We start from the raw sequence: 445,623 nt of genomic DNA on the forward strand, positions 1-445,623 counted from the left end.
CCGTCCGGCGAACCGGCATCAGCCTCAGCGTCCTTAGGAAGCGCAGAAGAGGCGCCGCTCAGCGGCGGCGCCGTCTCGATGGCCGGTTTATAGGCGGGACCCCTTTCTCCTGTCAACGCGCTTTTTGAAAGTTTTTCGACAAAAATGGGTTTCGTCATTATTCCAATGACTTAGACGAAAGTCGCAGTTTTCGACCCCTCGATAAGGGCCCCCCAGGCCCTCTTCTGCTGCCAGTCCTCTGTCCACGTCATCCGAGACGTTCCGGACGGCCCACAAAAGTCGGAGGCAGGCGGATCTTCAGGGAAGAGAAGCAGCTTCGCTCAAGGCTTCCGCCAGGAAGGTGCTGAGCGCTGCGACGGCGGCCGAGGCGCGCCCCGGCGCCAGGTGGAGCGCGATCTCGGAGGCCGGCAGGACAGGCAAGCCATGTTCGGCACCCAGCAACTGCAGGCCGGGACGGGCTGTACCCGCCTTGACCACGGTGAGCGCCACGCCGGAAGCGACCATCGCCTCGACGGCGCCAATGCTCGACGAGGAGAACAGGATGCGCCAGCGCAGGCCCGCCTCGTTCAACGCTTCGAGCGCCCATTCGCGGAACATGTTGGGCGCCTTGAGCAAGGCGAGCTGCAAGGGTTCCTCCAACGAGAAGGCGATGCGATCCGAGCAGGCCCAGGCCGTCTGCTCCTTGCGCAGGACCTCGCCGCGCCCATTGCCGGCCTTCTGGGTCGCGAGAACGAGATCGAACTCTTCGCCAAGGCTGTTCAGGAGATCGCGCGTGAAACCCGTCGTGACCTCGAGCTCGACGTCCGGATGCGAGCGCGCGAAGCGCGCCAGCGTCTCCGGCAGGACGATGGTGGCGTAATCGTCCATCACCGCGAGCCGGACCCGGCCGCTGACGCTCTGCGCATTGATGACGTCGAGCGCCTCGTCATGCAGCGCGACGATGCGGCGGGCATAGCCAAGGAACTGTTCGCCCGCGCGCGTGAGAAGAACTTCGTGCGGCGAGCGCTGCAACAGCGTCTGGCCGACCAGCTCCTCGAGGCGGCGGATCTGGGTGCTGACGGTCGACTGGCTGCGGAACAATGCAGTCGCGGCGCGCGTGAAGCTCCTGAGTTCCGCAACCGTGACGAAGCTGCGCAACAGGTCGACGTCGATATTGCGCAGCATGGTGCAACGCCCTCACCTCATAACCATCAAGCGGGAGCCGTTATCGCAATTCGGAAACCATCTGTCCCGTAGGCAAGGCCGAGGGGCCGCCATGCACGGCGCCGATCATGGAAATCGAAGAATTCAATTTTGTCGCAGGGCGCGGGGGCGATAGCCTGTCGCGCAACGGGACAATCAGAGCCCAAACCGCCGAGCCCGAGACCGGAGACGCTTAGCAATGCCTCGCTTGAGATCCGCCACCTCCACCCATGGCCGCAACATGGCCGGCGCCCGCGGCCTGTGGCGCGCAACCGGCATGAAGGACAGCGATTTCGGCAAGCCGATCGTCGCGGTGGTCAATTCCTTCACCCAGTTCGTGCCGGGCCATGTCCATCTCCAGGACCTCGGCCAATTGGTGGCGCGCGAGATCGAGAAGGCCGGCGGCGTCGCCAAGGAGTTCAACACGATCGCGGTCGATGACGGCATCGCGATGGGCCATGACGGCATGCTCTACAGCCTGCCCTCGCGCGAGCTGATCGCCGACAGCGTCGAATACATGGTCAACGCGCATTGCGCCGATGCGATGGTCTGCATCTCCAACTGCGACAAGATCACGCCCGGCATGCTGATGGCCTCGATGCGCCTGAATATCCCGACCGTGTTCGTCTCGGGCGGGCCGATGGAGGCCGGCAAGTTCATCGCCGAGGGCGTGCTGAAGAAGGTCGATCTCGTCGATGCGATGATCGCGGCGGCCGACGACAAGTATACCGACGCCGAGGTCGATGTGATCGAGCGCTCGGCCTGCCCGACCTGCGGCTCCTGCTCGGGCATGTTCACCGCCAATTCGATGAACTGCCTGACGGAGGCGCTCGGTCTCGCCCTGCCGGGCAACGGCTCGACGCTCGCCACCCATGCCGATCGCAAGCGCCTCTTCGTCCAGGCTGGCCACCTGATCGTCGATCTCGCCCGCCGCTATTACGAGCAGGACGACGAGAGCGTGCTGCCGCGCAAGGTCGGCTCGTTCAAGGCCTTCGAGAACGCGATGACGCTCGACATCGCCATGGGCGGCTCGACCAACACGGTGCTGCATCTGCTGGCCGCAGCGCACGAGGCCGAGATCGACTTCACCATGGCCGATATCGACCGGCTCTCGCGCCGCGTGCCCGTGCTCTGCAAGGTCGCGCCCGCCGTTGCCGACGTGCATATGGAAGACGTGCATCGCGCCGGCGGGATCATGGCGATCCTCGGCGAACTGGACCGCGCCGGGCTGATCGACACCTCGCTGCCGACCGTACACAGCACGACGATGGCGGACGCGCTGGCGCGCTGGGACATCACGCAGACCGAGAGCGAGGCGGTGCGCTCCTTCTATAGCGCAGCGCCCGGCGGCGTGCCGACGCAGACCGCCTTCAGCCAGGACCGCCGCTTCGCCGAGCTCGACGCCGACCGCGAGAAGGGCGTGATCCGCAGCGCGGAGCATGCCTATTCGAAGGATGGCGGCCTCGCCGTTCTGTTCGGCAACATCGCGCTCGACGGCTGCATCGTGAAGACGGCCGGCGTCGATGCCTCGATCCTCAAGTTCTCCGGGCCGGCCGTGATCTTCGAGAGCCAGGACGCGGCGGTCGAAGGCATCCTCAACCGCAAGGTCAAGGAAGGCGATATCGTGCTGATCCGCTACGAGGGGCCGCGCGGCGGGCCGGGCATGCAGGAAATGCTCTATCCGACGAGCTATCTGAAGTCGAAGGGGCTGGGCAAAGCCTGCGCGCTGATCACCGACGGGCGCTTCTCGGGCGGCTCGTCGGGCCTCTCGATCGGCCATGTCTCGCCGGAAGCGGCCGAGGGCGGCGCGATCGGCCTGGTCGAGAGCGGCGACATCATCGCGATCGACATCCCCAATCGCAGCATCTCGCTCCAAGTTTCCGACGAGGAACTGGCGCGTCGTCGTGCGGCGATGGAGGCCAAGGGCAAGGATGCCTGGAAGCCGGCCGCGCCGCGCAAGCGCAAGGTCACCACTGCGCTGAGGGCCTATGCCGCGACGACGACGAGCGCGGCCAAGGGCGCGGTGCGCGTCGTCGATTGATGATGACCGACCGCCCGGCCAACGCGGCCGGGCGGTCCTCGCTAGATCGAAATTCCCCAATCGCGCGGCTTGAAAAGACGTTTCTGCCTTTTGCATGAAAACAGCCAATCTGACGGCAGATTGACATTGCCCAGACAATCGCGATCCGCCTATTGAGCCTGCACTATATTTAAGCAGCCCAATCGGCCGTCATGAGTTCCGCTTCCCCTCCTTCGCCCGCGAGCCGGCGCTCGCATTTCCGGTTCTTCGTGCCGATCCTGGCCGGTGCAACCTGGCGCGACCGGCTGGTCTCCTGCGTCGGCGCGCTCGTCTGCGTCGGCGCGACCGGGCTGATCTGCGGCCTGCTGCTCGGCAATGACCCGCATCTGCCGCTTCTCGTGGCACCGATGGGTGCGTCAGCTCTGCTGCTTTTCGCGATCCCGTCGAGTCCGCTGGCGCAGCCCTGGCCGATCGTCGGCGGCAACACCGTCTCAGCCCTGATCGGCCTCCTCGTCAGCCGTTATGTGCCGGAGCCGGCGGTGGCTGCCGGCTGTGCGGTGGCGCTCGCGATCGCAGCAATGTCGCTTTTGCGCTGCCTGCATCCGCCGGGTGGAGCGGCGGCGCTGACCGCTGCGCTCGGCGGCCCCGCCGTCGCGACCTACGGGCTCGGCTTCGCCTTCGTCCCGGTCGGGCTCAACGCGCTCGTGCTGACCCTGCTCGGCGTGGCGTTCCACCGCTTCTCCAGCCACAGCTATCCGCATCGCGCACCAGCACCGGCGAACACCCACGGCACGAAGGACCCGCCCCCCGGCCAGCGCGTCGGCTTCAACGAGGACGATATCGACGCCGCGCTGAGCGATGTCGGAGAGGCCTTTGACATCGACCGCGAGGATCTCGACCGGCTGCTCCGGCGCGTCGAACTCCACGCGCTGGCGCGCAAGCGCGAGCTGCCGCGCTGCGCCGACATCATGTCCCGCGATCTCGTCCGCGTCGACCAGCACGACGATATCGAGACCGCCCGCCGTTTGCTGCTGGAGCATGCCATCCGCACCCTGCCCGTTGTCGATCGCGAGAACCGGCTGCTCGGCACGGTCGGCCTGCGCGAACTCACCCATCCCGGCCTGCGCGTTCGCGACGTGATGTCCCCTGCCGTGATCGCGCGCCCCGACGAGCCCGCCGTCGATCTCATCGCCGCCCTCACCGATGGCAGCCATCACGCCGTCATCGTCGTCGATGACGGCGAGCGTCTGGTCGGGCTCGTCAGCCAGAGCGATCTTCTGGCGATGCTGCTGCGACCGCTCCGACGTGAAGCGGCCTGAAAAAAGCGGGTTTCCCCCGGCTGCCATCCTGCTCTAGCCTTGTGGCGGGATATCAACGGAGGAATCCTGATGCGGGCTGCGATCGTCGCCCTGAGCTGCCTTCTGTCGCTGCCGGCGGCAGCCGCAGGTCCTTTCGGCAAGATCGCCGTCGGCAACTGGTCGGGCGGCACCTTCACCAACGACCAGAGCGGTGCCTTCTCGCATTGCGCCGTCAGCGCCCGCTACAAGAGCGGGGTGACGATGCTGACCTCGGTGACCGCGCAATTCTCCTGGCTGCTCGGCTTCTCGAAGCCCGAATGGAAGCTGAGAACCGGCGAGACGCTGAAGCTACGGCTCGTCTTCGACCGCAGCTCGACCATCGAGGTGACCGCCAACATCAAGTCGCCGACGCTCGTCACGATCGCCATGCCGGCGCAGTCCACCCTGATCAATGCCTTCCGGCAGGGGCGCTATCTCGAGCTGGTGGCCAATGACGCGCGCTATACCTTCGCGCTGACCTCGACCGGCGAGATGCTGCCGGCGTTGGTCGAATGCGTAAAGCAGAGCGCCAATGTGCGCGGCCCGGTCTCACCCGGCGCGCCCGTCCGGGCCCAGACACCGGAAGCCACGGAGAAGGAGCGCGCGGCGCGGGCCGAGAAGAAGGCCTTGCTGGAGAAGACACGCGACCTGATCCGCAGCAAGATGCTGGCCTGCATCGGCCGCGAGGGCGCGCCGATGCTGCTCACCGACGAGAAGGCAGAGGTCGTCGCCAAGGCCGCCATGCTGTTCTGCAAGGGCGATGTCGACGCCCTGACCCATGCCACAATCGAGATCATCGAAACCGAGGACGGCCGGCCGACCAATCGCAATGCCGTGCGCGAGGCCGCGGAAAAGCGGGTCCAGGAGGTGGTGACCGCCCATGTCATCCGCACCCGCGGCGAGATGATCGGCAAGGGGCAGAGGCCCGGCAATCCGGCGCCGAGCCGGCCGGCCGAGCCGGGATCGCGCCCCTCCCAGTCGCTTTAGAAACGCGAAACGCCGCGCCTTCCGGCGCGGCGTTCCCGAAACAGATACCCTGCCGAGGATCAGCCCTTCAGCTTGGTGTTGCACTGGCTCCAGTAGCCGCCGCCCTTCTCGATCCACTTGAGATCGCCATTGGCATTGGCAGCCTTGTTGGCATTGTACTGATCGACGCAGGTCTTGAGACGCGCCTTGCCGGCGGTCTCGCTCGAATATTTCTGCGAAACCGCCTTCGGGAAGATCGCGGCCTTGGCCTTGCCCGCCGGCATCGCCGCGGGCTTGGCAGCCGACCCGGCCGGCATCGCGGAAGCGGCTGGCTTCGCCGGCTCGGCCGGCATGGCAGCGGCTGCCTCGTCGTCAGCGGCGTCGTCGTCGCCGCACTGGGCCTTGCGGAAGTCGTTCCACTTCTGGCCCTTCAGCGTATTGGCCTTCTTGGCGTCCTGATACTTGACGCTGCATTCCTTCATGGTCAGCGCCGAGGCGGGCGCCACGGAGAAGGAAACGAGCGCGAAGGCCGATGCGGATGCGAGAATGAGAGTCCTGAACATGGCGTTCTCCATGGCAAAGCGTGCTGCCGCCGGTCGGCATGCCACTCCGATTTGCGCCCCGAAGCAAGTCCCCTCCGGCGCGCGAACAATGCTTCGGACCACAAGATGTTCCTTTTCGGGCGAATTCCCGCTCAGTAGTCCCTGAGACGCTCGCGGATGGCGAAACACGCCGGCCCCTTGCAGGGCATCACTATTTCCCTGCTATATGACGGCCCGCCAAACCCCTGGAGACGACATGGCACGGCCGTCAGACGCCGCGAAGGACCGCGAGCTCATCCGCATCCTCACCGAGAATGCGCGCTTGCCGCTGTCCGAGATCGCCAAGCAGCTTGGCGTCTCCCGGGCGACAGCGCAGGGGCGGCTGAGCCGGCTCGAACGCGACGGAGTGATCGCCGGCTACACCACGATCCTCGGCAAGGCGAGCCGGCCTGCGACGACGATCGCGGCCCTGATCCTGATCGAGCTGGAGATGAAACAGCAGGGCGGCGTGGTCGCTGCGCTGAAAAAACGGCCGGAAATCGTGCAATGTCACACGTTGAGCGGTCATTTCGACCTCAGCGTCAAGATCGAATGCGAGACCTCCAGCGACCTCGACACGATCATCGACTGGATCGCCGAGATGGAAGGCGTGCGCCGGACGACATCCTCGGTGATTCTAGCCCGCAAGTTCGAACGCTGAGGGCGAGGCGGCCGGCGGCTTGCGGCGTTTCCCATCGTCTTGGTTCATTACCCATCGAACTGAAACACCATAACGCGCTCCTCCGACGATCCGCCCGTTAAAGCCGGCACGGCTCGCGGCGATGCTCCGTATCGAGGGGAAGGCTCCTGGCCGACCCGACACTCAACCAGGAGATCGCGACATGACCATCCAGAAGCGCATTGCCGTGCTCGGCGCCGGCCAGATCGGCGTCATCATCGCCGGCATGCTGGCCGAGCAGGGCCATCAGGTGACGCTGGCCGACGCCTCCGCCGCGCAGCTCAAGCACGCCGCTGGCGGCCGCTTCGCCACCGAGACCGTCGATGCTTCCAATCTCGACGCGCTGCGCGTCTTCCTGAAAGACCGCGACATCGTCGTCAGCGCCTGCCCGTACTTCCTGAACAAGGGCATCGCCAAGGTCGCGGCCGAGACCAAGACCCATTATTTCGACCTGACCGAGGACGTCGCCACCACTTCCTACATCAAGGAACTCGGTGAGACCTCGGATGTCGCGCTGGTGCCGCAATGCGGCCTGGCTCCCGGCTTCATCTGCATCCTCGGCGCCGACATGGCCGCGCGCTTCGAGAATGTCCGCGCGATCAAGATGCGCGTCGGCGCGCTGCCGCTCTATCCGACCAATGCACTGCGCTACAACGTGACCTGGTCGGTCGACGGCCTGATCAACGAATACTGCAACCCTTGCGAGATCGTCTTCGACGGCCAGCCGACCCTGGTGCCGGCGCTCGAAGGCATCGAGAGCGTGATGATCGACGGCGTCGCCTACGAGGCCTTCAACACCTCGGGTGGCCTCGGCACGCTGACCGAGACGCTCGCTGGCAAGGTCCGCAACATGAGCTACAAGACGCTGCGCTATCCCGGCCATGCCGAGATCATGAAGCTCCTGCTGCGCGACCTCGATCTCGCCGATGACCGCGAGACGCTCCGCCGCATCCTCACGCACTCCGCACCCTTCACCCGCAAGGACGTGGTCGTGATTTTCGTGACCGGCGTGGGCGAGCGGAACGGCCGCCTGGAGGAGGAGAGCGTCGTGCTGCGCTATGACGGCAATGACGAGCTCGGTGCGATCCAGCTGACCACCGCCGCCGGCTGCGTCGCGATGGTCGAGCTCTTCCTCGCCGGCAAGCTGCCCGCCAAGGGCTTCGTGCGCCAGGAGGACGCTGTCCTCGCCGATTTCCTCGCGACCAGGGCCGGCGCCCGGCTGGTCGGCGAAGCGCGCGGTGTCGACGCGGCCGGCCTGGTGCCGACCGTCGCGATCAAGAGCGCGGCCTGAGCGGCTGCTCGCTCACAAGTCAGGCTCTGCCCGTCAGAGCCTGACGCCCAGACCGCGCAGTTCGGCGCGCAGGTCGATGGGCTCGACGAAATGGATGGCCCGCATGCCGATATCGCGGGCCCCCACCACGTTCTTCTCGCTGTCGTCGACGAAGATGCAGTCCGCGGCCTTCAGGCCATAGCGATCGAGCAGCACCTCGTAGATCGCCCGCTCCGGCTTCAGCATCCGCTCATGAGCGGAGACGACGACGCCGTCAAAACTCTGCAGGAACGGGAAGCGGATCAGGCATTCCGCCCATTTCTCGCGCGAGAAATTGGTGATGGCGTAGACCTTCTCGCCCTGCCCTTTGAGCTCCTCCAGCACCGCGACGCTGTCGGCGATGGCATGGGGCACGCTGTCGTGCCAGCTCTCGTCGAAGGCGCGAATCTCGCGCTCCCATTCGGGATGCTGTTTCACCAGCAGCGCGACGCCCTCCTCCCAGGAGCGGCCACGGTCCTGCTCCAGATTCCAGTCGCCGGTGCAGATGTTCTGCATGAACCAGTCGAGCCGCTCGGTCTCGGGGATGAGCGCGCGATAGATCAGCCGCGCATCCCAGCGCAGCAGGACATTGCCGACATCGAAGACGACGGTGGGAGTGCTGGAAGCCATGGCCAAACCCGGTTGAAAGGGCCGGCAGGACAAACCATTCACGCGCTTGTGTCCAGACGTGCAGGACAGCAGCCGACCCCATCGTTTATGCCGGGGTCATGAGCACCCGCACCACGAATACCGCCTTGCGAACCTGGCTGCCCTGGACCGACAGGCAGGGCCGGTTCTCGGCCTTAAGGGCTGCGGCCTTCGCGCTGCTCCTCGTGCCGGCACTCATGCTGCTCTACGCCGCCTGGATGCACCAGCTCGGCTCCAAGCCCTGGACGCAGGCGATCCACCAGATCGGGACCTGGACGGTCAGGATCCTCATCGCCACGCTGGCGGTCTCGCCGTTCCGGCGCCTGTTCGACTGGGGCAAGCTGATCGGCATCCGTCGTATGCTCGGCCTCGGCGTGATGGCCTATGCGCTCGGCCATCTCGCGCTCTACTGCATCGACATGGCCTTCGACTGGGGACTGATCGTCTCCGAGATCGTCAAGCGCTTCTACCTGACCATCGGCTTCGTCGCGCTCATCGGCCTCGTCGCGCAGGGCGTGACCTCGACCGACGGCATGATCCGCCGGCTCGGCAAGAACTGGCAGCGCCTGCACAACCTCGTCTACCCCATCGCAATGCTGGCGCTGCTGCATTTCGCGCTGCAATCGAAGATCGACGTCACCGAACCCGTGCTGATGAGCGGGCTGTTCCTGCTGCTGATGCTCTATCGCTGCCTATATCGCTGGAAGCTGCCGGTCTCAGTGCCGGTACTCGCAGGCGTGTCGCTGCTGGCGGGGCTTCTCACGGCCGGGCTGGAAGCGGGCTGGTATGCGGCGACCTCCGGGGTCTCGGCCTGGCTGGTCTTCCAGGCCAATGCCGACATCCTGACCTATCAGGACTATGCCTCGATCCGGCCGGCGCATTGGGTCGTGCTCGCGGGCCTCGCGGTAGCCCTCGGCCATGGCTTGCGTGCTCGAAAAGCCCGCCCGCCGCGGCAGGCTCGTCAGAGCGCGCCCGCTCCGGCGGCGTGAGAGAAAAACTTTCCAAGTTTCGACATCTTCCAGATGGAAAGGGTTTCCCCCTCCAGCACTCATGCTCTAACCCTGTGACATGCCTGACGACCCGCACGCCCAGCCCACGGCCGATGTCGTAGAAGCCGAGCTCGCCTCGGAGGGCATCAAGCCTACCCAGGCGCGGGTCTCGCCCTTCGTCCCGCTGCAGCAGCCGATCTTCCGCGCCGTCTGGTTCGCCAGCCTGGTCTCGAATTTCGGCGGCTTGGTCCAGGCGGTCGGGGCGTCGTGGATGATGGCCTCGATCTCGCCCTCGGCCGAGCTCGTGGCGCTGGTCCAGGCCTCGACGACCTTGCCGGTGATGCTGTTCTCGCTGGCGGCCGGGGCCATCGCCGACAATTACGACCGACGCAAGATCCTGCTGACCGCGCAGGTCTTCATGCTGACGGTCTCGATCGGGCTCGCGGTCTGCGCCTGGTTCGGCCTGATCACGCCCTGGCTGCTGCTGACCTTCACCTTCCTGATCGGCTGCGGGACGGCGCTGAACAACCCGGCCTGGCAATCCTCGGTCGGCGACATGGTCCCGCGCCGCGACGTGCCGGCCGCGGTGACGCTCAACAGCGTCGCCTTCAACATCGCCCGCAGCGTAGGTCCCGCGATCGGCGGCGCGATTGTTGCGGCGGCCGGCGCGGTGGCCGCCTTCATCATCAACGCCTTCAGCTATATCCCGCTCTTGATCGTGCTGGCGCGCTGGTCACCGCCGAAGGTCGAGCGCCTGCTGCCGCGCGAGACATTGTTCATCGCGATGAGCGCCGGCATCCGCTATGTCGCGATGTCCCCGAATATCCGGACCGTCACGCTGCGCGCCTTCGTCTACGGCTTCGGCGCCATCGTCGGTCTGGCGCTGCTGCCATTGATCGCGCGCGATCTCGTGCGCGGCGGCCCGCTGACCTATGGCGTGCTGCTCGGCGCCTTCGGTGCCGGCGCGGTGGCCGGCGCCTTCATGAGCGCACGCCTGCGACGGTCGATGAGCACGGAAGCGCTCGTCCGCTCGACCTTCGTCGCCTATGCCTGCGGCGTCACGCTGATCGCCTTCAGCAAGACGATCTGGTTGGCGATGGCGGGCCTGTGCGTCTGCGGCGCGTGCTGGGTTCTGGCGCTTTCCACCTTCAACGCCACGGTGCAGCTCTCGGCGCCGCGCTGGGTCGTCGGCCGGGCGCTAGCGATGTACCAGATGGCGACCTTCGGCGGCATGGCGATGGGCAGCTGGGCCTGGGGCCGCTCGGCATTGCATTTTGGCGTCGAGAAGGCCCTGCTGATGTCGGCGGCCACCCTCTTGATCGGAGCGGCGCTCGGCCTGCGCTACCGGCTGCCGCCGCTCGAGGAGCTCAATCTCGACCCGCTCAGCCGCTGGCGCGAGCCCAAGGTCGCAGTCGATATCGAGCCGCGCTCCGGCCCGGTCATCGTCACCATCGAATACATCATCAAGCCCGAGGACGTCGTCGCCTTCCTGACCACGATGGCGGAGCGCCGGCGCATCCGGCGCCGTGACGGCGCAAGGCACTGGACCCTGCTGCGCGACCTGACCGACCCGACGCTGTGGATCGAGCGCTATGACAGCCCGACCTGGGTCGAATATGTCCGGCAGAACCAGCGCGTCACCCAGGCCGATGCCGAGATCGGCGAGCAGGTCCGCGCGCTGCATAGCGGCCCGAACCCGCCGGTGGTCCACCGCATGATCGAGCGGCAGACGGCCTCGCTGCCGCAATTTGCGGCGAGCCGGACGCCGACGCTGGCGGATTCGCTCAACGACCCGGCGCGGCCGGCTTAAACGACAGGTCTCAGCCGACGATCCAGAGGCCGGCGAGGCCGACCATGCCGACGATGATCCGCCACCAGGCGAAGGGCGCAAAGCCGCGCTTCGAGACGAAATCGAGGAAGCTGCGCACCACGACCAGCGCCGAGATGAAGGCGGCGACGAAGCCGACGCCGATCATGACGCCGTCGTCGAAGGTCAGGAACTTGTAGCTCTTGAGCAGGTCATAGGCGAAGGCGCCGGCCATGGTCGGCATCGCCAGGAAGAAGGAAAACTCGGCCGCCGCGCGCTTGCTGGCGCCGAGCAGCATCGCACCGACGATGGTCGAGCCCGAGCGCGAGACGCCGGGCACCATCGCCAGGCACTGGATCAGGCCGATCTTGAAATACATCGGCAGCGGGAAGGTGGTGGCGTCGGTGTGCTTCTCCTGCAATTCCAGCTCGTCGACGACGAGCAGGATCAGGCCGCCGGCGATCAGCGTGCAGCAGACGATGAAGGGGTTGAACAGCACTCCCTTGATGAAGCCGTGCAGCAATGCACCGATCACCGCCGCCGGCAGGAAGGCGATGAGCACGCCGATGACGAAGCGGCGGGCCGAGGGGTCGCTGGGAATGCGCAAGGCGATATCGAGCAGGCGGCGGAAATAGACCAGCGTGATCGCCAGGATCGCACCGAGCTGGACCAGAACCTCGAAGGTCTTGCCGTTGGATTCGAAGCCGAGGAAATGGCCGATCAGGAGCAGATGCCCGGTCGAAGAGACCGGCAGGAACTCGGTCAGGCCCTCGACGATGCCGAGAACGAAGGCTTCGATCAGGTTGTGCATGGAAGGCTTTCCTCGCGCGAATCAGGCGGCACGGACGTTCGTCTGCACCGGCCTTCCGCCGGCTTACGCCCAGCTCTTTGCAAATTGGTTACCACTTCGCGAAGCAGCACCGGCAAATTGCGGGCTTCGGCATCGCCGCGGGTTGTGGCGGTTTTCCGGCGTGATTATAGCAAGCCGCCGTCGCCTATCGGGTCGCTGCAAGCCCGGCGGCCCTGCTTCCGTCGCATTTCACCTGCTTCACAGTGCTCATGAGTGCCATGGCGACCCTGTATCATTACCCGCTATGCCCGCATTCGCGTTTCATCCGCCTCGCGCTCAGCGAGTTCGGCATGGAGGCCGAGCTGGTCGAGGAACGCGTCTGGGAGCGCCGACGGGAGTTCATCGAGCTCAATACCGCGGGCACGACGCCCGTCTTCCAGGAGCAGAATGGCCTCACCGTTCCCGGCGCCGGGCCGATCGCGGAATATCTCGACGAGACGCGGGGCCTGGCGCTGGGCGACCGCCGCCTGCTGCCTGAAGGGCCGGGCGAGCGCGTCGAGGTGCGCCGCCTGCTCGACTGGTTCAACCTCAAGTTCCACGAGGAAATCACCGGCCCGCTCGTGCTGGAAAAGGTGATGAAGCGCTTCATGAGCCGCGACGATGGCGGCGGCTCGCCCGATATGAGCACGATCCGCGCGGCGCGCGCCAATGTGCGCTATCATCTGCGCTATATCTCCTGGCTGCTGGCCAAGAGGAACTGGCTCGCGGGCGCCCAGATGAGCTATGCCGATCTCGCGGCAGCGGCGCATCTGTCCTGCGTCGACTATCTCGGCGACGTGCCCTGGGAAGAGGATGAGGCGGCTCGCGCATGGTATGCGAGGATCAAGTCGAGACCGAGCTTCCGGCCGCTGCTGAGCGACCGCATACCCGGCATGGCTCCGAGCGCCCATTACGACAATCTGGATTTTTGAACGCAGAGAAGCTGAAACGCGCCGTCGCTGAGCGAGCCCTTTCCGAAGGCTTCGCGGTGATGCGCGTCGCCGGCGCCGATGCGATTCCGCAGGCGCCGGAACGCCTCGAAGCCTGGCTCGCCAATGGCTACCAGGGCGAGATGGGTTGGATGGCGGAGCGCCAGGCGCAGCGCGCCGATCCGCGCCAGCTCTGGGGTGAAGTCCGCTCCGTCGTCATGCTCGGCATGAACTATGCCGGCGAGGGCGATCCGCTCGCCATCCTCGCGCAGCCCGACAAGGCGGCGATCTCGCTCTATGCGAGACGGCGCGACTATCACGACGTCATCAAGGGCAAGCTGAAGAGCGTCGCGGGGCTGCTCGCCGCGCGCGGCGGCGCCGACGTCAAGGTCTTCGTCGATACCGCCCCGGTCATGGAAAAGCCGCTGGCGCAGGCGGCCGGACTCGGCTGGCAAGGCAAGCACACCGTGCTGGTCTCGCGCGAGCATGGCTCCTGGCTCCTGCTAGGCGCGATCTACACCACCGCCGAAATGCCGGCCGACGCGGCCAAGCGCGACCATTGCGGCTCCTGCCGGCGCTGCCTCGATATCTGCCCGACCGATGCCTTCCCGGCGCCCTACCAGCTCGATGCGCGCCGCTGCATCGCCTATCTCACGATCGAGCACGCAGGCCATATCGACGCCGCCTTGCGGCCCGGCATCGGCAATCGCGTCTTCGGTTGCGACGATTGCCTCGCCGTCTGCCCCTGGAACAAGTTCGCCGCCGCCGCGCAGGAAACGCGGCTCGCCCTCAAGGACGAGCTCGACGGGCTCGACCTCGCCGCGCTCGCCCGCCTCGACGATCCCGCCTTCCGCACGCTCTTCGCGGGCACGCCGGTGAAGCGCACCGGGCGTGACCGCTTCCTGCGCAATGTACTGATCGCGATCGGCAACAGTGGCCGGCCTGAGCTGATCGAGAGCGCCCTGCCCCATCTCGCCGATCCCTCACCGCTGGCCCGCGCCATGGCTGTCTGGGCGCTGGGACGGCTGGACACCAAGCGTGCGAGAACGCTCGCCGTGGCTGGGCTCCGAGACGAGACCGATCCGCAGGTGCGCGCCGAATGGTACGCACTCATGCCTCAGACGGAAGACGCCGCATGAATATCCTGATCCTCGGCCTCGGCTATTCCGCCGGGTTCTTCGCGCGCGCCGCGCTGGCGCGGGGCTGGGAGGTGACGGGCACCGTCCGCTCAGCCGAAAGGGCGGCCGAGCTCAGCCGCGAGGGCATCCGGACGCTGGTCTTCGGCGGCTTCGCGGTCTCGTCCGCCCTCGCCAAGGCGGTGGCGGAGGCCGATGCGGTGCTGGTCTCGGTGCAGCCGGCGGAGGATGGCGACCCGGCGCTCGGCCCCTTGCGCGCGGCGCTCATGGCGGCGCCGAACCTGCGCTGGATCGGCTATCTCTCGACGATCGGCGTCTATGGCGACCAGGGCGGCGAATGGATCGACGAAGCCACGCCGCCGGCGCCGACCAATGCCCGCACGCGCCAGCGCGTCGCGATCGAGGAGGCCTGGCTGCAGCTTGGACGCGACAGCGGCAAGCCGGTGCAGATCTTCCGCCTGTCGGGAATCTACGGGCCGGGCCGCAACGCCATCGTCAAGCTGCGCGAGGGCAAGGCGACACGCTTGATCAAGCCGGGGCAGGTGTTCAACCGCATCCATGTCGATGACATCGCCGGGGTGCTGATGGCCTCGCTGGCCCAGCCGCGCCAGGGCGCGATCTACAACGTCACCGACGACGAGCCCGGCCCGCCGCAGGACGTCATCACCTTCGCGGCCGAGCTGACAGGCCTTGAGCCACCGCCCGAAATCCCGTTCGAGCAGGCAAAACTCTCGCCGATGGCAGCGAGCTTCTATGGCGAGAGCAAGCGCGTCTCGAATGCGCTGGTGAAGCGGGAACTGGGCTATGCCTTCCGCTACCCGACCTATCGCGAAGCGCTGCGCGCCCTCGCCGAAGCCGGCGAATAGTCAGGCGGCGCGGCGCGGCGTCTCGCCGCCGTAATAGTCGGCATAACGCTTGTCGATCGCCGAGACCGGCAACACGACGAGCACGTCGGTCGTGCCGAACTGGTGGTCGATCACGGCGCCGGTGCCGAAGCGCGCGCCGATGCGCAGATAGCCCTTGATCAGGGGCGGCAGCTGCTTGAGGGCGAGCTTGGCGTCGACCATCTCCGGCGGCAGGCGATCCATGCCGACGAAATGCTCGGCATGCGCGATCGCGGCCCAGTCGCCTTCCGAGCGGGCCTGATGGTGCAGGAAGCTCAGCGGCAGCGCCAGCGCATCGGGATCGGTGCCGTCGAAGGAGGCGCAGCCGAACATCGCGTCGATGCGGTGATGCTGGAGATAGGCCCAGATACCGGCCCAGAGCAGCTCCACCGTCCGCTTGGTGCGATAGGGCTTCAGGACGCAGGAGCGGCCGAGCTCGAGGAAGCGCTGGCCGGGATGGCGCGCCAGCATCGGGCCGAGATCGAATTCGCCCTGCGTATAGAATCCGCCAAGCCGCTCGGCCGCGCTCTGGCGCATCAAACGGTAGGTGCCGACCACCTTGGGCTTGATGCCGCCGAAGCGGCCGCGCGCCGCATGATCGATGACGAGAAGATGGTCGCAGGCCTTGTCGAAACGATCGGCATCGCGGCGGAACATGCGGGAGACGACATCGGGCTTGGCCGACATCTCCTGATAGAAGACCCGGTAGCGCAGGCGCTGCGCCCGCCAGATCTCGCGCGGGCCGCGCGCCAGCCGAACCTCGAGCGAGCCGAGCCGGCCGAGCGTGCCCGACAGCAGCGGCGTCTCGCCGATCCCGTCACCGGCGCGGCGCATGGATCCGCCCCTCATCAGCATCAACGGCGCGAATCGCGAGAATGGATTGCCGGCTGACGACCGGCCAGGCAGCGCGTTCTTGCTTCCAGAAACGTGCAGTGCCATCGCTTTTCTCATCTCCTGCCGCTACCGGCATGAGGTAGGCTTGCTCCGATGATCTTACAACTTCGCGACGAAACTGCGTCGGAGCGATGACGGTCGTCAAGCCGTCAGGCTGCCGGCCGCGTTCTGCGACAGGCGCTCCAGCCAGCGCAGCAGGGCCTCGCGCTCCAGTGGTTTCGCCAGGCAATCATCCATCCCGGCGGCAAAGGCCGCGGCCCGGTCGGCCGCCGAGACATTGGCCGTGACCGCTACCAGCGGCAGCGTCGCGGCACGGCCGAGCCGTCTTTCCAGGGCGCGGATGGCACGGGCGCAATCGAGCCCGGTCATCACCGGCATCCGGACATCGAGCAAGGCAAGCGCCAATGGCGGCGCCGTGCCGGCAAAGCTGGCCTCGACCCGCTTCAAAGCCTCGCCCCCGTCACGCGCCCAGATGGCTGTGCAACCGAAACGCTCCAAGGTGCGCGTCGCGAGCAGGGCATTGATCTCGTTGTCTTCGGCGACCAGCACCGTCAGCCCCGTGCCCGGCTGGCGCGTGGGCATCGACGCCGGCGCCGGAGCCTCGCCGATCGCGGCCGCCCCGGGCGGAAGCCCGTTGCCCAGGCGCTCATAGAGGGAGCGCGTCCGCACCGGCTTGATCAGGAAGCCGGAGAAGCCCGCCGCCTGCGGCGACCCGAACTGCCGGCGCGCATGGGGCGAGAGCAGGATCAGGCAATCCCGAATGCCGGCCGCCGCAACCGCCGCCGCGAGCTGCTTGGCCGGCTCATCGCCGAGTGCATGGTCGACCAGCACCGCCGTGACCGGGATATCCCCGGCGAGCTTCACCCGCGCAGCCTCGGCCGTGCCGGCGATGGAGATCGACGCTCCGGTCGTCCGTATCGTCTCGGCCAGGAAGCGCGCGGCGAAGGGAGCCGGCGAGACCAGCAGGACATGCTGCCCCGGCCAGTGTGGAATCCGCGCCTCCGGCGCATCGATTGCCGCTACCAGCGGCAGGGTGACGCGGAAGGTCGCGCCCTCACCCAATCGACTTTCGGCCCGCACCTCGCCACCCATCAGGCGCGCAAGGCGGCGAACGATCGCGAGGCCGAGGCCGGTGCCCGTCTGCCGGGCGTCGATGCCAGGGTCGAGCTGCTCGAACTCACCGAAGATGGTATCGAGCCGGTCGGCCGGAATGCCCGGCCCGGTATCGGCGACGGCGATCTCCAGGCGATCATCGGTGCAGGCCATGCTCAAGCCCACGCCGCCGGCTTCCGTGAACTTCACGGCATTGCCGACGAGATTCAGCAGGACCTGGCGCAATCGGTCGCGATCGCCGACAAGCCTTGCCGGGAAGTCGGGCGCGATATGGGCTGCGAGCTCGATGCCCTTGGCCTGCGCGCGCGGCGCCATCAATTCCGCGACGGTCTCGACGAGCTGGGCCGGATCGAAGGGTTCCTCGACCAGTTCGAGCTTGCCGGCCTCGACCTTGGCGAAATCGAGGATGTCGTCGACCAGCGCGAGCAAGGCCTCGCCGGAGGTGCGCAGCGCGGCCACATAGGTCGCCTGCTCCGCATCGGGGCCGGTATCGGTGAGGAGATCGGCCATGCCGAGAATGCCGTTGAGCGGCGTGCGGAATTCGTGGCTGACGGTCGCCAGGAAACGCGATTTCGCCTCGTTCGCCGCCTCGGCGCGGGCCCGAGCCTCGACCAGCGCATCCTCGCCGGCGATGCGCGCCGAGATGTCGCGGCCGACGCGCTGGATCAGCGTACGCCCGTCGGGCCCGGGAACGACGGTCTCGATCCAGGAGATCCAGCGCTCGCCTTCATAGGTCGCGAGGCATTCGTCGAAGCTGCGGGCGCCGCCTTCCAGCAGCACGAGCGGGCGACTGGCGAGCTGCGGCAGCAGCATCCGGCTGCCGACGAGATCCTGCTCCCCGGCCCCGAACAAGGCGGCGTAGGCCCGGTTGGCATAGACGATCCGCGCGCCGTCGCGTCGGACGATCAGGTCGCCCTGGGCTTCGATCAGGCTGCGATAGCGTTCCTCGCTATCGGCGAGAGTCCAGAGCCGGTCGTTGAGAGCTTCGGCATCATGGGCGAGCGAGGCCACCTGCCGGCGGAGGTCACCGCGCTGGCGCAGCAGCCACAGCACGGCCCCCGCAGCCGGGAGAAGCAAAGCCGCGAAGGCAAGGGCGAACCATGACCAGATCGAAGAAGCCATGCCCTTCGATCTACGCAGCACGCCTTGAAAAAGCCGCCTGCGAATAGTGCGAATTCGATCGGTCGAGTGAGAGGATCGGTTAACCCTGCCACCTCAGGCGGCCTGAACGAGGTCCTCCCCGCGCGCCCGGTAGGACAAGGCTTCGGCCAGGTGACGCCGGCCGACCTTCGCCTCCTCATCGAGATCGGCGAGGGTGCGGGCGACCTTCAGCACGCGGTGATAGGCGCGCGCGGTCAATCGCAGCGCCTCCGCCGCATCCCGCAGCAGCGCGAGCCCGGCATTGTCCGGCCGCGCGACCTCCTCGATCACCGGCACGGGACAGGCGGCATTGGTCATGACGTGACCGAAACCGAGGCTCTCGAAGCGCGTCGCCTGAAGCCGGCGGGCCGCTCCGACGCGCGCCGCGACCGTCGCCGAGCTCTCGCCTGCGGCAGGGCGAATGAGGTCCGCCGCCGTCACCGCGGGCACATCGATCGCGATATCGATCCGGTCGAGCAGCGGGCCGGAGACCCGCGACTGATATTGGGCCATGCAGCGGTCGTTCGGCTGGCGCCGGCAGGCGAAGCCGGGCTCGGTCGCCCGGCCGCAGCGGCACGGGTTCATCGCGGCGACGAGCTGGAAGCGCGCGGGGTAGACGACGCGGTGATTGGCGCGGGAGATCAGGACGTCGCCGGTCTCCATCGGCTGGCGCAGGGCATCGAGCGCCTGCGGCTGGAATTCCGGCAGTTCATCGAGGAAGAGCACGCCGTGATGGGCGAGCGAGACTTCCCCCGGCCGGGCCTGCAAGCCACCGCCGACGAGCGCGGCCATCGAGGCCGAATGGTGCGGAGCCCGGAAGGGCCGCCGGTCGGTCAGGGCACCGTCGGCGAGCTTGCCGGCAACGGACAGGACCATCGAGACCTCGAGCAGCTCGCGCGGCGAGAGCGGCGGCAGGATCGAGGGCAGGCGGCTCGCCAGCATCGACTTGCCGGCGCCGGGGGGCCCGTTCATCAGGAGATTTGGACACATTCCCGATCGCGTTGATCTTCGGCATTGATTCAGGATTTGGCGGCAGAAATGCCACCGCAGTCCTTGAGGATTGGAAGGATTGAATGATGGCTTCCAAGGCGAACGCGAGATCCCAATCGGCCACTCAAAGCGGCGTGCCGTATGCCATTTCATACATGCGTTTCTCGACGCTTGAGCAGAAGAAAGGCGACACCGTCCGCAGGCAACGACAGCAGGCCCTCGACTGGTCCGTTCGAACAAGGATACCAATCAACGAGACGATCACGGATGCGGGCAAGTCGGCCTACAACAATATCGCGGCGGGGTTCCAGACCATCCTCAAGATGGTGGAAGCGGGTCAAATTCCTTCAGGGACCTACCTGCTCGTTGAGTCTCTTGATCGCATTACCCGGTCCAACGTTTTGGACGCGATGCCGCTGACGATGAGCCTGATCAAGAAGGGCATCATCATCGTCTCGTTGATCGACGGTCAGCAATATTCCTACGAGTCTCTTCAGGACAACGGCAAGCTCTTCCTATGGATGTCGTCGTTATGCCGGTCGCATGAGGAATCGGCTCTCAAGTCCATTCGGGTGAAGGAGGCCTGGGAGGATAAGCGAGCAAAGGCCCGCGATGACCAGACGGTCATGACCGAGCTTGTTCCTGGCTGGTTGGAGGTGGTCGGGCGGAAAAAGGACCGAAAAATCGTCGTCAACGATAAGAGAGTGGAGATCGTCCAACGCATCTTCGACATGACGATCGAGGGATATGGACGGCGTCAGATTGTGCGCACTTTCAACGACGCGAAGCCCCCAATCCCGCCTTTTGGAAGAGCCGTGGAATGGCATACATCTGCGATCAACAAAATCCTCACAAACCGTGCCGTGCTGGGTGAAGTCCAGCCACACACTAAGCCGCGCCATCACGCTCGGGAGCCCAGCGGCGATCCGGTTCCAACCTATTTCCCTGCGATCATTCCACGCGAAGTGTTTTACAGGGCGGCGCAGGCGGTGGGCTCCCGCCGCAAAGCCGGCGGGCGTGTACCGTCGACTTACGTGAACATGCTCACCGGGCTCGGAGTCTGCCGTGAATGCGGGAGCCGAATGCAGATCATCAACAAGGGCAAGCGCCCCAAGGGCGCTCGCTACTTTGTATGTTCGAATTTCGACCGCCGAGCTGGCTGCAGCAACCAAGTACGGTGGCGTGTAGACGCCATCGAGGCATCGGTCCTGGATAGCGGCCGCTGGGTCAATTGGTCGTCCGCTATTCCACCAGCCGTGACTGGTGAAACCGCCGAGGGATGGCGGCATGAGCTCGCCGAGTATCGCAGAAAGCGAGACTTGGCCAACCGTCTCGCGTTGAACGGCGATGATACGCTGGAAGAACGCTCCAAGGAGTACACCCGCGCTATCCTTGCGCTGCAGAAGAAGCTCCGCGAATTTGCGGAGACAGAGGCAAAGCAGGCTGCCCTCCCAACAGGAGAAGAGAACCGGCGAATGCTGGCCACCCTTCAAAGTCGGCTGGAAGCCGCGGGTGACGATGAGATTGCCGATATCCGCACTAAGATGGCTCAGGCCATTCGCAGGAGCATCGCAAAGCTGGTTTTTAGCGGTTCGAGGGTCGAAGCGTTTTTCAAGCCCGTGCGTCGGCTCGATGGCGGAGCGTCCTCACCGCCTCCAATCATTATCGCTCGCAAGGGCGCTATCGACATCGGCGACGATACAGACCTAGCGTTCCAACGATCTTTGGAAGGCCGCCCGGAGCGGCCAGACGATGATGAGTATGATGCGGCCTAAGGTGGTACCGGGAGTAGTGCGACCATACCCTATTACGTCACGTAAACAGCGCTATGAACTGCTCCGGGATTCCCGGAGGCCATTTCGTTTGAGTCACGCCGCCATGGTTGGCTTGTCCAGCATGGCATAGTAGAGTTCCTCGGCTTCGGCCGGCGGGATGTTGGCACTGCCCACGCTGCCAGGGCGCCGCGGCAAAGGACTGGCTCGCAAACCGGCAGGCCGACCTGCTGCCCGTGCCTTATTACCATCTCGTCTTCACCCTGCCGGCGCCGATCGCAGCGGTCGCCTTCCAGAACAAGGCCGAGGTCTACGGCCTGCTGTTCAGAGCCGCGGCCGAGACGCTCGCGACCATCGCGATCGATCCTCGGTACCTCGGCGCCCGGATCGGCTTCACCTCGGTGCTGCACACATGGGGATCGGCGATGACCCATCATCCCCATCTCCACATCATCGCGCCCGGCGGCGGCCTGTCGCCGGACGGCGCGCGCTGGATCTCATGCCGGCCCGGCTTCTTCCTGCCCGTGCGCGTGCTCTCCCGGCTGTTCCGCAGGCTCTTCCTGGAAGGGCTCGCAGCCCTGCACGGGGCCGGGCGGCTTATCTTCCACGGCGATCTCGCCCATCTGGCAGAGGCCCATGCCTTTGCCACCCTGCTAGCGCCGCTGCGGCGCGCCGACTGGGTCGTCTACGCCAAGCGACCCTTCGGTGGCCCCGACGCGTGCTGGCCTATCTCGCCCGCTACACCCACCGTGTCGCCATCGCCAACAGCCGCCTCGTCGGCATGGATCGGCACGGGGTCACCTTCAGTTGGAAGGACTATCGGGCCCGCTCGGCAGGCAAGACCTGGCGCAAGACCATAACGCTGACAGCCCACGAGTTCATTCGCCGCTTCCTGCTCCACGTCCTGCCCGACGGCTTCCACCGTATCCTCCACTACGGCCTGCTCGCCTCCAGCCGCCGCGCCGGCACCATCACCCGCATCAGGCAGACCATCGCGGCGCCGATGCCGGCCACGACGACGGCAAATCGTGAAGCAGAGATCTCGGCCAAACAATCCGATCGCGTCGATGAGCGGAGGCCTCCTTGCCCCTGCTGCGGCGGTCGCATGATCCTGGTCGAGCGCTTCGCCCCAGGCACGGCACCGCGCACCATCCTCGCCGTCAGGATCGACACCTCATGACGATGGCGCCGCGGCGACACCCTGAGGAAGCACTGCCGATCTCGGCCAGAGAGCGGGCGATCCCATTCGCCCCGAACGCGGAAATGGACCCTGCGGCGATCCCGGATCCCACCGAGGTGCAGCAAAACCGGGGCTTCCGGGCATCCCGGTCGGAGCATCGCGCCGCCGTCGCGCGCCTCACACGATCCCGCTCACCAGGCGGCGCGGCGAAATCCCCATAGCCTACAGCCCCGGTCCGCGGCTTCCTCCCCTGGAGGGTTTCGGACGCCGGCCCTCAGCCCGGCCCGAACCCGCTCGCACGGGCCGCCATCCGAAACCCTTATATGGTGGGTGTGGTCAAGGGGCGATGAGAGAACGCATTGTCATGGTCGTTATCCTTGAAGCCGTTACCGATCCAGCGGTCGAGTCCATGCTTGACGCGGCTCGCGAACGAACCCTGTCCACCTTATATTCGGTCGAGCCGTTTTGAACTCGAACCATGATCCCGCTTGCGGCGGAGTTGGACTCGCGAAGACGAAGCCATTCTTCAACAGCGGCGTTTTAAGCCCTGAGTTTCGTCGGTCCGTCTTCCCGAGGATCTACCAGGTTCGATCGCCCCTGGCAGAATGCTAAATCTTCGAGATCTTTTGCTTCAAGCCCGTGAGACGGCTCCTTCGATGATCACGCCGGCGTTGATGTATTTCCAGAGCGCGACGAGGAGCTTGCGGGCAAGGGCCACGATTGCGCTTTTCTTCTGACGCCCGCCATTTTGTATCACGCGCGCCTTGAACCAGGCCGTGAGCGCGGAGGTCGGCTGGTGGCGTACCCATAACCAGGCAACCTGAATGAGCGTTGTCCGGAGCCGGGGATTCCCAGCCTTGGAGACGCCTTGATCGTGGCTGATCTGGCCGCTCTGCCAAGGCGTCGGCGCGAGGCCTGCGTACGCGGCAACCTGTCTTCGATTGTCGAAGTGACGCGATAACCCCTCCGTCCAAAGGACGGCGGCGAACTCGGGGCCGACGCCTTTCAGGTTGAGGAGCAGGGCTGGTGCCCGAGCCGATTGCTTCGCCACAGCAAGCATGGTGTCGCGTGCTTCCTCGACGCCTCCGATCTGTTCGAGCAAGAGTTCGAGACGGTCGATTTCGCGGCTGACCTGCGCCTTCAGAGCCGGCGGCAATGGTCGACCGTCGCCCGTCTGGAGGGTGTCGAGCTGCTGGCGGCGATCCCGGTTCAGCGGCTCATACTCCGATATCCCCTGGCTGAAGAGCAGCCCCTTGATCCGATTGACGTGCCTCACTCTTTCGTTGATCAGCGCCTTGCGCTCACGCACAACGCGACGGCGATCCTCCTCGTCCGGCGTCGGTATTCGCAGCATGGCGCATACACGAGGTTCCCCTCGCTTATGGGCGAGCAGAGCGCGCACCAATGCCTCGCCATCGATCCGATCCGTTTTGGCGCGCCGCAGTCGGCGTGACGTGGCGATCGATGCAGGATCGACGATATGGCTTTCGACGCCTTCACGCTCAAGAACCCTGTGTATCCAGAAGCCATCCAAGCCTGCCTCCTGGATCGAAATGATCCGGAAGCTCTGCCCGGTGCGGGCCTCAGCCTTACGCCGCAGATCTGCAAGCCGCGCCAACAGCGCCGGCATGTCCCCGCCGCCCACGACGAACTTGGACATCTTCTCGCCAGCGCCCGGTGACAGGGACGTAACCAGCCATTTCGAGCGTGACAGCTCCAACGAGACAAAAATCGCGGCAAGGTCGGTCCGAATGGCAGCGAAAGATACGGCAGAGTCGGCGGCAAATTGCATGCTGGCCTCCATCAGGGTTGAGCAACTCACTCTGCACGAGCGGTCGACCTCTCCTCCATGGGATCTTCATACTTCCGGACATTGGGCCTTTGCCTGAAAGCAGACCTTCTGAAATCGCCGTGCCGCGATCAAGGCATCGGCTTCAGCGAGCGTTGCAGCTTATCTGGACGCTTATGCTCCCGGCCTCGTCAGCCAGATCCGGAGGCGATAGTTTTGCGCCTTTCGGTATGGGATCGACACTAACGCCGTTACTTTGGAGGAAGGCAATCAACCCCGTAGCGCGGATGGCGAAATTCACGTTTTGAGGCACATCGCCAGACGCTACGAGCGTTTTGAGCGCATTCAGCTTCGAGGTGACGACGCCGACCACATTACCTTGCTCGTCGAGCAATGGCCCGCCGCTATTGCCCGGTTGGACGGGCGCTGAGATCTGGATGTAGCGAGTATCGTCACCGATCCCCGCCAAGGCAGTGATGTTGCCCAGAGTGAAGTTGCCGCTGGTAGCCAGAACCTGCGTGAGCGGGAAGCCAAAGGCGGCGACGGTCTCGCCCAGACGCGCGGTCATCCGGATCGAGGACGTCTTCTCGCTCCGATGTTCGGAGACCAGCAGGGCCAAGTCGTTAATCGGGTCGCGGGCGACGATCCTCGCCTTCGCCTCCGGAAGAGACCGCCCGCGGACCTTTGCGTCGAGGCAGCCTTCGACAACATGCGCATTTGTGACGAGCTGCCCCGAGCTACCGACGAAGAAGCCGGTTCCAGACGAGGTCCGCGCCACTGGCGGCGGCTGAGGGGATGATGGAGCGAGCGGGGCCGAGGGACTCGGAAGGACTGCTACCTGCGTCGAGGCAGACGCGCTGCCGGATCCCCGCGGGATGTAGCGCTCGTCTTCCAGATGCTTCCTCAAAGCTGTCGGGAAATCCACCGTGATCTCCCGCCCGGGTGGGCACGCGTCCTTGACCTTCTCGACGGTACATTCGGTCAGCGGCCAATCGGCGCTGCGATCGTAGAGCGGCAGCATCCGGCTCCATGCGTCGTCGAACTCGCCGATGACGGCTTTGGTCGCGACCCATGCCGACAGGAAGCCGTTCGACCGCCACATATCCGGGCTCTTCGTGGCCCAGTGCTCCAATCTGTACAGGCTTTGTCGCATATACCGTTGCGACGAGGGCGCAAGCGTAATGTCGACCACTCTCGTACCGCTCAGCCGCGATACCCTCGTCGGCGCGATCGAGGCTGCATAGTAGGTGTACCGATAAAGAAATGTGTTGTCGGAGTGGATGAGCTCGGCGACCCCGTCGCCGTCGACATCCTCGAACGAGTAGCCGACGTCCCCATCTGCAGTCTTGCCAGAGACAGCCTGCCAGGAGCCGTTTTGCGGGACGATGAACTTCGTGACGGTGCAACAATGCGCTCCGCCCCAGAAGGACGAGAACATCAGCTGGTGGTCGTCCGATGCGGGGTCGAGGCGGAGCGCCACCAGCTTGGCATTCGGAAAGGAAGCGGTCGCCTCGTCCAGCTCGAACTTGAGCGACAGACGGTCGGGCTGCGAGACGGTCAGGCCAGCGATATTGTTTCCGTCGACCTTCCGACTGGCGACAACGAACCGAGCCTCTCCGAGTTGGGCTGACAGGGGGCGCTTGCCGTCATACTCCAGCTGGAAATCGAACTTGGTTGACGTCGGGGCCCACACCTCACGCACATAGCCATCGCCGCGGCTGAATAGCATATCGCTCGGGGCGTTGCCCTCCCGAACCAGTTGTTCCTTACGGGCCTTTGCATTCGCCACCCTCTCGGGCCCGGCGACGACGGCGAACCAACCATTCGTCGCCTGCACGACGCGCACGGTGGGCAGCAGGTAGCGGTAGGCCCTGGCGACGCCGATGGCCTCGTCCTCCGCCTGACGACTGGCCAAGGCAATCCATCGATAATCGCCCTTCTGGGAGAAACTCGATTGCTGTGCCAGGCACGGACCACCGACTCCGAACACAACCGCCAGAACCATCGCGAAACGCATCGAATTATTCACCCGCACAGCCCCGACCAAACTATCCACGCCGCGTAACCGCTGCTTTAATCAGCCCTGATCCTCAACGCATCCAGGGTTTGCGGGGTAATGGTGCCCGTCGGCTTCAGGCCATAATCGGTCTGCAGCCGGGTCAGCGCATCACGCGTGTCCTGGCTCACGGTGCCGTTGATCGGCCCGCTGTAATATCCGAACGCCAGCATCGCCATCTGAACCTGCTTGACGATGGCTGCGAACCTGTCGGTGTTCCCCGGCAAGATCACGGGGTTGCCAGGGGCCGGCGAGCCAGTCGCGGGCCTGCCGGCGCCACCGCCGACGGACGGCGCGGAACCGGCATCCGGCGATCGAACGGATGGGGACGGGACGGCCGACGAAGCCGGGGGCGTATACAGCGGCGCCGAGTAGGAGGGAGACGGGGACGAGTAGCTCGGCGACCTGTAATAGCTCCCGCCCGACGACGATCGATGCGAGCTATGACTGCGATGGGAGCTATGGCTCCGGTGCCGCGCCAGGATGTATTTGTGCGGAAGCCTGAATACGTCGAACAACGACTTGTCAGAATCCGGCCTTGCGGCGCCGGAGACCCCATCGGGTAACGACGCCGCGTCGGACTTCAGCGGCATGAGCCCGGCCGCTAGCAGCGATGGGATGGCGAACAGCCTACGCTTCATAGCAATCCAAACCTCGTGAAGCCGCGATCATCGGTGTGCCACTCGAAGAGTCCGCTACATTCCGCCTTCTCCGCGCAGCCATCGCAACCCGCGGGATAGCGACGCTTCCAATCCGAGATCGTTGGAGGCGCGAGCTGCCGGTAGTCACTCGGAACCGTGCAGCGGGGGAAATTATAGAGCCAGACGTCCAGGCCGCGGCTTCGCGCGAGGTCGATCGCCTCACCGACGGGCTCGAACCGCTGGGAGTGGTCGTGGAACAGCTCGGCCCAATTGAGCCGACCGTACCCAATGTTTTCGAGCTGCATGATCGCCCAGCTCGTAGCGAACGGAACGTGCGAAGCGACGAAGCGCGCCAGCGCGGGCAACGCCTCGACATTCCGGGTCATCAGCACGGTCCGGAGCTCAAGCGTAGCTCCCGATCTCGCCAGGATTGCCAGCCCTTCAGCGAGTTTGTGGAAGGCACCGACCTTTCCCACGATTCCATCGTGGACCTCGCTGTCGCTCGAATAGAGCGGGACACCCCAGGTGACGCGATCGCGGGGCAGCCGCGACAAGGCGCGAACATCGTCGACATCGAAATGCTGCGCGTTCGTCAGGACATGGAAGCTGAGGTCCGGCCGCTGTCCCAGCACTCGTTCAAGAAAAGGGAGCAGCTGACCTTTGAAGAGCGTCGGCTCGCCACCAGAGACGCCTAGGACTGCACCCTTTGGCGCGAGCAGAGCGGCGGCCTCGAAATACGGGAACATGTCGACATGACCCCGTTTCGGTGGCTGCGAGCACATCACACAGAGCTGGTCGCAGCGCTCCGTGATGAGGAACGTGTTGTGGGCCGACCCTGCGCGAACCAGGCGATGAGCGATACCCCGCGCCGGGTTCACGAAGACCACGTCTCCGTCGACATCGTTGACATCGACGCTTTTGAGCTCAAGCTCTATCGAAGCGGAGCGATAAACCAGCTTCCCCGATCCGACGAGCTCAAGATCGACATCGAACGGGGTTCTTCCGTTCGTCCGCTCCAGTTCGAAAGCGCGACCTTCCGAATTGAGGCGTGCGATAAACGGATCGGCGCTTGGGGTGCTCGCGGCAATCTGAAGCGGGATCATGATAGCTTGGGCACAAGATGCGCGCCCCAGTTCGCGATGCCTGACCACTGAGCCAGCGAATGACCGGCCGCAGCGTCTCCTCGGTACATCAGCTCGAAGACGTGGTCGAACACGCTGGTGTGCCGTTTGCAGAACCATGTGCTGCTTCGCGCATGATCGCTGCGACCGTACCTTGAGAGGTCGTCGATCAGATCCGATCCGCAATAGGGCTGGAAGGCACAGTGAATGCAGTCCGGCTCGAAGCTGTTAAGCGACGCAGCATTCAGGATGTCCCGTTTCTCGGCCGCCATCCCGGTGAGGACGTCCCCGATGGACAGGTCGATACGCCCGATCCGGGACAGCATCCTTGCCTCGTCCGTCGGGTAAAGTTTCCCGTCGTGGTCGATGACCACGTAATCGGAGCCGAAGAAATTGGGATTCCTCAGGTCGACGTGCTCGTCGGCGCCCGGCCGGAGCGCGCGTCGCAGGCATTGGGAGAAATAGTACTCCTCCAGCCCGGCGCCCGTTCGGTAGTTGAGGTCGATCAGGTGCTCCACGAATTGGCGGTGGAGCGTGTTCCATCGCTCGATATCGGCGTCCACGGACCGAGCGCGCCGCGCGAAGCCCTGGTGATTGATCGGCCGCAGATAGATCGAGCGCATGCCGCGAGAGCTGTAGGCTTCGATCAGCTCGTCGAAGTCGGGGGGATCGTCGATGTCGATCGTGGGGAGTGCCGAAACCTTGTCGGCTCCTAGCCGCTCAAGTGCCTGATCCAGGTTGCTCAGGAACCCTTCGGTGGCCGAAGCCGACTGCGTTCGCTGCCGGGTATGGGTGGCGGAATCGCCATCGAGGGAAGTGCTCACGAAAGTGTCCGGGGCGTCGAGGAAGGACCATGCCTCGGCTCCCATCCTTTGCATGTTGGTGCAGACCACGAACTTGGACGACGTGAACCGCCGACGACAGAACGTACGTACCTTTTCGAGCAAATCCAGGCGCAGCAGCGGTTCACCGCCCTGGAACTCGATCTTGACGTCACTCGTCATCAATCTATCGAGATAGCGCAGCACGGCCCCGGTCGTTTCCTCGCTCCAATCGTAACCGCGAGCGTTTTCGGCCGCGCGAGAGACCTGACAGTACGTGCAGCTCAGGTTGCACCTGAGCGTCGGCACCAGGATCACATACCCAAGTTCGGTTCGGATGGCTTGCCGTTGGCTCCAGCGGTACGCGAAGCTCGTATGAGCTAAATCACCGGCCTCTTCAAAACCGTGGCCGCCGAGGTGAAGGAAAGCCTTGTCCCGTGCCGTCAACCCGCCCGAAACGTACCGATCGAGAAAGGAGGCGTCAGCGCGGAAAAACCCTCCGGCATCGTCGCTGAAGAGATAGCCGTCCGAAGCCCCTCCTCGAAATCTTAGCGGCCAAATCTTCATCGCAGCACGACGCGCATAAGCGCTTGGCGCATCGAGAGAGTCTCGGCATAGATCTTCTCGCGATATAGGGTATGCAGAAAATCAGCCCGCAGTTCAGGATCTGCAGCTTGCTCGCCTTCCAGGTCGACGCCCGCTTCCCCTGAAACGACACGAATGCCGGCATGTCGGCTCTCGAACCGCACGATCGCTGAGTCCAGATAACTGTGGAACGACGCCGGGATCGAGATATGGCACATGGCGAGCGGCCGGCTGATGGTGAGAGGAAAACTACCTTTGCGTGTGGCAGCGCGCCTTGCAATAGCTCGAAAGTCGCGGCGTTTTTTTTGCAAGAGGGTTTCGGGCGATCGCCTCAATCCCGCATTCAATAGACACAGGGTGAGAAACGACCGCTTCACGCCCGCCGTTGCGGTGAAGCGATGGAAAACAATTAGATAGTCGGAAAGCAGCGCTAACAGCAGACTTGGACACCTCACCCGCAAGCCCATATTGGTGCTCCATATCCACTCCAGCTTCGTGTCTACGCCGCGCTGGTCAGGCACCACCCGAAGTCGACGCAAGCTCTGCCCATCGTGCCGCTGCGAGGCGACCGCTTTCGTTGAGTGCGTAGACAGCAGCGAAGCCCACCCCGCAGTAGCTTGACGGAGCACGAGCGGGCCGTGATCATCGTAATATGAAACTGGCTGGACCCAAATAAAGCGTGACGAAGCGCAAGACGCCGAAACTGAGGGGAAGGCGCCTTCCGCCAATTGCCGAGCGATTCGCCTTTCTCGGAGACGCCGTCTCTCCGGGCGACCGCAAGGCGCTTCGTTCCGCCCAGTTTGAGGTCTCGGACGCTAGTACCGGTCAGGATCGCAACCTCAAGCTCTGGAGAAAGACCGGCACGTCGGCGGATGAGGACCTCAGACAGCTCTGGTTGCACGAGATGCGGCAGGTCCAAAGGGTAATGTCCTACGCGGGAGCGCGCGAGGTCATAGTGGACATCCTGGAGTTCGTCGAGGACGAGAATGAGTTCGGCGTTCTCCTTGAACATGCCGGACAGCCGCTGTCAGCCAAGCTACGTCACGTGCCTCGGCAGCACTGGCTCAAGAACATCAGCGCACCGCGCGCAAGGGTCATCTTCTGGCAGAATATGCGCCGGATCGCCATCGCGCTTGGGATCGTCCATGCTCAGGGACTCGTCCACGGCCGCATCGACGCCGACGCTGTGATGACGGAGGGCGCGGAGGCCCCGGACTTCCAGCTGACCGGATTTGAATGGAGCCTATGGCTATCCGCGGACAAAGCCGACCGGGCCCACGCCCGCCTCAACGCCAATGCGGAAGCCGTTCGATCGGACCGATACTCCTTCGCTGAGGACTGGCGTTCGTTCGGACGGCTAGCGGCGCAGTGCCTCGAAGTCGCCGTCAGGAGCTCAGGCGAGATCGCACCGGCAACGCCGGGGAGCCAACTGGTCTCGATGTCGAACTCAGAGCGGGCTCTCCTGAAAAGGTTGATAGCGCCGACGCGCCTCGACAATCTCGAGGCAGGCTCGATTGCAAGGGCGATCGACGATATCATCATCGAAGCTGGACGCGCGGGCGCGTCGAGAGCCGGAACGTTCGTCCTCATGTTCTCGCAGAGGTCGGGGCTCGGAGACGTCGTCTACGACATCACCGGCGGCGACATACCGAACGACGAGTACAGGAGGCAACTGGACTGGGTGCGCGCAGACCTCGACCGCGGCACCACACTGCTCGTGCCCCGTGCTTTCGACCTTACGAGCGGGAAGCTGCAGCTTGTGTCGTCGACGATGGTGTACGATCTCGCTCCAATGTGGAGTGACGGCGTCGCCGCTTGGGACGTGGCAGTCTGTTCGCACATCGCGCCGCGCGGCGAGACTATCCGCATCGGCGACCAGGACGAACACGAACTAAAACAACCGGTCGAGATCGCGACATCCGTTAAGCACGCGACCGAAGTCAGAGCACGGCTTGGGCCCGACGTACTCGTCTGGACCGGCTTCGCCGAGTCAAGCTCGTCTCCGGCTCCGTCGGGCCGGGTCGAACGGGTGCGTCAGGCGCTCCTCCTGGTGCAGATCGTCGAGTCCGTCGTCAAGGCGTTGGAAGTCTACCCGGTCGAGGTCCTCCACGTCGAACAGGAGCAGGGACGCAGATTCGTCGTTCTGCGCGCTGAACCTAAAAACGAACGAGACCGCGCCGCCGCCAAACTGCGCCTGCCCGAGACCGAGCGAGCGCTCCGGCGACTGTTCGAGGACGATCAGCGCGACGCCGACGCGAAATGGCGGCTGTCGCTCGCTGCCGGCCTTGGCTCGAACCGCCAGAACGACGTGCTCGCCACGTTCCTCGACGTCGTCCAGCACAAAGGCCGGCACGCGCTGCGGTTCGAGGTCGACGATGAGCCGCCACGGGGATCTCCCCTCTTCTTACGGCCCGAGCGTGACGCAGGCACGGAAAGCGCCATTACCAGGAGGCTGAAGAACATCAAGGCGCTCTCGACCCGCGTCGACTTGTCAGAAATGCTGGACGATCCATGGCGGGTCCGACGATCTAGCCGGGAGACCATCGACGAGGCGGGCCAGACGGATAAGCACTTTCTGGACCTCGACCCACCGAAGCAGCAGGCGCTTCTCGGAGCCTGGTCGACGTCGCCGTCTTATAATGTCGTGGGGCCACCGGGCGTCGGCAAGACCCGTCTGGCGACTGAGGTGGTGCGGCGACGCTTCGAGGATGACCGGTCTTCGCGGCTCCTCGTCACCGCGCAGGGCCACGACGCGCTCGACCATCTACAGAGCGCCATCAGAAAGACCCTCGCGACCGGCGGTCAAGACGACGTTATCGTCGTCCGCTCGACGACCGCAGATCGCCGGTCGACGAGCGACGAGGATTTGCACAAAACGAGCAGGGACTATCTTGCCCTGCTCTCCGAGAGCGAACTTTCACGCGATGCACCTCCAGCCCTCCGAGATCGGGTGAACGCCCTGGCCGCGGCGTCCGGACGGCTCGCCCGCTCGAAGGACGCCGTTGAGAAGGACGACCGGGTCGCCCTCAATGCCCTGTCGAGCCTTATCCTGGATGCGGCCAACATAGTCATCTCGACAGCCAACTCGGCAGACGTCGAACGGCTTGTGGAGGCGAGCGAGCAGTTCGACTGGGTGATCGTTGAAGAGGCTGCCAAGGCGACTGGCCCCGAGCTGGTGGGCGCGCTAATGCTTTCCGGTCGACGTCTGATGATCGGCGACCACCACCAACTACCGCCCTTCGAGGCGGATCGGCTCGTGGCACTCCTCCGCGACCATAGCGCTGTGGTCCAGGCGATCGAGATGGCGGACCAGTACGTCGGCCCCTTGGTGCGAGATGGGGAGATCGCCGAGCTGGAGGCGCTGGCGGGCGATCCTGATGCACTGCGTGACGTCGCGGACACCGCACTGCGGCTGTTCGAGCCCTTCCGCACTTTCGTCAAAGAGGACGAGCGCCGAGCGCGGCTTAATCCGGGACACCGGTTGATCTCCTCGACGCTCACGTCCCAACGTCGCATGGACCCGACCATAGCGCGGATCGTATCGAGGGCCTTCTACCACGATAGGCTCACCACTACTCCAGAGCGTACAGAGGAGGCGGTAATGCAACCCCCGCCTTTTGACGTGCTCGCGCCGCTGCCGGCCTCCCCCGTCGTCTCGGTCGAGTTCAAGCACGTCAGCGCCACCGGCGACCGCGCCCACGCTGAACGAGGGAACCCGAGGTGGCACAATCCGGGTGAGGTGCAGGCGGTAATCGATGTGTTGCGGCACGTGCGCCCCCGCGAGGGTGGGACCCGCCCAAGCCTCGCGGTCCTTACCTTCTACTCGGCACAGGTGGAGAAGCTGGCACAGCGCATTGAGTTCGAGACAAGGGCCCGCACTCTCTCGCATTTGGCGGGCTTCGATCCCGCTATGCAGGACGGCGGATGGGTTGGGACCGTCGACGGCTTCCAGGGCAATGAAGCTGACCTCGTGATCCTGTCACTCGTCCGGAACAACGCCGGCAGCGGCGCGCGAGCGCTTGGCTTCCTACGCGACCGCAGACGGATGAACGTCGCGCTCAGTCGCGCGAAGTCAAAACTTGTGATCGTGGGAAGTCCGTCCTTCCTGGTTGAGGCCGTGCGGGGCGTTAACCCAGACGCCGACGACCACGACCTTTCCTTTATCGATGCAATCGTTGACACGATCCAGCAGCTCAAATCTGAGCGACGGCCGGACGGGACGCCTTGCGCGGACTCGATTGAGCCAGCGAAGCTCTCGGGGGCTACGCCGTGCTGATTGCGATCCCCGTCTACCGCCTTTCCTGCAAGGTCGGGATCGATCGCGGACGTGCCTGGAGTATCGTTGAAGAAATGGTACTTTGGGCCACAGCGGCGAAGCCACGCTCGATCGCGCAGCTCTCGGCCGTCTCCAATCTCCCGCCGCAAATCGTTGTCGCGTCCATCGCGCGCATGATGAGGTTTCGGTTGGTCGAGCTGACAGTTAAGGACAACAGCGCCAAGTTCCAGACGAGCGCCTATGGCCGCGAGATCGTCGAAAGCGGCCGCCCCCTACCGTTCTTTCCCAAGCGCGAGTTGCGTCGCGTTAGCTTCGTCATAGAGCGTGCGACCGGCAGCTTCTTCCCGTCTGGTCAGGTGCGAGTGAGATCTGAGTTCGCGCTTGAGCAGGAGACGGACCCGGACGTTCGGATCCTCGTTGTAGAGGGCGGGCCGCCAGTCTCCAACGAGGCCATGCTCGCAAAGCTATCGCAGATCGCGGCGCGGGGCTGGGAGGAGCAGGTCGCGCTAGTCGACGGCCGCACCGCCTCGCTCCGACAGGAGTTCATGGTTATCCGAGTGGTGGATGGAGTCCCCCGCAACGTGCCCGAGGGCGCCTCCGACGCCTTGCGTGCGATCATCGACGATGTCGCATCCCGAACCATGCCAAATACGCAAATCGCGATCGGCTACGCCGGTCCCGCAGGAGAGGCGACACCAGAGTTTGCCGCGCACCGGTGCCACTTCGAGCCCTCCGATCTCGTCATTGGCGGATCAAACCAGCTCGACTGCCTCAGGGGTATGATGGCGCGCGCGCATAGCCGAGCAGTTATCCATTCGACGTTCCTTGACCATAACCGGTTCAAAGACCTGCTCCCCGAGATCAGGATGGCGTGTGCCCGCGGCGTAGTTTTCGACCTGATGTGGGGAGCCGAGACGATCGACGAGGTCGAGACGCGGAACACGGCCGCTGCTGTGGAGATCGCCAAGACTATCCGCGGCGACCGAGACCTTGCCGGAAAGTTCCGGCTGCACATGACCAGCACCCGCTCCCACGCCAAGCTCTTACTCGTTGACACGGCGGAAGGTGACTGGCTCGCCGCTGTAGGGTCGTGCAACTGGCTCTCGTCACCATTCCGGTCGACCGAGGTCACGGTCGTATTGCGTGATCCCGCCACCGTCGCGGACGTTGCCGTAATCCTTCAGCGCCTCGTTGGCCGCCGCGGCCTTGCCGACGACATAGCCAACGAGATGGGTATCCTATCGCGCGATCTGCGGAGGATGCCAGCCCGGTCTGGCCCCGCCGAGATAACGCTACTGGTCGGCAATGGCCACGACTCCGTCATGCGCGAGGTGAGTGGTCAAGCGAGGAGCCGCCTTGTCGTCGGCAGCAACCGACTGGGATCGACCGCCCGTCCGGGCGTCGTTATGCAAGGCGAAGCCGCAGCCCAGCGCGCTCAGGTCGAGGTCACACTCCTGTACTCAATTGCGTCCGGCCCGCTAAAAAACCGGCATGCCCGCAAGCTTGCAGCGGAGGCTGCAACGAACGGCGTCCGCCTTGTAAAGACAAAGACCATACCCCTCCACGGCAAGTTTGTGGCGGCGGATGATGACGACCTCATTATTACCAGCCTCAACTGGGCCTCCGCCTCAAGCGATCCCGACCTGCCCGAAGGGGACGTCGGCGTCAGGATCCGGCTCGCGGGAATTGCGCGTCAGACTGTCGAGATTATTCACACCATCCATCCTGAGCTAATTCAGGAGGAAGGTGACGGAGAAAGCGCGCCTGAGCCGTCCTGAATTTCCTAGATGCTCTCCGCTTCGCTTGTGCAAACTTTCGTATTCGAAGGCGACAGTATCTGACTTCGTGCAAGCTTCCGAGTGCATTACGGATCGTTTGCACGGCGACTGAATAACCGGATATGGGGCGCAAAGCGGACGGCCCTGAGAAGCACGCCGTAGGTTGGCAAAGGCCACTTTCGGCGGCCGCACCGGCGCGCGAAGTGGATTGCCATGAAGCGGACGTTCCAGACGTCGGCAAGGCGCCACTTCCTGACATTGGCACCCTGCCAGAAACCAGACGTTAAATCCCCCGGTGACCAGTTCGACTTTGGCGCTCGATCACGGTCGCAACGAAGCAATCACGCATCGTGTAACTGCCCAGGTCGCCGTCGCGGCTTCCGATCACTTCCAGCCGATCAGCACACCGTCCGCGCCGAGCGACAGTTGTAGTCCCTGTCTTCTCGTCACCAGCCTGAGGGTGACGCCGTTGGAGTTGCGGAGCCATAGCCGGCCACGTCCCTGGTCGCCGACCGCCCATCCCTCGCGCAGCTGCACGTAGGCACCGGTGAAATCCTCGCGTTGGGTCAGGCCGTAGACGGTGCCGGTCGCTTGCAGACGCGAAGCGCCGATTCCACCGACGCCCAGCCCTCCCACGGTGATGCCGTAGGACTTCCCCCGATAGGTCAGGGCGCCGCCGCCGATGGCGCCGGACCCGATGAAGGCTACCTGCAGCTGGCGAATGGAGACCTTACCCGTCGGCGGGCCGAGGTTGCGCTGCTGAGCGGATGCGGGCCCGCCCAATAGCAGCGTCACGAGGGAAACCATGATTGCTCTCAAGAATGTCATAGGAGCTTCCCTTCGCTGAATTGGAGATCAGGCGCGTTAGAATGGATTGACGTAGTTCGTGATGGCGATCTGGCGCAGCAGCACCTTTCGGATCACATGCGCGGCTGCAACCCGATCGGTGAAGATAGCGGCATCGCCGGCGCTCCCGGCCGGTAGGGAGCGCGCGAAGGCGTCATCATCAAGCTTCACCCGGACGATCAAGGGAGCGGCCTGGATCGCCCTCGGCGTGACGGCGAGGCCGGAGGGCTGGACCTGCCCAGTGGAAATGGCATGAAGCACGCTCTCGACCCTACCGGTCTGAACGGTGCCGGGCGTCATCTTGAAGGTGAGCTCCACGGGCTGGCCAGGCGCGATGTAGCGGGCGTCGATCTGGTTGATCTCGACTCCGACAACCGTCTCGGAGGTGTCGATGAACGCCATGGCCGGCGCGAGCGGCAGGTTCGCGACCCGGGCGCCCTTCCTCAGAGCGAGGTTGGTCACGTAGCCGTCCGCTGGCGCCCGGACGGTCGTCTTCTCCAGGTTCCACTTCGCGCCTTCGAGCTGCGCCTTGAGCTGGTCGGCATTGGCCTGCCGCTCCTCGACGTCGAAGGCGCGTCCGGTACCCCGGTTCTGGAGCTGGGACATCTCGGCGAGGCGCGTCTCGGCCAACTTCAGCTGCGCCTCGATCGCCTTGACCTGGGACTCGAACGGCACCGGGTCTATCCGGAAGAGCACCTCGCCGGCCTTGAGCGGGACGTTCGCCTTGGCCGCCACCTCGACGACCTCGCCGGAGATGTCCGGAACGATGGCAACGGAGTTGCGAACCACGATGGCTGGACCCTGCGGGGCGCCCCAGTTCATCGGGATGAAGAGCCCCAGCATAAGGGCCAGGAGAACGATCGCCGGCGAGATCTTCCAGAACAGGTTGAAGGGCACGACCTTCAGCTTCACCAGGACAAAGAGCAGCGCGAGGTAGACGTTGAGCAGTACCGCGATCATTGCGCCACCTGCCGATCGGGCCGAACAACCGTCCTGACGGGCACGTCGACATAGGCCCAGATCAGCACGATTGGCCATAGCACGAAGCCGAGGAGCAGGGTGACCCAGCCCCCGACCGTGACCGCCTCGGCCCATGGGTGGTTACGCTTGCGGGCGATCACCCCGGGCAACGAGCCTATGAAGGCGATCACGACGACCGTGCTCAGGACCAAGACGGTCAGGACGATCCAGGCGAAGATGTCGAGGCCGGTCATGGCGGTCTCCCTCGGGGCGGCTCAGGGAAAGACCGTCTTCCAGTCAACCTTCATGTCGACAATCGTCCAGGCCTTTGCCTTGCCCTCGTCGAGGGCCTTGTCGAGCTTCCCGATGTGGGATTCTCGGTCGTAGGCGTATTCGCGCTCGGCATCGGTGTGGTGGACGATGCCGGCGAAGCGCGCGCCCGTCTCCGCCATCGTCCACTGGAGCATCTGCAGGTCGCCGTCCGAGTTGCCGAAGGCGAAGATCGGGCGGCGCCCGATGAAGTGGTTGATTGCGACGGGCTTGCCCGGGCCCTCGTCGACGAACTCGATCTTGGGCATCTTCATGAGCACCGGCTTGCCGTCTGCGCCGAGCTGGAACTCCACCACGCCAGACGAGCCGACGATCTGCTCGGGCGGGATGCCGTAGACCTTTTCCACCCAAGGTCGCATGAACTCGATCCCGCCGGCCGAGACGATGTAGGTCTTGAAGCCGTTGCTACGCAGATAGGCCAGCAGCTCCAGCATCGGCTGGTAGACGAGCTCGGTGTAGGGCCTGTCGAAGCGCGGATGTCGGGCGGCGGGGAGCCAGTCGTTCACGCTCCTGGAGAACTCCTCGGTGGTCATGCCGGTGTGGCTGGCCGCCACGACCGCGAGCAGGCCCTTCACGCCGCCCGCGAAGAAGGTCTTCATGTCGCCGTCGAGGAGGGACTGGAAGGGCTGGGTGGTCTTCCATTCCGGATGCTGCGGCGCCATCTGCTTGGCGCGGTCGATCGCGAACGCGGCCTGGAAGTAAATCGGGTGCTCGCACCACAGCGTGCCGTCGTTGTCGAAGGTCGCGATCCGCTCGGACGGCGGCACGAAGTCCGGCGTGCCCTCCGTGGTCACCCGCGCGACAAAGTCGGTGATGGATTTCTTCGTCGCTCCCTCATTCCAGGACGGCAGAGGGTCGGCCTGCGCTTGCGCGAAACTCGCCCCCAGGCTCAACGTCGCCGCAAGCACGGCCGTCGATAGATCATTCAAGGTCATTGCGCCTCTCCGTCTGCTTGGCCAGCCTCGGTCCGGGCGAGGTCCCTCTCCAGGAAGTAGTTCAGGAACGTCCGTATCACCGCGACGACCGCGATGCGGGCGAGCGTTTCCCATGTCGTCGAGATCGCAGTCTCAATGATGTCGGCGGCGAGCTGGAAGGTCAGGCCGCCGACCAGCAGGCGGGAGAAGCGCAGCCAGACGGCGCGCCCGTCCAGCCCATCGGATCGCAGGAGCAGAAACCGCACGGCCTGGACGAAGGCCTCGATCGCCGCATAGAGCACGACGAGCAGCGCCATGCCCTCGATCAGGACGACCGCGTGTTCCGAGACAAGGACAAGCCACGCTTTCAAGTGCATCTCGGCCAGTTAGGCGCGTCCCCGGTCAGTTCTTCCTGCCGCCGTCCTGCAGGGCCTGAAGCGCCTTCTCGACGCTAAGGGATCCTGAGGCCTGGCTTGGCGGGTAGTCCTTGAAGGTCGCCAGGTACTGACCCATGACCCCCATCGCCGGCATCATCACCCACAGCGACTTCCCCCACCATTCGCCATAGGACGTCGACTCGGTCTGGTATCGCTCCCAGGGATCGACGCGCAGGTTCGTCACCAGCGGGACGTTGGTTGTATCCTCCTTGCCGCTGAAGAGGTTGCCGACGATGGTCTTGAAGGTGATCTTCCACTCGTTATAGCGCACCGCCATCAGGTCGGCATTGTCGCTGAAGTAGAAGAACTCCCGGCGCGGGCTCTCCGTGACCGTGCCTTCCAGGAACGGCTTGAAGTTGTAGCCGTCCAGGTGGTTCTTGAAGGTCTTCGAGCCCACCTCGACCCCGGTGAGCAGCTTCTCCTTCAAATCGGGATCGCCGCCGGCGGCTGCTACGAGGGTCGGCAGCCAGTCCTCGGCCGACATCACTTCGTTGACGATGGTGCCCGGCTTGATGACGCCGGGCCACTTCGCCAGCATGGGTACGCGGAAGCCGCCTTCGTAGACGGTGCCCTTCTCGCCGCGGAACGGATGGTTGCCGCCGTCCGGCCAGCTGAAGATCTCGGCGCCGTTGTCGCTGGTGAACAGCACGATGGTGTCGTCGGCGACCCCGAGTTCCTCCAGCTTGGCGAGCAGTCCGCCCACGACCCAGTCGAGTTCGGCCATCGCGTCGGCGAACAGGCCAAAGCCGGTCTTGCCGTCCCACTTCTTCGACAGATGCGTCCAGGAGTGGCACCGGGTCGAGTTGTGCCAGAGGAAGAAGGGCTTCCCCGCCTTCACCGAGCGGTCCATGAAGTCGCAGGAGCGTCTCACCAGATCGGCGTCGATGTCCTCCATGCTGACCTTGGCGGCGGGGTCCATGCCCGGATGCGGCGGCAGCGGGCCGGCGTCGGTGATCTTCTGCTTGCCGACGCGGCCCCAGCGCGGGTCCTCGGTCGGATCGTCGACGTCGGTCGCGACGGTGCTGATGATGTTGCGCGGGCCGAACTTCTTGAGGAACTTCTCGTCCTTCGGATAGTCCGGGTAGTACGGCTCCTCCATGGCGTTGAGGTGGTAGAGGATGCCGTGGAACTCGTCGAAGCCATGGACCGTGGGCAGGTACTCGTTGCGGTCCCCGAGATGGTTCTTCCCGATCTGGGCCGTCGCATAGCCAAGTGGCTTGAGGAACTCCGCGATCGTCGGGTCCTTGTCCTGCAGGCCCTGCTTGGCCGCCGGCAGCCCGACCTTCAGCAGCCCCGTGCGAAACGGCGTCTGCCCGGTGATGAAGGCAGCGCGTCCAGCCGTGCAGGACTGCTGGCCGTAGTAATCAGTGAACAGCGCGCCCTCGCTGGCGATCCGGTCGAGGTTGGGCGTCCTGCCCCCCATCATGCCGCGGTGGTAGGCGCTGATGTTCCAGATGCCGACGTCGTCGGCCATGATCATGACGATGTTGGGCTTCCCGGTCTTGGCCATCTGGGTGCTCCCTGTCCTGTAATGGTTGAAGGTGTCGGACCCTCAGCTGAAGGGCCCGCTGCGAAGAATCATGCTCACGATCGCGACCACGCCCAGCCCAAGCAGCAGGACGGCGGTGATCAGCGTCATCGAGACCGGGAAGCTGCTCTCCGCATGAACCAGGCCGTCCGCGGCCATGGCCTGCCGCTGTTGGCGCAGCCCGACCATGAACTGGAGGTGGTATATGATGCCGCCGACCAGCATGAGGATGCCGAGCAGGACCAGCGTGACGCCGAAGTTGCGAGACGATCCGGCGTGGGTGATGACGCCGTGCTCGCGGGCCTTCTCGAAGACCTGGTAGATCGTGAACCCGAACGAGATCAGCGACAGCGCGGTGCGGATCACCGACATCAGCGTGCGCTCGGCGCTCATCCGCGTGCGCTGGAACGACATGCCGGTGCGGCGCTCCGACAGCTCGACGGAAATGCGGTCGGGCGAGGATGCCGAGGTGACGGGCGGCAGGCTCATGAGCGTCGCTCCTTGTCTCGTTCGTCCGAGGCCGGGAGCCAGCGCCGGGCGAGGATCTCGGTCAGCCAGCGCAGGACGAAGTAAGGGATCACAGCCAGCAGCAGGGCCATCATCAGCGCCTCCACCGGATAGAAGCGGTCGAGGACGTTGAGCTGGTAGATGACGTCCATGCTCATCCCGAGCAGCGCCACGCGCGCGATCGAGGTCAGGCCCTCGCGCAGCCGGCCCTTGGGGACGCGATCGTCCCACAGCGCCGACCAGAAGAAGGCCCGGTGGCCATACCTGGCGTCGCGGATTCCATCGGGCAGCGCCGCCAGCAGCGCCATCATGGGCTGCAGCAGGAACCGGAAATTCATCGGGCCATGAACGCGATCCGAGATGTCCAGCCAGAAGCGTTCGTGAACCGCCGGCGACCAACCGTATCGAAGCCCGCCCCAGGCGAGCAGCAGGATGAACAGTGCCACGACCACCCATTTCAGAGCGCGCTGGACGGCGGTGGGCGCGGTCGCGCTCATGGGACCGACCCCTCCCTGACGACGCAGCGGAAGCCGACATGGCTCGTTGAGGTGTCGATAGGCTCGGCATGGCGCGCGGCCGGGCGGTAGCGGCGGCAGTAGTTTGGGGCGCAGAGATGCGAGCCGCCCTTCAGGACCTTGCGCGGGATGCGGATCGCGGGCTGGCGCGGGTCGTAGCTGTCGCCCTCGGGACCGCCGCGTGGGTTCTGCGGGACGCAGCACGCCTTGGGCGCGTCGTCGGGATGGCGGGTCGACCAGAAGTCGGAGGTCCATTCCCAGACGTTGCCGATCATGTCGTGGAGGCCATAGCCGTTGGCCGGGAACGCCTTCACCGGCGAGGTCCGGGCGAAGCCGTCCTCCTTGGTGTTCTCGTTCGGGAAATTGCCCTGCCAGATGTTGGCCATATGGTGGCCGTCCGGCGTGAGCTCGTCGCCCCAGGCGAACTCGGCGCCCTCGCGCCCGCCCCAGGCGGCGAACTCCCACTCGGCCTCGGTCGGCAGCGACTTGCCGGCCCAGGCGGCATAGGCCTCGGCGTCGCGGTAGGCGACATGCACGACGGGATGGCCGTCGAGGCCCTTCAGCGAGGAGCCGGCGCCATAGGGCTTGCGCCAGGTCGCGCCAAACCTGAACGTCCACCATTGCGACCAGTCGCGCAGATCGACCGGATGTGTCGGCGGGGCGAACATCAACGAGCCCGCCCGCAGCATGTGCGGCAGCGCGCCGGGATAATCCTTCGGATCGGGCGCGATCTCCGCGAAAGTGACATGGCCGGTCGCCTCGACGAAGGCTCGGAACTGCCGGTTGGTGACCGGGGTCTCGTCGATCCAGAAGCCGTCGACCTTCACGGTGTGGGCCGGCGCCTCCTCGGGATAGTGCCTGTCCGAGCCCATCCGGAAGGTGCCGCCCGCGATCTTGATCATGCCGGCGCGAGAGGCGCGAGCGGTCGTCTGGGCAACCGGGGGGCGGGTGAGCGTCGTGGCGTCCGTCATCCCGCGCGCTCCCGCTACCGCTTCACGACAGCGGGCTCAACCGGCGGCGAAGCCGACTTGGGAACGTGCCCGATCGGGAGGGCGATCGTGAACAGGCCGAGCGTCCCGCGCGGCCGGTTCTCGACGTCGACCTCGCGCAGCACCTTCAGCCGCGCCGAGACCGGCGTTCCGGCCACCTCGAATGTGTAGGCGACCTGGGCGCCGACCGCCGTGACGCGCCCCTTGTAGGAGCCCAGGGACGCGCCCGCGCCGCCGTCGCCGCTTACCTGCTGGTAATGCGACGCCAGCACGCCGACCGAGAACTGCTTGCTCAGGTACTGACTGATCGCCAGGTCGGCGTGGATGGCGTTGCCGCTCCGGTAGTCGGTCGCGTCATTCTTGCCGTTGACCTCGAACCCGACCGCTGCGGAGATGTCCAGGCCGATCTTGGGATCGAGCCAGGTGCCCGCGGCGTAGAAGTCGCCAATCCAGCGGTTGAACGAGACGTTGGAAAGCTCGCCCTCCTGATAGGAACCGGACGGGATGCTGACGGACGTGCCGACCTGCCAGTGGAAGTTCCCGGCGTGCCAGCCGATGAAACTGGAGACGACGGGGTCGCCGATGTTGAAGGTGGCGTCGCGCTGGCTGAAGCCGAATGTGCGTCCGCGCGGTCCTGTGATCACCGCACCCGCGCTAATTCGCGGCGTCCCGAATGGCACCGTGACCGCGAACGCCAGGTTGCCGCCCAGAATCTCGAACGGCGTCACCCAGGTCGGTGTCATGAAGTCGACGCGCGCCTCGGCCTTGACGTTGGCGACAACGGCGCCGCCGATCTGGATCGGTCTCGCGGCCGAGATGCGGCCGGAATAGCTGTAGAAGTCGTTCTCGAAATAGAAGCCCGGCGGGGGAACGATGCCGGCCCCAGGCCCCTTCAGACCCGGCACATACAGGCCGGCGCCACCCTCGGTGCCACTCGCGGTGCTCGCCATCGTGCAAAAAAGCGCTGCGCAGGTGAATTTAATCCCTAAACGCATCTGCATCGGTCCCCTCGGCGCTCTAATGCTTCGAGCCTATTCTGGAAATTCGTGCGGTCAAGTTGAAGTTTCTCGCGCAAGAAGGCGGTGGAGCCAGTAGCACGATGGGTCCCATCCGAGAGAGAGTCCTAGTGAAGCATCAGTTGAGCCCTCCGACAGGGCGTCAATCCATTCAACGACTTATTCACCTGATCAAGGTTTCAAACGCAATTCAATAACGTCTATCGCGAGCAAATCAGTATAGCGCCGTTCGAGAGTCTCGATGAACTCGTCAGCGAAGCGAGATCCCTGCTCCTCTGTTAACGCTTGAGCAGCGGCCTTCTTCTCGTCATGACAAGACATAATTGCATAGCGAGCAACCACAGGAGCGCTTTCTGCGCTCTTTGCGTATCTTTTCGCCGTTGCATCAGCACAACTCCGCCATTTTGCAAGAGCGGCGTCGCCTTTCCCTTTTTCTTGTGCGAAGGCCGCAACAGAAATCAGGCACCCGAGAGCGATCAAAATACTTCTGCGCATGTTGTACCTCAAATAATCGAACTGCCGCAGGTTCCTTCCCGTCGAACGTTCGTACCCGCTCGAACCGGTTCGCCACTCGCCGATCCGTCGGCGACGCTCAAGCGCTGTCAACTCGGCCGGCAGCATGTCCGTCTTGCCGCCTTTGATCAAGGTCATTGCCGGTGCCGGAGCCATGCAGTTGTGCACCCTCTTGTTTGGGACGACGTCAGGATTCGCCAGCTCGTACAGGCCTTCCTCGTTGGAGACCTCAGGCTGGTATCCTCCCGGCGCGCCGAGGGCTCCTTTTCATCGGTACGAGCCTTTGTCGATTTCCTCGCGTGATAATGCGCCCTTCACCGACATCAGGCGACCAAACTGGCACCCTGGCGAGCGCCCGATACTAGCTAAGGCGTCGGCTGACTGTCGCCTCACCTTGTCACCTCTTTTATCAATGCGGGGGCAACCGAAAGGCCTTTACCGAGATCGAAACCGTTCGACTGAGAAGGTTGCTAACCTAGAGCAGACCTCACGGACGTGAGGATTGGGCCAAACCTCAACTCTCCAGCGGACCTACCAGTTAGACAGCCCTAAAGCGGACCCTCTGAGCGTCGGCAACGGGCCAGGATCTGCCGATTACAGCAGCCTACCGTATTCCTCAAATTTGCATGCGACGATGGCTGGGAAACCCTGGTCAGGATGAACGGCAGTCCGGTGGGTAAAATACGACTGATTCCGCAGAAGCGCCATGGCGGGCAGGCCGATCGGCCCTTAATGTGAGCGGATTGGCGCACCAATAGCCCCTGGATAGATATCAGCCGCATGAAGACGAGCTCTGCTCAGATCGACCTGTTTGATGACGCGCCCGGCTACCGCGAGGCGCCACGACCGGCGCCGAGAAAGCGTCAGGCGGTAGCGCCCCAGCATGCCGGCTGGGACGACGAAGAAGCCGCTCAACGACTGGAGCAGACTGGCCACTTCAGGATTCTGCGGAAGCTTGTGCCGCGCACCGTCATCCCGCGGGTTGAAAGCGCCTATCCGAACCTTGCGGTCCTGGTGGATACGGAGACGACGGGTCTGAACCACGCCAAGGATGAGGTCATCGAAATCGGCGCGGTCGCATTCACATATGATGATGAAGGCGTCATCGGGGATATCGTCGGCGTATATAACGGGTTGCGTCAGCCATCGGAACCGATCCCAGCCGAAATCACGCGGCTGACGGGCATCACTGACCAGATGGTCGCTGGCCTGGAAATCGACTTCGCCGCCCTTGATGCTCTGGTGAACGAGGCGGATCTGATCATCGCGCACAACGCCGCGTTCGATCGACCGTTTTGCGAGAACCTCTCCTCCACCTTTGCTGCGAAGGCTTGGGCATGTTCAGTCAAGGAGGTGCCATGGGCCGACCTTGGCTTCGAGGGAAACAAGCTCGGCTACCTCGTCGGACAGTCAGGTCTGTTTCATGAGGGGCATCGAGCGACCGACGATTGCCACGCGCTGTTAGAGGTTTTGGCGCGTCCGGTGGGACAGAATGGAACTCCGCCCTTCGCTGCGCTTTTACGGTCCAGCCAACAAAGTCGGATCCGGATTTATGCAGAGAACGCCCCCTTCGACATGAAGGACCACCTTAAAGGCCGAGGCTATCGCTGGTCAGATGGCAGTGACGGTAGGCCCCGAGCATGGTGGATAGAGATTGATGAAGAGCTCTGGGACGAGGAGCTGCGATATCTTCGTACCGACATCTACGGCTGGGAAGACGCAGAGCCGCTGACGGTGCATCTGACCGCGTTTGAGCGATATCGCCTGTAGCACTCCTGTTCTGAAGCCGGCGCCGCTGGAGGCGCTTGCAAGCTTGACTCCGCGAACACGATCGTTCTCATAATGTTCTCATTCGTGAGGACGCATCCCATGCCGCCAGTCGTGCCCCGACACGCGCCTGCTCCGACCCTTATGGAGCGCCAGATCGATTCATTTTTGGCGGCGTTCGATGGCAATGCGCGGGCTGCCATTGGCGCCTTACTTCACAATCGCGATGAGCTTCTGAAGGATGCGGACCGGGTCGCCTCGCTGAGCCTCTTGCGCCGTCGGTTCTCAAAGGGAACACGGGAGTCGGAGATATGAATGCCGTCGCCCCGAGCAGCTATCTAGATGCGCTCAATCCTGCACAGCGGCGCGCGGTCATCCACGGTGTTGGCGCGACGGCCGGATCGCCCTTGCTTGTCATAGCGGGCGCTGGCTCTGGAAAGACCAACACGCTGGCCCATCGTGTCGCCCACCTCATGGTCAGCGGCGCCGATCCGCGGCGGATCCTGCTGATGACGTTCTCGCGCCGGGCCGCGTCCGAGATGGCGAAGCGTGTCGAGCGCATCGCGCGCAAGGTGCTCGGAGATGGTGCCGGTGTACTCGCCGATGCCTTGACCTGGGCTGGGACCTTTCACGGCATCGGCGCGCGGCTGTTGCGCGATTATGCTGAGCAGCTTGGTCTCGATCCCGCTTTCACGATCCATGATCGAGAGGACTCGGCCGACCAGATGAACCTGGTCCGGCACGAGCTCGGCTTCTCGAAGACAGAGTCGCGCTTTCCGACGAAGGGTACCTGCCTGTCGATCTATTCGCGATGCGTGAACGCCGAGCTGCCGATCGAGGACGTTTTACGCCTGTCATATCCCTGGTGCGCCACCTGGGCAGCCGAGCTGAAAGAGCTCTTCGCTGCCTATGTCGAGGCGAAGCAGAGCCAGAACGTGCTCGATTACGACGATCTGTTGCTCTACTGGGCGCAGGCCGTGACCGATCCCGATATCGCAGCAGACATAGGTGGTCGCTTCGATCACGTCATGGTCGACGAGTACCAGGATACGAACCGTCTCCAGTCGTCTATCCTGCTCGCACTCAAACCCGACGGTTTCGGTCTGACTGTGGTGGGCGATGACTCCCAGTCGATCTATTCCTTCCGAGCGGCGACGGTCCGCAACATCCTCGAATTCCCGGCCGCGTTCGTGCCGCCGGCCGAAATTATCACACTCGATCAGAACTACCGCTCGACCAGCGCCATTCTCTCCGCGGCGAACGCCGTGATCGACCTTGCAGCCGAGCGCTTCACCAAGAACCTCTGGACCGATCGCGCTACCGGGTCGCCGCCGCAACTGGTCCATGTTCGGGACGAGGCGGATCAGGCTCGTTTTATAGCGGAGAAGGTACTGGAGAACCGGGAGGGCGGTTCGACGCTGAAGCAGCAGGCGGTGCTTTTTCGCGCCTCTCATCATAGCGGTCCGCTCGAAATTGAGCTCACGCGCCGAAACATCCCATTCGTCAAATTCGGCGGCCTCAAGTTCCTCGACAGCGCGCATATCAAGGACCTGCTTGCGCTGCTGCGCTTCGTCGAGAACCCGCGAGACAAGGTATCCGGCTTCCGTGTCCTACAGCTCCTGCCGGGCGTTGGACCGACCTCCGCACAGCGTGTCCTTGAGCATGTTGCTCAGGCTTCGCTTCCCCTCGAGGCTCTGGAGAACGCTCCGGCCCCGCCGCGTGCTGGCGAAGATTGGGCGTCATTCGTCTCCGCGATCAGCGAGCTGCGCTCCGGCACAGCCGGTTGGCCGGGCGAGATCGAGCGCGCCCGCCGCTGGTATGAGCCGCACCTGGAGCGCATTCATGAGGATGCCAGTACCAGGCAAGCCGATCTCGTACAGCTCGAACAGATCGCAAGTGGTTATCCGACGCGCGAGCGCTTCCTGACCGAACTAACTCTCGATCCGCCAGACGCGACCAGCGACCAAGCCGGCGTGCCGCATCTCGATGAGGACTATCTCATCCTGTCGACGATCCATTCGGCCAAGGGCCAGGAATGGAAGTCGGTCTTTGTCATGAACACCGTCGACGGCTGCATTCCGATCGATCTCGGGGCCGGCGCGCGGGACGAGATCGAAGAAGAGCGGCGCCTGCTCTATGTCGCAATGACCCGCGCCAAGGACGATCTGCATCTGGTCGTCCCGCAGCGGTTCTTCACACACGGGCAATCGGCGACCGGCGACCGGCATGTCTACGCCAACCGGACGCGCTTCATCCCCAACGCGCTACTCAGCCAGTTTGAGCGGGTGGCTTGGCCCATCGTGGCAGCGGAAGCCTCTCGGGCGCCATTCAGCGGACCGAAAGTCGATGTTCGGGCCAAGATGCGTGGTATGTGGCGATGACCGATCGTTGGCCTCACCAGGTCGAACTCAAGCTGGACAAGATGTCCGCAGCAGAATGGCTTCGCCGGATCGATGCATGGTGCACTGATTGGCAGATCGCCTTCCACGTTCTCGGCACGATGACCGATGGCGTTATCCGCGTGGCTTTTGAAGAGGCGCGCTTTGCGAGTGCCTTCCACGCTCATTTCGGCGGCGTCATCGCTCCGACCGACGAGTTTGAAACCGCTCTCGCAGCCGACGCCGCCGAAGGCGACTTGTTTGACCGGCTTGCTGGCGAATACCCTGACTAGGGAGGGCCAGCGCCATGTCGGATATGGTCACGATCGGCTCGGGAGTGCCACGCATTCCGATACGCAAAGCTGACGATCTGGTTGAGCGGATCGAAGCTCTAAAAAACGAAGCGACCAACCGCGGGTTCGGCACGCTGGCCTATTTTCTTAATACCGCGCTGATCGAAGCCAAGCTCCAAGAGCAGCACATCATCGACGACACGGCTATCGCACGATCCAAACCTGAGGAGGTGTGGCGCCCTGCTGAGGATCGAGATTGATGGCGAAGCAGAAGGAGCTGAAGGAAATCGATCTCGACGTGTCCGACGTAAAGCGGATCGCGCTCACGACCGATCCCCAAGGCGAGACCATTATCAGTTTCGAGATGGCTGGCGGTCAGGTGATGAACTTGGTGTTTTCCCCGGAGGCGTTTGGGAAGCTTGAGGCCATGATGTCCAAGGCCAATGAGGCGCAGGCTCAAGTTTCGCCCATTCAGTAGCTCGTCCAAATGACGCCGATGAGAACGCGCCTCCCTATCAGGTAGAGAAACTTCCTCATGGCTGCATTGCTGAACATCTGCCAGATGTTTAGCAAGATCGCGGCAGCTCGCCGCGCCCATATCGCGCCTCGTGAGTCTGCCAGAGTCAGCCGGTACCGCACGGTCACCAACTCGGGGCTCGCTTATCAGCCGTCGTTCGAAGAGTTGAGCTCTTCCGGCCTCAGCAGTTCATCGAGGGCCACCGGCATCGCCTTTCTGAGTGTGTCGTTGATCCGGTCCTGCCAGCCGGGGCCGCCATCCTGAAAGTGCGCCAACACCTCGCTGTCGATCCGGAGAGTGACCATCTCTTTGGCGCCGGGCAAAAACGGTACGCTTCTGGATTGGCGCAGGTGGCGCGCCACCTTCGGCGCGGTGAAGAGGGCTTCCGCCTTGTCCCGAGCGCTTGTTGGGCGGCGCGTTCGATCGTTGCTCATTACGTCCTCACATTAGGTAGCTGGCAGCCGATCATAGCAGGGACTGGATTCGAAAAGCTCGCTATCCGCTAGTCGACCACTTTCCGGCGACGCCGCGGTGGCGGGCACCGATCACGCAGGTTTCCAGGGAACGTCCCTAACCATGAGGCCGGAGACGGGCTCTCGGCATCAAGCCAGATTCCAACGGGGAACGGCCAAGAGGCGACGGCGTTCAAAGGTCGTCCTTGGGGAGATCTCCGTTTATGCAGACCACAGTGACCGCCCTGCGTTTCGAGCCCTGGTGGTTCGTCCCTAGCAATCCCAGGCTGCCCACGCTGATCTACGAGGGGGCGTTCGCTCCCGATGCTGCCGACCTGGTAACGCAGATGGAAAGGCGGTTCTCCGAAAATGGTTGGCCGCCGCAGTGGCGCGATGGGATCTACGATTTCGATCACTATCACTCACAGGGGCATGAGGTGCTCGGCATTGCTGCGGGGCACGCAAAGCTCATGCTGGGCGGCGATACCGGCCGAGAGGTCGATGTGACAGCTGGGAACGTCCTGGTGCTTCCAGCCGGCACAGGTCACCGCCGCCTCAGCCAATCTGACGATTTCCTCGTTATCGGCGCGTACCCGCCCGGCCAGACGGGCGATATCGTGCGCGAAAAACCGACGTCGGCGATGAGCCAGAGGATTGCCATCTTGAGTTTCCCGCCCCGGGATCCGGTCGTTGGCGAAGGCGGCCCAATGCTCAGGCTATGGGCCGATACTAGCGCTCTGTAAGGTGGTCGAGCGCATCCGATTGCCGCGGCTGCAACGTGCCGGCGGATCGTATCGGATGTTTGAAAGACATGAGCTTACTCTGACCCGGTTCCGCTGGGGACATCATCGTTTGATCCCGGCCTGCTCCGGCCGGCAGCAGTCGCGACAGCTAGGGACTGCTCGTAGAGTTCCACAGCAGCGTTGGTCATGCCGAGCTCACGTTCCTCCTCGCCACCCCTGGCGCATCCCGCCAGGTAAATCGCCCGGTCAAAGGCGGCGTTCAGTTCAACTTCATTGCGGATCACGAGACGGGCCATGCATGCCACTGGGATCGACACGTCTCCTCTTGGAGACCAACCGCCAACCCCAGCGCCTGCGACAAGGTTGGCCTACGAAGTCGTCAAACCTTGGCCTCTCCCTCTTGGTCGCCGTCCCAGTAGTGCACCCTGGAAGCATGCACTTGTAGCAAGACGATACCGGGAGTCTCGATGCCTTGAGGGAACCAACGCTCCATGTCGTCGACCCAATGCTCTTCAAGAGCGAGACGGTCTTTGGTCAGCGTCGCCTTGCCCTCGATGGCGATGAAGATGCCTGGTTTGCCAAGCAAGCTCCGATCGCCGGCGAACGTCAGTCAGCCCCACCTGATCGTTGGCTTGAACATCTTGAATGAACCGGGCGTCATCGAAGGCGAAGAACCAGGAATCTCCGGCATAATCGACGTCCCGGTTGGGTGCTCATGGGGCGGCTCGAAAGCGTCCCACCGCTGGTCACCGTAGTGAGCATGCAGAAATCGATGTCCTTCATTTTCTCCGCGATATCGCTGAGAGTAAGCTCGCCCATATCATTCTCCCGGTTAGCAAGTTGAACCTCATTGAGATCGAACGGATCGGGGCTGGGCATGTGCCTCCGCCCGAAATCATGCATCCGCCGCTGGCGGACGGAAGGAAGCAGCGGCGCAGTTTCCACGCGCTATCGCGTCGATCCCAGTAACTGGAATTGGAAAGGCGCGCGTGGCCGGCACCGATCCGTTATGTGCGTGGGGCCTGTAGCGTAGCGCCCGAAATCATCCAGAAGGGACTGGCAGACGCTGCTCCCGTCGTTTGCCAACGACCTCAATGAATTTGCTAACGCTCCATCTGCTCCAGATTGGCGCGGTCAAGCAGACCTTCGAGCTGTGCGAGTTGTTGTGGCGGCAGTACAAGCTGCACACGCTGGCCACCGGGGCAATGCATGGCGATGACGGCGCCGTAGGCCCCGTCCGGACTGACAACGAGATTGGCGATTTCGAGCACCTCGTAGCTATGCGCCCGCGCGGTCATGACACTCCCTCCGGGCGCCCGGCCGTTCGGGCGAAACGGATCGGTTAGCGTCCGGACGTGAGCGGTCTTCGTGCTCCCATTGATCGACGAAGCGCTCGACGATGCCGGCGCCTGGCTTGGTCATACGAATGAGAGCCGAGCCGTCATCGATGATCCACTCGTCGCCATCGCGGCGAATCTCGATTGTCTCGCTCATTTCTTCGGCCCACCGGCAAGCGTCGACCGACGGAGCTCGGCTTCGACAGCCTCCGCAGACGGACCAACCTCTTTTACGGCCTCTTCGAGCTGAGCCTTCGATACCCCGAACTTGTCGGTCCAATAGCGAACTTCGTAATCCTCGTTCAAATTGATACGCGACCGGTCCTGAGGGCCTCGATCTGTCCTGTCGTCTGCCATTTGAATCTCCCGTCTTGGGGTTCAATCGACAGGGGCGCGTTGTGTTCCGACGCGACCTTCCGTTCAGCGTCCACCACGTTCGGAACCTTTCCCAGCGTAGCGCGCATACGCCCGCGTGTTTTGGAGGCGGGCCATGGACGAGCCGGTTTTCGTTGCGGCTGGTATGATGGCGGTTGCGATATTGGCTTGGTACGCCTCTCAGGATTGGGACTTGTAAGCTCATGCTCCGATCGACTGACCCGAACCCTTTTGCCATCCTGGAGGATGAAGACGCGATCGCGCGGGCCACGTCAGCTTGGGAAATAGCGCGGAACTACGTTGAACAAGGCGTTCCCCCGGCTGACCGCAAGCGCCAAAGCCAGCGTATGAAATTTGTCATCGCCTTTGTCGCGTTGGGCACTGATGACACACGCGAGATGGCGAACAAGGCGATTCAGCGGTTTCAGAAAGAGGCGCGGACACGCGCGTGATCGAGCGCGCAAAAAACGGCAACAGGTCACGATCCCCGACTGCTCACCGCCGGGGATCGTTGCACTCAGTCGAGCAGGTCAGCTGGAACCTTGCCGCCGTTCTCCGAGAGCTTTTTGATGACTGCCTTGTGCAGCCAGACGTTCATCGTCGCCGAGTCGTTGGTATCACCCGTATAACCGAGTTCCTGCGCCAGTTCCTTGCGGGCGGTGAGGCTGCTGTCGATCTTGAGCGCCTTGAGCAGGTCGACAATGGACGTCTTCCAGTTGAGCTGCTGGCCGCTGTCCTTGACCGCCTTGTCGAGGATCGGCGCGACGTCGACCTGCTGCGAGCCCGTCGATCCAGGCGCAGTACCGATGTTTCCCGTGGTCTGACCGGTGGGCGTCCCTGCCGGCGGCGAGGCCGGTGCGGTGGAAGTGCCAGACGGTGGGACAACCCCACCTGGAGGGGTAGCAGACGTTGTAGTAGCGATCGTATCGGCCTTGGCTTCGCCGAAGATGGCCTTCTTGATGCTGTCGAAGATTCCCATGATCAGGCTGCCTTCTTCGTCGCGGCGGTGTTGGCGGCGCCGCCGAGCTGCGTCAACGTCTTGTCGGTCCTGGTCTCCTCGGCGAGCGTCGCGTCGAGCAGCTTGACCGCATCCTTGTGGCCGAGCTGCTGAGCCCACGCCTTGAGGGTACCGTAGCGGGCCATCTCATAGTGCTCCACGGCCTGTGCCGAGGCCACCAGGCCGGCGTCGATCGCCGGGCTGTCGCCATAGTCCTCAATGACCGCCTTGCCTTCCTCGATGATGCCCAGGATGGCGTCGCAGGTTTTGCCGCGCGGGGCCTTGCCGATAAGCTCGAACACCTCGCCGAGGCGCTCGACGTGACCTTCGGTCTCTTCGCGATGGGTCTCGAAAGCCTTTTTGAGCTCGGGCGACTTGGCCGCCTTCGCCATCTTCGGCAGCGCCTTCAGAATCTGCTTCTCGGCGTAATAGACGTCCTTGAGCATGTCGTGGAACAGGTCGTCGAGCGGCTTCGGTTCGGTCGCCATGTCTTCCTCCAGCGATGTGGGTGGTCGATGGCTGCAGAACGAACCCTGAGAGCCCGTGTTCCATTCCGCTCCCCTGGAACTTTCGGGGGCAATCTGCCGTTGGATTGTGCATCGCGGCATCGGCCGCACGCCCACGGGAGACCATCATGAAGAAGCTGCTCATTGCCACCTTGATCGCCTCCGCGACATCCTTTGGCGCGATCGCTCAGACGTCGACCACGTCGCCGATGGCAGCGCCGAAGGCCGATGCCGACAAGAACGCTCCGCTGCCGGGTGCCAACAGCTTTACCGAGGGCCAGGCCAAGAGCCGGCTCGAAGCCAACGGATATTCAAACGTCGGCGCGCTGAAGAAGGACGACAACGGCGTCTGGAAGGGCACCGCCAGCCACTCGGGCGCGCAGGTCAACGTCTCCGTCGACTATCGCGGCAACATCACCCGCAACTGATCCGTGCTCGCACCGCGAAAACTGGAGAACGACATGACCCGTACCCTGACCCGTTCCTACGATAGCCACGCCACCGCCCGCTCAGTCGTGGACCAGCTCGAAGCAGCCGGCGTTTCCAGCAGCGCCATCAGCATCATCGGCAGCGACGGAAAGACTGACGAGACCAACGCCGCCGAAGGTGCCGGAATCGGTGCTGGCGTCGGCGGGGCCGCCGGCTTGCTGACCGGCCTTGGCATCATGGCGATACCCGGCGTCGGCCCGGTTGTTGCCGCAGGCTGGCTTGCCGCGACCGCCGCTGGTGCCGTTGCCGGTGCCGCTGCCGGTGGTCTGGTTGGCTCGTTCGTGAAGGAAGGCCATGACGAGGACGAGGCAAACTACTACGCTGAGACAGTTCGCCGGGGCGGATCGGTCGTTTCCGTCCGCACCGAACCCGAGCACGAGGCCGCCGTCCACGCTATCCTCGACGGCGCTACTCCGATCGACCGCGCGACCCGCGAGGCTGACTACCGAGCCGGCGGCTGGTCCCGCTTCGACGAAAAAGCCGATCCTTACGTTCGGGATGCCACCGCGTCGGGCCGAGTGCCGCCTGCCGTGATCTGACCTACTCTACGTTGCGACGGCCTCGGGTAACCGGGGCCGTTTTTCCATGATCGTCTCGGCAGCTGAAGCGAGGGAGTGATGGTTGCAGGCGACCGAGTAATCGACCGACGCCATTTTGTTGCTGGAGCCGGCGCGGCCGTCGTGGCTGGACCAGCTAAGGCGAGCGTAGCAGTCGATCGCTTTGGCACGAGTGCCTCTCAAGGCAGCGTCATTCTACTCTATGGCTCAGATGGCCTGACCAACAGCGGCCGATATGAGTTCGCCGCAAACATGATCGCCGGAGCTGGATATACCGTCCTGCTGCCGCGGTACTTCGAGGCCACCGGCGACCGCCGGGCCCGCTACAGCGAGATCAAGAACAAGTTCCGGGCTTGGCAAGAAGCAATCGAAACGGTTACCGGCGCTCAGCAGGGCCGCTTTGCCCTGGTCGGGTTCTCCCTGGGTGGCGCATTGGCCTTGGCTTTGGCCGCTCGCGATCGCCGAGTGCGTGCTGTCGTGGACTTCTTCGGATTTCTGCCGCCCGGCTTGGAACGAGCGTTGCTGCCACCGACACTCATTCTGCATGGGGATGCGGATCGAGTGGTGCCCGTGTCCAACGCTGGCGCCATCGAGAGGTTGATCAAGAGTAATAGCGGCACCGTCCAAAGCCACATCTACCCAGGCGAAGGACATGGTCTCTCACTGGCGAGCTGGCCCGATGCAATCGCCAGGACACAGGCATTCCTCCGCGCGCACCTCTGACGATGGTATATGAGGAGCCTTAGTTGAAGATAGCGACCTACAACGTGAACGGCATCAATGGCCGTTTGCCCGTTTTGCTCCGGTGGCTCAAACAGGACCGCCCCGACGTTGTGTGCCTGCAAGAGTTGAAGTGCTCGGACGCCCGCTTTCCCGACAGCGAATTGCAGAAGGCCGGCTATGCCGCGGTTTGGCACGGCCAGAAGAGTTGGAATGGCGTCGCGATCCTCGCAAAGGGGAAAACACCCGTCCTGACGCGTCAAGGATTGCCGGGAGATCCTGACGATAGCCATAGCCGGTACATCGAGGCGGCGGTCAACGGCATCCTGATCGGATGTCTCTATCTCCCAAACGGGAATCCTGCCCCAGGCCCGAAGTTCAAATACAAGCTGCACTGGTTCGACCGCTTGCTGAGCTATGCAGATGAGCTTCTCTCCCACGACGTCCCGATCGCGCTCGCAGGCGATTTTAACGTCATGCCGACGGAGCTCGATGTCTACGCACCCGAGCGATGGCGAGACGATGCGCTTTTTCGTCCGGAGGTCAGAAAGGCCTATGCCGAGCTGGTCAATCAGGGTTGGACGGATGCCGTCAGGCACCTTCACCCGAGAGAGCGCATTTACACGTTCTGGAAGTACTGGCGGAACTCGTTCGAACGCGACGCCGGCCTTCGCCTCGACCACCTCCTGCTCAGTCCAACCCTCGCGTCCAGCCTAAAATCCGCAGAGGTTCGACGGGCGCCGCGAGGCTGGGACCACACTAGCGACCACGCGCCTGTCATGATCGAGTTGGTATCGCCCTCGGTCTGAGGTCAACCGCAAGCGCATCAAACTGAGCAAGAGGGATTGGGCGGTACGGCAACACTGCCCCGTCACGAGCACGCTCCTCGACATACTGACGGCGAGTGGCAGCGGTATTTTGCAAGCCGCGCTGGCTAAGCCAGGCCAAGAATTCGTCAGGGCGGATCGAAATGATCTGAAGGGCTTTTCCGCGAGCCAGCCACTCATTTATGACCCTGAGGGCCGCCTCGTGCCACACCTCATAATCTCGTGGCATCTCGGCTTGATCATGTGCCAGCTGCCAGAGCTGCTCGAAGTCCTCTCGCTCGTACCAAGGCAATGCGACAGTGTAGGTTTCGACGCTAGGTTTCATCTCGTCCAGCCCGTCCGCTAGTGGCCCTTTCCACGCCAAAATCGGCAACGGCTACGATCAAAAATGAAAAACTCGGGTGGCGTCAACATCCTATTACAGGCCGACTACTCCCTCGGCGGCTTCTTTGAACCCAGCGTCAAAAGATGGTTTTGAGCCTCGCGGCTTAGGGAGACGGATGCACCCATAGGTCTTGCCAGTCGCTCCGCTGTCTCGATTGTTTCGAAGAGGTTGGAAGACCGTCCATGAGAGGAGCCGGTCACGTCCTTCACGACCCAATCTTTGCCATCCTGATATACAGTCAACGTCTGAGCCACTTTGTTACGCCCGGTTCGAAAGGGAATGGAAAGTCGGCTTCAGATGGTCCGTGACTCTTCTACCCGTTCACAACCGTGCCGCCGTTAGGGTGGAGCACCTGCCCAGACATGTAGCTGGAATCCTCGCACGCCAGGAACAGAAAGCTCGGCGCGACCTCATTCGGCTGCCCCGGCCGCTTCATCGGGGTGCTTTCACCAAAGTGCTTCAGCTTTTCCGGGCTTGCTCCACCCATCGGGTTGAGGGGCGTCCAGATTGGCCCCGGTGCCACAGCATTTACGCGTATTCCCTCACCGATCAGGTTTTCAGAAAGCGCTCTCGTGAAAGCTGTGATGGCCCCTTTCGTCGAGCTGTAATCCAGCAGCTCGCTGGAACCCTGGTAGCTCGTCACAGATGTGCAATTGACTATCACGGCGCCGCTTTGGAGGTGCGGCCGCGCGGCTTGCGCCATGAAAAACATGCCGAAAATGTTCGTCTGAAACGTCCGGCGAAGCTGTTCCTCGGTGATGTCCGTGATGTCCTTGTCGGGGTGCTGTTCGCCTGCGTTGTTGACGAGGATATCAATCTTCCCGAACTCTTTGACGGTCCGGGCAACGGCGTCGTCACAGAATGCCTTGTTGCCGACATCTCCAGAGATAGCGATCGCCCGGCGCCCCTCACGCTCGACGATGCTCACCGTCGTTTTGGCATCGTCGTGCTCGCTCAGATAAACGATGACAATGTCTGCCCCTTCTCGCGCATACAGCGCGGCAACAGCGCGGCCGATTCCGCTGTCCGCTCCAGTGATCAGCGCAACCTTACCCTTGAGGCGGCCGCTCCCCGGATAGCGCGGCTGCCATTCTGGCTTTGGCGTGAGCGCGGATTCATGGCCTGGCAGACCGTCTTCATGAATCATAGGCTGTGTAGCGTACATCGCAAAGATCCCTGACAATAGGCCATGGCGCATCCGCGCCTCCAGCCAAACTGCCCCCAGCGCTTAGTCACCGAACCGCCTGAGATCTGACTGGTTCCGAAATCGGAGCGGGCCAGCGGCGGCTTAGAGGCACACCAGCCTCTAAGAACCTATCCTCCGGTAGCGCGTTTGGAACTCTCCAGCGCGATGCTGGAATTGCACCCGGAGGCACTCACAATGATCAGGTAATCTTAGCAGGCGCGGCTGGATGGATGTTGGCGACGCGTCCTGAGTTGCGTAAGCGAGCAGTGGGCCTTGCCCGAGATATCTTCCAGCGGCTCTCGGCGCGCTAGGCCGCTCTTGCCGGACCCATGCCTCTAAATCCATCATCCTCGCTCGCGCAGCTGCTGAACGCCCCTATCCGTCCTGGACAGGTGGTTTGGCTGGGCATTCGGCCAGGCCGCCGGGAGGAGCTGATTGAGCTTCAGACAGCGGATTTCGACGTGACAAACGGAGTGCTCGGCGATCGTTACACGCGGGTTCAGGGAGCACGTCAGGTCACTTTGATTCAGTCCGAGCATCTCGGCACGATCGCCAGCCATCTCGGCCGCGCCCAAATTCTGCCTGGCGACCTGCGGCGCAACGTCGTTACTCAAGGCATCAACCTGCTCGCGCTGAAGGACAAGCGGTTCAGGATCGGCAACGCGGTCCTACAGACCACCGGCGACTGCCATCCGTGTTCGCGAATGGAGGAAATCCTCGGCATCGGCGGGTACAACGCCGTTCGCGGGCTCGGCGGTATCACTGCCCGTATCATCGAGAGCGGTTCGGTCAAGCTAGGGGACGATATCCTCGTCCACTGCGGAGACTAGCCGATCGGCGATCTAGCCGCCTGCAGCCCTTTTCAGCGCGGCATATCTCTCCACCTCCAATCGCAGATGCGCGACTGCAGCATCGCCGCGCTTGAACTTCATGCCCTTGCCAGGCTCGTCGAAAATCTCATTGCGCTTCGCCAGCGGCTGCCCGGCGAGCATCATTACCTCGCACTCGTGCTTCCAGAGATCGGACCAGGTCGAGACCTCCTTCCCGGCGAGCAGAGAGTACTTCATAGGCGGATTGGCAGGCGGGTAGGACATGCCGGTGCTATCGCACATTCGTATCGCACGCGGCGATATCCAATCCAACGAGCGAGAAGATTTCTCGCAGGAGAGGGAGCGATGCTTCCTGACACCTTGAAGGAACCAAAGGCGTCACCATCTCGTTATCCGCGCGGTGCCATCATGGCGCCTGCCTGCTCTCCGGTTGGATGCGTTGCCGCGGATGTACCGGCCGCAACCGACAGGAGGGCAAAGCCAGTTTCCCGGCGATGGCCGGATCCGCCAAGTCCTGACAGAAGTCAGAGGCCCGCCGTTCCCCCAACGGCGGGCTTATTCTTTGAACGTCACCGCGGCCATCGTCGGCGTAACCCCATCGATGAGACGAGGATCATGAGCAGGCAGGTAATGCCCGTTACCAGCAGTAGCAGAGCATGAAACTCGGTTCAGCCCGCAGTGACTTCGACGTACCGCTGGTGGATCCATCCACTCCGACATGCGCCGGCATACGGCGTACGCCGCGCTAGCGGACTCGATAACTCCGCTCCACAAGCATCGAACGCCTGGCCCCGGTTCGGATAGATCACGCCTTGCCACGGCCCAACGGACTCGCAGATGATGATCTCATCCCCGTTGTGCAATTGATCGATCTCGAAATAGGCCGAGCCGCCCGGCCCCGATCTGACGGACAGGAAGCCGCTTTTATGGTCTTCCGCCCGCCTCGGCCCGAGGCGCGCCACCTTGCCATAAGTCATGCAAGCATCCAGATCCGCATGGCCACCAATCATGACAGGCCTGCTTTTCGGGGCCGCCAAGGCGGCCGTGCAAGCAACCCCAAGCGCGAGCGCAGCGGTTATCAAGAGCCGGTTCATCCCGCTGGTTGTCCCCAAATCAGTTTGCGCTATCCATCTTGGAGTACTCTCCCGGAATGCGAGCTGCAAATTGGGCGGCCAAAGCGTGTGTCTCAGCACCACCGCGGTTACCTCGACGCTCCGGTGCGCTATCGGCACATGTCAGATTCTTCGTTGACAGGAATCGGGCAGCCAGTGTTCTTCTTATGTTCTCTTTTTTGAGATCATCGCCATGCTCACTCACCCGGCCGTCATTGGGCCTCCTGCGTTTCTCCCCGTCTACCGGAAGCCGGTCCGTGCCGGGTTCCCCTCCCCGGCCGATGACTACTTGGATGCCCCAATCGATTTGTCGCGCGCCCTTATCAAGAACGCGCCGGCCACCTTCATCATGACCGTCGCCGGCGACAGCGCGATCGACGCCGGAATCTTCGATGGCAGCCTGATCACGGTCGATCGCAGCCTGCGGCCGCGCGATGGCGACCCGGTCGTAGTCGACGTGAACGGCGAGCGCTCCGTCAAAATCTTCCGCCTTGTCGGGGGCCGATCATGTCTCGCGTTCGGCAACCGTCGCTATCCTGACTACGATCCTGGCCCAAATGCTGACATCGAGATTTTCGGCGTCATCACCAACAGCGTGCGGCGCTTCCGGCGATGACCGCGAGCTTCGCCCTGATCGACGGCAACAGCTTCTACTGCTCCTGCGAGCGCGTGTTCGATCCCAAGCTCAAGGGCCGGCCCGTGATCGTGCTGTCGAACAACGATGGCTGCGCGGTCGCTCGCACCAGCGAGGCGAAGGCGCTGGGCATCCGCATGGGCGCGCCGATGTTCACGATCCGCGATCTCGTGAAGCGCGAGGGCGTTGTCGTCTTCTCCTCGAACTACACCCTGTATGGCGACATGAGCCGCCGGATGAACACCGTCTACCAGCGGTTCGCATCGGACATCGAGGTCTACTCGATCGACGAGAGCTTCCTGGACGCGACGCCGATCGCGCCGGAGCGGCGCGTCGATTGGGGAAAGGATCTCCGGTCAACCGTTTCCACCTGGACCGGCGTTCCGACCTGCGTCGGCATAGGGCCGACGAAAACGCTGGCCAAGATCGCCAACAAGATCGCCAAATGTACCCCACAGCTCGGAGGCGTCTGCGACTTGACCAGCGCAGAGGCCCGCCGGGAGTGGCTTCGGATCATGCCGCTCGACGACGTCTGGGGAATTGGTGCCGCCAGCCAAGTCAAGCTCAAGGCGTTCGGTTGTAAGACCGCCGCTGACGTAGCTGCGCTCGATCCGAAGCTCGCGCGCCAGACGCTAACGGTTGTCGGCGAAAGGATCATCCAGGAGCTTCGGGGCCACCCTTGCATCGACCTCGAGGCGGTCGCGCCAACCCGAAAAGGCTGCGCCGTGACGCGGTCCTTCGCCGGGCGCGTCGATAACTTAGAGATGATGCAGGAGGCGATCGCGTCGCACGCGACCCGTCTCGGCGAGAAGCTGCGCCATCATGGGCTCGCCACGGACCACGTCTCGGTCTTCTACCACACCTCGCCTTTCGACGGTGGCCCGGCGCGATCGGTATCGACCACCGTTGATTTTCCAGAAGCCACCAACGACACGCTGGTCCTGGTCCGAGCGGCGAAATGGGGAGCGCGGCGGATCTGGAAGCCGGGTTATCGCTATGCCAAAGCGGGGCTGATGACTGTGGACCTGGTTCCGTTGGAAGCCTCACAGCGCGCGTTGATAGGCAGCCTCGATCGCGAGAAATCGGGGCGCCTCATGGCAGCGCTGGACGCCTGTAATGCGCAGCACGGTCGAGGCGCTGTTTACCCCGCCGCTGCTGGCGTTGCACGTCAGCGCAAGGCGTGGGTCACCAAATTCGGCCAGCGCTCGCCTCGCTACACGACGCGTCTGGACGAGGTACCTGTTGTCGGCTCCAGAATGCCTCGCGACAGGCTCTGCAAAGGGCAGGCCTAGCAAAGCATACAGTGGCTACGGTCTGCCGCGGCTTCCGAATTTTCCTTCGTTTTGATCATAACAGCAGGAGGAAAGACCTGGGACTGTTAATTAACGCGGTAACCGATTAGGTGCTTGTGATTGCTCGATTTGGCATTCGATTTAGCACCGCTCTTGGGTAGCATGCGGTAGCCAAGCCGTGCCGTTCGTCCGCAACTTTCATTTGTTCCAGAGAAGCTGGAACCGCTCTGCGAATGCGAACAAAACCTGGCCAAACGTTCCGTGTTCATCCGTCAGTGAGATTGTGACGAATTCAACTCAAATCGTTCGGCGGCAAAAAGCTGTGCTCCCAAGATGCGTCGCGGTGAGGCACTCGCGTTGTGCTCTGGCCACCCGACGCTATCACCAACTCAGCGTTCAAGGCCGGCGGAAACGACGAAGGCCGCCCTTACAGGCGGCCTTCTCGGAAGGAGAACTATCTGCAGGCGAGCCAGACTCAGACCATCGGCTCGCCGCGCCCCCGCATGATCTCATGAAACCTTGAATTCTCGTCTTCGGCTCGAACGAATGCGTAGGTATTTTCTGTCGTCTCGATCGTGTCCATCAGCGCTCTCGCAGCCCACCTCATGTCGTCCGTACGACGCAGAATACTCGTCGCCGCAATATGCCGAAAATCATGGTTGCGGAGAGCGCGCTGCTGCCTCCAGAACAAGTCAGCGTCGGGCCAATCGATCAAAAGGGCTTTGCTCAGATCTGTCGCGAGCTGGGAAAATCCCTGCTTGGCCGTACCGTCGTAGTTCAAAAAGAAGGCGCCGCAATCGCTGTCGGCCACACCGGCGAGAATGGGGCGTGCATCATTCACGTAAAGATCGAAGACAGCGTGGCCTCCCAGCTCATCGTCAAAGGTGCGATGAAAATCGGTCCACGCTCGACCACTCTTCCAAACTTTCTCAGACAGGCGATTTTTGAAGAACTCCCGTGGAAGATGGAGGTCGATCCCGTTGCCTACGGTGCGAAAATGGCGGGTTCCAACCTGACGTAATGTACCGCCCCGCAATGCCATCTGATCCTGGGTATGCAGATACATCTCGTTGCGGACGGCGAGCGCCCACGTGATGGTTCCCTTTGCCAGAAGCTGACGCTGCTCGCCCAGGCGGCGCAGCATGGTATGCGTTACAGCTTGGCTGGGATTGGCAAGATTGAGGATCGGCATCAAGCTCGCGATCTCAATCGACCGGTCGAACTCGTCATCAGAGTAGCTATTGCACATGCCCCGGTATCGTTCGAACGCAGCTTGGCATGCTGCTTCCCAGTTCGTCTCGATCCACTGGATCCTAGCGCGTTCGAGATACCCCGGAATCGGGCTTAGCGTTTTGGCGAGTTGCGGCATCTTCCGCAAAATACCGCCTTCACGCAGCAGCGTTCCAAACAGCCGCATCGCCGCAATATCGGTCAAGCTCACCGTCCGGCCTGGGATAATTGCTGTTCTTTGGGAGGGGAGCCACATGGCGTAATCGACAGAGAGCTCTGGAACGAGCGCCAACGCCAGCGACATGTCAGATTCGGCGATCGCTGGTCGGGCTTCAACGCTCCGGGACAGATATCCGAAAAAGGCTTTGAGCGTCCTGTGATGCCCCTCCACCGTTGAGTAAGTCCAACGGATCCCATCGTCGTAAATCTCGTATCGTTTCATGGCATCGCGGCGCCTCGGACCATCGGCATCAGCGATGGCACAAACGATAGCGAACTGACGATCAACCTGTTCGGGCAAGACGGGCAACGCGTGTTCAGGTGCCTTCACAAAGGCAGCCATCGGCTTCGTAGCTTCGGCAATAATCTCTCGGTGGACTTCCAGGCAGCGGGCGAAAAAACCCTCGTCCGGAAGAGCGAAGTCGGTAGGATCAAGCCGCCTCTTGATGCGGGTGCGGAGCGATTTGTTCGAGCGAATGTGTTCTGGAAAACGACAAAGCCGGACGTACTTCGGCCGCCGCGAAATCCCAGCCATACGGCTGACTAGAGTATTCGGCTCCGCCTTCAGTGCCCGCTCGACAAGCTCAACCTCGCGGCGACGGCTGGGGTCCGGGCAACCCTTTACCCATATCGCGACAGTGTTGGGGGGAAGCCCTGCTTCTCGGGACGTGGCCTTGTAGGACATCTTCGCCCTTTTGCAGAGCTCGCTGAGCGCCTGGCAAAAATCGTCTGGCAGACTCCGAGACCGTTCGATCTGATCCAGGCACCGCTGCAGTACGCACATCTCCCCGTGAAATTTGGAATCCTTAGGCTTTATCGTCGCCGCTTCAGCCAACAGCAGCTTCGCACTGGCCAGCTCGCCGTCAGGATGAAGCTCGGCCAGCTGCTTCAGTCGCCACGTCAGATTGCCGATCTGAGCGTTCTCGGATTTTGTGCCGATTACCTCTTTGCGACGCATAATGATCGCCTTCTCCCTCAGCTCCTGGAGAAGCACAGCCTCCGGCTCAACCGACGCGATGACGGTGACGTATCCTAAAGTTGTGCCGGCATTTATGATCGCATCTCGGACGTCAGGCCGTAGGGCGCTTGATAAGCTGATGCCGACCTGCTTGCAGGCAACGGCAAAATATGGACGGCCAGGGTAGGACGGGTGCTGAGGGACCTTCTGTCCTTCTCGCTTCGCCCACTCCTCGACCAGAACGACGCTCGGGATCGGCCGCAGCTCTCGGGCTGTCGAAACAATCTCGAAACCGAGCTCGCGCCCCAGATCAGTGAGAATAGCCCTATTTGGTGGGTGATAGAGTTCATGCGGGTCGACCCCCATCAACTCGGCGCAAGCGGGAATGAAGGGCTCGTCGGGCTTTGACGAACATGCCAAAACATGAAGCCCTTCAGCTCTGGCTCGCTCGCCCCAAGCTAGCAACCTTCGTTTGGCAATTGGATCCGGCGCGTCTTCGACGCCTATCTCACTATAAAGCTCGACAATTCGACGTTCGACAGGCTCCGGCAATCGATTGCCCTGAGGCAGTTCGAGCAACCTTCGAACAGCCTTGTAGCTCGGCTCGGAAGGAGTCATCACATTGAGCGGCATCTTGCCGCCTGTTTTGCGCAAGCGTACCGCCAGACTCTCGACGCGTTCCAGGATGTCCTGCACATAAGCGCGTTCTTCAACGGGTTCGATCCCGACCCGTTTCGCCATCGCGGCAATCGCCTCCGGGATGCCGGGCAATAGCAACCTATTTTTTGACACACCGAGTTCCTCGGCGAGAGCCGCCATCGAAACCTTGTCTTCGACTGTTCGCTGCCGCCGCCCGAGACGGCGCCCATCCGCAATCAGGCGTGCTTCGAGTTCGTGGAGCATGGCCAAGGTGTTTTGGACCGCATTCGGTCCGTACGAGACGCGTGGCTTGTTGCCGATTGCCGGAGAATTGCAGTCTGGTGCATCGCAAGGCAGGCATGCAGGTGACGCACTTGAATCTGGCGGGACTGAGGTCGTCGAAAATTCCGACTTGTCGCCTTGTACAATCGACGCAACGTATTTTTCCGACCCGACCGTCACAAGCCGGCCGGCTTCAAACTCGAACGCAAACTGATCGATGGATGCAAGTCGCCGACGCAAGTTCTTCTCTTCAAGCAAATCGATATTAAGACTGCCTCGAGGCTCACGATCGCCTCTGAAAAAATGTATTGACGGAATATCTTGCATTTTAAGTACCCGCAGCCGAACCGGTGCGTAGACTCAGTTATCCGTGGACAGCGGTCTGCAATCGGCGCGAATTTCGGATGCCACGGCCTGATAGAGGACCAGTGATTACTGGCCGCACGGCAAACGGGACTTTCGTATCCGCGGGCGCTTACGGAGCTGCTCGCGCCCGGTAAGATCGATTTTGATATTAAGAGGTCGGGGCGACACGGAACTCAACCATAGGGCCGCCAATTCGGCTCCCAAAGGGGCGCACGCGAGCTCGATGGCCATCAAGGATTTGCATCTGGCATCTCCGCTGAGCGCGTTTTTCGCGACAAGTGTCCAGAGCGCGTCGAGCTGATACGGCGTAGAGAAGTGCCGCATAGCCAACGTGGCCAGAATGCGGTTGGTGGACAGTGATGAATGAGCAGAGCCAACAGGGGCCGAGAGGATACGCCTCGCTACATTCACGCAGCTCTCGATGGTTTCGAGCAGCGCTTTCGGCCCCATTATGCGCCATGCTGAGAGGAGCCGGGCCTCATCCAACGAAATAGCCGACCCATTCGACCTAACTCTCACGCCAAACTCCGTCATGAGGTCCAAGGGTTGCAAGGCGCTGAAGAGCAGTTCGGTCCGGTGCCGGTCATCGCAGGGTAGCTACACGCTGTGTTTGCCTGACAGCCCGCGAACGCGCCTTTAGCCAGCTTCGATACTCGCATCCAAATAGGCCTTGAGCCGGCGCGCGCCTGCTTCTGTCTCAATCAGCTGGATTGGAGGCAGATTGTCGAACGTCAGGTTGGGACGACGCATCCAGCCATAGCTGCGTTCCGGGTCGCGAAACCATATTCTCAGGCTGGTATGGATGGTGAGGATCAAGGCCATGCGATCGACCATGTCAGCGGGGTGTCCTTCGGATGCACCTGCCTGCAAACGCGCGAGCCCGTCAGGATCTTCGACCCCGAGGATCCGGCACGCCTGAGCGGCATCGATCTTCCAGTTTTGGAAGATTCGAAAGGTAGCGCGAACGAGAGCGCTCTCCTCCTCTCGCGTCACGAGGCTACTAGCTCCGCGAACTCCGTTGCGCCGAGCACCCGCTTGCTGCGAAGGGCTTCCGCGACCGCCCGCAATTGGGAAACCCTAGCTGAGAGGAGCTCGGTGCAACGACCTTCGATCGTCTGCAGTTCGGCCTCTATCAACTCGCGAAACGGGCGCTCACCGAGCAGCTGCTCGGCATGACCGGGCTCGATCCGGCGAGCCAAGCTCGCCCCCAACCCAAAAGATCCATGCAGCGCGGCCATCATTCTTGTCGCCACCGCGAGGTCAGCGTGCGAGCCGGTCGATGCTGATCCCAGGATAAGCTTTTCCGCCACGAGACCGGCCAGACTGATGGCAACATCGTTCTCAAGGTCTTCGCGCGTCGCGCCATCCTCCAAGCCGGCGTACACAGCTCGGGCGCCAGCTGGGCCAGTCTTCAGCGCCGACACGAGTTCAACGCGACGCCCAAACGCGGAGGCCGCCAAAGCGTGCCCGGCCTCATGAACGCAGACCCTCCACAGCAGACCAGGCGAAACGTCGCCTCGATCGAACTGGGCGAGGAGATCTGCCAACGCCAGCTCTCTGTCTTCACGCCGCGCCGTTCCCCGGGCGGTTCTCACTGCCAGCTCAACCTCCGCAGCCGTCGAACCGAACGCGAACCGGGCCAGAGCCTGCAAATCAGCGTCGGGGAGATCATCACCCAGATGAAGCCGAAACATGCCGATGAGGTCGGCTTCGCCGGGGCGCCCAATCTCGAAATGACGCTCAAGGCGGCCGGCTCGCAGGATTGCACTGTCGATACGGTCGATCAGATTCGTGGCACCGAGCACAACAACGCCCTCGCGCTCGTTGTCGATCAGTTTGAGCAGGTGGTTGACGATCGTGGTCCAGTAGTCGCGGTGTCGACGATCGAGCGAGGTCCGGTCCGGAATCGAATCCAGCTCATCGATGAAAAGCAGGGACGGCGCCTTGCGCCGAGATTCTGCGAAGGCATCCGAAATCTGCCGAACGATGTTATGGAGGTAGCCTTCCGTCGCGTTGAACATCGCGCCGAGATTGGTGGCCACCAGGTGCATGTCGCAGCTCCGGGCGAGCGCAGAAGCGAAGTAGGTTTTTCCGGAGCCAGGTGGCCCGTAAAGGACTGCAGCGCTGCTGATCGCCGACCATTTGAGTTCGCCCGCCCGATAGGCCGCAATGTCAGCAGCCAACTCCAGGCCCCAGATCTTTGCGTCTCCGTATCCCTGTAGCTCTTCGAGAGCCGGTCCGGCTGGAATGCCCGAAGCAGTCACCTGCCCGAACCATCTATTTAGCTCCACCAGGCGCGCTACCGCACGGGCCGCATTCTCCCCGGGCCGGATGGCAGCCAGAATAGCCGCCGCGGGTGCATGGTGACCGACCCGCGCCGGCACACCCGAGACCGATTTGTTTCCGAAGGTCGCGCGGATTGTAGCTGTGATCTGCGCCGGGGTAGGCGGCGGGATCTGGACGTGGTGATCGACAGATGCGCGCACCGCAGGGGAGATTTGAGCCACCCCCTTCGAGCTCAGGATCACTAGAGATTGGCCGGACTGCATCGCGAGACGCAGATCGAGATCCGAAACCGTGTACTCCTTATCCTTGAGCGCTTTGTCTGCCGACACGAGCACCGCACCGCGGAAAAGAACCTTGGCGGCCTCAAGAAGGCAGTCTGACCAACTTGGCGATGGCGTTTCGATGACGGCGATCATCGTCTTGCGAATGTCGATTTCCCGCCGGAGCTTGGGGCTACATGCTCCCCAAATCATGAGGCGCGGCAAGCGAGCTGCGGGCGGCAGAGAGCCGATCAGGTAGCGTTCTCGGAGCCCTTGGGGGCGAGGCACCACGGCTGTCTCCTCCATGGGCTCATCATCGTCGTCGAGATAAAGCTCAGGCAGTTCGGACTCAGACATCGCGCTCGTCCTCGAGGGTGAAGTTGGCGAGCTTCCAGAGCCGCGTGCCCAACGTCCGGCGACCGGCGACGAAATCAGCAGCACCGGTCTGGCTGAAGAGGTCGACATCGATGAGCAGGGTCAGCAAACCATCCTGCGCGCAGCGTACGACAGAGCCGGCGGCACGGAGCCGCTGGCGCAACTCCTGGCAGCGGCGCGGCAGCGAAAAGTGCTCCTCGTCGACGATCGTGGCGCCAGCCAGGACTCGCATGCTGCGCCCATTCGCGTGAACCGCGTAGGCCTGACAGCCATCCCGACGGAACTCATAGATGACGTTGCTTTGCAAAAAGGGGCGGCCCCGGGATGCATCCAGATTGACCAGTTCGTTCCTGCGTTCCTGGCTGGCAATGGTCGAGGCAACCATCGCAGCCATAGGTTCGACCGGCCCGAGCAGCAGCAATGCGTCACGGAAAAATTGCTCTGCGACGATCTGATCGTCCTGGTGCAGCGCGGGGAACCGGAGCGCTCGGTTCTCGACCATGACCATGTCGCTCTTCACCAGAGCCTGGATCATCCGCTGTTCAAGATAGAGGGCGACATCGCCTCGCATCTGATCATCGGTGCTGACAATCACAGCGACCTGCAGGTACCTTGGAAACTCCCGGCTGCGCTCGTGCTTGATCAGGCGCTGCAGAACGTTCTGGGCCTGACCGACATAAACCCTGAATGCGTGATCGCCGGCGGTAGGAGCGATGAGCATATAAACTCCGCGCCGACTGACTTCGGAGTGCGCCTTGATCCTTGGAAGCGCATCGCGCGGAAAGGTCATGACGATCGCATCGCTGCTGGCGAGTCGACGGATCGAGGGGCCGAGCGCGTCTGGGCTCTCAAGCGAGACGTGAATGGATTTCGGCCTCCTGGCGTCATGATTCTGGGAATTCACCTTTGGCACTCCAAACTGCCGGCCGCGCACGGCGACCGATGCCACGCAACTGAACTTGGGAGAGTGTGGCGGCGCGCTACAGCCAGCCGGGTGATAACGTCGGTGACCGTGAGGTCATCGTGCCTATGCGGCTGCACGGCGAGAGCTCGTACTCGTCCTCGCAAACCAGTACGCCGGAGGCGATCAGCTTGAGGATTGCGTCGAAAGAGTCGGCGCTACCACGGCACAGCTTCATGACCTCGCGGATGGTGCACCGCCTGACACTGCGCATATGCTGCCGGACGCGCTCTTCGTCCTCGATATCGATCTCAGCTTGGGCGCAGCGTGCAAGTTCAATCGCGTTTGTCCAACCAGGCTCCCGGCGGAGCTTTTCGGGGTCCACGGCGAAAAGCCAGGTCTCCTTCTGCGCCAGCGCGAGGTCGAGCTTGCTCCAGCTTTCGCGATACAGAGACGTTTGATGAGACAGCTGAGGCTTGGCGCAGATGACGAACCGCCCCGCTTGGTGTCTCAGGAAGTAGGCCGCCACATGATCGAACTGATCGGCTTCGCTTCCAGGCAGCTCGGCGTGAAAGTCGAACTCGCAGAAGCTGTAGGTGCGCGGATCAGCTTCGATATTGATGAGCAGTTCGAAACTGCCGGGCTTGGCGCAGGAGAAGGATCCGGCTGCCTTTGAGGACCGTAACTTCATGGCTCATGCACCTTCCAGCCGATAGAACCGGGACAGCGTCCTGATCCATTTCAAATCGTGGTCGACGCAAAAGAGCTGAGAAGTCTTGATCCTCCGGCCTTCTCCGAGAAGCGGGTGGCCACTTACGAAGCCCTCCATGCAGCTCACCTGGTGTGACGAGAGTGCGTAGTCCCGCAGCACGGGTGCATCCCGAAGCTGATCGAGCGTGGGCATCCCGCCATCGAAAATGGCGGCCAGATCCCAGCTCAGCGTTCGGAGGAGCTCAATCCTCTCCAGTGCCTGGCCGCGCATCGTTGTATCGGTAAACGCCATGGGGTCCTCGAGGCGAGATACGACCGGCGCCAGCTAGCCGCGCGGTCGTGAGGTGAATGTGGAGGGGGAGAGTGCGCTCGCTTCGCCCGCAGGCCGGATGCGATCCCACATTGAATGTGGGATTGGCACTCCAATCCTTAATGCAACTGAACGATCGAGCTGTTGATCAGCAAGGACTGATTAACTGTAGCGCTTGCAGTCTGCCCGAGAACTGCGGAACGTGTCGGACACTACCAGTGCCGGACGAAGCTCGCTGTTTGCGCAACGCAACGGGTTGGTGGATGGACGGGGCAGCCTTCAAAGCGATGCTGGGTGAACTGGGGTACACCCAGGCCAGCTTCTCGCGGGCTTATCGAATCCACATCCGGACGGTCGAAAACTGGGTGCGCATAGGACCCCCAGATTTTCTCGCGCACATTCTCACGGACATGCTGAGGGCATCTATTCCCTCGCCAGACCCGGAAACTCCGCGCGACTACGCTAGCAAGCAAGGCGCCAAGCGTGCGCTAAACTCGTCGCTACGCTCGATGGTAGATCGCGCCGTACATGCCGGATGGTCGAGGGAGCTGATTATCTCCGCCGCCATCGAGTGGTTCTCGGACGAGATCCTCACAAAGCGCTGAGGAATTCATGACCCACATTCTCTATGGTAGGTGTTAAGAAACCGTTACCGTATTTTTGGTTTTCGAGCGCTACACCCGACACGCTATCCGACCCTGTATGTAGCCCTTGCCAGGCTTGAACGGGGATCGACAACCAGACCTTCATCAATCGACCTTGCCGCGCATAATGCTCTCTAGTTCCACGACCACGTCGTCAGCGTCGTGACCGCCACCCGCTGCGGCTTCCTCGCGCCCTCGGAGGATCGCCAGGCAGTCGGCTCCCTCACCGGCCAGATAAAGCCCCAGCGCTCGGACGATCACCCACGAGCGCGTACGCTCAGAGGCTGCAGCGATCTTCTCGATATCGGCCAGCACATCGACCGGAACCCTCAACGCGATCGGGTCGGAAAGCTCCGCTTTGCTCATCCACCTCACCCCAATTTGTAATACGGATTATAACGGTGATGATGGACGTCAAGCTCCCAGCGGCAGCCCCGAACCCCTATCGAGGCCGGGCTAAAATCGGAGAACAAGGATTACGTACTCAATCCTTTTGACGGCCCGAATAGATTAATGATATCTGGCGCTTACGACGCGGTCGGGAATGTGTCCAAATCTCAGGAGATTATGCCCGCCCGCCGCCGCGATCTCGAGCACGCGCCTTGCACTTTCCTGGCCCTTGACGTCGGCGAGGTCAGGCAGAGGGCCAGCCTGGCGCGCGACCGCCGGTTCGGGCCGGGCCATGACCTGCGTGCCCTTGAAATGATTGGCGAGCTGGATCAGCGAGCGCGGCGCCAGGATGTCGATATCGGCAGCCGCCCAGGCCGCCTCCGGGCCGGACCCCGCCGGGCAGATCAGCCCCTGCCCCTTGGCATAAGCTGCGATCGCGGCCGGCAGGACGCCCGCAACAGGGGTAGTCGAGCCGTCGAGTGCGAGCTCGCCGAGGACCACATAGCCGGAGAGGGCATCGGCGGGGATCGCTCCGATCGCCGCCATGACGGCGAGCGCGATCGGCAGATCGTAGTGGCTGCCTTCCTTGGGCAGGTCGGCCGGGGCGAGATTGACGGTGACGCGCTTGGCCGGCAGCGCAAGTCCCGAGGCGAGGAGCGCGGCGCGGACCCGCTCGCGGCTTTCGGCAACGGCCTTGTCGGGCAGCCCGACCAGCACGAAGGCGACGCCGCCCGGCGCGACCTGGACCTGAACGTCGACGGCGCGCGCCTCGATGCCCTCGAACGCCACCGTCGCGACTCGCGCCACCATCTTGCGCCCCGCTCCCTTACCGCTTGGGAAGGCTAGCGAAGCTTTGGCGGCAACGCAAGAACATATCGGGAACCCAATAGATCGAAAAGAAGGGAGGCGTGGCCTCCCCTTGTCGTCAGGGTTCGACGCCGAGGCCGATCTGGCAGGTCACGCCGGCGCCGCCCAGGCCGCAATAGCCGGCCGGGTTCTTCGCCCGATAGCGCAGGGAGAACGTCATTCGCTCCGTTTCGTTCGAGCTCGACGCTTAAAGCCTGCGTCTCTCGCTATCACGGGGCCTGGGCGCAAGGGGCGCCATCACCGACGCGTGACGATGCCGATGGCCGCCTCCGGGCGCCGTCCGAGCCAGAGCAGCGCGAAGCCGAGCAAGAGGGCGACGACAGCCGCCGGCGCCCGCAACACCGTCAGCAGCAGCGGGTCCCAGAGCCAGGGGTGAATGTTGCGCTCGATCGCCGGCTGGATCAGCTGGTAGCGCTCCTGAACGAGAGCGATCAGGGCCTCGCTGACCGGCATGAAGCGCAATCCGGCATTCGCGATCGAGCGGGCACCGTCGATCACCAGCGCGACGAAGCCGGCCGCGACGAACACATAGCCGATCAACCGGAGAAGAAACCTCACCATCCGCTCCCTACCGCAATCCACGCCGCAAAACGCCCAACCGGCGCACCGCTTCGGTGCCCAGATGTGACCATGCTGGCCGCAGATCGCAACCGATGACCCGCGATTTACCGGGATTGTGCAAAACCCTGCATCTCGGCCCTTGAAAGATCACGGGCCGGCAGTCATAAGCAGCGCGCCGGACAGGTGGCCGAGTGGTTGAAGGCGCACGCCTGGAAAGTGTGTATACGGGAAACCGTATCGCGGGTTCGAATCCCGCCCTGTCCGCCATGCATTTCGACACTCAGCATATGTTTCGATGACGGCATCGATAGCTCAGTGTCGTGCCGCCCCCAGCGATGACCCGACAGTCACTTGCGTTCGACAGTGTTCCAGGTCGGAATCAGCCTCTAGGCAATGCCATTCGGGTTTGCACCAGAAGCCGAGCCTGGGGCTTCGCCACAAGCTGACGCCAACGGTTCCGGCGCGCGACGTCCGCTCTCGCCGCCATTCGGATGTCAGCCGTCAGCTTGCGTTATTCCCAAAAGCTGGCCGCCGTGGGCGGCCAGGAGCGGATCATCGCGTTTGCCCCGGATTTATCCCGTCATCATCTTCGGCAGGATGGTGACGATCTGCGGGAACGCCGTGATCAGGACCAGCAGCAGCATCAGCACGAAGAAATAAGGGATCGCCGCCTTCGTCACGGCAAGGATGTCCTTGCCGGTGATGCTCTGCAGCACGAACAGGTTGAAGCCGACGGGCGGGGTGATCTGCGCCGCCTCGATCAGGATCACCACGAAGATGCCGAACCAGAGCAGGTCGATGCCGGCCGCCTGCACCATCGGCAGCATCACCGAGGAGGTCAGCACGATGATCGAGATCCCCTCGAGGAAGCAGCCGAGGATCAGCATGAACACGGCCAGCACCGCCAGAAGTGCATAGGGCGAGAGATGCATCGCGTCGACCCAGCCCGCGAGCGAGCGGGGAATGTCGACGAAGGCGACGGCGATCGTCAGGCAGGCGGCGCAGGCGATGATGAAGGAGATCATGCAGGAGGTCCGCATCGCTGCCATCAAGCCGTCCATGAAGCTCGCACGCGTCAGTCCGCCGCCGACCGCCGCCAGGATCAGCGCCCCGATCACACCGATGGTCGCGGCCTCCGTGGGGGTGGCGATGCCGCCATAGATCGAGCCGACGACAGAGGCGATCAGCAACGCCACCGGGATCAGGCGGCGCGAGCGGTAGATCTTCTCCAGGAACGGCACCGGCGGCTCGGCCGGCGGCATCTTGTCCGGGTTGAGCAGGCTCCAGATTGCCGTGTAGCCCATGAACAGTGCCATCAGTAGGATGCCGGGCAGGACGCCGGCGATGAACAGCCGCGCGATCGAGACCTCTGCCGTGACGCCGTAGACGATCATGATGATCGAGGGCGGGATCAGCAGGCCGAGCGTGCCGGAGCCCGCGAGCGTGCCGATCGTCATGTTGAGCGGATAGCCGCGCTTCTCCAGCTCGGGCACGCTGATCCGGCCGATCGTGGCGCAGGTCACAGCCGATGAGCCGGCGACCGCCGCCATGATGCCGCAGCCGAGCACGTTGACATGGAGCAGCCGGCCCGGCAGCCGCGAGACCCAGGGCGCGAGCCCCTGGAACATGTCGGCCGAGAGCTTCGAGCGGAACAGGATCTCGCCCATCCAGATGAAGAGCGGCAGCGAGGTCAGCGCCCAGCCCCAGCTCGAATCCCAGAGCGTGGAGGCGATCAGCGAACCCATCGGCGCGGTGGTGAAGAGCCCCATCATCACCATGCCGACGGTGAGGAGCGAGAGTGCGACCCAGACGCCGCTGGCGAGCAGCAGGAGGAGCGAGCTGGCGAGGACCAGCGAGGCGAGAACGGTCGTGTCCATGATCGGCCCCTATGCCACCGGCCTGTCGAGCTCGACTTCGTCGGGCGCCTCGTAGCGCGGCTTGCCGCCGGCGAGGAGCCAGATCAGCTCGTCGATGAAGGCGATCGCCAGAGCGGCGATGCCGATGGCGACGCCGGTCTGCGGAATCCAGAACGGCATCGCCAGCAGGCCGGGGCTGACATCGTTGAACTCGCGCGATTGCAGCGCCAGCGATGCGACATGCCAGGCGAGGAACGAGACCACCACCGTGCCGAGCAGGCAGTTGAAGATCTCGACGCCGTGCCGCCAGCGTTGCGGCAGGCGGTCGACGATCAGGTTGATCCGCACATGCCCACCACGCCGGAAGGTATGAGCGAGGCCGAAGAAGGTCGATGCCGCCAGGCACAGGCCCGCCGCTTCGGTCGCGTCCACGGTGACGCCGCGCATGCGCCCCACGATCTGGGTGACGATGGCCAGCCCGATGCCGACCATGAAGGCGGCGGCGATGTAGCCGCACGCTTCATAGAACCTGTCGAGAACTCCGCGTATCACCGGTCACCCCACTGGCCATGATTTGATTGAAAGAGTGGCGCGCGGAAGCCGGTTACTTCAGGCTCTTCTGGTAGTTTTCATAGACGGCCTTCTCCTCGGCCGTGGCGGTGCCCAGCCAGTCGGCGACCATGCCCTTTCCGGCCGCCTCGATGGCGTCGAGGATGTCCTTCGGAGACTGGGCGATCGTCACGCCATGGCTCTTCAGCACGCCTTCGCGTTCCTCGCCGGCCTTCTTGGAGAGTTCCCAGCCGCGCTTCGTCGCAGCCTCGCCGGCCTCCAGCACCACCTTCTGCGTCGCCGGGTCGAGCTGGCGGAAGGCGCGCTCGTTGACCAGGATCGCGTTCTTGTTGTGCATCGTGCCGGTATAGGTGAAGTGCTTGACGTAGTCCCAGATCTGGACGTCGGTGCCGGTCTGGGCGCTGGTCCAGAGCGACTGGATCATGCCGGTCGAGAAGGCCTGGGGCACTTCGGCGAAGGGCAGGATCAGCGCTTCCATGCCGAGCTTTTCGCCCATGATCTGCGTCTGCTTCGAATAGATGCGCAGCTTCTGGCCCTTCAGGTCCGCCAGCCCCTTGAGCTCGGCCTTGGTATAGAAGCCCTGCCCCGGCCAGGCGACATAGGTGATGGCGCGCAGGCCGCTCTTCTTGAACATCGCCTCGAAGAACGGCGCCTGCGCCTGCGTCAGCTTGGTCGCCTGGTCATAGGTCGTGGCGACGCCGGGGATGTTGTCGAGATTGTACATCGCCGCCTCGTTGCCGTAGACGCCGAGGCGGATCTCGCCGATCTGGATCTGGCCGGACTGGACGGCGCGCTTGACCGCGTCGAGCTTGATCAGGCTGTCGTTCGAGCGCAGGTCGATCCTGAGCTTGCCGCCGCTCTTCTCCTCGATCTCCTTGATCATCTCCCGGATGTTCTGGGTGAAGAAGCTGCTCTCCGGATACCCCGAGGCCATGGTCCAGCTCGTCTGGGCGCTGGCGGGAACGGCGAGCCCGATGCTCAGGGAAAGGGCGGCGGACGCGATCAAAGCTCTGCGGTTCATGGTTCCCCTCGTTCTTGTCGCGCTGTGGAGACATCCATGCGCGTTTGGAGCCGGAGCCGTGCCGAAGCCCGATCGACGGCTAACGATAGTCCACCGCGTTCCGCCGATAGCAGCCAATTGAATTTTGCTGTTTTCGCGATGCATTTTCTTTATCGAGGATATGCCGCCATTATCTGCTCGCGCGGCTATGCCGGAAATAAGCGATGCCGAACTGGACGCTGAAGCAACTCGAAAGTTTCGTCTGGGTGGCCAAGCTCGGCAGTTTCCGGGCGACGGCCGAGCGTCTGAACACGACCCAGCCGAACATTTCCGTGCGCATCTCGCAGCTCGAATCCGTCCTGGGCGTCAGGCTGTTCCACCGCGATTCCGGCTCGGTCGCGCTGACGCCGATCGGCCATTCGCTGCTCGGCCAGGCCGAGCGGGTGCTGCAGGCCTCGGAGGAGTTCTCGCAGCAATCGATCCGCTCCGACCAGCAGATCGGCATCCTCAGGCTCGGCGTCGCCGAGCTCATCGCCCAGACCTGGCTCCGCGACTATCTGCTCGACCTCAGGCAGGTCTTTCCGAATGTCGATGTCGAGCTCAGGGTCGACCTGACGATCAACCTGCGCGAGGAGCTGGTGTCGCGGTCGCTTGACCTGTGCCTGCTGAACGGCCCGATCTCGAACTTCAACATCACCAATGTCGATCTCGGCTCCGTGCCCTATCTCTGGGTGGCCTCGCCGCAGCTTGGGCTCACCGGCTCCGAACTGGCGACGATGGCCTCGCACACGATCCTGACCCATGCGCGCAACACGCGCCATTTCGTCGAGCTCTCGGCGCATTTCCGCGACAACTGGGAGAGGCCGGTCCGGATCGTGCCGTCGAGCAGCCTCGCAGCCAGCCTGCAGATGACCATCGACGGCCTCGGGATCGCGCCGATGTCGCGGACGCTGGTGGAGAAGCTTCTCGACACCGGAGAGCTTGTGGAGTTCCCCTATGAATGGAAGCCGAGCGCTTTGATCTTCACGGCCTCATACGCCCATACGCCTGCCAGTTTTCTGCTCAAGCGGGCGGCTGAACTCGCCAGCGAACGGGCAGCGCGGCATCATCAGGGTGACGCCCGGCGGCCCGCAGAACACGCCGAACGTGGATCCAACTGATAAAGTCTCTTTATCAAATATCATAGATAATAATAATTCGACGACATCGATGCCGCATTCCATCCTCGCCTCATCAGACAACGGAGGCGCGTAAGCCATGTCCATTCTCGGGGCCCGACTGGGCGTCGATATCGGGGGAACCTTTACGGATGTCGTGCTCGAGCAGGACGGACAGCGGTTCTCGACCAAGGTCCTGACCACGTATACTGCCCCTGAGGATGCGATCATCGAAGGCATGCACCGTGTCTGCGAGAAGGCCGGCATCGCGGCCTCGGCGATCGGGCAGATCATCCATGGCACGACGCTGGCGACCAATGCGCTGATCGAGCGGCGCGGCGCCAAGACCGCTCTCATCACCACCGAAGGCTTTCGCGACGTCATCGAGATGCGCACCGAAAGCCGCTTCGAGCAATACGACCTCAATCTGACGCTGCCGGAGCCGCTGCTGCCGCGCAACCGCCGCTACACGGTCAAGGAGCGCATGGATGCGCGCGGCAACGTCCTGATCCCGCTCGATCGCACCGCGGTCGAGACCCTCGTCGATGAATTGCGCGAAGCCGGCTACGAGAGCGTCGCGGTCGGCTTGCTGCATTCCTATGTCAACGACGCGCATGAGCGCCTGATCCAGGAGGTGCTGACTGCGCGCCTGCCGGCCGCGATGGTTTCGCTCTCCTCGGAAGTCTCGCCGCAGATGCGGGAATACGAGCGCTTCAACACGACGATCGCCAACGCTTTCATCAAGCCGCTGATGAAGAGCTATCTCGTCCGGCTCAAGGGGCGGCTGGCAGCCGAGGGCGCTTCCTGCCCGATCTTCCTGATGCATTCGGGCGGCGGCATCATCTCCCTGGAGAGCGCCTCGGAATTCCCGGTTCGCCTCGTCGAATCCGGCCCGGCTGGCGGCGCCGTCTTCGCCGCCGACATCGCGGCGCGGCACGGGCTGAAAAAGGTGCTCTCCTTCGACATGGGCGGCACCACCGCCAAGATCTGCCTGATCAAGAACTATACGCCGAAGACCGCCCGCGTCTTCGAGGTCGCCCGGACCTACCGGTTCAAGAAGGGCTCGGGCATGCCGATCTCGATCCCGGTGATCGATATGGTCGAGATCGGGGCCGGCGGCGGCAGCCTCGCCCATGTCGACTCGATGAACCAGATCCGCGTCGGGCCGGAAAGCGCGGGCTCCGAGCCCGGCCCGGCCTGCTACGGCCGCGGCGGCAAACGCCCGGCCGTGACCGATGCCGACGTCATCCTCGGCAAGATCGATCCGGACAACTTTGCAGCCGGCACGATCCCCCTCTTCGCCGACCAGTCGGCTGCGGCGCTGACGTCGGAGATCGGCGGCAGGCTGGGCATGGACGCCCAGGAAAGCGCCTGGGGTGTCGCCGAGGTCGTCGACGAGAACATGGCCAACGCCGCCCGCGTCCATGCCGTTGAGAACGGCGAGGACCTCTCGGAATACACGATGATCGCCTTCGGCGGCGCAGCGCCGCTGCATGCCGGCCGGCTTTGCGAAAAGCTCGGCATCGCGCGCTGCCTCGTGCCGCCCGGCGCCGGCGTCGGCTCGGCGATCGGCTTCCTGCGAGCACCGTTCAGCTTCGAGGCCAACCGCACGCTGTTCATGCGGCTCGCTCAGTTCGACACGGCGCGCGTCACCAAACTCTTCGACGAGATGGAAGAGGAAGCGACGCGGGTGGTGCGCTCCTGCGGCTGGGCCGGCGCGATCCAGGCCGAGTACAAGATCTACATGCGCTATGCCGGCCAGGGCTGGGAAATCCCGGTGATCCTGACGCCGGAAGAGGCTCGCGCCGCCGATCCGGCCGTCATCCTCCAGCGCTTCGAGCACGAATACGCCAATCTTTTCGGACGCACGGTGAAGGGCCTCGCGGCCGAGATCACCGTCTGGTCGGTCAACGCGCATACGCCACAGGAGGCGGTTGCTCCGGTCGCTCCGGTCTCGCAGCTGCGCGAAGCCTCGGCGGAGGGCAGCCGCTCCGTCTTCGATGCCGGGCTCGGCCGCCGCGTCGAGGCTGAAGCCCATAGCCGCACCGCCCTGCCCGCCGGCAGCCGGATCAGCGGCCCCGGCATCGTCACCGAGGACGAGACCACCATCATCCTGCCGTCGAGCCGCTTCGCCGTCACGCTGAACGACGGCTGCATCGACATCCGCCTTGCCGAAGCCGCACCCGCCGCTGCCGTCGCCGCGCGGAAGGAGCCCGCCCATGTCTGAGATCTCCAAGGTCGCCTATCAGGTCATGTGGAACCGCCTGATCTCGGTCGTCGAGGAACAGGCCCAGGCGCTGATCCGCACCTCCTTCTCGACCTCGGTGCGCGAGGCAGGAGACCTTTCCGCGGGCGTCTACAACGAGAAAGGCGAGATGCTGGCGCAGGCGGTGACCGGCACGCCCGGCCACGTCAACGCCATGGCCGATGCCGTCGCCCATTTCATCCGCCGGATCGGGCGCGAGAACATCGCCGAGGGTGATGTCTACATCACCAACAACCCCTGGGAGGGCACCGGCCACCTGCACGACATCACCGTCGTCAGCCCGTCCTTCCACCAGGGCCGCCATGTCGGCTTCTTCGCCTGCACCGCCCATATCGTCGATATCGGCGGGCGCGGCTTCGGTGCCGATGCCAACTCGGTCTACGAGGAAGGCCTGCATATCCCGATCATGAAGTTCGTCGACCGCGGCACGGTCAACGAGACGCTGGTCACGATCATCCGCGGCAATGTCCGCGAGCCCGACCAACTCGTCGGCGACATCTATGCGCTGGCGACCTGCAACGAGATCGGCCATCGCCGGCTGGTCGACATGATGGTCGAGTTCAGGCTCGCCGACCTCGCCGGCATCTCCGATTTCATCCTCACCAATTCGCGCCAGGCGACGCTCGACAAGATCGCCGCGCTGCCGCGTGGGCAGGCCGAGGGCCATATGCGGATCGACGGCTACAGCCGGCCGATCGACCTCAAGGTGAAGATCTCGATCGAGCCGGACGGCGTGCTCTGCGACTGGGCCGGCACCTCCGGCGTCGACAAGAACGGCATCAACGTGCCGCTGGTCTATACGAAGGCCTATACCTGCTACGCGCTGAAATGCGCCATCGCGCCGGAAATCCCGAACAATGCGGCGTCGCTGGAGCCGTTCCGCATTACGGCGCCGGAGCACACCATCGTCAACGCCGTCTGGCCGGCGCCGGTCGCGCTGCGCCACATCATCGGCCATATGGTGCCGGACACGATCTACGACGCGCTCGACAAGCTCCTGCCCGGCCTCGTCCCGGCCGAGGGCGCCGGGAGCCTGTGCAACTTCCAGGTCTCGCTCCGGCCGCGCAGCGACGGCCCCTGGCCGGCCGATCCCGTGCGCGCCGAGGTCCTGACCTTCAATTCGGGCGGCTCCGGTGCCCGGCCCGCGCTCGACGGCATGAACGCGACCGCCTTCCCTTCCGGCGTGATGACGATGCCGGTCGAGGCGACCGAGCAGGTCGGCCCGGTGATCGTCTGGCGCAAGGAGCTCCGGCCCGATTCCGGCGGCAAGGGCCAGCATCGCGGCGGCCTCGGGCAGCATATGGAGGTCGGCGCCTGGGAGGGCTACGAGTTCGACATCCAGGCGATGTTCGACCGCGTCCACCATCCCGCCCGCGGCCGGCGCGGCGGCGGCGGCGGCGCGCCGACCACCATCGCGCTCGACGACGGCACGGCGATGAAGGGCAAGGGCAAGCAGTTCGTGCCGCATGGCCGCAAGGTCGTCATGGCCTTCCCGGGGGGCGCGGGCTATGGCGCATCCGCCGAGCGGCCCGCAAGCAGCGTGGAGCGCGACCTCGCCCTGGGCTATGTCTCGGCCGAGGCGGCCCGCGCCGATTATGGCCTGTCCGAGGAGCGGGTGGCCGATGTGCTGGCCGCGTCCCGGCGCGGTGAGCTGCCCCGTTAGCGGCAGAGGCAGCGGCATGGCGGCCTGCGCAGTGCTGCGGCTTGTCAGCGATCGCCTGTCGATGCCTCACTGCGGCCTTCGACCCGGATGGCCCGAACGTGGCCGCACTGGCACGACGGGGCCGTCAGACGCGAGGATAGCATGCCGCATTACAACCGCATCCTGATCACCGGCGCGGCCGGGCGTCTCGGCTCGCAGCTTCGCGCCGGCCTTGCTCCGCTCGCCGGGGTGATCCGCCTTGCCGATCGCGAGCCGCTCGGCCCGCTTGCCGCCCATGAGGAGGAGGCGATCTTCGACCTCGCCGATATGGAAGCGACGATCGCCACGACAGAAGGATGCGATGCCATCGTCCATTTCGGCGGCGCGCCGACCGAACGCGAGTGGCAGGTGATCCTCGATTCCAGTATCCGCGGCTCCTATCACATCTACGAGGGCGCGCGGAAACACGGGGTCAAGCGCATCGTCTACGCCTCGTCCGTCCACGCGATCGGCTTCCACGAGATCGGCGCGCATATCCCAGTCGATACGCCGGTGCGGCCCGACTGCCTCTATGGCGTCGGCAAGACCTTCGTGGAGAGCCTCAGCCGGCTCTACTGGGACAAGCACGGCATCGAGACAGCGTGCCTGCGCATCTTCTCGTCCTTCCCGGAGCCGGCCGATCGCCGGATGCTCTGGTCCTATCTGTCCTTCGCCGATTGCGTGCGCCTCGTCACGGCGGCGCTGAGCGCGCCCTTCGTCGGGCACACGATCGCCTTCGGCACCTCCGACAACAGCGTGAAGGCGGTGGACAATAGCGGTGCCGGCCATCTCGGCTATCACCCGCAGGACAGTTCGGAGCCGTTCCGAGCCAAGGTCGAAGCCAGCTCCCCGGCACTCGACCCGCTATCGCCCGCGGGACGCTATCTCGGCGGCAAGTTCTGCGAAATGCCGCATCCGGATGACGAAGCAAAAGGCTGAAGGCCATCCCCCGTCGAGCCGCCGCAGGGCAGCTTCGATTGCTGATCGGGCGTTATGCGTGGCCATGAACTTCGCGGGTGCGCCGGTGACAGCATGGAAATTATAGGCGCGGGGCATTGGACAGCTTCGGAACGAATACCCATTTCTTGGGCCTGAGTTCGAAGGAGAGATCCATGTCAGCCTACAGGAAGACAGAAGCTGCGATCGCCAGGCTGTCGCCCGAGGAATATCGAGTCACCCAGCAGAATGGGACCGAGCGTCCTGGAACCGGGGCACTTCTCGACAACAAGGAACCCGGCATCTATGTCGACATCGTCTCGGGTGAGCCGCTGTTTGCATCATCGGACAAATACGAGTCGGGCTGCGGATGGCCGAGCTTCACCAAGCCGATCGAACCGGCGAACGTGAATGAGCTGGGCGACGACAGCCACGGCATGGTCCGTACGGAAGTGCGTTCGACCCATGGCGACAGCCATCTCGGCCATGTTTTCCCGGACGGCCCCCGCGATCGCGGTGGCCTGCGTTACTGCATCAACTCGGCCTCGCTGCGCTTCGTGCCACGCGACGAGATGATCGAGCAGGGTTACAGAGACTATCTCGACCAGGTGGAGGATATCTGATGACGACCGAACGCGCTGTTCTCGCCGGGGGCTGCTTCTGGGGCATGCAGGATCTCATCCGCAAGCTGCCCGGCGTGGTTTCGACCCGGGTCGGTTACTCCGGCGGTGACGTGCCGAATGCGACCTATCGCCATCACGGCACCCATGCCGAGGCGATCGAGATCACCTTCGATCCCTCGCAGACCAGCTATCGCCGATTGCTCGAATTCTTCTTCCAGATCCACGATCCGACCACGCTCAACCGCCAGGGCAACGACCGCGGCACCAGCTACCGCTCGGCGATCTATTTCAGCGGCGATGAGCAGAAGGCTGTTGCGCTCGATACGATCGCGGATGTCGAGGCGTCGGGACTGTGGCCGGGCAAGGTCGTCACCCAAGTCGAGCCGGTCGGTGATTTCTGGGAGGCGGAGCCTGAGCATCAGGACTACCTCGAACGCATTCCGCACGGTTATACCTGCCATTTCATCCGCCCGGACTGGGTGTTGCCGCGCAGGACAGGTGCCGCAGCCTGACAAATCCAGGGCTCTTCGCGTCCAACCGGTTTCGGCGCGGCGCGGAGAGCCTGCCGGTTGATCGCGCCATCGCGCACGCCTCGCCTCACCCGGATACGACCAGACATCGGGCGCGGATCGATCCGGGCCAAGGCCGCTCGATTTGAACGAAACCTGCGGCAAGCGGCTACAAATACAGCGCTTTCCGAACCACGATGATCGCGGCGGGCGATAGTGCGACGGACACCCTGTCCGCCATGTCCTGACATCGACATGTCTTGTCCAGCGCCGGCGCCTGCTGACCAGCATGCAGGGCGCCCCTTCGCCCGCGCGTGCTTCTCAAGCCGGCGGCTTGCTCCTACGGTCACCGCAGGACACAGACGCAAATCCCGCTCAGGAAGGTTTCCATGGCGCGCCATCACTTTGCTCCCACGCAATATTCGAACGTGCTCGCCACCTTGCCGCCGGTGCTGGAGATCGCCAGCGGCGACAGTGTCGTCACGACCACGCTCGATGCGGCGGGCTTCGGAGGCGACGGCGCGCAGCATGCCCCGCGCGGCAACCCGATGACCGGCCCGTTCTTCGTTGCCGGCGCCGAGCCGGGCGATGCATTGCTCGTCACGATCGAGCGGATGACGCCGAACCGGAAGACCGGCTGGACCTATTCGCCCTTGGCGCCCGGCGTGCTCGACCCCGGCATGCTGCACGAACTGCCAAAGCGCGAGCGCTATGAATGGGCGATCGACGCGCAGGCCGGCACGGTGAAACTGCTCGAGCCCACCGCCCGCATCAAAGACTGGAGCTTTCCGCTCGCGCCGATGCTCGGCTGCTTCGGCGTCGCGCCGGAACGTGGCCAGGCGATCTCGACCGCGACCAGCGGCGCCAATGGCGGCAACATGGACTACCGGCTGTTCGGACCGGGCGCGACGATCGCCTTCCCGGTCTTCGTCGATGGCGCGCTGTTCTTCCTCGGCGACGGCCATGCCTGCCAGGGCGATGGCGAGATCGCCGGCACCGGCGTCGAGACCTCGTTCGAGGTCGAATTCTCGGTGAAGCTCGTCAAGAAGCAGGGCCTGCGCTGGCCGCGCTGCGAGACCGAAACAGACCTGCTGGTGATCGCGAGCGGGCGCCCGCTCGACCAGCCCCTGCAATTCGCCACGACGGAACTGCTGCGCTGGGTCGGCGAGGACCTGGGTGTCGACCCGATCGAGGCGAGCCACCTGCTCGGGCAGGCGGTGCGCTACGATATCGCCAATGTCTTCAACCCCGCCTATTGCGTCGCCGCGCGGCTGGAGAAGACCGAGCTCACGCGGGCGATGTCGTTCCGCGCCCGTAGCTAAGCACTCCATCCTTTTCGAAACGCCGTCCAAGAAGACCACGACCATGTCCGAGACTACCGCCGCCCTGAAGGCCGAACTGCTTCAGGCGATCGATCAACGCCGCGACGAGATCGTCGCGCTACTGCAACGCTTCCTGCGCATCAGGAGCGTCAACCCGCCGGGCGATACGCGCGAGGCCGCGGCCTTCGTGCGCGAGTTGCTTGATGCCGCCGGCGTGGCGCATCGTACCGAGGCCTTCGTGCCGGAGATGCCGAACATCATCAGCCGCTGGGAGGCGGGCCAGCCCGGCCGTCATCTCATGCTCAACGGCCATATGGACATCTTCCCGGTCACCAACGAGAAGCTCTGGGAAGCCGAGATCATCGACGGCAAGATCATGGGCCGCGGCGCCTCCGACATGAAGACCGGGACGCTCGCCTCGATCCTCGCGTTCTGCCAGCTCTATCCGCATCGCGAGAAGCTCAACGGCGCGCTGTCGCTGACGGTGGTCTCGGACGAACAATCGGGCGGGCGCTACGGCACCAAGTTCCTGTTCGATGAATTCGGCGACGAGATGGAAGCTGATTGCTGCCTCAACGGCGAGCCGAGCGGCCTCGCCAATCTACGCTTCACCGAGAAGGGCACGCTGCGCTTCTCGCTTTCGGCGAAAAGCATCGGCGGCCATGGCGGCTATGCCCACCGGGCGCGCAACCCGATCGCGGATGTGAGCCGGCTCGTGACCGCGATCTATGACCGCTATCATCTCAAGCTGGCGACGCTGCCGCCGGAGATCGAGGCGGTGCTGACTTCTCCGGAGACGATCGCCGCCGCCGATCTCAACCTCGGCAAGGGCGCGGGCGATGTCGCCCGGCGCATCACCGTCAATGTCGGCATCCTGCAGGGCGGGCAGAAGGCGACGCAGATCCCGACGCATTGCATCGCCCATCTGGACATGCGCATCCCGATCGGCTCCGACCGCGACGCGATCCGCGCCGATCTCGAAACCCTCGCCCGCGAGGCCGATTGCGAGATGGTGGTCAACGAGGACCACAGCTATCCGGCGAGCCTGACCGATCCGTTCAGCGAGATGGCCAATATCCTGCGCGGCAATATCCGCGAACTGCTCGGCCATGACGCGCCGCCAGTCTCAAGCCTGGGCGGCACCGATACGCGTTACTGGCGCTGGCGCGGCGTTCCCGCCCTGATCTGCGGCCCCTCCCCGATCAGCATGGGCACCGACGAGGAGCATGTTACCATCGACGAGGCGATCGCGGTGATGAAGCTGCACGTCGCCTGCGCGGTCGATTATCTCAGCTCGACGGGGCCCGCGGCCAAGTAAGGCTCAGGCCTCGGGGACCGGCGCCTCTTCGGCGAGCAGGCCCTCGGCCTTTAGATCGCGCCAGAGCGCGGCCGGTACCGGCCGCGCGACGAGGTCGAGATTGCGGGCGACCTCCTGCGGCGTCACCGCGCCGAGCACGATCGTCGCCACCGCCGGATGAGCGGCGCAGAAGGCGAGCGCCGCTTGCGGCAAGGCGACGCCATGGCTGGCGCAGACCGCCTCGATCCGGGCGACGCGCGCCAGCACCTCCGGCGGCGCCGGCTTGTAATTGTAGAAGGCGCCGGGTCTGGCCCCGGTCGCGAGAATGCCGGAGTTGAAGACGCCAGCCAGCATCACCGCGATCTTCTTCTCCAGCGCCAGCGGCAGGAATTCCGGCAGGGCGCCCTGCTCCAGCAGCGAATAGCGGCCAGCCAGCATCATCACGTCGAAATCGCCTGATCGGGCGAAGCGGACGCACATCTCGGCCTCGTTGACGCCGACGCCGATGGCCTTGACCGCGCCGGACGCGCGCAGCCTCTCCAGCGCGCGATAGGCGCCGTCCATCGCCTCGGAGAAGCGCTGCTCCATCCTGTCGCCATGGGTCCAGATATCAACGTCATGGATCAGCAGGATGTCGATATGGTCGGTGCCGAGGCGGAGCAGGGACTGCTCAAAGGAGCGCATCGCGCCGTCATAGGAATAGTCGATCACCGCCGGATGCGGCAGGCCGCCGGCATAGCCCGAGCCGTCGCCTGTCGGCTGGCCGGCCGCCATCCAGCGCCCGACCTTGGTGGAGATGATGACGCTGTCGCGCGGCACGCTGCGCAAGGCGGCGCCGATACGGTGCTCGGAGAGGCCGTGACCATAGAGCGGCGAGGTATCGACGAGATTAATGCCGGCCGCGAGCGCGGCGCGGACCGTGTCCTGCGCCGTCACCTCGTCGAGATGCACGTAGAGATCGCCGAGCGGCGCGCCGCCAAAGCCGATCAGGCTGGGGATGAGGCCCGCGAAGGGGCGGCCCGGCGGAACGGGGGAGGACGGAGCGGCCGCGTTCGCCATGGAAGACCCGTTTCAGACGAGGGGCCGGCAGAGTTGCGGATCGGCGGCAGGCGCGCAAGCCCGCCGCCGATCGCGATGATGGATCAGCCGCGCTGGGTCAGGTCGGCCGGCAGGTCGCGGTTGTGGAACTTCTTGAAGACGGTGTTGAGCTCGCCATCGGCCACCTTCTTCTTGATCCAGCCGTCGAGCCACGACTTCAGTTCGGTCTCGCCCTGCGGCAGGGCGATGCCGAGATTAAGCTCCTGCTGCACGAACTTGGTCGCGAGCTTGGCGCCGCTGCGCTTCTCGTTCATCGCGGAGAGCACCGCGGTCTGGGTCGAGACGATGTCGACCTGGCCGGAGACGACGGCGGTGATCAGCGTCGCGTCGTCCTCGAAGCGGACGATCTCGGCGCCCTTGGAATTCTGCGTCACCATCTGGTCGTTGACGGTGGCGCGGGTGACCGCGATGCGCTTGCCGGTCAGGTCCTTGTAATCCTTGATCTCGACGTTGTCGGGGCCGGCGACGATGATGTTCAGCGTGGCGTAGGGCACGGAGAAATCGACCGCCTTCTTGCGCTCGGCGGTGATGCCGAGATTGGCGACGAGGATGTCGGCCTTGCGGGTCTGGATCGTCGGCACGCGCGCGGCGTTGGTGATCTCGATCAGCTCGAGCTGGACGCCGAGATCCTTGGCGATGAGCTTGGCCGTCTCGACATCGGAGCCGGTCGGCTTGAGCTGGCCGTCGACGAAGGCGAAGAGCGGCACGCCCATCGCCACCGCGACGCGGATCTTGCCGGCCTTCTTGATGTCGGCGAGCTGATCGGCATGGGCTGCGCTGCCCAGGGCAAGGAAGGCGCCGGCGGTCGCCGCGAGACCGAGAGCGGTGCGGCGGGTGATCGTGGTCATGGTCGTTTCCCTTTTCGTTGTCGTTATGGTCGTCGGGCGGCCGGACGGCCGCGGGATCGTCAGAGCCCGTTGGCGAGGAATTCCCTGAGCTCGGGGGTCTGAGGATTTGCGAGCATCTCGCCGGCGCCGGTCTCCCAGACCTTGCCGGTGTGCATGAAGATGACGCGGTCGGCGACGCGCCGGGCGAAGGCCATCTCGTGGGTGACGACGAGCATGGTCATGCCGCCCTTCGCCAGCGCTTCCATGACCTTGAGCACCTCGCCGGTGAGATGCGGATCGAGCGCGGAGGTGACTTCGTCGAACAGCATGACCTTGGGCTCCATCGCCAGCGAGCGGGCGATGGCGACCCGCTGCTGCTGGCCACCGGAGAGCTGCTCTGGATAGGCGTCGATCTTGTCGGAGAGGCCGACGCGGGCGAGCGCCTCCACGGCGATATGGCGGGCTTCCGCCTGCGGCGTCTTGCGCACGCGCCGGGGGGCCAGCGTGATGTTCTCGGCCACCGTCAGATGCGGGAAGAGGTTGTAGCTCTGAAAGACCATGCCGACATCGCGGCGCAAAGCGCGCAGGTCGAGCTGGGGATCGTCGACGCGCCGGCCGTGGACCTCGATCTCGCCGGACTGGATCGTCTCCAGCCGGTTGACGCAGCGCAGAGCGGTCGACTTGCCCGAGCCGGAGCGGCCGATGACGGCCACGACCTCGCCCGGCGCCACGTCGAAGGAGACGCCCTTCAGGACCTCCACCTCGCCGAAGCGCTTGTGGACGTCACGCAGGCTGACGGCGGCCGACATTGAGTTTCCTTTCGAGCGCCCGGCTGAGCCGCGACAGCGGGTAGCAGAGCGCGAAATAGAGGGCGCCCGCGATGCCGAAGACGAGGAAGGGCTGGAACAGCGAGTTGTTGATGACCTGGCTGGCGCGGGTCAGCTCGACGAAGCCGGCGACCGAGGCGAGCGAGGTGTTCTTGAGCACCTGGACGAGGAAGCCGACCGTCGGTGGCGTCGCGATCCGCATCGCCTGCGGCAGGATGACGTCGACCAGCGTCTGCCAGCGCGTCAGGCCGAGGCATTCGGCCGCCTCGCTCTGGGTGCGCGGCACGGACTGGACGCAGCCACGCCAAATCTCGCCGAGGAAGGCGCTGCAATAGATCATCAGCGAGATCGCGGCGGCGAGCAGCGCCGGCAGCTCGATCCCGACCACGGCGAGGCCGAAATAGATCAGGAACAGCACGATCAGCAGCGGCGTGCCCTGGATGATGTCGACATAGATCATCGACACCGCCCGGATCCAGCGGGTCCGCGCGGTGCGTGCCAGCATCACGACGAAACCGGCGAGGCTGCCGAGCCCGAAGGCGAGCACGGTCAGCACGACCGTCCAGAGCGTCGCCTGCAGCAGATACACGAAGTGAACGAGGGTGAAGCCGCCCATCACGCCCTCACAGAGCCGTGCCGAGGCGCCGGCGGCGCGGGAAGATGATCTGACCGAAGCCGTAGAAGGCGAGCTTCAGGAGGACGGCGAGCAGGAGATAGAGCACCGCGACGACGATGTAGGTCTCGAAAGCGCGGAAGGTGAAGGACTGGATGTTGTTGGCGACCGCCGTCAGCTCCTCGGCCGAGATCTGCGAGGTGATCGAGGAGGCCAGCATCATCAGCACGAACTGGCTGGTCAGCGCCGGATAGACCCGCTCCAGCGCCGGGCGCAGGATCACGTCCCAGTAGATCTGCGGCTGCGAGAGGCCGAGAGCCTGCGCCGCCTCGATCTGGCCTGGATGGATCGTGTCCATGCCGGCCCGGACGATCTCGGCGGTATAGGCGCCGACATTGATGACCAGCGTCAGCACCGCGGCGACCAGGATCGGCAATTTGATGCCGATGCTCGAGAGCCCGAAGAAGATGAAAAAGATCTGGATCAGGTAGGGCGTGTTGCGGATCGTCTCGACATAGAAGCCGCAGAGCCATTGCAGGGCGGGCGAGGCGCTACGCCGGCCGATGGCGCAGAGAATGCCGATCGCCAGCCCGAAGACGACGGCGAAGGCGGTCATCTGCAGCGTCGTCAATGCGCCGCTCAGGAATTCCGGCCAATGCTCGACGAGGGCGCCGAAATCGAATTTGTAGCGCATCGTCCGGCCCCTCCCCGTCAGCGCGCGAGCCAGCCGCCGTCGACCGGCAGAACGACGCCGTGGACATAGGCAGCAGCATCGGAGGCGAGGAACACGGCGGCACCGCCGATTTCCTGCGGCTTGCCCCAATGCCCGGCCGGGATGCGCGCGAGGATCGCCTCGTTGCGGGCGGGGTCGGCCCGCAGGGCTTCCGTGTTGTTGGTGACGAAATAGCCCGGCGCGATCGCGTTGACGTTGATGCCCTTCCCCGCCCATTCGCAGGCGAGCAGACGCGTCAATCCGGCGAGCCCGCTCTTCGAGGCGGTGTAGGAGGGGATGCGGATGCCGCCCTGGAAGGAAAGCAGCGAGGCGATGTTGATCACCTTGCCACCCTTGCCATCGGCGAGCATGCGCTTCGCGACCCCTTGCGTCAGGAAGAAGGTCGACTTCAGGTTGACGTCCATCACCGCGTCCCAGTCGGCCTCGGTGAAGTCGATCGCGTCGGCGCGGCGGATGATGCCGGCATTGTTGACGAGGATGTCGAGCCGCGAGCCATCGGCCTTCGCGGCGGCGTCAGCCTGCTCGACGATATCCACGATCGGTTCCAGCGTCGCGAGATCGGCCGTGATCTCATGGAAAGGATTGCCTGTTTCCGCCACCAGCGCCTTCGTCTGCGCCATGCTGGAACGACCGACCGCGACGATGCCGGCCCCCGCCTGAGCCATGGCGACCGCAATCGCCTGGCCAAGCCCGGTATTGGCGCCGGTGACGATCGCCGTGCGGCCGGTCAGGTCGAAGGGCGAGGCCATCAGCGCAGGTCCCCGGTGGCGACCATGTCCATGTCGGTGTAGTCGACATTGTCGCCGCCCATGCCCCAGATGAAGGAATAGGCCCGCGTCGCCACACCGGAATGGATCGACCAGCCGGGCGACAGGATCGCCTGCTCGTTGGCGACGACGAGATGGCGGGTCTCCTGCGGCTCGCCCATCAGGTGGAAGACGCGGGCATCGGCCGGCACGTCGAAGTAGAGGTAGATCTCGCAGCGCCTGTCATGGGTGTGCGAGGGCATGGTGTTCCAGATGCTGCCCTCGTCCAGCGTGGTCACGCCCATGACGAGCTGGCAGGTCTCGCAGACACCGGGGATGATGTACTGGCGGATCGTGCGCTTGTTGGCGGTGGCCTGCTCGCCGAGATGCAGCGTCTTGGCATCCGCTTCGCGGATCACCCTGGTCGGGTGCACGGCATGGGCCGGGGTGGAGAGCAGGTAGAACTTAGCCGGATTCGCATCATCGTCGCTGGCGAAGGAAACCTCGCCAGCTTCCTTGCCGACATAGAGCGCATCGCGTTTGGCCAGAGCGTAATCCTTGCCGCCGACGGAGACCTTGCCGGGACCGCCGACATTGACGATGCCGAGCTCGCGGCGCTTCAGGAAGGCATCGGTCCCGACCGCCTTCGGCGTCGGCAGCACGACCGGCTTGCCCCCCGGCATGGCGCCGCCGACGATGACGCGGTCGAGATGGCTATAGGTCAGCTTGACCTCGCCGGAAACGAACAGCGTCTCGATCAGGAAATGGCGGCGCAGCGCGGCAGTGTCGAAGCCCTTCACAGCCTCGGGATGCGAAACCTGGCGGATGTCGATGGTCATGTCGTCTCCAGTCGGGCGACCGGCGGAGCGGCGCGCCGTGGCCGCTCCGAACCGTCGCCCATGTCGAAATAGGGGCTGTTGAGGGCGGCGACCGCGTCGAGGTCGTCGAAGAGCTTGCCGAGATGCTCGCCCATGGCGTGGGCCGCGGCGTCCGCATCGCCGCGGCGGATCGCCTCGACCACGGCGCCGTGCTCGCGCAGCACGCGCTCCATGCGGCCCTGCTGCGGCAGGGTGAGCCGGCGGAAACGGTCCATCTGCAGCTTCACCTGCTGGGTGAAGCGCCAGATGCCGGGATAGCCGGCAAGCTCGGCGATGCCGGCATGAAAGGCGTCGTCGGACTGGTGGAAGAGCTCGCGCTCGCCGCGATCGGCCCGCGCCGCCAGTTCATCCATGATGCGGGCGAGCCCGTCGGCCCGGCCGGCGCCATGTTGGGCTGCGAGCCTCGCGCAGGTCTCCTCCAGCGAACGGCGGATCACCAGCGCCTCGGGCAAGGCCCGGAACGGGATCAGCGCGGCGAAAGTGCCCGATTGCGGGAAGATCGAGACCAGCCCCTCGTCGGCGAGCTTCAGCAGGGCCTCGCGCACCGGCGTGCGGCTGACCGCATGGGCCTCGGCGATATCCTTCTCGACGATCGGGGTTCCCGGCGGAATGGCAAGCGAGACGATCTCGGCGCGCAACGCATCGCGGATCACCGCAGCGGCGGTGCGCCGACCCGATGAACCCGAACCTGCAGCCATGATGCCGCCAGCCGTCAATGCGCGCCCTCCCGAGGCTTTGTTTCACGATTCATATACTAGTATATTAGTTGCGATCAAGCCGATTTTCGAAGAAGGCCCGCAAACGCATCAGGGCCGCTGCGGTCGCAGCGGCCCTGATCGGAAGTCGGGGGGAATGTCAGGTGATTTCAGAAGGTTGAAGTCAGGCGCCGACCTTCGCGAGTACATCGGCGCGCAGGAAGCGCTCGATGAACAGCATGAACAGCACCGAAGGCACGAGCAGGATCAAAGCCGTGATCGAGGCGACCTGATAGTTGCCGCCCATCGCCGCGCTGTAGAGCAGGAGCGGCAGGGTCGTGACCTGCGGCACGCCGACGAAGAAGGTGCCGGTGAACTCGTCGAGCGACTCAAGAAAGACGAAGATGCCGCTGGCGATGATGCCGGGCGCCGCCAGAGGCAGCGTCACCGAGAAGAAAGCCTTGAGCGGCGACGCGCCGATATTGCGGGCGGCGAGCTCGAGATCCTTGTCGACGGCGGCGAAGGCCGCGGCCGCGATCCAGACGGAATAGACCAGGCCATGCGCGGCATGGACCAACACCACGGCGAAAACCGTTCCGTTGATCCCGAGCGAATAGAAGACGCGGGCGACGTTGATGTAGATCGCAACCGAGGGGAAGGCCTGCGGCAGCAGGAACAGCACCATGAAGAAGGCGCGCGCCGGCAGCTTCAGCCGCGCCAGCGCGTAGCCGGCGGGGATGGACAGCGCGAGCGCGACGAGAACCGTCAGCACCGCGATCCAGACCGAGGTGCCGAGCGATGCCATGGCGTCGCCGGTCGGCCGGAAGACCTGCTCCCAGTAGCGCGTGCCGTAGACGACCGGCAGCTTGTAGGGCGTGTACCAGCGCTCGGCGACGGACCAGAGCGCCAGATTGACCAGCGGCCCGATCAGGAAGAAGGCGAAGGCCGCTAGCGCGAAAGCGGCGAGCACCATGCGCAGGCCGGAGACGGCGCGGATCATGGCGCGTTCTCCTTCGCCATGCCGCGCTTGAGGTAGATGATCGCCGCGCCGGCCGAGATCAGATAGGTGATGACGCCAAGCGCATTGGCCGTGGCGTAGTCGCCATAGGCGTTGATGCGGAAGGCCATATCGACGGTCAGCATGGTCGGCTGCGAGCCCGCCACCATCATCGGCACCGAGAGCACCGACAGCATCGTCACGAAGGAGAGGACGAGCGCGACGAGGAGCTGCGGCATCACCTGCGGCAAGGCGAGTTCGACCAGCACGCGCATCCGCGAGGCGCCGAGATTGCGGCCGGCCTCCAGCGTGGCCCGGTCGAGCGCGGCGAGCGCACCGGCGAGCAGCAGCGCGACGAAGGGCGTCTGCTTCCAGACGAAGGTCGCGATGATGCCGCGCCAGTCGAGGAAGCTCATTGCCTGCAGCGGCTCCATCAGCCCGAGCGAGACGAAGGTGTTGTTCATCAGCCCGTTCTTGGCGAGGAAGGTGCGCATGCACTGCGCCGCGACGATGAAGGGAATGAAGAGCGGCCAGCGATAGAGCGCCTTCAGCGTGCCGACGATCCAGCGGTTCTCGCCGAGCGTCAGCGTGCCGGCGATGACGATGGCGGCGAGCCCGGTCAGCAGGCAGGACGACAGGACGATGATGACGGTGAAGACGACATCGCCGGAATAAAGCTCCCAGGCCTTGCCGAAGGCCTGCAGCGAAAAGCCTCCCTCAGGCCCGGTAAAGGCCGAAATCAGCGAGAAGCAGAGCGGATAGAGGAACAGCGCCGCGACGAGCGCGAGGCCGGGTGCGATCAGCAGCAGGGCGAGGTTGCGTTGGGAAAGGGACATTCTCGGTTCCGGCTAACCAATCGCGTTGGGCTGGAAGGGTCGTCATGGCCGGGCTTGACCCGGCCATCTCTTCAACCAGCGCGAGCTGGTCGCGAGATCCTCGGGTCAAGCCCGAGGATGACGGTCTCTCGGGACGAACCTCAGTTCGCGACCTTCTTCTCGTAGCCCTCGAGGATGTCGTTGAAGTAGGGCGCGATCGGGAAAGGCTTGCCGTTCTTGGCGAGTTCGGCCGGGGTGACGTCGGTGAAGAGCTTGTCCCAGGCGGCCTTGTCGAGCTTGCCCTCGAGGTTCTTGGCGTCGATGCCCGGATACCAGTTGAACTTCTTGACGATGCCGTCGGCCTGGACTTGGGGGCTGGTCGCGAGCGCAATGAAGGCCTCGGCCAGCTTCTTCTGGGCCGACTTCTCCGGCACGGCATAATACATCGGCTGGCCGGGCATGCCGGGCGAGATGAGCTTCAGCTTCATGTTCGGCGGCAGCTTGCCGTCGGCCTGCCAGGAATAGAACATGTCGACCCAGACCGGGCCGATCGCGATCTCGCCGCGGTTCAGCATGTCGAGCGTGCCGGCATTGCCGGGGGTGATGACGACATTGGCATTGAAGGCCTTGAGATCGGCGAAGGCCTTGTCCCAGCTCGTCTTGGTGGCCGCGTCATAGGGGCCCTTCATCAGCTTCTCGGCGTCGCCGCCGAAGGCATAGACCCAGCCGGCGACGAAGGAGACGCCGGACATGCCGCCCTTGATGCCGTTATAGCCGAACTGCTTGGGGTTCTTCTTGGCCCAATCGGCGAGCTCGGCGAAGGTTGCCGGCGGCGTCTTGACCATGTCGGCATTGTAGGCGAGCGCCGTCTGCGACTGGAACATCGGGATGACGAAGCCGCTGACATCGGTGCCGAGCGAGTTCTTCGCGGAGTCGCCTGTGGCGAGCTTCGCCGTCTCGACATTGGCCGTATACTTGTTCAGCAGGCCTTCCTTGACCATCTGGCCGGCCGCTTTCTGGTGGATGACGAGCACGTCGAAATCGGTCGAGGCCGCACCCTTCTGGGCGTCGAGCTTCTCGTAGATCTTCTGCGAGCCGGAATCCCCCGGGCCGGTGCCGACCGAGACGACCTTCACGCCGGGATGGGCCTTCTCGAACATCGGCCCGAGATAGTCCTTGACGTAGTCGACCATGTTCTGGTCGCCGGCGGAGGCGACATTGAGGGTCTGCGCGGATAGCGGCGATGCCACGATCAGCGCAGCAAGCGAGCAGGCAAGCGTGATGATGCGCATGGGTCTGACTCCCTGTCAGGCGGCAATCCCGGCCTCGGTCGCCGGGAAGATGTGAAGGCGCTGCAGCGGAATGCGCAGCCCGACCTTCGTTCCGAGTTCGTGACGGCCGGTATCGTCGACCGTGATCTGGCGGCCGGCGGCTTCGACCTTGTAGCGGTAGATGCCACCGGGATAGGCGCGCGCGGCGATCGTGCCGGGGACGACGAGATCGCCGCCGGCCGCCGCCGCATCAAGGGCGCCGAGGCTCGCGACGTCGTCGCGGAAATAGGCGAGCGCATCGCCGTTCGGCAGCTCCGCTGCCGCAGCGCCTGCAAGCGTCGCGCGGGCCTCGCCGGCCGCGACGGAAGCCCGGCCCTCCTCGCGGTTGATGCTGAGCGGCAGGACGTTCTCCGCGCCCATGAAATTGGCGACAAAGGCGCTGGCCGGGCGATCATAGACCTCCTCGGGCGTGCCGACCTGAGCGACCCGGCCGACCTGCATGATGACGAGCCGGTCGGCCATGGTCATGGCCTCCTCGCGGTCATGGGTGACATGGACGGCGGTCAGGCCGAGCCGCTGCTGGATGGCGCGGATCTCGTGGCGCATGGTCATGCGGATCTTGGCGTCGAGATTGGAGAGCGGCTCGTCGAGCAGGAGGATGCCGGGATCGATCGCAAGCGCCCGGCCGAGCGCGACGCGCTGGCGCTGGCCGCCGGAGAGGGCCGTGACCTTGCGGTCCTCATACCCGGCAAGCCCGAGAAAACCCAGCATCTGGCCAACCTTGGCAGCGATCTCGGCCTTCGACTTGCCGCGCAGCTTGAGGCCGTAGCCGATATTCTGGAGCACGGTCATATGCGGCCAGAGCGCATAGGACTGGAAGACCATCGCCATGCCGCGCTTTTCCGGCGGCAGCCCGGCGACATCCTTGCCGCCGACGACGATCGAGCCTTCCTCGACCGGAACGAAACCGGAGAGCGAGCGCAGCAGCGTGGTCTTGCCGCAGCCGGAGGAGCCGAGGAGCGCGGTGAAGCTGCCGGGCGTGAAGTCCAGATCGATGCCGTGCAGCACCCGAGTGCCGCCATAGGCGACCTTGAGCCCGCGCACGCCGATGGCTGCGCCGCTACCCGCTCTGGCTTGCGTTTCCGGCTGCAAGGCGCCTACTCCCCCGGTTCTGCTCTTATCGCCTGACAATGGAATATTTCTTCCATCGTCGGCCCAGTTGAAATAAACGTTACGCACGGGGCGCAGTCTATGCAAGAGCTTTGTGAAACTCGGATGACAGTGCGGATTCATTCTCTCTGGCTGATGCCGGCGCCTGCGGACGAAGCGATGCTGGCCGGCATCATCGGCGAGCTGTCGGGCCGTTTCGGCACGCCGCTCTTCGCCCCGCATCTGACATTGCAGGGCGACACCGAGACGACGCCCGAGCTGCTGAGGCAGGCGATCACCGCGGCAACCGGGGCGGTCGAGGCCTTCGCAGAGCCGGTCTCCGCCGTTGAAGGCAGCGACGCCTATTTCCGCTCGTTCTATGCCCGCTTCGCCGTCTCGCCCGCCCTGGCGAAGCTGAAGCAGTCGCTCGATCCCGACGGCTTCGCGAGCTTCATGCCGCATGTCTCGCTGCTCTATGGGGAGGTCGAGGCGGGTGCGAAGGCTGCAGCCATCGCCGAGATCAACGCCCGCCTCGACGGGCGCGCCATCCGCTTCGACCGCGTGGGCATCGTGACCTCCGGACAGGATGTGCCGATCGCCAACTGGCAGGTCGTGGCGAGCGTCGCACTGCGTTCAGCCTGAGCCTTCCGGCTATTCCCCGGTCAATTCGCGATTGCGACGGCTGACCTCGTCGCTGTAGCGCTTGATCGCATGCGCCTCGCTGAGGATGCCGACAAGGCGGCGGCTGTCGCGATCGGCGACGACCGGTAAGGCCTCGCTTTCCGCCTCATTGAACAGCTTCAGCGTGTCGCGCACCGACATGTCGGCGAGCAGCATCCGATCCGTGTTGCGCAGGAGATGGCGAACGGTGCGGGGGGCGGGCTCGGCTGCCGCCTCCTCGTCCAGTGCCGGATCGGGCTCGTAGAGCGCACCGGGCGGCACCATGCCGGCATAGGCATCGCCCGGGCCGACGGCGACGAGATAGCTGGTCGAGCCGGGCGGGTATTTCAGCCGCGCTTCGGCAATGGTGGCATCGGCCGCGATCTTCGGCACCTCGATGCGCATCATGCTGCCGGCCGTGAGATCGCGCATCCAGCCGACATCATGGGCGCCGCGGATGCTTTCGCCGCGCAGGTGGAAGCGCCAGGTCGCGAAGGAGAAGCCGAAGAGGCGGCGCGTCACCAGCGAGGCCGCGCCGGCCGCGCCGACCACGGCGAGCGTCAGCTTGAGATCGCCGGTCATCTCGAGCGCGAGCAGCGTCATCGTCATCGGGCCGCCGACGATCGAGACCGCAAGCGAGCTCATCCCGACCAGTGCAAACAGCGTCTCGTGCCCGGCGAGGTTGGGGAAGGCGAGCGTCAGCACGCCGATGAAGAGGCGGCCCGTCAGCACGCCGAGCAGGAGCGAGGCGAAGAACAGGCCGCCGCGAAAGCCCGAGCCGATCGAGACCGAGGAGGCCAGCGCCTTGGCGACGAGCACCAGCGCGAACAGCATGAGGCTGGCATCGATGCCGAGATAGAGATTGATCGCGCCGTGGCCGGCCGAGAAGACGGAAGGGTTCCAGATCGCCAGCGCGCCGACGACGAGGCCGCCGAAGGCAGGCCGGAGCCAGGTCGGGATCCGCGAGCGCCTGAACCCCGCCTCGACGAAGGCGGCAGCGCGCATCACGACGATGCCGACGAGCCCGCAGGTAGCGCCGAGCATGACGACCAGAGGCAGGTTGGCCATGGTGATCGCCCCGATCGGCGGCACCTCGACGGCGAGCAGTGCCGGCGCGAGCACGCTATGGGTCACGGTCGCCATGAAAGTCGCGGCCATCACCGGCACGAAGGCCGCGATCGAATAGCTGCCGAGGATCAGTTCGAAGGCATAGAATGCGCCGGTCAGGGGTGCATCGAAGGCGGCACCAATCGCGCCGCCGGCGGCACAGCCGACCATCAGGCGCATATCCGCCCGGCGCAGGCGCAGGCGTCGGCCGATATGCGAAGCGAGCCCGCTCGCCGCCTGCGTGTAGCCGGCTTCGAGTCCAACCGAGGCGCCCGCGCCGCTCGAGCCCATCGTCTGCAGCGCGACGAAGACGCTGTCGCGGAAGGACATGCGCCCGCCATGCAGGGCATTGGCCTCGATCGGATCGATCGGCTGCTTGCGGCGGCGGAAGAACAGCCAGGAGGCGCAGCCGATGACGAGGCCGCCGAGGACTGGTCCGGCAAGCGCGCGCCAGGGCGGGATCGTGGTCGTGATCGAGAGCCGCTGCGTATGCGGTAACCCGAAGATCATCTCATGCAGGAGCTGCGTCGTGAAGGACATCGCCAGCACGACGAGCCCCGCGAGGACGCCGACCACACAGGCCAGTACCACGATGCCGATCTCGCTGGAGCGGACGAGCGCGCGCCAGCCCTGCGGCGCATCGCCTGTCCCGGCCGGCGTTTCGGTGGCTTTCACGGTGATCACGGCAAGGCCCGTCAGGCTCGTTCGTCACGTCCGTCCGCGGTCGCATATCGCAGCGGCCGGAACAAGACGGCTCGGCGATAGCGGCCCCGCCTGTGCCGCAGGGCGGCTACGAAATTGGCACCGCGAGACCGGTCTTGACCCGGTCCATGGCGACAAAGGAGCGGAACTTGCGGATATTGGGATCGGCGAAGAAGAGGCGCCGCGTCAGGGCCTCATAGGCCGCCATGCTCGGCACCAGCACGACCAGCATGAAATCGACCTCGCCGGTGACGTAATAGCATTGCTGCACCTCCGGCGCAGCGAGGAAAGCGCTCTTGGCCGCATCGATATCGGGGGCCGTCTCGCTGACCAGCTCGATCTCGACGAAGAGCGTGATCGGATGGCCGAGCGCGGCGGGATCGACGACTGCGACATTGGCCTGGATGACACCCGTCGCCTCCATCCGGCGGATGCGGCGCTGCACCGCCGGCGCCGACAGATTGACGCGCTCGCCGATCACCCGCTGGGGCGTGGTGTTGTCCAGCTGGAGGATCGCGAGGATCGCACGGTCGAAAGCGTCGAGTTGATGAGCGGTCGGTTCGGCCATGCCTCATCCCGAGAAAGAAACTTGCAAGGACATGGGACAAATCCAGCGCCTTTTTCACCTGGGATGCAATATCCATTCAGGCAACCCAGCCAGACGAGGCCGCCATGTTACTGCTCAACCATCATCCGGATTACCGCTCGGCCCTGCATGCGGAGGATGTCGCGACGCTGGGGCCGGCCGGTGCCGATGCAATCGCGGCGCATCTGGCGGTGCGGCCGAACCATGTGCCGACGCCGCTGCACAGTCTGCCGGGCCTCGCCGCCGCGCTCGGCATCGGCGCGCTTTCCATCAAGGACGAGGGCCAGCGCCTTGGACTTGGCAGCTTCAAGGCGCTCGGCGGCGCCTATGCTGTGATCCGGCTTGCGCTGGAAGCGGCTTCCGAAAAGCTCGGCAGGCAGCTCGCCGATGCCGACATGAACGACCCCGCCGTCCGCGAGGCGGCGGCCGGCATGACCTTCGCCTGCGCGACCGACGGCAACCATGGACGCTCGGTGGCGCAGGGCGCGCAACTGCTCGGCGCGAAGGCCGTGATCTTCGTGCATGGCGGCGTCAGCGACGAGCGCGTCGCGGCGATCGCCCGCTTCGGCGCCGAGATGGTGCGGGTCGATGGTACCTATGACGATTCCGTGGTCGAGGCGGCGCATGTCGCGACTGAGCGCGGCTGGACGATCGTCTCCGACACCTCCTGGGACGGCTATGAGCGCATCCCCGGCCTCGTCATGCAGGGCTACACCGCCATCGCCCGGGAGGGGCTGGCGCAGATACCCGAGCGGCCGAGCCACATCTTCGTGCAGGCCGGCGTCGGCGGCATCGCCGCCGCGCTCGCCGCCCAGATGCAGACCAGCTTCGGCGACAAGCGGCCGTTCTTCACGGTGGTCGAGCCGTCGCGCGCGGCTTGCATCTTCGAGGCGGCGAAGCAGGGCAAGCCCGGCAAGATCCCGCATGGCGCACCGACCGTGATGGCGATGCTCGAATGCTACGATCCCTCGCCATTGGCGCTGCGGGTGCTCTATCGCGCCGCCGACGCCTTCATGACGGCCGAGGATTCCGATGCCGTCGAGGCGATGAACCGGCTTGCGCGCCCCGTCGCAGGTGATCCCGCCATCGTCGCCGGCGAAAGCGGTTCGGCCGGCCTTGCCGGTTTGCTGGCAGCGCTGCGCGACCCGCAGGCCCGCGCAGCGCTGAAGCTCGACAGCAAGTCCCGCGTCTTCCTCGTCAATACCGAAGGAGCGACCGACCCCGTGCGTTATGCCGAGCTCGTCGGCCTCAAGCCGGAGGACGTCGCGTGAGCTTGCTGCCCACCGAGCGGCTGACGCTGCATTCGCAGAGCCATTCGCCCTATGCGCGCAAGACCATCGTCTTCGCGCATGAGGCGGGCATCGCCGAGCGGCTCGCGATCATCGACCAGGAGACCAGCCCGACCAACCGCAACCCGGACGTGTTCGCGATCAATCCGCTCGGCAAGGTGCCGGTGCTGATCACGCCGGAAGCCGGCGCGATCTTCGACTCGCTGGTGATCTGCGACTATCTCGACGGGCTTCATGACGGCCGTCGATTGGTCCCGGCCGAGGGCAAGGCCCGTTGGCAGGCTTTGCGCCTGCATGCGATCGCCCAGGGGCTCTGCGATGCCGGCATCGCTTTGCGCTGGGAGACGTTGCGGCGGCCGGAGCACCTGCGCTATCCGCCCTTGAGCGAGGGACAGACCGCGAAGCTCGTCGAATCCTACGACCTGCTGGAGCGCAGCGAAAGCTTCGACGAGCCCGTCCATATCGGTCATATCGGCCTGGCCACGGCGCTCGCCTGGCTGGAATTCCGCGACCTCCCGGATTTCCGGGTCGGACGGCCGAGGCTGACGCGCTGGTATGAGGCGTTCTCGGCGCGCCCCTCGATGCAGGCGACCGCCTATCACGGCGAGACGCAGGATCGGCCGGCGGCCCGGGCCATTGCCGGATGACCGGCTGACGTCGTAGCAGGGCAGCGCGGCCCTTCCGGCTGCGCCGGAGGCCGTGCATGAAGCTTCGTCCCGATACGCTGGCGATGACCGCCGTCCTCGCCATGCTGACGGCGCTAGGGCCCCTCTCGACCGATTTCTACCTGCCCTCCCTGCCCGAGATCGCGCGGGTGATGGAGACGGATGTGGCGGGTGCGCAGGCGACGCTCTCCTCGTTCCTGTTCGGCTTCGCCGCCGGGCAGATCTTCTGGGGGCCGCTCTCGGACCGGCTAGGGCGCCGGCCGGTGCTGCTCGCGGGCCTTGCCCTGTTCGGGCTCGCGACGCTGGCTTGTGCCTTCGCACCCTCGATCGGCGCGCTGACGCTGGCGCGAGCCTTCCAGGCGCTCGGCGCGTCCGGGCCGATCGTGCTCGGCCGCGCCATGGTGCGCGATCTCTATGACGGGCCGCGCGCCGGGCGCGAGCTCGCCCGGATGGGGATGATCATGGGGCTGGTGCCGGCGGTCGCACCGGTGATCGGCGGGGTGCTGCAGGTCGCCTTCGGCTGGCGCTCGACCTTCCTCGCCTCGCTCGCCTTCGGGCTGGTGCTCGCCGTGGTCATCATCACCGTGATGCCGGAGACGCTGCGGGCGCGCTCGCCGCAGCCGCTCTCGCTTGTCAGCATCTTCAAGGGGTTCGGCACGCTGCTGCACAACCGCGCCTTCCGCGTCTATGTCGCGCTGACGGCGCTGGCCTATGCCGGGCTCTTCGCCTTCATCTCAGGCTCGTCCTTCGTGCTGATCGGCGTCTACGGGCTGACGCCGGTCGAATACGGCTTCTCCTTCGGCTTCGGCGTGCTCGGCTACATCACCGGCACGATCATCGCCCAGCGGCTGGTCGGACGGCGCGGCATGGACGGGGTCATCGCCATCGGCGTCGCCTGCCTCGCCGGCGGCGGGCTCGCCATGCTGGTCGGGGTGCTCACCGGATTCGGCGGACCTGCCGGCGTCGTCGTGCCGATGGCGCTCTATGCCTGCGGCGTCGGGCTGACCATGCCGCAAGCCCAGGCCTCGGCGATGATGCCCTTCCCGGATCGGGCGGGTGCAGCCTCCTCCTTCAACGGGCTTTGCCAGATGCTGCTCTCGGCCTGCGTCGGGCTGCTCGTCGGGCATCTCCTGAAGAACGCGGCGCTGCCGCTGCCACTGGTGATGTCGGCGCTGGGCGTGGCCGCCCTCGTCCTGTTCCGCGCGACGCGGGGCATCCGCGCGGCGAAGAGCTAAAGGACCCGCTTCTCACCCGGCAAGAGATTCTCGGGATCAAGCCCGAGAATGACGACAGGGTTCGTCAGCCGCCGAAAAGACGCTCGAAGAAGTTCTTCTCCTGCGGCGCCGGCGGCACCCAGGCCCGGTCGCTGGTGGGCGGGGGCGCCTCCGGCTGGCGGGCCTCGGCGACCGGCGCGCCCAGATCGAGCGGCCGCGGCGCGCCCTGCCAGAAGCCGCCGGGCAACGGAATCGGCTGCGCTCCGGCATGGGCGGCCTTCATGTACTTGCCCCAGATCTCGCCGGGCAGGCCGCTGCCGGTGACGCGCTTCATCTTCGAATTGTCGTCGTTGCCGACCCAGACGGCCGTGACGAGCTTGGCGGTGAAGCCGACAAACCAGGCGTCGCCGTAATCCTGCGTCGTGCCGGACTTGCCGCCGACCTGCCAGCCCGGGATGTTGAACTTGCTGCCGGTGCCGCCGTTCATCACGCCGGTGAACATCGTGTCCATCATCGCGAGATATTGCGGCTGGATGACCTGGCCGAGGCTCGTTGCCTTGCGGGCATACACGACCTTGCCGGTGGTCTGGCGCACCTCGCGGATGACATAGGGCAGCACCGACTGGCCGCCATTGGCGAAGGTCGCGTAGGCCGCGGTCATCTCCAGCGGCGTCACCTCCGAGGTGCCGAGCGCCAGCGACAGGTTCGGCTGCAGGGCCGAGGAGATGCCGAGGCGCTGGGCGGTGCGGACGACCTCCTTGGGCGTCACCTCCTGGATCAGCCGCGCGGCGACCGTGTTGAGCGAATGCTGCATCGCCGTCGCCAGCGTCACCGGGCCGCGATAGTTGCGCGAATAATTCTCCGGCTCCCAGCCCTTGATCGAGACCGGGGCGTCGTCGCGGATGGTGTCGGGGGTCAGGCCCTTCTCCATCGCCGTGAGATAGACGAGGGGCTTGAAGGACGAGCCCGGCTGGCGGCGCGCCGCCGTGGCGCGGTTGAACTGGCTCTTGGTATAGTCGCGGCCGCCGATCAGGGCGCGGATCGCCCCGTCAGGCGCGAGCGAGACGACCGCGCCCTGAGACGCGTTCAGCTTGGCGCCCTGCGCGGACAGCGCATCGACCAGGATCGTCTCGGCCGACGCCTGCAATTTCGAATCGATCGTGGTGAGGACGGTGACATCGCCGTCGACCGCGCCAATGAAATCGTCGAGCACGTCCATGACGTAGTCAGCGGCATAGTTGACCGAGCCCGCCCCGACGCGCTCCGGCACCTCGGCCGGCGCCGTCAGCGCGGTCTTGGCCGCGGCCTGCGTGATGAAGCCCTGGTCGGCCATCGCGGCGATGACGAGCTGGGCGCGCTTCTCGGCCGCCTCGGGATTGCGGTTGGGCGCCAGGCGCGACGGCGCCTGGACGAGGCCGGCCAGCATCGCCGCCTCCGCGATCGTCACCGAGCGCGCCGACTTGTTGAAATAGCGCTGGGCGGCAGCCTCGACGCCATAGGCGCCGGAGCCGAAATAGACGCGATTCAGGTAGAGCTCGAGGATCTGGTCCTTGGTGTAGGTGCGCTCCAGCCAGAGCGCCAGGATCGCCTCCTGGATCTTGCGGGCGGCGGTACGCTCCTGCGTCAGGAACAGGTTCTTGGCGAGCTGCTGGGTCAGGGTCGAGCCGCCCTGCGCCACGCCGCGCCCGCGCAGGTTGGTGACGAGCGCGCGAGTGATGCCGATCGGATCGATGCCGAAATGCTCGTAGAAGCGCCGGTCCTCGATCGCGACGAAGGCCCGCGGCAGATAGGGCGGAATCTCGCCGATGGTGACGGTGCGCCCGCCGGTCTCGCCGCGATTGGCGAGGAGCGAGCCGTCGGCGGCGAGGATCGCGATGTTCGGCGGCCGCTTCGGCACGGTGAGCTGGTCGATCGGCGGCAATTGCGACGCGTGATAGGCGATGAGCCCGCCAAGGCCGATGACGCACCAGAGGCCGAGCACCATCGTCCAGTAGAACAGCCCGCCCAGGAACGAGCGGCGGCGATGCCCGCCACGACGCTTGCCCCCACCGCCGCCACCGCTACGCTTGTTGCCGCGCTTGGGCGGGTTGCGGAGCTGCCGGCTCGGCTCGGGCTGTGCCGGAGCGTTCCGGAAACGCGAAGGGCGATCGTCTGGAGAAAGGCGCATGTCACCGTCCACATGGCCTTCGCCACGCTCATATCCAAAGGAGGGCTCGCGCCGCTCGCCTCGTGCAATCCGGTCGTTCATCCTGCCCCGTTTTCGGCCGCCATGCCGCATCGCAATGCGGTCAGGTCACACAGGATTCAAACATGGCGCTTTTAAGGGTTCGTAAAGCGTGCACTGCGGCGGCAGGGACACAGCCGTCGCGCAAACGTGATCGAACTTGCAAACACGCAAACGAAATCGTCATCAAATCGGATATTGCGCAAATTCAGGAGGCTCGCCTAGAACCCGAAACTTGAACACCTGAGCCATCCGCAGTTCTCCCCAACCAAGGACCACCGCATGCAGTTTCTGTCGCGCTTCCAGCCCTATGCACTCGGCCTGCTTCGCATCTTCGCCGCGCTGAGCTTCATCTCGCACGGCACGCAGAAGCTGTTCGGCTTCCCGGCTGCTCCGTCCTGGGGCCTGCCCTCCGCCATGAGCCTGCCCTGGACCGCCGGCGTGATCGAGATCGTCGGCGGCGCGCTCGTCCTCGTCGGGTTCTTCACCCGGCCGGCCGCCTTCGTTCTCTCCGGCCTGATGGCCGTCGCCTACTGGATGGCCCATGGCTCGAAGGGCTTCTATCCGCTGCTGAACGGCGGCGAGGCGGCAATGCTGTTCTGCTTCATCTTCCTCTACATCGCGACCGCCGGCCCCGGCGCCTTCGCGCTCGATTCCCGCAAGAACTGACATTCGACGGCGCATGACGACGAAAGGCCCGCCTCCTTATCGGAAGCGGGCCTTTTTTCATGTCTGAAGCAGGCGGATCAGACCGCCGCGGAGATCCAGCGCGAGAGATCGCTCTTGGGGGCGGCGCCGACCTTCTGGGAGGCGAGCTTGCCGTCCTTGAACAGCATCAGCGTCGGGATCGAGCGGATGCCGAACTGAGCCGGAATCTGCTGGTTCTCGTCGACATTCATCTTGACGATCTTGACCTTGCCGCCGAGCTCGGTCGCGATTTCCTCGAGCGCCGGGCCGATCATGCGGCAGGGACCGCACCATTCCGCCCAAAAATCCACCACGACCGGCTCGGACGACTTCAGGACATCGGCCTCGAAGCTCGCGTCGGTTACCTTGCTCGTTGCCATGACTGGCTGCCTTTCGAATCCATGGGCGGCATCGTCGCCCTTCGCCAGCGAAGCTATGAACGCCGGCCCCTCCGGTCAAGGCGCGTGCACCGCAGGGCGGAGGTGAGGCCGGCGCGTCACGACCCGCCCGAGACCAGGCTCGCCCCGACATTGATCGCCATCGCCAGGATCGAGGTGTTGAAGACGAAGGCCAGGATCGAATGCACAAGCACGACGCCGCGCGCGCGGCGCGTGGTCACGCCGACATCCGAGGTCTGCGAGGTGCAGCCGATCGTGCAGGAGAAATACAGGAAATCGACATAGTTCGGCGTGCCGCTGCCGGGAAAATCGAGACAGGGCTCGGTCTTGCCGCCGCGATAATAGATGCCGGCATAGTGCAGGGTGAAGAAGGCGTGCAGCAACGTCCAGGAACACAGGATCGTGACGCCGCCGAGCGCGAGATGGGCGCCGCGCTCAGCCGCCGGCACCGCCCCGATGCCGGTGAGCTGGACCGCGATGGCCGCAAGGCTCGCCGTCGCCGCGAGGCAGGATATGACGAGGATGGCGACGGCGCCCTCGTCCTGCTGCTCCGCCCGCGCCCGAATCTGATCGACCGTCTCCGTGAACATCGTCGCTGCCAGCAGGCCGAGATAGAGGACGGCGCCGGCATCCCAGGCGACCAGCAGGCGCGTCGCCCAGCGCCAGTCGCCCGGCAACAGCATCGCGAGCAAGGCTCCCGCGGCCAGAGCGATCAGCAGACGCGGGCGCAGGGCGAGGGAATGCGGCACGAATTTCATGGCGGGAACGATCCCTCGGCGGAAGCGGCTTCCTCACCGGCGGCCAGGGCCGCGAGCGCGGTGTCGAGGCGGCCGGCCTCCAGTTCGAAACAGGCGAGGCTCGCCGTATAGATCACCAGAGCCCGAACCTCCCGCCCCGGATAGATCTCCCGCATCAGCGCGGCATAGGCGGCAAGCTGGGCGATCGTCGTGACCGGGATCGCATCGGCCTCGCGCGGGGGCCGGGCCGTGGTCTTGAAATCGGCGACGACGACGCTCTCGGCGGTCACCGCCAACCGGTCGATCCGCCCGGATACGGCCCGCGCCGCGCCATCCGCCAGGCGGATCGAACCCGCGACAGGGACTTCCGCCAGGGCATCCGGGGCGAAGAGCCTGGCCAGCGCCGGGGCGGCCAGCAGGTGCAGGGCGTCCGTGACGATGATTGCCCGCCTTTCGGGCGGCAGGGCTCCGCCACGCGCCTGCGCCAGGGCCGCCGCCGTCGCCGGGCGACGCGCCTCGGGAACGCCCGGCAGGACCTGCAGGAGCAAATGCGCCAGCCGGCCGGCCGCCGCCGCTTCGGCGAGGAAAGGACCGTCGCCCGGCCGCTCCTCGCCATCAGCCGCGGCAAGCGCGCTCGACGGCTTCAGCGGCGGCAAGGGTTCGGCTTCGCGCGCGACCCGCTCGGACAGCCAGGACGGCACGGCGGAAGGCACGGCCTCTCCTTGTATCCGGCCGGTCTCCTCTTCTGCCGATGACGGCGCGGAGACCATGAAGCGCAGCATCGCCTCGTCGCCGATCGGCTTCAGGCCGGCTTCCGACCGCATCAGCCCCTGCTCGATCATCGCATACCAGCTTCCGGGCGGCGCCTCGCCCTTGGCTTGCACGCCACAGACGATCAGCCGGTCCTCGGCGCGGGTCATCGCGACATAGAGCAGGCGATGATGCTCCTCGACCATCTGCGCGACCACCACGGCCTTGGCCGCAGCGGTCGCCGATACGTCCTCCGCGGCGGCGGGTGGCCAGAGCGGCACGAGCTCACCATGGGGCGACGGCACGGCCAGGATCTTCGGCAGGCGCCTCGCACCGGGCTCAGGCCCGAGATCGGCGAGGATGACGATCTTCGCCTCCAGCCCCTTCGAACCATGCACGGTCATGACGCGGACCTCACCGGCGCTGGCCGAGAGATCGCGCTTCACATCGGCGGCGCTGCCGGCGACATGCTGGAGGAAACCGGCGAGCGAGGGGCCGTAGCGGCGCTCGTGATCGAGCGCGGCGTTGAGGAAGGCATCGAGCGCGTCGCCGGACTCGGCGCCCAGCCGGGCCAGGGCGAGGTTGCGCCCGCCACCGGGGCCGAGCAGGTCGGCGAAGAAGCGGAACGGCCCGCAACGCCCGGCCTCCCGCGTCCAATGGGTGAGCTTCGCCTCGGCAGCGGCATAGCGCGGTTCGCCGGCCGCCGCCTCCTGCAGAGCGGCACGCAGCGAGCCCTTGCGGTTCGGCGCAAGGCGCAGAAGATCGTCGTCGTCGAGATCGATCAAGGGCGTCTTGAGCGCGGTGGCGAGCGTCAGGTCATCGTCGGGCAGCAGCAGGGCGCGGCCGAGCACGACGAGATCCTCCACCGCCGGATGCTCGGCCAGCGTCAAACGATCGCGGCCGGCGACGGGGACGCCGGCATCCTTCAACGCCTTGACGATCGCCTCGAACAGCGCACCGCGCTGGCGCAGCAGGATCATAACGTCGCCCGCCGCGAAGGGATGGCCGAGATCGTCGCGGCCGGCGTCGTGCCAGCGCCGCAAGGTGCGCGCGATGCGCTCGGCGAGCTTCACCGTGCCGCTGCGCCGCTCGGGTGCGTCGACCGGCGTCGTCCAGGCATCGGGCGGCTCGCCGGTATCGTTCGCGGCGAGCGGCCAGATATCGACGGTTCCGGGTGCGTTGCGACGGACCGTATCGTGGATTTCCGGCCGCGCCGCACCGTCGAAGACGAGGCCGCGCGCGTGCTCGGGCAGCGCGAAGACAGCATCCACCGCCTGCATGATGTCCGGCGCCGAGCGGAAGGAGGTGTTGAGGCTGATCGCCTCGAAATCCTGTTTCGCGGCCGTAACCCGCGTCTCGAGCGCCCGGCGCTCCTCGCCGAACGCGGCGGGCGCGGCGCCCTGGAAACCGTAGATCGACTGCTTCTCGTCGCCGACGACGAAGATGGTGCGCGGCTTCGCCCGGAGATCGCCGCCGCTGGTGAACTCCTCGGCAAGCTTGCGCAGGATCGCCCATTGCGCCTCGCCGGTGTCCTGCGCCTCGTCGAGCAGGATGTGGTCGATGCCGGCATCGAGCTTGTACAGCACCCAGGCCGCCTCGATCCGCTCCAGCAGCGAGCGCGTGCGTGCGATCAGGTCGTCATAGTCGAGCAGCGAGCGCAGGCTCTTCTGGCGCTGGTAGGAGGCGAGCATGCGCGTCACCAAAAGGCCAAGCGCCGCGCTGCGGTCGCGGATGGCGACGGCGTTCACCTGTTCGGCGGCGGCGAGCAGACAGGCGGCGAGCGCCTCCAGCGTTGCGAGCACGGCACCGTCGAACTCGGATTTGCCCTTGCCGCGGATATTGGCGTTGACCGTGCCGGCCTCGGTGATGAAGCCGCGCCGACAGAAGGCGACGGGATCGCCGTCATCCTGCCCGGCGAGCAGCGTCCGCAGCGTCGCCGCGAAGGTCTGGCGCGTGGCACTGCCCGCCTGGAGCGCCTCGACCAGCGCGTGAAGGCCCGGCAGTACGGCCAGATCGGCGCGGAAGCACGCCCTGACCGCGTCGGCCGACAGATCCGGCGGGATACCGAGGAAGGCGGCGATGCCGGCCTTCACCGCCTCTGGATCGCGAGCCCGGCCATTCTCGTCGCTGAACAGGGCGCGCTGGCGCAGCGCCTCCTGGAACATGGTCTCGAACGAGTCCTGCGCCGCGAGCCTTGCGAGCAGGTCGAGTGCGCGCGCTTCCGGCCCATTCGGCTCGGCAGCGACGAGGGCGAGCAACTCGCGGCGCGCGGCGCGCAGCATCTCGGCCTGCGCCAGATCGTCGGCGACCTCGAAGCGGGGCGGCACATTCGCCTCGAACGGGGCTGCCTGCAGCACCCGCGTGCAGAAGGCGTGGATCGTCTCGATGCGCAGGCCGCCCGGCGTCTCCAGCGCCTGCGCGAAAAGGCGGCGGGCCTTGGCCCGCTCGGCCGCATTCGGTGCCCGGCCGGTGAGGTTCGCCAGCTCCTTGGCGAGCGCCTCGTCGGAGAGCGTCGCCCAGGCACTCAAGGCCCTGAAGATGCGGTTGGCCATATTGGCGGCCGCCGCCTTGGTATAGGTGATGCAGAGCATCCGGCCGGGCGCGACATCGTCGAGCAGCAGCCTGAGCACGCGGTTGACCAGCACATGGGTCTTGCCCGAGCCGGCATTGGCCGAGACCCAGGCGGAAAGGCCGGGATCGGCGGCCTGCGCCTGGCGCTGGTTGGTCAGCGACGGGACGATCCAGCCGGGCCTCATACCTCGCCCCCCTCGTCACCACCGGGCGCCGCCGACCATTCCTTGACGCGGGCGAGGTGGTCATAGGGGCTGGCATAGCGGATATAGTCGGGCGCGCGGCGCGAGACGAAGGGCTCGCGGCCCGAGCGCAGGGCGCCGAGATATTCGAGCAGGCGTTCGAGATGAAGCGCGGCGACATCGGCCAAAGACTCGTCGCCGAACTTGAACGGCGTGCTCGTTCCCCAGCTCTTGGGATCGTGGTGGAGCTTGATATAGAGCACGTCGTCGACCGGCAGCGGCCCGGCCAGCCCCTTGAAGCCGGCGCGCGCCGCCAGATCGGCTTCCAGTGTCAATTGCGGTGCAAAGCCCTTCTCGACCTGCTTCTTGGAGGGCGGCGCTCCCGTCTTGAAATCGACGATGCGCAGCGAAGGTGTTCGCGTCAGCTCGATCCGGTCGGCCTTGCCGCTCAAGCGGAATTCGCTGCCATCGGCGAGCGGGAAGCTCGCGACCGTGAAGAGCTCGACGCCGATGCGGCCGATATCGCCGCGTCGGCGCTCCTCCCAGCGGATGAAATGGCCAGCCGTCAGCAGGAAGCGCGGCCACCAGAAGGCCTTGACCTCCGGCACGTCGTCATAGGCGCGGAAGAGCCGGGCGCCGATCTCGACCAATTGGCCGAGCGCATCCGCCGGCAGCCCTTCGGGATAGGTCGTGGTGAATTCCTCGACGATGCCGTGCAAGAGCTTGCCGCGATCCTGCGCGGTCGGGTCCGCCACGAGATCATCGAGCGCGTCGAGCTTCAGGATCTTGCGGGCATGGATCTGGTAGGGGTCGCGATAGAGCGTCTCGACCTCGGTAACGCTGAGCGAGAGCGGCTGGAGATCGCGCGGCGGGCGCGGCGCCGGACGGGCGGTCGGCCTGACATCGGCGGGAGCGCTCAGGATACCGGCCAAAGCCCGCAGCTTCGCCCCCTCGTCCACGGCCTTCGCCCAGACCGGCTGCGGCGTCACCGCCTGCAGGCGCTGCCAGAAGCGCGAGGCGATGGTCTCGGCCTCGCCGGCCTTGCGGGGGCGCGTCAGCGTCACCTGCGGCGCCAGAGCGGCCATGACGAAGTCATGCGCAGTCTGGCCGACGCGCCGCTCCGGCGGCGACAGGCCGAGCTCGGCCCGCATCGGCCGGTTGATGAAGGAATCGGTCGTGGTCTGCGGCGGCCAGACGGTCTCGTTGAGCCCGCCGAGCACGACATGGTCAGCCTCCAGCAGGCGCGCTTCGAGCAGCCCCCAGATCGCGACGCGCGGATAGCCGGGCGTTGCACGCTTGACCACGGTCTCGGCCAGCAGCCCGTCGAGGATGGCGACGAAATCCCGCGCCGTGCCATCCGGCGGCATGACGGCCTCGGCGGCGGCGAGTTCGTCGAAGAGCCCTGACAGGGCCTCGCCATCCGGCCCGACGAAGGCGAGCGGCGTGCCCGCCTCGCTCTGGCTGAAGGCGGTGACAGCTTCGCGCGCTGCGGCGACGACGGTGGCCAATGACGGCGTCGCGGCGGCGAATGCCTCGCGCAAGGATGCGCTTGCTGCCCCGAGTCCACGCAATACGGCAGCGGCGGTCGCCTGGTCCTCCGCCGCCAGCCGGGCGCGCGGACGCGGAACGTGCCCGCTTTTGCGGATCGCCTCCCAGTTTGCGAGCGCGACTTCCAGCCCGGGCATCCCCCGGCCCACCGCCTGCCCGCGCCATGTCCCAATATCGAGCGCGGCAGCGCCGTGTGTCAGCGCCGCCTTCCCGAGGCCGAGCCGGCAGAGCGGGTGGGCGAGCAATGGCACAAGCGCGACCGGCGCCATCTCGGCCAGTACCGCTTCGAGGATCAGGCGCAGCAGCGAACCGGCCGGCCAACGCCCGAGCGGCAGGCCGGCGGAATCGTCGACCTCGACGCCCCAGCGCCTGAGCTCGACCGCGACGCGCTCGGCCAGCCCGCGATCCGGCGTCACCAACGCTGCATGGGCGCCGGGCCGCTCCAGCGTCTCGCGCAGGGCGATGGCGACGATGAGCGCCTCCTCGCGTTCATCCGCAGCCTCGACGACGCGCAGATCCTGGAAGCCCTCCGCCGCCATCCTTTCCGGAACACGCGCCCCGAGATCGGACCAGAGTTCGGTGACCGAGGCCGGCAACATCGCCTCGCGCAGCAGCGCGGCGCGGGCTTCGCGTGCGGCGGCGGGCTGCGCCAGCTCACGGACATCGTCACGATCCGCGGCGAGGGTCTCCATCAGGTGATGCAGGGCGGCCTGCGGATGCGAATGGGCCGGCTCCTTCGCGATCGCATCCCAGGCGCGAGCCTCCAGTCCGAGATCGATGCCGGGCAGGACCACCGCTCCGTTCGGCAGTCTCGCGATGGCCGCGAGCAGCCGGGCCGTGGCCGGAACCGTACCGGTCGAGCCGGCGGCGATGATCGGCCCGCTCGCCCCGCCGCCAACCAGCCTGTCGCGCTCGGCCGCGAGCATGCGGTTGCGGAAGGCGGCCGGATCGCAGGCGCCGCGCTCGACGAGGATTTCGGGCCAGGCTTCGCCGAGAATGGCGAGGAAGCCGGCATTGAGCTGCCAGACGCGATCGAAACGGGCGGCATCGAGCGAGGCGAGCCGTTCGACCGAAACGCCTTCGGTCTGCATCTGGTCTAGCAGGGCCGCGAGATCGCCGGCGAGCCCATAGGCCTCGGCCAGCGTCGCCGGCACCAGCGCGGGCTCGGCCGGATCGAGCTTGAGATGGCTGCGATTGGCCGTGCGGCCCCAGGCATCGACCAGCCGCGTCAGCAGCATGCGGCGTTCGAGCGGGGCGATCGGCGAGACGCGTTCTTCTGCCCAGGCACCGGCGCCGATCAGCGCCGTTTCGGCTTCGTCGACATCGCCGAGCGGGACGATGCGCGGCAGCAGCAAGGGCCTGCCGCCAAGCTTTCCGGCGAGGATCGCGGCGAAGGCGCGGGCGGCGCGGCGCGTCGGCAGGTAGAGTGTCGCGCGCGCCATCGCCGCGGGATCGGCGGGGTCGTGGACCGGGCCCAGCCGCCCGTCGAGCATCGCCTGCGCCAGCACCTCCAAGAAGGGGGCGCCGGCCGGGATGCTGAACAGGTTGAGCTCAGGCATCGACCGGCTGGGCGGCGGCGAACACGGCCTCGGCCGGCGCGATCGCCTCGGGCGTGCCGACATGCAGCCAGCGGCCTTCCAGCCGCTCGCCGAACAGGCGGCCGCGCGCGATGGCACGGTCGAAGAGCAGGTTGAGCGAGAACGGCCCTTCCGGCGTATCGGCAAAGAGCTCCGGCTTCAGGATCGCGACGCCGGCATAGACGTGAGGTGCGCTCGCGGCGCTGCCCCGGCGGGACAGGCGGGCGTCATCGGCCAGGACAAAATCGCCGGCACCGTCGAAGCCGAGGCTGGTTTCGCGATCGGCGAGCAGGAGCAGCATGTCCATCCGCGCGGGGTCCCAGGCGGCCGCCATCGCCTTCATCGCGGGCCGGCCGGTCTCGCGCCAGAGCGCATCGGAATTGACGTGGAAGAAGGGCGCGGCACCCAGCAAGGGCAGCGCCTTCCGGACGCCGCCGCCGGTCTCCAGCAGCTCCGCGCGTTCATCCGAGATGGTGATGCGGGGGCGGGTGCGATCGACGAGATGCGTTTCGACCTGCCCGGCGAGATGGTGGACGTTGACGACCGCTTCCTCGACGCCGGCCTCGGCCAGCCGGTCGAGCATATGGTCGAGCATCGCCTTGCCGCCGATCCTGACCAGCGGCTTCGGCAGCGTGTCGGTGATCGGGCGCATGCGCTGCCCGAGCCCGGCCGCCAGCACCATCGCCCGGCGGATCGGCGGCGAAGCGGTTGTGGTCACGCGAATCTCCGTAGTGATCGGCTTGAGACTAGAGCGGATTGCGATCGGATACCAACGGCGCTCGCGTCTGTCTCGTCGTCATTGCGAGCGTAGCGAAGCAATCCAGGCGCGGCAGAGCGCTACGTCCCCCTGGATTGCTGCGGATCTTGCGCTCCTCGCAATGACGGTCAGTCAGGTCACAGATTGCTTTCATCTGCCGCTTCGGTCTCGAACAGCTTCGGCATATGCGCCTGATACCAGCCCTTGAGCTCTTCCAGGGCAGGATGTTCGAGATTGCGGCGCAGATAGCCTTCGACGCGCGGCAGATGCTTCAGATAGTCGGGCTTGCCGTCGCGCTTGTCGAGCCGAGCGAAGATGCCGGCGATCTTGGTGTTGCGCTGGGCGCCGAGGATCGCATAGGCGCGGGCGAAACCGGCGAGATCGAAATCGGGGGCATCGCCGCGCCGCGCAGCGCCATAGGCCGCGAGCAAGCGCAGTTCCAGCGAGGCGGGAACGTCGATGCGGGCATCCTGGCCGAGCGAGACCAGATCATAGGCGGGATGGCCGAGCACCGCGTCCTGGAAGTCGATCAGGCCGAGCCGGGCGTGACCCTGGCGCTGCTCCAACCAGATCAGGTTGGGCGAGTGCACATCGCGCATCGTCCAGGTCTGGGGCGCCGCGAGGATCTCGTCGAAGAGCTTGCTCCAGATGCGCGCGAACTCGGCCTGGGTGACGGCCGGAAGCGTCACGCCGGCGATATGCGGCGCATACCATTCGAGGATCAGCTCGGTCTCGATGGCGAGTGCCTGGCGGTCGTATGGCGGCAGCGTGTGGTCGCGCCCCTCCGCCACCGGCAGGATCGTCGGCAGGGTGTGGCGATGCAGATCGGCGAGGAGCTGCGCCGTAGCCTCGTAGCGCTCGGCGATCGGGCGGCGCTCGGCATCGATCACGCCCTCAGCCCCCAGATCCTCGATCACCAGCAGGCCGGTCGTCAGATCCTGTGCCAGGATCTCCGGCGCCGAATAGCCGAGCGAACGCAGGCCGCGATCCATCGCGACGAAGGCCTCGATCGTCTCGGCGAGATGAGCGAGCGCGCTATAGGGCTTGCCGAGTCGGACGGGGGGACCGTCGGGCCGCGGCGGCGAGATCATCAGCACCGCGGTCTCGCCGCTCGGCCGGGTCAGGCGCTCATAGGCGCGCGTCGAGGCGTCGCCGAGCATGAAGTCGCGGCGGGCCTCGCCCCAGCCGGCATCGTCGAGGAGGCGGCGCGATGCCACCGCAATGGCCACGCGCTGCTTCCAGAGGACACCGCCCGAGAGATCGGCGATGCGGCCGGTTTCCGGATTGTCGGGGTCGACATCGAGCACGATGTCGATGCGGCGGGCCGCCGGCAGGCGCGTACCCGCCCGGTCAGGCCACTCGACCAGCATGATCAGGCGATCGATATCCTCGACCAGCCCGATATCGTCGAGCTCGTCGGGCGAACGCACGCGGTAGAGATCGGCATGCAGCACCGTGCCATGGCCCGTCTCGTAGCTCTGGACCAGGGTGAAGGTCGGGCTCGGCGCCTCCAGCGCCGGATCGTCGGCGAGCTCGCGCAGGATGGCGCGCGCCAGGAACGATTTGCCGGAACCGAGATGGCCGGAGAGCGCGACGATGTCGCCAGGCTTGAGGATGGCGGCGATATCGGCAGCGAGGCGCAGCGTCGCCGCCTCGTCCGCCAGCGAGAGCCGGTGCGTCCCCGCCTTGCGGGCTTCTTCGGTCATTCGGCGGCATCCGAGAGCGGCACGCCCTGTGCCGGGAAGACGGCCGTCACCCGCGTGCCGCGGCCGGGCACGGAATCGAGCTCGACATGGCCGCCATGCAATTCGACGATCGAGCGGACGATGGACAATCCCAGCCCGACGCCGCGATGGCTGGAGCCGAGCGAATGACTCTCGAAGCGCTCGAACACCTTTTCCACCACCTCGGCCGGGATGCCACGGCCCTGATCGACAACCGTGATGCGGATGTCCCCGCCAGTGCGCGTCGCGTTCACCGTCACGGTCTGGCCGGCGGAGGAGAAGCCGATGGCGTTGGAGAGCAGGTTGAACAGCACCTGGCGCAGGCGCTTGCCGTCGGCCCGCAGCGGGCCGGTGCGAGGATCGATCTCGACCTTGAGGTCGAGCTTGGTGTCGGTCAGCCGGTCGTGCAGCCCGGCCGCTGCCTGGGCGATGGTGTCGGCGACGTCGACATCCTGGATTTCGAGCGTCAGCGCGCCGTTGTCGATGGTGGCGAGATCGAGGATGTCGTTGATGATGGCGAGCAGCGCGCCGGAGGAGCGGACGATGTGGGAGGTGTAGTCGCGCTGCTTGTCGTTGAGCGCGCCGACCGTCTCGGTGCCGAGCAACTGCGCGAAGCCGATGATGTTGGTCAACGGCGAGCGCAGTTCGTAGGAGACGTGGTGGACAAAATCCTCGCGCAGCCGCGAGATCGTCTCCAGCGCCTCGTTCTTCTCGGTCAGCGCCCTCTCGACATTCACGCTGGCCGTGACGTCGGCGAAGGAGATCAGTGTCGCGCCATCCGGCAGGGGCGCTGCGGCCATGTCGAGCACCGTGCCGTCGCGCCGCTCGATGCGGCTACTGTAATCCTCGCGCGCATCACGGACGCCGGTGACGACGCTGTGCAATTCGCTCCAGACCTCGTCCTGCGGGAAGAGCGGCCGGCAGAGCCGGATGACCTCATCGATATGCGGCGCGCTGGCCGCGAGGTCGCCACCCTGGATGCGCCAGGACTGGGCGAAGGCCGGGTTGGAGAGCTTGAGCCGCCCGTCCGAGCCGAACACCGCGACGCCTTCGCGCAGCGAGTCGAGCGTCTCGCGCTGGGTGCGGGACAAGGCGTTGAAGCGCGATTCCAGCGTGAAGCGCTCGGTGACGTCGTCATAGAGATAGGTAACGCCGCCCTGCGGATTGGGGCTGGCGACGACATGGACGGTGCGCCCGTCCGGCAGATACCACCAGTCCTCGCTGGCGCGCGTCGCGGTATAGGCAGCCTGCGCCGCCGCCTTCCAGCTGCGGTAATCGCCGAGCTCCGGCAGGCGCCGCTCGGCGCGCAGCTTGTCGAGAATCTCGCCATCGGTCGGCTGGCCGTCGAGGAAGCCCGCTTCCAGCGACCAGAGCGCATCGAAGCCGGAATTGCGGTAGACGAGGCGCTGGGTGCCGTCGAAGACGGCGACCGCCGTCTTGAGCCGATCGAGCGTGCGGACATGGGCGTCCATCTGGCGCTGGAGATCGGCCCGGACCGCCTCGAGCTCGCTCATGTCGGTGGCGAAGCCGGCATATCCGGTCGCGGTCGGCAGTTCCATGATGTCGAGCGTGCGCCGCTGTCCGGAGACGACGGCCGGCGCCCGCAGGGCGAAGGTCGCGCCTTCCCGGCGCGCCCGCGAAGCGGCATCGCGCTCGGTGCGGTCGAGCAGTTCGAGGCCGTTCTTCGCGACCACGGCCGGATCGGCAGCTTCGACCGCACGGGCATAGGCGGCGTTGACCCAGGTGAGGCGGCCATCGGCATTGCGCATCCAGGCGGGATGCGGCAGCCCGGCGAGCAGGCTCGAAAGCGCCGCATGGCCCACGGTCACGCGTTCCAGCTCGCCGCGCAGGGTCATGACCTCGGCCCGCTCGCCCGTGACCTCGCGGAAACGGATCACCGCGCGCCCGGCGACGGGCCGGCCCTCGACGTCGATGAAAGGCCCCGCCTTGCTGCGCAGCGTGAAATTGAAGGCCTCGCCGCGCTGCTTCAGCGCATCGGTCGCGAGTTCCAGGCGCTTGGCGTCGACCGGCGGCGCCCAGCTGCCATAAGCCAAAGCGAGCGTCGCACCGGGAGCCCCGAGGAAGCCGCTGTCGCCCTCGAAGATGGGCTCGGCATCACGGCCCTTCCAGCTCACCACCACCTGTGGATCGGCTGCGAGCAGGATCGAGAGCCGCTCCTGGTGGCTGCGCGCCGCTTCGAGATCGGCCGCGAGCTTGGCCTCGCGCTTCTGCCAGCGCGTCCGCTCGCGCACATAGATCAGCGATGTCGTCGTGGCGAAGACGGTCAGGCCCGCCAGGACCAGCGAAAGCCCGCCCGAGCCCATGGTATCGAAGGGTACCGGTGCCAGCCACTCGCTGCGCGCCATGGTCGGAACGGTGACCGACGCCGCCGCCAGCGCGGGCAGCAATGCGCGCGGTCGCCAGCCGCCATCTCGCTCCTGTCGCCTCGCCCCTGTCATCCCTGCGTCCGTCGTCTCTCCGGCGGCCTTGAGCCGCCCTGTCCATCGGGCCCGTCGGAATCGGCCGGGGGAGCTGGCAGGGCTGCCATCTCCGGAGGGGCCGATCCACGCTCGCCACCACGCCAATCACATCAGAGCTTTCCATCCGGCCCGCGCATCGCGGCGACCGAATCAGTCCCACTCTAATCATCGCTGGAGTCCGTCAGGAAGTGCTTAATGGCAGGTAAATCGTTCGATTTGCCGGCCGAGCCGGCACATTGCCGGAGATCGTCAAGCAGTAGATACCGTTAGCCGACGAGACACAATTTGTAGTGTCCCGAAGCCTGATTCCCGGAAGGCACAGACATGAAAAAAGGCCCGGCTGACGCCGGGCCTCGCGATCGAGAGCGCCGTGGCGCCTTGTCAGTAGCGGTAGAGCTCCGGCTTGAACGGTCCGGTCACCGGCAGGCCGAGATACTTCGCCTGCGCATCGTTGAGCACGGTCAGCTTGGCGCCGACCTTGGCCAGATGCAGCGCCGCGACCTTCTCGTCGAGATGCTTCGGCAGCGTGTAGACCTTGTTCTCGTACTTGGCGTGATGGTTCCAGAGTTCGACCTGGGCCAGCGTCTGGTTCGAGAACGAGCAGGACATCACGAAGGACGGATGGCCGGTCGCGTTGCCGAGGTTCACGAGGCGGCCTTCCGAGAGCAGGATGATGCGCTTGCCGTCGGGGAACTCGATCTCGTCGACCTGCGGCTTGACGTTGTCCCACTTGAAGTTCTTCAGGCCGGCGACCTGAATCTCCGAGTCGAAATGGCCGATATTGCAGACGATGGCGCGGTGCTTCATCGCGCGCATATGCTCGACGGTGATCACGTCCAGGTTGCCGGTGGCGGTCACGAAGATGTCGGCGCGCGGAGCGGCGTCCTCCATGGTGACGACCTCATAGCCCTCCATCGCCGCCTGCAGGGCGCAGATCGGGTCGATCTCGGTGACCAGCACGCGGCAGCCGGCCTGGCGCAGCGAGGCGGCCGAGCCCTTGCCGACGTCGCCATAGCCGGCGACGGCCGCAACCTTGCCCGACATCATGACGTCGGTGCCGCGGCGGATGGCGTCGACCAGCGACTCGCGGCAGCCGTAGAGGTTGTCGAACTTCGACTTGGTGACGCTGTCGTTGACGTTGATCGCCGGGAAGGGCATGCGGCCGGCCTTGGCCAGCTCGTACAGGCGGTGCACGCCGGTGGTGGTCTCTTCCGAGACGCCCTTGATCGCGGCGCGGGTCTTGGTGAACCAGCCCGGATTGGCCTTGAGCTCGCGCTTGATCAGCTTGAAGAAGATCGTCTCTTCCTCATTGCCCGGCTTGTCCAAGAACTCGGCCTTGCCGGCCTCGGCCTCGGCGCCGAGGATGATCAGCATGGTCAGGTCGCCGCCATCGTCGAGGATCATGTTCGGCGTGCCGCCGTCACCCCAGGTCGCGGTCTTCAGCACGTACTCCCAGTACTCTTCCAGCGTCTCGCCCTTGATCGCGAAGACGGGGGTTCCGGTCGCGGCGATCGCGGCGGCGGCATGGTCCTGGGTCGAGAAGATGTTGCAGGACGACCAGCGCACGTCGGCGCCGAGATCCTTCAGCGTCTCGATCAGCACGGCGGTCTGGATGGTCATGTGCAGGCAGCCGGCGATGCGGGCGCCCTTGAGCGGGAACTTGCCCTTGTGCTCGGCGCGGATCGCCATCAGGCCCGGCATCTCGTCCTGAGCCATGTTGATTTCCTTGCGGCCGTAATCCGCAAGCGAGATGTCCTTGACGATGTAATCCGACACGGGTGGCTCCAATCGCTCAGCCTGAATGATGGCGCGCTCTCTAGCAGCGCGCGGAGCGAATGGCAATCAAAGATATAAAGATGTCTTTATATGATTGCCGAAGCCTGCACAGCCGCCGTCATGCTCGGGCTTGCCCCGAGCATCTCATGACGATGAGGCCATTGACCCGCAGCCTATCCGGAACGAGATTCCCGGATCTGCGCTACGTTCGGGAATGACGCGCGAGCTACGCCCCTACTCGCCCTCGCCGAACCTGTCGGCGATCAGGGCCGCGAGGGCGTCCAGCGCCGGTTTCGCTTCCGCCCCCTTGGCGACGATGGTGATCGTCGAGCCGATGCCGGCGCCCAGCGTCAGAACGCCCATGATCGAGGTCGCGCCGACCGTCTCGCCGCAGCGGCTGACCGTGATGTCAGCCTCGTAGCGGGCGGCGCATTGCACGAATTTCGCCGTGGCGCGGGCGTGCAGCCCCTTCTTGTTGACGATCTGGAATTCACCGTAGAGGGCCCCGGCGGGAATTTCGACTTCGGGGCAATCGCAGTCTTCGTCCATCCGCCCCTCTCGGCGCCGTTACTTGCCGGCCAACACGCGGCTGGCGACGGTGATGTATTTCCGGCCCGCATCCTGCGCGCTGGTGACGGCTTCGTCGAGGGTCTTCTCCTCGCGCACGCTGGCGAGCTTGATCAGCATCGGCAGGTTGACGCCCGCGACGACGTCAATGCGGCCGGGCTCCATCACCGAGATCGCCAGGTTCGAGGGCGTGCCGCCGAACATGTCGGTCAGGATGATGACGCCACGGTCGGTCTCGACCTGCTCGACGGCGGCGATGATGTCGCGGCGTCGGCTTTCCATGTCGTCATCGGGGGCGATGGCGATGGTCGCGAGGTTCTTTTGGGGGCCGACGACGTGTTCGAGCGCAGCGCGGAACTCCGTCGCCAAATGCCCATGCGTCACGAGGACCAGTCCGATCATTCAATCCAGCACCGGCGAGCGCCGTCGGGCGCCCGGACAAGGTCGCGGGTTATGCGGCAGACGCGAGATATGCGCAAGCCATCGGCCGTCAAACTTGTCGAAATCGTGGTTAGCGGCCGGCGTCTGTGAATAAGTCGAGCGCGTTCAACGCAAGCCTCTCGTCGCCGGCGCGACCCGTCATGCGCAGGCGAGGGAGATCGATGCCTGCGAGGTTGTCGACGAGATCCTCGGGTTCGGGCATCCGCGCCGGCTCCTCGGCCGCCAGATCGACGACGAGCCTGATCACGACCGCTCCGGTGTGGGGTTCAGGCGTCAGGCCGAGGCCGCGCCGCTCGACGATGCCCTCCAGCGGCGCAACCGGTCGCGCCACCAGCCGATCGCCGGTCGCGACGAGTTCCGTCCGGTCATCGGCGACCAGCCGGGCGAAGCGCCCGGTCTGTCCGGCGAGCGCGATCAGGGCCAGCGCGAGCGTCGACTTGCCGCTGCCGGAAGCGCCGCGGATGAGGATGCCGGCCTCGCCGACGGCCACGACGGTCGCATGGATACGCGTTCGCTGACGCGCCCCGGCAGCCATCCCGCCGTCAGGCTGCATGGGCATAAGCCGCCGGCAGGCAGACGATGAAGCGGGCCCCGAGGCGCTGCGCCTCGCCATCCGGGCCGACCGGCCCCAGCCGGTTCTCGGCCCGGATCGAGCCGCGATGCGCTTCGATGATCTGGCGCGAGATCGACAGGCCGAGGCCGGAATTCTGGCCGAACCCCTCGTTCGGGCGATCGGTATAGAAGCGCTCGAAGATGCGCTCCAGCGCATGGGGCTCGATACCCGGCCCCTCGTCCTCGACGGTGATGAGCACGTCGTTGGCGACGCGCGAGAGCATGACCTTCACCGGCTTGTCGGGCGGCGAGAAGGAGCGGGCATTGTCGATCAGGTTGACCAGGACCTGGCCGATGCGGGAATCATGGCCGAGCACGAGGAAGGCATCGTCGCCCAGGCGCTGGTTGCGGCGATCGCTGCCCAGCTCGATCAGGGCCCGGCCTTCGCGGCGGGTCTCGTTCTGGATCGTCACCACGGCCTCCAGAACCTGGCTGACATCGACCGGGGCGGAATCGTTGCGAGCGAGTTCGGCATCGAGCCGCGAGGCATCGGAGATATCCGAGATCAGACGGTCGAGCCGGCGGACATCGTGCTGGATCACGGCCATCAGGCGCCCGCGCGCATCCTCGTTGCGAGCGCGGGGCAGGGTCTCGACGGCGCTGCGCAGCGAGGTCAGCGGGTTTTTCAACTCATGAGCGACGTCAGCCGCGAAACTCTCGATCGCCTCGATGCGGCTGTAGAGCGCCTTGGTCATGTCGCGCAGCGTGCCGGACAAATGGCCGATCTCGTCGTGACGGCTGCTGAAATCCGGGATCTGCTCGCGCGACTTGACGCCGCGCCGCACGCGCTGGGCGGCATCCGCGAGCTTGCGGATCGGCTCGGCAATGGTGCCCGCCAGCAGGATCGAGAGCACGATCATCACGCCGGCGGCGACCGCGAAGACCTGGAAGATCGCGAAACGCTCGGCAGCGATCACCGCATCGATGTCGCCGCCTTGCGTGGAGAGCAGCAGCGCCCCCTTCACGGTGCGGAAGCGCTGCACCGGCACCGCCACCGAAACGATGGTCTGGCCGCGGGTATTGACGCGCACGACGCTCGCCGGCGCGCCGTTCAGGGCGCGGGCGACCTCCGGATAGGACTTGCCGTTGGCGTTCTCGAAATCGTCATAGGTCGGGACATCGGCCTTGCCGAGCCGGTTGCGCAGCATGTTCCAGGTGCGCTCCAGCAGCGGCGGCTCGTCGGGCTCGCCGACGCGCGGTAGATCGAGGCGCAGCACGTCGCCGCGCGAATACAGGCTGCGCGAGTCGATGGTGAGCATGCCGTCCTTGTCGTAGACCCGCGCCCGGGTCTTGGTCGGCGTCACCAGCCGGCGTAGCAGCGGCGCGACCTTCTCGGGATTGATCGAGAAATCGAGCGGGTCCTCGGCAATGCCGGCGCTCTCGCCGGCCTGGAGCTGCAGCAGCTTGTCGGGATCGATGGTGATCGTGTCGATCTCGACCGTGGCGGAGGCCGCGATCGCGCCGGCGATGATCTCGCCCTGGGTCAGCAGGCTCTGGACGCGTGCCTCGATCAAGCCCTCGCGGAACTGGTTGAGATAGAGGAAGCCGATCAGCAGCGCGACGAGCCCGCCGAGATTGAGGACGAGGATGCGCCGCGTCAGGCTGGAGGCGGCGCGCAGCGAAATGGCGCGCGTCAGGCGCCGCCACGCGATGCCGGTGCGGCGACGCAGCACGGCACGCCAGCCGGCAGGCGGTGCTGACGCTCTAGCCTCGTTGTCGACGGTTGCCATGGCTGCGGCTTGCTTCCGCTCGGGAGGGTGGCTGCGGCGAATCCGCCGCGCGTCGGCCTTCCTTGCCTCAGGTTTCCTTGAAGCGATAGCCCACGCCGTAGAGCGTCTCGATCATGTCGAAATCGGCATCGACCTGATTGAACTTCTTGCGCAGGCGCTTGATGTGGCTGTCGATGGTGCGGTCGTCGACATAGACCTCATCGTCATAGGCCGCGTCCATCAGGGCATTGCGGCTCTTCACCACGCCGGGGCGCTGAGCCAGCGATTGCAGGATCAGGAACTCGGTGACGGTGAGGGTCACCGGCTCGCCCTTCCAGGTGCAGGTATGGCGCTCGGGGTCCATGCGCAGCAGGCCGCGCTCCAGAGCCTTGGCATCCTCGGTGCGCGGGGCGGCGGTCGCATCCTTGGCGCCGGCGCGGCGCAGGATCGCCTTGACGCGCTCGACCAGCAGGCGCTGCGAGAACGGCTTCCGGATGAAATCGTCGGCGCCCATCTTCAGGCCGAAGAGCTCGTCGATCTCCTCGTCCTTGGAGGTAAGGAAGATCACGGGCAAGTCCGATTTCTGGCGCAGGCGGCGCAGCAGCTCCATGCCGTCCATGCGCGGCATCTTGATGTCGAAGATCGCGAGATCCGGCGGGTTCTGCTTCAGCCCGTCGAGGGCCGAGGCACCGTCGGTATAGGTCAGGATGCGATAGCCCTCGGCCTCGAGGGCGATCGAAACCGACGTCAGGATGTTGCGGTCGTCGTCGACCAGCGCAATCGTTGGCATAAGGCCTTCGTCTCTTTTTCTCGTTGCAATATACGGGCTCCCCTCTCGCGGGAGAGAGGCCAAAGCATGGCGGCAATCTAGCCGGAGCGGGGCGATTTGCCTATGTCCCCGTATCACAAGCCGGAAATCGCAGGGAGGTTCCATGGCCAGGGATGTCAAGGACGTGATTCAGCCGATGGACGAAGCCGTCCGCCAGGAGGCCAGGGGCCTGCTGCGCGAGGCCCGCTCCGCCGCGCTCGCCACACTCGGTCCCGATGGCCATCCCTCCGCGAGCCTGGTCGGGCTCGCCACCGACATCCAGGGCACGCCGATCATCCTGATCTCCGGGCTCGCCGCGCATACAAGCAATCTCGCCAATGATCCGCGCGCCTCGCTGCTGATCTCGCCCGGCGGCAAGGGCGACCCGCTCGCCCATGCGCGGATCACGCTGAAGGTCCGCGCCCGCAAGATCGACCGCGAGAGCGAGGAAGGTGCGCGCATCCGCCGCCGCTATCTCGCGCGCCAGCCGAAATCGGCGCTCTATGCCGATTTCCCGGATTTCAGCTTCTTTGCACTGGAGATCGAGGGCGCGAGCCTGAACGGCGGCTTCGCCCGCGCCTTCGCGCCGTCACCGGCCGATCTCATGAGCGATCCGATCCATGCCGCGGCGCTCGCTGAAGTCGAAGCCGGCGCCGTCGCCCATATGAACGAGGACCATGCCGAGGCGATCGGCCTCTATGCCACGCGATTGCTCGGGGTGAAGGCCGGCGATTGGCGGGCTATCGGGCTCGATCCGGACGGGCTCGACATGGCGCTCGGCAGCGCGGCACTGCGCCTGCCTTTCCCGACCTCTGTGGACGGGCCCGGCAGCCTGCGGCGCATCCTCGCCGAACTGGCAGGCAAGGCGCGTTCCCAGGCGACGTGACATCCCGCAAGCCGCCGGCATGCTCGGCCCTGGCGAAGACACGCGGCCATTTACCACAGGTTGAAATTCAATCGATTTAGAAAACCTCGCGGCGACGTCGGGCATTTTCAATGACTTGAGCGAGGCGACGCATCGCCTTAAAGAGCATCGTGGCCGCAAGGCCTCGCCTTCGACGCCTGGGCCCCGCCACCGGCCCCAGCGCATTCGTGAAGACAACGGGCCGCCCTCAGCATGGCCGGCCTCCGGAGGAATTCAGTGGACATTATCGGTCAGTTCAATGCCGCCCATGGTGCCGAAGGCTTCGGCTTCCGCAAGCTCAAGGCCGTGCACTGGAACCTGGAAGCGCCGCAGCTCTACGAGGAATCGCTGCACCGGGGCGAATCCCAGCTCGCCCGCGGCGGCGCGCTCTGCGCCGATACCGGCAGCCATACCGGCCGCTCGCCCAAGGACAAGTTCACGGTGCGCGACGCGCTGACCGAGAACACGGTCTGGTGGGACAACAACCAGGCGATGAGCCCAGAGCATTTCGAGACGCTGCTCGGCGACTTCCTCGCCCATGCCGAGGGCAAGGAGCTGTTCGCGCAGGATCTCTATGGCGGCGCCGACCCCGTCCATCGCGTCAAGGCCCGCGTCTTCACCGAGATGGCCTGGCATTCGCTGTTCATCCGCAACCTGCTGATCCGGCCGCCGCGCGACGAGATCAACGCCTATGTGCCGGAGATGACGATCGTCGACCTGCCGAGCTTCAAGGCCGACCCGAAGCGCCATGGCTGCCGCAGCGAGACCGTCGTCGCGATCGACTTCACCCGCAAGATCGTGCTGATCGGCGGCTCGGCCTATGCCGGCGAGATGAAGAAATCGGTCTTCACCTATCTGAACTACGTCCTGCCGACCAAGGGCGTGGTGCCGATGCACTGCTCGGCCAATGTCGGCCCGAAGGAGGATTCCGCGATCTTCTTCGGCCTATCCGGTACCGGCAAGACCACGCTCTCGGCCGATCCGGAGCGCACGCTGATCGGCGATGACGAGCATGGCTGGTCGAAGGAGGGCATCTTCAATTTCGAGGGCGGCTGCTACGCCAAGACGATCCGCCTCTCGGCCGAGGCCGAGCCGATGATCCATGCGGCCTCGCTGCGCTTCGGCACGGTTCTCGAGAACACCGTCATGGACCCGCTGACGCGCGAGGTCGATTTCGACGACCAGTCGAAGACCGAGAACACCCGCTCGGCCTATCCGCTCGACTTCATCCCCAACGCCTCGCGCACCGGCCGCGCCGGCATCCCGAAGAACATCGTGATGCTGACGGCCGACGCCTTCGGCGTGATGCCGCCGATCGCCAAGCTGACCCCGGCCGAGGCGATGTATCACTTCCTCTCCGGCTACACCGCCAAGGTCGCCGGCACGGAGCGTGGGCTGACCGGCGTCGAGCCGGAATTCTCGACCTGCTTCGGCTCGCCCTTCCTGCCGCGGCACCCGTCGGAATACGCCAACCTGCTGCGCGACTTCATCGACAAGCACCATGTCGATTGCTGGCTGGTCAACACCGGCTGGACCGGCGGCCAGTACGGCACCGGCCGGCGCATGCCGATCCGCGTCACACGCCGCCTGCTCTCCTCGGCGCTCGACGGCTCGCTCAACCGCGCCGATTTCCGCCGCGATCCCTATTTCGGCTTCGCGGTGCCGAGCTCGGTGCCCGGCGTCGAGCCGCATATCCTCTACCCCGTGAAGACCTGGGCCGATAAGGCCGCCTTCGCCGAGACCGCGAAGAACCTCGTCGGCATGTTCGCTAAGAACTTCGCCAAGTTCGAGGACCATGTCGACGACGCCGTGAAGGCGGCGGCGCCGACGAATTACCTCGCGGCCTGACGCCAAGCCCTCCGGGCTGTGCTACGAGAGGCGGCCATGGGCCGCCTCTTTTTCATTGTGCTGAAGCTTCTCCTCACCCTCGTCATTCTCGGCGCCGCGACCTGGGGCGCAGGGCTCCTGCTGTTTCGCCTCTCGGGCACGACCGCGACAATCGCCGCGATCGGCTTCGGCATCGCGGCCTTGGCCGGGCTCGTCGGCATCTGGACCAGCGACGCACGCCTGTCGCTCGGCTTCGCCATGGTCTTCGTCGGCCTGCTCGGCTGGTGGAGCAGCCTCCAGCCCTCGCATGACCGCAACTGGATTCCAGAGCTCGCGCGGCTGCCCTCCGTCACGCGCGAGGGGGAGGCCATCACCGTCTCCAACCTGCGCGATTTCCGCTGGCGCACGGAGGAGGATTACGACCAGCGCTGGGAGACGCGGCGCTATAACCTCGCAGCCGTCACCGGCGCCGATGCCTTCCTGACCTACTGGTCGGGCGAGACGATCGCGCATCTGATGATCAGCTTCACGTTTTCTGATTCGGTGCCGCTCACCATCTCGATCGAGGTCCGGCGCGAGAAGGGCGAGGACTGGTCGGCGCTGGCCGGCTTCTTCCGCAGCTATGAGATGGCCTATGTCGCGGCCGACGAGCGCGACATCGTGGGCTTGCGCACCCATGCGCGGCGCGAGGATGCAAGGCTCTTCCGGCTCAGCGCCTCGGGAACGCAGGCCCGCGACCTGCTCGTCGCCTATATCGCGGATATCAACGACCTCGCCGCCAAGCCGCGCTGGTACAACACGCTGACGACCAATTGCACGACGGTGGTCTACCATCTCGTCGGCAGCGTCGCGCCGGGCTGGACATTCTCGCTGCCGCTCGATCCGCGCGTGCTGCTCTCCGGCTACCTGCCCGGCTATCTCCAGCAGATCGGCGCGATCCGGCAGGATATCCCGCTGGAGGAGCTGGTCCGGCGCGCCCGCATCGGCGACCATGCCCGCACGCTCTCGCTCGACGATCCGCAGTTCTCGGCGAAGATCCGCGAGGGCGTTCCGGCCGGGCGGCCGTAACCACGGCTGTCATCCCGTGCGCGCCGCGGCGCGAAGTGCCGCGGCGCGCACGGGATGACACCCTGCTTTACCGGAAGAACAAGAAGGTCTGCACCACGAAGAGCGGGATCAGGATCGCCCCCGACCAGAGCATGTAGCCGAAGAAGGAGGGCATCTTCACCTTCCGGTCCTTGGCGATGGCGTAGACCATGAAGTTCGGGGCGTTGCCGATATAGCTGTTGGCGCCCATGAAGACCGCGCCGGCCGAGATCGCCGCCAGCGTCAGCGCCCCCGTCGTCATCAGCGCCTTCGGATCGCCGCCGGCCAGCTCGAAGAAGACGAGATAGGTCGGGGCGTTGTCGAGGAAGGAGGAGAGCGCGCCGGTCAGCCAGAAATAGGCCACCGTGTTGGCGCTGCCGTCGGCATTGGTGACGAGCCCGACCAGCGGCGCGAAGGCGCCCGCCTTCCCCGCCTGCAGCATCGCCAGAACCGGGATGATGCAGATGAAGATGCCGGCGAAGAGCTTGGCGACCTCCTTGATCGGACCCCAGGAGAACTCGTTGCCGGCGCGGATAGGGCCGGGCGTGAGCTTGAGAGAGAGGCCGGCAAGCACGAGCAGAACGACGTCGCGCAGCAGGTTCTGGCCCTCGACGGGGACGCCATGCACGGTGAAGGCGACGCCCGGCTTCCAGTTCGCCGACATCAGGATCGCGACGATGACGCCGGCCAGCAACAGGATGTTGACCTTGCCCCAGAGCTTGATGGCGCGGTCGGGCGTCGGGTCCTTGAGCTTCGGAAAGCCCTCTTCCTTGCGGAAGAGAAAACTGTCGAGCGCGTAGAACAGGGCAAGCAGCACGACGACGGCGAAGGCCGTCTCGGGCAGCAGATGTTTCGTGGTCCAGAAGAAGTCGACGCCGCGCAGGAAGCCGAGGAACAGCGGCGGGTCGCCGAGCGGGGTCAGCGATCCCCCGATATTCGAGACCAGGAAGATGAAGAACACGACGACATGGACGTTGAAACGCCGGTCATCGTTCGCCCGCAGCACCGGCCGGATCATGATGATCGAGGCGCCGGTCGTGCCGACGAAGCTTGCGAGCACCGTGCCGATCGCCAGCAGCACCGTATTGGTCGCCGGCGTGCCGTGCAGGTTGCCCGAGATCAGAATGCCGCCCGCGATGGTGAAGAGCGCGAAGAGCAGGATGATGAAGGGGATGTAGTCGAGCAGCGCGGTGTGGAGCAGAGCCCCCAAAGCCGGATCGGCGCCGCGCAGCAGAAACAGCGGCACCAGCGTCAGCAAGGCCCAGAACGCGGCGAACTTGCCGTAGTGATGCTCCCAGAGATGCGGGAACAGCACCGGGCCGAGCGCGATCGAGAGCAGCATGCCGGCGAAGGGCAGGGCCCAGCCGACACTCATGCCGGCGCCGCCGATATCGCCCGCGGCCCAGGCCGTGCCCGGCGTTACGGCCAGCACGAGCGACGCCATCGCGATCAGCCTGCCGACGCGCCTCTTCATCGCCCGACCTCGCCTCAGGGCTTCGGCGGCGCGCCGATGACCGGCGGCGCATTGAGGTCGAACCCACCAGGCAGACCCGAAGCACCGAGGCCGGGGATCTGGATCGAGTCGAACTGCTTGTCGATCGCCTTCTGGTCGAGCTGAATCGCGGAGGCCTTGTAGTGCATCACCATGCTCGGGAAGAACACGACGAGCGCGACCATGATGCACTGGATCACCACGAAGGGCACCGCACCCCAGTAGATCTGGCCGGTGGTGACGGGCTCCATCATCCGGCCGGTGACGCGATCCTTGTAGGCGTTCTTCGGCGCGACCGAGCGCAGGAAGAACAGGGCGAAGCCGAAGGGCGGATGCATGAAGGAGGTCTGCATGTTCACGCCGAGGATGACACCGAACCAGATCAGGTCGATGCCGAGCTTTTCCGCCGCGGGTCCGAGCAGCGGCACGATGATGAAGGCCAGCTCGAAGAAGTCGAGGAAGAAGGCGAGCAGGAAGACCATCACGTTGACGACGATCAGGAAGCCCGTCGCGCCGCCCGGCAGGCCGACCAGCAGATGCTCGACCCAGAGATGGCCGTTGACGCCGTAGAAGGTCAGCGAGAACACGCGCGCGCCGACCAGGATGAAGAGCACGAAGGCCGAGAGCTTGGCGGTCGATTCCGTCGCCTGTTTCAGCAGATCGAAGGTCATGCGCTTCTTGCCGTAGGCGAGCAGGATCGCACCGGCAGCACCCATCGCGCCGCCCTCCGTCGGTGTGGCGACACCGATGAAGATGGTGCCGAGCACCAGGAAGATCAGCGCCAGAGGCGGCACCATCACGAAGACGACCTGCTCGGCCATGCGCGAGAGCAGCCCGAGGCCGAGGAACTTGTTGACCAGCGCGATGACGAAGGAGATCGCCACCATCAGCGACATCGTCAGCACGACGAAATCGGCGCCCGCCTGCAGCTTGGTGAAGAGCTTCATGTAGGCATAGGCGAGGACGAGCGAGATGACCGCGACGACAAGCAGCGACAGACGGCGGGTCTTACCATCGGCATCCCGCAGGGTCTGCGCCTCCGGCGGCAGGCCGGGCGCGCGATTGGGATAGACGATCGTTATCAGGAAGACATAGCCCGCATACATCGAGGCCAGCACGAGGCCGGGAATGAAGGCGCCCTCGTACATGTCGCCGACCGAGCGGCCGAGCTGGTCGGCGAGCACGATCAGGACGAGCGAGGGCGGGATGATCTGGGCGAGCGTGCCGGAGGCCGCGATGACACCCGACGCAAGGCGCCGGTCATAGCCGTAGCGCAGCATGATCGGCAGCGAGATCAGGCCCATCGAGATCACCGAGGCCGCGACGACGCCGGTGGTGGCAGCGAGCAGCGCGCCGACGAAGATCACCGCATAGGCCAGGCCGCCGCGGATCGGCCCGAAGAGCTGGCCGATGGTGTCGAGCAGGTCCTCCGCCATGCCGGAGCGTTCGAGGATCAGCCCCATGAAGGTGAAGAACGGCACCGCCAGCAGCACGTCGTTGTTCATCGTGCCGTAGATGCGCTCCGGCAGCGCCTGCAGGAAGTTCTCCTGGAACAGGCCGAGCTCGATGCCGATCAATGCGAAGAGCAGGCCGTTGGCGGCCAGCGCGAAGGCGACGGGATAGCCGAGCAGCAGGAAGACCACGAGCGCCGCGAACATCACCGGCGCCATGTTGACGCGCAGGAAATCGCCGACACCGCCGCCCGCTGCAAGGGCGTCGCCGGTATGGAGGCCGAAGAAGGCGAGGAGCGTGAGCGCGAGCAGCAGGCCAGCGGCGCGCGGAAGGCGATGAGCGTGCATGGGACGGTTCCGGACTTCTTGCGGGCCGCTCACGAGGCGAGGCCCTGTTCCTTGGCTTGGTCGAGCAGGCGCTGGGCTTCCGCCTCGGCGGCGGCCGCATGGCCGAGCGCCGCCTCGTGATCCTCCAGGTCGCCACGCATGATCGCGATCTGCTTGATGATCTCGGAAACACCCTGGAAGGTCAGCATCACGAAGCCGATGACGACGAGCCCCTTGGCCGGCCATTGCGGCAGGCCGCCAGCCGAAAGCGACTGCTCGTTGATCGCGTAGGAGCGCATGAAGAACGGCCAGGAATGATAGACGATCAGCAGGCAGAACGGCATCAGGAAGAGCACATGGCCGATGAGCTCGATCCATTGCCGCACGCGCTGCGGCAGCATGCTGTTCACGATGTCGATGCGGATGTGCTCCTTCACCTGCATCGTCCAGGACGCGCACATCAGGAAGACGGCGCCGAACAGCATCCATTGCAGTTCGAGCCAGGCATTCGACGAGACGTTGAAGACCTTGCGGATGATGGCGTTGATCGCCGCCACGAGGACCGCGACGAGGATCAGCCAGGCGATCTTTTTGCCGATCTGGCTGTTGACCGCGTCGATGACCCGGCTGATGGCAAGGAGACCCTTCACATTCCCGCTCCCGTGAGGGCGCAATTCTGCGCCGTTTCCGCCCCTTTGTCGGCAGGATCGGTATAGGAGGGATGCGCGCCACGCAAGACGGTACGGGTCTTATCCATTGGACGAAAGGCGGGGTCGCGGCTGCCTGTTGTCGCGTCAGCAGATGGCGGGAGAGTGCCGTCGGCGGCGAAGCGAATAATCGTTATGTTCGCATTCATCTTCGGAGAACATTATTCTCCCGGCTGCTTCCACCCCATCGATTCGAGGCGCAGATGTGCCGCTTCCTCGCTTATTCCGGCGTTCCCGTCTTCCTCGAGGACTTCGTCGCCTCGCCCTGCCATTCGCTGATCCACCAGTCGCTCCATGCCGAGGAAGCCAAGACCGGCACCAATGGCGACGGCTTCGGCGTCGGCTGGTATGGCGAGCGGCCCGAGCCCGGCCAGTACCGCGAGGTCAGGCCCGCCTGGTCCGACGAGAACCTGCTCTCGATCGCACGGCAGGTGCGCTCGCATCTGTTCTTCGCCCATGTCCGCGCCGCGACCGGCACAGCGACGACGCGGGCGAACTGCCACCCCTTCGTCCATGGCCGCTACCTCTTCATGCATAACGGCCAGATCGGCGGCTATGGCACGATCCGCCGGCGGCTGGAGGCCCTGATCCCGGATTCGCTCTACGACGCCCGCGCCGGCTCGACCGATTCCGAAGCGCTGTTCCTGCTGACCCTTTCCCATCTGGCCGAGGGCATGGCGCCGGGCCAGGCGCTGGCCGCAGCGATTGTCGATGCGCTCGCGCTGATGGAACAGGCCGGCATCCGCGAGCCGCTGCGCTGCGCGGCGGCGCTCGCCGATGGCGACAGCATCCATGCGGTCCGCTGGTCCTCGGACACCAAGCCGCCTAGCCTCTATGTCTGCGAACGGCCCGACAGCGTCGTCGTCGCTTCCGAGCCCGTCGATGCCGCGCGCGAATGCTGGCAGGCCCTGCCCTGCAACACGCTGGTCACGGTGCGGGGCGGCGCGGTGACGTTCTCGCCCTTCGAGATTGCGCTGAAACAGGCGGCCTGAGCCGGTATCAGCCCATCATCGCAAGCCGCTGGCGGGCAGAACGGCCATGCGCCGCTCGCCCTGACACGCCCCCGGTTGCGTTCCTACGTCGAGAGCCTAGCCTTGCTGTCCGGCGAGGCTCTCTCCGCGAAAGGCACGGGCGATGAAGAAGGGTTCCGATCTTCTGGTCGAGGCGCTTGAGAACGAGGGCGTCGATCGCGTCTTCGGCGTTCCCGGCGAGGAAAATCTCGACGTCGTCGAATCCCTGCGCAAATCGAAGATCGAACTGGTGCTGACGCGGCACGAGCAGGCCGCCGCCTTCATGGCGGCGACGCATGGGCGCCTCACCGGCCGACCCGGCGTCTGCATCGCGACGCTCGGACCGGGCGCGCTCAATTTCTCGACCGGCGCGGCCTATGCCCATCTCGGCGCGATGCCGATGATCCTCATCACCGGGCAGAAGGCGATCATGACCGCGAAGCAGGCGCGCTTCCAGATCGTCGATGTCGTCGCCTCGATGCGCCCGCTGACCAAGATGACCCGCCAGATCGTCAGCCCCGCCAGCATTCCCTCGGTGGTGCGCGACGCCTTCCGCGTCGCGATGGAGGAGCGGCCGGGCCCCGTCCATCTCGAACTGCCCGAGGACGTGGCGGCCGAGGAGGTTGAGGACATTCCGGCGATCCCGGTCCATCCGCTGGATCGGCCGATCGCGCCGGCCGGAGCGATCGATCGGGCTGCACAGATGATCCTTGCCGCCAAGCGGCCGCTGGTGATGATCGGCGCCGCCGGCAACCGGCCGCGCCTGGTCGAGCCGCTCTCGGCTGCGGTCCGCCGCATCGGCCTGCCCTTCTTCAACACGCAGATGGGCAAGGGCGCCGTCACCGGCGGCTCGAATCTCTATCTCGGAACCGCCGCACTCTCCGAAGGCGACTATGTCCATGAGGCCGTGGCCGCAGCCGACCTGATCATCGCGGTCGGCCACGACACGATCGAGAAGCCGCCCTTCCTGATGCGCAATGCCGGCGGGCCGAAGGTGGTCCATCTCGGTTTCCAGTCGGCCAATGTCGAGCAGGTCTATCACCCCGACGCCGAGGTGATCGGCGATATCGGCGTCACGATGACCGGGCTCGCCGAGCGGCTGGAAGGCAAGCTGCCCGAACAGAAGCAGACGCTGGAATTGCGCCAGAAGATCCTGGCGAAGATCAATGCCCGCTCGGAAGAGGACCGTTTCCCGGTGACACCGCAGCGGCTCGTCCATGACGTGCGCGCGGTGATGCCGGAGGACGGCATCGTCTGCCTCGACAACGGCATGTACAAGATCTGGTTTGCGCGGAACTACCGCACCCATGTCGCCAATACGCTCCTGCTCGACAATGCGCTGGCGACGATGGGCGCAGGCCTGCCCTCGGCGATGATGGCGGCGATGCTGCATCCGGAACGACGCGTCATGGCCGTCTGCGGCGATGGCGGGTTCATGATGAACTCGCAGGAGATGGAGACGGCGGTCCGGCTCGGGCTCAACCTCGTCGTGCTCGTCCTCAATGACGGAGCCTATGGCATGATCCGCTGGAAACAGGCCGTCGACCAGTTTCCGGATTACGGCATGACCTTCGGCAATCCGGATTTCGTCGCCTATGCCAAGGCCTATGGCGCCAAGGGCTCGCGCGTGGCCTCGGCCGAAGCACTGGTGCCCACTCTGGAGGCCGCCTTCAAGGGCGGCGGCGTCCATCTCGTCGATTGTCCGATCGATTATTCCGAGAACACCCGCGTTCTCGTCGAGGAACTCAGAAACAAGGTGCCGGACGTCGATCTCGCCTGATCCTCGGCACTCCCCGCGAATTCAAGGAGACGACCATGCTCCAGGTTGTGCAAGCCTATGACCGCGCTCCGATCACCGAGATCGAGACCGATGACGAGGCCGCGCTCGAACGCAAACTCCAGGCGGCTGAGGCCGTCTTCAAGGATCGCGACAACTGGCTGAAGCCGCATCAGCGCATTGCGATCCTGCGCAAGCTCGCCGGCCTCCTCGAAGCCAGGCGCGACCATTTCGCCATGCAGATCGCGCGCGAAGGCGGCAAGCCGCTGCCGGACGCGATCGTCGAGGCGAACCGGGCGGTCGACGGCATCCATAATGCCGCCGACGAACTCCGGAACTTCGCCGGGCGCGAGATCCCGATGGGGCTCTCGGCGGCGGCCGCCGATCGCTGGGCCTTCACCACCAAGGAGCCGATCGGCATCGTCGCGGCGATCTCGGCCTTCAACCACCCGCTCAACCTGATCGTGCATCAGGTCGCGCCGGCGATTGCGGTGGGCTGCCCGGTCATCGTCAAGCCGGCCGGCACGACCCCGCTCTCCTGCATCGATTTCGTCAAGCTGGTGCACGAGGCCGGGCTTCCGGAAGCCTGGTGCCAGACATTCGTGCCCGCAGAGACCGCGCTGGCAGAGAAGTTCGCGACCGATCCGCGCATCGCCTTCCTGAGCTTCATCGGCTCGGCCAAGGTCGGCTGGCATCTGCATTCCAAGCTCGCCCATGGCGCCCGCTCGGCGCTGGAGCATGGCGGCGTCGCCCCGGCGATCGTCGACAGGAGCGCCGATCTCGACGCAATCATCGAGCCGATCGTGAAGGGCGGCTACTACCATGCGGGCCAGGTCTGCGTGTCGACGCAGCGCATCTATGTCCATGACGCGATCATCAACGACTTCACCGAGCGGCTCGTGGCGCGGGTCAAGAAGCTGCGCACCGGCGACCCCACGCTGAAGGACACCGAGGTCGGGCCGCTGATCATCCCGAAGGAGGCCGACCGCGTCGCTTCCTGGATCGACGAGGCGGTGAAGGGCGGAGCCCGGCTCGCCACCGGCGGCAAGCGCCTGTCTGAGACGACGCTGGAGCCGACGGTGCTGATCGACCCTGATCCGGCCGCGCGCATCTCCAGCGAGGAGGTCTTCGGGCCGGTCGTCGCGATCTATCGCTACAGCAAGCTCGACGACGCTATCGCGCGGGCGAATTCCCTGCCTGTCGCCTTCCAGGCCAGCATCTTCGCGCAGGATATCGATGTCGCGATGCGGGCGGCAAACCGGCTCGACGCCTCCGCCGTGATGGTCAACGACCCGACCAGCTTCCGCGTCGACTGGATGCCCTTCGCCGGCCGGCGCGTCTCGGGCTACGGCACTGGCGGCATCCCCTACACGATGCATGACATGACGCAGGAGAAGATGATCCTGCTGAAGCGGCGTTGAGGAGACGCGGCCTCTCCGTCATGGCCGGGCTTGTCCCGGCCATCCACGTCTTCCCTTGTCCGATGCGGTGTTCAAGACGTCGATGCTCGCCACCGGGGCGAGCATGACGGTAGCTGCAAGACGACAACGCCGAGACGCGTGCAGCTCGGCCATGCTCTCGCAAGTATCCGGAGCATTCTCAATAGTTTACGATCATTCTAAACTATCAGGATTTGGTTGACCCCTGCGCTGCGCGTGCCTAGGCACGGAGAATCTGCGCCGCGAATAGCCTGATCGCGACGTGCAACCGGGTCGGGTTCGCCGTGATCGTACCGTTTCTTATCATGCTCCGCGAAGGCATCGAGGCCGCGCTGATCGTCGGCATCGTCGCGAGCTATCTGGTCAGGAGCGGGCGGCGCGAGTGGCTGCCGGCGCTCTGGATCGGCGTCGGCCTCGCCTGCGCGGTGAGTCTCGCAGCCGGCGCGGCGCTCGACATCATCGTCGGTGAATTGCCCCAGCGCGGACAGGAATTGTTCGAGGCCGTGATCGGCCTGATCGCCGCGGCGATGCTGACCTCGATGGTGTTCTGGATGCGCAAGGCGGCGCGCTCGATCAAGGGCGAATTGCAGGCCGGCGTCGATATGGCGCTGGCAGGCCCGCATCAGGGGCTCGCGCTGGTCGGGCTCGCCTTCCTCGCCGTCGTGCGCGAGGGGCTCGAATCCGTCTTCTTCCTGCTCGCCACCTTCCAGCAGAACAGCGGCTGGGCTCCGGCCCTCGGAGCAGGGCTTGGCATCGGATTGGCCGCCGTCATCGGCTACGCCATCTATGCGCTCGGGGTGAAGCTCAACCTGCGCAGCTTCTTCCGCTGGACCGGCATCCTGATCCTGTTCGTTGCGGCCGGACTCGTCGCGAATGCGGTGCGTTCCCTGCATGAAGCCGGGCTCTGGAACCATCTCCAGCAGAGCGTCTACGATCTCGGTACGATGCTGCCGGCCGACAGTGCGCTCGGCACAGTCCTTTCCGGCTTCTTCGGCTATCAGGAGCGGGCGGTGCTCGGCGAAGTCATCGCCTATCTCGCCTTCCTGATCCCGATGCTCGCCCTGTTCCTGGCCGGCGGCCGGCCGGAACAGGCAGCCGCAACGCCCCGCCTCGAAACGCGGCGCTCGCCCCGCCTGAAACTGGCGGGCATCGGCACGCTGCTGCTGGTCTGCGGCGGTGCCGGCGCCTTCATCTATGCGGCCGGCACCGGCGCACGGCGAGCGGCCCAGGCCGGCACGGCCGATATCGCCATCGCGATCACCGACCGGACCTGCCAGCCGGCATTGCTGACGATCCCCGCCGGCAAGGCCAGCTTCGTCGTGAGCAATCGCAGCGAGCGCGTGCTGGAATGGGAGATCCTCGAGGGCGTCATGGTCGTGGAGGAACGCGAGAATATCGCGCCCGGCCAGTCGCGGCGACTGACGACACGGCTCGATCCGGGCGAATACGCCATCACCTGCGGATTACTGAGCGCACCGCGCGGCCGCCTGGTCGTGCAGGCCTCGACGACGCAGCCGCATCCGGCCCTGACCCTGATGGACGTGGTCGGGCCGGCCGCCGAATATCGCGCCTTCCTGAGCGAACGTTCGGTCGCGCTCGGCACCGCGCTCGACGCCCTCGAAAGGGCACGGGACGCAGGCGATACGCAAGCCGCGGGCAAGGCCCGTCGTGAGGCTACCGCACTACTGCCCGCCCTCCGGCCCGCGGCGGCGGGCGATGCCGAGCTCGAAACCCTCTTCGGCAGGCTGCAAGCGGCCCTGGCGGGCGATGCAACCGCGGCGGATGCCGATGCCTTCCGCGCCGCGCTCGCCCAGCGCACCGTCCTGCCGGATACGATGCTGGCCGGCGCGATCGGCCTCCTGTCGCCCCCGGACAGCGAGACCGGCTCGCCCGAGGATGTCGCCGCCGCGCGCGCTATCGCAAAGCTGCTGCTGCCGCTGACGGCACGCGTCGACCCCGAGCTGGCAGGGCGCGTCCGGGCCGACCTCGTGGCCTTGCCCAACGACGCCAAGCCGGGCGGGGCGCTGCGGGCGCTGGCCGAGGATCTCGCGGCCATGCGCAAGGCGCTCGCTTTGCCCGAAGCGGAGCGCAAGTCATGACCAAGCCGACCAATCCCTTCACCCCCTCGCGACGCGCGCTCCTGACCGGCGGCGCAGTCGCCCTCGGTAACGCCTCATTGGCGCAGGCAGCGACCGAACCGGTCCAGAATCCGGCAGCTGCGCCGGAAAGCGGCACGACCGCACAGCGCCAGCCCTTCCATGGCATCCATCAATCCGGCATCGTCACGCCGCGCCCGGCGACCGGGCTCGTCGCCGCCTTCGACGTCACCGCGACCTCGCTCGACGAGCTCGAACGGCTGTTCCGGCTGCTCAACGAGCGCATCGCCTTCCTGATGCAGGGCGGAGAGGCCCCGACCGCCGATCCGGGCTTTCCGCCGCCGGACAGCGGCATCCTCGGGCCGGTCATCGCGCCCGACAATCTCACCGTCACCATCGCGCTCGGCGCTTCGCTCTTCGACGAGCGTTTCGGACTCGGCCCGCTGAAGCCGAAGCATCTGCAGCGGATGAAGCGCTTCCGCAACGACGCGCTCGACGGCGCGCTCTGCCATGGCGACCTCTTGCTGCAATTCTGCGCCAACACCGCCGATACCAGCATCCATGCGCTGCGCGACATCCTGAAGAACGCGCCGGACCTGCTCCTGCTGCGCTGGAAGCAGGAGGGCACGGTGCCGGTGCTCAAGCCGAAGCAGGGCGAACCGGCCGAGAGCGCACGCAACCTGCTCGGCTTCCGCGACGGCACCGCCAATCCCGACGCCGCCGACACCGCGCTGATGGACCATCTCGTCTGGGTGCAATCCGGCCCCAGTGAGCCGGACTGGGCCGCAAATGGCAGCTATCAGGTCGTCCGGATCATCCGGAATTTCGTCGAGCGCTGGGACCGCACGCCGCTGGGCGAGCAGGAAGCGATCATGGGCCGCGAGAAGGCGAGCGGCGCGCCCTTCGGGGGCAGCCACGAATATGACGAACCGATCTATGCCAACGATCCCGAGGGCAAGCGCACCAGGCTGGATGCCCATATCCGGCTCGCCAATCCGCGCCGGCCGGAGACCGAAGGCAGCCGCATGTTGCGCCGGCCTTTCAACTATTCCAACGGCGTCACGCGCGCCGGCCAGCTCGACATGGGGCTGCTCTTCATCTGCTTCCAGCAGGACCTCGAGCGCAGCTTCATCGCCGTGCAGAAGCGGCTCGATGGCGAGCCGCTGGAGGAATACATCAAGCCCGTCGGCGGCGGCTATTTCTTCGCCCTGCCCGGCGTGCCGGATGGCGGGAGCTATCTCGGCGCCGGCCTGATCCGGGCGGCGCGCGGCATCGCACCGGCCTCGACGACCCCTTCCCCCCGCAAGACAGGAGATTGATATGAGCTTGCGTCTCGCAGGGCTGGCCGGAGCCAGCCTGATCGCCGCTGTGACCGTCGGATCGGCGCAGGCCGCCTCGCCGCTCGACCTCGTGGCGCCGGTCGCCGAATACAAGCTCTATGTCTCCAAGGGAGTCGACCAGCTGGTGAAGGACACCAAGACCTTCACCGATGCGGTCAAGGCCGGCGACCTCGCCAAGGCCAAGACGCTCTATGCGCCGACGCGTGTCTCCTACGAGATGATAGAGCCGGTCGCCGAGCTGTTCAGCGATCTCGACGGCAAGATCGACGCGCGAGCCGACGACCATGAGAAAAAGGAAGAGGACCCGGAATTCACCGGCTTCCATCGCCTCGAATACGGGCTCTTCGCCAAGAACAGCACGGAAGGGCTTGCTTCCTTCGCCGACAAGCTCATCGCCGACGTCACCGAGTTGCAGAGCCGCATCAAGGGCCTGACGGTTCCGCCGGACAAGATGGTCGGTGGCGCGGCGGCGCTGATCGAGGAGGTCGCGGCGACCAAGATCTCCGGCGAGGAAGACCGCTACAGCCATACCGATCTCTGGGACTTCCAGGCCAATGTCGACGGCGCCAAGAAGATCGTCGACCTGCTGCGGCCGCTCGTCGTCAAGGAAGACAAGGCGCTGGCCGGGAAGATCGACGCCAATTTCGCGACGGTCGACAAGACGCTGGCCAAGTACAAGCTCAAGGACGGCGGCTTCGAGACCTATGACAAGCTGAGCGAGGCCGACCGCAAGGCGCTCGCCGCAATGATCACGACGCTGGCGGAGGATCTCTCGAAGCTGCGCGGCGTGCTCGGCCTCGGCTGACATCAACCGGTTACGCAAGCGCGCCACTCGACAGGGGGGAGCCGATGCGCCATGGACGGCGCATCGGCGCGTGACGCCCCTCGCAATCCTGTCAACGGACCGCCAGCATGACCGCTTCCACCACGAACGCTCCCGCTTCCCAGGGCCGCATCGCCCTACTCGGTGCGCCCATCGAGGTCGGCGCCTCGCGCCGCGGCGCCCTGATGGGCCCGGCCGGCTTGCGCACCGCCGGCCTCGTCAGCGTGCTGGAAAGCCTCGGCTACACGGTCAGCGACCATGGCGACATCCTGCCGCGCGACCTGACCACGGTCGACGGTCCGGCCCCGGCCAATGCCCGCTTCTACAACGAGATCGCCGCCTGGATGCGCGCGCTCAGCGCCCGCGCCTACGAGCTCGCCCGCTCCGGCGACACGCCGATCTTCCTCGGCGGCGACCACAGCCTGTCGATGGGCTCGGTCAACGGCGTCGCCCGCCACTGGCAGGAGCAGGGCCGCAAGCTCTTCGTGCTCTGGCTCGACGCCCATGCCGATTTCAACATGCCGGCGATCTCTCCTTCCGGGAACATGCACGGCATGTCCTCGGCCTTCCTCTGCGGCGAGGCCGGGCTCGACGACCTGCTGGGCTCCGAGCCGCGCGCCTCGATTTCGCATGAGCAGCTCAGCCTGTTCGGCATCCGCTCGATCGACCCGCTGGAGAAGGCCGCCGTGAAGGCGCGCGGTGTCGACATCGCCGACATGCGCGCCATCGACGAGCATGGCGTCGGCGTGCTGATCCGCAAGGTGATCGAGAAGGTGCGCGCGGCCAACGGCGTTCTGCACGTCTCGTTCGACGTCGATTTCCTCGATCCGCCGCTGGCGCCCGGCGTCGGCACCACCGTGCCGGGCGGCGCGACCTATCGCGAAGCGCATCTGGTGATGGAGCTCTTGCACGATTCCGGGCTGGTCCGCTCGATGGATATCGTCGAGCTCAACCCCTTCCTCGACGATCGCGGCCAGACGGCCCGCCTCGCGGTGGAGCTCGCCGGCAGTCTGTTCGGCCAGCAGATCACCGACCGGCAGACCCCGTCGAACGCGATCGGCGCCGCGTAAGCCGCGTTTTCGCGAAAGCCGATCTTCATCCTTGCCTGATAGAGGCGGTTCCATCGGCTTCCAGCCGATGGAACGGAATCGGGCATGAAGATCGCGCTCGTCGGGACGGGGTTCGTCGCCGACTACTACATGACCACGCTGGCGAACCACCCGACGCTCACGCTCGCCGGCGTCTGGGATCGCGACGCCGCGCGGCTGGAAGCCTTCCGCGCCTTCCACAATGTTCCGGCCTATCCGGATCTCGATGCCCTGCTGGCTGACGCCGCAGTGCAGATCGTCGTCAACCTGACGACGCCGGAGAGCCATTACGAGATCACGAGTCGAGCACTCGCGGCCGGCAAGCATGTCTATTGCGAAAAGCCGCTGGCGATGGAGCTGGCGCAGGCCGAGGCGCTGGTCGCGCAGGCGCAAGGCTCCGGGCTGACGCTCGCCACAGCTCCCGCCAACGGGCTCAGCGATGCCCATCGCCTCGTCGAGGACGCCTTGCGCTCCGGCCGGATCGGGACGCCTCGCTTGGTCTACGCCGCGCTGGAGGACGGCCCGGTCTTCCGCGACAAATGGGCAAGCTGGCGCTCGCGCTCCGGCGCGCCCTGGCCGGGGCTGCACGAGTTCGAGATCGGCTGCACACTGGAACATGCCGGCTACGCGCTGTCCTGGCTGGTGACGCTGTTCGGCCCGGTCGAGAGCCTGACCGCCTTCTCCGCCGTGACCTTCCCCGACAAGGGACCGGGCACCGAACAGATCTCGATGGCACCGGATTTCTCCGTGGGCTGCCTGACCTTCCGCTCGGGCGTGGTGGCGAGGCTGACCAACGGGCTTACGGCGCCCCGCGACCGCTCGCTGCAAATCTTCGCCGAGAAGGGCTCGCTGACGGTGCGCGACCTCTGGGACAATCGCTCCGTCGTCCATGTCGAGGAGAGCGGTGCGCCACGACCGCTGCTCGGGCGCATTCTGACGCGGGCCGAAGCGAAGCTCGGGCGCGCGCTGCCGTGGAAGCCGACGCCGGGGCGCAAGCTGACCTATCCGGCCCAGCCGATGAGCAAGGCCCTGCCTGGCTACCCCTCTCAGATCGATTTCATGCGCGGCGTGGCGGATCAGGCCGAGGCGATTCGGCGCGGCGAACCACCGCGTTTCTCGGGCGCGCTCGCGCTGCACATCACCGAGCTCGCGCTCGCCCTCAACAATGCCCGCGACCTGGCCCAGCCCTATCGGCCACGCTCGCGCTTCTGAGAGCGGCGGATAGGGCTGGGCCTCTCAGCTCACAGTCCTGAACTGCTCGCGCTGCGAGAACAGCGAGGCCGTCCCGCCGGTATGGATGATACAGGCCGGCTCGCCCTGCGGAATCGTGCCATTGGCGACGAGGTCGAGGAAACCGGCACAGGTCTTCGCCGTGTAGACATGCTCGATCAGGATGCCCTCGGTGCGGGCGAAGGCGACGATCGCCGCTTCCGATTCGAGGGTCGGCACGCCCCAGCCGCCGCCGAGATGAGCCATGTGATAGTGCAGCGGAGCCTCGCCGAGACCACCGACCGCCAGGCCAGTCCGCTTACCGATGCCCTCGTAGATCCGGCGGATGCGCTCCTCCAGTTCCGCCTGCCCGTATTCGACGCTGACGAGATGGACCTGAAAGGGGTGGCCGAGCATGGCATTGCCGAAGATGAAGCCGGCCTCGGTCGGCCCCATCGAGCCCGCCAGGAAGACATGGCGGAGCGGTGCCGATTCGCGCTGCGACTGCTCATGCAGTTCGAAAGCGGCGAGGATATAGCCGAGCGCGCCCAGAACGGCATCGCCGACGATGTAAGGCGTCCGTCCCTGCCCCATCAGTTCCGCGGCCGCGGCCTTCATCGCTGCCGCACGCTCTTCCTCGCCGACCGGGCCGATGAAGCGGGTTTCAGCGCCGAACAGCCGGTTCAGGAAGGAGCGCTCGCGATTCGCAGGGCTGTCCTCGGCATTGTGGATGATCACGCAATCCAGCCCCGCCATCGAGGCGGCGGCAGCGGTGAGGCGGCAGAGATTCGAGGTCGCCCCGCCCGCGACGAGCACGATGTCGGCGTGCTCGCGCAGCGCGGCGCCGAGCCAGAATTCGAGGCTGCGCAGCTTGTTGCCGCCGAGCCCGATCTCCATCAGGTCATCGCGTTTCATGTAGAGGCCCGGACGACCGAGCTTTCGCTCAAAACCGGAGAGCCGCTGCAAGGGCGTCGGCGCCTTGACCAGGTCGTAGCGCGGCTCGCGCAGAATGCTCTGCAAACCCGACGTCACGCCGACCGCTTCTTGCGATCGTCCTTGCGCGGATCCGGCTCCGCCGCCGACTTGGACGCCCGCGCGAGCGTCTTGATCGCCAGGGGCGGCTTGCCCGACTTTTCCGAAATGACCTGATCCTGCTCCATGATGGCCGTGCGGGCCGGCTCATCGCCGTCCAGGCCGCCGAGCAAGGCCGTCGGAACGCGCCGGTTCGAGGTCCTCGAGCCGTCCTCGTAGACGACATCGAACATGGTGAACTCGGTATCGAGGGCTTTGGATTTCGTGCGCTTGGCCATTCCTGCTTCCTTGTCCGGAGCGTGCAACTCTCACGCTGACGCTCGCACGGCAAGCCGCCGGGATGATCGCGGCTTCCAGCGGAGCAAAGGGACGCGCCAGCGTGTCGATGAGGCGAGAGGGAGGGAACGCTTGGCCGATTCCGCCGCTCGGGCTCGGCCGATCCGCGATATGCGGCAGAGCTTGGACGAATCAGGCCAGGCGCGGCGATGATCTTCCATCACGCTTTCAGCCGGCCCCGGACCGTTCGCAATTTGGGGAGCGCCGAAGCGTCGATCCGCAACGAACCAAGGCAGCCGTTCGCGGAGGAAAGAGATTTGGTGGAGCCAGGCGGAATCGAACCGCCGACCTCTTGAATGCCATTCAAGCGCTCTCCCAACTGAGCTATGGCCCCACTCGCGATGATCGGCTTGGGGACCGATCACCAACCGGATTTTGGTACCGCCTCGGCGGTTCCGTCCGGGCCGCCCGGCGGCGACGAAGCGCTCTATAGGCGGCTCGGGCGGAAGACACAAGCGCCTAATGTCGCTTTGTCGTCATCTTTTTCAGAGGCTGAGGATCAGTTGTCCTCGTCGCCCTCGATGTCGCCATCGATCAGGTCGGCGACGTCGTCGTCGCCTTCCTCATCTTCCTCGAGGAAGGTGTTGTCGTCCTCGTCGTCGCCGACGTCCTCGACCTCGATATCATCCTCGCTGGTGACGACGGCTTCCTTCTCCGACGCCTCGGCATCGGCCTCGTCGAGCGAAACGATCTCGACGGCGCTGTCGGCGGACTCGGTCTCGTCCTCCTCGTCGGGCTCCGGCTTCGGCGCCGGCGCGGCCTTGGCCTGCGGCTCGAAGATCGCCCGCGGATAAGCCTGGCCCGTATAGGGCGAGACGATCGGGTCCTTGTTCAGGTCGTAGAATTTGCGCCCCGTGACCGGGCAAACGCGCTTCGTTCCGAGTTCCGGTTTCGCCACTGCGTCGGACCTTCAACTATCATGTTCTGAAAAGCAGGCGCGTCCGTTAGTCGGGGCGAGCGATGCTGTCAAATACTGATTTGCAGGGAGCGTCAAACCCGGAGCTCGAAGCGACGGTTTCGCGCACCGCGCCGCGCGCGTCTTGGCGCGCCGCGCGCGACCATGCTACGGCCTTGCGCGCATTCCTTTTCGGCCCGCTTGCAGAGACCGCGCCCCGTGTCCCACGACCATGAACCCGTCCCCGTCACCGCCCGCGCAGGCGGCCCCCTCAAGGGCCGCGTCCGTGTGCCCGGCGACAAGTCGATCTCGCACCGGGCGATGATCTTCGGCCTGCTGGCGATCGGCGAGACCAAGGTCACCGGCCTGCTCGAAGGCGAGGACGTGATGCGCACCGCCGCCGCGGCCCGCGCACTCGGCGCCATCGTCCATCATGACGGTCCGGGCGCCTGGCGCGTGCAGGGCGTCGGCGTCGGCGGCCTGCGCGAACCGGCCGGCATGCTCGATTTCGGCAATGCCGGCACCGGATCGCGCCTGATGATGGGCGTCTGCGGCTCGCACCCGATCACCACGACCTTCGACGGCGACGCCTCGCTACGCAAGCGGCCGATGCGGCGCATCCTCGACCCGCTCGAGCAGATGGGCACGGTCGTCGTCTCGCAGCAGGAGGGCGGGCGCGTGCCATTGACGCTGCGCGGGCCGAAGGAGGCGATCCCGATCACCTATCGCCCGCCGGTCGCCTCGGCGCAGATCAAGTCGGCCGTGCTGCTGGCCGCGCTCGCCGCGCCCGGCGAAACCACGGTGATCGAGGCGGAAGCGACCCGCGACCACACTGAGAAGATGTTGGCGCATTTCGGCGCCGAGATCACGGTGACACAAGAAGGCGAACATGGCCGGCGCATCGTGCTGAAGGGCCAGCCGGAGCTGAAAGCGGCGCCGATCGTGGTGCCGGCGGACCCGTCCTCGGCCGCCTTCCCGCTGGTGGCGGGGCTGATCGTGCCGGGCTCGGACATCCTGATCGAGAGCGTGATGACCAATCCGCTGCGCTCCGGCCTGCTGACCACGCTGCGCGAGATGGGCGCCGACATCACGATCGAGCGCGAGGCCAACGAGGGCGGCGAGACGGTCTGCGACCTGCGGGTGCGCGCCTCCGGCCTCAAGGGCGTGACGGTGCCCCCCGAGCGCGCGCCGGCGATGATCGACGAGTACCCGGTGCTGGCGGTGGCCGCCTCCTTCGCCACGGGCACGACGCGGATGCGCGGCCTGCAGGAATTGCGCGTCAAGGAATCCGACCGCCTCGCCGCGGTCGAGGCCGGGCTGAAGGCCGCCGGGGTAAACTGCCGGATCGAGGGCGACGACCTCATCGTCGAAGGCTCGGGTGGCGGACCGGTGCGTGGTGGCGGGCCGATCGCGACCCATCTCGACCACCGCATCGCGATGAGCTTCCTCATCCTCGGGCTGGCGACAGAGCAGCCGGTCGTGGTCGATGACGGCGCCATGATCGCCACGAGCTTCCCGAGCTTCATCCCGCTGATGAACGGGCTCGGAGGCCAGATCGGATGAGCGCGGCGGCGCGGCCCGGCCGCCTCGTCATTGCCGTCGACGGCCCGGCCGCGTCCGGCAAGGGCACGCTCGCCCGCCGGCTGGCAGCGCATTACGGGCTGCCCTATCTCGATACCGGCCTGCTCTACCGGATGGTCGCGCGCGCCATGCTCGATGCCGGCCACGACATCCACGACGCCGTCGCAGCCGAGCAGGTCGTCAATAGCTTCGACGAGACCGCCTTCCCGGAAGAACGCCTGCGCGGCCGCGAGATCGGCGAGGCGGCGTCCGTGGTCGCGGCCATGCCGGCCGTACGCGCCGGCCTGCTCACCCGGCAGCGGCGCTTCGCGGCGCAACCCGGCGGGGCCGTGCTCGACGGGCGCGACATCGGCACGGTGATCTGCCCGGAGGCGCCGGCCAAGCTCTTCGTCACCGCGACACCGGAAGTCCGCGCGGCGCGCCGGCACAAGGAGCTGATCGGGCGCGGCGAGGCGGTCACCCTCGACGGCATCCTCGCCGATATCCGCCGCCGCGACGCGCGCGATTCCGGCCGCAGCGATGCCCCGCTCAAGGCGGCCGAGGATGCGATCGTGCTCGATACCTCGGCGCTGACCGTCGAGGAAGCGGCCTCCGCCGCGATCGGCATCGTCGAAGGCCGCCGCGCCGCCTGAGAGCGCCGCTCGCGAATTTGCTATCGAAACAGGCGCCTTCAGCCGGATTTTCCGGCTTGGCGGGTGTCTCGCCCAAGCGCACACTCTCCCATCGCGACAACGCGACGGAGGTGGCGATGCGGCGCTGGCTGTACGGTCTCTCATGTCTGGCAGCGGCGGCGCTCTGGCAGCCCGCCCTGCCACGAGCGCAGACGGCGGCGCCACCGCCCGAGGAGGTCGACGTCGCGCTCGTGCTGGCGGTCGACGTTTCCTATTCGATGGATCTCGACGAGCTCGCTTTGCAGCGCAACGGCTATATCGAGGCCTTCCGCTCCAAGCAGCTTCACGACGCGATCGACAAGGGCGCGATCGGCAAGATCGCCGTGACCTATTTCGAATGGGCCGGCGGCAGCTTCCAGTACATCGTCCGGCCGTGGAAGGTGATCGACGGCCCGGCCGCAGCGATGGCCTTCGCCGAGGAGCTGGGCGAGGCGCCGACCCGGCGCGGCCGGCGCACCTCGATCTCGGGCGCGATCGATCTCGGCGTGCAATTGCTGGAACAGTCGAACGTGACGGCGATGCGGCGCGTGATCGACATCTCCGGCGACGGCGCCAATAATGACGGGCGCCCGGTCACGACGGCGCGCGACGAGGCCGGCGCCAAGGGCATCGCCATCAACGGCCTGCCGGTGATGCTGAAACAGGCAGGCTATTTCGATATCGACAATCTCGACACCTACTACACCGACTGCGTCATCACCGGCATCGGCGCCTTCGTCATCCCGATCCGCGAGAAGAGCCAGTTCGTCGAGGCGACCAAGACGAAGTTGCTGCGCGAGATCGCCGAGGCGCCGGCCGACGCAACCTTCCACAAGGCGCAATCTGGCAATATCGCGACCTGCCTCGCCGGCGAGCGGCAATGGCGCGACCGGATGGGGAACTAGATTTACGTCCCCCTCGGCTTCGCCCGCGTCGTCGGTAGCGCGGCGGCGGGGTCGTCCGGCCAGAGATGGCGGGGATAGCGGCCCTTCATCTCGGATTTCACGGCAGTCCAAGAGCCGCGCCAGAAGCCGGGTAAATCGCGGGTGACCTGGATCGGGCGGTGTGCCGGTGAGAGCAGTTCCAGCACCAGCGGCACGCGCCCGCCGGCCAGGGCCGGATGGATCGCGAGGCCGTAGAGTTCCTGCACACGCACCGAGATTGTCGGGCCGGCCTCGGCGGCATAGTCGACCGCGAACGAGGAGCCGGTCGGCGCAGTGAAATGCGTCGGCGCCTCCTGATCGAGCCGGCGCTTCAACTCCCAGGGCAGGAGGCCCGCCAGCGCCGAATCGAGGTCGGCAGGCTGGATCGAAGCGAGCGACGCGCGGCCGAGGAGATGCGGCGCCAGCCAGAATTCCGGCTCTTGCGACAAGCCTTCATCGGAAAGATCGGGCCAACCGGCCTCAGGCTCGGCCTTGCGCAGGAAGGTGGCGCGCTCGCGCAACTGGTTTTGCCCCTTGGTCCAGGGCAGGAGATTGATGCCGAGCGCCGCGATGCCCTTGGCCAGCGCCTCGGCATTCTCTGGGCTGTCGGCGACGGAAAGGGGCCGTTCCGAGAGCGAAAGCGCGCCATATCGGCGCACGGCCCGGACCCGCAGGGCGCGCGCCGTACGATCGAAGCTCGCCTCCTCGCGCTCCGCGATGGCGAAGGGAGCGAGGCCATGCGAGACGAGCGCCGCGATCTCGGCTTCGCTGATCGCGGCGGCGGCCATGATGCGGGCCTGCTGGGCCGCGCCGGTCATCTCCGCGACGACGATGTAAGGCTCGCGCGCCAGGCGCTGCGACGGCTCCAGCGCGCCGCCGCGGCCATTCGCCAGAAGGTACTGACCGGAGCCCGGCGCGCGGGCCTTGGCGACGCGGTCGGGATAGGCGAAGGCGAGCAGGAGCCCGGGCGACAGGATATCGTCGGCTGAAGCCTGATCCTTGCCGACGCTGCGCCCGGCGGTTCGTGCCCAGCCTTCGGCGAGGCGGCGCATGTCGCCGGCCCGGCCGCCGCGCTCGCGGCCGTAGCGTTCCAGCCGTTCGGCCAGATCGATCACATCGCCGCCGAGGCCGCGTTCGACCAGCACGGCGGCGAGATCGGCGGCAGCGTCCGCCTGTCCGAAGCGGGCAGCCGCCACGACCATGCGAGCCAGGCGCGGCGGCAGCGGCAGGGCCTGCAAGGCGCGTCCATCTGGCGTGATGCGGCCATCGGAATCAAGTGCTCCGATATTGCTCAGCAGCGCGCGGGCTTCCTTGAGCGCAGGCGCGGGCGGCGGTTCCAGGAAGGAAAGCGTCGTCGGATCGCCGACGCCCCATGCCGCGCAGTCGAGCAATAACGGACTGAGATCGGCCGAAAGGATTTCGGGCCGGGCGAAGGCTTCGAGCGCGCCGGTCGCGGCCTCCTCCCAGAGCCGGTAGCACACGCCGGGCTCGGTACGGCCGGCGCGGCCCCGGCGCTGATCGGCGGCTGCCCGGCTGACGCGGCGGGTCTCCAATCGGGTCACGCCGATATCGGGCTCGTAGACCGGGACGCGGGCGAGGCCGGAATCGATCACGACGCGCACGCCCTCGATGGTCAGCGAGGTCTCGGCTATCGCGGTCGCGAGCACGATCTTGCGCTTGCCCGTTGGTGCCGGCAGCACGGCGCGATCCTGCTCACGCTGGTCGAGCGCGCCATAGAGCGGAGCGATCTCGACAGCCGGATCGCGCAATCTCTCGCGCAGGCGCTCCTCGACGCGGCGGATCTCGCCCTGACCGGGCAGGAAGACGAGCTGCGAGCCCGGCTGCTCGTTGAGCGCCAGCAGAACCGTCTCGGTGACCTGATCCTCGATGCGCTTCAGCGGGTCGCGGCTGCGATAGCGCGTCTCGATGGGATAGGCGCGGCCCTCGCTTTCGATCACCGGGGCATCGCCTAGCAGGTTCGCGACACGAGCCCCATCAAGGGTCGCGGACATGACGAGGATGCGCAGGTCCTCGCGCAGGCCGCCCTGGGCATCGAGCGCCAGCGCGAGGCCGAAATCGGCATCGAGCGAACGCTCGTGGAATTCGTCGAACAGCACGGCGGCGACGCCGTCCAGCGCGGGATCGTCGAGGATCATCCTGGCGAAGACGCCCTCGGTGACGACCTCGATGCGCGTCTTCGGCCCGATCTTCGAGCCGAGGCGGACGCGTAAGCCCACGGTGTCACCGACCCGCTCGCCCAGCGTCTGCGCCATCCGGTTAGCCGCGCCGCGTGCCGCCAACCGGCGCGGTTCGAGCACGATCAGCTTGCCGCCTTTCGTCCAGGGCTCGTCGAGCAGGGCGAGCGGCACGCGCGTGGTCTTGCCGGCGCCGGGCGGGGCGACCAGCACGGCATTCGGCCTCGCGTGCAAGGAAGCGGCGAGATCGCCGAGGACGGCATCGATCGGGAGGGGCGTGTCGAAGGCGCGCATGCCAGGCCGATGTGGCGCAGGCGCGTGCCGCACGCAAGCCACTCGCCAGCCGGCGCTCATCATGCTAACCGCTGCGGCATGACTGAGACCGGCCAGACCCGCATCCAGAATCGTTTCCAGGCCTGCGCCCGCGAGGGCCGGGCGGCGCTCGTGACCTTCGTCACCGCCGGCGACCCGGATTTCGAGACCTCCAGCGCGATCCTCGCGGCCCTGCCCGGAGCCGGCGCCGACGTGATCGAGCTCGGCGTGCCCTTCACCGATCCGATGGCGGACGGCGTTCCCGTCCAGCTCGCCGGCCAGCGCGCGCTCAAGGCCGGCCAGACGCTGCGCAAGACGCTCGCCATGGTCGAGAGCTTCCGCAAGGCCGGCCATGACACGCCGATCGTGCTGATGGGCTATTACAATCCGATCTACGCCTATGGCGTCGAAGCCTTCCTGACCGATGCCCGCCGCGTCGGCATCGACGGGCTCATCGTCGTCGACCTACCGCCGGAAGAGGACGAGGAGCTCTGCCTGCCAGCGCTGCAAGCCGGCGTCTCCTTCATCCGGCTGGCGACGCCGACAACGGACGACAAGCGCCTGCCCAAGGTGCTGCAGAACACCTCCGGCTTCGTCTATTACGTCTCGGTGACCGGCGTGACCGGCGGCGCCATCGCCGATTACGGCGCTGTCGGCGATGCCGTTACCCGGATCAAGCGCCATACCGACCTGCCGGTGGCGGTCGGCTTCGGCGTCAAGACCGCCGAGGATGCGGCCACCATCGCCAAGCGGGCGGACGGCGTCGTCGTCGGCTCGGCGCTCGTCGAACGCATCCGCCTTTCGCTCGATGACCAGGGCAAGGCCACGGAAAAGACGGTTTCGGCTGTCACCTCGCTGGTCAGCGAACTCGCCCAGGGCATCCGCTCCGTCGCCAAGGCGGCCTGAGCCCGGTTTCATGCGACGGTCGCGCCGCTTGCCCATCGGCCGGCGCGACCTATTTCAGGCCTGACGGCGCGCAAGCGCTGAAAGCCCATCAGGGATTCATCCGATGAACTGGATTTCCGAAGTCGTCCGGCCGCGCATCAAGACGCTGTTCAAGCGCGAGAGCCCCGAGAACCTCTGGATCAAGTGCCCCGATTCCGGGCAGATGGTGTTCCATAGGGATGTCGAGGCCAATGGCTATGTCATCCCCGGCTCCGAGCACCATATGCGCGTCACCGCGCCGGAGCGTTTGCGCCTGACCTTCGACGACGGCAAGTGGCTCGACGTCGCGCTGCCGGAGGTCGCGGTCGACCCGCTGAAGTTCCGCGACGAGAAGCGCTATGTCGACCGGCTGAAGGATGCCCGCGCCAAGACCGGCGCGCAGGACGCCTTCAAGATCGGCTATGGCCGGGTCAAGGGCCTGCCGATGACGCTGGCCGTGCAGGATTTCCACTTCATGGGCGGCTCGCTCGGCATGGCCGCGGGCGAGGCCTTCGTGAAGGGCGCCGAGACCGCGCTCGACAAGAAGACACCCTATGTCGTCTTCGCGGCGTCGGGCGGCGCACGCATGCAGGAAGGCATCCTCTCGCTGATGCAGCTCCCGCGCACGACCGTCGCGGTCAGGCGCCTGCGGGCGGCGGGCCTGCCCTATTTCGTGGTGCTGACCAACCCGACGACCGGCGGCGTCACCGCCTCCTACGCCATGCTCGGCGACATCCACATCGCCGAGCCCGGCGCGCTGATCGGCTTCGCCGGCCCGCGCGTGATCGAGCAGACCATCCGCGAGAAGCTGCCGGAGGGCTTCCAGCGCTCCGAGTACCTCAAGGATCACGGCATGGTCGACATGGTGGTGCATCGCCGCGACCTGCCGGAGACGCTCGCCCGGCTCGGCCGCCTGCTGACGAAGCAGCCGGCCGCGAAGGAAGAGGCTGCGCCCGCGCGCCCGGTGGCCGAGGCGGTCTGAGGCGGTCCGAGTTAGTTCACGGCTGGGGGCCGTCACGTCATGGGGTCTTCCGACGCCTTGCTCGCGCGCTTCATGGCGCTGCATCCCAAGCTGATCGATCTCTCGCTCGGCCGCATCCTGACCCTGCTCGAACGGCTCGGCGATCCCCAGAAGAAGCTGCCGCCGGTGATCCATGTCGCCGGCACCAACGGCAAGGGCTCGACCATCGCCTTCATGCGGGCGATCCTCGAGGCAGCCGGACTGTCGGTCCATGTCTACACCTCGCCCCATCTGGTGCGCTTCCATGAGCGCATCCGGCTGGGGGCGCCCGGCGGCGGGCGCTTCGTCCCAGAGGACAAGCTGGTCGAGGCGCTGGAGCGCTGCGAGGCCGTCAATGCCGGCGATCCCATCACCTTCTTCGAGATGACGACGACGGCAGGCCTCCTGCTCTTCGCCGAGCATCCGGCCGATGTCCTGCTGCTGGAAGTCGGGCTCGGCGGGCGTTTCGACGCGACCAATGTCATCGCCCATCCGGCCTGCACGGTGGTGACGCCGGTCTCGCTCGATCATTCCGAATATCTCGGCGACACCGTCACCAAGATCGCCGGCGAGAAGGCCGGCATCTTCAAGCGCGGCGCGCCCGCCGTGATTGCGCCGCAGGAACCGGAGCCGACCGCGGTTCTGGAAGCTGCCGCCGAGCGCGCCGGCGCCTCGAAGATCCTGATCGGCGCGCAGGATTTCAATGTCCATGAGGCCGGCGGGCGGCTGGTCTACGAGGATCAGGACGGGTTGCTCGACCTGCCGCTGCCGCGCCTTTCCGGCCGGCACCAGCACATCAATGCCGGCACGGCCATCGCGGCCTTGCGGGCCGCCGGCTATGGCGCCCTGCCGGCGCGCGCCTTCGAGGACGGCATGCGCAACGCCGACTGGCCGGCGCGGTTGCAGCGCCTGTCGCGCGGCGCGCTGGCCGAGATCGTGCCTGATCGCGCCGAGCTCTGGCTCGATGGTGGCCATAATCCCGATGGCGGGCGCGTCCTCGCCCAGGCGATGGCAGACCTCGCCGACCGCAATCCGGCACCGCTGGTGATGATCGCCGGCCTGCTCTCGACCAAGGACGCCGCTGCGACGCTCGGGCATTTCAAGGGGCTGGCGCAGGCGCTCTACGCCGTGCCGATCCAGAATTCGCTGGCCGCGCGCCCGGCCGAGGAGGTCGCCGAGGCCGCCCGCAGCGCCGGGCTCGCCGCCGAAACCTCCAGCTCGGTGGAACAGGCGTTGCGAACGATCGCGGCACGGGACTGGCCGGCGCCGCCGCGCATCCTGATCTGCGGCTCGCTCTATCTCGCCGGCGAAGTGCTCTCGGCCAACGGCACGCCGCCGACCTAGGTCTTTCCGCGTCTCGACCTGTCTTGCCATCGAGGAAAGCCATGCCCGTTCCAGGACTGACCGTCCTCGCCGCCGCCCTGCTCTGCAGCCTGCTCGGCGGCTGCGTCACGACCGAAGGAACAGCACAGGGGCAGAGCGAAGGCACGGAGCGGGTCGCATCGGGCAAGCGCACCTTCCTGCAGAAGACCTTCATGACGATGGACGAGCGCTGCCGGCCGATCCCGCGCCCTAAGGGCGTGCTGACCGAGCCGCCCCGGCATGGCAAGGTCAGGCTGGCGACCCGCAAGGCCGCGGCCGAATACGGGCCGGGGCCATTCCGGCATTGCAACGGCAGGGTCGGGCCATCTCTCGCGTTCGAGTATACCTCGAAGCGCGGCTATCGCGGCGCCGACAGCTTCCTCGCGCGCATCCGCTACAATGACGGCGAGATCCGCTACGAGCGTTTTGAGATCACCGTCGACTAGCTGGAGAAAACGTTATGCAGCGAAGCTTCGGAGCGTCAGGGCCATCCGTCCCGCCGATCGGCCAGGGCAGCTGGTATAGCGAACAGGGTGACCGGCGCGAGGCGATCGCCGCCTTCCGGCGCGGGCTCGATCTCGGGCTCTTCCATATCGACACCGCCGAGATGTATGGCGACGGCCGCTCCGAAGCACTGATCGGCGAGGCCATCGAAGGCCGGCGCGACGAGGTTTTCCTCGTGTCGAAAGTCCTGCCGCATTACGCCTCGCGACGCGGCGTGCAGGCCGCCTGCGAGCGCTCGCTGAAGCACCTCAGGACTGACCGGCTCGACTGCTACCTGCTGCACTGGCGCGGTCCGCATCCTCTAGCGGAAACCTTCTCCGCCTTCGAGGCGCTGAAGCAGGAGGGCAAGATTCTGTCCTGGGGCGTCAGCAATTTCGACGAGGACGATCTCGACGAGGCGCTCGCAGCCGCAGGCCCCGGCAAGATTGCCTGCAATCAGGTGCTCTATCATCTGCGCGAGCGCGCCATCGAGCATGCGGTGATCCCGTGGTGCGAACGGAACAGCGTTGCCGTCGTCGCCTACAGTCCCTTCGGCCATGACGATTTCCCGGCTGCCGGCAGCGCGCCGGGCAAGGTCCTGGCCGAGATCGCCGCGAGCCATGGCGCGACGCCCCGGCAGGTCGCGCTCGCCTTTCTGACGCGGCGTGAAAGCGTCTTCGCGATCCCGAAGGCCGGCCGGGTCACCCATGTCGAGGACAATGCCGGGGCTTTGAACCTCGCGCTTTCCGATGCCGAGATCGCCCGGATCGACGCGGCCTTTCCGCGCGGCCGCAAGCCCGCCTCGCTGCCGATGATCTGAGCGGCCGGAAACCACGTTCCGCCTTCCGGCTTTACAAGCCGGGGCCGTCGGCGCTTTCCTAGAGTCAAGGGCGGCGGCCACCAGAGCTCGACAACGCCTCATTCAGCAGCTTGCGTCTTTCGGAGTGAGTGTGATGCGTCGCGTTCTCGGCCTCCTGGCCGCCCTCGTCCTGTCGGCCTTCGCCGGCTCCGCCCATGCCGGCGTCAGCGTCAATGTCGACATCGTCGCTCAGCGCATGACGGTGACCACGACCGATGGCGAGGTCTACGACTGGAAGATCTCGTCCGGCCGCAAGGGTTTCCGTTCGCCCAACGGCGTCTATCGGCCGACCCGGCTGGAGAAGAACTGGTACTCGCGCAAATATGGCGGCGCGATGCCCCATGCCGTGTTCTTCCGCGGCGGCTACGCAATCCATGGCACTGGGGCCGTCGGCGCGCTCGGCCGCCCGGCCTCGCATGGCTGCATCCGGCTGCACCCCGCCAACGCCGCAAAGCTCTTCGCGCTGGTGAAGAAGCATGGCTCCAGCCAGACCCGGATCGCGCTGCACGGTGCCGCACCAGACAATCTCTCGCGCTTCGCCAAGGCCTCCTCGCCGTCGAAGGCCAAGCTCGCGAAGACGACCTCTTCCAAGCACAAGGTCGCGAAGGCCGGCTCGTCCAAGCACAAGATCGCCAAGGCGAAGCATCGCAGCAACACCATGAGCGTCGCGCAGCAGCGCCGCGGCGGTGATTGGGAAGCGGCGCGCGGCCAGATCCTGCTGCGCCCCGCCCTGCCGGCCAACGCCTATGGCTACCAGCCCTATTACCCGAGCGGCTACGGCTGGCGCTGAGCTTTAGAGAGCTTCCGGCACGATCCTGAGCCAGCCTTCCAGCGTCTCGCCCGGCGCCAGGCGCTTGAGCGGCGCGGCGGTCCGCGCTGCCGGCTCGCTCGGTGCGCCGATCGCATGGCTCTGCGGCTCGACGCAGAGGAAATCCGAGCCTGCCGGCGCCCAGACCACCGGGCAGTCGAGATTGTCGCTCGCGGTCAGGGTGACGGCGAGACCGGTCGAAGGCGTCTCGATCCGGGCTGTGCCGTCCCAGCCGAGGAAGCTCCAGGCGGTCACGCTCTCCGCGCGGAAAGGCTGCGCTTCGGCATAGGGGCCGCCATCGACGAAAGCCTGCTGGCCGGTGGCGCGGAAGGCTTCGCCGAAGACCAGCGCGCCCTTGCTGCGCATCACGAGGCTCGTATCGGCAGCACAGGGAAACCAGGGATGGTGGCCGATGCCGAACGGTAGTGCCGCCTGCGCCTCGTTGGTGATCGCCATCCGGATGGTCATACCGGCATCGTCGAGGGAGATCTCCTGCCGCGCCCGGTAGCGATAAGGGTCTGTCCCCTCCATGCGGCGATGTTCGAGGACGGTATGGCTGCGGTCATACCGCAGGACATCCCAGGCCGCCTGCCAGCCGAAGCCGTGAATGGCGCCGCCTGGATCGTTCTGCGGAACGAGGAAGCGCTGCTCGCCATCGTCGACGACGCAGCCGAAGGCGCGGTTGGCGAAAGGCAGGAGTGCCCAGGTCCCGAAGAAGTTCGGCGAGGCCGTGCCGGGCTGCCGCCCGGCCGGCGGATAGAGCACGTCATGGCTGCGCCCGTCCGGCCCGCGCCAGCTCAGAGAGGAGACGATCCCGCCCGCCTCGGGAGAGATGGCGGCGTCGAGGCCCCCCGCTTGCAGTTCGAGCATCCGGCTTGTCCGATTCGTTCTCGCACCCAAGGCCAGCAGGGTTGCCGCGAAGGCCAGCCATATACAAGGCCTCGGCGCCGGCCCTTGACCCGATGGAATGCGGCGGAGACAGTCGCCAGCCTTGGATCACCGCGCGTCCTATCGGACGTGCAGTGATCCATATATTTGCTGTCGCATCGGACCGAAAAGTGGCTCCCACTTTTCGGTCCGATGCTGCTGCCGGAGCCTGCCATGCCCAAACCTCTGATCGCGCTCGACTGGGGCACGACCCGCGCGCGCGCCTTCCTGATCTCGGAGACCGGGGAGGTGCTGGAGCGGCGCATCGCCGATCGCGGCATCCAGTCGGTTCCGGCGGGCGGCTATCCTGAAGCCTTTGCCGAGCTCGCCGGCGACTTCCGCGAGACTGCGCCCGATGCCGCGATCGTGCTCGCCGGCATGGTCGGCAGCCGCAACGGCTGGATCGAGGCGCGCTACGTCGCCTGTCCGGCCTCCCCTGCCGAGATCGCGGCCGCCGCGATCCAGGTCGCGCTCGATGCCGGAACGACGGCGACCATCCTGCCCGGCCTGAGCTGCGACGATGGCGCCTTCGACGTGATGCGCGGCGAGGAGACCCTGATCGTCGGCCTCGGCCTGAGCGACGGCATCGCCTGCCTGCCCGGCACCCATTCGAAATGGGCCGAGATCAAGGGAGGTCGCATCACCCGCTTCGCCAGCTTCATGACCGGCGAAATCTACGGGCTGCTGCGCAACGACTCGATCCTCGCCCGGCTCGCCGAAGCGCCTTCGGACGCTGACACGGCTGATGGCGCCGCGCGCGGTCGCCTGGCTGCCGGCCGGCCGGGAGGGCTGCTCAACACGGCCTTCGCCGCACGTACCGAAGTCCTCGCAGGCCGGATGGCGGGTGGTGCGGTCGGGCCTTATCTCTCGGCGCTGCTGGTCGGGCAGGAAATCGCGGGGGCCGAAGCCTTGTTCGGCAAGGGCCAGACGATCCATCTCGTCGCGGACGGGGCCCTGGCCGAGAGCTACGGCGCCGGCTTGCAGGCGCGGGGACATGCCATTCAACTCGTCACGCCCGAGGCGGCCTTCGTCGCCGGCGTGAGGCGGCTCGCGGCGGACCTTCCTGCATGATCGTTGTCTTCGGCTCCATCAATATCGACCTCGTCACACCGGTCGAGCGCCTGCCGGGACCGGGCGAGACCGTGCTCGGACCGGGCTATGCCCTGCATCCGGGCGGCAAGGGCGCGAACCAGGCACTCGCGGCCCGCCGCGCCGGCGCGGATGTCGTGCTCGTCGGCGCGACCGGGCGGGACCGATTCAGCGATGCCGCGCTGGCGCTGCTCTCCACCGACGGCGTCGATCTCGATCACGTCGCACAGGTCGACGAACCGACCGGCGCCGCCTTCATCGCGACGGATCGCGAGGGCGCCAACCAGATCATCGTCGCAGCCGGCGCCAATGCTGCTGTCCGCCCGGATGCCTTGCGGCAGCTCGAGCTCGCGGCGGAGGATATCCTGCTCCTGCAACGCGAAGTGCCTGAAGAAGCCTGCCTGCAGGCCGCCCGAAGGATGAAGCAGGCCGGCGGGCGGGTGATCCTCAATCTCGCTCCGGCCGAGGCGCCGTCGCCCGCGCTGCTGGAGCAGCTCGACATGCTGATCGTCAACGAGCACGAAGCGATCGTGCTGGCACAGGCGCTCGGATGGGCGGACCGCGATCCCGACGCCATCGCGCGCCGGCTCGACAGTGAGCGGCAGATCGCCACGATCGCGACGCTGGGGGCAGCCGGGGTCGTCGCCTGGATCGACGGCATCCGCCATCGCCTCGCAGCGCCTCAGGTTGCGGTCGTCGACACGGTCGCGGCCGGTGACAGCTTCACCGGCGCCTTCGCCGCAGCCCTCGCGGCCGGGAAGAGCATGGCGGCGGCGCTGTACGACGGGCTGGCCGCCGGCTCGCTTGCCTGCACGCGGCCGGGCGCCCAGCCGAGCATCCCCCGCGCAGCCGAGATCGCGGCATTGGCCGCCACGCTTGCAAACGGACCGCGCCGGTAAGCCTCGATTAAGCCTGTCCGCAATCGGGCAGCCTTCCCCGCCCCGCTTGCACGCAAATGCGTGCAAGCTCTTCACGCTTCGTCAGGGCTCGCTTCCGCATCGTGGACGGGCTGTGGAAGGGTTGGGGAGCGCCGTGACGACACCACCGCTGATCTGGGCCTTGAGCGTCGCCGGTGTCGCGATCGCCGGAGCGCTGTCCTATACGCAGTTTCTCGCCCCGCGCATGGCGGACGAGGCGCCTTCCGCGGCCATGGCCGCGACGGAACAGAAACCGCCGGGACCCCGCATGCCCTCGACGCTCGCCGTCGCCGCCGATTATCGCGGGCACTATATCGTGCACCCCTCGGTCGACAACTACCGCATCAAGATGATGGTCGATACCGGCGCCAGCATCGTGGCATTGACGGCTGCCGATGCCCGCGCGCTCGGTGTCAAGAACGATGCCTCGTCACGCAAGATCGTGCTCAGCACCGCCAACGGCGCCGTCACGGGCTTCCGGACCGTCCTGCGGGAGATCCGGCTCGGCGATATCGTCGTGCGGAATGTCGATGCCGTCGTCCTGCCCGAACGCGCGCTCTCGATGAGCCTGCTCGGGAATTCCTTCCTCAGCAAGCTCCAGGGCTACGAGGTCCAGACCGGGCGCATGGTGCTGCGCGGCTAGAGCATTTCTGAGCGAACTGGACACCGGTTGGCGTGAAGAACCGAAGGTCCGCGTCAGCGAATAGGCGATAAGGCAAAGACCGGCAACATCGGGGAGCGCCGGCCCGGGCGCGAAGCCCCCTGCCGGCATGATCGCCCGATCGTCAATTGTAGAGCGGGCAGGGATTGGTGCCGGTCCGCACCACCTGTTCGATATTGTTGGTGCCGCCAGCCACGCCATTACGCGGGCGTGCATAGATCGGGCTGTCGCCGAGCGTGAAGGATTTGGTCAGGACATAACCGACGATGGGCGTGTATTCGTAGCTCGCGCGCGCCATGATGACGGAGGTGCCCGGAACCCGGTAGGTGTCGGGAATGGTGATCGAGGTCCCACGGGCCGGTGCAGTGCCATCGCGCGGCTCGCTCCAGCACACCTTCGCAACGCCCGCCGGATCGATGACGACACTGGCGATCACCATCGTGACCTTGTCGCTGTCATACGGCATCAGGATCGACCGCGCAGCATTGAAGATGTTCTGGACATCCGTGGACGAAACCGACTGGACGCGCGCCGTGAGATCGCTGAGAGCCGAGGTCAATTGAGTGACCTTGCGGTTGACCATCACGAGCTGCACCACATCCACCATCCCCGTATAGGTGATGAGCATCACCGGCAGCAGCAGGGCGAACTCGACCGCAGCCACGCCGTCCCGATTGCGGCAGAAGCGGCGCCAGAAACGGAGACCTGTCTTTTTCGGCATGTCCGTCATTCCCGATCAAGAACCTGCCGGAGGAGGGGTCGCGCCCGACGAGACGAAGGGCTCGGCCCGGAAAGCCATGCTCACGACGATGCCCCGCCGGCCCGATCCGGCGGGCTTGATATTGGCCAGCGCGGAGGAAGCCCAGCTCGTCAGGAAGAGCTTGTAGTCGAGCACTGCGCGCACGACGACGATGTCGTTGCCCTGCGGCTGGACGTAGGTGAAGCCGGAGGTGTCGAGGCTCCCGCCCGCAAGCGGATCGCCTGCGGATGCCGTAGAGGCAAAACTGTCGTAGACCCGCACGTCGACGTAAAGTTTCGAGCAGTCGATCAATCCCAACGGCGCGAGTTCGCAGATATTGTCGCGGAATTTCTTCGCGTTCACCGCGCCGGTCGATCCGGTATAGAGGGTCCGCGACTGCCCCGTGACCAGCGAACGGGAGACCTGCGACAGCGACTCTTCCAGGACCTGGCTGGTCCAGAACATCAAGGCCGTCTCGAAGATGGCGAAGAGGATCATCAGGAACGGTACGACGACGAACGCGAACTCTACGGCAGTCGCCCCGTCCTGCGAGCGGCGAAAGCGTCGGAGCAGCGGGCGACAGACGCCGCGGCGCGGCAACCCGTTCTTCGGCAAGGGCGTCTTTTTCGGTCGGTCGAACATCCGTTTGCCCCATCGAGCTTCGGCCCAGGCCGGAAATCTCTACGGCAAAAGAATTTCAGATCGGTTAGGGACGTCGCCGGTCAGCCGAAATCGGCGTGAAGCTTTCGCTAACCATGGGTTCGGCGCGTAACGGAGGTCTCGCGCGCGTACCTGCTAAGCTTCCGCCCCAGAACCTTGACTTTTCCCGGGAACCGCGCGCCGGGTTCGAGCCGGGGCCCTATTTCTTCGGGCCCCCGGTCGCGAGCATGTTGCGCGCGGCGGCCTGCCCGGCGACGCCGGCAAAGTAATCCTTCGCATCGCCCATCTGGACCGAGGGCTGGCAATCCGGGCTGCAGGCATAGCTTTCGCGATCCATGCCCCGCTGGACCGTCAGGACCGCGTCGGAGGCGGAACCGACCCGAACCAGTGATTCAGCCAGCAGCGTCCCGCTGGCGTCCAGCGCGATCAGGTTGGTCACGCCGAAACTCTTGCCGGTGACGATCATGACGCCGTTGCGCTGCATGGAGACATCGGCGATGGCCGGATTGCCGACGACGACCGTTTGAGCCTTCTCCGGGAGCCGCACGACCTTGGCGTGGTCGACCATGACGACCACGCTCTCGGATGGCGCGCGTGGCGCGGCATGAGCAGCACCAGCGCCGCACAGGATGATCGCGAGGCTTGTCGCGGCCACCCGGCGCGTAAGCCGGCGGCACCCTTCAGGAGCACGGATGATCAACATGGCGGCGCCTCAAGCTCTGCGACCATGCCAATAAAGCGGAAAATGATGAATCAAACCCTAAGCGCGCGACGAATAGCGATTTCACGCCGCGAGGCACAACTTGTCGCAACGGAACAGCGACCGGCGCCAGCGTCGATTGCCGAGCGCCTCAAAAATAAATCAACGAGTCAGGACCAATTAAACACCCTGTTTACCGATAAAAACCCCCACGCCTGGCTTTATTCATAAGCTCACCACGGTCTTAAGCCTGCTAAATCGAGTGTTAACCACAGAAAAAACCGAGCGCGAAACAAGCCAATTCTTCGATCCGCTTAACCGATCAGCAAGGCGAGCGGGCTAATGTCGTTCCTGTCGCTGACCGAAGCCACCTCAGAGCACAGGCAGCCGTCAAACCGTGGTGTAAAGGAGATCCAGCATGACCAATCTTTTCGCTCGCTTCGTCAAGGACGAGTCCGGCGCCACCGCCATCGAGTACGGCCTGATCGCCGCTCTGATCGCCGTCGGCATCATCATCGCCGCCACCAATCTCGGCACCGAGCTCAGCAGCATCTTCCAGCGTATCGCGGACAAGCTGCAGAACACCACGGTCTCCTGATCGTCGGTACCTGACCGATATGTCGGCAAACGCCCCGGTCATCCCGGGGCGTTTTTCTTTTCATGCTGCGTTTTATGCGGTCGCCGTAAGGGTTTGGTGAGGCATTTGCGGCATCATCGTTCCGTAGCGGAGGAAGTGTCATGACCCTGCCCCACATCGTCATGCTCGGCGTGTTTCCCTTCGCCATGGCCTATGCCGCCGCCAGCGACCTGGTCTCGATGACGATCTCGAACCGGCTCTGCCTGTTCCTTGTCGCGGGTTTCGCGGTCTGCTGCGTCCTGTTCGGCCTGAGCCCGGCCGCAATCGGCTGGCATCTCGCAGCGGGTGGGCTTGTCCTTGTGATCGCCTTCGGCCTGTTCGCGGCCGGATGGATCGGTGGCGGCGACGCCAAGCTCGCTGCCGCGACCGCGCTCTGGTTCGGCTTCGATCAATTGATGCCCTATCTGCTCATGGCAGCCTTCCTCGGCGGCCTGCTGACCATCCTCGTCCTGCGGCTGCGATCGCGCCCCCTGCCGGCCTTCGCCGAGAACTGGAGCTGGATGCGCCGGTTGCACGCCGCCAACGAGGGCGTCCCCTACGGCATCGCGCTGGCCTTCGCCGCGCTCTTGGTGCTGCCGGATACGACGATCTGGCACGCCGCGATCGGCGTCTGAAAAGCGCCGCGGACGTAACGGAAGCGAATTTCAAAAATATACGTCCAGTTAACCATAAGTTGACGTTTCCAGACGACGATCCGGGACGAGAGCCAATCACGCTTGGCTGAGGGTCGACCGTCAAATGAGTCCCGCACGCATCATCATTCTCGTGGTCGCACTCCTGGCAGGGCTGGGTGCAGCGCTGCTCGTCCAGGGCCCCAAGGCCCCCGCACCCGTCGCAAAGATCCAGCCGGCGCCGACAGTACCGGTCCTGGTCGCGGCGGCCGAGATTCCCGTCGGCAATACGGTGACGGCCAACGACCTGCGCTGGCTCGACTGGCCGCTGGCCAGCGTACCGGCCGGCGTCATCCGCAAGGACGAAGCGCCCGAAGCCGAAAAGGAGATCATCGGGCAGGTGTCGCGCTACGCCACCCTCGGCGCCGAGCCGATCCGCCGCGAGAAGTTGATCAAAACGGACGGAACCGGCTTTCTCTCGGCCGTCCTGCCCGCGGGCATGCGCGCCGTCGCGATCTCGACCGACAGCCGCGGTGCCAACACCGCCGGCGGCTTCATCCTCCCCAACGACCGCGTCGACGTGATCTCCACCGAGCGCGGCGAAGCAGCGGGCGGCCAGGAATCCTACGCCAGCGAAGTCATCCTGCGGAACATCCGCGTGCTGGCCATCGGCCAGAACGTGCAGGAACGCAACGGCGAGAAGGTCGTGGTTGGCGAAACCGCCACGCTGCAAGTCGAGCCCGGGCAGGTCGAGAGCCTGGTCCAGGCCCAGAAGACGGGCACGCTCTCGCTCGCCCTGCGCAGCCTCAAGGATGCCAACGAAACCGCGCCACCGACCCAGGCAGACAACTCCATGACGCTCGTGCGCTACGGTGTGACCTCGAAGAGCGTGAAGCCATGATCAGATCTTCTCTCCGCATCGCGACGGCTCTCGCGCTCGCCCTCGCCGCCGGCAGCGTCGCCGCCCAGTCGAGCAGGAGCGGCCCCGCTCCCGTCATCAATGTCGGCTCGAGCGAGAACGCGATCTCCCGCAAGCTCGACCTCTCGATCGGCCGCTCGCTCATCGTCGAGCTGCCGCGCGACGCCAAGGAGGTCTTCGTCGCCAACCCGAAGGTCGCCAACGCGGTCGTCCGGACGGCGCGCAAGCTTTTCGTGATCGGCATCGCCGACGGCGCGACCTCGATGTTCGTGATGGATGGCGACGGCCAGCAGATCACCGCGCTCGACATCAATGTCGGGCGCGACCTCAACGTTCTCAGGCAGACACTGCGCACGGCGCTGCCGAACGCGCAGATCGAGATCAAGCCGGCGGGCGATTCGATCCTGCTCGTCGGGACGGTGCCCGATGCCTCGGATGCGACCCAGGCCGTCGACATCGCCAAGGCCTTCGTCGGCAGCGACGCGACAGGAAAGAGCGGGACGGTCATCAACTCGCTGACCATCCGCGACCGCGACCAGGTGATGGTGAAGGTCACGGTGTCCGAGGTCTCGCGCAAGGCGATCAAGCAGCTCGGCATCAATTCCAGCGGCGAATGGAAGCTCGGCAACTTCTCCATCACGCCCTCGATCGACAACCCGTTCTCGCTCTCGCCGCAGGCCTTGTCCGCCTCGGCGATCGGCGCCGGCATCGGCAACTCCCAGAACTTCACGCTGCGCGCCCTTGAACGGGCCGGCATGGCGCGCGTCCTCGCCGAACCGACGGTGACCGCGATCTCGGGCGAGAGCGCGAAATTCACGGCCGGCGGCGAGGTCCCGATCCCGACCGGCTACACCTGCGACCCGTCCAAGGCCGTCTGCTCGCTCGGCGTCTCCTACAAGCCCATCGGCGTCGCCCTGAACTTCACGCCGATCGTGCTCTCGGCCAACAAGATCAGCATGCGCATCGCGACCGAGGTCACCGAACTCGACTTCGAGAACCAGATCGTGCTCCAGGGCGGCTCCGGCCAGCCGACCGTCACCGTCCCCGCCTTCCGCGTGCGCAAGTCCGACACCACGGTCGAGCTGCCATCCGGCGGCACGCTGGCCACCGCCGGCCTGATCCAGCGCGTCTCCAAGAGCTCGATCAACGGCCTGCCCGGCCTGATGAACCTGCCGATCATCGGCGTGCTGTTCCGCTCGCGCGACTACCAGCGCGAGGAGACCGAGCTGATGATCACGGTCACGCCCTACATCGCCAAGCCGATGCAGCCGACCGAGGTCCAGCGGCCCGATGACGGCTTCGTCGAAACGCACGACTCCCAGGCGATCCTGCTCGGCCGCCTGAACAAGATCTACGGCAGCGGCGGCGGCCCGATTCCCCAGGCCTACAAGGGCCGCGTCGGCTTCATCGCCGACTGAGCGCCCGGCGACAACGATGATGGATGGCCCGACCATGACGGTTTCCCACCGGAACGACTCGACAGGACCGCGCCTGATCGTCGCCGTGCTGGCGCTCGGCGCCATCCTAGGCGGCTGCGCCAAGCGAACGGCGGAGAGCGACACGCTCGCCTTCGGGCCGGACGACGTGCGCGAGCGGCACCCGATCGTCCTGCGCGACGCCCCCCGTTCGCTCGACGTCTTCGTCGGGCGTTCCGGCGGCAGACTCGATATCAGGCAGGCCGAGGATGTCGCCAGCTTCGCCCGCGAATTCCGCCGCTCCGGCAAGGGTGGCCTGGTGGCCGAGGTCCCGACCGGAGCCCACCGCGACCATGCGACCCAGGATACGCTGAACGGCATCCGGGCGGCCTTGTCGCGCGGCGGCGTTTCGCCCGGCATCCTCAGCGTCCGCAGCTACCCGGTTCAGGATCCGGGCCTGGCCTCGCCGATCCGCCTGACCTTCGCCTCGCTCCAGGCGAGCGTGCCGCATCGCTGCGGACAATGGCCGACAGACCTGGGCAGCTCCGAGTTCAGGTTCTCGTCCTCGAACGCACCCTACTGGAATCTCGGCTGCTCCTCGCAGGCGACGCTGGCCGCACAGGTGGCCGATCCGATCGATCTCGTCCGGTCGCGCGACGAAGGCCGCCCCGACATCGTCAAGCGCATGGGCGCCATCACGAAGATCCGCGAAGGCAAGGACCCCTCGACCCAGTACCGGCAGGCGACGCCGCAGATCAACTCCACGGTCGGAGGCGGCAACTGATGCATTCCGAAACCCGCGAGAATTCGGCGATCGAGCTGCCCAGCGACGAGACCATCGCACCGTTGCCGCGCATCACGCTGCAGGCCTTCTGCGAAACGCCGGCCATTGCCGCGACCATGCAGGCCGCGGTCGCCGACCGGCGCATGGACAAGGCGCATGCCCGCGTCCAGATGGGCGGCCCGGCTGCCGCCGTCGAGGCCTTCCGCTCGGCCCCGACGCCCAACATCATCGTGCTCGAAGCCGTGGCAGACCCGGCGACGCTGGTCTCGCATCTCGAATCGCTGTCTGAAAGCTGCGACGCCGGCACCAAGGTCGTCGTGATCGGCCATGTCAACGACGTCCAGCTCTATCGCGACCTGATCCGGCGCGGCGTCAGCGAGTACCTGATCGCGCCGCTGGAGCCCCTCGACGTCCTGCGCACCCTGTCGGAGCTCTATGTCGCCCCGGAGGCCCGCAATCTCGGCCGCGTCATCGCGGTGATGGGCGCCAAGGGCGGCGTCGGCGCTTCGACGGTCGCGCACAACGTCTCCTGGGCGATCGCCCGCAATCTCGACGCCTCGACCGTCATCGTCGATCTCGACATCGCCTTCGGCACGGCCGGCCTGAACTTCAACCAGGACCCGCCGCAAGGCATCGCCGAAGCCGTGTTCGCACCCGAGCGCCTCGATTCCAACCTGCTTGACCGGCTGCTCTCGCGCTGCAGCGACAACCTCGCGCTGCTCGCCGCCCCGGCCGTGCTGGACCGGACGATCGATCTCGACGAGGAGGCACTCGAACAGCTCCTCGATCTGCTGCGCGCCAGCGTGCCCTGCATCATCCTCGACGTGCCGCACCAGTGGGGCGCCTGGGTCAAGCGCACGGTGCTCAGCGCCGACGAGATCGTCATCGTCGCCGAGCCGGAGCTCGCCTCCCTGCGCAACGCCAAGAACCTGATCGACCTGTCGCGGGCGACGCGGCCGAACGATGCCGTCGCCCGGCTCGTCCTCAACCGGGTCGGCGTCCCGAAACGGCCGGAGATCAATGCCGGAGAGTTCTCGAAGGCGCTCGGTATCGACGTGCTCAGCACGATTCCGTTCGACGCCCACCTGTTCGGTACCGCTGCCAACAACGGCCAGATGATCGCCGAGGTGCAGGCCGGGAGCAAGGCGACCGAGGCCTTCACCCAGATCGCCAGCGCCCTGACCGGACGCGGCGAAGCCAAGCGGGGCCGGCGCAGCCTGCTCGAACCGTTCGTCGCGAAGCTGAAGCGCCGCAAGGCCTCGTGACGGGCAGGAACCGACGATGACGGGACGATGCCCGCTCACCAGGCAAGAGACCGGCCCGGACCGGGCGGGAGAGTGACGAGATGTTCGGCAAGCGATCCGCAGGCGCAGGTCACGCGCCCAATCTGAGCGCAAGGTCGCCCGCAGCCATGCCGGCTGCGCCGCGCAGCAAGCCCGAGCCGGTTCAGGCCGCCGCGGAAGAGCGCAGGATCACGCCGGTCGCCGAGACGACCCCGCGATCCGAAGACTACTACCAGATGAAGAGCACGATCTTCGGGGCGCTGATCGAGGCCATCGATCTGTCGCAGCTCGCGAAGCTCGACGCCGAATCCGCCCGCGAGGAAATCCGCGACATCATCAACGAGATCATCTCGCTGAAGAATGTCGTGCTGTCGATCGCGGAGCAGGAGGAACTGCTCGACGACATCTGCAACGACGTGCTCGGCTACGGACCGCTCGAGCCCCTGCTGGCACGCGACGACATCGCCGACATCATGGTCAACGGCGCCGGCCGGACCTTCATCGAAACCGCCGGCAAGATCCAGCTCACCAACATCCGCTTCCGCGACAACGCCCAGCTGATGAATATCTGCCAGCGCATCGTCAGCCAGGTCGGCCGCCGCGTCGACGAAAGCTCGCCGATCTGCGATGCGCGCCTCGCCGACGGCTCGCGCGTCAACGTCATCGCGCCGCCGCTGGCGATCGACGGCCCGGCCCTCACTATCCGCAAGTTCAGGAAGGACAAGCTGACGCTCGACCAGCTCGTCAAGTTCGGCGCGATCTCGCCGCCGGGCGCCGAGCTCCTCAAGATCATCGGGCGCGTCCGCTGCAACATCGTCATCTCCGGCGGCACGGGCTCGGGCAAGACGACGCTGCTCAACTGCCTGACCAACTATATCGACCATGACGAGCGCGTGATCACCTGCGAGGACGCGGCCGAGCTCCAGCTCCAGCAGCCGCATGTGGTGCGGCTCGAAACCCGCCCGCCCAATCTCGAAGGCACCGGCGCGGTGACGATGCGCGATCTCGTCAAGAACTGCCTGCGCATGCGCCCCGAGCGTATCATCGTCGGCGAGGTGCGCGGACCCGAGGCCTTCGACCTGCTCCAGGCGATGAACACGGGCCATGACGGCTCGATGGGCACGCTGCACGCCAACTCGCCGCGCGAGTGCCTGAGCCGTATCGAATCGATGATCACCATGGGCGGCTTCTCGCTGCCCTCGAAGACTCTGCGCGAGATGATCTGCTCCTCGGTCGACGTCATCATCCAGGCCCAGCGCCTGCGCGACGGATCGCGCCGCATCACCCACATCACCGAAGTGATGGGCATGGAGGGCGAAGTGATCACGACGCAGGACCTGATGCTCTACGATATCGTCGGCGAGGATGCCGCCGGCAAGCTCATCGGCCGGCACCGCGCCACCGGCGTCGGACGGCCGCGCTTCTGGGAGCGCGCGCGCTATTTCAACGAGGACCAGCGCCTCGCCGCCGCTCTCGACCAGCTCGAAGACGCGGGCGTCAGCAATGCCGTCTGAGCGGAAGGCCTTACCGGGAGGCGGGGCATGAATACGAGCACGCTCGCCGTCGCCCTGCTCGCCATGTTCGCCGTCGGCGGCGTGGTCTATGCGCTGTTGTATCCGACGCTGAGCGGCCAAAAGCGCGCCGAGAAGCGACGCAAGGAATTCGCCGGGCCGAGCACGGTTCGCGGCATCGACCGGGAGGCACAGGCGCGCCAGAAGCGCGGCCAGGTCGCGCAAAGCCTCAAGGAACTCGAGGACCGCGAGAACGCGCGCAACAAGGTCCCGCTCGAGCAGCGCATCGCCCAGGCCGGACTGACCTGGACCGCCAGGAAATATTACGCGATCAGCGCGGGCGTCGCGGCCGTGCTCGGGCTCACGCTGTGGCTCGCGAGCGGAACCTGGGTCCTCGGTCTCGCCGGTCTCTTCATCGGCGGCTTCGGCATCCCCGCCTGGTTCCTGAAACGCTGCAAGATCAAGCGACTGAAGAAGTTCGGGGCCGAATTCCCCAACGCGCTCGACGTCATCGTGCGTGGCATCAAGGCGGGCCTGCCCGTCAACGACTGCCTGCGCATCATCGCCAACGAGGCGGTGGAGCCGGTGAAGAGCGAGTTCAGAATGATCATCGAGGGACAGGCGCTGGGCCTGCCGCTGTCGGAGGCCACGGTCAAGCTGTTCGAGCGGATGCCCTGTGCCGAGGCCAATTTCTTCGGAATCGTCATCGCCATCCAGCAGAAGACCGGTGGCAACCTGTCCGAAACCCTCGGGAACCTCTCGCGCGTGCTGCGCGAACGCCGCAAGATGCGCGACAAGATCCAGGCCGTGTCGACGGAGGCGAAGGCCTCGGCGGCGATCATCGGATCGCTGCCCCCGATCGTGGCATTCCTCGTCTGGCTCACCACCCCGAAATATATCGAGCTTCTCTGGATCACCAATTCCGGCAAGGTCGCGCTGGTCGCGAGCGGCCTGTGGATGCTGATCGGCATCCTGGTCATGCGCAAGATGATCAACTTCGAGATCTGAGGCGGACGATGATTTCCCAGATCGCCAGCGCCGTCACCAATCCGCAGTTCATGATGGGCCTGCTGGCGGCCATCGCGGCAGCCGCGACCGTGCTGACGATCGCGATTCCGCTGACCGAGGGCAACAGCCTCCAGAAGCGGATGAAGAACGTCGCGACGGAACGCGAGAAGATCCGCGCCCGCGAACGTGAACGGCTCAACCGGCAGAACGAGAAGGTCTCGCTGCGGCAGGAGCCGAAAGCCTACATGCGGCGCATCGTGGAGCGGTTCAAGCTGGGCGACTGGCTCGGCACCGAAAACGCCAAGAAGCAGCTCGCCATGGCCGGCTATCGCGGCCCCCAGGCCGAGATCACCTTCCTTTTCTTCCGTCTCGCCGTGCCGGTCGGGCTGTTCCTGCTAACACTGTTCTACGTCTTCGCCATCAACGGTTTCGGCCAGCCCTTCGCGGTCAAGATCGCCATGGCCATCGCCGGCGCCTATATCGGCATCAAGGCGCCGGAGGTCTTCCTGACGAACCAGGCCGGCAAGCGGCAGGCGTCGATGCGCCAGGCCTTTCCGGATGCGCTCGACCTGCTGCTGATCTGCGTGGAAGCCGGCATGTCGATCGAGCATGCCTTCCGGAAGGTCTCCGGCGAGATCGGCAATCAGTCGGTTCCGCTGGCGGAGGAATTCGCGCTGTGCACCGCCGAGCTCTCCTATCTCTCCGACCGCCGCATCGCCTACGAGAACCTCGCGCTCCGCACCGGCCTCGAAAGCGTCCGGTCGGTCTCGACGGCCCTGATCCAGGCCGAGCGCTACGGCACGCCGCTGGGAACCGCACTGCGCACGCTCGCACAGGAAAGCCGTGACCAGCGCATGAACGCGGCCGAGAAGAAGGCGGCCGCGCTGCCGCCGAAACTCACGGTGCCGATGATCCTGTTCTTCCTGCCGGTGCTGTTCGTCATCATCATGACGCCCGCGCTGATTCAGGTCTTCAAGTGGAAGTGAGGTCGATCGACCGCCATGCCTGTCGGATCTCATTCAAGATGAGACTGCCTCGCTCACGGTGAGACTGGAGCATGCACGAATCTCACGCGGGTGAGACCGATATGCGGCTAGTGCACGCCAAAAACCCCCCGCAATTACAGTTGCTGACCTGATTTCAAACGCATCAGGCCTTGAATGAGATTTCTGGCGCGCAGCTCTCATGCAACCTAACGGATATCCTTCGTCGTCAAGCGCGACCAGCTGCCGTCAGCGCGGGCGATATAGGTCCTGGTCCGCCCGAGCCAGGTCTTCCGTACGCTCAGGTCGTAGTTGAGGTAGAGCCGTCCATCGACGATCGACCAGGCTTCCGGCTCGATCTTCACGAGATACCCCCGCGAAGTCCCATAGGCGCAGAAGCCGCCATAGGCCGGCAGGTAGCGCTGTGGATCGGCCTCGAACAGTGCCTTGTGCTCGGCGCTGACGAAACGCCAGGTCGCACCGCCATAATGGGCCGCGAATTCCGGCTTGCCGAGCCGCGGACCTCCGTCGCGAAAATAGGCGACGGGATCGTAGCCGCGGATCGCGACGCCATCCGGCGAGCCGAGCGTGTTGACCGGGCGTCGAGCCTCGGCGCGGACCTCGCCGCCGGCAGCGAGCGCCGCCGCGGCGAGACCGATGAAGGCGCGTCTGTCGAGCATGGCGTCACCTCTCGCGCGCTTCCAGAGCCTCGAAGACATAGGCCGCGAGATAGCCGTAGAGCGCGTGGCCGATGAGGCTCATGAAGGAGAGGCGCGGCACGTCGTTCAGCAGGAAATGCTGCCCGGCCAACGGCGCGAAGAAGGCGAGCGCGATGAAATAGGTGATCACACCCCAGATCCAGCCATCGACCGGCATGCCGAAGCTCTTCACCCGGCGCGTCAGGAGCCAGTAGCCGAGCGGATAGAACAGAAAGCCGGTCGTGAAATGCAGCAGCTTGGCGGTCGGCGTCGAGATCGTCAGGCCGAGCTGATGATAGAAGAGCGACTTCACCAGCTCCGGCGGTTCCAGCGGAAATTCGGCGAACCAGGCGGTCGGTACGGCCGAGAACAGTTCCCAGAAGCCGAGGCCGGCAAAGCCGCCGAGAGCCAGGTTGATGACAGTGCGGGTCGAGGGCAGCGCGAAGCTGCGGGTCATGGTCGCGGTGGTCATGGCAGGGGTCCTTTCCGGTGTCAGTGGGCGATGGCAAGCGGGGTGGAAGCGATGGCGAGACCTGCGAGCCGCCCGGCTCTGCTGCCGTGCAACTGCGCCAAGCGGCGGGCGGCGAAGAGATTGGAGCCGCCGCGGCGCCTGAGGCGCTCAGTGAGGATTTCGGCGGCACGCTCGTGCTCGTCGGCGCGGATCAGGCTCTCGGCATAGGCCTGCTCGAACAGGTCACGCTGGGCATGGCTGCCGCCGATCGCGATCAAGCCGTTGCGGGCTGAGCCGAGCAGACGGGCGGCCTCGTCATAATCGCCCTCATGGAAGGCGATCAGCCCGAAGGCAGCCAGCCCGCCGTGACGGGCAGCATCGCGCCGCTCGCTGCTGGGATGCGCTTCCGCATCCTCGATCAGGCTGCGGGCGATGCTCTCGGCCCCGTTGGCCTGGCCGGCGCCGAGCAGGGACAGCGCATAGTGCAGATCGGCAAAGACGAGGCGGCCGTCATGGATGCGCCCCTCGGCCTTGGCGGCCAATTCTTCCCAGCGATCGCCGATATCGACGCCGGCATAGTCGAGCCGGGCGAGCAGCGAGGCGCCGTTGGCGATGTCGCGGTAATCGTCGGTCGGCTCGGCCCGGATCTCCTCGTCATAGAGCCGCAGCACCTCGGCGGTCTCGCCGCGTTCCAGACGGAACAGCGCGAGATGCCAGAAGATGTGGAAGCGCAGGTTGTTGGCGTGGGCAACCTCGCGCCCGTCGCCGAGCCAGATGATGCCCTCATCGGCGCGCCCCGTCATCTCCAGCACATGGGCGACGGCGTGGCGGCCCCAGGCGTCGCGCGGGCTCAAGGCCACGGCACGGCGACCGATACGCTCGGCCTGCGCATAGAAGCCGCGCTCCTCCAGCGCGAAGGCATGGCAGCCATGGACGAAGCCGGCGAGCGGATGGCTCTCGCCGAAGCCTGGCGCGAAACGGTTGAGCGTCGCGAGCATCTCGCCCTGGTCGCCGAGCATGAAGCGCAGCCCATGCGAGAGCTTGAGCGCCAGAACGTCGAAGGGATGGACGAGAAGGATCGCCTCCAGCCGTTCGGCCGCCCGGCGCGGCTGATCGTCGAGCCAGAATGCCAGGGCCTCGACGATCATCGTTTCGCGCCGCGTCACCGGCCGCAACAGCGCCGCCGCGCGCGCACTGGCCAGGCACTCGCGGGCCGGGGCGACGAGCTCGGCACGGGCCAGCGAGAGCAGCATCAGCCCCTTGGCGGCATGGGCCAGCGCGAAATCCGGGTCGGCGGCGAGCGCCCGGGCGAGATGCTCGGGCGTCGCGGCGGCGTGGGCCATCAGCGCTTCGAGCATGTCGTTCCAGGCGAGGCGCGCGGCGTCGTTGAAGACGGTGATGCGATCGCCGGAGAGGTCGTGATGAACGGCATAAGACATGGGCTGCTCCATTGCCGCGCCGGTGAAGGGCGCTCGTCAGGGAGTTCGCAACGGCGCGATCAAACGGCGTTCAACTCGCTTCACGGACCCGTGTTGTCAGCGGGGCCTGCGCGGCCGGTTCGCTCCGCGGCCCGGCGAGTGGCCTGCGCCCCGGGCCAGCCCATGGCGCGCTCTTGAACCAGCCGACCACGAGCGCGGTGACGAGGATCAGCGCGAAGCCAGTGAGATTGAGCGCCGCCACGACAGGCTCGCTGCGCCCGGCCATATCAGCGATCGTGCCCAGCAGCCGCGCCAGTACGACACTTGCCAGGAAACACGCGAGCGACTGCCGCCCGATCAGGATGAGCAGATGGCCTGCGCCGCGATCGAGCCGGTCCCGCCAGGGCTCGATCAGACTCAGCACGAGATAAGCCAGCGCCAGGAAATGCAGCACGCGCAGGATATGCAGGTCGGTCTTCTCGCTGGCCGGGATGACGAGATCGCGAGCCGCTTGCGCCAACGGCCAGTGTTCCAGGATGCCCCAGAAGGACAGCGGCACCGAGAGCAGGAGGAAGAGCGCGGCCGCCAGCATCAATCGCCGGTCACCAAGCGGAGGCATCGGCAGCCATTTCATGGCGATGAAGAAGCCGATGAAGAAGATGAACTGCCAGGCGAACGGATTGAGGAACCAGCCGGCGCCGTTCCACGGGTTGCCGGAGAGATTGAGGCCGGTCGCCCAAACCGCGGCATAGAGGGTTGCCGCGATCAGGAACGGCAGGGCGGCATGGAGCCGACGCCCCAGCATCATCACGGGCACGAGCGCCAGGATGACGAGATACATCGGCAGGATGTCGAGATAGTCCGGCTGCCAGGAGAGCGTGGCAAGGCCGAGCAGAGCGTTCTCGGGATCGGCGAGCAGCGGCTGGAACTGCTGCGCGACCACGGCGAGGCCGAGGAACCGGTCCAGCGCGGCGGCGAGCGCGATCAGCGCCAGCACGAGGCCGATCTGCGCCCAGTAGACCTGCCAGATCCTGTAGGCGATGCGCGCCGTACCCAGCCGCCACCCGCGACGCGTGAAGACGCTGCCGAAGGCGAGCGCGCTGGCGATGCCGGAGCAAAAGACGAAGAGCTCCGCGCCGGAGGAAAAGCCGAAGCGCGCGGGAATCCAGCCGTTCCAGCTGTTCTCCGGCAGATGCGCGACGAAGATGATCAGCATGGTCAAGCCGCGAAAGAGGTCGAGTCGCTCGTCGCGAGGCCGCTTCGCGGGAGCGGTGGAGGCTGCGGCCATCAGAACGCTCCCTCGTAGCTGGAAGCGTCGATGCGGCAGGCGAGCACAGTGAAGCGGTCGCGGCGGAGGGCCGCCTCCGCCTCGCGCGCCAGCGTTTCGCGGTCGTCGATCGTGGCGCCGCGCCCGCCCATTGCGCGGGCGATGGCGGCGAAATCTGTCTCGCCGATATCGACGCCGGCGCGGACCAGGCCGAGCTGGCGCTGCTTCAGAGCGATCAGCCCGAGCGCCCGATCGACGAGCGCGACGACGATCACCGGCAGGCCGAGATCGCGCAGCGTCGCCAGCTCGCCCAGCACCATTTCGAGCCCGGCATCCCCGACGAAGCACAATGTCGGCCGGCCAGAGCCCCGCGCCGCGCCTATCGCCAGCGGCAGGGCGCAGCCCATGGTGCAGAATCCGCTCGATTGCAGCAGGCGGCGCGGGCCGTCGCAGCCCCACATCTGGCTGAGCAGGATGCGGTGCGCCCCGGAATCGGCGGTCGCGATGATGCCGGCCGGCGCGGCCCGGCGTAGCGTCTCGAAGACCGCATGCGGCCCCCATCCGTCGGGAGCGGCGAAGGCGGCGCGGAAGGCCGTACGGATCGCGGCAGGCTCGCCGCCCGGCCAGCTTGCCTTCGCCACCCGCTCTTCCGAGAGCCTCGTCAGCGTCATGCCGACATCGCCTTCGAGCAACAGGCTGGAATGATGCATGCCGTGCTGGATCGGCTCCGCAACGATATCGATAACGGGCGTGCCGGCCGGCCAGGGGTTTCGCCAGCCCTGGCGCATCTCGATCGGATCGTAGCCGGCGAGCACGATCAGGTCGGCGGCCTCGATCAGCGGCCGGACGATTGCGTCGGCCCTGGGCGAAAGGCCGACGGCCCCGATCACGCGCGGATCATCTTCCGGCACCAGCCCCTTGGCCTTGTAGGTGGTGAGCAGCGGCGCGCCGATGCGGGCCAGGAACTCGTCGAGCGCAACCGCTGCGCCGTCCTGGCCGACAAGATCGAGCCCCGCGATCACCAGAGGACGCTGCGCGGTGGCGATCAGCGCTTGCGCAGGCCGAAGATCGGCCGGGACGGAAGGCGCCACGGAGAGCACGGCTGGCGCCGTGCGCCTGGTGGTACGGGCTTCCGCGACCGAGATCGGCAGGTCGATATGGACCGGTCCCGGCCGCCCGCGCCGGGCGATGGCGACGGCCTTGGCCACGACAAGGTCCTCGGTGCCCGGCGCGACACGGAAGCTCGCCTTCACCAGCGGGCGCAGCACGGCCTGATGATCGAAGACCTGATGCGTGTAGCTCTCGGCCAGAGCCTGGTCGACGCAGCCGGTCACGACGATCAGGGGCACGCGGTCCTGCTGGGCATTGGCGACGACATTGACCGCATTGGCGACGCCGGGACCCAGCGTCGCGACCAGCACGGGCAGCGCGCCGGTCGCATGCCAAAGCCCTTCCGCCATGAAGCCGGCCGCGTTCTCGTGCCGCGCGAGCTGGAAGCGGATTCCAGCGCGTTCGAGCGCATCGACCAGCGCCAGCACTTCGCCGCCGGGGATGCCGAAGGCATGGGTCGTGCCGGCCGCCGCCAACCGGGCCGCCAGGAGATCGGCGCCGGTCACGAATTCTTCCGGATCGGCTCCAGTCGGTTCCACGGCCGCTATCCGTTCGTGACGCATCGTCTCTCTCCGCCTTGCCGCAAAAGCGGCTCTGCGGGAGAGATCGCGCGGGAGCCCGGTTTGGTTACACGATCACGGAGACGTGAGACCGGCAGCCGAGGCAGGCGGCCGCATCGTCAGGCGCCAGGCGCGTTCGACCCAGGCAGCGTCTGCGACATGGCCACCGCCATGCAGGCAGAGCTCCAGCCGCGCCGGGCCGCCACAACCGGTCGCGACGCGGCAGGTCAAGCCTTCCGGCTTGAGAGCGGCGCGGGCAGCTTCCGCCCAGCCTGCGGTACAGCCGCCCGGCGCGAAGACCGCGAGGCTCTTGAAGACATCGCCCTGCCGGGAGCCCTGGCGCAGGGTGCGGCCGGCGAGCGGCACGGTCGTGTCGCTCATGCCATGGACATGGATCAGCGGCGGGCGCGGACCTGCGCAGCTTTCCGGCACCGGCTCCCAGAAAGCCCCCGCAATCGGCGCGAAGCCAGCAAAGCGCCCGGGCATCCGGCAGCCGAGATACCAGACCATCGAACCGCCCTGCGAAAAACCGCTCGCAAGGATGCGGCCGGGATCGATGGGAAAGCGCGCGGCGACATCGTCGAGCACCTGTCCGACGAAGACGAACTCATCGCGATGACGGGCAGGCGAGCCAGGATAGGACCATGAGCGCCCGGCGCCGTCGGGCGCGATCAGCGCGACGCCAAGACGTCGGGTAACAGCGACGAGGCCGGCATCGGCGATCACCTCCTCGGCCGAACCCTGATAGCCGTGGAAGTACATGATCGCGCCGACCTTCCGCCCTGCCGACGCCTGCGGCGGTAGCACGATGCGGTAACGGCCGCTCGCCACGCTGCAGCCTGCATCCGCAGGGCAGGCATCGCGGGACTGGGCAGGGACGAGCGTCTGCGCCGCGGCCGACGCCATCAGGACGAAGCCGGCCAGCGCACCGACGAGCCCTAGCCTCGATGCCATTTGCGATCTCTCCGCTGCTTCGCTGAAGCCTGCCCTTGCGCGCGAGCGTAGCCGGAGCGCGCCGGCGCTTCACCCGGCCATCGCGGGCTTGTGAGCCGGCCCTGGCCATGCAACGGACTTGCGTTGCGAATCCCCCTGCGAACAAGCGCAAGACGTGTCGCTGCAAGAGCTCGAAACCCAGCTCCGACCGATCTTCCTCGCGGCCCTTGCCGGCGATGCCGCGGCCTATCGCCTGTTCCTCGACACGATCAGCTTGCGGCTGCGCGGCTATCTCCGCCAGATGCTGGCCCGTGCCGGTCGGACCGAGGCGAGCGAGGCCGAGGACGTGCTGCAGGAAACCCTGCTGGCGCTGCACCTGTCGCGCCACACCTACGACGCCGCGAGCCCGGTGACGGCCTGGGCGCATGCGATCGCGCGCTACAAGCTGGTGGATCATCTGCGCCGCTCCGGCCGCCATGTCGGAGCCCTGCCGCTTGAGGACGAAGCCCATCAGCTCGCAGGCCCTCCGGAGAGTGCCGCGGTCGACGCAAGGCTCGATCTGGCACGCGCGATGGAAGCTTTGCCGGAGCGCACACGGCGCCTGATCGATCAGGTCAAGCTCCAGGGCACCAGCGTCGCCGACGCCGCCACCGCTGCCGGGATGACGGAAACGGCAGCCAAGGTCGCGATCCATCGCGGCCTTCAGGCCATGGCACAATTCCTCTCGAAACGGAGGAAGCAACCATGACGATGTGCATCAGGCATCGACACGCCGTAACCTTTCGCCGGCTCCGCGCGAACTCCCCTTGAACCGGACACCTTCGAAAATCGGACATGCAGACCGACGATTTGATCTCCCTGATGAGCATGGACAGCCGGCCGGTCGATACCGGCTGGCTGCGTCGCACGACGTGGCTCTCGGCATTCGCGGCGCTCGCGGCAACGGCCGGACTTGTCCTGCTGACGCTCGGAACCAGGCCCGACCTCGCAAGCGCCTGGACGACGCTGCCGGTCATCGCCAAGGCCGCATTCGGCGCCAGCGTCGCGGCCATTGCGCTCGTGCTGTTCCAGAACAGCCTGCGGCCGGGCCTGAAGCCGGCGCGGCGCCTGCCGCTCGTTGCGCTCCCGCTGCTGGCTGCTGCTGGCTGGGCCCTCCTGACGCTGGCGCAGGCGCCGGCCGAGCAATGGCATGCCTTGATCTTCGGCCGCTACTGGCGAGCCTGCCTCATTGCGGTACCGCTCTACGCGCTGCTTCCGCTCGTCGTGCTTTTGCTGCTGGCTCGCCGCGGCGCACCGGTCGACAGCGCCTTGACGGGGGCCTGCGCCGGCCTCGCCTCGGCTGGGCTCGCCACGATCGCCTACAGCCTGCACTGCCCGGACGATACCGCGCCCTTCCTGGCGACCTGGTACACGATCGCGACCGCGATCATGACCGCGCTCGGCGCGCTCATCCTGCCGCGTTTCCTGCGCTGGTGACGCGAATGCGCACCGTGCGCCAAAACGATGCTCTGGCTTCCAGCATTGTCGTCGCCGCCGCTGGTACGGGGGGTCCTGCACGCGTGTGGACGAACTGCGTCTGCTTATGGTGCGGTGCAGCCCTGTTTCCTTACAGGCCTGCCATCTGGCAACAACCGTTCGCAGCGCTGCTCGATACCACACCCAGCTCCGGCCGCTACTTCCAGCATATCTCGACGGCGTCTTTGAGACGGCCCGGATACCAGCGCCGGGCTTTTTTGAGCCCGGCGATCCCTGGAAATGGCAGTTCAGGCGGACGGGGTTGCGGCCGGCGGGGAACCCGCTCCCCGCGCCGGCGGCGGCTGCCTGGCGGGCGACTGGGCCTGGCCCGACTGGGACTGGCCATTCTTGCCACCCTTGAGCATCTCCCAGCTGTTGCGCTGGCTGACGCTGCGCTTGAGATAGGCGATCGTCTGGGCGGCTTCGGCCGGGCTCTGATCGCGCCGCGCCCAGGTCTCCGCCTCCCCGAAGCGGCCCTGCAGGCCGAGGACGAGGACGAGGTTCTGACGGACGCGGGCATCGGCGCGCTCGGAGGCTGCGGCCTCGGCCAGGATGCGCTCGGCCTCCGGCAGGTTGCGCGAGAGGGCGAGCGACAGCCCGTAATTCGACATGATCGTCGGCTCGTTGGGAGCAAGCTTCAGCGCGGACTGGTAGATCTGCTGGGCACGGGTGTGGTCGCCCAGCTGATCGGCGACCGTGCCCTGCGCCGACAGGATGCGCCAGTCGGGGCGCTCGGGCGAATGCGCCCGCGAGAGAACGTCGTCCGCCTCCCGCAGGCGCCCGTTATCGGCGAGCGAACGGCCATAGGCGCCAAGAAGCTCGCGATCGTTCTGGTGGATCAGGACGGCGCCCTGAAGCACGGCCAGGGCCTGTGCGTTCTGGTCGAGGCTGCGCAGCGCGCGCGCATAGTAGAAGGCGGCGTCCCGGTCCTTGGGGTTGGCGTCGTAGCGCTTCGCCCAGGTCTCCCGGTCGGCCTGCCAGCCCGCCGCCGTACGCGGCTGGCTCGCCTGGCTGCGGCCGATCGAGCCGGTGATGTCGCCCGGGCCACCGCGCCCCTGGCAGCCCGCCAGGACGAGCGCCGCAAGGCAGACCGCGAGGCCGAGGCCGGCCCGCGAGCCGCGATGGGCCACGGGAGCGGACAGGGGCTGCATCGAGGCTGCAAGGCGGACTGAGGAATGGGGCCGGGCTGAAGAAGACATGGGCCGGATCGCCTCCCGAACACGGGTCGTCTGGATGGGTTTGTCTGGTCGATCCGGTGATAAAGCGTTAACCCTAATGCATTCTTAATCGCCGCCCCGATGCTCCCGCTCGAAATCGAACACCGCTCGTGCACAGCCTCCTGACCTCGACCGCCGCAGGCATTCCCGTTCACGCCGTCTCGACCGGCACATGGCCCGCCCTTCTGGACCAGTTGTCGCCGACCAACCGCAGCTTTGCCCTCGCCCAGGGTTTCGCCGGCCGTGCCGGCCAGCACTGCCTGCTGCCGGATCCGCAAGGGGCCATCGCGACCGTCCTGCTCGGCGTCGACACCACCGGGCGCCGACCCGATCCGTTCGCGCCGGGCCGCCTCGCCGCATTGCTGCCGGCCAGCGACTACACGCTGTCCGGCGCTATCGACGATCCGGCACTGGCGACGCTGGGCTGGCTGCTGCAGGGCTATCGCTTCGATCGCTACCGCAAACCGAACCCGGCCCGCGCCCGGCTGGTCGTACCCGACGGCGTCGACGGCGAGGAAATCAGCGTGATCGCCGAATCCGCGATGCTGGCGCGCGACCTCGTCAACACGCCGGCCAACGAACTCGGGCCGGGCGAAATCGAAGCGGCGATCCGCGGACTCGCGGCCGAATGCGGCGCGACGGTCGCCAGCATCGTCGGCGACGACCTGATCGCCCGCAATTTCCCGATGATCCACGCCGTCGGCCGCGCCTCGACACGCGCGCCGCGGCTCGTCGACCTGGTCTGGGGCGACCCTGCCCATCCCAAGGTCACGCTCGTCGGCAAGGGGGTCGCCTTCGACACGGGCGGGCTCAACCTCAAGCCCGACGCCTCGATGCTGCTGATGAAGAAGGACATGGGCGGCGCGGCGGCGGCGATCGCGGCGGCGCGGATGATCATGCTGGCGAAGCTGCCCGTGCGGCTGCGGCTGCTGGTGCCGGCCGTCGAGAATTCCGTGTCCGGCAATGCCTTCCGGCCCGGCGACGTGCTGGCGAGCCGCAAGGGCCTTTCGGTCGAGATCGGCAACACCGACGCCGAAGGCCGGCTGATCCTGGCCGATGCGCTGGCGCTGGCCGACGAGGAGGCGCCCGAGCTGCTCGTCGATTTCGCGACGCTGACCGGCGCCGCACGGACCGCGCTCGGCCCGGACCTGCCGCCGTTCTACACGCATGACGAGAGCCTCGCCGCCGAGATCGCGCGGCTCGGCATGGCCGTGAACGACCCGGTCTGGCGGCTGCCGCTCTGGCCGCCCTATGACGGCCTGCTCGATTCCAAGATCGCCGACGTCAACCATATCTCCACTGGCGGCATGGCCGGCTCGGTCACGGCGGCCCTGTTCCTCAACCGCTTCGTCGAGAAGACGCAATCCTATGTCCATTTCGACATCTATGCTTGGAATCCCTCGGCCAAGCCGGGGCGGCCAGAGGGCGGCGAATGCCAGGGCGCGCGGCTGATCCATGCGCTGGTGAAACAGCGTTTTTGATCCCGCATCGGCTGGTCCGAAAACCGGTCTCCGCTTTTCGGGCCGATGCTTTATCCGCGCGGTTAAGGCTGATCGGCAAAGGCGATTGCGCGGCAGCTCCACCGGGATAATGATACGGGTCCGTAACGATCTGGACCCGTTCATGCCCCTGGAGATCAGGCCTTCGCAGGCGCTCAAGCTGTGGCGGCAGGTGCATCTCGATCTGGTGCGGGATCATGATGCCGATCTCTCGGCCCGCCAGACCGCGATCCTGCTCACCGTCTACCTCGAATTGCCGCCGCATACGGTGCGGGGTCTCGCCCAGCAGCTCGGCGTGACCAAGCCGGTGATCACCCGCGCCCTCGATACGCTCGGCAAGCTCGGCCTGCTGACGCGCAAGCGCGACGAGGCCGACCGCCGCAATGTCGTGATCCAGCGCACCGTCGCCGGGGCGCTCGCCGTCGAGCGCCTGGCCGATCTGGTGACAGAGCATGCCAGGGAGATCGGCGGAAGCTGAGGCCCCTCCCGAACCGTCTCCCGCCACGCTAGATTGCCGCCATGACCGCGATTCTCGACCGCCGTATCCATGCCTTCCGCCCCGATCTCGCAGCGCGCGCGCTGACGGGCCAGGTCGAGGCCGCCCGCTTCGCCGATCCGCAACCGATGCGCATCGTCGCGGCCTCCGCCCCAGTACGGCGTGAACCGCGCCCCGATGCCGCGCTCGATACCGAGGCGCTCGCAGGCGAACTGGTTGAGGTCTATGAGCGCGAGGAGGGCTGGGCCTGGGCGCAGCTCGCTCGCGACGGCTATGTCGGCTACATCCCCGACGATGCCTTGCGCCCGGACCAGCCGGCGCCCACGCATCGCGTCGCGGGCTTGCGGACCTTCGTCTATCCCGGCCCCTCGATCAAACTGCCGCCGCTCACCGCGCTGTCGCTCGGCGCCAATGTCGCCGTGGTCGAGAGCAAGGGCGATTTCGCGGTTCTGGCCGATGGCGGCCATGTCTTCGCCGCCCATCTCGCGCCGCTCGACCAGCCCGAGCCGGATTTCGTAGGGGTCGCCGAGCGCTTCGTCGGCGTACCCTATCTCTGGGGCGGCAAGACCAGCCTCGGGCTCGACTGCTCGGGGCTGACGCAACTCAGCCTCGCGGTGGCCGGGATTTCCGCGCCGCGCGATTCCGACATGATGGAAGCGACGCTCGGCCGCCCGGTCGAACTGCGCGAGGATCTATCGGGGCTCCAGCGTGGAGACCTGATCTTCTGGAAGGGCCATGTCGGCATCCTGACCGCCCCCGACACGCTGCTCCACGCCAGCGGGCATGTGATGAGCGTCTATCGCGAGCCCCTGCACGAAGCGCGCGACCGCATCCGCGCCAAGAGCTTCGGCGAGATCACGGCGATCAAGCGGCTGGGCTAGTTCAGCCCAAACCCTTCAGGCGATAGAGCGCTTCCAGCGCCTCGCGCGGGGTCATCTCGTCCGGGTCGATCCCGGCAAGCGCCTCGCGCAACCCGTCCGGCTCGCCTTGGGGAACCACCGGCGTCTGCCGACGCTGTGGCACGGCGAAAAGCGGGAGATCGTCGACCAGCGAGGCGACCGGCTTCTCGCGCTCGGTCTTCTCGAGCTCGCCGAGGATGGCGCGGGCGCGCTCGACCACGGCCGGCGGGAGGCCAGCGAGCTTGGCGACCTGGATGCCGTAGGAGCGATCGGCCGCGCCCGGCACGACCTCGTGCAGGAAGACGACCTCGCCCTTCCATTCGGTGACGCGGACGGTGGCGTTGGCGACGCGGTCGAGCCGGTCTCCGAGCGCCGTCAGCTCGTGATAGTGGGTCGCGAACAGGCTGCGGCAGCGGTTGATCTCGTGGAGATGCTCGATCGCTGCCCAGGCGATCGAGAGACCGTCGAAGGTCGCGGTGCCGCGTCCGATCTCGTCGAGAATGACCAGCGCGCGCGGGCCGGCCTGGTTCAGGATCGCAGCAGTCTCGACCATCTCGACCATGAAGGTCGATCGCCCGCGCGCGAGATCGTCGGCCGCGCCGACACGCGAGAACAGCCGGTCGACGATGCCGATATGCGCCAAAGCCGCCGGGACGAAGGAGCCCATCTGGGCGAGCACCGCGATCAGGGCGTTCTGGCGCAGGAAGGTTGATTTACCGGCCATGTTCGGACCGGTGATCAGGCAGATGCGCCCGCCTTTGGCCTCAGTGGCCGGTGGCGACAATTCGGTGTCGTTGGCGACGAAGGGTTTTCCGTCGCGCTTCAGCGCGGCCTCGACCACGGGGTGGCGGCCGCGCTCGATGGTGAAGGCGACGCCGTCATCGACCTGCGGACGGCTCCAGCCCTCGCGCATGGCGAGATCGGCCAGCGCGGCTGCAACGTCGAGTTCGGCCAGCGCCAGCGCTGCCGCCTTGATCGGCTCGGCCTGGGCGAGCACGGCCTCGCAGAGCGCGGCGAAAATCGCGAGTTCGAGCTTCAGCGCCCGGTCGGCGGCGGAGGCGATCTTGGCTTCGAGCTCGCCGAGCTCGACCGAGGAGAAGCGCATCGCGTCGGACATGGTCTGGCGATGCACGAAGGTCGCGCGCCAGGGATCGCGCAGGAACTCCTCACCGGCTGCCTGCGGCACCTCGACGAAATAGCCGAGCATGGCGTTGTGCTTGATGCGCAAAGTCCGGCAGTTGGTCTCGGTCGCGTAGCGTGCCTGCAACTGGGCGATGACCTTGCGCGAGTCGATCTGGAGCAGGCGCAATTCGTCGAGCGCCGCGTCAAACCCCTCACGCACGAAACGGCCGTCGCGGCGGTTGAGCGGCAATTCGTCGGCCAGTGTCGCGTTGAGGCGGACAGGCAGATCGGGATCGCTCTCGCCGAGAGCGCGCATGGCACGGGAAAGCTCGACGGGGAGCTCGCCGCGCCGGACCAGCAAGGCGGCGATCGCACGCGCTGCATCGAGCCCGGCGCCGAGCGCCGCGAGATCGCGCGGGCCGCCCCGGTCGAGCGAGAGGCGCGCCAGCGCGCGGGCGACATCCGGCACCTTCTCCAGGGCGGAACGCAGATCCTCGCGCAAGCCGGCATCCGCGACGAGCAGCTCGACCGCATCATGGCGCGCCGCGATGGCGGCGGAGTCGGTCAGCGGGCCGGCGAGGCGTTCGGCCAAGAGGCGCGCTCCGCCCGGCGTCACCGTGCGGTCGATGGTGGCGAGCAGGCTGCCCTGGCGCTCGCCACTGAGGGTGCGCGTCAGTTCGAGATTGGCGCGCGTCGCCGCGTCGATCAGCATCGTCGCCGAGCCGGCATCGCGCACCGGGGCCGAGAGCGGCGGGCGGGCGCCGAGCTGGGTGCGCTCGACATAGGCGAGCGCCGCACCGGCCGCGGCGATCTCGGCCCGCGTGAAGGCACCGAAGGCATCGAGCGTGGCGACGCCGAAGAATTCCTTCAGGCGCCGCTCGGCCGAGGCCGCGTCGAGTCCGTCACGGGCGAGCGGCGTCACCGGGACCGCGATCTCGCGCCAGAATTCCTTGAGCTCGGGATCGTCATGGATCGCGTCCGGGCAGACGATCTCGCGCGGCTCCAGCCGGGAGAACTCGATGGCGAGCCGCTCCTGCGGCGTCTCCATCACGGTGAAGCGGCCGGTCGAGATGTCGATCGCCGCGAGCCCGTAGAGGGAGGCCGATTCTCCGGTCTTGCGGCGCGCGACGGCGACCAGCAGGCTGGCGCGGCCGGGTTCGAGCAGGCGCTCCTCGGTGATGGTGCCCGGCGTGACGAGGCGCACCACGTCGCGCTTCACCACCGACTTGTTGCCGCGCTTCCTGGCCTCGGCCGGATCTTCGGTCTGCTCGCAGACGGCGACGCGATGGCCGGCGGCGATCAGGCGCTGGAGATAGTCGTCGGCACGCTCGACCGGCACGCCGCACATCGGGATGTCGTCGCCCTGGTGCTTGCCGCGCTTGGTCAGCACGATGCCGAGGGTGCGCGAGGCGATCTCCGCGTCGGTGAAGAACAATTCGTAGAAATCGCCCATCCGATAGAACAGCAGGCAGTCCGGGTTGGCGGCCTTGATCTCGACGTACTGCGCCATCATCGGCGTGACGCGGTCGGCGGCCGCAGCCGGGGGCGCGGGACGGGCGGGTTCGGAAGAGGAATTCTGGCGCATTGCGCGGCACGCTAGCAAAATGCCCGGGCAAGGCCATCCGTTAGGACGGCTTTCAACAATTGAAAGCAATATTCGGGCGCCGAATCGGGCCAGGGCCTCCACATTGCTGCTGATCAATCTCGCCGAGAGCCTGTTCTTCCTGCTGCTGGCGGGACTGCTGCTGACCGTCGCGACGCCTCGGCTCAGCGACCGCTCCTGGCTGCGTCAGGTCATTGTTGGCGTGCTGTTCGCGGCCGGCGCCCTCGTCAGCATGGGCAACCCCTTCGAGATCATGCCCGGCCTCGTCGTCGATTCGCGCAACAGCTTCGCGATCCTCGCCGGCCCGGTCGGCGGACCGATCGCCTCCGTCCTGACGGCTGCGCCGCTCGTCGTAATGCGTTATCTCAGCGGCGGCGTCGGCATGGTGACGGGCATCACCGGCATCCTCGCCCGCGCCCTGATCGGCATCGCCTATGCCCTGTGGCTGGCGCGCCGCCGGCGGCCGCTCGGCATCGGAGATCTCGCCGCGCTGAGCGCCATCGACGCCCTCATCCTGATCGCCTCGGTGGGCTTCATCCCTGGCGCGGCCGGCGAGCGCTTCCTGCGCGAAGCCGTGCCGGTGATGATCCTGGTCGGAACGATCGGCATCTTCCTGACCGGCATCATCGTCATCAACGACAGCGAAAGACGGGAAACGGCCTATCGGCTGCGCACGCTGATCGATCGCGCGCCGGGCACGCTCTACCAGCGCATCGTGCGACCGGACGACACGCTGACCTATCAGTTCGCCTCCTTCGCCATCGACAGGCTGCTCGGCATCACCAGGGAAGAGGTCGAACGGGACCCGGAGATCTGGCTTGGAAAACTCCTTCCGGAGGATCGCACCCGTTTCGAGCAGCAGCGGCGCGACCAGCAGGACACCGAGACGCTCTGGCGCTTCGAGGGACGCTATCACGCGCCCGACGGCGGCATCGTCTGGCTGCGCAGTGAATCGACCAAGCGACGCCTGCGCGACGGAACGCTGGTCTGGGACGGCATCCTGCTCGACATCACCTCCGAAAAGACGCTGGAAACCCGCCGCGGCGAGATCGAGACGCTGCGCAAGACGACCCTCGACGCGCTGGCCGGTGATCTGGAGCGAACCGTCGGCAAGGCGCTCCGCGATGTCGGCGCCTCGCTGCGCGGCATGCACGATGCCGCCGGCCAGATGGTCGAGAACGCCAACAAGACGACTCAGCGCGCCGAAAGCGTGACGCAGGAGGCCGGCAGCGCCTCGCGCCGGATCGGCAGCGTCGCGATCGCGGCCGAAGAGATCGAGGCCTCGATCCGCGAACTCACCCAGCAGACCAGCCATGCCGACGACACCGTGCGCGCCGCTGCATCCTACGTCCGCAGCACGCGCAGCGACGTCGCCGGGCTGACGGAAGCTGCCGACAAGGTCCGCGCCGTGCTCGACTTCATCGAGGAGATCGCGGCCCGCACCAACCTGCTCGCCCTCAACGCGACGATCGAGGCGGCCCGCGCCGGGGCGGCCGGACGCGGCTTCGCGGTGGTGGCCGGCGAGGTCAAGACGCTCGCCGAGCAGACGCAGAAGGCGACCCGCGACATCGCCGCGACGCTGGCCGATATCCGCGGCGCCGCCGCGACCGCCTTCGAGGCCGTCGCCCATATCGAAGGCACGATGACGACGATCGAGCAGACCTCGGGCGCGATCGCCGCCGTCGTCAGCCGCCAAGCCGGCATCGCCTCGACGATCGCCACCGATGCGCAGGCCGTCGCGCTGAGCGCCGACACCGTCACCACCAATGTCGGGGCCGTCGGCGCGGAAGCACGCGTCACCGGCGATGCCGCGATCCATGTCGCGGAGGCCGCCCGCAAGGTCGACGAGCAGGCCGAGGCGCTCGACCGCTATGTCGCGGATTTCGTGCGCAGCGTGCGCACCGCCTCGCGGACCTGACCCGCCCGGGATACCCTTCGCCACGACAAGAGTTCTGTGAAGCACTCGCCGCTTGTGATCTCGGGCGCCGCCGCCTTATGGTCGGTACCCCTCGAGGAAACGCACAAGAAAAGACGCTTCGATGAACGACCGTCCGACGACCAAGAGAGCCCGCCCGACCTTTACCGATCAGGAAGCCCTGCTGTTCCATTCGCAGGGACGGCCCGGCAAGCTGGAAATCGTGCCGACCAAGCCGATGGCGACGCAGCGCGACCTCTCGCTGGCCTATTCGCCCGGCGTTGCCGTACCGGTGCTGGCGATCGCGGAGGATCCGTCGCGCGCCTATGACTACACGACGCGCTCGAACCTCGTCGCCGTGATCACCAACGGCACCGCGATCCTCGGCCTCGGCAATCTCGGCGCGCTCGCCTCGAAGCCGGTGATGGAGGGCAAGTCGGTCCTGTTCAAGCGCTTCGCCGATGTCGACTCGATCGATCTCGAGGTCGATACCGAGGACCCGGACAAGTTCATCGACGCCGTGCGCTATCTCGGCCCGTCCTTCGGCGGCATCAATCTCGAGGACATCAAGGCGCCCGAGTGCTTCATCATCGAGCAGCGCCTGCGCGAATTGATGGACATCCCCGTCTTCCATGACGACCAGCACGGCACCGCGATCATCGCCGCCGCCGGCCTGATCAACGCGCTGGATATCACCGGGCGCGACATCAAGACGACCAGGCTCGTCATCAACGGCGCGGGTGCCGCCGCCATCGCCTGCATCGAACTGCTCAAGGCGATGGGCTTCAAGCCCGACAACGTCATTCTCTGCGACACCAAGGGCGTGATCTACCAGGGCCGCACCGAGGGCATGAACCAGTGGAAATCGGCTCATGCCGCGGTCACCGACCGGCGCACGCTGGCGCAGGCGCTGGACGGGGCCGACGCCTTCTTCGGCCTATCGCAGAAGGGCGCGGTGACGCCGGAGATGGTCGCCGCGATGGCGCCGAACCCGATCATCTTCGCCATGGCCAATCCCGATCCGGAGATCACGCCGGAGGAGGTCCATGCCATCCGCGACGACGCGATCATGGCGACCGGCCGTTCGGACTATCCGAACCAGGTCAACAACGTGCTGGGCTTCCCCTTCATCTTCCGCGGCGCGCTCGACGTGCGCGCGACCACGATCAACATGGAGATGAAGATCGCCGCGGCCGAGTCGCTGGCGATGCTCGCCCGTGAGGACGTACCCGACGAGGTCGCCGCCGCCTATCAGGGTTCCCGGCCGCGCTACGGCAAGGACTATATCATCCCGGTGCCCTTCGACCCGCGCCTGATCCATGTCGTGCCGATGGCCGTCGCCAAGGCCGCGATGGACTCAGGCGTCGCCGGCAAGCCGATCGTCGACGTCGCCGCCTACAAGGCGCAGCTCTCGGCCCGGCGCGACCCGATCGCCGGCACGCTCAACCGCATCTTCGAACGCGTCCGGCGCTATCCCAAGCGCGTCGTCTTCGCCGAGGGCGAGGAGGAGCAGGTCATCCGCGCCGCCGCCTCCTTCGTGGCGCAGGGGCTCGGCCATGCCATCCTGGTCGGCCGCGAGGACCGCATCACCGAAGCTGCGACCTTCCTCGGCGTCGATCTCGAAGCCAAGGGCATCTCGATCCAGAATGCCCGGCTCTCCCACCGCAACAGCGCCTATGCGCAATATCTCTACGAGCGGCTGCAGCGGCAGGGCTATCTGTTCCGCGACTGCCAGCGCCTGATCAACCAGGACCGCAACCATTTCGCCGCGGCGATGGTGGCCCTCGGCGATGCCGATGCGATGGTGACCGGCGTCACCCGCAACTACTCGATCGCGCTGGAAGAGGTCCGCCGCGTCATCGACGAGAAGCCGGGCCACCGGGTGATCGGCATCTCGGTCGTGATCTCGCGGGACCGCACCGTCCTCGTGGCGGATACCGCGATCACCGAGATGCCGACCGCGCGGCAGCTCTCGGAAATCGCGATCGAGGCGGCTGGCGTCGCGCGACGCCTGGGCTATGAGCCGAAGGTCGCGATGCTCGCCTTCTCGACCTTCGGGCATCCGGCCGGCGAGCGTTCCGAGAAGGTGCGCGAGGCCGTGGCGCTGCTCGACGGCCAGCGCGTCGATTTCGAGTATGACGGCGAGATGGCGGCCGATGTCGCGCTCAACCGGGAGGTGATGAGCCAGTACCCGTTCTGCCGCCTCTCGGGGCCGGCGAACGTGCTGGTGATGCCGGCCTTCCACTCGGCCTCGATCTCGACCAAGCTGCTGCAGGAGCTTGGCGGCGCGACCGTGATCGGCCCGCTGATCGTCGGCCTCGACAAGCCGATCCAGATCGTGCCGCTCGGCGCCAAGGATTCCGACATCGTCAACATGGCCGCCCTCGCCGCCTTCAATATCGGCGGCTGATTGCCCGACAACGCCTGAGCCGGACGGATCGTCCGGCTCAGGATGCCTTCTTCCTGCGCGTCTCGGCTGCCTTTTTCGCTGAAGCGGAACGCGCCGCTTTCGGCCGCGCGGCGGAAGCTTCGCCACCCAGCTTGCCACCCCGCTTTGCGGCTTCATCGGTGTCCGGCTGCCCCCGACCTGAGCCGGACTTGTTGCCGCCGCCGCTGTCCTTGTTGACGGTCGCCCAGGCGCGGCGCTCGGCCTCTTCGTGCGAAACGCCACGTTCCTCGTAGCTTTCCTCGATATGCTCAGCCTTGCGCTTCTGCTTGTCGGTGTAGGCGGACTTGTCTCCCTGAGGCATGGCAAAACTCCCCTGTGAATTCGAACTGGAAACGCAAGGCTGCGCATCGCTGTTCCCGCCCCGCGATCGCACGCGCCTGGCCATGGTCGGGGAGGTGAGCGCATCGCGCCAGTCGCCTCCTTCATCGGCGTCATTCGTCGCAGCGGCTTGTGCATTGCCGCCGAGGCGTTATCTGTCGGGCGGAGCTTGAACCCGAGCCCCGCCCGCCACCGCGCCGCCGCGATCCCGCAGCGCCGCGCAACCCCGAGAGCGCATGTCGTTCGGCCCGCATGAGCCAGGAATGCCCCTGCGCAAGCGCAGCCGCTGGTGGTGGCTCGGCCCGCTGGCGAGCTTCGTCATCTTCGGCGCCTCGCTGGTCGTGCTCTGGCATATCATCAGCGGGATGGAGCCGGGCCAGCTTGCCGGCGCCTTCGCCAATGCCAGCCTGCGCCAGCTCGGCCTCGCCGTCGCCTTCACCGCGCTGAGCTATCTGCTGCTGACCGGCTACGACAAGCTGGCGCTGCGTCGGCTCGGCCTCTCGATTCCCTATCGCACAACCGCGCTCGCCTCCTTCACCAGCTATTCCGTCTCGTTCACGCTCGGCTTCCCGATCGTGACCGGCGGCACGGTGCGCTACTGGATCTATTCGCCGAAGGGGGTGCGCGCCTCCGAGGTGGCGAGCCTGACGGTGATCGCCGGCATCACCTTCTGGCTCGGGCTCGGCGCCATCCTTTGCGCCAGCCTGATCTATTCGGCCGATGCGGTGGCGATGCTGGCGCGGACCTCGCCGCTGGTCGTCCAGATCGTCGGCGGGCTCGTGGGCCTGGGCATCCTCGGCTATCTCGCCTGGATCGCCACGGACGAGCGGACGATCCGGGTGCGCGGCTGGAACCTGCACCTGCCCGGCCTCGGCACCACGCTCGGCCAGATGGCGCTCGGCGCCTGCGAGGTCTGCGCGGCCGCCGCCGTGCTCTTCGTGCTGCTGCCCGGCGGCTACGGCCTGGAATATCCGACCTTCCTCGCCGCCTATATCTTCGCCTGCCTGATCGGCATCGCCAGCCATGCGCCGGGCGGGCTCGGCGTGTTCGAGGCGACGATGCTCGTCGCGCTCAACCGCTTCCCCTACGAGCATGTGCTGGGCGCGCTGCTGATCTTCCGGGTGGTCTACTACATCCTGCCGTTCATCCTGGCGCTGGTCCTGCTGGCGCTGAACGAGATGATCCGCCGCATCCGTCGCCACGAGCCGTAGGGTCTGCGCCTACTTCATCGCGACGATGATCAGCAGGAAGGCCAGCATCAGCAGGAGCAGGCGGAAGCTCCAGTTGATTTTGCCCAGCTGCTCGGCAGCGGTTTCCGGCCAGTCATCCTCGGTCTCATGGACGGGAGCCGGCGCGGGATCGGAGGTCGGCGCGGTCTCGATGGCGACCGGACGCTCGCGAGGCCGCCACTCGATCGTCTCGATGAAGCCGCGCGCGGGCTGGGCCGAGCGCCCATCGGCGTCGAGGCCGAGATACCAGTCGAGCGGCTCGCCCTGTGCGCGCCCGCGATCCTCCTCGCGCATCCAGAGGCTCGTCGTAGCGCTCAGCGAGATGTCCTGCGCCAGGCCGACCTGCATATCCGCCTCGAGCGCTGCAAACACGGCGGGCGCCAGAAAGGCCTCGGCGAAGGGCTGCGAGGCGCCGCCCTCGTCGCGACAGCCGAGCATCAGGAGGAGGCGTGGCTGCTCGCCAGCCTGCGACAGCGGGCGCAAGGTCAGGGCGATCGTGCCGGCCTCGCCTTCGCGCCCGGCGCGGCGCAAGCCGCCATCGACAACCGTCGCCTCGGCGAGGAAGCGCCGGCTTTCCTCCAGACGGCCGTCGCGGCTCTCGAAGCCGCCGACGAAACGCAGGCCCGAAGCCGACAGCCGGAAGCGCCGCGCCGCATCCTGGACATAGCGGGTCGACAGACCCTCGATCGCCATCCGCCCGTCGCTGACGGAAACGCTGCGCGCCACGCCTGATTCGTTCATGTTTCCGTCCTGTTTCGTCGCGACGATAACAGCTCAGGCTGCCCGCGTCAGGCGACGGGCTCCTGACAGCGTCACGCCGATGCCGCAGGATAAGGGCATCCTCGAACCATCACGGAGGCAAAAGACGATGGCCGACGAACTCGTCCTTTACACCAACCCGATGTCACGCGGACGCATCGCCCGCTGGATGATGGAGGAGATCGGCCAGCCCTACCGAGCCGAGATCGTCGGCTTCGGCGAGCCCATGAAAGGCGCCGCTTACAAGGCAATCAACCCGATGGGCAAGGTGCCGGCGCTGCAGCATGGGGACACGGTCGTGACCGAATGCGCTGCGATCTGCGCCTATATGGCCGATGCCTTCCCGCAGGCCGGGCTCGCGCCCGCGCCGAACAGCCGGTCGCGCGGCCCCTATTATCGCTGGATGTTCTTCGCCGCCGGCCCGGTCGAGGCCGCCGTCGCCAGCAAGGCCTTCGGCCTGGAAGTGCCGCCCGACCGGGCGCGGGCCATCGGCTACGGCACCTATGCCGATACGATGGACACGCTCGAATACGCGGTGACCCGCGGCGAGTACCTGACCGGCGACCGTTTCAGCGCCGCCGACGTCTATGTCGGCTCGCAGGTCCTGTGGGGGCTGCAATTCGGCACGATCGAGAAGCGGCCGGCCTTCGAGGCCTATGGCGCCCGCATCTCCGCGCGGCCGGCGGCCCGGCGCGCCGCCGAGATCGACGATGCGCTGATGGCCGAGATGCAGAAGCAAGGGTGAACGCGCCCGGCGCATGGCGCATGGCCGATTGGACCGGTTGCCCGGCGGACCCGGCGGGGCTAATGCTGCGGGCAGAATTTCGCCCGCCGCTGCCGCATGACCGCAGCCGCCGGGTCTAGCAGCAAGCTTCGCGATCGCCATGAACGACATGTCCGCCCTTGCCCGGCCGCGCCACGGCATGGGCTTCTACCCCTTCGTCGGCCTGACCGCCGCCTTGATGGCGACGAATGCGCTCGCCATCGATTCGATGCTGCCGGCCTTGCCGCAGATGGCCGAGGCGCTCGGCATCGCCGAGGCCAACCAGCGGCAATGGATCATCACCGCCTATCTGCTCGGCTTCGGCGTCTCGCAGATTTTCTACGGCACGATCTCGGATCGGTTCGGCCGGCGCCCGGTGCTGCTCACGGGCCTTTCGATCTACGTCGTCGCCAGCATCGCCGCTGCCTTCGCCGGTTCGTTCGAGGCGATGATGGCAGCGCGCGTGGTGCAGGGCATCGGCGCCGCCGCGACCCGCGTGCTCGTCGTCTCGATCGTGCGCGACTGCTATTCCGGCCGCGAGATGGCGCGCGTCATGTCGCTCGCCATGATCGTCTTCCTGGCCGTGCCGATCCTGGCGCCCTCGATCGGCCAGGCGATCCTCTGGGTCGCGCCCTGGCGCTGGATTTTTGGCGTGCTGACCAGCTTCGGCGCTGTCGTGATGATCTGGGTCCTGCTGAAACTGCCGGAGACCCAGCATCCCGAGGACCGCAAGCCGATCGAGCCAGCGAGCGTGCTCGCCTCCTTCCGGACGACGCTGACCAGCCGCATCGGCGTCGGCTACATGCTGGCCATGGCCTTCGTGCTCGGAGGCCTCTTTGGCTTCATCAACTCGGCGCAGCAGGTCTTCGTCGACGTCTTCCACGCGCCGGAGCTGTTCACCACCATCTTCGCCCTGATCGCGATGTTCATGGCGGCGTCCTCGCTGCTGAATTCGCGCATCGTCGGCAAGCTCGGGATGCGCCGCGTCTCGCATGGCGCGCTGCTCGGCTATATCGCGCTGACCGGCATCCATGCGCTGGTGGCGCTGGCCGGCCATGAATCGCTCTGGAGCTTCGCGATCCTGCAGGGCGGGGCGATGTTCTGCTTCGGGCTGATCGGCCCCAATTTCGGGGCGATGGCGATGGAGCCGCTCGGCCATGTCGCCGGCACGGCCTCCTCGGTGCAGGGCTTCGTCACCACGGTGATCGGCGCGCTGCTCGGCTTCTATATCGGCCAGCATTTCAACGGCACGGTCGTGCCGCTGACGCTGGGCTTCGCGCTCTGCGGCATCGCGGCGCTCGTCGTCGTGCTGATCGTGGAGCGAGGCCGGCTGTTCCATCCGGCGCCGGGCCGGGTCTGAGAAAGCCCTTAGGCCCTTGTCATCGCATCGGGTTTTTCCGAAAAGTGGGATCCACTTTGCGGCCCGATGCTTTCACCTGCGCACCGCCGCCTGCGGCGACGGGAATGCCTGGAATCCGCTTCGGTCCGACATGGGCCGAAAGCGGTCCGCCCTAGGCTCGGGAAAGACGCCGCCACCGCCTTCCCGCAGAACGCAGAAAAGCGCTCAGGTCGTCTGCAGGTTCACGGCCGAGTTCTTGCCGGTCTTGCGATCGGGCTCGAGGTCGTAGCTGACCTTCTGCCCTTCGTTCAGACCGCGCAGACCAGCGCGCGTCACTGCGCTGACATGGACGAAGACATCATTGCCGCCGCCATCCGGGGTGATGAAGCCGTAACCCTTGGTCTCGTTGAACCATTTCACGGTTCCCGTACTCACATGCCGTTCCTTCCATAGGCTCGCCGGTTCCCCCGGCGGGGTAATGTAAGGAGCAAATCGTCCCACTTGCAACGACGCGCCGCACAACCCGTGCCGCGCCTGCGAAAAGCGTGCCGCAATGCCTCCCGTGCAGGCCCGCCGCCGCCGCAAGCCGCTTGCGGTCCGGGCGCCGCTCGCCCATGAACGGCGCAAGCTTGTGATCAAGGGAGCAGCAGGATGAGCAATTTTGTGATCGACCCGCCGGCCGTGACGGCCGTCCCGGTCGCGGGCGGCGGCTCCTTCCCGGTACGGCGCATCTTCTGCGTCGGGCGCAACTATGCCGAACATGCCCGCGAGATGGGCCATGATCCCGACCGCGAGGACCCGTTCTTCTTCACCAAGCCGGCCGATGCGCTGCTGATCAACGGCGCCGACATGCCCTATCCGAGCAAGACGAAGGACCTCCACCACGAGATGGAGCTCGTCGTCGCCATCGGCACCGGCGGCAAGGACATCCCCGAATCCGAGGCGCTGGCCCATGTCTACGGCTATGCCGCCGGCCTCGACATGACCCGCCGCGACCTGCAGAACGTCGCCAAGAAGGCCGGCCGGCCCTGGGACATGGCCAAGGGCTTCGATCTCTCCGGCCCGATCGGCGAGATCGTGCCGGCGAGCCATGCCGGCCATCCCAGCGCCGGCAAAATCGAGCTCACCGTCAACGGCGTCGTGCGCCAGACATCCGACCTCGCCAAGCAGATCTGGAATGTCGAGGAGACGATCGCCTATCTCTCCGGCCTCGTCGAACTGAAGCCGGGCGACCTGATCTTCACGGGCACGCCGGAAGGCGTCGCCGCGGTGAACAAGGGCGACGTACTCGAAGGCGAGATCGTCGGCGTCGGCACCGTCCGCACCCGCATCGCCTGAGTCTATCTCAGCCCTCATCCTGAGGAGCAAGCCGATGGCTTGCGTCTCGAAGGATGGTCCAGGAGGCTCCGGAACCATCTGGAGCATCCTTCGAGACGCCGCTGACGCGGCTCCTCAGGATGAGGGCTGAGTGGGACAGTAATCTTCAGCTATTTTGAAGGACCGCATCATGCGCCTCACTCCCGACGCTTCCGGCGTCTTCCCGATCGCGCCGACCCCGTTCAATCCTGACGGCAGCATCGACTGGGCCTCGGCCGACCGGCTGTTCCAGTTCTACCACGACATCGGCTCGGACGGCGTCACCGTGCTCGGCATCATGGGCGAGGCGCCCAAGCTCGAGCCCGAGGAATCGGTCGAGCTGGTCAAGCGCTGCGTCGCCCGGATGGGCGGCAAGCCGATCATCGTCGGCGTCTCGGCGCCCGGCTTCGCGGCGATGCGCTCGCTCGCCCGGCAGGCGATGGATCTCGGCGCCGGCGGCGTGATGATCGCCCCGCCACCCTCACTGCGCACCGACGACCAGATCACCGGCTATTACGCGCAGGCCGTCGAGGCAATCGGCAGCGACATCCCCTTCGTCATCCAGGACTACCCGCTGACGCTCTCGGTGGTGATGACGCCGGCCGTGATCCGCAAGATCGTCATGGACAATCCGTCCTGCGTGATGCTGAAGCACGAGGACTGGCCGGGGCTGGAGAAGATCTCGACGCTGCGCAAGTTCCAGAAGGAAGGCTCGCTGCGCCCGATCTCGATCGTGACCGGCAATGGCGGACTCTTCCTCGATTTCGAGATGGAGCGCGGCGCGGACGGCGCCAATACCGGCTATGCCTTCCCGGAGCTGCTGATCGACGTGGTCCGCCTGCAGAAGGCCGGCAAGCGCGACGAGGCCCATGACATCTTCGACGCGCATCTGCCGCTGATGCGCTACGAGCAGCAGCAGGGCGTCGGCCTCGCCGTGCGCAAGTATACGATGATGAAGCGCGGCATTCTCAGCCATGACGCCCAGCGCAAGCCGGGCGCGGCGCTCAGCGCCGCGGCCAAGGCCGAGGTGGACTACCTGCTGTCGCGCATCGCCAAACACGATCCGCGCGCGAAGATCTGAAGAACCGCAACCGTCATGCTCGCCCCCGTGGCGAGCATCCACGGCTTGAACACGCCTTTCGATCCATGAAGACGTAGATGGTCGGGACAAGCCCGACCATGACGGCATGTGGCAGCCTGGGGCTCAATGCCCCTTGTGCTCGCCCTCGCCGCCCTTTGCCGCAATCGAGTCGACCTTGAACTCGACATCGACGGTCCCGGCCTTCTCGAAGGTCAGCGTGCCCTTCATCATCTCGCCCTGCTTGAGCTGCTGCTTCAGGTCCATGAACATGATGTGGTAGCCGCCGGGCTTGAACTCGACCTTGGCGCCGGCCGGAACATCGACGCCATTGTCCAGTGGCCGCATCGTCATGATGCCGTCCTTGACCGCCATCTCATGGACTTCCGCGCGCGTCGCGAAGGGAACGGACACCGAGACCAGCCGGTCCGCGACCGTGCCCGTGTTCTCGATCGAAAGATAGCCGCCGCCGACCTTGGCGCCAGCCGGCGTGGCGCGCGACCAGGGATGGCCGATCTTGAGCGGACCCGCCTTGAATTCATGGGCGGTGGCGAAGCCGGCCGAGAGCAGGAGAGCCGCGGCGGCGAGTGAATAGGAAAGCTTCATGATGGATATCCTGGATGAACGGGCCGCTGACGCAGCCTCATGAAGACGTGCCCTCGCTCCCAAACGAAGCGGACAGGCCGGAATTGGATGCGGATGGGCAGGCGGAGGTTTCAGCCCAGCGGCGGCGCGCGCGATTGCGCGAGCCCGGCCGCGAAACGATGCGGCAAACCCTCGGCCCATAGCTCGACCGCAACGAGCCGCGTGGCGAGGCGTCCCGGTACGGGCGCAGCCTCGACTGGCGGGCCAGCGAGAACGGGATTGAGCGGGCAACCCTTGCAATGGGCGAGATCGCCGAGAGGAACCGGCTGGCCTTCATTGGGAACCGGAGCGCCCGAGCAGAGCACGACGCCGTCCGAACCACCGAACGCCGCCATGGCAGGAGCCGGCGCGAGCGCCAGGGCCATGACGCAGAGCGCATAGGCCATCGCCAGCCAGGCCCCGAGCCCGGAGCGGCGAAGACGATCGAGAAGGGCGGCGCGAGCCTGCATGGCCGCAAATGGCGCCGCTTCCCCGGCTTCGTCAAGCCGCGCATTGCCGCATCCGTCATCGAAGCAGCGAGTCTGCGGAGAAAATTCTTCTCCACGCCCCAGTTTCTTTAAAAGAACGATCCGGTTGACAAAGAGGACGCTCTCCATCAGATTGCAGATCGTTCCTTGAGCAATCGGGGAGCCGCGGAGATTTGAGCAGCAGCTTGCGCCGCGTCACCAAACGCTAAAGCGCCACGACTGGGTCGTGGGCTCCAGATCGAGGAGACTGACATGACCGTTGCGAAAACGAGCCGAAGCCAATCCCGCTTCCGCCGAATGTCCTGCCGCTGTCGACGCTGAGATCGCAAGGCCGAGAGGCCGTTCCCACCCGATCGTTTCGACGAACGCCGCCAGCGGCGAAAGGCAGTTCCATGTCCCAGATTCATTCCCTTCCCAGCCGGGCGCGCCCGGCGCAGCAAGCCTATGTCATCGAGCTCGGCGAGGCCCAGATCGGGCTGGTGAGCCGCCGCGCCGACGAGCGCGATTTCACCTTCGTCTCGGCCTCCGCCGCCTTCCGGGCTCTGGACGGGCAGCGTTTCGCGACGCCTGGCGCTGCCGAGACCGCCGCCCGCCGGCTCTTCCGTTCGCAGCGACGCGCGCCGCTGCTGCTGGCTTCGTGAGGCGGCGATGCAGCTTCTTGCCGCGCTCTGGAACAGTATCGCGAACTGGTTCGCGCAAGCCGTCCCTGCCACCTTCGACCCGCTCGACGCCGCAGCCGCGGACGACCAGCGCCGCTCGGTCCATGACGTGACCATCGAGCAGCTCGGTATCGCCCACTGGTCCTGCCACACGCATTTCTGAGGACATGATGAACGCCCCCGTCAGACCCGGCACGCTCAGTGCCGGCGTCTCTTCTGTTTCCTTGCCCCTATCCTTGCCCGAGCCGGCGATCCGCTTCGAGCGGGTCGGCAAGACCTATCCGGGCCGCCGCGGCCAGCAACCGGTCGGCGCGCTTGCCGGGATCGATCTCGACGTGCCCGCCGGCACCATCCTCGGCGTGATCGGCCGCTCCGGCGCCGGCAAGTCGACGCTGATCCGTCTTGTCAACGGGCTGGAACGCGCCACCGAAGGGCGCATCCTGATCGAAGGCACGGATGTGACCGGCCTCACCGAATCCGGCTGGCGGCAGCAGCGCCGGCGGATCGGCATGATCTTCCAGCATTTCAACCTGCTCTCGTCGCGCACGGTCTTCGACAATGTCGCGCTGCCGCTGGAGATCGCCGGCGCCGGCAAGGCCGAGATCACCGAGAAGGTAGAGCGGCTGCTCGCCCTCGTCGGCCTCTCCGACAAGAGCGCGCGCTATCCGGCCGAGCTTTCGGGCGGGCAGAAGCAGCGCGTCGGCATCGCCCGGGCGCTGGCCACCGATCCGAAGGTACTACTCTGCGACGAGGCGACTTCGGCGCTCGACCCCGAGACGACGCGCTCGATCCTCGCCCTGCTGAAGCAGGTCAATCGCGAGCTCGGCATCACCATCCTGCTGATCACCCATGAGATCCCCGTCATCAAGGAGATCTGCGACCGCGTCGCCGTGATCGAGGGCGGGCAGATCGTCGAGCAGGGCGAGACCTTCGCGGTCTTCACCAACCCGCAGCACCCGACGACGGCGAGCTTCGTCGAGACGGTCACGGGCGTCGAATTGCCCGAGCATCTCGCCCATCGCGTCCGCAAGGAGGCCCGTCCCGGCGACAATATCGTGCTGCGCATCACCTTCCTCGGCGAGAACGCGACCGCTCCGGTGATCAGCCGGCTCAGCGCCATCGTCGGCGTCGACGTCAACATCCTGGCCGGGCGGATCGACGCCATCGCCGGCCAGCCCTTCGGCAGCCTGCTCGTCTCGGTGCCCTCACGTGCCCCTGAGAGCGACGCCGTGCTCGGCGCCCTCAGAAGCCTCGGACTCAAGGCGGAGGTAATCGGCCATGTCTCCTGAAATCATCCGCCTGATCGCGCAATCGACGCTGGATACGCTGGCCATGGTCGCGGTCGCGGCAGGCATCGGCACATTGTTCGGCCTGCCGCTCGGCGTCTTCCTCGCCACCAGCAAGCGCGGCGAGCTCTTCGCGGCGCCGGCCGCCAATCTCCTGCTGGGCACGCTGGTCAACGCCACGCGCTCGACGCCCTTCATCATTCTGGTCGTCGCGATCATCCCGTTCACCCGCCTGATCGCTGGCACCTCGATCGGCACGGCAGCGGCGATCGTACCGCTGACCGTCGCCTCCACGCCCTTCATCGCAAGGCTGATCGAAGGCGCGGTGCGCGAGGTCGACCAGGGGCTGGTCGAGGCCGCGCGCGCCATGGGCGCCACGCCCGTGCAGATCGTGCGGAAGGTGCTGGTGCCCGAAGCCCTGCCGGCGATCGTGCTCGGCCTGACGCTGGCGCTCGTCAGCCTGATCGGCTTCTCGGCCATGGTCGGTGCGGTCGGCGGCGGCGGGCTCGGCGATCTCGGCATCCGCTACGGCTACCAGCGCTTCATGCCCGACGTGATGGCGGCGGTCGTCGCCGTGCTCATCGTCCTCGTCCAGCTCGTCCAGAGCATCGGCGACCGGCTCGCCCGCCATCTCAACAAGCGCCTGCGCCACGCCTGACGCTGCCCCATTCATCCGCATCCGATTGAAGGAAACGACATCATGACGACCCTCCTCAACCGCCGCGCCGCGCTGCTCGCCGGCTTCGCTCTCACCCTCGCCGCCGTCCCGGCGCTTGCCCAGCAGAACCAGGTGGTCCGCATCGGCGTCTCGCCCGGCCCGCATGCCGAGATTCTGGAGAAGGTGAAGCCCTTGCTCGCCAAGAAGGGCATCGACCTCAAGATCATCGAGTTCTCCGATTATGTCGTGCCGAACCAGGCGCTCGATGCCGGCGAGCTGGAGGCCAACTCCTTCCAGAACCAGCCTTATCTCGACAATCAGGTGAAGGATCGCGGCTTCAAGATCGAGAGCGTCGGCCTGACCGTGAACTTCCCGCTCGGCATCTACTCGGCCAAGTACAAGGACTGGTCGCAGGTGCCGGATGGCTCCACCGTCGCGATCCAGAACGACCCGACCAATGGCGGCCGCTCGCTGCTGCTGCTGCAGGACAAGGGCGTGATCAAGCTGAAGGACGGCGTCGGCTTCAAGCCGAGCCCGGCCGATATCGTCGGCAACCCGAAGAAGCTGAAGATCATCGAGATCGAGGCCGCGCAGACCCCGCGCTCGCTGGCCGATGTCGCGGCTGCCGCGATCAACACCAACTATGCCGTCGATGCCAAGATCGACCCGGCCTCGGCGATCCTGCGCGAGGACGCCAAGGGCCCCTATGTCAACCTGATCGCCGTGCGCAGCGCCGACAAGGACAAGCCCTGGGTCAAGACGCTGGTCGAAAGCTACCACACGCCCGAGATCAAGGCCTTCGTCGCCGAGCGCTTCAAGGGCGCCGTCCTCGCCGGCTGGTAACCGCTCCTCCCACCTGGCTTTCCAGTCAAAATAGCCAGGCGCCTTGCCCCGGATGCGACCCGCATCCGGGGCTTTTCTTTTACCGCTCTCAGCGCTGCAGCGGGCCGAAGGCGAAGAACTGAGTCTCGCCGGAGGAATCGTCGACGCCGTCATTGTCGGTGACGACGAAGAGATTGCCGGCCTTGTCGACCGTCATGCCCTCGACCTTGTCGAGGCCGTAGCCGCCGGCCTTCATCAGGTCGAGCGTGAGATCGCGCAGCAGGGTCTTGGTCACGGTCGGGATCTCCGCCGCACCGATCGCCGCCGGCTTTAGGCCCTTCACCGAGAAGGTCTGGAGCGTCTTCACCGCCTTGGCGCCGAAGCCGTTGTCGCGCTCGATCACGGCGAAGCGGTCGTCGCCAAGGGAAACCAGCTCCGACAGCCCCATCCAGAAGCCAGCGGCAGCTTGCGACAGCGGGTAGTGCAGCACGCTCCACTCCTTGGTCGCCGGCTTGTAGGAGAGGAGCTTGGCCTTGCCCTTGGGATCGTCCTTCCACTCGCGCTGCACAGCGAGCCAGACCGTCTCGTCCGCGCCCGTACCGGTCACAGCAACGCCCTCGAAGCCGAAGCGGACCGCGTGCTTCGCCAGCTCTTCCGGCAGGCGAATCTCCTCCTCGACCTCGCCCTTGGCCGAGACACGCAGCAGGATATCGGCGAGCGGCGCATCCTTCTTCTCGGGGTTGCCCTCGGAAGCCAGCCAGAAGCCGCCGCCCTCGCGGGTCGCGATGCCCTCGAGGTCGTAGGAAGCCGGCTTGCCGTCCTTGGTCACGGTGATGGCCCCCGTGATCTTCGCGGGCTTCTGCGTCGCGTCGATCTCGAGGAGGCGCGAGGGCGTATAGGCGCTGTCGGTGATCGCGAAGAGTTTCCCCGGAGCCGTGCGATCGGCGGCGAGGCCGGAGAGCGCGCCCCAGCCGATCGGCAGGCCGTTCTCGTCGGCGGACTGGATCGTCGGATAGGCGGCCGTCTGCTCGGCGCGGCGATAGATCATCACGGCCGAGCGGGCACCGCCCTTCTCGCCGACATCGGTCTCGGAAGCGGAGACGAAGAGATCGCGCTGCGGGATGGCGAGCAGGCCCTCCGGGCCGATGCCGGTCGGCAGCGCCTGCAGGAAGCGCGGCGCCTTGCCGGCCCCCTCGTCCTTATAGACCAACACCAGCGAGGCGCGCTCCAGCCCGACGAAGATCAGACGGTCGTTGCCGTAGGTCGCAACCTCGATGCCTTCGGGCTCGCTGCCCTTCGCGCCCGAGCGCTTCTCGGGATAATGGCCGAGGCGCATGGCGATGTGGTCGACATCGGAGCCGGAATCGAACTCGACCGTGCCGTCCTTGCGGAAGATCGTGAAGCCGCGCGAGCCGCCCTTCCAGTCGCCCTCATTGGCGGTTACGAAGCGGTCATTGTCGAGCCAGCGCACGGCGTCGGGCTCGCGGGCAACGCCCTTCAGCTCCTCGGTCGGGCTGATCCTGCCGTCGCGGGTCTTGTCGATGTTCTTGAGATCGACAGAGCCCGCGGAAAAATGCGTCACGACCTTGCCGGTCTTCGAATCGACGATGGCGAGGTGGTTGTTCTCCTGCAGCGTCACCACGACGAGCCCGTCCTGGTTCACATCGACGAATTCCGGCTCCGGATCGGTGGGCTCGATCGCCGCGATACCGGTCATGTCGACGACCTGGCGGGTGGCGCAGTCGATGGCGCCGTCCTTGATGCCGATCAGGGTGAGATTGCCGGCGGGAAGCTGCGGCAGGGCGCCCTTGTTGAGCTTCTCGTCACGCTCGTTCTCGATGGCGATGACGATCTTGCCCTTGTCCTTGGTCAGCGTGACCGAGTCCGGCTGGCCGCCGAGATCGCATTTCGCCACGACCTGCTTCGTCTTGAGATCGACGGTGGCGAGATGGCCGGCCGGCTCCTTGAAATTGTCGCCGGATGTGACGACGGCGACGAAGGCCTTGTCGCCGAGGATGGTGACCGAGGTGGATTCGCCTTCGAGCGGCACGAAGCCGGCGGGCTTGGGGTTGGCGGGATCGGCGATGTCGATGATCCCCAGCGCCTTCTGCTCCGCGTCGGTATAGGCGAGCAGCGTGCCGTCGCCATTGGCCGCGATGATCTCGGAGACGGTCTTCTTCTTCGGATCGCGATCGGCCGGCAGGTTCTGCGGCACGGAGAAGGTGGCGATCCGGTTGAAGAGCGGCTCGGCCATGGCCGTGCCGCTGAGCAGGACGGCGGCAAGAGCCGCGAGGACGAGGGGCTGGCGCATGGGATCTCACCGCTGACGGGGACAGAGGCCCGTCGGCTAATCAGCCCATGCGACAGTCACATGACGGTTTTCAACGAAGCGACGCGGCCTCGCCGGAAAGGGCTGCCGCACCCGAGCGCTTGAAGCCGATGACTTCGAGCTCGGTCACGATCGCAACCGCAGCAGCCTGGGCCAGGACGAAGGCGATGCCGAGCCCGGTCGGGGCGAACCAGCCCATCAGCAGGATCGCGATGCTGTCGGCGATCCAGAGCAGGTTGATGCCGATCACGGCGTAGACCGCGAGGCGCGGCAAAACCCTGCGGCTGGCGAACCAGGCGATCAGCGCCGCGCAAGGCAGCAGCACGAGGCCGGCGCCGCGCAGGAACTCCGCGGGCAGACCAAGCGGGGCGGCGAGCGGACCGGCCGCAGCGGCGAGGATCAGACCCATGCCGCCGCAGGCGGCGGCATCGAGGGCGAGAGCGTTGCGCAGCAGGGGCGAGGACTGGATCAGCGACATGGCATTCTCCTTGGCGGTTCTGGGCCTCAAGCCCGTTTCGATGAGGGGAATGCTGACGGAACCGCGTCGGCCCGTCGATTAAGCGGGAGGTAATTGGAACCGACCGTCGGGATCGCTAGCTTCTCCCCCATGACGACACACCACCCTCCCCCGATCGGCGCGCTGCTGCGCGACTGGCGCCAACTCCGCCGCTTCAGCCAGCTCGATCTCGCGCTCGAAGCCGAGATATCGCAGAAGCATCTCAGCTTCATCGAAAGCGGGCGTTCCCGCCCCAGCCGCGAGATGGTCCTGCTGCTGGCCGAGCATCTCGGCGTGCCCCTGCGCGAGCGCAACGCGCTGCTGCTGGCGGCGGGCTACGCCCCGATCTATCCGGAGCGCCCGCTAGAGGACCCTTCGCTGAACGCCGCCCGCAGCGCGATCGACCTTATCCTCAGGGGGCACGAGCCCTACCCGGCTGTCGCCGTCGATCGGTACTGGACGCTGCTGGCCTACAACAGCGCGGTGACGCGATTGCTCGGCCTCGTTGCGGACGCGGAATTGCTGAAGCCGCCGGTCAATGTGCTGCGCCTGTCGCTGCATCCGGACGGGCTCGCGCCCTTCATCCTCAATCTCGCGGAATGGCGCGCGCATCTGCTGGCCAGGCTGCGCCAGCAGGTCCGGGCGACCGCCGATCCCAAGCTCGGCGAATTACTGGGGGAGCTCATGGGCTACCCCGACCCCGGCGGGGGGACGCAATCGCGCCACGAAGCCGAGGTGGAAGCCGCGATCGTAGTCCCCATGCAATTGAAGCTCGGCGAGACCACGCTGTCGCTGATCTCGACGACGACCGTGTTCGGCACGCCTGTCGACATCACGCTTTCGGAGCTGGCGCTGGAGACGTTCTTTCCGGCTGATGCGGCGACCGCAGAGGCGCTGCGTGGCCTCGCCGCGCAGGCGGAAAGTGCGGCCTGAAACCCGGAACCTTTCCGCGCCGTGCCGGTTTCTTCAGCGGAAAACGGCTGGGGGCCGACCTTTCAGGAGTCAAGCGCGATGGGCAGCACCACCGACAAGATCAAGGGCCTGGCCAACGAGGCCGCCGGCAACGTCAAGCAGGCCGCCGGCAAGGCGTTCAACAAGCCGGACCTCGAAGCCGAGGGCGCCGCCCAGGAGCTGAAGGGCGAGGCCCAGCAGGCGCTGGGCAAGGGCAAGGACGCGGTCAAGAAGGCCGTCGACAAGGTCTGAGGCATCCGCTTCAAAGCAAAAGGGCCGCCGAAAGGCGGCCCTTTTCATATCGGTGCAGCGATGCTTCAGGCCGTGCCGCCGAAACCGCCGAGGAAATCCTTGACCCGGCCGAAGAAGCCGGCGGTCTCCGGATGGTTGTTGTGCGAGCTCTCGCGCTCGAACTCCTCCAGCAACTCGCGCTGGCGGGCCGTCAATTTCTGCGGCGTCTCGACCACGACCTGGATGTAGAGGTCGCCGACATCGCGCGAGCGCAGCACGCTCATGCCCTTGGCCTTCAGGCGGAACTGCTTTCCGGTCTGGGTGCCCTCGGGAATCTTGACCCGCGCCTGCTCGCCCGACAGCGTCGGCACTTCGATCTCGCCGCCGAGCGCGGCGGAAGCCAGCCCGATCGGCACGCGGCAGAACAGGTCGGCGCCATCGCGCTGGAAGATCGCGTGCGGCTTGATCGAGAGGAAGATGTAGAGATCGCCCGCGGGCCCGCCGCGCAGGCCCGCTTCGCCCTCGCCGGCCAGGCGGATGCGCGTGCCGTCCTCGACGCCGGCGGGGATGTTGACCGAGAGCGTGCGCTCGCGCGTGACGCGCCCGGCGCCCTGGCAGTTCTTGCAGGGATCGTCGATGACCTCGCCGCGGCCCGAGCAGGTCGGGCATGTCCGCTCGACCGAGAAGAAGCCCTGATTGGCACGGACGCGGCCATGGCCGCCGCAGGTCGGGCACTGGCGCGATTTCGAGCCGGGCTTGGCGCCGGTGCCGGAGCAGGAGTCGCAGGAGATCGAGGTCGGCACCCGGATCGATTCGTTCTTGCCGGTGAAGGCCTCTTCCAGCCCGATCTCGAGATTGTAGCGCAGGTCGGCGCCGCGCTCGCGGCCATTGGCGCCGCGCGCGCCGCCGCGCCGGGCATCGCCGAAGAAGGAATCGAAGATATCCGACATGAAGTCGGAGAAATCGGCATTGCCGCCGGGGCCACCGCCGCCGCCGTTCTCGAAGGCCTGATGGCCGAAGCGGTCATAGGCCGAGCGCTTCTGGCCGTCCGAGAGGACCTGATAGGCCTCGTTGATTTCCTTGAACTTGATCTCGGCTTCCTTGTCGCCGGGATTCTTGTCGGGATGATGCTGCATCGCGAGCTTGCGGAAGGAGCCCTTGAGCTCGACCTCCGTCACGGTCCGGCTGACGCCGAGAATCTCGTAGTAATCGCGTTTCGACATCGAAATGTCTGTCCCCGCAGCTTTGACGCGGCATGGCCGGGCAGCGAGCCCGGCCATCCGTACAGCATGCAATTCCTGGACGCGATGACCGGGTCGAGCCCGGCCAAAACGTCGCTTGCGTTACGAGCGCGCGATCACGCGCTCTTCTTCTTGTCGTCCGAGACGTCCTTGAAGTCGGCGTCGATGACGTCGTCCTTCTTGGTTTCCTCGGCCGGCTCGCCCTCGGCGGCGGCAGCGCCTTCGGCCTGGCTCGCCGCATACATCGCCTCGCCGAGCTTCATCGAAGCCTGCATCAGCTCGTTGGTGCGGGCCGTGATGGCCTCGGCGTCCTCGCCGGTCAGCGCGGTCTTGAGCGCCTCGACCGCGGTCTCGATCGCCGCCTTGTCGGCTTCGGAAACCTTGTCGCCATAGTCGTTCAGCGACTTCTCGGTCGAATGCACCAGGCTCTCGCCCTGGTTCTTGGCCTCGACCACCTCGCGGCGCTTCTTGTCCTCGGCGGCGTTGGCCTCGGCATCCTTCACCATCTTCTGGATATCGGCCTCGCTGAGACCGCCCGAAGCCTGGATCTTGATCTGCTGCTCCTTGTTGGTGGCCTTGTCCTTCGCCGTCACGGACACGATGCCGTTGGCGTCGATGTCGAAGGTCACCTCGATCTGCGGCATGCCGCGCGGGGACGGCGGAATGCCCATCAGGTCGAACTGGCCGAGCAGCTTGTTGTCGGCCGCCATCTCGCGCTCGCCCTGGAAGACCCGGATCGTCACCGCGTTCTGGTTGTCCTCGGCGGTGGAGAAGACCTGGCTCTTCTTGGTCGGGATCGTGGTGTTGCGGTCGATCAGACGCGTGAATACGCCGCCCAGCGTCTCGATGCCGAGCGAGAGCGGGGTCACGTCGAGCAGCAGCACGTCCTTGACGTCGCCCTGCAGCACGCCGGCCTGAACCGCGGCGCCGATGGCGACGACCTCGTCAGGATTGACGCCCTTGTGCGGCTCCTTGCCGAAGAACTGCTTCACGACCTCCTGCACCTTCGGCATGCGGGTCATGCCGCCGACGAGGACGACCTCGTCGATCTGGCCCGCCGACAGGCCGGCATCCTTGAGCGCCTTCTTGCAGGGCTCGATGGTGCGCTGGACGAGATCGTCGACCAGGCTCTCGAACTTGGCGCGCGAGAGCTTGATGGCGAGGTGCTTCGGGCCCGAGGCATCCGCCGTGATATAGGGCAGGTTGATCTCGGTCTGGGCCGTGGTCGAGAGCTCGATCTTGGCCTTCTCCGCCGCTTCCTTCAGGCGCTGGAGAGCGAGCTTGTCCTTCTTCAGGTCGATGCCCTGCTCGCGCTTGAACTCGTCCGCCAGGTACTCGACCAGGCGCATGTCGAAGTCCTCGCCGCCGAGGAAGGTGTCGCCATTGGTCGACTTCACCTCGAAGACGCCGTCGCCGATCTCGAGGATCGAGACGTCGAAGGTGCCGCCGCCGAGGTCATAGACGGCGATCGTGCCGGCCTGCTTCTTGTCGAGGCCATAGGCCAGCGCAGCCGCGGTCGGCTCGTTGATGATGCGCAGCACCTCGAGACCGGCGATGCGGCCGGCATCCTTCGTCGCCTGGCGCTGAGCGTCGTTGAAATAAGCCGGAACCGTGATGACGGCCTGGGTGACGGGCTGGCCGAGATAGGCCTCCGCCGTCTCCTTCATCTTGGTCAGCGTGAAGGCCGAGATCTGCGACGGCGAATAGTCCTTGCCGTCGGCTTCGACCCAGGCGTCGCCCGAGGAGGCCTTCTTGATCTTGTAGGGAACGAGCTTCAGGTCCTTCTGCGTCATCGGATCGTCGAAGGTCCGGCCGATGAGGCGCTTGATCGCGAAGAAGGTGCGCTCCGGGTTGGTGACGGCCTGGCGCTTCGCAGGCTGGCCGACAAGGCGCTCGCCGTCATCCGTGATGGCGACGATGGAGGGCGTGGTGCGCGCGCCTTCCGAATTCTCGATGACCTTGGGCGTCGAGCCTTCCATCACTGCAACGCAGCTGTTGGTCGTGCCGAGGTCGATACCAATGACTTTACCCATGGATGGGATCCCTTTCGATTGAGCAGATCGCCGACCTGCGACGGTTGTCCGTCGCCTGCCGGCCCATGGACCGGATCGCCCCCGCTTCAGCGGCGAACGAAACCGGCATTCCACGTTTGACGGTGGTTAAACCGCCCCTTGGCGGCGTATATAGTGAGGGTGTTCCACCCCTTGCAAGACAGGCGAGCCGATTAAGCAACGGGGAGCACCGGCCGGGCTGCCCGCGAAACGCGCTTTCCGGCGGGGTGTGGCCTTCCCGTCCTTGTCTAACCCGGCTCGCGCCTGCATGCAGAAAGGCCGTTCAGGCTTCACTGGGCCGCCATGACTCGACCGATGCGCCTTATCCTGGCCTCGATAGCCCTCGCCACGGCCGCAACCGTGGCGCATGCGCAGCCGCTGCAACTGCCCGGCGCCCAGCCGTTCAACGCGCCCGGAACCCAGCAGGCCGCGCCCTCCCGGCCCGGCGCCCCGGCAGCGCCACGCCCGCCCAGCATGCCCGCCATCAAGGTCGCCGGCGAGGATGCCATCATCGGCAAGACCCTGCACCGCCACGGCCATCACGGCGAGGCGGTGTTCTCGAAGACGGCGACGGGCTATGGCCTCAAGCTCAATCTCGACGGCTTCCAGAGCACGAACCTCGTCGAGCCCTGCGCCGTCTCCTTCGGCGACGCGCCTCTCCCCGTCACGGCGCTCGGGCGCCCGGCCGGCGTGCCGCGCTATCGGCTGGAGGCGCCGATCTGCCCGATCGTCTTCGACGTGCTCGACGGCGCCTTCCTCGTGGTCGAGCCGACGGAGCCCTGCGTCGTCCAGGCCGCGCAATGCCGGATCGACCCGCGCGGGCTGTGGGGCCCCGATGCGCGTGTGGTTTCAGGGCAGGCCAAGGAGATCGAGCGCGCGCGCGGCGTCGCCGAGCGCGCCGTGCGCGAGGGCTACCGGACGCTGACCGCCAAATCCGACGCCATCGAGCAGCGCGTGCTCGCGCGCGAGCAGGCCGGCTTCTCGGCCGAGCGCGAGATGATCTGCCGGGATTTCCAGCGCGAGGGCCAGTTCGGCTTCTGCGGCGCGCGGGTCACCGAGGCGCGGGCCGCCTCGCTGCGCGCCCGGCTCGGCCTCAACACCGAGCCGAAGGCCGCCGCGACCAAGCCGAGGCCACGCCCGAAGCCTGCGCCGCTCTCGCTGACGCCGACGCAATAGCGGGGCAGAGCACTGTCATAGAGCGCTGTCGTCCCGTGTCTGCGCGTGCGAGATGACAGCGGTGGCTTCAGCTCATCCGGGCCGCCAGAGCGGCCTCGTCGAGCCCGGCGAGCGCATCGATCAGATGCATCGCGAAGCTGCCGGGCCCGGTGGCCCGTTCGGCCGCAATCTCGCCGGCGATACCATAGGCCGTGAGCGCTGCCGCCGCCGCGATCATCGGGTCAGGCTCAACCGCCCGGCAAGCCGCGACCAGCGCGCTCGATGCGCAGCCGAGGCCGGTGACCTTCGTCATCCACGCATGGCCATGCGCCACCGACAGGCTCCGGCCTTCGGTCTCGATCCGGTCGACCGCGCCGGTGGTGACGCGCACGATATCCCGCTTCGGTACGAAAAGTGGCTCCAGCACGGCCATTTCGGTGGCATTGCCGCGCACCAGCACGTCGAACGATGCCAGGACGTCGCCGACCAGCCGCAATCTCAGGGGTGAGAGCTCGACGAAGACGGGGTCGAGCACCAGTGGAATGCGGTGCTCCTGAGCCACGGCCAGGAGCTTCGGGATGGCCCGCTCGCCCTCCGGGCTGATCGTGCCGAGATTGATCAGGATCGCGCCCGCGCCCGCCGCGACGGCCGCGACCTCGTCGGGGTGACCGGCCATCGAGGGCATCGCCCCGAAAGCCAGCAGCATGTTGGCGGTGACGTTCTGCGCCACCGTATTGGTCAGGCAATGGACGCGCGGGCGGCGTTCTGCCACCCGCGCGAGGATCGATGCGACGCCGGCGGCGTCGAGCTTTTCGCTGAAAGCGCTCATTCTGCCGCAGGTAGATAGATGCTGCCGCCCTTGTCGAGGAATTCCTTCGACTTGGCGGCCATGCCCTCGTCTGCAAGCGCCTCCAGCGCCTTGCGCTCGTTTTCACCCATGGCCAGCACCTCGGCGCGCAGATCCTGCGTGATCTTCATCGAGCAGAATTTCGGGCCGCACATCGAGCAGAAATGCGCGACCTTGTGGGCGTCCTTCGGCAGGGTCTCGTCATGGAATTCGCGGGCCGTGTCGGGGTCGAGCGCCAGGTTGAACTGGTCCTCCCAGCGGAAGTCGAAACGGGCGCGGCTGACCGCGTCGTCCCGGATCTTCGCCGCCGGATGGCCCTTGGCGAGATCGGCGGCATGGGCCGCGATCCGGTAGGTGATGACGCCGGTCTTGACGTCGTCGCGGTTCGGGAGACCCAGATGCTCCTTCGGCGTGACGTAGCAGAGCATGGCGCAACCATACCAGCCGATCATCGCAGCCCCGATGCCGGAGGTGATGTGGTCGTAGCCCGGCGCGATGTCGGTGGTCAGCGGTCCAAGCGTGTAGAACGGTGCCTCGCCGCATTCGCGCAATTGCTTGTCCATGTTCTCCTTGATCTTGTGCATCGGCACATGGCCGGGACCCTCGATCATCACCTGGCAGCCCTTGTCCCAGGCGATCTTGGTGAGTTCCCCTAGCGTCTCCAGTTCGGCGAACTGGGCGCGGTCATTGGCATCGGCGATCGAGCCGGGCCGCAGGCCGTCGCCGAGCGAGAACGAGACGTCGTAGCGGCGCATGATCTCGCAGATCTCGTCGAAGCGCTCGTAGAGGAAGCTTTCCTTGTGATGCGCCAGGCACCAGCGCGCCATGATCGAGCCGCCGCGCGAGACGATGCCGGTGACCCGCGATGCAGTGAGCGGAACATAGGGAAGCCTAACGCCGGCATGGATGGTGAAGTAGTCGACGCCCTGCTCGGCCTGCTCGATCAGCGTGTCCTTGAACACCTCCCAGTCGAGCTTGATCGGATCGCCGCCGACCTTCTCCAGCGCCTGGTAGATCGGCACCGTCCCGATCGGCACCGGCGAATTCCTGAGGATCCAGGAGCGGATATTGTGGATGTTGCGGCCGGTGGAGAGGTCCATCACCGTGTCGGCACCCCAGCGGATCGCCCAGACCAGCTTCTCGACCTCCTCGGCCGCACCCGATGTCACGGCAGAGTTGCCGATATTGGCGTTGATCTTGACCAGGAAATTGCGGCCGATCGCCATCGGCTCCAGTTCGGGGTGGTTGATGTTCGCGGGGATGATCGCTCGGCCGCGCGCGATCTCGTCGCGGACGAATTCCGGCGTCACGAATTCCGGCACATTGGCGCCGAAGCTCTCGCCATCGGCATGGCGTTCGCGCGCGCCCTCCAGCATGGCGGCCCGGCCGAGATTCTCGCGATGCGCGACATAGATCATCTCGGGCGTGACGATGCCGGCCTTCGCGAACTCGTATTGCGTCGTCATCTGGCCGGGCTTCGCCTCGAGGATCGGACGCTCAGCCGGACAGGCGGGAACGAGCTGCGCTTCGCTGATATGGCCGTTATCGGCGGCCGTCACAGCGCGTCCGGGCACAGTCTGGAAGCCACGCGCATCGAGCCAGGCGCGGCGCGGCTGATTGAGGCCGGCATTGAGATCGATCTTCGCATCGGTCTCGGTGAAGGGCCCGGACGGATCGTAGAGCCGTACCGGTGGCTCGGCATTGGTCGTCAACACGACCTCGCGGAAGGGCACGCGCATCTCGGGATGCTCGGGCGCCGCGACATAGATCTTGCGCGAGCCGATGATCGGCCCGGTCGTCACGCTCTGGGGAGCGGTCTTGACGCTGTTCTTCTGAGGTTTTGCGTGGGCATTCATGAGGGGATCTCCTCCTTGGTACAGGTCAGGAGATCCGGCGTCGAAGCGGTTCAAGCGCTGTGATGCGGGTGCAGGCCAAGGCTGCACCGCGTTCCAGTCCCTCCGCCGGTATGACCCGGATCAGGTTCGATGGGTTCAGCTTCGAAAGCCGTCTCAGCCCTTGCGGGCACCCCTCGGAACGCGGACGAGGTTAGGCGCAGCGCCGCCGCTTGGCAACGGGCTGTGCAAAGGTCTGGTCGGATAGGACGGAGGGCTCAGACAGTCAGGTCGACCAGCGTGCCCTGCCCGGCCGGCAGCGCGGCTTGCGTCTGCTCGGCGCTCTGCTGGAGCATGGCGACCAGAGCCTGATCGGCCTGCGCATTCTGCCTGAGCATCTCGACGGACAGCGCCTGCTGGGTCGAGGCGGCCTGCATCGTGACGATGCTCTGGGCAAGGGAAACGGTGTCGCTCATGGCGGGCACCCTAGCCGGGCAACCCTACCAAATCCTCAACCCGGTCGCTCAAGGTGCGATGATCGAGGGCACCGGCTTGGGCATCGGCGGATCGCGCTCGGGCCGAACCTGCGCCTTGTCCTCGCCGGTACCGCGCTTTTCGTCGCGGGGCGCCACAGTGTTGGGCGTCGTCGGACGAGCCGCCTCCCCCGATCGCGGCGCCGGCGGCACGCCGGGAGCCTGCGGCCTGGCCGGAGGCGATACCGTCTGCGCCTGCACCGGCACTGCACCAGGCAGGCTGGCGGCCAGTAATCCAGCCAGAACCGGAACGAACTTTCTCATGGCGGCATCTCCCTTCGGCCTGGACCATTGCTTGTCGCATTTTCTTCACGCGAACCGGTGCCCACCTCGCTCGAAAATGCTCTGTCCTCCGCAAATGAAACAGGCGCAGGGAACGGGTGTTCCCTGCGCCTGCGGAAGAGCGGGGCTGCCTGGAAAGCCGCCCCGCCCGGGTGTCACTGGTTCTGGCCGTTGAGCAGCGGCGTGATGCGCCGGAGCGTGACGCGCCGGTTCTCGCGGGAAGCCTCCTGCGTGTTCACCTTCAGGTACTGCTCGCCATAGCCTTGGGTCGTCAGGTTCTCCGGCGGGATCTGGAAGTCGCGCGTCAGGATCTCCGCGACCGACTCCGCCCGGCGATCGGAGAGCGAGAGATTGTCGACATCGGCGCCGACCGCGTCGGTGTGGCCCTCGACGAGGAAGACCTCGTTGGGCGAGCGCTGCAGGGCGCGCTTCACCGAATCCGCGATCACCGAAAGGCGGCGCGCCTGATCCTGCCCCACCTGCCAGGAGCCGGTATCGAAATTGATCGTATCGATATCGACACTGCGCATGCGGGCGCGCAGATCCGGCGAGTAGCGGACCTCGTCCAGCGTGTATCGGCGCGGAATCGCGGCGATCGGCGGGGCGGTGATCGTCTCGTAGATCAGGTCCTCGTCGGCCTGGTCCGCATCGACGATATAGCGCTCGCGCGGGATCGGCAGCGGCGGCGGCGGCAGCACGACGACATCGTCGGCAAAGCGCCCCGGACGGTCGCGCAGCGTGTTGTCGATGATGATCACCTCGCGGTTGTCCCGGTCGATGCGGGTGCGGCGGATCAGCCGGCCCTGCTCGTCCGTGACGGTGACGATCCGTGTGCCGTCGGGGCGCTCGAAGATCGTGCGGTTCTCGTCGCCACGGCGTTCGGAGCGGCCCTGCCAGCCGAGATCGCGGAAGCGCTGGTCCTCGTCGCGGCGGATGATGGCGCGGCCGTCATCGTCGCGGATGATGGTGCGGCCGGGCTCGCGGATGATGGTGAGGTCGCCCTCGCGCTGCTCCCGCCGCTCGCGGCGGATGTCGTCGAAGCGCTCGGCGCCCTGCGTCGCCATGATGCCACCGATGACGCCGGCGCCGAGGCCGATCGCACCGGCCACGCCCGGCGAGATGCCGCCGCGGCGGCCCTCACGCTGGGGCGGCTGGCCGGGAGGTCCGGCTGGCGGCTGGCCCGGAGCGGCGCCCGGCTGCGCGGGAGCAGCCGTACCTGGCGCTCCACCGGAAGGCATGCCGGGAGCCGTGCGTCCCGGCTGGACCGGCGCGGCACCGGCGGGCGGCGTCGGGACTGCGGCGCCCGGCTGTGCAGGAGCCGGAGCGCCCGGCGTCCCGGCCGGAGGCGTTCCCGGAGCCGGGCGCGACGGCCGCGTCGGAGCCGTCCCTGCAGGCGGCGTCGGAACGGTCGCATCCGGCTGGACGGGAGCACCGGGCTGCGGCGCTGCGGCCGGCGGGCGCTGCCGGTCCGGCGCAGCCGAAGGCGGAACGGCCGGGCCGCCACGCGGAACCGCAGAGGGCGGCGCGCCGGCACCGGGCTGGGACGGAGCGGCCGGCGCCGTCGCAGGCGGCGTTCCCGGCGGGCGGGGCTGGGTCGGCGCAGCCGAGGGCGGAACAGCCGGGCCACCACGCGGAACCGCAGAGGGCGGTGCGCCGGCACCGGGCTGGGACGGAGCGGCCGGCGCCGTCGCAGGCGGCGTTCCCGGCGGGCGGGGCTGGGTCGGCGCAGCCGAAGGCGGAACAGCCGGGCCGCCACGCGGAACGGTTGATGGCGATGCGCCGGCCGGCGGCGCGGGCGGCTGAGGCGCGGTACGCGGCGCCGAGGGCACCGTCGGCCCGGCCGGCGGACGCGGTGGTGTCGGGCGGGCGGCCGGGGCCTCCCGGGGAGATGGCGCGGCATTCGGCGCGGGGCGAGGCGCAGCAGGCACCTCACGCGGCATCGCCGGGCGCTCGGGCTGCGGACGCGCGGCCGGGGGCTCGGCGCGCGGCGCGGGCATGGCGGGAGGCTGCGGCCGGGGTGCCGCCGGAGCGGGCTGCATCTGCGGCGGGCGCGGCGCATGCGGCTGGGCGGGGGCGCTCGGGGCAGCAGGGCGTTCCGGGCCACGCTGACCGGGCTGTGCGCCTGGCTGCTGCGGGCGCCGCGGCCCGCGCGGATCATCCTTGTCTCCGGGACCGGGGGCCTGTGCGACCCGGTATCCGGCCTCGGCGAAGGCCTGCCCGGCTTGCGAAAGGACGAGGGCCGGCAGGACGGTCCCGACCAGCAACCAGCGTTTCGTGCGCATTTTCTTTTCCCGTCGTTCGTTTCAACGTGCAGGTATCAGGCCGCCTCCGGCCTGAACCCCCGATGAAGCGAAAACGGCAGGAATCGGGCAGCGGTTCCGCCGCCCTGCCGATTTAGATGCCGGCCTCAGCCTTCACATAGGCCGCGATCTCGGCATGGGTCGCGAACCAGCAATCGCCCTTCGCCTTGGCCAGCCGGACCAGCTCCTCGAGGATCCAGAAGCGCGAGCGATAGGTGATGACATGCGGATGCATGGTCAGCAGGAAGAGGCCGCCATCCGCATAGGCCCCCTCGAACTCGCGGCGGAATATGTCGAAGACCGCTTCCGGCGACGTATAGGGCCGGAGCGCCTGGAAGCGGTTCATGCTGAGATAGGGTGCGTCGTCGCGGATCCACTCGACCGGCAGTTCGACGATGCCGGTCGCCTCACCCTTCTCGACGATCTCGTAGGGATCGTCATCGGCGAAGAGCGAGCTGTCGTAGAGCAGGCCGAGCTCGCGCTCGATGGCGAGCGTCACCTCGGAAAAGTCCCAGGACGGGGTGCGCATGCCGACCGGGCGGATGCCGGTGATCGTCTCCAGCGTATCGGCCGAGCGCAGATGCAGTTCGCGCTCGTTCGCGGCCGGCACCGCCGTGTTGACCTCGTGAATCCAGCCGTGGAGGCCGATCTCGTGGCCGGCGCCGACGATGCGGCGCTGCTCTTCGGGATAGAGCAGGGCGGTGACGGCCGGCACGAAGAAGCTCGCCGGGATATCGTGCCGCTTCAGCAAATCGAGGATGCGCGGCACGCCGACGCGGTTGCCGTACTGGCCCCAGGAGAGCCGCCCGACCGACTTACCGCCGTCGCGCAGTTCGTTGGTCTCGTGATCGACGTCGAAGGAGAGGGCGACGGCGCAGCGGGCGCCGTTCTTCCACCTGGCCGGCTTCAGGTTGCGGCCGGCGCGGACCTGCTCGACCTTGCCGCGCCAGATCTCTTCCGGCCATTGCCAGGGCAGGAGTTCGTTGGCGTCGGTCATGGCAGCTCTCCTCAGGTCGTAGCAGTGCCCGGCAGCACCGGCACCGCGGCAAGCAGGCGCTTGGTGTAGTCGTGCTGCGGATGGTCGTAGACCGCGCCGGCCGGGCCGCTCTCGACGATCCGGCCGCGATACATGATCGCGACGCGGTCGCAGAGATGGCGGACGACCGAGAGGTCATGCGAAATGAAGATCAGCGTCAGGTCGAGTTCCTGCCGCAGGCGGATCAGCAGGTTGATGATCTGCGCCTGGATCGAGACGTCGAGCGAGGCGACCGGCTCGTCGCAGACCACGACATCGGGCTGCATCGCGAGGGCGCGGGCAATGGCGACGCGCTGGCGCTGGCCGCCGGAGAACTGATGCGGATAGCGGGTCGCGAAATCGGGATCGAGCCCGACCGCCGCCAGCCATTGCCGGACATAGGTCTTCGCCTGTGCGCGCTCGACGAGCCCGTGCGCCAGCGGCCCCTCGGCGATGCTGTCGCCCACGGTCATGCGCGGGTTGAGCGAGGCGAAAGGGTCCTGGAAGATGGTCTGGACGCGGGTCGTGACCTTATGCGGGTTGTCGCCCGCGCTCATCACGGCTGAGCCGTCGATGCGGACCGAGCCGTGATCCGGCGCATAGATGCCGGCGGCGACGCGCCCGAGCGTCGATTTGCCGGAGCCGGATTCGCCGACGAGGCCGAGCGCCTCGCCGCGCTTCAGCACCAGCGTGACATCGTCGACCGCCTGCACCACGGTCGGCGCCTTGGACAGGCCGGCCTTCTGGGCCAGCTTGCGGAACAGGCCGGGCGTCTGGGTGAAGCGCTTGGCGACATGCTCGATGCGGACATAGTGCACGGCGTCGGCGACGGCAGGCGGCACCTGCCTGGCGAGGCGCGGCGGCGGCGCGATGTCGGAGCCGACGCCGCCGGCCAAGAGCTTGCCGGGCTCGGAACGCGAGGGCAGGGCGTCGAGCAGGGACTGCGTATAGGGATGCTGCGGATGGGTCAGCACCGCGAGCGTCGGCCCGGCCTCGACGATCCTGCCGTGGCGCATGACGCAGACATGGTCGGCGAGCGAAGCGACGACGGCGAGGTCATGGCTGATCCAGATCAGCGCCGTGCCGAGCTCGGCGACCAGCTCCTTCATCTCGGCAAGAATCTCGGCCTGCACGGAGACGTCGAGCGCCGTGGTCGGCTCGTCGCAGATGATCAGCTTCGGCCGGTGCAGCAGGGCGATCGCGATGGCGACGCGCTGGCGCATGCCGCCGGAAAACTGGTGCGGGTAGAAATCGACCTTGGCTTCCGCGTCGGGAATGCGGACCTGCGCCAGCGCGGCAACGGCGCGGCGGCGCGCCTCGGCGCCCGACACCGTCTCATGCGCCTCCAGGGCGAGCCTGATCTGCGTACCGATGGTCAGCATCGTGTTCAGCGTCATCATCGGGTCCTGGAAGACCATCGAGATCTGCTTGCCGCGGATTTTTCGCAGATCCGACGGCGCCAGCCCAACGAGCTCGCGCCCCTCCAGCTTCACCGAGGAGCCTGCCTCGACGCGGCCCGGCTGGTCGATCAGGCCGATGATCGAGAAGCCGGTGATGCTCTTGCCCGAGCCGGACTCGCCGACGAGCCCCATCACCTCGCCGCGCTTCAGGGCGAAGGAGACGCCGTCGACCGCCTTCACCACACCGGCGCGGGTATGGAAATGGGTTGTGAGGTCAGTCACTTCGAGGAGAGGCGCGTCGCTCATCGCTTCAGCCTCGGATTGACCTGGTCGCGGATACGGTCGCCGACGAGGTTGATCGCGACGATCAGCACGATCAGCGCGATGCCGGGATAGATCGAGATCCAGTACCGGCCCGAGAGCATGTACTGGAAGCCGTTCGCGATCAGCATGCCGAGCGAGGGCTCGGTCACCGGTAGGCCGACGCCGAGGAAGGAGAGCGTCGCCTCGAGCGCAATGGCATTGGCCACCTGCACGGTCGCGACCACGATCAAAGGCGGCAGGCAGTTCGGGAAGATGTGGCGCAGCACCACGCGCCAACCCGGCAGCGGCGTCGAGAGCACCGCCTCGACATAGTCCTTGCCGCGCTCGGCCGAGGCCGCGCCATGAGCGGTGCGGGCGAAATAGGCGTATTGCGCAGCGGCGAGCGCGACGATGAGCTGCATCTTGCCCTGACCGAGCGAGGCTGAGAGCACAAGCGCCAGCAGGATCGCCGGGAAGGCGAGCTGCAGGTCGATGACGCGCATGATGAAGGCCTCGCGGCGCCCACCGGCATAGGCTGCGCCGATACCGAGCGAGACACCGAGCACGAAGGCGAAGGCGCCGGCGACAAGCCCCATCTGCAGGGAGATGCGCAGGCCGTAGAGGATGGCCGAGAGCAGGTCGCGCCCCTGCGCATCGGTGCCGAGCCAATGGGTGTAGCCGCCTTCGCCGACGAAACCGGGCGGGCGGCGTGCATCGGAGAGCGAGAGATTGGCGAGGTCGTAAGGGTCCTGCGGCGCGACCAGCGGCGCCAGCAAGGCGATGCCGATCATCAGGACGACGACGGCGAGCGCGATGACAGCGGTCCGGCTCTCGCGGAACTCGGCCCAGAAGCGGGCGGCGGGGGACGCGTCCTTCATCGCGCGCCTCCCTTCCGCAACCGCGGATCGAGCCCGACATAGGCGAGATCGACGAGGAAGTTGATGGTGATGAAGACGAAGGCGACGAGCATCAGGTAGGCGACCATCACCGGCCGGTCGAGCGACTGGATGGAGTCGATGATCAGCTTGCCGATGCCAGGCCAGGAAAAGATGGTCTCGGTAACCACGGCGAAGGCCAGCGTCGAGCCGAATTCGAGGCCGAAGACGGTGACGAGCGGGATCGCGATCAGGCGCAGCACATGGCGACGCAGCACGGTCCATTCGGAGAGGCCTGCGGCGCGGGCGAATTTCACGGTGTCGGAGAGCATGGTCTCGCGCGTGCCGGCACGCGCGAGCCGCGTCATCAAAGCGAGCTTGAAGAAAGCCAGATTCAGCGCCGGCAGCAGCAGATGGCTCAAGCCGTTCAGAGTGAGGAAGCTCCACTCGACGCCGAAGAGCGAGACCGTCTCGCCGCGCCCGCCCGCCGGAAGCCATTGCAGTTCGACGGCGAAGGCCATGATCAGCACGAGGCCGATCCAGAAGGTGGGCACGGAGAAGCCGAGGATCGAGACCGTCATGATCAGCTTGGAGGCGAAACTGTCCGGCCTGTAGCCGGCATAGATTCCAGCGGGAATGCCGATCAGCGCCGCGCCGCAGACCGCGGCCAGCGTCAATTCCAGCGTCGCCGGCAGCCGCGACAGGATCAGGTCCATCACCGGCATGCCGAAGACGAAGGAGCGGCCGAAATCGCCATGCAGCACGCGGCCAAGGAAGGTCAGGTACTGCTCCCAGAGCGGCCGGTCGAGCCCGTAATGGGCGATGGTCTGGAGGCGCAATTCCTGGCTGACATCGGGGCCGATCAGCACGTCGATCGGGTTGCCGATGGCGTAGACGCCGACGAAGACCAGCACCGACATGACGAGCATGACGACGAGCGCCTGCGCGAGCCGGCTGGCGACGTGGCCTAGCATCAGCGAAGCTTTCGGCGCGGCATCACGGCCAGTTCTCGACCATCACGGCCCGCGTCTCCTCGACGCCGACCTTCCAAAGCCCAAGCATCTCCTCGTCCGGCCGCTGGTAGAGGCCGTGGAAATTGCCGTCGCCGAGGATCTCGCGACGCTTCGCCGGGCTCGCCGCCTGATATTCGGCCGCATTGAAGGGCGGCTTCGACGTCTCGGGCATGGCAACGCCGGCGAGCCGCGTCCAGGGGAAATTCTCCATCCAGGAGGCGTGCGAGGCGGCCGGGTCGACGGCCTTCACCGCCGCCTGGAATTGCGGCGCCGCCCACCAGTTATGCAGGCGGACGCTCGCATCGGGGTGCTTGTCCAGCCATTCGGTCGCGAAGTTCAGGGCCGGCGAATTGCCGCCATGACCGTTGACGAGGACGATGCGGCGGAAGCCGGAGCGGTAGAAGCCGTCGAAGATGTCGCCCAGCAGCGCCGCATAGGTGCTCAGGCGCAGCGAGATGCTGCCGGGGAAATTCAGGAAGCCCGGCGTCAGGCCATAGGCGAGCACCGGAAAGACCGGAATGCCCAGCGGTTCGGCCGCCTCCTGCGCCACGCGCTCGGACAGGATCACATCGGTCGCGAGGCTCAAATAGGCGTGCTGCTCGACGCTGCCGAGCGGCAGCACGCAGCGGTCGTCCCGCTTGGCCTGGGCCTCGATCTGCATCCAGTTCAAATCGGCGACACGCACGGCGCGATCCTTGCTTCGCTCTGACAAGCGGTAGACAATCCCGGCAGGCGGCACGGGCTGCCCGCCACAGCCATCCTTGACTCCGGCGTCCGGGAGCGTCAAGTTCCATTTGGAACTAAATCCGCCGAGAGATTTCCTGATGCGGCGCGCGCCGACCTCTCCTTCCCGCGTCGACCCGGAGCGCGAAGCCGCGCTGGCCGATCTCGACCCGCTGACCGTAACCAAGCTCTGGGACAATCCCTGCTGGCTCTCGTTCCGGCTGAACTTCATTGCGTTCCGCTTCAACGACCCGGTCTATCGCTGGATCGAAACCCGCTACGGGCTCGTGCGCCCCGAATTCGTCGCGCTCTATGCGGTCGGGCTCAAGGAGGGCGTCGCCGCCAAGAACATCGTCGCCTCCTCCGGTCTGCCGAAGAACACGCTCTCGCGCGCCGTGCAGAAGCTGCTGCAACGGCGCCTGCTCAAGCGCGAGACCGATCCGGCCGACCTGCGCAGTTACGTGCTCCATCTCACGCCGGCCGGCCGCAACATCTTCGACGAGACCATGGGGCCGATGATCCAGCACCAGGCGACGATGCTCGCCGGCCTCAGCGGAGACGAGCAGCGGCAGCTCTGCGTGCTGATGGACAAGCTCGTCATCGCCTCGCCTAACTGGCCTCAGGAACTCCAGCCAGAACCACACAAAACAACAGGGGATCTCTCATGAAACTCGCGCAAAGCTTCCGCCTCGCCGCCCTCGCCGCCCTGCTCGGCGCCGCCGTCTCGACCGGCGCGCTCGCCCAGACCCTGACCATCGGCGTCCGCGCCGGGCCGGAATCGATCGACCCGCATTACACCGCGACCGGCACCCATGCCGAAGCGCTGAAGCAGGTCTTCGACACGCTGATCTGGTCCGGCGACAAGCTGCAGCTCGAGCCGCGGCTGGCGACCAGCTGGAAGGCGGTCTCGCCCGATGTCTGGGAGTTCAAGCTGCGCCCCGGCGTCAAGTTCCATGACGGCTCGGACTTCACTGCAGAGGACGTCAAGTTCTCGATCGAGCGCATCCCGGTCGTCGCCGGCCCGAACCCGACGACGATCTATGTCCGCCGCGTCAAGGAGGTGAAGATCGTCGATCCGCTGACCGTCAGGGTCGTTACCGACGGCCCGGCGCCGAACCTGCCGAACGACTTCATCCGGCTCTTCATCGTCTCGCACAAGGCGGCGGCCGGCCTGACCAAGGACAATGCCAACGAGGCCTTCAATTCCGGCAAGGCCGCGATCGGCACCGGACCCTACAAATTCGTCTCCTGGACGCCGAAGGACCAGCTCCTGCTCGAGCGGTTCGACGGCTTCTGGGGCGAGAAGGAGCCCTGGGCCAAGGTTGTCCGCAAGGAGCTGCCCAACGATGCCGCCCGCGTCGCGCAGCTCAAGGCGGGACAGGTCGACATCATCGTGCGCGCGCCGGCCTCGGACGTGCCGACGCTGAAGCGCGACCCGAAGCTTTCCGTCGCGACTGTCGAGACCGTCTACCTCTTCAACATGGAGCTCGACCTGCGCGACAAGCCCCCGCAGATCACCGCCAAGGACGGCTCCGCCCTGCCGAAGAACCCGCTGCAGGACGTCCGGGTGCGCGAGGCGATCGATATCGCCATCAACCGGCCGGCGCTTGCCGAAATCGCCATGGAAGGGCTCGGCGCCGCCGCGAACCAGCTGGTCACCCCCACGATCGCCGGCTTCAACAAGGAGCTGCCCGCGATCAAGGCGGATACCGTCAAGGCGAAGAAGCTGATGACGGATGCGGGATATCCCGACGGGTTCAAGGTCACCTTCTCCTTCACCAGCGACCGCCTGCCCGGCGACCGGCAGGTCGGCACCTCGATCGCCCAGATGCTCGCCCGCATCGGCATCGAGGTGGTGGCGAACGCCCAGCCGGCGGCCGTCTTCTTCCCGGCGCGCGCCCGTTCCGAATACTCGATGGCGATGTCGGGCTGGGGCACGCTGACCGGCGAGGCCAACTACACCCTCTCCTCGCTGGTCCACTCCAATGAGCCCGCCAAGAAGCTCGGCGCCTTCAACCTGCTCGGCTACAAGAACGCCGAGGTCGACAAGCTGATCGAGGACGCCTCGGTCGAGATGGACGAGGCGAAGCGCAACAAGATGCTGTCCGACGTCGCGGCGATCGTCGCCAAGGACCGGCCGCGCATCGCTGTCACCTCGATCGGCTCGGCCTGGGCGATGCAGAAGGACAAGGTGACGATCTCGCCGCGCGTCGACGAGGACACCCTCGCGATGGACATCAAGCCCGTTAAGAAGTAACGCGGCCGCCTTCCACGCCACGGCCGTTTGTCCGGCCGTGGCGGATCACGCCTTCAAGACCCGACAGGATACCGATATGACCCTCGCGCTTGCCATCCACGGCGGCTGCGGCACGCTGCCGAAGGCCGAGATGACGGAGGGCGAATGGGCCCAGGCCCGGTCCGACCTCGCTGGTGCGCTCCGCGCCGGCTGGGCGATCCTGAGCAAGGGCGGCGCGGCGGTCGACGCCGTCGAGGCGGCCGTGCGGGTGATGGAGGATTCCCCGCATTTCAACGCCGGCCATGGCGCAGCCTTCAACAGCGAGGGCGAGCACGAGCTCGACGCCTCGATCATGGACGGGGCGACGCTCGCCGCCGGCGCGATCTGCGGGGCCAAGCGCATCCGCAACCCGATCAGCGCCGCCAAGGCACTGATGCTGCGCGGCGACCCGCTGATGCTCGCCGGCCCCGCCGCCGACGACTTCGCCGAGCATGACGGCGTCGACACCGTCGCGAACGAGCATTTCTCGACCGAGCGCCGGCGCAAGAACCTCGCCTCGATGAAGCTGCGCGAGATCGTCGGCACCGCCGCCGAGGCGAGCGAGGCCGAGAAGCATGGCACGGTCGGCGCCGTCGCCTGCGACGCGCAGGGCCATCTCGCCGCCGCGACCTCGACCGGCGGCTACACCAACAAGCCGGTCGGCCGCGTCGGCGATTCCCCGATCATCGGCGCCGGCACCTATGCCCGCGACGGGCGCTGCGCCGTCTCCGGCACCGGCAAGGGCGAGTATTTCATCCGCTACTGCGTCGGCCACGAGATCGCGTCGCTGATCGCCTATAAGGGCCTCTCGCTGGAAGCGGCGACGGACGCGGTCCTGGCCGAACTGTCCGAGCACAGGATCGGCGCCGGACTGGTCGCGGTCGGTGCCGACGGCACGGTCGTCGCGCCTTACAACACCGAGGGCATGTATCGGGGCTGGGTGACGGCGGACGGACTCGTCCATGTCGCGACCCACGACCATGTCGAATTGGCGGGGCAGGCGTGAGCGAACCCATCCTGATCTGGGGCGCAGGCGCCATCGGCGGTACGCTCGGTGCCTATTGGGCGCGCGCCGGCGTGCCGGTTCTGCTTGTCGACATCGTGCCGGAGCATGTCGAGGCCTGCCGCACGCGCGGGCTCGCCATTTCCGGGCCGGTCGAGGAATTTACGCAAGTTCTGCCGGCCGCGACGCCGGGTGAACTGACCGGCCGCTACAGCCGCATCGTACTGGCCGTGAAGGCTGGCGCGACGGAAGCTGCGCTCGCTGCGTTGAAGCCGCATCTGACTGACGACGGCTTCGTGCTCTCCGCCCAGAACGGCCTGAACGAACTCGCCATCGCCAAGGCGGTCGGCGAACAACGCACCATGGGCTGCTTCGTCAATTTCGGCGCCGACTGGCTCGGGCCGGGCGAGATCCTCTACGGCAATCGCGGTGCGACGGTCGTCGGCGAGCTCGACGGCTCGATCAGTGAACGCGCCGTCGAGATGCACCGGCTGATGAGGCTGTTCGAGCCGGACGCGATCCTGACCGACAACATCTTCGGCTATCTCTGGGGCAAGCTCGCCTATGGCGCGATGCTGTTCGCCACCGCCCTGACCGACGATTCCATGTCGGCGAACTTTTCGGACCCGGAACGGCTGCCGGTCTGGCTCGCGCTCGGGCGCGAGGTCGGAGCGGTCGCGGCCAGACGTGGCGTGACCTCGCTCGGCTTCGGCGATTTCGACCCGATGGTGTTCGCGCCCGGCCGACCGGAAGGGCCGCAGATCGAAACGATCAACTGGCTGACGCATTACACCGCGCAGAGCGCCAAGACCCATTCCGGCATCTGGCGCGATCTCGCCGTGCGCAAGCGGAAGACCGAAGTCGATCCGCAGATCGGCGTCATCGCCACGCTCGGCCGCGAGGTCGGCATCGCGACGCCCGCGATCGAGACGCTGGTCTCGCTGATTCACGACATCGAGGACGGCCGCCGCCCGATGGCCTTCGAGACGCTCAAGGTATTGATCGACCGATGCAGATCCGCTTCGACAACCGCGTAGCCCTCGTCACCGGCGCAGCCCAGGGCATCGGGCGCGCAATCGCCGTCGCGCTGGCCGAGGCCGGGGCGCGGGTCCACCTCGCCGATATCGATGCGGCGGGGGTGCAGGCCACAGCGAAAGAGATCGGCGCGACCGGCCATGCCGCCGATCTCGGCTCGCCCGAGGCGGCGCAGGCACTGGTGCGCGCGATCGTGGCGGCCGATGGCGGGCTCGACCTTCTCGTCCATGCCGCCGGCGGCGTGCGCGGACAGGTCGGCCGGGCGATCGAGGCGGTTTCCGAGGAAGACTGGCGCGTGATCTTCGCCGCCAATGTCGATGCCGCCTTCTTCCTGGCGCAGGCGGCGGCGCCCGCGATGAAGCAGGCCGGCTATGGGCGGATCGTGACGATCTCGTCGGGCGCGGGACTGAGGCCGAGCCTCACCGGCATCCAGGCCTATGCCAGCGCCAAGCATGCGCTGGTCGGCCTGACGAAGCAGCTCGCCTGGGAGTTCGGGCCGCATGGCATCACGGTGAATTCGGTGGCGCCGGGCTTCGTGCGTTCCAACCCCGCGACCGAGCGGCAATGGCAGAGCTACGGGCCTGAGGGGCAGAAAAAGCTGGTCGAGAGCATCCATACCCGCCGGCTCGGCACGCCCCAGGATATCGCCAACGCCACGCTGTTCTTCCTGAGCGAGCAGGCCGGCTGGATTTCCGGGCAGGTGCTCTCCGTGGATGGCGGGCGGTCGTAGCGACGGCTGGAGCGCGCCGGCATGCTCGGGCTTGGCCCGAGCATCTCGTCCCGAAGGAGGCTCCAGCGCCTTGTTCTGGGTCAGATTCTCGGGTCAAGCCCGAGAATGACGCCACCCGTGCCTCACCCGCAATTCGCCTGATCGGCCGGCATCTCGGCACCGACCATCCAGTTGGTACCGAAGCGGTCGGTCAGCATGCCGAAGCGCGGCGACCAGAAGGTCTCGGCCATCGGCATGGTGATCTTGGCGCCGCCCTCGGACAGGCCGGCGAAGATGCGATCGGCTTCATCCGGGGTCGCGACGCCGACGCTGACCATGACCGAGCGCATCGGCCCGTCGCTGTTGTTGGGCGGCGCGTCGGAGGCCATCAGCATCTGGCCATCGATCTCCAGGCAGGCATGCAGGATCTTGTCATGCCAATCGGGCGCGACATGCTCCTCGGCCGGCGTGCCCTTGTGGTCCATCATGGCGAGCATCTTGCCGCCCAGCACCTTCTCGTAATGGGTGAAGGCCTCGCGGCAATTGCCTTCGAACATCAGATAGGTCGAGAGTTTCATCGCGTATCCTCCTGCGTGCTTACGGGAAGCGTTCAGCGCTTGCGGTAATACTGGGCGGCCATGAACTCGGCCCACTGGCCGTCGGGCCCAAGCGCACGCGAGGTCAGGGTGCGGTGGTCAGGCGACAGGAAGGTGATGACGTCCTGATATTTCGCCATGGAGCCGTCGCCGGCCATGCTCGGCCCCTCGGTGTCGAGGACCAGCGACTTGCCGTCATCCGAGAGCGCGCCGTCATAGGTCCACATCATCGTCATCATCGAGGCGACGAAGCTGCCGACGAAGCGGCCCTTGGCCGGGTCGAAGCCGAGCGTCATCAGGCTGGTGACCGGCTTGCCCTCAGGCCCCTCACCCTGCCCCTCGCCGAGCGTCCAGAGCCCGCCGAGCGAGCGCACGCTCTCGGTGCCCTTCGACGAGGATGGCGGCTGATCCGGCCCCATCGAGCAGTTCATCTCGGCGGTCCAGTCACCGACCAGCTGGTGGAGCCACTCATGTTCCTTCTGCGGTTCGCCCATCATGGTTTCTCTCCTCTGGTTTTTCGTTCTCTGGGTGATCGGGATCAGGCGGGGCGCTCGGCCGCGGCCTTCATGGCCTTGAGTCCGGCCTCGAAATCGCCGCCGACCATGCGGTCCATGTCCATGAAGACATGGATGATCTTGCCGATGAACGGCGTCGGGCCGGTCATGATCCAGGTCACGTTCGTACCCTGGCTCTGTGGCGTCAGCGCGAAGACGACATCGTTATGCGCCTCGAAGGGCTTGAGGAAATCGAGCTTGAGCGCGAGCTTGCCCGGCGCCTGCGCCTCGGTGATGCGCATGCTGCCCTCGCCGACATTCTTGTCGCCGGCCCAGGCATAGGTCGCGCCGACACCGGTCTCGGGGCCGCCGAAGGTGCGCTTCATCGCCGGGTCCTTCTTCTCCCAGGGCGACCAGGCGCTCCAGGCCCGGAAATCGGCGATCAGCGGATAGATGCGCTCGGGTGCGGCATTGATCGCGATGGAGCGGGTGACCTGGAAGGTGTCGGGCTTGCGGGCGGCCAGGATGAGCACGACGACGAGGCCGGTCGCGAGAAGGCCGAGCAGGCCGAGAAGAATGGTCTTGAGCATGACGAACACCTGAAATGGGGCTGAAGGAATGGCTTCGGCGTCAAACGCCTGATTTATCGGGTGGTCTCGCCTTGATCGCGCGGAGCATCTCGTCCAGCCGCCCCAGGCTCTGGTCCCAGAAACGGCTGTAATGCTCCAGCCATTGCGAGACGTCCTGCAGCGGGCCGGGATCGAGCCGGCAAGGTCTCCACTGGGCTTCCTTCCCCCGCGTGATCAGCCCGGCACGCTCCAGCACCTTCAGGTGCTTGGAAACCGCGGGAAGGCTCATCGCGAAGGGCTCTGCCAGCTCCTTCACAGAACTCTCGCCTTGCGACAGCCGGGCCAGGATGGCGCGGCGCGTCGGATCGGCGAGGGCTGCGAAGGTCAGGCTGAGCGGGTCCGTCGACATCATATGAAACCGATCAGTTAATTAACTGATCGGTTTACTAATCGCATTCCTCCTGCCTGTCAACCATGCCGGGCCGCAAGCTGGCGCGGGCCACCGCCGGTTGTTGTCAGGAGCGGCGCCCCACGGCTAGAACCAGTGCAATACGAGGAGGGTTCATGAGCTTCGAGACCGCAGCGACACCGGAAGCCGCCGTGGACCGGCTCGAACGACTCTATGACGAGGCGCGCTCGGCCTTGCGCGGCGACCTGCAACGTTTCTTCGACACCGGCGAGGCGCCGACGCCCGATGACCGGGAGCGCTATCGTTATCCGATGCTGCGCGTGACCTACGAGCCCTCGAAGCTGCCGGCGGCGACGCGGCGCGGCTATGCCAAATTCGCGGTGCCCGGCATCTATTCGACCACGGTGACGCAGCCGGCCGAGTTCCGCACCTATCTGCTCGACCAGTTGAAGCCGCTCGTCGCCGAATATGGCGCGACGATCGAGACGGGCGTCAGCACGCAGGAAATCCCCTACCCCTACGCGCTCGAAGGCGGCGACGAGCTGGGGCGCGGCAAGATCACGGCAGCCGAGCTCGCACGCCATTTCCCAACGCCGCTGCTGGCGCTGGTCGGGGACGAGATTGCGGACGGCAGCTATGAATTGATCGAGGGCGAGCCGCGCCCGCTCTCGCTGTTCGACGCGGTCCGGGTCGACTATTCGCTGCGGCGGCTGGTGCATTACACCGGCACCGACTGGCGGGCCGTGCAGCCTTGGGTGCTGCTGACCAACTACCATCGCTATGTCGACCAGTTCGTCCGGCTCGGCCTCGCCGAGATCGAGGCCGGCACGGCCGAGGCGCTGATCGCGCCGGGCGGCATCCGCATCGACAGGGACGGCATCGACGTCTCGGCCGCCGAGCGGGTGATGTCAGCGCCCTGGCACCGCTTCCAGATGCCGGCCTATCACCTGATCCGAAAGGGCGGCGAGGGCGTAACGCTGGTCAATATCGGCGTCGGCCCTTCCAACGCGAAGAACATCACCGACCATCTCGCGGTACTCAGGCCGAATTGCTGGCTGATGGTCGGCCATTGCGGCGGGCTCCGCCAGACCCAGATCATCGGCGATTATGTGCTGGCCCATGCCTATCTCCGGCAGGACCGCATCCTCGACGACCTCGTGCCGCCGGACATCCCGATCCCGGCGCTGGCGGAGGTGCAGGTCGCGCTCCAGCAGGCGGCGGCCGACATCACCGGCGAAAAGGGCGACCGGCTGAAGCAGCGCCTGCGCACCGGCACCGTCGTGACCCAGGACGACCGCAACTGGGAATTGCAATGGACCAAGGAGCGGCGGCGCATCAACCTGTCGCGCGCCATCGCGGTCGACATGGAATCCGGCACGATCGCGGCCCAAGGGTATCGGCTGCGCGTGCCCTATGGCACCTTGCTCTGCGTCTCCGACAAGCCGCTCCACGGCGAGATCAAGCTGCCCGGCGCCGCCAACGCCTTCTACGAGCGCGCCGTCGGCGAGCATCTGCGGATCGGGCTCGATGCGCTGGAGAAGCTCAAGGAAGCGGGCGCCACGATCCATTCGCGCAAGCTCAGGAGCTTCGACGAACCGCCGTTCCGGTAAGCGCTGCTCAGCCGAACAGACCGTAGGCCAAGAGCCCCGCAATCACCCAGAGCGCGAGATTGCCCCAGCGGTTGCGCCGGGCTTCGGCCCGGCCGATCGCCTCGACGCTGCCCTCGTCGAGCGAGAAGCCGTGGCGCGAGGCATCCTCGAGCTGGCCAAGCACGCGCTCGGCGCGGATGACCGTGTCGGGCAGGCTCGCGAGCGAGCCGAGCAGGGAGCGGGCGCCGCGCCCGGCCTCTTCCAGACGGCCGAGCGGACCGAGATTATGGGTGATCCAGGACCGCACCACCGGATCGGCCGTGCCCCACATGTCGAGATGGGGATCGAGCGTGCGCGCCACGCCCTCGACCACCACCATGGTCTTCTGCAGCATGACGAGCTCGGTGCGCGTCGCCATGTCGAACATGCCGGTGATCTCGAAGAGCAGGGTCAGGACCTTGGCCATCGAGATCTGGTCGGCGCTCTTGTCGTGGATAGGCTCGCCGACCGCGCGGATCGCCTGGGCGAAATCGGCGACGTCGTGATGGGCCGGGACATAGCCCGCCTCGAAATGCACCTGCGCCACGCGTGTGTAGTCGCGGGTGATGAAGCCGAGCAGGATTTCCGCGAGGAAGCGCCGCTCCTTCAGGCCGAGCCGGCCCATGATGCCGCCATCGACCGCGACGAGGCGCCCCTCCGCATCGACGAAGAGGTTTCCGGGATGCATGTCGGCATGGAAGAAGCCGTCGCGGATCGCATGCTTCAGGAAGGACTGGATGATGTTGCGGGCGAGCTCCGGCAGATCGTGGCCGGCGGCGCGCAAGCCCTCGACATCGGAGAGGCGGACGCCGTCGATCCATTCGTCGACCAGCATCTCCCGCGCCGTGAGCTGCCAGTCCGGCTCCGGCACGCGGAAATCGGTGTCGCCCTTGGTATTCTCCGCGAATTCGGAGAGGGCGGCGGCTTCGAGCCGCAGGTCCATCTCCATCGCGACCGAGCGCGCCAGGGTCTCGACCACGCCGCTGAAGCGCAGCCGCCGCGCCTCCGCCGAGCGTGCTTCCGCCGTTTCGGCGCCGAAACGCATCGCGGCGAGATCACGGTTGAAGCGGTCGCGGATACCAGGACGCAGAATCTTGACCGCGACCTCGCGGCCGTCCTTCAGGCGGGCGCGATGAACCTGAGCGATCGAGGCGGCGGCGACCGGCTCGCTGAATTCGACGAAGAGGTCTTCGAGCTTTCCGCCATGCGCGGCTTCGACGATGGCGCGGGCTTCCGCCATCGGGAAGGCCGGCATCCGGTCCTGCAAGGCCGAGAGATCCTGCGCGATCCGCATGCCGACGACGTCAGGCCGCGTCGCCAGGAACTGGCCGAACTTCACATAGGACGGGCCGAGCCGGGTCATCGCGGCCGCGAGGCGGGTGGCGGAGGAGCCGGCGCCGCGACGCTCGATCAGGCGGCCGACGCGGATCAGCCCGCGCGCCAGCGGCGGCAGTACGGAGGGATCGACCAGCGCCAGCGCACCCTCGCGCGCCAGCACGAAGCCGACGCGCGCGCCGCGCAGCATGTGGAAGAAGGAGGAGATCATGCCGCCGCAGCCAGCATCACAGCTTCCAGCCGGAATGCAGCGCCACGACGCCGCCGGTCATCGGCGTGAACTTCGCGCGGCGGAAGCCGGCATCCTCGATCATGTTGGCGAAAGCCTGCGGCTTCGGGAACTTGCGGATCGATTCGACGAGATACTGATAGGGCTCGGCCTCGCCGGTGACCATGCGGCCCATCGGCGGGATGACCTTGAAGGAATAAGTCTCGTAGATCTTGTCGAGCAGGGGCACGTCGACATGGCTGAATTCGAGGCAGAGGAAGCGCCCGCCGCGCTTCAGCACGCGATAGGCCTCGGCCAGCGCCTTGTCGATGCGCGGCACGTTCCGGATGCCGAAGGCGATGGTGTAGCAGTCGAAATGATTGTCGGGCAGGCCGAGCTCTTCGGCATTGCCCTGGACGAAGCGGATGCGATCATTGTCCGGGAAGCGCTTGTCGGCGCGCTCGCGCCCGACGCGCAGCATGTCGGCGTTGATATCGAGCACGGTGACATCGGTCTCAGGGCCGCCGGCCTCCAGCACCGAGAAGGCGACATCGCCCGTGCCGCCGGCCACGTCGAGATGATGGAAGGGGCGATCCTTCGCAGGATTGATCGCGGTCAGCAGCGCGCTCTTCCAGGCCCGGTGGAGCCCGCCCGACATCAGATCGTTCATCAGGTCATAGCGGTTGGCGACCTTGTGGAAGACGTCGTCGACCTTGGCCTGCTTCTCGGCGAGCTTCACCGTCTCGAAGCCGAAATGGGTGGTGTCCCCGGGTCCGGTATTCTGGGCTGCTGTCACGTTTCTGGCCGCTCTTGTGTTTGGCTGAAGCGATGAATAGCCAAAGGTTGCGGGCTTGTCGCGGCCCGTCTCGACGCAGGCTTTACGAAGGTCGTTGATATGCCGGAGCTACCCGAGGTCGAAACCGTCCGGCGCGGGCTGGAGCCCGCCATGCTGGGCGAGCGCTTCCAACGCGTCGAGTTGCGCCGGCCGGATCTGCGCTTCCCCCTGCCCGAGCGCTTCGCCGAGCGCCTGACCGGGCGGCGGATCGACGCCCTGTCGCGGCGGGCGAAATATCTGATCGCCGATCTCGACGACGGCGCTGCGCTCGTGATGCATCTGGGCATGAGCGGGCGCTTCATCGTCGAGGCGCCCGGAACGCCGCCGACCGAGCCCGGCTCCTATTATAATGAGATCGGCCGGCACCTGATCCATGACCATGTCGTGTTCGAGATGGGGACGGGCGCGCGCGTCACTTATAACGACGTACGCCGCTTCGGCTTCATGGACATTCTGCCGCGCAACGAGCTCGAGACCTGCAGACACTTCGCCGGGATGGGCATCGAGCCGCTCGGCAACGAACTATCCGGCGAGACGCTGGCAAAACTCTTCGCGGGCAAGTTCGCGCCGCTGAAGGCCGCGCTGCTCGACCAGCGGCTCGTGGCGGGCTTAGGCAATATCTATGTCTGCGAAGCCTTGTTCCGGGCCGGCCTCCATCCGGAGGCGGAAGCGGGAACGATCGCGACTCCGACGGGGCGACCGCGCGAGAAGGCCCATGAGCTCGCCCGCATCATCCGCGAGGTGCTGGAGGAGGCAGTCGCGGCCGGCGGCTCGACGCTGCGCGACTTCGCCCATGCCGACGGCTCGCTCGGCTATTTCCAGCACCGCTTCAAGGTCTATGATCGCGAGGGCGAGGTTTGCGTCACGCCGGGCTGCGGGAAGCTGGTGAAGCGGCTGGTGCAGTCGGGACGCTCGACGTTTTATTGCGAGAGCTGCCAGAAGCGGGCCGTTCGCTAGCGGTCCGATCTCCGCTTAGGGTCGGAAGCGGAAATCGATCGCAGCGCCTACCCCTTCTCCGAGGACCTCATCTCCGAGGCACCCCGAGCTCACGATTTCAACTTGTCGTAACCGACAAACGTGAACATGCGTTCGCCCAGCACGAGAGGGGAGGGTTTTCCCCGAAACTGGTGGACCCCGACGGCCAACTCTGTCTCGGGGGCAGATAGCCAATGTTGTTCGAAGTCTAGCCCTTCGAACCGTCGACAGATCATGGGCACCCGATCCGGCTTTCGGCGGTGGCGGGTCCAGATAACGCGTCCACCGGTTGCGCACAGTTGCGGACAGCGGTCGATCGTGCGCTCGATATCACCATCATGGATGTTGCCGAACAGGCCGCAGATCAGCACGAGATGCGCTGGCGTCATGCCGCGATAATGATCGCTGATCGAAGCGTCAGCGGTCATGACCTCGATCTGATGAAGCCCGCTGGAGAAGGCGAGCCGCTCGGCAAACTCCGTATTTCGACGGTCCAGCTCGACAAGGCGGGCCTGAACGTCATTCCGGCGCGGATGACCCTGCAGGACCTCGAGCAAATCCCGGCCTTGGCCTGCGCATAGGCTGATTACGCGGATCGGACCCGGATCGCAGCTGTTGAGAGCAAGGTCGATTTGCGCTTGAACAGTCCGCAGTCGCTCGGCCATCCGTGAGTGGGGAGTGTCGTATTTGCCGTGCCAAGTTTGCCAATCCACAACGGCCTCGGATCAAAACGTCGCCTCACACAGAGTAGCCTCTGCTACGATGCCTGCAACGGGTCGGCAGCCGCCATTGGCGTCCGCCCGGCAATGCACCAGCCAACGCCGGCGTCGACGCGGCGTTGGCTAATGGCCGCCTCCGGCAAGACCGATTCCGGCGATCAGTGCGCCCCACACCTTCAGGCGCAAGCCGACAGCCTTGACCACGCCCGTGGCCGCGATCAGGTGCCCCGTGAATCCGCCGAGATCGTTGGTGTAGGTCTGAACGATACAGCCGGTACCGTCGACCATGATCTTCTCTTGGTCCTTATGCTCAAGCTCCAGATAGACCAGAAGCGATCCGCGCGTGACTCGCTGGCTGAGATCGATCAGTTGCCCTCCCGGCACGATCTGGCCGGTCGCTATCGCCGGCTGGATGTGGCGGACCCGTGCAGGGAGGACCGTGTTGCTGAAGCTCAGGCCGATATTGGTGTCGCAGGAAATTTCCGCTGGCATCCCTTCGTAGAGGGCTGAACGCGCGACCTGGGGAAAGCCCGCCGTGATTCTCAGCGGAAGATCGTTCGGGCGGTCGGGAATGATCACCATCGCGGGGCTCAATATCAGCGTGGACGCGGGGCTTCCCGTGCTCATGGCCAATTGGGTCACGACACCATCGGTGAACGAGCGCACCTCGGTCATCCCCAACGCAACCTTGGCGCTTTCCAGAGCGGCCTCGGCGGCTTTTCGCTGCGCCGGGATGGTTTGGGAAATCTCGGCCTGGGCCAGGCTTTGTTGTGCCTGCGCCGACGCCAGATTGGCCTCGCCGATCGCGAAGGAAGACTCCGCCAGGCGCACGGCTTCCCTTGTGCCGGAGTTCCTGGCGACCAGAGCCTGCGCGTTTTCGAGGTCGCCTTTCAGCTTGTCCAGCGAAGCGCTCGATACGGCCACGCTCGCCTCCGCGACCTTCAGAGTGTCAGAGGCTTTGGCCGCGGCGGCCGTGATCTTGTCGAATTCGGCCTCCGCCTGCTTCAGCGCCGCCTTCTGGGTGTTGTTCTCGATCCGGAAAAGCAGATCGCCGACAGAGACCCTCTGCATGTTCCTGACGGCGACCTCCGTGACCGGGCCGCTCGTCTGCGCGACGATCGATACGGTGCGGTAAGGCAGGAGGCCGGAATAGGACTTCGGATGGAAATAGAAAATCGTGACGAACAGTAAGAATGCTAGGAAGGCCCACAGGAACACCGCCGTGCGCATGTTCCAAACGGTCATGGCTTCGCCACGACGCTTCAACTGGTAGTAGCGGAAAATCGCCGGAAAGGAGGTCAGAAGGAGCTCAATCATTTCTGTCCCCCTTCGGCCGGGGCAGGGGCGGCGACGACCGCAACCTCCGGAGATCCCGCTCCGACGGCCACCGGCGAGACGACGGCGTGCTCTTCGCCCGCGCCTTCACCTTCGTGAATTCGCGGAACGTGGAAGCGCGACCAGTCCGCCATCAGGGCGATAAGGATTGCGCTCAGCGGAAGGAAAACGTGGAAATGTTCGAGCGGAAAGACTTCGTAGAGCAGGGCGATTGCCAACAATGTCGGGATGGTCTTTGCAAGCGGGGTGCCCTTCGAGCTGTGTTCGGCCCAACGGTCGAACGCAGCATAGAGTGTCACGATCCCGTACAGCGCGAGGCAGATGAGTGCCAAAGCCACCCACGCCAACATGTCGGTCTCGCCTGGAGCGGTGAACCAGGATGGGCTTGAGTGCCCGAGACTGGCTTCTGTCGCCATAAAACAACCCCTTAGCAAGCAATACGCGGCAGCCTATCAGGCGTTCGTATACGAACTGCGAATTGTAAGCGCGTTAGGACATGTCGGGAATGGGCCGTCAGCCGACATTGGCCGGAAACTAATTCCCGCCCTTCATACCACCTTTATCCTCGTTCCACCTCATCCCGAGAACCCTTCTCCCCCTGCGGGAGAAGGGTTCTCGGCGTAGTCGGGACGGATGAAGGGCCTCGCGGCGCTTCGCCATGTGAATGCCTGACAAAGGGCAAACGATCACGAGATGGCCTGGACAAGCCCGACCATGACGACAGGCGGCGGGGAGGCAGCGCGAATGCGCGGATGCGTGCGACGCGCATGGACCGCTCTCCCGCCGCCCGCTAAAGCTGGCGGCACAGGAGCATCCGGGAGGCCGCCATGGCTTATGAGACCATTCTCGTCGAGACGAAGGGCAAGGTCGGGCTGATCACGCTCAACCGCCCCCAGGCGCTGAACGCGCTGAACGGCCAGCTCATCGGCGAGATCAACCAGGCGCTCGACGGGTTCGAGAAGGATGCCGGCATCGGCTGCGTCGTCCTCACCGGCTCGGAGAAGGCCTTCGCCGCCGGCGCCGACATCAAGGAAATGCAGAGCCGGACCTTCCCCGGCACCTATCTCGACGACAAGTTCGAGGACTGGGACCGGATCGGCCGGCGCCGCAAGCCGATCGTCGCCGCGGTCGCGGGCTTCGCGCTCGGCGGCGGCTGCGAGCTCGCCATGATGTGCGACTTCATTATCGCCGCCGACAACGCCAAGTTCGGCCAGCCCGAGATCAATCTCGGCGTCATCCCCGGCGCCGGCGGCACGCAGCGCCTGACCAAGGCGGTCGGCAAGGCCAAGGCGATGGACCTGTGCCTGACAGGCCGCATGATGGGCGCCGAGGAGGCCGAGCGCTCCGGCCTCGTCGCCCGCGTCGTGCCGCTGGCCGACCTCATGACCGAGACGCTGAAGGCGGCCGAGGCGATTGCGGCCAAGTCCCTGCCTTCCGTGCTGATGGCGAAGGAATCGGTCGAGCGCGCCTTCGAGGTGACACTGCAGGAAGGCCTGCGCTTCGAGCGCCGCGTCTTCTCCTCGCTTTTCGCGACGGCCGACCAGAAGGAGGGCATGTCCGCCTTCGCCGAGAAGCGGAAGCCCGATTTCAAGAACGCCTGAGCGGCCGGTCCTCACCTGTCGCATGGCGGCGTCGAGTCGCGCCGCCTTGATGAAACGACGCTCCTGCTGGCAGATAGCTCCCGTCTTTCGCCAGCAGGAATTCCCGCGATGAACGCCCAAGCCGGACCGTCCCTCCCGACCTATGCCGATGTCGAGGCCGCGGCAGAGCGGCTCAAGGGCATCGCCCATCACACGCCGGCGATGAGCTCGGCCACCGCCAACCGGCGGACTGAAGCCAGCCTCGTCTTCAAGCCCGAGAACCTGCAGCGCATGGGCGCCTTCAAGTTCCGCGGCGGCTACAACGCGATCGCCTCGCTCTCGGCCGAACAGAAGAAGGCCGGCGTCGTCACCTATTCCTCCGGCAACCATGCCCAGGCCATCGCCTATGCCGGCCAGCTTCTGGGCGTGCCGACCACGATCATCATGCCGAACGATGCGCCGGCCGCGAAGGTCGCGGCGACCGAGGGCTATGGCGGGCAGATCGTGCGCTATGACCGCTATAAGGAGAACCGGCTCGAGATCGGCAACAAGCTCTCCGCCGAGCGCGGGCTGACGATCATCCCGCCTTACGACCATCCGCATGTCATCGCCGGCCAGGGCACCGCGACCAAGGAGCTGATCGAGGATGCCGGCCCGCTCGACATCCTGCTCGTGCCGCTCGGCGGCGGCGGCCTGCTCGCAGGCGCGGCGCTGACCGCGAAGGCGCTGAACCCGGGCTGCCGTGTCTTCGGCGTCGAGCCGGAAGCCGGCAATGACGGCCAGCAATCGCTGCGCAAGGGCGAGATCGTCGCGATCGGCGTGCCCAAGACCATCGCCGACGGGGCACAGACCGCCTTCCTCGGCAACCTGACCTTCCCGATCATCCAGCGCGAGGTCGAGGATATCGTCACCGTCAGCGACGCAGCGCTCGTCGACGCGATGCGCTTCTTCGCCGAGCGGATGAAGCTCGTGGTCGAGCCGACCGGCTGCCTCGCGGCGGCGGCCGCCTTCACCGGCGCCGTGCCGGTCGCCGGCAAGCGGGTCGGCATCATCCTCTCCGGCGGCAATGTCGATCTGGCGAGTTTCGCGGCCTTCATCGCGCCGTCCGCCTGAGATCGGCAGGCTTGCGACGATTCCGGCGTTGACGTAGCGCCGGCAAGCGACTATAGCCCCACCACTCGCGGCGGCCCGCGCAAGCTCGGCCGCCGCGCACGTTTTTCCAGCAAGGATGCGGCCAGCCCCGCCGGCAATGACGCCAGGCGACCGGTCGCGATGAAGAGACGAGGACGTTTCGATGGCCAATACGACGTCGGCCAAGAAGGCTACGCGCAAGATCGCTCGCCGCACCGAGGTCAACAAGGCGCGCCGCTCGCGGATGCGCACCTTCCTGCGCAAGGTCGAGGAGGCGATCGCCTCCGGCGACAAGGCCAGCGCTGCCGAGGCCCTGAAGGCCGCCCAGCCGGAAATCATGCGCGCCGCGCAGAAGGGCGTGGTTCACAAGAACACCGCCTCGCGCAAGGTCTCGCGCCTCGCTCATCGCATCGGCGCCCTGGCTTCCTGAGCCAAACGTCTTTAGCGTTTCGACGATCAAAAAGCCCGGCCGCAAGGCCGGGCTTTTTCGTTGGCTTCAAGGTCTCTGTGGCAGCCCCGCCACAACCTTCCGAGGAACAAAACAAAGCTGCCTTCAAGCTATTTTCCCAAGCTTTCCACGGCTTTGCCGACTTGACTCTCGGGCGCCGTTCAGGGCGCAAAGCCGGGCTCCGAGCCCGGCTAGGCCGCTCATAAAAAGATGTGATTTTTCATCATCTTAGCAGGCAAAGGATTTTGGAAGACGGAATCACGGCGACTCTGTGGCAGGCTTTCCGGGGGCGCGCAAAAAAAGATTCGGCCGCCCCCGAAAGGGGGACCGTGAAGAAAATCTTAAGTTCCCCAACCAATTGCGGCGGTCTGCCCCATGGTCACGAACAGCCGCCGCACGACGAGTCTCGGAAGCCGGCTGAAAGGGGTGTTGCAGCCCGTCGAGGGCGCCTTGTAAGGTCCCCTCATCGCCGGGCGGACAGCAATGACCGCCACGGGATTTCCAGAGATGATCAGCGTTTTGGCTCGCGACCATGGAGGTTGGAGGATGTGACCCTTTGTCTTTCTTGATCGAGATGAAGGGTGGCGTCGTCTCTCGGCGAGCCTTCCAAGCGTAATCAACACAAGCGGGACCGGAGCCTGCCGCGGCGTCATGCGCCCGCCGGGACCGGAACCATTTTGACCAGACAGCAGCGCCGGGACGGTGGCCAGGAAGCGACCGCCGAACCCCAGCTGCGCACATTTTCAAAGAACGGGGCCATTGATGTTCGAGCGGCAGGATTTCGGGGACATGGTCGAGACGACGCCGGTGGTGGTGACGATCGCTGCGGAAGAGACCGCCGTCATCCGGGTGGAGGAGGCATCGATTCAGGACGCATGGGAGCGTGTGCGCCGGCGCCTGCGGGCGGAACTCGGCGAGGATGTCTTCTCGAGCTGGTTTGGCCGGCTGGAGATCGCGGGGATCGTCGAGGGCGTGGCCTATCTCACCGTCCCCACCCGCTTCCTGAAGAGCTGGCTCGAGGCGCATTATACCGAGCGCCTGCGGGTGAACTGCATCGCCGAGCTGCCGGCCCCGAACGGCGTGCTGCTCTCGGTCCGCACCGTCTCGCGCGACCCGGCCGCCCAGCCGCAGATCGAAGCCCTGCGCAGCCGCCCGGCAACGGTAGCGAGCCCCACGCCGGCCGAGGCCGGCCGCCCTGCCACTGTCAGCCTGTCCCAGGCCGGCGAAAGCGACCTCGTCGATGCCTGCGGCACCGGGCTCGACCGGCGCATGAGCTTCCAGAGCTTCGTCGTCGGCAAGTCGAACCAGCTCGCCTTCGCCGCGGCCGAGCGCATTGCGGCTGCGCCCGCGGGCCAGAGCCCCTATAATCCGCTCTACCTTCATGCCGGCGTCGGCCTCGGCAAGACGCATCTCCTGCAGGCGATCGCGCAGGATGCGCGCCGCCAGGGCAAGCGCGTCGCCTATTTCACCGCCGATCGCTTCATGTACGGCTTCGTCGCGGCGCTGAAGTCGCAGACGGCGCTCGCCTTTAAGGAGAAGCTGCGCGGCATCGACCTGCTCATCGTCGACGACGTGCAGTTCATCCAGGGCAAGTCGATCCAGCAGGAGTTCGGCCACACGATCAACGCCCTGCTCGATGCCGGCAAGCAGATCGTCGTCGCCGGCGACCGCCTCGCCGGAGAGCTCGAAGCGCTCGACGAGCGCATCCGCTCGCGGCTCGGCGGCGGCCTGGTGGTCGAAGTCGGAGAACTCGACGAGACCCTGCGCGCCACGATCCTGTCCAGCCGGCTGGAGGCGCTGCAGGCGACCCACCCGAACTTCCGGGTCAGCCCGGACGTCGTCGCCTATGTCTCGCGCGTCGTCGCGACCAATGGCCGCGACCTCGACGGCGCCGCCAACCGCCTGCTCGCCCATGCCACGCTGTCCGGCCAGCTCGTGACGCTGGAAACGGCGGAAGCGGCGATCCGCGATCTCGTCCGCACCCGCGAGCCGCGCCGGGTCAAGATCGAGGACATCCAGAAGCTCGTCGCGACGCGCTACAATGTCAGCCGCGCCGACATCCTCTCGGAGCGCCGCACGGCGGCCGTGGTGAAGCCGCGTCAGATCGCGATGTATCTGTCGAAGGCGCTGACACCCCGCTCCCTGCCCGAAATCGGCCGCCGCTTCGGCGGGCGCGACCACACGACGGTGCTGCACGCCGTGCGCAAGATCGAGAAGGCGATCAGCGAGGATCGCTCGCTGCATGACGAGGTCGATCTGCTGAAGCGCATGCTGCAGGAGTGAGCCTGGAAAGCGGTCGCCACGCCCGTGAAATGGTTGTGGTTGCCCGGGCGGGCAGGCCTTGCGCCCCCGCCCGGTGTCCTGCAATGTCGCTGGCCATTCATTCGGCTCGCGCGTTCGCGCGCGGGCGACCAGCGCCAGAAGACTAGACAATCATGAAGGTCACGGTCGAACGTTCCACGCTGCTCAAGTCGCTCAGTCACGTCCATCGCGTGGTCGAGCGCCGCAACACGATCCCGATCCTGTCGAACCTGCTGCTCTCGGCCTCCGAGAGCGGCCTGCGGCTGAAGGCGACCGATCTCGATATCGAGGTGGTGGAGACGATCGCGGCGGACGCGCCCGAGCCCGGCGCCACCACCGTTCCGGCGCATACCCTCTACGACATCGTCCGCAAGCTGCCCGATGGCGCCCAGGTCTCGCTGGAAACCACCGGCGATAGCGGCCTCGTGCTGCGCTCGGGACGCTCGCGCTTCCAGCTCCAGACCCTGCCGGAAAGCGATTTCCCGGATATCACCGCCGGCGACATGGCGCATCGCTTCGTGCTGCCGGCCGGCGAGCTGAAGCGCCTGATCGACAAGACCCAGTTCGCGATCTCGACCGAGGAGACGCGCTACTACCTCAACGGCATCTATCTCCACACCATCGATGTCGACGGCCGCCCCGTCCTGCGCGCAGTTGCGACCGACGGTCACCGTCTCGCCCGCGTCGACACCGCCGCCCCGCAGGGTTCGGTCGGCATGCCCGGCGTGATCGTGCCGCGCAAGGCCGTGGCCGAGATCCAGAAGCTGCTGGAAGACGGCGAGAGCGAGGTCGCGGTCGAGCTGTCCGGCTCGAAGATCCGCGTCGCCACCGCCGACGTCGTACTGACCTCCAAGCTGATCGACGGCACCTTCCCGGACTACCAGCGCGTCATCCCCAGCGGCAACGACAAGCGCCTCACCGTCGACAGGGGCGATTTCGCCGCTTCTGTCGACCGCGTCTCGACGATTTCGTCCGAACGCGGCCGCGCCGTGAAGCTCTCGATGGCCGAGGGACGCATGACGCTTTCCGTCACCAACCCGGATTCCGGCTCGGCGACCGAGGAGATCGAGGTCGATTACGAAGCGAGCCCGCTCGATATCGGCTTCAACGCCCGCTACCTGATGGACATCGCCGCCCAGCTTGACGGCGACACCGCCCTGCTCAAGCTCGCCGATCCCGGTTCGCCGACGGTGATCCAGGACCGCGAAGGGGCCTCCGCGCTCTATGTGCTGATGCCGATGCGCGTCTAGCAGCTGGCTCATGGCCGCCGTCGCGCGCCTGATCCTGCAGGATTTCCGTTCCTACGAGGCCCTCGATCTCCCGGTCGAGGGCCAAATCGTTGCGCTCGCAGGCGAGAACGGAGCCGGCAAGACCAATATCCTCGAAGCGCTCTCGCTGTTCACGCCGGGGCGGGGCCTGCGCCGCGCCGAGATCACGGCGATGGCACGGCAAGGCGGCGACGGCTCCTTCGCCGCCTCCGTCACCCTGGCTGACGACGCGGGCCGGCTCGGCATCGGGCTCGGCGCACTCGATGCGGAGGGGCGTAGGCCGCGTCTCGCCCGGATCGACGGGGCCAATGTCGGCTCGGCGCTCGCCTTCAGCGACTACCTCCGCGTGGTCTGGCTGACGCCCGATCTCGACGGGCTGTTCCGAGGTGCCGCCGGCGATAGGCGCCGCTTCCTCGACCGGCTCGTGCTGGCGATCGATCCGAGCCACGCCACCCGCTCGAACGCGCTGGAGCGGGCGCTGCGCTCACGCAATCGCATCCTCGAGGAAAGTCCCGGCCAGGGCCAGTGGCTCGACGCGGTCGAGCGCGAGGTCGCGGAGCTCGGCGTCGCCGTCGCGGCCGCGCGGGCCGAGACGGTGGCCCGGCTCTCCGCCATCATCGCCGAGACGCGCGACGAGGCCTCGCCTTTCCCCTTCGCCGATATCGCGCTCTCCGGCGAGATCGATACGCTGGTCGCCCGCCTGCCGGCCGTCGATGCCGAGGACGCCTATCGCGATCTGCTGCGCCAAGGCCGCCATCGCGACAAGGCGGCCGGGCGCACACTCACAGGGCCGCAAGCCTCCGATCTCGAAGTCCGGCACGGACCGAAGGACATCCCCGCAGGCCAGGGCTCGACCGGCGAGCAGAAGGCGCTATTGATCGGGCTCGTGCTCGCCCATGCCAGGCTGGTCGCGGCGATGAGCGGCATCGCGCCGCTCGTTCTGCTCGACGAGATCGCCGCCCATCTCGACCCGCGCCGGCGGGCTGCGCTCTACGAGGGGTTGACGGATTTGGGCTGCCAGGTCTGGATGACCGGTGCTGACGCCGCCCTGTTCGGCGACCTGCCGGCCGGCGCGCAGCGCTTTTCGGTCACGCCCGGACGGATCGATCCGCTCGATTGATCGGTCAGGCCACGGCTTGCGATGGGACGCTTCGTCCCGTTCCTGCTAGTCTTCGGCATCCTCGGGGACTTCGACCATGGACATTTCCAGCCTTGCCCTGTTCGCTGGCGTGTATTTCCTCGCCGTCGCCTCGCCCGGCCCGGCCATCGCGGCGCTGGTCGCGCGTTCGCTGTCCTCGGGCTTCCGGCGCTCCTTGCCCTTCCTCGCCGGGATCGTGATGGGCGATCTTGTCTGGTTCACGCTCACGGCACTGGGCCTCAGTGTCCTCATGCAGAGCTTCCACGGCGTCTTCGTCGCGATCAAATATGCCGGCTGCGCCTATCTGCTCTATCTCGCCTGGAAGGCCTGGACGGCCCCGGCCGAGGCGCCGAAGCCGTCCGCCGCCGCACGCGGCGAGGGCCTCCGCCTGTTCCTCGGCGGCATCGCGCTGACGCTCGGCAACCCCAAGGTCATGGTCTTCTTCCTGTCGATCCTGCCGCTGGTCATCGATCTCAACGCGATGAGCACGCTCGCCTTCGTCGAGGTCGCCGCGCTGATCGCCCCGATCATCACGGGAACGCTGATGGCCTATGCCTATGCCGCTGACCGGGCACGGCGCCTCGTCGCCAGCCCGCGCGCGATGCGCTGGATCAACCGGACGACCGGTGGCGTGATGGCGGGCGCGGCCGCCGCGATCGCGACGCGGAGCTGAGCGGCCTTGGCTCTGGCGGCGGGGCTCATCGATCTCGGCTTTGCGCTGTTCCATGTCGCGTTCCGGCGCCTGTTCGGCTGGCCGGAGCGCCTCGCACCCTCCGGCAGCCTGAACACAGCGATCACGCAGACGCTCAACGCGATGCTGATCTTCGTCTTCCTCGCGTATGGCGCGGCCTTGATCTGGCTATCCGGGCAGGGAAGCGTGCATCCCGTGCTGCCGCTGGTCGGCGCCGCGTTCTGGGGGCTGCGGCTCGCTCTGCAATTCATCTGGTTCGACCTCAAGCCGTGGCCGTCGAAGCTGATCGCGGCGGTTTTCGCGGTTACCGCCGTGGTCCATCTGCTCGCTGTGCGGGTCTAGGCACAGGATATCCGGCGAAAGGCTGGCCAAGCGCCTTCGGCTGCGGCACATCCCTTCTTCATGTCGCCATCCCGCGAATCAGACGCCCGCGCGATCCTCAAGTCGGTCTGGGGCTATGACGATTTCCGCCCCGGCCAGTGGGAGGTGATCGCAGCCGCGCTCAATGGCGAGGACGTCTTCGCGGTGATGCCGACCGGCTCCGGCAAATCGATGTGCTACCAGCTCCCGGCGCTGGTCGCGGGCGGGCTGACGCTGGTCGTCTCGCCGCTCATCGCCCTGATGCGCGACCAGGTCGGCCAGCTCGTCCGGGCCGGCGTATCGGCCGCCTCGCTCAACTCGATGAATACGGAGGAGGAGGCGGCGCAAGCCTGGGACAGGCTGAATTCCGGCGATCTCAGGCTGCTCTTCGTCTCGCCCGAGCGGCTGGCCGGCGAGGGGCTGGTTTCCCGACTGAAGCGCCTTGGCGTGAACCGGCTCGCCATCGACGAGGCCCATTGCGTCTCGCAATGGGGCCATGATTTTCGGCCCGAGTATCGCCTGCTCGCCAAGACGCGCGAGGCGCTCGGCGGCGTGCCGGTGACGGCGCTGACCGCGACCGCCGACCGGCAGACCCAGGCCGATATCGCGAGCCAACTCTTCCCGCAGCCGCCGCATATGGTGGTGCATTCCTTCGACCGGCCGAACCTGAAGCTCGCCTTCGCGCCGAAGGAGCAGCCGCGCCGGCAGATCGACGATTTCCTGCGCCGGCACCGCAACGGCTCCGGCATCGTCTACTGTTCCTCGCGCAGCAAGACCGAGCGCCTTGCAACCGCCTTGAGCGAAAAAGGCTGGAACGCCCTGCCCTATCATGCCGGGCTCGAACAGGAGACGCGCAACCGCAACCAGGACGTCTTCCTGCAGGAGGACGGCGTCGTCGTCTGCGCCACCATCGCCTTCGGCATGGGCATCAACAAGCCGGACGTCCGCTTCGTCGTGCATGCCGACATGCCCGGCTCGATCGAGGGCTATTACCAGGAAATCGGCCGCGCCGGGCGCGACGGCCTGCCGGCGGATACGCTGACGCTCTACGGCGTCGACGACATGTCGCTGAGGCGCCGCCAGATCGACGAGAAACAGATCGACGACGAGCGCCGGCGCATCGAGCACAAGCGCCTCAACGCGATGATCGATCTCTGCGAGAACGCCTTGTGCCGGCGCAGCGCGCTGCTCGCCTATTTCGGCGAGGAGACGCCGCCCTGCCGGCATGGCAACGCGCCGTTCCGCTGCGATCTCTGCAGCGCGGAGGCGCCGGCGCTGGCCGACGTGACGCTCGATGCGCGAAAACTGCTTTCAGCCGTGATCCGTTCCGGCCAGCGCTTCGGCGCCGGCCATCTCGCCGACATCCTGACGGGCACAACGACCGAGGTCATCCGTCGCCAGAACCATGACGGCCTCAAGACCTTCGGCGTCGGCGCCGACAAGCCCAAATCCGCCTGGATGGGGCTGACGCGCAAGCTCTTCGCGGCCGGCGCGCTGGCCGAAGCCAGCATGGAGCATGGCGGGTTCTGCCTGACAGCGAAAGGCGAGGACATCCTGTTCGGCCGCGAGAGCATCGCGCTGCGGGCCGATCCCTTCACGGAGAAGCGTTCCCGCCGCTCCGAGCGCGATGCGGCCCGCGCCGACGGGCTCGACGAGGGCACGGCCGGCCTGTTCGAGCATCTGCGCAAGCTCAGGCTCCAGATCGCCCGCGAGGAGGGCGTCGCGGCCTATATCATCTTCACCGACCGGACCCTGATCGCCATGGCGCGGGAACGGCCGCTCGGGCTCGACGAGATGCGGACGATCGAGGGCGTCGGCGAACGCAAGCTTGCGCAATACGGCGAGGCCTTCGTCGAGGCGATCTCGGAGTTCCGGGGTTAGGCCCCGCCTGTGGCAGCCGTCATTCTCGGGCGGAGCGAAGCGCAGACCCGAGAATCTCCTCCCGGGAAGGACAGTAGAGCCCACATCGGCATGAGATGCTCGGGTCAAGCCCGAGCATGACGGTCTGGCCCGGACGTCAATCAAAAATGCGCCTTCACGCGCACGCACGCGTAGGCGCGTGAAAAAGCCATCGTCTGCCCCTATATTGTCGTTTCGAATCAGGATCATCGCGGGCGCTCGCTCGCCCGCTCAGGAACCACTTCATGACCGATGCCGCCCTCAGCGCCCAGCCCGACGACTACGGCGCCGATTCCATCAAGGTTCTCAAGGGCCTGGACGCGGTGCGCAAGCGGCCCGGCATGTATATCGGCGACACCGATGACGGCTCGGGCCTGCATCACATGGTCTACGAAGTCGTCGACAACGCGATCGACGAGGCGCTCGCCGGCCATGCCGACCTCGTCACGGTGACGCTGAACGCCGAGGGTTCGGTCACCGTGACCGACAATGGCCGCGGCATCCCCACCGATATCCACAGCGAGGAAGGCATCTCGGCGGCCGAGGTCATCATGACCCAGCTCCATGCCGGCGGTAAGTTCGACCAGAACTCCTACAAGGTCTCTGGCGGTCTGCATGGCGTCGGCGTCTCCGTCGTCAACGCGCTCTCGGTCTCGCTGAAGCTGCGCATCTGGCGCGGCGGCCACGAGCACTACATGGAATTCCGCCATGGCGATGCGGTCGCGCCGCTCGCCGTCGTCGGCCCGCAGGGCGACAAGCGCGGCACCGAGGTGACCTTCCTGCCCTCGCAGGAGACCTTCACCATGGTGGAGTTCGACTACAAGACGCTGGAGCACCGTCTGCGCGAGCTCGCCTTCCTGAACTCGGGCGTGCGCATCGTCCTGACCGATGCGCGCCATGCCGAGGTGGTGCGCGAGGAGCTGATGTACGATGGCGGCGTCGAGGCCTTCGTGCGCTATCTCGACCGCGCCAAGTCCTCTGTGATCGAGAAGCCGATCATGCTCACCTCGGAGAAGGACGGCATCACCGTCGATGTCGCGCTGTGGTGGAACGACAGCTACCACGAGAACGTGCTCTGCTTCACCAACAACATCCCGCAGCGCGATGGCGGCACCCATCTCGCCGGCTTCCGCGCCGCGCTGACGCGCCAGATCACCGGCTATGCCGAAAGCTCGGGCATCTCCAAGAAGGAGAAGGTCTCGCTCACCGGCGACGATTGCCGCGAAGGCCTGACCGCGATCGTCTCGGTCAAGGTGCCCGACCCGAAATTCTCGTCGCAGACCAAGGACAAGCTGGTCTCGTCGGAGGTTCGCCCGGTCGTCGAGAACGTCGTCAACCAGGCGCTGTCGGAGTGGCTCGAGGAGCATCCGGGCGAGGCCAAGACCATTGTCGGCAAGGTGGCGGAAGCCGCCGCCGCCCGTGAGGCCGCCCGCAAGGCCCGCGACCTCACCCGCCGCAAGGGCGCGCTCGATATCGCGTCGCTGCCGGGCAAGCTCGCGGATTGCCAGGAGCGCGACCCCGCCAAGTCCGAACTCTTCATCGTCGAGGGCGACTCGGCCGGTGGCTCCGCCAAGCAGGGCCGCGCCCGCGAATACCAGGCCGTGCTGCCGCTGCGCGGCAAGATCCTCAACGTCGAGCGGGCGCGCTTCGACAAGATGCTCTCGTCGGACCAGGTCGGAACGCTGATCACGGCGCTGGGCGCCGGCATCGGCCGGGCGGACGCCGAGCAGGGCGGCTTCAACCTGGCGAAGCTGCGCTACCACAAGATCATCATCATGACCGACGCCGACGTCGACGGCGCCCATATCCGCACGCTGCTGCTGACCTTCTTCTACCGGCAGATGCCGGAATTGATCGATGCCGGCCATCTCTTCATCGCCCAGCCGCCGCTCTACAAGGCGGCGCGCGGCAAGAGCCATGTCTATCTCAAGGACGAGCGGGCGCTGGAGGAATACCTGGTCGACTCGACGCTGGACGGCGCGACCTTCCGCACCAGCGAGGGCGTCGAGCGCGGCGGTGCCGACCTGCGCGTCCTGATCGAGGAAGCCCGCAACGTGCGCAACGCGCTGGCGCAACTGCATTCGCGCTATGACCGCCGCGTCGTCGAGCAGATGGCGATCGCCGGCGTGCTGCACCCGATCAGCGAGGACGACGAGGCCAAGGCCAACGAGGCGGCGGCTTATGTCGCACGCCGGCTCGATGCGATCTCGGACGAGCTGGAGCGTGGCTGGGAAGGGAAGGTCAGCGAAGGCGGCTTCGTCTTCTCGCGGATGATCCGCGGCGTGAAACAGGCCGCGACGATCGATGCCGGGCTGCTCGCCAGCACGGAGGCCCGCAAGCTCGACGCTGCGGCGACCTCCTTGCAGGAGGCCTATGCAAAGCCCGGCGTGCTCAGCCGCAAGGGCGACACCTTCACCGTCAACGGCCCGAGCGACCTGTTCGACGCGGTCTCCAGCATCGGCAAGAAAGGCGTCTCGCTGCAGCGCTATAAAGGCCTGGGCGAGATGAACCCCGACCAGCTCTGGGAGACGACGCTCGATCGCGACGTGCGCTCGCTGCTGCGCGTCAAGAACGACCAGAACGACGAGGCCGACGATCTCTTCGTCAAGCTGATGGGCGATGTCGTCGAGCCGCGGCGAGAGTTCATCCAGAGCAACGCGCTGAACGCGACGGTCGACATCTGATCGTCGCGACGACTGTGAAACCGCGGTTACGGGCTCAGTCTTTAGCCATTTGCTGTACTGGGAGGCGAGGTCGCCGGGCCGTTGGCTGACAGGGTTTTTTGGGTAAGCTCGGACCAGCCTTTGTGGTGATCGGACGGTGCGCTGCGCTGGTCGAGCCGACTTCGCTACCGGCGCGAAAAGATCGACGGGCGTCACGCTGCCGCGTCGAGCGGGTGGTGGCAGCGGAACATCCCCCCAGCGACGGCGGTCTGCTCTGGCATCTGCGTGCGGCAGATGTCACTCGCCCTTGAACAGCGTGGGTTGAACGGACAGCCCGGCGGTGGCTCGACCGGGTTGGGCGGCTCGGCGATAACCTCTGACCAGGATGGGCGCTGCCCCGGCGTCGGCGGCAGCACGGCGTCGAGCAGTGAGCGCGTATAGGGATGGCGCGGTCGCGCGAACAGCTCCTCGGTCGGCCCGGTCTCGACCACGGTGCCGAGATACATCACCGCCACCCGCTCGGCCATGTGGTAGACAACGGCGAGGTTGTGGCTGATCAGGAGCACGGTCAGCCCGAGCTTCTTCTGCAGCGCGCCGATCAGGTTGATGATCTGCGACTGCACGGAGACGTCGAGCGCCGAGGTCGGCTCGTCGCAGATCAGGATGCGCGGCTGCGCGATCAGCGCACGAGCAATCGCAACGCGCTGGCGCTGCCCGCCGGAGATCTGGCTCGGATAGGCGTTGAGCAGATGCGGCGGCAGGCCGACGGCCTGCATCATCTCGGCCACCGCGGCCTGGCGGCTGCGGGCATTCCCGTCGCCGCGCACCGCGAGCGGCGCCGCGATGATGCTGCCGAGCGTCTGGCGCGGATTGAGCGAGGAATACGGGTCCTGGAAGACGGGCTGGATCAGCCCGGCACGCTCGATGCGATGATAGGACGCGATCGGCTTTCCGGCGACCGCGACGGTGCCGCTGGTCGGCGGCTCGATGCCGAGCATCAGCCGCGACAGCGTGGTCTTGCCGCAGCCGGATTCGCCGACGATCGCGACAACCTCGCCCTGCCCGACCTCAAGATCGATGCCGCGCAGCGCCCGCAGGATCCGCCGCTGGCCATGGAAGGAGACGGCGTAGTCGCGCGTCGCGCCGACGATGCTCAGTGCGGCCTGCGCGCTCACGACACCACCTCGCCCTGCTCTTCGAAACCCGGTTCGCCCGCCCGCTCCGCAATGGGGCGGACGCAGCGCAGCGCACGCTCCCCGTCGAGCGGCACGAGCGGCACCGGCGCGGCGCAGACGGGCCGCGCATAGGGGCAGCGCTCCATGAACAGGCAGGCTTCCACTGTGCCGGTCGGCGGCGGCACGATCCCGGGGATCGAGCCCAGCAGCGCGCCCCGCGCGGTGCCCCCCGGCGTCGGGATCGCCTGCAGCAGGCCTTCGGTATAGGGATGCGCCGGCGCGGTCAGGACGGCTGCGGTATCGCCGGTTTCGACCACCTGCCCGGCATACATCACCGCGACACGGTGGGCCATCGTCGCCACCACGCCGAGATCGTGCGTGATCAGAATGATGCCGACGCCGGTCTCGTGCTGCAGCTGCGCCAGCAGGCCAAGGATCTGCGCCTGGGTGGTGACGTCGAGCGCCGTCGTCGGTTCGTCGGCAATGATCAGGTCCGGGTCGCAGGACAAGGCCATGGCGATCATCACGCGCTGGCGCAGGCCACCGGAAAGCTGGTGCGGATACTGCTCCAGCCGCGCCGCCGGCGACGGAATGCCGACCCGTGCCAGCAGAGACACCGCCCGCTCGCGCGCCTCGGCCCGGCCGATGCCGAGATGCGTGCGCATCACCTCGGTCATCTGGCTGCCGATGGTGTAGCAGGGATCGAGCGAGGTCATCGGATCCTGGAAGATCATCGCGATGCGCGGGCCGCGCAGCTTGCGCCACTCCGCCTCGCGCAGGTCGATCAGCGACTGTCCCGAAAAGCTCAGCCTGGAGGCGTCGACGCGGCCGGGCTTCGGCACGAGCCCCATCAGCGAGAGCGCGGTGAGGCTTTTGCCGCAGCCGGACTCGCCGACGATCGCCAGCGTCTCGCCGCGCGCGACAGAGAGCGCGATGCCGCGCACCGGCTGCAGGATGCGGCCCTGCGCGGTCGGGATCGTGATCTTCAGATCCTCGAGCTCGATCAAGGCGCTCATGCCCGGCCCTCCGGCGCGACGACATCGCGCAGCGCATCGCCGAGCAGGTTGATCGCCAGCACCAGCGTCACCAGCGCGACACCGGGGATCGCGATCAGCCAGGGCCGGAACAGCAGCTGGTTCTTCGATTCCGCCACCATCAGCCCCCAGGACGCGAGCGGCGGCTTGACGCCGAGGCCGAGGAAGGAGAGCGCGGCCTCCAGCAGTACGGCATGGGCGACCTCGACGGTCGCGACCACGATCAGCGGCCCGACGATGTTGGGCAGGATCTCGACCAGCAGTATGCGCGGCGTCGAGGAGCCGATGGCGCGCGCCGCAATGACGAAGTCGCTATATGCCAATCGTTGCGTCGCGCTGCGGGTGACCACCGCGAACCGGTCCCAGAGCAGAAGCCCGATCACCACGACGAGCACCGTCAGCGAGGAACCGACGACCGCGACCACCACGAGCGCGACCAGCACCACCGGAAGGGTCAGCCGGATCGTGATCAGGAAGTTGATGACGAGGTCGACGCGCCCGCCGAAATAGCCGGCCGCCATGCCCATCGCCGTGCCGATCAGGCCCGAGACCAGTACGGTCGCGACGCCGATGAACATTGAGACGCGGGCGCCGTCCACCAGCCGCGCCAACAGATCGCGCCCGAGCTGGTCGGTGCCCAGCGGATGCGTCCAGCTGCCGCGCACGTCCCAGACCGGCGGGATGAGGCGGGCGCCGAGATTCTGCGCCACGGGGTCGAGCGTGAAAAGCGGCCCGACGAGCGCGACCAACAGGATCAGCAGGATCGCGCCGCCGCCGAACCAGAAGCTGCCATGCCGCAGCATGCGGTGCAAAGCGAGCCGGCGGGGGCTCATCGCAGTGAGTGTCGCCGCCGTCATGAGATGCGGATCCTCGGGTCGATCAGGGCATTCAGGAGGTCGGCCAGCAGCGTCAGCAGCGCATAGATCAGCGCGATCACCAGCAGGATGGACTGGATCACCTCGATGTCGGAGCGCTGGATCGACTGCCAGGCGAGCAGGCCCAGCCCCTTCAGCGAGAACACCGTCTCGACAACGATCGAGCCGCCGAGCATGAAGCCGAGCTGCACGGCCGCGAGCGAGACGACCGGGATGATGGCGCTGCGCAGCGCATGCAGAAGCACGACGCGCCAGGCTGGCAGACCATAGGCCCGCGCGGTGCGGACATGATCGGACTGCATCACGTCGATCATGCCCGAACGCGTCAGCCGCATCAGCGCAGGCGCCGCGTAATAGCCAAGCGTCACCGAGGGCAGCACGAAATGCAGCCAGGTCGCCGAGCCGGAGATCGGCAGCCAGCGCAGTTGCACGCCGAAGATGTAGACCAGCAGGAGCGCGAACAGGAAGGATGGCAGCGCCTGCCCGGCGACCGCGAGCCCGAGCGCGAAGCGGTCGATCACCGTGTCGCGATAGAGCCCGGCGAGGATGCCGAGCGGGATCGAGAGCAGGAGCGCGAAGGCGAGCGCCGACAGGCCGAGCTTTGCCGTGACCGGCGCATGCTCGGCCAGCACGCTCACCACCGGCTGGCGCAGATAGAAGGACCGGCCGAACTCACCCGACAGGATCTTGCCGAGCCAGGCGAAGTACTGCGTGTGGATCGGCTGGTCGAAGCCATAGAGCCGGCGGATCGATTCCACATCCGCGGGCGAAGCTCCCTCGCCCGCCATCGCCGCGGCGGGGTCGCCGGAGAGATGGACGAGCGAGAAGGCGAGCACCGAGGTGCAGGCGATCACCAGCAGGGTGACGAGCAGTCGCCTCGCGAGAAAGCGTAACATGATGTTCGATCAGACTGCGGCGGCCGCCTCCATGCTCACTGCTTCCAGCGTGCCAGATAGAAGTGGGCGAGCTCGTCCGGCGTCACCGGCAGGTCGAGTTCCGCGTTGAAGGCATAGGTCCGGCCGTAGCTGAACAGCGGCACCATATAGGCCTGCTCGTTGATGCGGGCGAGCGCCTTGCCGTAAAGCTCCTTGCGCTTCTCCGGGTCGACGCTGGTGTCCGCCGCCTGCAGCCAGTCGCGCACCTGCTCGTCGCGGGCATAATCGTCGATGCTGAACTTGAAATAATTGCTCACCGAGGCCGAGGCATCGAGCACGCCCTGCGAGCCCCAGCTCAGATGCGCCACCTCGGCCTTGCCCTCCTGCAGGATCGGGCGCAGCGCCCGCCACTGCAGGTAGCGCAGATCGGTCTTGATGCCGACGGCGCGCAGATAGTTCATCACCGCCTCGGTGTAAGGTCGGTCGCGATAGGCGTAGATCGGGATGGTGAAGCCGTCGGGATGTCCGGCCTCCTTCAGCAGCGCCTTGGCCTTGGCCGGATCGTAGGCATATTCCTCGGTCTTGGTGTCGCAGCCGAACTGGCGGGCGTCGCACATGAAGCGCAGGACCTCGGAGCCCTCGCCGACGAGCTCGCGCGAGATCGCCGCCCGGTCGATGGCGTGGAACATCGCCCGGCGGACGCGCACATCCTTCATTGGGTTGTCGCCGGAACGCCCCGCCGCGTCGAGCGAAAGGAACGACATGCGCGTCGTCGGCGCGGCCTTGACCGTGACGCTCGGCATCGCGGCCAGCTGCTTGGCGTTCTCGGACGGCACGCCCCAGATCCAGTCGAGCCCGCCGGTGACCAGCTCGGCGAGCTGCGTGTCGGTGTCGGGGATAGTCTTGTAGATCAGCGTGCCAATCGACGGCTTGCCCTTCGGGCTGTCGGCGAAATAGGCGTCGTTCTTGACCAGCGTCACCGAGGAGCCGGATTTGAACTCCTTGAGGTTATAGGGGCCGACGCAGACCGGCTGGACGGCGCCCCAGTCGCGCCGCGCCTTGCCGCCGGTGTTGACCGTCGGCGCCTTGTCGTAATGCCCTTCGGGATAGATCGGCGTGATGCCGGAGAAGTATTCGATCGCGGCCGGCGTCGGCGCCTTGGCCTTGAAGATCACCGTATCGGCGCTGGGCGCCTCGACATTCTCGATCCAGTCGACCAGCAGGCGCGTGACGACGCCGCTGTCGGGCTGGCGGGCATGGTTGTAGGTGTAGGCGACGTCGGCCGCCGTCAGTTCCTTGCCGTTCGAGAATTTCAGCCCCTTGCGGAGCTTGAACTCGAGAGTCTTGTCGTCGATCCAGCGATAGCCGGTCGAGAGCAGCGGCTTGTATTCGCCCTTGATCGGGTCGCGATACATCAGCGTGTCGCACATCTGCTGCGCGATGATCACGACCTCGCGCAGGTTCTGGTAGTAGAGATCGACCGTGTCGACCTCGCTGGCCGAGGCGAAGACCAGCGTGTCGTCCGCCTTGCCGGCCTGGGCTGCGCCGGCCCCCAGGCCGAGTGCCGCCGCGACGGTCAACGCCGCCGCCATGCTCCGAGTCGTCATCATCGTTCCCCTCCGTCCCGTTTCAGGATCAGTCTCCACGCCCGCCCATCTCCTCATGACCGGGCGTGATCTTTTGCGACCTTCTCAGACTGCGGGCCTCACCGGCAATCTGATCGTCGAATTCGTTGTGCCGCCGCGATGCAGCGTCAGCTTCGGCGGCCGGCCATGCGGCACCTGCCCGCAATGATCGGCATCGGCGCCCGCGATCGCGATGCGGATGCGGCTGCCTGCCTTGAAGGTCCACGACGTCGGCAGCAGCGCGAAATGCAGGCGCTGCGGCTCGCCGACCGGCATCGGCGCGGCGTCGGCCCGGGTGAAGGTGCGGAACGGCCAGGTCGTGCGATGCTCCGGCGGGCACTCGCTCTCCTTGCGATGCAACGCCCGAAGCAGCCCCTCGGTGACGTAGCGCACGGTGGCGTCGGCCTCGACCTCCGAAAGATACACGAAAATCGCGGCGTCGGGCTCGCTCGACGAAACAAGCAGATCGGCGATCACATGTCCCGAAACCTGCCAGTCTCGCTCCAGCGGCGCGGAATCGTAGCGCAGCATCGCCTCGTCGCGGCCCTGCCAGTCGATATAGTAGTCGCGGCTGTCGATCGCAGCGATGCGCTCGTAGCGGGTCTGGCCGCCGGTGCCCTTCCTGAAATCGACTTGATACCCGTCCGCGCCCGCGACGCCGGCCTGCGGCGAGAGGCGCGCACCGTCGTCGAAATGCAGCGTTTCGCTGGCTTCGATCGGCGGCCAAGCGGCCGCCTCCTGCCAGGCTTCCTCATGCATGGTGTAGTAGTGAATCGGCGCCTCTTCGCGGAGCCCGGTGTCGAGCCCCATCAGGTACTCGTCGAAGAAGCGCAGCACCTCGCCGACGATCGGGAAGTCGGGCTCCACCTTCGGCCGCCAGGGCGAGCAGTCGATGCGCGCGCCATGGTCCCAGGGGCCGAGCAGCAGATGGCGCTTCGGGTTCGGCAGCGTCAGGAAGCGGCTGATCGAGCCGTTGGCGTAGCCCGCGCCGTCCATCCAGCCCGAAACCGAATAAACCGCCACCTCTGGATCGATCCCATCATAGAAGCCGTAGGGGCTGAACTTCGCCGAGGTGAATTCCGGGTCGTAGGGCAGCGTGTCGCCCTTGAATTTGAACTCGGTGATGAAGTCCGGCATGTGGAAATTGCCGATATGCTCGGTGATCGCCTGCCGGCAGAGCGCCCCGTCCGCATCCTCGTCCACCGGCTGCGGGCCGGCATAGTTCGGGTTGGCGTAGTAGGCGATGTTCTTCAACAGGTCGCGCCGGTCGTGGTCCATCGCGATCATCAGGTCGTCATAGACCCGCGCCAGCTCCTTCAGCAGGATGCCGCCCGGATAGTAATGGTCGGAATACGTGTCCCACACCGCAAACAGCGGCGCGATCGCCTTGACCGCCTTGTGGCCGGTGCTTGCGAGGAAGTCGGACGCCGCGCCGAGATAGGACACGCCGGTGGCGCCGATCGCCCCGTTCGACCAGGGCTGCGCCACGATCCAGTCCGCGATGGCGCGGCAGTCCTCGCGCTCGCGCGGCGAACGGAAGCTGTCGCGCGTGCCGAAGCTCGCCCCCGTGCCGCGCACATCGATCACCACCAGCGCATAGCCGGCGGGTACGAAATTGTCGCGATAGCGAAAGGAACCGGGCGTGACCTCGTCGCCCTTCGTGGAGTCCGACAGCGCGAAGCGGCGGTAATAGGGGGTAAAGATGGTGATCGTCGGAAACGGCCCCTTGGCCGCAGCGCCTTCCGCAGTCTGCGGCAGGTAGACATCAACGGCGAGCCTGCAGCCGTCAGGCATCGCCACATAGTGCGAGAAAGGCTTCTTCGAGACGCCGTAGGGGCGCTTCCGCTCCTTCAGATAGGTCCAGGGAGTCACCCGCCAGGCTGGATTCTCGGTCCCCATCACAATCGCCCGTTTCATACCATTCCAGTTTGAAACACGAGCGTCGCAACACTCGACATATGCGTCAAATGCGTAATAACGAATGAATAGTGCCTTTTTCACATAAGGGCGGCGTCAAATGCTGGGGTTGCGAGGTTTGGAGGCGCTGCGCGCCTTCGTCGAGGCCGGAACGGTATCGCAGGCTGCGGTCCGGCTCGGACGTACCCAGCCGCAGATCGGGCGGCTGCTCAGCGCGCTCGAGGCCGAGCTCGGTTTCCAGCTCTTCGATCGGCACAACAAACGCCTGACGCTGACCGCCGAAGGCCGCGAGTTCTACCAGCATGTCGAGCGGCTGCTGCAGGGCCATGACGGACTCGAGCGCTTTGCCTCCCAACTGCGCCGCGGCGGACGCCACCACATCCGCGTGCTCGCCGCGCCGCATGTGGCCGAAGCGATCGTCATCGATGCGGTGGCCACGCTGTCCCGGAGCGACCCACGCTTCACGGCCAGCGTCGATTCGCGGGTTCGCATCGACATCGACAACTGGCTGGGCCAGGAGCATTTCGATCTCGGCATCACCGTTCTCCCGATCGGCCATGCCGGTTTCGAGACCGAGGAATTCTTGCGCATCGAGGCCGTGGCAGCCATGGCGGACAGCCATCCGCTAGCGCGGCTGGAGGCGGTGACGGTCGCGGACCTCGCCAGCACCAGCTTCATTGCCACCCACCGCCGCTCGCTGATCCAGAAGGAGATCGAGCGCCAGGCGGACGAGACGGGAGTTACGCCTGATTCGCGCTTCGAGACGCAGAGCGGCATGATCGCATGCCAACTCGCGGCGCGCGGCCTCGGCTGTTGCGTCGCGGACCCCTTCGTCGCGCATTCGAGCGGAACGCCAGGCTTGATCTTCCGGCCGTTCCGCCCAGCCATCGAACTGCGCTACGGCTTCGTTTTCCCCGCCTGGCAAAGCCGCTCGCGATTGGGACGGGAACTTTCGGGCGCGATCGCAGAGCGCGCGAAAGCCCTTTGGGGCACGATCAGGACGTCTTTCGGTTAATCTGCCGAGCCGGAGGCTCGGGATGATAACCCGCCCGATGAGCCGATTGCCGGATTGAAGGTCCGCTCATCGACACCAAATCGGGAGCATCCAGATTCTTTCGATGTCGCGCGAGCGTTGTTCTCGTAGCCAATGCGTTTAGCCTTTCGGAGTGGCCGGCAAGATCGTCTTTGCTGGCCGCTCCGTTCTGAGGCGCGCAATGTTCCGCGCTGCGGTGCGCTTCCCTGCTGCTGGAAGGCAATGCGATTGCCGTCAGGAGCCAATGTCCGCCCATGGCGCAACGTTCCAGAACGTGCGGTGGTCATCCGCTCATTTGGCATAGATCGACGTTACGATGAGGGACCCGGTCTGGACGGTAGCCACGAGCGGCTCTGCCGCTTCAAGGGCGATCGCGTCTCCCGCTGAGACGTGATGCGCGGTGCCGGCTAGACAAAGGTGGGCGTCTTCCTTCACGGCATAAAAAACATGGGCGCCCGGTCGAAAATCTGCACTGCTCCCTGCGCCCATGGCCGTCATTCCACCGGTGGCCTCGGATCGGTTGATCATCAGATTGAGGACTTTTACCGGTCCATTTTCCAATCGGCTGACAATCTTCAACTCGCCGCCATACTGAACCGGCTTCAAAGGCTCGGACAGGTCGATCGTCGCTGAGCCCGCGTCGAGAAACAGGCCTTCGCCTTCTACGACAACCTGATGGCGATCGTAGCAAGGGCGCGAGCGCGGGCCCGAAGACCACGGCCACCATCAGCACCGAGAGGATGACGACCCCGGCAATGCCCAGGGGGTTCCTCAACAGGCGGCCGAGCCAGGGCGGCATGAGGTCAGTCATACTTGATGCGCCTGTCGACGAGAGCATAGGAGAGATCCGCGATCAGGTTGGCGAGCGCGTAGATCGCCGAGATGATCAGCGCGACGCACTGCAGAAGCGGCAGGTCCCGGTTCTGGATCGCGAAGATCATCAGCCGCCCGATTCCGGGATAGGCGAAGACCTCCTCCACGACGAGAATGCCGCCGATGAGGTAGCCGACATCGAGGGCGATGATCGTGATTGTCGGCAGCAGGCTGTTGGGGAGCGCGTGGCGCCAGAGCACGGCGCGGTGCGAGAGCCCCTTGAGCCGAGCCGTTCGGACATAGTCGCTCTCGAGCACTTCGACCATTTCCGACCGGGTCTGGCGTGAGATATGGGCGGTCATGACGATGGTCAGCGTCACCGCAGGCAGGACGAGATGGCTCAGGAAGGCGGCCACGCCGCCTTCGGCGACCGAGACATATCCCCCGGCAGGAAACAGGCCGAGCTCGGGGCGGGTGAAGATCACCAGCAGCAGCGTGGCGGTCACGAACTCGGGCAACGAAACGCCGATATAGGACCCGACGCTGACCGCAACGTCCGTCGGCCGCCCCTGCCGGTCGGCGGCGAGGACGCCGAGGGGGATCGCTACGATCGTCACCAGAATGAGCGCGACGGCCCCCAGGACCGCAGAGCGCGCGAGCGCCGTCAGCGTCAGGTTGAGGACAGGCTGTCCGATCGCCAGCGAGGTGCCCCAATCGCCTCGAAGAATGCCGCCCAGCCAGTCGCCATATTGGACGATGCTCGGCCGGTTCAGCCCAAGCTTGATGACGAGTTCTTCGATCTGCCCGGGCGCGGCATGCTCTCCCAAGATCATCTGGGCAGCGTTGCCCGGGAGAATTTGGGTAACAAAAAATATCGCAGCCGAAATGAGAAATAGCGTAACAATGATGTAAGCTAATCTCTTGAGGATAAACTCTGCGGACATCCTGTTCTAAATTCCCCTGCGTCGTCAGGTCGCCTCAAATCGAAGGCGTTCTTATGCCGACTAAGGTAGGTTAGAAGCATTCAATCCGATCTCAAGATGGTTTCTCGTTATGTCGTTATACGGTCAGATTATAAGCGAGCCGACGAGCGAGAAGCACTCCTATGGGCATCTTCGATTGGTTGTGGCTCGCCATGCTTAGGCAGCATGTCGGAAGGGACACGCAGACGAGCGCTCGGATGCGCGAAATCCGTTCCCCAGGCCTGCAACGCCAGTCCGGCTTGAGTGTCGACGTGCGCACCGAAATTATCGACAGCCCCGTTCTGGTCGATGCCTAGATCGGCCCAGCGGGCTAACAAGACAGGACAGCTGAACTTCAGCTCATCGACCGCTTTTGCGAGCGGCAGCAAATGACTGCTTTGCCGCAGTATGGAAGGCAATCAGCGGGTGCCGATACGCAGGCCGAATACCTTCGGGATCGCGGCAGCCGCGCGCATCGCCACCGAGGGTGTCTCGCGGCGCTCGTCGGCCTCCTCGCAGCCGATAATGCCCCAGCGCACGAAACGGCCTCCGACAACCCGGAAAGGCTCCGGCGGCAGCGCGGACAACTCTCGGCGGCAAAACGGAAGGTTGGCCCATTCATCCTGCTCGCCGAGGACGAGCGATGCGAGAGATTGTCCGCCGATATAGGTCGGGTTGACCCCATGGCCGGAGTAGCCGCAGCCATAATGCACGCGCGTACCGGGCAAGGTCCGGAAAAATGGCAGGCGATCGGAGGAGACGTCGAGGCCACCACCCCAGATCTTCGCCACTCCGACATCGCCCAGGCCGGGCAGAAGCCGCCGCAGGCCACGCTCAGCCCTGGCGGCCGATGCCGCATCCTGCGTCAGGATGGGGTCGACCGCGTTGCCATTGTAGCTGATCGGGCCCGAGCCCGATCCCATCAACACACGCCCGTCGATGGTCGTGCGGAAATAATGCACGAACATGCGCATGTCGGCGAGGCCTTGCTCGCCCGTCCAGCCGATCTCCTCCAGCTTCTCAGGCACGGGCTCGGTCATCAACGCATAGCTTGAAAAGACGCTGACATAGGGTCTGATCTCGCGACGGCTGGCGAGACCGGTATTGGTAGCGAGAACGACGTCGCGTGCGAGAATCTGCCCCGCCGGCGTCCGAAGCCGGTTCGGCGAGCCGCTGTCCAGACCGGACAGAGGCGTGTTTTCGTAGATCGTGACGCCTGCCTCGATTGCGGCGCGGCGCAATGCCCGGACGAGCCGGGCCGGGTGCACATTGGCACCTTCGGGAAGGTAGATGCCGCCGCGGAAGACGGGCGACTTGCAATAGGCCGCGACTTCCGCCGGCGAGAGCGCCCTGGCGGTGTCGGAAACTCCCAGCCGTTCGGCCGTCGCGACGGCGGCTGCGACCTTGGCGTCCTGCGCAGGACAGGTGGAGATCCGGACATTCCCGCTTTCACGCCACCAGACGTCGCGCCCCGGCGCGGTCGCGAAGCGGCGGATGGCATCCTGCGCCTTGGTGCCGGCACGGGCGACGGCGAGCGCGGCATCGGCGCCCAGCGAGGCTTCTATCCCGCCGAGCGAACCCCAGTAGCCATGGGTCTTGCCGCCATTCTTGCCGCTCGCCCCCGAGCCGCAGAGCGAGGCCTCGATGAGCACCACGCTCAGTCCAGGCGCGCGCTCGCGCAGAGCCAGAGCCGTCCATAACCCCGTGAAGCCGCCGCCGACGATGGCGACATCGGCCGTGATCTCACCGCTGAGCGAGGGTGACGGCGCCACCCCGCCCTCCGCCTTCAGAGCATCGGTGAACCACCAGGACGGATCACCTGGGAGCATGCTGGGAACAGCAGGATCTCGTGACATGTCGCAACCGATTTTCTTGAAGAAGGACGTGGAAAGACGCGGCGCCTGCAGGGCCCCTAGACGAGCGCCTGAACCTGAACCTCGACCAGAATGTCGTCGGCCGCGAGCCGGGACTCGACCGTCGCGCGCGCCGGCGGCTGCTCGGGGTCAACCCAGGTTTCCCAGACGGCGTTCATTTCGTTGAACGTGCCGACATCCTTCAGCCAGATATTGGCTGTGACGAGACGGGTGCGGTCGGTGCCGGCCATCGCGAGATAGGAATCGATCTGGGCCAGAATATCGGCCGTCTGCTCACGCACGCCGCCGCTGCGGTCCTTGGCGGTCAGCCCGGAGAGGAAAGCGAAGCCGTTCGCAATCAGGACCTTGCTCAGGCGGCCGGTGACTTCATGACGGGTGATCATTGTGCCTCTGTTCGTTGCGCGAGTGGAAGAAGACCGGCGGGGCGGAACCAGCCGCCACGTACCGCTTAAAGGTGCGCCTCTCTGATACGGATGATCCAGACCAGCTTGGCCTCTTCGCTGCTGCGATTGACCAGGTGATGCGGGATGCTGCTCTCGAACTGGAAGCTGTCGCCCTCGCGGATTTCCGCCACGGCGTTGCCGACAGCCAGCTCCACCCGGCCGGAAAGGACGTAGCCGGCCTTGTCGCCCGGCCCGGTCAGGACGTCGTCGCTGGTCGCTCCCGGCGGCAAGGTCAGGATCATGAAGCGGAGCTGGTTGTTATCCTTCGGCGACAGCAGCTCCTTGGTCAGGAGGCCGGGCCCGACGACGAAGCGCGGGCGGTTTTCCCGGCGGCGCACGAAGGTTGGCTCGTCATTCGCCTCCGGCTCCCGCTCGAGGAAGGCCCAGAGATTCACCCCGAGTGCGCTCCTCAGCTTCTGCAGTGTGCTGATCGAGGGGTTCGAATTGCCGCGCTCGATCTGGCTGATGATCCCGGCGGACAGCCCCGCCTTTGTCGCCAGCTCGAGGATCGTGAGCTTCCTGTCGGTGCGGAGCGCGCGCAGCCGCTGCCCGATCTGGGCGGCGTCATCATCGGAGGGCGCCGGATCGGTCGCGACAGGGAGAGGCTTCGGCATGCAGGGAAATCCATTAAAGTGAAAACAGACCATAGTGAAATTCATTGAAGGGCGCAATTGCCTTGATGCGATATTGACCTCCGACAAAATTATCAAATGATATCAGCGTGATTAGAGGCCTCGCGGCGCGGCAGCCCTTACGAGGCACCTCAATCTCTTGACATCGAATTCAACATAGTGAAGCAATGTTCACGAAGCCCCGGAGAAGGTCGCCTTGGGAGGCTCGAATGCCGCAGTTTCGCAGATGCCTTCCGGGAAAGGCGTCGCTGTCGCCGACATCGCTGTCAAATCGGCATGCCCGCCGCAGCGCCGGGGTTGCTCCTGCGCTTGCTGGCCTTCGGAGTTGTGACCCGTCCAGATGGCCAGGCGAAACGGCTGCCGCTGCGCGGCCGGAGAACTCGATCATTTCCAACGATATCAAGGGGATTGCGATGACCGTCTCACGCGCTGCTGCTCTGTTGCTCGGCCTTGCTGCCGCAACTCCTGCCTTTGCCGGAAAGGCGAACGACACGCTCACCGTGTCCTGGGATCGTGAGCAGACCACCCTCGACGTCTATTACTTCACGGATCACTCCGGCCTCACCCTGATGAACAACGTCTGGGACGGGCTCGTCGATCGGGATCCCAAGACCGGGGAGTATGTCGGCAATCTCGCCACGAGCTGGAAGTGGGAGAGCCCGACCAGCCTCCTCTTCGAGCTGCGGAAGGGCGTCAAATTCCATAACGGCGAGGATTTCGACGCCGACGACGTCGTCTACACGATCGACTACGTCAAGGATCCCAACAACAAGATCCTCCTGGTGCAGATGGTCAGCTGGATCGACGCCGTCGAGAAGGTCGATCAATACACCGTGCGCATCAAGCTGAAGCGCCCGTTCCCGGCCGCGCTGGAATATCTCACGCTGGGCGTGCCGATCTATCCGGATCAATACTACAAGAAGGTCGGCACCGCCGGAATGGGCAAGAATCCGGTCGGCACCGGTCCCTATAAGGTCACCTCGTTCTCCCCCGGGCGCGAATACGTGCTGGAGCGGAACGACGCCTATTTCTCAGGCGGGACGAAGCCCAAGGCGCGCATCAAGCGGGTCGTCGTCCGGACCCAGAAAGACCTCAACCTGATGATGGGCGAGCTGATGACCAAGCGCGCCGAATTCTTGTGGCGGCTGACGCCGGACCAGGCCGATCAACTGGAGAGCATCCCCACCATCCGGGTCGAGCGCTCGCCAACCCTGCGGGTCGCCTTCCTGACCTTCAATGCGCTCGACCCGCAATCGCCGCTCGCGCGCCCCGAGGTTCGGCGCGCCGTCGCCCACGCGGTCAATCGCGACGCGATCGCCAAGAATCTCATCCGTGGTGGAGCGGCCACGCTCAAAACCGTCTGCGCGACCAAGCAGCTTGCCTGTCCCGCACCGGGGGTCGATTACGCCTATGATCCGGCCAAGGCCAAGGAGCTTCTCGCCAAGGCGGGACTCCCGGACGGTTTCGAGACCTCGATCGGCTCGACCTCGGACCGCTTCATCACCGAGGCGGTGATCGGCGATCTCCAGCGCGTCGGTATCCGCGCCGCCATGAACTTCAACGTCTGGGCTGCCTTCCGCGACAAGTGGGTCAAGCGCGAGATGCCGCTCTTCCACGCCTCGACCGGCTTCTGGGGTATCAGCGACGCCTCGATCGCCTTCGGGACCTATTTCGGCGAGGCACCGCAGGACCTTTCGCGGGATCCGGTCGTGACCGAGGCGATCCGCAAGGCTGACGGCACGCAATCTGTCGAGGAGCGGACGAAGTTCTACAAGGACGCGCAGGACCGCATCCTGGATCAGGTCTACTGGCTGCCTCTCGTCGAAATCGTCAACAACTACGCTTTCTCGAAGGAGCTCGATTTCACGCCGTCGCCGGATGAGATCAACCGATTCTACCGCGCCTCCTGGAAGTGATCTTCATGAACCTTTCGATCGGCCCCAATCCTGAGGGAGGTTCGCATTGGCAAGTTTCGCGCTGAAACGAATCCTTGTTGCCGTCCTCGTCGCCTTCACGGTCTCGGTCGTCTCGTTCACCGTGCTGCGCCTCTCGGCCGATCTCGCCCAGGCGCTGGCCGGCGAGGGCGCAAGTTCCGAGCAGGTCGAGCAGATCCGCATCAGCTATGGCCTGGATCGGCCGCTTGCGCTGCAATATCTCGACTGGCTCGGGAACATCATCCGCGGCGATCTCGGAGAGTCATACTACTTCAAGCAGCCGGTCTCGGCGCTGATCCTGGAACGCGTCCCCGTCACCTTCACCGTCGCGACGCTGGCGATCGGGCTGGCCCTGCTGCTGGCGATCCCGCTCGGCATCTGCGCGGCACTGAATCGAAACAGCTGGCTCGACCGGCTCTGCCTGACGACGGCGGTGGTCGGCCAGGCGGTACCGAGCTTCTGGCTCGCGCTGATGCTGATCTACATCTTCGGCCTGCACTGGCAGTGGTTGCCCTTGTCGGGAAGCGAGGAGTGGCAGGGCTTCATCCTGCCGATCATCGTGCTCGCCTATTATGCGATGCCGGCGATCATGCGCCTGACGCGGGCGGGGATGATCGAGGTGCTGCATGCGGACTACATCCGGACCGCGCGCGCCAAAGGGCTGAGCCTCAGGGCCATCGTCACAACCCACGCCCTGCGCAACGCGCTGATGCCGGTCGTGGCGCTCGCTGCGGTCCAGTTCGGCTTCCTGCTCGGGGGCTCGACGGTCGTCGAGACGGTCTTCGCGCTGCATGGCGTCGGCTATCTCAGCTGGGAATCGATCCAGCGAGCCGACTTCCCCGTCGTCCAGTCGATCGTGCTGATGTTCTCGATGATCTTCGTCGTCCTCACGCTGGCGTCCGACCTGTTGAATGCCGCAATCGATCCCCGGGTGCGCCTGCAATGACCGATATGTCTCTCTCCGGGCCGTCGTCGGCCTCGGTGCTGGGCGCGCGCGCCAGGCGTTGGCTGCGCAACACCGGCGCGAGCGTCGGCGGCGCGATCGTCCTCCTCGCCGTTCTCTGCGCGGTCGCGGCGCCGCTCCTGGCCCCGTATGACCCTTATCTCCAGGACTTGCCGATGCGGCTGAAGCCGCCGGTCTGGGCAGCGGAGGGCAGTTGGGCCCATATGCTGGGGACCGACCAGCTCGGCCGCGATTATCTCAGCCGCCTGATCTACGGCAGCCGGATTTCGCTGCTGATCGGCTTCGGCACCGTCCTGATCTCGGGCTCGGTCGGTATCCTGCTGGGCATGCTGGCCGGCTTCTATGGCGGCCGCCTGGATCTGATGATCTCCTTCTTCGTCACCGTGCGGCTCGCCATGCCGATCGTTCTGGTCGCGCTCGCGGTTGTCGGGCTGATCGGAAGCTCTCTGACCGTCGTGGTCGCTGTTCTCGGCCTGCTGCTATGGGATCGCTTCGCTGTGGTGACGCGGGCCACGGTCATGCAGTTGCGCGACAGCGAATATATTATCGCAGCGCGCTCCTATGGCGGCTCCGACGCCAGGATCATGCTGCGCCATGTGCTGCCGAACATCCTGGGGCCGATCCTGGTCGTGTTCACGCTCGAAATCGCCCACGCGATTCTGCTCGAGGCCGCGCTCTCGTTCCTGGGGCTCGGTGTTCAGCCGCCGTTACCGTCCTGGGGACTGATGATCGCGGAAGGGCGAAACTACGTCTTCTTCACGCCCTGGGTGATCACGATTCCCGGTATCGCGCTCGTGGTCCTGGTGCTCGGCATCAACCTGCTGGGCGACGGGCTGCGCGACCTGAGCTCGCCGAGAGATGCTGCCGACTAAACCCCAGACATGTCCAGCCCGGCAAGTAGCCGTGGATCTGATGCCTTCCGAGTGGCCGATGCCGCGCCACGAATGACCGAAGAAGAGGAACGCCGAAATGATTGAACACGCGATGACGGAATACAAGAAGCGGGTGAGCGAGGTTCGCGGCGGGTCGAAGGCCCGCCCGCGGGATCCCAACGAGCGTCGCGCACAGTTCGAGGCCTATGCCGACATCTTCAAGGAGCCGTATCCGGCGAGCATCACCGTCACCAACTGGTTCATCGCCGCGCCGGGGCGCGAGATTCCGATCCGGATCTACAGCCAGAAGACCGACGAGAAGCAGCCGACGATCGTTTACTTCCATGGCGGCGGTTATATGTCCGGCAGCCTCTATACCCACGATACGGTGGTTGCGAACCTGGCGGCCGGCACCGGCGCCCAGATCGTCGCCGTGCATTATCGCCGGGCTCCGGAGAACCCCTATCCGGCTGCGGTCGATGACGGCTTCTTCACGCTGCAATGGCTCGAAAAATACGCCGATCGCTACAAGATCGACCTCGATCGCCTCGCGATCGCCGGTGACAGCGCCGGAGGCGGCCTGACCGCGGCCATCTCGATGATGTCGCGTGATCGCCAGGGGCCGAAGCTGGCGATGCAGGTTCTGCTGTATCCCGGTCCGATGAACACGAATACCGAGACCGACAGCTATGTCCGGATCAACCACGATCCGCAGTTCAACAAGAACGACCTCGAATTCTATCTGAAGGCCTATCTGTCGGATAAGCTCGACACCAAGGATCCTTATGCCGTGCCGCTGCAGGCCACGAACTACGCCGATCTGCCGCCGGCCTTCATCCATGTCGCCGAGCTCGACCCGCTTTACGACGAAGGCCTGCTCTACGGCGAGCGGATGAACGCGGATGGCGCGAAGGCCGAGGTCCGCGTGGCCAAGAACCTTGAGCACAGCTTTCTGCGTGCCGTCACGGTGTCGCCCGAAGCCCGGGAAGAAGCGGCCTATCTCTACGCCACGATCAAGCGTGGCCTGAGGATCGGCTGAGCGATCTTTGGGGTGGGGGCAAGGTTTCGACGCCGCCCGCCCCATTGCTCAATGCAGGACAGCACCTCGCGCCGCGGTCCACGGGTCGGCCCCAAATCCCGTGTCACCCCCGGATCTGGTCTTCAGCATGGCTGCGGATTTGAACTGAATGTCCGGTTTCTGGTGATGGATCAATGTCCGCCCCTGGCGCTTGCGCCTCTTACAATACCCGCCCAGCCTCAGTCAGCGCGTCCCCGAGCCTCGACCATCCATAGCGCAACCAGCTTCTCGTTCTGGACCACGTGAAGGACGTCATGCAGGTTGATGGTGGGGTCGCAGTGCGGAACAGTGCACTCGACAACCGTGCCGATCGGCAACGCAGATTGTCCTTCCGACGCAAGGACGCGGCCGAATTCGTCGCCGCACCATTCGATCCGTCCGACCAATTCTCCGTTCAGGAAGACGCGCGGCGGCGGCCCGTCGAGCGCGAAGCTCTTGCTGCCGCCATCGGTAATGGCGAAGCCGAGGGAACTGTGACCAATTATCGTCACGGCGATCCGCAGCGCCGGCTTGAACTCCGGGCCGCCTCGGCCATGCATGTCGACGCTGCCATAGGCTTCATCCATGAAGACATAGGAGCCGGCCTGAATCTCGGTCAGCAAATGATCCTCGCCGTCGAGGAGATGGCTGCCGGTGCCGCCGCCCGAGACGATCTCCGGTGCCATCCCAGCCTCGCGCAGCGCCTCGATCATCGACGCCAGCAACCTGCCCATCTCTTGATTGGCGGCGCGACGCGCGATGAAGTCGTCGATATGCTGGACACGGCCTTGATAGGCCTGGACACCGCGATAGCGCAGCCCGTGCAGCCCAGAAACGAGCCTCGCCAGTTCGACAGCCTCAACCGGCGTCGCGACGCCGCTGCGCTTCAGCCCGACATCGAGATCGACCAGCACATCGAAGGCGGTGCCGTGCCGCTGTGCTGCCTCCGCATAGGCGGTGGCGAGATCGGCTCGGTCGACGACGACGCCGATACGCCCGCCCGCGGCGGCTGCGCGCGCCAACGCCTCGATCTTCGCAGGGCTGGCGATCGGGGCGCTGAGCAGGAGATCACGCACGCCGCCCTCGAACAGCGCAAGCAACTCGCCTGGCTTGGCGCAGCAATTGCCGAGCGCACCTGCTGCCATCTGTCTGCGCGTGATCTCGGCGCATTTGTGCGATTTCGCGTGCGGTCTCAGGCTCAATCCGGCCTTCCGGCAGGTCTGGGCCATCAACGCAATATTGTGCTCGAACAGATCGAGATCGAGTACGGCGGCCGGCGTCTCCAGCCGCGCCCGGCTGCCCTCCTCGCCGACGAAATTCTTGTTGAGCGCAGCCGCGCCGAACAAGGTCCTGCTCATGTCCTCGTCTCCACAAGCGCAGCGCGGCGGTGAACCGTGGCGTCGTGATCGATGCTCACGCCGTCGGCGGCAAAGACCACGCCGTAATCGCGCACAGCGCCCTCGGACGTGACCTTCCCCTCGCGCAGGTCGTCCTCAACGCGGATGGGATCGCGGCGCAACGCATCGCCAGAACCGCCGCCACCAGCGCCGATCAGGCGGAAGACATCGCCGGCTCGCGCCGTGAAGCTCTCCATCGGCATGGTGGGCAGGCCCTGCTCCGTGCCATCCGCGCGGATCAGGACATGGGCCGAGGGCGCGCCAGGGTGGCCCCCCTCGAAACCGAAGGGCGGATGGTCGCGCCGGTCGCCACGCAGCACGAAGCGGACCGGTGCGAGGAAGCGGAACTCGCGGATGAAGGAGAGCCCGCCGCGGAACTCGCCGGGCCCACCCGTATCCGGCACGAGACCATAGCGCAGTACCTCGACCGGCATGTCGGCCTCGATCATCTCGACCGGCTGGTTGGAGAGATTGGCGGCGGGGTTGGAGATGCCCTCGATGCCGTCCTTGCCGGCGCGTGCGCCCCAGGTGCCGACCACCATCTCGTTGAGCACGAAGGGCCGGCCCTCATGCGTGCCGCCGGCGGCGAGCAGATAGGGCCCGCCCTCCGAGCCGCCGATGGCGCGCTCCGGCACGATTTGCGCCAGTGCCTGCATGATCGCATCGAAGACGCGATAGCCGACGACGCCGCGCGCCCCGCAGGCAGCCGGATAGCGCGGATTGACAAGGCAGCCCTCCGGCGCCCTGACCGTGATCGGCCTGAGATAGCCCTCGCAATTCGGGATGTCCTGCTGCGACAGGCAGCGTATGGCGCAGAAGGAAGCTGATTCCGGCAGCGAGATCGGGCAGTTGATCGAAGCCGCGACCTGGTCGGCCGTTCCGGCGAAATCGATGTCGATCGTGTCGTCGGCAACCGTGACGGTCGCGACGATCGGCAGCGGCTCAGGATGCTCGCCGACGCCGTCGATGTAATCGGTCGCGCGGTAGACGCCGTTCGGCAGGGCGCGGATGACCTCGCGCATCATCGCCTCGGCATGGTCGTGCAGCGCGTCGATATAGGTATCGAGAATCCCGGCCCCATACCGGGCGACGAGCGTCTTCAACCCTTCCTCGGCTACATTGCAGGCGGCGATCTGGGCGCGGATGTCGCCGAGCACCTCGACCGGCGAGCGCGTGTTCGCCTCGAGGATGCGGAACACCGCTTCGACCGGTTCGCCTGCGTCGTAGAGCCTGAGCAGCGGGATGCGCAAACCTTCCTGCTGGATCTCCGTTGCGTAGATCGCGACGCTGCCGGGCACGATGCCGCCGAGATCGGTGTGATGCGCCACCGTCGCGGCAAAGCCCGAAAGCCGGCCGCCGACGAAGATCGGCTTCAGGATGTAGATATCCGGCAGATGCTGGCCACCCGAACCATAGGGATCGTTGGCGATCAGGATGTCGCCCGGTTTCAGGCCGTCGCCATAGCGCTCGCGGACGAAGCCCATGATCCGCGGGAAGGAGCAGAGCTGGATCGGCAAGGTCAGGCCCTGCGCGATCACCCGGCCCTGTGCATCGCAGAGCGCGGTGGAATAATCCATGATGTCGCGCACGACGGGCGAGTAGGCAGAGCGCATCACGATCAGCGCCATCTCGTCGGCGGTCGAGGCCAGTGCGTTGCGGATGACTTCGAGGGTGATCGGGTCGATCTCGCGCATGCTCATGCAGCCTCCAGAGCGATGTCGATATTGCCGGCCTCGTCGAGCCTGGCGCTCTGGCCGGGTCCGACCACGCAGGTGCAGTCGTATTCCTCGATGACGAAGGGTCCGCGCCGCGCCGTGCCGTCGAGATCGGCCCGGCCGATCACGGCGATGGCCGCAGCCGGCGTGCCTGCAGCGAAGGAGACCGGCCGGTCGGTCCGGCGCATCGGCGCTTCCCCGGCGAATTGCTGGGGCGGGGCGACCAGCGGCAGACGCACCGTCAGGCGGGCATTGACGAGATGGACCGCGTCCTTCTGCGAGCGATGGCCGTAGGTGCGCTCGTGCTCGCGGTGGAACAGCTCGCTGAGCTCGGCGATGTCGAAGCGTCTCGCCGGAACGGTCAGTTCATAGGCCTGGCCGACATAGCGCAGGTCGGCGGCATAGCGGAACTCTGCCTGCGCGAGATCATAGCCTTCGAGCGCCAAGATACGGCGGGCATCGGCGCCGAGCGCGGCGAAGAGCTGCTCCAGCCCGGCATCGTCCAGTTCGCCCGCCCGCCGTCGCGAGGGCCGCACGAACTCCTGCTCGACATCGGAGCGCAGCAGGCCGAGCGCGCTGAAGACACCGGCGGCGCGCGGGACGATGACGCGGCGGATACCGAGCGCGCGCGCGACCTCGGCCGCGACCACCGGGCCATTGCCACCGAAGGCGACCAAAGTCGCCTGGCGCGGATCACGACCCCGATAGGTCGAGACCGCCTTGACCGCGCGGGTCATGGTGGTGACCGCCAGCGTCAGCACGCCACGGGCCGTCTGCTGGAGGTCGAGGCCGAGCGGGCGCGCGACCTGGTCGTCGAGCGCTGCACGGCCCGCATCGGCCTGGAGCGGGAAGCTGCCACCGGCAAGCGCGACGTCGTTGATGTAGCCCAGCGTGAGGAAAGCGTCGGTCAGCGTCGCCTGTCGGCCGCCCAGCCCATAGCAGACCGGTCCCGGATAGGCGCCGGCGCTCTGCGGACCGACCGAGACCTGGTTCATCCGGTCGATCGCGACGATGCTGCCGCCACCGGCGCCGATCTCGGAGACGTCGATGAAGGGCATCTTGATAGGGTAGCCGCCGCCCTTGACCAGCTTGCTCGACAGGTTGATGCCGGCGCCGACCTCGTATTCGGTGGTGCGGGCCGGCTCGCCATGCTCGATCAGCGCCGCCTTGGCGGTGGTGCCGCCCATGTCGAAGGAGATGATGCTGGGCTCGTCGCTCCCGGAAACCAGCCGCGCACAGGCGATGACGCCGGCTGCCGGGCCGGATTCGACCAGCGAGGCCGCGCGCTTCACCGCCGAGCCCAGCCGCATGATGCCGCCGCCGGAATGCATCATCTCGACCTGGCAGGTGACGCCGATGGAGGCGAGCCGCGCCGTCAGCGCGCTGGCGTAATTGCGCACGACCGGGCCGATATAGGCGTTCACCACCACGGTCGAGGTCCGCTCGTATTCGCGGATCTCCGGCAGGATCTCCGAGCCGCGGCAGATATAGACGCCCTCGCCGAGCTCGGCGCGCAGGATGCCCTCGGCCTCGATCTCGTGTTGCGGGTTGGCATAGGCGTGGAGGAAGCTGATCGCGACGGCCTCGACGCCTTCCTCGCGGAAGCGCTGCGCCGCTGCGACGACATCCTCCCGCGAGAGCGGCACGCGCACCGCGCCATCGGGACCGAGACGCTCGCTGACCTCGAGACGCAGGCGTCGCGCCGCCAGCGGCTTCGGCTTGTCGTATTGCAGGTCGTAGAGCACCGGGATGCGCAGGCGGCGCATCTCGAGCACGTCGCGGAAGCCGGCCGTGGTGAGGAGCCCGGTGCGAGCGCCCTTGTATTCGAGGATGGCGTTGGTCGCGACCGTGGTGGCATGAACGATGCTGGTGATGCGGTCTGGCGTGGTCTGGTAATCCTCGACCAGCGCCTTCAACGCCTGAGCGATGCCGCGGCTGTAATCATCCGGGGTCGAGGGCACCTTGCGGGTCTCGATCAGCCCGTCGTCGCGCGCGACGACGACATCGGTGAAGGTGCCGCCGATGTCGATACCGATCCGGTAGCTATGCTGCGCCATGGATGTCTTCCCGGGTTTTTGGGGTCGCCACATCGGCACGCACGGGCAACGGCGTACGTCGGCCGGCGAGGCCTTTGGGCACGGCGGCGATCAAGGCTTGGGTGTAGGGGTGCTGCGGCCGGTCGAGCACGTCGAGGCAAGGGCCCTGCTCGACGATCGCGCCCTTTCGCATCACGACGATACGGCTGCACAGCGTGCGCACCAGCGCGAGATCATGGCTGATGAAGAGCAGCGTCAGCCCGAGTTCGCGGGTCAGGCGAGAGAGAAGATTGATGACCTGCGCCTGCAAGGAGACGTCGAGCGCCGAGACCGGCTCGTCGGCGATCAGAACCTCCGGCTTCATCGCCAGCGCCCGCGCCAGGCCGATGCGCTGGCGCTGCCCGCCGGAGAGTTCATGCGGCAGGCGCGGCCCGATCTCGCGGCCGAGTCCGACCAGCGTCAGCAGGTCGACGATCTCGCTCTCTCGTTGCGGCTTGGGCACGCCGCGCAATGCCAGCGTCTCGCCGAGGCAGCGGGCAACGCTCTTGCGCGGGTTCAGCGCGCTGCTCGAATCCTGGAAGACCATCTGGACACGCCGGCGCCATGGCCCGGCATGGTCGCGCATCAACTCCGTTATCGACTGACCGTCGAGCAGGACCTCGCCCGAAGTCGGCTGCGCCAGCCCGACTGCGAGGCCCGCCAAGGTCGATTTGCCCGAGCCGCTTTCGCCGACGATGCCGACGACATCGCCGCGCATGACATCGAGGCTGACATCGTGGAGCGCGACGAGCCGATTGTCGCGCCTGCGCAGACGATCGAGCAGCCCGCCCTGCGAGAAGGATTTCGAGACGCCGCGCAACGAGAGGACCGGGCCGGTCATCGCGGCCTCCAGCAGGCAGTGCGGTGCCCGGCCTCAGTGACCAGCGCCGGCATCTGGCTGGCGCAGGGCTCGATGGCATCGGGGCAGCGCGGCGAGAACGGGCAGCCGGCCGGCAGGCGTCCGAGCCGCGGCGGCGCGCCTTCGATCGCCGTCAACGGGCCGACCGGGCCGGACAGGCTCGGCACACAGGCCTTGAGCAGACTGGTATAGGGATGGCGCGGCGCGCGCTCGATCGCCTCGACCGGCCCATCCTCCACGACCTTGCCGCCATACATCACCACGACGCGGTCGACGATCTCGGCGACGAGCTGGAGGTTGTGCGAGATGAAGACGACGGCGAGGCCGAGCTCGCGGCGCAGCTCCGCGATCAGGTCGACGATCTGCGCCTGGACGGTGACGTCGAGCGCGGTGGTCGGCTCGTCGGCGATCAGCAGCCGCGGCCGGCAGGCGATCGCCATGGCGATCAGCGCACGCTGGCGCATGCCGCCGGAGAACTCGTGCGGATAGGAGGCGAGGCGCCTGCCCGCATCGCGGATGCCGACACGCTCGAGCGACTCCGCCGCGATGCGCCGCGCCTCCCCTGTCGAGACGCCGCGATGCGCCCGCACCACGTCGGTGATCTGCCGGCCGATGGTGAGCGCCGGGTTGAGCGAGCTCTGCGGATCCTGAAAGACCATGGCGATGTCGCGCCCGCGCAGAGCCCGCATGCGCTTCTCGTCAGCGGCGAGCAGGTCCTCGCCATCGAAGACCACCCGCCCGCCGGTGACGCGCGCAGGCGCGCCGAGCAGGCGCATCACCGCCAACATGCTGAGGCTCTTGCCCGAGCCGGATTCGCCGACGATGCCGACGGCTTCACCGGGCGCGACGCAAAAGTCGACGCCGCGCACGGCCTCGACCACACCGCCATCCGCGGAGCGGAAGCCGACGCGCAGGCCCTCGACGCTGAGCAGGGCCGGGCTCATGCGACCAGCGTCCTGGCTTCGCTGCGCGGGTCGAACAGGTCGCGTACCGCATCGCCCAGCAAGTTGAAGCCGATCACGGTCAGCGAGATGGCAAGCCCCGGAAACACGGGCAGCCACCACTCGCCAGAGTAGATCGCGCTGCGGGCATCCGAGAGCATGGTGCCCCAGCTCGGCTGTGGCGGCTGCACGCCGAGGCCGACGAAGCTGATCGAGGCCTCGATGACGATGCCGATCGCGACCAGCAGCGTGCCTTGCACGATGATCGGCGAGAGGCAGTTCGGCAGCACGTCGCCAATGACGATCTGCCAGTGCGACGCCCCCTGCAGGAAGCGTGCGCGGACATAGTCGGCCCCGGCGATGCGCTTGGCCACCGCGTAGGTGACGCGCGCGAAGACCGGAGAGAACAGGCAGCCCACGAGCGCGACGATCTTGACCTCGTTCGGCAGGAGCAACGGGCCGAGCGGCATCGGCCCGACGCCGAGGATGCCGACGATGGCGATCGCCCAGACCAGCAGCGGGATTGAGGCGACGCCGTCGACGATGCGCATCACGATCTGCTCGCCGAGGCCGCCCTTGTAGGCGGCGAAAACCCCGGCGGAGACGCCGATCAGTCCGCCGATCAGCACGGCACCGATCCCGACAAAGAGAGAGGCGCGTGCGCCGAACAGGATGCGGCTGAGGATATCGCGCCCGCCTTGGTCGGTGCCGAGCCAGTGCCTCATGTCGGGCGCGGCCAGCCTGTCCTCGATATTGAGCGCGAGCGGGTCGTAAGGCGCGATCAGCGGCGCGAAAATCGCGGCGAGCACGATCAGCCCGACGATCCCGGCGCCGAGCCAACCACTCCAGTCGAGGCCATGCAGGGCTTTGCGCAGGCTGCTCATGCCGTCGCCCTCTGGCGCGGATCGAGCACGCGGTTGATCAGGTCGGCACCGAGATTGGCGAAGACGAAGATCGCGGTGAACAGGAAGACGATGCCCTGCAGCAGCAGAAAGTCGCGTTGCGAAATGGCGTTCAAGAGCGCACGCGACAGGCCGGGGATGTTGAAGACCTGCTCGATGATCAGCGCCCAGCCGAACATGTAGCCGAAGGACAGCGCCGCGAGGTTGACCACCGGCGGCAGCGCGTTGACCAGCGCGTAGAACACGACCTGCCCGGAGGAGAGGCCCATGGCCCGGGCGGTGCGGACATAATCGCCGCGCAAGGTCTCCTGCAGGCTCGCCTGCGTCATCCGCGCCAGCACGGCAATGTAGTAGACCGCAAGCGAGAGCGAGGGCATCAGGATACTCTGCAGATGCAGCGACAGGCCGGCCGAAAGCGGGACATAGCCGCCCGGCGGCAGCAGGCGCAGATCGACCGCGAGGAAGCGGATCAGCACGATGCCGAGCCAGAAGGCCGGGATCGAGAGGCCGAGCACCGAGGCGAAGCGGCTCACCCGGTCGAAGGCTCCGCCCGGCTTGAGCGCGGCGAGCACGCCGATGCCGATGCCGAAGACGAGCGCGATCAGGAAGGCGAAGAGCACGATCGCCAGCGTCACCGGCAGCGCATCGGCGATCTCGTTCGCGACATCGCGGCCGGTGACGAAGGACTTGCCGAAATCCCCATGCGCGACATCCCCGAGCCAGGCGACATACTGCGCCAGGAAGGGGCGGTCGAGGCCGTGTGCCTGCTCGAACTGCACGATCTGCTCGGCGGTCGCATCGGCCCCGAGCACAATCCGGGCCGGGGAGCCCGGACCGGAGCGCGTCAGCGCGAACAGCGCGAGGCCGACGAAGAGCAGCGTGCCGATCGAGGAGACGATGCGGCCTGCGACGAGGCGGAGCATGAGCGATCAGGCCCTCAGAGCTTCACTTCGCCGACGCTCATCGTCAGCGCCTGGTTCACCTTGAAGTTCTGCACGCCCTGGCGCCAGAGATTGGAGGCATGCACGAAGCCGAGCACGCCGATCGGCGCATCGCGGGCCAGGATCATCTGCATCTTGCCGTAAATGTCCTTGAGCTTGGCCTGATCGCTTTCGGCGAAGGCAGCCGACATCAATGCGTTGAGCTCGGCATTGTCGTAGCCGGTGCTTTTCGACAGGAACTGCCCGGGCATCACGGTATTGGCGATCGTATAGGTCGGCTCGCCCGGCGACATGTAGACCTGCATCGCCATCTGATGCTCGCCCCGGGCGATCTGCTGGATCAGCACCGAGAACTCGTAGACCTTGAGGTTGAGCTTGATGCCGATCTTGGCGAGCTGCGCCTGCAGGAAGATCGCCGCGTCCTTGGTGTCGAGCAGATAGGGCTCTGCCTGGATGCTGATGTCGATCTCGGCGCCGTTGGGATATTTCGACTTGGCCAGGAACTGCTTCGCTCTCTCCAGGTCGAAAGCGATTTCCTTGTCGGCCTCGGGATTGTACCACCAGCCCCGCGGTGGCGCGAGCCCGCCGGTCGGGTCGAGCAGGCCGTAATAGACCTTGTCGGCTATGGTCTTGCGATCCGTGGCGCAGGCCAGCGCCTTGCGGAAATTCACATCGTCGAACGGCGCCTTGAGATTGTTGGTGAACATCAGCAGCGAGCCGCCCAGCGTCGGCCGCGAGGCGCCAGCCACGTTCGGCATGGTCTTCAGGCGATTGAACTCGCGCGGCGGCGGGGCGCTGATGATGTCGACCTGCCCGGTCAGCAGATAGGCGACGCGCGTCGCATCCTCGGGGATCATCTTGACGACGAGCCGGTCCCAGGCCGGCAGGCCCTTGCGCCAGTAGTTCGGATTCTTCCTGAAGCTGATATAGTCGTTCGGCTTCCACTCCTCGAAGACACCGAACCCGGTCCCAATGCCGGCGGGCCTCTGCTTGAAGTACTCGTCGCCATGCTCCTTGCGAGAGCCGGCGGGGAAGATGCCCATGTACTTGGTGAGGAAATAGACCCACTGCCCGTAGGGCTCGGCGAGTTCGATCTGGACCTTAAGCGGATCGAGCACGCTCACCTTCGCGATCTTGGCGAAGATCGGCCGGCGGAGCGCTTTGTTGGCGGGATCGAGGAGATAGTCGAAGGAGTATTTCACGTCCTCCGCCGTCATCTTCTTGCCGTTGTGGAAGGTGACGTCGTCGCGCAGCTCGAAAGTATACGTCTTCTGGTCGGCCGATACGGTCGGCAGGGCCTTGGCGAGCTGCGGCTTCAGCACGCCGTCGACATCGTATTCGACTAGGTTCTCGAACACGGTCTGGCCGAGCACCATGGCATCGTGATTGAGCTGATTTATCGGATCGATGGTGATTGGATTGCTCGGCAGGACGATGGTCAGCGTCTTGCCGTTATTGGGCTGGGCGTGAAGCAGGCTCGCGGGCAAGAGGCTGCCCAAGGCTCCGCCTGCTGCAGTTGCGAGAAAAGCACGGCGATTTGTCGGCACGGTCAGCATCGAACTTCCCCTGTTTTATTGGCAATGCCTTGGCGGCGCCGGAAGCCGGCGCCGCGCCGAACGAGAGAAAACTAGATCGCTGCGCCGACGATTAAAAATAGGAAGTGCTTGCTGCTTGATTGTCTTTCGCTATCGTCTTGAACGATGCGCTATACCTTCGGCCAAGCGGAAGCGTTCTATTGGGTGGCCCGGCTCGGCGGTTTCCGCGCCGCGGCCCAGCACCTCAACCTGTCGCAGCCGACGGTCAGCCTGCGCATCAAGGAGCTGGAGCGCATCCTCGGCGGAGAGCTCTTCGACCGCTCGCTCTACCGGCCGGCCCCGACGACGCTCGGCAATGCGATCTATGCCGATATCGAGCGCATGCTTGCCCATGCCGAGCAGGTGCAGCGTCACAGCAAGGACGGCCTGCACGGCAGGAGTCTCCTGCGGATCGGCGCCGCCGATTCCTTCGCAGCCGCGATCCTGCCCGATCTGCTTGCCCAGTTGGCGCGCCGCCATGCCGAATTGCAGGTCGACGTCACCGTCGACTTCAGCACCAAGCTTGAACAGCTCCTGCTCGACCGCTCGATCGACATCGCCTTCCTCTCGCAGCCGCGCGCGCATGAGGGGGTCACCATCGTCCCGCTCTGGCTGATCGATCTGGTCTGGGTAATCGGCGAGGGCCTTCCCTTCAGCGGCAATATCGCGACGCCCGAGAACCTGGTCGACTTGCCGATCTTTACCAACAGCTCGCCATCGGGCCTGTTCACGACCATCCAAATGTGGTTCGGCGCGCAGGGGCTGAAGCCGCGTCGGCTGAATACGTGCAATCCGCTGACGGTGATAGCTCGCCTCGCGAGCGCCGGCACCGGCGCGGCGATGATCCCGCGCGAGATGATCCATCTCTCGGGAGAGAAACTGGCATTACGCGTGCTGGAAGCGCGCCCGGCGATCCCATCGCACAATCTATGTGCGATGTGGTGGAACAACGAATCTGCCGATGAATGCAGTTACCTCGTTAACCTCGCTGCCGATATCGCGAAGATCGGACGGTAACGAGTCTCGGTATATAAGTGTCCGCTTCCTGGCAAAGCTTGAATGTCAGCTTGTGGCGCGCCCCTACCCTTGTCGACGTGTGGCCAAACGCTCGGCCTCATCGAGGGTATGATGGGTCCCGAGATTGTAAAACGATGCCAACCAGCGATGCGTAGCCTCGACGAGAAGAGGGTTGTCGCCCAACTCGCCGAACAACGACCGCTCAGAAAGAAGCGGCCGAGGATCGCAGCCCCCCTCGATCGCTCTCTCGCGCAGAATCTCAGCAATGGGATGCGAAACCTGCATAGGCTTCCCCTGCTCATCCGTTCCGCGAACGCGACGCAGCCAAGCCGCGAGAGCCAGTGCGAGGAACGTCACATCGCCGCCGGACTGTAGTCTGTCGCGGATCGGATCGACGAGGTAGTTCAAGGGCGCGTCGGTATTGACGCGCTGCACGGTGTCCCGAATGGCCGGATTGGCGAAGCGTTCGATGAGCCGCGCCTTGTAGGCCGCCAGATCGACGCCCGGAATGTCCGGCAATGTCGGTCCTGTTTCGCGCTCCATCAAGGCCATCATGACCGCGCGGATTCGCGAATCGGCGAGGGATTCATCGATCGTGACGTATCCAGCGAGCTGACCCAGGCCGGAAACAGCGAGGTGGCTGGCGTTGAGCAATCGCAGCTTCATGAACTCGTACGGCGCGACGTCCGGCACAAACTGGGCTCCGACCTGCTCCCAGGCTGGGCGACCTGCTGGAAAGCGGTCCTCGATCACCCACTGGCTGAAGGTTTCGGATATGACGGGCCAGCGATCCGCGAGACCGTGCCGGGTGGCAAGCTCATCGATATCCGCCTGCGCCGTGACAGGCGTGATGCGATCGACCATCGTCGAGGGAAAGGCGACCTCGCGTTCGATCCACGCCGCAAGTGCATCGTCTCTCAAGCCGGCCAATGCCAGGACGGCCCTGCGGAGAACCTTCCCGTTGTGCTGGATGTTGTCGCAGGTCAGCAGCGTCGGAGGGGCCGTTCCGGCATGCTTCCGCCGACGAAGCGTCTCGACGATCAGGCCGATCGCGCTGCGGGGATTGCCGGGACTTTGGAGGTCGGCGCGAATCAGCGCGTGATCGGGATCGAGCTGCTTCGTCGCCGGATTCAGGCAATAGCCGTTTTCCGTGACCGTGAGGCTGATGATCCTGATCGCCGGGTCGTCGAGCTTCGCCAGCAGTGCTTCACTTGACTGCGTGGCATCGACAAGGCCGACAAGCGAAGCGATGACCCGAGCGCGCTCCTGAGCCCCCTCCCGCTCGACGAGGGTGTAGAGCGCGTCCTGCGGAGCCAGGCTTTCTCCCATGCGCCGATCATTGGGCACCAGCAGGCAGCCGAGGATTCCCCAGTCGAGCGCTTGGGGATCCTCCTCCATCAATTCCTGCGTGTATCGCGCCATATGAGCGCGATGAAAGCCGCCCAGACCGATATGAGCGATGCCTGCCTTGACCTGCGCCGGGTCGAATCGAGGACGTTCCACGGAGGGTGGTAAGACCGGCAGGTTACGACGGTTCAGCGCGATGGGGGGCATGGCAGTCTCATTCTCGCGAACGGGTGGCCTCTAGCGGACGACGCCTGCGCGGACGGCATCTGCGTTGGCCGGATTTGGCAGCATTTCGGCCAGCCGCGGAGGGTCGGCTCCGCGGCGAGAGCAGGTTATCGCGGCGGCGGTCACGGCGAAGGCCAGGACCTCTGACACATGCGCGTCGTCCAGCGCGGCCACGCCTTCGCGTGACAGGAGGCCGTACTGATCCAGCCGCGCGAGCAGGGCAGCGTGGAAGCTGTCGCCCGCACCCACCGTATCCACGGCCTCGACCGGCCGACCGGTTTCGACGATGGGGTCCCGCCCCGGGCGCCAGGCAACCGCACCTTTTGCACCATGGGTGATGACGCAAAGCGCGGCGCCGGCGGCAAACCAGTTGGCCGTCACCTCGCGATGGGACATGCCGGGAAACGCGATGCCGAGATCCTCGTCGCTTGCCTTGATGATGCCGGCATCGGGGAGGAACTCGGCGAACTGTCGGCGCCAGCGCGCAAGGTCAGGGATCACCGTCGGTCGCAGGTTGGGGTCGATGGAGATCAGCCGTTTGCCCGCCTCGCGCCGGGCGAGCGCAAGATGCGCGCTCGCGACGGGCTCGACCGCCAGCGTGAAGGAGCCCATAACGATGGCGCGCGTATCCTTGTCGAGCTCCTTCGGCAGGTCGGCGACGTCGATGCTGCGATCCGCCTTGCCTTCACCATGGAACGCGTAGGCGGGTTGCCCGTCCGTGTCCTTCCCGACGACGCTGATGGTGGTCAAGCGCGCGCTTTCGACGGCGTGCGCGACGCCGACCCCCTCAGCGACGAGGCGTGAACGGATGGCGGCGCCGAATATGTCGGAGGACAACCCGCCGAAGAAGGATGTCGTCACGCCGAGCCTGGCAAGGCCGATGGCCACATTGTAGGGCGAGCCGCCGAGGACCGGCTGCGCTCGCATGGTTCCGTCGTCGATGCTCACGAACAGGTCGATGATCGCTTCGCCGCACACCAGAATGCTCATGAAGCGGCGCCTTCCGCTCGGGCGTTCGCGGCAGCGTCGATCATGGCAGCGAATCCAGCACGAACTGGGCCGTCTTCGCATCGGTCACGAGCGTGGTCGCGGCCTTGGCGCGAACGCAGGCCAGGACCGCGTCGGCGCGCGCATATCCGCCGACGGCCACGCGGTCTGGAACGATGATGAAATCTTCGTAGGAGATCGTCAGACAGCGCTCGGACAGGGAGCGGCAGATGCGTCGCCCGTCCGCGTCAAAGATGTGTCCCAGAATCTCGGCCGTCGCGCCGGCTTCGGCCGCTTCGGCGCGCACGGTCTCGTCGAGACTCTCGAAGACCCCCGAGCCGTCCGGTTTCCAGGCCCCGACTGAGAACAGCACGCGTGTCAGCTTCTCGAACTGCGCGATACTGTCGGCGATACCGATCTGCTCGCGCAGGGATGCGACCAGAGCCGCGTCGGCGAGCAGCAGCGGGGCATAGATCGGAAAGGTCTGGCCGCGGAAGCGCATGGCCATCGCACGGATCATCTCGGCCGGGTTATGTTCGAAATAGGTGGCACGGCTGACACCCGACAGCTGGACGATCGAGCGGCCGGGCAGTTCGCCGATCCGATCGAGGATGCGGCTGGTCGTCCGCCCCGCGACAAGGCCCACGACGTCCTCCGATGCTCCCGCCTCGACGAGGTAGGAAGCGGCGGCGGCGGCGAGTATCGCAAGCTCGGACGCCGGATCGGTGGCGGGAAGCACGATCGCGCGCCGCAAGCCCGCCTTGTGCATCAGCGCCGACGACAGGGTAAAGTCCACGTCGGCCGGCGGGCGGATATCGATGCGGACGAGCCCGGCGCTGCGCGCCTGTTCCAACAGGCGGGATACGGCGAAGCGGCTGATCCCCAGGCGCTTGGCGATCGCCACCTTCGGCTCCTCGTCGATGTAGAAGCTGCGGGCGACTTCCAGAAGCTGGATAGTGCGGGCCGCGGATCGAGCCCCCCGCGCCCGCGGGACGCTCTCGTCTCCGATCGGCTTCTCGCTCATGACCGTCCCCGTTCCAGCATCGCGTGGCTCCCAGCTACGTCCATCGACCCTCGTTACACGATCATGTTGCGAGGCAGGAGCCACGCGATTGCGGATACCGTCTCTTCAGCCAGCTAAATTGACCGGCCTGCTCATATGTGCATACATGCGCTCAAATGGGCAAACAAGCCTTAACGCGGGAGAGAAACATGGCTTTGTCACGTCGCGAGATTCTTCTGTCCGGTGTCGTGTTCGGCATGACCGGTGTGGCGTTCGGGAGCGCTCAAGCGGCCGAATTCGCGGCCTGGGAAGCCGGGCTGAAGGGCAAGCCTGCTCGCGAGATCCGCATCCTCGCGATCTCGCATCCCGCCTCGGACGCCATGAAGGCGCTGACGCCGGAATTCGAGGCTGCGACCGGGATCAAGGTAACGTGGGAGGTCGTCGGCAGCGGCGAGATCATGTCCAAGCAGCTGCTGGCCCAGACCGCGCGCGACACCTCCTATGACGTCTATATGGTGCGCGGCACGGCGCTCGCCGAATACAAGGCCAAGCGGATGCTGGCGGATCTAGGCGACCTGCTCAAGGACAAGGACGCGACACCGGACGACTACGATTTCGAAGATATCCATGTCGCCTACCGGCAGGGCATCGGTACGGCGAAGGGCAAGACGCTCGGCATTCCCGTCGCCGGCGAGACGTTCTTCCTGTCCTATCGCAAGGACCTGTTCGAGAAATACGGCCGCAAGGCGCCCGACACGATGGACGAGCTGCTGGAAACGGCCCGCTTCTTCCAGAACAAGGAGCCGGGGCTCTATGGCATCTCGATGCGCGCCGAGACGGGGCGGACCCTCGCGTTGAGCTGGGAGCTGTTCACGCCGGCCTTCGGGGCGAACGTCATCGATCAGAAGACCTGGGACGTCGCCGTCGACAGTCCCGAGACGCAGCAGTCGCTGGAATACCTTCTCGCCCTGCTCTCGAATGCACCGCCGGATATCGAAACCTATAGCTGGGACGCAGCCGTCTCCGCTTTCGCCTCCGGCAAGACTGCCATGTGGTTTGATGCCACCTCGTTGCAGCCCTGGCTCACCGACACGACGAAATCGAAGATCGTCGGCAAGGTCGGCTATGTCGCGCCGCCTTCCGGACCGAAGGGTCGCTTCGGACCGGTCGGCGGCTGGAGCCTGGGCCTTCCCGCGAACAGCCGCAACAAGGAGGCAGGCTGGGCCTTCATCGCCTGGATGACGTCGAAGCAAAAGGCGAAGGAGGTCGTTGCGAAGGGCGGCGTCCCCTCGCGTCTTTCGACCCTGACCAGCCCGGAATTCACGGCGCAGGACCCGGTGCTTGCCAAGGCGATCAAGGACAGCCTCGACGCCGCCGGCAACCTTCTCTCGATCGGGCGAAACTGGGTTCCACAGACAGCCGAGGCCAACAAGATCCAGCAGACCGCCGGCTTCTATGCGGGACAGGCGCTGCTGAAGAAGATGTCGCCGAAGGAGGCCCTGGCCGCTGCGAAGCCGGAACTGGAGCAGATCTCCGCCCGCATCAAGAAAAGCATCTGATCGTCGCAGGATGACGATGTATCGGCTCACGACATGATGAAGCGCCTGACGCCCTGGCTATGGGTGGGGCCTTCGGCTCTGCCCTTGCTGCTGCTGAGCGCCGTGCCGATCGCGCTGCTCGGCTATATCAGCCTGACCTCCTTTGAGATCGGCTACACCTGGTCGGATCGGGAGTTCGTCGGGCTCGACAACTACCGGCGCCTGCTGTCCGGCCGGGAGGTCGAGTTCTGGCCCGCCGTCAGGCTCAGCCTGATCGTCACCGTGGTCAGCGTCGTGGCCAAGACCTTGCTGGGGCTGGGCGTGGCGACGCTGCTCAGCAAGAAACTACGTTTCTCATACGTCGCGACGACGCTGATCATCCTGCCCATGGCGGTCAACCCAGCCATCGCCGGGCTGATGTGGAAGCTGATGCTCAGCTACGATTTCGGCATCGTGAATGCCGCGGCCGAAGGCGCGTTCGGTGTGAAGATCGTCTGGCTCGGCCAGAGCTATGCCCTGTTCTCGGTTCTGCTCGTCCTGGTCTGGATGCATTTCCCGCTCTCGGCGCTGATGATCCTCGCCGGCTTCCGCAACATCGCGCCCGAACCGCTCGAAGCCGCACGCCTCGATGGCTGCAGCGACCGGCAGGTGTTCTGGCTGATCGTCGTCCCGCAACTGCGTCCCGTGATCCTCAGCAGCAGCATCTTCCAGGCGATCCTGGCTTTCCAGGCTTTCGGGCCGATCTTCACGCTGACGGATGGCGGCCCAGGCAACGCCACGACGATCCTGCCGCTCTACGTCTACAAGACGGCGTTCACGCTGGGTTCGGTCGGGCTTGCTGCAGCGGCCGCAGTCATCCTGGTCCTGATCATCACCGCCCTGTCCGGGCTGATGGTCGCGACGGGGCGCAAGGGGCAGCCGACATGATGCAGGCTCGCCCGCGCGACTATCTCTGGCTCAGCCTCGCCTGCGCCTTCGCCGCCTTCCCCGTCTTCTACATGGTGGTGACCTCGCTCAAAACGCGGGCGCTGCTCTACGAGCCGGCGCGCTTCGTCTTCAGCCCTACCCTCGACAACTACCGGGCTGCGATCGTCAGCCACGGTCTCTACAAGTACATCGCTGACAGCCTGATCGTGTCGCTATCGAATGTGGTGCTCTGCCTGACATTGGGGACGGTCGCGGCCTACGCGATCCACAAGTTCAGCTTTCCGCGCAAGGAAGCCGTGGTCTTCGGCATCCTGTCCTCGCGCATCTTTCCCTCGATCGCGCTGGTCCTGCCCTTCTATGTGCTCGGCCTGACCTTCGAGATGCTGGATACCTACGCGATCCTGATCCTGACCTTCATGGTCTTCAACCTGCCCTTCGTCGTGCTGATGATGCGCAGCTATCTCGCTGCGCTCGCGCCGGAGGTCGAGGAGGCCGCGTTGCTCGACGGTTGCAGCCGGTTCGGGGTGCTGATGAGGATCGTGCTGCCGCAGGTCCGGACGGGATTGTTCGCCACGGGGATCATGTGCTTCCTCGCCGCCTGGAACGAGTTCACCTACGCGCTCTTCTTGAGCTCCTCCAAGGTCAACATGGTTTCGACGGCGGTCGTCTTCTTCAAGACCGAGCGCGGGATCCTGTGGGGCGAGGTTTCCGCGCTCGGCGTGGTCGCCGTCCTGCCCGTCGTCATCCTCTGTTTCGTCGCCCAGAAATATCTCGTCAAAGGCATGTCGTGACCATTCATCAACCACCCGGCAGCACCAGTCACCGCGCATTCGCGGAGCAGCTGTTTCGCGAATACGAAGACATCACCTTGCCGCTCCACGGGCGTCTGAGCGCGCAGGACAAGCGCGACGGATCGGCGGTGACCGAGGCCGACCAGGCCGCCTCGGCCCATGTGCTGCGGAGGCTCGTCGCACACACGCCGGATATCGGCGTGATCTCCGAGGAAGAGGCGGAATCCTATCTGCCGGCCGCCCAACGCCAATGGGCGATCGACCCGCTCGACGGCACGGCGTCCTTCGCCCGCGGCTTGCCGGTCTGGGGACTGGGCATGGGATTGATCGACGGCGCGATACCGGTGAGCGGATATCTGCACTTCCCGGTGACGCGCCAGACCTTCATCTACGAGGATGGCCTGGCGCTGCTCAACGGCGCACCCATGCCCGCCCGGCCGGAAAGCCTCGCGGCGGACACGCTCAACATCATGATCACCGCGATCCACGATGTCATCGATGTTCGCCGGATCGAGGGCTACCGCCTGCACAATCTCGGTTCGAACCTTTACCACCTGATGATGCTGGCTGCGGGGCGCTGCGACACCATCATCACCGGGCCCTGCTATCTCTGGGACCTGGCGCCCGCGCTACCGTTCACCCGCGCGCTCGGGCACGTCGAGCGCTACCTCGATGGGTCCCCGCTCGCCTTGGCGGATCTTCTGAAACCGGACTACGGGTTTCCGGTCAGGCAGCCGATGCTGATCGGCCCGCCTGAGATCGTCGAGGCGCTTATCTCCAGATTGACCTGACCTGCTGGAAGCAGCGCTTGTGACGCCGCTCTCAGACCACGGCGCCCGAACAGTTTCCGGTACCAAAGGAAGGCAGGGCCACTCGCGTTTGAGCTCAGGCAAAGTTGAGCGCCCGCCAAGGAGCAGGCCGCTTTCGACCTGGCAATGTCCGGTTCCGAGTGATCGCCTCATGTCGGTTTCTGGCGCGATCCAATGTCGGAGATGGCGCAGGAGAGTTCGAGTTGTCCATCGGCGGTAAAGACGGCGCGGAGGCCTTGCCATTGTTATCGCCGTGATCGGTGCCGTTGCGCAGGCGCAGATCGATCGGGTCGATCTGCGCGGCGATCGCCAACTCGTCCATCGCGCCGGATGAGCTTGGAGGCAGCGAATTGAATTCGTCGCCGATCGATGGTTCCGCCCCAGGGAGCTGCGTCAAGCCAGGCCGTCCGCGAGCTTTTCCGACAGCATCGTGGTCGGCAGATTGGTGTTGGCTCGCGGCACACAGGGCATCACGGAAGCGTCGATTACGTGCAGGCCACTGATGCCGTGGACGGCGCCATCTCGTGGAGAGACCACGGCTGCCTCGTCATCGGCACGCCCCATCCGGCAGGTTCCTGAAGGGTGATAGCCGCCGATGGTATGCTTGCGGATCATCTCCTCCATCGCCTCGTCATCCTCCAGGGCGGTCGGGATATCGTCGCCGCTGGCGAAGAGGCGGTCGACAAGCAGCTTGCGCAGAGGCGCCGGCCCCTCGGTCAGAAGCGCGGGACCGAGCGTGACCAGCCAGTTGCGCAGGCTGACGCCTCCGACGAGCTTGGCCATGGCACCATGGGTCGCGGCAAAAGGAGTGCTGCAGACTTGTCGCAACTCGTTCGAGGCGTAGAGCGACCACATCCGCCGCACAGCCAGCTTCATCCGCGCCATGTCGCGCGGATCGGACAGCATCTGGAAGGCGATCTCGGGTCGCCCGGCCGGATTTTCAGGATTCAGCCGCACCCAGCCGGTGGAATAGGGCTTGTTGATCCAGCTGAAGAGCGAGCCGATTCGCCGGCCGATCGGGTGCCAGGCCGACTTCGAGACGACCACCATGAACATGTCGCCATGCCCGCAGCCCTCGACCTTCGAGGAATAGCGCCAGGCCGCCTGCACATGCCGCCGTGGCGTCTTGCCGAGACGATGCCCACGCCGGATCCATGACGACATCGCCATGGAGGGGTGTTCGTTCAGGTTTCGGCCGACGCCGGGCAAATGGTGGAGGACCGCGACGCCGGCCTCGTTCAGGCGGATTGCATCCCCGATGCCGGCACGCAGCAGCAGCGCCGGACTTTCCAGCGCGCCGGCGGACAGGATCACACGGCGCGCGGCAATACGCTCCTCTCCGATCTGGATACCGACGGCCCGCCGGCCTTCCATCAGCAGGCGGTCGACCTTTGTATCCGACCGGATGGTGAGGTTCGACCGCCGCCGGGTCGTCGTGTCGAGATAGCCCATGGCAGCCGAGCGACGCGAGCGCCGATCGGTCGTCAGCGACATCGGGAACCAGCCATCTTCGAAGACCGCATTCTGGTCGCCGATATTGCGATAGCCCGCCACCGTCAGCGCCTGCATCGTCGCGCGGGTAAAGCCGGGCCATTCCTCCGGCATCACGCGGCTGATCGCGATCGGGCCGGACGAGCCATGCAATGGCCCGTCATAGTCCATGTCGGTCTCAAGCTTGCGGAAATAGGGCAGCACGCCTGCCCAGTCCCAGCCCTCCGCACCGAGCGCCGCCCATTCTTCGTAGTCGGCCGGCAACCCGCGATTGCCGATCTCGCCGTTCATGCTCGACCCACCGCCGATCACGCGCGGCTGGATATAGGGTTTGACCGGGGAGCGGGAGGGATCGTTGTGCGAGACCGGCATCAACCGGGCACTCAGGTCGCGCCACTGATAGGCAGGGTTGAAGGCGGCGCGATAGGGATAGACGTCGCGGATCTCTTCCGGCTCCTGTCCCGGCTCGAAATCGGGGCCGGCCTCAATCAGGAGGACACGGTTCTGCCCCGAGGCCGACAGCCGATTGGCCAGCACACAGCCCGCCGGCCCGCCGCCGACGATGATGTCGTCGTAGGAAGCGGTCATTTCGCGGTTCCGCCATCCTTCTTCAGGGTGAATTCCTGATAGGCGGTGCGATTGGCGAGGATGTAGTCCCAATCGTACTCGACGCCGAGGCCGGCCCCGTCGGGAACGGGCACGCAGCCGTCCTCGCCGATATCCTCCAGCGCATCGCTGTAGCCCGAGCCGAAGACCGGCGGGACGGGATTGGCGACGCCGGGGGCGACGAGCGAAAGTTCATACCAGCTCGAATTGCGCATCGCGGACATGCAATGCCGCTGGGCCGGGCCGGCAGCGTGGATCTCGCAGTCGAGGCCGAAGGCCTCGGCCAGGTGCGCAACCTTCATCGTGCCGGTGATGCCCATGTCGTAATCGGGATCGACGCGCATGTAGTCCGTCGCCCGGTCGCGGAGCCAGGCCGCCTTGCTCTCGAGGCCGCGCACATGCTCGGTCAGCATCAACGGGGTGCGGATGTTCTCCTTGAGCTGCCGGGCGGCATGCGGGGACCAGCCGGCATCCATGAAGGGGTCTTCGTACCAGAGATAGCCACCCTCATCGCAGGCCTTGCCGACATAGATCGCGTCGGCCAGCGTGCGCAGCTCGCTTGCGGCGTCGTACATCAGCTCCATCCGGCCGCCGACGCGCCGGGCGCAGAGCAGCAGGTTCGCGGCCTCCTCCTTCGGGTCACCTTCACCCCAGCCATGGATCTTGTAGCCGCGATAGCCGAGCGCGAGGCACTCCTCGGCGAAATCGGCATAGGCCTCGATGCTGTCCAGAATTCCGTCGCGACCGCCATTCAGCGTGCTGGCATAGGTCGGAAGCCGCTGCCGGTAGCCGCCGAGGAGCCGCCAGACCGGACGATCGACGGCCTTGCCGGCCAGATCCCACAGCGCGATGTCCAGCGCGGAATGGCCGATCGCCATGTAGTGGCGATGGGCGCGCTTCAGCTTGTTGTAGATCGCCTCGCGCTCCTCGGCGTCCTCGCCCAGGATCAGGCCGGCCGCAGCCTTCACCTGCCCGATCATGACGCCGTTCTTGCCGCTATGGACGCTGCAATACTCGCCGCGATGTCCGCCTTCGGTCTCGATCCGCAGGGCAAAGGCGCTCAACCGGGACTGCGCGCCCTTCATCACGCTGCGGTTGCCGCTCGCATCCACCCCGAGACCGTCGACCGTGTAGCCGAACTCATGCACCTCGATCCGTGCGATCCGCGCTTCCGGCCGCGAGCCGATCAATCTGTTCATGGCGATCCCTGACAATTTCGGCTTGCAACCGGCAAAGCTGTCTGACAACATAATTGTAAGCAGACTGATTTAGCGCCGTCAACGGGACAGGATCGCCAGGATGGACTCGGACGAAAGCCGCTCCGCGATCGCCTATCGGCAGATCGCCGGCTATATCGACAATGTCGCGGATGGCGCGCGGCTGCCGCCCGAGGCGGATTTCGCCGAAATGTTCGGGCTGTCGCGCGCCAGCATCCGCGAGGCGCTGGCGCGGCTGCGCGCCGAGGGCATCGTCCGCTCGCGCAAGGGCTCGGGCACCTTTGCGATACGCACCGGCGCGCCCGAAATGGTCAGGCTTTCGGCGATTTCCTCGCTGCGCGAACTGGCTCAATGGCACGAGGTTCGTCTTGCTCTGGAAAGCGAGGTCGCGGCTCTGTCCGCAGATCGGCGAACCGAGGACGACCTCGCGCGCCTTCAGGCAGCGCAGGAGGCGCTACTTGCCAGCCTGCTGACCGGCCGAGGTGAGCGCGAGGACGTCGCCTTCCACGCCGCGCTGGCGGTCTGCGCCCATAATCCGAAGCTCTCGGACGCGCTGGGGCGGTTGACCTCGCACATCTTCAGCTGGGGCAATCTTTCGGCGCAGCGCTCCGTGCTGACAATGGCGGAGCGCCGCGAGCTGATCGCGCTCGAGCATGGCGCGATCGTCGCCGCAGTCGCAGCGCGTGACGGAGATCGCGCCCGCGCCGAGATGCGCCGTCACCTTCTGGCCGGTCGCATGCGCGTGCTCAGCGACCTGCAGACGTAAGCCAAAGAAACAATCGGGGAGGAGCTCATCTCATGACATCAATGCTCTTTGACAGAAGGTCCTTGCTGCGCGCCGGCGCTGCCGGGCTGGCACTGGCCAGCCTGCCGAAACAGGCTGGCGCACAGGGCCTTTCGGGCACGGTCCGGGTCTGGACCTTCCTCGGGGCAGACGGACAATCGCCGCGCGAAGTCGTGCTACGCGAGATCATCAAGCGCTTCAAGGCGGCGCATCCCGGCGTCGATGTCAGGATCGAGGCCCAGCCCTTCCAGGAACTCGAGGTCAAGTTCGTCGCCGCCTCCGCCCAGAATCGCGCACCCGACGTGATCTGGATGCGCGACACCTTCCTCGACCTGGTGCAGCAGCGCGGTGCGCTCGCCAATCTCGACGATCTTCTGTCGGCGGAGTTCAAGGCCAAGGCGCTTCCCGATCTCTATCCGGTCTTCGTCGAGAAATCGGTCTTCAGCACGAAGCGCACCTCCCTGCCGCTCTGGCCGAGCCCGGCTCAGGCGATCTTCTATCGCAAGGATGCGCTGGCCGAGCTCGGCCTCGACGCCCCGCCTCTCACCTGGGAAAAGTTCATCCCCGTCGCAGGCAAGCTGACCAAGGGCGACCGGCTGGGCTTCGGCCTGCCGACCAACGACAACAGCGTCTCGGCCTTCATCAACATCATGTCCGGGTTCGGCCCGTCGATCTTCGATGCCGCCACCGGCCAGTTCAATGTCACCGGTCCCGAGGCCAAGGAGGCCGCGAATGTTGTCAGACAGCTCGTGGCGAACGGGGCGCTGTCCCCGACGCTGCTGAATGCAATGGGCGACGATATCCAGGATCAGTTCGCCTCCGGCCGCTTCGCGATGGTGCAGGCCTTCGCGCCGCGCTTCCAGCAGTACAAGCAGATTGCCGCCGGCTATAGCGGCAAGGATCTGGCGGTCTCGGCCTGGCCCGCCTTCGGCACGAATCCGCCCGCAGTCCTGCTCGGCCCGTATTGGACGGTGGGCATTTCCGCCAAATCGGCCAATCCGGCCGCAGCCACCGCCTTCGTCGAAAGCCTGTTCACCGAAGAGGCGTCGCTGGAATGGGCCAAGACCGCCGGTCTCGTGCCCGACCGGCGCTCCGTGCTGCGGAACCCCTATTTCGCGACGCCGGCCGCGTCGGACATCCACGCCTTCACCGCGCTGCTCTCGGCGCCGGGCGTGATGACCTTCCCGCAGCGTATGCCCAACATCACCAAGATCTTCCCGGTGATGAACACGGCCCTGCAGGAGCTGATCGGAACCAAGGAAAGCGTGGACGCCATTCTCGGACGGGCCAAATCCACGCTGGGCTGGTAGCGCGCCATGCACGCCATGCCTCTTGCGAAGCCGCGGAGCCTCGACGCCGTCGCGCGCCAGGCCCGGCTGGTCGGCTCGTCGCTGGTGGCGCCGGCCCTGCTGTTGGTCATCGCCATCAACATCCTGCCGGCGCTCTACGGGTTCTATCTGAGCCTGCACAAAGTCTTCTTCTTCGGGAACGAGGGCTTCGTCGGGCTCGCCAACTATCTCGAGCTGTTCCGCGACCCCTTCGCCTGGCAGGCGATCGGCCGGTCGCTGCTCTTCACCTTCGCCGCGCTTGCCGTCGCCGTTCCCCTGGCGCTGCTGGCGGCGATGGGCATCCGGCGGCTGGGCCGCTGGGGCAGCATCCTGCTGACGGTCCTGCTCGTGCCCTGGGCGATGAGCCCCATCGTCGTGGCGCTCCTATGGAAATGGATTCTCGTGCCTTCGCCGGGCGGGCTGGTGGGCGCGGCCTTCAATGCGTTCGGCCTGCCGCCGCAAGACCTGCTGACCGACCCGTTGCTGGCCATGCCGACGCTGATCATCGTGGCGGTGTGGCGCAACTTCGCCTTCGCCACGATCATCCTGATCGGCGGCCTCGGGCAGATCCCGCGCGATCTCTACAAGGCGGCGGCGGTCGACGGACTCGGCGCCTGGGAGAGCTTCCGCAAGATCACGCTGCCGCTGCTCGCGCCCTCGCTGCTGATCGTGATCTCGATGCTGACCATCAGCTATTTCAACGAGGTGCAGCTCATCATCGGCCTGACCGGCGGCGGCCCGATCCGGCAGACCAGCACATTGGCCTATGCGCTCTACCACACCGGCTTCGTCGAGCTGGATCAGGGACGCGGCAATGCGATCGCGGCGGTGATGTTCCTGATCAATATGGGGCTGATCGCCGTCTATATCCGCATTCTGGGCAAGCAGCCGGGAGCAGCCGCATGAAGATACTCTCCCGCGCCTCGCTTCTCCTCGTCTGCCTGCTGGCCGGCCTCGTCGCCCTCGGCCCGATCCTCTGGGCCGCATCGACCTCGTTCAAGGCGACCAACCGCATCTTCGCGGTTCCGCCTGAGCTCCTGCCGCAAAGTCCGACCATCGAGCACTACGCCAAGCTGGTGGCAGAGGGCGTCCACTGGGCGTTCCTGAACAGCTCCGCCTATGCGGTCGTGGCTGTTCTGGCCTCGCTGATCCTCGGCGCGACCGCCGGCTATGCGCTGATGCGCTATCCCGTTGCGGCCAAGCCCGCGGTGCTGCTCGTCTTCCTCGGCACCATGGCGGTACCCGGCTTCGCCGTTCTGCTGCCGACGCAGATGCTGGCAACCAGCATCGGCTTGCACAACACCTGGGCGATCCTGCCGATCCTCTATGCCGGGCACATCCTGCCCTTCGCGGTCTGGGTCACCCGCTCGCATTTCGCCACCGTACCGCGCGAACTTGAGCACGCGGCCGAGATGGATGGCTATTCGCGGGCCGAGGCCGTCTGGAAGATCGTGCTCCCCGGCGCAAAGCCCGCGCTGCTGGCGGCCGCGACCTTCGGCTTCCTGCATTGCTGGAACGACTACGTCACCGGCTCGACCATGGTGGACTCGCCCGAACTGCGCACGCTCCAGGTCGCGCTGATCTTCTTCCAGGGCTTCCACGGTCGCGATTGGGGCTCGCTGATGGCGGGCGTGATCATCGCGACGATCCCGCCCGTGGTGGTCTTCCTCCTGTTCAGAAAATTCCTGATCGGCGGCTTCGCCGATGGGTCCGTCAAAGGCTGAATGATATGACCGAAGCACGGCCGAATACGGCCCAATCCGTCCGCTTCCGTAATGTCGGGAAGAGTTATGGCTCCGGCTGGGCGGTGTCGGGCGTCAACATCGCCGTCGAGCCTGGGCAGTTCGTCACCCTGCTCGGCCCCTCCGGCTGCGGCAAGAGCACGACGCTCAACATGATCGCCGGGCTGGAGACGCCGACCGAAGGGCAGATCATGATCGGCGACCGGGACGTCACCACCATGAAGCCGGCAGATCGCGACATCGCCATGGTGTTCCAGTCCTACGCGCTCTACCCGCATATGACGCTCTACGAGAACATCGCCTTCCCCTTGAGGGCGCGCCGGCGCCGCACGCCCGAGGCGGAGGTCGACCGCAAGGTCCGCGCCGCCGTGAAGATGCTCGGCCTCGAGGCGATGCTCGACCGCTTCCCGCGCCAGATCTCAGGCGGCCAGCGCCAGCGCGTCGCGCTCGGCCGGGCCATGGTGCGGACGCCGACCGTCTATCTGCTGGACGAGCCGCTCTCGAACCTCGACCAGCAACTGCGCGTGCAGATGCGTTCCGAGCTGAAAGACATCCACCAGCGGCTCGGCGCGACCATGCTCTATGTCACCCATGACCAGAGCGAGGCGATGACCCTGTCGGATCTGGTCGTGGTCATGTCGAACGGACGGGTCGAGCAGGCCGGCAGCCCGCGCGAACTCTACAACAATCCGGCCAATCTCTTCGTCGCCCGCTTCCTCGGTGAGCCCGGCATGAACATCCTCGACGGCGAGGCGACCGACGGACGGCTGCGCGGACCGGGCTTCGACATCATGCTCCCTGTCGCGGCGCAGAAGGGCGGGCGCCGAATTTCGGTGGGGCTCAGGCCCGAGGATCTGAAGCACGACGCCTCCGAGGCCGCAGCGATCCGCGGCACCGTCCGCACCGTCGAGTATCTGGGGTCGCGCAGCCTTGTCCGCGTCGAAGTGGGCGAGCGCCTGATCGCGGCCTTCCTGCCGCCATCCGTCGAGCTTCCGACCGGAGCCGCCATCGGCCTGTCACCGGCCGATCCGGACAAGGCGCGCTTTTTCGAAACCGATGGCGGCGCTTCGCTGCACTACCATCAGAACCTTGCAGGCTGAGCCCATGAACAGGATTTCCCTCGACGACCAGGTCGCGGTCGTCACCGGCGGCGCCCAGGGGCTGGGCCTCGCCATCGCCAAGCGGCTCATCGCGTCCGGCGCGCGCGTCAGCCTCTGGGATCGCGACGCGGACGAATTGAAGAAGGCGCTGGCGCTGCTGGGCTCCGGAGCTTCCGCCAAGCAGGTCGACATCACCGATCTCGACCGCCTGACGCATGCCCATCGCGAAGTCGAAGCCGAAACCGGCCCGGTCTCGATCCTCGTCAACTCGGCCGGCATCGCCGGCGGCAACGCCCCGCTCGACGCCTATGACCCCGACGAGTGGCGCCGCGTCGTCGAGGTCAACCTGAACGGCACGTTCTATGTGAACAAGGTCGTCGTACCCGGCATGAAGGCGCGGAATTATGGGCGGATCGTCAATATCTCGTCGGTCGCAGGCAAGGAAGGCAACCCGAACCTCGCCGCGTATTCGGCCGCAAAGGCGGGCGTGATCGGCCTGACGAAATCGCTGGGCAAGGAGCTCGCCGGTTACGACATCGCCGTGAACGCGATCTCGCCAGCCACGGCCAAAACCCGCATCCTCGACACGCTTAAGCCGGATTTCATCCAATACATGCTGTCGCGCATTCCCCGCGCCCGCTTTCTTGAGGTGGACGAGGCCGCCGCCATGGTCGCCTGGCTGGTCAGCCGCGAGAACAGCTTCACCACCGCCTCGGTCTTCGATCTCTCGGGTGGCCGCTGCACATACTGAGCACGGGAGGCACCATGACTCTGGAACGGGCGCAGAGCCTGATCGCCGCGGCTCTGGCAGCCGGCCGCGCACTGGGCGCCCGACCGCTGGCGGTGGTGGTCGTCGATGCCGGGGGCCATATCGTCGCATCAGCCCGAGAGGACGGCGCCACGATCGCCCGGCACGAATTCGCCCTGGCGAAGGCCTGGAGCTGCATCGCGCTCGGATTGGATACGCGCGACCTCGTCGAAAGAGCGGAGGCGAATACAGCCTTCTTCTCCGCAGCCGCGACACTCTTGTCCGGCAGGTTGCTCCCTGCTGCCGGCGGGGTATTGGTGCGCGAGGATAAACAGATCCTGGGCGCGCTCGGTGTCTCCGGCGACGCTGCAGACGTGGATGACGCCTGCGCAGTTGCAGCCATTGGACGGTAAACTGGCAGGCGAACAAGCTTCGTGGCCTGGTCCGAACCGAGATTGACATCCATTTGCAGTTTTTCGAGCGGGCCTTCGATGTCCGTTTCAGGACAGATGTTCAAGGTCCGCTTGTCGGCAATCAGCCAATGTCTGGTTGTGGCGCGTAGCACAAATGCAGGTTGCTGGCGCGGCTTGATGGCGCTTCTCGCCATTCGCGTCATCGCGGCGGCCATGGCGAATGCCGGCTGGCTTTAGGCAATCAGTGAATTATGAATGGAGTTCCAGGCTAGCGTTCGATCGATTAAGCCGCTCGTCCGGGCGCCACTCTCTCGGCCTCGGGAGACTGCAGCCTCATTTTTTGATCGATGCAGACGCGCCACTCAGATTATTTGCTGGAAATTCTCTCATTTTTGATGGACATCAGATTTCTAAGCCACTGTAAAATAACAATGTTCATTCTCGGTTTTTGACTTACGGACCACGACGGGACGATGGCCCAGACGACCCCCGCCACGCTGGCGCTGAAGCAGCTCGGAATCCGTTTCGAGCTGCACAGCTACACCTATGATCCGAATGCCGAGCGCGTCGGGTTGCAGGCGGCGGAGGCGCTGGGCGAGCCGGCCCAGCGCGTGCTCAAGACATTGATCGCGCAGGTCGACGGCAAGCCGGTCTGCATCGTGCTCGCCTCCGACCGCGAGGCCAGCATGAAAAAGGTCGCGGCCGCCTTTGGTGGGAAGGCTGCCGCGATGATGCCGGTGCCCGATGCCGAGCGCCTGACCGGCTACAAGGTCGGCGGCGTCAGCCCCTTCGGCCAGAAGCGCAAATTGCCGACAATCGTGGACGAGGCGGCTTCTTCGGAAGCGCTGGTCTATGTCAACGGCGGCCAGCGCGGCCTGCAGATCGCGCTGGCGCCCGCCGATCTCCTCAGCGCGGCCAATGCCCGCAGCGCGGTCATCTCGGCCTGATAGCAGGCTCTTCAAGGCTTTCCCGATACGTCCCGATGGCTTAGTGCCGCGGGAGCATTCCTCCAAGGTTCCCCATTTCCATGATCCGCCTCGAGAACATCAGCAAGCAGAACGGAAAACAGATCGTCTTCATCGAGGCCTCGGCAGGGCTTCTGAAGGGCGAGAAGGTCGGGCTGGTCGGGCCGAACGGTGCCGGCAAGACCACGCTGTTCCGGATGATCACCGGCGAGGAGGCGCCCGACGAGGGTGTGGTCTCGACCGATCGCGGCATCACCATCGGCTATTTCAGCCAGGATGTCGGCGAGATGGCCGGGCGCAGCGCCGTCGCCGAGGTGATGGACGGGGCAGGCCCCGTCAGCACTGTCGCGGCCGAGCTCGCCGAGCTCGAAGCCGCCATGGTCGATCCCGACAGGGCCGACGAGATGGAGGAGATCATCACCCGCTATGGCGAGGTGCAGGGCCGCTTCGAGGAGCTCGACGGCTATGCGCTCGACGGCCGGGCGCGCGAGGTGCTCGCGGGCCTGGGCTTCAGCGAGGAGATGATGGAGGGCGATGTCGGCGGCCTCTCCGGCGGCTGGAAGATGCGCGTCGCGCTCGCCCGCATCCTGCTGATGCGCCCCGATGCGATGCTGCTCGACGAGCCTTCGAACCATCTCGACCTCGAAAGCCTGATCTGGCTGGAATCCTTCCTCAAGAACTATGACGGCGCCGTGCTGATGACCTCGCATGATCGCGAGTTCATGAACCGCATCGTCGGCAAGATCATCGAGATCGATGGCGGCGCGCTGACCAGCTATTCCGGCGATTACGAGTTCTACCAGCAGCAGCGGGCGCTGGCCGAGAAGCAGATGCAGGCGCAGTTCGAGCGCCAGCAGGCGATGCTCGCCAAGGAGATCGCCTTCATCGAACGCTTCAAGGCCCGCGCCTCGCATGCCGCGCAGGTGCAGAGCCGTGTGAAGAAGCTCGACAAGATCGAGCGCGTCGAGCCGCCGCGGCGGCGCCAGAGCGTTGCCTTCGAGTTCCAGCCGGCGCCACGCTCGGGCGACGACGTGGTCAGCCTCAAGAATGTCGGCAAGGCCTATGGCAGCCGCAGCATCTATGACGGGCTGAACTTCCAGATCCAGCGCAAGGAGCGCTGGTGCGTGCTCGGCGTGAACGGCGCCGGTAAGTCGACGCTGCTGAAGCTCGTCACAGGCACGACCGAGGCCGATACCGGCACTGTCAATATCGGCGCCAGCGTCAAGCTCGGCTATTTCGCCCAGCACGCCATGGAGGTGCTCGACGGCGAGCGCACCGTGTTCGAGGCGCTGGAGGACCGCTTCCCACAGGCCGGGCAGGGGTCGCTCAGGTCGCTGGCCGGCTGCTTCGGTTTCTCGGGCGACGATGTCGAGAAGCGCTGCCGCGTGCTCTCGGGCGGCGAGAAGGCGCGGCTCGTCATGGCGATGATGCTCTACGACCCCCCGAATTTCCTGGTGCTGGACGAACCGACCAACCACCTCGACATCGCCACCAAGGAAATGCTGATCACCGCGCTCTCGAACTACGAGGGCACGATGCTCTTCGTCAGCCACGACCGGCATTTCCTCGCCGCGCTCTCCAACCGCCTGCTGGAGCTGACGCCGGATGGCGTCCATGCCTATGGCGGGGGCTATACGGAGTATGTCGCCCGCACCGGGCAGGAAGCGCCGGGGTTGCGCAGCTAATCGCTGCGCTATCTGGCGAAGACCGACCAGCCCGTCGCTTCGGTCAGGCGTTCCAGCGCCAGCGTGCCGAGCAGGGAATTGCCGTTGGCATTGAGACCGGGCGACCAGACCGCGATCGCGGCCTTGCCCGGCGCGATCGCCAGGATGCCGCCACCGACGCCGGACTTGCCGGGCAGGCCGACGCGGAAGGCGAAATCACCCGAAGCGTCGTAATGGCCGCAGGTCAGCATCAGCGCGTTGATGCGCCGCGCCCGCTGGCCTGAGACGACGCGCGGCCCACCGGGCTCGTAGAAGCCGCCATGCATCAGGAAGCGCCCGGCCATGGCGAGCTGGCGACAGCTCATGGCGATGGCGCATTGGTGGAAATAGACGCCGAGCGTCAGTTCCGGCGGATGGGTGATGTTGCCGAAAGCCTTCATGTAATTGGCGAGCGCGATGTTGCGGAAGCCGGTCGCCTGCTCGGCCCGTGCCACGGCCTCGTCGATAATGATCGTGTCGTCATCGGCGAGATAGCGCATGAAGCGCAGCAGTTCGCCGATGGCGACGCGCGGCTCGTGGCCCGCGAGGTTGATATCGGCGACGACGAGCGCGCCGGCATTGATGAAGGGATTGCGCGGCACGCCCTCCTCGCGCTCGAGCTGGACGATCGAATTGAACGGCGTGCCCGAAGGCTCGCGCCCGACCCGGCGCCAGAGCGTGTCGCCGACCTTGCCGAGCGCCTGCGTCAGGGCGAAGACCTTCGAGACGCTCTGGATCGAGAAGAGCTCCTCGCTGTCACCGGCGGCATGGATCTCGCCATCCGCCATCACGACGCAGAGCCCAAACTGGCGGGGATCGATCCGGGCCAGCGGCGGAATATAGGTCGCGACCTCGCCGCGCTCCTCGGCGCCGCGCATCTCATCGGCGATGTCGCGGACAAGCCGCCCGATATCCGTCACGCTTCCCGCTCCGGCTGCTCCGTCTCGGCGCGACAGCCAAGCCTCAGGCCGGGCTTGCGGTCAAGCGCCGGGGAAAGCCATTGCAGCCGAGACGAAACTGCGATGATCTGAAACTCCGAAGCCGGAGGCCCCCAGAATGCGCCGCGCCGCCGTCGTTTCCGCCCTGCTGATCGCAGCCCTGCCGGCCACCGCCCGGCCGCTCGAAAGCGAGCTTCCTCCGAAGTGGGACGCCTGCTGGGAGCGTTCTTACGACGCGGCCCATCTCAGGGCGCATCCGCAGCAGAAGGTCGTGAAGATCCGCCTGGTCCACAAGCCCGGCAACTGGCAGGCCGAGCCGCATGCGGCGGTCTATGTCGCGCTCTATTTCAACCTGCGCCAGCGCACGACCGCGAACCGCTTCGACTACCAGCTCGGCGGCTTCTGCAAGCCGCAGGGCAAGGGCCTGCGCTGCGTGCCGGAATGGGATGCCGGAAGCTGGCGCCTGGAGAGCGGGCCGCAGGGTGCGCTCGATATCCGCAATGGCGGGATCGTCGCCAACCCGAATCCCTACGATGCCGAGGAGATCGCCGACGGCGCGGTGACAATCCCGGCGAAACCCGATGACGGGCTCTGGCGCCTGACGCCCGCGAGCGACGCCTGCGAGATCGAATAGGCCTTACTGCAATCGCGGATGGCGCCCGCTCGAAACGCGCGCATCCAGAACGGAGCGCTGCCCGGCGATGACGCAGAGCGACTTGCCGCGCGACTTCGCCTGATAGAGCGCGGCATCGGCCGCCGACATCAGGCTGTTCATGTCGCGCCCGTGCTCCGGCGCGAGCGCAATGCCGACCGACGCACCAATGGCGAGCTGGTGGCCGCTGTCGAGCTCATAGGGCTCCGAAATCTCGCGCACGATGCGTTCGCCGAAGCGCTGGAGCTGCGTCCGCTCGGTCTGCTCGGAGAGCACGACGAATTCGTCCCCGCCAATGCGCGCCGCGATATCGGAGCTGCGGACGAGGCCGCGCAAGCGCTCGGCGACGAGCTGGAGCAACGCATCGCCCGCCATATGGCCATGATTGTCGTTGACCGCCTTGAAGCCGTCGAGGTCGAGATAGACCAGAGCGAGCCCGCGCGGCGCCGTCTCGCTCTCGAACCGCGTCGCGAAGGCCTTGGCCAGGCCGGCCCGGTTAGAGAGGCCGGTGAGCACGTCATGGCGCGCGTGAAAGGCGTTCTCGCGCTCGGCCCGCATGGTCGAGATCAGCATGGCGTTCAGCTTGTAGGCCGCGACCGCCATGCTGAAGAGGTAGAAGGGGATCTGCATGAAGGTGATCAGCATGATCGGCTCGGACAGGAACGGTGCGGCGAGCACGCAAGGCCCCAGCGTCAATCCGATCATCAGGCCGGCCATGCGCGGTGCGGCGAAATTCCGGAAGCAGATGCCGCCGACCATCGCGGCAGCGGAAAGGCAGGCCAGCGTGGCCACGACCCAGTCGCCACTCGTCAGGCTGAGGAAGGTGCCAGCGCCGATGCCGGCCGCCCAGGCGACCCCGAGCAGGAGATAGAGATCGGTCGGCGTCGAAGCACCGCGCGCGGCCCGGCGGCGGGCGTAGATCAGGACGACCAGGCGGATGCCGCAGCAGAGCACCTCGAAGGCGCACCAGAGGGCGAATGGCAGGGTCGGGATACGCCAGGCGATCAGGAAGGAGACCGCGAGCGAATTGATGACGCCGCCGGCGAAGATCGGCAGCGTGCCGTAGAGGCTGGCGATCAGCGCGACCCGAATCTCGGGCGGGACATCCGGTCCGGCATCCGCCAGCCAGCGCGTCACGCGCCAGCGGGGCAAACTGTAACGGAGGACGGCGCCACTCATCGGCTGTTAGGCTCCTCGCTGGCAAGCAGGCCGGCAGGCACCTGATCGCGAGCGCTGCCTAACAGCGAGGTCTTACGATTTCGTGTGGAAACGGCCGAAATCCACGGCGCAAGACGATGACGTAGCGTCAATCATGCCAAAAATCAGCGAATCTGGCGATAAACCCAGACTCGCGCCGGTGGAATGTTGCGGAGCACCCAGTCGGACACGAAGGCCTTGAGTCCGGAGCCCTTGCGCGGAATCGGCGAGATCACCGAATAGGTGAACTGGATGAAGGGCGCGCCCTCGACGAGCAGCGGGAAAGCCTCGCGCGCCAGCGCCGAACGGGTTGCCGGCGGGCGGTTGAACAACGGCAGGCTGGAGACCAGCGCGATCGCCTTTTCCGGAAGGTGGCCTGCCAGCGTTGTTGACAGAGCATAGGCGTCGCCCTGCACCACCGTCGCCCGCGGGAAGCGCTTGCGCAGCAACTCGCAGAATTCGGGGCTGTACTCGACCAGAATCAGCCGGCTTTCGTCGATGCCGCGCTCGATCAGCGCTTCGGTGACCGGGCCGGTGCCGGGGCCGATCTCGATCACCGGGCCGGGTTGCTCGGGGTCGACGAAGGACGCCATGCGCCTGGCGAGAGCGGGGCTCGACGGCGTGACCGAGCCGGTGCGGCGGGGATCGTCGATCCAGGACTTGATGAAGCGCGCCTCGTCGCCGAGCTTCGCCTTGGCGTCACTGACGCGGCTCTTGAATTTCTCCGCAGTGTTGCGGACCTCGCCCTCGACCTTGTAGCGAACGGCGGCGACCTTGAGCTTCGCCTCGGCCACGCAATCGACGAGATCGGCGGCGGTGACGCGCACCTCGCCCTCGATCCGCGTCGCGACGCGGGACTGCCCGAGACGGGCCGCCAGCGAGGCGGCTCGCGGTGGGCGATGACGAATCGTCGAAGACATGACACCCCTTGAACGCCGCAGAGACGACGCGTCTGACGCAAATCACGTTACCTGCGCGGCATATGGGGTCAAGAGCTGGCTCTCGCCAAGCCTTTTCCGCATCGGTCGCAAGCAAAGCCGTCAGATCAGCGGCCTTGGCGCCGTGATCTGTTCGTAAGCCGCAGCCATCCGCGCCGTCAGGCGCGGGTTCAGCAGGGTCAGCCTCCCTCCCGACAGCGCGAACAATCCTTCCCGGCGCAGGCGCGACCAGGTCTTGCTGGTATGGACGAGCGAGAGGCCGAGCGCATCGGCAAGCTGCTGCTGCGAGAGCGGAAAGGCGAAGCTGTCATTGGCGACCAGGCCGAGCGCGTCGACACGGTGATAGAGCGAGATGATCAGCGCGGCGAGGCGCTCGCCGGCGCTGCGCTGCCCGACCGAGGTGAGATTGTCGTCGATCATGCATTCCTCGCGCGAACCGAGCCAGGCCACCTCATAGGCCAGCGTCGGCATCCGCTCGAAGAGATCCCAGAGGCGCCGGCGCGGGAAGACGCAGAGCTCGACATCCGTCAGGGCCTCGATGCCGTGCTCGGCAGCCGACAGCAGCGAAGCCTGCAGACCGACGAGATCCCCCGGCAGGAGGAAGTTGAGGATCTGGCGACGCCCGTCCGGCAGGGATTTGTAGCGGAAGGCCCAGCCGGAATAGAGCGTATAGAGTTCGGCATCCTCCTGGCCGGGATGAATGATGTCGCCCCCGGCGCGCATGAACCGGTGATCGACCTTCATCGTCTGGATGAAGCGGATCTCATCATCGGTCTTGTCCCGGAAAGCCGGCTTCAGCCGCAAGGGACAGGCAAGACAGGGCGTGCCGAGGCGCCCGGGCCGGCTGACGATGTTCATGGTCGAATTGATCCCCCGATCGCCGGCAGGGAGCCGGCTTCGAGTCAACGCAGCAAGGGCGCTCCTCGTTCCGTAAAAGCCGGCTACTCGCGTCAGGCGGGAACCGAGGCGGCATTTCCGGCGTTTCCCTCTCGAAAGCCGGTCAATCGACCGGTCAGCCCTGGAGACATCCATGCCGAAGTCCAGCCTCGCGCCGGCCATGCGCGCCATCGTCTTCTTCGGCCTCATGGGCACGGCCGTATCGGGTCTGACCCTGGGCGCCGGGCTTCAAATGCCTGATGACCAGAGCTCGACCAGCATTGCCCTCGCAAGGGGCGAGCGCGGCTATGCCGACAGCCTGCAGCTTGCCGCCGTCGACCGCGCCGACCGCTCGCGCAGCGCCGCCAAGCGCGCGATCGCCTCGCCGTCGCAGCAGGCGATGGCCGGCGGACCGGTCACGCATATCGTTCGCTGAACACCGCTGATTCCGCAAAGTCCGTCACTACGCGCGCAGCGAAACAATCCAGGGAGGCCGGGCTGAACGTCCCACCCGGCCTCCCTGGATTGTTTCGCTGCGCTTGCAGTGACGGTCGAGCATCGGGCAGCCATGCGATCCACCGCAGCGGCGCTCGATAAGGCCACCGGCTTCAGGATCCATGGGCAATCCGCCAGCGGCCGAGGCTGCGGCCCTGAGGCTCCTGCGTTTGAACCGCCTCTATCTGGGTGAGCAGTCCGGCGAAAAGTCGCGGCGGCGCGCTGTGCTGGATGTCCCGATCCGCCACCAGTCCGACTTCGATCGCGGAAGCGTCGACATCCACGACCTCCACGACGATCCGGAGACCAGGGGTGCTCCGCAAGGCGCGGGATGCAACATCCGCCACGAGAAAGCCGAGCGGGATGATCCGGTCGACAGACAGCGACGCTGCCGTCTCGATCCGGCTCGCCACCCATTGGTCGCGGCTGCGGATCAGGTTGGAAATCATGGTGACGACATCGTCGAGGAAGAGGTCGACGCGGACCGGCTGCATCTCGCCGTCGGCGAGGGTGAAGCGATAGGCGGCCGAGAGCACATGCACCCGGCATTCGGCATCGGCCAAAGCCAGCCTCGCCTCGTCGCGGTGATCGCGCTTGCTGAGGCCGATATAGCTCTGCACGACCTGCAGGCTGTTCTTGACCCTGTGATGCAGCTCACGGACGAGGAAGCGGTTGTCGTCGAGTGCGGTCTGGAGGCGGCGCTGACGAATCTCCTGCTCTTCGACCATTCCGTTGAAAGCCTCCGCGACGCTGCGGATATCGCTGGGCATGCCTTCCCCGACCGAAGCCCGCACACGGTTGTTGGAAGTTCTCGACCGGGCAGCAGCCTCGATGCCGCGCAGCCAGCGCAGGCAGTGCTTGTCGATCGCCCGCATGCAGACCAGGCAGAGCAGGGCGAGCGTCAGGAGCGGAGCGAGCAGCAATACGATGAATTGCAGCCGGGCCGCCTCGACCGGCCGCTCGTCGAAGCTCGCGACGATATAGAAATCCGGCTCGGCGACCATGCGCGCGACAAAGGCGCTGTCCTCTCCGGCCCGGTTCGGCGCCACCCAGCGCGCGAACGTCTCCGGCATGCGATCCGTGCGCGGCAACCAGGACAGGTCGCGGCTGTCTCCCCGGCTGGCGATGACGCCGGCAGCGCGCCCGATCAGCGCGACGTTCAGCGCCTGGCCATCTTCGCCGAGGTCGAAGACGTTCTCGAGCAGCTCCGGGGCTGTCAGGACGAGTGCCTGCTGCAATCCGCCGTTCGCCGACGGGGGGACCGATGCCAGGACGGCAAGATAGCGCTGGGCTCCGACCGTCACCTGATCGTAACGCATCCGGCCGAGATCGGCGCCGTTCCACATCCCAGTCGAAGGCCGGCCGGCCAGCTGCCGGACTATGCCCTCCAGCGCTTCGCTGGTGAGGGCGGCATCGAGCGAGCCGGTGCAGACCCGCCCATCCGCATGGCGCAGCAGAAAGGCGCGGAAGCCCCCGGCGCGCTCCATGGCCTTGGCGCCGGCATCCGGGCATCCGGCCGCATCGAGCCCAAGCTCGCTCGCCATGGTGCCAAAGGCGAGCAGCGCACGCGACGTGCCGCGATACCAGACGCGGGTGCGCACCGCAAAATCATCGACGGCGCGCGCCTGCGCCGCTTCGATCGCGACGACCGCCGACCGATAGGTGGCGTAGGCGGCGAAGGTCGAGGCGCAGGCGATCGGAACGGCGATCGCGACCAGCACAGCCAGCAGGCGGGTCCTGACCGTACTGAAACGCCGCAACCGCATCAGGAGCCAACGGGTTCGGAACCAACTCTCTGCATCGCAGCCGCACTCGTTCGGCCCGGCCCGAGATCATCGACACTGCCGATGGACAACAGTTCCGCCAGCTTCGTGCGAGCGCGATTGACCCGGCTCTTGATCGTGCCGATCGCCACGCCGCAGATTTCGGCGGCTTCCTCATAGGACAGCCCGGTGGCGCCGACCATGATCAGCACCTCGCGCTGCTCTTCCGGGAGCTTCGCCAGCGCCTTGCGGAAGTCGGCGAGATCGAGATGGCTCTCCTGGTTGCCGTGGGTCGCCATGCGCTCGGCATAGGTCCCTTCGCTGTCCTGAACCTCGCGACCGCGCTTGCGATACAACGAGTAATAGGTGTTGCGCAGGATGGTGAAGAGCCAGGCACGCAGGCTGGTACCGGGTTCGAACTTGTCCGAATTGCCCCAGGCCTTCAGCAGCGTGTCCTGCACGAGGTCGTCGGCCAGTTGCATGGAACCAGAGAGCGAGGCGGCGAAAGCGCGCAGATTGGGAATCTCGCGGATCAGCCCGTCCTTGAAGTCTTCGGTCCTGCGTTCCCGCGCCAGCGCCTCGGTCTGGTTCGCGGGCGCAATATCACTGGGACTCATCGCGCGACACTCCAGCTGCACGCTGCTCGGTCGCCTCAAGCTGCGCGAGCAGCACGAGAAACTTGTCGGGCACGGGCGCGTTCACGATGTCGTCGTAATGGGCCTTGAGGGAGCGGCCTATGGATTCCTGCACCTTCGGATCCAGAACCAGTTCGAAACCTTCGTCGGGATCGTCCGGTTCAGTCATCGCTGCGTCCAACCTGCTCATGTCAGCCCTCGTGCCACCATCGGGCCAGCTTTTCCAGCCGGTCCCGCATCTCAAAATCCTGCCGTCCCTGGTCTTGCCATTGCTTGCCGACGATGCCGAAGCCACGTCGCGATAGCGACACCAATACGCCATAACAACAGGTACCCCGATCAAAGGTTCCATGTCCCGGCAAAAATAAAATCCTTGTTTCCCGCGCGTCCTAAGCCATTATTCCGGCACGCTAAAAGGGACGCGTTCATGTCGATTGCAAAAGAAATTGCGCCTCATCTTCCATATCTGCGCCGCTTTGCGCGGGCGCTCTGCGGCAGCCAGCCAAGCGGCGACGCCTATGTCGTCGCCATGCTGGAAGCCCTGGTCGCCGACCCCTCGGGATTCCCGCGCGACATCGATCCGCGCATCGGCCTGTACAAGACCTTCCTCAAGCTGTGGTCCTCGGCCAGCGTCGATGCAGCCGCCCCGGTCGTCGAGCTGTCGCGCGCGCCGGCCGAGCGCAATCTCGAGGCGCTGACCCCGCGTCCGCGCCAGGCCTTCCTGCTGCGGACGGTGGAAGGCTTCCCGCTCGACGACGTCGCCAGGATCATGGACATCACGGCGGCGGATGCCTCCACGCTGATTCAGACCGCTGGACAGGAAATCGCCGAGCAGGTCGCGACCGAGGTGCTGATCATCGAGGACGAGCCGATCATCGCGCTCGACATCGAGACGATGGTCGAGGAGCTCGGCCACACCGTCACCGGCGTCGCCCGCACCCAGCGCGAGGCGATCGCGCTCGTCGCCAAGAAGCGGCCCGGCCTCGTGCTCGCCGACATCCAGCTCGCCGATGGCAGTTCGGGCCTCGATGCCGTCAACGAGATCCTGTCGACGATCGACGTGCCGGTGATCTTCATCACCGCCTATCCCGAGCGCCTCCTCACCGGCGACCGCCCGGAGCCGGCCTTCCTGATCACCAAGCCGTTCCAGCCGGAAGCCGTGAAAGCCGCGATCAGCCAGGCCCTGTTCTTCGACCGCCGCGCCGGCCGCAAGGCCGCCTGACGCTTCGATCCCATTCGAAGACGATCGAGGCCCGCGGCTTACCTCTGCGGGCCTTTTTTCTTGCCAACCGGGAACCCGTGCGGAGATGATGCGTTCCGCGTGGAATGACAGTTTCGTTTGCAGTTGGGGAGGGCGTGGATCATGGCGACGACCTGCTTCTCGGCCGCTATCGCGGCGTTATCGATCGGGGCTGCATTGTTCACCGGGATCGTGCAACCGGGAGCGCCGAGCGCGGAAATCCTGTCGCTCGCGCTGGCCGGCCTGACCGGCATCACGATCGCCAGCGCTTCGGCCCTGGACAGCTAGCCGGCTCTCCGCCCCGCTTCCGCCCGACGCCCTCACCGGCCCTCCACGAGGCGCGCCGGGCAAGGCGGAGCCTTGCGACCGCACTGGTTGCCATCGGCCTGTGCCTCATGCCGGGCCTGGGCATGGCTGACCCGGTCACGGCACCGTTCTCCGGGCAGCGACCGCCGCCGCGACCGCCTGAACTGCGCCCGTCCATGCCCGACGGAGCTGGAAAGACCGAAACGCGGAGCGCAGTACCTGCCCCCGCCGCAGTGCCCGCTCCTGCCAAGGCCGACAGCGCGGCTTCACCGGCTGGGCAGAGCTCGTGCCTCTCGGCCCTGGCCGCCATTCCCGGCAACCGGGTCACGCCCTCCGCCCCCGCCTCACAGAATGGCGATCCGGCCTGCCGGGTCAGCGAGCCCGTCCGGGTCGAGGCCCTCGCCATCAGGGGGCCGGACGGAGCCACAGCCGTGTCCTTCGAGCCGCCGCCCCTGCTGAGCTGCACCATGGCCAGGACGCTGGCCGATTGGCTCGACCGCAGTGTCCAGCCCTTGGCGCGCGGGCATTTCGAGCGCGATCTGGTGAGCCTGCGGGTCGGCGGGGGCCATGAATGCCGGCGACGAAACCGGGCGACGGCCGGGCCGGTCAGCGAGCACGCCACCGGCCAGGCGCTGGATATCTTCGCTTTCAAGCTGGGGTCTGCAAAAGACGGGTTGCAGGTCGTGGTCGAGAAGCCGAAGGGCCTGGCCGAGAACCGCTTTCTCGACGCCGTCCGGCAGGCGGCCTGCGGCGCCTTCATGACCACGTTGGGGCCGGGCTCGGACGCCGCCCATGCCAATCACCTGCATGTCGATATTCAGGAGCGCCGCTCGCGCGCCTCCCGCTTCTGCCAGTAGCCGAATTCAGTGAGAGAGATCGCCCGGCCCGAAACGCAGCAGCAGGCTCTGCCCTTCAGGGACCGCAGCGCCGACGCCGACAAGTCGAGGACCGCTGCGCCGCGCCGCCATCACCGCAAGTGCCGCCGCGCGATCGAGCCCCGTGGCAAGAAGGTCCTCGAGTTCCCAGAACGGCGGCAGCGCCGCCGGGAAATCCGGATCGATTATTGTGGGGGTTTCTCCCCGTGGACGACTCACTGACATCGACATTCCCATGCCAAGATGAAACGCCAACGCTACAAACTCGTCACTGTTCCCTAGCGTGGAACTGTGGGTTTCTTGGGGCGTTCGTCCCGCCAGTTCACCAGGAGTATTCGCGATGAGCCGAGGGCATTCCCGATCCTGCCTAGCCGCCCTCGCCTTCGCCGGCCTCATAGGAATGCATGAGCCCGCGGCGGCGCAGATTGCGGGCCCGCCGACGGGCCGCCTGTCCTGCACCGTGGGCAGCAATTTCGCCGCCATCGTCAAGTCGCAGCGCCCGACCGAATGCCGCTTCAGGCCGCGCCGCGGACCGACGCAGCATTATACGGGGATCGTCCGCAGCTTCAGCCTCGGCCTCGGTTCGGTCAGGAGCGCGGCCATGGTCTGGCGCGTCTACGGACCCTATGCGCGCGCGCCGCTGGGCGCGCTGAGCGGGTCCTACAAGAGCGGCAGCACGACCGCTCCGTCCACGGCCAGCAATGCGCTCTCGGGCGGCAAGGACAATGAGGCGACGCTGCTGCCGCTGCCGTTCCAGGGCAATCGCGGCATCAATGTCGCTGTCGGTGTCACCGCTCTCGACTTGACGCTCGTCGCTCCGGGACGGCGGCGCTGAAGCCGCGAAGAAGAGACAGGATTACCTTTTGCTAACCTTGACGGCTCAAAATCGACTCAAATCCTGTGCTTTCGGCCATGATAGGGCGCCAGAGCAGGAACATCGCCAGTCCTGTTACGTTGAGATCGCGTAACAGAGATTGCAGTGAGTGAGAGAGCCGGTCGATGGCTGATATCCGCGTACTCATCGTCGAGGACGACCCGTTCATCGCGATGGACATCGAAAGCGCCGTGGCCGATCAGCTCGGCGACGATGTCGAGCTGATCGTCGTCGGCTCCGTGGCGGAAGCCCGGCGGATGACCGCAAAGCAGCTCGCCTGCGCCCTGCTCGACATCGATGTCGTCGGCGGCAAGACCTTCGATGTCGCGAGCGTCCTGCAGGAAATCGGCACGCCCTTCGCCTTCGTCTCGGGTTCGGCGCCGCAGGAGGTGCCCGCAGCGCTTCGCAACGTCCGCTTCCTGCGCAAGCCATTCTCGACGCGCGAGGTCGCAGCCTTCGTGAAAAGCGCTGTCGGCGCACTCGACCTCAAGGCCATGCCAGGCTGATGCCCGCGCGTCAGGCCTGAGCTGGAAGAGCTTCCCGCTTCGGAAAGACGATCGTCACCCGCGTACCCGTACGCCCGGCCTGTTCAGGATGAGCCGGCTCGGTGTTCAGGGTCGCCCGCATGCTGCGCAGCAGGCTGGCGATCACGGTCTGGCCGAGGCCCTTGCTTGCGGTCTCCGCGGGCATGCCGACGCCGTCATCCTCGATCGACATGGCAAGGGCGGGCTCCCCTTCGTGCTCCGTCGGAGCGAAGCGGATGACGATCCGCCCCGCCATGCCGTCGGGAAAGGCGTGCTTGATGGCATTGGTGACGAGTTCGTTGACGATCACGACGAAGGACACGGCATCGCGGCCCGGCAGGCGAATCGATTCCATATCGAGTTCGATCCGGATCGGCCGGCCCTCGGCCGTCTTGCCGATCTCGGCGAGCAGATCCTCCATATAGGGCCGCGCATCGATCTCGTCGGTCTCGATATCCAGCCGCAGGCGCCTCTGGCCGGCCGCGATCGCCTGGATGCGCGACTGGGCCTGCGCCAGCGCCGTCTTGACCGCAGGCTCGCGCGCCTGCCGGCTCTGCACGTTGAGCAGCGCCGAGACCATGGCGAGGTTGTTGCCGACCCGGTGATTGACGTCGCGCAGCAGCGCCTCGATGCGCAGGCGCTCGCTTTCGAGCTGGCGGGTGCGCTCGCTCACGATCTGTTCGAGCTCGGCATTGCTGATCGCCAGCGCATTGCTGCGGCGCTGGCGGCGGCGCAATTGCTGCCAGGCGGCGAAAGCCAGACCCGCCAGCGCGACGACGATGCCGGTGCTGCCCCAGAGGCGGCGGCGTTCTTCCCGGCTGTAGAGCGATCTCAGCCGAACATTCTCGCTCTGCTGGATCGCCTGCACGGTTTCACGCAGCCGGTCCATCGCGGCGATGCCATCCTCGCTCCTGACCAGCGCCAGAGCCTCCGCCCTGCGGCCCGCCCGCTCCAGCGCGATCGTCCGGTCGAGTTCCGAGAATTTCACGCCCATGTCCGCGCGCAGCTTGGCGACCCGCTCCTTCTGAACGGGATCGGCATCGGCGAGCGCCGCGAGGATGTCGAGCTCAGGCCCGGCAGCGCCCCTGCCCTCGGTGAAGGGGTCGAGATAATCGGCCTCCCCGGTCAGCAGGAAACCGCGCTGCCCGGTCTCGGCATCGCGCATCCGGCCGAGGAAGCGCTCGGCCCGCTCGCGGATCTCGATCGCGTGGGAAACACGGTCCGCCGTCTGCCGCGCCTGCTGGTTGATCCAGGCGGCCAGCACGACCGCAACCGCGACCACCCCGATCGCGATGATCGTGGTCGTCGCCGAGCGAAGGCGCGCGCCGAAGACCGGAAAAACCGGTATCGGAAAGCGGCTGCGGGGCCTCACCTGAGCAGACATGCAGATCTTGTTACGGGACGCATGCCGACATCCCTATGTAAAAAGACATGCCTCGTCCATGTCGCCGATCAGCGCGGAATCAGGCTTCCCCATCGTCATCCGCGCCGCCCGCAACGATCTGGCGGCCCAGAATTGCGCCGAGAACGACGATGCCGCCGGCGGCCGCCATCCGCCAGCTCAGGCGCGATCCGATGAGCTTGGCGGCCAGCGGCGCGGCGGCCAGAGCCGCGGTTGCGGCGGGACGCGGTGGCCGGCGGCGGTTCTTGACGATCACCGCCATGCCCAGCGCCAGCAAGGCCGCGAGGAAAAGGCCACCGGCAATCCAGAGGCTGGCGGCGACCGCGCCATAGCGCAGCGCCAGGACGGTATGCAGCGCGTTCAACGCATAGCCGCCGGCGCAGAGCATCAGCAGCGCGGCGAGGCCGAACAGGCCGTAGACGGTGACATTGCGCCTCACCACCCCGGAGACCTCCGAGGTGATGAAGGATCCGATCCCCCCGAACATGGTCAGCGCGCCGACAGGAAGCCGACGAACAAGCCGACCGCCGCCGCCAGCCCCAGCGCACGCAGCGGCCGCTCGCGGATTTCCGCCTCGATCAGCTGCTGCAATTCGGTGGCCTGCTCCTTAGCGACGTCGACCATCCTGTCGGTGTCGACGCCGACGGCGCGCAGGCGCTCGCTGACGGTGGCGGCGATATCCTCGGCGCTGCGCGTCAGGGTATCCTCCAAGGCGCTCGCCTGGCGCCTGGCGCGGGCTCCGGCCTGGCGCGCTTCCGCCGCGACATCCTCGGCGCCGGCCTCGACCTCGGCCTTCGCACGCTTGGCGGCGGCGGCAGCCTGACGTTTCGCGGATGTCGTGGTGGCCATGGCGGTATCGTCCTGTCGCTGATGGAAATTCGGATGGTGGCGAGGAGACGCGGCAGCCGCAAGGGCCACCACATGATCGGGCAACGCGGCCGCTCCGGTTCTGTTCCGAGCGTGACGCTCAGGCAGCCTCGGCTTCGCCGGCCTCTTCGGCCTCCTCCTTGGCCTTTTCGCGGCGATAGCGCGCGAACTCCTCCTGCGCCACCATGGCGACGATCACGATCGGCGTCGAGAGTACCGCGCCGACCGGGCCCCAGAGCCAAAGCCAGAAGATGAAGGCGATGAAGACGAGGAAAGGCGAGATGGTCAATCGGTTGCCGACGAAGACCGGCGTGACCGCGTTACCCTCGATCAGGTGCAGGACGTAATAGGCCGCCGCCGGCCAGAGCGCCGCGAGGATCGAGGGCGCATCGAGCAGTGCGCCGGCCAGAAGCATGATCGCGACGATGATCGGGCCGATGAAGGCGAGGTAGTTGAGCAGGAAGGCGAGCGCCCCCCAGAACACCGGGAATGGCAGGCCGGCGACCCAGGCGATCGCCATGGTGAGGATGCCCATGCCGAGATTGATCATCGTCACCAGCGCGAAATAGCGTGCCACCCGCGACTCGATCTCCTCGAAGAAGGAGCCGGCCGAGCGGCGCGCGCCCCGGCCGAGGCAGAGCCGGAGCACCCGCGCCTTGAGATGACGGCGCGTCGCCAGCCAGAAATAGATCGTCGCGACAAAGATCAGCAGCCCGCCCGCCGCCGCGGACGAGGTGAGCGCGATGTCGAAGAGCGGATTGCCCTGGGACACGCTGAGCTCGGCGCCCTTGCCGGTGATCGAGGCAATGCCGCGCTTGAATTCGTCCATGAAGGCGAAGACCCCGGCGAGCTTGCCCTGCAGGGCCGCCATCATCGCCGGAGCCTGATCGCTCCAGCCGGCAACGGGCACGGCGAGGATCGCGATCGCGCCGAAGAGCAGGCCGATGAAGAGCAGCACCACCAGTGCCGCGGCGGCGTGCTGCGGCACCCGGTGCCGCGCCAGCACGTCGACGAGCGGCCCGAGCACGAGCCCGAAGATCACGCCGGCCGTGACCGGCATGGCGATGACCTTGGTCAGCGCCAGCGAGGCCGTCGCCAGGATGAGGAAGATGCCGACAATGGCATAGCGGACGATGAGATCATGCTCATACGGCGTGACCTCTTCGGTTTCCTCCGCCGATTCCGGTTCCGCCATGTAGCGCGGAAACGGCCGCCAGGCCGATGAGCTGAGCATGGGATGTTCCAACGCGCGATCCGCGCCCCCCTGGCGCGTCAGAGATAGCAACGCCGGAAGGATCGGCCGGGTTCCGGTTGGTCAGCCGTCCTAGTGCGCCTCGTCCCAGTTGCCGGCGGCCCGGGCCTCGACCGCGAGCGGCACCCTGAGCTGCACGGCCGGGTGCGGTGCCTCCACCATGACCTTCTCGATGATCGGCAGGGTCTTCTCGACCTCGGCCTCCGGCACCTCGAAGACGAGCTCGTCATGGACCTGCAGCAGCATGCGGGCGCCCAGCCGATTGGCGGCGAGCGCCGCATCCATGCGGGTCATCGCCCGGCGGATGATGTCGGCGGCCGAGCCCTGGATCGGTGCGTTGATCGCCTGGCGCTCGACGAAGGCGCGCTCGGACGGATTCTTCGAGGCGACCGCGGGGAAATGGCAGACGCGGCCGAAGATCGTGGTGACCTGAGCATGGGCGCGCACATGGGTCTTGGTCTGGTCCATGTAGTCGCGGATGCCGGGAAAGCGCTCGAAATACTTGCGGATATAGGCGCTGGCCTCCTCGCGGCCGATGCCGAGCTGGTTGGCGAGGCCGAAGGCCGAAATGCCGTAGATGATGCCGAAATTGATCGCCTTGGCGCGGCGGCGCACCTCGCTCGGCATGCCCTGGACCGGCACCCCGAACATCTCGGATGCCGTCATCGCATGGATGTCGATGCCATCGGCGAAGGCCTGCCGGAGCTGCGGGATCTCGGCGATATGGGCGAGCAGGCGCAATTCGATCTGGCTGTAGTCGGCCGAGACCAGCTTGAAGCCCTTTTCCGGCACGAAGGCGGTGCGGATCTTGCGGCCGGCCTCGGTGCGGATCGGGATGTTCTGGAGGTTGGGCTCGGAGGAGGAGAGCCGGCCCGTCGTCGTCGCCGCCAGCGCATAGGAGGTGTGGACCCGGTTGGTCTGCGGATTCACGTAGCCCGGCAGTGAATCGGTATAGGTCGATTTCAGCTTGGCGAGCTGGCGCCATTCCAGGATCTTCGAGGGCAGCGGATGGCCCTGCTCGGCGAGGTCCTCGAGCACGCCGGCGCCGGTCGCCCATTGGCCGGTCGCTGTCTTCTTGGCGCCTTCGAGCCCCATCTTGCCGAACAGGATGTCGCCGAGCTGCTTGGGGCTGCCGATGGTGAATTTCTCGCCGGCGAGCTCGTAGATCTCGTCCTCCAGCCGGGCCAGCCCCTGCGCGAAATCGCCGGAGAGGCGGGAGAGGATCTGCCGGTCGATCGCGATGCCGCGCCGCTCCATCCGGGCGAGAACCTCGACCATCGGCCGTTCCAGCACCTCGTAGACCGCGGTCTTCTTCTCGGCGGCGAGGCGTGGCTTCAGCGTGAGCCAGAGCCGGAGCGTGACGTCGGCATCCTCGGCGGCATAGTCGGTGGCGCGGTCGAGCGGCACCTTGTCGAAGGTGATCTGGTTCTTGCCGGTGCCGGCGACCTGCGCATAGGGAATCGTCTCGTGGCCGAGATGCAGTTCCGAGAGCTTGTCCATGCCGTGGCTGTTGCTGCCGGCATCGAGCGCGTAGGAGATCAGCATGGTGTCCTCGACCGGGGACACGCTGAGCCCGTGGCGCTCCAGTACCAGCAGGTCGTATTTCAGGTTCTGGCCGATCTTGAGCACGCCGGCATCGGCGAGCAGCGGCTTCAGGGCGGCGACCGCCTGCGTCAGCGGAATCTGGTCGGCCAGCAGGCCCTCGTCGAAGAGCCCGCCATCGCCGGCGCGATGCTGCAGCGGGATGTAGCAGGCGCGGCCGGGCGCGACCGCGAGCGAGATGCCGACGAGATCGGCCTGCATCGCGTCGAGCGAGTTGGTCTCGGTGTCGAGAGCGACATGGCCGACCTCGGAAGCCCAGCCGATCCAGCGCTCGAGATCGGCGAGCGTGCGCACGCATTCGTATTTCGAGCGATCGATCTTGCCGGCGAGCGCCTCGTTCTTGCGGGCGCTCGCCAGATCGCCCGGCTTCAGCCAGCCGTCTTCGCCAGCAGGGGCGCCTGCAACAGCGGCAGCAGGCGCGGGAGATGTCGCAAGAGCCAGGCCGGGAGCCGCATCCTCGGCGGCATCCGCCCCGACATAGAGCGCCTTCAGCTCCGCCGCGCGCGCGCCGCCCGGAGCCAGCTCCGGATCGGCATCGACGGCGCCGACATCTGCCTCATAGGCCTCGGCGACGCGCTTGGTGATGGTGGTGAACTCCATCGCCTTGAGGAAGGCGATGAGCTTCGCCGGATCGGGCTGCTCCAGCGTCAGGTTCTCCAGCGGCGTCTCGACCTTCACGTCGTCGACGAGGCTGACGAGCTTGTGGGAGATGCGGACCTTCTCGATCACCTCGGGATTGGTCAGCGTCTCCCGGCGCTTCGGCTGCTTGATCTCGCCGGCGCGCGCCAGCAGGGTTTCGAGATCGCCATATTCGCCGATGAGCTGGGCTGCCGTCTTGATGCCGATGCCCGGCGCGCCCGGCACGTTGTCGGTGGCGTCGCCGGCCAGCGCCTGCACGTCGGTGACCTTCTCGGGCATGACGCCGAAATACTCGACGACCTCGGGCTCGCCGATGCGGCGCTCGGCCCGGAAGCCGGCGCCCTTCTTTTGGTCGCCGGAGGCGGGATCGTACATCGCGACGCCCGGCTTCACGAGCTGCATCAGGTCCTTGTCGGCGGAGACGATGAGGACATCGGCGCCGACCTCGCGGGCCTGTTTCGCATAGGTCGCGATCAGGTCGTCGGCCTCGTAGACATCCTGCTCGACCGGGATCAAGCCGAAGGCGCGCACCGCCTCGCGCATCAGCGGGAACTGGGGAATGAGATCGGGCGGCGGATCGGAGCGGTTGCCCTTGTAGGCCGGATAGATCGCCTTGCGGAACGAGTTCTCCGACTTGTCGAAGACGATGGCGAGATGGGTCGGCCGGACGCCGAGCACGCCCTCGCGCACGAACTGGAAGAGCTTCGTCGCGAAGAGCCGAACCGCACCCGAGGGCAGCCCGTCCGAGCGGGCATTGTATTTCCGGTCCTGGTTGATCGACTGGAAATAGGCCCGGAAGATGAAGTTCGAGCCGTCGACCAGGAAGAGGTGGTCGCCGGGCTTCAGGGCGGGGGCGGTCGTGGTTGTCTCGCTCATGGCGCGGACCATAAGCGGGCGGGCGCGAGCGGTCCATGGGCTGCGCGGCGGCGGGTGCTCAAAGCTGTCAGGAATGAGAGGCCCCGCCGGAATCGCGGCGTCATGCACGCCCTTGTGGTGAGCATCCACGTCTTGAACACGGCACTTGACCCGCAAAGACGTGGATGGCCGGGACAAGCCCGGCCATGACGGCAATGGCAGCGCTTCCGACTACTTCGTGATCGTATCGATCTCCGCCAGATCCTCGGCCGTCAGCGCCCAGTCGGCGGCCTTGACGTTGGCGGCGACCTGCTCCGGCTTCGTCGCTCCGGCGATGACGCTGGAGACCACGGGCTGAGCCGCCAGCCAGGAAAAGGCGAGTTCCACCAGCGTATGGCCGCGCTGCTCGGCGAAGGCGGTCAGCCCCTCGATCCGATGCCAGTTATCCGCGCTGAAGATCTCGTCGGCGCGCTGCGGCAGCTTGCTCAGGCGCGCGCCTTCCGGCATCGCCGCGCCGCGCTTGTACTTGCCGGTCAGCGCCCCGTTGGCGAGCGGGAAATAGGGCAGCAGGCCCATGCCGTAATGGGCGATGGCCGGGATCAGGTCCGCCTCGGCACCGCGCTTCAGCAGGCTGTACTCGTCCTGCGCCGAGGCGAAGCCGGGAATGCCGAGATCGCGCGCCGTCCACTGCGCATCGGCGACCTGCCAGGCGACGACGTTCGAGCAGCCGATATAGCGGACCTTGCCCTGGCGGACGAGGTCGTCCATGGCGCGCAGGGTCTCCTCGATCGGGGTCAGCGGATCGGGCCGATGGAGCTGATAGAGATCGAGCCAGTCGGTCTTGAGGCGCCGGAGCGAATCCTCGACCGCGTTCATGATGTAGCGGCGCGAACCGCCCTTCTTCACGCCCTCAGTATCCATGTCCATGCCGAACTTGCTGGCGAGCACGATCTGCTTGCGGCGCGCGCCCAGCACCTCGCCCAAAGCCGTCTCGGAGCCGCCGCGCTCGCCATAGATGTCGGCGGTGTCGAACAGGGTGATGCCATGCTCGATCGCGGCATCGACGACCTTGCGCGTCGCGTCGAGATCGATGCGCCCGCCGAAATTGTTGCAGCCGAGCCCGACGAGCGAGACGCGCAGGCCCGAGCGGCCGAGATTGCGGAATTGCATGGTGGTGATCCTTCCCCTTTCGCATCGGACCGAAAAGTGGCCCCACTTTTCGGAAAAATCCGATGCGACAACATTTTGATCGATCATCGTGACCGCGTCCGGCCGGACGCGCGATGATCGAGAGGCGGGCAGAGGATCAGAGCGAACGGTCGAGGGCAATCGCCCAGTGCGTCATCCGCGGGCTGCGCTCAGCGCAGACCCCGAAACGAAAATGCCCGGGCTCTCGCCCGGGCATCTGAACTCAGGCCACTTCGGCCTTCTGCTTCTGCGAGCGCTTGCGCTCGTTCGGGTCGAGGATGCCCTTGCGCAGGCGGATCGACTTCGGGGTGACCTCGACGAGCTCGTCGTCGTCGATCCAGGCGAGCGAACGCTCCAGCGTCATCCGGATCGGCGGCGTCAGGCGCACCGCCTCGTCCTTCGAGGTGGTGCGGATGTTGGTGAGCTTCTTGCCCTTGAGCACGTTCACCTCGAGATCGTTCTCGCGGGTGTGCTCGCCGACGATCATGCCCTGATAGACCTTCCAGCCGGGCTCGATCATCATCGGGCCGCGGTCCTCGAGGTTCCACAGCGCATAGGCCACGGCCTCGCCGGTCTCCATCGCGATCAGCACGCCGTTGCGGCGCCCGCCGATCTCGCCCTTGTAGGGCAGGTAGTCATGGAACAGCCGGTTCATGATCGCGGTGCCGCGCGTGTCGGTCAGCAACTCGCCCTGATAGCCGATGAGGCCGCGGGTCGGAGCGTGGAAGACCAGGCGCAGGCGATTGCCGCCGGACGGACGCATCTCCAGCATGTCGGCCTTGCGCTCCGACATCTTCTGCACGACGACGCCGGAATGCTCCTCGTCGACGTCGATCACGACCTCTTCGATCGGCTCCAGCAGCTGGCCGTCCTCGCCGCGCTTCAGCACGACGCGGGGACGGGAGACGCCGAGCTCGAAGCCCTCGCGGCGCATCGTCTCGATCAGGATCGCGAGCTGCAATTCGCCACGGCCGGAGACGATGTAGCTGTCCTTGTCGGAGGCTTCCTCGATCTTCAGCGCGACATTGCCCTCGGCCTCCTTGAACAGGCGGTCGCGGATGACGCGGGTGGTGACCTTGTCGCCCTCGGTGCCGGCGAGCGGGGAATCGTTGACCATGAAGGTCATCGACACCGTCGGCGGATCGATCGGCTGCGCCTTGATCGGGGTGTCGACTGACGGGTCGCAGAAGGTGTCGGCGACGGAGCCCTTCACCAGGCCCGCGATCGAGACGATGTCGCCGGCGACCGCTTCCTCGATCGGCTGACGCTCGAGGCCGCGGAAGGCCAGGATCTTCGAGATGCGGCCGGTCTCGACGGTCGAGCCGTCGCCGGAGAGCACCTTGATCGTCTGGTTCGGCTTGGCCGTGCCCGAGGTGACGCGGCCGGTGATGATGCGGCCGAGATAGGGATTGGCCTCCAGCAGCGTGCCGATCATGCGGAACGGGCCTTCCTCGACCTTGGGCTCCGGCACATGGGAGAGGATGAGATCGTACATCGGCGCGAGGCCGTTATCCTGCGGACCTTCCGGCGAATGGGCCATCCAGCCCTGCTTGCCCGAGCCGTAGAGGATCGGGAAGTCGAGCTGCTCGTCGGTGGCGTCGAGCGCGGCGAAGAGGTCGAAGACCTCGTTGATGACCTCGGTGGTGCGGGCGTCCGGCTTGTCGACCTTGTTGATCGCGACGATCGGCTTGAGGCCGAGCTTCAGCGCCTTGGAGACCACGAACTTGGTCTGCGGCATCGGGCCCTCGGCCGCATCGACCAGCACGATGGCCGAGTCGACCATGTTCAGGATGCGCTCGACCTCGCCGCCGAAATCGGCGTGGCCTGGGGTATCGACGATGTTGATGCGCGTATCCTTCCAGACGACCGAGGTCGCCTTGGCCAGGATGGTGATGCCGCGCTCCTTCTCGAGGTCGTTGGAATCCATCACGCGCTCGATGACGCGCTGGTTGTCGCGGTAGGTGCCGGACTGCTGCAAAAGCTTGTCGACGAGCGTGGTCTTGCCATGGTCGACGTGCGCGATGATGGCGATGTTGCGCATGGACATGCGGGTCTGGGCCTTGCTTTCAAGGCCACGAGCCGGTCTGGAGCGATGCCCCGCCGGCGCAGCCTGTTTCACGTGAATCTGGAATTCGTTGCGCTGCACATAAACGCTGGCGGGCTTTTCGGCAACCGCAGACGCTGCCGAAAAGTAAATGCCTTCAAGCTTCCGCCAGCGCCCGCTGCCGTTCGGCGACAGCCCGGCCGACCTGATCGATGACGAGGCGATAGGCTGCGAGCGCCGCCGTATCGAGGTCACCCTTGGCATAGTCGGCCAATACGCGCGTCAGGATCTGGTCGGCCTCGCGGCCGAGCCGGGTCAGTTCGGCCTCGTCCTCGCAGGCGCGGATCACGGCCAGAAGCTCCAGCAATTCGTCGAGGCCCGACATGGCGCGCCGGCGCCGGTTGGCGCTCTCGCGCCCGAGCAGCGCGGCGCCGCCCGTGCCCACCGCCGAGAGCGCCATGGCCCCGATATAGAACCAGTCGCCATAGCGATCGAAGAAGGTCTCCTGTTCGCCATCGATATAGGCGGCGGCCCCCGAATGGACCGGCAGCGGCGCGTCCTTGTCGGTCGAAGGCGTCTCCAGCGCCTGCACGGCGGGCAGTTCCGCCGCCAGCGTCAGGCGCAGGCCGAGGATGTCCTTGGTCAGCTCACCGACGAGATTGTCGTCGAGGCTCTGCGCTGCGACGAGGCGCGAGGTGATCGCGATGGTCGGCAGGCTCTCGGCCGGGCGCGGCGGGTCGCCGCCGAGCGCGCCACGCACGATCTCGCCGGATTCGATCGCACGGTAATGCAAGGCGAGCGCATCGGCCTCGCGAACCGGGATCAGGACGGGATCGTTGCCCCAGGCTTCGCGCAAACGGCGCAGGCCGCCATTATTGGTATGGGAGCCGACGGCGCTGATCGAGAAGAAGACGTCGATGCGCTTCTCCCTCGCCACCGGCACGATCTCCTCCTGGGTCAGGCCGAGAATCTCGACCTCGTCTGGCCGGACCTCGTATTGCGCCAGCACCCGTTTCAGCAGCGCGACGTTGCCGGCAGGATTGCGGGCGACGCCGACCCTGCGGCCGCGCAGATCAGCGATACGGGTGATCGCGGTCTCGGCCCTGGTGATGAAGAAGGGATAGGTCCGGCGGGTGATCAGCACCGTATCGGCGGTCGAGGGCATGGCGATGTCAGCCCGCAGCATGGCGAGATCGGCCTGCCCGGCATCGATCCGCTTGGCGCTGTCCTCGGAACCTTCGGTCAGGACGAGCCGCAGGCGCACGGAGGCCTTGTCGCGGTTCAGGCCCTGCACGAAGGCCGCGGCCATGCGCGCATCCTCGGAGCCGAGCGGCCCGACGGCGAGGCGCAAGGTCCGCGGCTGGCCGACATAATAGAACGCCGCCGCGACGAGGCCGGAGACGGCGAGCAGCCCCGCCACCATCGCCAGCCCGCGCCTGCCCATGCCAAGCCGGATCAATCAACAGCCCCCTTGTTCGCCCATGCCAGCATGGCTTCCTTCGCCATCATGTCGCAAGTACGGCATGCACCGGCGAACGGATCGCTACAGCATCGGACCGGACAGCATCCGGCCCGATGCTGTAGCGCTTTGATTTTCCATCGGCTTTCCCGAAAACCGCATTCCACTTTTCGGGCCGATGTTGTAAACGCCGGGCCATGTCCAATGGTTCGCCCTTCCTGACCAAGATCTGCGGTCTCTCGACGCCCGAGACGCTGGAGGCTGCGCTCGCGGCCGGCGCCGACATGATCGGACTCAATTTCCATCCGAGAAGTCCGCGCTACGTCACGCTGGAGCGCGCCAGGGAACTCGCGGCGATCGCGCGCGGCAAGACGGAAATCGTAGCGCTCGTCGTCGACTGGAGCGAGCCGCAGGCGGCCGAGCTCGCAGCAGCTCTCAAGCCCGACTGGTTCCAGTTCCACGGTCGCGAGACACCCGAGCAGACCGCAGCCCTGCGCCGCGCCGTCGGCCGACCGGTGATGAAGGCGCTCGGCATTGCCACGGCGGAAGACCTGAAGGCCGTCGCCGCCTATCGCGAAGCCGCCGATCTCATCCTGCTCGACGCCAAGCCGCCGAAGGATGCGGCCTTCCCCGGCGGGCATGGCAAGCCCTTCGACTGGGCGCTGCTCGCCGGCCTCGACCCTTCCCAGCGCTTCATGCTATCGGGCGGGCTCGATCCGGCCAATGTCGCTCATGCGATCGGCATAACCCGGCCGGCGGGCGTCGATGTCTCCTCGGGCGTCGAAAGCGCGCCGGGGGTCAAGGACCCCGCCCGGATCGCGGAATTCATCGCATCGGCCCGCAAGGCCGCCGCGGCACTGCAAGAAGGTTTGACGGCATGAACGCCCCCTCGACCCCGAACAGCTATCGCAACGGCCCGGACGAGAACGGCCGCTTCGGCCTGTTCGGCGGCCGCTTCGTCGCGGAAACGCTGATGCCGCTGATCCTGGAGCTAGAAGCGGCCTATAACGCCGCCAAGGCCGACCCGGCCTATCATGCCGAGATGACCAGCGGGCTGAAGCATTATGTCGGCCGGCCCTCGCCGCTCTATCTCGCCGAGCGGCTGACGGACCATTTCGGCGGCGCCAAGGTCTACCTGAAGCGGGAGGAGCTGAACCATACCGGCTCCCACAAGGTGAACAACGTGCTCGGCCAGATCCTGCTGGCACGGCGTATGGGCAAGAAGCGCATCATCGCCGAGACCGGCGCCGGCCAGCACGGCGTCGCGACCGCGACGCTCTGCGCCCGCTACGGCCTGGAATGCATCGTCTATATGGGCGCGGTCGACGTCGCCCGGCAGGCGCCCAACGTCTTCCGCATGCAGATGCTGGGCGCCACCGTCGTCCCGGTCGAATCCGGCACCAAGACGCTGAAGGACGCGATGAACGAGGCCCTGCGCGACTGGGTGACCAATGTCGCGACGACCTTCTACTGCATCGGCACGGTCGCAGGCCCGCATCCCTATCCGGCGATGGTGCGCGACTTCCAGTCGATCATCGGCAAGGAAACCCGCGAGCAGATGCAGGAGGCCGAAGGCCGCCTTCCCGATTCGCTGGTCGCCTGCATCGGCGGCGGCTCGAACGCGATGGGGCTGTTCCATCCCTTCCTCGACGACGCATCCGTCGAGATCTACGGCGTGGAGGCGGCCGGCCACGGCATCCCGAGCGGCCAGCATGCGGCCTCGCTGACCGGCGGGCGCCCCGGCGTGCTGCACGGCAACCGCACCTTCCTGCTGATGGACGATGACGGGCAGATCAAGGACGCCCATTCGATCTCGGCCGGGCTCGACTATCCCGGCATCGGCCCGGAGCATTCCTGGCTGCACGATATCGGCCGGGCGACCTATCTCTCCGCCACCGACGAGGAGGCGCTGGAGGCGTTCCAGCTCATCTCAAAGTTGGAAGGCATTATCCCGGCGCTGGAAAGCGCGCATGCGCTCGCCCGCGTCGCCGAACTCGCCCCGCAGAAGCCGAAGGACCATCTGATGGTGGTCAATCTCTCCGGCCGCGGCGACAAGGACATCCCGCAGGTCGCGGAGATCCTGGCGGCGCGCTGACGCTCGCATGGACACCTAAAGTTCCAGGCACGCGGCTCTCGACTCTCTGCTCCATAGCAGCAACCATGGGTTGCTTCCGGCGCGTCCGCGCCGGGCATCGTCGCGTGGAGCGGGACCGGGGCCAATGGGGGGCAGCGGTAACGACGACCGTCCGATCGGGCGCGGGCCTGCCTCAGCCGGCCTGCCGATCGAACTCGCCTTCCTGACGCGGCATGGCCTGGCGCCCTCGCTTCTCGCGCGTGCAGCCGAAACATCCCGCCGCAACCGCAGCGAGCCCGCCCGCGAAGCGATCGCGCTCGGCCTGATCAGCGAAGCCGAGCTTTATCGCGCGCTCGCGGCCGAGCTGGGTCTCGCCTTCCTGCCGCAGCCGCCGCCCCTGCGACCCGGCGGCGGGCATGATGCGATCCTGCGGCAAGGCATCGCGCCGACCGTCGACGACAGGCGCTTTCGCTTCATCCTCGCGCCCGAGGGCCCGGCGCTGCGGCGGATGCTCGAAGCCGGGCCGCGCCATCGCGGCGATATCGCGGTGACGACACCGCGCCGCTTCGCCGGGGCCCTGCGCCACAGCAATGCCGAGACCCTGGCGGAGCATACGGCCGGGCTCGACCCTGCCGGTCTCGCGCGCGAGAGCGCCCGCACCGGCGCCAGCCGCGGCCAGGTGATCGCAGCCGGCGGCGGTGTCGCCGCTGCCGCACTCGGCGGCGTCTTCGCCCCGCTCCAAACCTTCTTCGCGCTTGCGCTCCTGCTCGGCCCGTTCTTCCTCGGCCTCATCCTGCTGCGTCTTGCGGCGGCGATCGAACGCTCGGCGCCCGATCTCTGGCGCAGCCATCGCTGGCGGATCGACGAATCCCGCCTGCCCGCCTACACCGTCGCGGTGCCGCTCTACCGCGAGCTCCCTGTGCTCCGGCAATTGACGGATGCGCTCGGCGCCCTCGACTATCCCCCGGCCAAGCTCGATATCCGCCTGCTGATCGAAGCCGACGATATCGGGATGCGCAGCACGCTGGCGCGGATGGCGCTGCCGCCGCATTTTTCCGTGACGGTCGTTCCGCCGGGCTTTCCGCGCACCAAACCGCGTGCGCTCAACCTGGCGCTGCTCGAGGCACGCGGCACGTTCTTCACGATCTTCGACGCCGAGGACATTCCCGATCCGCAGCAACTGCGCATGGCGGCGGCGCGCTTTCTCGGTGGCCCGCAGGAGCTCGGCTGCCTGCAGGCCAGACTCGTGATCGACCATGCCGAGGAAGGCGTGCTTCCCGCCCTGTTCGCGCTGGAATATGCGGGGTTGTTCGATGTGCTCAATCCCGGCCTGCTGCAATTCCGGTTGCCGATCATGCTGGGCGGGACCTCGAACCATTTCCGCACCGAGGCGCTGCGCGCGGTCGGCGGCTGGGATGCCTGGAACGTGACGGAGGATGCCGATCTCGGCTTCAGGCTGGTGCGCGCCGGCTATCGCATCGGCGACCTGCCCTCGAACACCCGCGAGGAGGCGCCCATCACCATCCCGGCCTGGCTCAAGCAGCGCTCGCGCTGGATCAAGGGCTATATCCAGACGCTGGTGACGCATTCCCGCGCCCCTTTGCGCCTGATGCGCGAAGCCGGGATGGCTGCGACCTTCGCCTTCCTGTCGCTGGTCTTCGGCACCGTCGCCACGGCGCTCGGCTATCCCGCCTTCGCCGTCGCCGCGCTGATCGCCTATTGGGACGGCTCCCTGTTCGAGCCGGTGGGCACCGTCGCCACCCTGACCTCGACCATCGCGCTCGGCATCTGGATTCTGGGCAGCGTCGCGCTGTTCATGCCGCCGATCGTCGGCGCCCTGCGCCGGGGCGCTCCGGGCCTATTGCTGCTCGTGCCGCTGCTGCCGCTCTATTACGCGCTGGTCTCGGCGGCGGCCTGGATGGCGCTCTACGAGTATTTCAACCAACGTTTCGCCTGGAACAAGACGGAGCACGGGCTGGCGCACCGACCGGCGCCCATCGAAGCCAATCAGGAGTGACGCAGCCATTCCGCCGCCGCCTGCGCCGGAGGCTGCTCGATATTGAAGGCACCGACGAAACTGCCGTCCTTGCCCATCAGATAGACCAGGGCGGTATGGTCCATCGTGTAGTCGCCATCCTTGAGCGGCACCTTCTTGGCATAGGCGCGATAGGCCTTGATCACGGCATCGATGGCGGGACGATCGCCGCTCAGGCCGACGATGCGGGGATCGAAGGAGCCGAGATAGCTCTTCATCGCGTCCGGCGTGTCGCGCTCCGGATCGACCGTGATGAACAGGGCCTTGAGCCCCTTCGCCTTGGCGCCGTCACCGGCCGCGCGCAGTGCTTCCGATATCTCGAAGAGCTTGGTCGGGCAGATGTCCGGGCAATGGGTGAAACCGAAGAAGACCAGGAAGGGCGAGCCCTTCAGGTCGGTGTCGGAGAGCGGCTTGCCCTCCTGCGTCGTCAGCGTGAACGGGCCGCCGACGCTGGCCGTGCCGCTGCCACCGCCCTGGCGGCCAGGCGAGAAGGTCAGGATCGCGGCCGCAGCCAGCGCGAGCGCGCCGACGAGGAAGACGACGAGGGGGAGAACGAGTCGGCGGTTCACGAAAGACTTCCCGGGCAGGCGGCCGCAGCCGCTAGAAGCAAGCGACGATGGCGGCGATCAGACCGTCGGTGAAGAGCCGGTCTCCCTCGCGCCACCAGAGCAGCAGGCCGGTGAGGAACAGGGCGAAGAAGCCTCCGCCGATCAGCATGAGGCCGAGACGGCTCGAAGAGCCGGCCTCCTTCTGCGTTGTCTCGTCTGCCTGCGACATGAGGCCAACCTATCGCCAGATCACGCCGCCCGGAAGCGGGCGCCGTGACGCAGGGTCTCACGATGCAGCGATGCGCCCCGGGTTGGGCACATCACGGAATTGGCCGGTGCCCCAGGCTCACTTCACCGGGAAGGTCAGCGGCGAATAATCCGTAACCGGGCGCTTGATCCAGTCATTGCCAGGCGCTGCGGCTTCCGTCCGCTTCTGGCCTTCGTGGAGGCGCAGAGCGGCCGCCGGATAGTCCATGGTCAGGACGGTGCCGTCACGGACCACGAGCCTGCCGTCGACATAGACGCGGTCGACGGCCCGTTCGGCGGCGGCATAGACCATGCTGCGGACCGGGTCGCGGCGCGGCTGCATCATCGGGTGCTTGAGGTCGACCATGACGAGGTCGGCCTTGCAGCCCGCTTCCAGCCGCCCGATATCGTCGCGGCCGAGCGCCGCGGCGCCGGCCGTGGTCGCGGCCTCGAAGATGTCGGTGGTGGTGAGCGTGCGCGGGTTCTCCGCCATCATCCGGGCGACGTAGCCGACATGGCGCATCTCCTCGAGCATGTTGTGCGGATAGGTGTCGGTGCCCATGCCGATCCGGACGCCGGCGCGGCGATAGCGCCCGAAATCGTCGAGCGCGATGCCCCGGCGCATGAAGACCGTCGGACAATGGGCGACGATCGTGTCGGTCTCGGCCAGCAGCGCGAGATCGCGGCGGCTGTGCCAGGCGACGCGCGGGTAATCGTCGAGGAAGATGCCGTGACCGACGATGCTGGTCGCGCCGAGCACGCCGAGCTTCTCCAGCCACTGGATCGGCGTCACGCCATGACGGCGGGTGATCTCGTGGAACTCGACCGTCGACTGGGCCGCATGGATCTGCCAGGGCAGGCCACGGCGCTTGGCTTCGGCAAAGCTGTCCTTGATGAGGCCTTCGCTGCAGGTGTCGATCTGCGCGGGGCAGACCATGCCGAAGAGACGGCCTGACGGATGCTTCTGCGCCTGCTCGATGACGTCGAAGGCGGTCGCCATGGCCGCGGCGCCAGCCTTCTCGTCCCACTCGTATTCGACGACATGGCCGTTCTTCGTGTACCAGCGGGCCGAGCGGAACATCGGCGAGACGCAGACGCGCAGGCCGCTATTGGCGGCGAGATCGAGCCAGCCGGGATGGGCGACCGAGAGATCGGCGAGCGTGGTCACGCCGGAGAGCAGCAGTTCCGAATAGGCGACCTGCACGCAGTCCGGCACCGCCTCGGCATCGGGCCGCAGGATCGGCATGAATTCGTAGAGCGAGGAGTTATAGAGCGCGGGGGAGCCGAGCTCGTCGAGGAAGCCCTTGTTCAGCGCCTCGCTCGAGGGGTGAGAATGGATATTGACGAGGCCGGGCATGACCATGCGCCCGCTGCCGTCGACGGTCTCGTCCGCTTGCCCCTCGTAGCGGGGTCCGACGAAGCGCAGCGTGCCGTCCTCGAAGGCGACATCGGCGCCGTGCAGATAGACGTGCTGGCCGGCCTCGGCATCCCAAGCGACAACGATGTCGGCATTCTTGATGACCGTGATCGTCATGATGTTTCCCTTCCTCCCACAGGCATAGAAAAAGCGCCGCGCGGCTCACACCGCGCGGCGCCCAAGAAACTCAGCGCTTCAGCTTGAGATCGAGCCCCTTGTAGAGGCCGGCTCCATACAGGCCGTGGGCACGCACGCCCTCGACCCGGTCGGTCGCGACGACCCAAAGCGGTTGCGAAACCAGCGGCACCCAGACATTCGCCTCGGTGAGCTGGGTCTGGACCTCGGCCAGGGCCTGCTTGCGCTTGTCGGCGTCGGTTGCCGTCGCCGCAGACTTGAGCAGCTCGTCCGTCTTGGGGTCCTTCCAGTTCATCCGGTTCGGCGTCGGAACCTGCTGGCTGCGGAAATAGAGGCTCATCGCCTCCGTCGCCGTCACATAGGGGTAGGACATCAGGAACGCGTCGAATTCCTGCGTCGCCAGCTTGCCCCAGGCGACGGTCGCGTCCCAGAGCTGGATCTTCATGTCGATGCCGACCTTGCGCAGATCCGCCTGCATAGCCTCGGAGATGCGCGGGTTGGAATCGTTGCGGATGCCGTAGACGGTGAAGGTCGCCTTCTGGCCGTCCTTCTCGCGGATGCCGTCGGCGCCCGGCTTCCAGCCGGCCGCGTCGAGCAGCTTGGCGGCGCCGGCCGGGTCATATTTCGGCATCTTGTCGGCCGAGGACTTGTCGTAATCGAGCACGGCCGGGTTCAGCAGCGAAGGCAGGGTCTGTCCCTTGCCGAAGAAGATCGCCTTGGCGATCGCCTCCTTGTTGGTCGCCATGTTGGCGGCCTCGCGGATGGCCTTGTCCTTCGCCACGGGCTTGTCGACCTTGAAGCCCATGAAGACGTCGTAGATGTAGTTGTCCTGCCGCTGCACCGTCATGCCGGGGATGCGCTGCATCGTGTCGAGCGCGATATACGGCATGTAATAGGTCACGTCGGCCTGCTTGGCCTGGATCGCGGCCATCAGCGTGTTCGACTCGGGGATGACCTTCCAGACGATCTCGTCGATCTGCGGCTTCGGGTCTTTGTAGATCGGCGGGCCCCAGGAGTAGTGCGGGTTCTTCTTGAGCACGAGCTCCTGGCGCGGGGTCCATTTCGACCAGCAATAGGGGCCGGTGCCGTTGAAGCCCTGCACGCCGAAATTCGCACCGAGCTTCTCGACGGTCGCCTTGTCGACCACCGAGGCGAAGGAGAGCGCGAGCTGGAACATCAGGTCGCTATAGGGCTCCTTCAGCTCGTAGATCAGCGTGGAATCGCCATCGGCTCGGATGTCCTTGACCGGGCCGGCGCGGAAGGAGACCGGCGACTTGCTGGCCGGATCGATCCAGCGCTTCAGCGAATAGACGACGTCGTCGACCGTCATCGGCCGGCCGTCGCAGAATTTCACGTCCTTGCGCAGCTTGAAGGTGTAGGTCTTGCCGTCAGGCGAGATCGTCCAGCTCTCGGCGAGGCCGGGCTTGATCGTCTTCATGTCGAAATCGACCGTCACCAGCGTGTCGGCGAGCATGTACATGACCTCGGCCGCCGCCGTCGCGGTCGAGCGGATCGGGTCGTAATTATCGGCATCGATGATGCGCAGGATCGTGAGCGGCGCCTTCTGCTGGGCCACCGCGGGCGCCGTGGCAAAGGTCGCGGCGGCCGCGCCCGCGAGAAGCAGAGTTGACAGTTTCAGCATCGAGCAAATCCCCTTTTTCGCTTCTTGGTTGATATCCGCTGCTATTTGCGCAGCTTCGGATCGAGGGCGTCGCGCAGGGAATCGCCGAGCACGTTGAAGGCGAGCACCACCGCGAAGATCACCAGGCTCGGCAGAACCGAGACATGCGGCGCGAAGAACAGGAAGTTGCGCCCGTCCGCCGCCATGGCTCCAAGCTCGGCCGTCGGCGGCTGGGCGCCCAGGCCCAGGAAGGACAGCGCTGCACCGAGCAGAATGACCTGGCCGAAGCGCAGGGTGATGAAGACGAACATCGCCGAGAGGCAGTTCGGCAGGACATAGCGCAGGATGATGCGCAGGTCGCTGAGACCGAGCGAGCGCGCCGCCTCGATATAGCCCTGCTGCAGCACGACCAGCGCCGAGCCGCGGACAACGCGCGCCATCAGCGGCACGGTCGCGATCGTGAGCGCGATGATCACCGCCGGCAGACCCGGCCCGAAGATCGCGGCGATGGCCAGGCCGAACAGGATCGCGGGGAAGGACAAGAGGATGTCCATGAACCGCATCAGCACGCCCGATGCCTTCGGATAATAGGCGGCGGAGAAGCCGATGATGCCGCCGATCGTGCAGCCGAAGACGACGGAGGCGAGGCCCATCAGCAGGCTCGTGCGCAGTCCGAAGAGCAGGCGCGTGATCATGTTGCGACCCTGCCCGTCGGTGCCGAGCAGGCCCATCTCGCCCGGCGGCTTCAGCGTGTTGGCGAGGTCGTTGCCGAAGGGGTCGGTCGGCGCGAGCCAGGGCGCGAAGGCCGCACAGAGGACGGCGAGGACGACAAGCGCCAGCGCGACGCAGGAGCCGGCATCGGAAAGGAGCATCCGGAACACGGTCTTCCGGCGAACGGGCGCGGCGGCGGCAACGCTGACGGCGGCCTCGACCGTCTTGGCGCCCGGCTGCAGCGCATCGCGTTCGAGCTTCATGGGAGAGCCCATCAGGTGCCCCTCACGCGCGGGTCGAGCACGGCATAGAGGACGTCCACCGCGAGATTGACCAGGATGAAGCCGAGCGAGAGCATGATGATCGTGCCCTGCGCCATCGGCAGGTCGCTGGACAGGATGGCGCCGACCGCGAGCCGGCCGATGCCCGGCCAGGAGAACACGGTTTCGGTGACGACTGCGCCGCCGAGCAGGAAGCCGATCTGCAGGCCGATCAGCGTGACGACCGGGACCAGCGCATTGCGCAGGGTGTGGCGCAGCACGACCGTGATCTCACCGAGGCCCTTGGCCCGGGCGGTGCGGACGTGGTCGGCGCCGAGCTCGTCGAGCACCGAGGTGCGGGTCATGCGGGCGACCGGGCCAACGAAGACGCCGCCGAGCGTGATCGCCGGCAGAATGATCCCCTGGATGCCCTCCCAGGTCCAGAGCGGGCCCATGCGGCCGGTGAAGGGCAGGATCGGATAATAGAAGCCGAAGAGCCAGATCAGCCCGAGGCCGAGGAAGAAGACCGGCAGCGAGACACCGGCGACCGAGACCGCCATGATCGCGCGGTCGATCAGCGAGCCCCGATAATAGGCGCCGACCGTGCCGAGGAACATGCCGAGCGGGATCGCCCAGACCAGCGAGGCCAGCATCAGCTCGAGCGTCGGGCCGATGGTGTTGCCGAGTTCCTGCGTCACCGGGACGTTGTTGATGATGGAGACGCCGAGATCGCCCTGGGCCAGGCGCCCGATATAGATGGCGAACTGCTTCCAGAGCGGTTCGTTGAGCCCCAACTCCTGGCGAATGGCCTCGACCACATCCTGCGTCGCCATCGGGCCGGCCCGGACCTGGGCCGGGTCGGTCGGTACCACCTGCATCAGCAGGAAGCCGATCAGCAGCACGCCGAACAGCACCGGCAGGACGAGAAGCAGCCTTTGCAGCGTATGCCGCAGCATGAAGGGCGCCTCCCTATTGCGCGGCGGCTGCGAGCTGGCCGTGGCGGTCGAAGACCACCGCGCCGCCGAGCAGGGTCAGGTCGCAACGCACGTCGTTCTCGACCTCACCGACAGGGATCGCGAAGATGTCGTGCGAGAGCACGGCGATGTCGGCGAGCTGGCCCGGCACCAGCCGGCCGACCCTGTCCTCGGCGAACTGGGTATAGGCGCCGAGCAGCGTATAGGCGTGAACAGCCTCCTCCATGCTCAGGCTCTCGGCACCGCCGATCTCGGTATGGCGCTTGGTCTGGCGGGTGACCATGGTGAAGAGGTTCTTGAACGGGTCGGTGGCGCAGACCGGCGCATCCGAGCTCGCCGCCGCATGCAGGCCGCCATCGAGCCATTTGCGCATCGGATAGGAAGCGCCGGCGCGTTCCTCACCGAGATTGATCACATAGAGATCGCCGAATTCGTAGATGAAGGCCGGCTGCGGCACCGGGTCGATGCCGGCAGCGGCCATGCGGGCGAGCTGACCGTCGGTGAGGAAGCCGCAATGCTCGATGCGGTGGCGGCGCCCCTTGATCGGATGCTCGGGGCTGTCGGCCTTCTCCATGCCGGAGAGCACCTGCTCGATGGCGGCATCGCCGATCGCGTGGATGGCGAGCTGGTAGCCGAGCTCATGGTAGTGCCGGAGATAGCCGTGCATCGCCGCGTCAGAATAAATGAAGATGCCGCGATTATCGGGGTCGCCGACGAGGTAGGGCTCGCTCATCGCGGCAGTCAGGCCGCCGGCACTACCGTCACCGAAGACCTTCATCGCGCCATAGCGCAAAAGGCCGGTCTCGCGGCCGAAGCGGTAGCCTGCCGCATGGGCCTCGTCGCCGATGCCGTCGGCATTACCGTAGATGCAGACCCAGGTGCGGACCGGCAGCGTGCCGGCGCGCGCAACCTCCTCATAGGCCTCGATCTCGGCCATACCAGCGCCCATGCCGACGCCGGCATCCATCACGCTGGTGAAGCCCTGCGCGAGCATGTAGTGCCCGGCCTTCTCGATCGCGGCCTTGAGCTCGGCGGCGCTCGGGCGCGGCATCGCCTGGACGATCAGGCGCATGGCGCTTTCGGCCAGCAGGCCGGTCAATTTGTTGTCGCGACGCTCGATCAGGCCGCCATCGGGGCTCGGCGTGTTGTGACCGATGCCGGCTGCCGCCATGGCGCGGCTGTTGACGACGCCGACATGGCCGCAGGTGCGCTTGATGTAGACGGGATTGTCGGGCGAAACGCGGTCGAGTTCCTCGGCCGTCGGGTGGCGGGCCTCAGTGAGTTCGTTATGGTCGTAGCCACGACCGGTGACCCATTCGCCGGGCTTCTTGCCCTTCACCGCCACAGCGATGCGACGCAGGACCTCTTCGATGCTGTTGACGCCTTCCTCGGGGCGCAGATTGACCTCGCTCATGGCGAGACCGAGCGGCAGCAGATGCATATGCGCGTCGTTGAGGCCGGGAATGGCGACACGGCCGGCAAGGTCCACGACCTGGGTATCCGGTCCCTGGAGTGCGGCGATCTCGGCGGCCGAACCCGCAGCCAGCACCTTGCCTCCGCCGATCGCCAGGGCTTCCGCGAAGCCTTCCGCCAAGCCGCAGAAGATGCGGCCATTCAACAAAACGGTCTCGGCTTGCGTCATCGCCCGGATTACCCTGCTTTCCCTGTTGAATTCTCGCCGCGAGGCATTGGCGAGGCGATAGTCTTCGGCAAGCATCTCCCGTGCCATGAACGCGACAATGCGCGCCTATGCGGCCCTATCGTATCGAATGGGGGATTTAGTCTGGACGGTGTGCTTTTGACGCTAAAACTATGCCACTCCGCCTGTTCCCCATGACACTATTTTCTTATGGCTTTCCGGCAGCATTGCTCAGAATATTGAACATGGCAAGGGCCGCGCACAGGCGGGCCCTGCATGACGCGCAGGAAAGACAAGGCGCGCAGAATGGGGAAACGGAGCGACTATGAGCTTTGATGTCGGCGGAAGGCTGAAGGAAATCAGGCTGGCGGCCGGACTTTCCCAACGCGAGCTCGCGGCGCGCTCCGGCGTGACCCATAGCCTGATCTCGCTGATCGAGCAGAATCGCAACAGCCCGTCGGTCGCGTCGCTGCGCAAGATCCTCGACGGCATCCCAATGACCATGGTCAATTTTTTTGACGAGGCGCGAGCGCCGCGCGACAAGGTCTTCTTCGAGGCGCCGGACCTGCTTGACCTGACCTCGCGCCTGCACCAGGTCAATGGCGGCGAGAGCCGGGGACAGATGTCGTTCCGCCAAGTCGGGGATGCCCAGGCGCATAACCTGCAGATCCTGCACGAATCCTACGATCCCGGCGCCGATACCGGCATCGCCATGCTCAAGCACGATTCCCATGAAGGGGGGGTGGTGCTGGCGGGCGAACTGGAGGTCACGGTCGGCGACCAGATCAGGGTGCTCAAGCCGGGCGATGCCTATCTCTTCGACAGCCGCATTCCGCATCGCTACCGCAATATCGGGACGGAACGCTGCATCGTGGTCAGCGCCTGCACACCGCCCTATCTTTGATTGGACCCGGCATGCGAGCCCTCATCCTGAGGAGCCGTGTCAGCGGCGTCTCGAAGGATGCTTCAGATGGCTCCGGAACCTCCTAGAGCATCGTTCGAGACGCCATTCCCAAGGGAATGGCTCCTCAGGATGAGGCTGGGGAGTTCCAGACGATAGCCACGCTCCAAGGGCGCTCGCCGCATCGTGACGCCCACAACCTTAGAATCCATTTAAACTATTGATATTATTTGATTTTTATTCCGATATCCGATAATCATCGCCTCCTCACAGAGGTCGCGATGCACGCCGGTTCCAGCTCAGTCCAGACATCCGCCACGAGCCTGGAGCTGTTCTCGCGCAATCTCTCGCTCTCGGCCGGCACCTTCCTGATCCAGGAGGGCGAGCGGATCGTGGGCCCGATGCGGCCGGGGCTGAAGGTCGCCGTCATGCTCGAAGGCCGTCAGGCGCTCGAACTCGACGATCGCCCGGCCGTCGTCCTCGACGGGCCGGCCATCCTCATCGCCGCCAATGGCGGCGAGCACATGCAGCAGCGCACCGGCCTTGCAGACGGCACCCTGCGCTGCGCGCTGATACAGTTCGACTTCGACTTCGTCGCGCGTGAATTCGGCCCCGACGTCGCAAAGGCCGCGCGCCTTGCCTGCTCCGACGGGGCGGGTTTCTGGGTGCGTCCGGCCGATGCCCCGATCCGGTCGCTGGCGCTGCAGATGGCGGAATGCCAGGTCGGCGAGGCGCTGCGCCCCCTCTATCTCGCCGGCAAGGCGCTGGAGCTCGGCGCGCTCGTGCTGGATCGGATGCTCGGCGAGCGTCCCACCCGCCCGGCCCGGCTCAACCCGCGCCTGCGCGAGCAGGTCCATGCCGCCCGCGACCGCCTGCTCGAAGCCCTGCGCGAGCCGCCCGGCCTGGCGGAGCTGGCACGCGAAAGCGGGCTCAACCCGACCAAGTTGACCTCGGCCTTCCGGGCGGAATTCGGCGCCAGCGTCTTCGAGTACCTGCAAGAGCAGCGCCTGCAGCAGGCCTATGCGATGATCGCGAGCGGAGAGACCAGCATCGCCGTCGCCGCCTTCCAGGTCGGCTACAGCCCGGCCCATTTCTCCGGGCTGTTCCGCAAGCGTTTCGGCATCGCGCCCAGCGCCCTGCGCTGATCCGGGCCATGAATCCGCCGTCCCGTTCTTGCTTGGACGCGTTCGAAACGCGACCGAAAGAAATACTGCCGCGATCGAAAGCCAAGCGCGTTGCCGCCCTGGCAGCCTTCCTGAAAGAACCCCGGAGACGCGGCGCCAGAAGCGCCAGGGGCAGGAATACAGGCATGACCGGGATCAACAGCAGCAATCGCGCGATGGGGCGGGCCGGTGTGGCGCTGGCCGCTCTCCTCGTCGGCGGGGCGGGCACGGCGCTGGCGCAGGGCGCCGGGGCGACCCAGGCCGGCACGCCGATCGGCCTCGACACCATCGAGGTCCAGGGCGAGCGCGCCAGCGGCCCGGTCAACGGCTATGTCGCCCGCCGCAGCGACACCGCGACCAAGACCGACACGCCGATCATGGAGACGCCGCAATCGATCACGGTCGTCACCCGCGACCAGATGGACGACCAGGGCGCGACCACGGTCAGCCAGGCCCTGCGCTACAGCGCCGGCGTGCTCGGCGAGACGCGCCTGTCCTCGGGCGGCCGCTATGACAGCGTCTTCATCCGCGGCTTCGGTGGCGCCGGAACCGGCGCCGGCTTCGTCAACAATCTCGACGGCCTGCGCTACCTGCGCGGCGTCAACTTCCTCGTGCCCTCCTTCGAGCCCTGGGGGCTGGAACGGGTCGAGGTGCTGCGCGGCCCGTCCTCGGTGGTGTTCGGGCAGGTCAAGCCCGGCGGCCTGGTCAACATGGTCAGCAAGCGCCCACGCGACGAAAAGCACGGCGAGATCCAGCTCCGCATCGGCGAAAGGCAGCGGGCCGAGATGGCCTTCGATGTCGGCGGACCGATCGATCCGCAGAAGACCTGGCTCTATCGCGTGGTCGGCCTCGGCCGGACGGCCGATACCCAGGTCGACTACACGCAGGACCAGCGCATCTTCATCGCGCCCTCCGTCACCTATCGGCCGAACGGCGCGACGACCTTCACGCTGATGGCGTCGTTCCAGCGCGACCCCGAGACCGGCTTCTACGGCTTCATCCCCGCGGTCGGCACCGTCCTGCCGAGCCGCAACGGCCGCATCCGCAGCGAGTTCTTCCCAGGCGAGCCGCGCTTCGAGGGCTATAGCCGCAACCAGGCCAATCTCGGCTGGGCCTTCGAGCATCGCTTCAACGACATCTTCACCTTCCGCCAGAACGTCCGGCTGTCCGACCTCGAATCGCGCTTCCGGACGGTGGCTGTCGGCGGCATCGCGGCCGACCAGAAGACGCTGACCCGCCGCGTGACGATGTCGAACGAGAAGGCACGCACCGCCGGCATCGACAACCAGCTCCAGGCCGATTTCCGCACGGGACCGCTGACGCACAAGGTGCTCTTCGGCGTCGACGGCTACTGGACCGACGGCACCGCCTTCACCGGCGCCGGCGGCACCGTGCAGACGCTCGACTACACCAACCCGATCTATGGCCGCCTGCCCTTCGCCCTGCCCGCGCTGGCCGGCACCAAGCAGACCACGGCCCAGTACGGCATCTACCTGCAGGACCAGATCAAGCTCGATCGACTCTCGCTGGTCGTCGGGGGTCGCTTCGACCGGGCCGAGGCCCGTACCCGCGCGATGAGCACCGGCGTCCTGACCAAGCAGGACGATACGGCGCGCACCGGCCGCGTCGCGCTGATGTACAATTTCGACAACGGCTTCGCGCCCTATGCCAGCTATTCGACCTCGTTCGATCCGCAGGCGGGCACGACCTTCGCGGGCACGCCGTTCAAGCCGACCGAGGGCGAGCAGTTCGAGGCCGGCTTCAAATACGAGCCGCCGGGCATGAACGCCTTCCTGCAGGCCTCGGTCTACCAATTGACCCAGACCAACGTCCCGACGACCGACCTCGCCCATCCGACCTTCCAGATCCAGACCGGCGAGGTCCGGGCGCGGGGCATCGAGGTCGAGGCCCGTGCGACCGTGTTCGACAATCTCGATCTCGTCGCGGCCTATACCTATACCGATGCCGAGGTGACCAAGAGCAGCGGCGTCGACCTGCACAAGCGCCCGACCGTCGTGCCGCGCCATACCGCAGCGCTCTGGGGGCACTACACCTTCCGGACGGGCCTGCTCTCGGGCCTCGGTCTCGGTGCGGGCGTCCGGTATGTCGGCAGCGGCGCCGGCGACCCCGCCAACACCTTCTCCACATCGGCCTACACGCTGGTCGATGCCGCGATCAGCTACGATCTCGCGGCGGCCAGCCCGGCCCTCAAGGGCTGGAAGGTGCAGGTCAACGCCCAGAACCTGTTCGACAAGGAGTATATCTCCGGCTGCTACGGCACGACGCAGTGCTCATTCGGCCTGCGCCGCACGGTCCTCGCGACGTTGTCCTACCGCTGGTGAGGTCGCCGATGCAGCCGGACAGCCCTCCCGATATCGGCCTCGCTCCCGTCACGCTGCCGCAGGCCTGGCAGCGCGACTTCGCGGCCCGTGACGGGTCGCGCTACCGGCTGCTGATCTCCGTGCCGGAAGGCCCTGCACCGGCACGCGGTTTTCCAAGCCTCGTGCTGGTCGACGGCCACGCACTGTTCCCGATGGCCGCCACGGCCGCCCGCCTGCAGGCGCAGCGCCCGGAAGCGACCGGCGTCGGCCCCGCCGTCGTCATCGGCATCGGCTATCCCGATGAACGGCCCTTCGATGCGGAGCGGCGCCAGCGCGACCTCCTGCCCGTCCCCGGCGGCGCCGACCGCTTTCTCGACGCGATCATCGACGAAATCCTGCCTGCCGTCGCGCGGATCGCGCCGCTCGACCCGGCCCGGCGGGCGCTGGCCGGCCATTCCTATGGCGGGCTGTTCGTGCTGCACGCGCTGTTCACCCGGCCCGGCCTGTTCGAGGCCCATGTCGCCGGCAGTCCCTCGATCTGGTGGCAGGACCGCGCCATCCTCGCGAGCGAGGTTGCCTTCCGGCGTAGCGGCCCGGCTTCCGCCGGGCGGCTTCTGATCACGGTCGGCAGCCATGAGCAGGCCCCCGCCCTCGCCGTCACGCTGCAGCGGGCCGAGCGGCTCGCACGCGCACGGATGCGCGACAATGCCGCCGAGATGGCGGAACGCCTGAGCGCGTCCGGCTGCGTCAATTGCAGCTTCACCGAATTCCCCGGCGAGAACCATGTCTCGGTGATCCCGTCGATGCTCTCGCGCGCTGTGGCCTTCGCGCTCGCCGGCACGGCCCAGGACAAGGCGGCGGCAGCATGATGCTCGACAGACGCTCGCTGATCCTGGGCGGCTTGAGCCTGCCGGTGCTGCCCGCCATGGCCGCCGCGCCGGTCGTCGCCACCGATGTCCTCGGCCGCACCGTCAAGCTCGCCGCGCCGGCGAAGCGCATCGTGCTGGCGCAGGGCCGCCAGCTCAATGCGCTCGGCCTGATCCATCCCGATCCCGTCAGCATCCTCGCCGGCTGGGGCAGCGATCTCGAACGGCAGAACCCGGACGGGCTCGCCCGCTATCGGGCACGCTTCCCGGCCATCAATGCGCTCTCGCTCGTCGGCGACGGCGGGACGGCTGCCGGGTTTTCGCTGGAAAAGGCAATCGCACTCGGCCCTGATCTCGTCGTGGTCAGCAAATCACTCGCCGGAACACGCCGTGGCCCCGGCGATCTCGTCGAGAAGCTGGAAGCCGCCGGCATTCCCGTCGCGGTCGTCGATTTCTTCCTGGAGCCGCTGCGCGACACCGTGCCGAGTCTCAGGGCGCTCGGCATCCTCACCGGGCAGCAAGAGCAGGCGGAAAAGCTGATCGCCTTCTACGAGGAGCGGATGAGGCGGATCGCGGGCCGGGTCGCGGACGCGAAGCGCCCCTCCGTCTTCATCCACGCCCATGCCGGCGGCTACGATTGCTGCATGACGGCCGGGCAGGGCACGTTCAACGAATTCATCCAGGCCGCCGGCGGGCGCAACATCGCCGCCGCGATGCTGCCGGGCGCGACGGGGCAGATCGGTCTCGAACAGCTGATCGGTGCTGACCCGGATGTCTATATCGCGACCGGCGGCACGCATCTGGCCAAGCTCGGCGGGCTCGTGCTCGGCCTCGGCGTCAGCGAGACCGACGCGGCCGCGAGCTTCGCCAAGCTGCTGGGCACGCCGTCGCTCAAGATGCTCAGCGCCATCGAGAAGCGCCGCGCCTTCGGCTTCTGGCACCTGTTCAACGACACCCCGCTGCATGTCGTCGCGATCGAGGTTCTCGCGAAATGGCTCCATCCGGAGCGCTTCGCCGATATCGACCCGGCCGCGACGCTTGCCGAGGGCGCCCGCTTCTCGGCGATCCCGCTCGACGGGACGCTGTGGATCGCGGCGGCGCCCAAGCCCTGACGGAGACGACCATGCTGGCCACCTCGACCCGGATCGCGCTCGCCAACCCGGCGGGCGTCCTGAAGCCGCTCTGCGAGCATCTCGTCGAGCATGAGGCCGTCATCACGGAACAGGGCGACACGACGCTCATCGCGCTGGACGGCAGCCACGCGCGGATCGAACTCACGACAGCCGCGCTCGATGTCCATGTCGAGGCGCCGGACCTCTCCACGCTGCTCGGCATGAAACGCGCCATCGCCAGCCACGTCATCGAATTCGCCCCGAAGGACACCACGCCGGAGATGCGCTGGACCGGCGACGGCACCGGCCCCGCCCTGCCGCCAGAATTCCGCATCCTGACGGTCACCGCCGTCGAACGGATCACGCCGCATATGGCCCGGATCCGCTTCACGGGCGAAAATCTCGCCCGCTACGACCAGATTGACGCGCTGCATGTGCGCCTTTTCATCCCCCCGGTCGGCGTGACCGAGCCGAGCTGGCCGATGGTCGGCGATGACGGTCTGCTGCTGCCCTCGCCGGCCGAGACACGCCCGCTGGTGCGCAAGTACACGATCCGCGAGATCGACGTCGCCAACGGCACGCTCGCGCTCGATTTCGTGCTGCATGAGGATGCCGGGCCGGGCTCGGCCTTCGCGTTCCGGGCCAGGGCCGGCGACCGGATCGGCATGGCCGGCCCCGGCGGGCGCGGCCTCAAGCCGGCCGAGCGCTATGTTTTCCTCGCCGACGAGACCGGTTTGCCCGCCGTCGCACGCATGCTGGAGAACCTGCCGGCGCAGGCCAAGGGGCAGGTTTTCATCGAAGTCGCCGATGCCGGCGAGGAACAGCCCCTGCGCCACCCGGCCGGCATGTCGCTGACCTGGCTGCATCGCGGCGCGGCGGCGCCGGGCAGCCTACCGCTGCTGCAGGATGCCTTCGAGACGATCGACTGGCCGGCCGACGGGCCCTCGACCTATCTCTGGGCTGCGGCGGAGCACGCCACATTCAAAGCGATCCGGGCGGCGTCGCGCGGCAAGCTCAGGCCGGAGCGCGACCAGAATCTCGTCGTCAGCTACTGGCGCGCCGGAGCCTCCGACGAGGAGCATGTCGCTGCGAAGAAGGCTGAAGCCGCGAAGGGTTGATCAGCCCTCGCGCACCGCGACCACGAACAGGCGCGGGAAGCGCAGCAGCACCTTGCCGTCGCTCTCGACGGGGTAGTGCGGCGCGATGCGCTCGAGATAACGCGCGATGAAGCCCTGCTGCTCCTCGGCCGACAGGCGGTCGAGATAGGGCTTCAGGCCGGTGCTCTTGAACCATTCGGCGATGGCTTCGAGATTGGCCAGCGCATGGACATAGGTCGTCTGCCAGATATCGACGCGGCAGCCCGCTTGACCGAGCCAACGCCGATAGTCGCCGAAGGAGCCGATCGTGGCGCGTTCGGCCTTGGCGTTCGCGAGCTTCTCCGCCCAGGGGCCATCGGCCGCGACCTCGCGCATCGCGACATGGGAGGGCTCGTTGAGGTTGTTCGGCATCTGCACGGCCAGGCAGCCGCCTGATGTCAGCGAGCGCGCCAGACGCGGGAACAACGCGGCATGATCCGGCAGCCATTGCAGCACGGCATTGGCGAAGATCAGGTCATAGCCCGCCGCATTCGACCAGCTGTTCACGTCTCCGAGGACGAAGGAGAGGTTCGGCAGGCGCTTGCGCGCCTTCTCCAGCATGTCGGGCGAGGAATCGAGGCCCTCATTGATGGCGCGGGGGAAGCGTGCGGCGACCAGCTCCGTGCTGTTGCCGGGGCCGCAGCCGAGATCGATGCAGCGCCTGGGCTCGCTCAGCGGCACGCGGGCAAGAAGATCGGCCGGCGGGCGGGTCCGCTCGTCCTCGAAGCGCAGATATTGCGCGGCGTCCCAATCCGGCTTGGCGTTCATCGCTTGCTCCTGTCGCGGCGCACTGCCTGAAGAAGCGGCGCGCTCCGCTTCTTCTAGCGCGAAACGGCGGCGTCGGCAGGCTTGCGCGCCAGAAGGGCAAAACGGGTCGAAGAAGCCAGCCTGATCGCGTCATGCAGGGGCGCCGCGCGCTGCTGCTCGCGCACGACCTGATGGTAATCGGCCGAGACGATGTCGGTGAAGCCGGCTGCCGTCAGCATCGCCTCCAGGCGCGGACGGCTCAAGCCGTCCTTGAAGTAGAAGCGGCTGGTGATCGAGGCATGGGTATCGGCGTCGATCTGGTGGACGGCTGCGCCGCGCTTCGCGCGCAGCCAGGTGCCGAAGCGATTGACCAGCGCCTGCCAGCGCGTGCGGTTGACCCAGTCGCCGTCGATGATCAGCAGGCGCCCGCCGGGGCGCAGGACACGGAACCATTCGCTGAGCGCCGCCTCCGGATCGGTCAGGGTCCAGACGAGGTGGCGGGTGATCGCCGCGTCATAGCTCGCGTCTTCATCGAGCAGGCGCTCGGCATCGCCGAGGCGGAAGCGGGCGGCCTTGCCATGCTTGGCGCGCGCGCGCTCCAGCATCGCCTCGGAGAAATCGAGCGCGGTGACGCGGTGCTTCAGCGAGAGCAGGGCACGCGTAATCTCGCCGGTTCCGCAGGCGAGGTCGAGCACGTCGAGCGGCTGCGACCCGAAGGAATCGCCGATCAGGCGCTGAAAGGCCTTCAGCTCGCGGTCCGATTTGATCGCGTGGCCGAAGGAGAGATCGAAGCTCTCGGCCCGCGCCGACCAATAGGCGCGGATCTCTTCCTTCAGGGTGAAATTGTCGTGCGTTGAGGGAGCGGACATGGCTTTAGAGGCTTTCTCGCATTTTCTTCACGCGAACCGGTACCCACTTCGCTCGAAAATGCTTCAGTGAACCTGAATATAGGGCTCGACCAGAAGCGTGCCCCGGGCCGAATGCTCCAGATGCACGCCGACGGCATATGTCTCCGAGACCGCCTCATGCGCAAGCACCTCGGCGGGCGCGCCGGCCTGCGCGATGCGCCCGGCATTCATCACCAGCACCCGGTCGGCGAAGCGCGCCGCAAGCGAGAGATCGTGGATCGCGACGACCGTGACGATGTCGCGCCGGCGCGTCGCCTCCCGGATCGTCGCCATGACGTCGAGCTGGCGGCGGACGTCGAGGGCACTGGTCGGTTCGTCGAGCAGCAGAACATCCGGCTCGCGCACCAGCGCCTGGCCGATCGCGGCGAGCTGGCGCTGGCCGCCCGAGAGCGTGGCGATATCGCGCGAAGCGAAGGGGGCCAAGCCCAGCTCCTCGATCACCGCCTCGACAGCGCGGGTATCCTCGGGCGAGGCCGCAAGCGCATAGCCGCGATGCAGGCTTTTGCGCGCCAGCAGGATGATGTCGAAGACCGAGAGCGCGACGCGCGCACCGGTATCCTGCGCGAGATAGAAGACCTTGCGCGCCCGTTCGCGCTGCGAGAGCTGCGAGAGATCATGGCCGTCCAGCGCGACCGTACCGCGCTCGGGGCGAAGGAGGCCGGCGGCACAACGGAACAGGGTCGACTTGCCGGAGCCGTTGGGGCCGACCAGCGCAGCGAGCTCCCCGCGCGGCAAGGCCTGCGTGCCCAGCCCCTGCAGGATCGGTGTCGCACCATAGCGGAAATCGAGGTCGCGAATCTGCAAAGCCATGGCTCAGACTCCCCTGCCGCGGATCGACATCACCAGGCTGATGAAGAAGGGCACGCCGATCAGCGCGGTGATAATGCCGATCGGATAGATCACGCCCGGTGTGATCACCTTCGAGACGGTCGAGGCGAGCGAGAGCAGCACGGCGCTGGCGATCGTCGCCGTCGGCAGGAAGAAGCGCTGGTCCTCGCCGACGAGCAGCCGCGCGATATGCGGGCCGACGAGGCCGATGAAGCCGATGCCGCCGACGAAGGAGACCGAGACCGCCGCCAGCAGCGAGGTCGCGATCAGGATCTCCAGCCGCAGCCGGTCGACGCGAACGCCGAGGCTCTCGGCGCGCTCGTCGCCGAGGCGCAGCGCCGTCAGCGCCCAGCCGCGCATCAGGAAGAACGGCAAGGCGAGCGCGATCAGGAGAGCGGCGACGCCGACCTTCTCCCAGCTCGCGCGGGCGAGGCTGCCCAGCGTCCAGAACACGATCTGGGTGAGCTGCACCTCGTTGGAGCGGTATTGCAGCAAAGCGGTGATGGCGTTGCAGGTGAAGAGCAGGGCGATGCCGACGAGGATCATCGTCTCGGGGCTGACGCCGCGCAGCTTGGTCATGAAGAACAGCACGAGCGAGGCCGCCAGCGCGAAGATGAAGGCATTGACCGTCACGATATAAGGGCCGGCGCCGGGGATGACGCTCCAGCCGAAGACGATCGCGACGGAGGCGCCGACCGTCGCAGCGGCGGAGACGCCGAGCGTGAACGGATCGGCCAGCGGATTGGCGAGGATGGTCTGCATGCCGGCACCGCTCAGACCGAGCATGGCGCCGACCGCCATCGCCATCAGCGCGATCGGCAGGCGCAGGTCCCAGACGATGACGGAGAGCCGCGGCGCCGCCGATTGCGGATCCACCAGCGTGCGCAGGACATCGCCGAGCGGGAGATTGCCCGGCCCGATCGAGACATCGAGCGCCAGCGCGACGGCGAGCGCGACGACGCCGATGAGGACGAGCTTCAGCCGGCGCGCATTGCGCCGGCGATAGTCCCCGGTGGCGGTTGCCGTCATGGGCAGGGTCGCGGCCATCGTCGCTCAGGCCGCCGTCACTGGAGCCTGGCCCAGAACACGCCGGAATAGGAGATCGGCAGGAATTTTTCGTGGAATTCCTTGAAGATCGCCTCCGGATCGACGTCCTTGAACCGATCCGGATAGAACTCCTTCGCCATGGCGAGCTCGGCGATGAAGTAATAGGGCATGTCGTAGAACTGATGGTAGAAGGCCATCACCTTCTTGCCCTGGACCGCCTTGAGCTGCTGGAAGCCCGGGCGGTTCATCAGCGCCACCAGCTGCTTCTGCACCTGCTCCGGCGTCGCGTCATAGCCGAGAGCTACAGCGGTGCTGCCGGGATTACTGCCGTACCAGTTGGCGCCGGTGAGGAAATAGACGTCCGGATTGTCGGCGAGCACCTTTTCCTGCGCGGCCTGCGCCTGGAAGGCCGAGAAGAACTGGCTGCCCCAGTTGCGACCGCCGGCCTCCTCGATGTAGCGGCCGAAATTGAACGGGCCGAAGGTGGCGCAGCACGGAAGCAGGCCGGCGGCGCGCTCGACGAAGACCATCGGCTTCTGCTTGTCGGGGATCGAACCGACGCGGGCATAGATGCTGCGGGTCTGGCGCAGATAGTAATCAGCGAAGGCGTTCGCCTCCTTCTCGCGGCCGAGGATGCGGCCCAGCAGCTGCACGCTCGGCAGCACGTTCTGGGTCGGGTCCTGGCGGAAATCGACGAAGACGGTGGTGATCCCGGCCTTCTCGAGCTTGGCGAGCAGCCCCGTCTCCTGCGCCTTGAAGTAGTTTGAGAGGTCAAGAATGTAGACCTCGGTGCCGAGCGAGGCGATCTTCTCCATGCTGACATCGGCGGCATAGGGGTTGCCCATGTTGGCGATGTCCTTCGCCTTCGGGAATTTGGCGAGGTACTTTGCCCAAGCGCCCGGATCGTTCTCGATCAGGTCGTTGCCCCACCCGACGACGCGCTTGAATGGGTCCTCGCGGTCCAGCATCGCCAGCGTATAAAGCTGGCGGCCCTCGCTGAGCACGATCTTCTGGGGGTCGCGGGTGACGTTCACGACGCGACCGGCGAGATCGGTGACCTCGATCGTTTCGGCAGCGGCGGCACCCGCAAACAACACGGACGCGCCGAACAGGACGGCGGAAGACAGACGGGCAAGCCAAAGGGGAGCGGGCATCGGAAGAGCATCCTGCCGGGAAAGATGCCCTCGCGCTAACACAGCCCGTCTTGGGACGGCAAAGTAATTCTGCTTGTTTTGAATCGATCTAAATTAGATCTATTCTAGAATTCATTGAGAGTGACATCGGACCTTGAAGACGACGCCCTTGCGAATCCTATCATCGTCTTACTCAACCGAGGCGTTCCGGCCCTCCATCGCCTCGCGCGCCCGCACTGCGAAACGCCGGGCGAGCGGCGCGACCTCGGCCGCGTTGGCGGCCGAGGCCGTGCCGGCGCGGACCCGGTCGGCGATGCCGACGAAGATCACCGCGAAGCGGAACAGCGCGAAGACGAGATGGAAGCGCAGGAGCGGCGCCGTCGGCACGGCATGCTCGTAGTAGTGCGCAAGGAATTCGGCCTCGGCGGGAATGCCGAGCGCGGCACGGTCGAGCCCGAGGATGCCGCCATATTCGTCGGGCGCCGTGTGCCAGGGCATGGCGCAATAGCCGAGATCGGCGAGCGGGTGGCCGAGCGTCGACAATTCCCAGTCGAGGATGCCGATCACTTCGGGCTTCTCGGGATGGAAAAGCAGGTTGCCGAGCCTGAAATCGCCATGGGCGATCGAGACCTGGCCGTCATCATCGGGCAGATGCGCTGGCAGCCAATCGGCGACCGCCTCCAATTCCGGGATCGGCTCGCCCGGCGATTCCCGGAGCTGCTTGGTCCAGCGCGCGATCTGGCGCTCGAAATAGTTGCCCGGCCGACCGAAATCACCGAGGCCGACCGCGTCGGGCCTGACCGCATGCAGCTTCGCCAGCGCCTCGGCCATGCCGAGATAGAGACCATGACGCTCGGCCGGCTCCAGCCCCGGCAGAGCGCAATCATGGAAGACCCGGCCCTCCAGCCGCTCCATCAGGTAGAAGGGCGTGCCGAGCGGCTCGGGATCGGCATGGAAGAGCACGGCGCGCGGCACCGGCACGTTCGTCTTCGACAACGCCTCGAGCACGCGGAACTCGCGGTCGATCGCATGGGCACCGCGCAAGATCGGCCCGGCCGGCTGCTTGCGCAGAACGAGGCGGCGCGTCCCCCAACCGACGAAATAGGTCGGGTTGGACTGGCCGCCGCCGATGCGTTCGAGGGCAAGCTCGCCAGCCCCGAAGCGCTCCCGCAGGAGGTTCTCCAGGGCGGCCGGATCGAAATCGACAGTGGAAAGCGCCGGCGCTGCCATCGCCTCAGCCCTGCGGCTGTCCGGCCACGGGCCAATGCCAGAAATCCCGGCCCTCCTGCGTCAGGAAGCGGTTCAACACCATCTTGTGGACCTCGTCGGCGCCATCGACCAAGCGAGCCTGACGGGCATAGCGGTAGATCCACTCCAGCACCGTGTCCTTGGAATAGCCGCGCGCGCCATTGACCTGGATCGCGACATCGGCGGCGTCGTGCAGGACATTGGCGACCTGAACCTTGGCCATCGAGACCTCCTTGCGGGCGAAGCCGCCGCGATCGAGCTCCCACGCCGCCTTCATCACCAAGAGGCGGCCGATCTCGATGCGCATGGCGAGGTCACCGAGCTTGAGCTGGATGCTCTCGCGATCGGCAAGGCGCTGGCCGAAGCCATAGCGCTCGGCGGCATAGGCCTGCGCGATCTCGATGCAGCGCTTCGACAGGCCAAGCCAGCGCATGCAATGGGTCAGGCGGGCCGGACCGAGGCGAACCTGCGTCACCTTCATGCCCTTGCCCTCGCCGGCGAGCACGTTCTCGACGGGGATTTCCAGCCCGTCGAATTCGATCTCGCAATGGCCGCCATGCTCCTCCGGCCCCATGATCTCGATGCGGCGCAGGATGCGCCAGCCCGGCTGATCGGCATGGAAGAGGAAGGCGGTGAGGCCGTTGCGCGGATCGTCCGAGGTGCGGGCGACGAGGATGAAGTGCTTCGCCTCCTCCGCGCCGGTGATGAACCATTTCCGCCCGCTGATCACATACTTGTCGCCGCGCCGCTCGGCCTTCGTCAGGATCATCGAGGGATCGGAGCCGCCGCCCGGATGCGGCTCGGTCATGGCGAAGGCGGAGCGGACCCTGCCCTCGACGATCGGCTTCAGCCAGCGCTCCTTCTGCTCGGGCGTGCCGAGTGCCTCCAGCACCATCATGTTGCCGTCATCGGGCGCAGCCGAGTTGAACACGACCGGTCCGAAGATCGAGCGGTTCATCTCCTCGTAAGCGACCGCCATGCCCATCTTGCCGAGGCCGGCACCGCCGGTCTCCGGCTTGAGCTGCAGGCACCAGAGGCCCGCGGCACGGGCTTTGGCCCGCATCGTGTCGAGCAAAGGCAACGCGATGTTGCCATGGGCGTCGTAGGAAGCCTGGTCGGCTTCCAGCGGCAGGATCTCGTGCTCGACAAAGGCGGCGATGCGCGCGCGATAATCCTCGATGCGGGGAGAAATCTCGAAATCCATGGCGGTGCTCACAGGGACGAAACGAGGTGGCCGCCATCGACCTCGATGGTGGAGCCGGTGATGTAGCTGCCGGCGCTCGACGCAAGCAGCAGCAGGGCGCCGTCGAGCTCTTCCGGCTGTCCGAGCCTGCGCTGCGGGATGCGCTTGATCAGCTGCAGCCCGGCTTCGGTCGCGAAGAAATCGCGGTTGATGTCGGTCTCGATATAGCCGGGGCAGAGCGCGTTGACGCGGATACGATCGCGCGCCCATTCGAGCGCAAGCGCTTTGGTCAACTGGATCACGCCCGCCTTCGAGGCCGCATAGGCGCTGACGCCGCCAGCGACGCGATGGCCGAGGATCGAGGCGATGTTGACGATTGTGCCGCCGGTGCCGCTCTCGCGCATGCCGCGCGCCACCGCCTGAGCGACGAGGAAGACGCCCTTCAGATTGGTGTCGAGCACCGCATCCCAATCCGCTTCGGACAGATCAGCCGCCGGGCCGGCGCCGCTGATGCCGGCATTGTTGATCAGGATGTCGAAATGCCGGCCGGCGAGCGCCTCCGCGACCGAGACCGCGTCAGCCACGTCAAGCACAAGGCCTTTCGCGCTGCCGCCCGCCCTGGCGATCTCCGCGCCCGCCTCATCCAGGGCGGATTGTCTGCGGGCCGCCAGCGTGACCTCCACACCATGATGCGCGAGCAGCCTGGCGAAATGCAGCCCCAGCCCACCGGACGCACCTGTCACCAGGGCCGTCTTCCCCGAAAGATCCTCGAACATCAGGCATCCCGCTTCGAACAGCCGCAACTGTCGGCCGGTTGTCGGCCGCGATCAAGGCGCCCGCCATGCAAAAAGCCCGACGCATCGCGCCGGGCTTCTGCCAATTCATGACGGCCGATCGACGGCCGCCCTGTCACTGCCAGGTCTGGCGGCCGTACCACTCGTCGACATCGCTGCGGGCCTTGTCCTTGGCGAGGCCGTAGCGTTCCTGGATCTTACCTTCGAGCTGGTCGCGCTTGCCGGCGATGACGTCGAGATCGTCATCGGTCAGCTTGCCCCACTGCTCCTTGACCTTGCCCTTGAGCTGCTTCCAGTTTCCTTCGACGCGGTTCCAGTCCATCGGGACCTCCTCATGCGAGTGTGGATTCAGGGAAACAACGCCCCAGTGGCTGGATTGTTCACTGACCGCCTCATCAGAACGGCGGATGCGCGGCAATCCGGACGCGATCGATGATGAAGCGAAGGAGATGATCCATGCGCTTCCTCATCGTGACTTCGCTGGCCGCGGCGCTCGCGGGCGGGCTCGTTCCGGCCGCGGCCCAATCCCAGCAGCAGCAGAACGTCATGACTCATATCGGACGCGCCGTGGCGCTCAACAACAAGTGCCCGGCGCTCAAGCCCAACAACCTGATCATCGGCATGGTGACACGCCAGCACGGCATCGCCATGAACCGCGCGCCCTACAGCGACATCATCGTCGCCAAGGGCGCGGAGTACGCCCGCGAGATCGCAGCCCTCGATCAGCAGGCCGCCTGCGATCTCGGGCGGAAGCTCTATGGCCCGCAGGGCGAGAAGGTGCCGAACTTTCTGCGTTAAGGCCGCAACTCATAAATACCCGGATAAAAATCTTGCCTTATTAAAACCCGGGCATTATTGAACCCCCATCGAACAAGATGGGTTGCACCGATGCAGATCGCGGACAGGAAGGCGGCCACGGCCGCCTACAAGGAACGGAAGACGGTGGCGGGCATCTTCGCCTTCCATTGCGAGGCGGCCGGGCTGACCTGGGTCGGCCGCGCGCCCGATCTTTCAACCATCGAGAACCGGCTGCGCTTCACGCTGCGTCATGGCAGTCACCGCCAGCGCTCCTTGCAGGCCGCCTGGAACGCAAATGGCCCCGAGGCTTTCCGCTTCGAGGCGCTCGAAAGGCTGGAAGACGAGGACATCGCCTATGTGCTGGATCGCGTGCTGAAGGAGCGCCTCGCCCATTGGCAGGCGAAGCTCGGCGCCGAGGCGCTCTAGGCAGCGAAATGAAGCGGTGCTGGCGCGCCGCTCAATCGTCCATCTTGAGGGCGGCGATGAAGGCTTCCTGCGGGATTTCGACCTTGCCGAACTGCCGCATCTTCTTCTTGCCTTCCTTCTGCTTCTCCAGAAGCTTGCGCTTTCGGGTCGCGTCGCCGCCATAGCACTTGGCGGTCACGTCCTTGCGCAGCGCCCGGATGGTCTCGCGGGCGATGATCTTGCCTCCGATCGCGGCCTGGACCGGGATCTGGAACATATGCGGCGGGATCAGGTCCTTGAGCTTCTCGCACATGGCACGGCCACGGGCATCGGCGCGCGAGCGATGGACCAGCATCGAGAGCGCGTCGACCGGCTCGGCATTGACCAGGATCGACATACGCACGAGGTCGCCCTCCCGATAGTCGGTGATCGCATAGTCGAAGGAGGCATAGCCCTTCGAGATCGACTTCAGCCGGTCGTAGAAGTCGAACACGACCTCGTTCAACGGCAGGTCGTAGACGACCTTGGCGCGCGAACCGACATAGGACAGGTCGGTCTGGATGCCGCGGCGATCCTGGCAGAGCTTCAGGACGGAACCGAGATACTCGTCCGGCGTGAAGATCGTCGCCTTGATCCAGGGCTCCTCGATGAATTCGATCTTCATCACGTCCGGCATGTCGGCCGGGTTGTGCAGTTCGAGCGTCGAGCCGTCGCGCAGCTTGAGATGGTAGACCACCGACGGCGCGGTCGAGATCAGGTTGAGGTTGAACTCGCGCTCCAGTCGCTCCTGGATGATCTCCAGATGCAGAAGCCCGAGGAAGCCGCAGCGGAAGCCGAAGCCGAGCGCAGCCGAGGTCTCCATTTCATAGGAGAACGAGGCGTCGTTCAGCCGCAGCCGGCTCATCGCGGCGCGCAGCACCTCGAAATCGGCGGCGTCGACCGGGAAGATGCCGCAGAACACCACCGGCTGCACCGGCTTGAAGCCCGGCAGCGGTTCGGCGATCGGCTTCTTCTCGTCGGTGATGGTGTCGCCGACGGCGGTATCCGCGACTTCCTTGATCGAGGCGGTGAAGAAGCCGACCTCGCCGGGGCCGAGCTGCTTGACCTCGGTCATCTTGGGCTTGAACACGCCGACGCGATCGACGCCATAGGAGGCGTTGGCCCGCATCATCCGGATCGTCATGCCCTTCTTGAGCACGCCATCGATGACGCGCACGAGCACGACGACGCCGAGATAGGCGTCGTACCATGAGTCGACCAGCAGGCACTTGAGCGGCGCGTCGGGATCGCCCTTCGGCGCCGGCAGCTTCTCGACGATCGCCTCCAGCACGCCCTCGATGTTGAGGCCGGTCTTGGCCGAGATCGGCACGGCCTCGGACGCATCGAGCCCGATCACGTCCTCGATCTGCTGCTTGATGCGCTCGGGTTCGGCGGCCGGCAGGTCGATCTTGTTGAGGACGGTGACGATCTCGTGGTTGGCGTCGAGCGCCTGATAGACGTTGGCGAGCGTCTGCGCCTCGACGCCCTGCGAGGCGTCGACCACCAGGAGCGAACCCTCGCAGGCCGCGAGCGAGCGCGAGACCTCATAGGCGAAGTCGACATGGCCGGGGGTGTCCATCAAGTTCAGGACATAGTCCTTGCCGTCCTTGGCCCGGTAATCCAGCCGCACCGTCTGCGCCTTGATGGTGATGCCGCGCTCCTTCTCGATATCCATCGAGTCGAGGATCTGGTCGCTCATGTCGCGGGCCGCGACGGTGCCGGTCTGCTGGATCAGACGGTCGGCCAGCGTCGACTTGCCGTGGTCGATATGGGCAACGATCGAGAAGTTGCGGATATTGTCGATGGAACGGGTGCTCATGCGCGCGCCATAGCAGTGATGCTGCGTGGCGCCAAGCGGCTGGCCGCAAAAGGCTCCTCTATGGCCGCACTTGCAATTCCAATATCTAAGAATTATTCTCCGTTCATGGAGCTCGACCACGATACCGAGATCGACCGGCTGCTCGGGCAGCGCCTCAAGGCGGCCCGCCAGCGCCATGGCCTGACGCTCGATGCGCTGGCCGAGCGCAGCGGCGTCAGCCGCGCCATGATCTCCCGCGTCGAGCGCGGCGAATCGAGCCCGACTGCGGCACTGCTGGTCCGGCTCGGCTCCGGACTCGGCCTCTCGCTCTCGGCGCTGCTGGAAGAGGATGCAGGAAGCGGGCCGCTAGCGCGCCGCGACGCGCAACCGGTCTGGCGCGATCCAGCGAGCGGCTATCTGCGCCGCAACGTCTCGCCACGCGGGACGGGGTCGGGCTTCGAGATCGTCGAGGTCGAATTGCCCGGCGGAGCGGAAGTGCGGCTCGACAACGCGACCGGTGCGGCGGCGCTCGACCAGCAGATCTGGGTGCTGCGCGGCCGGCTCGACCTCACCGTTGAAGGCATCCGCCACGAGCTCGCCGAGGGCGACTGCCTGCAGATGCATCTGCGCGGCGCGATCATCTACCGCAATCCGGGCACCGCGCCCGTCCGCTACGCCGTCATCCTCGTCGCGGGAAGCGGCGCCTTTCCGGGACATATCGCATGAACGCGAGCGCTTTCACCGTTGCCATCGAGATACTCGACGCCAAGGCTGCCGAAACCACTATTCCGGCTCTCGCGGAAATCCTGCGCGACAGCGTCGCCAACGGTGCTTCGGTCGGCTTCATGAGCTGGAACACCGCCGCCGACTACGAACGCTTCTGGCGCGATGTCGCGGCGGGCGTCGCGGGCGGACAAGTCATCCTGCTGATTGCCCGAAACGAGGACGGCATCGTCGGCACGGCACAGCTTCACCTGATCGGCAAATCGAACCAGCCGCACCGGGCCGAGATCGCCAAGGTGCTGGTCCATTCGCGCGCGCGGCGGCAGGGTATCGGCGAGGCGCTGATGCAGCGCGCCGAGGCGATCGCGCGGGAGAAGGGTCGCGACCTGCTGGTGCTCGATACCGACGAGCACAGCGCCGCGCGCCGGCTCTATAACCGGCTGGGCTGGACCGAGGCCGGCACCATCCCGCGCTATGCGCTGATGCCGGATGGCGCCGATTGCGGCTCGACGTTTTTCTACAAGAGCCTCGTCTGAGGCTCAGCCCTCGGCGCTGCCGCGGATGTAGGGCTCGACCGGGCCCTTGAGCGTGATCGTCATCGGCCGGCCGAAGCGGTCCTTGGCATTGCCGGCGGAGACCTTCACCCAGCCCTCGGAGACGCAATATTCCTCGACATTGGTCTTCTCGACGCCCTTGAAGCGGATGCCGATATCGCGCGCCAGCACCTCTTCGTTATAGAAGGGGCTGTCCGGATTGACGGAAAGACGGTCGGGAAGCTGCTCGGACATGGCTCGCACCTGAATTGCAGAAACTGTTGCTTTGCCCGCTCGATAACCGCTTCCGCCCGCAAAGCCAACTCAGGGACTTGAGGCTGGCTTAGCGGCTGCCGTCGAGCAGCCGCCCGACGACCTTGGCGGTATAATCGACCATCGGAACGATGCGGGCGTAGTTCAGGCGCGTCGGCCCGATGATGCCGACCACGCCGACGATGCGCTGCTCGGCGTCGCGGAAGGGCGCGGCGACCATCGACGAACCCGACATCGAGAACAGCTTGTTCTCCGAGCCGATGAAGATGCGCACGCCGTCGCCATCCTCGGCGCGCGTCAGCAGGTCGATGACATCGGTCTGCGTCTCCAGATCGCCGAACAGCATGCGGATGCGCTCGAGATCCTCCTGCGCCCGGAGATCGTCGAGCAGGTTGGCCTGGCCGCGCACGATGAGATGGCGGTCGCTGCCGGGGCCGGCCTGGGTCGCGATGCCGCTTTCGACGAGCCGGGCCGTCAGCGCGTCGAGCTCGCGCTCCATCAAGGCGCGCTGCCCGCCAATCTCGCCGCGCAGTTCGGCTAGCGTCTTGCCGAGGATGCGGGCGTTCAGGAAATTCGCGGCCTCGCTCAGCGCCGAGGCCGGCAGGCCGGGGGGCAGCGCCAGCAGGCGGTTCTCGACCGTGCCGTCCTCCGAGACGAGCACGACGAGGGCGCGCAGCGGATCGAGCCGGACGAATTCGATATGCTTCAGCCGGACATCGGCCTTGGTGGTGACGACGACGCCGGCGCCGCGCGACAGGCCGGAGAGCAGCGCAGAGGCTTCCGTCAGGGTCTGGTCGAGATTGCGATTGCTGGCGGCGACCCTGATCTGGGCCTCGATGCGCGAGCGTTCGTCCGCGGTGAGATTGCCGACCTCCATCATCGCATCGACGAAGAAGCGCAGCCCCCGCTCGGTGGGCAAGCGACCGGCCGAGGTATGCGGCGCATAGATCAGCCCGGCCAGCTCCAGATCGGTCATGACATTGCGCACCGTCGCCGGCGAGAGCGCCATCGGCAGCAGGCGGGCGATGTTGCGCGAGCCGACGGGCTCGCCCGTCGTCAGATAGCCGTCGACGATCTGGCGAAAGATCTCGCGCGAGCGCTGGTCGGTCTCGACCAGGCCGCTGATCGTCTCGGGGCGGGGCGTATGCGCGCTCATGAACCTTTTTCAGGCGAAATGTCGGTCTCGTCCTATTGTCGTCACGACGGAGGCGCGGATCAAGGGGCAAGCCCCGCCCGCGCCTTGCCGTGCGCGGCGCAAGCGCCTACAAGCCGCCACTTCCCCGCAAGACAGGACAGTTTCATGCGACCCTCCAAACGCGCCGCCGACGAGATGCGCAAGGTCACGCTCGAACGCGGCGTGGTGCGCTATGCCGAGGGGTCCTGCATGGTGACGTTCGGCGAGACCAAGGTGCTCTGCGCCGCGACCGTCGAGGAAAAGGGGCCGCCGTGGCTGCGCGGCACCGGCAAGGGCTGGGTCACCGCCGAATATTCGATGCTGCCGCGCGCCACCCATGAGCGGACGCGCCGCGAGGTCACCTCGGGCAAGCCTTCGGGCCGCACGCAGGAAATCCAGCGCCTGATCGGCCGCTCGTTGCGCGCCGTCGTCGATCTCACCGCGATCGGCGAGCGCCAGATCGTCGTCGATTGCGATGTCCTCCAGGCTGATGGCGGCACGCGCACGGCTTCGATCACCGGCGCCTGGGTCGCGCTGCATGACGCGCTGAAATGGATGGAAGGGCGCGGCCTGCTCAAGGGCACCAACCCGCTCAAGGACCATGTCGCCGCGATCTCCTGCGGCATCGTCGCCGGCAACCCCGTGATCGATCTCGACTATGTCGAGGATTCCGGCGCGCAGACCGACGCGAATTTCGTCATCACGGGCTCCGGAGGCATTGTCGAGGTGCAGGGCACGGCCGAAGGCGCGCCCTTCTCGGAAGAAGAGCTGCTCGCGCTGCTCAAGCTCGCCAAGGGCGGTGTCGCCAAGCTCGTCACGCTGCAGAAGGCGGCGGTGGCCTGAGCATGAGCCCGCATCGCCTCCTCACCGGCAAGGTCGTGATCGCGACCCATAACCAGGGCAAGTTGCGCGAAATGCGCGAGTTGCTGGCGCCCTACGGCATCGAGCTCGTCTCGGCCGGGGAGCTCGGCCTGCCCGAGCCGGTCGAGGATGGCTACATGTTCTCGGAGAATGCGGCGATCAAGGCGGTCGCTGCGGCGAACGCCAGCGGTTTGCCGGCGCTCTCCGACGATTCCGGCATCTGCATCGACGCGCTCGACGGCGCGCCCGGCCTGTTCTCGGCCAACTGGGCCGGACCGGGCAAGGATTTCGCCCCGGCGATCGGGCGGGTGCAGATGGAGTTGGCGAAGCGCGGCGCCACCACGCCCGAGACGCGCAAGGCGCATTTCGTCTCGGCGCTGGTCATCGCCTGGCCGGACGGACATCAGGAGCTGTTCGAAGGCCGCGTCTTCGGCACGGTGACCGAGCAGGCGCGCGGCCTGGGCGGCTTCGGCTACGATCCCATCTTCCTGCCCGACGGGCATGACAAGACCTTCGGCGAGATGACGGCGCAGGAGAAGCACGGCATTCCGGCCGATGGCTCGCCCGGGCTGTCGCATCGCGCGCGAGCCTTCCATGTCCTCGCTGCCGCTTGTCTGAGGAAGCCGGCGTGAGCGCCCCGGCCGCCCTCACTGAGCGGCCTTCCACCTCGCATCCGACCGCGGATGCGGGCTTCGCCGTCTATGTGCATTGGCCGTTCTGCCTGGCCAAATGCCCCTATTGCGACTTCAACTCGCATGTGCGGCTGCAGCCGCCGGACCAGCAGCGCTACATCGCCGCCTTCCGTCGCGAGATCGCACATCGCGCCGCGCTGGTGCCCGGCCGCACGGTCTCCTCGATCTTCTTCGGCGGCGGCACGCCCTCGCTGATGGAAGGCCGCACGGTCGGCGCGATTCTCGATGCGATCGGCGAGCACTGGGCCGTCGATCCCAATTGCGAGGTCTCGCTGGAGGCCAACCCGACCAGCGTCGAGGCCGGGCGCTTCCGCGATTTCCGCGCGGCCGGCGTCAACCGCGTCTCGCTCGGCGTGCAGGCGCTTAACGATACCGATCTCAAGGCGCTGGGCCGGATGCATTCGGCCGAGGAAGCGCTGGCAGCCGTCGCGATCGCGCGGCAATATTTCGAGCGCTATTCCTTCGACCTGATCTATGCCCGCTCACCCTTGCAGACGCCGGCCTTGTGGCGCGCCGAGCTGGAGCTGGCGATCAGCCATGCGGCCGAGCATCTCTCGCTCTACCAGCTCACCATCGAGCCCGGCACCGCCTTCGAGCGGCTGTTCCGCGCCGGCAAGCTCGCCATCCCCGATCACGATGCGGGTGCGGCGCTCTACGAGACGACGCAGGAGATCACCGCCAGGCACGGCCTGCCGGTCTACGAGATCTCGAACCACGCGCGGCCCGGCGCCGAATGCCGGCACAACCTGGTCTACTGGCACTATGGCGAATATGCCGGCATCGGCCCCGGCGCCCATGGCCGGTTGGTGACGGCTGAGGGCCGCATGGCGCATTCCACGGAGAAGCGGCCGGAAGTCTGGCTGGAACGCGTCGAAGCCGAGGGCCATGCGCTGGTCGAGAACGACCGGCTCAGCGAAGAGGCCCAGGGCGACGAATATCTGCTGATGGGCTTGCGCCTCGTCGAGGGCATCGATCCCCAGGTGTTCAAGGCGCTGTCGGGTCGCGCGCTCAACGCCAGGCGCGTCGCCAGCCTGATCGAGCAGAAGCTGCTGATGGAACGCGCAGGCGGGCGGCTCGCGGCAACGCCTGATGGCGCGCTGCTGCTCGATGCGCTGGTGGCCGATCTGGCGGCTTGAACTACGCGGAGCTTACAGCGTCATGCTCGCCCTCGTGGCGAGCATCCACGTCTTGAACACGATCTTCGACGAGTGAAGACGTGCATAGTCGGGACAAGCCCGACCATGACGAAGAGCGCGAAATAAATCGCTCAGCCCTTTCCCAACCGCGCCCCGGTCTTCGGATCGAAGATGTGGATCTTGTCGGGATCGACGGTGATCCAGAGCCGGCCTTCCTGCGCCGCGACCTCGCCCGTCGCCGCCTGCATCACGAAGGGCTGGCCGGCGAGCTTGCCGTGGAAGAGCTGGGTCGCACCGAGTTCCTCGATGAACTCGACGTCGAAGGGCAGCGAACCGGCCTGGCCTTCGGAGGCGATCTCGACATCCTCGGGGCGTAAGCCCACCTCGACCGGGGCCTGCGCCGCCAAATCCTCGCGCAGATCGCGCACCTCGATGATCGCGTCGCCGAGCGCGACGATGCCGGGGCCGTCGACCATGCCGGGCAGGATGTTCATCGGCGGCGAGCCGATGAAGGTCGCGACGAACTTGCTCGCCGGCTTGCGGTAGACCTCGGCGGGCAGGCCGATCTGCTCGACCTGGCCGGCATTCATCACCACAAGCTTGTCGGAGAGCGTCATCGCCTCGACCTGGTCATGCGTGACGTAGATCGCGGTGACGCCGAGCGCGCGCTGCAGCTTCTTGATCTCGACGCGCATCTGCACGCGCAGCTTGGCGTCGAGGTTCGAGAGCGGCTCGTCGAAGAGGAAGACCTGCGGCTTGCGCACGATGGCGCGGCCCATGGCGACGCGCTGGCGCTGGCCGCCGGAGAGCTGGCGCGGCCGGCGCTCGAGGAAGGGCTCGATCGCCAGGATGCGGGCGGCTTCCCGCACGCGCTTGTCGATCTCGTCCTTCGGCGTGCCGCGATTGCGCAGGCCATAGGCCATGTTGTCGTAGATGTTCATATGCGGGTAGAGCGCATAGTTCTGGAACACCATGGCGATGTCGCGGTCGGCCGGCTCGATCTCATTGACGACGCGGCTGCCGATCGACACCTCGCCCGACGAGATCGTCTCCAGTCCGGCGACCATGCGCAGCAGCGTGGACTTGCCGCAGCCGGAGGGGCCGACGAGCACGCAGAAGCCGCCGTCGGGGATGTCGAACGAGACGCCCTTCACGGCCTCGACGCCGCCGGCATAGACCTTCTTGACGTTGGTGAGGGTGACCTGAGCCATTCGCGGGTTACTTCTCGGTTTCGACCAGGCCCTTCACGAAGAGCCTCTGCATGGCGATGACGACGAGGACGGGCGGCAGCATCGCCAGCATGGCGGTGGCCATGGCGAGCTGCCATTCCGTCAGAGCGTCGGCGGTGACGATCATCTTCTTGATGGCGATGACGATGGTCTGCATCGAGTCCTTCGTCGTCACCAAGAGCGGCCAGAGATACTGGTTCCAGCCATAGATGAACTGGATCACGAAGAGCGCCGCGATCGTCGTCATCGAGAGCGGGAGCAGCGTATCCTTGAAGAACCTGAACGGGCCGGCGCCGTCGATCTTCGAGGCCTCAAGCAATTCGTCCGGGATCGTCATGAAGAACTGGCGAAAGAGCAGCGTGCCGGTCGCCGAGGCGATCAATGGGATGGCGAGGCCCTGATAGGTGTCGAGCATGTTGAGATCGGAGACGATCTTGAAGGTCGGGAAGATGCGGACCTCGACCGGGAGCATCAGCGTGATGAAGATGATCCAGAACGCCGCCATGCGGAACGGGAAGCGGTAATAGACCACCGCATAGGCCGAGAGCACGGAGATGAAGATCTTTCCGAGCGCGATCGCCATCGCCATGATGAAGGAGTTCAGCATCATGTGGATCACCGGCTCGCGCGTCGTGCTCGACGTGCCCACGAACAGGATGCGGTTGTAGTTCTCCAGGAAATACGGGCCGGGATAGAGCGGCATCTGGCCGTTGATCACGGTCGCGGCGTCCCAGGTCGAGGCGACGAAGGTCAGCCAGACCGGGAAGGCGACGATCAGCACGCCGATCGTCAGGATGATATAGGCGATCAGGTCGCCCAGGCGGCGGTCCTCGACCATCAGGTGGCCCTCTCCATCGCGCGCAGCAGATCGGCCAGCGCATCGGCGCAGGCATCGAGACAGGCCTGGCCCTTCTGCGGCGTGGCGCGGCGGGCATCGCCGACGACGCCGGTCTCGGTCATCTCCCGGAAGGAGCGGTGGCGCGAAACGACCTGCCGGCGGGGCGCACGGTCCAGCGCGCCGAAGGCTTCGGACAGGCGCGGCTCGCGCACCGAGCCCGGCGCCAGCACCATCATCATAGAGGTCTCGACCTCGCAGGCATGCTGGACGCCCTTCTGATCCTCCAGGAGAGGGCCGAGCGCCGCCTCCGCCAGCATGAAATAGGTGGTCGCCTCGACATGCAGCCGGGTCTCGCGGGCGAAATCGGGCAGGAAGGCGGTGAGCGCGGCGATGTTGCCGCCATGGCCGTTGACGATCAGCACACGGTGGAAGCCGTGGCGCTCGATGCTCTTGAGGAAAGACAGCAGCACGGCGCGATAGGTCGGGATGTCGAAGGTAAAGGTGCCGCCGAAGGCCATGTGGTGCTCGGCCATGCCGCACCAGAGCGTCGGCGCCACGACGACGTCGACATCGTCGGCCCGCTCGGCCGCAGCCTTGCAGACGCCGCCGCACAGGATGGTGTCGACGCCGACGGGCAGATGTGGGCCGTGCTGCTCGATCGAGGCGACGGGAAGGACGACGATCGCGTCCGCCGCCGCCTTGACCCGCAGCTCCTCGGCGGTCAGGTCCTGCCAGAGTACGGAGGCCATCAGTAGCTCACCTTGCGCTCGATGAAGCGGAACTGCACCGCGGTCAGTCCGATCACCATGATCAGCAGCAGCACCGATTGCGCCGCCGAACCGCCGAGATTGGAGCCGCCCTTGCCGTCGGAGAAGACCTTGTAGACCAGCGTCTCGGTCGCGCCCGAGGGGCCGCCCCCGGTCACCGTGTCGATGATGCCGAAGGTGTCGAAGAAGACGTAGACGATGTTGACGACGAGCAGGAAGAAGGTCGTCGGCGAGAGCAGCGGGAAGACGATGGTCCAGAACCGGCGCATCGGCCGGGCGCCGTCGATCACCGCCGCCTCGATCACGCTCTTGGGGATCGATTGCAGACCGGCGAGGAAGAACAGGAAATTGTAGCTGATCTGCTTCCAGGTCGCGGCGAGGATGACCAGCAGCATGGCGTGGTTGCCGTTGAGACGCGGATTCCACGGGATACCCAGCGATTGCAGGCCACGCGCGAGCATGCCGAGCGAGGGATCGAACATGAACAGCCAGAGCACGCCGGCGATGGCGGGGGCCACCGCATAGGGCCAGATCAGCAGGGTCTTGTAGATCTCGGCACCGCGGATCTGGCGGTCCGCCATCACGGCGAAGAGCAGCGCGATCGAGAGCGAGAGAACGCAGACGAAAGTGGAAAAGATGGCGGTGTTGATGAAGGCCTTGAGATAGCCGGGATCGGCAAAGAGCGCCTGGTAATTCTCGAACCAGACGAACTGCGTCGAGATGCCGAAGGCATCCTCGAGCAGGAAGCTCTGCCAGACCGCCTGGCTCGCCGGCCAGTAGAAGAACACGATGGTGATCGCGAGCTGCGGCAGAAGCAGCAGGAAGGGGATCGTCAGCCCCTTGAAATATGCGTTCTTCTGCATCGGCTTCCTTGGAACGAGACGGCCATCCCGGGCGCAATTGCCCGGGATGGCCTCAGCTATGCAAGAGCGAAACGCTCAGCGGGCCGCAGTGCGCTCGAACTGGCGCAGCATCTGGTTGCCGCGATCGACCGCCGCATCCAGCGCCGCCTGCGGCGACTTCTGGCCGTTCAGCGCCGCCTCCAACTCCTCCGACCAGATGTCGCGGATCTGGACGAGGCTGCCGTAGCGCAGGCCCTTCGAGTTGTCGGTCGGGGCCTTGTTGGTCAGCTCGAGGATCGGGGTCTCGAGATAGGGCTTGTCCTTGTAGAAGCCGGACGCCTTGACCTTCTCATAGGCTGCCTTGGTGATCGGCAGGTAGCCCGACTCGGTATGCAGCTTCACCTGGCGGTCGACATTCGAGAGGAAGGTGAAGAACTTGGCAACGCCCTTGTATTCGTTCGCCTTCTTGCCGCCCATCACCCAGAGCGAAGCGCCGCCGATGATCGAGTTCTGCGGAGCGCCCTGCACGTCGGCATAGTACGGCATCGCGGCGTTGGCCCAGTCGAACTTGGCGTTCGCCTTGACGTTTCCGAAGAAACCCGAGGAGGTCAGGAAGATCGGGCATTCGCCCGAGGTGAAGCGGCCTTCGCCATTATTGGTGCGGCCGGAATAGTCATAGGTCTTGTCCTTCTGCAGCTCGACCAGGTTGGTCCAGTGCTTCAGGAAGGCCGGGCTCTTGTTGAAGTTCAGCACGGCGTCGGCGCCGGCCATGCCGTTGACCTTGGTCGAGAGCGCGATGTTGTGCCAGGCCCCGAACTGCTCGATATTGGCCCAGGGCGCCCAGGCGTTCGAGACGCCGCATTTGTCATAGCCGGCGGCCTTCAGCTTCTTGGCGGCCTCGAAGGTCTCGGGCCAGGTCTTCGGCGGCTTCTCGGGGTCGAGGCCCGCCTTCTTGAAGGCGTCCTTGTTGTACCACATCACCATCGACGAGGAGTTGAACGGCATCGAGAGCATCTCGCCCTTGGCCGTCGAATAATAGCCGCTGATCGCCGGCAGATAGGCCGCCGGATCGAATTTCTCGCCGGCTTCCTTCATCATCTCGTGGACCGGCTTGATCGCGCCCTTGGCCGACATCATCGTGCCGGTGCCGACCTCGAAGACCTGCAGGATGTGCGGCGCCTGGCCGGCGCGGAAGGCGGCGATGCCGGCGTTCAGCGTGTCGGGATAGGAGCCCTTGTAGACCGGAACGACCTTGTAGTCCTTCTGCGAGGCGTTGAAATCCTCGGAGAGCTTGACGACGACGTCGTTATTGGCGCCGGTCAGCGCGTGCCACCACTGGATCTCGGTCTGCGCGAGGGCAGGCGAGGCGCCGGCCAGCGCAAAGGCCGCGACCGACATCAGGATGCGCGATTTGATGCTCATGGAATGTCTCCCTTCCGCGGGCGGGCGCCGCCGCGGTTCTTGTCGTTGGTGCGCAAGCTAGCATGAAGCGCAGGCGACATTTCAATGACAAATCGATGACGACCAGCGCAATCAGCCTATGGTCTGGGTCGGAGGTCCGGCATCGACCGTGACGGCCTCTCGCTTGCACATTCCGGCAGAACCGGCTGATCTGCGCTCCCCGATCCGAATCCGCCTGTGGATGCCACCATGCCCAGCCTCGACCTTGCCGTGACCACGACCCTGCCCGCGGATGCCGAGGCCGCCGCGCTCGCGGGCCGCGTCTGGCGTCCCGATCTCGGCGGGCCCGCCGTGGTGACGCTGCGCGGCGGGCAGGTGATCGATGTCACCCAGAGCTTCGCGACCAGCCGCGACCTCTGCGAGAACGCCGATCCGGCGGCGGCGTTGCGCGCGGCGCAAGGCGAGGCGATCGGTTCGCTCACCGACATCCTCGCCAACACGCCTGTGGACGGCCGCGACCCGACGCGGCCCTGGCTGCTCTCGCCGCTCGACCTGCAGGCGGTGAAGGCGGCCGGCGTCACCTTCGCGGTCTCGATGCTGGAGCGCGTGATCGAGGAGAAGGCGCGCGGCAACCCGGCCGCCGCAGCGACGATCCGCGAGGAGATCGGCAAGCTCATCGGCGACGATCTCTCGAAGCTCAAGCCCGGCTCGCCCGAGGCGATGCATCTCAAGGACGTCCTGATCAAGCAGGGCGCCTGGAGCCAATATCTCGAGGTCGGCATCGGGCCGGATGCCGAGATCTTCACCAAGGCGCCGCCGATGTCGACGGTCGGCACCGGCGCTGACGCCGGCCTGCATCCGGCCTCGAGCTGGAACAACCCCGAGCCGGAGATCGTGCTGATCGTCGCCTCGGATGGGCGGATCGTCGGCGCCACGCTCGGCAACGACGTCAACCTGCGCGATGTCGAGGGCCGCTCGGCCCTGCTGCTCGGCAAGGCCAAGGACAACAACGCCGCCGCGGCGGTCGGCCCCTTCATCCGCCTGTTCGATGCCGGTTTCACGCTCGACCATGTCCGCCGGACGACGGTGACGCTGACGGTCGAGGGGCAGGACGGCTTCCGGCTAGAGGGCTCCTCCTCGATCGCGAAGATCAGCCGCGACCCCGCCGATCTCGCGGCCCAGATGATCGGCCCGCATCATCAATATCCGGACGGGGCGGCGCTCTATCTCGGCACCATGTTCGCGCCGATTAAGGATCGCGATGCGCCCGGCGGCGGCTTCACCCATAAATACGGGGACATCGTCACCATCGCCGCACCCGAGCTCGGCAGCCTGGTCAACCGGATGAAGCGCACCGATGAATGCGCACCCTGGACCTATGGCGCCTCGCATCTGATGCGTTACCTGGCTGGGCGCGGACTGCTCTGACCCGGCACCGGAACGGGCGAACTGACAGAAAGGCAGCAGCGAAACCGCGGGTTCTTACCGAAATTCGGCGAGAACCTGCCTTTCCGTCAGGCAGCTGGTAAGTTTTTTCTGCCACAGAGCGGGCTGGACCAGGAGGGTTCGGCGTGGCGATGAGCGAAATCGGGACAGAAAACTCCCAAGTCGACGGCAAGGATTTCATCGGCAAGGGAGCAGCGACGCGCTTGGCCGGCTCGCCCCTCGCCTGGATCGTGGCTTTCGCCGCATTGGCCGTCGCGGCGCTGATCCTGCCGCTGCGCCTGCCGCTCGGGCCCAATGCCTGGGATACGGTGGTCTATCTCGACGCGATCCAGCGCATCGGCCTCGGCCAGGTCCCGACCATCGATTTCTTCGCGCCGATCGGTCCGCTCGGCTTCTATTTTGCCGCCGGGCTCGACGCCGTTTTCCCCGATGCGCAGCCGATGCTGCTGATCAACTGGGCGTTGCTGCCGATCATGCTGCCGGTGCTGGCGCTGCTCGCCGGCGAGGTCGCCCGGCGCTCCCGCCCGCAGGCTTTGGCGCTGGTGCTGCCCTTCCTGCTGTTCGCGGCGCTGCCGATCAACCTGCACGGGCTCTACCCCTCGCCCGGCTTCGACGGGTACGGCTTCTACAACCGCCATGTCGCCTTGCAGCTCTACTTGCTGATCGCGACCCTATTGTTCGTGCCGCGGCGCAGCTTGCAGATCGCGCTCGTGGCCGTGCTGATGCTGACGCTCTTCCTGACGAAGGTCACGGGCGCCGTCTCCGGCACGCTCCTCGTCGGCTACGCCACACTGAGCGGCCGGATGCGCTTCCGCGATGCGACCATCGCCGCCGGGCTCGTCATCCTCGCACTGGGCGTGCTGGAACTCGCGACCGGGCTCAGCTCCGCCTACATCATCGATATCCTGACCCTTCTCGGCCTCAACACCGGTACGCTGCTGCCGCGCTTCCTGACCGTGGCCTCGGTCAAGTTCAACGTGATCGGCCCGTCGCTGGTCCTGCTCGCCGTGCTCGCCTACGCCTCCTGGCGCGACGGTTTGCCGGCGACGCTGGCCGGCTGGCGGGCGCTCGCGGATGCGCCGATCGGCTGGTTCGCAGCAGGCCTGTTCGCGCTTGCCCTGTTCGAGACGCAAAATACCGGCTCGCTCGAATTCATCGGCCTGTGGCCGATCCTCCTGCCGCTCATCCTCGACTGGTGGGAGCGGCGCAACGACCGCATGCGGCCGGTGGTCCTCGTACTGACGCTCGCTGTCTCGCTGCCGAGCGCCGTCATCTGCATGGAGCGCGGGATGCGCGCGGTGATGGGCGGGGCGACCTATGTCGCACTCGACGTGCCCGATCTCGGGCCGCTCGGCCGGATCAGCGTGAAGCCGGACATCGCCGCACGCGCCGCCGCGATGCTCGACCACTACGCGACGCAGCCCGAAGGCTATCGCGACCTGATCCGGCGCGACATCCTGCCGTCCTACATCCTCTATTCGGAGATCGACTACCAGGCGACCTGGATGCTCGAGATCCAGCAGGCGGTGACCGCGATCAAGGCCTGGGAAGCCGCCAACAAGCGCGAGCTCAACGGCTTCTTCACCTTCGATTTCGTCGATCCGCTGAACTATCTGCTGCAGCGCATGCCGCCGCGCGTCGTGCCGGTCGGAGTCGATCCCGGCCGCAGCACGCCGGACCTGCAGCCGGGCACCATCGAGGCGCTCAGGCAGACCGACGCGATGCTGATGCCGAAATGCCCGGTGACGACGCCGCGCGAGATGATCCGCAGCCATTTCGCCGCAGCGCTCGAAGGGCGCGAGCGGATCGCGCTCGCGCCCTGCTGGGACATGTATTTGCGGAAGTGACCGGGATCAGCCGGCCGCGGTCTGCCCGGCTTCCCAGCCGAGGATGGCGCGCTTGCGCGTCAGGCCCCAGTGATAGCCGGTCAGCGCGCCGGACTTGCCGATGACGCGGTGGCAGGGAACCACGAAGGAGATCGGGTTCTTGCCGACCGCCATGCCGACGGCCCGCGCCGCGCTGGGCTTGCCGATATGGTTGGCGACCTCGCCATAGGTCGTGGCGCAGCCCACGGGAATCCGGAGCAGCGTCTCCCAGACCCGCACCTCGAAATCGGTGCCGATCAGGACGACACGCAAAGGCGTCTCCGCCGACCAGGCCTTGGGCTCGAAGATGCGGCCGGCATAGGGCGCCGTCAGGACCGGGTCGTAGTGATAATCGGCATGGGGCCAGCGCCGCATCATGTCGGCCAGCGCTTCGGCCCGCCCGCCGACGACCTTGCCGCCATCGGCGCTGTTCGAGACCCAACCGAGGCCCGCGAGGCCGCGCTCCGTGATCACCACCAGCGCCTCGCCGAAAGGCGATGCGTGGAAGCCATAGGAGAGCTTGAGACCTTCGCCGCCGGTCTTCCATTCGCCGGGCGACATCGCCTCATGCGTCACGAAGAGATCATGCAGGCGGCCGGGGCCGGAGAGGCCGACCTCAAGCGCCGTGTCGAGAATGCTGGCCGAGGAGGACAGCAGCCCCTTGGCATGGTCGAGCGTGATCGCCTGCAGGAAAGCCTTCGGCGTCAGGCCGCACCAGCGGCGGAAGAGGTGATGGACATCGGTCGGGGTCGCGCCCGCAGCCTCGGCGATCGCCTCGATCGTCGGCTGCTCGCGCCAGTTATGGGTGATGAAGGAGAGGATGCGCCGGACGGTGTCGTAATCGGAGCCGGGGGCGACGGCCGGGAAATCGGCCTCGCTCGGCGTCGCATCGGTGGCGCGCGCCAGCACCGCATTGGAGAAGCGCGTCGGGGTCATCGCCGTTTTCATCGGAGCATGAGCGTTCATTGGAACCTCGCATCATCAGTCATGATGCGAATCTAGGGTGTCCACCATGCCGTTCCCACCCGAAAGCTGGCAAGGGCGGGGTTGCGCGGCGGCGCGGCCGGGCATCTAACAGCACCATGACCTCTCCAGCCGACGCCATCATCGATCTCTACCAGCGCCACGCCGCCACCTATGACGGCCTGCGCGGCAAGACGCTGATGGAAGGCCCGTGGCTCGCGCGTTTCCGGGACCTGCTCGCGCCCGGCGCCACGATCCTCGATATCGGCTGCGGCACCGGGCAGCCGATCGCCCGCCATTTCATCGAACAGGGCCATGCCGTCACCGGCGTCGATTCCGCCCCGGCGATGATCGCGCTGTGCCGGACCCGCTTTCCCGAGGGCGACTGGCAGGTCGCCGACATGCGCCGCCTCGCCCTTGGCCGCCGCTTCGACGGGCTGATCGCCTGGGATTCGTTCTTCCACCTGACGCCAGAGGACCAGCGCGGCATGTTCAAGGTCTTTGCGAGCCATGCCGCGCCGGGCGCGGCCCTGCTGTTCACCAGCGGCCCGGCCCATGGCGAGGCGATCGGCAGCTTCGAAGGCGAGGCGCTCTATCATGGCAGCCTCGATCCCGGGGAATACCGGACCCTGCTGGCGGAGAGCGGTTTCGCCGTCATCGACCATATCGCCGAGGACCCAAGCTGCGGCGGCCATACGATCTGGCTCGCTGCAGCGGCTTAAGGCGTGCCGTAATCCGGCCCGCGGCGGGCGCTCGACAGGGCCGAGCCCAGCGCATCGGCGAAGCCGGAACGCTCCTGCGGCGAGAGTGCGGAGGCGATCGCGACGCTCTGCCCGCGCGAGACCAGCGTCAGAGCGAGCAGGCCGTAATCCTCGTCCGTCTGGCGTTCGAGCCGGGTCCAGGCCGGATTGAAGCGCCAGACCGCCTCGCGCCCGTGATGCGAGACCTTGCGCAGAAAAACCTCCAGCGGCGTCACCACGATGCGCTCGAAGGCGCGCGCATGCCGGAAATTGACGTGGAAGGCGACGAAGAGCGCGACGATGTCGAGCCCGAAGAAGCCCGCGACCGGCCAGGCACCGAGCAGGACGAAGGGAAGCGAGGAAATCACGCTGGCGAGGCAGACCAGCGTCATCACGATGCGGAAGCCGTTCTGGCCGAGCGAGCGGTGCGGCGTGATCGTCGCGTCGAAGACCGGCCGCTGCGACGCATCCGCGATCTCGCTGCCAAAGCTATCACTGCCGAGGCTATTGCCGGGTGTCATGCGGCGATTATAACGCCGTCATGGATCAGCGGAACAGGCCCCCTCGCACGGCAGCGCCGGCAAAGCGCATCACGTTGCCGCGCGCGCGCAAGCCGGCGGAGATCCGCGAGATCTTCACCCGCTTCCAGGCCGCGAATCCCGAGCCCAAGGGCGAGCTGGAATCGGTGAACGCCTTCACGCTGCTGGTTGCGGTCGTGTTGTCGGCGCAGGCGACCGATGCCGGCGTGAACAAGGCGACGCGCCCGCTCTTCGCCATCGCCGACAGCCCTGAGAAGATGCTCGCGCTCGGCGAGGAAACCGTGCGCGACTACATCAAGACGATCGGGCTCTTCCGCACCAAGGCGAAGAACGTGATCGCGCTCTGTGAGCGATTGATCGCCGAATTCGGCGGCGAGGTCCCGGCGACGCGCGAGGCATTGGAGAGCCTGCCCGGCGTCGGCCGCAAGACCGCCAATGTCGTCCTCAACATCGCCTTCGGCGAGATCACCCATGCGGTCGACACCCATGTCTTCCGCATCGCCAACCGCCTGCGCATCGCGCCGGGCAAGAACGTGCTGCAGGTCGAACTCGGGCTGGAGAAGGCCGTGCCGCCGGAATTCGGCCGGCACGCCCATCACTGGCTCATCCTGCACGGGCGCTATACCTGCAAGGCGCTGCGGCCCGAATGCCTGCGCTGCATCCAGAACGACCTCTGCGATTCCGCGGACAAGCGGATCGCTTGAAGCTCAGTAGCCCCGCTCCGGGTCAACCAGGTTGAGCAAGGGCTCGCCCGCCTCCAGCCGGCCGATCTGCTGGGCAACCGCCGTGGCGATCGCTTCGGGTTCCGACATCGCCGAATTATGCGGCGTCACCGTCACGCCCAGATGGCTCCAGAGGGCTGAGTCCACAGGCAGCGGCTCGGTCTCGAAGACATCGAGCGTCGCGCCCTTGAGCGTGCCGGCATCGAGCGCGGCGAGGATGTCGTCCGCGACCTGCAAGCCGCCGCGTCCGGCATTGATCAGGAACGGCCCGCCGAGGCGTCCGTCCTGCGCGAGGCCCGAAAGCAGCTCGGCATTGATGATGCCGCGCGTATCCGGCGTCAGCGGCAGCAGGCTGACGAGGATGTCGGTCCGGGCGAGGAACGCCTTCATGCCGTCCTCGCCGGAGAAGGTCTGGAGACCCTCGATGGTCTTTGGCGAACGGCTCCAGCCGGCGACGTCGAAGCCGATGATGGCGAGCTTGCGCGCTGCATCCTGACCGAGCTCGCCCAGCCCCATGACGCCGACGCGGACCGCGCGGGCGGCCGGCTGGTTGCGATCATCGTCCCAGAGCGCCTCGCGCTGCTGGCGGTCGTAGCGGCGCTGCTGGCGCAGGTAGATCAGGCAATGCAGGACGATATACTCGCTCATCCGCGTCGTCAGATCGGGATCGACGATGCGTGCGATCGGCGCCGCCGGGAGCTTGTCGTCGGCGAAGAGGAAATCGACGCCGGCGCCGAGCGAGAAGATCGCAGCGAGGTTGGGCAGACCGGTCAGGCTGCCGGGCGGATGCTTCCAGCTCGCGACGTAATGCACGGCGCGACGGTCGAAGGGCTCGCCGAGGACGACGACGGGCATATCCGGCAGCAGCGCCTGGAAGCGCGCCCGCCAGTCCTCGATATGCCAGCCGGTCATGGCCAGAAGCAAACTCATCCCGACACCCTCTCCGTAATCCGTTCCGCGACCAGCGGGCCGCGCGCCGCACCCTCTCCGATCCGGTAGGCCTTGCGCAAGCGCTCGCTTGCCGCAGCGTAGCCGTCCTCGTTGCGGGCATGGACGATGCCGAGCGGCCGGTCGAGCCCGACGCCGTCGCCGATGCCTGCCAGCGCGACGATACCGACGGCATGGTCGATCGGGTCCTGCGGCCGCACCCGCCCGCCGCCGAGCGCTACGACGGCGAGTCCGACTGCGCGCGTATCGACGGAAGCGACGGCGCCCCGCGTTTCGGGATAGACCGGCTTCACGACCGGCGCGGCGGCGAGATGCTTCTGCGGCGCCTCCAGCAAATCGGCCGGGCCGCCCAGCGCGACGATCATCCGGGCGAAGCGCTCCGCCGCGGCGCCGGAGGCGAAGGCCTGCTCGATCTTCGCACGGGCCTTGTCGAGATCCGGGGCGAGCTTGCCGAGCAACAGCATCTCGGCGGCGAGCGCGACCGTGACCTCGTGGAAGCGCGGCTCGCGGCGGCGCCCGGTCAAATGGTCGAGCGCATAGGCGACCTCGAGCGCATTGCCCGCGGCCGAAGCGAGCGGCTCGCTCATATCGGTCAGGAGCGCGTTGGTCGGCAGGCCGGCGCCGTTGGCGACGCCGACCAGCGCCTGCGCCAAAGCCTGCGCCTTACCGTAGTCGGGCAGGAAGGCGCCGGAGCCGAACTTCACGTCCATGGCGAGGCCGTGCAGGCCGGCGGCGAGCTTCTTCGACAGGATCGAGGAGACCAGCAAGGGAATGGTCTCGACCGTCGCAGTGACGTCGCGGATGGCATAGAGGCGCTTGTCGGCCGGCGCGAGATCGGCGGTCTGGCCGATGATGGCGCAGCCGGCTTCCCGCACCACCTTGCGGAAGAGATTGATACCAGGCTGGGTGACATAGCCCGGCACGGCGTCGAGCTTGTCGAGCGTACCGCCGGTATGGCCGAGGCCGCGGCCGGAGATCATCGGGACATGGCCGCCGCAGGCCGCAACCGCCGCCGCGAGTGGCAGGCTCACCGTATCGCCGACGCCGCCGGTCGAGTGCTTGTCGAGAGCGGGGCCGGGCAGATCGTCCCAGTGCAGCACCGTGCCGGAATCCCGCATGGCGAGCGTCAGCGCGACGCGCTCGCGCTCATTCATGCCGTTGAAATAGACCGCCATGGCGAAGGCGGCTGCCTGCCCTTCGCTGACAGAGCCATCAGGCAATCCGGCGATCAACTGGCGAATATCGGCATCGGACAGTTCCGCACCGTCGCGCTTGGCGGCGATGATCTCCTGGGTCAGGCGCATCAGTACCCCCCGCGCGGCGTAGCATCGGGCGCGGCGCCGGCGATCGCGTCCACCAGCGCCGTATAGAGGCCGCTGGCGCCGAAGCGGAAGGTCGTGGGCGTCGCCCAATCCTCTCCCATGATCGCATCGGCGAGGTCGAGATAGCGCGTGGCGTCGGCCAGCGTCCTGATGCCGCCGGACGGCTTCAGCCCGACGGGGCGGCCCATTTCCGCGATGACGCTGAGCATCACGCGCGCAGCCGGGATACTCGCAGAGTTCGCGGTCTTGCCGGTCGAGGTCTTGATGAAATCGGCGCCGGCCGCGATGGCTAGCTCCGAGGTCGTCCTGACCTTGTCGAGATTGGGATATTCGCCGGTCTCAAGGATCACCTTCAGCCGCCGCTCGTCGCAGAGCCCCTTGACGTTGCGGACCATGGCGGCCGCCGCCGTGGTCTGGCCTGCTAGAACCGCCCGCCAGGGCAGGACGAGGTCGATCTCGTCGGCGCCGGCCGCGAGCGCCTCCTCCGTCTCGCGCATGGCCGGGGCGATCGGCGTGTCGCCATCGGGGAAATTCACCACCGTCGCGATGCGAACGGGGCCGTCTCCCAGTTCAGCGCGTGCTGTCGCGACGAAGCGCGGCCACAGGCAGATCGCAGCGACCGGCACCGGGCCCGACACGGCGCGCCGGCAGAGGTCGCGGGTGCCTTCCTCCGTGGCATCGTCGGCAAGATCGGTGAGATCGAGCAGGGCGAGCGCGCGCCGGGCGAGATCGGCATCGGACATGGCTTACAACTCCGACAGGAAGGCACGCAGCAGGCGCCTGAGCGCCCCTGCCGCAAGGGATGCGACATCGCGCGTCTCGGTATGGTGCGGCGTGCCACCATGAAGGCCTGCGCCCATATTGGTGACGATGGACAGGCCGGCGACGCGCAAACCGCAGCGCCGCGCCAGGATGACCTCCGGCACAGTCGACATGCCCACGAGATCGGCGCCCAGCACCTTCGCCATGCGGATCTCGGCCGGCGTCTCGAAGCTCGGCCCGGTGAACCACATGTAGACGCCTTCGCCGAGCGACAGCGCCGCCTTTTCGGCCGCGCGCTTGAAGCGGCCGCGCAGATGCGGGTCATAGGCATCGACCATGGGCACGAAGCGGCCGTCGCCCCTGTCGCCGATCAGCGGATTGGGGCCGTTCAGGTTGATATGGTCGGTGATGAGAGCAAGGCTGCCCGGACGCATCTCCGCCGAGAGCGAGCCTGCCGCATTGGTCAGGACCAGCGGCGGCGAGCCGAAGGCGGTGAGTACGCCGAGCGGAACCCGCATCACCGTGGAATCGCCGCCCTCGTAGTAATGGGCGCGCCCCTGGTAAATCAGGACCTTGCGGCCATGCAGCGTGCCATAGCAGAGCTGGCGGGCATGGCCGGAGACCTCGCCGCGCGGAAAGCCGGGCAGTTCGGCATAGGGAATGCGGATCGCGTCCTGGACATCCTCGGCGACGGCGCCGAGGCCGGTGCCGAGCACGATCGCACAATCGATCGCGTCGATGCCCCGGTCCGCCAGGATGGATGCCACCTCGTCGAAGGCCGGATCGGCCGCCATCGCATGCTCCCTTCCGGCCGCCGGAGCAGCCCAAATCACCGCGGCAAATTGGCCGGTCCGAAGGAGGCTGGCAACAGTTCCTCCAGCGTGAAGCGCGCCCGGATGCCCTCCGGCCCGGCGATGGCGACGGGGGTCTCCGGCAATGCGAATTCGCGGATGCGCTGGCGGCAGGCGCCGCAGGGCGTGACCAGCTCGGCCCCCTCGCCGAAGACGAGCACCGCCCGGATCGCCTTCCCGCCGGCCGCGATCATCGCCGCGATCGCCCCGGCCTCGGCACAGGAGCCGACGGGATAGGCGGCGTTCTCGACATTGCAGCCGGCATGGACGGCGCCGTCATCGGCCAGCAGCGCGGCACCGACCTTGAAGCGCGAATAGGGTGCGTAGGCGCGCGGCTGGATGGCGGCGGCAGCGGCGAACAGGGCCTCGAAATCGATATCGGCCGGCAAATCAGCGTTCCTTGACATAGGGCAGGCCAGAGGCTTTCGGCGGTGTCGCCCTGCCGATGAAGCCGGCGAGCAGGATGATGGTCATCAGATAGGGCAAGGCCTGGATCGCTTCCACCGGCACGAGCCCGATACCGGGCATTGTCACGCCCTGAAGCCTGATCGCAACCGCGTCCAGCAGGCCGAAGAGCAGGCAGGCGCCGAGCGCAGGCCAGGGCCGCCAGTTTGCAAAAATCACCGCCGCAAGCGCGATGAAGCCGCGTCCAGCCGTCATATGGGGCAGGAAGCCGGCGGATTGCGCCACGGCGAGATAGGTGCCGCCGATGCCGCAGAGCAGGCCGCAGATCGCAACGGCGCCATAGCGCAGGCCCGCGACCGAAAGGCCGGCGGTATCGACCGCCGCCGGATTCTCGCCAACGGCACGGATGCGCAGGCCAAAGCGGGTGCGCTTCAGGACGAAGGCCGTGACGAGCACGCAAAGGAAGGCGAGATAGGCCGGGGCGGCATGGCCGGAGACGACCTCATCATAGATCAGGCCGAGCCCGGGGACGTGCTCGCGCGCCCAGCGGGCAAAGGGCAAGGTGAGGTCGCCGAAGCGGGCCGCACCCTCGAGCGAGGGGGTGCGCCCGCCCTGCCCGTACCAGGCATTGCCGAGCACGACCGTCAGCCCCGCCGCCAGCATGTTGATGGCGACGCCGGAGACGATCTGGTTGCCGCGCCAGGTGATCGCGGCGAAGCCATGGACCAGCGCCAGCACCAGCGATGCCAGAATGCCAGCGCTAAGCCCGATCCAGGCCGAGCCGGTGGCGAAGGCCGCGACCGCCGAGGCAAAGGCGGCGACCAGCATCTTGCCCTCCAGGCCGATATCGACGACACCGGCCCGCTCCGACCACAAGCCCGCCATCGCCGCGCAGATCAGCGGAATCGAGAGCCGGATCGTCGAATCGAGGATGACAGCGAGGAGCTGGAGCAGGTCCATCAGGCCGCCCCCCGGCCGATGCGCAGCACGGTCGCAATGACCCGGCGAAACAGCCCGTCCAGCGCGCCGGCGAAGAGCACGAGCACGCCGCCGATGACCACGACCATGTCGCGAGTGATGGCCGGCTTGTCGAAGGAGAGCTCGGCCCCGCCCTGATAGAGCACGCCGAAGAGCAGGGCGGCGAGGCCGACGCCGGCCGGGTGGCCACGGCCCATCAGCGCGACCGCGATGCCGACGAAGCCGTAGCCGGCGGTGAAATCGAGCACGAGCCGATGCTGGACGCCGAGCGCCTCGTTGACCGCGAGCCCACCGGCGAGCGCGCCCGAGATCGCCATGGCGATCATGGTCACCGCAGCAGGCGAGATGCCGGCATAGGCGGCGGCGCGCGGATTGGCGCCGACGGTGCGGATCGCATAGCCCAGCCGCGTCCGCCAGATCAGCAGCCAGACGGCGAAGAGCGCCATCAGGGCCAGGAAGAAGGCGCTGTTCAGCGGCGTCGCGGGCAAAGTGAAACCGAAGGGCGCCAGCAATTGGTGCATCGGCGTCAGGATGGCGCCCGCCGGGAAATCCGGTGTTTCCGGCTGCATCGAGCCGGGCTTGCCGATGATCTCGCGCAGCAGATAGACGATCAGCGTCGCCGCGACGAAATTCAGCATGATCGTGGTGATCACGACATGACTGCCGCGTTTGGCCTGGAGCCAGCCGGGAATGAAGGCCCAGAGCGCGCCGCCCGCCGCCGCCCCGAGGATCGCAATGGGCACGGCGAGGAAACCCGGCAAGGCCGGAAGGGCGAGGCAGGCGATCGCCATGGCGATGCCGGCAACAGTCGCCTGCCCCTCGCCGCCGATATTGAACAACCCGGCATGGAAGGCGACGGCGACAGCGAGCCCGGTGAAGATGAAATTCGTCGCGTAATAGAGCGTGAAGCCGATGCCCTCGGCGCTGCCTAGCGCGCCGCGCAGGAGCAGGGCCGTCGCCTCCAGCGGATTTTCTCCGATGCCGACGACCACGAGCCCGGCGACGAGGAGTGCCGCGGCGACCGAGACCAGCGGCACCAGCGCGATATCGGCCCAGCGCGGGAGGTCGACGGGGACGGCGCTCATGCCGCCTCGTCCGCCACGCCGGCCATCAGCAGGCCGAGATCGCGCTCATCGGCCTGCTCCGCGGCGCGCTCGCCGGTGATCCGGCCGCCGCATAGCGCGATGATCCGGTCGGAGAGCGCCATCACCTCCTCGAGCTCGACCGAGACGAGCAGGATCGCGACGCCCTGATCGCGCAGCGCCACCAGCCGGCGATGGATGAACTCGATCGCGCCGATATCGACGCCGCGCGTCGGCTGGCCGACCAGCAGGACTTTTGGGCCGCGCTCGATCTCGCGGGCGAGCACGATCTTCTGCTGATTGCCGCCGGAGAATTTTGCCGTCTTCAGCGCCGGATCGGGCGGACGTACATCGTAAGCGGCAAAGGCCTCGCGGGCATGGGCCTCGATGCGAGCCGGCGAGAGCAAGGGGCCGGAACCGAAGGCTGGGTCGTGCTGGTAGCCGAGAATGGCATTCTCGGCGGCGGAGAAGGCGGTGACGAGGCCGCTGCGCTGGCGATCCTCGGGAATATGCATCAGGCCGCGTTCGCGCAGCCGCGCCGGATGGCGATCCGCCGCCGCGAGAATCTGGCCGCCCAGCCGGATCACGCCGCGGCTCGGCTGGATCAGGCCCGCCAGCACCTCCAGCAATTCGCTCTGGCCGTTGCCGGCGACCCCGGCAATGCCGACGATCTCGCCTTCATGGAGCGTGAGGTTCACGTCCTTCAGGGTCTCGGTGCCGCGCCCGTCACGGCAGGAGAGACCGACCGCTTCGAGAACCGGCGCGCCGCGCTCGTGCGGCCCCTTCTCGACGCGCAACAGCACGCGCCTTCCGACCATCGCCTCGGCCAGGGCCGGCGGCGAGGTTTCGGCGGTCGCGACATGGGAAACCATCTCGCCACGGCGCATCACCGAGACCCGGTCGGTCACCTCCATGATCTCGCGCAGCTTGTGGGTGATCAGGATCACCGTCTTGCCCTGCGCCTTCAAGGCGCGAAGCAGGGCGAAGAGCTGGTCGGCCTCGGCCGGGGTCAGCACCGCGGTCGGCTCGTCGAGGATCAGGATCTCGGCGCCGCGATAGAGCGCCTTGAGGATCTCGACGCGCTGCTGCAGGCCGACGGAGAGTTCTCCGACGATGGCATCGGGATCAATCGCGAGACCGTAGTCCCGCGAGAGCCGGGCAAGCGCGGTCCGCGCCTTGCCGATGCCGCCTTTCAGGAAAGCTCCGCCTTCGGCGCCGAGCACGACGTTCTCGACGACGCTCAGGGTCTCCACCAGCATGAAGTGCTGATGGACCATGCCGATCCCGGCAGCGATCGCATCGGCCGGGGAGCGGATGCGGCGCGGCGCGCCGGCGATCCTGATCTCACCGGCATCGGCCTCGTAGAAGCCGTAGAGGATCGACATCAGCGTCGACTTGCCGGCACCGTTCTCGCCGACGATGCCGTGGATCGAGCCGGCCGCGACCGAGAGGGACACGTCCCTGTTGGCCGCAACCGGGCCGAAGCGCTTGGAGATGCCGGTGAGCGCGATGGCGGGCGCGGGCCTCAAGGGAGCGGCCCGCGCCTCACATCGTGCATTTCTGGTCGGACATGTAATCGTGGACCTTGACGGTGCCAGCGATGATATCGGCCTTGGCCTTGTCGGCGGCGGCCTTCATCTCGGGCGTGATCAGGCTCCGGTTGTTGTCGTCCAGCGCCCAGTCGATGCCGCCTTCCTTGAGGCCGAGCACGGAGATGCCCGGCTTCCAGGAACCGTCCTGCGCCGCCTTGAACGAATTGTAGGCGGCGATGTCGACGCGCTTGAGCATCGAGGTCAGCACCTTGCCGGGATGCAGGGCATTCTGGTTGGAATCGACGCCGATGCCGAGCTTGCCGGCATCCGCCACGGCGCGGAGCACGCCGATGCCGGTGCCGCCGGCAGCGTGGTAGACCACGTCCGCGCCGCGATCGATCTGCGACTTGGCGAGCTCGCCACCCTTGACCGGGTCGTTCCAGGCAGCCGGGGTCGAGCCGGTCATGTTCTGGAAGATCTCGGCATCGGCCTTGCCGGCCTTGACGCCCTGGACATAGCCGCAGGCGAACTTGCGGATCAGTGGGATGTCCATGCCGCCGACGAAGCCGACCTTGCCGGATTTCGAGGCCATCGCCGCGAGCAGGCCGACGAGATAGGAGCCCTCATGCTCCTTGAAGACGATCGACTGCACGTTCGGGAGGTCGACGACCATGTCGATGATCGTGAATTTCAGGTTCGGGAACTCGGCCGCGACCTTCTGCAGGGCGGTCGCCTGCGAGAAGCCGACCGCGATGATCGGCGAATGGCCGTCGCGGGCGAAGCGGCGCAGTGCCTGCTCGATCTGGGCGTCGTTGGTCGGCTCGAAATCGCGGAACTCGACGCCGGTTTCCGTCTTGAACTTCTCGGCGCCGATGAAGACGCCCTCGTTGAAGGATTTGTCGAACTTGCCGCCCTTGTCGTAGACGACCGCCGGCTTGATCGGCTGGGGCTGCGCCAGTGCCGCGACAGTCGAAAGCACGACGCCGGCAAACGCCGCCGCGAAAGAACCCAAACGCATGGAAGCGATCCCCTGTTGCAGCCGGGCGCCGTTGTCCGGCCCTCGATCGCGGCACGATGACATGGCTGCGCGACGCGGCCAAGCTGGCGAAAGGTCATGTTCATCACGACCGCGCGGCCGCGCCGCAGGGCGATTGCCCTGGAGCCGCCACCGGCCTTAGGCTGTCGCCCATGATGCTGAACGACGACGAGATCGAGCGCTATGCGCGCCATATCGTCCTGCCGGAGATCGGCGGGCCGGGCCAGCAGCGGCTGAAGAACGCGCGCGTGCTGGTGGTCGGGGCCGGCGGGCTCGGCGCGCCGCTGCTCCAGTACCTGGCGGCTGCGGGGGTGGGGAAGATCGGCATCGTCGACGACGACATCGTCTCGCTGTCGAACCTGCAGCGCCAGACCATCTTCACGAATGAGGATATCGGCGCGCACAAGGCCGTGGTCGCCGCCCGCTTCGTGCGCAACCTCAACCCGAATGTCGTGGTCGAGGAGCATGTCACGCGGCTCGATCCGCATAATGCCCGCGCGCTGATCGCCTTCTACGACGTCGTCGCCGAAGGCTCCGACAATTTCGCGACACGCTATGCCGTGTCCGATGCCTGCTTCCACGAGCGCAAGCCGGTGGTGATGGGCGCGCTCGGGCGCTTCGACGGGTCGCTGACCACGATCCGCGCCCATGAGGCCGGGCCGGACGGCAAGCCGAACCCGACCTGGCGCTGCCTCTTTCCGGACGCGCCGCCGCCCGGCGCGATCCCGACCTGTGCGGAAGCCGGCGTGCTCGGCGCCCTGCCGGGCGTGATCGGCTCGCTGATGGCGCTCGAGGTCGTGCGCGCCATCACCGGCTTCGGCGAGCCGCTCGTCGGAAAGCTCCTGCTGGTCGATTCCCTGACGATGCGCTTCGAGACGCTGCGCTATGGCTGGGACGAGGCCAATCCGCTGAACGGGCAAATCCTGGCCGAAGGCCGATCTTAACCCGTATCTGCTAGCCAATCCCCGTCGAAAGCACGGGGAAGGGCACAATGCAGGCCGACGGCACGATCGAGGCGGGAGTTGCGACCGAGGCGCGGTGGCTTCCGAGCCTGCCGCTCGTCCTGCTTGGCGCTGCCGTCCTGATCTGCGCCCTGCTGCTGACGCAGCCCCTGACGCTGCCGCTCGGACCGATGTACTGGGACCTCGTCCTCTACCTCGACGCCGCCAACCGGATCGGCGACGGCCAGGTGCCGCTGATCGATTTCATCGCACCGGTCGGGCCGCTCGGCTACTGGCTCTTCGCCGGGTTCGACGCGCTGTTTCCGCGGGCGCATCCGCTGCTGCTGGCGCAATGGTGCCTGTTCGCGGTGACGGCTCCGGCGATGGCGGTCATCCTGCACACGGTCGGCCGGCAATCACGCGCCAGGGCGATGGCGCTGCTCCTGCCCTATCTCGCCTTCCAGATCCTGCCGATCAATGTCGAGCACTACTCCTTCTTTCCGGGCACGGACGGATTCGGCATCTACAACCGGCATGTCAGCATCGTGCTCTACGTGCTGGTCTGCGGCCTGCTCTTCCTCCGCGGCCCGGCGCTCGCCGCCATCATCGGCTGGACGCTGATCGCGCTGTTCATGATCAAGATCACCGGCTTCCTCGCCGGCGGCCTGGTCACGGCTTTCGCGCTCGCCGCCGGGCGTATCGGCCTGCGCCAGGCCCTGACGGTCGCAGCCGCCGCTGGGCTGGCGTTGATCGGCTTCGAACTCGCGACAGGCCTCGTCAGCGCCTATCTCGGCAGCATCCTCGCGCTGATCGCGATCAATGCCGGCGGCATCCTGCCGCGCTTCGTCCAGGCCGCCTCGCTGCATCTCGACATCGTTGGCGCCGGGGCGGCGCTCGTGCTTGCCTTGTTCTGGCTGGACCGACGCGACATCGCTGACACCGCGCTTGCGCTGCGCCGTCAACCGTCCGCCGCCGGCTTCATCCGCCTGCTCGACCGCGACGTTGCCTGGCTCGCGGTCGTCCTCGCCGCGGGGCTGTTCTTCGAGACCCAGAATACCGGCGGGCAGGCTTTCATCTTCATCTGGCCGGTGCTGCTGATGATCCTGTCGCGCTGGCTCGGCAGCGGCCGGCGCGGCGCGCTCGTTGTCTGCGGCCTCGTCGCCGCCACCGCCATCCCGCCAGCCGAAACCGTGCTCCAGCGCGGCGCACGGGCGCTGATGGCGCAGGCGGGCTATGCCGCCCTGCCGAACCAGCATCTCGGCCGGCTCGGCCAGGTCTCGCAGCATGCCGACGTCATGAACCGCGCGAGCGCGATGCTCGACATCTACGCGGCTCATCCCGCGACCTTCCGGGAATTCACCGCACGGGAGATGCTGCCGTCACCGCAGCTCTATTCGGAGCTCGATTTCCAGGCGTCATGGCTCATGGCGGTCGACGAGGGGGTCGCGGCGATCCTGGCGCATGAGCGGGCGAGCGGGCGCCGCTTCGAGACGATCATGAGCCTCAACTTCGTCAACCCGTTCCCCGCCGTGATGGGCCGCAGCGCGCCGCGCGGCATTGCCATCGGCGCCGACCCGTTCCGCGCCGTGCCGAAGCCGGACGATGCCGAGATCACGCTCGCCCGCGAGGCCGACCTCGTGCTCTATCCGCTCTGCCCGGTCACGGTCGCGAACGAGGCCCTGCGCAAGATCTACGCGCCGGTCCTGACGGGCCGGCGGGAGATCGCGCTCGGGCGCTGCTGGAAGGGCTATGTGAAGGCGGGCTAGCGGCCGCGCTTCGTCTCGATCACGTCGAAGAGCTGCGCCGCAAGGTCCGGTCCGCCGAGCTTCTTGATCGCGCGCACGCCGGTCGGCGCGGTGACGTTGATCTCGGTGAGCTTGCCATGGATCACGTCGATGCCGACGAGCAGAAGGCCGCGCTCGCGGAGCGTCGGACCGATCGCCTCGCAGATCGCGAGCTCCTGCTTCGACAGGTCGGTCGGGCGGGCCGCGCCGCCGCGCACCATGTTGGCGCGCAGGTCGCCGACCGCCGGGACGCGGTTGACCGCGCCCGCTGCCTTGCCGTCGATCAGGATGATGCGCTTGTCGCCCTCGGTGACCTCCTTGATGAAGCCCTGCACCACCCAGGGCTCGCGGAAGAGGTTGCTGAACAGGTCGAAGAGCGAGCCGAAATTCGGGTCGGTCTTGCTGGTCTTGAACACGGTCGCGCCGCCATGGCCGTAGAGCGGCTTCATGACGATCTCGCCATGCTCGTCGCGGAAGGCCTCGATCTCCGCCCTGTCGCGGGTGATCAGGGTCGGCGGCATCAATTCAGGGAAATGGGTGACGAGGATTTTTTCGGGCGCATTGCGCACGGAAGTCGGGTCGTTGACCACCAGCGTCTTCGGGTGGATGCGCTCCAACATATGGGTGGTGGTGACATAGGCCATATCGAAGGGCGGGTCCTGCCGGAGCAGCACGACGTCGAGCCCGGAGAGATCGACCTTTTCCTCCGTGCCGGCGGTGAAATAATCGCCTTCGACGTCGCGCACCTTCACCGGGCGCATCGGCGCGGTGACCTTGCCGTCGCGCATCGAGAGCTTGTCGGGGGTGTAGGTATAGAGCGTATGGCCGCGCGCCTGCGCTTCCAGCATCAGCGCGAAGCCGGTATCCCCGGCGATCCGGATGCGCTCGATCGGGTCCATCTGGATGGCGACGTTGAGGCTCATGACAGGCTTCCTGTTGCAGGCAGGCGGTTCTTATCGGACCGCGGACCGGGTTCCTGCAAGTGGGTGGCCTTGCGTCAGAGGACAAGCGCGAAGGCGGCCGGCACATGGCGCGGCCGGCACCAGGGCGCCAGGAACACCGCATCGGCCCGCAGGTGATGGCTGCCAGCCCAGGGATTGCGCGAAAGCCAATGCCTTATGCGCCGCTCGACCAGGCGCTGCTTTTCCGGGGTGATCGCGATCATGGCGTCATCGAGGTGCCTACGCGCCTTGACCTCGACGAAGGCGATGGTGCGGCCGCGCTTCATGACGAGGTCGATCTCGCCGCCCTTGCCGCCGAAACGGCGCTCCAGCAGGCGATAGCCCTTCGCCGTCAGCCAGAGGATGGCGAGCCATTCGGCGCGGCGTCCGGTCAGGCCGGAGCGCTTTGCCTTATGGCTGCGCCCGCCCGGATCGGTGCCGGCCCTGGTCACGGATCGTCGCGGGTCAGTTCGAGCGCGCGGGCATAGACCTTGCGGCGCGGCTGGCCGGTCTCGGCGGCGACCTGCGCCACGGCTTCCTTCAGCGAGACTTTCGCCAGTGCCGCGCGCAAACGCTCGTCGATCGCCTCGTCGGTTGGAACGAGATCGGCGGCGCCGGGCGGACCGATGATCACGACGATCTCGCCGCGCGCCTCCTCTTCGCCATCGTAATAGGCGGCGAGTTCGGGAAGCGTGCCGCGCCGGACCGTCTCGTAGAACTTGGTGAGCTCACGCGCGACGGCGCCGGGCCTCGCGCCGAGCACGGCGGCGGCGTCAGCCAGCATCTCGGCGAGGCGGCGCGGCGATTCGAAGAAGACCAGCGTGCCGGGGATCGCAGAAAGCTCGGTCAATCGCGTGCGGCGCCCGCCCGATTTCGGTGGCAAAAACCCCTCGAAGAAGAAGCGGTCGGTCGGCAGGCCGGCCAGCACCAAAGCCGCCAGCACGGCGGAGGGGCCGGGAATGCCGGTGACGGGCAAACCTTCCGCCACCAGCTCGGCGACGAGTTTGTAACCGGGATCGGAAACCAGCGGTGTGCCGGCATCCGAGATCAGGGCGAGCTTGCCGCCCTCGCGCAGCTTCGCCAGCACCTTCGGACGCATCTGCGCGGCATTGTGCTCGTGGTAGGGCAGGAGCGGCGTCGAGATCCCGTAATGCGCCAGCAGCGTCTTCGACGTCCGGGTGTCCTCGGCCAGGATCGCATCGGCGGCGGCGAGCGTCGCCAGCGCCCTGAACGAGATGTCGCGGAGGTTGCCGATCGGCGTTGCGACGATGTGGAGGCCCGGCGCCAGCGGCTCGGCCTCGGCCCTCAGGCCGAAAGCGGTGTAGCTGGGAGCGCGGGGGGTGGCGGCAGTGTTCGACATCCGATCACGCTGCCACAGCCGCCGCAGCGGCGCCATGGCGGGGAACGCCCGCACCGGTGCAACCCATAGTTAACAACTTGAAAATAGGCTTCCGGACTGGCACGAGAGGTCCGGGGGCATATCGGTTCCACAGGACCCATCGCCGGGCCGCGTTTCGCCGGCCCGGTCACGACTGGAGATCGCCCGTGTTGTATCATCGGCACCTCGCACCGATCCTGCGGTTCAAGACACGGGCCTTCGCGGTCCTGCTGCCGCTTGCGCTCGCCGCCTGCGGCGGCGGCACCTCGGGCCTGCCGGGCTTCGATTCGGGCACGCCCGCAGCCGGCGGCGCCGCGCCGACCGGGCAGACCATCGGCACCGGCAAGGTCAAGGTCGGCCTGATCCTGCCGCTGACCGCCGAGGGCCAGGGCGCGGTCGTCGGCAATTCGCTCAAGAACGCCGCCGAGATGGCGCTGGCCGAATTCCCGAATGCCGACCTGACCCTGCTGGTCAAGGACGATCGCGGCACGCCGGACGGCGCCCGCGCCGCCGCGCAGGAAGCCCTGTCGGAAGGGGCCGAACTGATCGTCGGCCCGCTCTTCGCGCCCTCGGTCCAGGCGGCCGGGCAGGTGGCACGCGGCGCCAACAAGCCGGTGATCGCCTTCTCCAGCGATTCCAACGTCGCCTCGCGCGGCGTCTACCTGCTCTCCTTCCCGCCCGAGAACGACGTCAACCGCGTGATCGGCTACGCCGCCCAGCAGGGCCGCAAGTCCTTCGCGGCGCTGGTGCCGGACACCGCCTATGGCAAGGTGGTCGAGGCCGCCTTCCAGCAGGCCGTCGCCAATCGCGGCGCACGCGTCGCCGCGATCGAGCGCTTCAGTGCCGACCCGGCCGCGATGAAGGCCGCGATCCAGCGCCTGATGCCCTCGCTCGCCCAGGCCGATGCGCTGTTCGTGCCGGCCGCCGCCGACGCCATGCCGACGCTCGGCCAGCTCCTGCAGGAGGCCGGCTACAACCCCGCCAAGGTCAAGCCGCTCGGCACCGGCGTCTGGAACGATGCGGGCATCGCGCGCGTGCCGGCTATCCAGGGCGGCTGGTTCGCCTCGCCCGACACCGCCGGCTTCAACGCCTTCGCCGGGCGCTACCAGCAGCGCTTCAACGGCGCGCCGACCCGCACCGCGACGCTGGCCTATGACGCGGTCTCGCTGGCGGCGGCGCTGGCGCGCACGCAAGGCTCGCAGCGCTTCTCGGAAGCCGTGCTGACCAACGGTTCCGGCTTCGCCGGGGCGGACGGCGTCTTCCGCTTCCGCCCGGACGGGCAGGTCGAGCGCGGGCTCGCCGTGCTGGAACTGCGCAACGGCCAGATCGTCACGATCAACGCCGCGCCGCGCGATCTCGGCCCGCGCTCGCAATAAGACGCCCAACGAAAACGGCCGGGCAAGGCCCGGCCGCTTCCTCATCACGATGGGTGACGGGCCTCAGCTCAGCGGCGCGTATTTCACCACGCAGCCATAGGCCTTGGTGCTGGCTTCCGAGACCGGCTTGCCGGCCTTGAGCTCTGCGACGGCCTGGCGGACATAGCTCTTGGCGCCTTGGAGGCTCGATGCCGCCGAGGTCGGCTTGTCGTCGATCGCGCCCATATAGGCGAGCGTGCCCTTGGGATCGATGATGTACATATGCGGGGTGGTCTGGGCGCCATAGGCCCGCGCGACCTTGCTGTTCGGGTCGAGCAGGATGCCGGCCGGCGCGGCATTGCGCTGGACCGTGAGTTCCTTCGCCTTGGCGGCATCGACATGGCCCTGCTCGCCCTGCGGCGAGGAGATCACCGAGAGCCAGACCACGCCCTCCTTGGCCATGTCCTTCTGCAGGTTCTGCATGGTCGCGCTGTTGTAGTGCTTCCGGACATAGGGGCAGTCATGGTTGGTCCATTCGAGGATCACCGTCTTGCCGGCGAATTCCGAGAGGTTGCGCGTCTTGCCCTCGACATCGACCGCCTGGAAGGCGGGGGCGGGGGCACCGACCTTGGCCGCACCTTGCGCGAAGGCCGCTGCCGGGAAGGCGAGGCCGGCGAGGGCGAGGCCGGCGATGAAAGTCTGTCTGGTCAGGCTTTGCATGTCTGTCTCCCTTGGTTGATGTCGAAAACCTATGGCAGTGCTGCCGTCTTCGCGTTGCGGCCGGCTGCACGTTCGGCCGCGGCGATCAGCCCATCCACAGTCAGTAGCTGCGGCAGGATCTCGGCCTGTGCCTCCTTACGGGCGGGGTAGAACAGATAGAGCGGCACGCCGGCGCGGCCCTGCTCGGCCAGCGCCTTGGCGATGCGGCTGTCGCGATTGGTCCAGTCGGCCTTGAGATAGACGACGCCGAGCCTGGCGAAGGCATCCTTCACCTCCTGCCGGGAGAGCGCGACGCGCTCGTTGGCGATGCAGGTGATGCACCAGGCCGCGGTGAAGTTGACGAAAACCGGCTTGCCCTGCGCTTGTAAGGCCGCGACCCGCTCGGGCGACCAGGCCTCGATATCGCCGGCCCGCGCCTCGGTCGCCGCACCGGGAACGGCATTCTGCACAGTGAACCAGCCGGCGCCGAGCACGACCAGCGCCGCCAGAACCGAGCCGAAGGCACGTCGCGCGAACGATCCGCGTGTCACGCCGATAAGCCAGACGGCGAAACCCGCCGCCAGCACCGCGACGAGCGCCGCGAGCACGCCCTGCGGGCCGCTCTGCACCGACGCAACCCAGATCAGCCAGATCGCGGTCGCGAACATCGGGAAGGCGAAGGCCTGTTTCAGCACCAGCATCCAGCGGCCGGGCTTCGGCAGCAGGCGCAGCAGGCCCGGAGCGAAGGAGAGCGCGACCACCGGCAGCGCGAAGCCCAGCGCCAGTGCGAGGAAGACGGAGAGAGCGACGGCCGGCGGCTGCGTGACCGCATAGCCCATCGCCGCACCCATGAAGGGCGCCGTGCAGGGCGTCGCGACCACGACCGCGAGCACGCCGGTCATGAAGGCACCAAGCCGCCCGCCCCGGCTGGCGAGGCCGTCACCGAGCCCGGTGACGGAGGTGCCGATCTCGAAGGCGCCGAGCAGGTTGAGGCCGATCAGGACCATCACCACCGCCAGCGCGATGACGAGCGGCGGGGACTGGAGCTGGAAACCCCAGCCGACGCTGCTGCCGAGGCTGCCCAGCGCGATCACCGCGCCGGCCAGCACCATGAAGGTGACGAGCACGCCGCCCATGAAGAGCAGGCCCTGCTCCCGGACCTCCGAACGGCTGCGATGCGCGAGCTGCGCGAAGCCGAGCGCCTTGATGAACAGCACCGGCAGGACGCAGGGCATCAGGTTGAGGATCAGGCCGCCGGCAAAAGCGAAAGCCAGCGCCGCCCAGAGCGTCAGGTCGGCGCCCTCGGCCGGCATCGGAATCCGCACCACGGCCGGGCGCGCTTCAGGCGCCGCTGCCATACCTGCCGCCATCAGAGCCGGATCGGCATCGGCGAGCAGCGTCACAGCCCGCGGCGTCCCCTCCTCGGTAAAGGTGAGGATGCCGGAGATTTCCGGCTTCGCCAGCTTGAAGGCACTCGAACGGGTCAGCGTCAGTGCAGGCTTGTCGCCGGCCGCGAAAGGCTGCTCGGCCGCATGCTCGATCAGCGTATCGGAAACAGGGAAGAAGCGCAGATCGGCGGCGCCTGCCGGCAGACCGGGCAGATCGAGAACGAGCTTGCCGGCATCGTCGCGGAGCTTGCCGCGGAAGGCGGCCGGCTTGGGCAGCGCCGCGATGGCGGCATCGATGCGCGCCTCTGCCGCCTGATCGACTGCGCTTGCGGTGCTGATCGGAAGCTCCAGCGAGAAGGAGCCTTCCTCGGGAATGCAGATCTTTTCGCAGACCAGCCAGGTCGCCTCGGCCTTCAGGGCGAAAGTCTCACCGGGCCTGGCATCCGCCGGCACGGTGATCTCGAGCGGCAGCAGGACCGTGCCCTCGAAGCCGAAATTGACGAGGGGCTCGACCCGGATCGCCTTCGGCGCCGGCCACTGGATCTCGCCCGCGGTCGCGCCGGCCGGCAGGTCCCATTTGATCTGGGTCGGCTCGCCGGAATCGCCGGGGTTCAGCCAATAGGTATGCCAGTGCGGCGCGAGCTTCTGGACGAGCGCGAGCTTGAAGCGCTCGCCGGGCGCGACCGCGTCCCGGCTCGACAGCAAGGTCGCAGTGACGCGCGGCGAGGTGACGGGAGCGGATTCGGCGGCAACCGCCAGGCCGGGAACCAGCAGTCCCAGCGCCAGCGCTGCGCCGTGCAGGAAACGCTTGCCTAGATATCGCCGCATGATGCCGTCGCCATCCCTGAACATCCCGACCCCATGCCTCATTCCGCCCTCACCTGCCAATGACAAGGCAGTGAGGCGGGGTCGCGGGCATTCTGGGCGATCCGCCTTCGGGAGGCAGCGTGCCATGGTGTCGCCGCCCCGGTGACGGGGCGGCGAGGCCGTTCAGATCGCGGCGCCGTCCGTGACGATGTCGGCGCCGAGGCCCTGGCGGACCGCGCGCACGATCTCGGCCTCCGCCGCGGCGCCACGCCGGCGCGGACGGCTCGCGTCGATGCGGTGCTCGGCGATGATCTGGCCGGGGGCGCCCGAGAGGACCACGACGCGGTCGGCGAGATAGGCGGCCTCGTCGATATCATGGGTGACGAAGAGCACGGTCTTGCCGGTGCGCTGCCAGACGCGGATCAGTTCGTCCTGCAGGTTTTCGCGCGTCAGGGCATCCAGCGCCGAGAAGGGCTCGTCCATCAGCAAGATTTCCGGCTCGACGGCGAGCGCGCGGGCCAGCGAGACGCGCTGGCGCTGGCCGCCCGAGAGCTGATGCGGCCAGCGCTGAGCGAGTGGCGCGAGACCGACGAGGTCGAGCATCGCCGCCGCCTTGGCGAGGCGCTCGGCACGGGGCGCACGGCCTTCGAGCCCGAAGCCGACATTGGAGACGACCTTGCGCCAGGGCAGCAGCCGCGAATCCTGGAAGACCAACGCGACAGGCCGGCGCGCTTTGTCCTTCGCGTTGATGACGACCTCGCCGCCGCTCGGCTTGGCGAGGCCGGCGATGACGCGCAGCAAGGTCGACTTGCCGACGCCGGAGGGGCCGACGATCGCCAGGAATTCGCCGCGCCCGACCGAAAGGTCGAGCTTGCGCAGGACTTCGGTGTCCTCGCCGTCGCGCTTGAAGGTCAGCGACAGGCCTTTGATTTCGATCACGCTTTCCAACGCAGCACCCATTTCTGGAAGGCGACGAAACCGGTGTCGAGCAGGCCGTAGAGCGCCGCCATCGTCAGCATGTAGACCACGACGATATCGGTCGCGAGCAGGCTCGAGGCCTGCATCATGCGTTGGCCGACACCGGCGACGCCGAAGATCTCGGCCGCGACTACCGCCATCCAGGCCTGGCCGAGCGCCGTCCTGATGCCGACGAGGATGCCGGGCAAGGCAGCCGGCAAGAGGATCTTGAACAGGCGCTGCCAGGGGGAGCGGAAGCCGAAGGCATCGGCGACCTCGATGAGATCGCGGTCGACGCCGCGGATCGCGCCCTGCGCCGCGAAGAAGACGATCCAGAACACGCCGATCGCGATGATGAAGACCGCCGCGCCCGGCGTGACGCCGAACCAGATGATGGCGAAGGGCACCCAGGCGAGGCCGGGAATCGGGCGTAGGACCCGGACGACCCAGGCCGTCGCCTCCTCGGCGATCCGGGACATACCGATGAGCACGCCGAATGCGATGCCGAGACCGGCGCCGACGAAGAGTCCAACAAAGTAGTGCCAGAGCGAACCCAGTATGGCCGAGAGCCAGGCGCCGGACGAGAGCTCCCGCATGAAGGCCTTCGGCAGGGCGCTCGGCCCCGGCAGGAAGGCCGGATTCACCCATCCGAAGAACGGCATCGCCTCCCAGAGCAGGAGGAAGGCGACGAGGCCCAGAAGGGCGAGGGCCGGAGCCCGCAAGCTGCTCACGATCTCAGCCGCCCGCCTTGACCGCGCGATCGTAGTACTGGGTCTCGAACAGCCCGTCGAAGGGGAGTTCCTTCTCCAGCGAGCCGAGCTTGACCTGGTAGGCCTGCATGGCGCGGGCGGGCTCGATGATCTTGCGTGGGTCGATCTCGAAGCGGCTCGCCGGCGAAACCAGCGCCTTCTGGATCAGCTCGGGATCGACGATGCCCTTGCCGAGCGCCGCGCCGACATGGGACGCAGCCTTCGTCGGATCGGCCTTGATCAGCGCGGCCGCCTTGACGAGGCCGGAGACGAGGTTCTGCACGGCCTGCGGATTCTTGGTGGCGAAGGCGCCGGAGACGGCGACGACCGTGCCGGGCTGGCCGGGGAAGACCTCCTCGCCGCCGGCGATCAGCTTGATCTGCGGGTTGCGGGTCTGGAGGATCGTCAGCGCCGGCTCGCGGACCGAGCCGCCATCGACCGCGGCGGCCAGGATCGCCTGCTGGGTCGCGTCGATGCCCATCGGCACGATCTCGACATCAGCCTTGTCGACCTTCGCGACCTCCCAGAGCCAGTATTGCAGCGTTGTGTTCGGCACCGAGCCCGCCGGCTGGGTCGCGAGGCGCGCAGCCTTGCCGGTGGCAGTGCGGAAGGCCTTGAAGGCCGCGGCGGCGTTCGTGCCGGCCGTGAAGAACTTGGTGAGCGAGGGCGCGCTGACAACGACGTTCTCGCCGACCGCTGTCGAGGCGACGACGCGGATATCGACGCCGCGCGAGCGTGCAACGGCGAGCGGCGCGACGCCGGCGACATAGACGTCGATCGTGCCCGACGCGAGCGCCTGGATCATGTTCGGGCCGGATTCGAAGACGGTGACCGCGACGTCGATGCCGCCCTGCTTGAGCCAGCCCTCGCCATTGGCGACGAAGAACGGCGCCGTACCGACGACGGGGATGTAGCCGACACGCGCCGCGACGCTCTGGGCACGGGCCGGGCCGGCGAAGGGCATGGCCGCCGCGAGGCTCGACCCGGCGATGAGGAACTGGCGGCGATCCATCGTTCAAATCCTTCTCGAAAACAGGCCCGAACGAGCCCCCATTGACAGATTGAGAAAAGGATTTTCTATCTGGATGCAATAGATCAGCTAGAAAAAGATATTTCATCTCTTTCTTGCGAAATCTGCGAAACGAATTTCTCCAGATAGCGAGCTTGAGAGAATGGACGCCATAGACCGCAAGATCCTCACCGTGCTCCAGGCGGACGCGAATATCTCGATCGCGGAGCTTGCCGACCGCGTCGGGCTCTCGCAGACCCCGTGCTGGAAGCGCATTCAGAAGCTCGAACAGGCCGGGGTGATCCTGAAGCGCGTCGCCTTGGTAGCACCCGAGAAGATCGGGCTCGGGCTCACCGTCTTCGTCCAGATCGAGACGGCGGATCATTCCGGCCCGTGGCTGGACAAGTTCGCCCAGATGGTCGCGGCGATGCCGGAGGTGATGGAGTTCTACCGGATGGCGGGCGATGTCGATTACATGCTGCGCGTCGTCGTCGCCGACATGGCCGCCTATGACGGCTTCTACAAGAAGCTGATCGAGACGATCCCGCTCAAGAACGTGACCTCGCGCTTCGCGATGGAGCGGATCAAGGCGACGACGGCCTACAAGGTGCCCGATCTGCCCCGCACCTGAGGAAGACCGGATAACGCGCGGCGCATGACAGCGCGGCGCGGCTGGTGCTACGTAACGGACAGTTCGCCATTCGCGCTGCCCGAGGAGCCGTTTTGTCCGCTTCCCGCTCCGTTCTCCTGATCATCGGCGGCGGCATCGCCGCCTACAAGATGCTGGAGGTCATCCGCCGATTGAAGGATCGCGGCATCGCCTCGCGCTGCATCGTGACCAAGGCCGGCGAGCAGTTCGTGACGCCGCTCACCGTCTCGTCGCTGGCGGGCGAGCGCTGCTTCACCGACATGTTCTCGCTGACGGACGAGGCCGATATCGGCCATATCCAGCTCTCGCGCTCGTCCGACCTCGTCGTGGTCGCGCCCGCGACCGCCGACCTGATCGCCAAGATGGCGAACGGGCTCGCCGACGACCTCGCCTCGACGGCGCTGCTCGCCACCGACAAGCGCGTGCTGATCGCGCCGGCGATGAACCCGCGCATGTGGCAGCACCCGGCGACGCGGCGGAACATGGCGCAGCTCGAAAAGGACGGCATTCTGGTCGTCGGCCCGAATGTCGGGGCGATGGCCGAGCGCGGCGAGAGCGGGCCGGGCCGCATGGCCGAGCCGCCGGAAATCCTCGCTGCGATCGAGCTAGCGCTCGCCGGCGAGAAGCCCAATGCGCAGCGCGCCATCGGCTTCCTCGGCCGGCTGCCAGGCGGCGAGCATGCGACCGGCGCGCTCGCCGGGCGACATGTGCTGATCACCTCCGGGCCGACGCATGAGCCGATCGACCCCGTGCGCTACATCGCCAACCGTTCCTCCGGGAAGCAGGGCCATGCCATCGCTGCCGCGGCAGCCGCGGCCGGCGCGCGGGTCACGCTGATCAGCGGGCCGGTCAGCCTGCCCGATCCGGCGGGGGTCGAGACCATCCATGTCGAATCGGCCCGCGAGATGCTCAACGCCGTCGAGACGGCGCTGCCGGCCGATATCGCGATATTCGCGGCGGCTGTCGCCGACTGGCGCGTCGCCGATGCGGCCTCCGACAAGCTGAAGAAGGACGGCAAGGCGCTGCCGCCGCTGTCGCTGGTCGAGAACCCCGACATCCTCGCCACCGTCGCGCATCGCAAGAGCGGGCGCCCGCCGCTGGTCGTCGGTTTTGCCGCCGAGACGCAGAACGTGATCGACTATGCCCGCGCCAAGCTCGCCAGGAAAGGCTGCGACCTGATCGTCGCCAATGATGTCGGCGGCACCGGCGTGATGGGCGGCGACGCCAATACCGTGCATCTCGTCACGACGAGCGGCGTCGAGACCTGGCCGACCCTGCCGAAGGGGGAGGTCGCTACGCGGCTGATCGACCATATCGCCGGGCTCGCGCCGGCCCGGCAGGCGGAGTGACGATGGTCACTGTCCTGCTGCAGCGGCTATCGCATGGCGCCGACCTGCCCTTGCCCGCCTATGAGACGGCAGGCGCGGCGGGGCTCGATCTGCGGGCCGCCATCGGCGAGCCCGTCATGCTTGCACCCGGTGCGCGGACACTCGTTCCGACCGGGCTCGCGATGCAACTGCCCGCGGGTTTCGAAGGGCAGGTGCGCCCGCGCTCGGGGCTGGCTCTGCGCCACGGCGTCACTGTCCTGAACGCGCCCGGAACAGTCGACAGCGACTATCGCGGCGAGGTCTCGGTCGTGCTGATCAACCATGGCAGCGAGCCTTTCACGGTCACGCGCGGCGATCGGATCGCCCAGCTCGTCATCGCTCCGGTCAGCCATGCCCGGCTTTCGGAAGTCGAGATGCTCGATGAGACCGCGCGCGGCGCCGGCGGCTACGGCTCGACGGGCGTCAGCGGCGGTGCGAACGCGGGAGGCCGCCCGTGATCCTGCTCTCGCGCCGCAGCCTGCTCGCCATCGCCGCCGTGGTCGATATCGCCTTGCATGCAAGGCCGCAGCCGGTTGCGGCCAAGCTGCTCGCGGCCCGGCATGCGCTGCCGCCGCGCCATCTCGAAACCCTGCTCCAGACGCTGGTGCGCGTCGGCATCCTCAAGGGCGTGCGCGGCCCGCGCGGCGGCTACGAGCTCGCCCGCGAGCGGCGCAAGATCACGGCCGGCGACATCGCCCGGGCCGCGATGCAGGAAGCCATCGAGGAAGGGCTCGGGCCGGAGCCGCAATCGCGATTGGTCGACGAGGTCATCGGGCCGGAGGTCGAGCAGGCCTCGGCCGCCTTCCTGGCCGCGCTCGATACGGTCACGGTCGAGGAACTGTGCCAGCGCGCGCAGGCGAAGGCCGTCTTCGGCGAGCCCGGCAAGAAACCTGATTTCACAATTTAATCATGTTATTTATTTCTTTAATCGACAGATTTTGTGAATTGATCTAGCGTCGGATCGAACGTTCTCTCGTCCAGAGGAGTCATGTCATGGCCGAAGCACAGAAATCGACGAAGGCGCCCGGACGCGGACGCATCTACAACTCGATCACCGACACGATCGGCGATACGCCGCTGGTCAGGCTCAACCGCTTGCCGGCCGAGCGCGGCGTCAAGGCGACGATCCTGGCCAAGCTCGAGTTCTTCAACCCGATCTCGAGCGTGAAGGACCGCATCGGCGTCAACATGATCGATGCGCTGGAGGCCTCCGGCGCGCTCAAGGCGGGCGGCACGCTGATCGAGCCGACCTCCGGCAATACCGGCATCGCGCTCGCCTTCGTCGCCGCGGCGCGCGGCTATCGCCTGATCCTGGTCATGCCGGAGACGATGTCGCTGGAGCGGCGCAAGATGCTGCTCCTGCTCGGCGCCGAGCTCGTCCTGACGCCCGGTCCCGGCGGCATGCGCGGCGCCATCGCCAAGGCCGAGGAGCTCAGGAACGAGATCCCGGGCGCGATCATCCCGCAGCAGTTCGAGAACCCGCACAACCCCGAAATCCACCGCAAGACCACCGCCGAGGAGATCTGGAACGACACCGATGGCGGCGTCGACATCATCGTCTCCGGCGTCGGCACCGGCGGCACCATCACCGGCGTCGGCCAGGTGCTGAAGCCGCGCAAGCCCGGCCTCAGGATGGTCGCGGTCGAGCCGGAGGATTCGCCCGTCCTGTCGGGCGGCCAGGCCGGCCCGCACAAGATCCAGGGCCTCGGCGCCGGCTTCGTGCCGGGCATCCTCGACCGGGGGATCATCGACGAGGTCGTTACCGTCGGCAACCAGACCGCCTTCGAGACGGCCCGCGCGCTCGCCAAGAGCGAGGGCATCCCGGCCGGCATCTCGTCCGGTGCAGCCGTCGCTGCGGCGCTCGAAATCGGCGCGAAGCCGGAGAATGCCGGCAAGACCATCGTGGTGATCATCCCCTCCTTCGCCGAGCGCTACATCTCCAGCGCCCTGTTCGAGGGTCTGTGACGGCAACAACCATCCAGATCGTCCGGCTGGCGGAGAGCCTGCCGGACGATTTCGAGGCCCTGCGTCAGGAAGCAAGCGCGGAAAGCTACCGCTTCGTCGAGGGGCTGCGCGAGGAATGGCTCGCCGGCCATTATGATGGCGGAGACGAGCGTTTCGTCACCTTCGCCGCCTTCCATGAAAGCGAACTCGCCGGCATCGGCGCGCTGACGCCCGACCCTTACGATCCCGCGCCCGATCTGCTGCGTGTCCGGCATGTCTATGTCCGGCCGCTGCATCGCGGCGCCGGCATCGGGCGCGTGCTGGCCGGGGCTCTGATCCAGCAGGGACTGGACCTCGCGCCGCGGCTTTCGCTGCGCGCCGCCGATCCGCGCGCGAACGCCTTCTGGGAGGCGAACGGCTTCAAGCCGGATACGAGCGGAACACGCCGCTCGCATCTGCTGACGCGCTGAGTAGCAGTCCGTCATTCTCGGGCGAAGCGCAGCGCAGACCCGAGAATCTCAGGACCAGAGGGCTCTCGTTTCCGAGATGCTCGGGTCAAGCCCGAGCATGACGACTGTATTACCCGCGCACCAGAACCAGCCGGCTGTTCCAGGGGTCGGTGACCGTCGGCACGCCGTCGGCCTCGCTGCCCCCGGCCGCCAGGATACGCTGCCGCATCGCCGCGAAATCGGTCTCATCGCGCGCGATCAGTTCGAAGCGATCGAGCCCTGCCTCGCCCGGCTGGCGCGGACCGGCACCGCGGCTGCCCCAGATATTGCCGGCGATATGATGGTGATAGCCGCCGCTGGCGAGGAAGCTCGCGCCGGGATAGTGCACCATCAGGTCGAAGCCGAGCAGGTCGCGATAGAAGGCTTCCGCCGCAGCCGTGTCGCCGACGCGCAGATGGATATGGCCCATCCCGGTACCCTCCGGCATGCCGGCATAGGCTGCCTCGTCGGCCTCGCTCAGCAGCTTGTCGAGATCGAGCCGCTCGGTCGCCATGGCGATACCGCCATCGGGCTTGCGCGGCCATTCCGCGCGCTTGCGGTCGCGGTAGATCTCGATGCCGTTGCCCTCGGGATCGGAGAGGTAGAGCGCCTCGCTGACGAGGTGGTCGGAGGCGCCTTCGAGCGGGATGCGCGTGACCGCGGCATGCTTCAGCCAGTTGGCGAGATCGCGCCGCGACGGCAGCAGGATGGCGAGATGGAACAAGCCGGCGGCCGAGGTCGGCCGGGTCGCGCCCGCTTCCAGACGGACGAGCACGCGCCCGCCCGTGCCGAGTTCGGCGCTCGTCGCATCCTGTCGGATCAGGCCGAGGCCGATCGCGTCGCGGTAATAGGCTGTGAGAGCCGGGAGATCGTGCACCCGCAGCGTCACCGCACCGATGAAGACCGGCGCCTTGTGCGCTTCGAGGGTGGTGGCGGAGGCCGTCCGCTCGATCGTTGCGACCATGGGGAAAATCCTTTCGCGGCGGCCATGCCGGCCGCATCCTTAAAATGGCGCTTCTCCCCCGCCTTGTCGCCCACCCGGCCGGCAAGGCCGTGATTGCAAGGCTGCAATGATGCGCGCTCAGCCGGGGCGCGGTCGGTCGATGGCGAAATGGCGGAACCAGCCTTCCTCGCGCCCCTCGACCAGCGCGCCGATCAGGCGCGAGGCCAGGAAACTGAAGGTGATGCCGTTCCCGCCATAGCCATAGGCGGCGAGCAGGCGCGGATGGCCCGGCACGCGCCCGATCAACGGCAATCCGTCCTCGGTCTGGCCGAAGGCTCCCGACCAGGCCTGGTCGAGATCGAGGCTGGCCTGCGGAACGAGAGCGTGCAGCCGCGCCTGGAGCGCCTTCGCTTTTTCCGGGCCGAGGGCTTCCCGCCGGTCGGGATCGTCAAAATCCTCATCCTCGCCGCCGAAGACGATGCGGCCATCGGTGGTCGTGCGGCAGTAGCAATAATCCTCCGACGCCTCCCAGACGAGCGCCGGGCCGGGCCAGAGCGCCTGCGGCGCTTGCGGCATCGTCGCGATCGCCCAGCTCGACGCGACACGGTGCAGGTCGTCGCTGACGATATCGGGCATGACATAGCCGGTGGCGAGCACGATCCGGTCGGCCTCGACGACCCGCCCACTGGCGAGGGAGACCGCCGCCGAACGACCGGCGCCGTCGAAGCCCTCCGCCTCGTCGCGGATGAGCCTTGCCCCGCGCCGCACAGCTGTCGCGAGGAGTCCGTGGCAGAGGCTGAGCGGATCGGCCTCGGCCGAGCCCGGCGAGACGATGGCCGCCGCCCGGTCGAAGCCGAAGGCCGCGCGCAAAGCGGCGTGCTCGAGGAAGCTGCCCGGAAGGCCGGCCCGCTCGCGTGCCGTCATTTCATCCAGCAATTCGCGCGGACCACTCTCGCCTGCTGCGAGGTACACAGTCTGGCGGGGCGCGAAGCCACAGGGCAGCGCGAGTTCGCCGACCAGATTGCGCAAGCCGTCGACCGCCTGAAAACTCAAGCGATAGACCTCTGCGGCAGCGGCAAAGCCGTAGAACGCCGCGAGTTCGGACAATCTGAGGTCGATCTCCCATTGCAGCATCGCGGTTGAGGCCGCCGTGCTGCCAAAACCTTCGCGCTCGCGGTCGATCAGGACGACATCGCAGCCCATCGCCGTGAGGTGCTCGGCGGCCAGCGCGCCCGTGATGCCGCTGCCGATGATCGCGACATCGCAGCGCGTATCCGCTTCAAGCTCTCGTCCCACGGGGCGTTGCAGAAGCGGGCGCCAGGGCCCCGTGCCGGTGCGCAGATCATCCTGGCGCGTGGTCTGGGGATCGAGCATCACTCCGCCCTTGCCGGGCCGACCCGGTCGGCCATCGTGGCGCCGCGCTGGCCGAGCGGCTTCGGCCGACCCGTGGTGGTGTCATGCTCCGTCTGGTGTTCGAGCTCGGCATTGAGCTCGGCCCCCGCCAGCACGATCGTCGCCGAGAGCCAGAGCCAGGTCATGAACACCACGACGGTCGCAAGCGAGCCATAGGCCGCCGTGTAATTGCCGAGCGTCGAGACATACCAGGAGAACAGGTAGGAGGCTGCGCCCCAGAACAGGGCCGCGGCGATGGCGCCGGGCATGACCCAGATGAAGCGCATGCGCTCGCGGCTCGGGCCGATCCAGTAGAGCACCGCGATCGAGAGCGTCGCCATGACGAAGAAGGACGGCCAGCGGACGAGCCGGATCAGCCGTTCGAGCTCGGAGTGGAACGGGAAGAGCGCGGTCACCAGCGGCAGGCTGGCGATGGCGATCAGGGCAGCCGTGAGCAGGACGACGCCGCTGACCGTGGTGAAGAGCGAGATCGCGTTGAGCTTGAGGAAGCTGCGCTTCTCGGCCTCGCGATAGATGATGTTCAGCGCATCGAAGAGCGCCTTCACCGCGGCATTGGCCGACCAGGTCGCGACGCCCAGGCTGACATAGAAGGTCAGCGACAGACCGAAGCCGGACTGGGTCGAAAGCCGCATCGCCTGCTCGTGGATCAGTTCGCGCGCGGCCTGCGGGAACATCGTCGTGACCGTGTCGAGCTGCTCGGCGATGGTCGCGGGGTCGGTGAAATAGCGGTAGATCGTGACCAGCAGCGACAAGGCCGGCACGAGCGAGAGCAGGGTGAAGAAGGCGACCGCGCCCGCAAGCGACGAGAGGCGGTTCTCGGCGACATTGCCGATGAAGCGCAGGAGCACGTCCTTCCAGCCGAGCCAGGTCATCTGCAGCGGCGTCTTCGCCAGCCGGCCGCGCACCGCTTCCTCCCGACGGCGCCCGAGCTTGTCGGCCAGCACGCCCGACAGATAGCCGAGCGCGACCCCGATCCCGGCCGCACCCGTGATCCGTTTGAGGAAAGCCATGTCGGGATTCACGCTCCGCCAGTGTTGCCATCGCAGCTTGAGGGCAACCGGCCGCGTCCGCAATCGTTCCGGCAACAGGCCGGCCAAGGGGCGGCTTAGCCGATTGTTAACCTTAATGCTTCGTTATGACGGGGCGCGGCCGCGAGCGGCCGACGCTGTTCCATCCAGCGGAAAGCCCGATGACGAAGCTCTTCAGAACCGGCCTGACGGCCCTCGCGATCCTGCTGTCGGGCGCGGCCGGAGCGGCTGACCTGAGCAAGGTCGCGCTGCCGCCGGCCCCGGACCTGCCGGCGCTCTATTCCTGGACCGGGTTCTATGCGGGTCTCCAGGGTGGCTATGCCTGGGGCGACAGCCGCGTGCGGATGAGTGCGCCCGGAGGGGCCTTCGCACCCGTCAGGTTCCGCGTCGGCGCGGATTCTGCCTTCGGCGGCGCCCATGCCGGCTTCAACTACCAGCTCGGCGGCATCGTGCTCGGCGTCGAGGGCGATGTCGAAGCGCTGAACAACCGCAGCCGGTTCGACGGAATCGGCCTCTCCGCCCGCGTCAGCCAGGACTGGCAGGGCTCGGCCCGCGCCCGCCTCGGTCTCGCCTTCGACCGCTGGATGATCTACGGCACCGGCGGTGTCTCTTTCACCGAATACGAGCGGCGCATCTTCGCGCCCGGCGCAGGCTTCGGCGAGCGGCTGACCAGCGCCCGCACCGGCTGGAATGTCGGCGCCGGCGTCAATTTCGCCTTCACCGACCATCTGATCCTCGGCGCCGAATACCGCTACACCGATTTCGGCCGGAACCGCTTCGCCAGCTCCGGCGCCTTCCCGGGCCTGAGCGGCTCGCAGGAACTGTCGAGCCACAGCGCCCGCGCCAGCGTCGCCTACAAGTTCTGAGGCCTGCTCAGAACCCCGTGCGCTGACGGATGGCGGCGGCGAGCGTGCCGTCGTCGAGATAGTCGAGCTCGCCGCCGACGGGCACGCCATGGGCGAGCCTGGTCACCTTCACCGGCAGATGCGCCAGGAGATCGGTGATGAAATGCGCCGTGGTCTGGCCGTCGACCGTGGCGCTGAGCGCGAGGATGAGCTCCTTCACCGCCGGATCGGAGGCGCGCTCCACCAGCGCGTCGAGCGAGAGATGCTCGGGCCGGACGCCGTCGAGCGCCGAGAGCACGCCGCCCAGCACATGATAGCGGCCGGACACCGCGCCCGAGCGCTCCAGCGCCCAGAGATCGGAGATATCGGCGACGACGACGATCAGCCCATCGTCGCGGCGCGGATCGGTGCAGAGGCCGCAAGGGTCGCTGGTATCGACATTGCCGCAGCGGGCGCAGACGACGATGCGTTCGCGCGCCACCGCCATCGCCTCGGAGAGCGGACCGAGCAACTGCTCGCGTTTCTTGACGAGATGCAGCGCCGCGCGCCTTGCCGAGCGCGGCCCGAGCCCCGGCAGCTTGGCCAGGAGCTGGATCAGCCTTTCGATCTCGGGACCGGCAATGGCGCGGGACATCGATGTCTCTGAATTGAGTGAAACGTCATCCCGGGCGACCGAAGGGAGACCCGGGATCCATGCCTGAACCGTTCCGGAATGGATCCCGGGTCTTCGCTTCGCTACGCCCGGGATGACCCGTGAGGATTGGGGTTCAAAACAGCTTCATGCCCGGCGGGATCGGCAGGCCCTTGGTGACCTCGGCCATCCGCTCCTGCATGACGCGTTCGCCGCGGGTGCGGGCGTCGTTCGCCGCGGCGACGATCAGGTCCTCGAGGATTTCGCGCTCGTCCGGCACCATCAGGCTCGGATCGATCTTCACGCCCTTGAGCGCGCCCTTGGCCGTCATCGTGACCGTGACCATGCCGCCGCCGGCAGCGCCCTCAACCTCGATCAAGTCGAGCTCGGCCTGCATGTCGGCCATCTTCTGCTGCATCTGCTGTGCCTGCTTCATCAGGCCCATCATATCGCGCATCGGAAATCCTCCTCGAAAGCGTCAGAAATCGATGCCGTCGAAATCCGGTTCGGAATCGTCGAACAGCGGCTCGGCATCGGGCAGGTATTCGTCCTCGGACGGCGTCGCGGCCGCCATTTCGGCGGCGGCGATGGCACGGGGATCGCGGACATCGACGATGCGCGCGCCGGGGAAGCGCTCCAGCACCGCCTTGACCGACGGGTGGGCCGCGGCGTCGTTCTCGCGCTGGTCCTTCGCGGCCGCCGCCTGCTCGCGCATGGTGGCGCCACCCTCGCCATTGACGACGGCGACCATCCAGGTCTGGCCGGTCCATTCCTTGAGGCGGCGCGACAGATCCTGCGCGAGGGTGCGCGAGGCGCCCTCGGCCAGCGAGAATTCGATGCGGCCGGGCTCGAAGCGCACGGGCCGGATATCGCGCTCCAGCGCGATCTTGAGGGTGATGTCGCGATGCTGCGAGGCGAGCGCAACGACATCCTCCAGCGTGGCGACGATCGCCATCGGTGCGGCGACAGCACGCGCGACCGGCGCAGGCGCGGGATTGGCGCTGGCGAGGATCGGACGGGCGGCGAGCGCGGTGTTGCCGCCGCCGGAGGGCGGGCGGGACATGCCGCCGCCATTACCGTTGCCGGCGGGGACAGAGCCCATGCCGTCGCGCAGCATCTTGAGCGCCTCGTCCGGCGTCGGCAGGTCGGCGGCGTGCGCGAGGCGGACGAGGACCATCTCGGCCGCCATCACCGGCCGGTCGGCCTGCTTCACCTCGGCCAAACCCTTGAGCAGCATCTGCCAGGTCCGGGCGAGGATGCGGACGGAGAGGCGCTGGGCGAAATCGCCGCCACGCACGCGCTCGGCCTGGGCGAGGCTGTTATCCTTCACCGCCTCGGGCACGAGCTTGAGGCGCGTCACGAGATGGGTGAATTCGGCGAGGTCGTTCAGCACCACCACCGGATCGGCGCCGGCATCGTATTGCGCCCGCAACTCGCCGAGCGCCGCGGCGATATCGCCCTTCATCACGGCCTCGAAGAGATCGATGACGCGGGCCCGGTCGGCGAGGCCGAGCATGGAGCGGATGTCATCCAGCGTGATCCGGCCCGCCGCATGGGCAATGGCCTGATCGAGGATCGAGAGCGAGTCGCGCACCGAGCCCTCGGCGGCGCGGGCGATCGCCGCGAGCGCCTCCTGCTCGGCATCGACGCTCTCGGCCCGGCAGATATTCGCGAGATGATCGACCAGCATATCGGCTTCGACACGGCGCAGGTCGAAACGCTGGCAGCGCGACAGCACCGTGATCGGCACCTTGCGGATCTCCGTCGTCGCGAAGATGAACTTCGCATGCGGCGGCGGCTCTTCCAGCGTCTTCAGGAAGGCGTTGAAAGCGCCGGTCGAGAGCATGTGCACCTCGTCGACGATATAGACCTTGTAGCGCGCCGAGACCGGCGCATAGCGCACGGCGTCGTTGATCTGGCGGATATTGTCGACGCTGTTGTTGGAGGCGGCGTCGATCTCCATCACGTCGATATGGCGCCCCTCGATGATCTCGCGGCAGTGGATGCCGAAATCGCGGAGATCGGTGGTCGGAGCGCCCTGCCCGTCGGGCGTCTGGAAGTTGAGCGCCCGCGCCAGGATGCGGGCGGTCGTGGTCTTGCCGACGCCGCGCACGCCGGTCAGCATCCAGGCCTGCGGGATGCGGCCGGCCGCGAAGGCGTTGGTCAGCGTGCGCACCATCGCTTCCTGGCCGATCAGGTCGCCGAAATGCGCCGGGCGGTATTTTCGCGCCAGCACGCGATAGGGTGCGGGCGCCCCATTCGCGGAGGCTTGCGGCGCAGGCACCGGATCGAACCCGGCGAATCCCGGTTCGTCAGCAGAGGCGGCGTCGATCTGGTCGGTCATGGAAACTGGTTTCGCCAATCGGGCGGCGAGGGTCAATGGCGCAGCGCCGGTCCCGTGCTTCGGTCCGGCGCTTTCATACGCGCATAAGGTGGGAGGCTGGACGAAGACCCGTTCGGTCTCGTTAGGGCTGCTTCCTTCCGGACCTGACCCGGTTGGCGAGTGAGACGTCCCTCGCCAACCTCCCGCCCGCTATATCGGGGATGTCTTCGAGAATCGCAAGCCGGCATCGCAGCGGCGCGAAGCTTCGTCGCAGTCGGCGCCAAGCTTGCCAGTTTGGCGTTGACTTGGTGTCGTCCATCCGTCATAAGCCCGCCACCTGCGCAGCCGAAAGGCGGCGCCGACCCTTATCGCATGACAGGCTCGGTTGGCCATGCTTTCCCTGGGAAAGCCGCGGCCGTCGTGCTCATAAAGGCCCCGGAGACGGACCGTGAAAAGAACCTATCAACCCAGCAAGCTGGTTCGCAAGCGCCGCCACGGCTATCGCGCTCGCATGGCGACCAAGGGTGGCCGCAAGGTCATCGCCGCTCGCCGCGCTCACGGCCGCAAGCGCCTGTCGGCCTGACGAGCCCTGGCGCGTGACGACAGCGCGCCGGTTCGGGAAGACGGGCCAATCGCCATGCGCCTCGCCCGCCTGACACAACGCAAAGAATTTCTGGCGGCGGCCGAACACGGCCGCCGCTTTCGTTCGTCCGCCTTCATGGCTCAGGTGCGCGACGCCGCGCCCGATGAGCCCCGCAAGGACGGCGGACCCGTGGCCTTGAGGCTCGGCCTGACCGCCTCGCGCAAGACCGGCAATGCCGTGAAGCGCAACCGCATCCGCCGGCGCCTGCGCGAAGCGGCCAAACAGGCCCTCGCCAGCCAGTCCGAACGCCCCTGCGACATCGTGGTCGTCGCGCGCTCCGACGTGCTGACCGCGCAATTTAAGACGCTCGTCGCCGATCTTTCGATTGCCATCGATCGGGCAAAGCCTCACAAGCCGCGTGAAGCAACCTTTGCCGACAGGCGCCGCCCGCTTCCCAAGCGCGGGGCGCCTTCGCAAGCCTGACCCCGCCGCGCTCCTGCCGGACCAAGCGAGATCTGTTTCCGACCATGATGAAAGAAGACAACCGCAATCTGCTTCTCGCGATCGTCATGTCCGTGGTCGTGCTGCTCGGCTGGCAGTTCTTCTACGGCGTGCCGCAGATGGAAAAGCAGAAGCAGATCGCGCAGCAGACCCAGCAGGCCCAGAGCCAGCAGGCGCCAGCGACCGGCTCCACTCCGGCCCCTTCCACGCCCGGCCAGCCCGCTGGCTCGGCCGCGCCCGGCACCGCTGCCCCGCAGCAGATCGGCACCCGCGAGCAGGCGCTGGCGGCAGGCCCGCGCGTCAAGATCGATACGCCCAAGATCGCCGGCTCGCTCTCGCTGACCGGCGCACGCATCGACGACGTCTCGCTCAAGGCCTATCACGAGACCGTCGACCCGAAGAGCGCGAACATCGTGCTGCTCTCGCCGCTCGGCGGCCCGGACGCCTACTATTCCGATTTCGGCTGGGTCGCGGCCCCCGGGGCGACGGTGGCGCTTCCGAACGCCACGACGGTCTGGACCGCCGACAACCAGGTGCTGAACTCGGCCAAGCCGGTGACGCTGAGCTGGGACAATGGCCAGGGCCTGACCTTCAAGCGCATCATCAGCGTCGACGACAACGCCATGTTCACGATCCGCGACGAGGTCGAGAACAAGGGCAGCGCCGCCGTGACCCTGTTCCCGTACGGCCAGATCGTCCGCCACGGCAAGCCGCATACGCTCGGCTACTACGTCCTGCATGAGGGCCTGGTCGGCTATCTCGGCGAGCAGGGCCTGCAGGAATACACCTACGACAAGCTCGACAAGGAACCGCTGCTCTCGCCGGGCACGACAGGCAAGACCTGGAAGGATGCGGTCGGCGGCTTCGTCGGGATCACCGACAAATACTGGGCCGCCGCGGTCGTCCCCGACCAGCAGCGCAAGTACGAAGGCCGCTATTCCTCGGTCCAGACCAGCACCGGCCATACCTACCAGGCCGATTTCCTCGGCGAGAGCGTCGCGGTCGCGCCGGGTGCCACCGCCTCGTCCAACGCCCGGCTGTTCGCCGGCGCCAAGGAGGTCGCGGCGATCAACGGCTATGAGGAAAGCCAGCAGATCAAGCGCTTCGACCTGCTGATCGACTGGGGCTGGTTCTATTTCTTCACCAAGCCGCTCTTCTTCGTGCTCGACTGGATCTACAAGCATGTCGGCAATTTCGGCGTCGCGATCCTGATCGTCACGGTGCTGCTCAAGGGCCTGTTCTTCCCGCTCGCCAACAAATCCTACGCCTCGATGGCGAAGATGAAGGCGCTCCAGCCGGAAATGACGGCGATCCGCGAGCGCTATGCCGACGACAAGATGAAGCAGCAGCAGGCTCTGATGGAGCTGTACAAGACGCAGAAGATCAACCCGGTCGCCGGCTGCTGGCCGGTGCTGCTGCAGATCCCGGTGTTCTTCGCGCTCTACAAGATCCTGTTCATCACCATCGAGATGCGGCACGCGCCGTTCTTCGGCTGGATCCACGATCTCGCCGCGCCGGACCCGACGAACCTGTTCAACCTGTTCGGGCTCTTGCCCTTCACCCCGCCAGCCATGCTGCATCTCGGCCTGTGGCCGATCATCATGGGCATCACGATGTTCATCCAGATGAAGATGAACCCGGAGCCGCCGGACCCGGTGCAGAAGATGATGTTCACCTGGATGCCGGTGTTCTTCACCTTCCTGCTCGGCTCGTTCCCGGCCGGCCTGGTGATCTACTGGAGCTGGAACAACCTGCTCTCGGTGACCCAGCAGGGCTTCATCATGCGAAAGAACGGGGTGAAGATCGAGCTGTTCGACAACCTCAAGGGCATGTTCGGCAAGAAGAAGCCGGCGACTGCCGGCGGCGCGCCCAGCCCCGCCAATACCAACAAGAAGTGAGAGATCGAAGGGCGGGGTTTCCCGCCCTTCGCTTTTGAAGGCCATCGCCCCGATGCCATTGCCCGATCCGAACACGCGCCATCCGATCCCCGGCTGGAAGGGCACGGCCTTCCTGAAGGCGGTGGTCGACCATCCGCTGATCGCGGTCGGCGACTACAGCTACTACGACGACTCGCGCGGGCCGGAGCATTTCGTCGCCCGTTGCGTGCGCTACCATTTCGACTTCATCGGCGACCGCCTGGTCATCGGGAAATTCGTCGCGATCGCGCAGGCGGCACAGTTCATCATGAACGGCGCCAACCATCCGCTCAGTGGCTTCTCGACCTTTCCCTTCCAGATGTTCGGCCTCGGCGACCCCGAGAGCCTGAAGCGCCCCGGCCCGAACAACCGCGGCGACATGGTGATCGGCAACGATGTCTGGATCGGGCGCGAGGCGGTGATCATGCCGGGCGTGACGATCGGCGACGGCGCGATCATCGGCACGCGGGCGCAGGTGACCAAGGACGTGCCACCCTATGCGGTCGTCGCCGGCAATCCCGGCCGCGTCGTGAAGATGCGCTTTCCGCCCGAGATCGCAGCCGAGCTGCTGGCGATTCGCTGGTGGGACTGGGACGCCGACAAGATCGCGCGCCATATCGACGCGATCCAGGGCGCCGATATCGACGCGCTGCGCCGGGCCGTGTAGGCAGGGAAACATGACGACATCGACGACCAAACCCTATGACGCCGAGGAGATCGAGGCCGCCCGCAAGCTCTTCGAGGGGCCCTGGGATTTCGTCTGGGCCTCGACCAAGATCGACGATCTGCCGCCGATGGTCGGCCAGGAGATCGCCTTCGCCGGGCGCTCCAATGTCGGCAAGTCGAGCCTGATCAACGCGCTGACGCGGCGCAACGCGCTGGCGCGGACCTCGCATACGCCCGGCCGGACGCAGCAACTCAACTTCTTCCGGCAGGTCGAGCACGAGGAGCCCGTCGGGGCGGGATCTCAAGGCAGCAAGCGCTCGCGCGAAAAGCCGGTTCCGGTTTATTCGCTCCATGCGCCGACCATCGTCGATATGCCCGGCTACGGTTATGCCGCTGTCGGCAAGGAGAAGGTCGCGGCCTGGACCCGGCTGATCCACGATTACCTGCGCGGCCGCGCCAACCTGATGCGCGTCTATGTGCTGATCGACGCGCGCCACGGCATCAAGGATGTCGACGGTGCCGTGCTGGAGACGCTCGACAAGGCAGCCGTGTCCTACCAGGTCGTGCTGACCAAGGGCGACGCCCTGAAGCCGGCCGACCAGACCTTCATGACCGAGGCCACGTTCGACGAGATCAAGCGCCGCCCGGCCGCCTTCCCCGAGGTGCTGCTGACCTCCAGCGAGACGGGCGCCGGCATGCCGGAATTCCGCGCCGCGATCGGCCGCGTGCTGGCGGAGCGTGGCTGATCGCGATGACCGCGACGCGCCTGCATCTCGCCCTTGCCGCCTTGATGGGTTTCGCCGGCGTCGCCTTGCTGGCGGCCGCGGCTCATGTCGCCATCGATCCCGGTCATGTCCAGACGGCCGGGCAGATGCTGCTGTTTCATGCCTCGGTCGTCATCGGCGCGACCGCGGCGCGCAAGGGCGGGCATCTCCATGACCTGCTGGCGCGGATCGCACTCTCGGCGATCATGGTCGGCGCAGCCCTGTTCGCGGCCGATCTCGCCCGGCGCGGTTTTGGCGGCGAAGCGCTGTTTCCGCGCGCGGCGCCGACGGGCGGCTGGTTCATGCTCGCTGGCTGGCTCGGGCTTGCGGTCGCTGCCGTGACGGCGAAGCGCAGCTGAACGGCGTCAGCGTTCTTCCGCCCCGGTCGATCTTGAGCTAGAAGCGCCCCGCATCTGTCCTTGCGGCCGCGCGGAGCCTGCCCGAATGACCGACCATCCCCATCTGACGCCGTCGCAATCCGCCGAGCTTCTGGTGCAGGCCCTGCCGCATATGCAGCGCTACGACCAGGAGATCATCGTCATCAAGTATGGCGGCAACGCCATGGGCGACGCGGCGACCGCCGAGGATTTCGCCGAAGACATCGTGCTGCTCGAGCAGTCCGGCCTGAAGCCGGTCGTCTGCCATGGCGGCGGCCCGCAGATCGCGGCGATGCTGAAGAAGCTCGGCATCCAGTCCGAGTTCAAGCAGGGCCTGCGCGTCACCGACGAGGCGACCGTCGAGGTCGTCGAGATGGTGCTGGCCGGCTCGGTCAACAAGGAGATCGTCGGCTACATCACCCGCGAGGGCGGGCGCGCCATAGGGCTCTGCGGCAAGGATGGCAATATGGTCACCGCCCGCAAGGTGACCCGCACCGTCGTCGATCCCGATTCCAAGATCGAGGAAATCCTCGACCTCGGCTTCGTCGGCGAGCCCGAGAAGGTCAACACCACCGTGCTCGACGCGGTGCTGAAGGCTGAATTGATCCCGGTGCTGGCGCCGGTCTGCGCCGCCGCCGACGGCCAGACCTACAACGTCAATGCCGACACCTTTGCCGGCGCCATTGCGGGGGCGCTCAACGCCAAGCGTCTGCTGCTGCTCACCGACGTGCCGGGCGTGCTGAACAAGGACAAGCAGCTCATCCCGGAGCTCACGGTCGAGGAATGCCGCCACCTGATCGCCGACGGCACCATCTCCGGCGGCATGATCCCGAAGATCGAGACCTGCATCTACGCGCTGGAAAAGGGCGTCGAGGCGGTCGTCATCCTCGACGGCAAGGTGCCGCACGCCGCGCTGATCGAGCTTTTCACCGATACCGGCGCCGGCACGATCATCCGGCGTTGAGGGAAACCCTGACGCGGTCATCCCGGGCGTAGCGAAGCGAAGACCCGGGATCCATGCCGGAACGGTCAGGCATGGATCCCGGATCTGCGCGGCTTCGCCGCTTGTCCGGGATGACCGCGTCGAGAGTTTAAAGAGCCCCCGCGATTAAGCCCCCGCCAAGCACTTGCGGCGCAGACTCCGGCTCGCCACATCACGGAGTCCAATGACAATTCTTGCCGATACCCCTGCCGCGACCCCGCCCCTGACGGCGGAAGGCTTCGCCCATGTCGATCACTGGATCTTCGATCTCGACAACACGCTGTACTCGCATGAGAGCCGCGTCTGGCCGCAAGTCAACGAGCGCATCACGCTGTTCCTGCAGGACCTTTTCGGGCTCGACGGCCTGTCCTCGCACGCGCTGCGGCAGTATTATTACCATCGCTACGGCACGACCCTGAAAGGGCTGATGGAAGAGCATCAGATCGACCCCGACCGATTCCTCGATTTCGCCCATGATATCGACCTGACGCTGCTCGAGCCGGACCCGGCTCTCGGAGCGGCGCTCGCGGCGCTGCCGGGCCGCAAGCTGATCCTGACCAACGGTTCCGTCGGCCACGCAAAGAATGTCGCCGGAAAGCTCGGCATCCTCGACCAGTTCGAGGATATCTTCGACATCGTCCATGCCGGATTCCTGCCGAAGCCCGAGCGCGCGACCTATGAGAATTTTCTCGCCAAGCACTCCGTCGATCCCGGCCGCGCGGCGATGTTCGAGGATATCGAGAAGAACCTGATCGTGCCGAGCGCATTGGGCATGAAGACCGTGCTGATCATCCCCAAGACGCCCGATCCGTTCCGGGAAGCCTGGGAGCAGGCCGCCATCGATGCCGGGCATGTCCACCATGTCACGGCCGATCTCACCGGCTTCCTCAGGCCGCTCGGACGCCTCGGCGACGGGCACGGCTGATCGAGAGGCATTTCCTCCGGCTCAGGTTCCTTCCAAAGGAAATTTCGTTCTTCTTTACGAACCCTCTGCGAGCTGATACTGCTCCTGTCCGTTATAAAGAACGGATCGAGAGTTCCATGCCGGCACCGGACAAAGCCGCAGCCAAGCTGCACCCCGAGACCCGCCTCGTCCATGACGGCATCCTGCGATCGCAGTTCGGCGAGACGTCGGAAGCGCTGTTCCTGACGCAGGGCCATGTCTACGACAACGCCGCGCAGGCCGAAGGCCGCTTCCTGAACACCGATCCCGGTTTTCAGTACGGCCGGCTCGGCAATCCGACGACGGCGATGCTGGAGGAGCGCATGGCCTCCTTCGAGGGCGCCGAGGCCTGCCGCGCCACCGCGACCGGCATGGCGGCCGTGACAGCGGCGATGATGGCGCCGGTGCGGGCCGGCGACCACGTGGTCGCGGCAAGTGCGCTGTTCGGCTCCTGTCGCTACATCATCGAGGATCACCTGCCGCGCTACGGCGTCGACACCACGCTGGTCGAGGGCTCCGATATCGAGGCCTGGCGCAAGGCAGTCCGACCCAACACCAAGCTGTTCTTCCTGGAATCGCCGGCCAATCCGACGCTCGAAGTGCTCGACATCGCGGCCATCGCAGAGGTGGCGAAGGAGGCCGGCGCCAGGCTGGTCGTCGACAATGTCTTCGCCACGCCGCTCTTCCAGCGCCCGCTCGAGCTCGGCGCCGACATCGTGGTCTATTCCGCGACCAAGCATATCGACGGCCAGGGCCGCTGCCTCGGCGGGCTGATCCTCGGCTCGAAGGAATTGATCGAGGCCGATATCCAGAATTTCCTGCGCCAGACCGGCCCGGTGCTCTCGCCCTTCAATGCCTGGGTGATGCTGAAGGCGCTGGAGACGCTGCCTTTGCGCGTCGGCAAACAGGCTGAGAACGCGACCAAGGTCGCCGACTGGCTGGCGGCGCAGAGCAAGCCGACCAAGGTGATCTTCCCCGGCCACAAGAGCCATCCGCAGGCCGAGATCATCAAGCGCCAGATGAGCGGCCCCTCGACCATGATCGCCTTCGAGGTTCCCGGCGGCAAGGCCGGCGCCTATCGCCTGCTCGACGCCTGCAAGCTGATCCGCATCTCGAACAATCTCGGCGACGCCAAGAGCCTGATCGTCCACCCGGCGACGACGACGCATCAGCGCTTCACGCCGGAAGTGCGCGCCGCGATGGGCGTCAGCGACGGGCTGATCCGCCTCTCGATCGGGCTGGAGCACCATGACGACCTGATCGCTGACCTGGAACAGGCGCTGGCGAAGGTTTGAGCCGGCCGCGGGGCTGGTTCGGGCCTTCACCAGTGGCCATCCCCGCCCGCCCCTGCTAAAGCGGGGCCTTTCCCGCCAAGGCTTGAGAGGCCAGCATGCGTTCGGGCGAAGTGAAGCGCCGCACCAACGAGACCGATATCGCGGTCTCGCTCCTGATCGACGGCACCGGCAAGGCCGAGATCGCCACCGGCGTCGGCTTCTTCGACCATATGCTCGACCTCTTCGCCCGCCATTCGCTGATCGACCTCTCGGTCAAGGTGAAGGGCGACACGCATATCGACGACCACCATTCGGTCGAGGATGCCGGCATCGCCATGGGCGAGGCGCTGAAACAGGCGCTCGGCACCAAGAAGGGCATCCGCCGCTATGCCGACGTGCATCTGCCGATGGACGAGACGCTGACCCGCGTCGCCGTCGACGTCTCCGGCCGGCCGTTCCTGGTCTTCCGCACGGAATTCAAGGCGCAGAAGATCGGCACCTTCGACACCGAGCTGGTGCGCGAGTTCTTCCAGGCCTTCGCGATCAATGCCGGCATCACGCTGCATGTCGAGACGCTCTACGGCGACAACGCCCACCATATCGCCGAAAGCTGCTTCAAGGGGCTGGCGCGGGCGCTGCGGCAGGCGCTCGATGTCGATCCGCGCGAGGGCGACCGCGTCCCCTCGACCAAGGGCGCGCTGTAGGAGGTCTCGATGGCATTCTACACCGTCATGACGCCGCCGCCCGACGGAAGCGACCGGCGCGAGGAGATTGAACGGGCACGGCTCGTCCCCGAGCGTTTCGCCTGGGGCGCCTTCCTGTTCACCGGCCTCTGGCTGCTGGGCAAGCGGCTCTGGCTGGCGACGCTGCTGTTCGTGCTGGTCTGGGGCCTGTTGATCTGGCTGAACAGCCGCTTCGGCCTGCATGCCAGCGCGCTCTCGCTGATCTACTGGTCGATCGCGCTGTTCCTCGGCATCGAGGGCCATAACCTCGTCCTTCGCAAGCTGACCCGCCAGGGCTGGCGGCTCACCGATGTCGTCGAGGCCCGCAACCTGGCCGAGGCCGAGCGCCGCTATTTCGAGCGGGCGCTCGCCGGCGAAACCACGCTGCCGCGCGTCGAGGCCGCCACTCCCGCCGCTGCAGCGCGGCCAAGCGGGCCGCTGCCCATCATCGGCCTGTTCCCGGAGGCCCGGGGCCGATGAGCCAGAGCGTTGCAATCATCGATTACGGCTCGGGCAACCTGCACTCGGCCGCGAAAGCCTTCGAGCGGGCTGCGGCGGAAGCCGGGATTCCCTCGACCATCCATGTCACCAGCGACACCGACATCGTGCGCGCGGCCGACCGGATCGTGCTGCCGGGCGTCGGCGCCTTCGCCGATTGCAGGCGCGGGCTCGATGCCGTGCCCGGCATGGTCGAGACGCTGGAGGAGGTGGTGCGGGGCAAGGGCCGGCCCTTTCTCGGCATCTGCGTCGGCATGCAGCTCCTCGCCTCGCGCGGGCTGGAATACACGGTGACGGAGGGCCTCGGCTGGATTCCGGGCGACGTCACGCTGATCAAGCCGACGGACGACGCCCTCAAGATCCCGCATATGGGCTGGAACACCCTGCACAAGCAGGACGAGCATCCGCTGCTGGACGGCATCGAGACCGGCCCGCAGGGGCTGCACGCCTATTTCGTCCATTCCTATGCGCTGGCGGCTGAACGCCCGCAGGACGTGCTGGCTCTGACCGAGCATGGCGGGCCGGTGACCGCGATGGTCGCACATGGCAACGTCGCCGGCACGCAATTCCACCCCGAGAAGAGCCAGAAGCTGGGGCTGAAGCTCATCACGAATTTCCTGAGCTGGGCACCATGATCCTCTTCCCCGCGATCGACCTGAAGGAAGGCCGCTGCGTCCGGCTGAAGCAGGGCGACATGGCGCAGGCCACGGTCTTCAACGACGACCCGGCCGCGCAGGCCGCCGATTTCGAGGCGCAAGGCTTCCAGTGGCTGCATGTCGTCGATCTCGACGGCGCCTTCGCCGGCAAGCCGATGAATGCGGCGGCCGTTGAGGCGATCTTGCAGCGCGTCGAATTTCCGGTGCAGCTCGGCGGCGGCATCCGCGACATGAAGACGGTCGCCGGCTGGCTCGAAAAGGGCATCCGCCGCGTCATCATCGGCACGGCGGCGGTGCGTGATCCCGGCTTCGTGCGCGAGGCGGCAAAGGCCTTTCCAGGGCAGGTCGCGGTTGGAATCGACGCGCGAGACGGCTTCGTGGCTGTGGAAGGCTGGGCCGAGACCTCCTCGCTGGCGGCTGCCGATCTCGGCCGGCGCTTCGAGGATGCCGGCGTCGCCGCTATCGTCTACACCGACATCGCCCGCGACGGCATGCTCCAAGGCATCAACTGGGAGGGCACGATCGCGCTCGCCCAGGCCGTCTCAATTCCGGTGATCGCCTCCGGAGGGCTGGCCTCGATGGCCGATATCGAGCGGCTCTGCGCCGATGATGCCGCGATCCTCGAAGGTGCGATCACGGGCCGGGCGCTCTATGACGGGCGCATCGATCCGGCGGCGGCGCTGAAGCGGCTGGCGGCGTAATTTTCATTCCACGCAGGTCATCCCAGGAAAGCGAAGCGCAGACCCGGGATGACTGCGGAGTGGTTGTCGATCAGCGCACGAACTGGTCGTAGATCTTCGCGAATTCGCCGGTGGCCTTGGCGAGGTGCAGCCACTGGTCGACGAAGCCCTTGAAGGTCGCGTCGCCGCGCGGAAGCATGTAGCCCATCTCGCCATATTGCAGAGGCTCGTCGGGATTGACGGCGCAGAGGCCGGGCTTGGCCTTCTCCTGCACCTTCACCTCGATCGACTCGGCGATCATCAGGTCGGCCTTGCCCGCGAGGATCTCGTTGAAGATCGTGACGTTGTCCGGGAAGACCTCGATCTTGGCATGCTTGAAATTGGCGCGCACGAAGCGCTCGTTGGTGCCGCCGGGATTGACGATGACGCGGGTCTCCGGCTTGTCGATATCGGCGACCGTCTGGAATTTCGCCTTGTCCGCACAGCGCACGATCGGCGCCTTGCCGTTGACGAGATAGGGCGAGGAGAAGAACACCTTCTTCTGCCGGTCGAGCGTCACCGAGATGCCGCCCATCGCGACGTCGCATTTGCCCGAGCCCATATCGGTGAGGAGATCGGCCCATTTCGTCTGGACGAACTTGGCCTCGACGCCGAGCGCCTTGGCGAGCGATTTCGCCAGCTCGATGTCGATGCCCTCGAAGGAGCCGTCCTTCGCCAGGGTGAAGGGCTTGTAGTCGCCGGTGGTGCAGACCTGCAGCGCGCCGCGGCTCTGGACGGTGTCGAGCAGGCTCGGCGCGGTTTGCGCCCGCGCGCCCGAGGCGACGACAGCGGTAACGGCAAAAGCCAGCCCGGCCGCGACGCCAGCCCGGCGAATCATCGATGCAATAGCCATGGAACTCCCCTCTTTGGACTGCTATCAGTCGCCGCCAGCAGAGCAGGGTTGCGGTTCGCGATCAATCCACCCTGCGCCCGCAGGACCGCGTTGCCGCCGATGACCCTGAAGACCCGCATCATCCCCTGCCTCGACGTCAAGGACGGCCGCGTCGTCAAGGGCGTCAAGTTCCTCGATCTCGTCGATGCCGGCGATCCCGTCGAGGCCGCCAAAGCCTATGACGCGGCCGGCGCCGACGAGCTCTGCTTCCTCGACATCACCGCGAGCCACGAGGATCGCGGCATCCTGTTCGACGTGGTCACCCGCACGGCCGAAGCCTGCTTCATGCCGCTCACCGTCGGCGGCGGCGTGCGCAAGGTCGAGGATATCCGGGCGCTGCTGCTCGCGGGCGCCGACAAGGTCTCGATCAACACCGCCGCCGTGACCAACCGCCAGTTCGTCAAGGAAGCGGCCGAGAAATTCGGCGCGCAATGCATCACGGTCGCGATCGACGCCAAGCAGGTGACGCCCGGCCGCTGGGAGATCTTCACCCATGGCGGGCGCAACGCCACCGGCATCGAGGCCGTCGCCTTCGCCCGCGAGGTCGTCTCGCTCGGTGCCGGCGAATTGCTGGTCACCTCGATGGACCGCGACGGCACCAAGGTCGGCTACGATCTCGGCCTGACGCGGGCGATCGCGGATGCGGTCCCGGTCCCGGTGATCGCGTCGGGCGGCGTCGGCGATCTCGACGATCTCGTCGCCGGCGTCGCGCAAGGCCATGCCTCGGCGGTGCTGGCCGCCTCGATCTTCCATTTCGGCACCTACACGATCGGCCAGGCCAAGGCACATATGGCGGAAGCCGGCCTCCGGATGAGGCAGGACTGAGATGGCTGGCTTCACCCTCTCCGATCTCGAAGCCCGCATCGCCGAGCGCGCCGCCGCCTCGCCCGAGGAATCCTGGACGGCGAAGCTGCTCGCCGCCGGGCCCGAGCGCGCGGCCAAGAAATTCGGCGAAGAGGCGGTCGAGGCCGTCATCGCCGCCGTGAAGGGCGACCGCGCCGAGCTGATCGCCGAAAGCGCGGACGTGCTCTATCATCTTTTGGTCGTGCTCAAGTCGCGCGATGTTGCATTGCGGGACGTCTTGAGCCAGCTTGAAACTCGCACGGCCCGCTCCGGACTGGCGGAAAAGGCGGCCAGACCCCGGTAATCAGCCGGTTTAAGTTGCGTGAGGACGGACCTCGCAGGATGACCCTCCCTTGAACCTCGAAGCCTGGATTGCGGGCCGCGTCATGGACCAGCGCCTCATCCCGACACCGGAGCGCGACCTGGTCTCGCCCTATCGCCTGTTCTCGCGCGACGAGTGGGCCCATCTGCGCGCCGACCAGCCGCTGACGCTCTCGGTCGACGACCTGACCAAGCTGCAATCGATCAACGATCCGATCTCGCTCGACGAGATCGTCGCGATCTACCTGCCGCTGTCGCGGCTGCTCTCGCTCTATGTCGCGGCGACGCAAGGGCTGTTCAAGGCGACGCAGCGCTTCCTGATGGCCGAGTCCGAGCCGAAGGTACCCTATGTCATCGGCGTCGCCGGCTCGGTCGCGGTCGGCAAGTCGACCACGGCGCGCGTGCTCAAGGCGCTGCTCTCGCGCTGGCCGAACACGCCCAAGGTCGAACTCGTCACCACCGACGGTTTCCTCCTGCCCAATGCCGAGCTGGAGCGGCGCGGGCTGATGCAGCGCAAGGGCTTCCCGGAGAGCTATGACGGCGCGGCGATCCTGCGCTTCCTCTCGGACGTCAAGGCCGGCAAGCCGCGGGTGAGCGCGCCGGTCTATTCGCACCTCGTCTACGACGTCGTGCCAGGCGAGACGGTGACGGTCGAGCGGCCGGACATCCTGATCCTCGAAGGACTGAACGTCCTGCAGCCGAGCCGGATGCCCAAGGACGGCACCGTCATCCCCTTCGTCTCCGATTATTTCGACTTCTCGGTCTATCTCGATGCCGACGAGAACGACCTGCATCGCTGGTATGTCAACCGCTTCATGACGCTGCGCCAGACGGCCTTCCGCGACCCGCGCTCGTTCTTCCGCAAATATGCAGAGATCGGCGAGGAGGAGGCGCTCGCCATCGCCGAGAAGCTCTGGACCGGGATCAACCTGCCGAACCTCCAGGACAACATCCTGCCGACCCGCCAGCGCGCCAGCCTGATCCTGACCAAGGGCGCGAGCCATCGCATCCAGCAGGTCGCGCTGCGACGGCTTTGATGGAAGCCTTCGGCGCGCTCGCCGCCATGGCGGGCGCGGCCTTCGTCGCCGCGACCCTGCTGCCGGCGCAATCGGAAGCGGTCTTCGTCGGACTGCTCGCGGCGAAAAGCGTCGATCCGCTCGCGTTGTTCCTGACCGCGAGTCTCGCGAACACCGCCGGTTCGATCCTGAACTGGTGGCTCGGCCGATTGATCGCGCGCCATGGCGTCGACAGGTTGCCGGCGCGCCTGCGGCCCGATCCGAAGCGCTTCGTCCAGGCGCAGGACCTGTTCGCCCGATTCGGCTGGCCGTCCCTGCTGCTCGCCTGGCTGCCGCTGGTCGGCGACCCCCTGACCTTCGCGGCGGGCACCCTGAACTATCCGTTCTGGCGTTTCACCGTCCTCGTCCTGATCGGCAAGGCCGGGCGCTACGCGGCACTCTGGGCGGGTTGGGCCAGTCTCGCCTGAACCGGGCGCCACCTCGACGACGCCTCCGGCATGTGGCTCCGCCATCCCGGAGGCGCACAGCCGGCATTTGCGAAACCAGCCGGGCCGGGCTACCAGCGAAGACGTCCGTTCAAGGAGATTTGACTATGAGCATTCAGCGTATCGGCGTCGGCCCGCGTATGTCCAAGGCCGTCGTGCATGGCAACACCGTCTATCTGGCCGGCCAGGTCTGCGACAAGGCAGCGGGCAAGAGCGTCGGCGAGCAGACCCAGGAAATCCTCGGCATCATCGACGGCCTCCTGGCCGAGGCCGGCACCGACAAGACGAAGCTGCTGATGGTCAACATCTGGCTCTCCGACATCTCGACCTTCGCCGAGATGAACGCCGTCTGGGACAAGTGGGTCGTCGCCGGCTCCACGCCGGGCCGCGCCACGGTCGAGGCCAAGCTCGCCGCGCCGCAGTTCACGGTCGAGATCGCGGTCATCGCCGCCAAGTAAGCCATCCCGGAACGCCGCGCGCCCACCCGGGCGCGCGGCGTTCCCTTTCACCGGACCGGAGCGGGGAGGCAACCATCAGCCAGACCGACCAGATCGCTCCGCTTCTCGCCCGCGTCGCCGGGCGCAGCGGCATCGCGCCAATGGCTCTGGCAGCGATGATCGCGGATTGGCTGCGCCGTCCCGGCTCCAGCCCGCCGAGCGAAAACCTGCTCGACCGCAAGGCAGCCGACTTTGCTGCGTTGGTGAAGCGCCTTGCGACGCCGCTGGGCGACGCGGAGATTCGGCGGCTGCGGAGCGAGGCGGCAGGCGCCATCGCCACGGGCCGCTTCGCCGAAGCCGACAAGAGCCTCGCCGAAGCCGAACTGCATGCCATCGGCGGCTCCACCGACCTGTCGGCTCTGCCGCTCGAACGCCGGCTGCTGATCGGCGAGAACCGCGCCGACCGGGCCGCGCTCAGCTTCCTGCGCACGACGGCCGAGGCCTATCGCGAAGCTGCCGCCCGCTATGGCGAGGCCTCCGCCCTGATCGGCCTCGCCGCTATCGACCGCAGCCGCGACGCCGCACTGGACCAGGCGAAAGCCATGGCCCGGATCAGCGAGGATTTCGGCGGACGCGAGGGCTATGACGCCGCCATAGCCACCCTGCGCCGATTGCTCGAAGGGCTGGACAGCCTGAGCGATACCGTCGCCTTCGCCGGAGCTCAGGAAGCGCTGGCCACCGCGCTCGACAGGCTCGCCGGACTCAGCGGCGACAGCAAGCTGCTCAACGAGGCTCTCGTCCATTGCCGGGCCGGGCTGGAGGATCTGCGCCATGACGAGGCGCCGGCGCTCTGGCGCGCCCTCAAGCTGCGCTTCGGCCGGCTCGCCGTGAATCTCGGCATTTCACAGAAGGACGACAACCTGCTGGAGGAGGCGGTCGCCACCTACGCCACCGCGCTCGCGGTCTGGAAGCGCAGCGACGACGAGGCCCGCTGGCTCGAAGCGGAGCACATGATTTCGCGTGCGCGCGCCACGCTCGGCGGACGCCGCAGCGACCTCGCCCTGCTCGAACGCGCCTTCAACGGGCTCAACCGCGTCTCCCAGGCGATCGATCGCAGCCGCGATCCCATGCGCTGGGCCGAGCTCCAGAACCAGATGGGCGGCGTGCTGGCCTCGATGGGCGAGCGCTACAGCGAGCCCGTCGTGATCGAGGAGGCGATCGCCGCCTTCGCCGCCGCGCTGGAGGAATATCGCCAGGAGCGCGCGCCGCTGCTCTGGGCGCAGACACGGGCCAACCAGGCCGAAGCCATGCTCCAGCTCGCGCGCCGCAACAAGGACAAGCCCCTGGCCCAGCAGGCGCTCGCCCAGTTGATGGCGGCAACCGAAGCCGCTCGACAGGCCGCAAACGGCACCGTGGTCGCCGCCGATCTGCAGAAGCGGCTCGGGGCCGCCGGCGCGCTCGCGACCAAACTGATCGCCGGCTGATTCAGCCGATCCTCTGCCTCAGCGCGGGCGGCGCGCCGCCAGCCGCTCCAGCGCGGCATCGAGCGTCGCGTCGCGCTTGGCAAAGCAGAAGCGGACGACGTTCTTGACCGCGCCCTCGGCATAGAAGGCGCTGACCGGAATCGCGGCGACGCCATTCTCGGTCACCAGACGGCGGCAGAAATCGACGTCGTCGCTTTCGCCGAGCGGAGCGATGTCGACATTGAGGAAATAGGTACCGGCGCTCGGCAGCACCGCGAAGCCGAGATCGCGCAGGCCGGCGGCGAAACGATCGCGCGAGCGCTGGAAATCGGCGCGCATGCCCTCGTAATAGCCGTCCTCCTTGCCGAGACCGAAGGCCACCGCGGCCTGCAGGTTCGGCGGCGTCGTGAAGGTGAGAAACTGATGCGCCTTGGAGAGCACGCGCATGATCGCCGGCGCCGCCATGACGAGCCCGACCTTCCAGCCAGTCAGCGAGAAGATCTTGCCGGCCGAGGAGATCTTGACGGTGCGCTCGCGCATGTCGGGGCGCCCGAGCACCGAGGCATGGCGGTGCCCGTCGAACACCACATGCTCCCAGACCTCGTCGCAGATCGCGATCGCATCATGGCGGACGCAGAAATCGGCGAGAAGGTCGAGATCAGCCTTGCCGAAGATCGTCGCCGTCGGGTTCAGCGGATTGTTGAACAGCACGACCTTCGTCTTCGGCGAGAAGGCCCTGGCCAGCGCTTCCTCGGTCAGGCCGAAATGCGGCGGGGTCAGCGTGACGAATTTGGGGATGCCGCCAGCGCGCCGCACCAGCGGCAGATAGGCGTCGTACATCGGCTCGAACAGCACGACCTCGTCGCCCGGCGTGATCAGAGCCATCAATGCGCCGGCGATGGCTTCGGTCGCGCCCGAGGTCACCATGATCTCGCTGTTCGGATCGAGATCGAGCCCCTGCCAATGCTTGTAATGCTTGGCCGCCGCTTCGCGCAGTTCGGGCAGGCCCATCATCGGCGGATACTGGTTCCAGCCGTCGACGACTGCTTCAGCCGCCTTCCGGCGGACATCGAGCGGGCCCGGATCGTCCGGGAAGCCCTGTCCGAGATTGACCGCGCCGGTCTCGCGGGCGAGCTGCGACATCACCTCGAAAACGGTGGTGGGAAGGGCGGAGAGGATCGGATTCATCGCGGTCGGATCGGCTCGGCAAGGGCAGGAGCCTTGGCTGTAGCACGCCGTAAAGGGCCGTGCATCCAGTCGGCAGCCGGCTTCAAAGGTCCGGCGAAAAATAGCGAATGATGAATGTTGACATTCGTCAGTGATCAGTGTCTATTGGATTTCAGCCGGTCCTCGGCGGACGCCTGTTGCGACTTCGCCCCTTTGGCGCAGCAGGATGCCGCAGAAGACCGGCGAACCTTGTCAGGAGGGTGCAAGCGCCTCCCGCGGCGCTCGCCGCCGCTGCTTTCCGCACGTGTGCAAACCGCGCTAAGCAGACGCATGGCCCGCTCCCCCGCTCCCGCGATCATGATTCTCGGCACCGGCTCCAATGTCGGGAAGTCGCTGATCGTCGCCGGCTTGTGCCGGCTCTTCGCCAATCGCGGGCTGAAGGTGCGACCGTTCAAGCCGCAGAACATGTCGAACAATGCCGCAGCGACCGGCGCCGGCGAGATCGGCCGGGCGCAGGCCTTGCAGGCGCGTGCTGCCCGGATCGCTCCGCATCCCGACATGAACCCGGTTCTGCTCAAGCCCGAGGGCGAGCAGGGCAGCCAGATCATCCTGCAAGGCCGCGTCGCCGGCCGCCTCTCCTCACGCGATTTCGCCCGGCGCGGCGATTTCATGCCGCAAGTGCTCGACAGTTTTGCGCGCTTGAGCGACGGCGCCGATCTCGTCATCGTCGAAGGCGCGGGATCGCCGGCCGAGACGAACCTGCGCGCCCGCGATATCGCCAATCTCGGCTTCGCCCGCGCTGCCGACGTCCCGGCCGTGCTGATCGGCGATATCGACCGCGGCGGCGTCATCGCGAGCCTTGTCGGCACCCATGCCGTGCTCGATTCCGAAGACAGGGCGATGATCCGCGCTTTTGCGATAAACCGCTTCCGGGGCGCCGTCGAACTGTTCGCGCCCGGCGTCGCGACGATCGAGCGGGCCACGGGCTGGCCCAGCCTCGGCGTCGTGCCCTGGTTCGCCGATGCCGCCCGGCTGCCGGCCGAGGATGGGCTCGACATCCGCTCGGGCCGGAAAGCGGGAGCCCGGATCAGGATCGCCGTGCCGGTCTTGCCGGGCATCGCCAATTTCGACGATCTCGACCCGCTCAAGCTGGAGGCGGATGTCGACCTCGCCATGACCGGGCCTGGCCAGCCTTTGCCGGGGGATGCCGATCTCGTCATCCTGCCGGGCTCCAAGACCACGCTGCGCGACCTCGCGGCGCTGCGCCGGGAAGGCTGGGACATCGATATCCTCGCGCATCGCCGCCGCGGCGGGCGCGTGCTCGGACTCTGCGGCGGTTACCAGATGCTCGGCCGGGTCGTGCGCGATCCGCTCGGGCTGGAAGGGCCGCCCGGAGAGGCGCCCGGCCTCGGGCTGCTCGATGTCGAGACCACGCTCGACGCCGACAAGACCGTCCGCGAAGTCGATTTCGTCGATGCCGCGAGCGCTGCCGAAGGCCGTGCCTATGAAATCCATCTCGGCCGGACCGAGGGCCTCGACACGGCCCGCGCGCCCTTCCGGGTCGAGGGCCGCGCGGAGGGTGCCGCGAGCCCGGACGGGCGGGTCGTCGGCAGCTACCTGCATGGCATCTTTGCTTCGGACGCGGTGCGCAGCGCCTGGTTGGCAGCCGTCGACAAGGAGCGAGGTGCGTCGGCGCTGCTCTATGAAGATGCGGTCGAAGCGACGCTCGATGCGCTCGCAGCGCATCTGGACAGGCATTTCGACACGGAAACCCTGCTCAAGCTCGCCCGGACGCGTATTTCCGCTGGGTAAGCGATTTCGGGAACTTCGGCTGCCTTCGCCTGTTCTCCCGGCGCAGCTTCACGGGAGGATTGATGCACATCAAGGCAAAAGTCTTTATTCGCCATTATGTTGACGAATGATGAAATTCGTCATAACGATCAATTCTTCACCGCCTTCGTTTGAAACAACCCAGCCGGCGACGCCGTGAGTAACCCCGAACGCGATACCAGGCAGATCATCGTCGACACCGCCGAACGCTTCTTCCGCGATATCGGGTACCAGAAGACGACCGTGGCGGACATCGCCAAATCCCTGCGGATGAGCCCCGCCAACGTCTATCGCTTCTTCGACTCCAAGAAGTCGATCAACGAGGCCGTGCTCGAGCGCTACAAGCGCGAACAGGAAGAGGCCATCGCGACGATCGCCGCCGAGGATCGCTCCGCCGCAGAGCGCCTGCGCGACATCCTCGCGACCTCCTATCGCCTGAACGCGGCCCGCTTCGCCGGCCATGCCCGGATGCAGGAAATGGTCTGCGCCGCGATGGAGGAGAGCTGGGATGCGATCATCGCCCATATCGAGCGCTTCGACGTGGTGCTGCGCCGTGTCGTCGCCGACGGCATCGCTCGCGGCGAGTTCCGGCCGATGGAGCCGGCCCATGCCACGGGCTGCATCCGCACCGCGATGATCCGCTTCATGCACCCATTGCTGATCACGCAATGCGAGTGCATTCCCGGCCCGAACGCGGATGAGATGATCGCCTTCGTGCTCAGCGCGCTGGAAGCGAGACCCCAAGGCCGCTGAGCGATCGTCTAGTTTTTGATTTCGCATCGGCTTTCCCGAAAACCGCGCCCCACTTTTCGGGCCGATGCCCCAACGCGTTGACAAGCCGCCGAGGGAGCGGGATACCGCCCGGACATGGCCATCCTGCCCAAACAGAATCTCAAGAAGCTCGCCGTCATCCTGCATGACCTCGCGGTCACGGCGCTGGCGATCTGGCTCGTCTTCGTCGTCCGCTTCGAAGGGGCGCAGCTCATCGAGCACCTGCGCTACCTGCCGCGCTTCCTGCCCTTCTTCACGGCCTATGCCGGGCTGGTCTACTGGCTGTTCTCACTCTACCGCTCGAAATGGCGCTTCGCCTCGCTGCCGGACCTCTCGAACATCGTCAAGGCGGTTTCCGTCCTGACCGTGACGCTGCTGGTGGTCGATTATGTGCTGGTCGCGCCGAATTTCTACGGCGCCTTCTATTTCGGCAAGATCTCGATCGCGCTGTACTGGCTGGTGCAGGTCGCGCTGCTCGGCGGCCCGCGCCTCGCCTATCGCTATTTCAAATATGCGCGGTCGCGGACCTCAGCCGTGCGCGAGGCGAGCCTGCCGGCGCTGCTGCTCGGGCGCGGCGTCGAGATCGAAATGGTGATCCGCGCGATGGAAGCCGGCACGATGCGGCGCCTCCGGCCGGCCGGCATCCTGTCGCCCCGCCCCGACGATCTCGGCCAGTCGATCCGCGGCGTGCCGGTGCTCGGGCTGCTCGGCGATATCGAGCGGGTCGCAAGCGAAGCGATCGAGCACGGCGAAGCCTACCGCCGGATCGTCGCGACCCCCTCCGCCCTGCTGCCTGAGGCACAGCCTGAAAAATGGCTGGCGCGGACCCGCAAGCTCGCCCTGCCGATCTCGCGCATCGACAGCCTGGGCGAGGGCGTGCGCGACACGGAGGTCGCTCCGCTGGAGATCGAGGACCTGCTGGTCCGATCGACCGTCGCGATCGACCGTGAAAGGCTGGGCTCGTTCCTGAAGGGCAAGCGCGTCATCGTCACCGGCGGCGGCGGCTCGATCGGTTCCGAGATCTGCCTGCGCTGCGCTGCCTTCGGCGCGGCCGAACTGCTCGTCGTCGAAAGCTCGGAACCTGCGCTGTTCCAGATCACCGAACAGCTTTCAGTGCAGGCGCCCGACACCGCCATCTCCGGCGTGCTGGCCGATGTCCGCGACCGCGAGCGGATCATGCCGCTCTTCGCCGGTTTCCGGCCCGATATCGTCATCCATGCCGCCGCGCTCAAGCACGTGCCCTATCTGGAGGCCGACTGGAGCGAGGGCATCAAGACCAATATCTTCGGCTCGGTGAACGTCACCGACGCGACCGTCGCCGCCGGCGCCCGGACCTTCGTGCTGATCTCGACCGACAAGGCGATCGAGCCCGTCTCGATGCTCGGCGCGACCAAGCGCTTCGCCGAGATCTACGCGCAGTCGCGCGATGCCGAGCTCACCGCCGCGGATTCCGGAATCAGGCTGGTCGCGGTGCGCTTCGGCAACGTGCTGGGCTCGGCCGGCTCGGTGGTGCCGAAATTCAAGGCGCAGATCGCCCGGGGCGGACCGGTCACCGTCACCAGCCCCGAGATGATCCGCTATTTCATGACCATCCGCGAGGCCTGCGACCTCGTGCTGACCGCCGCCTCCCATGCCCGCTCCGGAGAGACGCAAGCGGAGCGCGCCGCCGTCTACGTGCTCAAGATGGGCCAGCCGATGCGGATCATGGATCTGGCCGAGCGGATGATCCGCCTTGCCGGCTTCGAGCCGGGCGAGGATATCGAGATCATCGTCTCCGGCGTCAGGCCCGGCGAGCGGCTGAACGAGATCCTGTTCGCCCGCGACGAGCCGATGGCGGAAACCGGGCTCGACGGCGTGATGGCGGCCAAGCCGATCTTCGCCGGCCGCGCCAGGATCGAGGCCTGGCTGGCACAGCTCCAGGCGGCCGTGAAAGCCAATGACCAGGCTGCGGCCCATGCCGTGCTCGACGAGGCGATCCCGGATTTCAGCCGGCGCGACTCGAAGCGGCCAGACGCGCCAGCGCCGCCTTCGTCTCAACCTGCGGCCGCCAGCCGGCACTGAGCAGGCGCTCGGGCCGGGCGACAAGGCTGCCCGCCAGCTTGAGGAAGGTGTCCTCGCGGCCGGCAAGACGCGCCAGCCGGCGCAACCAGGCTTCGGGCACGGGCAGGAGACCCGGGCCGCGCCCGAGCCCGGCGCGCATCGCGGCCAGCATGTCGGAGACGCTGATCGGGTCCGGGTCGGACAGCGCATAGCTCTGCCGTGCCGGGCAGGCCGGCATCAGCGCGAACAGGATGGCGCTGGCCAGGTTCTCGACGGCGAGCAGAGAGCGCGGCGCCTTCAAGCCACCGAAGGGCAGCGGCACCGGCAAGCGCGCCAGCTTGAGCAGCGCCGCCATATTGGCCTTCACGCCCGGCCCATAGATCAAGACCGGACGCAGGGCGACCCAATCCAGATCGAGCGCGGCCAGTCCCTGTTCCGCCGCGAGCTTGGAGCGGCCGTAGGCGTCACCGGGCGCGGGCTGCCTGTCCTCGCGCAGGGGCGGGCCGTCGACGGCATCGGTCAGCGCCTTGATCGAGGAGAGGTAGACGAAGCGCTGCACCCCGGCGGCCTGGGCGGCGCGGGCGAGCTCCAGCGTCGCCTCGGTATTGAGGCGGCGGTAGAGCGCCTCGTCGAGCCCCGGCCCGGCATGGGCGAGGCCGGCCATGTGCACGACATGGTCGATGCCCTCCAGGGCCGTGCGCCAGTCGACCGGAGACATCAGATCGCCGGTCACGATCGCTTCCGCGCCCGCAGGAACCGGTTTCTGGCCGCGCTGGGCCAGACGCGGGCGATAGCCGGCCCGAATCAGCGCCGCGACGACATGCGGCCCGACGAAGCCGCTCGCGCCGGTGACGAGGACGCGCTCGTCAGCCATGCCGCGGGCCTGTCGCGAAGCGACGCAGCAGCAGGCCGGTGAGCACAGCGGCGACGACCAGGCAGGCGAACTGGACCGGGAGGGCGGGCCAGATCAACGAAACGCCCGCGAGGGCGGCAAGCGCGAGGTTGAGCAGGCCGACCCGGCCGACCACGCCCAGCACGCTGAAACCGTTCGTCGTCGCCTGCTGGTAGAAATGCGAGCGATGCGCCTCCCAGACCTTCTCGCCGCGGGCGAGGCGCCGCAGCAGCGTGATCGTGGCGTCAGTGATGTGGTAAAGCGGCAGGATCAGCGCGGCGGCGAAAGCGCCGGTGCCGGCCAGCCGATAGAGTAGATAGGCGGTGAGCAGGCCGATCGGCAGCGAGCCGACATCGCCGAGGAACAGCCGCGCTACCGGCCGATTGAACGGCGCGAAGCCAAGCAGCCCGCCGCACAGCGCGGCGGCGAGCCAGCCGGTCATCGGATCAATCGTGCCGGCCATGCCGGCGAGCGCGAGCGCCGCCGCCAGCGGCACCATGCCGGCCACCGTGATCCAGTCGAGCCCGTCCATGAAATTGACGAGGTTGACGAACCAGACACCTGCCAGGAGCGCCACGGCGCGCTCGACCGGCAGCGACAGGAATTCGGGAAACAGGCGCAGCTCCGGCGCTGCGCGAAGCAGCACGAAACCGACGCAGACCGCCTGCAGAACGAGCCTGACGCTCGCCGGCAGCGGGCGGATATCGTCCCAGGCGCCGACGATGCCGAGGCCGGTCACGGCGACAGCCAGCACTAAGACCGAGCGGGTCGCTTCACTCTCGACCGGCACCAGCCAGAGTGCCGCTCCCAGTGCGAGGAAGGCCCCGGCGAGAACGGCGATGCCGCCGCCCTGCGGGGTCGGGATCTTGTGGCTGGACCTGGCATTCGGCCGTGCCAGCGCATAGCGCAGCAGGAGCGGGCGCAGCGCCACGCACAAGACCGCCGCCAGAACGGCGGCGGCAGCACAGATCAACAGAGGGCGAAGCACGCTTTCCAAGGTGCCCGCACCATAGTCGAGGCAGCGCAAAAGCCTAGAGGGCGCGCCGCCCTATCCGCGTGAAGCGGCTCTCTGAAACCGCTCTCCGGAGCAGCACCTGGCCTATTGCCTGAAGCCGATCAGAACGCCGTCGGCGCCAAGCTGGAGCTGCAGCCCCTGACGCCGCGTCGCGAGCTTGAGCGTCACGCCCTTGTCGTTGCGCAGCCAGGTGGTTCCACGGCCGGCGGCGCCGACGGCCCAGCCCTCCTTGAGCTGGACATAGGCCCCCGCGAAGTCGGACCTGCGGTGCAACCCGTAGACCGTGCCCGAGGCGACCGAGCGCGAAGCGCCGATCGAGCCGATGCCGAGCCCGCCCACCGTGATCGGGTAGGAGCGACCCTGGAAACGCAGCGTCCCGCCGCCGGCTTCGCCAGAGGCGATGAAGCCCGCCTGAACCTGTTCGAGACGCACGGTTCCCGTCGCCGGCCCGAGCGAGCGCTGCGCCATGGCCGGCGAAGCCAGCATCAGAACGGCGGCGAGGGTGGTGGTTGTCTGCCTTATCGTCATCATATCCTGCTCCTTGCGCCGAACCGGCGGCTCAAAGCATCGGACCAAATACGATATTCGGTTCGATGATCTGGCAGACCAACCCGCGAAACGACGATTCGATCCCGCGATGGGAGCGACATTGCAGCGGATCGGAATCGCGGACGGAGAACCGTGGCGCAGCGCCGGCCTGCGTGCCGCCAGGTCACGGCAGAGCGTCAAGGCTGCAACGTCAAAAGGCCACAATGGGGCGCTAACAATGCCCGATCGATCACGTGATTCGACTGGCCCGCCGCAACAGGCGCGTTGCCCGACTTTCCACCTCTTCGACAATCGAACGCCGCTTCGCGGTACGCTGCCGCCGGCATTCCGCCCGGCAGCTTTACAGGCAGCGCGGCTACGCCGCGCGCCACTGGAACGACATGAAAAGCAAAATCCGACACGACCACAACAAGACGCAGCCCCCTGGCCCATCGGCCTCGGGACCTTCGCTGCCGAAATCCGCCCCGAACTGGAAACCCGAACCCTGCGGCCTCTCCCGCGAGGAGTTGCGCAGGATCGTCGCGCGGATCATGGGCTGAGGAGAAAGCCATGCACCTCGAACATCCCCGGCTGCCGGCAACCCGCCGGCGCAATCGAACGGAGAAGCCGGCAGGTTCCGACCTGCAGGCACGCCATGACCGCGCCGCGGCCCTCGCCCGAGGGTTCGAAGCGGCGGGCGACAAGGTCGCCGCAGAACGCTTCTATCAGCAGGCCGACCACTTTCGCCGCCTGTTGAACGGCAAAACCTCGCAGCCCGGAACTGCGGTCATCTGAAAATTTTCGAGAAGGGGCCTGGCCCATCGGGATTTTGGAGCGGGCGATCGGGATCGAACCGACGACATTCAGCTTGGGAAGCTGACGTTCTACCACTGAACTACGCCCGCATGCCCTTCACGCTGGCAAAGCAGCGCGCGGCAGGCCCGCGTTCATAGCGGGTCCGAGCCCCAGTGTCATCCGGGAATCACGGCACGCAGCTCCAATTGCGCGGAAGCGCAGCCGGCCGGTGCCTCAGCCCTTGAAATGCTTGGAGAGCTTCAGGGCCTGGCCCTGATAGTTCGACTTCAGATCGGCGCCGTAGAGCGCCTCCGGCCGGGCCGCCATGCTCTCATAGACCAAACGGCCGGCGGCGCGCGGGAAATGGTCCAACGCGTAACTTTGGCCCTTTGCTGACATTGCGAAGGGCTGCTTATGGGCAGTGCGATGAAGGCGGCGGGTGAGCAGCCGGACCTTGCCCTTCGCCGCTGGCGCGGGTGAATGCCTCCTGGGACTGGGCCGCACCGGCCGCTCGGGACGGCAGGACCTTGCTCGCCTTTGATTGTGGTGAAGATAGCTCGTTTCCCGATGACGGGAGCATTTATCCAACCGCAGGTTGGAATAACCTCGCGAATCACTTGTACTGGGTGCCGCAGCCATGCGCGGGCGCCTCAGCGCCCCTTCGACGAGAGTAACCGCTCGTTAACCGGCGTTAACCAATGGTGAAGACATGACGATGCTGTACCGACATCGGCACGCGTGCCTATGAGGGCCTGGAGCTTCATCGATCGGATGTCTTCGGACAAGCTCCGTGATGTGTCTGGGCCCCTTGCAGGGATGCTCGCGGCATGTGGACTACCTCTCCTCCTTGCAGGCTGCGGCGAGCAACGGTTGTCGAGCGATGAACTCGTGTCGGCCTCGCGCGCGATAACCGTCGACGTGGGCCGCGCCCTGGCGCTGCCTCCGCCCGGCAGCCTGCCTGTGACCGCAGTCTCCCAGAGAACCTATGAGAACGCCGTCTCGCAGACCGTCTCCCTGGCAACCCGTGGCCGGACGCCGGGCGAGAACGCAATCCATGTCGCCTTTTTCACGGCGGCAGATGTTCCTGAGGCCACCGGCGTCGAGGGCAACCTGCTGAAGGAGCCCGGCATCGACGACTTCGCCATCGGCAAAGAGATGGAGGAACGTCTTCCCGGTGTTGCGATGGCCCCTTCCGCCGTTTTCGTCCAGAACAGTTACGGTCCATTCGGCTATGCTTTCGGTCGCGGTACCGGCGGCGAGGCCTGCCTCTACGCCTGGCAGCGACTGGCGGGCAAGGACAGTCTCTTCCACCCGAAATCGGGCATGATCTCGGTGCGCCTGCGCGTCTGCGACCCCACCGCGACCGAGGCCTCGCTTCTGCGCTTGGCCTATGGCTACACGTTCAACGCCAAGCTGAAGCGCCCGGGCTGGAATCCGATCGGCGATGCACCCGAGCCGGCGCCTGAGCTCGGTCAGGCTGGAGCGCCTATCTATCCGCAAGCGCCGCAGTCCTCCTTCGGCGAGACCCCGCCGCGCCCGCAAGCCGTCCGCCCCCGGCCGGAGCGCCGGCGCAGTGCGGTTCGCGCGGAACCTCAGGCTCCCGAACCGATTTCGACCAAACCACTCGAAGGATATCCCACCGTCCCGCCGCCGCCCGCGCCCTGAACCCACCCGGATTGCCGAAAGCCCGATGCGAACAGCGAGCTACGTCATCTTCTGGGCCGTCATCGCGATGGTCGTTATCGCGCTGATCACCCTGCCGATCAGCCTGCAGGCGCATCTGATTGCCGGGGCGATCGTGGTCGGCGCGATGATGGTCCTGAAGTTCCTGCGGCCTTATGGCGTCTGGCGCCTGATCGCGCTCGGCTTGGGCACCGCGATCGTGCTGCGCTACGTCTACTGGCGCACGACCAGCACCTTGCCGCCGGTCAACCAGCTCGAGGATTTCATCCCGGGGCTGATCGTCTACCTCGCCGAGCTCTACAACATCGGCATGCTGGGCCTCAGCCTCTTCGTCGTGGCGATGCCGCTGCCGAAGCGCAAGACGCCGCCGATCGACCTCGCCAACGCACCGACGGTCGACGTCTTCGTGCCGACCTACAACGAAGAGCCCGAGATGCTCGCGACGACGCTCGCGGCTGCGCTGGCGATGGATTATCCCGCGGGGCGCCTGAACATCTTCCTGCTCGACGACGGCGGCACCGACGAGAAATGCAACGCCGACGATTTCGCCGCGGCCAGCGCCGCCCGCGAGCGCCGCGCGACGCTGACGAAGCTCTGCGAAGGGCTCGGCGTCACCTATCTCACGCGCGAGCGCAATCTCAGCGCCAAGGCCGGCAATCTCAATAACGGCATCGCCAACTCGCAAGGCGAGCTGATTGTCGTCTTCGACGCCGACCATGCCCCTGCACGCAGCTTCCTGACCGAGACGATCGGCTATTTCGGGCAGGATCCGAAGCTTTTCCTGGTCCAGACCCCGCATTTCTTCATCAATCCGGACCCGCTGGAGCGCAATCTCCAGACATTCCGCTCGATGCCGTCCGAGAACGAGATGTTCTACGGCATCATCCAGCGCGGTCTCGACAAATGGGACGCCTCGTTCTTCTGCGGCTCGGCCGCCGTCCTCCGGCGCACGGCACTGGAAACCACCAACGGCTTCTCCGGACGCAGCATCACCGAAGATGCGGAAACGGCGATCACGCTGCACGCCACCGGCTGGCACAGCGTCTATGTCGACAAGCCGTTGATCGCCGGGCTTCAGCCGGCGACCTTCACCAGCTTCATCGGCCAGCGTTCGCGCTGGGCGCAGGGCATGATGCAGATCCTCATGTTCCACCGTCCGATGTTCAAGCGCGGCCTCTCGCTGCCGCAGCGGCTCTGCTACTCCTCTTCGGCGCTGTTCTGGCTCTTCCCCTTCGCGCGGCTGACCTTCCTGGTCGCGCCCCTGTTCTACCTGTTCTTCGGCCTGGAGATCTTCACCGCCTCCGGCGCGGAGTTCATCGCCTATGTGCTGAGCTACATGGTGGTGAACCTGATGATGCAGAACTACCTCTATGGTCGCTATCGCTGGCCGTGGATTTCGGAGCTCTACGAGTTCATCCAGTCGGTCTACCTGCTGCCGGCCGTGGTCTCGGTGCTCATCAATCCGACCAAGCCGACCTTCAAGGTCACCGCCAAGAACGAGTCTCTGGAGACCCGGCGAGTGTCGGAGCTTGGCCGGCCGTTTTTCATCATCTTCGCGGTGCTCTCGCTCGGTGTCGTCGCCACCTACTGGCGCATGCTCACCGAGCCCTACAATGCAGACATCACGTTGGTCGTCGGGCTGTGGAACATTCTGAACCTGTTGATGGCCGGCTGCGCGCTTGGCGTGGTCTCGGAGCGGCCGGAGGGTCGCGGCGCGCGGCGCTTCGCCGTGAAGCGTCGGGGTGAGATTACCATCGACGGACGCAAGGCCCGGATCGTCACCGAAAACGTCTCCGTCGACGGTATCGCCGTCCGCGTCATGTCGAAGGAATTCGATAAGCTTCCGGTCGGTTCGACCGGGGAGATTACCGTCGAAACCACGATCGACATGCCCCGGAGCGCCCTGCCTGTGCGCGTCCGCCGCCTCGCGCCCGACGACAAGGGATTGCTGCTGGGCTGCAGCTACGAGCCGGCGGAGCCGGTGCATAACCGCATCATCGCCGACCTCGCCTTTTCCGATGCCGAGAACTGGAGCCGGTTTCAGAAGGCGCGGCGCCACAATCCCGGCGTCATCTACGGGACGCTGCGCTTCCTGCGGCTCGCCATTTTCCAGACGAGCCGAGGATTGTCCTACCTCTTCGGTCTCTACCGCCTGTCCCGCTCGACCACCCGGCCGGGAGCGGCGGAATGAAGCGCCTCCGGTTCCAGGCCCATCTCGCCGCACTCACATCCTGCGCGCTCCTTGTCGGCTCGCCGCTCCCGGCACAGGAATCTCCGGTCGTCCAGCCCGGCCCGGCACCCTTCATGATCGCGCCGCCCGCGCCGTCCCCGGCTCCGACGAGCCCTGCGCCTTCCGCGAAGCCGGCTCCGGTTCCGGTACATGAGACCAGCCCGACGCCAGCCTCGCCGCTGTTCAAGCCGCTGCTGCCGGCGGGGCGCGTCACGCTGGAAGGCGAGAGCGATGTCCGCAGTTGGGGGTTCTACCTGACGCAGGACGAGGCGACAGCCGATCTGAACCTCGACATTGCCTTCCAGAACGCCCTCGTGGTGATGCCGGAAGCCTCGCGATTGACGGTGCGCATCAATGGTGAGCGCGTCAGCGAAATGCCGATCGCCTCCTCCGACCGCCTGAAGCGCAGCTCCATCGCCTTGCGCAAGGGCCTGCTCCGGACCGGACAGAACACGATCAGCTTCGAGGCCGTGCAACGCCATCGCATCGATTGCACAGTCGGCTCGACCTATGAACTCTGGACGCGTATCGATGGCGCCGGCACGCGGCTGGCTTTCAGGAATGCGAACACCCGATCCTTCGCCCTGCGGAGTCTCGACGATCTGCCCGCTGTCGGCGCCGATGAAAACGGGCTGACGACGATCGCCATCGTCGCGCCCGGCGCGGCGCGCGCGAGCGCCGCGAACAGCATCCTTGCCGTCGCCCAGGCGCTGGCATTGCGCGGCCGCTACGGGCAGGTCACGATCAGCGTAACCGAGCAACTGCCCGCCCGCATCCGGCCGGGCACGCTGACCGTCGCGCTCGGCACGAGCGAGGAGATGCGCGCGCTGCTCGGCGCATTACCGGCCGATGCGGGTGGCCGCAGCTTCGTCGGCTTCGTCCCGAATCCGCAGAAAGGGGCCGATCTCCTGCTCGTCACCGGCGAAGGCTGGCCCGATCTTGAAACCCTCATCGCCAAGTTCCTGACCGCGCCTGTCGCCCGGCCGGCCAATATCAACCGCAAGACCATGGATATCGCGAGCTGGCACGTACCGGACGCGCCCTTCATCTCCGACAAGGAGGCGATCCGCTTCTCCGAGCTCGGCATTCCCACCCAGGAATCGACCGGCCGGCGCATGCGCGTGCGCGCCATCGTCGCGATGCCCGGCGATTTCTACGCCAATGCCTATGGCGAGGCGACGCTCTATCTCGACGGCGCCTATTCACAGGAGGTCCTGCCGGGCGAGAGCCATATCGAGGTCTTCGTCAACGGCAACGTCGCGGCAACCGTGCCGCTCAATGCGGCGACGGGCGGGTTGCTCCAGCAGTTCCCGATCACGATCCCGCTGCGCCATTTCCGGCCGGGGATCAACGAGATCTGGTTCGAGGCGGTGACGCTGGCCAAGTCCGATCTCACCTGCGGCCCCGGCGCGACCCTGGCCGGCAAGAGCCGCTTCGCCCTGTTCGACACCACCGTCCTGTCGATCCCGAACTTTGCGAAGATCGGCGTCAGCCCCAATCTCGGGGCCATCGCCGGCACCGGCTTCCCGTATTCGGTCGCCTCCCGCGTCGCGCTGGTCATGGGCCGTCAGGACAATGCCAATCTCAGCGCGGCAGCGACGCTGCTTGCGCGCATCGCCCGCAATGCCAGCCGCCCGCTTGCCATCGATCTTCTCGCCGGGACAGCGGCCGTGGGCGACAGGCCGGCGCTGATCGTCGGCGCCGCCGGCCAGATGCCGGCCGGCCTATTGCCCCGGGTCGGCGTCGCCGACAATGTCCGCGCCACCTGGCCACAGCGTGCCGATGCCGTGGTGGTGACGCCGGATGCCGAGGGTGCGGCCGTCTTCGACGCCGTCATCAACCGCCTGCAGGGCCGTGAGGCCACGCCCGAGGCCTCCGGCGGCGTGGCTCCGACCACCGAAGCGGTCCGCGATCGCTGGCGCGGCTCGCTCGGCGGCCCGCTGGCGCGCTATTTCATCGGCTTCGACCAATGGCTCCAGCACACCTTCGATCTCTCCTTCGCGCAATTGCGCGCGCCATCGCGCGCGGCCTCGCTCTACGAGCCGGCGGAAGGGACGGAGCTGATCGCGGCTCAGGCCGCCGATCCCGAGACGCGGCAGGTCTGGACCGCTTTCATCGCCCGCCGCGATGAAACCCTGCAGAGCGCCGTCAACCGAATCGTCACGCCGGGCAACTGGGCGGGCATGGCCGGCCGGATCACCGCTTTCCGCGGCGCCCAGGACGCGCATGTCATTTCCGCCGACAGCACCTCCTTCGTCATGACGCGGCCCTTCAGCCTCGCGAATATGCGGCTCGTCTTCGCCAACTGGATGTCCAGCAATATCGGCATCTACGCGCTGGCGCTGCTGATCGCCTGCATCGGGCTCGGCATTGGAACCTCCCTGATGCTCGGGCGGTTGGGTCGGCGATCATGAGATGGACGCTGGCAGCGATGATGGCGACCTTCCTCGGTCTGGCGCCGGGCGTGCGCGCAGCCGTGCCGGCGGATGCCTGGGCGCTCTACCGACAGAAATTCGTCACTGCGGAAGGGCGGGTCGTCGACGATCTCAACGGCGGCATCAGCCATAGCGAGAGCCAGGGCTACGGCCTGCTGCTGGCCTGCCTGGCCGATGATCGCACGACCTTCGCCAGCATCTTCGCCTTCACCCGGACCGAGCTTCTGATCCGCGATGACGGGCTCGCAGCCTGGCGCTGGGACCCGAAGGCGAGCCCGCCCGTCACCGATATCAACAATGCCAGCGACGGCGACCTGTTGATCGCCGATGCCCTCGCTTGCGCAGGCACGCGCTGGAACATGCCGGCCCACAGCGCCGCTGCACGCCAGATCGCGACATCCCTCGCAAAGGTCGCGCTGCGCCAGCACGCCGGACAGACCTGGCTCATGCCGGGCGCTGTCGGCTTCTCGGAGAAGGACCGCGCCGACGGGCCGGTGATCAATCCGTCCTACTGGATCTTCGAGGCCTTCCCGACCTTGGCGAAGCTGACCGGGGACCCGCGCTGGATGCAGGTCCAGACCAGCGGTCTGAAGCTGCTGGACGATCTCGCCAAGCGGAAGATGCCGGCGCCGGAATGGCTCTCGGTCAAGGCCGAGCCTCGGCCGGCGGAGGGCTTTCCGGCCCAGTTCGGCTACAACGCCATCCGCATCCCGCTCTACCTGCTGCGCGCAGGGCTGGGCGACAAGGCGCGGCTCGCGCCGTTCCGACAGGCCTGGGCTGGCGGCACGGCGGTCGTCGATGTCGCCAGTGGCAAGCCGGTCGAGCCCTTGCCGGACGCAGGCTACCGTATCCTCTCCGCGTCGCTCGCCTGCGCACTCGACGGCACGCCGATTCCCGCCGAGCTCAAGGCCTTCCAGCCTACCGCCTATTACCCGTCGACGCTGCATCTCCTCTCCCTCTCGATGCTTGGCGAGAGGTATCCGCAATGTCTGTGAAATCCATTTTGATCGCCGTCGCTGTCTCGGGTCTCGCCTTTTACACGCTGGGCCGCTACGGCCATGACATCGCCTCGCGTGAAGCCGTGCAGCCCATGATCCAGCCGGCACTGGCGCAACAACAGCCTCCGCAGGCGCCGGCCGAGGCTGTGCCGGCACCGAACGATGTCGCGCAAGCCAAGGCCCCGGACCGCCCCGCCGCCGCCCAACCCGCTGCGCCGAAGGTCGACGAGACCGCGCTGCGCTATTTCGCGGGGCAGGGCGACACCCGCCGCTACGAGGCCGAGCTCGCGCGGCTCAGGGCGCTCTATCCGGATTGGAAGCCGCCGACGGACCTGAGCTCGCAAGGGAAGGGACAGGCCGGCGATCCTGAGCTGGAACGGATGTGGCGGCTCTTCGCCGAAGGCAAATATGGCGAGGTCCGTGCCGCGATCGCCCAGCGGGGCAGCACCGATCCGAACTGGCGCGCTCCGGCCGACCTGACAGCCCAGCTCGACACCGTCGAGGCACGTCAGCGCCTCGTCAACGCGTCGAACGCCCGGCAATGGGAACAGGTCATCCGTCTGGGCACCGAGACCCCGGCCATGCTGACCTGCGCCAGTGTCGATGCGCTCTGGCGCGTCGCCGAGGCCTTCGTCCAGACCGGTAAGCCCGAGCGTGCGCGCGACGCCTATGCCTATGTCCTGACCAATTGCACCAATCCGGCCGAGCGCACCGGCACGATGCAGAAGGCGCTCGCCACCCTACCGGAAAACCTCGTCGAAGCCTTGCTGTCGCAGGAACAGCAGAACGAGTTCGCGAGCATCCGCGACGAGATGGCACGACGCCATATCGGCAAGGCCGCCGACGATCCGACGCAGAAGGCGACGCCCGCGGAAATACAGCGCATCGAAGCCCTAGCCAATGCGGCCTCGACGCCCGATGACGCCATCCTGCTAGGCTTCTACACGCTCCACCATGACGAGCCGGCCAAGGCCGCGACTTGGTTCCAGACGGCGCTCGCGCGCAATGGCGGGGCCAAGGCGGCCGAGGGAGCGGTGCTCGCATTGGGCGACACCAAGAAGTATCAGGAGGCCGAAACGCTCGGCGCTCAGTGGCTCGAAGCCGGCGCGGCCAATCGCAAGGCCTATCTCGATGCCATCACCGCCCTGCTCACCCAGGAGCCTCCGCCACGCCTGGACCGCGCCGTGATCGAGCGCATCGTGAAAACCGTGGGGCAGGACAAATACGCCGCCGGCGCCGGAGCGCTCGGCTGGTATGCCTACAACGCCGGGCAGATCAGCCCGGCGGGAACCTGGTTCGAGACGGCGCTCTCCTGGGATCGTGGCAATGAACCGGCAGCTTACGGGCTGGCCCTTGTCCGCGAACGCCTGCGCGACCAGGCTGGCTTGCGCACCCTCGTTGCCGAATGGGGCAGCCGCTCGCAGAGGATCGCGGACATCCTCAATCCCCGGCGCCCGCGCTCGGCCCCGACAGCCGAGCATGAGCGCCAAACACGTCAGATGCCGGCGGCGGAATCGGCCCATCGCCGACCAACACCCATCGTCAGGTCCGGCCCCGACGAGCCGATCGCACGCGACGCGGCTCCGGAGCCGGCGAGACGGTCGGACGCTCCCCGCGCGCCCGGTGGCAATTGCGGAGGTGGCAGCTCAGGCGCCGCCGCCTTGCAGCGCGGCTGGTGTCTCCTCAATCTCAAGCGGCCGGTCGCAGCAGCGCAGGCTTTCGAAGCCGCACGGCGCGGCGGCAATGCGCAGGTTGCCTCCGATGCCGCCGCAGGCGTGGCTTATGCCAAGATGCAGCAGGGGCTGACGGCCGAAGCGACCGTAGCGGCCAGCGCCGCCAACCTGCCGCCGGCGCGCCGCAAGGAGCTGTCCACGCTGCTCCTCGCCGAACAATTCTATGCCCAGTATGATGCCAAGGATTACAACGGCGCGCTCATCACCCTGTCGCAGCGCCGCCGCCTGGCGCCCGAGACGACCGACCTGATGCTGATGCGCGGATGGTCCTATTACAATCTCGGCCGCTACGACGACGCCGCGCACATCTTCGAGGCGCTGTACAAGGCCAACAAGTCGCCCGAGGCCCTGTCCGGCCTGACGGCGATCCGTGATGTCACCAAGCGCAACACCCAGTGATCACGGCGCCATGCGAAGCTTCGTACCGACCATCTCCGGGAATGTGTGTCGGCTTCCTAGCGCAACATGCCAATCTTCTCCGTGATTGGCGACGACGGCTAATGATTGCATTTTTTCCGACGAAAATGGCTAAGTCGCTCTGAACGTTGAACGATGGATGCGAGCCTGCAAGCCTCATGAAGCGCCCCCTGTTTCAGGCTCGCGTCACTGACCTCGAAGCCCTTTTCGAGCGTCGCGTCGATGATTGCTAGCGGCGCCCTGCCCGTAGCTTCGCGCAGTACATCGACGTTTCCGAGGCCTTGGTCCGCGTCGCGATGGTCCCCGTTTGCAGGCCAGCCACTGAACTCAATCTCAAACGGTCACTGAGGCGATCGACGCCCCTTGCCGTCAGGGAAAGGTTCCCGGGGGTAGCGGTGGCTCCGCATTGAGGAGCGTGATCGTAACGCGTCGGTTAGACGGGCTGTAAGCATCGTCGATGAAGAGCGGCTCGGTGTCGGCGTGTCCCACCACGGAAGCGAAGCGGGTGCTGGGAAGCCCGGCTCCCGACAGGATCTCGCGCACGGCGAGTGCGCGCCCGGCGGTGAGGGCCCAGGAATCGGTGGCCTGCACCGAGCCCGGGCGCGCGGCGGACGTGTGGCCGGCGACAGACAGTTGGTTGGGCAGCCGGCGCAGGGTGGGCGCGAGCGCCTCCAGCACGAGACGGGTGCGCTCGTAGGGCCGGACCGAGCCTTCGGGGAACATGGAGCGGCCGTACTCGTCCACGAGGGAAACGTTCAAGCCCTCCCTGGTCGGCTCGATCACGATGTTGCGCGACAACTCGGAAATTTCGGGCATTTTCTGGAGCGCCTGCCGCAGGCTGGCTACGGCGCTGTAGTTGGCCTGCATGTCGGCGGCCGGGCGGCTGGCCTCGCGGTCGCTGGCGCGGCCCGAGCTGGTCGGGCGCGCTTTGTCGTCCTGCCCGGAAGTCCCCCTCGCCGCGTCGCGGGGCACTGAGGGCCTGTTGCCTGACTTGTCCAGGGCACTGCCCATCAGGACGCCACCAGAGCCGCTGGTCGTCGGACTCACAGATGCCGGCGCAAAGTATTCCGCCAAGCCGATCTTCTGCTCTTGCGTCGTCATGCTGATGAGCCACATCAGCAGAAAGAACGCCATCATGGCGGTTACGAAGTCCGCATAGGCGATCTTCCAAGCCCCGCCGTGGTGCGCATGAGCGGCCTTCTTGACCTTCTTGACGATAATGGTCGGCTGGGTGGGCTTAGTCATCGAGTCTCTGCCGGAGATTGGATCAGATCTAGGCGGGGAGGCCGGCGGTTGCCGCTTCCACTTCGTTGAACGTTGGGCGGACGTCGCTCATCAGAGCCTTGCGGGCAAATTCTACCGCCATTACCGGCGGCTGGCCCCCGATATGGGCGAGGAGACCCGCCTTGAGTGAAAGAAAGTATTTGGATTCCGCCTCGAACGTGCCCTTGAGCGATTGCGCCATGGGCCCGAAGAAGCCGTAGGCGACGAAGACGCCGAAGAAAGTGCCTACGAGCGCGCCGCCGATCAGATGTCCCAGCACCTCCGGCGGCTCGGTGATCGCCCCCATCGTCTTGATCACGCCGAGCACGGCGGCGACGATGCCGAGCGCCGGTGTACCGTCGGCAAGCGACTGCATTGCCGCAACCATACGCTCCTGCTCCTGATGGTGCGTCTCCAGTTCCTCGTCCATGAGAGCGTCGATCTCGTGGACGTTGTTGGCACCCATCGTCAGCATTCGCATGTAGTCGCAGACGAACTCAACCGCATGATGGTTCGCTGCAAAAGTCGGGAAGGCATTGAACAAACTCGACTCGCTCGGATTTTCGATGTGCTCCTCGACAGCGAGCATGCCCTTCTGCTTTACAAACTTGTACAAGGAATACTGCATCCCGAGCAGTTCGACATAGCATTCCTGCTTGTACTGGGGACCCTTCATGAGCGTGCCGAGCATGGCGGGCACAGCCTTGAGCACCGGCGCAGGGTTGCCGATGACGAAGGCACCAATCGCTGCACCGAGGATGATGACAAACTCGAACGGCTGCCAAAGCACCTCAAGGTGGCCGCCCATCGCCGCGTAGCTTCCGAAGACGCAGACGAAGACGATTATTGTGCCGACGATCAGCCGCATTGTCTGCCACCCTCGCGCCGCAGCAGGTACAGCCCGCGCGAAGCCACTAACTAGCCCAACGAACTGACCGATTAAGGTTAAGGGCGAGTTTATGACCAGTGGACGACAGGCTAGTAAGCGTCCTCCTTCGACGACGGCTTTGAAGTTTGGGTCGGTAGGATAAGTGATCAGGAGTGCCCGGATTTGGGCATTGAGATCGAGCCGGCGGGTCTCGGCGAACGTCAGCAATCGACCCAAAGCTGACGTGAAGGCATGCCCACTTGTGATGGACGAGCTTTGCTCGTAGCGACGCTTCGCATAGTTGAGCCGACAGGATCGGAATGGAGAAAGACATGTCTCGCGCTTTCAAAGTCGTCGATGCGTTTTCGGCAAAGCCGCTTTTGGGCAACCCCGTGGCTGTTGTGCTCGATGGTTCGGGGCTGACCGACGCTGAGATGCAGGCCATCGCCAGTTGGACGAACCTCTCCGAAACCACATTCGTCCTGCCGCCGACCAATCCGAATGCGAGCTATCTGCTGCGAATTTTCAACCCGAGCGCGGAGATGCCTTTCGCCGGGCATCCGACATTGGGGAGTGCTCATGCTGTGCTTGAAGCGGGCATTGCGACGCCGAAGGATGGAAAGCTCATTCAGGAATGCGGTGTTGGATTGGTGGACGTTGCGGTGAATGGCGATGGTCCTGACCGGATTTTGACCCTCTCGCTGCCACCAGCGACACTTACCTCTTTGACCGGCGAAGAGATCGACGAGGTCGAAGCGATCCTGCGACATCCGATTATGCGCGATGCTACGCCTGCGATTATCAATGTCGGGGCCGTCTGGATCGTCGCACAACTAGCCAGCGTGGACGCCGTGCTGGGCCTAGAACCCGATTTGATCCGCTCGGCTCAGTTCGAAAAACGAAAGGGCGCGACCGGAATCACCGTGTTCGCTGGGCGATCAGATAGCACGCCGGACATTGAAGTCCGTACCTTTGCCCCGTCATGCGGGGTCAGTGAAGACCCCGTGTGCGGGAGCGGCAATGGCAGCGTCGCCGTTTTCCGCGCGAGCCGGGGGCTGCTTCCTGCGAGCGGCGTAAACTACAAAGCTGAACAGGGTCGGCGCGTCGGTCGCGACGGCAAGATCAGCGTCACGGTCGATGCTCAGGGGCAAGTTCAAGTCGGCGGCGCGTGCGTCACCACCGTAGATGGGTTCATTGCGGCATAGCTCGCACTGTCCGCTTCCGACCCTTTGCGGACACAACTCGCGAAAAAGCCCGCTAGCCGGAGTTCCGAGGCGATAATGAGTGGCGGCCACTCAAAAGACATAGACAAGCCATGTGGAGGGAGCAGGATCGGCGCTGCAGTTGTCTCCATCCGCTTTTGGAAATGACCGCTGGCGGCGCGCATTGACGCCGCCTAGGCGGAGACCTGTCATGCATACCGGAAAAGGCTCTTTGGTCCTGCGCAATGGGCGCAGGCTCCCTCTCACCTTCCAATTTGGCAGTGACTACGACGATACCCGCGCAGGCCATCTTCTCTGCGATACATCCGCACTCGACCCGGCATTGCTGCAGGATCGGCTGCATATCGTTTGCGATGACGGAACTTCTATCGTCGTTGCGGTGATGCACTCCAGTGATCGATATCTGGCGGTCACAGGGCGGGTTCTGCCGGCGGCTGCCTGATACAGCTCTGCCATCATAAGTAGATGCGCGAGAGGCCGCGTGGCCACTTGATCGGCCCAGCGGCGGCGAAGTGCCCATCACCGCGTCAGCGATCGAGCCAAGCCAAAATCAAGCACTGACCGGGCCAAGGAAGCTCAAATGCAGCGCACCCCGAAAACTGGATAATTACGCGGTGGCGGCATGATACGCGCAACCGCATGCGTCCGGATCGATGCTGTGGGAACCGGGGTGCTATCCGATGAAGATGCTTCCGATGGCCGGGATCGCGGCGGCAGTGGGATTCGCCAGCCTGAGCGGCTTGACTGCGTCAGACGCCGTCTGGGCCAGGCTTTCCCCTTCCTGCCAGGTCAAGGGAAACATCAGCATCAATACGGGGGAACGCATCTACCACGTCCCCGGCCAGCGCCGTTATCTCGAGACCAATATCAGCCCGCAACACGGCGAGCGCTGGTTCTGCACGGCCGAGGACGCCGAACGCGCGGGATGGAGGCCAGCAAGAAGCTGAAACGAAAAAGACCCGGCGGCGCGCGAGCGGCCGGCCTCCCTGTCCGCTCTTGACCCATAGCCGACGTCGGGAACGTCTGCTTCAGGGCAGTCTGGCGAGGTTGGCAGTCAGGCGGCCGAAGCTGACCCCTTGCTGACATCCGGAGAGTTCGGTTCCGGACGATCCAGTTCATCAATGGCGGCGCAACCGGTCGAGAACCGCTTCATGCAGTGTCGGGCTGCCGCTCGCCACGACACAGCGATGGCCGGAATGGATCGTGAGCTCGCGGCCTTCCCAATCGGTGATCGCGCCGCCGGCATTGCGCACGATCGGCGTCAGCGCGCAGTAGTCGAACGGATCGAGCCCGCCATCGAGGCTGATGTCGAGCGCGCCGTCCGAGACCCGGCCATAGGCGTGGCAGCCGCCGCCATAGACGCACCACTTCGTATCGCTGCGCAGGCGCTCGAAGGCGGCACGCTCGCCGGCGTCGAATGGCTCGGGATTGCCGTTGCCGAGGATGGCATCGGCCAGCGATGCCCCCTTACGGGTCTGGACCGTCTCGCCATTGCGGCGCGTCGGCAGGCCGTCGCCACCGATCCAGCGCTCCGCCGTGACGGGGTTGTCGATGACGCCGAGGATCGGCGTGCCCTTGTAGGCCAGAGCGATCAGCGTGCCGAAGGTCGGGATGCCCGTGATGAAGGCCTTGGTGCCGTCGATCGGGTCGATGATCCAGACGAAGTCACGGTCGAGCCCGATGGATTCGTATTCCTCGCCGAGGATGCCGTGATCGGGATGGGCGATGGCGATCTCGCGACGCAGGCTGTCCTCGACTCGGCGGTCGATCTCGGTGACCGGGCTGTGATCGGCCTTGGTGTCGAAGCTGCGGCCCTTGGCGATGGCTTCGCGGATGATCGCGCCACTGCGATCGGCGAGCCGCTCGGCGAAACCGGCGAAGGCGTGGATGTCAGGCTTGGACATGAGCTTCTCCGGCGATCACCGCCGTGGTGCTGGCGGGCGCGCGCTGGTGTCTGGCGAGCCGGTATTCGAGGGCTCGCAGGGCTGCGGTCAGGATGGCGGCGATGACGAGGTAGATCGCTGCCGCGGTCACGAAGAGCTCGTAGGGCGCGAAGGTGCGCGCCACGATTGTATTGGCGGTGCCCGTCAGCTCCATGAGCGTGATGGTGCTCGCCAGCGACGTCGCCTTGAGCATGCTGACGATCTCGTTGGCATAGGCCGGGAGAGCAAGCCGGAAGGCGCGCGGCAGGATGATGACGCGATAGGCCAACGGGCCGGACATGCCGCAGGCATGAGCGGCCTCGATCTCGCCGGCCGGCACCGCCTGGATCGCGCCGCGCAGGATATTCGCCGTATAGGCGGCGGTATGCAGCGAGAAGGTCAGGACGGCGCAGAACCACGGCTCCCGGATGAAGGGCCAGAGCGCGCTCTCGCGGACGAAGTCGAACTGCGACAGCCCGTAATAGACCAGGAAGATCTGGACCAGGAGCGGCGTGCCCCTGAAGAACGAGATGTAGAAGGCGATTGCCGCGCGGACTGGGCCGGGCGCTTCCAGCCGGGCGATCGCCATCGGCACGGCCAGCGCCATGCCGAGCACGAGAGCGGCAGTCAGGAGTTGCAGGCTGAGCCAGGTGCCTTCCAGCAGCGCCGGCAGGCTCTCGATCATGAGGCTCGGGTTCATCGCGCCAGCTCCCGTTCGCCACGGCTGGCGCGGCGTTCCAGTTTCGCGACGATGAGCCCGTTGCTGGTGGTCAGCGCGTAGAAGATGATCGCGGCGATCAGGTAGAAGCGGAAGGGCTCGCCCGTGACAGCCGTCGCCATGCCGCTGACCCGCATGATCTCCTCCAGCCCGACGACCGAGATGAGCGAGGTGTCCTTGATCAACGAGATCCAGTTATTGCCGAGTCCCGGCAGGGCGAAGCGCCAGATCTGCGGCAGGCGCACCGTCGTGAAAGCGTCCCACCAGGAGAAGCCGAAGGCCTCCGCCGCCTCGATCTGGCCTTTCGGGATGGCGAGGAAGGCGCCGCGCAGCACCTCCGCGGCATAGCCGCCGAAGACGAGGCTGAGCGCGAAGACGCCGGCGGCGAAGGCGGGAATCTCGACGAAACCCGCTGCCATCCCGATCGACTTGGCGAGCCCGGTCAGCGTGACCGAGCCGCCGAAATAGATGATCAGGATGATCAGCAGTTCCGGTGTGCCGCGCATGATCAGCGTGAACAGGAAGCCGAGCTGCCGGACCAGCCACCAGCGGGAGAGCTGGGCGAGCGCGCCGAGAACGCCCCAGACGAGCCCGAGCGCCAGCGCGGCGAAGGCGACTTCCAGGGTCGTCAGCGCGCCGTGCAGGAGCTGGCCGCCCCAGCCCATCAGGACATCCATCGTCACGACCTCCGCCGCTCTCGGGTCCGCTGCCTCGTCGCGCGATCAGGGCAGGACGCTGAACGACCAGTAGCGATCGTTGATGGCCTTGAAGGAGCCGTCCTTGAACGAGGCGTTCAGCGCCGCGTCGATCTGGTCGCGCAGCGCGCTGTCTTCCTTGCGGAGCGCCACGCCGACGCCGGGACCGAACAGGGCGATATTGTTGATCTCCGGGCCGACGAAATGGAATTTTTCGCCGCGCGGCTTCTGCAGGAAATCGCCATCGAGCTTGATCGGCCCGGCGAAGGCCAGGTCGATCCGGCCCGATTGCAGGTCGAGCAGTAGATTGTCGACCGTGTCGTATTGCGCGAGCTTCACGCCCGGAAATTCCTTTGTCATAAACTGCTCGTAAGTCGAGGAGCGCTGCAGCCCGACCGTCTTGCCGGCCAGCGCCTTCGGGTCCGGCTTGCCGTCGGCTGAGACCGGCTGGAGGTTCAGCGTCTTGGCGCCGACGAAGCGGGCGGTGGAGGAGCGGTAGGGCACGCTGAAATCGATCGACTTCTTGCGCTCGTCGGTGATCGACATGCTCGCCACGATCAGGTCGAACTTACCGGCGAGCAGCGCCGGGATCATGCCGTCCCATTGCTGGCAGACGAAGACGAGATTGGCGTTCAGGCGCTTGCCGATCTCGCGGGCGACATCGATGTCGAAGCCCTGCAATTCACCCTTGGCGTCGCGATAGTTGAAGGGCGGATAGGTGCATTCGCTGCCGACCTTGATGTCTCTTGCCGCGGCTCCCGTCGTCAAGGCACTGAGCAATCCGGCGGCGACGAGTATGGGCTTCAGCATGTCGTTCTCCCCTTTGAATTGACGGCTCGATTCACAGGACGCGTTGCAGGAAGGCGCGGCAGCGCTCAGAACGCGGGTTGCCGAGGACCTGTTCGGGCGGGCCGCGCTCCTCGACGACGCCCTGGTGCAGGAACAGCACCTCGCTGGAGATCTCGCGGGCGAAGCCCATCTCATGCGTAACGATGATCATGGTGCGCCCCTCGGCGGCGAGCGTGCGCATCACCGCGAGCACCTCGCCGACCAGTTCGGGATCGAGCGCCGATGTCGGCTCGTCGAAGAGCAGCAGCGCCGGTTCCATCGCCAGCGCCCGGGCGATGCCGACGCGCTGCTGCTGCCCGCCGGATATATGGGCGGGATAGGCGTGGCGCTTCTCGATCAGCCCGACCTTTTCGAGATAGGCCTCGGCGCGCTCCGTCGCCTCCTTGCGGCTGAGGCCGAGCACCTTGATCGGTGCCACCGCGATGTTCTCCAGCACGGTCAGGTGCGTCCAGAGGTTGAAGCTCTGGAACACCATGCCGATACGGCTGCGCATCCGGTTGATCTGCTTGCGGTCGAGCTGGGCCCGGCCGCCGCCTTGCTGCGCCAGCCGGACCGTCTCGCCCTCGAAGCGGATGGTGCCGGCATCGGGCAGTTCGAGGAAGTTGATGCAGCGCAGGAAGGTGCTCTTGCCCGAGCCGCTGGCGCCGATCATCGTCACGACGTCATGGCTGCGGGCCGTCAGGTCCAGTCCCTTGAGGACGGCCAGGTCCCCGAAGCTCTTCCGGATACCCTTGACCTCCAGGACGGTGCTGCGTTCGACGTTCATGAGGGCTCCGCTGCTGACGGCAGAATGTGAGGCGGTTCGTGGCCCCCCAAGGTCCAATTCGGAGCTTTCGCTAGGGTCCAGTTCCCGACGTCGCACAAAAGGGCGGCAGGCTGGGTCCGTGGCGGGCGCCTATTGCATCGTCACGCGGCGTTAGGCCCCGTCGCAGGCGGCATCGATCGCCTCGGCCACCGCCTCGACACAGGCCGGCAGCTTTTCGGTCAGGGTGTTGCCGAAGCCGAGGATCAATCCCTGCCGTGCAGGCCCGCGGCAATAGCGCGACAAGGCCGGGCAGTCGAAGCCGCGGTGCAGAAGCGCCGTCGCGGCCGCGACATCGTCGAACGAGATGCGTGGCCGAACCGTCATGTGCAGTCCCGCCGTCACATAGGGTATGACGAAGCGGTCGCCGATGCGCTGCTGCAGCCCGTCTGCCAGCAGGAGCGAGCGTTCCCGATAGATCGCCCGCATCCGGCGCAGATGCGCCGCCAGATGCCCCTCCGCCATGAAGGCCGCGACCAGCGCCTGGTCCGGCTGCGGCGCATAGAGCGAGAAGACGCGTTGCGCCTGGGTGAAGGCCTCGACAAGGCCCGGCGGCACGACGAGATAGGCCAGTCTCAAACCGGGCGCCAAGGCGCGGTTGAAGGAGCTGGTGTAGATGACGCGCTCTTGCGTGTCTGTGGCGAAGAGCGGCGGCTGCGCCTGTCCCAACCAGCGGATCTCGCTGTTGAAATCATCCTCCAGCACCCAGCCGCCATGAGCTTGCGCCCAGGCAAGCAAAGCCTGGCGTCGCGCGGACGGCATCGACGATCCGTACGGGAACTGCTCGACCGGTGAGACGACGACCAGCTTCGGCAGCGTTCCTCCGTCCGCCTGCGTCGGAAGGGCGGCCGCGTCGAGGCCCATCTCGTCGATCGGCACAGGGTGGATTCGCACGCCGCTGAGCTCGAACGTGGCAAGTTCGGTCAGGTGGCCGGGATCCTCGACCGCGACCACGTCTCCGGCATCGAGCAGGACATGGGCGACGAGCGCCGCCGCCTGGAGCGTGCTGCCGATGACGATGACCTGTTCCGGCGCGCAGGCCAGGCCGCGTGCTTCCGCGAGATAGGCCGCGATCTGGTGGGTGAGGCCGGCGCGCGGATGGCCCACGCCGTAGCCCGTCTGCGAGATCGCGCGGGAACGCCAGTGCCGGGCCGCGATCCGGCTGAAGATGTCGTAGGGAAATTCGTCGAGGGCAGGCACGCCTGGGCTGAGGCCCAGCGTCTCGGAGCGCTCGGGCGGCAGGTGGAACGCGAGCAGACGAGTCGCGCGCTCCGACAGGGCCGTCTTGCCGGGAGGTGGCGCGGGCGGAGCGGGCCTGGCTCGCGTCTGGTGATCCTCGGGCAGGACCCTGTCGACGAAGGTGCCGGAGCCATGGGCGCGCCGGACATAGCCTTCAGCTTCCAGGCGGTCATAGGCCTGAACCACCGTGTTGCGGGCGAGAGCCAATTCCTTGGCCAGCGTGCGGCTGGGGGGCAGGCGCGTCCCGCGCGGAATCACACCTTCGGTGATGCCCGTCTGGAACCGGGCGAATATCTGCTCGTAGAGCGGGATCTCACTGTCGCGCTCGAGCCTGATCAGGTTCCAGACGGGATAGTTGAACTGGTTGGCCATTCGCCCTCGTCAGGCTGACACACTCCTTCCGAATGGACGCGGGCGCCGGATTCTCCAAGCGGATTTCGCGGAACGGCGTTCGAATACGAGGCCGAGGGTGCCCTACGGCGCTTTCAGTCCGAAGACGGCCTCCGCCGTCTCTCCGGCCGTCAGGGCCGCCTCCCATTTCGCCTCCAGCACCAGCCGGGCTTCGGCATCGGCGATGCGGGCGCGGATCGTCGCGGGCGTCAGGGCAACCAGCCCGTCATCGTCGCCGATCAGGAGGTCGCCGGGCGAGACGATCGCGCCGCCGATCGTCACCGGCCGGTTGATCTCGCCGCGCTCGGCCGAGGACGGTCCGCGTGGCGTCACCGAGCGCGCGAAGACCGAAAAATCCGTCCAGCTCGCGAGCATCCCGACATCGCGGATCGCCCCGTCGCAGACGATGCCCACGGCGCCCTTGCGGCGGATGTGACCGCCGAGGATCTCCCCGATCATCGCGCTCTCCGCGTGCCCTGCCGCCGCGATGACGAGGACGTCGCCGGGGCCGATGACGTCCATCGCGCGCACGACCGAGCCGAAATCCGGCGCCTCGCAGAAGGCGGTCACCGCGCGTCCGAACAGGCGCGGCTGCTGACCAGGCGGCATCAGGGGGCGGATGGCAGGGTCGATCTGGTTGAGATTGCGACCGAGATCGACTGCGACCGCGACGGGGATCGCGCGCCAGCGCTCGATCTCGGCCTGTGTCAGGTCGCTTTGCGGAACGGGGTGGATGGTCACGGGCATGATCTTGTCCTCATCTGTCGCGGCACGGCGCATTGGCGCCGATCGGCAGGGTTTGCGTCAGCCGCGAATCCGCGACCCCATGTGGCTTTTCAGGACGTTGCCGAGCGCCGTGATGCCGGCGACGAGCCGCTCATCCGTCTGGGTCGAGTAGCTCAGGCGGGCATGGTTCGGCCGCTGGTCCAGCGCGAAGAAGGTCGCGCCGGGCACATAGGCGACGCGGGCCTCCGGCAGCGCATGGTCGAGCATGAAGGCGGCCGTGTCGAAGCCTTCCGGGAAGGTCAGCCAGGTGAAGAGTCCGCCGCTTGCATCCGTGCAGGCGATCTCCTGCGGGAAGCTCTGCCGGATCGTGTCCAGCATCAGGTTCTTCTTGTGGCGATAGGCGCTGCGGATCGTGCCGATATGCGCGTCGATGTCGTAATCCGCCAGGAAGCGCGAGGCGACCGCCATGTTGAGCGTGCTCGTCTGCGTATCGGCCGCGAGCTTGAGCAGGCCGAGTTGCTCGATGAGGTCGGTCGAGGCCACGGCCCAGCCAAGCCGGAGGCCAGG

General features: G+C 66.4%; 424 protein-coding genes, 3 tRNA genes, 1 other RNA gene, 7 pseudogenes and 1 riboswitch (1 of these 436 only partly in view). Of the genes and pseudogenes, 203 read left to right on the forward strand and 232 right to left on the reverse strand.

Annotation, left to right across the window (positions count from 1 at the left end; translation table 11 throughout):
- Nucleotides 1–297: 297 nt before the first annotated feature.
- On the reverse strand, nt 298–1,164 hold the full coding sequence (locus BLQ70_RS11845) for a LysR substrate-binding domain-containing protein (RefSeq protein ID WP_091857157.1): 867 nt from the start codon (nt 1,162–1,164) through the stop codon (nt 298–300).
- Between the two features lie 217 nt (nt 1,165–1,381).
- Between BLQ70_RS11845 and ilvD the strand changes: the two genes are divergently transcribed.
- The 3 genes from ilvD to BLQ70_RS11860 all read left to right on the forward strand — a co-directional run bounded on the left by ilvD (nt 1,382) and on the right by BLQ70_RS11860 (nt 5,526).
- The gene (ilvD, locus tag BLQ70_RS11850) at nt 1,382–3,223 is read left to right on the forward strand and encodes a dihydroxy-acid dehydratase (RefSeq protein WP_091857158.1); all 1,842 of its coding nucleotides are present in this window, start codon (nt 1,382–1,384) and stop codon (nt 3,221–3,223) included.
- A 191-nt stretch (nt 3,224–3,414) separates the two neighbouring features.
- The gene (locus BLQ70_RS11855; protein WP_091857159.1) at nt 3,415–4,521 is read left to right on the forward strand and encodes an HPP family protein; all 1,107 of its coding nucleotides are present in this window, start codon (nt 3,415–3,417) and stop codon (nt 4,519–4,521) included.
- 69 nt (nt 4,522–4,590) lie between these two features.
- On the forward strand, nt 4,591–5,526 hold the full coding sequence (locus tag BLQ70_RS11860; RefSeq protein ID WP_091857160.1) for a hypothetical protein: 936 nt from the start codon (nt 4,591–4,593) through the stop codon (nt 5,524–5,526).
- Between the two features lie 59 nt (nt 5,527–5,585).
- Here the strand turns inward: BLQ70_RS11860 and BLQ70_RS11865 are convergent, their stop codons facing one another.
- Nucleotides 5,586–6,068: a hypothetical protein gene (locus tag BLQ70_RS11865; RefSeq protein ID WP_061971854.1), complete on the reverse strand. Its 483-nt coding sequence runs from the start codon at nt 6,066–6,068 to the stop codon at nt 5,586–5,588.
- 235 nt (nt 6,069–6,303) lie between these two features.
- On the opposite strand from BLQ70_RS11865, the gene BLQ70_RS11870 reads away from it, so the two are divergent.
- The gene (locus BLQ70_RS11870; RefSeq protein WP_061971852.1) at nt 6,304–6,747 is read left to right on the forward strand and encodes an Lrp/AsnC family transcriptional regulator; all 444 of its coding nucleotides are present in this window, start codon (nt 6,304–6,306) and stop codon (nt 6,745–6,747) included.
- A 181-nt stretch (nt 6,748–6,928) separates the two neighbouring features.
- Nucleotides 6,929–8,056 carry a saccharopine dehydrogenase family protein gene (locus tag BLQ70_RS11875; protein WP_091857161.1) on the forward strand — a complete coding sequence of 376 codons (1,128 nt, stop codon included), beginning with the start codon at nt 6,929–6,931 and terminating at the stop codon, nt 8,054–8,056.
- A 33-nt stretch (nt 8,057–8,089) separates the two neighbouring features.
- Here BLQ70_RS11875 and BLQ70_RS11880 read toward each other — a convergent pair whose 3' ends face one another.
- Nucleotides 8,090–8,704: an HAD family hydrolase gene (locus tag BLQ70_RS11880; protein WP_091857162.1), complete on the reverse strand. Its 615-nt coding sequence runs from the start codon at nt 8,702–8,704 to the stop codon at nt 8,090–8,092.
- 98 nt (nt 8,705–8,802) lie between these two features.
- Between BLQ70_RS11880 and BLQ70_RS11885 the strand changes: the two genes are divergently transcribed.
- Together BLQ70_RS11885 and BLQ70_RS11890 are read left to right on the forward strand one after the other, a co-directional pair.
- On the forward strand, nt 8,803–9,711 hold the full coding sequence (locus BLQ70_RS11885; protein ID WP_091857163.1) for a protein-methionine-sulfoxide reductase heme-binding subunit MsrQ: 909 nt from the start codon (nt 8,803–8,805) through the stop codon (nt 9,709–9,711).
- Between the two features lie 79 nt (nt 9,712–9,790).
- The gene (locus BLQ70_RS11890) at nt 9,791–11,521 is read left to right on the forward strand and encodes an MFS transporter (protein ID WP_082617758.1); all 1,731 of its coding nucleotides are present in this window, start codon (nt 9,791–9,793) and stop codon (nt 11,519–11,521) included.
- A 10-nt stretch (nt 11,522–11,531) separates the two neighbouring features.
- On the opposite strand, the gene BLQ70_RS11895 is transcribed toward BLQ70_RS11890, so the two are convergent.
- Nucleotides 11,532–12,329, reverse strand: coding sequence for an undecaprenyl-diphosphate phosphatase (locus tag BLQ70_RS11895; protein ID WP_061971844.1), 798 nt, complete (start codon nt 12,327–12,329; stop codon nt 11,532–11,534).
- A gap of 257 nt (nt 12,330–12,586) precedes the next feature.
- Here BLQ70_RS11895 and BLQ70_RS11900 point away from each other — a divergent pair, with 257 nt between their 5' ends.
- Genes BLQ70_RS11900 through BLQ70_RS11910 form a run of 3 tightly spaced genes read left to right on the forward strand, consistent with a single transcriptional unit; the run spans nt 12,587 to nt 15,278 of the window.
- Entirely contained in the window at nt 12,587–13,279 is a 693-nt protein-coding gene (locus tag BLQ70_RS11900; protein ID WP_091857706.1) for a glutathione S-transferase family protein, read from the forward strand.
- Nucleotides 13,276–14,415, forward strand: coding sequence for a tRNA epoxyqueuosine(34) reductase QueG (gene queG / locus BLQ70_RS11905; protein WP_342028486.1), 1,140 nt, complete (start codon nt 13,276–13,278; stop codon nt 14,413–14,415). Before BLQ70_RS11900 ends, queG begins: the two co-directional genes overlap by 4 nt.
- Nucleotides 14,412–15,278, forward strand: coding sequence for an SDR family oxidoreductase (locus BLQ70_RS11910; protein ID WP_091857165.1), 867 nt, complete (start codon nt 14,412–14,414; stop codon nt 15,276–15,278). The genes queG and BLQ70_RS11910 overlap by 4 nt, the downstream gene beginning before the upstream one ends.
- On the opposite strand, the gene olsB is transcribed toward BLQ70_RS11910, so the two are convergent.
- From olsB to BLQ70_RS11925, 4 genes and pseudogenes are all read right to left on the reverse strand, one after another.
- Entirely contained in the window at nt 15,279–16,130 is an 852-nt protein-coding gene (olsB, locus tag BLQ70_RS11915; RefSeq protein ID WP_244493031.1) for a l-ornithine N(alpha)-acyltransferase, read from the reverse strand.
- Nucleotides 16,114–16,335: a hypothetical protein gene (locus BLQ70_RS25955; RefSeq protein ID WP_244493030.1), complete on the reverse strand. Its 222-nt coding sequence runs from the start codon at nt 16,333–16,335 to the stop codon at nt 16,114–16,116. The genes olsB and BLQ70_RS25955 overlap by 17 nt, the downstream gene beginning before the upstream one ends.
- Nucleotides 16,332–18,425 carry an ATP-binding protein gene (locus BLQ70_RS11920; protein ID WP_091857166.1) on the reverse strand — a complete coding sequence of 698 codons (2,094 nt, stop codon included), beginning with the start codon at nt 18,423–18,425 and terminating at the stop codon, nt 16,332–16,334. Before BLQ70_RS11920 ends, BLQ70_RS25955 begins: the two co-directional genes overlap by 4 nt.
- A 93-nt stretch (nt 18,426–18,518) precedes the next feature.
- Nucleotides 18,519–19,424, reverse strand: a pseudogene (locus BLQ70_RS11925) (YifB family Mg chelatase-like AAA ATPase); the annotation flags it as partial.
- Nucleotides 19,425–19,516: 92 nt separating this feature from the next.
- On the opposite strand from BLQ70_RS11925, the gene BLQ70_RS11930 reads away from it, so the two are divergent.
- Both BLQ70_RS11930 and BLQ70_RS11935 read left to right on the forward strand, forming a co-directional pair.
- Nucleotides 19,517–21,208 carry a recombinase family protein gene (locus BLQ70_RS11930; protein WP_091857168.1) on the forward strand — a complete coding sequence of 564 codons (1,692 nt, stop codon included), beginning with the start codon at nt 19,517–19,519 and terminating at the stop codon, nt 21,206–21,208.
- 164 nt (nt 21,209–21,372) lie between these two features.
- Nucleotides 21,373–22,385: pseudogene (locus BLQ70_RS11935) on the forward strand (IS91 family transposase); the annotation flags it as partial.
- A 631-nt stretch (nt 22,386–23,016) separates the two neighbouring features.
- Here BLQ70_RS11935 and BLQ70_RS11940 read toward each other — a convergent pair.
- The 6 genes from BLQ70_RS11940 to BLQ70_RS25310 form a co-directional block, all read right to left on the reverse strand.
- Nucleotides 23,017–24,177 carry an IS110 family RNA-guided transposase gene (locus BLQ70_RS11940; protein WP_091857708.1) on the reverse strand — a complete coding sequence of 387 codons (1,161 nt, stop codon included), beginning with the start codon at nt 24,175–24,177 and terminating at the stop codon, nt 23,017–23,019.
- Nucleotides 24,178–24,319: 142 nt separating this feature from the next.
- Entirely contained in the window at nt 24,320–26,191 is a 1,872-nt protein-coding gene (locus BLQ70_RS11945) for a S1C family serine protease (protein ID WP_091857169.1), read from the reverse strand.
- 56 nt (nt 26,192–26,247) lie between these two features.
- Nucleotides 26,248–26,871, reverse strand: a complete 624-nt coding sequence (gene hxsA, locus BLQ70_RS11950; RefSeq protein WP_091857170.1) for a His-Xaa-Ser repeat protein HxsA — start codon at nt 26,869–26,871, stop codon at nt 26,248–26,250.
- A complete protein-coding gene (hxsC, locus tag BLQ70_RS11955) occupies nt 26,868–27,974 on the reverse strand; it encodes a His-Xaa-Ser system radical SAM maturase HxsC (protein WP_091857171.1) in 1,107 nt (368 codons plus the stop codon). The genes hxsA and hxsC overlap by 4 nt, the downstream gene beginning before the upstream one ends.
- Nucleotides 27,971–29,380 carry a His-Xaa-Ser system radical SAM maturase HxsB gene (hxsB, locus tag BLQ70_RS11960; protein ID WP_091857172.1) on the reverse strand — a complete coding sequence of 470 codons (1,410 nt, stop codon included), beginning with the start codon at nt 29,378–29,380 and terminating at the stop codon, nt 27,971–27,973. Before hxsB ends, hxsC begins: the two co-directional genes overlap by 4 nt.
- Nucleotides 29,377–29,919 carry a hypothetical protein gene (locus BLQ70_RS25310; RefSeq protein WP_139163527.1) on the reverse strand — a complete coding sequence of 181 codons (543 nt, stop codon included), beginning with the start codon at nt 29,917–29,919 and terminating at the stop codon, nt 29,377–29,379. Before BLQ70_RS25310 ends, hxsB begins: the two co-directional genes overlap by 4 nt.
- A gap of 158 nt (nt 29,920–30,077) precedes the next feature.
- Here BLQ70_RS25310 and BLQ70_RS11970 point away from each other — a divergent pair, with 158 nt between their 5' ends.
- The gene (locus BLQ70_RS11970) at nt 30,078–33,674 is read left to right on the forward strand and encodes a DEAD/DEAH box helicase (RefSeq protein WP_091857174.1); all 3,597 of its coding nucleotides are present in this window, start codon (nt 30,078–30,080) and stop codon (nt 33,672–33,674) included.
- Nucleotides 33,668–35,452 (forward strand): phospholipase D-like domain-containing protein, encoded by a 1,785-nt coding sequence (locus tag BLQ70_RS11975; RefSeq protein ID WP_091857175.1) that lies wholly within the window; start codon nt 33,668–33,670, stop codon nt 35,450–35,452. The genes BLQ70_RS11970 and BLQ70_RS11975 overlap by 7 nt, the downstream gene beginning before the upstream one ends.
- A gap of 384 nt (nt 35,453–35,836) precedes the next feature.
- On the opposite strand, the gene BLQ70_RS11980 is transcribed toward BLQ70_RS11975, so the two are convergent.
- From BLQ70_RS11980 to BLQ70_RS12030, 11 genes are all read right to left on the reverse strand, one after another.
- Nucleotides 35,837–36,259 (reverse strand): hypothetical protein, encoded by a 423-nt coding sequence (locus BLQ70_RS11980; protein WP_139163528.1) that lies wholly within the window; start codon nt 36,257–36,259, stop codon nt 35,837–35,839.
- Nucleotides 36,260–36,316: 57 nt separating this feature from the next.
- Nucleotides 36,317–37,258: an HlyD family secretion protein gene (locus BLQ70_RS11985; RefSeq protein ID WP_091857177.1), complete on the reverse strand. Its 942-nt coding sequence runs from the start codon at nt 37,256–37,258 to the stop codon at nt 36,317–36,319.
- Nucleotides 37,255–37,512: a DUF3302 domain-containing protein gene (locus tag BLQ70_RS11990; protein ID WP_091857178.1), complete on the reverse strand. Its 258-nt coding sequence runs from the start codon at nt 37,510–37,512 to the stop codon at nt 37,255–37,257. Before BLQ70_RS11990 ends, BLQ70_RS11985 begins: the two co-directional genes overlap by 4 nt.
- A 21-nt stretch (nt 37,513–37,533) precedes the next feature.
- Nucleotides 37,534–38,523 carry an HAD family hydrolase gene (locus tag BLQ70_RS11995; protein WP_091857179.1) on the reverse strand — a complete coding sequence of 330 codons (990 nt, stop codon included), beginning with the start codon at nt 38,521–38,523 and terminating at the stop codon, nt 37,534–37,536.
- Entirely contained in the window at nt 38,520–38,873 is a 354-nt protein-coding gene (locus tag BLQ70_RS12000; RefSeq protein ID WP_244511995.1) for a DUF1622 domain-containing protein, read from the reverse strand. Before BLQ70_RS12000 ends, BLQ70_RS11995 begins: the two co-directional genes overlap by 4 nt.
- 31 nt (nt 38,874–38,904) lie before the next feature.
- Complete coding sequence (locus BLQ70_RS12005) at nt 38,905–40,449, reverse strand: arylsulfatase (RefSeq protein ID WP_091857181.1); 1,545 nt, start codon at nt 40,447–40,449, stop codon at nt 38,905–38,907.
- A 42-nt stretch (nt 40,450–40,491) separates the two neighbouring features.
- Entirely contained in the window at nt 40,492–40,956 is a 465-nt protein-coding gene (locus BLQ70_RS25960; protein WP_244511996.1) for a YidH family protein, read from the reverse strand.
- A complete protein-coding gene (locus BLQ70_RS25965) occupies nt 40,953–41,471 on the reverse strand; it encodes a hypothetical protein (RefSeq protein WP_244511997.1) in 519 nt (172 codons plus the stop codon). The genes BLQ70_RS25960 and BLQ70_RS25965 overlap by 4 nt, the downstream gene beginning before the upstream one ends.
- The gene (locus BLQ70_RS12020) at nt 41,468–42,460 is read right to left on the reverse strand and encodes a formylglycine-generating enzyme family protein (protein ID WP_091857182.1); all 993 of its coding nucleotides are present in this window, start codon (nt 42,458–42,460) and stop codon (nt 41,468–41,470) included. The genes BLQ70_RS25965 and BLQ70_RS12020 overlap by 4 nt, the downstream gene beginning before the upstream one ends.
- Before the next feature lie 14 nt (nt 42,461–42,474).
- Nucleotides 42,475–43,479, reverse strand: coding sequence for a SphA family protein (locus BLQ70_RS12025; protein WP_091857183.1), 1,005 nt, complete (start codon nt 43,477–43,479; stop codon nt 42,475–42,477).
- A gap of 186 nt (nt 43,480–43,665) precedes the next feature.
- On the reverse strand, nt 43,666–44,145 hold the full coding sequence (locus BLQ70_RS12030; protein ID WP_091857184.1) for a hypothetical protein: 480 nt from the start codon (nt 44,143–44,145) through the stop codon (nt 43,666–43,668).
- Between the two features lie 642 nt (nt 44,146–44,787).
- Here BLQ70_RS12030 and BLQ70_RS12035 point away from each other — a divergent pair.
- The 5 genes from BLQ70_RS12035 (at nt 44,788) to BLQ70_RS12060 (ending at nt 48,923) form a co-directional block, all read left to right on the forward strand.
- On the forward strand, nt 44,788–45,777 hold the full coding sequence (locus tag BLQ70_RS12035) for a 3'-5' exonuclease (protein WP_091857185.1): 990 nt from the start codon (nt 44,788–44,790) through the stop codon (nt 45,775–45,777).
- 308 nt (nt 45,778–46,085) lie between these two features.
- Nucleotides 46,086–48,155 (forward strand): ATP-dependent helicase, encoded by a 2,070-nt coding sequence (locus BLQ70_RS12045; RefSeq protein ID WP_091857187.1) that lies wholly within the window; start codon nt 46,086–46,088, stop codon nt 48,153–48,155.
- Nucleotides 48,152–48,445 (forward strand): hypothetical protein, encoded by a 294-nt coding sequence (locus tag BLQ70_RS12050; RefSeq protein ID WP_139163529.1) that lies wholly within the window; start codon nt 48,152–48,154, stop codon nt 48,443–48,445. Before BLQ70_RS12045 ends, BLQ70_RS12050 begins: the two co-directional genes overlap by 4 nt.
- A 14-nt stretch (nt 48,446–48,459) precedes the next feature.
- Entirely contained in the window at nt 48,460–48,705 is a 246-nt protein-coding gene (locus BLQ70_RS12055; protein ID WP_091857189.1) for a hypothetical protein, read from the forward strand.
- Complete coding sequence (locus BLQ70_RS12060; RefSeq protein WP_091857190.1) at nt 48,705–48,923, forward strand: hypothetical protein; 219 nt, start codon at nt 48,705–48,707, stop codon at nt 48,921–48,923. The genes BLQ70_RS12055 and BLQ70_RS12060 overlap by 1 nt, the downstream gene beginning before the upstream one ends.
- Before the next feature lie 185 nt (nt 48,924–49,108).
- Here BLQ70_RS12060 and BLQ70_RS12065 read toward each other — a convergent pair whose 3' ends face one another.
- Entirely contained in the window at nt 49,109–49,396 is a 288-nt protein-coding gene (locus BLQ70_RS12065) for a BrnA antitoxin family protein (protein WP_091857191.1), read from the reverse strand.
- A 242-nt stretch (nt 49,397–49,638) separates the two neighbouring features.
- Between BLQ70_RS12065 and BLQ70_RS12070 the strand changes: the two genes are divergently transcribed.
- Nucleotides 49,639–50,157 (forward strand): cupin, encoded by a 519-nt coding sequence (locus BLQ70_RS12070; protein WP_091857192.1) that lies wholly within the window; start codon nt 49,639–49,641, stop codon nt 50,155–50,157.
- Nucleotides 50,158–50,536: 379 nt separating this feature from the next.
- Here BLQ70_RS12070 and BLQ70_RS12080 read toward each other — a convergent pair.
- From BLQ70_RS12080 to BLQ70_RS12090, 4 genes and pseudogenes are all read right to left on the reverse strand, one after another.
- A pseudogene (locus tag BLQ70_RS12080) lies at nt 50,537–50,976 on the reverse strand (pyridoxamine 5'-phosphate oxidase family protein).
- A gap of 284 nt (nt 50,977–51,260) precedes the next feature.
- Complete coding sequence (locus BLQ70_RS25315) at nt 51,261–51,455, reverse strand: hypothetical protein (RefSeq protein ID WP_139163530.1); 195 nt, start codon at nt 51,453–51,455, stop codon at nt 51,261–51,263.
- On the reverse strand, nt 51,436–51,651 hold the full coding sequence (locus BLQ70_RS25320; protein WP_139163531.1) for a hypothetical protein: 216 nt from the start codon (nt 51,649–51,651) through the stop codon (nt 51,436–51,438). Before BLQ70_RS25320 ends, BLQ70_RS25315 begins: the two co-directional genes overlap by 20 nt.
- Nucleotides 51,648–51,851: a DUF3606 domain-containing protein gene (locus BLQ70_RS12090; RefSeq protein ID WP_091857195.1), complete on the reverse strand. Its 204-nt coding sequence runs from the start codon at nt 51,849–51,851 to the stop codon at nt 51,648–51,650. The genes BLQ70_RS25320 and BLQ70_RS12090 overlap by 4 nt, the downstream gene beginning before the upstream one ends.
- Before the next feature lie 221 nt (nt 51,852–52,072).
- Between BLQ70_RS12090 and BLQ70_RS12095 the strand changes: the two genes are divergently transcribed.
- Nucleotides 52,073–52,321: a hypothetical protein gene (locus BLQ70_RS12095; RefSeq protein ID WP_091857196.1), complete on the forward strand. Its 249-nt coding sequence runs from the start codon at nt 52,073–52,075 to the stop codon at nt 52,319–52,321.
- A 65-nt stretch (nt 52,322–52,386) separates the two neighbouring features.
- On the opposite strand, the gene BLQ70_RS12100 is transcribed toward BLQ70_RS12095, so the two are convergent.
- On the reverse strand, nt 52,387–52,848 hold the full coding sequence (locus BLQ70_RS12100; RefSeq protein ID WP_091857197.1) for a DUF3597 domain-containing protein: 462 nt from the start codon (nt 52,846–52,848) through the stop codon (nt 52,387–52,389).
- Between the two features lie 2 nt (nt 52,849–52,850).
- Nucleotides 52,851–53,354 (reverse strand): YciE/YciF ferroxidase family protein, encoded by a 504-nt coding sequence (locus tag BLQ70_RS12105; protein WP_091857198.1) that lies wholly within the window; start codon nt 53,352–53,354, stop codon nt 52,851–52,853.
- A gap of 146 nt (nt 53,355–53,500) precedes the next feature.
- On the opposite strand from BLQ70_RS12105, the gene BLQ70_RS12110 reads away from it, so the two are divergent.
- From BLQ70_RS12110 to xth, 4 genes are all read left to right on the forward strand, one after another.
- Entirely contained in the window at nt 53,501–53,800 is a 300-nt protein-coding gene (locus tag BLQ70_RS12110) for a hypothetical protein (protein WP_091857199.1), read from the forward strand.
- A gap of 33 nt (nt 53,801–53,833) precedes the next feature.
- Nucleotides 53,834–54,400, forward strand: a complete 567-nt coding sequence (locus tag BLQ70_RS12115) for a hypothetical protein (RefSeq protein ID WP_091857200.1) — start codon at nt 53,834–53,836, stop codon at nt 54,398–54,400.
- Nucleotides 54,401–54,478: 78 nt separating this feature from the next.
- Nucleotides 54,479–55,141, forward strand: a complete 663-nt coding sequence (locus BLQ70_RS12120; protein ID WP_091857201.1) for a dienelactone hydrolase family protein — start codon at nt 54,479–54,481, stop codon at nt 55,139–55,141.
- Between the two features lie 23 nt (nt 55,142–55,164).
- On the forward strand, nt 55,165–55,947 hold the full coding sequence (gene xth / locus BLQ70_RS12125; RefSeq protein ID WP_091857202.1) for an exodeoxyribonuclease III: 783 nt from the start codon (nt 55,165–55,167) through the stop codon (nt 55,945–55,947).
- A gap of 716 nt (nt 55,948–56,663) precedes the next feature.
- Here xth and BLQ70_RS12135 read toward each other — a convergent pair.
- Nucleotides 56,664–57,515 (reverse strand): glucose 1-dehydrogenase, encoded by an 852-nt coding sequence (locus BLQ70_RS12135; RefSeq protein WP_091857715.1) that lies wholly within the window; start codon nt 57,513–57,515, stop codon nt 56,664–56,666.
- 482 nt (nt 57,516–57,997) lie between these two features.
- Here BLQ70_RS12135 and BLQ70_RS12140 point away from each other — a divergent pair, with 482 nt between their 5' ends.
- The gene (locus BLQ70_RS12140; protein ID WP_244511998.1) at nt 57,998–58,366 is read left to right on the forward strand and encodes an MOSC domain-containing protein; all 369 of its coding nucleotides are present in this window, start codon (nt 57,998–58,000) and stop codon (nt 58,364–58,366) included.
- 12 nt (nt 58,367–58,378) lie between these two features.
- Here BLQ70_RS12140 and BLQ70_RS12145 read toward each other — a convergent pair whose 3' ends face one another.
- Nucleotides 58,379–58,603, reverse strand: a complete 225-nt coding sequence (locus BLQ70_RS12145) for a DUF7696 family protein (protein WP_091857205.1) — start codon at nt 58,601–58,603, stop codon at nt 58,379–58,381.
- Between the two features lie 431 nt (nt 58,604–59,034).
- A complete protein-coding gene (locus BLQ70_RS12150) occupies nt 59,035–59,343 on the reverse strand; it encodes an integron (RefSeq protein ID WP_244511999.1) in 309 nt (102 codons plus the stop codon).
- 328 nt (nt 59,344–59,671) lie between these two features.
- Between BLQ70_RS12150 and BLQ70_RS12155 the strand changes: the two genes are divergently transcribed.
- Both BLQ70_RS12155 and BLQ70_RS12160 read left to right on the forward strand, forming a co-directional pair.
- On the forward strand, nt 59,672–60,094 hold the full coding sequence (locus BLQ70_RS12155) for a LexA family protein (RefSeq protein ID WP_091857206.1): 423 nt from the start codon (nt 59,672–59,674) through the stop codon (nt 60,092–60,094).
- Nucleotides 60,091–61,404, forward strand: a complete 1,314-nt coding sequence (locus BLQ70_RS12160; RefSeq protein ID WP_091857207.1) for a Y-family DNA polymerase — start codon at nt 60,091–60,093, stop codon at nt 61,402–61,404. The genes BLQ70_RS12155 and BLQ70_RS12160 overlap by 4 nt, the downstream gene beginning before the upstream one ends.
- A 475-nt stretch (nt 61,405–61,879) precedes the next feature.
- Here BLQ70_RS12160 and BLQ70_RS12165 read toward each other — a convergent pair whose 3' ends face one another.
- The 6 genes from BLQ70_RS12165 to BLQ70_RS12190 form a co-directional block, all read right to left on the reverse strand.
- Complete coding sequence (locus BLQ70_RS12165) at nt 61,880–65,059, reverse strand: hypothetical protein (RefSeq protein WP_139163532.1); 3,180 nt, start codon at nt 65,057–65,059, stop codon at nt 61,880–61,882.
- A gap of 675 nt (nt 65,060–65,734) precedes the next feature.
- Nucleotides 65,735–66,091 carry an MbcA/ParS/Xre antitoxin family protein gene (locus tag BLQ70_RS25325; protein WP_139163533.1) on the reverse strand — a complete coding sequence of 119 codons (357 nt, stop codon included), beginning with the start codon at nt 66,089–66,091 and terminating at the stop codon, nt 65,735–65,737.
- Nucleotides 66,088–68,001 carry an AAA family ATPase gene (locus BLQ70_RS12180; protein ID WP_170843385.1) on the reverse strand — a complete coding sequence of 638 codons (1,914 nt, stop codon included), beginning with the start codon at nt 67,999–68,001 and terminating at the stop codon, nt 66,088–66,090. Before BLQ70_RS12180 ends, BLQ70_RS25325 begins: the two co-directional genes overlap by 4 nt.
- A complete protein-coding gene (locus tag BLQ70_RS25330; RefSeq protein ID WP_139163534.1) occupies nt 67,994–68,923 on the reverse strand; it encodes a hypothetical protein in 930 nt (309 codons plus the stop codon). The genes BLQ70_RS12180 and BLQ70_RS25330 overlap by 8 nt, the downstream gene beginning before the upstream one ends.
- Before the next feature lie 76 nt (nt 68,924–68,999).
- Complete coding sequence (locus BLQ70_RS12185; protein WP_091857212.1) at nt 69,000–69,611, reverse strand: hypothetical protein; 612 nt, start codon at nt 69,609–69,611, stop codon at nt 69,000–69,002.
- A gap of 3 nt (nt 69,612–69,614) precedes the next feature.
- Nucleotides 69,615–69,923: a DUF6634 family protein gene (locus BLQ70_RS12190; RefSeq protein ID WP_091857213.1), complete on the reverse strand. Its 309-nt coding sequence runs from the start codon at nt 69,921–69,923 to the stop codon at nt 69,615–69,617.
- Between the two features lie 236 nt (nt 69,924–70,159).
- On the opposite strand from BLQ70_RS12190, the gene BLQ70_RS12195 reads away from it, so the two are divergent.
- Complete coding sequence (locus BLQ70_RS12195) at nt 70,160–70,546, forward strand: helix-turn-helix domain-containing protein (protein WP_139163535.1); 387 nt, start codon at nt 70,160–70,162, stop codon at nt 70,544–70,546.
- A gap of 144 nt (nt 70,547–70,690) precedes the next feature.
- On the opposite strand, the gene BLQ70_RS12200 is transcribed toward BLQ70_RS12195, so the two are convergent.
- The 4 genes and pseudogenes from BLQ70_RS12200 to BLQ70_RS12210 form a co-directional block, all read right to left on the reverse strand.
- Nucleotides 70,691–70,951, reverse strand: a complete 261-nt coding sequence (locus BLQ70_RS12200; protein WP_091857215.1) for a CopG family ribbon-helix-helix protein — start codon at nt 70,949–70,951, stop codon at nt 70,691–70,693.
- A gap of 183 nt (nt 70,952–71,134) precedes the next feature.
- Nucleotides 71,135–71,785 (reverse strand): annotated as a pseudogene (locus tag BLQ70_RS12205) (magnesium chelatase domain-containing protein); the annotation flags it as partial.
- A gap of 115 nt (nt 71,786–71,900) precedes the next feature.
- Nucleotides 71,901–71,987: pseudogene (locus BLQ70_RS25335) on the reverse strand (peptide-methionine (S)-S-oxide reductase MsrA); the annotation flags it as partial.
- A gap of 92 nt (nt 71,988–72,079) precedes the next feature.
- Nucleotides 72,080–72,400, reverse strand: coding sequence for a hypothetical protein (locus tag BLQ70_RS12210; protein ID WP_413813557.1), 321 nt, complete (start codon nt 72,398–72,400; stop codon nt 72,080–72,082).
- Between the two features lie 180 nt (nt 72,401–72,580).
- Here BLQ70_RS12210 and BLQ70_RS12215 point away from each other — a divergent pair.
- Nucleotides 72,581–72,670 (forward strand) — tRNA-Ser (locus BLQ70_RS12215).
- 305 nt (nt 72,671–72,975) lie between these two features.
- Here BLQ70_RS12215 and BLQ70_RS12220 read toward each other — a convergent pair.
- From BLQ70_RS12220 to BLQ70_RS12230, 3 genes are read right to left on the reverse strand one after another with little or no spacing between them, the layout of a single operon-like run.
- Complete coding sequence (locus BLQ70_RS12220) at nt 72,976–74,280, reverse strand: TRAP transporter large permease (RefSeq protein WP_061971832.1); 1,305 nt, start codon at nt 74,278–74,280, stop codon at nt 72,976–72,978.
- 9 nt (nt 74,281–74,289) lie between these two features.
- Nucleotides 74,290–74,811: a TRAP transporter small permease gene (locus tag BLQ70_RS12225; protein WP_139163536.1), complete on the reverse strand. Its 522-nt coding sequence runs from the start codon at nt 74,809–74,811 to the stop codon at nt 74,290–74,292.
- Nucleotides 74,812–74,863: 52 nt separating this feature from the next.
- Complete coding sequence (locus BLQ70_RS12230; RefSeq protein WP_091857217.1) at nt 74,864–75,850, reverse strand: TRAP transporter substrate-binding protein; 987 nt, start codon at nt 75,848–75,850, stop codon at nt 74,864–74,866.
- A 203-nt stretch (nt 75,851–76,053) separates the two neighbouring features.
- Between BLQ70_RS12230 and BLQ70_RS12235 the strand changes: the two genes are divergently transcribed.
- From BLQ70_RS12235 to BLQ70_RS12270, 8 genes are all read left to right on the forward strand, one after another.
- A complete protein-coding gene (locus BLQ70_RS12235) occupies nt 76,054–76,989 on the forward strand; it encodes a LysR family transcriptional regulator (protein ID WP_091857218.1) in 936 nt (311 codons plus the stop codon).
- A 97-nt stretch (nt 76,990–77,086) separates the two neighbouring features.
- Nucleotides 77,087–79,213: a hydantoinase/oxoprolinase family protein gene (locus BLQ70_RS12240; protein ID WP_091857219.1), complete on the forward strand. Its 2,127-nt coding sequence runs from the start codon at nt 77,087–77,089 to the stop codon at nt 79,211–79,213.
- Entirely contained in the window at nt 79,206–80,915 is a 1,710-nt protein-coding gene (locus tag BLQ70_RS12245) for a hydantoinase B/oxoprolinase family protein (RefSeq protein ID WP_170843386.1), read from the forward strand. The genes BLQ70_RS12240 and BLQ70_RS12245 overlap by 8 nt, the downstream gene beginning before the upstream one ends.
- 141 nt (nt 80,916–81,056) lie before the next feature.
- Nucleotides 81,057–81,872, forward strand: coding sequence for an NAD-dependent epimerase/dehydratase family protein (locus tag BLQ70_RS12250; RefSeq protein ID WP_091857220.1), 816 nt, complete (start codon nt 81,057–81,059; stop codon nt 81,870–81,872).
- A gap of 173 nt (nt 81,873–82,045) precedes the next feature.
- Nucleotides 82,046–82,492, forward strand: a complete 447-nt coding sequence (gene msrB, locus BLQ70_RS12255; RefSeq protein ID WP_091857221.1) for a peptide-methionine (R)-S-oxide reductase MsrB — start codon at nt 82,046–82,048, stop codon at nt 82,490–82,492.
- Nucleotides 82,492–83,004 (forward strand): peptide-methionine (S)-S-oxide reductase MsrA, encoded by a 513-nt coding sequence (gene msrA, locus BLQ70_RS12260; RefSeq protein ID WP_091857222.1) that lies wholly within the window; start codon nt 82,492–82,494, stop codon nt 83,002–83,004. The genes msrB and msrA overlap by 1 nt, the downstream gene beginning before the upstream one ends.
- Before the next feature lie 386 nt (nt 83,005–83,390).
- Entirely contained in the window at nt 83,391–84,323 is a 933-nt protein-coding gene (locus tag BLQ70_RS12265; protein ID WP_091857723.1) for an acetamidase/formamidase family protein, read from the forward strand.
- 43 nt (nt 84,324–84,366) lie between these two features.
- The gene (locus BLQ70_RS12270) at nt 84,367–85,641 is read left to right on the forward strand and encodes a M20/M25/M40 family metallo-hydrolase (protein ID WP_170843387.1); all 1,275 of its coding nucleotides are present in this window, start codon (nt 84,367–84,369) and stop codon (nt 85,639–85,641) included.
- A gap of 3 nt (nt 85,642–85,644) precedes the next feature.
- Here the strand turns inward: BLQ70_RS12270 and BLQ70_RS12275 are convergent, their stop codons facing one another.
- From BLQ70_RS12275 to BLQ70_RS12330, 12 genes are all read right to left on the reverse strand, one after another.
- Nucleotides 85,645–86,679, reverse strand: a complete 1,035-nt coding sequence (locus BLQ70_RS12275) for an aldo/keto reductase (protein ID WP_091857224.1) — start codon at nt 86,677–86,679, stop codon at nt 85,645–85,647.
- An 83-nt stretch (nt 86,680–86,762) separates the two neighbouring features.
- A complete protein-coding gene (locus BLQ70_RS12280) occupies nt 86,763–87,566 on the reverse strand; it encodes a transporter substrate-binding domain-containing protein (protein ID WP_091857225.1) in 804 nt (267 codons plus the stop codon).
- 59 nt (nt 87,567–87,625) lie between these two features.
- Nucleotides 87,626–88,354 carry an amino acid ABC transporter ATP-binding protein gene (locus tag BLQ70_RS12285; RefSeq protein ID WP_061971808.1) on the reverse strand — a complete coding sequence of 243 codons (729 nt, stop codon included), beginning with the start codon at nt 88,352–88,354 and terminating at the stop codon, nt 87,626–87,628.
- Nucleotides 88,329–88,988, reverse strand: coding sequence for an amino acid ABC transporter permease (locus BLQ70_RS12290; protein WP_091857226.1), 660 nt, complete (start codon nt 88,986–88,988; stop codon nt 88,329–88,331). Before BLQ70_RS12290 ends, BLQ70_RS12285 begins: the two co-directional genes overlap by 26 nt.
- Nucleotides 88,989–88,995: 7 nt before the next feature.
- Entirely contained in the window at nt 88,996–89,679 is a 684-nt protein-coding gene (locus BLQ70_RS12295; protein ID WP_061971804.1) for an amino acid ABC transporter permease, read from the reverse strand.
- A gap of 17 nt (nt 89,680–89,696) precedes the next feature.
- Nucleotides 89,697–90,467, reverse strand: a complete 771-nt coding sequence (gene kduD / locus BLQ70_RS12300; RefSeq protein ID WP_091857227.1) for a 2-dehydro-3-deoxy-D-gluconate 5-dehydrogenase KduD — start codon at nt 90,465–90,467, stop codon at nt 89,697–89,699.
- Complete coding sequence (gene kduI / locus BLQ70_RS12305; RefSeq protein WP_091857228.1) at nt 90,467–91,303, reverse strand: 5-dehydro-4-deoxy-D-glucuronate isomerase; 837 nt, start codon at nt 91,301–91,303, stop codon at nt 90,467–90,469. The genes kduD and kduI overlap by 1 nt, the downstream gene beginning before the upstream one ends.
- Nucleotides 91,300–92,040, reverse strand: a complete 741-nt coding sequence (locus BLQ70_RS12310) for a GntR family transcriptional regulator (protein ID WP_091857726.1) — start codon at nt 92,038–92,040, stop codon at nt 91,300–91,302. Before BLQ70_RS12310 ends, kduI begins: the two co-directional genes overlap by 4 nt.
- A 181-nt stretch (nt 92,041–92,221) precedes the next feature.
- A complete protein-coding gene (locus BLQ70_RS12315) occupies nt 92,222–93,037 on the reverse strand; it encodes an ABC transporter permease (protein WP_061971798.1) in 816 nt (271 codons plus the stop codon).
- Nucleotides 93,034–93,870, reverse strand: coding sequence for an ABC transporter permease (locus BLQ70_RS12320; RefSeq protein ID WP_061971797.1), 837 nt, complete (start codon nt 93,868–93,870; stop codon nt 93,034–93,036). Before BLQ70_RS12320 ends, BLQ70_RS12315 begins: the two co-directional genes overlap by 4 nt.
- Nucleotides 93,871–94,010: 140 nt before the next feature.
- Nucleotides 94,011–95,141: an ABC transporter substrate-binding protein gene (locus tag BLQ70_RS12325; RefSeq protein ID WP_091857229.1), complete on the reverse strand. Its 1,131-nt coding sequence runs from the start codon at nt 95,139–95,141 to the stop codon at nt 94,011–94,013.
- Between the two features lie 15 nt (nt 95,142–95,156).
- On the reverse strand, nt 95,157–96,272 hold the full coding sequence (locus tag BLQ70_RS12330) for an ABC transporter ATP-binding protein (RefSeq protein ID WP_244512000.1): 1,116 nt from the start codon (nt 96,270–96,272) through the stop codon (nt 95,157–95,159).
- Between the two features lie 123 nt (nt 96,273–96,395).
- On the opposite strand from BLQ70_RS12330, the gene BLQ70_RS12335 reads away from it, so the two are divergent.
- Nucleotides 96,396–96,911 carry a haloacid dehalogenase gene (locus BLQ70_RS12335; RefSeq protein WP_170843388.1) on the forward strand — a complete coding sequence of 172 codons (516 nt, stop codon included), beginning with the start codon at nt 96,396–96,398 and terminating at the stop codon, nt 96,909–96,911.
- A gap of 9 nt (nt 96,912–96,920) precedes the next feature.
- On the opposite strand, the gene BLQ70_RS12340 is transcribed toward BLQ70_RS12335, so the two are convergent.
- Both BLQ70_RS12340 and BLQ70_RS12345 read right to left on the reverse strand, forming a co-directional pair.
- A complete protein-coding gene (locus BLQ70_RS12340; protein ID WP_091857729.1) occupies nt 96,921–98,711 on the reverse strand; it encodes a chloride channel protein in 1,791 nt (596 codons plus the stop codon).
- Nucleotides 98,712–98,826: 115 nt separating this feature from the next.
- Nucleotides 98,827–99,306, reverse strand: coding sequence for an Lrp/AsnC family transcriptional regulator (locus BLQ70_RS12345; protein WP_091857232.1), 480 nt, complete (start codon nt 99,304–99,306; stop codon nt 98,827–98,829).
- Between the two features lie 104 nt (nt 99,307–99,410).
- On the opposite strand from BLQ70_RS12345, the gene BLQ70_RS12350 reads away from it, so the two are divergent.
- The 3 genes from BLQ70_RS12350 to BLQ70_RS12360 are packed head-to-tail and all read left to right on the forward strand — an operon-like array spanning nt 99,411 to nt 102,513.
- Nucleotides 99,411–100,595, forward strand: a complete 1,185-nt coding sequence (locus tag BLQ70_RS12350) for a diaminopropionate ammonia-lyase (RefSeq protein WP_091857233.1) — start codon at nt 99,411–99,413, stop codon at nt 100,593–100,595.
- Between the two features lie 20 nt (nt 100,596–100,615).
- Entirely contained in the window at nt 100,616–101,260 is a 645-nt protein-coding gene (locus tag BLQ70_RS12355) for a glutathione S-transferase family protein (RefSeq protein ID WP_091857731.1), read from the forward strand.
- A gap of 56 nt (nt 101,261–101,316) precedes the next feature.
- Entirely contained in the window at nt 101,317–102,513 is a 1,197-nt protein-coding gene (locus BLQ70_RS12360; protein WP_091857234.1) for a multidrug effflux MFS transporter, read from the forward strand.
- A gap of 64 nt (nt 102,514–102,577) precedes the next feature.
- On the opposite strand, the gene BLQ70_RS12365 is transcribed toward BLQ70_RS12360, so the two are convergent.
- A complete protein-coding gene (locus BLQ70_RS12365; RefSeq protein WP_425284574.1) occupies nt 102,578–104,740 on the reverse strand; it encodes a transglycosylase domain-containing protein in 2,163 nt (720 codons plus the stop codon).
- A 258-nt stretch (nt 104,741–104,998) separates the two neighbouring features.
- Between BLQ70_RS12365 and BLQ70_RS12370 the strand changes: the two genes are divergently transcribed.
- A complete protein-coding gene (locus tag BLQ70_RS12370; protein WP_061971783.1) occupies nt 104,999–105,385 on the forward strand; it encodes a DoxX family protein in 387 nt (128 codons plus the stop codon).
- Nucleotides 105,386–105,462: 77 nt separating this feature from the next.
- Here BLQ70_RS12370 and trxA read toward each other — a convergent pair whose 3' ends face one another.
- From trxA to BLQ70_RS12435, 13 genes are all read right to left on the reverse strand, one after another.
- Nucleotides 105,463–105,783, reverse strand: coding sequence for a thioredoxin (gene trxA, locus BLQ70_RS12375; RefSeq protein WP_061971781.1), 321 nt, complete (start codon nt 105,781–105,783; stop codon nt 105,463–105,465).
- Nucleotides 105,784–105,899: 116 nt separating this feature from the next.
- Nucleotides 105,900–106,559: a DUF1345 domain-containing protein gene (locus BLQ70_RS12380; protein ID WP_061971780.1), complete on the reverse strand. Its 660-nt coding sequence runs from the start codon at nt 106,557–106,559 to the stop codon at nt 105,900–105,902.
- Entirely contained in the window at nt 106,556–110,044 is a 3,489-nt protein-coding gene (addA, locus tag BLQ70_RS12385; protein ID WP_091857235.1) for a double-strand break repair helicase AddA, read from the reverse strand. The genes BLQ70_RS12380 and addA overlap by 4 nt, the downstream gene beginning before the upstream one ends.
- Nucleotides 110,041–113,148 (reverse strand): double-strand break repair protein AddB, encoded by a 3,108-nt coding sequence (addB, locus tag BLQ70_RS12390; protein WP_170843390.1) that lies wholly within the window; start codon nt 113,146–113,148, stop codon nt 110,041–110,043. Before addB ends, addA begins: the two co-directional genes overlap by 4 nt.
- Complete coding sequence (locus tag BLQ70_RS12395) at nt 113,141–113,848, reverse strand: nucleotidyltransferase family protein (RefSeq protein ID WP_091857237.1); 708 nt, start codon at nt 113,846–113,848, stop codon at nt 113,141–113,143. Before BLQ70_RS12395 ends, addB begins: the two co-directional genes overlap by 8 nt.
- 212 nt (nt 113,849–114,060) lie before the next feature.
- The gene (gene tsaE / locus BLQ70_RS12400) at nt 114,061–115,629 is read right to left on the reverse strand and encodes a tRNA (adenosine(37)-N6)-threonylcarbamoyltransferase complex ATPase subunit type 1 TsaE (RefSeq protein WP_091857238.1); all 1,569 of its coding nucleotides are present in this window, start codon (nt 115,627–115,629) and stop codon (nt 114,061–114,063) included.
- Complete coding sequence (locus BLQ70_RS12405; protein ID WP_091857239.1) at nt 115,626–118,106, reverse strand: sensor histidine kinase; 2,481 nt, start codon at nt 118,104–118,106, stop codon at nt 115,626–115,628. Before BLQ70_RS12405 ends, tsaE begins: the two co-directional genes overlap by 4 nt.
- 402 nt (nt 118,107–118,508) lie before the next feature.
- Nucleotides 118,509–119,915, reverse strand: a complete 1,407-nt coding sequence (ahcY, locus tag BLQ70_RS12410) for an adenosylhomocysteinase (protein ID WP_413813555.1) — start codon at nt 119,913–119,915, stop codon at nt 118,509–118,511.
- Nucleotides 119,916–120,137: 222 nt separating this feature from the next.
- Complete coding sequence (locus BLQ70_RS12415; protein ID WP_061971768.1) at nt 120,138–120,452, reverse strand: HPr family phosphocarrier protein; 315 nt, start codon at nt 120,450–120,452, stop codon at nt 120,138–120,140.
- Between the two features lie 18 nt (nt 120,453–120,470).
- A complete protein-coding gene (locus tag BLQ70_RS12420) occupies nt 120,471–120,872 on the reverse strand; it encodes a PTS sugar transporter subunit IIA (RefSeq protein ID WP_061971766.1) in 402 nt (133 codons plus the stop codon).
- A 109-nt stretch (nt 120,873–120,981) separates the two neighbouring features.
- A complete protein-coding gene (locus BLQ70_RS12425) occupies nt 120,982–121,464 on the reverse strand; it encodes an HPr kinase/phosphorylase (protein ID WP_244512001.1) in 483 nt (160 codons plus the stop codon).
- Complete coding sequence (locus tag BLQ70_RS12430) at nt 121,454–123,253, reverse strand: sensor histidine kinase (protein WP_091857241.1); 1,800 nt, start codon at nt 123,251–123,253, stop codon at nt 121,454–121,456. The genes BLQ70_RS12425 and BLQ70_RS12430 overlap by 11 nt, the downstream gene beginning before the upstream one ends.
- Before the next feature lie 67 nt (nt 123,254–123,320).
- A complete protein-coding gene (locus BLQ70_RS12435) occupies nt 123,321–124,022 on the reverse strand; it encodes a response regulator transcription factor (RefSeq protein WP_061971764.1) in 702 nt (233 codons plus the stop codon).
- 142 nt (nt 124,023–124,164) lie between these two features.
- On the opposite strand from BLQ70_RS12435, the gene BLQ70_RS12440 reads away from it, so the two are divergent.
- The 3 genes from BLQ70_RS12440 to BLQ70_RS12450 all read left to right on the forward strand — a co-directional run bounded on the left by BLQ70_RS12440 (nt 124,165) and on the right by BLQ70_RS12450 (nt 127,839).
- Nucleotides 124,165–124,926 carry a HugZ family pyridoxamine 5'-phosphate oxidase gene (locus tag BLQ70_RS12440; protein WP_091857242.1) on the forward strand — a complete coding sequence of 254 codons (762 nt, stop codon included), beginning with the start codon at nt 124,165–124,167 and terminating at the stop codon, nt 124,924–124,926.
- 231 nt (nt 124,927–125,157) lie between these two features.
- Complete coding sequence (locus tag BLQ70_RS12445) at nt 125,158–126,792, forward strand: phosphoenolpyruvate carboxykinase (RefSeq protein WP_425284575.1); 1,635 nt, start codon at nt 125,158–125,160, stop codon at nt 126,790–126,792.
- A 36-nt stretch (nt 126,793–126,828) separates the two neighbouring features.
- Complete coding sequence (locus BLQ70_RS12450) at nt 126,829–127,839, forward strand: Lnb N-terminal periplasmic domain-containing protein (RefSeq protein ID WP_091857244.1); 1,011 nt, start codon at nt 126,829–126,831, stop codon at nt 127,837–127,839.
- Nucleotides 127,840–127,906: 67 nt separating this feature from the next.
- Here BLQ70_RS12450 and BLQ70_RS12455 read toward each other — a convergent pair whose 3' ends face one another.
- From BLQ70_RS12455 to BLQ70_RS12465, 3 genes are all read right to left on the reverse strand, one after another.
- On the reverse strand, nt 127,907–129,331 hold the full coding sequence (locus BLQ70_RS12455; protein ID WP_170843391.1) for a sodium:proton antiporter: 1,425 nt from the start codon (nt 129,329–129,331) through the stop codon (nt 127,907–127,909).
- A 14-nt stretch (nt 129,332–129,345) separates the two neighbouring features.
- Nucleotides 129,346–131,019, reverse strand: a complete 1,674-nt coding sequence (locus BLQ70_RS12460) for a TRAP transporter large permease (protein ID WP_082617760.1) — start codon at nt 131,017–131,019, stop codon at nt 129,346–129,348.
- A 158-nt stretch (nt 131,020–131,177) separates the two neighbouring features.
- Nucleotides 131,178–131,777, reverse strand: coding sequence for a TRAP transporter small permease subunit (locus BLQ70_RS12465; protein ID WP_061971754.1), 600 nt, complete (start codon nt 131,775–131,777; stop codon nt 131,178–131,180).
- 260 nt (nt 131,778–132,037) lie between these two features.
- Here BLQ70_RS12465 and BLQ70_RS12470 point away from each other — a divergent pair, with 260 nt between their 5' ends.
- From BLQ70_RS12470 to BLQ70_RS12505, 9 genes and pseudogenes are all read left to right on the forward strand, one after another.
- Nucleotides 132,038–132,826 (forward strand): class II glutamine amidotransferase, encoded by a 789-nt coding sequence (locus BLQ70_RS12470; RefSeq protein ID WP_091857245.1) that lies wholly within the window; start codon nt 132,038–132,040, stop codon nt 132,824–132,826.
- Nucleotides 132,827–132,968: 142 nt separating this feature from the next.
- Nucleotides 132,969–134,624 carry an acetolactate synthase large subunit gene (locus BLQ70_RS12475; protein WP_091857246.1) on the forward strand — a complete coding sequence of 552 codons (1,656 nt, stop codon included), beginning with the start codon at nt 132,969–132,971 and terminating at the stop codon, nt 134,622–134,624.
- Between the two features lie 35 nt (nt 134,625–134,659).
- The gene (locus tag BLQ70_RS12480; RefSeq protein ID WP_091857247.1) at nt 134,660–136,042 is read left to right on the forward strand and encodes an aldehyde dehydrogenase family protein; all 1,383 of its coding nucleotides are present in this window, start codon (nt 134,660–134,662) and stop codon (nt 136,040–136,042) included.
- Between the two features lie 302 nt (nt 136,043–136,344).
- A pseudogene (gene efeU, locus BLQ70_RS25810) lies at nt 136,345–137,160 on the forward strand (iron uptake transporter permease EfeU); the annotation flags it as partial.
- A gap of 90 nt (nt 137,161–137,250) precedes the next feature.
- The gene (locus BLQ70_RS25815; protein ID WP_425284580.1) at nt 137,251–138,159 is read left to right on the forward strand and encodes a cupredoxin domain-containing protein; all 909 of its coding nucleotides are present in this window, start codon (nt 137,251–137,253) and stop codon (nt 138,157–138,159) included.
- Nucleotides 138,156–139,475, forward strand: a complete 1,320-nt coding sequence (efeB, locus tag BLQ70_RS12490; RefSeq protein ID WP_091857248.1) for an iron uptake transporter deferrochelatase/peroxidase subunit — start codon at nt 138,156–138,158, stop codon at nt 139,473–139,475. The genes BLQ70_RS25815 and efeB overlap by 4 nt, the downstream gene beginning before the upstream one ends.
- Before the next feature lies 1 nt (nt 139,476).
- The gene (gene efeO, locus BLQ70_RS12495) at nt 139,477–140,301 is read left to right on the forward strand and encodes an iron uptake system protein EfeO (RefSeq protein WP_091857249.1); all 825 of its coding nucleotides are present in this window, start codon (nt 139,477–139,479) and stop codon (nt 140,299–140,301) included.
- A 107-nt stretch (nt 140,302–140,408) separates the two neighbouring features.
- Nucleotides 140,409–141,389 carry an arginase gene (rocF, locus tag BLQ70_RS12500; RefSeq protein WP_061971742.1) on the forward strand — a complete coding sequence of 327 codons (981 nt, stop codon included), beginning with the start codon at nt 140,409–140,411 and terminating at the stop codon, nt 141,387–141,389.
- A gap of 84 nt (nt 141,390–141,473) precedes the next feature.
- Complete coding sequence (locus tag BLQ70_RS12505; RefSeq protein WP_091857250.1) at nt 141,474–142,619, forward strand: Gfo/Idh/MocA family protein; 1,146 nt, start codon at nt 141,474–141,476, stop codon at nt 142,617–142,619.
- 24 nt (nt 142,620–142,643) lie between these two features.
- Here the strand turns inward: BLQ70_RS12505 and BLQ70_RS12510 are convergent, their stop codons facing one another.
- From BLQ70_RS12510 to BLQ70_RS12525, 4 genes are all read right to left on the reverse strand, one after another.
- On the reverse strand, nt 142,644–143,648 hold the full coding sequence (locus BLQ70_RS12510; protein ID WP_244512002.1) for a 1-aminocyclopropane-1-carboxylate deaminase/D-cysteine desulfhydrase: 1,005 nt from the start codon (nt 143,646–143,648) through the stop codon (nt 142,644–142,646).
- Complete coding sequence (locus BLQ70_RS12515; protein ID WP_061971738.1) at nt 143,645–143,926, reverse strand: hypothetical protein; 282 nt, start codon at nt 143,924–143,926, stop codon at nt 143,645–143,647. The genes BLQ70_RS12510 and BLQ70_RS12515 overlap by 4 nt, the downstream gene beginning before the upstream one ends.
- 316 nt (nt 143,927–144,242) lie before the next feature.
- Nucleotides 144,243–144,318 (reverse strand) — tRNA-Ala (locus BLQ70_RS12520).
- Between the two features lie 165 nt (nt 144,319–144,483).
- The gene (locus BLQ70_RS12525; RefSeq protein ID WP_061971736.1) at nt 144,484–144,882 is read right to left on the reverse strand and encodes a TIGR02300 family protein; all 399 of its coding nucleotides are present in this window, start codon (nt 144,880–144,882) and stop codon (nt 144,484–144,486) included.
- 216 nt (nt 144,883–145,098) lie between these two features.
- On the opposite strand from BLQ70_RS12525, the gene aroA reads away from it, so the two are divergent.
- From aroA to BLQ70_RS12540, 3 genes are all read left to right on the forward strand, one after another.
- Nucleotides 145,099–146,442, forward strand: coding sequence for a 3-phosphoshikimate 1-carboxyvinyltransferase (gene aroA, locus BLQ70_RS12530; protein WP_091857251.1), 1,344 nt, complete (start codon nt 145,099–145,101; stop codon nt 146,440–146,442).
- Complete coding sequence (cmk, locus tag BLQ70_RS12535; RefSeq protein WP_091857252.1) at nt 146,439–147,092, forward strand: (d)CMP kinase; 654 nt, start codon at nt 146,439–146,441, stop codon at nt 147,090–147,092. The genes aroA and cmk overlap by 4 nt, the downstream gene beginning before the upstream one ends.
- A gap of 116 nt (nt 147,093–147,208) precedes the next feature.
- The gene (locus BLQ70_RS12540; protein ID WP_091857746.1) at nt 147,209–148,015 is read left to right on the forward strand and encodes a DUF1194 domain-containing protein; all 807 of its coding nucleotides are present in this window, start codon (nt 147,209–147,211) and stop codon (nt 148,013–148,015) included.
- A gap of 2 nt (nt 148,016–148,017) precedes the next feature.
- On the opposite strand, the gene hrpB is transcribed toward BLQ70_RS12540, so the two are convergent.
- On the reverse strand, nt 148,018–150,522 hold the full coding sequence (gene hrpB / locus BLQ70_RS12545) for an ATP-dependent helicase HrpB (protein ID WP_091857253.1): 2,505 nt from the start codon (nt 150,520–150,522) through the stop codon (nt 148,018–148,020).
- Between the two features lie 78 nt (nt 150,523–150,600).
- On the opposite strand from hrpB, the gene trpA reads away from it, so the two are divergent.
- From trpA to BLQ70_RS25820, 6 genes are all read left to right on the forward strand, one after another.
- Nucleotides 150,601–151,446: a tryptophan synthase subunit alpha gene (trpA, locus tag BLQ70_RS12550; protein WP_091857254.1), complete on the forward strand. Its 846-nt coding sequence runs from the start codon at nt 150,601–150,603 to the stop codon at nt 151,444–151,446.
- Nucleotides 151,447–151,549: 103 nt separating this feature from the next.
- Nucleotides 151,550–152,446, forward strand: coding sequence for an acetyl-CoA carboxylase, carboxyltransferase subunit beta (gene accD / locus BLQ70_RS12555; protein WP_091857255.1), 897 nt, complete (start codon nt 151,550–151,552; stop codon nt 152,444–152,446).
- 39 nt (nt 152,447–152,485) lie between these two features.
- Complete coding sequence (locus tag BLQ70_RS12560) at nt 152,486–153,808, forward strand: bifunctional folylpolyglutamate synthase/dihydrofolate synthase (protein ID WP_091857256.1); 1,323 nt, start codon at nt 152,486–152,488, stop codon at nt 153,806–153,808.
- 41 nt (nt 153,809–153,849) lie between these two features.
- Nucleotides 153,850–154,272, forward strand: a complete 423-nt coding sequence (locus BLQ70_RS12565; protein ID WP_091857257.1) for a hypothetical protein — start codon at nt 153,850–153,852, stop codon at nt 154,270–154,272.
- 14 nt (nt 154,273–154,286) lie between these two features.
- Entirely contained in the window at nt 154,287–155,129 is an 843-nt protein-coding gene (locus BLQ70_RS12570; RefSeq protein ID WP_091857258.1) for an aldo/keto reductase, read from the forward strand.
- 133 nt (nt 155,130–155,262) lie between these two features.
- On the forward strand, nt 155,263–155,958 hold the full coding sequence (locus BLQ70_RS25820) for a L,D-transpeptidase (RefSeq protein ID WP_091857259.1): 696 nt from the start codon (nt 155,263–155,265) through the stop codon (nt 155,956–155,958).
- A 3-nt stretch (nt 155,959–155,961) separates the two neighbouring features.
- On the opposite strand, the gene BLQ70_RS12580 is transcribed toward BLQ70_RS25820, so the two are convergent.
- Entirely contained in the window at nt 155,962–156,846 is an 885-nt protein-coding gene (locus BLQ70_RS12580) for an aldose epimerase family protein (protein ID WP_091857260.1), read from the reverse strand.
- Nucleotides 156,847–157,077: 231 nt separating this feature from the next.
- Here BLQ70_RS12580 and BLQ70_RS12585 point away from each other — a divergent pair, with 231 nt between their 5' ends.
- The 3 genes from BLQ70_RS12585 to BLQ70_RS12595 all read left to right on the forward strand — a co-directional run bounded on the left by BLQ70_RS12585 (nt 157,078) and on the right by BLQ70_RS12595 (nt 159,552).
- Nucleotides 157,078–157,974, forward strand: a complete 897-nt coding sequence (locus BLQ70_RS12585) for a 2-dehydro-3-deoxygalactonokinase (RefSeq protein WP_162766344.1) — start codon at nt 157,078–157,080, stop codon at nt 157,972–157,974.
- Nucleotides 157,971–158,891, forward strand: coding sequence for a ribokinase (locus BLQ70_RS12590; protein WP_091857262.1), 921 nt, complete (start codon nt 157,971–157,973; stop codon nt 158,889–158,891). Before BLQ70_RS12585 ends, BLQ70_RS12590 begins: the two co-directional genes overlap by 4 nt.
- Before the next feature lie 133 nt (nt 158,892–159,024).
- Nucleotides 159,025–159,552 (forward strand): retropepsin-like aspartic protease family protein, encoded by a 528-nt coding sequence (locus tag BLQ70_RS12595; protein ID WP_091857263.1) that lies wholly within the window; start codon nt 159,025–159,027, stop codon nt 159,550–159,552.
- A 142-nt stretch (nt 159,553–159,694) separates the two neighbouring features.
- Here BLQ70_RS12595 and BLQ70_RS12600 read toward each other — a convergent pair whose 3' ends face one another.
- From BLQ70_RS12600 to BLQ70_RS12610, 3 genes are all read right to left on the reverse strand, one after another.
- Nucleotides 159,695–160,291 carry a TadE/TadG family type IV pilus assembly protein gene (locus tag BLQ70_RS12600; RefSeq protein WP_170843394.1) on the reverse strand — a complete coding sequence of 199 codons (597 nt, stop codon included), beginning with the start codon at nt 160,289–160,291 and terminating at the stop codon, nt 159,695–159,697.
- Nucleotides 160,292–160,306: 15 nt separating this feature from the next.
- The gene (locus BLQ70_RS12605) at nt 160,307–160,924 is read right to left on the reverse strand and encodes a TadE/TadG family type IV pilus assembly protein (RefSeq protein ID WP_170843395.1); all 618 of its coding nucleotides are present in this window, start codon (nt 160,922–160,924) and stop codon (nt 160,307–160,309) included.
- 244 nt (nt 160,925–161,168) lie between these two features.
- Nucleotides 161,169–161,672, reverse strand: coding sequence for a pilus assembly protein N-terminal domain-containing protein (locus BLQ70_RS12610; RefSeq protein WP_082617747.1), 504 nt, complete (start codon nt 161,670–161,672; stop codon nt 161,169–161,171).
- A gap of 415 nt (nt 161,673–162,087) precedes the next feature.
- Between BLQ70_RS12610 and BLQ70_RS12615 the strand changes: the two genes are divergently transcribed.
- From BLQ70_RS12615 to BLQ70_RS12655, 9 genes are all read left to right on the forward strand, one after another.
- Nucleotides 162,088–162,267: a Flp family type IVb pilin gene (locus BLQ70_RS12615; protein WP_061971708.1), complete on the forward strand. Its 180-nt coding sequence runs from the start codon at nt 162,088–162,090 to the stop codon at nt 162,265–162,267.
- A gap of 140 nt (nt 162,268–162,407) precedes the next feature.
- Entirely contained in the window at nt 162,408–162,920 is a 513-nt protein-coding gene (locus BLQ70_RS12620) for an A24 family peptidase (protein WP_091857265.1), read from the forward strand.
- A 124-nt stretch (nt 162,921–163,044) separates the two neighbouring features.
- Complete coding sequence (gene cpaB, locus BLQ70_RS12625) at nt 163,045–163,818, forward strand: Flp pilus assembly protein CpaB (RefSeq protein WP_091857266.1); 774 nt, start codon at nt 163,045–163,047, stop codon at nt 163,816–163,818.
- Nucleotides 163,815–165,254, forward strand: coding sequence for a type II and III secretion system protein family protein (locus BLQ70_RS12630; RefSeq protein ID WP_091857267.1), 1,440 nt, complete (start codon nt 163,815–163,817; stop codon nt 165,252–165,254). Before cpaB ends, BLQ70_RS12630 begins: the two co-directional genes overlap by 4 nt.
- Before the next feature lie 34 nt (nt 165,255–165,288).
- Nucleotides 165,289–166,035, forward strand: coding sequence for a CpaD family pilus assembly protein (locus tag BLQ70_RS12635; protein ID WP_091857749.1), 747 nt, complete (start codon nt 165,289–165,291; stop codon nt 166,033–166,035).
- Nucleotides 166,035–167,300, forward strand: coding sequence for a CpaE/TadZ family protein (locus BLQ70_RS12640; protein WP_091857268.1), 1,266 nt, complete (start codon nt 166,035–166,037; stop codon nt 167,298–167,300). Before BLQ70_RS12635 ends, BLQ70_RS12640 begins: the two co-directional genes overlap by 1 nt.
- 80 nt (nt 167,301–167,380) lie before the next feature.
- Nucleotides 167,381–168,832 carry a TadA family conjugal transfer-associated ATPase gene (locus BLQ70_RS12645; RefSeq protein ID WP_091857269.1) on the forward strand — a complete coding sequence of 484 codons (1,452 nt, stop codon included), beginning with the start codon at nt 167,381–167,383 and terminating at the stop codon, nt 168,830–168,832.
- A 27-nt stretch (nt 168,833–168,859) separates the two neighbouring features.
- Entirely contained in the window at nt 168,860–169,837 is a 978-nt protein-coding gene (locus BLQ70_RS12650; protein WP_091857270.1) for a type II secretion system F family protein, read from the forward strand.
- 8 nt (nt 169,838–169,845) lie between these two features.
- Entirely contained in the window at nt 169,846–170,823 is a 978-nt protein-coding gene (locus BLQ70_RS12655) for a type II secretion system F family protein (protein WP_061971695.1), read from the forward strand.
- Between the two features lie 206 nt (nt 170,824–171,029).
- Here the strand turns inward: BLQ70_RS12655 and BLQ70_RS12660 are convergent, their stop codons facing one another.
- The 6 genes from BLQ70_RS12660 to BLQ70_RS12685 all read right to left on the reverse strand — a co-directional run bounded on the left by BLQ70_RS12660 (nt 171,030) and on the right by BLQ70_RS12685 (nt 177,278).
- The gene (locus BLQ70_RS12660) at nt 171,030–171,500 is read right to left on the reverse strand and encodes a YHS domain-containing (seleno)protein (protein ID WP_091857271.1); all 471 of its coding nucleotides are present in this window, start codon (nt 171,498–171,500) and stop codon (nt 171,030–171,032) included.
- A gap of 4 nt (nt 171,501–171,504) precedes the next feature.
- Nucleotides 171,505–171,990 (reverse strand): DUF6789 family protein, encoded by a 486-nt coding sequence (locus tag BLQ70_RS12665; protein WP_091857272.1) that lies wholly within the window; start codon nt 171,988–171,990, stop codon nt 171,505–171,507.
- Between the two features lie 20 nt (nt 171,991–172,010).
- Nucleotides 172,011–173,408 carry a tetratricopeptide repeat protein gene (locus BLQ70_RS12670; RefSeq protein WP_091857273.1) on the reverse strand — a complete coding sequence of 466 codons (1,398 nt, stop codon included), beginning with the start codon at nt 173,406–173,408 and terminating at the stop codon, nt 172,011–172,013.
- Between the two features lie 70 nt (nt 173,409–173,478).
- On the reverse strand, nt 173,479–174,675 hold the full coding sequence (locus BLQ70_RS12675; protein WP_091857274.1) for an OpgC family protein: 1,197 nt from the start codon (nt 174,673–174,675) through the stop codon (nt 173,479–173,481).
- Entirely contained in the window at nt 174,675–176,303 is a 1,629-nt protein-coding gene (locus tag BLQ70_RS12680; protein ID WP_244512003.1) for a thiamine pyrophosphate-binding protein, read from the reverse strand. The genes BLQ70_RS12675 and BLQ70_RS12680 overlap by 1 nt, the downstream gene beginning before the upstream one ends.
- Before the next feature lie 96 nt (nt 176,304–176,399).
- The gene (locus tag BLQ70_RS12685; RefSeq protein ID WP_091857275.1) at nt 176,400–177,278 is read right to left on the reverse strand and encodes a CE1 family esterase; all 879 of its coding nucleotides are present in this window, start codon (nt 177,276–177,278) and stop codon (nt 176,400–176,402) included.
- A gap of 154 nt (nt 177,279–177,432) precedes the next feature.
- On the opposite strand from BLQ70_RS12685, the gene BLQ70_RS12690 reads away from it, so the two are divergent.
- Entirely contained in the window at nt 177,433–178,005 is a 573-nt protein-coding gene (locus tag BLQ70_RS12690) for a sigma-70 family RNA polymerase sigma factor (RefSeq protein WP_061971685.1), read from the forward strand.
- An 86-nt stretch (nt 178,006–178,091) separates the two neighbouring features.
- On the forward strand, nt 178,092–178,733 hold the full coding sequence (locus tag BLQ70_RS12695) for an NrsF family protein (RefSeq protein ID WP_091857276.1): 642 nt from the start codon (nt 178,092–178,094) through the stop codon (nt 178,731–178,733).
- 287 nt (nt 178,734–179,020) lie between these two features.
- Here BLQ70_RS12695 and BLQ70_RS12700 read toward each other — a convergent pair whose 3' ends face one another.
- Nucleotides 179,021–179,923, reverse strand: coding sequence for a tetratricopeptide repeat protein (locus tag BLQ70_RS12700; protein WP_113586345.1), 903 nt, complete (start codon nt 179,921–179,923; stop codon nt 179,021–179,023).
- Nucleotides 179,924–180,099: 176 nt separating this feature from the next.
- Here BLQ70_RS12700 and BLQ70_RS12705 point away from each other — a divergent pair, with 176 nt between their 5' ends.
- The 3 genes from BLQ70_RS12705 (at nt 180,100) to BLQ70_RS12715 (ending at nt 182,865) form a co-directional block, all read left to right on the forward strand.
- Nucleotides 180,100–181,470 carry a leucyl aminopeptidase family protein gene (locus BLQ70_RS12705; RefSeq protein ID WP_244512004.1) on the forward strand — a complete coding sequence of 457 codons (1,371 nt, stop codon included), beginning with the start codon at nt 180,100–180,102 and terminating at the stop codon, nt 181,468–181,470.
- A 142-nt stretch (nt 181,471–181,612) separates the two neighbouring features.
- Entirely contained in the window at nt 181,613–181,966 is a 354-nt protein-coding gene (locus tag BLQ70_RS12710) for a MarR family winged helix-turn-helix transcriptional regulator (RefSeq protein ID WP_091857277.1), read from the forward strand.
- A 41-nt stretch (nt 181,967–182,007) separates the two neighbouring features.
- The gene (locus BLQ70_RS12715) at nt 182,008–182,865 is read left to right on the forward strand and encodes a C40 family peptidase (protein ID WP_091857278.1); all 858 of its coding nucleotides are present in this window, start codon (nt 182,008–182,010) and stop codon (nt 182,863–182,865) included.
- 1 nt (nt 182,866) lies between these two features.
- On the opposite strand, the gene mutS is transcribed toward BLQ70_RS12715, so the two are convergent.
- Nucleotides 182,867–185,590, reverse strand: coding sequence for a DNA mismatch repair protein MutS (gene mutS / locus BLQ70_RS12720; protein ID WP_091857279.1), 2,724 nt, complete (start codon nt 185,588–185,590; stop codon nt 182,867–182,869).
- 103 nt (nt 185,591–185,693) lie between these two features.
- Here mutS and BLQ70_RS12725 point away from each other — a divergent pair, with 103 nt between their 5' ends.
- On the forward strand, nt 185,694–187,526 hold the full coding sequence (locus tag BLQ70_RS12725) for a methyl-accepting chemotaxis protein (RefSeq protein ID WP_170843397.1): 1,833 nt from the start codon (nt 185,694–185,696) through the stop codon (nt 187,524–187,526).
- 121 nt (nt 187,527–187,647) lie between these two features.
- Complete coding sequence (locus BLQ70_RS12730; protein ID WP_061971673.1) at nt 187,648–189,933, forward strand: NADP-dependent malic enzyme; 2,286 nt, start codon at nt 187,648–187,650, stop codon at nt 189,931–189,933.
- Between the two features lie 37 nt (nt 189,934–189,970).
- Here the strand turns inward: BLQ70_RS12730 and BLQ70_RS12735 are convergent, their stop codons facing one another.
- Complete coding sequence (locus tag BLQ70_RS12735) at nt 189,971–190,273, reverse strand: hypothetical protein (protein ID WP_061971671.1); 303 nt, start codon at nt 190,271–190,273, stop codon at nt 189,971–189,973.
- A gap of 280 nt (nt 190,274–190,553) precedes the next feature.
- Between BLQ70_RS12735 and BLQ70_RS12740 the strand changes: the two genes are divergently transcribed.
- On the forward strand, nt 190,554–191,501 hold the full coding sequence (locus BLQ70_RS12740) for a lysylphosphatidylglycerol synthase domain-containing protein (RefSeq protein WP_061971670.1): 948 nt from the start codon (nt 190,554–190,556) through the stop codon (nt 191,499–191,501).
- Nucleotides 191,502–191,510: 9 nt separating this feature from the next.
- Here BLQ70_RS12740 and BLQ70_RS12745 read toward each other — a convergent pair whose 3' ends face one another.
- Nucleotides 191,511–192,260 carry a hypothetical protein gene (locus tag BLQ70_RS12745; protein WP_091857281.1) on the reverse strand — a complete coding sequence of 250 codons (750 nt, stop codon included), beginning with the start codon at nt 192,258–192,260 and terminating at the stop codon, nt 191,511–191,513.
- Nucleotides 192,261–192,387: 127 nt separating this feature from the next.
- On the opposite strand from BLQ70_RS12745, the gene BLQ70_RS12750 reads away from it, so the two are divergent.
- Nucleotides 192,388–193,023 carry a glutathione S-transferase family protein gene (locus BLQ70_RS12750; RefSeq protein ID WP_091857282.1) on the forward strand — a complete coding sequence of 212 codons (636 nt, stop codon included), beginning with the start codon at nt 192,388–192,390 and terminating at the stop codon, nt 193,021–193,023.
- A 139-nt stretch (nt 193,024–193,162) separates the two neighbouring features.
- The gene (locus BLQ70_RS12755; protein WP_244512005.1) at nt 193,163–194,401 is read left to right on the forward strand and encodes a multidrug effflux MFS transporter; all 1,239 of its coding nucleotides are present in this window, start codon (nt 193,163–193,165) and stop codon (nt 194,399–194,401) included.
- Between the two features lie 204 nt (nt 194,402–194,605).
- On the opposite strand, the gene BLQ70_RS12760 is transcribed toward BLQ70_RS12755, so the two are convergent.
- The gene (locus tag BLQ70_RS12760; RefSeq protein ID WP_061971665.1) at nt 194,606–194,815 is read right to left on the reverse strand and encodes a cold-shock protein; all 210 of its coding nucleotides are present in this window, start codon (nt 194,813–194,815) and stop codon (nt 194,606–194,608) included.
- A gap of 216 nt (nt 194,816–195,031) precedes the next feature.
- Between BLQ70_RS12760 and BLQ70_RS12765 the strand changes: the two genes are divergently transcribed.
- Entirely contained in the window at nt 195,032–195,718 is a 687-nt protein-coding gene (locus tag BLQ70_RS12765) for a fumarylacetoacetate hydrolase family protein (protein ID WP_061971663.1), read from the forward strand.
- A 169-nt stretch (nt 195,719–195,887) separates the two neighbouring features.
- Nucleotides 195,888–196,817, forward strand: a complete 930-nt coding sequence (locus tag BLQ70_RS12770; RefSeq protein WP_091857761.1) for a dihydrodipicolinate synthase family protein — start codon at nt 195,888–195,890, stop codon at nt 196,815–196,817.
- 123 nt (nt 196,818–196,940) lie between these two features.
- Here the strand turns inward: BLQ70_RS12770 and BLQ70_RS12775 are convergent, their stop codons facing one another.
- A complete protein-coding gene (locus tag BLQ70_RS12775; protein WP_091857283.1) occupies nt 196,941–197,420 on the reverse strand; it encodes a copper chaperone PCu(A)C in 480 nt (159 codons plus the stop codon).
- Nucleotides 197,421–197,530: 110 nt separating this feature from the next.
- The gene (locus BLQ70_RS12780; protein ID WP_139163538.1) at nt 197,531–198,055 is read right to left on the reverse strand and encodes a hypothetical protein; all 525 of its coding nucleotides are present in this window, start codon (nt 198,053–198,055) and stop codon (nt 197,531–197,533) included.
- A gap of 263 nt (nt 198,056–198,318) precedes the next feature.
- Here BLQ70_RS12780 and BLQ70_RS12785 point away from each other — a divergent pair, with 263 nt between their 5' ends.
- From BLQ70_RS12785 to BLQ70_RS12800, 5 genes are read left to right on the forward strand one after another with little or no spacing between them, the layout of a single operon-like run.
- Nucleotides 198,319–198,567, forward strand: coding sequence for a hypothetical protein (locus tag BLQ70_RS12785; protein WP_091857285.1), 249 nt, complete (start codon nt 198,319–198,321; stop codon nt 198,565–198,567).
- Nucleotides 198,568–198,574: 7 nt separating this feature from the next.
- Nucleotides 198,575–198,748 carry a hypothetical protein gene (locus BLQ70_RS25630; protein WP_170843398.1) on the forward strand — a complete coding sequence of 58 codons (174 nt, stop codon included), beginning with the start codon at nt 198,575–198,577 and terminating at the stop codon, nt 198,746–198,748.
- Nucleotides 198,749–198,755: 7 nt separating this feature from the next.
- Nucleotides 198,756–199,874 (forward strand): methionine ABC transporter ATP-binding protein, encoded by a 1,119-nt coding sequence (locus BLQ70_RS12790; protein WP_210184284.1) that lies wholly within the window; start codon nt 198,756–198,758, stop codon nt 199,872–199,874.
- The gene (locus BLQ70_RS12795) at nt 199,864–200,529 is read left to right on the forward strand and encodes a methionine ABC transporter permease (RefSeq protein WP_061971654.1); all 666 of its coding nucleotides are present in this window, start codon (nt 199,864–199,866) and stop codon (nt 200,527–200,529) included. Before BLQ70_RS12790 ends, BLQ70_RS12795 begins: the two co-directional genes overlap by 11 nt.
- A 42-nt stretch (nt 200,530–200,571) precedes the next feature.
- Nucleotides 200,572–201,372, forward strand: coding sequence for a MetQ/NlpA family ABC transporter substrate-binding protein (locus tag BLQ70_RS12800; RefSeq protein ID WP_091857287.1), 801 nt, complete (start codon nt 200,572–200,574; stop codon nt 201,370–201,372).
- 88 nt (nt 201,373–201,460) lie between these two features.
- Here BLQ70_RS12800 and BLQ70_RS12805 read toward each other — a convergent pair whose 3' ends face one another.
- Nucleotides 201,461–203,662 (reverse strand): esterase-like activity of phytase family protein, encoded by a 2,202-nt coding sequence (locus BLQ70_RS12805; RefSeq protein WP_091857288.1) that lies wholly within the window; start codon nt 203,660–203,662, stop codon nt 201,461–201,463.
- 70 nt (nt 203,663–203,732) lie between these two features.
- Nucleotides 203,733–204,158, reverse strand: coding sequence for a hypothetical protein (locus BLQ70_RS12810; RefSeq protein ID WP_091857289.1), 426 nt, complete (start codon nt 204,156–204,158; stop codon nt 203,733–203,735).
- A gap of 129 nt (nt 204,159–204,287) precedes the next feature.
- On the opposite strand from BLQ70_RS12810, the gene BLQ70_RS12815 reads away from it, so the two are divergent.
- Together BLQ70_RS12815 and BLQ70_RS12820 are read left to right on the forward strand one after the other, a co-directional pair.
- A complete protein-coding gene (locus tag BLQ70_RS12815) occupies nt 204,288–205,109 on the forward strand; it encodes a helix-turn-helix domain-containing protein (protein WP_091857290.1) in 822 nt (273 codons plus the stop codon).
- Between the two features lie 78 nt (nt 205,110–205,187).
- On the forward strand, nt 205,188–205,379 hold the full coding sequence (locus tag BLQ70_RS12820; protein WP_061971646.1) for a CsbD family protein: 192 nt from the start codon (nt 205,188–205,190) through the stop codon (nt 205,377–205,379).
- 65 nt (nt 205,380–205,444) lie between these two features.
- Here BLQ70_RS12820 and dnaJ read toward each other — a convergent pair whose 3' ends face one another.
- Together dnaJ and dnaK are read right to left on the reverse strand one after the other, a co-directional pair.
- The gene (dnaJ, locus tag BLQ70_RS12825) at nt 205,445–206,581 is read right to left on the reverse strand and encodes a molecular chaperone DnaJ (protein WP_061971644.1); all 1,137 of its coding nucleotides are present in this window, start codon (nt 206,579–206,581) and stop codon (nt 205,445–205,447) included.
- Nucleotides 206,582–206,715: 134 nt separating this feature from the next.
- The gene (gene dnaK, locus BLQ70_RS12830) at nt 206,716–208,632 is read right to left on the reverse strand and encodes a molecular chaperone DnaK (RefSeq protein WP_091857291.1); all 1,917 of its coding nucleotides are present in this window, start codon (nt 208,630–208,632) and stop codon (nt 206,716–206,718) included.
- 333 nt (nt 208,633–208,965) lie between these two features.
- On the opposite strand from dnaK, the gene BLQ70_RS12835 reads away from it, so the two are divergent.
- On the forward strand, nt 208,966–209,826 hold the full coding sequence (locus BLQ70_RS12835) for a hypothetical protein (RefSeq protein ID WP_091857292.1): 861 nt from the start codon (nt 208,966–208,968) through the stop codon (nt 209,824–209,826).
- A gap of 67 nt (nt 209,827–209,893) precedes the next feature.
- Here BLQ70_RS12835 and BLQ70_RS12840 read toward each other — a convergent pair whose 3' ends face one another.
- The 5 genes from BLQ70_RS12840 to BLQ70_RS25970 form a co-directional block, all read right to left on the reverse strand.
- Nucleotides 209,894–210,634 carry a hydroxyethylthiazole kinase gene (locus BLQ70_RS12840; protein ID WP_091857293.1) on the reverse strand — a complete coding sequence of 247 codons (741 nt, stop codon included), beginning with the start codon at nt 210,632–210,634 and terminating at the stop codon, nt 209,894–209,896.
- Entirely contained in the window at nt 210,631–212,508 is a 1,878-nt protein-coding gene (thiC, locus tag BLQ70_RS12845; protein WP_091857294.1) for a phosphomethylpyrimidine synthase ThiC, read from the reverse strand. The genes BLQ70_RS12840 and thiC overlap by 4 nt, the downstream gene beginning before the upstream one ends.
- Nucleotides 212,509–212,587: 79 nt before the next feature.
- Nucleotides 212,588–212,692: riboswitch (TPP riboswitch) on the reverse strand.
- A 70-nt stretch (nt 212,693–212,762) separates the two neighbouring features.
- On the reverse strand, nt 212,763–212,960 hold the full coding sequence (locus BLQ70_RS12850; RefSeq protein ID WP_091857295.1) for a hypothetical protein: 198 nt from the start codon (nt 212,958–212,960) through the stop codon (nt 212,763–212,765).
- A 48-nt stretch (nt 212,961–213,008) separates the two neighbouring features.
- Complete coding sequence (locus tag BLQ70_RS25345; protein WP_139163539.1) at nt 213,009–213,281, reverse strand: hypothetical protein; 273 nt, start codon at nt 213,279–213,281, stop codon at nt 213,009–213,011.
- Nucleotides 213,282–213,454: 173 nt separating this feature from the next.
- A complete protein-coding gene (locus tag BLQ70_RS25970) occupies nt 213,455–214,537 on the reverse strand; it encodes an OmpA family protein (RefSeq protein WP_244512006.1) in 1,083 nt (360 codons plus the stop codon).
- On the opposite strand from BLQ70_RS25970, the gene BLQ70_RS25975 reads away from it, so the two are divergent.
- The gene (locus BLQ70_RS25975; protein WP_244512007.1) at nt 214,536–215,102 is read left to right on the forward strand and encodes a hypothetical protein; all 567 of its coding nucleotides are present in this window, start codon (nt 214,536–214,538) and stop codon (nt 215,100–215,102) included. The genes BLQ70_RS25970 and BLQ70_RS25975 overlap by 2 nt on opposite strands.
- Nucleotides 215,103–215,693: 591 nt before the next feature.
- Here the strand turns inward: BLQ70_RS25975 and BLQ70_RS12860 are convergent.
- Genes BLQ70_RS12860 through BLQ70_RS12880 form a run of 5 tightly spaced genes read right to left on the reverse strand, consistent with a single transcriptional unit; the run spans nt 215,694 to nt 220,890 of the window.
- On the reverse strand, nt 215,694–216,596 hold the full coding sequence (locus tag BLQ70_RS12860) for a polysaccharide deacetylase family protein (protein ID WP_091857297.1): 903 nt from the start codon (nt 216,594–216,596) through the stop codon (nt 215,694–215,696).
- A gap of 11 nt (nt 216,597–216,607) precedes the next feature.
- Nucleotides 216,608–218,320 carry a dipeptide ABC transporter ATP-binding protein gene (locus BLQ70_RS12865; protein WP_091857298.1) on the reverse strand — a complete coding sequence of 571 codons (1,713 nt, stop codon included), beginning with the start codon at nt 218,318–218,320 and terminating at the stop codon, nt 216,608–216,610.
- On the reverse strand, nt 218,317–219,195 hold the full coding sequence (locus BLQ70_RS12870; protein ID WP_091857299.1) for an ABC transporter permease: 879 nt from the start codon (nt 219,193–219,195) through the stop codon (nt 218,317–218,319). The genes BLQ70_RS12865 and BLQ70_RS12870 overlap by 4 nt, the downstream gene beginning before the upstream one ends.
- Nucleotides 219,192–220,166, reverse strand: coding sequence for an ABC transporter permease (locus tag BLQ70_RS12875; protein ID WP_061971626.1), 975 nt, complete (start codon nt 220,164–220,166; stop codon nt 219,192–219,194). The genes BLQ70_RS12870 and BLQ70_RS12875 overlap by 4 nt, the downstream gene beginning before the upstream one ends.
- A 22-nt stretch (nt 220,167–220,188) precedes the next feature.
- Complete coding sequence (locus BLQ70_RS12880; protein WP_091857300.1) at nt 220,189–220,890, reverse strand: creatininase family protein; 702 nt, start codon at nt 220,888–220,890, stop codon at nt 220,189–220,191.
- A gap of 139 nt (nt 220,891–221,029) precedes the next feature.
- On the opposite strand from BLQ70_RS12880, the gene BLQ70_RS12885 reads away from it, so the two are divergent.
- The 5 genes from BLQ70_RS12885 to BLQ70_RS12905 all read left to right on the forward strand — a co-directional run bounded on the left by BLQ70_RS12885 (nt 221,030) and on the right by BLQ70_RS12905 (nt 225,971).
- Nucleotides 221,030–221,596: a MarR family winged helix-turn-helix transcriptional regulator gene (locus BLQ70_RS12885; protein WP_091857301.1), complete on the forward strand. Its 567-nt coding sequence runs from the start codon at nt 221,030–221,032 to the stop codon at nt 221,594–221,596.
- On the forward strand, nt 221,593–223,185 hold the full coding sequence (locus BLQ70_RS12890) for an ABC transporter substrate-binding protein (protein WP_091857302.1): 1,593 nt from the start codon (nt 221,593–221,595) through the stop codon (nt 223,183–223,185). Before BLQ70_RS12885 ends, BLQ70_RS12890 begins: the two co-directional genes overlap by 4 nt.
- Before the next feature lie 76 nt (nt 223,186–223,261).
- Entirely contained in the window at nt 223,262–224,209 is a 948-nt protein-coding gene (locus tag BLQ70_RS12895) for an isoaspartyl peptidase/L-asparaginase family protein (protein WP_091857303.1), read from the forward strand.
- Nucleotides 224,206–225,243, forward strand: a complete 1,038-nt coding sequence (locus BLQ70_RS12900) for a ketopantoate reductase family protein (protein WP_091857304.1) — start codon at nt 224,206–224,208, stop codon at nt 225,241–225,243. The genes BLQ70_RS12895 and BLQ70_RS12900 overlap by 4 nt, the downstream gene beginning before the upstream one ends.
- The gene (locus BLQ70_RS12905) at nt 225,216–225,971 is read left to right on the forward strand and encodes an SDR family NAD(P)-dependent oxidoreductase (RefSeq protein WP_091857305.1); all 756 of its coding nucleotides are present in this window, start codon (nt 225,216–225,218) and stop codon (nt 225,969–225,971) included. Before BLQ70_RS12900 ends, BLQ70_RS12905 begins: the two co-directional genes overlap by 28 nt.
- Before the next feature lie 122 nt (nt 225,972–226,093).
- On the opposite strand, the gene BLQ70_RS12910 is transcribed toward BLQ70_RS12905, so the two are convergent.
- Genes BLQ70_RS12910 through BLQ70_RS12925 form a run of 4 tightly spaced genes read right to left on the reverse strand, consistent with a single transcriptional unit; the run spans nt 226,094 to nt 228,018 of the window.
- Nucleotides 226,094–226,528, reverse strand: a complete 435-nt coding sequence (locus BLQ70_RS12910) for a VOC family protein (protein ID WP_091857306.1) — start codon at nt 226,526–226,528, stop codon at nt 226,094–226,096.
- A gap of 32 nt (nt 226,529–226,560) precedes the next feature.
- A complete protein-coding gene (locus tag BLQ70_RS12915; RefSeq protein WP_091857307.1) occupies nt 226,561–227,043 on the reverse strand; it encodes a DUF1579 domain-containing protein in 483 nt (160 codons plus the stop codon).
- Between the two features lie 41 nt (nt 227,044–227,084).
- Nucleotides 227,085–227,630, reverse strand: coding sequence for an SRPBCC family protein (locus BLQ70_RS12920; protein WP_091857764.1), 546 nt, complete (start codon nt 227,628–227,630; stop codon nt 227,085–227,087).
- A gap of 40 nt (nt 227,631–227,670) precedes the next feature.
- Entirely contained in the window at nt 227,671–228,018 is a 348-nt protein-coding gene (locus BLQ70_RS12925) for an ArsR/SmtB family transcription factor (protein ID WP_091857767.1), read from the reverse strand.
- A 155-nt stretch (nt 228,019–228,173) separates the two neighbouring features.
- Between BLQ70_RS12925 and BLQ70_RS12930 the strand changes: the two genes are divergently transcribed.
- Nucleotides 228,174–229,628: an AMP nucleosidase gene (locus BLQ70_RS12930; RefSeq protein ID WP_091857308.1), complete on the forward strand. Its 1,455-nt coding sequence runs from the start codon at nt 228,174–228,176 to the stop codon at nt 229,626–229,628.
- Between the two features lie 7 nt (nt 229,629–229,635).
- Here BLQ70_RS12930 and ubiB read toward each other — a convergent pair whose 3' ends face one another.
- Both ubiB and ubiE read right to left on the reverse strand, forming a co-directional pair.
- On the reverse strand, nt 229,636–231,192 hold the full coding sequence (gene ubiB, locus BLQ70_RS12935; RefSeq protein ID WP_091857309.1) for a 2-polyprenylphenol 6-hydroxylase: 1,557 nt from the start codon (nt 231,190–231,192) through the stop codon (nt 229,636–229,638).
- Nucleotides 231,193–231,208: 16 nt separating this feature from the next.
- Nucleotides 231,209–231,985, reverse strand: coding sequence for a bifunctional demethylmenaquinone methyltransferase/2-methoxy-6-polyprenyl-1,4-benzoquinol methylase UbiE (gene ubiE / locus BLQ70_RS12940; RefSeq protein ID WP_061971608.1), 777 nt, complete (start codon nt 231,983–231,985; stop codon nt 231,209–231,211).
- Between the two features lie 99 nt (nt 231,986–232,084).
- On the opposite strand from ubiE, the gene mutM reads away from it, so the two are divergent.
- Nucleotides 232,085–232,981 (forward strand): bifunctional DNA-formamidopyrimidine glycosylase/DNA-(apurinic or apyrimidinic site) lyase, encoded by an 897-nt coding sequence (mutM, locus tag BLQ70_RS12945; protein ID WP_091857310.1) that lies wholly within the window; start codon nt 232,085–232,087, stop codon nt 232,979–232,981.
- An 89-nt stretch (nt 232,982–233,070) separates the two neighbouring features.
- On the opposite strand, the gene BLQ70_RS12950 is transcribed toward mutM, so the two are convergent.
- From BLQ70_RS12950 to BLQ70_RS12960, 3 genes are all read right to left on the reverse strand, one after another.
- Nucleotides 233,071–233,664, reverse strand: a complete 594-nt coding sequence (locus BLQ70_RS12950) for a class I SAM-dependent methyltransferase (protein ID WP_091857311.1) — start codon at nt 233,662–233,664, stop codon at nt 233,071–233,073.
- A 177-nt stretch (nt 233,665–233,841) separates the two neighbouring features.
- Nucleotides 233,842–235,035: an HlyD family secretion protein gene (locus BLQ70_RS12955; protein WP_061971603.1), complete on the reverse strand. Its 1,194-nt coding sequence runs from the start codon at nt 235,033–235,035 to the stop codon at nt 233,842–233,844.
- Nucleotides 235,032–235,469, reverse strand: coding sequence for a hypothetical protein (locus BLQ70_RS12960; RefSeq protein ID WP_210184285.1), 438 nt, complete (start codon nt 235,467–235,469; stop codon nt 235,032–235,034). Before BLQ70_RS12960 ends, BLQ70_RS12955 begins: the two co-directional genes overlap by 4 nt.
- A 411-nt stretch (nt 235,470–235,880) precedes the next feature.
- Between BLQ70_RS12960 and BLQ70_RS12965 the strand changes: the two genes are divergently transcribed.
- The 10 genes from BLQ70_RS12965 (at nt 235,881) to gyrB (ending at nt 248,553) form a co-directional block, all read left to right on the forward strand.
- On the forward strand, nt 235,881–236,654 hold the full coding sequence (locus BLQ70_RS12965) for an enoyl-CoA hydratase (RefSeq protein WP_091857312.1): 774 nt from the start codon (nt 235,881–235,883) through the stop codon (nt 236,652–236,654).
- Nucleotides 236,655–236,762: 108 nt separating this feature from the next.
- Nucleotides 236,763–237,746 (forward strand): threo-3-hydroxy-L-aspartate ammonia-lyase, encoded by a 984-nt coding sequence (locus tag BLQ70_RS12970; RefSeq protein WP_091857313.1) that lies wholly within the window; start codon nt 236,763–236,765, stop codon nt 237,744–237,746.
- Nucleotides 237,747–237,927: 181 nt separating this feature from the next.
- Nucleotides 237,928–238,194, forward strand: coding sequence for a 30S ribosomal protein S20 (rpsT, locus tag BLQ70_RS12975; RefSeq protein ID WP_061970750.1), 267 nt, complete (start codon nt 237,928–237,930; stop codon nt 238,192–238,194).
- 780 nt (nt 238,195–238,974) lie between these two features.
- Nucleotides 238,975–240,495 (forward strand): chromosomal replication initiator protein DnaA, encoded by a 1,521-nt coding sequence (gene dnaA / locus BLQ70_RS12980; RefSeq protein WP_244512008.1) that lies wholly within the window; start codon nt 238,975–238,977, stop codon nt 240,493–240,495.
- Between the two features lie 152 nt (nt 240,496–240,647).
- On the forward strand, nt 240,648–241,763 hold the full coding sequence (dnaN, locus tag BLQ70_RS12985; RefSeq protein WP_061970752.1) for a DNA polymerase III subunit beta: 1,116 nt from the start codon (nt 240,648–240,650) through the stop codon (nt 241,761–241,763).
- A 10-nt stretch (nt 241,764–241,773) separates the two neighbouring features.
- Nucleotides 241,774–242,901 (forward strand): DNA replication/repair protein RecF, encoded by a 1,128-nt coding sequence (gene recF / locus BLQ70_RS12990; protein ID WP_091857314.1) that lies wholly within the window; start codon nt 241,774–241,776, stop codon nt 242,899–242,901.
- 76 nt (nt 242,902–242,977) lie between these two features.
- A complete protein-coding gene (locus BLQ70_RS12995; protein ID WP_091857315.1) occupies nt 242,978–243,592 on the forward strand; it encodes a LysE family translocator in 615 nt (204 codons plus the stop codon).
- Between the two features lie 6 nt (nt 243,593–243,598).
- Entirely contained in the window at nt 243,599–243,952 is a 354-nt protein-coding gene (locus tag BLQ70_RS13000) for a hypothetical protein (RefSeq protein WP_091857316.1), read from the forward strand.
- 60 nt (nt 243,953–244,012) lie between these two features.
- Nucleotides 244,013–245,851 (forward strand): DNA helicase RecQ, encoded by a 1,839-nt coding sequence (gene recQ, locus BLQ70_RS13005; RefSeq protein WP_091857317.1) that lies wholly within the window; start codon nt 244,013–244,015, stop codon nt 245,849–245,851.
- Nucleotides 245,852–246,114: 263 nt separating this feature from the next.
- On the forward strand, nt 246,115–248,553 hold the full coding sequence (gene gyrB, locus BLQ70_RS13010; protein WP_091857318.1) for a DNA topoisomerase (ATP-hydrolyzing) subunit B: 2,439 nt from the start codon (nt 246,115–246,117) through the stop codon (nt 248,551–248,553).
- Nucleotides 248,554–248,744: 191 nt separating this feature from the next.
- Here the strand turns inward: gyrB and BLQ70_RS13015 are convergent, their stop codons facing one another.
- The 6 genes from BLQ70_RS13015 to BLQ70_RS13040 all read right to left on the reverse strand — a co-directional run bounded on the left by BLQ70_RS13015 (nt 248,745) and on the right by BLQ70_RS13040 (nt 256,033).
- Complete coding sequence (locus BLQ70_RS13015; protein ID WP_091857319.1) at nt 248,745–249,707, reverse strand: oligopeptide/dipeptide ABC transporter ATP-binding protein; 963 nt, start codon at nt 249,705–249,707, stop codon at nt 248,745–248,747.
- Nucleotides 249,704–250,723, reverse strand: a complete 1,020-nt coding sequence (locus BLQ70_RS13020) for an ABC transporter ATP-binding protein (RefSeq protein ID WP_091857320.1) — start codon at nt 250,721–250,723, stop codon at nt 249,704–249,706. Before BLQ70_RS13020 ends, BLQ70_RS13015 begins: the two co-directional genes overlap by 4 nt.
- Nucleotides 250,720–251,598, reverse strand: coding sequence for an ABC transporter permease (locus BLQ70_RS13025; RefSeq protein ID WP_091857321.1), 879 nt, complete (start codon nt 251,596–251,598; stop codon nt 250,720–250,722). Before BLQ70_RS13025 ends, BLQ70_RS13020 begins: the two co-directional genes overlap by 4 nt.
- Nucleotides 251,595–252,512 carry an ABC transporter permease gene (locus BLQ70_RS13030; RefSeq protein WP_091857322.1) on the reverse strand — a complete coding sequence of 306 codons (918 nt, stop codon included), beginning with the start codon at nt 252,510–252,512 and terminating at the stop codon, nt 251,595–251,597. The genes BLQ70_RS13025 and BLQ70_RS13030 overlap by 4 nt, the downstream gene beginning before the upstream one ends.
- A gap of 35 nt (nt 252,513–252,547) precedes the next feature.
- Nucleotides 252,548–254,101: an ABC transporter substrate-binding protein gene (locus BLQ70_RS13035; RefSeq protein ID WP_210184286.1), complete on the reverse strand. Its 1,554-nt coding sequence runs from the start codon at nt 254,099–254,101 to the stop codon at nt 252,548–252,550.
- An 81-nt stretch (nt 254,102–254,182) separates the two neighbouring features.
- Entirely contained in the window at nt 254,183–256,033 is a 1,851-nt protein-coding gene (locus BLQ70_RS13040) for a CocE/NonD family hydrolase (protein ID WP_244512009.1), read from the reverse strand.
- A 100-nt stretch (nt 256,034–256,133) separates the two neighbouring features.
- Here BLQ70_RS13040 and BLQ70_RS13045 point away from each other — a divergent pair, with 100 nt between their 5' ends.
- Entirely contained in the window at nt 256,134–257,048 is a 915-nt protein-coding gene (locus BLQ70_RS13045) for a LysR family transcriptional regulator (RefSeq protein WP_091857325.1), read from the forward strand.
- A 309-nt stretch (nt 257,049–257,357) separates the two neighbouring features.
- On the opposite strand, the pseudogene BLQ70_RS13050 reads toward BLQ70_RS13045, so the two are convergent.
- A pseudogene (locus BLQ70_RS13050) lies at nt 257,358–257,747 on the reverse strand (HutD family protein); the annotation flags it as partial.
- A gap of 122 nt (nt 257,748–257,869) precedes the next feature.
- Nucleotides 257,870–258,823, reverse strand: a complete 954-nt coding sequence (locus tag BLQ70_RS13055; RefSeq protein WP_061970776.1) for an ABC transporter permease — start codon at nt 258,821–258,823, stop codon at nt 257,870–257,872.
- 161 nt (nt 258,824–258,984) lie between these two features.
- Between BLQ70_RS13055 and BLQ70_RS25635 the strand changes: the two genes are divergently transcribed.
- The gene (locus tag BLQ70_RS25635; protein ID WP_170843400.1) at nt 258,985–259,158 is read left to right on the forward strand and encodes a hypothetical protein; all 174 of its coding nucleotides are present in this window, start codon (nt 258,985–258,987) and stop codon (nt 259,156–259,158) included.
- A 102-nt stretch (nt 259,159–259,260) separates the two neighbouring features.
- Here the strand turns inward: BLQ70_RS25635 and BLQ70_RS13060 are convergent, their stop codons facing one another.
- The 3 genes from BLQ70_RS13060 to BLQ70_RS13070 all read right to left on the reverse strand — a co-directional run bounded on the left by BLQ70_RS13060 (nt 259,261) and on the right by BLQ70_RS13070 (nt 261,859).
- Nucleotides 259,261–260,670 carry an NAD(P)/FAD-dependent oxidoreductase gene (locus BLQ70_RS13060; RefSeq protein WP_244512012.1) on the reverse strand — a complete coding sequence of 470 codons (1,410 nt, stop codon included), beginning with the start codon at nt 260,668–260,670 and terminating at the stop codon, nt 259,261–259,263.
- Nucleotides 260,671–260,753: 83 nt separating this feature from the next.
- Nucleotides 260,754–261,098: a RidA family protein gene (locus tag BLQ70_RS13065; RefSeq protein ID WP_091857328.1), complete on the reverse strand. Its 345-nt coding sequence runs from the start codon at nt 261,096–261,098 to the stop codon at nt 260,754–260,756.
- Between the two features lie 65 nt (nt 261,099–261,163).
- Nucleotides 261,164–261,859: a cupin domain-containing protein gene (locus tag BLQ70_RS13070; protein WP_210184287.1), complete on the reverse strand. Its 696-nt coding sequence runs from the start codon at nt 261,857–261,859 to the stop codon at nt 261,164–261,166.
- Nucleotides 261,860–262,203: 344 nt separating this feature from the next.
- Between BLQ70_RS13070 and BLQ70_RS13075 the strand changes: the two genes are divergently transcribed.
- The 4 genes from BLQ70_RS13075 (at nt 262,204) to BLQ70_RS13090 (ending at nt 266,599) form a co-directional block, all read left to right on the forward strand.
- Nucleotides 262,204–263,706 carry an ABC transporter substrate-binding protein gene (locus BLQ70_RS13075; RefSeq protein ID WP_170843401.1) on the forward strand — a complete coding sequence of 501 codons (1,503 nt, stop codon included), beginning with the start codon at nt 262,204–262,206 and terminating at the stop codon, nt 263,704–263,706.
- A 46-nt stretch (nt 263,707–263,752) separates the two neighbouring features.
- A complete protein-coding gene (locus BLQ70_RS13080; protein ID WP_091857331.1) occupies nt 263,753–264,670 on the forward strand; it encodes an ABC transporter permease in 918 nt (305 codons plus the stop codon).
- Nucleotides 264,667–265,560 carry an ABC transporter permease gene (locus BLQ70_RS13085; protein ID WP_091857332.1) on the forward strand — a complete coding sequence of 298 codons (894 nt, stop codon included), beginning with the start codon at nt 264,667–264,669 and terminating at the stop codon, nt 265,558–265,560. Before BLQ70_RS13080 ends, BLQ70_RS13085 begins: the two co-directional genes overlap by 4 nt.
- 97 nt (nt 265,561–265,657) lie before the next feature.
- The gene (locus BLQ70_RS13090) at nt 265,658–266,599 is read left to right on the forward strand and encodes an alpha/beta hydrolase (protein ID WP_091857333.1); all 942 of its coding nucleotides are present in this window, start codon (nt 265,658–265,660) and stop codon (nt 266,597–266,599) included.
- Between the two features lie 218 nt (nt 266,600–266,817).
- Here BLQ70_RS13090 and BLQ70_RS13095 read toward each other — a convergent pair whose 3' ends face one another.
- From BLQ70_RS13095 to BLQ70_RS13130, 8 genes are read right to left on the reverse strand one after another with little or no spacing between them, the layout of a single operon-like run.
- Nucleotides 266,818–267,975, reverse strand: coding sequence for a DSD1 family PLP-dependent enzyme (locus BLQ70_RS13095; protein ID WP_091857334.1), 1,158 nt, complete (start codon nt 267,973–267,975; stop codon nt 266,818–266,820).
- A complete protein-coding gene (locus BLQ70_RS13100; RefSeq protein ID WP_091857335.1) occupies nt 267,972–269,714 on the reverse strand; it encodes a hydantoinase B/oxoprolinase family protein in 1,743 nt (580 codons plus the stop codon). Before BLQ70_RS13100 ends, BLQ70_RS13095 begins: the two co-directional genes overlap by 4 nt.
- Entirely contained in the window at nt 269,711–271,786 is a 2,076-nt protein-coding gene (locus BLQ70_RS13105) for a hydantoinase/oxoprolinase family protein (RefSeq protein WP_091857336.1), read from the reverse strand. The genes BLQ70_RS13100 and BLQ70_RS13105 overlap by 4 nt, the downstream gene beginning before the upstream one ends.
- Nucleotides 271,773–272,645 carry an ATP-binding cassette domain-containing protein gene (locus BLQ70_RS13110; RefSeq protein WP_091857337.1) on the reverse strand — a complete coding sequence of 291 codons (873 nt, stop codon included), beginning with the start codon at nt 272,643–272,645 and terminating at the stop codon, nt 271,773–271,775. The genes BLQ70_RS13105 and BLQ70_RS13110 overlap by 14 nt, the downstream gene beginning before the upstream one ends.
- Nucleotides 272,642–273,607, reverse strand: a complete 966-nt coding sequence (locus tag BLQ70_RS13115) for an ABC transporter ATP-binding protein (protein WP_091857338.1) — start codon at nt 273,605–273,607, stop codon at nt 272,642–272,644. Before BLQ70_RS13115 ends, BLQ70_RS13110 begins: the two co-directional genes overlap by 4 nt.
- Nucleotides 273,604–274,488, reverse strand: a complete 885-nt coding sequence (locus tag BLQ70_RS13120) for an ABC transporter permease (RefSeq protein ID WP_091857339.1) — start codon at nt 274,486–274,488, stop codon at nt 273,604–273,606. The genes BLQ70_RS13115 and BLQ70_RS13120 overlap by 4 nt, the downstream gene beginning before the upstream one ends.
- Entirely contained in the window at nt 274,485–275,429 is a 945-nt protein-coding gene (locus BLQ70_RS13125; RefSeq protein WP_091857340.1) for an ABC transporter permease, read from the reverse strand. Before BLQ70_RS13125 ends, BLQ70_RS13120 begins: the two co-directional genes overlap by 4 nt.
- Before the next feature lie 14 nt (nt 275,430–275,443).
- Entirely contained in the window at nt 275,444–276,946 is a 1,503-nt protein-coding gene (locus tag BLQ70_RS13130; RefSeq protein ID WP_170843402.1) for an ABC transporter substrate-binding protein, read from the reverse strand.
- Nucleotides 276,947–277,147: 201 nt separating this feature from the next.
- Between BLQ70_RS13130 and BLQ70_RS13135 the strand changes: the two genes are divergently transcribed.
- A complete protein-coding gene (locus BLQ70_RS13135) occupies nt 277,148–278,038 on the forward strand; it encodes a LysR family transcriptional regulator (RefSeq protein WP_061970809.1) in 891 nt (296 codons plus the stop codon).
- 63 nt (nt 278,039–278,101) lie between these two features.
- On the opposite strand, the gene BLQ70_RS13140 is transcribed toward BLQ70_RS13135, so the two are convergent.
- Genes BLQ70_RS13140 through BLQ70_RS13150 form a run of 3 tightly spaced genes read right to left on the reverse strand, consistent with a single transcriptional unit; the run spans nt 278,102 to nt 281,621 of the window.
- A complete protein-coding gene (locus BLQ70_RS13140) occupies nt 278,102–279,592 on the reverse strand; it encodes a mannitol dehydrogenase family protein (RefSeq protein ID WP_091857342.1) in 1,491 nt (496 codons plus the stop codon).
- Nucleotides 279,593–279,622: 30 nt separating this feature from the next.
- Nucleotides 279,623–280,600: a carbohydrate kinase family protein gene (locus tag BLQ70_RS13145; RefSeq protein WP_091857343.1), complete on the reverse strand. Its 978-nt coding sequence runs from the start codon at nt 280,598–280,600 to the stop codon at nt 279,623–279,625.
- Nucleotides 280,601–280,640: 40 nt separating this feature from the next.
- On the reverse strand, nt 280,641–281,621 hold the full coding sequence (locus BLQ70_RS13150; RefSeq protein ID WP_091857344.1) for a sugar-binding domain-containing protein: 981 nt from the start codon (nt 281,619–281,621) through the stop codon (nt 280,641–280,643).
- Nucleotides 281,622–281,809: 188 nt separating this feature from the next.
- Between BLQ70_RS13150 and BLQ70_RS13155 the strand changes: the two genes are divergently transcribed.
- From BLQ70_RS13155 to BLQ70_RS13170, 4 genes are read left to right on the forward strand one after another with little or no spacing between them, the layout of a single operon-like run.
- Nucleotides 281,810–283,159, forward strand: a complete 1,350-nt coding sequence (locus tag BLQ70_RS13155; RefSeq protein WP_170843403.1) for an ABC transporter substrate-binding protein — start codon at nt 281,810–281,812, stop codon at nt 283,157–283,159.
- A gap of 33 nt (nt 283,160–283,192) precedes the next feature.
- Entirely contained in the window at nt 283,193–284,065 is an 873-nt protein-coding gene (locus tag BLQ70_RS13160; protein WP_091857346.1) for a carbohydrate ABC transporter permease, read from the forward strand.
- Nucleotides 284,062–284,856 carry a carbohydrate ABC transporter permease gene (locus tag BLQ70_RS13165; protein WP_091857347.1) on the forward strand — a complete coding sequence of 265 codons (795 nt, stop codon included), beginning with the start codon at nt 284,062–284,064 and terminating at the stop codon, nt 284,854–284,856. The genes BLQ70_RS13160 and BLQ70_RS13165 overlap by 4 nt, the downstream gene beginning before the upstream one ends.
- Nucleotides 284,853–285,647, forward strand: a complete 795-nt coding sequence (locus BLQ70_RS13170; RefSeq protein ID WP_170843404.1) for an inositol monophosphatase family protein — start codon at nt 284,853–284,855, stop codon at nt 285,645–285,647. Before BLQ70_RS13165 ends, BLQ70_RS13170 begins: the two co-directional genes overlap by 4 nt.
- A 94-nt stretch (nt 285,648–285,741) precedes the next feature.
- Here the strand turns inward: BLQ70_RS13170 and BLQ70_RS25350 are convergent, their stop codons facing one another.
- The 3 genes from BLQ70_RS25350 to BLQ70_RS13180 are packed head-to-tail and all read right to left on the reverse strand — an operon-like array spanning nt 285,742 to nt 288,961.
- Nucleotides 285,742–286,062 (reverse strand): hypothetical protein, encoded by a 321-nt coding sequence (locus tag BLQ70_RS25350; RefSeq protein WP_139163540.1) that lies wholly within the window; start codon nt 286,060–286,062, stop codon nt 285,742–285,744.
- Nucleotides 286,059–287,744, reverse strand: coding sequence for a GMC family oxidoreductase (locus BLQ70_RS13175; protein WP_091857349.1), 1,686 nt, complete (start codon nt 287,742–287,744; stop codon nt 286,059–286,061). The genes BLQ70_RS25350 and BLQ70_RS13175 overlap by 4 nt, the downstream gene beginning before the upstream one ends.
- On the reverse strand, nt 287,741–288,961 hold the full coding sequence (locus BLQ70_RS13180) for an enolase C-terminal domain-like protein (RefSeq protein WP_091857350.1): 1,221 nt from the start codon (nt 288,959–288,961) through the stop codon (nt 287,741–287,743). Before BLQ70_RS13180 ends, BLQ70_RS13175 begins: the two co-directional genes overlap by 4 nt.
- A 100-nt stretch (nt 288,962–289,061) precedes the next feature.
- Here BLQ70_RS13180 and BLQ70_RS13185 point away from each other — a divergent pair, with 100 nt between their 5' ends.
- The 9 genes from BLQ70_RS13185 to BLQ70_RS13225 all read left to right on the forward strand — a co-directional run bounded on the left by BLQ70_RS13185 (nt 289,062) and on the right by BLQ70_RS13225 (nt 297,744).
- Nucleotides 289,062–289,745: a FadR/GntR family transcriptional regulator gene (locus tag BLQ70_RS13185; RefSeq protein WP_091857351.1), complete on the forward strand. Its 684-nt coding sequence runs from the start codon at nt 289,062–289,064 to the stop codon at nt 289,743–289,745.
- Between the two features lie 32 nt (nt 289,746–289,777).
- Nucleotides 289,778–291,073 (forward strand): ABC transporter substrate-binding protein, encoded by a 1,296-nt coding sequence (locus tag BLQ70_RS13190; RefSeq protein WP_091857352.1) that lies wholly within the window; start codon nt 289,778–289,780, stop codon nt 291,071–291,073.
- 6 nt (nt 291,074–291,079) lie between these two features.
- Nucleotides 291,080–291,997, forward strand: coding sequence for a carbohydrate ABC transporter permease (locus BLQ70_RS13195; RefSeq protein ID WP_061970832.1), 918 nt, complete (start codon nt 291,080–291,082; stop codon nt 291,995–291,997).
- Nucleotides 291,994–292,815 (forward strand): carbohydrate ABC transporter permease, encoded by an 822-nt coding sequence (locus tag BLQ70_RS13200; protein ID WP_091857353.1) that lies wholly within the window; start codon nt 291,994–291,996, stop codon nt 292,813–292,815. The genes BLQ70_RS13195 and BLQ70_RS13200 overlap by 4 nt, the downstream gene beginning before the upstream one ends.
- A 5-nt stretch (nt 292,816–292,820) precedes the next feature.
- Nucleotides 292,821–293,933: an ABC transporter ATP-binding protein gene (locus BLQ70_RS13205; RefSeq protein ID WP_091857354.1), complete on the forward strand. Its 1,113-nt coding sequence runs from the start codon at nt 292,821–292,823 to the stop codon at nt 293,931–293,933.
- Nucleotides 293,934–293,937: 4 nt separating this feature from the next.
- On the forward strand, nt 293,938–294,684 hold the full coding sequence (locus BLQ70_RS13210) for an SDR family NAD(P)-dependent oxidoreductase (RefSeq protein ID WP_061970838.1): 747 nt from the start codon (nt 293,938–293,940) through the stop codon (nt 294,682–294,684).
- A gap of 14 nt (nt 294,685–294,698) precedes the next feature.
- The gene (locus BLQ70_RS13215) at nt 294,699–295,094 is read left to right on the forward strand and encodes a GlcG/HbpS family heme-binding protein (protein ID WP_091857355.1); all 396 of its coding nucleotides are present in this window, start codon (nt 294,699–294,701) and stop codon (nt 295,092–295,094) included.
- Between the two features lie 473 nt (nt 295,095–295,567).
- On the forward strand, nt 295,568–296,041 hold the full coding sequence (ybaK, locus tag BLQ70_RS13220; RefSeq protein WP_091857356.1) for a Cys-tRNA(Pro) deacylase: 474 nt from the start codon (nt 295,568–295,570) through the stop codon (nt 296,039–296,041).
- Nucleotides 296,042–296,121: 80 nt separating this feature from the next.
- On the forward strand, nt 296,122–297,744 hold the full coding sequence (locus BLQ70_RS13225) for an ABC-F family ATP-binding cassette domain-containing protein (protein ID WP_061970844.1): 1,623 nt from the start codon (nt 296,122–296,124) through the stop codon (nt 297,742–297,744).
- Nucleotides 297,745–297,752: 8 nt separating this feature from the next.
- Here BLQ70_RS13225 and BLQ70_RS13230 read toward each other — a convergent pair whose 3' ends face one another.
- Entirely contained in the window at nt 297,753–298,682 is a 930-nt protein-coding gene (locus tag BLQ70_RS13230; protein ID WP_091857357.1) for a glutaminase, read from the reverse strand.
- A 136-nt stretch (nt 298,683–298,818) separates the two neighbouring features.
- Here BLQ70_RS13230 and BLQ70_RS13235 point away from each other — a divergent pair, with 136 nt between their 5' ends.
- A complete protein-coding gene (locus BLQ70_RS13235) occupies nt 298,819–299,334 on the forward strand; it encodes a hypothetical protein (RefSeq protein WP_091857358.1) in 516 nt (171 codons plus the stop codon).
- 3 nt (nt 299,335–299,337) lie between these two features.
- Here the strand turns inward: BLQ70_RS13235 and BLQ70_RS13240 are convergent, their stop codons facing one another.
- The 3 genes from BLQ70_RS13240 to BLQ70_RS13250 all read right to left on the reverse strand — a co-directional run bounded on the left by BLQ70_RS13240 (nt 299,338) and on the right by BLQ70_RS13250 (nt 302,345).
- Nucleotides 299,338–300,531: a GGDEF domain-containing protein gene (locus BLQ70_RS13240; RefSeq protein ID WP_061970850.1), complete on the reverse strand. Its 1,194-nt coding sequence runs from the start codon at nt 300,529–300,531 to the stop codon at nt 299,338–299,340.
- Nucleotides 300,532–300,674: 143 nt separating this feature from the next.
- Nucleotides 300,675–301,469 carry a class I SAM-dependent methyltransferase gene (locus BLQ70_RS13245; RefSeq protein ID WP_091857359.1) on the reverse strand — a complete coding sequence of 265 codons (795 nt, stop codon included), beginning with the start codon at nt 301,467–301,469 and terminating at the stop codon, nt 300,675–300,677.
- 120 nt (nt 301,470–301,589) lie between these two features.
- Nucleotides 301,590–302,345 (reverse strand): Crp/Fnr family transcriptional regulator, encoded by a 756-nt coding sequence (locus BLQ70_RS13250; RefSeq protein ID WP_082617661.1) that lies wholly within the window; start codon nt 302,343–302,345, stop codon nt 301,590–301,592.
- A 172-nt stretch (nt 302,346–302,517) separates the two neighbouring features.
- Between BLQ70_RS13250 and BLQ70_RS13255 the strand changes: the two genes are divergently transcribed.
- On the forward strand, nt 302,518–302,799 hold the full coding sequence (locus tag BLQ70_RS13255) for a hypothetical protein (protein ID WP_091857360.1): 282 nt from the start codon (nt 302,518–302,520) through the stop codon (nt 302,797–302,799).
- A gap of 172 nt (nt 302,800–302,971) precedes the next feature.
- On the opposite strand, the gene BLQ70_RS13260 is transcribed toward BLQ70_RS13255, so the two are convergent.
- From BLQ70_RS13260 to BLQ70_RS13270, 3 genes are read right to left on the reverse strand one after another with little or no spacing between them, the layout of a single operon-like run.
- Complete coding sequence (locus BLQ70_RS13260; protein ID WP_091857361.1) at nt 302,972–304,624, reverse strand: histidine kinase dimerization/phosphoacceptor domain -containing protein; 1,653 nt, start codon at nt 304,622–304,624, stop codon at nt 302,972–302,974.
- Nucleotides 304,624–305,238, reverse strand: a complete 615-nt coding sequence (locus tag BLQ70_RS13265; RefSeq protein ID WP_082617664.1) for a sigma-70 family RNA polymerase sigma factor — start codon at nt 305,236–305,238, stop codon at nt 304,624–304,626. The genes BLQ70_RS13260 and BLQ70_RS13265 overlap by 1 nt, the downstream gene beginning before the upstream one ends.
- Nucleotides 305,225–305,446, reverse strand: coding sequence for a NepR family anti-sigma factor (locus tag BLQ70_RS13270; RefSeq protein ID WP_061970855.1), 222 nt, complete (start codon nt 305,444–305,446; stop codon nt 305,225–305,227). The genes BLQ70_RS13265 and BLQ70_RS13270 overlap by 14 nt, the downstream gene beginning before the upstream one ends.
- 237 nt (nt 305,447–305,683) lie before the next feature.
- On the opposite strand from BLQ70_RS13270, the gene BLQ70_RS13275 reads away from it, so the two are divergent.
- The 3 genes from BLQ70_RS13275 to BLQ70_RS25645 all read left to right on the forward strand — a co-directional run bounded on the left by BLQ70_RS13275 (nt 305,684) and on the right by BLQ70_RS25645 (nt 307,659).
- Nucleotides 305,684–306,478 carry a response regulator gene (locus tag BLQ70_RS13275; protein WP_061970857.1) on the forward strand — a complete coding sequence of 265 codons (795 nt, stop codon included), beginning with the start codon at nt 305,684–305,686 and terminating at the stop codon, nt 306,476–306,478.
- Between the two features lie 141 nt (nt 306,479–306,619).
- Nucleotides 306,620–306,784, forward strand: coding sequence for a hypothetical protein (locus tag BLQ70_RS25640; protein ID WP_162260137.1), 165 nt, complete (start codon nt 306,620–306,622; stop codon nt 306,782–306,784).
- A gap of 194 nt (nt 306,785–306,978) precedes the next feature.
- On the forward strand, nt 306,979–307,659 hold the full coding sequence (locus BLQ70_RS25645; RefSeq protein WP_244512013.1) for an extensin-like domain-containing protein: 681 nt from the start codon (nt 306,979–306,981) through the stop codon (nt 307,657–307,659).
- Nucleotides 307,660–307,665: 6 nt separating this feature from the next.
- On the opposite strand, the gene BLQ70_RS25355 is transcribed toward BLQ70_RS25645, so the two are convergent.
- Nucleotides 307,666–307,932, reverse strand: a complete 267-nt coding sequence (locus tag BLQ70_RS25355) for a hypothetical protein (protein ID WP_139163541.1) — start codon at nt 307,930–307,932, stop codon at nt 307,666–307,668.
- 145 nt (nt 307,933–308,077) lie between these two features.
- Here BLQ70_RS25355 and BLQ70_RS13285 point away from each other — a divergent pair, with 145 nt between their 5' ends.
- Complete coding sequence (locus BLQ70_RS13285; protein WP_061970862.1) at nt 308,078–308,512, forward strand: DUF992 domain-containing protein; 435 nt, start codon at nt 308,078–308,080, stop codon at nt 308,510–308,512.
- Between the two features lie 164 nt (nt 308,513–308,676).
- Nucleotides 308,677–309,057 (forward strand): response regulator, encoded by a 381-nt coding sequence (locus BLQ70_RS13290; protein ID WP_091857363.1) that lies wholly within the window; start codon nt 308,677–308,679, stop codon nt 309,055–309,057.
- Between the two features lie 10 nt (nt 309,058–309,067).
- On the opposite strand, the gene BLQ70_RS13295 is transcribed toward BLQ70_RS13290, so the two are convergent.
- From BLQ70_RS13295 to BLQ70_RS13330, 8 genes are all read right to left on the reverse strand, one after another.
- The gene (locus BLQ70_RS13295; RefSeq protein WP_091857364.1) at nt 309,068–310,459 is read right to left on the reverse strand and encodes a sensor histidine kinase; all 1,392 of its coding nucleotides are present in this window, start codon (nt 310,457–310,459) and stop codon (nt 309,068–309,070) included.
- 79 nt (nt 310,460–310,538) lie between these two features.
- Nucleotides 310,539–310,964, reverse strand: coding sequence for a hypothetical protein (locus BLQ70_RS13300; RefSeq protein WP_061970868.1), 426 nt, complete (start codon nt 310,962–310,964; stop codon nt 310,539–310,541).
- Between the two features lie 2 nt (nt 310,965–310,966).
- The gene (locus BLQ70_RS13305) at nt 310,967–311,326 is read right to left on the reverse strand and encodes a DUF883 C-terminal domain-containing protein (RefSeq protein ID WP_091857365.1); all 360 of its coding nucleotides are present in this window, start codon (nt 311,324–311,326) and stop codon (nt 310,967–310,969) included.
- 118 nt (nt 311,327–311,444) lie between these two features.
- Nucleotides 311,445–312,578 carry an AI-2E family transporter gene (locus BLQ70_RS13310; RefSeq protein ID WP_091857366.1) on the reverse strand — a complete coding sequence of 378 codons (1,134 nt, stop codon included), beginning with the start codon at nt 312,576–312,578 and terminating at the stop codon, nt 311,445–311,447.
- Between the two features lie 90 nt (nt 312,579–312,668).
- Nucleotides 312,669–315,713, reverse strand: coding sequence for a DNA polymerase I (gene polA / locus BLQ70_RS13315; RefSeq protein WP_091857772.1), 3,045 nt, complete (start codon nt 315,711–315,713; stop codon nt 312,669–312,671).
- Nucleotides 315,714–315,923: 210 nt separating this feature from the next.
- Nucleotides 315,924–316,862, reverse strand: a complete 939-nt coding sequence (locus tag BLQ70_RS13320; protein ID WP_091857367.1) for an aldo/keto reductase — start codon at nt 316,860–316,862, stop codon at nt 315,924–315,926.
- 241 nt (nt 316,863–317,103) lie between these two features.
- On the reverse strand, nt 317,104–318,927 hold the full coding sequence (gene typA, locus BLQ70_RS13325) for a translational GTPase TypA (protein ID WP_061970873.1): 1,824 nt from the start codon (nt 318,925–318,927) through the stop codon (nt 317,104–317,106).
- Between the two features lie 154 nt (nt 318,928–319,081).
- The gene (locus BLQ70_RS13330; protein WP_091857368.1) at nt 319,082–320,368 is read right to left on the reverse strand and encodes a TAXI family TRAP transporter solute-binding subunit; all 1,287 of its coding nucleotides are present in this window, start codon (nt 320,366–320,368) and stop codon (nt 319,082–319,084) included.
- A 212-nt stretch (nt 320,369–320,580) separates the two neighbouring features.
- Between BLQ70_RS13330 and BLQ70_RS13335 the strand changes: the two genes are divergently transcribed.
- The 3 genes from BLQ70_RS13335 to BLQ70_RS13345 all read left to right on the forward strand — a co-directional run bounded on the left by BLQ70_RS13335 (nt 320,581) and on the right by BLQ70_RS13345 (nt 324,474).
- A complete protein-coding gene (locus BLQ70_RS13335; protein WP_091857369.1) occupies nt 320,581–321,264 on the forward strand; it encodes a phosphoribosylanthranilate isomerase in 684 nt (227 codons plus the stop codon).
- Nucleotides 321,261–322,478, forward strand: coding sequence for a tryptophan synthase subunit beta (gene trpB / locus BLQ70_RS13340; protein ID WP_091857370.1), 1,218 nt, complete (start codon nt 321,261–321,263; stop codon nt 322,476–322,478). Before BLQ70_RS13335 ends, trpB begins: the two co-directional genes overlap by 4 nt.
- A gap of 124 nt (nt 322,479–322,602) precedes the next feature.
- Complete coding sequence (locus BLQ70_RS13345) at nt 322,603–324,474, forward strand: glycosyltransferase family 2 protein (RefSeq protein WP_091857371.1); 1,872 nt, start codon at nt 322,603–322,605, stop codon at nt 324,472–324,474.
- Here BLQ70_RS13345 and BLQ70_RS13350 read toward each other — a convergent pair.
- The 7 genes from BLQ70_RS13350 to BLQ70_RS13375 all read right to left on the reverse strand — a co-directional run bounded on the left by BLQ70_RS13350 (nt 324,465) and on the right by BLQ70_RS13375 (nt 332,121).
- A complete protein-coding gene (locus BLQ70_RS13350; RefSeq protein WP_061970881.1) occupies nt 324,465–325,061 on the reverse strand; it encodes an SCO family protein in 597 nt (198 codons plus the stop codon). The two genes, BLQ70_RS13345 and BLQ70_RS13350, sit on opposite strands and share 10 nt — an antisense overlap.
- A gap of 31 nt (nt 325,062–325,092) precedes the next feature.
- On the reverse strand, nt 325,093–325,269 hold the full coding sequence (locus BLQ70_RS25650) for a hypothetical protein (protein WP_156407196.1): 177 nt from the start codon (nt 325,267–325,269) through the stop codon (nt 325,093–325,095).
- 117 nt (nt 325,270–325,386) lie between these two features.
- Nucleotides 325,387–326,820: an amidohydrolase family protein gene (locus BLQ70_RS13355; RefSeq protein ID WP_061970882.1), complete on the reverse strand. Its 1,434-nt coding sequence runs from the start codon at nt 326,818–326,820 to the stop codon at nt 325,387–325,389.
- Nucleotides 326,821–326,890: 70 nt separating this feature from the next.
- A complete protein-coding gene (locus tag BLQ70_RS13360) occupies nt 326,891–328,480 on the reverse strand; it encodes an ABC transporter substrate-binding protein (protein ID WP_091857372.1) in 1,590 nt (529 codons plus the stop codon).
- Between the two features lie 41 nt (nt 328,481–328,521).
- Nucleotides 328,522–329,433, reverse strand: coding sequence for an ABC transporter permease (locus BLQ70_RS13365; protein ID WP_091857373.1), 912 nt, complete (start codon nt 329,431–329,433; stop codon nt 328,522–328,524).
- Nucleotides 329,434–329,444: 11 nt separating this feature from the next.
- A complete protein-coding gene (locus tag BLQ70_RS13370; RefSeq protein ID WP_091857374.1) occupies nt 329,445–330,386 on the reverse strand; it encodes an ABC transporter permease in 942 nt (313 codons plus the stop codon).
- Nucleotides 330,387–330,399: 13 nt separating this feature from the next.
- A complete protein-coding gene (locus tag BLQ70_RS13375; protein ID WP_244512014.1) occupies nt 330,400–332,121 on the reverse strand; it encodes an amidohydrolase in 1,722 nt (573 codons plus the stop codon).
- Nucleotides 332,122–332,368: 247 nt separating this feature from the next.
- Here BLQ70_RS13375 and BLQ70_RS13380 point away from each other — a divergent pair, with 247 nt between their 5' ends.
- From BLQ70_RS13380 to BLQ70_RS13405, 6 genes are all read left to right on the forward strand, one after another.
- Complete coding sequence (locus BLQ70_RS13380) at nt 332,369–332,947, forward strand: cupin domain-containing protein (protein WP_091857375.1); 579 nt, start codon at nt 332,369–332,371, stop codon at nt 332,945–332,947.
- Nucleotides 332,948–333,225: 278 nt separating this feature from the next.
- Nucleotides 333,226–334,089 (forward strand): helix-turn-helix transcriptional regulator, encoded by an 864-nt coding sequence (locus tag BLQ70_RS13385; protein ID WP_091857376.1) that lies wholly within the window; start codon nt 333,226–333,228, stop codon nt 334,087–334,089.
- Between the two features lie 164 nt (nt 334,090–334,253).
- Nucleotides 334,254–336,449, forward strand: coding sequence for a TonB-dependent siderophore receptor (locus BLQ70_RS13390; protein WP_210184288.1), 2,196 nt, complete (start codon nt 334,254–334,256; stop codon nt 336,447–336,449).
- A gap of 8 nt (nt 336,450–336,457) precedes the next feature.
- Nucleotides 336,458–337,297, forward strand: coding sequence for an alpha/beta hydrolase (locus BLQ70_RS13395; RefSeq protein ID WP_091857377.1), 840 nt, complete (start codon nt 336,458–336,460; stop codon nt 337,295–337,297).
- Nucleotides 337,294–338,406 (forward strand): ABC transporter substrate-binding protein, encoded by a 1,113-nt coding sequence (locus BLQ70_RS13400; RefSeq protein ID WP_210184289.1) that lies wholly within the window; start codon nt 337,294–337,296, stop codon nt 338,404–338,406. Before BLQ70_RS13395 ends, BLQ70_RS13400 begins: the two co-directional genes overlap by 4 nt.
- Before the next feature lie 11 nt (nt 338,407–338,417).
- Nucleotides 338,418–339,524, forward strand: coding sequence for a siderophore-interacting protein (locus tag BLQ70_RS13405; RefSeq protein WP_170843407.1), 1,107 nt, complete (start codon nt 338,418–338,420; stop codon nt 339,522–339,524).
- Here the strand turns inward: BLQ70_RS13405 and tam are convergent, their stop codons facing one another.
- The 9 genes from tam to BLQ70_RS13450 form a co-directional block, all read right to left on the reverse strand.
- Nucleotides 339,525–340,310 (reverse strand): trans-aconitate 2-methyltransferase, encoded by a 786-nt coding sequence (gene tam, locus BLQ70_RS13410; RefSeq protein WP_091857379.1) that lies wholly within the window; start codon nt 340,308–340,310, stop codon nt 339,525–339,527. It lies immediately after the preceding gene.
- Nucleotides 340,311–340,363: 53 nt separating this feature from the next.
- Nucleotides 340,364–341,158 carry a class I SAM-dependent methyltransferase gene (locus BLQ70_RS13415; RefSeq protein ID WP_091857380.1) on the reverse strand — a complete coding sequence of 265 codons (795 nt, stop codon included), beginning with the start codon at nt 341,156–341,158 and terminating at the stop codon, nt 340,364–340,366.
- A gap of 63 nt (nt 341,159–341,221) precedes the next feature.
- Nucleotides 341,222–342,007 (reverse strand): ABC transporter ATP-binding protein, encoded by a 786-nt coding sequence (locus BLQ70_RS13420; RefSeq protein ID WP_091857381.1) that lies wholly within the window; start codon nt 342,005–342,007, stop codon nt 341,222–341,224.
- A gap of 3 nt (nt 342,008–342,010) precedes the next feature.
- Nucleotides 342,011–343,054 carry a FecCD family ABC transporter permease gene (locus tag BLQ70_RS13425; RefSeq protein ID WP_091857784.1) on the reverse strand — a complete coding sequence of 348 codons (1,044 nt, stop codon included), beginning with the start codon at nt 343,052–343,054 and terminating at the stop codon, nt 342,011–342,013.
- Nucleotides 343,055–343,089: 35 nt separating this feature from the next.
- A complete protein-coding gene (locus BLQ70_RS13430) occupies nt 343,090–344,226 on the reverse strand; it encodes an ABC transporter substrate-binding protein (protein WP_091857382.1) in 1,137 nt (378 codons plus the stop codon).
- A gap of 168 nt (nt 344,227–344,394) precedes the next feature.
- Nucleotides 344,395–345,435, reverse strand: coding sequence for a phosphotransferase family protein (locus tag BLQ70_RS13435; protein ID WP_091857383.1), 1,041 nt, complete (start codon nt 345,433–345,435; stop codon nt 344,395–344,397).
- Nucleotides 345,436–345,439: 4 nt separating this feature from the next.
- Nucleotides 345,440–346,657, reverse strand: a complete 1,218-nt coding sequence (locus tag BLQ70_RS13440; RefSeq protein ID WP_091857384.1) for an acyl-CoA dehydrogenase family protein — start codon at nt 346,655–346,657, stop codon at nt 345,440–345,442.
- Between the two features lie 8 nt (nt 346,658–346,665).
- Nucleotides 346,666–347,412 (reverse strand): SDR family NAD(P)-dependent oxidoreductase, encoded by a 747-nt coding sequence (locus BLQ70_RS13445; RefSeq protein ID WP_061970911.1) that lies wholly within the window; start codon nt 347,410–347,412, stop codon nt 346,666–346,668.
- A gap of 133 nt (nt 347,413–347,545) precedes the next feature.
- Nucleotides 347,546–347,752, reverse strand: a complete 207-nt coding sequence (locus BLQ70_RS13450; protein ID WP_061970912.1) for a CsbD family protein — start codon at nt 347,750–347,752, stop codon at nt 347,546–347,548.
- A gap of 134 nt (nt 347,753–347,886) precedes the next feature.
- On the opposite strand from BLQ70_RS13450, the gene BLQ70_RS13455 reads away from it, so the two are divergent.
- Both BLQ70_RS13455 and BLQ70_RS13460 read left to right on the forward strand, forming a co-directional pair.
- A complete protein-coding gene (locus tag BLQ70_RS13455; protein ID WP_061970914.1) occupies nt 347,887–348,228 on the forward strand; it encodes a hypothetical protein in 342 nt (113 codons plus the stop codon).
- 90 nt (nt 348,229–348,318) lie between these two features.
- Nucleotides 348,319–348,654: a GIY-YIG nuclease family protein gene (locus BLQ70_RS13460; protein ID WP_061970916.1), complete on the forward strand. Its 336-nt coding sequence runs from the start codon at nt 348,319–348,321 to the stop codon at nt 348,652–348,654.
- Nucleotides 348,655–348,685: 31 nt separating this feature from the next.
- On the opposite strand, the gene lepA is transcribed toward BLQ70_RS13460, so the two are convergent.
- Complete coding sequence (lepA, locus tag BLQ70_RS13465; RefSeq protein ID WP_091857385.1) at nt 348,686–350,491, reverse strand: translation elongation factor 4; 1,806 nt, start codon at nt 350,489–350,491, stop codon at nt 348,686–348,688.
- A 105-nt stretch (nt 350,492–350,596) separates the two neighbouring features.
- Between lepA and BLQ70_RS13470 the strand changes: the two genes are divergently transcribed.
- Nucleotides 350,597–351,196, forward strand: a complete 600-nt coding sequence (locus BLQ70_RS13470) for a helix-turn-helix domain-containing protein (RefSeq protein ID WP_091857386.1) — start codon at nt 350,597–350,599, stop codon at nt 351,194–351,196.
- A complete protein-coding gene (locus tag BLQ70_RS13475) occupies nt 351,193–351,729 on the forward strand; it encodes a GNAT family N-acetyltransferase (RefSeq protein WP_091857387.1) in 537 nt (178 codons plus the stop codon). The genes BLQ70_RS13470 and BLQ70_RS13475 overlap by 4 nt, the downstream gene beginning before the upstream one ends.
- Nucleotides 351,730–351,732: 3 nt before the next feature.
- Here the strand turns inward: BLQ70_RS13475 and BLQ70_RS13480 are convergent, their stop codons facing one another.
- Nucleotides 351,733–351,981, reverse strand: coding sequence for a DUF3297 family protein (locus BLQ70_RS13480; protein WP_061970923.1), 249 nt, complete (start codon nt 351,979–351,981; stop codon nt 351,733–351,735).
- An 88-nt stretch (nt 351,982–352,069) separates the two neighbouring features.
- Nucleotides 352,070–353,155: a heat-inducible transcriptional repressor HrcA gene (gene hrcA, locus BLQ70_RS13485; protein ID WP_091857388.1), complete on the reverse strand. Its 1,086-nt coding sequence runs from the start codon at nt 353,153–353,155 to the stop codon at nt 352,070–352,072.
- Nucleotides 353,156–353,299: 144 nt separating this feature from the next.
- On the opposite strand from hrcA, the gene rph reads away from it, so the two are divergent.
- From rph to hemW, 3 genes are read left to right on the forward strand one after another with little or no spacing between them, the layout of a single operon-like run.
- A complete protein-coding gene (rph, locus tag BLQ70_RS13490) occupies nt 353,300–354,016 on the forward strand; it encodes a ribonuclease PH (RefSeq protein WP_061970926.1) in 717 nt (238 codons plus the stop codon).
- Nucleotides 354,017–354,018: 2 nt separating this feature from the next.
- The gene (gene rdgB, locus BLQ70_RS13495; RefSeq protein ID WP_091857389.1) at nt 354,019–354,666 is read left to right on the forward strand and encodes an RdgB/HAM1 family non-canonical purine NTP pyrophosphatase; all 648 of its coding nucleotides are present in this window, start codon (nt 354,019–354,021) and stop codon (nt 354,664–354,666) included.
- Nucleotides 354,663–355,862 carry a radical SAM family heme chaperone HemW gene (gene hemW / locus BLQ70_RS13500; protein WP_091857390.1) on the forward strand — a complete coding sequence of 400 codons (1,200 nt, stop codon included), beginning with the start codon at nt 354,663–354,665 and terminating at the stop codon, nt 355,860–355,862. Before rdgB ends, hemW begins: the two co-directional genes overlap by 4 nt.
- Before the next feature lie 131 nt (nt 355,863–355,993).
- Here the strand turns inward: hemW and BLQ70_RS13505 are convergent, their stop codons facing one another.
- The 5 genes from BLQ70_RS13505 to ugpB all read right to left on the reverse strand — a co-directional run bounded on the left by BLQ70_RS13505 (nt 355,994) and on the right by ugpB (nt 360,960).
- Nucleotides 355,994–357,073 carry a sn-glycerol-3-phosphate import ATP-binding protein UgpC gene (locus BLQ70_RS13505; RefSeq protein WP_091857391.1) on the reverse strand — a complete coding sequence of 360 codons (1,080 nt, stop codon included), beginning with the start codon at nt 357,071–357,073 and terminating at the stop codon, nt 355,994–355,996.
- Between the two features lie 7 nt (nt 357,074–357,080).
- Nucleotides 357,081–357,929, reverse strand: coding sequence for a sn-glycerol-3-phosphate ABC transporter permease UgpE (ugpE, locus tag BLQ70_RS13510; protein ID WP_061970937.1), 849 nt, complete (start codon nt 357,927–357,929; stop codon nt 357,081–357,083).
- Complete coding sequence (locus BLQ70_RS13515; protein ID WP_091857393.1) at nt 357,929–358,678, reverse strand: creatininase family protein; 750 nt, start codon at nt 358,676–358,678, stop codon at nt 357,929–357,931. The genes ugpE and BLQ70_RS13515 overlap by 1 nt, the downstream gene beginning before the upstream one ends.
- Nucleotides 358,678–359,559, reverse strand: a complete 882-nt coding sequence (gene ugpA, locus BLQ70_RS13520; protein ID WP_091857395.1) for a sn-glycerol-3-phosphate ABC transporter permease UgpA — start codon at nt 359,557–359,559, stop codon at nt 358,678–358,680. Before ugpA ends, BLQ70_RS13515 begins: the two co-directional genes overlap by 1 nt.
- A 75-nt stretch (nt 359,560–359,634) precedes the next feature.
- Nucleotides 359,635–360,960, reverse strand: coding sequence for a sn-glycerol-3-phosphate ABC transporter substrate-binding protein UgpB (ugpB, locus tag BLQ70_RS13525; protein WP_091857397.1), 1,326 nt, complete (start codon nt 360,958–360,960; stop codon nt 359,635–359,637).
- 228 nt (nt 360,961–361,188) lie between these two features.
- Here ugpB and BLQ70_RS13530 point away from each other — a divergent pair, with 228 nt between their 5' ends.
- On the forward strand, nt 361,189–362,367 hold the full coding sequence (locus BLQ70_RS13530; protein WP_091857399.1) for a fumarylacetoacetate hydrolase family protein: 1,179 nt from the start codon (nt 361,189–361,191) through the stop codon (nt 362,365–362,367).
- A gap of 143 nt (nt 362,368–362,510) precedes the next feature.
- Nucleotides 362,511–364,232, forward strand: coding sequence for a hypothetical protein (locus BLQ70_RS13535; RefSeq protein ID WP_139163543.1), 1,722 nt, complete (start codon nt 362,511–362,513; stop codon nt 364,230–364,232).
- Between the two features lie 6 nt (nt 364,233–364,238).
- On the opposite strand, the gene BLQ70_RS13540 is transcribed toward BLQ70_RS13535, so the two are convergent.
- Nucleotides 364,239–365,186: a methylated-DNA--[protein]-cysteine S-methyltransferase gene (locus BLQ70_RS13540; protein ID WP_091857787.1), complete on the reverse strand. Its 948-nt coding sequence runs from the start codon at nt 365,184–365,186 to the stop codon at nt 364,239–364,241.
- A gap of 146 nt (nt 365,187–365,332) precedes the next feature.
- On the opposite strand from BLQ70_RS13540, the gene BLQ70_RS13545 reads away from it, so the two are divergent.
- On the forward strand, nt 365,333–365,935 hold the full coding sequence (locus tag BLQ70_RS13545; RefSeq protein ID WP_091857403.1) for a class I SAM-dependent methyltransferase: 603 nt from the start codon (nt 365,333–365,335) through the stop codon (nt 365,933–365,935).
- Here the strand turns inward: BLQ70_RS13545 and BLQ70_RS13550 are convergent.
- Nucleotides 365,932–366,474, reverse strand: a complete 543-nt coding sequence (locus BLQ70_RS13550; protein ID WP_091857405.1) for a DUF2244 domain-containing protein — start codon at nt 366,472–366,474, stop codon at nt 365,932–365,934. The genes BLQ70_RS13545 and BLQ70_RS13550 overlap by 4 nt on opposite strands.
- A gap of 20 nt (nt 366,475–366,494) precedes the next feature.
- On the opposite strand from BLQ70_RS13550, the gene nth reads away from it, so the two are divergent.
- The gene (gene nth / locus BLQ70_RS13555; protein ID WP_091857407.1) at nt 366,495–367,196 is read left to right on the forward strand and encodes an endonuclease III; all 702 of its coding nucleotides are present in this window, start codon (nt 366,495–366,497) and stop codon (nt 367,194–367,196) included.
- A gap of 3 nt (nt 367,197–367,199) precedes the next feature.
- On the opposite strand, the gene BLQ70_RS13560 is transcribed toward nth, so the two are convergent.
- From BLQ70_RS13560 to BLQ70_RS13600, 9 genes are read right to left on the reverse strand one after another with little or no spacing between them, the layout of a single operon-like run.
- Nucleotides 367,200–368,144 (reverse strand): 2-hydroxyacid dehydrogenase, encoded by a 945-nt coding sequence (locus tag BLQ70_RS13560; protein WP_091857409.1) that lies wholly within the window; start codon nt 368,142–368,144, stop codon nt 367,200–367,202.
- Entirely contained in the window at nt 368,141–369,466 is a 1,326-nt protein-coding gene (deoA, locus tag BLQ70_RS13565) for a thymidine phosphorylase (protein ID WP_091857411.1), read from the reverse strand. The genes BLQ70_RS13560 and deoA overlap by 4 nt, the downstream gene beginning before the upstream one ends.
- Entirely contained in the window at nt 369,466–370,227 is a 762-nt protein-coding gene (gene deoC / locus BLQ70_RS13570) for a deoxyribose-phosphate aldolase (RefSeq protein ID WP_091857413.1), read from the reverse strand. The genes deoA and deoC overlap by 1 nt, the downstream gene beginning before the upstream one ends.
- A 3-nt stretch (nt 370,228–370,230) precedes the next feature.
- Nucleotides 370,231–371,040 (reverse strand): purine-nucleoside phosphorylase, encoded by an 810-nt coding sequence (locus BLQ70_RS13575; RefSeq protein WP_091857415.1) that lies wholly within the window; start codon nt 371,038–371,040, stop codon nt 370,231–370,233.
- 35 nt (nt 371,041–371,075) lie between these two features.
- On the reverse strand, nt 371,076–371,486 hold the full coding sequence (locus tag BLQ70_RS13580; RefSeq protein WP_244512016.1) for a cytidine deaminase: 411 nt from the start codon (nt 371,484–371,486) through the stop codon (nt 371,076–371,078).
- A 1-nt stretch (nt 371,487) separates the two neighbouring features.
- The gene (locus BLQ70_RS13585) at nt 371,488–372,462 is read right to left on the reverse strand and encodes an ABC transporter permease (protein WP_091857419.1); all 975 of its coding nucleotides are present in this window, start codon (nt 372,460–372,462) and stop codon (nt 371,488–371,490) included.
- The gene (locus BLQ70_RS13590) at nt 372,462–373,565 is read right to left on the reverse strand and encodes an ABC transporter permease (protein ID WP_091857421.1); all 1,104 of its coding nucleotides are present in this window, start codon (nt 373,563–373,565) and stop codon (nt 372,462–372,464) included. Before BLQ70_RS13590 ends, BLQ70_RS13585 begins: the two co-directional genes overlap by 1 nt.
- Nucleotides 373,562–375,091: an ABC transporter ATP-binding protein gene (locus BLQ70_RS13595; RefSeq protein ID WP_091857423.1), complete on the reverse strand. Its 1,530-nt coding sequence runs from the start codon at nt 375,089–375,091 to the stop codon at nt 373,562–373,564. Before BLQ70_RS13595 ends, BLQ70_RS13590 begins: the two co-directional genes overlap by 4 nt.
- Nucleotides 375,092–375,107: 16 nt before the next feature.
- On the reverse strand, nt 375,108–376,112 hold the full coding sequence (locus BLQ70_RS13600; RefSeq protein WP_170843408.1) for a BMP family lipoprotein: 1,005 nt from the start codon (nt 376,110–376,112) through the stop codon (nt 375,108–375,110).
- A 170-nt stretch (nt 376,113–376,282) separates the two neighbouring features.
- On the opposite strand from BLQ70_RS13600, the gene BLQ70_RS13605 reads away from it, so the two are divergent.
- Both BLQ70_RS13605 and BLQ70_RS13610 read left to right on the forward strand, forming a co-directional pair.
- The gene (locus BLQ70_RS13605) at nt 376,283–377,074 is read left to right on the forward strand and encodes a HesA/MoeB/ThiF family protein (RefSeq protein WP_061971173.1); all 792 of its coding nucleotides are present in this window, start codon (nt 376,283–376,285) and stop codon (nt 377,072–377,074) included.
- 47 nt (nt 377,075–377,121) lie between these two features.
- The gene (locus BLQ70_RS13610; protein WP_091857425.1) at nt 377,122–378,837 is read left to right on the forward strand and encodes a hypothetical protein; all 1,716 of its coding nucleotides are present in this window, start codon (nt 377,122–377,124) and stop codon (nt 378,835–378,837) included.
- Here BLQ70_RS13610 and gshB read toward each other — a convergent pair.
- From gshB to rsmI, 3 genes are all read right to left on the reverse strand, one after another.
- Nucleotides 378,834–379,778 (reverse strand): glutathione synthase, encoded by a 945-nt coding sequence (gshB, locus tag BLQ70_RS13615; RefSeq protein ID WP_061970968.1) that lies wholly within the window; start codon nt 379,776–379,778, stop codon nt 378,834–378,836. The two genes, BLQ70_RS13610 and gshB, sit on opposite strands and share 4 nt — an antisense overlap.
- A 74-nt stretch (nt 379,779–379,852) precedes the next feature.
- Complete coding sequence (locus BLQ70_RS13620) at nt 379,853–380,248, reverse strand: YraN family protein (RefSeq protein WP_091857427.1); 396 nt, start codon at nt 380,246–380,248, stop codon at nt 379,853–379,855.
- Complete coding sequence (gene rsmI / locus BLQ70_RS13625; protein WP_091857429.1) at nt 380,245–381,156, reverse strand: 16S rRNA (cytidine(1402)-2'-O)-methyltransferase; 912 nt, start codon at nt 381,154–381,156, stop codon at nt 380,245–380,247. The genes BLQ70_RS13620 and rsmI overlap by 4 nt, the downstream gene beginning before the upstream one ends.
- 185 nt (nt 381,157–381,341) lie before the next feature.
- Between rsmI and BLQ70_RS13630 the strand changes: the two genes are divergently transcribed.
- A complete protein-coding gene (locus tag BLQ70_RS13630; RefSeq protein WP_091857431.1) occupies nt 381,342–382,550 on the forward strand; it encodes a penicillin-binding protein activator in 1,209 nt (402 codons plus the stop codon).
- Nucleotides 382,551–382,613: 63 nt separating this feature from the next.
- Here the strand turns inward: BLQ70_RS13630 and BLQ70_RS13635 are convergent, their stop codons facing one another.
- The 5 genes from BLQ70_RS13635 to BLQ70_RS13655 form a co-directional block, all read right to left on the reverse strand.
- A complete protein-coding gene (locus BLQ70_RS13635; RefSeq protein WP_091857432.1) occupies nt 382,614–383,249 on the reverse strand; it encodes a thioredoxin family protein in 636 nt (211 codons plus the stop codon).
- Between the two features lie 29 nt (nt 383,250–383,278).
- Nucleotides 383,279–385,444, reverse strand: a complete 2,166-nt coding sequence (locus BLQ70_RS13640) for a protein-disulfide reductase DsbD family protein (protein ID WP_091857795.1) — start codon at nt 385,442–385,444, stop codon at nt 383,279–383,281.
- 162 nt (nt 385,445–385,606) lie between these two features.
- Complete coding sequence (locus tag BLQ70_RS13645; RefSeq protein WP_091857434.1) at nt 385,607–386,383, reverse strand: ABC transporter ATP-binding protein; 777 nt, start codon at nt 386,381–386,383, stop codon at nt 385,607–385,609.
- A complete protein-coding gene (locus BLQ70_RS13650; protein ID WP_091857436.1) occupies nt 386,359–387,111 on the reverse strand; it encodes an ABC transporter permease in 753 nt (250 codons plus the stop codon). Before BLQ70_RS13650 ends, BLQ70_RS13645 begins: the two co-directional genes overlap by 25 nt.
- A 4-nt stretch (nt 387,112–387,115) precedes the next feature.
- Complete coding sequence (locus BLQ70_RS13655) at nt 387,116–388,141, reverse strand: ABC transporter substrate-binding protein (protein ID WP_091857438.1); 1,026 nt, start codon at nt 388,139–388,141, stop codon at nt 387,116–387,118.
- 160 nt (nt 388,142–388,301) lie between these two features.
- On the opposite strand from BLQ70_RS13655, the gene BLQ70_RS13660 reads away from it, so the two are divergent.
- From BLQ70_RS13660 to BLQ70_RS13685, 6 genes are all read left to right on the forward strand, one after another.
- Nucleotides 388,302–388,769 carry an Lrp/AsnC family transcriptional regulator gene (locus BLQ70_RS13660; RefSeq protein ID WP_061970980.1) on the forward strand — a complete coding sequence of 156 codons (468 nt, stop codon included), beginning with the start codon at nt 388,302–388,304 and terminating at the stop codon, nt 388,767–388,769.
- Between the two features lie 92 nt (nt 388,770–388,861).
- On the forward strand, nt 388,862–390,136 hold the full coding sequence (locus BLQ70_RS13665; protein WP_091857439.1) for a phosphopantothenoylcysteine decarboxylase domain-containing protein: 1,275 nt from the start codon (nt 388,862–388,864) through the stop codon (nt 390,134–390,136).
- A gap of 2 nt (nt 390,137–390,138) precedes the next feature.
- Nucleotides 390,139–390,612: a dUTP diphosphatase gene (dut, locus tag BLQ70_RS13670; protein ID WP_091857441.1), complete on the forward strand. Its 474-nt coding sequence runs from the start codon at nt 390,139–390,141 to the stop codon at nt 390,610–390,612.
- The gene (locus BLQ70_RS13675) at nt 390,609–391,061 is read left to right on the forward strand and encodes an RrF2 family transcriptional regulator (protein ID WP_091857443.1); all 453 of its coding nucleotides are present in this window, start codon (nt 390,609–390,611) and stop codon (nt 391,059–391,061) included. Before dut ends, BLQ70_RS13675 begins: the two co-directional genes overlap by 4 nt.
- Nucleotides 391,062–391,147: 86 nt before the next feature.
- On the forward strand, nt 391,148–392,119 hold the full coding sequence (gene cysK, locus BLQ70_RS13680; RefSeq protein WP_091857445.1) for a cysteine synthase A: 972 nt from the start codon (nt 391,148–391,150) through the stop codon (nt 392,117–392,119).
- Nucleotides 392,116–392,568, forward strand: coding sequence for a GNAT family N-acetyltransferase (locus tag BLQ70_RS13685; RefSeq protein WP_082617672.1), 453 nt, complete (start codon nt 392,116–392,118; stop codon nt 392,566–392,568). The genes cysK and BLQ70_RS13685 overlap by 4 nt, the downstream gene beginning before the upstream one ends.
- A gap of 109 nt (nt 392,569–392,677) precedes the next feature.
- On the opposite strand, the gene BLQ70_RS13690 is transcribed toward BLQ70_RS13685, so the two are convergent.
- The 3 genes from BLQ70_RS13690 to BLQ70_RS13700 all read right to left on the reverse strand — a co-directional run bounded on the left by BLQ70_RS13690 (nt 392,678) and on the right by BLQ70_RS13700 (nt 395,952).
- Nucleotides 392,678–393,550 (reverse strand): VOC family protein, encoded by an 873-nt coding sequence (locus BLQ70_RS13690; protein ID WP_091857447.1) that lies wholly within the window; start codon nt 393,548–393,550, stop codon nt 392,678–392,680.
- Between the two features lie 117 nt (nt 393,551–393,667).
- Nucleotides 393,668–394,903, reverse strand: a complete 1,236-nt coding sequence (locus BLQ70_RS13695; protein ID WP_091857449.1) for an NAD(P)/FAD-dependent oxidoreductase — start codon at nt 394,901–394,903, stop codon at nt 393,668–393,670.
- Nucleotides 394,903–395,952, reverse strand: a complete 1,050-nt coding sequence (locus tag BLQ70_RS13700; RefSeq protein WP_061970989.1) for a YihY/virulence factor BrkB family protein — start codon at nt 395,950–395,952, stop codon at nt 394,903–394,905. The genes BLQ70_RS13695 and BLQ70_RS13700 overlap by 1 nt, the downstream gene beginning before the upstream one ends.
- A gap of 179 nt (nt 395,953–396,131) precedes the next feature.
- Here BLQ70_RS13700 and BLQ70_RS13705 point away from each other — a divergent pair, with 179 nt between their 5' ends.
- Nucleotides 396,132–396,836 (forward strand): outer membrane protein, encoded by a 705-nt coding sequence (locus BLQ70_RS13705; protein WP_170843409.1) that lies wholly within the window; start codon nt 396,132–396,134, stop codon nt 396,834–396,836.
- A gap of 7 nt (nt 396,837–396,843) precedes the next feature.
- Here BLQ70_RS13705 and recR read toward each other — a convergent pair whose 3' ends face one another.
- The 4 genes from recR to ffs all read right to left on the reverse strand — a co-directional run bounded on the left by recR (nt 396,844) and on the right by ffs (nt 399,974).
- Nucleotides 396,844–397,449 carry a recombination mediator RecR gene (recR, locus tag BLQ70_RS13710; RefSeq protein WP_061970993.1) on the reverse strand — a complete coding sequence of 202 codons (606 nt, stop codon included), beginning with the start codon at nt 397,447–397,449 and terminating at the stop codon, nt 396,844–396,846.
- Nucleotides 397,450–397,582: 133 nt separating this feature from the next.
- Nucleotides 397,583–397,903, reverse strand: a complete 321-nt coding sequence (locus tag BLQ70_RS13715; RefSeq protein ID WP_061970995.1) for a YbaB/EbfC family nucleoid-associated protein — start codon at nt 397,901–397,903, stop codon at nt 397,583–397,585.
- Between the two features lie 21 nt (nt 397,904–397,924).
- Nucleotides 397,925–399,790: a DNA polymerase III subunit gamma/tau gene (locus tag BLQ70_RS13720; protein ID WP_091857453.1), complete on the reverse strand. Its 1,866-nt coding sequence runs from the start codon at nt 399,788–399,790 to the stop codon at nt 397,925–397,927.
- A gap of 87 nt (nt 399,791–399,877) precedes the next feature.
- An RNA gene (gene ffs, locus BLQ70_RS13725) (signal recognition particle sRNA small type) lies at nt 399,878–399,974 on the reverse strand.
- A 243-nt stretch (nt 399,975–400,217) separates the two neighbouring features.
- Here ffs and rpmH point away from each other — a divergent pair.
- The 13 genes from rpmH (at nt 400,218) to hisA (ending at nt 410,352) form a co-directional block, all read left to right on the forward strand.
- Nucleotides 400,218–400,352, forward strand: coding sequence for a 50S ribosomal protein L34 (rpmH, locus tag BLQ70_RS13730; protein WP_038364779.1), 135 nt, complete (start codon nt 400,218–400,220; stop codon nt 400,350–400,352).
- A 54-nt stretch (nt 400,353–400,406) separates the two neighbouring features.
- Nucleotides 400,407–400,835 (forward strand): ribonuclease P protein component, encoded by a 429-nt coding sequence (gene rnpA, locus BLQ70_RS13735; RefSeq protein WP_091857454.1) that lies wholly within the window; start codon nt 400,407–400,409, stop codon nt 400,833–400,835.
- A gap of 47 nt (nt 400,836–400,882) precedes the next feature.
- A complete protein-coding gene (gene yidC, locus BLQ70_RS13740; RefSeq protein ID WP_091857798.1) occupies nt 400,883–402,751 on the forward strand; it encodes a membrane protein insertase YidC in 1,869 nt (622 codons plus the stop codon).
- Nucleotides 402,752–402,803: 52 nt separating this feature from the next.
- Nucleotides 402,804–403,436 carry a CatB-related O-acetyltransferase gene (locus BLQ70_RS13745; RefSeq protein ID WP_091857804.1) on the forward strand — a complete coding sequence of 211 codons (633 nt, stop codon included), beginning with the start codon at nt 402,804–402,806 and terminating at the stop codon, nt 403,434–403,436.
- 10 nt (nt 403,437–403,446) lie between these two features.
- A complete protein-coding gene (locus BLQ70_RS13750) occupies nt 403,447–404,181 on the forward strand; it encodes a GTP-binding protein (RefSeq protein WP_061971000.1) in 735 nt (244 codons plus the stop codon).
- A gap of 5 nt (nt 404,182–404,186) precedes the next feature.
- Nucleotides 404,187–404,558: a DUF423 domain-containing protein gene (locus tag BLQ70_RS13755; protein WP_091857456.1), complete on the forward strand. Its 372-nt coding sequence runs from the start codon at nt 404,187–404,189 to the stop codon at nt 404,556–404,558.
- Between the two features lie 85 nt (nt 404,559–404,643).
- Nucleotides 404,644–405,540, forward strand: coding sequence for an acetylglutamate kinase (gene argB / locus BLQ70_RS13760; protein WP_061971004.1), 897 nt, complete (start codon nt 404,644–404,646; stop codon nt 405,538–405,540).
- A gap of 202 nt (nt 405,541–405,742) precedes the next feature.
- Nucleotides 405,743–406,483, forward strand: coding sequence for a pyrimidine 5'-nucleotidase (locus BLQ70_RS13765; RefSeq protein WP_091857458.1), 741 nt, complete (start codon nt 405,743–405,745; stop codon nt 406,481–406,483).
- A 116-nt stretch (nt 406,484–406,599) separates the two neighbouring features.
- A complete protein-coding gene (gene metZ / locus BLQ70_RS13770; RefSeq protein WP_091857460.1) occupies nt 406,600–407,796 on the forward strand; it encodes an O-succinylhomoserine sulfhydrylase in 1,197 nt (398 codons plus the stop codon).
- 95 nt (nt 407,797–407,891) lie between these two features.
- Nucleotides 407,892–408,479: an imidazoleglycerol-phosphate dehydratase HisB gene (gene hisB / locus BLQ70_RS13775; protein ID WP_091857462.1), complete on the forward strand. Its 588-nt coding sequence runs from the start codon at nt 407,892–407,894 to the stop codon at nt 408,477–408,479.
- Nucleotides 408,480–408,488: 9 nt separating this feature from the next.
- Nucleotides 408,489–408,977, forward strand: a complete 489-nt coding sequence (locus BLQ70_RS13780) for a DUF2628 domain-containing protein (RefSeq protein WP_091857464.1) — start codon at nt 408,489–408,491, stop codon at nt 408,975–408,977.
- Nucleotides 408,974–409,630, forward strand: a complete 657-nt coding sequence (gene hisH / locus BLQ70_RS13785) for an imidazole glycerol phosphate synthase subunit HisH (protein ID WP_091857466.1) — start codon at nt 408,974–408,976, stop codon at nt 409,628–409,630. Before BLQ70_RS13780 ends, hisH begins: the two co-directional genes overlap by 4 nt.
- On the forward strand, nt 409,618–410,352 hold the full coding sequence (hisA, locus tag BLQ70_RS13790) for a 1-(5-phosphoribosyl)-5-[(5-phosphoribosylamino)methylideneamino]imidazole-4-carboxamide isomerase (RefSeq protein ID WP_170843418.1): 735 nt from the start codon (nt 409,618–409,620) through the stop codon (nt 410,350–410,352). The genes hisH and hisA overlap by 13 nt, the downstream gene beginning before the upstream one ends.
- Nucleotides 410,353–410,422: 70 nt before the next feature.
- On the opposite strand, the gene BLQ70_RS13795 is transcribed toward hisA, so the two are convergent.
- Nucleotides 410,423–411,223, reverse strand: a complete 801-nt coding sequence (locus BLQ70_RS13795) for a transporter substrate-binding domain-containing protein (RefSeq protein ID WP_082617674.1) — start codon at nt 411,221–411,223, stop codon at nt 410,423–410,425.
- A 99-nt stretch (nt 411,224–411,322) separates the two neighbouring features.
- On the opposite strand from BLQ70_RS13795, the gene hisF reads away from it, so the two are divergent.
- The 6 genes from hisF to BLQ70_RS13825 all read left to right on the forward strand — a co-directional run bounded on the left by hisF (nt 411,323) and on the right by BLQ70_RS13825 (nt 415,848).
- Entirely contained in the window at nt 411,323–412,087 is a 765-nt protein-coding gene (hisF, locus tag BLQ70_RS13800) for an imidazole glycerol phosphate synthase subunit HisF (RefSeq protein ID WP_061971185.1), read from the forward strand.
- 1 nt (nt 412,088) lies between these two features.
- Complete coding sequence (locus BLQ70_RS13805; RefSeq protein ID WP_091857470.1) at nt 412,089–412,409, forward strand: phosphoribosyl-ATP diphosphatase; 321 nt, start codon at nt 412,089–412,091, stop codon at nt 412,407–412,409.
- A gap of 82 nt (nt 412,410–412,491) precedes the next feature.
- Complete coding sequence (coaA, locus tag BLQ70_RS13810; RefSeq protein WP_061971187.1) at nt 412,492–413,463, forward strand: type I pantothenate kinase; 972 nt, start codon at nt 412,492–412,494, stop codon at nt 413,461–413,463.
- The gene (locus BLQ70_RS13815; RefSeq protein ID WP_091857471.1) at nt 413,463–413,909 is read left to right on the forward strand and encodes a YqaA family protein; all 447 of its coding nucleotides are present in this window, start codon (nt 413,463–413,465) and stop codon (nt 413,907–413,909) included. Before coaA ends, BLQ70_RS13815 begins: the two co-directional genes overlap by 1 nt.
- 125 nt (nt 413,910–414,034) lie before the next feature.
- A complete protein-coding gene (locus BLQ70_RS13820; RefSeq protein ID WP_061971022.1) occupies nt 414,035–414,385 on the forward strand; it encodes a RidA family protein in 351 nt (116 codons plus the stop codon).
- Nucleotides 414,386–414,525: 140 nt separating this feature from the next.
- Complete coding sequence (locus tag BLQ70_RS13825; RefSeq protein WP_091857473.1) at nt 414,526–415,848, forward strand: hypothetical protein; 1,323 nt, start codon at nt 414,526–414,528, stop codon at nt 415,846–415,848.
- A gap of 18 nt (nt 415,849–415,866) precedes the next feature.
- Here BLQ70_RS13825 and BLQ70_RS13830 read toward each other — a convergent pair whose 3' ends face one another.
- Nucleotides 415,867–417,015 carry an aminotransferase gene (locus BLQ70_RS13830; RefSeq protein WP_091857475.1) on the reverse strand — a complete coding sequence of 383 codons (1,149 nt, stop codon included), beginning with the start codon at nt 417,013–417,015 and terminating at the stop codon, nt 415,867–415,869.
- Nucleotides 417,016–417,324: 309 nt separating this feature from the next.
- Between BLQ70_RS13830 and BLQ70_RS13835 the strand changes: the two genes are divergently transcribed.
- From BLQ70_RS13835 to BLQ70_RS13845, 3 genes are all read left to right on the forward strand, one after another.
- A complete protein-coding gene (locus BLQ70_RS13835; protein WP_091857476.1) occupies nt 417,325–418,806 on the forward strand; it encodes a cobyric acid synthase in 1,482 nt (493 codons plus the stop codon).
- Nucleotides 418,807–418,980: 174 nt separating this feature from the next.
- Nucleotides 418,981–419,577, forward strand: coding sequence for a TetR/AcrR family transcriptional regulator (locus BLQ70_RS13840; protein WP_061971028.1), 597 nt, complete (start codon nt 418,981–418,983; stop codon nt 419,575–419,577).
- Nucleotides 419,578–419,700: 123 nt separating this feature from the next.
- Complete coding sequence (locus tag BLQ70_RS13845) at nt 419,701–421,656, forward strand: nucleoside-diphosphate sugar epimerase/dehydratase (protein ID WP_091857807.1); 1,956 nt, start codon at nt 419,701–419,703, stop codon at nt 421,654–421,656.
- Here BLQ70_RS13845 and BLQ70_RS13850 read toward each other — a convergent pair.
- The 3 genes from BLQ70_RS13850 to BLQ70_RS13860 form a co-directional block, all read right to left on the reverse strand.
- Nucleotides 421,580–422,509, reverse strand: a complete 930-nt coding sequence (locus tag BLQ70_RS13850) for an NAD-dependent epimerase/dehydratase family protein (RefSeq protein ID WP_091857478.1) — start codon at nt 422,507–422,509, stop codon at nt 421,580–421,582. The two genes, BLQ70_RS13845 and BLQ70_RS13850, sit on opposite strands and share 77 nt — an antisense overlap.
- A complete protein-coding gene (locus BLQ70_RS13855; RefSeq protein ID WP_091857809.1) occupies nt 422,502–423,515 on the reverse strand; it encodes an MraY family glycosyltransferase in 1,014 nt (337 codons plus the stop codon). The genes BLQ70_RS13850 and BLQ70_RS13855 overlap by 8 nt, the downstream gene beginning before the upstream one ends.
- Before the next feature lie 111 nt (nt 423,516–423,626).
- Entirely contained in the window at nt 423,627–424,073 is a 447-nt protein-coding gene (locus tag BLQ70_RS13860; protein WP_091857480.1) for a hypothetical protein, read from the reverse strand.
- 251 nt (nt 424,074–424,324) lie between these two features.
- Between BLQ70_RS13860 and BLQ70_RS25360 the strand changes: the two genes are divergently transcribed.
- Together BLQ70_RS25360 and BLQ70_RS13865 are read left to right on the forward strand one after the other, a co-directional pair.
- Nucleotides 424,325–424,630, forward strand: coding sequence for a hypothetical protein (locus BLQ70_RS25360; RefSeq protein ID WP_139163544.1), 306 nt, complete (start codon nt 424,325–424,327; stop codon nt 424,628–424,630).
- A 10-nt stretch (nt 424,631–424,640) separates the two neighbouring features.
- Nucleotides 424,641–424,865: a DUF4167 domain-containing protein gene (locus BLQ70_RS13865; RefSeq protein WP_091857481.1), complete on the forward strand. Its 225-nt coding sequence runs from the start codon at nt 424,641–424,643 to the stop codon at nt 424,863–424,865.
- 35 nt (nt 424,866–424,900) lie between these two features.
- On the opposite strand, the gene BLQ70_RS13870 is transcribed toward BLQ70_RS13865, so the two are convergent.
- Together BLQ70_RS13870 and BLQ70_RS25985 are read right to left on the reverse strand one after the other, a co-directional pair.
- A tRNA-Gly gene (locus BLQ70_RS13870) sits at nt 424,901–424,975 on the reverse strand.
- 124 nt (nt 424,976–425,099) lie between these two features.
- The gene (locus BLQ70_RS25985; RefSeq protein WP_425284578.1) at nt 425,100–425,237 is read right to left on the reverse strand and encodes a hypothetical protein; all 138 of its coding nucleotides are present in this window, start codon (nt 425,235–425,237) and stop codon (nt 425,100–425,102) included.
- A gap of 399 nt (nt 425,238–425,636) precedes the next feature.
- Here BLQ70_RS25985 and bcsN point away from each other — a divergent pair, with 399 nt between their 5' ends.
- Genes bcsN through BLQ70_RS13900 form a run of 5 tightly spaced genes read left to right on the forward strand, consistent with a single transcriptional unit; the run spans nt 425,637 to nt 434,343 of the window.
- Nucleotides 425,637–426,530 (forward strand): cellulose biosynthesis protein BcsN, encoded by an 894-nt coding sequence (gene bcsN / locus BLQ70_RS13880; RefSeq protein ID WP_170843410.1) that lies wholly within the window; start codon nt 425,637–425,639, stop codon nt 426,528–426,530.
- A 25-nt stretch (nt 426,531–426,555) separates the two neighbouring features.
- Nucleotides 426,556–428,739 carry a UDP-forming cellulose synthase catalytic subunit gene (gene bcsA / locus BLQ70_RS13885; RefSeq protein ID WP_091857486.1) on the forward strand — a complete coding sequence of 728 codons (2,184 nt, stop codon included), beginning with the start codon at nt 426,556–426,558 and terminating at the stop codon, nt 428,737–428,739.
- Nucleotides 428,736–431,192, forward strand: coding sequence for a cellulose biosynthesis cyclic di-GMP-binding regulatory protein BcsB (locus BLQ70_RS13890; RefSeq protein ID WP_091857488.1), 2,457 nt, complete (start codon nt 428,736–428,738; stop codon nt 431,190–431,192). Before bcsA ends, BLQ70_RS13890 begins: the two co-directional genes overlap by 4 nt.
- A complete protein-coding gene (locus tag BLQ70_RS13895) occupies nt 431,189–432,208 on the forward strand; it encodes a family 8 glycosyl hydrolase (RefSeq protein WP_244512017.1) in 1,020 nt (339 codons plus the stop codon). The genes BLQ70_RS13890 and BLQ70_RS13895 overlap by 4 nt, the downstream gene beginning before the upstream one ends.
- The gene (locus tag BLQ70_RS13900) at nt 432,199–434,343 is read left to right on the forward strand and encodes a tetratricopeptide repeat protein (RefSeq protein WP_091857492.1); all 2,145 of its coding nucleotides are present in this window, start codon (nt 432,199–432,201) and stop codon (nt 434,341–434,343) included. Before BLQ70_RS13895 ends, BLQ70_RS13900 begins: the two co-directional genes overlap by 10 nt.
- Nucleotides 434,344–434,730: 387 nt before the next feature.
- Here BLQ70_RS13900 and BLQ70_RS13905 read toward each other — a convergent pair whose 3' ends face one another.
- Together BLQ70_RS13905 and motA are read right to left on the reverse strand one after the other, a co-directional pair.
- Complete coding sequence (locus BLQ70_RS13905; RefSeq protein ID WP_091857494.1) at nt 434,731–435,606, reverse strand: flagellar motor protein MotB; 876 nt, start codon at nt 435,604–435,606, stop codon at nt 434,731–434,733.
- 28 nt (nt 435,607–435,634) lie between these two features.
- Nucleotides 435,635–436,492, reverse strand: a complete 858-nt coding sequence (gene motA, locus BLQ70_RS13910; protein ID WP_091857496.1) for a flagellar motor stator protein MotA — start codon at nt 436,490–436,492, stop codon at nt 435,635–435,637.
- Nucleotides 436,493–436,824: 332 nt separating this feature from the next.
- Here motA and BLQ70_RS13915 point away from each other — a divergent pair, with 332 nt between their 5' ends.
- From BLQ70_RS13915 to BLQ70_RS13920, 3 genes are all read left to right on the forward strand, one after another.
- Complete coding sequence (locus BLQ70_RS13915) at nt 436,825–437,697, forward strand: PhzF family phenazine biosynthesis protein (protein ID WP_061969135.1); 873 nt, start codon at nt 436,825–436,827, stop codon at nt 437,695–437,697.
- Nucleotides 437,698–437,905: 208 nt separating this feature from the next.
- Nucleotides 437,906–438,157, forward strand: a complete 252-nt coding sequence (locus tag BLQ70_RS25365; protein ID WP_113584836.1) for a hypothetical protein — start codon at nt 437,906–437,908, stop codon at nt 438,155–438,157.
- A 238-nt stretch (nt 438,158–438,395) separates the two neighbouring features.
- Entirely contained in the window at nt 438,396–438,662 is a 267-nt protein-coding gene (locus BLQ70_RS13920; RefSeq protein WP_210184291.1) for a sunset domain-containing protein, read from the forward strand.
- A gap of 171 nt (nt 438,663–438,833) precedes the next feature.
- On the opposite strand, the gene BLQ70_RS13925 is transcribed toward BLQ70_RS13920, so the two are convergent.
- From BLQ70_RS13925 to BLQ70_RS13960, 8 genes are all read right to left on the reverse strand, one after another.
- A complete protein-coding gene (locus BLQ70_RS13925) occupies nt 438,834–439,619 on the reverse strand; it encodes an inositol monophosphatase family protein (protein ID WP_061968636.1) in 786 nt (261 codons plus the stop codon).
- A complete protein-coding gene (locus BLQ70_RS13930; RefSeq protein ID WP_091857498.1) occupies nt 439,606–440,337 on the reverse strand; it encodes an ABC transporter permease in 732 nt (243 codons plus the stop codon). The genes BLQ70_RS13925 and BLQ70_RS13930 overlap by 14 nt, the downstream gene beginning before the upstream one ends.
- Complete coding sequence (locus BLQ70_RS13935; protein WP_091857500.1) at nt 440,334–441,032, reverse strand: ABC transporter permease; 699 nt, start codon at nt 441,030–441,032, stop codon at nt 440,334–440,336. The genes BLQ70_RS13930 and BLQ70_RS13935 overlap by 4 nt, the downstream gene beginning before the upstream one ends.
- A 45-nt stretch (nt 441,033–441,077) precedes the next feature.
- Nucleotides 441,078–441,860 carry a transporter substrate-binding domain-containing protein gene (locus BLQ70_RS13940; RefSeq protein WP_091857502.1) on the reverse strand — a complete coding sequence of 261 codons (783 nt, stop codon included), beginning with the start codon at nt 441,858–441,860 and terminating at the stop codon, nt 441,078–441,080.
- A 31-nt stretch (nt 441,861–441,891) separates the two neighbouring features.
- The gene (locus tag BLQ70_RS13945; RefSeq protein WP_091857505.1) at nt 441,892–442,665 is read right to left on the reverse strand and encodes an ABC transporter ATP-binding protein; all 774 of its coding nucleotides are present in this window, start codon (nt 442,663–442,665) and stop codon (nt 441,892–441,894) included.
- A 150-nt stretch (nt 442,666–442,815) separates the two neighbouring features.
- Nucleotides 442,816–444,312: a MocR-like pyridoxine biosynthesis transcription factor PdxR gene (pdxR, locus tag BLQ70_RS13950; protein WP_091857507.1), complete on the reverse strand. Its 1,497-nt coding sequence runs from the start codon at nt 444,310–444,312 to the stop codon at nt 442,816–442,818.
- A gap of 102 nt (nt 444,313–444,414) precedes the next feature.
- Nucleotides 444,415–445,077 carry an RraA family protein gene (locus BLQ70_RS13955; protein WP_091857812.1) on the reverse strand — a complete coding sequence of 221 codons (663 nt, stop codon included), beginning with the start codon at nt 445,075–445,077 and terminating at the stop codon, nt 444,415–444,417.
- Between the two features lie 57 nt (nt 445,078–445,134).
- On the reverse strand, nt 445,135–445,623 hold the 3' end of the coding sequence (locus tag BLQ70_RS13960) for an aminotransferase-like domain-containing protein (protein ID WP_170843411.1). It continues 717 nt past the right edge of the window; 489 of the gene's 1,206 nt are visible here — the last part of the coding sequence; its start codon lies beyond the right edge, outside the window — the gene reads right to left on this strand; it ends in the stop codon at nt 445,135–445,137.

The organism is Allobosea robiniae, from assembly GCF_900102525.1.
Lineage (GTDB): Bacteria > Pseudomonadota > Alphaproteobacteria > Rhizobiales > Beijerinckiaceae > Allobosea > Allobosea robiniae.

What these genes read in the sequence shown, in the direction of transcription:
- BLQ70_RS11845 (WP_091857157.1), bottom strand. Translation starts at nt 1,164, where the DNA reads ATGCTGCGCAATATCGACGTCGACCTGTTGCGCAGCTTCGTCACGGTT.
- ilvD (WP_091857158.1), top strand. Translation starts at nt 1,382, where the DNA reads ATGCCTCGCTTGAGATCCGCCACCTCCACCCATGGCCGCAACATGGCC.
- BLQ70_RS11855 (WP_091857159.1), top strand. Translation starts at nt 3,415, where the DNA reads ATGAGTTCCGCTTCCCCTCCTTCGCCCGCGAGCCGGCGCTCGCATTTC.
- BLQ70_RS11860 (WP_091857160.1), top strand. Translation starts at nt 4,591, where the DNA reads ATGCGGGCTGCGATCGTCGCCCTGAGCTGCCTTCTGTCGCTGCCGGCG.
- BLQ70_RS11865 (WP_061971854.1), bottom strand. Translation starts at nt 6,068, where the DNA reads ATGTTCAGGACTCTCATTCTCGCATCCGCATCGGCCTTCGCGCTCGTT.
- BLQ70_RS11870 (WP_061971852.1), top strand. Translation starts at nt 6,304, where the DNA reads ATGGCACGGCCGTCAGACGCCGCGAAGGACCGCGAGCTCATCCGCATC.
- BLQ70_RS11875 (WP_091857161.1), top strand. Translation starts at nt 6,929, where the DNA reads ATGACCATCCAGAAGCGCATTGCCGTGCTCGGCGCCGGCCAGATCGGC.
- BLQ70_RS11880 (WP_091857162.1), bottom strand. Translation starts at nt 8,704, where the DNA reads ATGGCTTCCAGCACTCCCACCGTCGTCTTCGATGTCGGCAATGTCCTG.
- BLQ70_RS11885 (WP_091857163.1), top strand. Translation starts at nt 8,803, where the DNA reads ATGAGCACCCGCACCACGAATACCGCCTTGCGAACCTGGCTGCCCTGG.
- BLQ70_RS11890 (WP_082617758.1), top strand. Translation starts at nt 9,791, where the DNA reads ATGCCTGACGACCCGCACGCCCAGCCCACGGCCGATGTCGTAGAAGCC.
- BLQ70_RS11895 (WP_061971844.1), bottom strand. Translation starts at nt 12,329, where the DNA reads ATGCACAACCTGATCGAAGCCTTCGTTCTCGGCATCGTCGAGGGCCTG.
- BLQ70_RS11900 (WP_091857706.1), top strand. Translation starts at nt 12,587, where the DNA reads ATGGCGACCCTGTATCATTACCCGCTATGCCCGCATTCGCGTTTCATC.
- BLQ70_RS11910 (WP_091857165.1), top strand. Translation starts at nt 14,412, where the DNA reads ATGAATATCCTGATCCTCGGCCTCGGCTATTCCGCCGGGTTCTTCGCG.
- olsB (WP_244493031.1), bottom strand. Translation starts at nt 16,130, where the DNA reads ATGCGCCGCGCCGGTGACGGGATCGGCGAGACGCCGCTGCTGTCGGGC.
- BLQ70_RS11920 (WP_091857166.1), bottom strand. Translation starts at nt 18,425, where the DNA reads ATGGCTTCTTCGATCTGGTCATGGTTCGCCCTTGCCTTCGCGGCTTTG.
- BLQ70_RS11930 (WP_091857168.1), top strand. Translation starts at nt 19,517, where the DNA reads ATGATGGCTTCCAAGGCGAACGCGAGATCCCAATCGGCCACTCAAAGC.
- BLQ70_RS11940 (WP_091857708.1), bottom strand. Translation starts at nt 24,177, where the DNA reads ATGCAATTTGCCGCCGACTCTGCCGTATCTTTCGCTGCCATTCGGACC.
- BLQ70_RS11945 (WP_091857169.1), bottom strand. Translation starts at nt 26,191, where the DNA reads ATGCGTTTCGCGATGGTTCTGGCGGTTGTGTTCGGAGTCGGTGGTCCG.
- hxsA (WP_091857170.1), bottom strand. Translation starts at nt 26,871, where the DNA reads ATGAAGCGTAGGCTGTTCGCCATCCCATCGCTGCTAGCGGCCGGGCTC.
- hxsC (WP_091857171.1), bottom strand. Translation starts at nt 27,974, where the DNA reads ATGATCCCGCTTCAGATTGCCGCGAGCACCCCAAGCGCCGATCCGTTT.
- hxsB (WP_091857172.1), bottom strand. Translation starts at nt 29,380, where the DNA reads ATGAAGATTTGGCCGCTAAGATTTCGAGGAGGGGCTTCGGACGGCTAT.
- BLQ70_RS11980 (WP_139163528.1), bottom strand. Translation starts at nt 36,259, where the DNA reads ATGGTTTCCCTCGTGACGCTGCTATTGGGCGGGCCCGCATCCGCTCAG.
- BLQ70_RS11985 (WP_091857177.1), bottom strand. Translation starts at nt 37,258, where the DNA reads ATGATCGCGGTACTGCTCAACGTCTACCTCGCGCTGCTCTTTGTCCTG.
- BLQ70_RS11990 (WP_091857178.1), bottom strand. Translation starts at nt 37,512, where the DNA reads ATGACCGGCCTCGACATCTTCGCCTGGATCGTCCTGACCGTCTTGGTC.
- BLQ70_RS11995 (WP_091857179.1), bottom strand. Translation starts at nt 38,523, where the DNA reads ATGACCTTGAATGATCTATCGACGGCCGTGCTTGCGGCGACGTTGAGC.
- BLQ70_RS12005 (WP_091857181.1), bottom strand. Translation starts at nt 40,449, where the DNA reads ATGGCCAAGACCGGGAAGCCCAACATCGTCATGATCATGGCCGACGAC.
- BLQ70_RS25960 (WP_244511996.1), bottom strand. Translation starts at nt 40,956, where the DNA reads ATGAGCCTGCCGCCCGTCACCTCGGCATCCTCGCCCGACCGCATTTCC.
- BLQ70_RS25965 (WP_244511997.1), bottom strand. Translation starts at nt 41,471, where the DNA reads ATGAGCGCGACCGCGCCCACCGCCGTCCAGCGCGCTCTGAAATGGGTG.
- BLQ70_RS12020 (WP_091857182.1), bottom strand. Translation starts at nt 42,460, where the DNA reads ATGACGGACGCCACGACGCTCACCCGCCCCCCGGTTGCCCAGACGACC.
- BLQ70_RS12025 (WP_091857183.1), bottom strand. Translation starts at nt 43,479, where the DNA reads ATGCAGATGCGTTTAGGGATTAAATTCACCTGCGCAGCGCTTTTTTGC.
- BLQ70_RS12030 (WP_091857184.1), bottom strand. Translation starts at nt 44,145, where the DNA reads ATGACCTTGATCAAAGGCGGCAAGACGGACATGCTGCCGGCCGAGTTG.
- BLQ70_RS12035 (WP_091857185.1), top strand. Translation starts at nt 44,788, where the DNA reads ATGAAGACGAGCTCTGCTCAGATCGACCTGTTTGATGACGCGCCCGGC.
- BLQ70_RS12045 (WP_091857187.1), top strand. Translation starts at nt 46,086, where the DNA reads ATGAATGCCGTCGCCCCGAGCAGCTATCTAGATGCGCTCAATCCTGCA.
- BLQ70_RS12050 (WP_139163529.1), top strand. Translation starts at nt 48,152, where the DNA reads ATGACCGATCGTTGGCCTCACCAGGTCGAACTCAAGCTGGACAAGATG.
- BLQ70_RS12055 (WP_091857189.1), top strand. Translation starts at nt 48,460, where the DNA reads ATGTCGGATATGGTCACGATCGGCTCGGGAGTGCCACGCATTCCGATA.
- BLQ70_RS12060 (WP_091857190.1), top strand. Translation starts at nt 48,705, where the DNA reads ATGGCGAAGCAGAAGGAGCTGAAGGAAATCGATCTCGACGTGTCCGAC.
- BLQ70_RS12065 (WP_091857191.1), bottom strand. Translation starts at nt 49,396, where the DNA reads ATGAGCAACGATCGAACGCGCCGCCCAACAAGCGCTCGGGACAAGGCG.
- BLQ70_RS12070 (WP_091857192.1), top strand. Translation starts at nt 49,639, where the DNA reads ATGCAGACCACAGTGACCGCCCTGCGTTTCGAGCCCTGGTGGTTCGTC.
- BLQ70_RS25315 (WP_139163530.1), bottom strand. Translation starts at nt 51,455, where the DNA reads ATGACCGCGCGGGCGCATAGCTACGAGGTGCTCGAAATCGCCAATCTC.
- BLQ70_RS25320 (WP_139163531.1), bottom strand. Translation starts at nt 51,651, where the DNA reads ATGAGCGAGACAATCGAGATTCGCCGCGATGGCGACGAGTGGATCATC.
- BLQ70_RS12090 (WP_091857195.1), bottom strand. Translation starts at nt 51,851, where the DNA reads ATGGCAGACGACAGGACAGATCGAGGCCCTCAGGACCGGTCGCGTATC.
- BLQ70_RS12095 (WP_091857196.1), top strand. Translation starts at nt 52,073, where the DNA reads ATGCTCCGATCGACTGACCCGAACCCTTTTGCCATCCTGGAGGATGAA.
- BLQ70_RS12100 (WP_091857197.1), bottom strand. Translation starts at nt 52,848, where the DNA reads ATGGGAATCTTCGACAGCATCAAGAAGGCCATCTTCGGCGAAGCCAAG.
- BLQ70_RS12105 (WP_091857198.1), bottom strand. Translation starts at nt 53,354, where the DNA reads ATGGCGACCGAACCGAAGCCGCTCGACGACCTGTTCCACGACATGCTC.
- BLQ70_RS12110 (WP_091857199.1), top strand. Translation starts at nt 53,501, where the DNA reads ATGAAGAAGCTGCTCATTGCCACCTTGATCGCCTCCGCGACATCCTTT.
- BLQ70_RS12115 (WP_091857200.1), top strand. Translation starts at nt 53,834, where the DNA reads ATGACCCGTACCCTGACCCGTTCCTACGATAGCCACGCCACCGCCCGC.
- BLQ70_RS12120 (WP_091857201.1), top strand. Translation starts at nt 54,479, where the DNA reads ATGGTTGCAGGCGACCGAGTAATCGACCGACGCCATTTTGTTGCTGGA.
- BLQ70_RS12135 (WP_091857715.1), bottom strand. Translation starts at nt 57,515, where the DNA reads ATGTACGCTACACAGCCTATGATTCATGAAGACGGTCTGCCAGGCCAT.
- BLQ70_RS12145 (WP_091857205.1), bottom strand. Translation starts at nt 58,603, where the DNA reads ATGAAGTACTCTCTGCTCGCCGGGAAGGAGGTCTCGACCTGGTCCGAT.
- BLQ70_RS12150 (WP_244511999.1), bottom strand. Translation starts at nt 59,343, where the DNA reads ATGACTTATGGCAAGGTGGCGCGCCTCGGGCCGAGGCGGGCGGAAGAC.
- BLQ70_RS12155 (WP_091857206.1), top strand. Translation starts at nt 59,672, where the DNA reads ATGCTCACTCACCCGGCCGTCATTGGGCCTCCTGCGTTTCTCCCCGTC.
- BLQ70_RS12160 (WP_091857207.1), top strand. Translation starts at nt 60,091, where the DNA reads ATGACCGCGAGCTTCGCCCTGATCGACGGCAACAGCTTCTACTGCTCC.
- BLQ70_RS12165 (WP_139163532.1), bottom strand. Translation starts at nt 65,059, where the DNA reads ATGCAAGATATTCCGTCAATACATTTTTTCAGAGGCGATCGTGAGCCT.
- BLQ70_RS12180 (WP_170843385.1), bottom strand. Translation starts at nt 68,001, where the DNA reads ATGTCTGAGTCCGAACTGCCTGAGCTTTATCTCGACGACGATGATGAG.
- BLQ70_RS12185 (WP_091857212.1), bottom strand. Translation starts at nt 69,611, where the DNA reads ATGAAGTTACGGTCCTCAAAGGCAGCCGGATCCTTCTCCTGCGCCAAG.
- BLQ70_RS12190 (WP_091857213.1), bottom strand. Translation starts at nt 69,923, where the DNA reads ATGGCGTTTACCGATACAACGATGCGCGGCCAGGCACTGGAGAGGATT.
- BLQ70_RS12200 (WP_091857215.1), bottom strand. Translation starts at nt 70,951, where the DNA reads ATGAGCAAAGCGGAGCTTTCCGACCCGATCGCGTTGAGGGTTCCGGTC.
- BLQ70_RS12220 (WP_061971832.1), bottom strand. Translation starts at nt 74,280, where the DNA reads ATGGACACGACCGTTCTCGCCTCGCTGGTCCTCGCCAGCTCGCTCCTC.
- BLQ70_RS12230 (WP_091857217.1), bottom strand. Translation starts at nt 75,850, where the DNA reads ATGAACCGCAGAGCTTTGATCGCGTCCGCCGCCCTTTCCCTGAGCATC.
- BLQ70_RS12235 (WP_091857218.1), top strand. Translation starts at nt 76,054, where the DNA reads ATGCCGAACTGGACGCTGAAGCAACTCGAAAGTTTCGTCTGGGTGGCC.
- BLQ70_RS12240 (WP_091857219.1), top strand. Translation starts at nt 77,087, where the DNA reads ATGTCCATTCTCGGGGCCCGACTGGGCGTCGATATCGGGGGAACCTTT.
- BLQ70_RS12245 (WP_170843386.1), top strand. Translation starts at nt 79,206, where the DNA reads ATGTCTGAGATCTCCAAGGTCGCCTATCAGGTCATGTGGAACCGCCTG.
- BLQ70_RS12250 (WP_091857220.1), top strand. Translation starts at nt 81,057, where the DNA reads ATGCCGCATTACAACCGCATCCTGATCACCGGCGCGGCCGGGCGTCTC.
- msrB (WP_091857221.1), top strand. Translation starts at nt 82,046, where the DNA reads ATGTCAGCCTACAGGAAGACAGAAGCTGCGATCGCCAGGCTGTCGCCC.
- msrA (WP_091857222.1), top strand. Translation starts at nt 82,492, where the DNA reads ATGACGACCGAACGCGCTGTTCTCGCCGGGGGCTGCTTCTGGGGCATG.
- BLQ70_RS12265 (WP_091857723.1), top strand. Translation starts at nt 83,391, where the DNA reads ATGGCGCGCCATCACTTTGCTCCCACGCAATATTCGAACGTGCTCGCC.
- BLQ70_RS12270 (WP_170843387.1), top strand. Translation starts at nt 84,367, where the DNA reads ATGTCCGAGACTACCGCCGCCCTGAAGGCCGAACTGCTTCAGGCGATC.
- BLQ70_RS12275 (WP_091857224.1), bottom strand. Translation starts at nt 86,679, where the DNA reads ATGGCGAACGCGGCCGCTCCGTCCTCCCCCGTTCCGCCGGGCCGCCCC.
- BLQ70_RS12280 (WP_091857225.1), bottom strand. Translation starts at nt 87,566, where the DNA reads ATGACCACGATCACCCGCCGCACCGCTCTCGGTCTCGCGGCGACCGCC.
- BLQ70_RS12285 (WP_061971808.1), bottom strand. Translation starts at nt 88,354, where the DNA reads ATGTCGGCCGCCGTCAGCCTGCGTGACGTCCACAAGCGCTTCGGCGAG.
- BLQ70_RS12290 (WP_091857226.1), bottom strand. Translation starts at nt 88,988, where the DNA reads ATGGGCGGCTTCACCCTCGTTCACTTCGTGTATCTGCTGCAGGCGACG.
- BLQ70_RS12295 (WP_061971804.1), bottom strand. Translation starts at nt 89,679, where the DNA reads ATGCGCTACAAATTCGATTTCGGCGCCCTCGTCGAGCATTGGCCGGAA.
- kduD (WP_091857227.1), bottom strand. Translation starts at nt 90,467, where the DNA reads ATGGCCTCGCCCTTCGACCTGACCGGCCGCACGGCGATCGTCACCGGC.
- kduI (WP_091857228.1), bottom strand. Translation starts at nt 91,303, where the DNA reads ATGACCATCGACATCCGCCAGGTTTCGCATCCCGAGGCTGTGAAGGGC.
- BLQ70_RS12310 (WP_091857726.1), bottom strand. Translation starts at nt 92,040, where the DNA reads ATGGCTGCAGGTTCGGGTTCATCGGGTCGGCGCACCGCCGCTGCGGTG.
- BLQ70_RS12315 (WP_061971798.1), bottom strand. Translation starts at nt 93,037, where the DNA reads ATGATCCGCGCCGTCTCCGGCCTGCGCATGGTGCTCGCCGCTTTCGCG.
- BLQ70_RS12320 (WP_061971797.1), bottom strand. Translation starts at nt 93,870, where the DNA reads ATGTCCCTTTCCCAACGCAACCTCGCCCTGCTGCTGATCGCACCCGGC.
- BLQ70_RS12325 (WP_091857229.1), bottom strand. Translation starts at nt 95,141, where the DNA reads ATGCGCATCATCACGCTTGCCTGCTCGCTTGCTGCGCTGATCGTGGCA.
- BLQ70_RS12335 (WP_170843388.1), top strand. Translation starts at nt 96,396, where the DNA reads ATGACAGTGCGGATTCATTCTCTCTGGCTGATGCCGGCGCCTGCGGAC.
- BLQ70_RS12345 (WP_091857232.1), bottom strand. Translation starts at nt 99,306, where the DNA reads ATGGCCGAACCGACCGCTCATCAACTCGACGCTTTCGACCGTGCGATC.
- BLQ70_RS12350 (WP_091857233.1), top strand. Translation starts at nt 99,411, where the DNA reads ATGTTACTGCTCAACCATCATCCGGATTACCGCTCGGCCCTGCATGCG.
- BLQ70_RS12360 (WP_091857234.1), top strand. Translation starts at nt 101,317, where the DNA reads ATGAAGCTTCGTCCCGATACGCTGGCGATGACCGCCGTCCTCGCCATG.
- BLQ70_RS12365 (WP_425284574.1), bottom strand. Translation starts at nt 104,740, where the DNA reads ATGAACGACCGGATTGCACGAGGCGAGCGGCGCGAGCCCTCCTTTGGA.
- BLQ70_RS12370 (WP_061971783.1), top strand. Translation starts at nt 104,999, where the DNA reads ATGCAGTTTCTGTCGCGCTTCCAGCCCTATGCACTCGGCCTGCTTCGC.
- trxA (WP_061971781.1), bottom strand. Translation starts at nt 105,783, where the DNA reads ATGGCAACGAGCAAGGTAACCGACGCGAGCTTCGAGGCCGATGTCCTG.
- BLQ70_RS12380 (WP_061971780.1), bottom strand. Translation starts at nt 106,559, where the DNA reads ATGAAATTCGTGCCGCATTCCCTCGCCCTGCGCCCGCGTCTGCTGATC.
- addA (WP_091857235.1), bottom strand. Translation starts at nt 110,044, where the DNA reads ATGAGGCCCGGCTGGATCGTCCCGTCGCTGACCAACCAGCGCCAGGCG.
- addB (WP_170843390.1), bottom strand. Translation starts at nt 113,148, where the DNA reads ATGCCTGAGCTCAACCTGTTCAGCATCCCGGCCGGCGCCCCCTTCTTG.
- BLQ70_RS12395 (WP_091857237.1), bottom strand. Translation starts at nt 113,848, where the DNA reads ATGGTGCTGGCGGCCGGGCTCGGGCAGCGCATGCGCCCGATCACCGAC.
- tsaE (WP_091857238.1), bottom strand. Translation starts at nt 115,629, where the DNA reads ATGACCGAAGAAGCCCGCAAGGCGGGGACGCACCGGCTCTCGCTGGCG.
- BLQ70_RS12405 (WP_091857239.1), bottom strand. Translation starts at nt 118,106, where the DNA reads ATGACAGGGGCGAGGCGACAGGAGCGAGATGGCGGCTGGCGACCGCGC.
- BLQ70_RS12415 (WP_061971768.1), bottom strand. Translation starts at nt 120,452, where the DNA reads ATGGACGAAGACTGCGATTGCCCCGAAGTCGAAATTCCCGCCGGGGCC.
- BLQ70_RS12420 (WP_061971766.1), bottom strand. Translation starts at nt 120,872, where the DNA reads ATGATCGGACTGGTCCTCGTGACGCATGGGCATTTGGCGACGGAGTTC.
- BLQ70_RS12425 (WP_244512001.1), bottom strand. Translation starts at nt 121,464, where the DNA reads ATGCAGCCTGACGGCGGGATGGCTGCCGGGGCGCGTCAGCGAACGCGT.
- BLQ70_RS12430 (WP_091857241.1), bottom strand. Translation starts at nt 123,253, where the DNA reads ATGGCAACCGTCGACAACGAGGCTAGAGCGTCAGCACCGCCTGCCGGC.
- BLQ70_RS12435 (WP_061971764.1), bottom strand. Translation starts at nt 124,022, where the DNA reads ATGCCAACGATTGCGCTGGTCGACGACGACCGCAACATCCTGACGTCG.
- BLQ70_RS12440 (WP_091857242.1), top strand. Translation starts at nt 124,165, where the DNA reads ATGGCCAGGGATGTCAAGGACGTGATTCAGCCGATGGACGAAGCCGTC.
- BLQ70_RS12445 (WP_425284575.1), top strand. Translation starts at nt 125,158, where the DNA reads ATGGCCGGCCTCCGGAGGAATTCAGTGGACATTATCGGTCAGTTCAAT.
- BLQ70_RS12450 (WP_091857244.1), top strand. Translation starts at nt 126,829, where the DNA reads ATGGGCCGCCTCTTTTTCATTGTGCTGAAGCTTCTCCTCACCCTCGTC.
- BLQ70_RS12455 (WP_170843391.1), bottom strand. Translation starts at nt 129,331, where the DNA reads ATGAAGAGGCGCGTCGGCAGGCTGATCGCGATGGCGTCGCTCGTGCTG.
- BLQ70_RS12460 (WP_082617760.1), bottom strand. Translation starts at nt 131,019, where the DNA reads ATGGCGCCGGTGATGTTCGCGGCGCTCGTGGTCTTCCTGCTGCTCGGC.
- BLQ70_RS12470 (WP_091857245.1), top strand. Translation starts at nt 132,038, where the DNA reads ATGTGCCGCTTCCTCGCTTATTCCGGCGTTCCCGTCTTCCTCGAGGAC.
- BLQ70_RS12475 (WP_091857246.1), top strand. Translation starts at nt 132,969, where the DNA reads ATGAAGAAGGGTTCCGATCTTCTGGTCGAGGCGCTTGAGAACGAGGGC.
- BLQ70_RS12480 (WP_091857247.1), top strand. Translation starts at nt 134,660, where the DNA reads ATGCTCCAGGTTGTGCAAGCCTATGACCGCGCTCCGATCACCGAGATC.
- efeB (WP_091857248.1), top strand. Translation starts at nt 138,156, where the DNA reads ATGACCAAGCCGACCAATCCCTTCACCCCCTCGCGACGCGCGCTCCTG.
- efeO (WP_091857249.1), top strand. Translation starts at nt 139,477, where the DNA reads ATGAGCTTGCGTCTCGCAGGGCTGGCCGGAGCCAGCCTGATCGCCGCT.
- rocF (WP_061971742.1), top strand. Translation starts at nt 140,409, where the DNA reads ATGACCGCTTCCACCACGAACGCTCCCGCTTCCCAGGGCCGCATCGCC.
- BLQ70_RS12505 (WP_091857250.1), top strand. Translation starts at nt 141,474, where the DNA reads ATGAAGATCGCGCTCGTCGGGACGGGGTTCGTCGCCGACTACTACATG.
- BLQ70_RS12515 (WP_061971738.1), bottom strand. Translation starts at nt 143,926, where the DNA reads ATGGCCAAGCGCACGAAATCCAAAGCCCTCGATACCGAGTTCACCATG.
- cmk (WP_091857252.1), top strand. Translation starts at nt 146,439, where the DNA reads ATGAGCGCGGCGGCGCGGCCCGGCCGCCTCGTCATTGCCGTCGACGGC.
- BLQ70_RS12540 (WP_091857746.1), top strand. Translation starts at nt 147,209, where the DNA reads ATGCGGCGCTGGCTGTACGGTCTCTCATGTCTGGCAGCGGCGGCGCTC.
- hrpB (WP_091857253.1), bottom strand. Translation starts at nt 150,522, where the DNA reads ATGCGCGCCTTCGACACGCCCCTCCCGATCGATGCCGTCCTCGGCGAT.
- trpA (WP_091857254.1), top strand. Translation starts at nt 150,601, where the DNA reads ATGACTGAGACCGGCCAGACCCGCATCCAGAATCGTTTCCAGGCCTGC.
- accD (WP_091857255.1), top strand. Translation starts at nt 151,550, where the DNA reads ATGAACTGGATTTCCGAAGTCGTCCGGCCGCGCATCAAGACGCTGTTC.
- BLQ70_RS12560 (WP_091857256.1), top strand. Translation starts at nt 152,486, where the DNA reads ATGGGGTCTTCCGACGCCTTGCTCGCGCGCTTCATGGCGCTGCATCCC.
- BLQ70_RS12565 (WP_091857257.1), top strand. Translation starts at nt 153,850, where the DNA reads ATGCCCGTTCCAGGACTGACCGTCCTCGCCGCCGCCCTGCTCTGCAGC.
- BLQ70_RS12570 (WP_091857258.1), top strand. Translation starts at nt 154,287, where the DNA reads ATGCAGCGAAGCTTCGGAGCGTCAGGGCCATCCGTCCCGCCGATCGGC.
- BLQ70_RS25820 (WP_091857259.1), top strand. Translation starts at nt 155,263, where the DNA reads ATGCGTCGCGTTCTCGGCCTCCTGGCCGCCCTCGTCCTGTCGGCCTTC.
- BLQ70_RS12580 (WP_091857260.1), bottom strand. Translation starts at nt 156,846, where the DNA reads ATGCTCGAACTGCAAGCGGGGGGCCTCGACGCCGCCATCTCTCCCGAG.
- BLQ70_RS12585 (WP_162766344.1), top strand. Translation starts at nt 157,078, where the DNA reads ATGCCCAAACCTCTGATCGCGCTCGACTGGGGCACGACCCGCGCGCGC.
- BLQ70_RS12590 (WP_091857262.1), top strand. Translation starts at nt 157,971, where the DNA reads ATGATCGTTGTCTTCGGCTCCATCAATATCGACCTCGTCACACCGGTC.
- BLQ70_RS12600 (WP_170843394.1), bottom strand. Translation starts at nt 160,291, where the DNA reads ATGCCGAAAAAGACAGGTCTCCGTTTCTGGCGCCGCTTCTGCCGCAAT.
- BLQ70_RS12610 (WP_082617747.1), bottom strand. Translation starts at nt 161,672, where the DNA reads ATGTTGATCATCCGTGCTCCTGAAGGGTGCCGCCGGCTTACGCGCCGG.
- BLQ70_RS12615 (WP_061971708.1), top strand. Translation starts at nt 162,088, where the DNA reads ATGACCAATCTTTTCGCTCGCTTCGTCAAGGACGAGTCCGGCGCCACC.
- BLQ70_RS12620 (WP_091857265.1), top strand. Translation starts at nt 162,408, where the DNA reads ATGACCCTGCCCCACATCGTCATGCTCGGCGTGTTTCCCTTCGCCATG.
- cpaB (WP_091857266.1), top strand. Translation starts at nt 163,045, where the DNA reads ATGAGTCCCGCACGCATCATCATTCTCGTGGTCGCACTCCTGGCAGGG.
- BLQ70_RS12630 (WP_091857267.1), top strand. Translation starts at nt 163,815, where the DNA reads ATGATCAGATCTTCTCTCCGCATCGCGACGGCTCTCGCGCTCGCCCTC.
- BLQ70_RS12635 (WP_091857749.1), top strand. Translation starts at nt 165,289, where the DNA reads ATGACGGTTTCCCACCGGAACGACTCGACAGGACCGCGCCTGATCGTC.
- BLQ70_RS12640 (WP_091857268.1), top strand. Translation starts at nt 166,035, where the DNA reads ATGCATTCCGAAACCCGCGAGAATTCGGCGATCGAGCTGCCCAGCGAC.
- BLQ70_RS12645 (WP_091857269.1), top strand. Translation starts at nt 167,381, where the DNA reads ATGTTCGGCAAGCGATCCGCAGGCGCAGGTCACGCGCCCAATCTGAGC.
- BLQ70_RS12650 (WP_091857270.1), top strand. Translation starts at nt 168,860, where the DNA reads ATGAATACGAGCACGCTCGCCGTCGCCCTGCTCGCCATGTTCGCCGTC.
- BLQ70_RS12655 (WP_061971695.1), top strand. Translation starts at nt 169,846, where the DNA reads ATGATTTCCCAGATCGCCAGCGCCGTCACCAATCCGCAGTTCATGATG.
- BLQ70_RS12660 (WP_091857271.1), bottom strand. Translation starts at nt 171,500, where the DNA reads ATGCTCGACAGACGCGCCTTCATCGGTCTCGCCGCGGCGGCGCTCGCT.
- BLQ70_RS12665 (WP_091857272.1), bottom strand. Translation starts at nt 171,990, where the DNA reads ATGACCACCGCGACCATGACCCGCAGCTTCGCGCTGCCCTCGACCCGC.
- BLQ70_RS12670 (WP_091857273.1), bottom strand. Translation starts at nt 173,408, where the DNA reads ATGTCTTATGCCGTTCATCACGACCTCTCCGGCGATCGCATCACCGTC.
- BLQ70_RS12675 (WP_091857274.1), bottom strand. Translation starts at nt 174,675, where the DNA reads ATGGCCGCAGCCTCCACCGCTCCCGCGAAGCGGCCTCGCGACGAGCGA.
- BLQ70_RS12685 (WP_091857275.1), bottom strand. Translation starts at nt 177,278, where the DNA reads ATGGCATCGAGGCTAGGGCTCGTCGGTGCGCTGGCCGGCTTCGTCCTG.
- BLQ70_RS12695 (WP_091857276.1), top strand. Translation starts at nt 178,092, where the DNA reads ATGCAGACCGACGATTTGATCTCCCTGATGAGCATGGACAGCCGGCCG.
- BLQ70_RS12700 (WP_113586345.1), bottom strand. Translation starts at nt 179,923, where the DNA reads ATGCAGCCCCTGTCCGCTCCCGTGGCCCATCGCGGCTCGCGGGCCGGC.
- BLQ70_RS12710 (WP_091857277.1), top strand. Translation starts at nt 181,613, where the DNA reads ATGCCCCTGGAGATCAGGCCTTCGCAGGCGCTCAAGCTGTGGCGGCAG.
- BLQ70_RS12715 (WP_091857278.1), top strand. Translation starts at nt 182,008, where the DNA reads ATGACCGCGATTCTCGACCGCCGTATCCATGCCTTCCGCCCCGATCTC.
- mutS (WP_091857279.1), bottom strand. Translation starts at nt 185,590, where the DNA reads ATGCGCCAGAATTCCTCTTCCGAACCCGCCCGTCCCGCGCCCCCGGCT.
- BLQ70_RS12730 (WP_061971673.1), top strand. Translation starts at nt 187,648, where the DNA reads ATGAACGACCGTCCGACGACCAAGAGAGCCCGCCCGACCTTTACCGAT.
- BLQ70_RS12735 (WP_061971671.1), bottom strand. Translation starts at nt 190,273, where the DNA reads ATGCCTCAGGGAGACAAGTCCGCCTACACCGACAAGCAGAAGCGCAAG.
- BLQ70_RS12740 (WP_061971670.1), top strand. Translation starts at nt 190,554, where the DNA reads ATGCCCCTGCGCAAGCGCAGCCGCTGGTGGTGGCTCGGCCCGCTGGCG.
- BLQ70_RS12745 (WP_091857281.1), bottom strand. Translation starts at nt 192,260, where the DNA reads ATGAACGAATCAGGCGTGGCGCGCAGCGTTTCCGTCAGCGACGGGCGG.
- BLQ70_RS12750 (WP_091857282.1), top strand. Translation starts at nt 192,388, where the DNA reads ATGGCCGACGAACTCGTCCTTTACACCAACCCGATGTCACGCGGACGC.
- BLQ70_RS12755 (WP_244512005.1), top strand. Translation starts at nt 193,163, where the DNA reads ATGAACGACATGTCCGCCCTTGCCCGGCCGCGCCACGGCATGGGCTTC.
- BLQ70_RS12765 (WP_061971663.1), top strand. Translation starts at nt 195,032, where the DNA reads ATGAGCAATTTTGTGATCGACCCGCCGGCCGTGACGGCCGTCCCGGTC.
- BLQ70_RS12770 (WP_091857761.1), top strand. Translation starts at nt 195,888, where the DNA reads ATGCGCCTCACTCCCGACGCTTCCGGCGTCTTCCCGATCGCGCCGACC.
- BLQ70_RS12775 (WP_091857283.1), bottom strand. Translation starts at nt 197,420, where the DNA reads ATGAAGCTTTCCTATTCACTCGCCGCCGCGGCTCTCCTGCTCTCGGCC.
- BLQ70_RS12780 (WP_139163538.1), bottom strand. Translation starts at nt 198,055, where the DNA reads ATGGAGAGCGTCCTCTTTGTCAACCGGATCGTTCTTTTAAAGAAACTG.
- BLQ70_RS12785 (WP_091857285.1), top strand. Translation starts at nt 198,319, where the DNA reads ATGTCCCAGATTCATTCCCTTCCCAGCCGGGCGCGCCCGGCGCAGCAA.
- BLQ70_RS25630 (WP_170843398.1), top strand. Translation starts at nt 198,575, where the DNA reads ATGCAGCTTCTTGCCGCGCTCTGGAACAGTATCGCGAACTGGTTCGCG.
- BLQ70_RS12790 (WP_210184284.1), top strand. Translation starts at nt 198,756, where the DNA reads ATGAACGCCCCCGTCAGACCCGGCACGCTCAGTGCCGGCGTCTCTTCT.
- BLQ70_RS12795 (WP_061971654.1), top strand. Translation starts at nt 199,864, where the DNA reads ATGTCTCCTGAAATCATCCGCCTGATCGCGCAATCGACGCTGGATACG.
- BLQ70_RS12800 (WP_091857287.1), top strand. Translation starts at nt 200,572, where the DNA reads ATGACGACCCTCCTCAACCGCCGCGCCGCGCTGCTCGCCGGCTTCGCT.
- BLQ70_RS12805 (WP_091857288.1), bottom strand. Translation starts at nt 203,662, where the DNA reads ATGCGCCAGCCCCTCGTCCTCGCGGCTCTTGCCGCCGTCCTGCTCAGC.
- BLQ70_RS12810 (WP_091857289.1), bottom strand. Translation starts at nt 204,158, where the DNA reads ATGTCGCTGATCCAGTCCTCGCCCCTGCTGCGCAACGCTCTCGCCCTC.
- BLQ70_RS12815 (WP_091857290.1), top strand. Translation starts at nt 204,288, where the DNA reads ATGACGACACACCACCCTCCCCCGATCGGCGCGCTGCTGCGCGACTGG.
- BLQ70_RS12820 (WP_061971646.1), top strand. Translation starts at nt 205,188, where the DNA reads ATGGGCAGCACCACCGACAAGATCAAGGGCCTGGCCAACGAGGCCGCC.
- dnaJ (WP_061971644.1), bottom strand. Translation starts at nt 206,581, where the DNA reads ATGTCGAAACGCGATTACTACGAGATTCTCGGCGTCAGCCGGACCGTG.
- dnaK (WP_091857291.1), bottom strand. Translation starts at nt 208,632, where the DNA reads ATGGGTAAAGTCATTGGTATCGACCTCGGCACGACCAACAGCTGCGTT.
- BLQ70_RS12835 (WP_091857292.1), top strand. Translation starts at nt 208,966, where the DNA reads ATGCGCCTTATCCTGGCCTCGATAGCCCTCGCCACGGCCGCAACCGTG.
- BLQ70_RS12840 (WP_091857293.1), bottom strand. Translation starts at nt 210,634, where the DNA reads ATGAGCGCTTTCAGCGAAAAGCTCGACGCCGCCGGCGTCGCATCGATC.
- thiC (WP_091857294.1), bottom strand. Translation starts at nt 212,508, where the DNA reads ATGAATGCCCACGCAAAACCTCAGAAGAACAGCGTCAAGACCGCTCCC.
- BLQ70_RS12850 (WP_091857295.1), bottom strand. Translation starts at nt 212,960, where the DNA reads ATGAGCGACACCGTTTCCCTTGCCCAGAGCATCGTCACGATGCAGGCC.
- BLQ70_RS25345 (WP_139163539.1), bottom strand. Translation starts at nt 213,281, where the DNA reads ATGAGAAAGTTCGTTCCGGTTCTGGCTGGATTACTGGCCGCCAGCCTG.
- BLQ70_RS25975 (WP_244512007.1), top strand. Translation starts at nt 214,536, where the DNA reads ATGCCGGGAGCCGTGCGTCCCGGCTGGACCGGCGCGGCACCGGCGGGC.
- BLQ70_RS25970 (WP_244512006.1), bottom strand. Translation starts at nt 214,537, where the DNA reads ATGCCTTCCGGTGGAGCGCCAGGTACGGCTGCTCCCGCGCAGCCGGGC.
- BLQ70_RS12860 (WP_091857297.1), bottom strand. Translation starts at nt 216,596, where the DNA reads ATGACCGACGCCAACGAACTCCTGCCCTGGCAATGGCCGGAAGAGATC.
- BLQ70_RS12865 (WP_091857298.1), bottom strand. Translation starts at nt 218,320, where the DNA reads ATGAGCGACGCGCCTCTCCTCGAAGTGACTGACCTCACAACCCATTTC.
- BLQ70_RS12870 (WP_091857299.1), bottom strand. Translation starts at nt 219,195, where the DNA reads ATGAAGGACGCGTCCCCCGCCGCCCGCTTCTGGGCCGAGTTCCGCGAG.
- BLQ70_RS12875 (WP_061971626.1), bottom strand. Translation starts at nt 220,166, where the DNA reads ATGCTAGGCCACGTCGCCAGCCGGCTCGCGCAGGCGCTCGTCGTCATG.
- BLQ70_RS12885 (WP_091857301.1), top strand. Translation starts at nt 221,030, where the DNA reads ATGCGGCGCGCGCCGACCTCTCCTTCCCGCGTCGACCCGGAGCGCGAA.
- BLQ70_RS12890 (WP_091857302.1), top strand. Translation starts at nt 221,593, where the DNA reads ATGAAACTCGCGCAAAGCTTCCGCCTCGCCGCCCTCGCCGCCCTGCTC.
- BLQ70_RS12895 (WP_091857303.1), top strand. Translation starts at nt 223,262, where the DNA reads ATGACCCTCGCGCTTGCCATCCACGGCGGCTGCGGCACGCTGCCGAAG.
- BLQ70_RS12905 (WP_091857305.1), top strand. Translation starts at nt 225,216, where the DNA reads ATGCAGATCCGCTTCGACAACCGCGTAGCCCTCGTCACCGGCGCAGCC.
- BLQ70_RS12910 (WP_091857306.1), bottom strand. Translation starts at nt 226,528, where the DNA reads ATGAAACTCTCGACCTATCTGATGTTCGAAGGCAATTGCCGCGAGGCC.
- BLQ70_RS12915 (WP_091857307.1), bottom strand. Translation starts at nt 227,043, where the DNA reads ATGATGGGCGAACCGCAGAAGGAACATGAGTGGCTCCACCAGCTGGTC.
- BLQ70_RS12920 (WP_091857764.1), bottom strand. Translation starts at nt 227,630, where the DNA reads ATGCTCAAGACCATTCTTCTCGGCCTGCTCGGCCTTCTCGCGACCGGC.
- BLQ70_RS12925 (WP_091857767.1), bottom strand. Translation starts at nt 228,018, where the DNA reads ATGTCGACGGACCCGCTCAGCCTGACCTTCGCAGCCCTCGCCGATCCG.
- BLQ70_RS12930 (WP_091857308.1), top strand. Translation starts at nt 228,174, where the DNA reads ATGAGCTTCGAGACCGCAGCGACACCGGAAGCCGCCGTGGACCGGCTC.
- ubiB (WP_091857309.1), bottom strand. Translation starts at nt 231,192, where the DNA reads ATGATCTCCTCCTTCTTCCACATGCTGCGCGGCGCGCGCGTCGGCTTC.
- mutM (WP_091857310.1), top strand. Translation starts at nt 232,085, where the DNA reads ATGCCGGAGCTACCCGAGGTCGAAACCGTCCGGCGCGGGCTGGAGCCC.
- BLQ70_RS12950 (WP_091857311.1), bottom strand. Translation starts at nt 233,664, where the DNA reads ATGGCCGAGCGACTGCGGACTGTTCAAGCGCAAATCGACCTTGCTCTC.
- BLQ70_RS12955 (WP_061971603.1), bottom strand. Translation starts at nt 235,035, where the DNA reads ATGATTGAGCTCCTTCTGACCTCCTTTCCGGCGATTTTCCGCTACTAC.
- BLQ70_RS12960 (WP_210184285.1), bottom strand. Translation starts at nt 235,469, where the DNA reads ATGGCGACAGAAGCCAGTCTCGGGCACTCAAGCCCATCCTGGTTCACC.
- BLQ70_RS12965 (WP_091857312.1), top strand. Translation starts at nt 235,881, where the DNA reads ATGGCTTATGAGACCATTCTCGTCGAGACGAAGGGCAAGGTCGGGCTG.
- BLQ70_RS12970 (WP_091857313.1), top strand. Translation starts at nt 236,763, where the DNA reads ATGAACGCCCAAGCCGGACCGTCCCTCCCGACCTATGCCGATGTCGAG.
- rpsT (WP_061970750.1), top strand. Translation starts at nt 237,928, where the DNA reads ATGGCCAATACGACGTCGGCCAAGAAGGCTACGCGCAAGATCGCTCGC.
- dnaA (WP_244512008.1), top strand. Translation starts at nt 238,975, where the DNA reads ATGTTCGAGCGGCAGGATTTCGGGGACATGGTCGAGACGACGCCGGTG.
- dnaN (WP_061970752.1), top strand. Translation starts at nt 240,648, where the DNA reads ATGAAGGTCACGGTCGAACGTTCCACGCTGCTCAAGTCGCTCAGTCAC.
- recF (WP_091857314.1), top strand. Translation starts at nt 241,774, where the DNA reads ATGGCCGCCGTCGCGCGCCTGATCCTGCAGGATTTCCGTTCCTACGAG.
- BLQ70_RS12995 (WP_091857315.1), top strand. Translation starts at nt 242,978, where the DNA reads ATGGACATTTCCAGCCTTGCCCTGTTCGCTGGCGTGTATTTCCTCGCC.
- recQ (WP_091857317.1), top strand. Translation starts at nt 244,013, where the DNA reads ATGTCGCCATCCCGCGAATCAGACGCCCGCGCGATCCTCAAGTCGGTC.
- gyrB (WP_091857318.1), top strand. Translation starts at nt 246,115, where the DNA reads ATGACCGATGCCGCCCTCAGCGCCCAGCCCGACGACTACGGCGCCGAT.
- BLQ70_RS13020 (WP_091857320.1), bottom strand. Translation starts at nt 250,723, where the DNA reads ATGAGCGCCTTGATCGAGCTCGAGGATCTGAAGATCACGATCCCGACC.
- BLQ70_RS13025 (WP_091857321.1), bottom strand. Translation starts at nt 251,598, where the DNA reads ATGACGGCGGCGACACTCACTGCGATGAGCCCCCGCCGGCTCGCTTTG.
- BLQ70_RS13030 (WP_091857322.1), bottom strand. Translation starts at nt 252,512, where the DNA reads ATGTTACGCTTTCTCGCGAGGCGACTGCTCGTCACCCTGCTGGTGATC.
- BLQ70_RS13035 (WP_210184286.1), bottom strand. Translation starts at nt 254,101, where the DNA reads ATGATGACGACTCGGAGCATGGCGGCGGCGTTGACCGTCGCGGCGGCA.
- BLQ70_RS13040 (WP_244512009.1), bottom strand. Translation starts at nt 256,033, where the DNA reads ATGAAACGGGCGATTGTGATGGGGACCGAGAATCCAGCCTGGCGGGTG.
- BLQ70_RS13045 (WP_091857325.1), top strand. Translation starts at nt 256,134, where the DNA reads ATGCTGGGGTTGCGAGGTTTGGAGGCGCTGCGCGCCTTCGTCGAGGCC.
- BLQ70_RS13055 (WP_061970776.1), bottom strand. Translation starts at nt 258,823, where the DNA reads ATGTCCGCAGAGTTTATCCTCAAGAGATTAGCTTACATCATTGTTACG.
- BLQ70_RS25635 (WP_170843400.1), top strand. Translation starts at nt 258,985, where the DNA reads ATGGGCATCTTCGATTGGTTGTGGCTCGCCATGCTTAGGCAGCATGTC.
- BLQ70_RS13060 (WP_244512012.1), bottom strand. Translation starts at nt 260,670, where the DNA reads ATGCTCCCAGGTGATCCGTCCTGGTGGTTCACCGATGCTCTGAAGGCG.
- BLQ70_RS13065 (WP_091857328.1), bottom strand. Translation starts at nt 261,098, where the DNA reads ATGATCACCCGTCATGAAGTCACCGGCCGCCTGAGCAAGGTCCTGATT.
- BLQ70_RS13075 (WP_170843401.1), top strand. Translation starts at nt 262,204, where the DNA reads ATGACCGTCTCACGCGCTGCTGCTCTGTTGCTCGGCCTTGCTGCCGCA.
- BLQ70_RS13085 (WP_091857332.1), top strand. Translation starts at nt 264,667, where the DNA reads ATGACCGATATGTCTCTCTCCGGGCCGTCGTCGGCCTCGGTGCTGGGC.
- BLQ70_RS13090 (WP_091857333.1), top strand. Translation starts at nt 265,658, where the DNA reads ATGATTGAACACGCGATGACGGAATACAAGAAGCGGGTGAGCGAGGTT.
- BLQ70_RS13095 (WP_091857334.1), bottom strand. Translation starts at nt 267,975, where the DNA reads ATGAGCAGGACCTTGTTCGGCGCGGCTGCGCTCAACAAGAATTTCGTC.
- BLQ70_RS13100 (WP_091857335.1), bottom strand. Translation starts at nt 269,714, where the DNA reads ATGAGCATGCGCGAGATCGACCCGATCACCCTCGAAGTCATCCGCAAC.
- BLQ70_RS13105 (WP_091857336.1), bottom strand. Translation starts at nt 271,786, where the DNA reads ATGGCGCAGCATAGCTACCGGATCGGTATCGACATCGGCGGCACCTTC.
- BLQ70_RS13110 (WP_091857337.1), bottom strand. Translation starts at nt 272,645, where the DNA reads ATGACCGGCCCGGTCCTCTCGTTGCGCGGCGTCTCGAAATCCTTCTCG.
- BLQ70_RS13115 (WP_091857338.1), bottom strand. Translation starts at nt 273,607, where the DNA reads ATGAGCCCGGCCCTGCTCAGCGTCGAGGGCCTGCGCGTCGGCTTCCGC.
- BLQ70_RS13120 (WP_091857339.1), bottom strand. Translation starts at nt 274,488, where the DNA reads ATGAGCAGCCTGCGCAAAGCCCTGCATGGCCTCGACTGGAGTGGTTGG.
- BLQ70_RS13125 (WP_091857340.1), bottom strand. Translation starts at nt 275,429, where the DNA reads ATGCTCCGCCTCGTCGCAGGCCGCATCGTCTCCTCGATCGGCACGCTG.
- BLQ70_RS13135 (WP_061970809.1), top strand. Translation starts at nt 277,148, where the DNA reads ATGCGCTATACCTTCGGCCAAGCGGAAGCGTTCTATTGGGTGGCCCGG.
- BLQ70_RS13140 (WP_091857342.1), bottom strand. Translation starts at nt 279,592, where the DNA reads ATGCCCCCCATCGCGCTGAACCGTCGTAACCTGCCGGTCTTACCACCC.
- BLQ70_RS13145 (WP_091857343.1), bottom strand. Translation starts at nt 280,600, where the DNA reads ATGAGCATTCTGGTGTGCGGCGAAGCGATCATCGACCTGTTCGTGAGC.
- BLQ70_RS13150 (WP_091857344.1), bottom strand. Translation starts at nt 281,621, where the DNA reads ATGAGCGAGAAGCCGATCGGAGACGAGAGCGTCCCGCGGGCGCGGGGG.
- BLQ70_RS13155 (WP_170843403.1), top strand. Translation starts at nt 281,810, where the DNA reads ATGGCTTTGTCACGTCGCGAGATTCTTCTGTCCGGTGTCGTGTTCGGC.
- BLQ70_RS13160 (WP_091857346.1), top strand. Translation starts at nt 283,193, where the DNA reads ATGATGAAGCGCCTGACGCCCTGGCTATGGGTGGGGCCTTCGGCTCTG.
- BLQ70_RS13165 (WP_091857347.1), top strand. Translation starts at nt 284,062, where the DNA reads ATGATGCAGGCTCGCCCGCGCGACTATCTCTGGCTCAGCCTCGCCTGC.
- BLQ70_RS13175 (WP_091857349.1), bottom strand. Translation starts at nt 287,744, where the DNA reads ATGACCGCTTCCTACGACGACATCATCGTCGGCGGCGGGCCGGCGGGC.
- BLQ70_RS13180 (WP_091857350.1), bottom strand. Translation starts at nt 288,961, where the DNA reads ATGAACAGATTGATCGGCTCGCGGCCGGAAGCGCGGATCGCACGGATC.
- BLQ70_RS13185 (WP_091857351.1), top strand. Translation starts at nt 289,062, where the DNA reads ATGGACTCGGACGAAAGCCGCTCCGCGATCGCCTATCGGCAGATCGCC.
- BLQ70_RS13190 (WP_091857352.1), top strand. Translation starts at nt 289,778, where the DNA reads ATGACATCAATGCTCTTTGACAGAAGGTCCTTGCTGCGCGCCGGCGCT.
- BLQ70_RS13195 (WP_061970832.1), top strand. Translation starts at nt 291,080, where the DNA reads ATGCACGCCATGCCTCTTGCGAAGCCGCGGAGCCTCGACGCCGTCGCG.
- BLQ70_RS13200 (WP_091857353.1), top strand. Translation starts at nt 291,994, where the DNA reads ATGAAGATACTCTCCCGCGCCTCGCTTCTCCTCGTCTGCCTGCTGGCC.
- BLQ70_RS13205 (WP_091857354.1), top strand. Translation starts at nt 292,821, where the DNA reads ATGACCGAAGCACGGCCGAATACGGCCCAATCCGTCCGCTTCCGTAAT.
- BLQ70_RS13210 (WP_061970838.1), top strand. Translation starts at nt 293,938, where the DNA reads ATGAACAGGATTTCCCTCGACGACCAGGTCGCGGTCGTCACCGGCGGC.
- BLQ70_RS13215 (WP_091857355.1), top strand. Translation starts at nt 294,699, where the DNA reads ATGACTCTGGAACGGGCGCAGAGCCTGATCGCCGCGGCTCTGGCAGCC.
- ybaK (WP_091857356.1), top strand. Translation starts at nt 295,568, where the DNA reads ATGGCCCAGACGACCCCCGCCACGCTGGCGCTGAAGCAGCTCGGAATC.
- BLQ70_RS13225 (WP_061970844.1), top strand. Translation starts at nt 296,122, where the DNA reads ATGATCCGCCTCGAGAACATCAGCAAGCAGAACGGAAAACAGATCGTC.
- BLQ70_RS13235 (WP_091857358.1), top strand. Translation starts at nt 298,819, where the DNA reads ATGCGCCGCGCCGCCGTCGTTTCCGCCCTGCTGATCGCAGCCCTGCCG.
- BLQ70_RS13240 (WP_061970850.1), bottom strand. Translation starts at nt 300,531, where the DNA reads ATGAGTGGCGCCGTCCTCCGTTACAGTTTGCCCCGCTGGCGCGTGACG.
- BLQ70_RS13245 (WP_091857359.1), bottom strand. Translation starts at nt 301,469, where the DNA reads ATGTCTTCGACGATTCGTCATCGCCCACCGCGAGCCGCCTCGCTGGCG.
- BLQ70_RS13250 (WP_082617661.1), bottom strand. Translation starts at nt 302,345, where the DNA reads ATGAACATCGTCAGCCGGCCCGGGCGCCTCGGCACGCCCTGTCTTGCC.
- BLQ70_RS13255 (WP_091857360.1), top strand. Translation starts at nt 302,518, where the DNA reads ATGCCGAAGTCCAGCCTCGCGCCGGCCATGCGCGCCATCGTCTTCTTC.
- BLQ70_RS13260 (WP_091857361.1), bottom strand. Translation starts at nt 304,624, where the DNA reads ATGCGGTTGCGGCGTTTCAGTACGGTCAGGACCCGCCTGCTGGCTGTG.
- BLQ70_RS13265 (WP_082617664.1), bottom strand. Translation starts at nt 305,238, where the DNA reads ATGAGTCCCAGTGATATTGCGCCCGCGAACCAGACCGAGGCGCTGGCG.
- BLQ70_RS13270 (WP_061970855.1), bottom strand. Translation starts at nt 305,446, where the DNA reads ATGAGCAGGTTGGACGCAGCGATGACTGAACCGGACGATCCCGACGAA.
- BLQ70_RS13275 (WP_061970857.1), top strand. Translation starts at nt 305,684, where the DNA reads ATGTCGATTGCAAAAGAAATTGCGCCTCATCTTCCATATCTGCGCCGC.
- BLQ70_RS25640 (WP_162260137.1), top strand. Translation starts at nt 306,620, where the DNA reads ATGGCGACGACCTGCTTCTCGGCCGCTATCGCGGCGTTATCGATCGGG.
- BLQ70_RS25645 (WP_244512013.1), top strand. Translation starts at nt 306,979, where the DNA reads ATGCCCGACGGAGCTGGAAAGACCGAAACGCGGAGCGCAGTACCTGCC.
- BLQ70_RS13285 (WP_061970862.1), top strand. Translation starts at nt 308,078, where the DNA reads ATGCATGAGCCCGCGGCGGCGCAGATTGCGGGCCCGCCGACGGGCCGC.
- BLQ70_RS13290 (WP_091857363.1), top strand. Translation starts at nt 308,677, where the DNA reads ATGGCTGATATCCGCGTACTCATCGTCGAGGACGACCCGTTCATCGCG.
- BLQ70_RS13295 (WP_091857364.1), bottom strand. Translation starts at nt 310,459, where the DNA reads ATGTCTGCTCAGGTGAGGCCCCGCAGCCGCTTTCCGATACCGGTTTTT.
- BLQ70_RS13300 (WP_061970868.1), bottom strand. Translation starts at nt 310,964, where the DNA reads ATGTTCGGGGGGATCGGATCCTTCATCACCTCGGAGGTCTCCGGGGTG.
- BLQ70_RS13305 (WP_091857365.1), bottom strand. Translation starts at nt 311,326, where the DNA reads ATGGCCACCACGACATCCGCGAAACGTCAGGCTGCCGCCGCCGCCAAG.
- BLQ70_RS13310 (WP_091857366.1), bottom strand. Translation starts at nt 312,578, where the DNA reads ATGCTCAGCTCATCGGCCTGGCGGCCGTTTCCGCGCTACATGGCGGAA.
- polA (WP_091857772.1), bottom strand. Translation starts at nt 315,713, where the DNA reads ATGAGCGAGACAACCACGACCGCCCCCGCCCTGAAGCCCGGCGACCAC.
- BLQ70_RS13320 (WP_091857367.1), bottom strand. Translation starts at nt 316,862, where the DNA reads ATGCAATTCCGCAATCTCGGCCGCTCGGGCCTGCGCGTCTCGCTCGTC.
- typA (WP_061970873.1), bottom strand. Translation starts at nt 318,927, where the DNA reads ATGTCCATGCGCAACATCGCCATCATCGCGCACGTCGACCATGGCAAG.
- BLQ70_RS13330 (WP_091857368.1), bottom strand. Translation starts at nt 320,368, where the DNA reads ATGGGCAGGCGCGGGCTGGCGATGGTGGCGGGGCTGCTCGCCGTCTCC.
- BLQ70_RS13335 (WP_091857369.1), top strand. Translation starts at nt 320,581, where the DNA reads ATGTCCAATGGTTCGCCCTTCCTGACCAAGATCTGCGGTCTCTCGACG.
- trpB (WP_091857370.1), top strand. Translation starts at nt 321,261, where the DNA reads ATGAACGCCCCCTCGACCCCGAACAGCTATCGCAACGGCCCGGACGAG.
- BLQ70_RS13345 (WP_091857371.1), top strand. Translation starts at nt 322,603, where the DNA reads ATGGGGGGCAGCGGTAACGACGACCGTCCGATCGGGCGCGGGCCTGCC.
- BLQ70_RS25650 (WP_156407196.1), bottom strand. Translation starts at nt 325,269, where the DNA reads ATGTCGCAGGCAGACGAGACAACGCAGAAGGAGGCCGGCTCTTCGAGC.
- BLQ70_RS13355 (WP_061970882.1), bottom strand. Translation starts at nt 326,820, where the DNA reads ATGACGATCACGGTCATCAAGAATGCCGACATCGTTGTCGCTTGGGAT.
- BLQ70_RS13360 (WP_091857372.1), bottom strand. Translation starts at nt 328,480, where the DNA reads ATGCTGAAACTGTCAACTCTGCTTCTCGCGGGCGCGGCCGCCGCGACC.
- BLQ70_RS13365 (WP_091857373.1), bottom strand. Translation starts at nt 329,433, where the DNA reads ATGAAGCTCGAACGCGATGCGCTGCAGCCGGGCGCCAAGACGGTCGAG.
- BLQ70_RS13370 (WP_091857374.1), bottom strand. Translation starts at nt 330,386, where the DNA reads ATGCTGCGGCATACGCTGCAAAGGCTGCTTCTCGTCCTGCCGGTGCTG.
- BLQ70_RS13375 (WP_244512014.1), bottom strand. Translation starts at nt 332,121, where the DNA reads ATGCTTGCCGAAGACTATCGCCTCGCCAATGCCTCGCGGCGAGAATTC.
- BLQ70_RS13380 (WP_091857375.1), top strand. Translation starts at nt 332,369, where the DNA reads ATGAGCTTTGATGTCGGCGGAAGGCTGAAGGAAATCAGGCTGGCGGCC.
- BLQ70_RS13385 (WP_091857376.1), top strand. Translation starts at nt 333,226, where the DNA reads ATGCACGCCGGTTCCAGCTCAGTCCAGACATCCGCCACGAGCCTGGAG.
- BLQ70_RS13390 (WP_210184288.1), top strand. Translation starts at nt 334,254, where the DNA reads ATGACCGGGATCAACAGCAGCAATCGCGCGATGGGGCGGGCCGGTGTG.
- BLQ70_RS13395 (WP_091857377.1), top strand. Translation starts at nt 336,458, where the DNA reads ATGCAGCCGGACAGCCCTCCCGATATCGGCCTCGCTCCCGTCACGCTG.
- BLQ70_RS13400 (WP_210184289.1), top strand. Translation starts at nt 337,294, where the DNA reads ATGATGCTCGACAGACGCTCGCTGATCCTGGGCGGCTTGAGCCTGCCG.
- BLQ70_RS13405 (WP_170843407.1), top strand. Translation starts at nt 338,418, where the DNA reads ATGCTGGCCACCTCGACCCGGATCGCGCTCGCCAACCCGGCGGGCGTC.
- tam (WP_091857379.1), bottom strand. Translation starts at nt 340,310, where the DNA reads ATGAACGCCAAGCCGGATTGGGACGCCGCGCAATATCTGCGCTTCGAG.
- BLQ70_RS13415 (WP_091857380.1), bottom strand. Translation starts at nt 341,158, where the DNA reads ATGTCCGCTCCCTCAACGCACGACAATTTCACCCTGAAGGAAGAGATC.
- BLQ70_RS13420 (WP_091857381.1), bottom strand. Translation starts at nt 342,007, where the DNA reads ATGGCTTTGCAGATTCGCGACCTCGATTTCCGCTATGGTGCGACACCG.
- BLQ70_RS13425 (WP_091857784.1), bottom strand. Translation starts at nt 343,054, where the DNA reads ATGACGGCAACCGCCACCGGGGACTATCGCCGGCGCAATGCGCGCCGG.
- BLQ70_RS13430 (WP_091857382.1), bottom strand. Translation starts at nt 344,226, where the DNA reads ATGCCCGCTCCCCTTTGGCTTGCCCGTCTGTCTTCCGCCGTCCTGTTC.
- BLQ70_RS13435 (WP_091857383.1), bottom strand. Translation starts at nt 345,435, where the DNA reads ATGGCAGCGCCGGCGCTTTCCACTGTCGATTTCGATCCGGCCGCCCTG.
- BLQ70_RS13440 (WP_091857384.1), bottom strand. Translation starts at nt 346,657, where the DNA reads ATGGATTTCGAGATTTCTCCCCGCATCGAGGATTATCGCGCGCGCATC.
- BLQ70_RS13445 (WP_061970911.1), bottom strand. Translation starts at nt 347,412, where the DNA reads ATGTTCGAGGATCTTTCGGGGAAGACGGCCCTGGTGACAGGTGCGTCC.
- BLQ70_RS13450 (WP_061970912.1), bottom strand. Translation starts at nt 347,752, where the DNA reads ATGGACTGGAACCGCGTCGAAGGAAACTGGAAGCAGCTCAAGGGCAAG.
- BLQ70_RS13455 (WP_061970914.1), top strand. Translation starts at nt 347,887, where the DNA reads ATGCGCTTCCTCATCGTGACTTCGCTGGCCGCGGCGCTCGCGGGCGGG.
- BLQ70_RS13460 (WP_061970916.1), top strand. Translation starts at nt 348,319, where the DNA reads ATGCAGATCGCGGACAGGAAGGCGGCCACGGCCGCCTACAAGGAACGG.
- lepA (WP_091857385.1), bottom strand. Translation starts at nt 350,491, where the DNA reads ATGAGCACCCGTTCCATCGACAATATCCGCAACTTCTCGATCGTTGCC.
- BLQ70_RS13470 (WP_091857386.1), top strand. Translation starts at nt 350,597, where the DNA reads ATGGAGCTCGACCACGATACCGAGATCGACCGGCTGCTCGGGCAGCGC.
- BLQ70_RS13475 (WP_091857387.1), top strand. Translation starts at nt 351,193, where the DNA reads ATGAACGCGAGCGCTTTCACCGTTGCCATCGAGATACTCGACGCCAAG.
- BLQ70_RS13480 (WP_061970923.1), bottom strand. Translation starts at nt 351,981, where the DNA reads ATGTCCGAGCAGCTTCCCGACCGTCTTTCCGTCAATCCGGACAGCCCC.
- hrcA (WP_091857388.1), bottom strand. Translation starts at nt 353,155, where the DNA reads ATGAGCGCGCATACGCCCCGCCCCGAGACGATCAGCGGCCTGGTCGAG.
- rph (WP_061970926.1), top strand. Translation starts at nt 353,300, where the DNA reads ATGCGACCCTCCAAACGCGCCGCCGACGAGATGCGCAAGGTCACGCTC.
- rdgB (WP_091857389.1), top strand. Translation starts at nt 354,019, where the DNA reads ATGAGCCCGCATCGCCTCCTCACCGGCAAGGTCGTGATCGCGACCCAT.
- BLQ70_RS13505 (WP_091857391.1), bottom strand. Translation starts at nt 357,073, where the DNA reads ATGGCTCAGGTCACCCTCACCAACGTCAAGAAGGTCTATGCCGGCGGC.
- ugpE (WP_061970937.1), bottom strand. Translation starts at nt 357,929, where the DNA reads ATGGTCGAGGACCGCCGCCTGGGCGACCTGATCGCCTATATCATCCTG.
- BLQ70_RS13515 (WP_091857393.1), bottom strand. Translation starts at nt 358,678, where the DNA reads ATGGCCTCCGTACTCTGGCAGGACCTGACCGCCGAGGAGCTGCGGGTC.
- ugpA (WP_091857395.1), bottom strand. Translation starts at nt 359,559, where the DNA reads ATGCAGAAGAACGCATATTTCAAGGGGCTGACGATCCCCTTCCTGCTG.
- ugpB (WP_091857397.1), bottom strand. Translation starts at nt 360,960, where the DNA reads ATGAGCATCAAATCGCGCATCCTGATGTCGGTCGCGGCCTTTGCGCTG.
- BLQ70_RS13530 (WP_091857399.1), top strand. Translation starts at nt 361,189, where the DNA reads ATGCCCAGCCTCGACCTTGCCGTGACCACGACCCTGCCCGCGGATGCC.
- BLQ70_RS13540 (WP_091857787.1), bottom strand. Translation starts at nt 365,186, where the DNA reads ATGACCCCGACGCGCTTCTCCAATGCGGTGCTGGCGCGCGCCACCGAT.
- BLQ70_RS13545 (WP_091857403.1), top strand. Translation starts at nt 365,333, where the DNA reads ATGACCTCTCCAGCCGACGCCATCATCGATCTCTACCAGCGCCACGCC.
- BLQ70_RS13550 (WP_091857405.1), bottom strand. Translation starts at nt 366,474, where the DNA reads ATGACACCCGGCAATAGCCTCGGCAGTGATAGCTTTGGCAGCGAGATC.
- nth (WP_091857407.1), top strand. Translation starts at nt 366,495, where the DNA reads ATGGATCAGCGGAACAGGCCCCCTCGCACGGCAGCGCCGGCAAAGCGC.
- BLQ70_RS13560 (WP_091857409.1), bottom strand. Translation starts at nt 368,144, where the DNA reads ATGAGTTTGCTTCTGGCCATGACCGGCTGGCATATCGAGGACTGGCGG.
- deoA (WP_091857411.1), bottom strand. Translation starts at nt 369,466, where the DNA reads ATGCGCCTGACCCAGGAGATCATCGCCGCCAAGCGCGACGGTGCGGAA.
- deoC (WP_091857413.1), bottom strand. Translation starts at nt 370,227, where the DNA reads ATGTCCGATGCCGATCTCGCCCGGCGCGCGCTCGCCCTGCTCGATCTC.
- BLQ70_RS13575 (WP_091857415.1), bottom strand. Translation starts at nt 371,040, where the DNA reads ATGGCGGCCGATCCGGCCTTCGACGAGGTGGCATCCATCCTGGCGGAC.
- BLQ70_RS13585 (WP_091857419.1), bottom strand. Translation starts at nt 372,462, where the DNA reads ATGGACCTGCTCCAGCTCCTCGCTGTCATCCTCGATTCGACGATCCGG.
- BLQ70_RS13590 (WP_091857421.1), bottom strand. Translation starts at nt 373,565, where the DNA reads ATGAGCGCCGTCCCCGTCGACCTCCCGCGCTGGGCCGATATCGCGCTG.
- BLQ70_RS13600 (WP_170843408.1), bottom strand. Translation starts at nt 376,112, where the DNA reads ATGCGTTTGGGTTCTTTCGCGGCGGCGTTTGCCGGCGTCGTGCTTTCG.
- BLQ70_RS13605 (WP_061971173.1), top strand. Translation starts at nt 376,283, where the DNA reads ATGATGCTGAACGACGACGAGATCGAGCGCTATGCGCGCCATATCGTC.
- BLQ70_RS13610 (WP_091857425.1), top strand. Translation starts at nt 377,122, where the DNA reads ATGCAGGCCGACGGCACGATCGAGGCGGGAGTTGCGACCGAGGCGCGG.
- gshB (WP_061970968.1), bottom strand. Translation starts at nt 379,778, where the DNA reads ATGAGCCTCAACGTCGCCATCCAGATGGACCCGATCGAGCGCATCCGG.
- rsmI (WP_091857429.1), bottom strand. Translation starts at nt 381,156, where the DNA reads ATGTCGAACACTGCCGCCACCCCCCGCGCTCCCAGCTACACCGCTTTC.
- BLQ70_RS13635 (WP_091857432.1), bottom strand. Translation starts at nt 383,249, where the DNA reads ATGCAAAGCCTGACCAGACAGACTTTCATCGCCGGCCTCGCCCTCGCC.
- BLQ70_RS13640 (WP_091857795.1), bottom strand. Translation starts at nt 385,444, where the DNA reads ATGCGGCGATATCTAGGCAAGCGTTTCCTGCACGGCGCAGCGCTGGCG.
- BLQ70_RS13645 (WP_091857434.1), bottom strand. Translation starts at nt 386,383, where the DNA reads ATGGGTGCTGCGTTGGAAAGCGTGATCGAAATCAAAGGCCTGTCGCTG.
- BLQ70_RS13655 (WP_091857438.1), bottom strand. Translation starts at nt 388,141, where the DNA reads ATGGATCGCCGCCAGTTCCTCATCGCCGGGTCGAGCCTCGCGGCGGCC.
- BLQ70_RS13660 (WP_061970980.1), top strand. Translation starts at nt 388,302, where the DNA reads ATGGACGCCATAGACCGCAAGATCCTCACCGTGCTCCAGGCGGACGCG.
- dut (WP_091857441.1), top strand. Translation starts at nt 390,139, where the DNA reads ATGGTCACTGTCCTGCTGCAGCGGCTATCGCATGGCGCCGACCTGCCC.
- cysK (WP_091857445.1), top strand. Translation starts at nt 391,148, where the DNA reads ATGGCCGAAGCACAGAAATCGACGAAGGCGCCCGGACGCGGACGCATC.
- BLQ70_RS13690 (WP_091857447.1), bottom strand. Translation starts at nt 393,550, where the DNA reads ATGGTCGCAACGATCGAGCGGACGGCCTCCGCCACCACCCTCGAAGCG.
- BLQ70_RS13695 (WP_091857449.1), bottom strand. Translation starts at nt 394,903, where the DNA reads ATGCTCGATCCCCAGACCACGCGCCAGGATGATCTGCGCACCGGCACG.
- BLQ70_RS13700 (WP_061970989.1), bottom strand. Translation starts at nt 395,952, where the DNA reads ATGGCTTTCCTCAAACGGATCACGGGTGCGGCCGGGATCGGGGTCGCG.
- BLQ70_RS13705 (WP_170843409.1), top strand. Translation starts at nt 396,132, where the DNA reads ATGACGAAGCTCTTCAGAACCGGCCTGACGGCCCTCGCGATCCTGCTG.
- recR (WP_061970993.1), bottom strand. Translation starts at nt 397,449, where the DNA reads ATGTCCCGCGCCATTGCCGGTCCCGAGATCGAAAGGCTGATCCAGCTC.
- BLQ70_RS13715 (WP_061970995.1), bottom strand. Translation starts at nt 397,903, where the DNA reads ATGCGCGATATGATGGGCCTGATGAAGCAGGCACAGCAGATGCAGCAG.
- BLQ70_RS13720 (WP_091857453.1), bottom strand. Translation starts at nt 399,790, where the DNA reads ATGACCGACCAGATCGACGCCGCCTCTGCTGACGAACCGGGATTCGCC.
- rnpA (WP_091857454.1), top strand. Translation starts at nt 400,407, where the DNA reads ATGCGCCTCGCCCGCCTGACACAACGCAAAGAATTTCTGGCGGCGGCC.
- yidC (WP_091857798.1), top strand. Translation starts at nt 400,883, where the DNA reads ATGAAAGAAGACAACCGCAATCTGCTTCTCGCGATCGTCATGTCCGTG.
- BLQ70_RS13745 (WP_091857804.1), top strand. Translation starts at nt 402,804, where the DNA reads ATGCCATTGCCCGATCCGAACACGCGCCATCCGATCCCCGGCTGGAAG.
- BLQ70_RS13750 (WP_061971000.1), top strand. Translation starts at nt 403,447, where the DNA reads ATGACGACATCGACGACCAAACCCTATGACGCCGAGGAGATCGAGGCC.
- BLQ70_RS13755 (WP_091857456.1), top strand. Translation starts at nt 404,187, where the DNA reads ATGACCGCGACGCGCCTGCATCTCGCCCTTGCCGCCTTGATGGGTTTC.
- argB (WP_061971004.1), top strand. Translation starts at nt 404,644, where the DNA reads ATGACCGACCATCCCCATCTGACGCCGTCGCAATCCGCCGAGCTTCTG.
- BLQ70_RS13765 (WP_091857458.1), top strand. Translation starts at nt 405,743, where the DNA reads ATGACAATTCTTGCCGATACCCCTGCCGCGACCCCGCCCCTGACGGCG.
- metZ (WP_091857460.1), top strand. Translation starts at nt 406,600, where the DNA reads ATGCCGGCACCGGACAAAGCCGCAGCCAAGCTGCACCCCGAGACCCGC.
- hisB (WP_091857462.1), top strand. Translation starts at nt 407,892, where the DNA reads ATGCGTTCGGGCGAAGTGAAGCGCCGCACCAACGAGACCGATATCGCG.
- BLQ70_RS13780 (WP_091857464.1), top strand. Translation starts at nt 408,489, where the DNA reads ATGGCATTCTACACCGTCATGACGCCGCCGCCCGACGGAAGCGACCGG.
- hisH (WP_091857466.1), top strand. Translation starts at nt 408,974, where the DNA reads ATGAGCCAGAGCGTTGCAATCATCGATTACGGCTCGGGCAACCTGCAC.
- BLQ70_RS13795 (WP_082617674.1), bottom strand. Translation starts at nt 411,223, where the DNA reads ATGGCTATTGCATCGATGATTCGCCGGGCTGGCGTCGCGGCCGGGCTG.
- hisF (WP_061971185.1), top strand. Translation starts at nt 411,323, where the DNA reads ATGACCCTGAAGACCCGCATCATCCCCTGCCTCGACGTCAAGGACGGC.
- BLQ70_RS13805 (WP_091857470.1), top strand. Translation starts at nt 412,089, where the DNA reads ATGGCTGGCTTCACCCTCTCCGATCTCGAAGCCCGCATCGCCGAGCGC.
- coaA (WP_061971187.1), top strand. Translation starts at nt 412,492, where the DNA reads ATGGACCAGCGCCTCATCCCGACACCGGAGCGCGACCTGGTCTCGCCC.
- BLQ70_RS13815 (WP_091857471.1), top strand. Translation starts at nt 413,463, where the DNA reads ATGGAAGCCTTCGGCGCGCTCGCCGCCATGGCGGGCGCGGCCTTCGTC.
- BLQ70_RS13820 (WP_061971022.1), top strand. Translation starts at nt 414,035, where the DNA reads ATGAGCATTCAGCGTATCGGCGTCGGCCCGCGTATGTCCAAGGCCGTC.
- BLQ70_RS13825 (WP_091857473.1), top strand. Translation starts at nt 414,526, where the DNA reads ATGGCTCTGGCAGCGATGATCGCGGATTGGCTGCGCCGTCCCGGCTCC.
- BLQ70_RS13830 (WP_091857475.1), bottom strand. Translation starts at nt 417,015, where the DNA reads ATGAATCCGATCCTCTCCGCCCTTCCCACCACCGTTTTCGAGGTGATG.
- BLQ70_RS13835 (WP_091857476.1), top strand. Translation starts at nt 417,325, where the DNA reads ATGGCCCGCTCCCCCGCTCCCGCGATCATGATTCTCGGCACCGGCTCC.
- BLQ70_RS13850 (WP_091857478.1), bottom strand. Translation starts at nt 422,509, where the DNA reads ATGGCTGACGAGCGCGTCCTCGTCACCGGCGCGAGCGGCTTCGTCGGG.
- BLQ70_RS13860 (WP_091857480.1), bottom strand. Translation starts at nt 424,073, where the DNA reads ATGATGACGATAAGGCAGACAACCACCACCCTCGCCGCCGTTCTGATG.
- BLQ70_RS13865 (WP_091857481.1), top strand. Translation starts at nt 424,641, where the DNA reads ATGCACCTCGAACATCCCCGGCTGCCGGCAACCCGCCGGCGCAATCGA.
- bcsN (WP_170843410.1), top strand. Translation starts at nt 425,637, where the DNA reads ATGTCTTCGGACAAGCTCCGTGATGTGTCTGGGCCCCTTGCAGGGATG.
- bcsA (WP_091857486.1), top strand. Translation starts at nt 426,556, where the DNA reads ATGCGAACAGCGAGCTACGTCATCTTCTGGGCCGTCATCGCGATGGTC.
- BLQ70_RS13890 (WP_091857488.1), top strand. Translation starts at nt 428,736, where the DNA reads ATGAAGCGCCTCCGGTTCCAGGCCCATCTCGCCGCACTCACATCCTGC.
- BLQ70_RS13895 (WP_244512017.1), top strand. Translation starts at nt 431,189, where the DNA reads ATGAGATGGACGCTGGCAGCGATGATGGCGACCTTCCTCGGTCTGGCG.
- BLQ70_RS13900 (WP_091857492.1), top strand. Translation starts at nt 432,199, where the DNA reads ATGTCTGTGAAATCCATTTTGATCGCCGTCGCTGTCTCGGGTCTCGCC.
- BLQ70_RS13905 (WP_091857494.1), bottom strand. Translation starts at nt 435,606, where the DNA reads ATGACTAAGCCCACCCAGCCGACCATTATCGTCAAGAAGGTCAAGAAG.
- motA (WP_091857496.1), bottom strand. Translation starts at nt 436,492, where the DNA reads ATGCGGCTGATCGTCGGCACAATAATCGTCTTCGTCTGCGTCTTCGGA.
- BLQ70_RS13915 (WP_061969135.1), top strand. Translation starts at nt 436,825, where the DNA reads ATGTCTCGCGCTTTCAAAGTCGTCGATGCGTTTTCGGCAAAGCCGCTT.
- BLQ70_RS25365 (WP_113584836.1), top strand. Translation starts at nt 437,906, where the DNA reads ATGCATACCGGAAAAGGCTCTTTGGTCCTGCGCAATGGGCGCAGGCTC.
- BLQ70_RS13920 (WP_210184291.1), top strand. Translation starts at nt 438,396, where the DNA reads ATGAAGATGCTTCCGATGGCCGGGATCGCGGCGGCAGTGGGATTCGCC.
- BLQ70_RS13925 (WP_061968636.1), bottom strand. Translation starts at nt 439,619, where the DNA reads ATGTCCAAGCCTGACATCCACGCCTTCGCCGGTTTCGCCGAGCGGCTC.
- BLQ70_RS13930 (WP_091857498.1), bottom strand. Translation starts at nt 440,337, where the DNA reads ATGAACCCGAGCCTCATGATCGAGAGCCTGCCGGCGCTGCTGGAAGGC.
- BLQ70_RS13935 (WP_091857500.1), bottom strand. Translation starts at nt 441,032, where the DNA reads ATGGATGTCCTGATGGGCTGGGGCGGCCAGCTCCTGCACGGCGCGCTG.
- BLQ70_RS13940 (WP_091857502.1), bottom strand. Translation starts at nt 441,860, where the DNA reads ATGCTGAAGCCCATACTCGTCGCCGCCGGATTGCTCAGTGCCTTGACG.
- BLQ70_RS13945 (WP_091857505.1), bottom strand. Translation starts at nt 442,665, where the DNA reads ATGAACGTCGAACGCAGCACCGTCCTGGAGGTCAAGGGTATCCGGAAG.
- pdxR (WP_091857507.1), bottom strand. Translation starts at nt 444,312, where the DNA reads ATGGCCAACCAGTTCAACTATCCCGTCTGGAACCTGATCAGGCTCGAG.
- BLQ70_RS13955 (WP_091857812.1), bottom strand. Translation starts at nt 445,077, where the DNA reads ATGCCCGTGACCATCCACCCCGTTCCGCAAAGCGACCTGACACAGGCC.